This is a genomic window from Streptomyces sp. GL_140, from assembly GCF_057834465.1.
In genome coordinates this window covers 504,535-960,335 of sequence record NZ_CM174404.1, presented here as the reverse complement: position 1 = coordinate 960,335, position 455,801 = coordinate 504,535, and the positions used below count along the sequence as shown (strand labels likewise).

Annotated in this window: 368 protein-coding genes, 17 pseudogenes and 1 riboswitch (2 of these 386 only partly in view); of the genes and pseudogenes, 196 read left to right on the top strand and 189 right to left on the bottom strand. The window is 71.9% G+C overall.

Annotated elements, in window-relative coordinates:
* Both AC3IYJ_RS04465 and AC3IYJ_RS04460 read right to left on the bottom strand, forming a co-directional pair.
* Positions 1-618, bottom strand: the 5' portion of a protein-coding gene (locus tag AC3IYJ_RS04465) for an NmrA family NAD(P)-binding protein (protein WP_489400038.1). Its footprint begins 231 nt before the window's first position; 618 of the gene's 849 nt are visible here — the first part of the coding sequence; it begins with the start codon at positions 616-618; the stop codon falls past the left edge of the window.
* Positions 615-1,040: a nuclear transport factor 2 family protein gene (locus AC3IYJ_RS04460; protein WP_489400037.1), complete on the bottom strand. Its 426-nt coding sequence runs from the start codon at positions 1,038-1,040 to the stop codon at positions 615-617. Before AC3IYJ_RS04460 ends, AC3IYJ_RS04465 begins: the two co-directional genes overlap by 4 nt.
* Before the next feature lie 488 nt (positions 1,041-1,528).
* Here AC3IYJ_RS04460 and AC3IYJ_RS04455 point away from each other — a divergent pair, with 488 nt between their 5' ends.
* Entirely contained in the window at positions 1,529-4,249 is a 2,721-nt protein-coding gene (locus AC3IYJ_RS04455; RefSeq protein WP_489400036.1) for an OmpL47-type beta-barrel domain-containing protein, read from the top strand.
* Between the two features lie 234 nt (positions 4,250-4,483).
* Here AC3IYJ_RS04455 and AC3IYJ_RS04450 read toward each other — a convergent pair whose 3' ends face one another.
* Complete coding sequence (locus AC3IYJ_RS04450) at positions 4,484-5,161, bottom strand: hypothetical protein (protein WP_489400035.1); 678 nt, start codon at positions 5,159-5,161, stop codon at positions 4,484-4,486.
* 150 nt (positions 5,162-5,311) lie between these two features.
* On the opposite strand from AC3IYJ_RS04450, the gene AC3IYJ_RS04445 reads away from it, so the two are divergent.
* The 5 genes from AC3IYJ_RS04445 (at position 5,312) to AC3IYJ_RS04425 (ending at position 10,734) form a co-directional block, all read left to right on the top strand.
* Positions 5,312-6,040, top strand: a complete 729-nt coding sequence (locus tag AC3IYJ_RS04445) for an AAA family ATPase (RefSeq protein WP_489400034.1) — start codon at positions 5,312-5,314, stop codon at positions 6,038-6,040.
* 267 nt (positions 6,041-6,307) lie between these two features.
* The gene (locus AC3IYJ_RS04440; RefSeq protein ID WP_489400033.1) at positions 6,308-6,679 is read left to right on the top strand and encodes a hypothetical protein; all 372 of its coding nucleotides are present in this window, start codon (positions 6,308-6,310) and stop codon (positions 6,677-6,679) included.
* 31 nt (positions 6,680-6,710) lie between these two features.
* Complete coding sequence (locus AC3IYJ_RS04435; RefSeq protein ID WP_489400032.1) at positions 6,711-8,957, top strand: hypothetical protein; 2,247 nt, start codon at positions 6,711-6,713, stop codon at positions 8,955-8,957.
* A 3-nt stretch (positions 8,958-8,960) separates the two neighbouring features.
* The gene (locus AC3IYJ_RS04430) at positions 8,961-10,040 is read left to right on the top strand and encodes a hypothetical protein (RefSeq protein ID WP_489400031.1); all 1,080 of its coding nucleotides are present in this window, start codon (positions 8,961-8,963) and stop codon (positions 10,038-10,040) included.
* Positions 10,041-10,092: 52 nt separating this feature from the next.
* Positions 10,093-10,734: a hypothetical protein gene (locus AC3IYJ_RS04425; protein ID WP_489400030.1), complete on the top strand. Its 642-nt coding sequence runs from the start codon at positions 10,093-10,095 to the stop codon at positions 10,732-10,734.
* A 46-nt stretch (positions 10,735-10,780) separates the two neighbouring features.
* Here AC3IYJ_RS04425 and AC3IYJ_RS04420 read toward each other — a convergent pair whose 3' ends face one another.
* Positions 10,781-11,920, bottom strand: coding sequence for a PucR family transcriptional regulator (locus AC3IYJ_RS04420; protein ID WP_489400029.1), 1,140 nt, complete (start codon positions 11,918-11,920; stop codon positions 10,781-10,783).
* An 86-nt stretch (positions 11,921-12,006) separates the two neighbouring features.
* Between AC3IYJ_RS04420 and AC3IYJ_RS04415 the strand changes: the two genes are divergently transcribed.
* The 3 genes and pseudogenes from AC3IYJ_RS04415 to AC3IYJ_RS04405 form a co-directional block, all read left to right on the top strand.
* A complete protein-coding gene (locus tag AC3IYJ_RS04415; RefSeq protein WP_489400028.1) occupies positions 12,007-13,062 on the top strand; it encodes a ferredoxin reductase in 1,056 nt (351 codons plus the stop codon).
* A gap of 7 nt (positions 13,063-13,069) precedes the next feature.
* Positions 13,070-14,188 (top strand): fatty acid desaturase family protein, encoded by a 1,119-nt coding sequence (locus AC3IYJ_RS04410; RefSeq protein ID WP_489400027.1) that lies wholly within the window; start codon positions 13,070-13,072, stop codon positions 14,186-14,188.
* A 28-nt stretch (positions 14,189-14,216) separates the two neighbouring features.
* Positions 14,217-14,324 (top strand): annotated as a pseudogene (locus AC3IYJ_RS04405) (MerR family transcriptional regulator); the annotation flags it as partial.
* Between the two features lie 80 nt (positions 14,325-14,404).
* Here AC3IYJ_RS04405 and AC3IYJ_RS04400 read toward each other — a convergent pair.
* Together AC3IYJ_RS04400 and AC3IYJ_RS04395 are read right to left on the bottom strand one after the other, a co-directional pair.
* A pseudogene (locus AC3IYJ_RS04400) lies at positions 14,405-14,539 on the bottom strand (carboxymuconolactone decarboxylase family protein); the annotation flags it as partial.
* Between the two features lie 57 nt (positions 14,540-14,596).
* A complete protein-coding gene (locus AC3IYJ_RS04395; RefSeq protein ID WP_489400026.1) occupies positions 14,597-15,448 on the bottom strand; it encodes an aldo/keto reductase in 852 nt (283 codons plus the stop codon).
* 231 nt (positions 15,449-15,679) lie between these two features.
* On the opposite strand from AC3IYJ_RS04395, the pseudogene AC3IYJ_RS04390 reads away from it, so the two are divergent.
* Both AC3IYJ_RS04390 and AC3IYJ_RS04385 read left to right on the top strand, forming a co-directional pair.
* Positions 15,680-15,920, top strand: a pseudogene (locus AC3IYJ_RS04390) (helix-turn-helix domain-containing protein); the annotation flags it as partial.
* Positions 15,921-16,137: 217 nt separating this feature from the next.
* The gene (locus AC3IYJ_RS04385; protein ID WP_489400025.1) at positions 16,138-18,756 is read left to right on the top strand and encodes an RICIN domain-containing protein; all 2,619 of its coding nucleotides are present in this window, start codon (positions 16,138-16,140) and stop codon (positions 18,754-18,756) included.
* A 67-nt stretch (positions 18,757-18,823) separates the two neighbouring features.
* Here the strand turns inward: AC3IYJ_RS04385 and AC3IYJ_RS04380 are convergent, their stop codons facing one another.
* The 4 genes from AC3IYJ_RS04380 to AC3IYJ_RS04365 all read right to left on the bottom strand — a co-directional run bounded on the left by AC3IYJ_RS04380 (position 18,824) and on the right by AC3IYJ_RS04365 (position 22,108).
* Entirely contained in the window at positions 18,824-19,648 is an 825-nt protein-coding gene (locus AC3IYJ_RS04380) for a hypothetical protein (protein WP_489400024.1), read from the bottom strand.
* The gene (locus tag AC3IYJ_RS04375; protein WP_489400023.1) at positions 19,645-20,217 is read right to left on the bottom strand and encodes a SigE family RNA polymerase sigma factor; all 573 of its coding nucleotides are present in this window, start codon (positions 20,215-20,217) and stop codon (positions 19,645-19,647) included. Before AC3IYJ_RS04375 ends, AC3IYJ_RS04380 begins: the two co-directional genes overlap by 4 nt.
* 87 nt (positions 20,218-20,304) lie before the next feature.
* Entirely contained in the window at positions 20,305-21,207 is a 903-nt protein-coding gene (locus AC3IYJ_RS04370; protein WP_489400022.1) for an expansin EXLX1 family cellulose-binding protein, read from the bottom strand.
* 10 nt (positions 21,208-21,217) lie between these two features.
* A complete protein-coding gene (locus AC3IYJ_RS04365) occupies positions 21,218-22,108 on the bottom strand; it encodes a helix-turn-helix domain-containing protein (protein WP_489402684.1) in 891 nt (296 codons plus the stop codon).
* 158 nt (positions 22,109-22,266) lie between these two features.
* Here AC3IYJ_RS04365 and AC3IYJ_RS04360 point away from each other — a divergent pair, with 158 nt between their 5' ends.
* Both AC3IYJ_RS04360 and AC3IYJ_RS04355 read left to right on the top strand, forming a co-directional pair.
* The gene (locus AC3IYJ_RS04360; RefSeq protein WP_489400021.1) at positions 22,267-23,082 is read left to right on the top strand and encodes a phytanoyl-CoA dioxygenase family protein; all 816 of its coding nucleotides are present in this window, start codon (positions 22,267-22,269) and stop codon (positions 23,080-23,082) included.
* On the top strand, positions 23,079-23,438 hold the full coding sequence (locus AC3IYJ_RS04355; protein ID WP_489400020.1) for a hypothetical protein: 360 nt from the start codon (positions 23,079-23,081) through the stop codon (positions 23,436-23,438). The genes AC3IYJ_RS04360 and AC3IYJ_RS04355 overlap by 4 nt, the downstream gene beginning before the upstream one ends.
* An 85-nt stretch (positions 23,439-23,523) precedes the next feature.
* Here AC3IYJ_RS04355 and mmsB read toward each other — a convergent pair whose 3' ends face one another.
* The 3 genes from mmsB to chvE all read right to left on the bottom strand — a co-directional run bounded on the left by mmsB (position 23,524) and on the right by chvE (position 27,675).
* A complete protein-coding gene (mmsB, locus tag AC3IYJ_RS04350; protein ID WP_489400019.1) occupies positions 23,524-24,762 on the bottom strand; it encodes a multiple monosaccharide ABC transporter permease in 1,239 nt (412 codons plus the stop codon).
* Between the two features lie 3 nt (positions 24,763-24,765).
* Positions 24,766-26,313, bottom strand: coding sequence for a multiple monosaccharide ABC transporter ATP-binding protein (gene mmsA / locus AC3IYJ_RS04345; RefSeq protein WP_489400018.1), 1,548 nt, complete (start codon positions 26,311-26,313; stop codon positions 24,766-24,768).
* A 267-nt stretch (positions 26,314-26,580) separates the two neighbouring features.
* Positions 26,581-27,675 (bottom strand): multiple monosaccharide ABC transporter substrate-binding protein, encoded by a 1,095-nt coding sequence (gene chvE, locus AC3IYJ_RS04340; RefSeq protein ID WP_489400017.1) that lies wholly within the window; start codon positions 27,673-27,675, stop codon positions 26,581-26,583.
* A 615-nt stretch (positions 27,676-28,290) separates the two neighbouring features.
* Between chvE and AC3IYJ_RS04335 the strand changes: the two genes are divergently transcribed.
* A complete protein-coding gene (locus AC3IYJ_RS04335; protein WP_489402683.1) occupies positions 28,291-29,280 on the top strand; it encodes a LacI family DNA-binding transcriptional regulator in 990 nt (329 codons plus the stop codon).
* Between the two features lie 340 nt (positions 29,281-29,620).
* Positions 29,621-30,670 (top strand): aldose epimerase family protein, encoded by a 1,050-nt coding sequence (locus AC3IYJ_RS04330; protein ID WP_489400016.1) that lies wholly within the window; start codon positions 29,621-29,623, stop codon positions 30,668-30,670.
* 237 nt (positions 30,671-30,907) lie between these two features.
* On the opposite strand, the gene xylA is transcribed toward AC3IYJ_RS04330, so the two are convergent.
* Positions 30,908-32,080 carry a xylose isomerase gene (xylA, locus tag AC3IYJ_RS04325; RefSeq protein ID WP_489400015.1) on the bottom strand — a complete coding sequence of 391 codons (1,173 nt, stop codon included), beginning with the start codon at positions 32,078-32,080 and terminating at the stop codon, positions 30,908-30,910.
* Positions 32,081-32,173: 93 nt separating this feature from the next.
* Between xylA and xylB the strand changes: the two genes are divergently transcribed.
* Both xylB and AC3IYJ_RS04315 read left to right on the top strand, forming a co-directional pair.
* Positions 32,174-33,604, top strand: coding sequence for a xylulokinase (gene xylB, locus AC3IYJ_RS04320; RefSeq protein WP_489400014.1), 1,431 nt, complete (start codon positions 32,174-32,176; stop codon positions 33,602-33,604).
* Between the two features lie 13 nt (positions 33,605-33,617).
* Positions 33,618-34,829, top strand: a complete 1,212-nt coding sequence (locus AC3IYJ_RS04315) for an ROK family protein (protein ID WP_489400013.1) — start codon at positions 33,618-33,620, stop codon at positions 34,827-34,829.
* A gap of 46 nt (positions 34,830-34,875) precedes the next feature.
* On the opposite strand, the gene AC3IYJ_RS04310 is transcribed toward AC3IYJ_RS04315, so the two are convergent.
* The 4 genes from AC3IYJ_RS04310 to AC3IYJ_RS04295 all read right to left on the bottom strand — a co-directional run bounded on the left by AC3IYJ_RS04310 (position 34,876) and on the right by AC3IYJ_RS04295 (position 39,523).
* The gene (locus AC3IYJ_RS04310; protein WP_489400012.1) at positions 34,876-35,577 is read right to left on the bottom strand and encodes a FadR/GntR family transcriptional regulator; all 702 of its coding nucleotides are present in this window, start codon (positions 35,575-35,577) and stop codon (positions 34,876-34,878) included.
* 87 nt (positions 35,578-35,664) lie between these two features.
* Complete coding sequence (locus tag AC3IYJ_RS04305) at positions 35,665-36,708, bottom strand: ABC transporter permease (protein WP_489400011.1); 1,044 nt, start codon at positions 36,706-36,708, stop codon at positions 35,665-35,667.
* A 2-nt stretch (positions 36,709-36,710) separates the two neighbouring features.
* Entirely contained in the window at positions 36,711-38,336 is a 1,626-nt protein-coding gene (locus tag AC3IYJ_RS04300) for a sugar ABC transporter ATP-binding protein (protein ID WP_489400010.1), read from the bottom strand.
* Positions 38,337-38,473: 137 nt separating this feature from the next.
* On the bottom strand, positions 38,474-39,523 hold the full coding sequence (locus tag AC3IYJ_RS04295; RefSeq protein ID WP_489400009.1) for a sugar ABC transporter substrate-binding protein: 1,050 nt from the start codon (positions 39,521-39,523) through the stop codon (positions 38,474-38,476).
* A 532-nt stretch (positions 39,524-40,055) separates the two neighbouring features.
* On the opposite strand from AC3IYJ_RS04295, the gene AC3IYJ_RS04290 reads away from it, so the two are divergent.
* The 10 genes from AC3IYJ_RS04290 (at position 40,056) to AC3IYJ_RS04245 (ending at position 50,044) form a co-directional block, all read left to right on the top strand.
* The gene (locus AC3IYJ_RS04290; protein WP_489400008.1) at positions 40,056-40,907 is read left to right on the top strand and encodes a fumarylacetoacetate hydrolase family protein; all 852 of its coding nucleotides are present in this window, start codon (positions 40,056-40,058) and stop codon (positions 40,905-40,907) included.
* Positions 40,908-40,921: 14 nt separating this feature from the next.
* Positions 40,922-42,259, top strand: coding sequence for an L-fuconate dehydratase (locus tag AC3IYJ_RS04285; RefSeq protein WP_489400007.1), 1,338 nt, complete (start codon positions 40,922-40,924; stop codon positions 42,257-42,259).
* The gene (locus AC3IYJ_RS04280) at positions 42,256-43,014 is read left to right on the top strand and encodes an SDR family NAD(P)-dependent oxidoreductase (protein WP_489400006.1); all 759 of its coding nucleotides are present in this window, start codon (positions 42,256-42,258) and stop codon (positions 43,012-43,014) included. Before AC3IYJ_RS04285 ends, AC3IYJ_RS04280 begins: the two co-directional genes overlap by 4 nt.
* The gene (locus AC3IYJ_RS04275) at positions 43,011-44,039 is read left to right on the top strand and encodes an aldo/keto reductase (RefSeq protein WP_489400005.1); all 1,029 of its coding nucleotides are present in this window, start codon (positions 43,011-43,013) and stop codon (positions 44,037-44,039) included. The genes AC3IYJ_RS04280 and AC3IYJ_RS04275 overlap by 4 nt, the downstream gene beginning before the upstream one ends.
* Positions 44,036-44,347, top strand: coding sequence for an L-rhamnose mutarotase (locus tag AC3IYJ_RS04270; protein WP_489400004.1), 312 nt, complete (start codon positions 44,036-44,038; stop codon positions 44,345-44,347). The genes AC3IYJ_RS04275 and AC3IYJ_RS04270 overlap by 4 nt, the downstream gene beginning before the upstream one ends.
* Positions 44,344-45,252: an amidohydrolase family protein gene (locus AC3IYJ_RS04265; protein ID WP_489400003.1), complete on the top strand. Its 909-nt coding sequence runs from the start codon at positions 44,344-44,346 to the stop codon at positions 45,250-45,252. Before AC3IYJ_RS04270 ends, AC3IYJ_RS04265 begins: the two co-directional genes overlap by 4 nt.
* Entirely contained in the window at positions 45,243-45,983 is a 741-nt protein-coding gene (locus tag AC3IYJ_RS04260) for a (Fe-S)-binding protein (protein ID WP_489400002.1), read from the top strand. Before AC3IYJ_RS04265 ends, AC3IYJ_RS04260 begins: the two co-directional genes overlap by 10 nt.
* Positions 45,980-47,509, top strand: coding sequence for a LutB/LldF family L-lactate oxidation iron-sulfur protein (locus AC3IYJ_RS04255; protein WP_489400001.1), 1,530 nt, complete (start codon positions 45,980-45,982; stop codon positions 47,507-47,509). Before AC3IYJ_RS04260 ends, AC3IYJ_RS04255 begins: the two co-directional genes overlap by 4 nt.
* Complete coding sequence (locus tag AC3IYJ_RS04250; RefSeq protein WP_489400000.1) at positions 47,506-48,141, top strand: LutC/YkgG family protein; 636 nt, start codon at positions 47,506-47,508, stop codon at positions 48,139-48,141. Before AC3IYJ_RS04255 ends, AC3IYJ_RS04250 begins: the two co-directional genes overlap by 4 nt.
* 106 nt (positions 48,142-48,247) lie before the next feature.
* Positions 48,248-50,044, top strand: a complete 1,797-nt coding sequence (locus AC3IYJ_RS04245; RefSeq protein ID WP_489399999.1) for an alpha-L-fucosidase — start codon at positions 48,248-48,250, stop codon at positions 50,042-50,044.
* Between the two features lie 50 nt (positions 50,045-50,094).
* Here the strand turns inward: AC3IYJ_RS04245 and AC3IYJ_RS04240 are convergent.
* The 4 genes and pseudogenes from AC3IYJ_RS04240 to araB form a co-directional block, all read right to left on the bottom strand.
* Positions 50,095-52,338, bottom strand: a pseudogene (locus tag AC3IYJ_RS04240) (glycoside hydrolase family 3 protein); the annotation flags it as partial.
* Positions 52,339-52,539: 201 nt separating this feature from the next.
* Positions 52,540-54,972: a SpoIIE family protein phosphatase gene (locus AC3IYJ_RS04235; protein ID WP_489399998.1), complete on the bottom strand. Its 2,433-nt coding sequence runs from the start codon at positions 54,970-54,972 to the stop codon at positions 52,540-52,542.
* Between the two features lie 147 nt (positions 54,973-55,119).
* The gene (araA, locus tag AC3IYJ_RS04230) at positions 55,120-56,631 is read right to left on the bottom strand and encodes an L-arabinose isomerase (protein ID WP_489399997.1); all 1,512 of its coding nucleotides are present in this window, start codon (positions 56,629-56,631) and stop codon (positions 55,120-55,122) included.
* A gap of 82 nt (positions 56,632-56,713) precedes the next feature.
* Positions 56,714-58,408 (bottom strand): ribulokinase, encoded by a 1,695-nt coding sequence (gene araB, locus AC3IYJ_RS04225; RefSeq protein WP_489399996.1) that lies wholly within the window; start codon positions 58,406-58,408, stop codon positions 56,714-56,716.
* A 429-nt stretch (positions 58,409-58,837) separates the two neighbouring features.
* On the opposite strand from araB, the gene AC3IYJ_RS04220 reads away from it, so the two are divergent.
* The 4 genes from AC3IYJ_RS04220 (at position 58,838) to yjfF (ending at position 63,613) form a co-directional block, all read left to right on the top strand.
* A complete protein-coding gene (locus AC3IYJ_RS04220; RefSeq protein WP_489399995.1) occupies positions 58,838-59,833 on the top strand; it encodes an ABC transporter substrate-binding protein in 996 nt (331 codons plus the stop codon).
* A gap of 104 nt (positions 59,834-59,937) precedes the next feature.
* Positions 59,938-61,497: a sugar ABC transporter ATP-binding protein gene (locus AC3IYJ_RS04215; protein WP_489399994.1), complete on the top strand. Its 1,560-nt coding sequence runs from the start codon at positions 59,938-59,940 to the stop codon at positions 61,495-61,497.
* Positions 61,494-62,594 (top strand): ABC transporter permease, encoded by a 1,101-nt coding sequence (locus AC3IYJ_RS04210; RefSeq protein ID WP_489399993.1) that lies wholly within the window; start codon positions 61,494-61,496, stop codon positions 62,592-62,594. The genes AC3IYJ_RS04215 and AC3IYJ_RS04210 overlap by 4 nt, the downstream gene beginning before the upstream one ends.
* On the top strand, positions 62,591-63,613 hold the full coding sequence (yjfF, locus tag AC3IYJ_RS04205; RefSeq protein ID WP_489399992.1) for a galactofuranose ABC transporter, permease protein YjfF: 1,023 nt from the start codon (positions 62,591-62,593) through the stop codon (positions 63,611-63,613). Before AC3IYJ_RS04210 ends, yjfF begins: the two co-directional genes overlap by 4 nt.
* A 125-nt stretch (positions 63,614-63,738) precedes the next feature.
* Here the strand turns inward: yjfF and AC3IYJ_RS04200 are convergent, their stop codons facing one another.
* Positions 63,739-64,797, bottom strand: a complete 1,059-nt coding sequence (locus AC3IYJ_RS04200) for a LacI family DNA-binding transcriptional regulator (protein WP_489399991.1) — start codon at positions 64,795-64,797, stop codon at positions 63,739-63,741.
* Positions 64,798-65,068: 271 nt separating this feature from the next.
* Here AC3IYJ_RS04200 and araD point away from each other — a divergent pair, with 271 nt between their 5' ends.
* Positions 65,069-65,806 (top strand): L-ribulose-5-phosphate 4-epimerase AraD, encoded by a 738-nt coding sequence (araD, locus tag AC3IYJ_RS04195; RefSeq protein ID WP_489399990.1) that lies wholly within the window; start codon positions 65,069-65,071, stop codon positions 65,804-65,806.
* Between the two features lie 107 nt (positions 65,807-65,913).
* Here the strand turns inward: araD and AC3IYJ_RS04190 are convergent, their stop codons facing one another.
* Positions 65,914-66,153 (bottom strand): hypothetical protein, encoded by a 240-nt coding sequence (locus AC3IYJ_RS04190; RefSeq protein ID WP_489399989.1) that lies wholly within the window; start codon positions 66,151-66,153, stop codon positions 65,914-65,916.
* A 698-nt stretch (positions 66,154-66,851) separates the two neighbouring features.
* Between AC3IYJ_RS04190 and AC3IYJ_RS04185 the strand changes: the two genes are divergently transcribed.
* Complete coding sequence (locus tag AC3IYJ_RS04185) at positions 66,852-68,576, top strand: glycosyltransferase family 2 protein (RefSeq protein ID WP_489399988.1); 1,725 nt, start codon at positions 66,852-66,854, stop codon at positions 68,574-68,576.
* Between the two features lie 54 nt (positions 68,577-68,630).
* Here the strand turns inward: AC3IYJ_RS04185 and AC3IYJ_RS04180 are convergent, their stop codons facing one another.
* From AC3IYJ_RS04180 to AC3IYJ_RS04170, 3 genes and pseudogenes are all read right to left on the bottom strand, one after another.
* Complete coding sequence (locus AC3IYJ_RS04180) at positions 68,631-69,335, bottom strand: hypothetical protein (RefSeq protein WP_489399987.1); 705 nt, start codon at positions 69,333-69,335, stop codon at positions 68,631-68,633.
* Positions 69,336-69,465: 130 nt separating this feature from the next.
* Positions 69,466-70,089: a LysE family translocator gene (locus AC3IYJ_RS04175; protein ID WP_489399986.1), complete on the bottom strand. Its 624-nt coding sequence runs from the start codon at positions 70,087-70,089 to the stop codon at positions 69,466-69,468.
* A 115-nt stretch (positions 70,090-70,204) separates the two neighbouring features.
* A pseudogene (locus tag AC3IYJ_RS04170) lies at positions 70,205-74,220 on the bottom strand (bifunctional nitrate reductase/sulfite reductase flavoprotein subunit alpha).
* Positions 74,221-74,616: 396 nt separating this feature from the next.
* Here AC3IYJ_RS04170 and AC3IYJ_RS04165 point away from each other — a divergent pair.
* Entirely contained in the window at positions 74,617-74,889 is a 273-nt protein-coding gene (locus tag AC3IYJ_RS04165) for a hypothetical protein (RefSeq protein ID WP_489399985.1), read from the top strand.
* A 156-nt stretch (positions 74,890-75,045) separates the two neighbouring features.
* On the opposite strand, the gene AC3IYJ_RS04160 is transcribed toward AC3IYJ_RS04165, so the two are convergent.
* Entirely contained in the window at positions 75,046-75,258 is a 213-nt protein-coding gene (locus AC3IYJ_RS04160) for a hypothetical protein (protein WP_489399984.1), read from the bottom strand.
* A gap of 388 nt (positions 75,259-75,646) precedes the next feature.
* Between AC3IYJ_RS04160 and AC3IYJ_RS04155 the strand changes: the two genes are divergently transcribed.
* Both AC3IYJ_RS04155 and AC3IYJ_RS04150 read left to right on the top strand, forming a co-directional pair.
* The gene (locus AC3IYJ_RS04155) at positions 75,647-76,129 is read left to right on the top strand and encodes a hypothetical protein (protein ID WP_489399983.1); all 483 of its coding nucleotides are present in this window, start codon (positions 75,647-75,649) and stop codon (positions 76,127-76,129) included.
* Positions 76,122-77,303 carry a hypothetical protein gene (locus AC3IYJ_RS04150; RefSeq protein ID WP_489399982.1) on the top strand — a complete coding sequence of 394 codons (1,182 nt, stop codon included), beginning with the start codon at positions 76,122-76,124 and terminating at the stop codon, positions 77,301-77,303. The genes AC3IYJ_RS04155 and AC3IYJ_RS04150 overlap by 8 nt, the downstream gene beginning before the upstream one ends.
* A gap of 28 nt (positions 77,304-77,331) precedes the next feature.
* On the opposite strand, the gene AC3IYJ_RS04145 is transcribed toward AC3IYJ_RS04150, so the two are convergent.
* The 5 genes from AC3IYJ_RS04145 to AC3IYJ_RS04125 all read right to left on the bottom strand — a co-directional run bounded on the left by AC3IYJ_RS04145 (position 77,332) and on the right by AC3IYJ_RS04125 (position 84,836).
* Entirely contained in the window at positions 77,332-79,941 is a 2,610-nt protein-coding gene (locus AC3IYJ_RS04145) for a tetratricopeptide repeat protein (protein WP_489399981.1), read from the bottom strand.
* A gap of 208 nt (positions 79,942-80,149) precedes the next feature.
* Complete coding sequence (locus AC3IYJ_RS04140) at positions 80,150-81,172, bottom strand: hypothetical protein (RefSeq protein ID WP_489399980.1); 1,023 nt, start codon at positions 81,170-81,172, stop codon at positions 80,150-80,152.
* Positions 81,173-81,307: 135 nt separating this feature from the next.
* Entirely contained in the window at positions 81,308-82,348 is a 1,041-nt protein-coding gene (locus AC3IYJ_RS04135; RefSeq protein ID WP_489399979.1) for a ComEC/Rec2 family competence protein, read from the bottom strand.
* The gene (locus tag AC3IYJ_RS04130; protein ID WP_489399978.1) at positions 82,348-83,637 is read right to left on the bottom strand and encodes a hypothetical protein; all 1,290 of its coding nucleotides are present in this window, start codon (positions 83,635-83,637) and stop codon (positions 82,348-82,350) included. Before AC3IYJ_RS04130 ends, AC3IYJ_RS04135 begins: the two co-directional genes overlap by 1 nt.
* A complete protein-coding gene (locus AC3IYJ_RS04125) occupies positions 83,634-84,836 on the bottom strand; it encodes a caspase family protein (RefSeq protein ID WP_489399977.1) in 1,203 nt (400 codons plus the stop codon). Before AC3IYJ_RS04125 ends, AC3IYJ_RS04130 begins: the two co-directional genes overlap by 4 nt.
* Before the next feature lie 89 nt (positions 84,837-84,925).
* Between AC3IYJ_RS04125 and AC3IYJ_RS04120 the strand changes: the two genes are divergently transcribed.
* The gene (locus AC3IYJ_RS04120) at positions 84,926-85,990 is read left to right on the top strand and encodes a T6SS phospholipase effector Tle1-like catalytic domain-containing protein (protein ID WP_489399976.1); all 1,065 of its coding nucleotides are present in this window, start codon (positions 84,926-84,928) and stop codon (positions 85,988-85,990) included.
* Positions 85,991-86,001: 11 nt separating this feature from the next.
* Here the strand turns inward: AC3IYJ_RS04120 and AC3IYJ_RS04115 are convergent, their stop codons facing one another.
* The 3 genes from AC3IYJ_RS04115 to metE form a co-directional block, all read right to left on the bottom strand.
* Positions 86,002-86,832: a dienelactone hydrolase family protein gene (locus AC3IYJ_RS04115; RefSeq protein WP_489399975.1), complete on the bottom strand. Its 831-nt coding sequence runs from the start codon at positions 86,830-86,832 to the stop codon at positions 86,002-86,004.
* Positions 86,833-86,923: 91 nt separating this feature from the next.
* Positions 86,924-87,793 carry a dihydropteroate synthase gene (folP, locus tag AC3IYJ_RS04110; RefSeq protein ID WP_489399974.1) on the bottom strand — a complete coding sequence of 290 codons (870 nt, stop codon included), beginning with the start codon at positions 87,791-87,793 and terminating at the stop codon, positions 86,924-86,926.
* Positions 87,794-87,878: 85 nt separating this feature from the next.
* Entirely contained in the window at positions 87,879-90,203 is a 2,325-nt protein-coding gene (gene metE / locus AC3IYJ_RS04105; RefSeq protein ID WP_489399973.1) for a 5-methyltetrahydropteroyltriglutamate--homocysteine S-methyltransferase, read from the bottom strand.
* Between the two features lie 165 nt (positions 90,204-90,368).
* Positions 90,369-90,596, bottom strand: a riboswitch (cobalamin riboswitch).
* 182 nt (positions 90,597-90,778) lie between these two features.
* On the opposite strand from metE, the gene AC3IYJ_RS04100 reads away from it, so the two are divergent.
* Complete coding sequence (locus AC3IYJ_RS04100) at positions 90,779-91,489, top strand: GNAT family N-acetyltransferase (RefSeq protein ID WP_489399972.1); 711 nt, start codon at positions 90,779-90,781, stop codon at positions 91,487-91,489.
* Between the two features lie 114 nt (positions 91,490-91,603).
* Here the strand turns inward: AC3IYJ_RS04100 and AC3IYJ_RS04095 are convergent, their stop codons facing one another.
* Positions 91,604-92,551, bottom strand: coding sequence for a methionyl-tRNA formyltransferase (locus AC3IYJ_RS04095; RefSeq protein WP_489399971.1), 948 nt, complete (start codon positions 92,549-92,551; stop codon positions 91,604-91,606).
* A gap of 262 nt (positions 92,552-92,813) precedes the next feature.
* On the opposite strand from AC3IYJ_RS04095, the gene AC3IYJ_RS04090 reads away from it, so the two are divergent.
* The 8 genes from AC3IYJ_RS04090 to AC3IYJ_RS04055 all read left to right on the top strand — a co-directional run bounded on the left by AC3IYJ_RS04090 (position 92,814) and on the right by AC3IYJ_RS04055 (position 113,048).
* Entirely contained in the window at positions 92,814-94,184 is a 1,371-nt protein-coding gene (locus AC3IYJ_RS04090) for a lysine N(6)-hydroxylase/L-ornithine N(5)-oxygenase family protein (RefSeq protein WP_489399970.1), read from the top strand.
* A gap of 202 nt (positions 94,185-94,386) precedes the next feature.
* On the top strand, positions 94,387-95,448 hold the full coding sequence (locus AC3IYJ_RS04085; protein WP_489402682.1) for a FecCD family ABC transporter permease: 1,062 nt from the start codon (positions 94,387-94,389) through the stop codon (positions 95,446-95,448).
* Entirely contained in the window at positions 95,445-96,506 is a 1,062-nt protein-coding gene (locus tag AC3IYJ_RS04080) for a FecCD family ABC transporter permease (RefSeq protein ID WP_489399969.1), read from the top strand. Before AC3IYJ_RS04085 ends, AC3IYJ_RS04080 begins: the two co-directional genes overlap by 4 nt.
* A gap of 40 nt (positions 96,507-96,546) precedes the next feature.
* Entirely contained in the window at positions 96,547-97,413 is an 867-nt protein-coding gene (locus AC3IYJ_RS04075; protein ID WP_489399968.1) for an ABC transporter ATP-binding protein, read from the top strand.
* A gap of 86 nt (positions 97,414-97,499) precedes the next feature.
* Positions 97,500-98,558, top strand: coding sequence for an iron-siderophore ABC transporter substrate-binding protein (locus AC3IYJ_RS04070; protein ID WP_489399967.1), 1,059 nt, complete (start codon positions 97,500-97,502; stop codon positions 98,556-98,558).
* Positions 98,559-98,560: 2 nt separating this feature from the next.
* The gene (locus AC3IYJ_RS04065) at positions 98,561-100,348 is read left to right on the top strand and encodes an ABC transporter ATP-binding protein (RefSeq protein ID WP_489399966.1); all 1,788 of its coding nucleotides are present in this window, start codon (positions 98,561-98,563) and stop codon (positions 100,346-100,348) included.
* Positions 100,349-100,405: 57 nt separating this feature from the next.
* Positions 100,406-111,358 carry an amino acid adenylation domain-containing protein gene (locus AC3IYJ_RS04060; protein WP_489399965.1) on the top strand — a complete coding sequence of 3,651 codons (10,953 nt, stop codon included), beginning with the start codon at positions 100,406-100,408 and terminating at the stop codon, positions 111,356-111,358.
* The gene (locus AC3IYJ_RS04055; RefSeq protein WP_489399964.1) at positions 111,345-113,048 is read left to right on the top strand and encodes an ABC transporter ATP-binding protein; all 1,704 of its coding nucleotides are present in this window, start codon (positions 111,345-111,347) and stop codon (positions 113,046-113,048) included. The genes AC3IYJ_RS04060 and AC3IYJ_RS04055 overlap by 14 nt, the downstream gene beginning before the upstream one ends.
* Positions 113,049-113,144: 96 nt before the next feature.
* On the opposite strand, the gene AC3IYJ_RS04050 is transcribed toward AC3IYJ_RS04055, so the two are convergent.
* On the bottom strand, positions 113,145-114,254 hold the full coding sequence (locus AC3IYJ_RS04050) for an alpha/beta hydrolase-fold protein (protein ID WP_489399963.1): 1,110 nt from the start codon (positions 114,252-114,254) through the stop codon (positions 113,145-113,147).
* A gap of 178 nt (positions 114,255-114,432) precedes the next feature.
* Between AC3IYJ_RS04050 and AC3IYJ_RS04045 the strand changes: the two genes are divergently transcribed.
* From AC3IYJ_RS04045 to AC3IYJ_RS04020, 6 genes and pseudogenes are all read left to right on the top strand, one after another.
* Entirely contained in the window at positions 114,433-114,645 is a 213-nt protein-coding gene (locus AC3IYJ_RS04045; RefSeq protein WP_489399962.1) for an MbtH family protein, read from the top strand.
* 142 nt (positions 114,646-114,787) lie between these two features.
* A pseudogene (locus tag AC3IYJ_RS04040) lies at positions 114,788-114,925 on the top strand (isochorismatase); the annotation flags it as partial.
* A gap of 141 nt (positions 114,926-115,066) precedes the next feature.
* Entirely contained in the window at positions 115,067-116,113 is a 1,047-nt protein-coding gene (gene argC, locus AC3IYJ_RS04035) for an N-acetyl-gamma-glutamyl-phosphate reductase (RefSeq protein ID WP_489402681.1), read from the top strand.
* Positions 116,110-117,258, top strand: coding sequence for a bifunctional glutamate N-acetyltransferase/amino-acid acetyltransferase ArgJ (gene argJ / locus AC3IYJ_RS04030; protein ID WP_489399961.1), 1,149 nt, complete (start codon positions 116,110-116,112; stop codon positions 117,256-117,258). Before argC ends, argJ begins: the two co-directional genes overlap by 4 nt.
* Positions 117,259-117,362: 104 nt before the next feature.
* Entirely contained in the window at positions 117,363-118,235 is an 873-nt protein-coding gene (gene argB, locus AC3IYJ_RS04025; RefSeq protein WP_489402680.1) for an acetylglutamate kinase, read from the top strand.
* 44 nt (positions 118,236-118,279) lie between these two features.
* Complete coding sequence (locus AC3IYJ_RS04020; protein WP_489402679.1) at positions 118,280-119,419, top strand: acetylornithine transaminase; 1,140 nt, start codon at positions 118,280-118,282, stop codon at positions 119,417-119,419.
* Positions 119,420-119,493: 74 nt separating this feature from the next.
* On the opposite strand, the gene AC3IYJ_RS04015 is transcribed toward AC3IYJ_RS04020, so the two are convergent.
* The 3 genes from AC3IYJ_RS04015 to AC3IYJ_RS04005 form a co-directional block, all read right to left on the bottom strand.
* The gene (locus tag AC3IYJ_RS04015; protein WP_489399960.1) at positions 119,494-120,021 is read right to left on the bottom strand and encodes a GNAT family N-acetyltransferase; all 528 of its coding nucleotides are present in this window, start codon (positions 120,019-120,021) and stop codon (positions 119,494-119,496) included.
* Positions 120,022-120,190: 169 nt separating this feature from the next.
* Positions 120,191-120,421 (bottom strand): hypothetical protein, encoded by a 231-nt coding sequence (locus AC3IYJ_RS04010; RefSeq protein ID WP_489399959.1) that lies wholly within the window; start codon positions 120,419-120,421, stop codon positions 120,191-120,193.
* Entirely contained in the window at positions 120,418-121,998 is a 1,581-nt protein-coding gene (locus tag AC3IYJ_RS04005) for an amidohydrolase (RefSeq protein ID WP_489399958.1), read from the bottom strand. Before AC3IYJ_RS04005 ends, AC3IYJ_RS04010 begins: the two co-directional genes overlap by 4 nt.
* Before the next feature lie 172 nt (positions 121,999-122,170).
* On the opposite strand from AC3IYJ_RS04005, the pseudogene AC3IYJ_RS04000 reads away from it, so the two are divergent.
* A pseudogene (locus tag AC3IYJ_RS04000) lies at positions 122,171-122,356 on the top strand (hypothetical protein); the annotation flags it as partial.
* Positions 122,277-122,858 (top strand): ferredoxin reductase domain-containing protein, encoded by a 582-nt coding sequence (locus AC3IYJ_RS03995; RefSeq protein ID WP_489399957.1) that lies wholly within the window; start codon positions 122,277-122,279, stop codon positions 122,856-122,858. The pseudogene AC3IYJ_RS04000 and the gene AC3IYJ_RS03995, both read left to right, overlap by 80 nt.
* A gap of 21 nt (positions 122,859-122,879) precedes the next feature.
* Here the strand turns inward: AC3IYJ_RS03995 and AC3IYJ_RS03990 are convergent, their stop codons facing one another.
* On the bottom strand, positions 122,880-123,692 hold the full coding sequence (locus AC3IYJ_RS03990; RefSeq protein ID WP_489399956.1) for a DeoR/GlpR family DNA-binding transcription regulator: 813 nt from the start codon (positions 123,690-123,692) through the stop codon (positions 122,880-122,882).
* A 127-nt stretch (positions 123,693-123,819) separates the two neighbouring features.
* Here AC3IYJ_RS03990 and galT point away from each other — a divergent pair, with 127 nt between their 5' ends.
* Both galT and galK read left to right on the top strand, forming a co-directional pair.
* Positions 123,820-124,869, top strand: a complete 1,050-nt coding sequence (gene galT / locus AC3IYJ_RS03985; RefSeq protein ID WP_489399955.1) for a galactose-1-phosphate uridylyltransferase — start codon at positions 123,820-123,822, stop codon at positions 124,867-124,869.
* The gene (gene galK / locus AC3IYJ_RS03980; RefSeq protein ID WP_489399954.1) at positions 124,866-126,068 is read left to right on the top strand and encodes a galactokinase; all 1,203 of its coding nucleotides are present in this window, start codon (positions 124,866-124,868) and stop codon (positions 126,066-126,068) included. The genes galT and galK overlap by 4 nt, the downstream gene beginning before the upstream one ends.
* A 25-nt stretch (positions 126,069-126,093) precedes the next feature.
* On the opposite strand, the gene AC3IYJ_RS03975 is transcribed toward galK, so the two are convergent.
* The 4 genes from AC3IYJ_RS03975 to AC3IYJ_RS03960 all read right to left on the bottom strand — a co-directional run bounded on the left by AC3IYJ_RS03975 (position 126,094) and on the right by AC3IYJ_RS03960 (position 130,896).
* A complete protein-coding gene (locus AC3IYJ_RS03975; protein WP_489399953.1) occupies positions 126,094-127,638 on the bottom strand; it encodes a glycoside hydrolase family 31 protein in 1,545 nt (514 codons plus the stop codon).
* 83 nt (positions 127,639-127,721) lie between these two features.
* On the bottom strand, positions 127,722-129,071 hold the full coding sequence (locus AC3IYJ_RS03970; protein WP_489399952.1) for an ABC transporter substrate-binding protein: 1,350 nt from the start codon (positions 129,069-129,071) through the stop codon (positions 127,722-127,724).
* A 71-nt stretch (positions 129,072-129,142) separates the two neighbouring features.
* Positions 129,143-130,012, bottom strand: a complete 870-nt coding sequence (locus tag AC3IYJ_RS03965; RefSeq protein ID WP_489399951.1) for a carbohydrate ABC transporter permease — start codon at positions 130,010-130,012, stop codon at positions 129,143-129,145.
* Positions 130,009-130,896: a carbohydrate ABC transporter permease gene (locus AC3IYJ_RS03960; protein ID WP_489399950.1), complete on the bottom strand. Its 888-nt coding sequence runs from the start codon at positions 130,894-130,896 to the stop codon at positions 130,009-130,011. Before AC3IYJ_RS03960 ends, AC3IYJ_RS03965 begins: the two co-directional genes overlap by 4 nt.
* Before the next feature lie 277 nt (positions 130,897-131,173).
* Between AC3IYJ_RS03960 and AC3IYJ_RS03955 the strand changes: the two genes are divergently transcribed.
* The 3 genes from AC3IYJ_RS03955 to AC3IYJ_RS03945 all read left to right on the top strand — a co-directional run bounded on the left by AC3IYJ_RS03955 (position 131,174) and on the right by AC3IYJ_RS03945 (position 136,346).
* Positions 131,174-132,253 (top strand): LacI family DNA-binding transcriptional regulator, encoded by a 1,080-nt coding sequence (locus AC3IYJ_RS03955; protein WP_489399949.1) that lies wholly within the window; start codon positions 131,174-131,176, stop codon positions 132,251-132,253.
* A 13-nt stretch (positions 132,254-132,266) separates the two neighbouring features.
* The gene (locus AC3IYJ_RS03950; RefSeq protein ID WP_489399948.1) at positions 132,267-134,339 is read left to right on the top strand and encodes a beta-galactosidase; all 2,073 of its coding nucleotides are present in this window, start codon (positions 132,267-132,269) and stop codon (positions 134,337-134,339) included.
* A 93-nt stretch (positions 134,340-134,432) separates the two neighbouring features.
* Positions 134,433-136,346 (top strand): glycoside hydrolase family 5 protein, encoded by a 1,914-nt coding sequence (locus AC3IYJ_RS03945; protein WP_489399947.1) that lies wholly within the window; start codon positions 134,433-134,435, stop codon positions 136,344-136,346.
* Here AC3IYJ_RS03945 and AC3IYJ_RS03940 read toward each other — a convergent pair.
* The gene (locus tag AC3IYJ_RS03940) at positions 136,241-137,476 is read right to left on the bottom strand and encodes a glycoside hydrolase family 26 protein (RefSeq protein WP_489399946.1); all 1,236 of its coding nucleotides are present in this window, start codon (positions 137,474-137,476) and stop codon (positions 136,241-136,243) included. The genes AC3IYJ_RS03945 and AC3IYJ_RS03940 overlap by 106 nt on opposite strands.
* 217 nt (positions 137,477-137,693) lie before the next feature.
* On the bottom strand, positions 137,694-138,431 hold the full coding sequence (locus AC3IYJ_RS03935; protein WP_489399945.1) for a VOC family protein: 738 nt from the start codon (positions 138,429-138,431) through the stop codon (positions 137,694-137,696).
* A gap of 322 nt (positions 138,432-138,753) precedes the next feature.
* Between AC3IYJ_RS03935 and AC3IYJ_RS03930 the strand changes: the two genes are divergently transcribed.
* The 8 genes from AC3IYJ_RS03930 to AC3IYJ_RS03895 all read left to right on the top strand — a co-directional run bounded on the left by AC3IYJ_RS03930 (position 138,754) and on the right by AC3IYJ_RS03895 (position 147,736).
* Positions 138,754-140,367 (top strand): carbohydrate binding domain-containing protein, encoded by a 1,614-nt coding sequence (locus AC3IYJ_RS03930; RefSeq protein ID WP_489399944.1) that lies wholly within the window; start codon positions 138,754-138,756, stop codon positions 140,365-140,367.
* 193 nt (positions 140,368-140,560) lie between these two features.
* Positions 140,561-141,016, top strand: a complete 456-nt coding sequence (locus AC3IYJ_RS03925) for a hypothetical protein (protein WP_489399943.1) — start codon at positions 140,561-140,563, stop codon at positions 141,014-141,016.
* Between the two features lie 157 nt (positions 141,017-141,173).
* A complete protein-coding gene (locus AC3IYJ_RS03920; protein WP_489399942.1) occupies positions 141,174-141,722 on the top strand; it encodes an SMI1/KNR4 family protein in 549 nt (182 codons plus the stop codon).
* A 19-nt stretch (positions 141,723-141,741) separates the two neighbouring features.
* Positions 141,742-142,275, top strand: coding sequence for an SMI1/KNR4 family protein (locus AC3IYJ_RS03915; protein ID WP_489399941.1), 534 nt, complete (start codon positions 141,742-141,744; stop codon positions 142,273-142,275).
* Between the two features lie 268 nt (positions 142,276-142,543).
* Positions 142,544-144,667, top strand: a complete 2,124-nt coding sequence (locus AC3IYJ_RS03910; RefSeq protein WP_489399940.1) for a glucose PTS transporter subunit IIA — start codon at positions 142,544-142,546, stop codon at positions 144,665-144,667.
* Between the two features lie 148 nt (positions 144,668-144,815).
* A complete protein-coding gene (locus AC3IYJ_RS03905; protein WP_489399939.1) occupies positions 144,816-145,667 on the top strand; it encodes a PRD domain-containing protein in 852 nt (283 codons plus the stop codon).
* Positions 145,668-145,823: 156 nt separating this feature from the next.
* Complete coding sequence (gene hpf, locus AC3IYJ_RS03900) at positions 145,824-146,120, top strand: ribosome hibernation-promoting factor, HPF/YfiA family (RefSeq protein WP_489399938.1); 297 nt, start codon at positions 145,824-145,826, stop codon at positions 146,118-146,120.
* 293 nt (positions 146,121-146,413) lie between these two features.
* Positions 146,414-147,736, top strand: coding sequence for a polysaccharide deacetylase family protein (locus AC3IYJ_RS03895; protein ID WP_489399937.1), 1,323 nt, complete (start codon positions 146,414-146,416; stop codon positions 147,734-147,736).
* A gap of 64 nt (positions 147,737-147,800) precedes the next feature.
* On the opposite strand, the gene AC3IYJ_RS03890 is transcribed toward AC3IYJ_RS03895, so the two are convergent.
* A complete protein-coding gene (locus tag AC3IYJ_RS03890) occupies positions 147,801-149,828 on the bottom strand; it encodes a transglycosylase domain-containing protein (RefSeq protein ID WP_489399936.1) in 2,028 nt (675 codons plus the stop codon).
* Between the two features lie 359 nt (positions 149,829-150,187).
* On the opposite strand from AC3IYJ_RS03890, the gene AC3IYJ_RS03885 reads away from it, so the two are divergent.
* The 4 genes from AC3IYJ_RS03885 (at position 150,188) to AC3IYJ_RS03870 (ending at position 154,119) form a co-directional block, all read left to right on the top strand.
* Complete coding sequence (locus AC3IYJ_RS03885) at positions 150,188-151,327, top strand: amidase domain-containing protein (RefSeq protein ID WP_489399935.1); 1,140 nt, start codon at positions 150,188-150,190, stop codon at positions 151,325-151,327.
* Between the two features lie 181 nt (positions 151,328-151,508).
* On the top strand, positions 151,509-152,141 hold the full coding sequence (locus AC3IYJ_RS03880) for a pyridoxamine 5'-phosphate oxidase family protein (protein ID WP_489399934.1): 633 nt from the start codon (positions 151,509-151,511) through the stop codon (positions 152,139-152,141).
* A 144-nt stretch (positions 152,142-152,285) separates the two neighbouring features.
* Positions 152,286-153,479: a serine hydrolase domain-containing protein gene (locus AC3IYJ_RS03875; RefSeq protein WP_489399933.1), complete on the top strand. Its 1,194-nt coding sequence runs from the start codon at positions 152,286-152,288 to the stop codon at positions 153,477-153,479.
* Positions 153,480-153,609: 130 nt separating this feature from the next.
* Positions 153,610-154,119, top strand: a complete 510-nt coding sequence (locus AC3IYJ_RS03870) for a hypothetical protein (RefSeq protein WP_489399932.1) — start codon at positions 153,610-153,612, stop codon at positions 154,117-154,119.
* 17 nt (positions 154,120-154,136) lie between these two features.
* Here AC3IYJ_RS03870 and AC3IYJ_RS03865 read toward each other — a convergent pair whose 3' ends face one another.
* The 3 genes from AC3IYJ_RS03865 to AC3IYJ_RS03855 all read right to left on the bottom strand — a co-directional run bounded on the left by AC3IYJ_RS03865 (position 154,137) and on the right by AC3IYJ_RS03855 (position 155,966).
* Complete coding sequence (locus AC3IYJ_RS03865; RefSeq protein ID WP_489399931.1) at positions 154,137-154,646, bottom strand: DUF5133 domain-containing protein; 510 nt, start codon at positions 154,644-154,646, stop codon at positions 154,137-154,139.
* 145 nt (positions 154,647-154,791) lie between these two features.
* Complete coding sequence (locus AC3IYJ_RS03860) at positions 154,792-155,532, bottom strand: VOC family protein (protein WP_489402678.1); 741 nt, start codon at positions 155,530-155,532, stop codon at positions 154,792-154,794.
* 149 nt (positions 155,533-155,681) lie between these two features.
* Complete coding sequence (locus AC3IYJ_RS03855) at positions 155,682-155,966, bottom strand: isoamylase early set domain-containing protein (RefSeq protein WP_489399930.1); 285 nt, start codon at positions 155,964-155,966, stop codon at positions 155,682-155,684.
* A gap of 248 nt (positions 155,967-156,214) precedes the next feature.
* On the opposite strand from AC3IYJ_RS03855, the gene AC3IYJ_RS03850 reads away from it, so the two are divergent.
* From AC3IYJ_RS03850 to AC3IYJ_RS03840, 3 genes are all read left to right on the top strand, one after another.
* On the top strand, positions 156,215-158,311 hold the full coding sequence (locus AC3IYJ_RS03850) for a SpoIIE family protein phosphatase (RefSeq protein WP_489399929.1): 2,097 nt from the start codon (positions 156,215-156,217) through the stop codon (positions 158,309-158,311).
* 182 nt (positions 158,312-158,493) lie between these two features.
* The gene (locus AC3IYJ_RS03845; protein WP_489399928.1) at positions 158,494-159,753 is read left to right on the top strand and encodes an FAD-dependent oxidoreductase; all 1,260 of its coding nucleotides are present in this window, start codon (positions 158,494-158,496) and stop codon (positions 159,751-159,753) included.
* A complete protein-coding gene (locus AC3IYJ_RS03840) occupies positions 159,750-160,970 on the top strand; it encodes a cytochrome P450 family protein (RefSeq protein WP_489399927.1) in 1,221 nt (406 codons plus the stop codon). The genes AC3IYJ_RS03845 and AC3IYJ_RS03840 overlap by 4 nt, the downstream gene beginning before the upstream one ends.
* Here the strand turns inward: AC3IYJ_RS03840 and AC3IYJ_RS03835 are convergent.
* The 4 genes and pseudogenes from AC3IYJ_RS03835 to AC3IYJ_RS03820 all read right to left on the bottom strand — a co-directional run bounded on the left by AC3IYJ_RS03835 (position 160,967) and on the right by AC3IYJ_RS03820 (position 165,166).
* On the bottom strand, positions 160,967-161,761 hold the full coding sequence (locus tag AC3IYJ_RS03835) for an ECF transporter S component (protein ID WP_489399926.1): 795 nt from the start codon (positions 161,759-161,761) through the stop codon (positions 160,967-160,969). The genes AC3IYJ_RS03840 and AC3IYJ_RS03835 overlap by 4 nt on opposite strands.
* Positions 161,758-162,665, bottom strand: a pseudogene (locus AC3IYJ_RS03830) (ATP-binding cassette domain-containing protein); the annotation flags it as partial. The pseudogene AC3IYJ_RS03830 and the gene AC3IYJ_RS03835, both read right to left, overlap by 4 nt.
* Before the next feature lie 94 nt (positions 162,666-162,759).
* Positions 162,760-163,983: a cytochrome P450 gene (locus tag AC3IYJ_RS03825; protein WP_489399925.1), complete on the bottom strand. Its 1,224-nt coding sequence runs from the start codon at positions 163,981-163,983 to the stop codon at positions 162,760-162,762.
* A gap of 157 nt (positions 163,984-164,140) precedes the next feature.
* On the bottom strand, positions 164,141-165,166 hold the full coding sequence (locus AC3IYJ_RS03820; RefSeq protein WP_489399924.1) for a hypothetical protein: 1,026 nt from the start codon (positions 165,164-165,166) through the stop codon (positions 164,141-164,143).
* Between the two features lie 113 nt (positions 165,167-165,279).
* Here AC3IYJ_RS03820 and AC3IYJ_RS03815 point away from each other — a divergent pair, with 113 nt between their 5' ends.
* Complete coding sequence (locus AC3IYJ_RS03815; RefSeq protein ID WP_489399923.1) at positions 165,280-165,684, top strand: SgcJ/EcaC family oxidoreductase; 405 nt, start codon at positions 165,280-165,282, stop codon at positions 165,682-165,684.
* On the opposite strand, the gene AC3IYJ_RS03810 is transcribed toward AC3IYJ_RS03815, so the two are convergent.
* Positions 165,681-166,481: an alpha/beta fold hydrolase gene (locus AC3IYJ_RS03810; RefSeq protein ID WP_489399922.1), complete on the bottom strand. Its 801-nt coding sequence runs from the start codon at positions 166,479-166,481 to the stop codon at positions 165,681-165,683. The genes AC3IYJ_RS03815 and AC3IYJ_RS03810 overlap by 4 nt on opposite strands.
* A gap of 124 nt (positions 166,482-166,605) precedes the next feature.
* On the opposite strand from AC3IYJ_RS03810, the gene AC3IYJ_RS03805 reads away from it, so the two are divergent.
* A complete protein-coding gene (locus AC3IYJ_RS03805) occupies positions 166,606-167,229 on the top strand; it encodes a dihydrofolate reductase family protein (protein ID WP_489399921.1) in 624 nt (207 codons plus the stop codon).
* Between the two features lie 48 nt (positions 167,230-167,277).
* Here AC3IYJ_RS03805 and AC3IYJ_RS03800 read toward each other — a convergent pair whose 3' ends face one another.
* Positions 167,278-167,769, bottom strand: a complete 492-nt coding sequence (locus AC3IYJ_RS03800; protein WP_489399920.1) for a nucleotidyltransferase domain-containing protein — start codon at positions 167,767-167,769, stop codon at positions 167,278-167,280.
* A 159-nt stretch (positions 167,770-167,928) separates the two neighbouring features.
* Here AC3IYJ_RS03800 and AC3IYJ_RS03795 point away from each other — a divergent pair, with 159 nt between their 5' ends.
* Complete coding sequence (locus tag AC3IYJ_RS03795) at positions 167,929-168,165, top strand: hypothetical protein (protein ID WP_489399919.1); 237 nt, start codon at positions 167,929-167,931, stop codon at positions 168,163-168,165.
* 86 nt (positions 168,166-168,251) lie between these two features.
* On the top strand, positions 168,252-169,772 hold the full coding sequence (locus tag AC3IYJ_RS03790) for a bifunctional phosphatase PAP2/diacylglycerol kinase family protein (RefSeq protein WP_489399918.1): 1,521 nt from the start codon (positions 168,252-168,254) through the stop codon (positions 169,770-169,772).
* A gap of 99 nt (positions 169,773-169,871) precedes the next feature.
* On the opposite strand, the gene AC3IYJ_RS03785 is transcribed toward AC3IYJ_RS03790, so the two are convergent.
* The 3 genes from AC3IYJ_RS03785 to AC3IYJ_RS03775 form a co-directional block, all read right to left on the bottom strand.
* Positions 169,872-171,203: a lipase family protein gene (locus AC3IYJ_RS03785; RefSeq protein ID WP_489399917.1), complete on the bottom strand. Its 1,332-nt coding sequence runs from the start codon at positions 171,201-171,203 to the stop codon at positions 169,872-169,874.
* Between the two features lie 133 nt (positions 171,204-171,336).
* A complete protein-coding gene (locus tag AC3IYJ_RS03780) occupies positions 171,337-172,005 on the bottom strand; it encodes a TetR/AcrR family transcriptional regulator (RefSeq protein ID WP_489399916.1) in 669 nt (222 codons plus the stop codon).
* Between the two features lie 113 nt (positions 172,006-172,118).
* On the bottom strand, positions 172,119-173,285 hold the full coding sequence (locus AC3IYJ_RS03775; protein ID WP_489399915.1) for a copper resistance D family protein: 1,167 nt from the start codon (positions 173,283-173,285) through the stop codon (positions 172,119-172,121).
* Between the two features lie 649 nt (positions 173,286-173,934).
* Between AC3IYJ_RS03775 and AC3IYJ_RS03770 the strand changes: the two genes are divergently transcribed.
* Positions 173,935-174,222: a transglycosylase family protein gene (locus AC3IYJ_RS03770; RefSeq protein WP_489399914.1), complete on the top strand. Its 288-nt coding sequence runs from the start codon at positions 173,935-173,937 to the stop codon at positions 174,220-174,222.
* An 18-nt stretch (positions 174,223-174,240) separates the two neighbouring features.
* Here the strand turns inward: AC3IYJ_RS03770 and AC3IYJ_RS03765 are convergent, their stop codons facing one another.
* The 3 genes from AC3IYJ_RS03765 to AC3IYJ_RS03755 form a co-directional block, all read right to left on the bottom strand.
* Positions 174,241-176,430 carry a M48 family metalloprotease gene (locus AC3IYJ_RS03765; protein ID WP_489399913.1) on the bottom strand — a complete coding sequence of 730 codons (2,190 nt, stop codon included), beginning with the start codon at positions 176,428-176,430 and terminating at the stop codon, positions 174,241-174,243.
* Between the two features lie 8 nt (positions 176,431-176,438).
* A complete protein-coding gene (locus tag AC3IYJ_RS03760; RefSeq protein WP_489399912.1) occupies positions 176,439-177,158 on the bottom strand; it encodes a hypothetical protein in 720 nt (239 codons plus the stop codon).
* 237 nt (positions 177,159-177,395) lie between these two features.
* Entirely contained in the window at positions 177,396-178,040 is a 645-nt protein-coding gene (locus AC3IYJ_RS03755; RefSeq protein WP_489399911.1) for a lysophospholipid acyltransferase family protein, read from the bottom strand.
* Between the two features lie 242 nt (positions 178,041-178,282).
* On the opposite strand from AC3IYJ_RS03755, the gene AC3IYJ_RS03750 reads away from it, so the two are divergent.
* Positions 178,283-179,062 (top strand): maleylpyruvate isomerase family mycothiol-dependent enzyme, encoded by a 780-nt coding sequence (locus AC3IYJ_RS03750; RefSeq protein ID WP_489399910.1) that lies wholly within the window; start codon positions 178,283-178,285, stop codon positions 179,060-179,062.
* A 30-nt stretch (positions 179,063-179,092) separates the two neighbouring features.
* On the opposite strand, the gene AC3IYJ_RS03745 is transcribed toward AC3IYJ_RS03750, so the two are convergent.
* Together AC3IYJ_RS03745 and AC3IYJ_RS03740 are read right to left on the bottom strand one after the other, a co-directional pair.
* Positions 179,093-180,772 carry a flavin monoamine oxidase family protein gene (locus AC3IYJ_RS03745; RefSeq protein WP_489399909.1) on the bottom strand — a complete coding sequence of 560 codons (1,680 nt, stop codon included), beginning with the start codon at positions 180,770-180,772 and terminating at the stop codon, positions 179,093-179,095.
* 211 nt (positions 180,773-180,983) lie between these two features.
* Complete coding sequence (locus AC3IYJ_RS03740) at positions 180,984-181,679, bottom strand: TetR/AcrR family transcriptional regulator (RefSeq protein ID WP_489399908.1); 696 nt, start codon at positions 181,677-181,679, stop codon at positions 180,984-180,986.
* Between the two features lie 129 nt (positions 181,680-181,808).
* Here AC3IYJ_RS03740 and AC3IYJ_RS03735 point away from each other — a divergent pair, with 129 nt between their 5' ends.
* The 6 genes from AC3IYJ_RS03735 to AC3IYJ_RS03710 all read left to right on the top strand — a co-directional run bounded on the left by AC3IYJ_RS03735 (position 181,809) and on the right by AC3IYJ_RS03710 (position 189,058).
* On the top strand, positions 181,809-183,494 hold the full coding sequence (locus AC3IYJ_RS03735) for an amidohydrolase (RefSeq protein ID WP_489399907.1): 1,686 nt from the start codon (positions 181,809-181,811) through the stop codon (positions 183,492-183,494).
* A 147-nt stretch (positions 183,495-183,641) separates the two neighbouring features.
* Positions 183,642-185,318: an ABC transporter substrate-binding protein gene (locus AC3IYJ_RS03730; protein ID WP_489399906.1), complete on the top strand. Its 1,677-nt coding sequence runs from the start codon at positions 183,642-183,644 to the stop codon at positions 185,316-185,318.
* Positions 185,315-186,283 carry an ABC transporter permease gene (locus tag AC3IYJ_RS03725; protein WP_489399905.1) on the top strand — a complete coding sequence of 323 codons (969 nt, stop codon included), beginning with the start codon at positions 185,315-185,317 and terminating at the stop codon, positions 186,281-186,283. Before AC3IYJ_RS03730 ends, AC3IYJ_RS03725 begins: the two co-directional genes overlap by 4 nt.
* Positions 186,280-187,167 (top strand): ABC transporter permease, encoded by an 888-nt coding sequence (locus AC3IYJ_RS03720; RefSeq protein WP_489399904.1) that lies wholly within the window; start codon positions 186,280-186,282, stop codon positions 187,165-187,167. The genes AC3IYJ_RS03725 and AC3IYJ_RS03720 overlap by 4 nt, the downstream gene beginning before the upstream one ends.
* Entirely contained in the window at positions 187,167-188,141 is a 975-nt protein-coding gene (locus AC3IYJ_RS03715; protein WP_489399903.1) for an ABC transporter ATP-binding protein, read from the top strand. The genes AC3IYJ_RS03720 and AC3IYJ_RS03715 overlap by 1 nt, the downstream gene beginning before the upstream one ends.
* An 86-nt stretch (positions 188,142-188,227) precedes the next feature.
* Positions 188,228-189,058, top strand: coding sequence for an ABC transporter ATP-binding protein (locus tag AC3IYJ_RS03710; protein WP_489402677.1), 831 nt, complete (start codon positions 188,228-188,230; stop codon positions 189,056-189,058).
* 13 nt (positions 189,059-189,071) lie between these two features.
* Here the strand turns inward: AC3IYJ_RS03710 and AC3IYJ_RS03705 are convergent, their stop codons facing one another.
* The gene (locus AC3IYJ_RS03705) at positions 189,072-189,959 is read right to left on the bottom strand and encodes a carbon-nitrogen hydrolase family protein (RefSeq protein WP_489399902.1); all 888 of its coding nucleotides are present in this window, start codon (positions 189,957-189,959) and stop codon (positions 189,072-189,074) included.
* An 8-nt stretch (positions 189,960-189,967) separates the two neighbouring features.
* Complete coding sequence (locus AC3IYJ_RS03700; RefSeq protein WP_489399901.1) at positions 189,968-191,491, bottom strand: APC family permease; 1,524 nt, start codon at positions 191,489-191,491, stop codon at positions 189,968-189,970.
* Between the two features lie 140 nt (positions 191,492-191,631).
* Between AC3IYJ_RS03700 and AC3IYJ_RS03695 the strand changes: the two genes are divergently transcribed.
* On the top strand, positions 191,632-192,240 hold the full coding sequence (locus AC3IYJ_RS03695; RefSeq protein ID WP_489399900.1) for a TetR/AcrR family transcriptional regulator: 609 nt from the start codon (positions 191,632-191,634) through the stop codon (positions 192,238-192,240).
* A gap of 46 nt (positions 192,241-192,286) precedes the next feature.
* On the opposite strand, the gene AC3IYJ_RS03690 is transcribed toward AC3IYJ_RS03695, so the two are convergent.
* The 3 genes from AC3IYJ_RS03690 to AC3IYJ_RS03680 form a co-directional block, all read right to left on the bottom strand.
* Positions 192,287-193,015, bottom strand: a complete 729-nt coding sequence (locus AC3IYJ_RS03690; RefSeq protein WP_489399899.1) for an SOS response-associated peptidase — start codon at positions 193,013-193,015, stop codon at positions 192,287-192,289.
* A gap of 91 nt (positions 193,016-193,106) precedes the next feature.
* A complete protein-coding gene (locus tag AC3IYJ_RS03685; RefSeq protein ID WP_489399898.1) occupies positions 193,107-196,124 on the bottom strand; it encodes an SGNH hydrolase domain-containing protein in 3,018 nt (1,005 codons plus the stop codon).
* A gap of 14 nt (positions 196,125-196,138) precedes the next feature.
* Entirely contained in the window at positions 196,139-197,848 is a 1,710-nt protein-coding gene (locus AC3IYJ_RS03680; RefSeq protein WP_489399897.1) for a glycosyltransferase family 2 protein, read from the bottom strand.
* A 336-nt stretch (positions 197,849-198,184) separates the two neighbouring features.
* On the opposite strand from AC3IYJ_RS03680, the gene AC3IYJ_RS03675 reads away from it, so the two are divergent.
* Together AC3IYJ_RS03675 and AC3IYJ_RS03670 are read left to right on the top strand one after the other, a co-directional pair.
* Positions 198,185-199,426 carry a 2-isopropylmalate synthase gene (locus AC3IYJ_RS03675; protein ID WP_489399896.1) on the top strand — a complete coding sequence of 414 codons (1,242 nt, stop codon included), beginning with the start codon at positions 198,185-198,187 and terminating at the stop codon, positions 199,424-199,426.
* A gap of 35 nt (positions 199,427-199,461) precedes the next feature.
* Positions 199,462-200,124: a hypothetical protein gene (locus tag AC3IYJ_RS03670; protein WP_489399895.1), complete on the top strand. Its 663-nt coding sequence runs from the start codon at positions 199,462-199,464 to the stop codon at positions 200,122-200,124.
* Between the two features lie 119 nt (positions 200,125-200,243).
* Here AC3IYJ_RS03670 and AC3IYJ_RS03665 read toward each other — a convergent pair.
* The 3 genes and pseudogenes from AC3IYJ_RS03665 to AC3IYJ_RS03655 form a co-directional block, all read right to left on the bottom strand.
* Positions 200,244-200,492, bottom strand: a pseudogene (locus AC3IYJ_RS03665) (oleate hydratase); the annotation flags it as partial.
* Positions 200,493-200,626: 134 nt separating this feature from the next.
* Positions 200,627-201,097 carry a flavodoxin family protein gene (locus AC3IYJ_RS03660; protein ID WP_489399894.1) on the bottom strand — a complete coding sequence of 157 codons (471 nt, stop codon included), beginning with the start codon at positions 201,095-201,097 and terminating at the stop codon, positions 200,627-200,629.
* Between the two features lie 130 nt (positions 201,098-201,227).
* The gene (locus AC3IYJ_RS03655; RefSeq protein WP_489399893.1) at positions 201,228-203,813 is read right to left on the bottom strand and encodes a collagenase; all 2,586 of its coding nucleotides are present in this window, start codon (positions 203,811-203,813) and stop codon (positions 201,228-201,230) included.
* Between the two features lie 349 nt (positions 203,814-204,162).
* On the opposite strand from AC3IYJ_RS03655, the gene AC3IYJ_RS03650 reads away from it, so the two are divergent.
* The 6 genes from AC3IYJ_RS03650 (at position 204,163) to AC3IYJ_RS03625 (ending at position 211,674) form a co-directional block, all read left to right on the top strand.
* Positions 204,163-205,365, top strand: a complete 1,203-nt coding sequence (locus tag AC3IYJ_RS03650) for a serine hydrolase domain-containing protein (protein WP_489399892.1) — start codon at positions 204,163-204,165, stop codon at positions 205,363-205,365.
* Positions 205,366-205,507: 142 nt separating this feature from the next.
* Positions 205,508-206,827, top strand: a complete 1,320-nt coding sequence (locus tag AC3IYJ_RS03645; protein ID WP_489399891.1) for an MFS transporter — start codon at positions 205,508-205,510, stop codon at positions 206,825-206,827.
* Between the two features lie 5 nt (positions 206,828-206,832).
* Entirely contained in the window at positions 206,833-208,035 is a 1,203-nt protein-coding gene (locus AC3IYJ_RS03640; protein WP_489402676.1) for an anhydro-N-acetylmuramic acid kinase, read from the top strand.
* 128 nt (positions 208,036-208,163) lie between these two features.
* Positions 208,164-209,840 (top strand): NAD(P)/FAD-dependent oxidoreductase, encoded by a 1,677-nt coding sequence (locus AC3IYJ_RS03635; protein ID WP_489399890.1) that lies wholly within the window; start codon positions 208,164-208,166, stop codon positions 209,838-209,840.
* A complete protein-coding gene (locus AC3IYJ_RS03630) occupies positions 209,837-211,324 on the top strand; it encodes an ATP-binding protein (RefSeq protein WP_489399889.1) in 1,488 nt (495 codons plus the stop codon). Before AC3IYJ_RS03635 ends, AC3IYJ_RS03630 begins: the two co-directional genes overlap by 4 nt.
* A complete protein-coding gene (locus AC3IYJ_RS03625) occupies positions 211,321-211,674 on the top strand; it encodes a UBP-type zinc finger domain-containing protein (RefSeq protein ID WP_489399888.1) in 354 nt (117 codons plus the stop codon). The genes AC3IYJ_RS03630 and AC3IYJ_RS03625 overlap by 4 nt, the downstream gene beginning before the upstream one ends.
* A gap of 38 nt (positions 211,675-211,712) precedes the next feature.
* Here AC3IYJ_RS03625 and cynS read toward each other — a convergent pair whose 3' ends face one another.
* Both cynS and AC3IYJ_RS03615 read right to left on the bottom strand, forming a co-directional pair.
* Positions 211,713-212,183, bottom strand: a complete 471-nt coding sequence (gene cynS / locus AC3IYJ_RS03620) for a cyanase (RefSeq protein ID WP_489399887.1) — start codon at positions 212,181-212,183, stop codon at positions 211,713-211,715.
* Between the two features lie 80 nt (positions 212,184-212,263).
* Positions 212,264-212,863, bottom strand: a complete 600-nt coding sequence (locus AC3IYJ_RS03615) for a carbonic anhydrase (protein ID WP_489399886.1) — start codon at positions 212,861-212,863, stop codon at positions 212,264-212,266.
* Between the two features lie 124 nt (positions 212,864-212,987).
* Between AC3IYJ_RS03615 and cynR the strand changes: the two genes are divergently transcribed.
* Positions 212,988-213,887 carry a transcriptional regulator CynR gene (cynR, locus tag AC3IYJ_RS03610; RefSeq protein WP_489399885.1) on the top strand — a complete coding sequence of 300 codons (900 nt, stop codon included), beginning with the start codon at positions 212,988-212,990 and terminating at the stop codon, positions 213,885-213,887.
* Positions 213,888-214,203: 316 nt separating this feature from the next.
* Here the strand turns inward: cynR and fusA are convergent, their stop codons facing one another.
* On the bottom strand, positions 214,204-216,276 hold the full coding sequence (fusA, locus tag AC3IYJ_RS03605; protein ID WP_489399884.1) for an elongation factor G: 2,073 nt from the start codon (positions 216,274-216,276) through the stop codon (positions 214,204-214,206).
* Between the two features lie 884 nt (positions 216,277-217,160).
* Here fusA and AC3IYJ_RS03600 point away from each other — a divergent pair.
* The 3 genes from AC3IYJ_RS03600 to xdhC are packed head-to-tail and all read left to right on the top strand — an operon-like array spanning position 217,161 to position 221,879.
* The gene (locus tag AC3IYJ_RS03600) at positions 217,161-218,624 is read left to right on the top strand and encodes a xanthine dehydrogenase small subunit (protein WP_489399883.1); all 1,464 of its coding nucleotides are present in this window, start codon (positions 217,161-217,163) and stop codon (positions 218,622-218,624) included.
* Positions 218,621-221,068 carry a xanthine dehydrogenase molybdopterin binding subunit gene (gene xdhB, locus AC3IYJ_RS03595; protein WP_489399882.1) on the top strand — a complete coding sequence of 816 codons (2,448 nt, stop codon included), beginning with the start codon at positions 218,621-218,623 and terminating at the stop codon, positions 221,066-221,068. The genes AC3IYJ_RS03600 and xdhB overlap by 4 nt, the downstream gene beginning before the upstream one ends.
* Position 221,069: 1 nt before the next feature.
* Entirely contained in the window at positions 221,070-221,879 is an 810-nt protein-coding gene (gene xdhC / locus AC3IYJ_RS03590) for a xanthine dehydrogenase accessory protein XdhC (protein WP_489399881.1), read from the top strand.
* Positions 221,880-222,099: 220 nt separating this feature from the next.
* Here the strand turns inward: xdhC and AC3IYJ_RS03585 are convergent, their stop codons facing one another.
* Together AC3IYJ_RS03585 and AC3IYJ_RS03580 are read right to left on the bottom strand one after the other, a co-directional pair.
* A complete protein-coding gene (locus tag AC3IYJ_RS03585; protein ID WP_489399880.1) occupies positions 222,100-222,603 on the bottom strand; it encodes a nucleoside deaminase in 504 nt (167 codons plus the stop codon).
* 525 nt (positions 222,604-223,128) lie between these two features.
* Complete coding sequence (locus AC3IYJ_RS03580) at positions 223,129-223,959, bottom strand: alpha/beta fold hydrolase (RefSeq protein WP_489402675.1); 831 nt, start codon at positions 223,957-223,959, stop codon at positions 223,129-223,131.
* Positions 223,960-224,035: 76 nt separating this feature from the next.
* On the opposite strand from AC3IYJ_RS03580, the gene AC3IYJ_RS03575 reads away from it, so the two are divergent.
* Entirely contained in the window at positions 224,036-224,641 is a 606-nt protein-coding gene (locus AC3IYJ_RS03575; RefSeq protein ID WP_489399879.1) for a sigma-70 family RNA polymerase sigma factor, read from the top strand.
* Between the two features lie 15 nt (positions 224,642-224,656).
* On the opposite strand, the gene AC3IYJ_RS03570 is transcribed toward AC3IYJ_RS03575, so the two are convergent.
* The 7 genes from AC3IYJ_RS03570 to AC3IYJ_RS03540 form a co-directional block, all read right to left on the bottom strand.
* Positions 224,657-225,709 carry an FUSC family protein gene (locus tag AC3IYJ_RS03570; RefSeq protein ID WP_489399878.1) on the bottom strand — a complete coding sequence of 351 codons (1,053 nt, stop codon included), beginning with the start codon at positions 225,707-225,709 and terminating at the stop codon, positions 224,657-224,659.
* A gap of 187 nt (positions 225,710-225,896) precedes the next feature.
* Entirely contained in the window at positions 225,897-227,081 is a 1,185-nt protein-coding gene (locus AC3IYJ_RS03565) for a hypothetical protein (RefSeq protein WP_489399877.1), read from the bottom strand.
* 199 nt (positions 227,082-227,280) lie between these two features.
* Positions 227,281-227,901: a hypothetical protein gene (locus AC3IYJ_RS03560; RefSeq protein WP_489399876.1), complete on the bottom strand. Its 621-nt coding sequence runs from the start codon at positions 227,899-227,901 to the stop codon at positions 227,281-227,283.
* Positions 227,898-229,067, bottom strand: coding sequence for an MAB_1171c family putative transporter (locus AC3IYJ_RS03555; RefSeq protein WP_489399875.1), 1,170 nt, complete (start codon positions 229,065-229,067; stop codon positions 227,898-227,900). The genes AC3IYJ_RS03560 and AC3IYJ_RS03555 overlap by 4 nt, the downstream gene beginning before the upstream one ends.
* A gap of 1 nt (position 229,068) precedes the next feature.
* Entirely contained in the window at positions 229,069-229,761 is a 693-nt protein-coding gene (locus AC3IYJ_RS03550) for a hypothetical protein (protein WP_489399874.1), read from the bottom strand.
* Between the two features lie 234 nt (positions 229,762-229,995).
* Positions 229,996-230,499, bottom strand: coding sequence for an XRE family transcriptional regulator (locus tag AC3IYJ_RS03545; protein ID WP_489399873.1), 504 nt, complete (start codon positions 230,497-230,499; stop codon positions 229,996-229,998).
* 551 nt (positions 230,500-231,050) lie between these two features.
* Entirely contained in the window at positions 231,051-231,584 is a 534-nt protein-coding gene (locus tag AC3IYJ_RS03540) for an AfsR/SARP family transcriptional regulator (RefSeq protein WP_489399872.1), read from the bottom strand.
* 624 nt (positions 231,585-232,208) lie between these two features.
* On the opposite strand from AC3IYJ_RS03540, the gene AC3IYJ_RS03535 reads away from it, so the two are divergent.
* The 5 genes from AC3IYJ_RS03535 to AC3IYJ_RS03515 all read left to right on the top strand — a co-directional run bounded on the left by AC3IYJ_RS03535 (position 232,209) and on the right by AC3IYJ_RS03515 (position 237,600).
* A complete protein-coding gene (locus AC3IYJ_RS03535; protein WP_489399871.1) occupies positions 232,209-232,475 on the top strand; it encodes a StsA-related sactipeptide RiPP in 267 nt (88 codons plus the stop codon).
* Positions 232,476-232,550: 75 nt separating this feature from the next.
* Positions 232,551-234,044, top strand: coding sequence for a StsB family radical SAM/SPASM domain sactipeptide maturase (gene stsB / locus AC3IYJ_RS03530; RefSeq protein ID WP_489399870.1), 1,494 nt, complete (start codon positions 232,551-232,553; stop codon positions 234,042-234,044).
* Complete coding sequence (locus AC3IYJ_RS03525) at positions 234,025-234,321, top strand: PqqD family protein (protein WP_489399869.1); 297 nt, start codon at positions 234,025-234,027, stop codon at positions 234,319-234,321. Before stsB ends, AC3IYJ_RS03525 begins: the two co-directional genes overlap by 20 nt.
* Complete coding sequence (locus tag AC3IYJ_RS03520; RefSeq protein ID WP_489399868.1) at positions 234,318-235,757, top strand: NAD(P)/FAD-dependent oxidoreductase; 1,440 nt, start codon at positions 234,318-234,320, stop codon at positions 235,755-235,757. Before AC3IYJ_RS03525 ends, AC3IYJ_RS03520 begins: the two co-directional genes overlap by 4 nt.
* A complete protein-coding gene (locus AC3IYJ_RS03515; RefSeq protein ID WP_489399867.1) occupies positions 235,747-237,600 on the top strand; it encodes a S9 family peptidase in 1,854 nt (617 codons plus the stop codon). Before AC3IYJ_RS03520 ends, AC3IYJ_RS03515 begins: the two co-directional genes overlap by 11 nt.
* A gap of 54 nt (positions 237,601-237,654) precedes the next feature.
* Here the strand turns inward: AC3IYJ_RS03515 and AC3IYJ_RS03510 are convergent, their stop codons facing one another.
* From AC3IYJ_RS03510 to AC3IYJ_RS03485, 6 genes are all read right to left on the bottom strand, one after another.
* Positions 237,655-239,004 carry a helix-turn-helix domain-containing protein gene (locus tag AC3IYJ_RS03510; RefSeq protein ID WP_489399866.1) on the bottom strand — a complete coding sequence of 450 codons (1,350 nt, stop codon included), beginning with the start codon at positions 239,002-239,004 and terminating at the stop codon, positions 237,655-237,657.
* A 93-nt stretch (positions 239,005-239,097) separates the two neighbouring features.
* The gene (locus AC3IYJ_RS03505; protein WP_489399865.1) at positions 239,098-239,736 is read right to left on the bottom strand and encodes a GAF domain-containing protein; all 639 of its coding nucleotides are present in this window, start codon (positions 239,734-239,736) and stop codon (positions 239,098-239,100) included.
* Positions 239,733-240,602: a S8 family serine peptidase gene (locus tag AC3IYJ_RS03500; RefSeq protein WP_489399864.1), complete on the bottom strand. Its 870-nt coding sequence runs from the start codon at positions 240,600-240,602 to the stop codon at positions 239,733-239,735. The genes AC3IYJ_RS03505 and AC3IYJ_RS03500 overlap by 4 nt, the downstream gene beginning before the upstream one ends.
* The gene (locus AC3IYJ_RS03495) at positions 240,593-243,601 is read right to left on the bottom strand and encodes an adenylate/guanylate cyclase domain-containing protein (protein WP_489399863.1); all 3,009 of its coding nucleotides are present in this window, start codon (positions 243,599-243,601) and stop codon (positions 240,593-240,595) included. Before AC3IYJ_RS03495 ends, AC3IYJ_RS03500 begins: the two co-directional genes overlap by 10 nt.
* A gap of 64 nt (positions 243,602-243,665) precedes the next feature.
* Complete coding sequence (locus AC3IYJ_RS03490; RefSeq protein WP_489399862.1) at positions 243,666-244,115, bottom strand: aroma-sacti cluster domain-containing protein; 450 nt, start codon at positions 244,113-244,115, stop codon at positions 243,666-243,668.
* Positions 244,116-244,128: 13 nt separating this feature from the next.
* Positions 244,129-245,154 carry an MvdC/MvdD family ATP grasp protein gene (locus AC3IYJ_RS03485; protein ID WP_489399861.1) on the bottom strand — a complete coding sequence of 342 codons (1,026 nt, stop codon included), beginning with the start codon at positions 245,152-245,154 and terminating at the stop codon, positions 244,129-244,131.
* 170 nt (positions 245,155-245,324) lie between these two features.
* Here AC3IYJ_RS03485 and AC3IYJ_RS03480 point away from each other — a divergent pair, with 170 nt between their 5' ends.
* The 5 genes from AC3IYJ_RS03480 to AC3IYJ_RS03460 all read left to right on the top strand — a co-directional run bounded on the left by AC3IYJ_RS03480 (position 245,325) and on the right by AC3IYJ_RS03460 (position 250,423).
* Positions 245,325-246,266 (top strand): ABC transporter ATP-binding protein, encoded by a 942-nt coding sequence (locus AC3IYJ_RS03480; protein ID WP_489399860.1) that lies wholly within the window; start codon positions 245,325-245,327, stop codon positions 246,264-246,266.
* 4 nt (positions 246,267-246,270) lie between these two features.
* On the top strand, positions 246,271-247,080 hold the full coding sequence (locus tag AC3IYJ_RS03475; protein WP_489399859.1) for an ABC transporter permease: 810 nt from the start codon (positions 246,271-246,273) through the stop codon (positions 247,078-247,080).
* 20 nt (positions 247,081-247,100) lie between these two features.
* Positions 247,101-248,288, top strand: a complete 1,188-nt coding sequence (locus tag AC3IYJ_RS03470; RefSeq protein WP_489399858.1) for a YcaO-like family protein — start codon at positions 247,101-247,103, stop codon at positions 248,286-248,288.
* A gap of 29 nt (positions 248,289-248,317) precedes the next feature.
* Positions 248,318-249,712, top strand: a complete 1,395-nt coding sequence (locus AC3IYJ_RS03465) for a TfuA-like protein (protein ID WP_489399857.1) — start codon at positions 248,318-248,320, stop codon at positions 249,710-249,712.
* Between the two features lie 189 nt (positions 249,713-249,901).
* Positions 249,902-250,423, top strand: coding sequence for an SgcJ/EcaC family oxidoreductase (locus AC3IYJ_RS03460; protein ID WP_489399856.1), 522 nt, complete (start codon positions 249,902-249,904; stop codon positions 250,421-250,423).
* Here the strand turns inward: AC3IYJ_RS03460 and AC3IYJ_RS03455 are convergent.
* From AC3IYJ_RS03455 to sigJ, 3 genes are read right to left on the bottom strand one after another with little or no spacing between them, the layout of a single operon-like run.
* Positions 250,386-251,765 carry a HAMP domain-containing sensor histidine kinase gene (locus AC3IYJ_RS03455; protein WP_489399855.1) on the bottom strand — a complete coding sequence of 460 codons (1,380 nt, stop codon included), beginning with the start codon at positions 251,763-251,765 and terminating at the stop codon, positions 250,386-250,388. The two genes, AC3IYJ_RS03460 and AC3IYJ_RS03455, sit on opposite strands and share 38 nt — an antisense overlap.
* On the bottom strand, positions 251,762-252,559 hold the full coding sequence (locus AC3IYJ_RS03450) for a response regulator transcription factor (RefSeq protein WP_489399854.1): 798 nt from the start codon (positions 252,557-252,559) through the stop codon (positions 251,762-251,764). The genes AC3IYJ_RS03455 and AC3IYJ_RS03450 overlap by 4 nt, the downstream gene beginning before the upstream one ends.
* Positions 252,560-252,619: 60 nt before the next feature.
* Entirely contained in the window at positions 252,620-253,564 is a 945-nt protein-coding gene (gene sigJ, locus AC3IYJ_RS03445; protein WP_489399853.1) for an RNA polymerase sigma factor SigJ, read from the bottom strand.
* Positions 253,565-253,735: 171 nt separating this feature from the next.
* Between sigJ and AC3IYJ_RS03440 the strand changes: the two genes are divergently transcribed.
* Positions 253,736-254,146 carry a hypothetical protein gene (locus AC3IYJ_RS03440; RefSeq protein ID WP_489399852.1) on the top strand — a complete coding sequence of 137 codons (411 nt, stop codon included), beginning with the start codon at positions 253,736-253,738 and terminating at the stop codon, positions 254,144-254,146.
* 2 nt (positions 254,147-254,148) lie between these two features.
* Here the strand turns inward: AC3IYJ_RS03440 and AC3IYJ_RS03435 are convergent, their stop codons facing one another.
* Positions 254,149-254,751, bottom strand: coding sequence for a hypothetical protein (locus AC3IYJ_RS03435; RefSeq protein WP_489399851.1), 603 nt, complete (start codon positions 254,749-254,751; stop codon positions 254,149-254,151).
* Between the two features lie 206 nt (positions 254,752-254,957).
* On the opposite strand from AC3IYJ_RS03435, the gene AC3IYJ_RS03430 reads away from it, so the two are divergent.
* Both AC3IYJ_RS03430 and AC3IYJ_RS03425 read left to right on the top strand, forming a co-directional pair.
* Entirely contained in the window at positions 254,958-256,259 is a 1,302-nt protein-coding gene (locus AC3IYJ_RS03430) for a cytochrome P450 family protein (RefSeq protein ID WP_489399850.1), read from the top strand.
* A 116-nt stretch (positions 256,260-256,375) separates the two neighbouring features.
* Positions 256,376-257,311, top strand: a complete 936-nt coding sequence (locus AC3IYJ_RS03425) for an amidohydrolase family protein (protein ID WP_489399849.1) — start codon at positions 256,376-256,378, stop codon at positions 257,309-257,311.
* A 138-nt stretch (positions 257,312-257,449) separates the two neighbouring features.
* Here AC3IYJ_RS03425 and AC3IYJ_RS03420 read toward each other — a convergent pair whose 3' ends face one another.
* Complete coding sequence (locus AC3IYJ_RS03420; RefSeq protein WP_489399848.1) at positions 257,450-258,934, bottom strand: MFS transporter; 1,485 nt, start codon at positions 258,932-258,934, stop codon at positions 257,450-257,452.
* A gap of 314 nt (positions 258,935-259,248) precedes the next feature.
* Here AC3IYJ_RS03420 and helR point away from each other — a divergent pair, with 314 nt between their 5' ends.
* The 3 genes from helR (at position 259,249) to AC3IYJ_RS03405 (ending at position 262,837) form a co-directional block, all read left to right on the top strand.
* Positions 259,249-261,462 (top strand): RNA polymerase recycling motor ATPase HelR, encoded by a 2,214-nt coding sequence (gene helR, locus AC3IYJ_RS03415; protein WP_489399847.1) that lies wholly within the window; start codon positions 259,249-259,251, stop codon positions 261,460-261,462.
* 143 nt (positions 261,463-261,605) lie between these two features.
* Positions 261,606-262,127 carry a lamin tail domain-containing protein gene (locus AC3IYJ_RS03410; RefSeq protein WP_489399846.1) on the top strand — a complete coding sequence of 174 codons (522 nt, stop codon included), beginning with the start codon at positions 261,606-261,608 and terminating at the stop codon, positions 262,125-262,127.
* Between the two features lie 140 nt (positions 262,128-262,267).
* Positions 262,268-262,837 carry a TIGR03086 family metal-binding protein gene (locus tag AC3IYJ_RS03405; protein WP_489399845.1) on the top strand — a complete coding sequence of 190 codons (570 nt, stop codon included), beginning with the start codon at positions 262,268-262,270 and terminating at the stop codon, positions 262,835-262,837.
* A 58-nt stretch (positions 262,838-262,895) separates the two neighbouring features.
* On the opposite strand, the gene AC3IYJ_RS03400 is transcribed toward AC3IYJ_RS03405, so the two are convergent.
* Both AC3IYJ_RS03400 and AC3IYJ_RS03395 read right to left on the bottom strand, forming a co-directional pair.
* Complete coding sequence (locus AC3IYJ_RS03400; RefSeq protein ID WP_489399844.1) at positions 262,896-264,272, bottom strand: M1 family metallopeptidase; 1,377 nt, start codon at positions 264,270-264,272, stop codon at positions 262,896-262,898.
* A gap of 54 nt (positions 264,273-264,326) precedes the next feature.
* A complete protein-coding gene (locus AC3IYJ_RS03395) occupies positions 264,327-268,232 on the bottom strand; it encodes a Pls/PosA family non-ribosomal peptide synthetase (RefSeq protein WP_489399843.1) in 3,906 nt (1,301 codons plus the stop codon).
* A gap of 247 nt (positions 268,233-268,479) precedes the next feature.
* On the opposite strand from AC3IYJ_RS03395, the gene AC3IYJ_RS03390 reads away from it, so the two are divergent.
* Positions 268,480-269,214: an ArsR/SmtB family transcription factor gene (locus AC3IYJ_RS03390; RefSeq protein WP_489399842.1), complete on the top strand. Its 735-nt coding sequence runs from the start codon at positions 268,480-268,482 to the stop codon at positions 269,212-269,214.
* A gap of 101 nt (positions 269,215-269,315) precedes the next feature.
* Complete coding sequence (locus AC3IYJ_RS03385; RefSeq protein WP_489399841.1) at positions 269,316-270,233, top strand: DMT family transporter; 918 nt, start codon at positions 269,316-269,318, stop codon at positions 270,231-270,233.
* 71 nt (positions 270,234-270,304) lie between these two features.
* Here the strand turns inward: AC3IYJ_RS03385 and AC3IYJ_RS03380 are convergent, their stop codons facing one another.
* Both AC3IYJ_RS03380 and AC3IYJ_RS03375 read right to left on the bottom strand, forming a co-directional pair.
* Positions 270,305-270,712 (bottom strand): nuclear transport factor 2 family protein, encoded by a 408-nt coding sequence (locus AC3IYJ_RS03380; RefSeq protein ID WP_489399840.1) that lies wholly within the window; start codon positions 270,710-270,712, stop codon positions 270,305-270,307.
* Between the two features lie 21 nt (positions 270,713-270,733).
* Entirely contained in the window at positions 270,734-271,327 is a 594-nt protein-coding gene (locus AC3IYJ_RS03375; RefSeq protein WP_489399839.1) for a TetR/AcrR family transcriptional regulator, read from the bottom strand.
* Between the two features lie 48 nt (positions 271,328-271,375).
* Between AC3IYJ_RS03375 and AC3IYJ_RS03370 the strand changes: the two genes are divergently transcribed.
* Positions 271,376-271,927, top strand: coding sequence for a GNAT family N-acetyltransferase (locus AC3IYJ_RS03370; RefSeq protein WP_489399838.1), 552 nt, complete (start codon positions 271,376-271,378; stop codon positions 271,925-271,927).
* Positions 271,928-271,942: 15 nt separating this feature from the next.
* On the opposite strand, the gene AC3IYJ_RS03365 is transcribed toward AC3IYJ_RS03370, so the two are convergent.
* The 5 genes from AC3IYJ_RS03365 to AC3IYJ_RS03345 all read right to left on the bottom strand — a co-directional run bounded on the left by AC3IYJ_RS03365 (position 271,943) and on the right by AC3IYJ_RS03345 (position 276,914).
* Entirely contained in the window at positions 271,943-273,181 is a 1,239-nt protein-coding gene (locus AC3IYJ_RS03365) for a cytochrome P450 (protein WP_489399837.1), read from the bottom strand.
* A gap of 25 nt (positions 273,182-273,206) precedes the next feature.
* Entirely contained in the window at positions 273,207-274,601 is a 1,395-nt protein-coding gene (locus AC3IYJ_RS03360; protein ID WP_489399836.1) for an NAD(P)/FAD-dependent oxidoreductase, read from the bottom strand.
* Positions 274,594-274,845: a ferredoxin gene (locus AC3IYJ_RS03355; RefSeq protein ID WP_489402674.1), complete on the bottom strand. Its 252-nt coding sequence runs from the start codon at positions 274,843-274,845 to the stop codon at positions 274,594-274,596. The genes AC3IYJ_RS03360 and AC3IYJ_RS03355 overlap by 8 nt, the downstream gene beginning before the upstream one ends.
* A 200-nt stretch (positions 274,846-275,045) precedes the next feature.
* A complete protein-coding gene (locus AC3IYJ_RS03350; protein WP_489399835.1) occupies positions 275,046-275,678 on the bottom strand; it encodes a hypothetical protein in 633 nt (210 codons plus the stop codon).
* 99 nt (positions 275,679-275,777) lie between these two features.
* The gene (locus tag AC3IYJ_RS03345; protein ID WP_489399834.1) at positions 275,778-276,914 is read right to left on the bottom strand and encodes a polyprenyl synthetase family protein; all 1,137 of its coding nucleotides are present in this window, start codon (positions 276,912-276,914) and stop codon (positions 275,778-275,780) included.
* A 201-nt stretch (positions 276,915-277,115) separates the two neighbouring features.
* Between AC3IYJ_RS03345 and AC3IYJ_RS03340 the strand changes: the two are divergent.
* Positions 277,116-277,364, top strand: a pseudogene (locus AC3IYJ_RS03340) (zinc ribbon domain-containing protein); the annotation flags it as partial.
* A 50-nt stretch (positions 277,365-277,414) separates the two neighbouring features.
* Here the strand turns inward: AC3IYJ_RS03340 and AC3IYJ_RS03335 are convergent.
* Positions 277,415-277,558 (bottom strand): hypothetical protein, encoded by a 144-nt coding sequence (locus AC3IYJ_RS03335; protein WP_489399833.1) that lies wholly within the window; start codon positions 277,556-277,558, stop codon positions 277,415-277,417.
* A gap of 186 nt (positions 277,559-277,744) precedes the next feature.
* Between AC3IYJ_RS03335 and AC3IYJ_RS03330 the strand changes: the two genes are divergently transcribed.
* The 4 genes and pseudogenes from AC3IYJ_RS03330 (at position 277,745) to AC3IYJ_RS03315 (ending at position 279,951) form a co-directional block, all read left to right on the top strand.
* Positions 277,745-278,176 (top strand): hypothetical protein, encoded by a 432-nt coding sequence (locus AC3IYJ_RS03330; RefSeq protein ID WP_489399832.1) that lies wholly within the window; start codon positions 277,745-277,747, stop codon positions 278,174-278,176.
* Positions 278,170-278,403: a helix-turn-helix transcriptional regulator gene (locus AC3IYJ_RS03325; protein ID WP_489399831.1), complete on the top strand. Its 234-nt coding sequence runs from the start codon at positions 278,170-278,172 to the stop codon at positions 278,401-278,403. The genes AC3IYJ_RS03330 and AC3IYJ_RS03325 overlap by 7 nt, the downstream gene beginning before the upstream one ends.
* Positions 278,400-279,371, top strand: coding sequence for an NAD(P)-dependent alcohol dehydrogenase (locus AC3IYJ_RS03320; RefSeq protein ID WP_489399830.1), 972 nt, complete (start codon positions 278,400-278,402; stop codon positions 279,369-279,371). The genes AC3IYJ_RS03325 and AC3IYJ_RS03320 overlap by 4 nt, the downstream gene beginning before the upstream one ends.
* A 155-nt stretch (positions 279,372-279,526) precedes the next feature.
* Positions 279,527-279,951: pseudogene (locus AC3IYJ_RS03315) on the top strand (hypothetical protein).
* A gap of 43 nt (positions 279,952-279,994) precedes the next feature.
* Here the strand turns inward: AC3IYJ_RS03315 and AC3IYJ_RS03310 are convergent.
* The 12 genes and pseudogenes from AC3IYJ_RS03310 to AC3IYJ_RS03255 all read right to left on the bottom strand — a co-directional run bounded on the left by AC3IYJ_RS03310 (position 279,995) and on the right by AC3IYJ_RS03255 (position 294,547).
* Positions 279,995-281,008, bottom strand: a complete 1,014-nt coding sequence (locus AC3IYJ_RS03310) for a VanW family protein (protein WP_489399829.1) — start codon at positions 281,006-281,008, stop codon at positions 279,995-279,997.
* Between the two features lie 127 nt (positions 281,009-281,135).
* A complete protein-coding gene (locus tag AC3IYJ_RS03305; RefSeq protein ID WP_489399828.1) occupies positions 281,136-282,440 on the bottom strand; it encodes an MFS transporter in 1,305 nt (434 codons plus the stop codon).
* The gene (locus AC3IYJ_RS03300) at positions 282,437-283,807 is read right to left on the bottom strand and encodes a GH1 family beta-glucosidase (RefSeq protein ID WP_489399827.1); all 1,371 of its coding nucleotides are present in this window, start codon (positions 283,805-283,807) and stop codon (positions 282,437-282,439) included. The genes AC3IYJ_RS03305 and AC3IYJ_RS03300 overlap by 4 nt, the downstream gene beginning before the upstream one ends.
* Before the next feature lie 214 nt (positions 283,808-284,021).
* The gene (locus AC3IYJ_RS03295) at positions 284,022-284,846 is read right to left on the bottom strand and encodes a PaaX family transcriptional regulator (RefSeq protein ID WP_489399826.1); all 825 of its coding nucleotides are present in this window, start codon (positions 284,844-284,846) and stop codon (positions 284,022-284,024) included.
* A gap of 143 nt (positions 284,847-284,989) precedes the next feature.
* Positions 284,990-285,733, bottom strand: a complete 744-nt coding sequence (locus AC3IYJ_RS03290; protein ID WP_489402673.1) for a maleate cis-trans isomerase family protein — start codon at positions 285,731-285,733, stop codon at positions 284,990-284,992.
* A gap of 130 nt (positions 285,734-285,863) precedes the next feature.
* Positions 285,864-286,817 (bottom strand): fumarylacetoacetate hydrolase family protein, encoded by a 954-nt coding sequence (locus AC3IYJ_RS03285; protein WP_489399825.1) that lies wholly within the window; start codon positions 286,815-286,817, stop codon positions 285,864-285,866.
* 224 nt (positions 286,818-287,041) lie between these two features.
* Positions 287,042-288,154 carry a cupin domain-containing protein gene (locus AC3IYJ_RS03280; protein WP_489399824.1) on the bottom strand — a complete coding sequence of 371 codons (1,113 nt, stop codon included), beginning with the start codon at positions 288,152-288,154 and terminating at the stop codon, positions 287,042-287,044.
* Positions 288,151-289,209, bottom strand: coding sequence for a carbon-nitrogen hydrolase family protein (locus AC3IYJ_RS03275; protein WP_489399823.1), 1,059 nt, complete (start codon positions 289,207-289,209; stop codon positions 288,151-288,153). Before AC3IYJ_RS03275 ends, AC3IYJ_RS03280 begins: the two co-directional genes overlap by 4 nt.
* A gap of 62 nt (positions 289,210-289,271) precedes the next feature.
* A complete protein-coding gene (locus AC3IYJ_RS03270) occupies positions 289,272-291,563 on the bottom strand; it encodes an oxidoreductase (RefSeq protein ID WP_489399822.1) in 2,292 nt (763 codons plus the stop codon).
* A pseudogene (locus tag AC3IYJ_RS03265) lies at positions 291,554-291,907 on the bottom strand (acyl-CoA thioesterase); the annotation flags it as partial. The pseudogene AC3IYJ_RS03265 and the gene AC3IYJ_RS03270, both read right to left, overlap by 10 nt.
* A gap of 222 nt (positions 291,908-292,129) precedes the next feature.
* Positions 292,130-293,740, bottom strand: a pseudogene (locus AC3IYJ_RS03260) (AMP-binding protein); the annotation flags it as partial.
* 336 nt (positions 293,741-294,076) lie between these two features.
* Positions 294,077-294,547 (bottom strand): ATP-binding protein, encoded by a 471-nt coding sequence (locus tag AC3IYJ_RS03255; protein WP_489399821.1) that lies wholly within the window; start codon positions 294,545-294,547, stop codon positions 294,077-294,079.
* A 350-nt stretch (positions 294,548-294,897) separates the two neighbouring features.
* Between AC3IYJ_RS03255 and AC3IYJ_RS03250 the strand changes: the two genes are divergently transcribed.
* Complete coding sequence (locus tag AC3IYJ_RS03250) at positions 294,898-295,782, top strand: alpha/beta hydrolase fold domain-containing protein (RefSeq protein WP_489399820.1); 885 nt, start codon at positions 294,898-294,900, stop codon at positions 295,780-295,782.
* 242 nt (positions 295,783-296,024) lie between these two features.
* Here AC3IYJ_RS03250 and AC3IYJ_RS03245 read toward each other — a convergent pair whose 3' ends face one another.
* Entirely contained in the window at positions 296,025-296,612 is a 588-nt protein-coding gene (locus tag AC3IYJ_RS03245) for an SMI1/KNR4 family protein (protein ID WP_489399819.1), read from the bottom strand.
* Positions 296,613-296,710: 98 nt separating this feature from the next.
* Between AC3IYJ_RS03245 and AC3IYJ_RS03240 the strand changes: the two genes are divergently transcribed.
* The gene (locus tag AC3IYJ_RS03240) at positions 296,711-297,064 is read left to right on the top strand and encodes a hypothetical protein (protein ID WP_489399818.1); all 354 of its coding nucleotides are present in this window, start codon (positions 296,711-296,713) and stop codon (positions 297,062-297,064) included.
* 326 nt (positions 297,065-297,390) lie between these two features.
* On the opposite strand, the gene AC3IYJ_RS03235 is transcribed toward AC3IYJ_RS03240, so the two are convergent.
* The 3 genes from AC3IYJ_RS03235 to AC3IYJ_RS03225 form a co-directional block, all read right to left on the bottom strand.
* Positions 297,391-298,416 carry a LacI family DNA-binding transcriptional regulator gene (locus AC3IYJ_RS03235; protein ID WP_489399817.1) on the bottom strand — a complete coding sequence of 342 codons (1,026 nt, stop codon included), beginning with the start codon at positions 298,414-298,416 and terminating at the stop codon, positions 297,391-297,393.
* A gap of 122 nt (positions 298,417-298,538) precedes the next feature.
* Positions 298,539-300,179 carry a carboxylesterase/lipase family protein gene (locus AC3IYJ_RS03230; RefSeq protein ID WP_489399816.1) on the bottom strand — a complete coding sequence of 547 codons (1,641 nt, stop codon included), beginning with the start codon at positions 300,177-300,179 and terminating at the stop codon, positions 298,539-298,541.
* Positions 300,180-300,418: 239 nt separating this feature from the next.
* On the bottom strand, positions 300,419-301,168 hold the full coding sequence (locus AC3IYJ_RS03225) for a phosphatase PAP2 family protein (RefSeq protein WP_489399815.1): 750 nt from the start codon (positions 301,166-301,168) through the stop codon (positions 300,419-300,421).
* A gap of 860 nt (positions 301,169-302,028) precedes the next feature.
* Here AC3IYJ_RS03225 and AC3IYJ_RS03220 point away from each other — a divergent pair.
* The 7 genes and pseudogenes from AC3IYJ_RS03220 (at position 302,029) to AC3IYJ_RS03190 (ending at position 310,552) form a co-directional block, all read left to right on the top strand.
* A complete protein-coding gene (locus AC3IYJ_RS03220; RefSeq protein WP_489399814.1) occupies positions 302,029-303,291 on the top strand; it encodes an MFS transporter in 1,263 nt (420 codons plus the stop codon).
* A gap of 76 nt (positions 303,292-303,367) precedes the next feature.
* Positions 303,368-304,303, top strand: a complete 936-nt coding sequence (surE, locus tag AC3IYJ_RS03215) for a 5'/3'-nucleotidase SurE (protein ID WP_489399813.1) — start codon at positions 303,368-303,370, stop codon at positions 304,301-304,303.
* Positions 304,304-304,392: 89 nt separating this feature from the next.
* Positions 304,393-304,719 (top strand): annotated as a pseudogene (locus tag AC3IYJ_RS03210) (carboxylesterase family protein); the annotation flags it as partial.
* Positions 304,720-304,744: 25 nt separating this feature from the next.
* A pseudogene (locus AC3IYJ_RS03205) lies at positions 304,745-306,085 on the top strand (carboxylesterase/lipase family protein); the annotation flags it as partial.
* A 301-nt stretch (positions 306,086-306,386) separates the two neighbouring features.
* On the top strand, positions 306,387-307,865 hold the full coding sequence (locus AC3IYJ_RS03200; protein ID WP_489399812.1) for a lipase family protein: 1,479 nt from the start codon (positions 306,387-306,389) through the stop codon (positions 307,863-307,865).
* A 104-nt stretch (positions 307,866-307,969) separates the two neighbouring features.
* Positions 307,970-309,457, top strand: coding sequence for a cytochrome P450 family protein (locus tag AC3IYJ_RS03195; RefSeq protein ID WP_489399811.1), 1,488 nt, complete (start codon positions 307,970-307,972; stop codon positions 309,455-309,457).
* A 6-nt stretch (positions 309,458-309,463) separates the two neighbouring features.
* Positions 309,464-310,552 (top strand): beta-ketoacyl-ACP synthase 3, encoded by a 1,089-nt coding sequence (locus tag AC3IYJ_RS03190; RefSeq protein WP_489399810.1) that lies wholly within the window; start codon positions 309,464-309,466, stop codon positions 310,550-310,552.
* 62 nt (positions 310,553-310,614) lie between these two features.
* Here the strand turns inward: AC3IYJ_RS03190 and AC3IYJ_RS03185 are convergent, their stop codons facing one another.
* A complete protein-coding gene (locus AC3IYJ_RS03185; RefSeq protein ID WP_489399809.1) occupies positions 310,615-311,385 on the bottom strand; it encodes a lysophospholipid acyltransferase family protein in 771 nt (256 codons plus the stop codon).
* Between the two features lie 172 nt (positions 311,386-311,557).
* On the opposite strand from AC3IYJ_RS03185, the gene AC3IYJ_RS03180 reads away from it, so the two are divergent.
* A complete protein-coding gene (locus tag AC3IYJ_RS03180) occupies positions 311,558-311,809 on the top strand; it encodes an acyl carrier protein (protein WP_489399808.1) in 252 nt (83 codons plus the stop codon).
* Entirely contained in the window at positions 311,806-313,011 is a 1,206-nt protein-coding gene (locus AC3IYJ_RS03175; protein WP_489399807.1) for a beta-ketoacyl-[acyl-carrier-protein] synthase family protein, read from the top strand. Before AC3IYJ_RS03180 ends, AC3IYJ_RS03175 begins: the two co-directional genes overlap by 4 nt.
* Positions 313,012-313,079: 68 nt before the next feature.
* Here AC3IYJ_RS03175 and AC3IYJ_RS03170 read toward each other — a convergent pair whose 3' ends face one another.
* Positions 313,080-314,015 carry an ion transporter gene (locus AC3IYJ_RS03170; protein WP_489399806.1) on the bottom strand — a complete coding sequence of 312 codons (936 nt, stop codon included), beginning with the start codon at positions 314,013-314,015 and terminating at the stop codon, positions 313,080-313,082.
* 220 nt (positions 314,016-314,235) lie between these two features.
* On the opposite strand from AC3IYJ_RS03170, the gene AC3IYJ_RS03165 reads away from it, so the two are divergent.
* A complete protein-coding gene (locus tag AC3IYJ_RS03165; protein ID WP_489399805.1) occupies positions 314,236-315,585 on the top strand; it encodes a CoA transferase in 1,350 nt (449 codons plus the stop codon).
* A gap of 118 nt (positions 315,586-315,703) precedes the next feature.
* Here the strand turns inward: AC3IYJ_RS03165 and AC3IYJ_RS03160 are convergent, their stop codons facing one another.
* Positions 315,704-317,305: a putative Ig domain-containing protein gene (locus AC3IYJ_RS03160; RefSeq protein WP_489399804.1), complete on the bottom strand. Its 1,602-nt coding sequence runs from the start codon at positions 317,303-317,305 to the stop codon at positions 315,704-315,706.
* A gap of 465 nt (positions 317,306-317,770) precedes the next feature.
* On the opposite strand from AC3IYJ_RS03160, the gene AC3IYJ_RS03155 reads away from it, so the two are divergent.
* Positions 317,771-318,160: a hypothetical protein gene (locus tag AC3IYJ_RS03155; protein WP_489399803.1), complete on the top strand. Its 390-nt coding sequence runs from the start codon at positions 317,771-317,773 to the stop codon at positions 318,158-318,160.
* 374 nt (positions 318,161-318,534) lie between these two features.
* Here AC3IYJ_RS03155 and AC3IYJ_RS03150 read toward each other — a convergent pair whose 3' ends face one another.
* The gene (locus AC3IYJ_RS03150) at positions 318,535-320,724 is read right to left on the bottom strand and encodes a cobalamin-binding protein (protein WP_489402672.1); all 2,190 of its coding nucleotides are present in this window, start codon (positions 320,722-320,724) and stop codon (positions 318,535-318,537) included.
* A gap of 100 nt (positions 320,725-320,824) precedes the next feature.
* Between AC3IYJ_RS03150 and AC3IYJ_RS03145 the strand changes: the two genes are divergently transcribed.
* Together AC3IYJ_RS03145 and AC3IYJ_RS03140 are read left to right on the top strand one after the other, a co-directional pair.
* Positions 320,825-322,576 carry a serine/threonine-protein kinase gene (locus AC3IYJ_RS03145; RefSeq protein WP_489399802.1) on the top strand — a complete coding sequence of 584 codons (1,752 nt, stop codon included), beginning with the start codon at positions 320,825-320,827 and terminating at the stop codon, positions 322,574-322,576.
* A gap of 67 nt (positions 322,577-322,643) precedes the next feature.
* Positions 322,644-323,522, top strand: coding sequence for a DUF4436 family protein (locus AC3IYJ_RS03140; RefSeq protein ID WP_489399801.1), 879 nt, complete (start codon positions 322,644-322,646; stop codon positions 323,520-323,522).
* A gap of 90 nt (positions 323,523-323,612) precedes the next feature.
* Here the strand turns inward: AC3IYJ_RS03140 and AC3IYJ_RS03135 are convergent, their stop codons facing one another.
* From AC3IYJ_RS03135 to AC3IYJ_RS03110, 6 genes are all read right to left on the bottom strand, one after another.
* Positions 323,613-325,058, bottom strand: coding sequence for a glyceraldehyde-3-phosphate dehydrogenase (locus AC3IYJ_RS03135; RefSeq protein ID WP_489399800.1), 1,446 nt, complete (start codon positions 325,056-325,058; stop codon positions 323,613-323,615).
* Positions 325,059-325,161: 103 nt separating this feature from the next.
* Positions 325,162-325,884: an NADPH-dependent FMN reductase gene (locus AC3IYJ_RS03130; protein ID WP_489399799.1), complete on the bottom strand. Its 723-nt coding sequence runs from the start codon at positions 325,882-325,884 to the stop codon at positions 325,162-325,164.
* Between the two features lie 68 nt (positions 325,885-325,952).
* Complete coding sequence (locus AC3IYJ_RS03125) at positions 325,953-326,720, bottom strand: 3-hydroxybutyrate dehydrogenase (protein ID WP_489399798.1); 768 nt, start codon at positions 326,718-326,720, stop codon at positions 325,953-325,955.
* Between the two features lie 150 nt (positions 326,721-326,870).
* Positions 326,871-328,343, bottom strand: a complete 1,473-nt coding sequence (locus AC3IYJ_RS03120) for a 3-hydroxybutyrate oligomer hydrolase family protein (protein WP_489399797.1) — start codon at positions 328,341-328,343, stop codon at positions 326,871-326,873.
* Positions 328,344-328,385: 42 nt separating this feature from the next.
* On the bottom strand, positions 328,386-329,837 hold the full coding sequence (locus AC3IYJ_RS03115; protein ID WP_489399796.1) for an extracellular catalytic domain type 1 short-chain-length polyhydroxyalkanoate depolymerase: 1,452 nt from the start codon (positions 329,835-329,837) through the stop codon (positions 328,386-328,388).
* Positions 329,838-330,164: 327 nt separating this feature from the next.
* Positions 330,165-330,743, bottom strand: coding sequence for a TetR/AcrR family transcriptional regulator (locus tag AC3IYJ_RS03110; RefSeq protein WP_489399795.1), 579 nt, complete (start codon positions 330,741-330,743; stop codon positions 330,165-330,167).
* A gap of 91 nt (positions 330,744-330,834) precedes the next feature.
* Here AC3IYJ_RS03110 and AC3IYJ_RS03105 point away from each other — a divergent pair, with 91 nt between their 5' ends.
* Positions 330,835-331,281, top strand: coding sequence for an anthrone oxygenase family protein (locus tag AC3IYJ_RS03105; RefSeq protein ID WP_489399794.1), 447 nt, complete (start codon positions 330,835-330,837; stop codon positions 331,279-331,281).
* Positions 331,282-331,358: 77 nt separating this feature from the next.
* Here the strand turns inward: AC3IYJ_RS03105 and AC3IYJ_RS03100 are convergent, their stop codons facing one another.
* Positions 331,359-331,988: a CoA transferase subunit B gene (locus AC3IYJ_RS03100; RefSeq protein WP_489399793.1), complete on the bottom strand. Its 630-nt coding sequence runs from the start codon at positions 331,986-331,988 to the stop codon at positions 331,359-331,361.
* A complete protein-coding gene (locus AC3IYJ_RS03095) occupies positions 331,972-332,814 on the bottom strand; it encodes a CoA transferase subunit A (protein ID WP_489399792.1) in 843 nt (280 codons plus the stop codon). Before AC3IYJ_RS03095 ends, AC3IYJ_RS03100 begins: the two co-directional genes overlap by 17 nt.
* A gap of 224 nt (positions 332,815-333,038) precedes the next feature.
* Between AC3IYJ_RS03095 and AC3IYJ_RS03090 the strand changes: the two genes are divergently transcribed.
* Complete coding sequence (locus tag AC3IYJ_RS03090) at positions 333,039-333,731, top strand: hypothetical protein (RefSeq protein ID WP_489399791.1); 693 nt, start codon at positions 333,039-333,041, stop codon at positions 333,729-333,731.
* Here the strand turns inward: AC3IYJ_RS03090 and AC3IYJ_RS03085 are convergent.
* From AC3IYJ_RS03085 to AC3IYJ_RS03075, 3 genes are all read right to left on the bottom strand, one after another.
* The gene (locus AC3IYJ_RS03085) at positions 333,728-334,309 is read right to left on the bottom strand and encodes a MepB family protein (protein WP_489399790.1); all 582 of its coding nucleotides are present in this window, start codon (positions 334,307-334,309) and stop codon (positions 333,728-333,730) included. The two genes, AC3IYJ_RS03090 and AC3IYJ_RS03085, sit on opposite strands and share 4 nt — an antisense overlap.
* Before the next feature lie 86 nt (positions 334,310-334,395).
* Positions 334,396-335,067, bottom strand: coding sequence for a GNAT family N-acetyltransferase (locus tag AC3IYJ_RS03080; RefSeq protein ID WP_489399789.1), 672 nt, complete (start codon positions 335,065-335,067; stop codon positions 334,396-334,398).
* A 10-nt stretch (positions 335,068-335,077) separates the two neighbouring features.
* Positions 335,078-336,058, bottom strand: coding sequence for a LysR family transcriptional regulator (locus AC3IYJ_RS03075; protein ID WP_489399788.1), 981 nt, complete (start codon positions 336,056-336,058; stop codon positions 335,078-335,080).
* Between the two features lie 71 nt (positions 336,059-336,129).
* Between AC3IYJ_RS03075 and AC3IYJ_RS03070 the strand changes: the two genes are divergently transcribed.
* Positions 336,130-336,978 carry a Rossmann-fold NAD(P)-binding domain-containing protein gene (locus tag AC3IYJ_RS03070; protein WP_489399787.1) on the top strand — a complete coding sequence of 283 codons (849 nt, stop codon included), beginning with the start codon at positions 336,130-336,132 and terminating at the stop codon, positions 336,976-336,978.
* Positions 336,979-337,023: 45 nt separating this feature from the next.
* Here the strand turns inward: AC3IYJ_RS03070 and AC3IYJ_RS03065 are convergent, their stop codons facing one another.
* On the bottom strand, positions 337,024-337,776 hold the full coding sequence (locus AC3IYJ_RS03065; RefSeq protein ID WP_489399786.1) for a GntR family transcriptional regulator: 753 nt from the start codon (positions 337,774-337,776) through the stop codon (positions 337,024-337,026).
* A 259-nt stretch (positions 337,777-338,035) separates the two neighbouring features.
* Between AC3IYJ_RS03065 and AC3IYJ_RS03060 the strand changes: the two genes are divergently transcribed.
* The 5 genes from AC3IYJ_RS03060 to AC3IYJ_RS03040 are packed head-to-tail and all read left to right on the top strand — an operon-like array spanning position 338,036 to position 342,840.
* Entirely contained in the window at positions 338,036-339,202 is a 1,167-nt protein-coding gene (locus AC3IYJ_RS03060) for an ABC transporter substrate-binding protein (protein WP_489399785.1), read from the top strand.
* Entirely contained in the window at positions 339,202-340,104 is a 903-nt protein-coding gene (locus AC3IYJ_RS03055; protein WP_489399784.1) for an ABC transporter permease, read from the top strand. Before AC3IYJ_RS03060 ends, AC3IYJ_RS03055 begins: the two co-directional genes overlap by 1 nt.
* The gene (locus AC3IYJ_RS03050; RefSeq protein ID WP_489399783.1) at positions 340,092-341,051 is read left to right on the top strand and encodes an ABC transporter permease; all 960 of its coding nucleotides are present in this window, start codon (positions 340,092-340,094) and stop codon (positions 341,049-341,051) included. Before AC3IYJ_RS03055 ends, AC3IYJ_RS03050 begins: the two co-directional genes overlap by 13 nt.
* Before the next feature lie 5 nt (positions 341,052-341,056).
* Complete coding sequence (locus AC3IYJ_RS03045) at positions 341,057-342,178, top strand: ABC transporter ATP-binding protein (protein ID WP_489399782.1); 1,122 nt, start codon at positions 341,057-341,059, stop codon at positions 342,176-342,178.
* On the top strand, positions 342,175-342,840 hold the full coding sequence (locus tag AC3IYJ_RS03040; protein WP_489399781.1) for an HAD family hydrolase: 666 nt from the start codon (positions 342,175-342,177) through the stop codon (positions 342,838-342,840). Before AC3IYJ_RS03045 ends, AC3IYJ_RS03040 begins: the two co-directional genes overlap by 4 nt.
* 19 nt (positions 342,841-342,859) lie before the next feature.
* Here AC3IYJ_RS03040 and AC3IYJ_RS03035 read toward each other — a convergent pair whose 3' ends face one another.
* From AC3IYJ_RS03035 to AC3IYJ_RS03025, 3 genes are all read right to left on the bottom strand, one after another.
* Positions 342,860-343,342, bottom strand: a complete 483-nt coding sequence (locus tag AC3IYJ_RS03035; RefSeq protein WP_489399780.1) for a hypothetical protein — start codon at positions 343,340-343,342, stop codon at positions 342,860-342,862.
* 75 nt (positions 343,343-343,417) lie between these two features.
* Positions 343,418-343,801, bottom strand: a complete 384-nt coding sequence (locus AC3IYJ_RS03030) for a cupin domain-containing protein (RefSeq protein WP_489399779.1) — start codon at positions 343,799-343,801, stop codon at positions 343,418-343,420.
* Between the two features lie 11 nt (positions 343,802-343,812).
* Complete coding sequence (locus AC3IYJ_RS03025; protein WP_489399778.1) at positions 343,813-344,463, bottom strand: ArsR family transcriptional regulator; 651 nt, start codon at positions 344,461-344,463, stop codon at positions 343,813-343,815.
* A 112-nt stretch (positions 344,464-344,575) separates the two neighbouring features.
* Between AC3IYJ_RS03025 and AC3IYJ_RS03020 the strand changes: the two genes are divergently transcribed.
* Complete coding sequence (locus AC3IYJ_RS03020) at positions 344,576-345,388, top strand: GntR family transcriptional regulator (protein WP_489399777.1); 813 nt, start codon at positions 344,576-344,578, stop codon at positions 345,386-345,388.
* Here the strand turns inward: AC3IYJ_RS03020 and AC3IYJ_RS03015 are convergent.
* A complete protein-coding gene (locus AC3IYJ_RS03015) occupies positions 345,378-345,938 on the bottom strand; it encodes a phosphonate degradation HD-domain oxygenase (RefSeq protein WP_489399776.1) in 561 nt (186 codons plus the stop codon). The two genes, AC3IYJ_RS03020 and AC3IYJ_RS03015, sit on opposite strands and share 11 nt — an antisense overlap.
* Positions 345,935-347,053, bottom strand: coding sequence for a 2-trimethylaminoethylphosphonate dioxygenase (gene tmpA / locus AC3IYJ_RS03010; RefSeq protein ID WP_489399775.1), 1,119 nt, complete (start codon positions 347,051-347,053; stop codon positions 345,935-345,937). Before tmpA ends, AC3IYJ_RS03015 begins: the two co-directional genes overlap by 4 nt.
* Positions 347,054-347,363: 310 nt before the next feature.
* Between tmpA and AC3IYJ_RS03005 the strand changes: the two genes are divergently transcribed.
* Positions 347,364-348,413, top strand: a complete 1,050-nt coding sequence (locus AC3IYJ_RS03005) for a DUF2330 domain-containing protein (protein ID WP_489402671.1) — start codon at positions 347,364-347,366, stop codon at positions 348,411-348,413.
* A gap of 90 nt (positions 348,414-348,503) precedes the next feature.
* On the opposite strand, the gene AC3IYJ_RS03000 is transcribed toward AC3IYJ_RS03005, so the two are convergent.
* The 3 genes from AC3IYJ_RS03000 to AC3IYJ_RS02990 all read right to left on the bottom strand — a co-directional run bounded on the left by AC3IYJ_RS03000 (position 348,504) and on the right by AC3IYJ_RS02990 (position 351,566).
* Positions 348,504-349,268: a phosphatase PAP2 family protein gene (locus tag AC3IYJ_RS03000; protein ID WP_489399774.1), complete on the bottom strand. Its 765-nt coding sequence runs from the start codon at positions 349,266-349,268 to the stop codon at positions 348,504-348,506.
* 108 nt (positions 349,269-349,376) lie between these two features.
* The gene (locus AC3IYJ_RS02995; RefSeq protein ID WP_489399773.1) at positions 349,377-350,297 is read right to left on the bottom strand and encodes an alpha/beta hydrolase fold domain-containing protein; all 921 of its coding nucleotides are present in this window, start codon (positions 350,295-350,297) and stop codon (positions 349,377-349,379) included.
* A 216-nt stretch (positions 350,298-350,513) separates the two neighbouring features.
* Positions 350,514-351,566, bottom strand: a complete 1,053-nt coding sequence (locus AC3IYJ_RS02990; protein ID WP_489399772.1) for a zinc-dependent alcohol dehydrogenase family protein — start codon at positions 351,564-351,566, stop codon at positions 350,514-350,516.
* Between the two features lie 89 nt (positions 351,567-351,655).
* On the opposite strand from AC3IYJ_RS02990, the gene AC3IYJ_RS02985 reads away from it, so the two are divergent.
* On the top strand, positions 351,656-351,784 hold the full coding sequence (locus AC3IYJ_RS02985; RefSeq protein ID WP_489399771.1) for a hypothetical protein: 129 nt from the start codon (positions 351,656-351,658) through the stop codon (positions 351,782-351,784).
* Between the two features lie 72 nt (positions 351,785-351,856).
* Positions 351,857-352,432, top strand: a complete 576-nt coding sequence (locus tag AC3IYJ_RS02980; RefSeq protein ID WP_489399770.1) for a GNAT family N-acetyltransferase — start codon at positions 351,857-351,859, stop codon at positions 352,430-352,432.
* 212 nt (positions 352,433-352,644) lie between these two features.
* Here AC3IYJ_RS02980 and AC3IYJ_RS02975 read toward each other — a convergent pair whose 3' ends face one another.
* The 3 genes from AC3IYJ_RS02975 to AC3IYJ_RS02965 form a co-directional block, all read right to left on the bottom strand.
* On the bottom strand, positions 352,645-353,433 hold the full coding sequence (locus tag AC3IYJ_RS02975; protein WP_489399769.1) for an ATP-grasp domain-containing protein: 789 nt from the start codon (positions 353,431-353,433) through the stop codon (positions 352,645-352,647).
* Positions 353,430-354,395, bottom strand: a complete 966-nt coding sequence (locus AC3IYJ_RS02970) for an ATP-grasp domain-containing protein (protein ID WP_489399768.1) — start codon at positions 354,393-354,395, stop codon at positions 353,430-353,432. Before AC3IYJ_RS02970 ends, AC3IYJ_RS02975 begins: the two co-directional genes overlap by 4 nt.
* Before the next feature lie 201 nt (positions 354,396-354,596).
* Positions 354,597-357,989 (bottom strand): hypothetical protein, encoded by a 3,393-nt coding sequence (locus tag AC3IYJ_RS02965; protein WP_489399767.1) that lies wholly within the window; start codon positions 357,987-357,989, stop codon positions 354,597-354,599.
* 234 nt (positions 357,990-358,223) lie between these two features.
* Here AC3IYJ_RS02965 and AC3IYJ_RS02960 point away from each other — a divergent pair, with 234 nt between their 5' ends.
* Genes AC3IYJ_RS02960 through AC3IYJ_RS02930 form a run of 7 tightly spaced genes read left to right on the top strand, consistent with a single transcriptional unit; the run spans position 358,224 to position 364,312 of the window.
* The gene (locus AC3IYJ_RS02960) at positions 358,224-359,936 is read left to right on the top strand and encodes a sensor histidine kinase (RefSeq protein ID WP_489399766.1); all 1,713 of its coding nucleotides are present in this window, start codon (positions 358,224-358,226) and stop codon (positions 359,934-359,936) included.
* Positions 359,933-360,334 (top strand): roadblock/LC7 domain-containing protein, encoded by a 402-nt coding sequence (locus AC3IYJ_RS02955; RefSeq protein ID WP_384664133.1) that lies wholly within the window; start codon positions 359,933-359,935, stop codon positions 360,332-360,334. Before AC3IYJ_RS02960 ends, AC3IYJ_RS02955 begins: the two co-directional genes overlap by 4 nt.
* Positions 360,331-360,702 carry a DUF742 domain-containing protein gene (locus AC3IYJ_RS02950; protein ID WP_384664132.1) on the top strand — a complete coding sequence of 124 codons (372 nt, stop codon included), beginning with the start codon at positions 360,331-360,333 and terminating at the stop codon, positions 360,700-360,702. Before AC3IYJ_RS02955 ends, AC3IYJ_RS02950 begins: the two co-directional genes overlap by 4 nt.
* On the top strand, positions 360,683-361,384 hold the full coding sequence (locus tag AC3IYJ_RS02945; RefSeq protein ID WP_489399765.1) for a GTP-binding protein: 702 nt from the start codon (positions 360,683-360,685) through the stop codon (positions 361,382-361,384). The genes AC3IYJ_RS02950 and AC3IYJ_RS02945 overlap by 20 nt, the downstream gene beginning before the upstream one ends.
* On the top strand, positions 361,381-362,619 hold the full coding sequence (locus AC3IYJ_RS02940) for a cytochrome P450 (RefSeq protein ID WP_489399764.1): 1,239 nt from the start codon (positions 361,381-361,383) through the stop codon (positions 362,617-362,619). Before AC3IYJ_RS02945 ends, AC3IYJ_RS02940 begins: the two co-directional genes overlap by 4 nt.
* The gene (locus AC3IYJ_RS02935; protein ID WP_489399763.1) at positions 362,616-363,851 is read left to right on the top strand and encodes a cytochrome P450 family protein; all 1,236 of its coding nucleotides are present in this window, start codon (positions 362,616-362,618) and stop codon (positions 363,849-363,851) included. The genes AC3IYJ_RS02940 and AC3IYJ_RS02935 overlap by 4 nt, the downstream gene beginning before the upstream one ends.
* A gap of 59 nt (positions 363,852-363,910) precedes the next feature.
* Positions 363,911-364,312: a hypothetical protein gene (locus tag AC3IYJ_RS02930; RefSeq protein ID WP_489399762.1), complete on the top strand. Its 402-nt coding sequence runs from the start codon at positions 363,911-363,913 to the stop codon at positions 364,310-364,312.
* 79 nt (positions 364,313-364,391) lie between these two features.
* Here the strand turns inward: AC3IYJ_RS02930 and AC3IYJ_RS02925 are convergent, their stop codons facing one another.
* The 3 genes from AC3IYJ_RS02925 to AC3IYJ_RS02915 all read right to left on the bottom strand — a co-directional run bounded on the left by AC3IYJ_RS02925 (position 364,392) and on the right by AC3IYJ_RS02915 (position 366,809).
* The gene (locus tag AC3IYJ_RS02925; RefSeq protein ID WP_489399761.1) at positions 364,392-365,123 is read right to left on the bottom strand and encodes a zf-HC2 domain-containing protein; all 732 of its coding nucleotides are present in this window, start codon (positions 365,121-365,123) and stop codon (positions 364,392-364,394) included.
* Positions 365,120-365,701, bottom strand: coding sequence for a sigma-70 family RNA polymerase sigma factor (locus AC3IYJ_RS02920; protein ID WP_489399760.1), 582 nt, complete (start codon positions 365,699-365,701; stop codon positions 365,120-365,122). Before AC3IYJ_RS02920 ends, AC3IYJ_RS02925 begins: the two co-directional genes overlap by 4 nt.
* Before the next feature lie 109 nt (positions 365,702-365,810).
* Positions 365,811-366,809, bottom strand: a complete 999-nt coding sequence (locus tag AC3IYJ_RS02915) for a DUF1996 domain-containing protein (RefSeq protein WP_489399759.1) — start codon at positions 366,807-366,809, stop codon at positions 365,811-365,813.
* 222 nt (positions 366,810-367,031) lie between these two features.
* Between AC3IYJ_RS02915 and AC3IYJ_RS02910 the strand changes: the two genes are divergently transcribed.
* Positions 367,032-367,775, top strand: coding sequence for a DUF1838 family protein (locus AC3IYJ_RS02910; RefSeq protein ID WP_489399758.1), 744 nt, complete (start codon positions 367,032-367,034; stop codon positions 367,773-367,775).
* A gap of 53 nt (positions 367,776-367,828) precedes the next feature.
* Here AC3IYJ_RS02910 and pip read toward each other — a convergent pair whose 3' ends face one another.
* The gene (gene pip, locus AC3IYJ_RS02905; protein WP_489399757.1) at positions 367,829-368,791 is read right to left on the bottom strand and encodes a prolyl aminopeptidase; all 963 of its coding nucleotides are present in this window, start codon (positions 368,789-368,791) and stop codon (positions 367,829-367,831) included.
* Between the two features lie 534 nt (positions 368,792-369,325).
* Here pip and AC3IYJ_RS02900 point away from each other — a divergent pair.
* Entirely contained in the window at positions 369,326-371,101 is a 1,776-nt protein-coding gene (locus AC3IYJ_RS02900; RefSeq protein WP_489402670.1) for a S8 family serine peptidase, read from the top strand.
* Positions 371,102-371,327: 226 nt separating this feature from the next.
* Positions 371,328-374,093, top strand: coding sequence for a helix-turn-helix transcriptional regulator (locus tag AC3IYJ_RS02895; RefSeq protein ID WP_489399756.1), 2,766 nt, complete (start codon positions 371,328-371,330; stop codon positions 374,091-374,093).
* Between the two features lie 30 nt (positions 374,094-374,123).
* On the opposite strand, the gene AC3IYJ_RS02890 is transcribed toward AC3IYJ_RS02895, so the two are convergent.
* The 4 genes from AC3IYJ_RS02890 to AC3IYJ_RS02875 all read right to left on the bottom strand — a co-directional run bounded on the left by AC3IYJ_RS02890 (position 374,124) and on the right by AC3IYJ_RS02875 (position 376,636).
* Positions 374,124-375,026 (bottom strand): glycoside hydrolase family 19 protein, encoded by a 903-nt coding sequence (locus AC3IYJ_RS02890; RefSeq protein ID WP_489402669.1) that lies wholly within the window; start codon positions 375,024-375,026, stop codon positions 374,124-374,126.
* A gap of 160 nt (positions 375,027-375,186) precedes the next feature.
* Positions 375,187-375,597 carry a rodlin gene (locus tag AC3IYJ_RS02885; protein ID WP_489399755.1) on the bottom strand — a complete coding sequence of 137 codons (411 nt, stop codon included), beginning with the start codon at positions 375,595-375,597 and terminating at the stop codon, positions 375,187-375,189.
* 319 nt (positions 375,598-375,916) lie between these two features.
* Positions 375,917-376,111 carry a DUF5302 domain-containing protein gene (locus tag AC3IYJ_RS02880; RefSeq protein ID WP_489399754.1) on the bottom strand — a complete coding sequence of 65 codons (195 nt, stop codon included), beginning with the start codon at positions 376,109-376,111 and terminating at the stop codon, positions 375,917-375,919.
* An 81-nt stretch (positions 376,112-376,192) separates the two neighbouring features.
* Positions 376,193-376,636, bottom strand: coding sequence for a MarR family winged helix-turn-helix transcriptional regulator (locus tag AC3IYJ_RS02875; RefSeq protein WP_489399753.1), 444 nt, complete (start codon positions 376,634-376,636; stop codon positions 376,193-376,195).
* A gap of 142 nt (positions 376,637-376,778) precedes the next feature.
* Between AC3IYJ_RS02875 and AC3IYJ_RS02870 the strand changes: the two genes are divergently transcribed.
* The 4 genes and pseudogenes from AC3IYJ_RS02870 to AC3IYJ_RS02855 all read left to right on the top strand — a co-directional run bounded on the left by AC3IYJ_RS02870 (position 376,779) and on the right by AC3IYJ_RS02855 (position 384,196).
* The gene (locus AC3IYJ_RS02870) at positions 376,779-378,323 is read left to right on the top strand and encodes an MFS transporter (protein WP_489399752.1); all 1,545 of its coding nucleotides are present in this window, start codon (positions 376,779-376,781) and stop codon (positions 378,321-378,323) included.
* 151 nt (positions 378,324-378,474) lie between these two features.
* A complete protein-coding gene (locus AC3IYJ_RS02865; protein ID WP_489399751.1) occupies positions 378,475-380,220 on the top strand; it encodes a glycosyl hydrolase family 18 protein in 1,746 nt (581 codons plus the stop codon).
* Positions 380,221-380,309: 89 nt separating this feature from the next.
* The gene (locus AC3IYJ_RS02860; protein ID WP_489399750.1) at positions 380,310-380,903 is read left to right on the top strand and encodes a HutD/Ves family protein; all 594 of its coding nucleotides are present in this window, start codon (positions 380,310-380,312) and stop codon (positions 380,901-380,903) included.
* A gap of 261 nt (positions 380,904-381,164) precedes the next feature.
* Positions 381,165-384,196: pseudogene (locus AC3IYJ_RS02855) on the top strand (CARDB domain-containing protein).
* A 20-nt stretch (positions 384,197-384,216) separates the two neighbouring features.
* On the opposite strand, the gene AC3IYJ_RS02850 reads toward AC3IYJ_RS02855, so the two are convergent.
* Together AC3IYJ_RS02850 and AC3IYJ_RS02845 are read right to left on the bottom strand one after the other, a co-directional pair.
* Entirely contained in the window at positions 384,217-386,031 is a 1,815-nt protein-coding gene (locus AC3IYJ_RS02850; protein ID WP_489399749.1) for a galactose oxidase early set domain-containing protein, read from the bottom strand.
* A gap of 153 nt (positions 386,032-386,184) precedes the next feature.
* On the bottom strand, positions 386,185-386,544 hold the full coding sequence (locus AC3IYJ_RS02845) for a DUF6204 family protein (protein WP_489399748.1): 360 nt from the start codon (positions 386,542-386,544) through the stop codon (positions 386,185-386,187).
* Between the two features lie 247 nt (positions 386,545-386,791).
* Between AC3IYJ_RS02845 and AC3IYJ_RS02840 the strand changes: the two genes are divergently transcribed.
* A complete protein-coding gene (locus AC3IYJ_RS02840) occupies positions 386,792-387,010 on the top strand; it encodes an acyl-CoA carboxylase epsilon subunit (RefSeq protein ID WP_489402668.1) in 219 nt (72 codons plus the stop codon).
* An 89-nt stretch (positions 387,011-387,099) separates the two neighbouring features.
* On the opposite strand, the gene AC3IYJ_RS02835 is transcribed toward AC3IYJ_RS02840, so the two are convergent.
* A complete protein-coding gene (locus AC3IYJ_RS02835) occupies positions 387,100-388,734 on the bottom strand; it encodes an FAD-dependent oxidoreductase (RefSeq protein WP_489399747.1) in 1,635 nt (544 codons plus the stop codon).
* 284 nt (positions 388,735-389,018) lie between these two features.
* On the opposite strand from AC3IYJ_RS02835, the gene AC3IYJ_RS02830 reads away from it, so the two are divergent.
* The 7 genes from AC3IYJ_RS02830 (at position 389,019) to AC3IYJ_RS02800 (ending at position 394,343) form a co-directional block, all read left to right on the top strand.
* Positions 389,019-390,128, top strand: coding sequence for a SchA/CurD-like domain-containing protein (locus tag AC3IYJ_RS02830; RefSeq protein WP_489399746.1), 1,110 nt, complete (start codon positions 389,019-389,021; stop codon positions 390,126-390,128).
* 133 nt (positions 390,129-390,261) lie between these two features.
* Complete coding sequence (locus AC3IYJ_RS02825; RefSeq protein ID WP_489399745.1) at positions 390,262-390,708, top strand: cupin domain-containing protein; 447 nt, start codon at positions 390,262-390,264, stop codon at positions 390,706-390,708.
* A complete protein-coding gene (locus tag AC3IYJ_RS02820; RefSeq protein WP_489399744.1) occupies positions 390,705-391,988 on the top strand; it encodes a beta-ketoacyl-[acyl-carrier-protein] synthase family protein in 1,284 nt (427 codons plus the stop codon). Before AC3IYJ_RS02825 ends, AC3IYJ_RS02820 begins: the two co-directional genes overlap by 4 nt.
* Complete coding sequence (locus tag AC3IYJ_RS02815; RefSeq protein WP_489399743.1) at positions 391,985-393,220, top strand: ketosynthase chain-length factor; 1,236 nt, start codon at positions 391,985-391,987, stop codon at positions 393,218-393,220. Before AC3IYJ_RS02820 ends, AC3IYJ_RS02815 begins: the two co-directional genes overlap by 4 nt.
* 31 nt (positions 393,221-393,251) lie before the next feature.
* Positions 393,252-393,509, top strand: coding sequence for a phosphopantetheine-binding protein (locus AC3IYJ_RS02810; protein ID WP_330294528.1), 258 nt, complete (start codon positions 393,252-393,254; stop codon positions 393,507-393,509).
* Position 393,510: 1 nt separating this feature from the next.
* The gene (locus AC3IYJ_RS02805) at positions 393,511-393,990 is read left to right on the top strand and encodes an SRPBCC family protein (protein ID WP_489399742.1); all 480 of its coding nucleotides are present in this window, start codon (positions 393,511-393,513) and stop codon (positions 393,988-393,990) included.
* Positions 393,991-394,010: 20 nt separating this feature from the next.
* Positions 394,011-394,343 (top strand): TcmI family type II polyketide cyclase, encoded by a 333-nt coding sequence (locus tag AC3IYJ_RS02800; protein ID WP_489399741.1) that lies wholly within the window; start codon positions 394,011-394,013, stop codon positions 394,341-394,343.
* A 103-nt stretch (positions 394,344-394,446) separates the two neighbouring features.
* On the opposite strand, the gene AC3IYJ_RS02795 is transcribed toward AC3IYJ_RS02800, so the two are convergent.
* The gene (locus tag AC3IYJ_RS02795) at positions 394,447-394,848 is read right to left on the bottom strand and encodes an LPXTG cell wall anchor domain-containing protein (protein ID WP_489399740.1); all 402 of its coding nucleotides are present in this window, start codon (positions 394,846-394,848) and stop codon (positions 394,447-394,449) included.
* 175 nt (positions 394,849-395,023) lie between these two features.
* Between AC3IYJ_RS02795 and AC3IYJ_RS02790 the strand changes: the two genes are divergently transcribed.
* Genes AC3IYJ_RS02790 through AC3IYJ_RS02780 form a run of 3 tightly spaced genes read left to right on the top strand, consistent with a single transcriptional unit; the run spans position 395,024 to position 397,727 of the window.
* The gene (locus AC3IYJ_RS02790; RefSeq protein WP_489399739.1) at positions 395,024-396,256 is read left to right on the top strand and encodes a sensor histidine kinase; all 1,233 of its coding nucleotides are present in this window, start codon (positions 395,024-395,026) and stop codon (positions 396,254-396,256) included.
* Positions 396,244-396,900: a response regulator transcription factor gene (locus AC3IYJ_RS02785; RefSeq protein ID WP_330294523.1), complete on the top strand. Its 657-nt coding sequence runs from the start codon at positions 396,244-396,246 to the stop codon at positions 396,898-396,900. Before AC3IYJ_RS02790 ends, AC3IYJ_RS02785 begins: the two co-directional genes overlap by 13 nt.
* Positions 396,897-397,727, top strand: a complete 831-nt coding sequence (locus AC3IYJ_RS02780; RefSeq protein ID WP_489399738.1) for a DUF4097 family beta strand repeat-containing protein — start codon at positions 396,897-396,899, stop codon at positions 397,725-397,727. Before AC3IYJ_RS02785 ends, AC3IYJ_RS02780 begins: the two co-directional genes overlap by 4 nt.
* A gap of 3 nt (positions 397,728-397,730) precedes the next feature.
* Here the strand turns inward: AC3IYJ_RS02780 and AC3IYJ_RS02775 are convergent, their stop codons facing one another.
* The 7 genes from AC3IYJ_RS02775 to AC3IYJ_RS02745 form a co-directional block, all read right to left on the bottom strand.
* Positions 397,731-399,161, bottom strand: a complete 1,431-nt coding sequence (locus tag AC3IYJ_RS02775) for a GH1 family beta-glucosidase (protein ID WP_489399737.1) — start codon at positions 399,159-399,161, stop codon at positions 397,731-397,733.
* A gap of 57 nt (positions 399,162-399,218) precedes the next feature.
* Entirely contained in the window at positions 399,219-400,052 is an 834-nt protein-coding gene (locus AC3IYJ_RS02770) for a carbohydrate ABC transporter permease (protein ID WP_489399736.1), read from the bottom strand.
* A complete protein-coding gene (locus AC3IYJ_RS02765) occupies positions 400,049-400,972 on the bottom strand; it encodes a carbohydrate ABC transporter permease (RefSeq protein ID WP_489399735.1) in 924 nt (307 codons plus the stop codon). Before AC3IYJ_RS02765 ends, AC3IYJ_RS02770 begins: the two co-directional genes overlap by 4 nt.
* A gap of 6 nt (positions 400,973-400,978) precedes the next feature.
* Positions 400,979-402,292 carry an extracellular solute-binding protein gene (locus AC3IYJ_RS02760; RefSeq protein ID WP_489399734.1) on the bottom strand — a complete coding sequence of 438 codons (1,314 nt, stop codon included), beginning with the start codon at positions 402,290-402,292 and terminating at the stop codon, positions 400,979-400,981.
* A 169-nt stretch (positions 402,293-402,461) separates the two neighbouring features.
* Positions 402,462-403,514 carry a LacI family DNA-binding transcriptional regulator gene (locus AC3IYJ_RS02755; RefSeq protein ID WP_489399733.1) on the bottom strand — a complete coding sequence of 351 codons (1,053 nt, stop codon included), beginning with the start codon at positions 403,512-403,514 and terminating at the stop codon, positions 402,462-402,464.
* A gap of 132 nt (positions 403,515-403,646) precedes the next feature.
* Positions 403,647-405,176 (bottom strand): glycoside hydrolase family 64 protein, encoded by a 1,530-nt coding sequence (locus AC3IYJ_RS02750; RefSeq protein ID WP_489399732.1) that lies wholly within the window; start codon positions 405,174-405,176, stop codon positions 403,647-403,649.
* A 19-nt stretch (positions 405,177-405,195) separates the two neighbouring features.
* Positions 405,196-406,650: a glycoside hydrolase family 16 protein gene (locus tag AC3IYJ_RS02745; protein ID WP_489399731.1), complete on the bottom strand. Its 1,455-nt coding sequence runs from the start codon at positions 406,648-406,650 to the stop codon at positions 405,196-405,198.
* 350 nt (positions 406,651-407,000) lie between these two features.
* Between AC3IYJ_RS02745 and AC3IYJ_RS02740 the strand changes: the two genes are divergently transcribed.
* Positions 407,001-407,840, top strand: coding sequence for a S1 family peptidase (locus tag AC3IYJ_RS02740; protein ID WP_489399730.1), 840 nt, complete (start codon positions 407,001-407,003; stop codon positions 407,838-407,840).
* Between the two features lie 88 nt (positions 407,841-407,928).
* Here AC3IYJ_RS02740 and AC3IYJ_RS02735 read toward each other — a convergent pair whose 3' ends face one another.
* The 4 genes from AC3IYJ_RS02735 to AC3IYJ_RS02720 all read right to left on the bottom strand — a co-directional run bounded on the left by AC3IYJ_RS02735 (position 407,929) and on the right by AC3IYJ_RS02720 (position 411,708).
* Positions 407,929-408,570, bottom strand: a complete 642-nt coding sequence (locus AC3IYJ_RS02735) for an RDD family protein (protein WP_489399729.1) — start codon at positions 408,568-408,570, stop codon at positions 407,929-407,931.
* A 307-nt stretch (positions 408,571-408,877) separates the two neighbouring features.
* Positions 408,878-409,525 carry a fasciclin domain-containing protein gene (locus AC3IYJ_RS02730; RefSeq protein ID WP_489399728.1) on the bottom strand — a complete coding sequence of 216 codons (648 nt, stop codon included), beginning with the start codon at positions 409,523-409,525 and terminating at the stop codon, positions 408,878-408,880.
* Positions 409,526-409,607: 82 nt separating this feature from the next.
* The gene (locus AC3IYJ_RS02725; RefSeq protein WP_489399727.1) at positions 409,608-411,236 is read right to left on the bottom strand and encodes a molybdopterin-dependent oxidoreductase; all 1,629 of its coding nucleotides are present in this window, start codon (positions 411,234-411,236) and stop codon (positions 409,608-409,610) included.
* A gap of 232 nt (positions 411,237-411,468) precedes the next feature.
* Complete coding sequence (locus tag AC3IYJ_RS02720; RefSeq protein ID WP_489399726.1) at positions 411,469-411,708, bottom strand: chaplin; 240 nt, start codon at positions 411,706-411,708, stop codon at positions 411,469-411,471.
* Positions 411,709-412,065: 357 nt separating this feature from the next.
* Between AC3IYJ_RS02720 and sigK the strand changes: the two genes are divergently transcribed.
* Together sigK and AC3IYJ_RS02710 are read left to right on the top strand one after the other, a co-directional pair.
* Positions 412,066-412,698 carry an ECF RNA polymerase sigma factor SigK gene (gene sigK / locus AC3IYJ_RS02715; protein WP_489402667.1) on the top strand — a complete coding sequence of 211 codons (633 nt, stop codon included), beginning with the start codon at positions 412,066-412,068 and terminating at the stop codon, positions 412,696-412,698.
* Positions 412,695-413,447, top strand: a complete 753-nt coding sequence (locus tag AC3IYJ_RS02710) for an anti-sigma factor (RefSeq protein ID WP_489399725.1) — start codon at positions 412,695-412,697, stop codon at positions 413,445-413,447. The genes sigK and AC3IYJ_RS02710 overlap by 4 nt, the downstream gene beginning before the upstream one ends.
* Before the next feature lie 45 nt (positions 413,448-413,492).
* Here the strand turns inward: AC3IYJ_RS02710 and AC3IYJ_RS02705 are convergent, their stop codons facing one another.
* Complete coding sequence (locus AC3IYJ_RS02705; protein ID WP_489399724.1) at positions 413,493-414,533, bottom strand: amidohydrolase family protein; 1,041 nt, start codon at positions 414,531-414,533, stop codon at positions 413,493-413,495.
* A 154-nt stretch (positions 414,534-414,687) separates the two neighbouring features.
* Between AC3IYJ_RS02705 and AC3IYJ_RS02700 the strand changes: the two genes are divergently transcribed.
* Both AC3IYJ_RS02700 and AC3IYJ_RS02695 read left to right on the top strand, forming a co-directional pair.
* A complete protein-coding gene (locus AC3IYJ_RS02700) occupies positions 414,688-416,331 on the top strand; it encodes an AMP-binding protein (RefSeq protein WP_489402666.1) in 1,644 nt (547 codons plus the stop codon).
* A gap of 115 nt (positions 416,332-416,446) precedes the next feature.
* A complete protein-coding gene (locus tag AC3IYJ_RS02695; protein ID WP_489399723.1) occupies positions 416,447-417,115 on the top strand; it encodes a PDZ domain-containing protein in 669 nt (222 codons plus the stop codon).
* A 61-nt stretch (positions 417,116-417,176) separates the two neighbouring features.
* Here AC3IYJ_RS02695 and AC3IYJ_RS02690 read toward each other — a convergent pair whose 3' ends face one another.
* Positions 417,177-417,848 (bottom strand): hypothetical protein, encoded by a 672-nt coding sequence (locus AC3IYJ_RS02690; protein ID WP_489399722.1) that lies wholly within the window; start codon positions 417,846-417,848, stop codon positions 417,177-417,179.
* A gap of 132 nt (positions 417,849-417,980) precedes the next feature.
* Between AC3IYJ_RS02690 and AC3IYJ_RS02685 the strand changes: the two genes are divergently transcribed.
* Positions 417,981-418,658, top strand: coding sequence for a response regulator transcription factor (locus AC3IYJ_RS02685; RefSeq protein ID WP_489399721.1), 678 nt, complete (start codon positions 417,981-417,983; stop codon positions 418,656-418,658).
* Positions 418,651-420,123, top strand: a complete 1,473-nt coding sequence (locus AC3IYJ_RS02680; protein WP_489399720.1) for a sensor histidine kinase — start codon at positions 418,651-418,653, stop codon at positions 420,121-420,123. The genes AC3IYJ_RS02685 and AC3IYJ_RS02680 overlap by 8 nt, the downstream gene beginning before the upstream one ends.
* Before the next feature lie 31 nt (positions 420,124-420,154).
* Here the strand turns inward: AC3IYJ_RS02680 and AC3IYJ_RS02675 are convergent, their stop codons facing one another.
* The gene (locus AC3IYJ_RS02675) at positions 420,155-422,107 is read right to left on the bottom strand and encodes a bifunctional metallophosphatase/5'-nucleotidase (protein ID WP_489399719.1); all 1,953 of its coding nucleotides are present in this window, start codon (positions 422,105-422,107) and stop codon (positions 420,155-420,157) included.
* Between the two features lie 375 nt (positions 422,108-422,482).
* Between AC3IYJ_RS02675 and AC3IYJ_RS02670 the strand changes: the two genes are divergently transcribed.
* Complete coding sequence (locus tag AC3IYJ_RS02670; RefSeq protein WP_489399718.1) at positions 422,483-424,384, top strand: ATP-binding cassette domain-containing protein; 1,902 nt, start codon at positions 422,483-422,485, stop codon at positions 424,382-424,384.
* Between the two features lie 54 nt (positions 424,385-424,438).
* On the opposite strand, the gene AC3IYJ_RS02665 is transcribed toward AC3IYJ_RS02670, so the two are convergent.
* The 3 genes from AC3IYJ_RS02665 to AC3IYJ_RS02655 form a co-directional block, all read right to left on the bottom strand.
* On the bottom strand, positions 424,439-424,726 hold the full coding sequence (locus tag AC3IYJ_RS02665; RefSeq protein ID WP_489399717.1) for a hypothetical protein: 288 nt from the start codon (positions 424,724-424,726) through the stop codon (positions 424,439-424,441).
* Positions 424,727-424,755: 29 nt separating this feature from the next.
* On the bottom strand, positions 424,756-425,427 hold the full coding sequence (locus AC3IYJ_RS02660; RefSeq protein ID WP_489399716.1) for a TetR/AcrR family transcriptional regulator: 672 nt from the start codon (positions 425,425-425,427) through the stop codon (positions 424,756-424,758).
* Positions 425,428-425,627: 200 nt separating this feature from the next.
* Positions 425,628-426,458 carry an SCO4651 family lipoprotein gene (locus AC3IYJ_RS02655; protein WP_489399715.1) on the bottom strand — a complete coding sequence of 277 codons (831 nt, stop codon included), beginning with the start codon at positions 426,456-426,458 and terminating at the stop codon, positions 425,628-425,630.
* Positions 426,459-426,690: 232 nt separating this feature from the next.
* Here AC3IYJ_RS02655 and AC3IYJ_RS02650 point away from each other — a divergent pair, with 232 nt between their 5' ends.
* The 4 genes from AC3IYJ_RS02650 (at position 426,691) to AC3IYJ_RS02635 (ending at position 432,272) form a co-directional block, all read left to right on the top strand.
* Positions 426,691-427,182 (top strand): GNAT family N-acetyltransferase, encoded by a 492-nt coding sequence (locus tag AC3IYJ_RS02650; protein WP_489399714.1) that lies wholly within the window; start codon positions 426,691-426,693, stop codon positions 427,180-427,182.
* A 160-nt stretch (positions 427,183-427,342) separates the two neighbouring features.
* Positions 427,343-429,229: a galactose oxidase early set domain-containing protein gene (locus tag AC3IYJ_RS02645; RefSeq protein WP_489399713.1), complete on the top strand. Its 1,887-nt coding sequence runs from the start codon at positions 427,343-427,345 to the stop codon at positions 429,227-429,229.
* Between the two features lie 43 nt (positions 429,230-429,272).
* Complete coding sequence (locus AC3IYJ_RS02640) at positions 429,273-431,294, top strand: Dyp-type peroxidase (protein ID WP_489399712.1); 2,022 nt, start codon at positions 429,273-429,275, stop codon at positions 431,292-431,294.
* 9 nt (positions 431,295-431,303) lie between these two features.
* Complete coding sequence (locus AC3IYJ_RS02635; protein ID WP_489399711.1) at positions 431,304-432,272, top strand: aldo/keto reductase; 969 nt, start codon at positions 431,304-431,306, stop codon at positions 432,270-432,272.
* A gap of 17 nt (positions 432,273-432,289) precedes the next feature.
* On the opposite strand, the gene AC3IYJ_RS02630 is transcribed toward AC3IYJ_RS02635, so the two are convergent.
* Positions 432,290-433,180, bottom strand: a complete 891-nt coding sequence (locus AC3IYJ_RS02630; protein ID WP_489399710.1) for an esterase/lipase family protein — start codon at positions 433,178-433,180, stop codon at positions 432,290-432,292.
* A gap of 85 nt (positions 433,181-433,265) precedes the next feature.
* Here AC3IYJ_RS02630 and AC3IYJ_RS02625 point away from each other — a divergent pair, with 85 nt between their 5' ends.
* Positions 433,266-434,519: a PucR family transcriptional regulator gene (locus tag AC3IYJ_RS02625; protein ID WP_489399709.1), complete on the top strand. Its 1,254-nt coding sequence runs from the start codon at positions 433,266-433,268 to the stop codon at positions 434,517-434,519.
* 36 nt (positions 434,520-434,555) lie between these two features.
* On the opposite strand, the gene AC3IYJ_RS02620 is transcribed toward AC3IYJ_RS02625, so the two are convergent.
* Both AC3IYJ_RS02620 and AC3IYJ_RS02615 read right to left on the bottom strand, forming a co-directional pair.
* The gene (locus tag AC3IYJ_RS02620; protein WP_489399708.1) at positions 434,556-435,446 is read right to left on the bottom strand and encodes a glycosyltransferase family 2 protein; all 891 of its coding nucleotides are present in this window, start codon (positions 435,444-435,446) and stop codon (positions 434,556-434,558) included.
* Positions 435,447-435,510: 64 nt separating this feature from the next.
* Entirely contained in the window at positions 435,511-436,983 is a 1,473-nt protein-coding gene (locus tag AC3IYJ_RS02615) for a L,D-transpeptidase (protein WP_489399707.1), read from the bottom strand.
* On the opposite strand from AC3IYJ_RS02615, the pseudogene AC3IYJ_RS02610 reads away from it, so the two are divergent.
* A pseudogene (locus AC3IYJ_RS02610) lies at positions 436,982-439,021 on the top strand (molybdopterin-dependent oxidoreductase); the annotation flags it as partial. The gene AC3IYJ_RS02615 and the pseudogene AC3IYJ_RS02610 overlap by 2 nt on opposite strands.
* A complete protein-coding gene (locus AC3IYJ_RS02605; RefSeq protein ID WP_489402665.1) occupies positions 439,007-440,782 on the top strand; it encodes a molybdopterin dinucleotide binding domain-containing protein in 1,776 nt (591 codons plus the stop codon). The pseudogene AC3IYJ_RS02610 and the gene AC3IYJ_RS02605, both read left to right, overlap by 15 nt.
* A 3-nt stretch (positions 440,783-440,785) precedes the next feature.
* Here AC3IYJ_RS02605 and AC3IYJ_RS02600 read toward each other — a convergent pair whose 3' ends face one another.
* The 7 genes from AC3IYJ_RS02600 to AC3IYJ_RS02570 form a co-directional block, all read right to left on the bottom strand.
* Positions 440,786-442,102: a neocarzinostatin apoprotein domain-containing protein gene (locus AC3IYJ_RS02600; protein WP_489399706.1), complete on the bottom strand. Its 1,317-nt coding sequence runs from the start codon at positions 442,100-442,102 to the stop codon at positions 440,786-440,788.
* Positions 442,103-442,216: 114 nt separating this feature from the next.
* Entirely contained in the window at positions 442,217-442,561 is a 345-nt protein-coding gene (locus AC3IYJ_RS02595; RefSeq protein WP_489399705.1) for a hypothetical protein, read from the bottom strand.
* A 203-nt stretch (positions 442,562-442,764) separates the two neighbouring features.
* Complete coding sequence (locus tag AC3IYJ_RS02590; protein WP_489399704.1) at positions 442,765-444,780, bottom strand: prolyl oligopeptidase family serine peptidase; 2,016 nt, start codon at positions 444,778-444,780, stop codon at positions 442,765-442,767.
* A 56-nt stretch (positions 444,781-444,836) separates the two neighbouring features.
* On the bottom strand, positions 444,837-446,096 hold the full coding sequence (locus AC3IYJ_RS02585; protein ID WP_489399703.1) for a vWA domain-containing protein: 1,260 nt from the start codon (positions 446,094-446,096) through the stop codon (positions 444,837-444,839).
* The gene (locus AC3IYJ_RS02580) at positions 446,096-447,379 is read right to left on the bottom strand and encodes an AAA family ATPase (protein WP_489399702.1); all 1,284 of its coding nucleotides are present in this window, start codon (positions 447,377-447,379) and stop codon (positions 446,096-446,098) included. The genes AC3IYJ_RS02585 and AC3IYJ_RS02580 overlap by 1 nt, the downstream gene beginning before the upstream one ends.
* Positions 447,380-447,470: 91 nt before the next feature.
* Positions 447,471-448,931 (bottom strand): hypothetical protein, encoded by a 1,461-nt coding sequence (locus AC3IYJ_RS02575; RefSeq protein ID WP_489399701.1) that lies wholly within the window; start codon positions 448,929-448,931, stop codon positions 447,471-447,473.
* Between the two features lie 291 nt (positions 448,932-449,222).
* Positions 449,223-449,660: a hypothetical protein gene (locus AC3IYJ_RS02570; protein ID WP_489399700.1), complete on the bottom strand. Its 438-nt coding sequence runs from the start codon at positions 449,658-449,660 to the stop codon at positions 449,223-449,225.
* A gap of 250 nt (positions 449,661-449,910) precedes the next feature.
* On the opposite strand from AC3IYJ_RS02570, the gene AC3IYJ_RS02565 reads away from it, so the two are divergent.
* From AC3IYJ_RS02565 to AC3IYJ_RS02545, 5 genes are all read left to right on the top strand, one after another.
* Positions 449,911-451,023 carry an ABC transporter substrate-binding protein gene (locus AC3IYJ_RS02565; protein ID WP_489399699.1) on the top strand — a complete coding sequence of 371 codons (1,113 nt, stop codon included), beginning with the start codon at positions 449,911-449,913 and terminating at the stop codon, positions 451,021-451,023.
* 254 nt (positions 451,024-451,277) lie between these two features.
* Positions 451,278-451,610, top strand: coding sequence for a hypothetical protein (locus AC3IYJ_RS02560; RefSeq protein WP_489399698.1), 333 nt, complete (start codon positions 451,278-451,280; stop codon positions 451,608-451,610).
* Between the two features lie 5 nt (positions 451,611-451,615).
* Positions 451,616-454,162, top strand: a complete 2,547-nt coding sequence (locus AC3IYJ_RS02555) for a plasma-membrane proton-efflux P-type ATPase (RefSeq protein ID WP_489399697.1) — start codon at positions 451,616-451,618, stop codon at positions 454,160-454,162.
* 208 nt (positions 454,163-454,370) lie between these two features.
* Complete coding sequence (locus AC3IYJ_RS02550) at positions 454,371-455,591, top strand: sensor histidine kinase (RefSeq protein WP_489399696.1); 1,221 nt, start codon at positions 454,371-454,373, stop codon at positions 455,589-455,591.
* 44 nt (positions 455,592-455,635) lie between these two features.
* A protein-coding gene (locus AC3IYJ_RS02545) for a response regulator (RefSeq protein WP_489399695.1) crosses the window boundary here: on the top strand, positions 455,636-455,801 show its start. It continues 506 nt past the right edge of the window; the window shows 166 of its 672 coding nt (coding positions 1-166); the start codon lies at positions 455,636-455,638; its stop codon lies beyond the right edge, outside the window.

Genomic DNA, 455,801 nt, shown 5'->3' with positions numbered 1-455,801 from the left:
GATGATCGCGGCGATGTCGGAGTAGCTCAGTGTCTGCGGCCCGGTCAGGATCAGGTCGGTGTTGGGGGCCCGGTCGTCGGTCAGGGCGCGCACGGCGACGGCGGCGATGTCCTCCGCGTCGATGAACCCGACGCGGCCCTCTCCCGAGGCCGACATGATGGCGCCCTCGTCACGGATGCTGCGTGCGTGGGAGGTGGCGCCGGCGAAGTTCTGCATGAACCAGGAGGGCCGCAGCACCGCCCATTCCTCGAACAGGCTGGGCAGGGCCTGGTGGACCTGTCCCACGGCCGGACCGCCCGCGGGGATCGCCGACGAGCTGAGCAGCACCGCGCGGTGCACGCCTGCCGCGCGGGCCTCGCGGAGGAAGGGCAGCATGGCCGCGGCCGGGTCCGAGGAGCCGATGGGTGGGATGAGGTAGAGGCGGCCGACGTCGTCGAGGGCCTCGCCCCAGGTCGCGGGCTCGTTCCAGTCGAAGCGAACGGCCTGCGCGCCCGCCACCGGGGTGGCGCTTCGGCTGCCGGCCTTGACGCGGTGGCCCTCGGCGATCAGCCCGGTGGCGACGCGGCGGCCAGTGGTGCCGGTGGCTCCGATGACCAGGGTGGTGTTGGGGGCGTTCATCGGTTCGCTCCTACGAAGTCGGCGCCGGGCTGCTGCAGGGCGAGGGGGTTCCAGTAGTCGCGGTAGGAGGTGATGCGCCCGTCCTTGACGGTGACCACGGCGATGTAGGTCATGTCGAAGGGGCTGCCGGTCTCCACCAGGCGGCCGACCCCGCGCATCTCGACCACGATCGTCTCGGGGACGGTGGTCTGGTGGATCGTCACCTCGGGGAAGTCGTGGAGGTCGACGTGGTCGGGGTAGTGGCGCATGTAGGCGCCGACCGCGTTCTTGCCTTCGAGGCGCATGGGCCAGCCCTCGGGTGCGAAGGGGAACTCGAAGACGCCGTGGTCGTCCCACAGCTCGACCCAGCCGGGGATGTCCTTCTCCAGCAACAGTTGCAGACCGTGGTGGTACAACTCCGCGGCCGTCATGGACGCTGTCATGATCAAGGCTTCCGTTCTGCTCGAAGACACGGTCATCCCGGCCCGTCGCCTACGGCCGCTCGTCACGGGACGTGCGATATCCCGCGAAGGCGGTTCCTCGTAGCGGGGCGTCGAGACATAAGCGGACTGACGGTCCGCATGGATTGAAGTATGTGGACCGACGGTCCGATTTGCAAGCGGAGCTGTCGGAGCGGAGCGAACAGGTCGACGTCGTCACCCCGGCGGGGAACGCCGACGGGTCGGCCGACAAAGAGGAACTTACGATCAGCTGTTGGTGCGAGTCGCTAGACCGGCAGGGGGAATTGGGGGGAATGGATGGCGCCCGGCGCCGTGGACAGAGGCCGGCGAACGTGCCCTTCCGATAGATACCACCCCGTGATCATTGACAACTGCAGGGGATCGACGGTTCACCGTCGATCCGTGCGCTGGGTGGAACGTCCGTCACGAGCGGAAGGGGGGAGCCCATGTCGTCGAGGCCTGTTCTCCGAGTGAACCGACGTCTGCTGCGTGCGGTGCGGGAGTGGTCGCGCACGGCGGTCGTAGCGCTCACCGTGACACTGACCATCGCGGCCACGGCCGCCGGAGCTACCGCCGAGCCGCAGCCCAACGTCCCACCCAAGAGCAGTAGTTCGTCGCGCCCGGCGGATGAGGGTCAGGAGGAGAGGCAGGTAGAGCCGGACGGTCAGGTGGACACGCGGACCCTGCCCAAGCCGAGGCGCGCCGTAGGGGAGGAAGCGGAGCCCTTCCTGCCCGCCCCGAAACTCGCGCGGGCGGCGCAGCACGTGCCCAGCCTGCCGGTCACAACCGGGGCCGTGGTCTCGAAGGCGGCCCCGGGCGGCAAGTCACCGAAGGCGGTGCCGTCCACGGCCGTGCTCGAGCGGCTGAAGACCTTCTCGACGCTCGGGAACGTGAACAGCCGGATCCCCTCCGACACGCAGCTCGCAGTGGGGCCCACGTACATCATTCAGATGATCAACCGCAGCGCCCAGATCTACGACAAGGCCGGCAACGCGGTGGGCAGCCCCTTCGACCTGGGCTCCTTCTTCGGCTTCGCGACGAACTCCGGTACCGATCCGCGGGTGCACTACGACGCTGGGGTCGGCCGCTTCTACGCCTCCTACGAGTCAAATGTGGCCGGCGGTGACGAGATCCAGCTCGCGGTCAGCGACGACGACGACCCGAACGGCACCTGGACCCGCTACAACGTCGGCAGCAACACCTCGAACATCCAGCACGACCAGCCGAAGCTCGGCTACAGCAACAACAAGGTGACGCTGAGCTGGAACAACTACGACAAGGCCGACGACTCTTTCCAGGGCGTCGTCACCGTGGTCGTCAACAAGGCGGAGCTCGTGGCCCGCGGCTCGATCACCTTCACGACGTTCGCACCCGACACGGGCAAGTTCCAGGTCGTCCCGGCCGTTTCGCTGTCGGGGATCGACGACCAGCTCGCGATGTGGCACGACGAGAACAGCACGGACGTGCACGTGGTCACGATCACCGGTGTGCCCGGCGATCCCATGCAGCCGGTCGGCCAGAGCGACAACACCATCGCCATCGGAACCGCGGACTCGCCGCCGATGGCCACCCAGCCGGCCGGGGGCGACGCCAGCATCAACACCAACGACGGCCGGATGCTGTCGGTCGCCTGGCAGAACGACCACCTCTGGGGGGTCTTCAACGTCTCGTGCACTCCGCCCGGTGACACGGCGGCCCGTTCCTGCCAGCGCTTCCTCCACGTCTCGACCAGCGGGGGGCAGACACTGGGGACCAACTTCAACCTCGGTCTCGTGGGCGGTCACCTCTACTACGGGTCGGTGGCGCTGAACAACGAGGACGACCTGTTCTCCGGCTTCACCGCCTCCTCGCCCACCATGTTCCCGACCGCGGTCGCGATCGGAGTTCCGGGCGGAAACTTCCCCGGGACGACAGTCGGCGACTTCTACGCCGCGGGCACGCAGGCCTACTCCGCAGGATTCCGCTGGGGCGACTACACAGGCATCGCCCGTGACCCCAGCCACCCCAAGGACGTCTGGACGGTCCAGCAGATCGGCGGCGTGGCCGGCGGCGACTGGTCCACCGCCATGGACCGCGTCACCCTTTCCCCGCCCACCGTCACCGGTGTCACCCCGAACCACGGGCCCGAACTGACCTCGTGCGTGAACACCGTGACGGTGCGGGGTACGGAGTTCCCGACGAGCGGCACCACCGTCAAATTCGGCTCCGTATCCGCCTCGAACGTGAACGTCACCGGGCCGGAAGAGCTGACCGCGGAGGCACCGCCGCAAGCGCGGGGCACCGTGGACGTCACAGTGACCACGCCCAACGGCACCAGCCCGACCAGCGGCGCCGACCAGTACACCTACGATGCGGACACCTCCGCGCCGACCGCCTCCGCGAGCATCTCGCCGTCGCCGAACGGCGTCGGCTGGAACACCACCAGCCCGGCGACGGTCAACATCAGCGCCGGTGACGGGTCCTGCGGCTCCGGCCTCCAGAAGATCACCTACAGCGCGAGCGGCGCCCAGCCGATCGCATCCACCAACGTGACCGGCGCCGGCGCCGCCGTGCCGATCACGGCGAACGGCGTCACCACGGTGACGTACACCGCCACCGACAACGCCGGCAACACGTCCGGGCCGCAGACGATCACCGTGCGGCTCGACAACGTGGCGCCGTCGATCACCATCGTCCGGCCGACGGCCGGCACCTACCTCTACCGTCAGCCGGTCACCGCGTCCTACTCGTGCACGGATGCCACCTCCGGACTGGCGAGCTGCGTCGGCACGGTTCCCAACGGCAGCCCGGTCAACACCTCGACCCTCGGCTCGCACACCTTCACCGTGAACGCCAAGGACATCGCCACCAACCCGTCGACCAAGAGCGTCACTTACAACGTGGCGTACCGGATCTGCCTGCTCTACGACCCGACCCGGCCGGTCCGTCTGCTCGGCCAGGTCGTGCTCAGCGTGCGCATCTGCGACGCGAACGGCAACAACCTGTCCAGCTCGAACATCACGCTGACGGCCGTCCGGGTCACCGGCCCCGTCACGAGGCCGGTCACAGGTCGGTTCACCTACAGCGCGCTGTTCTCCAACTACAGCCTCCCGGTCAGCACCCGGGGGCTGCCGAACGGCAACTACAACCTCGAATTCACCATCAGCGGAGCGGACACCACGACCCACGTGGCCCCGTTCACGCTCCGCTGAGACACATCGGACAGCACCGGCCCGGACCCGACCACGGGTCCGGGCCCTCGATTTCCCGGCCCGAGCCCGAGCCCGAGCCCGCTCCGGACCCGCGATCCGCATCCTCACCCCACTCCGTCCGCCCAGTCCCGCCCGGTGGACGTTGTCCCGGCCGGGTGCCCGACCGCCACCCTTTGCCCTGGGGCGCGGACCGGTCGGCCGATGACGCGGAAATGGGCGGACGAGGGAAGCCCGTCAGGACGTGCGTCCGGTGTCGCGTCGAGCAACGGTGTTCAGGAAGTGGTCGGCGTCCTCGGGTTCTGCGAGGCGGGCGAGTTCGAGCCAGGAGCCGTCCGCGAAGCACAGCCGGAAGGCCGCGAAGCCGCGCGGCTGACCCGCCTCGGCTTCGATACGTGCTTCGTGCGCGAGAAATTCTGCTGTCAGCTGGAAGTCGGCCGCCTTGGTCGGGGACAGTCGGCGGCCGGGGGAAGCCGCCACGCAGATCCGGTCACGGGTGAGCAGTACCAGGCGCTTCGGGTTGGGGGAGCGGCCGTACCAGCTCAGCAGGAGCTGTCCGGCAGTCAAGTGCCAGTCACCGTCAAAGGTTTCAGGGATCTCCCGGTCTCCCGCCCCTGCAGACGTACCGGATCCGTGGCGCCCGGTACGCTCGCGCGAGCTCCTGGCCTCAAGTCCAGGGTCGAGCCTTTTGCTCAATTGATCGAGCAGGAACATGGGGATGAAGACGAAGAAGAACACCACCACACCCACGTAGAACAGCCAGTGGTGTCCCGGCGAAAGCCGACCCTTGCCCGCGGCCCTGTGTATGTCCTTCGGTGGTGTGGGAATGGCTCGGGGTATCTCGCACCAGACCAGGGCGACGGGGTCCTCGCCGAGGATCCTCCTTGCTTGCCGTTGCACACTGCGCTTCGCCATATGAGGCATCCTAAAGCGGCAGCAGGAGCCCCTTCCTGGGCGGCCCCCGCATCCGTCGCCGCTGATCAGCCCGAGACCGGTCACGGAACCTGCCCACCAGTCGCGAAAAGTGAGCAACCCATCACCATCAATCACCCGATAGCACGGCAGTTGGACACGCAGAAGGCGGCGAACCGGACCGGTTCCGGCCGCCCGGAGCAGCAGCAGCCGCCAGTCGAATTCCCTTCGCGCGCAGAGAGGATGAAGAACCTCATATGCCCAGAGGGGCGAGCCGCTGAGCCCCTCCACCCGCGGGGAATCGTCGATCTGCGAGGGCAGGGGAATTCGGACCTCTGCCTTTCCTATCCGCACAACGCGGTCGTCATCGTGGCCGGGCTTCCCGGCAGCGGGAAAAGTACCCTCCTGCGCGAGTGGGAATCCGTTGCCAGGGTGGTCGACCCCCGTGCCACCCGCACCGCATATCAGGCGTTGATGCCCTCTTGGCTGCCCTACGTCGTGTATCAGCCCTGGGCGCGGCTGCAGCACATGCGCTGGATACGTGGCGAGATACGCCGGACCCGTCCGTTGCTCGTCCACGATTGCGGCAGCAGGGCCTGGATGCGCCGATGGCTGGCACACAACGCCGCTCGAGCCGGGCGGCCGCTGCACATGGTCCTGCTCGACGTCGGCTTCCAGGAGGCTCTGTCCGGCCAGCATGCCCGCCGGCGCCTGACCTCACGCCGGGTCTTCGCCACGCACCGGAGGGGCCTGGCGAGCCTGCTGTCCGCAGTCGAAGGCAAGGGCTTGGCGGCGGCCGGCGGATTCACCTCGCTGGTTCTGCTCGACCGGAACTCGCGAAACCGCGCCCCCCGGGCACGGTTCGGCCTCCAGCACGACTGACCGCACCGCTGACCACCGGAGGATCGTCGTTGTCGCGGCTCGTCATCGTGATTCACAGGGCGGATCCTATGGAGAACGCTTGAGCGTTCCCACACGTGAGGCTCCTGTCCGGACAACCCTTACGGAGCCTTGACGCGCTACTGCTTTGCCCTTGTGGAGTCGCCATGTTTGGATCAAGAGAGGTCGAGTGGAAGGCGTGGCATGTCGGGAGAGTTCGAACGGGAGTGGCGCGGGATATCCGCGGACTTAGCGGGGCCGCCTGCGGTCATGCGGTTGGACGGGGCGCCGGCCGGGCCTTCGTCCCCTGGCGGGTCGGGGGAATTCGGGTCGACGCCGGCGGAGAAGACGGCGGCGGCGAACACGATAGAGACCGAGCTGGAGCCGAACACCAGGACCGCGGCGGAACATGCCGATGAGGCGACGAACGCCGCCGTGAAGGGGTTCGAGGGCTGGGACACTGCTGCCGGTCTGAAGAAGGTGGCGGACACCTGGGACAAGCAGGTCAAGGTCCTCATGGGCCGGCTCGCTTCCGAGAAGGGTGCGCTGCGCGGCGCCTCCGGTCTCTTCGCACGCAACGACATCGGTCTGGGCGATCAGTTCCGGCCGATCGGCTCCCAGTCGAAGCTCAACGGGCTCTAGGGGGCGGCACGTGCTGACGTACTACGAGGTCATGACCACAGACCTGGGCCAGTTGACTACGACCGCGGGCAAGTGGGACTCCATGGCCGCCGAGTTGAAGAAGGTCGAAGGCCGCTACGGCGACAGTGTCCAGAAGATCACCACGGGCCAGAGCTGGACCGGCATCAGCGTCGGTGCGGCCCACACGAGCTTCGCGGCCACCCGTTACGAGTACTCCGCCGCCCAGATCCAGGCCAAGGCCGTCGCAGATCTGCTGCGCGACGCCCACGGCCAGTTCACCGAGCTGAAGAAGAGGGTCGAGAGCGCACGCGACGAGGCCGTGGCGGCCGGGATGAGCGTCTCGGAGCAGGGCTACGTCGCCTACGACTACGCCAGGCTCACGGCTCAGGAGCGCAGTGCGATCCATCATGACCCCGACGGCGAGAAGACGGTCCGTGACGCGGTCGCCAAGTGGCAGCAGCACATCGACGACCGCGTGAAGGCGGTGTCGGAAGCCGACCAAGGTGTCAAGATCGCCCTCGACGCCGTGGTCGTCGACAGCAACAAGGACGCCTTCGGCAAGGGCGACGAGACCCTGAACGGCTTCAACGCCGGCGCGCAGGGCGACATCGAGGTCTACGAGGCCCGTAACGCCGAGGACATCGCCACCCGCATCAACAGCGGCGGCAAGGTGTCGGCAGCCGAGTACGCGGAGTTGGACCGCTCGTTCCGGGACAACAACGGGAACAAGGCGTTCAGCCAGACGTTCCTCACCGGCCTCGGCACCGACGGCACGATCAAGCTGTCCAACAAGCTGAACAAGAAGGAGTACCAGGGCATCGAGCGGGGCCTGGCCAACACGGTGGCCGGAGCGACCGAGGTGCCGGGGAAGACCTCTGAAATGCCCCCCGGATCCAAGAAGTTCAACGAGTGGCTGCACAGTCCGGACGGCAAGTTCTACCGGGAGTGGACGGAGAGCCTGGACAAGTCCGGCACCAGGAACTTCGGGTCCAACACCGATCCGCTGTACGGCTACCAGTCGTTCGTCAGCATGATGGAACACGCCGACGCCAAGTTCGACGACCAGTTCATGTACCAGCTGGGCGACGACCTGATCGCCGCCGAGAAGAAGCACGAGGGCATCTTCACCAAGTGGGGCGGCGGTCACGACGGCATCGAGAGCGACCCGATCGACGGCCTGCTCGGTGTGATGAGCAAGAACCCGGACGCCGCCACCGCCTTCTTCGACTCTCAGGGCAACGGCTCGGCGGGCGACAAGGTCGGCAACGATCACCTCAAGTACCTGCTCGGCAGTGGCGACGGCGCCCGGGAATGGCCGAAGAACACCGTCACCGGCATGGTCGTCTCGACCATGGACGACCCGACCAGCCGAATCGGTCTCGGCGCGGCCCTCGAAGCCGCGACCACGGGACGCGAGCCCAACTCCGGTGGGGCGTCCTTCGGCGGTCACTCCGAGGCGCAGGCCAGGGTCATGCAGGAGACGATCGGGGTGCTGGACAAGGACTCCAAGGGCGACACGATCGCGCAGAACCTGAAGGTTCCGCTCGGCCGGGCCCTGTCCGACTACACCGCCGACACCCACGCGATCCTCAGCGGTACCGCGCCCGGCAGCCCCACCGGGCTCGAGGGCATCACCGCACACGGCGACGACTCGGCGATCACCAGCTCCAAGCACAGCCTGCTCCGGGTGATGCGCGGCGTGTCCGACGCCGCGTACGGGACGACGGACGACGGTAAACCCGTACTCGTCTACGACCTGCTGTACGAGAACGAGAAGCGCTACGCGGCCGAGTACCTGCTGACGGCGAAGGACGCCCCCGCGGACCAGGTGGCCAACGTCGTCGGCGACTGGGACAACAAGGCCCGGCACGTCGGCGAGGTGTACGGCGCCATGAACGCCATCGGTTCCGACATGACGCTCGACGACCGCGACACCAAGATCGGCAATCTCAACGACGCCATGAGGTACACGTACCACGGGGCCGGCGGCCTGGTCACCCAGATCCCGATCGTCGGCGACCCGGCGCAGCGCATGATCGACGCCGCCACCTACGAGTACTCCAAGGGCGTCGCGGCCGAGGCGGAGGACCTGGCCCGCGCCAAGGAGAGTACGAACACCTCGGCCGGCATCGGCGGCACGAACTCGCTGATCGACGCCTGGGCGACCGAACGCGGGGTCAACGGGACGGACGCGCACAACCACGCCCGGGGCGAGGCCCAGCAGAGTTACATCACGGGGCGTGAGGACGCGTACTCCGCACTGCGCACGAGGAAGTAGGACATGGCGCAAGGAACTGGCAGCGGCAGGGGCAGGGGCAGAGGCAGGCGGTTCCTCCGGTGGAACTGGATCGCGCCGGTCCTGGCGCTCGGGCTTCTGCTGACGGCCGGCTATGCGTGGCGCGGCACCAACCTCCTCGGCGGCGAGGAGCTGTGCGGAGGGCTGGTCTCCACGGACGTGGCGGAGGCCGCCTTCCCTACCGCAGGGCGCATCTCGGACCGCGACGGCCTGGACTCGAAGGCGCACGACCGGCTCGTCTTCACCTGCGAAGTGGAGAGCTCGTCCCTGCTCCCGGGATCGGGCGCCGGGCACCTGAGGATTTCGGGGAGCCGGGAGCGGGGCGACTTCCCCTTCGTGGACCCCCGCTGGCCGGGTCCGGCAACCGTCTCGTTCTTCTCTGCCGGAGTCTCAGGAGTCTCAGGAGTCTCTGAAGACTCCGCAGGCGCCACCGGAGGAGTGGGCGACGGCCACGGCTGGGCCCTGTTGCCCGCCGCCTGTACGAAGGACCGGCCGGCCATCGTCGAGGCCTACGCCCCCGCCGGCTCGGACCCGTTGAAGCTGGCCCGCCTGTTGACCGACGTGGCGAACAGGGCGGCCGCACGGGCGGGCTGCGCGGCGGACCGACCGATGGCCGCCCCCCGAATCCTCTCCGCCGTTCCGGTGGAGCATCCGGTCCCGGACGGCACGCTGTGCGGTGTTGCGGGTCTCGCCTTCCCGGGTGCGGGAGCAGACGCAGGCACAGCGCGGGAAGTGTTCCAGGACGGGACCGGCCCGACGTGGGCGTGCGAGGTGAAGGGACGCGCCACCTACGCGGTGACCCGGGAACCGCGGATGGTCGCCGCGATCAGCGCCTCACCCGGCTACAAGGAACAGCCCCCGGTGGCCGGGCACCGGGTGTCGGGCTTCGACCCACGGCACGTCGTCGCCGACTGCTCGGGGACGCCGACGTACTTCTCCATGGAACTGGGCCGCGACTACACCTCGGCCCTCGGGACGCCGGGCACCGCGTCTTCCCAGGAGCTGTTCGAGAGCTTCGTCACCAGCGCGGGCAAGCGGTTCGGCTGCGCCGCCGCGACCCCGTGAACAAGGCTGGACAAGGACTCCACACAGACATGACAGCGGTAAGGAAGAACAAGTGACACACCGTCGGTACGCACTGACGATCGCCGCCGTGACGGCAGCGGCCCTGCTGGCCGGCTGCCAGAGCGGCGGGGCGACGTCATTGAGCCTCAGCGGCCTCACCAGGACCGCGGACGGGCTGCAGCCCGACGGAGCGGCCAAGTGCCCGCTGCGCTACGACATCGCCAAGGCCGCGAAGGCCGCCGGCGTGGACACCGCCGCCGGACCGGGATCCGTGACCGGCGCCGACGGGCCCGTTGCCACCGGCGAGGGTGGCAAGCGGGCCAAGCCCGGGGACCCGCTGGCGGAGAATCCCGGCGCGCTGGTGAGTTGTACGTTCCACATAGGTCAGGAGGACGTGGAGGTACACACCATCGCCACGCGCAAGCCGCAGGCGAGCGCCCCGCTCGCACCGGTGGTCCAGCATCTGGCCGGGATGTCCACCGATGACCTGATCGCGTACATGAAGAAGGCCGGCGGAGCCGAGCGCGGTGAGCCGGTCCTGACCGGGAGCGGCAACGCCGCCACCGTCCGGCTGAAGCTCGACGGCGAAGGGGACGCGGTCCTGCTGGTCGGCGTGGGAGAGGCCGGACGCAGTTCGCTTGACCGGGCCCGGGTCGGCGACCTGGCCAAAGCCCTCGCAGGCCAGGTGCAGTAGGCGGGCTTCGGCGCGGCCGGCGCTGCCGGTGGGCAAGGCATGCGCGTCAGCCGACCCGAGGACCGACCGCCAGCGTCAGTTCGAGGACCCGCTGTGGCGATGCGAGATCCGGGAACAGCTCCCGCAGCTGCGACATCCGGTACCGGACCGTCTGGGGATGGACGAACAACGCCGCCGCCACCTCGTCCCGCCTGCCCTGGTGCAGCAGCCACGCCCGCAACGTCTCCTCCAGCCGCCGTGCGGTCGCGGCGGGCAAAGTCCGCAACGGCGCGAGGGCCCGGGCGCGCAGGTCTGCGAACGCGTCCGCGTCGGCGCTCAGCACCAGCTCGGGCAGGTGGTCCTCGGTGTCGCGAATGTCAGGGGAGAGGGAGCGCGCGCGTACGGCTCGCGCGTACGAGGCGGACGCGCGGGTCCACGGCCGGGGCGGGCCGACCACGGCGGTGCGGTCGGTCAGCTGCCGCAAGAGATGTGATCGGTCGGCATCGGGGACGAGCAGCACCCCGGTGGCGTCCGGCAGATCATCGAGGACGAGGGTGCTCGGGTCGAGCCTGCGGTAGGCGGGCCGGGCCTGGGCGGCGGGCAGCAGGACCGCGGTCAGCGAAGCCGGAGGCTGCCACCCGGCGCGTTGAACAGAGGCGAGCAGCACGTCCAGGCTCGCGCCGGCGAGGAGATCGCGGGCAAGGTGCTCCAGGTGGCGCTCGTGGGCCCTGCCCCGGGCGGCCAGTTCGTCGGCGTGGCCCGCGGCGCTCGCGGCGGAGAGCTCGTCGATGTAGGCGAAGGTCAGCTCGGCGAACTTGGCGACGTCGGCGGCGGGCAGACCTACGGGTACGGCTCCCGCTGCCAGACATCGCCAGGCCACGCGGGCGCCGACGCGGTAGGCGCTGAGGAGGGCGTCCATCGAGCGGCCGTCGCGCACCTCGCCGCGGCCCAGCTCGTAGGCGGCGTCACCGGCGTCGCCGCCTGTGGCGTTCCCGCTCGCGAGGTCCAGGTAGTGCCCCAGGGCGGTACGGACGGACCGGCGGATGGTGGCGCCCATGCGGCCCGAGAGGGCGTTGGCGTAGGGAGGGACCTCGTCGATGATCGCCTGGACGACCTCGTCGGCGGTCGTTTTCAGCTCGGCCCGAAGTACGGTGACCGTCGCCTCGTCCAGGGCCAGCTCGCTGGCCCTCCTGATTGCATGACTCACGTTTTGTTCCCTGCGAACAATTCAGCCGACCAGATTTACGTCCTGTGGTCAGGACTTTACGCCCTGAGGCGCAGCAAGCTGGGGTCATGACGAGTACAGCCCTCCGCAGCAGGGCGTGGAAACTGCTGGAGATGGTCACGACGCCGCTGTTGCCGTCGGACTACCTCGACCTGGTCAGCCCGCTGCGCGCGGGCGCCGACCTGCGGGGGCGCATCGAGGCCGTGCACCCCGAGACGGGTGACGCCGCGACCATCGTGATCAGGCCGGGACGGGGCTGGCGCGGCCACACGGCCGGTCAGTACGTGCGGATCGGGGTCGACGTCGACGGGGTGCGCCTGTGGCGCGCCTACTCCGTCACCTCACCGACGAACCGTCGGGACGGCCTCGTCACGATCACCGTGAAGGCGATCCCGGACGGCAAGGTCAGCAACCACCTGGTCCGCAGGGTGAAACCGGGCACGCTGATCCAGCTCGACCAGCCGACCGGTGACTTCGTGCTGCCGCAGGCCAAGCCCGCCAAGGTGCTCTACCTGACGGCCGGCAGCGGCATCACGCCCGTGATGGGCATGCTGCGCGACGTCGAGTTCGACGACGTCGTCATGGTCCACTGCGCGCCGCAGCCGCAGGACGTGATCTTCCGCAGCGAGCTGCACGACCTGGTCGCGGACAAGAAGCTGCGGCTCACCGAGGTGCACACCGACACGGACGGCATGCTCGACATCGCCCGTCTCCACGAACTCGTGCCCGACTGGGCCGAGCGCGAGACCTGGGCCTGCGGGCCTGCAGGCCTGCTCGACGCCGCCGAAGGGCACTGGACCGAGCACGGCGTACGAGAGCGCCTGCACACCGAACGCTTCCGCGCCGGCGTCGTCGTCGCCGGCGACGGCGGCGAGGTCACGTTCAGCGCCACGGGCAAGACCGTCGATGCGGACGGCGCCACGCCGCTGCTGGACATCGGCGAGGAGGCCGGCGTGCTCATGCCCTCCGGGTGCCGCATGGGCATCTGTTTCGGCTGCGTCACGCCGCTCAAGGCGGGCGCCGTCCGCGACCTGCGCACCGGCGAGATCACCGAGGCCGGGCCGGGCGTCCTCATCCAGACCTGCGTGTCCGCCGCGGCGGGCCCCTGCGACATCGAACGGTAGGAACACCTTGACCGCCATCGACCCCACGGCCCACCTGACCGCGGAGCAGATCGAGGAGCTCGGCCGCGAGCTGGACGCGATCCGCGACGAGGTGATCGCCGACCGAGGCGAGAAGGACGCTGCCTACATCCGCAAGGTCATCTCGGCGCAGCGCAAGCTCGAGCTGGTCAGCAGGGGCGTGCTGCTGTTCTCGATCTTCCCGCCCGCGTGGCTGATCGGCACCGCCGGTCTGTCCGTGGCCAAGATCATGGACAACATGGAGATCGGCCACAACATTCTGCACGGCCAGTGGGACTGGATGCGGGACCCGAAGATCCACTCCACCACCTGGGAGTGGGATCACGTCTCCCCGTCCGAGCAGTGGAAGCACTCGCACAACGAGCTGCACCACACGTACACCAACGTGATCGGCAAGGACAACGACCTCGGCTACGGCATCATGCGCGTCGACGAGGACCAGAGGTGGCACCCGTTCCACCTCGGCCAGCCGCTGTGGAACTTCCTCAACGCCTGCTTCTTCGAGTACGGCATCGCGGCGTACGACCTGGAGCTCGGCAAGAACCTGAGCAAGCGCCGCCGCAAGAACCCGGAGTTCCGTGCGCGGGCCAGGGCCGTGGGCCGCAAGATCCGCAAGCAGGTGCTCAAGGACTACGTGATCCACCCGCTGCTGTCGGGCCCGTCGTTCCTCCCGACGCTCGCCGCCACGTTCACCGCGAACCTGGTCCGCAACATCTGGACCCACTCGGTGATCATGTGCGGGCACTTCCCCGAGGGCGTGCAGGTCTTCGAGCGCCGCTCGATCAGGGGCGAGACGCGCGGCCAGTGGTACCTGCGCCAGATGATGGGTTCGGCGAACATCAGCGGCAGCAAGGCCATGCACTTCATGACCGGCAACCTGTCGCACCAGATCGAGCACCACCTGTTCCCGGACCTGCCGAGCAACCGGTACGCCGAGGTCGCGGTGAAGGTGCGCGCGCTGTTCGAAAAGTACGAGCTGGAGTACGTCACCGGGCCGCTGCCCAAGCAGGTGTTCTCCGCGTGGCACAAGGTTTTCCGGCTCTCGCTGCCGAACAAGAAGCCCAAGGTCAAGACGCCGGACCGCGAGCAGGAGCTCGTCGCGGCCTGATCCCCGGTACTGGTTCGGATCCTTCGGCCCCATCGAGGCCGCCTGCCACATCGTCATCCTCGAGGACCAGCTCGAAGAACCGCAGCGCATCAACGCCGAATACTGCGCCGGCGCTGCGGCGGGCCCCCGGACCGCAGCCCGATACCGCCCCGCGCATCCACCGGGCGGGACGGACGGAGGCCCAGAGGGGCCGGCGGCGAAGGCGCGGGCGGCCAGCCGGGCGGTGGCTGCCAGGACCGCGACGGTGATCAGGCTGCGGTCGAGGGGGGACAGTCCCTCGCGCTGCCATACGTCGCCGAACAGGACGCCGTCGGTCAGCTGGACCAGCTTCGGCGCGAGGTCGCCGAGCAGCTGCTGGGCAGGCGAGGGGCGGCGACGCCCGGCCCGGTGTGCTGGAGGTGTGCTTGGTCAGCTGTCCAGGCGCCGCGCGCTGAGCCACTGGACCATCGCCGGGTCGTGGTGGTCGAAGAACAGCGACGCCCCGGTGTCCAGGGTGGCGATGGCCGCCATCTGGTCGTCCGTGAGCTCGAAGTCGAAGACGTCGATGTTCTCCGCCATGCGCTCGGCGCGCACCGACTTCGGGATCGAGGCGACGCCTCGCTGGACCGCCCAGCGCAGCACGACCTGCCCCACGGACTTCCCGTGGTCCTGGGCGATCCCGCTCAGGACCGGGTCGGTGAACAGACCGTTCTTGCCTTGGGCGAAGCCGCCCCAGGCCTGGATCTGGACCCCGTGCTCCCGCATGAGTTCCTGGTCGGCGGTGCGCTGGAAGAAAGGGTGGGTCTCGATCTGGTTGACCGCGGGCGTGATGTCGTTGTTGAGGATGAGGTCGAGCAGCCGGTCGGGGTAGAAGTTCGCGACACCGATCGCCTTGGCACGGCCCTCGCGGTTCAGGTCCTCCATGGCACGCCACTGGCCGTACACGTCGCCGTAGGGCTGGTGCATCAGGTACAGGTCGAGGTAATCGAGGCCGAGCTTCTTCAGCGACGTCTCGAAGGCCCGCTTGGTGTTCTCCTCACCGGGCGCGTCCTGGACCCACAGCTTGGTGGTGACGAACAGCTCCTCGCGCGGCACGCCGCTGTTCTTGATCGCGCGGCCGACGGCCTCCTCGTTCTGGTACGCGGCAGCGGTGTCCAGCAGCCGGTAGCCGGCCGCGAGAGCCTCGGTGACCGTCTGCTCGGTCTGCTCCGGCGGGATCTGGTAGACGCCGAAGCCGAGGATCGGCATCGCGATGCCGTTGTTCAGGGTGACGTGCTGCATGAGGGTTTCCTTCCACGCGGGACGGGGGTGCGGAGCACGGGCCGCAGGCCGGTCAGTGCTCCGGCACGGCGGGATCTCCGTACTCGGAGGGTGCGAAGCCCGCCGGTATTCACCTTCGCGCCCTTTCGCCTCCGGTGGCAGGCCGAGCCGTGCCAGGGGGTGACGATCGGGAGAGTGACAGGGCCTCCCATCCGCCTGCCACGCAGGTCGGCGCGGTGTGAGCTGAAGGACATGGCATCCGAGCAGAGCAGCGGCGGCGGAGCCGAGCTGGGCCGGTTCCTGCGCACCCGCCGTACGCAGACCACGCCCGAGCAGATCGGCCTCGCAGCCGGGCGCCGGACTGCGCCGTACCTCCGGCCTGCGCCGCGAAGAACTGGCAACCCTCACCGGCATCAGCATCGACTGCTACGTACGCCTGGAACGCGGCAAGGAGACCCGGACCAACCCGTCCGTCATCGACGCCCTCGCCCGCGTGGCAGGCACCTTGTCGTCGCGCCGCAACCCTCTCCGCCCTCGGTGAAGATTCTCCCTCGCCCACGCGTCTACCTCGCCTCGGGGCGGACTGAAAGATCTTCCGGCTCGGGGCAACCCTTTGCGGAGTCTGTGACCACAAGGAGGCAGATCAGGGCAGTTCCGCTGTCCGGATCCGCCCTTCTCTCGTGAACGGTTCGCAAGGAGAACGTCCACCCATGAGCAACCCCCCGAACGGCGGGCGCCGCGGGCGTCACCGCCGCCGCTGGAGCGCCACCGCCCTGCTGCTTGGTGTGCCCCTCGGCACCGTGTCGTACTTCGTGTTCGTACTGGAGGACTCCCAGGCCGCGACGGTCGACGGCGGTGCGTACTACAGGCTGGTCTCGGTGCGCAGCGGCAAGGCGATGGACGTCAACGGCTTCTCCACGGCCGACGGCACCCGCATCCAGCAGTGGACCGACCAGAACACCGCCAACCAGCAGTGGAGGCTGCGGTCCACCGGGGACGGCTACTACGAGTTGGTGAACCGCAACAGCGGCAAAGTGCTGGGCATAGCGGGCGAGTCGAACGCACAGGCGGCCTCCGCTGAGCAGCAGACCGACAGCTCCTCCGTCTCCCAGGAGTGGCGGATCGACGGTGTGAGCGGTTCCGACGCCGTTACCTTCACCTCCCGCAGGAGCGGCCAGGTCCTGGACGTCTCCGGAGCCTCCACGGCCGAGGGCGCCGCGGTCATCCAGTATCCCGGCAAGGGCAGCACCAACCAGCAGTGGAAGCTGGTGAAAACAGCCGGGACCCAGGCGGAAGGACCATATCGGTGGAACAACGCCCAGGTGGTGGGCGGCGGTTACGTCACCGGGTTGGTGTTCAACCCGCGGGAGAAGGGTCTGCTGTACGCGCGCACCGACATGGGCGGCGCCTACCGTTGGGACACCGGGGCCGAGCAGTGGATCCCGCTGACCGACTGGGTGGGCGAGAAGGACTGGAATCTGCTGGGCATCGACTCGGTGGCCACCGACCCCGTCGACCCCGACCGGCTCTACCTCGGGGCGGGCACCTACACCAACGAGTGGGCCGGCAACGGCGCGATCCTGCGCTCCACCGACAGGGGCCGCACCTTCAAGCGCACTGATCTGCCCTTCAAGCTGGGCGCCAACGAGCCCGGCCGCGGCGCCGGCGAACGGCTGGTGATCGACCCCGCGGACAACGCCGGCCTGCTGCTGGGCACCCGCAAGAACGGCCTGTGGCGCAGCACCGACCACGGCGAGACGTGGAGTCAGGTCTCCTCGTTCCCCGTCAAGGACGGGGCGAGCAGCGGCGCGGGCATCTCCTTCGTGACGTACGGCCCGGCCGGCAGCAAGACGGTCTACGTCGGCGTCGCCGACAAGTCGACCTCCCTGTACCGTTCCACCGACGGCGGCGGCACCTGGCAGGCGGTCTCCGGGCAGCCCACCGGCCAGCTGCCTCAGCACGGAGTCCTCTCCGGTGACGGCACGCTGTACCTGACGTACACCGACAACGTAGGACCCAACGACGTGACGGGGGGCTCGGTGTGGAAGTACACGCCGGCCGGCGGGGCGTGGAAGAACGTCTCCCCGTCCCAGGGCAGTTACGGGTTCTCCGGGCTGGCCGTCGACCCGCAGAAGCCGTCCACGGTGATGGTCACCACCCTCGACCGCTGGTGGCCCGAGGACGAGGTCTACCGGACCACCGACGGCGGTACGACCTGGAAGGCACTGGCCGGGAAATCGGTGCGGGACGCCTCCGGTGCTCCCTACGTCGGCACCGGCATCGGGCACTGGATGACCGCCCTGGCCATCGACCCCTTCAACTCCGGGCACGCGCTGTACGGCACCGGCAACGGCATCTGGCGCAGCAAGGACGCCACCGCCACCGACAGCGGCGGTACCAGCCACTGGAGCGTGGGGGCCCGAGGGCTGGAGGAGACCGCGCTGGCGGACGCCATCGCCCCTCCCGGCGGCGCCGCCCTCATCACCTCCATGGGCGACCAGGGCGGTTTCCGCTACGACTCCCTGACCCAGGTGCCCTCGGGGCGGCTGGAGAACCCGGCGATCCTCCACAGCAGCGACATCGACTTCGCCCAGTCCAAGCCCTCGACGATGGTCCGGGTCGGCAGGGCAGGCGCGCAGGACGGGGCCTACTCCACCGACGGTGGCCGCAGCTGGAACGGCTTCAAGGGAGAGCCGGTGGGCAGCGCCGACAGCGGCCACATTGCGATCGCGGCGGACGGCTCCACCATCGTCTGGACCGAGGCCGGCCAGGCCCCGTACCGCTCGGCCGACATGGGGGCCGGCTGGTCCAGGGTCAACGGCCTGGGAGCCGACGCCGTGGTCGTCGCCGACCGCTCCTCGGCCGGTACCTTCTACTCACTGGCCGGGGGCACGCTCCACGTCAGCACCGACGGTGGCGCGACATTCACCGCCCGCGCCACCAACCTGCCCGACGGCAAGCTCGTGGCCGTCCCCGGCGTCGCCGGGGATCTGTGGATCGCCGGCAGCTACAAGGGGCTGCTGCACTCCACCGACGGCGGTCGCTCCTTCTCCACGCTCGGCTCGGTGAAGTCCGCCTCCGGCCTCGGCTTCGGCAAGGCCGCGCCGGGCACCGACTATCAGGCCCTGTACCTGATCGGCACTGTCAAGGACGTCGCCGGAGTCTTCCGGTCCACCGACAAGGGCGCCACCTGGCTCCGCGTCAACGACGACGCCCACCAGTGGGGCAACTTCGCCGGCATGGGCATCGTCACCGGCGACCCCGACACCTACGGCCGCGTCTACGTCGGCACCAACGGACGCGGTCTCCAGTACGGCGACCCGTCCTGACCCCCACATCTGAGCGGGGCCGCAGGCACAACGGCCTGCGGCCCCGCCCCGGCTCCACCCACGGGCCTCAGCGTGTCGGGGTGAAGCCGCCCCGGACGGAGAGGGCCCCGCGGGGGCCGTTGGCGTCGACGCGGTAGCCGTCCTGATGGGCATCGCGGTCGCCGGCGGCATGGTTGTACTGGCCGGCGAATACGTGCTGTCCGGCCGGGACTGTACGGCCCGGCTTGAGGACCCAGCGGTAGACCACTGCTCCGCCCTCCTGCTGCACGGTGACGGCGAAGTCCTCCGCGGGCAGCGTCCGCCAGCTGCCGGTGCTCTGCACCGCGCCGGTCTGAGTGATGCGCAGTTCCACGGTGAGTGCGGTGAGCGGCTGGGTGGTGTTGAGGGTGATGTTGCTCTGCGCCCAGTAGGTGTTGCTGCCCGCGTCCAAGGATCCGGCCGACGAAAGGGGCCCGTCCTGGACGCGCGCGCTGCCGGTCCGGGCCGGGCCCGTGCCGCCCGATGCCGCAGGGCCGGGGATCGTCGAGGGCGAGCGGTCCGGCGTGGTCGGGCCGCCGGTGGCGGGCGGCGACGGCGTCGAGTGGGGAGTCCCGGGTGCGGACGGCGAGGCGGGCGCTGATGGCCAGGACGGTGCGGCGGGGGTGGCCGGGATGTCCGGCCGGGCCGGCGGGGAGTGGACGATGGCGGCGACGGCGAAACCGCCGACCGTCAGGATCCCGGCCGCGGCGACGGAGGCGAGCGCGACCCTGGGCCAGGGCCTCGCGCCGGACGACTCGCGTCGGGGCGCGGGGGCGCCGGCCATGCCGCGTTCCACGCGTGCCAGGATCCGGGCGCGGTCGGGCTGGTGAGCCTCGGCGGCTGCGCGCAGCCGCCCGGCGAGCTCCTCGTTCAACGGCTCCTCCTCCCCGCCAGCAGTTCCCCGGCCGCTCCTGTGCCGCCCAGCGTCCGTTCCAGTTCGGCCATCCCCTTCGAGGTCTGGCTCTTCACCGTACCGACCGATATTCCGAGCGTCAGTGCGGTGTCCTTCTCCGACAGGTCGAAGGCGTGCCGCAGGACCACGCATGCCCGCTTGCGGAACGGCAACCGGGCGAGAGCGGTACGCACGTCCACCACGGCGGCCACGTCCGGACCGTCCGACGGCTCCGCACCGCGGGACCAGAACAGGGCGATCCGGCGGCGCTCGCGTACCGAGCTGCGGATCCGTGACCGTGCCAGGTTGGCGACCACGCCACGGGCATAGGCGAGCGGGTACTCGGCCTGGCGCAGCCGATCCCAGCGCTGCCACAGAGCGATCAGGGCGTCCGCGGCCAGATCGTCGCCGCCGTCCGCCCCGCCCGTCAGGAGATGGGCGAACCGGGCGAGTTCGGCGTAGTGGCGTTCGAAGAAGTCGTGGAACTCCGCGGACGCGTCATCGAGGACCACGCTGTCGGTCGCCCCTTCCGAGAATGTGTGCGTTAACATCCGGGCGGCAGCGTATCAGCGCCCGGTACGGCCCCTTGTGCTCCAGTGCGGCCGTACCCCGGATCCGCCACCGGCCGCAGCGCGGATTCAGTGGGGGGCGAACTGGACACGGGTCGGTTGTGCGACGTTCGCCAGCAGCGCGATCCCGTCGACCGTCAGCTGCTCCCCGTAGATGTCGGTGATCCGTATCGCGCCCCCGCACCCACTGCCGTCGGCGGAGAGGAAGTAGTTGTAGCCGGTACGAGGCAGGCTCCGCCATCCATTGGTGGTACGTACCTCCAGCCGTGCGACCGGATTCCGGTGGTCGATCACCTGGATGCCGCACCAGTGGGGGCTGGAGCCGGTCTTGTACCGGATGGAGATCGTGCTGGGCGTGTGGGGGCTCAGCAGACTCCAGGTGATCGGGATGCGGCCGACCTTGAGATCGGCCAGTTTCGCGAAGGCCTCTTCGCTGAGGTCCAGTTGTCCGGGTGCGCAGGGCGACGGACATTCGTTGGTGATCCGGACCGTGATCGAGGCGCCGTTCGCGGCGCTGACGCGCACGTACGCGCCGCACGCCCTGGACGACTCGTAGTCGGTGGTGTTCATCGCCGCGATCATGAGGTCGTCGCTCGGGCCGAACAGGCAGGCGCCGTTGCCGTCTCCTGCGGCGTAGGCGGTGGCGACGCCCTTGTAGGTGGTCGCGGGCCGGATGCGACCTGCCGACGGTGCCGTGGCGGAGCCGGGGGTGGATGCCGGCTGAGGGGTTGCCTTCGCCGCGGGCTCTGGAGCCGCGGTGGTCGTACTGGCGGCCGCGGTCGGAGTTTCCGCTGCACGCGAGCTCTCCGTCGGGGGCGCGGGGCTCGTCGGGGCCGAGGACGTGGCTCCCGCCCGGGTGGCGGCGGTCGCCGCCACGTCGGCCCCGACCTCGGCCTTGGGGCCGGGGAGCACGGTCGTCACCAGGAGGACGAGGACGCCCGCGGCGGTCAGTATCACCGCCGTTACCAGCATCAGTCCGTGCCTACGCCTGCGCTGCCGCGCGGCCTGCCGTGCAGTCTGCATGTCCGTCCGTTCGAAGATTCGAGTCGAGGTGCACTGCTTGGTTGCCGCAGGATGCGAAAAGGTTGCCGCCGGTTTTCACCTGGGCGGCACGGATGCCGCGCGGAGACGCTCCGAGTGCGCGGCGACAGGCCTTGTTGAACGCCTGCAGGTCGGGAATGCCGACCGATGCGGCGACGGCGGGGACGGAGAGCGTGGTGGCCTGCAGGAAGTGGCGCGCCCGTTCCATCCGCCGGGCCCGGATGTAGCCGACGACCGTTTCCCCCGTCGCGGCGCGGAAGAGGCGCGTCAGATGGTTGTGGGAGACGCCGGCCGCCGCAGCGATGTCCGGCACGGTCAGAGGTTGCCCCAGCCGCGCCTCGATGAGGGCCACGGCGGCTGTGACCGCCGGATGAGCGGCCTGCGTGTTCCGCTCCCTCGGAGGGGCGAGCTGGGAGACCCGCCACAGGGCGGCCCACACCTCGGCCGCGGCCCGAGCCGGGGTGTTCGGCCAGGCGGACAGCGCCTGCTGCAACTGGACGGTGAGCAGGGCGAGATCGGGACCTGCGTGCTGGACCATCGCAATGTTGCGGGGAGTTCCACCCGAGCCCAGGCGGAGGTGGACGTAGAGATGTGGGGAGCGGCCCCGGTAGCGATATCGGACCTCGGCGCCGGGCGGTACGAGGCTGACCCAACCGGGGCGGATCGCGTGTTCCGTTCCGTTCACCGTCAAGTCGGCCTCGTAGTCGTACAGATGGAGCTGCCACAGGTGCGGCAGTGAAAACACGTCCACGTGGCCGGCAGGCCCGTGCACGCCGATGCCGACGGCGGCGAGGTCCGGAGGCTCGTCAAGGTGGGCGAGGACCGTGTGCATGGTCACGTGTTCTACCACGGTGTCCGCGAGCCGGCCCCGGGGTCGCAACCCTCACCCCTCAACCGTCGACCCGCGTGCCGGCACCATGGTGAGAATCGACCAGTGGAGGGTGAGCGCGGCCCACGCGGGGCGCGCCCCCCGGACCTAGCGTGGCCGCCATGGAGAACAGGAAAGAACTGCTCGATTCCGTGCAGATGGCGCGGTTCGTGGCGCGCGGGTCGCTGAGGCTGGACGGGGTGGTCCCGCCGGAGATGAATGCCGAGGGCTTGGCGGTACTGGTCGACGGGGTCCCGCCGGTGCGGTACGGGACGCCGCTGTCCGAGGCCTATGCGAAGGGATCCTTCGTCCGCAGGCTGCTGGAGCTTCCGCAGGTGGCGGGGGCCCTGCACAGCCTCGTGGGCCCGCAGCCGTGGGTGGACCACCACTTCGTGCACACCCGCGAGCCCCACGGCGGCGACGCGCAGCCGTTGCACGGGGACGCCATCATCGATGTCCGGCCGGACGCCTTCGACGTGCAGTTGATGTACTTCCCGACGGCGGTGACGCTGGAGATGGGCGGAACGCTCAGCGTCCCGGGCAGCCACCTCCGGCGGATCAACGAGTCCGACACCGGCCGCTACCAGAACCTCCGGGGCCAGGACCGGCTGGTCTGCCCGGCCGGGACGGTGGTGTTTCTGCACCACGGGCTCTGGCACGCGGGCCGGCGCAACGACAGCGACGCGATGCGCTACATGTTCAAGATCCGCTTCAATCCCAGGGTGCGTCAACAGCGCCTGTGGAACACCTCGGATCTCGACGACCCGCAGGTGGCCGCGGAGCTGGACACGATGTTCCCGTGGTACGAGATGGCGACCGGTCGGCTGGAGCGGTACAACCGCATCCTGCTGTGGCGGGTGCTGACCGGCGACGACGACTTCGACCTCGATCACTGGGTGACCAGGGTCTCCAATCGCCCCAAGGAGGCACGGGCATGACGAGCGAAACGACCCTCCGCGAGCGGGCGGAAGGTGCCGCGCCCGTGCTCCGGCAGCAGGTGCTGGTGCTGTATGCGGCCTCCTCGGCGCTGGACTCCCATGTGGTGGGCTGGTCCCTGTACGACGGCACGGGCCGCACCTCGCCCACCACGGGCGACAGCGACGAGCCGCCCTACGAGTCGGGGGTGGCGGCGCTCCGGGCGGGCTGGCGGCTGATCCAGGCCGCTCAGCTGATCCCGCCCTACCCGGGTCATGAATACGACGTCTCCTTCCTCAAGCACGAGTTCTTCTTCGAGCGGATCGTCGACGCGCGAGCGGAGCCGGGGGAGGAGCAGCGGGAAGACGGCCCCCGTTAGGCGGGGCACCCCTCCTCGCGCGGGCGGGCGCGCGTGCGGTGCCACCGAGGCGAGGAGGGGTGGGGTCAGGCTCCGGCCTTCGGAGTCAGGCTCCGACCTTGCGCTTGTTGTAGACGTCGAAGCCGACGGCCGCGAGCAGCACCAGGCCCTTGATCACCTGCTGGTAGTCGGTACCCACGCCGACCAGTGACATGCCGTTGTTCAGCACGCCCAGGACCAGACCGCCGATGATCGCACCGAGGACGGTGCCCACACCGCCGCTCGCGGAGGCCCCGCCGATGAAGGCGGCGGCGATCGCCTCCAGCTCGAAGTTGATGCCGGCCTGCGGCGTACCGGCGTTGAGCCGCGCGGCGAAGACCAGCCCGGCGAGTGCGGCGAGGACGCCCATGTTCACGAAGGCCAGGAAGACGACCCGCTTGCTCTTCACCCCGGACAGTCTCGCCGCCGCCTCGTTGCCGCCGATGGCGTAGGTGTGCCGGCCGAGGATCGAGTTGCGCATCACGTACCCGAAGCCGATCAGCAGGACGCCGAGGATCAGCAGAACGATCGGCACCCCGTGGTAGCTGGCCAGCAGCAGCGTGAAGGCCACCACGGCCACGGTGATCGCGCCGAGCTTCGCGAGGAAGAGCCCGGCCGGGAGCGGTTCCAGTCCGTACGAGGCGGCCCGCCGTCGTCCGCGCAGCTCCTGCAGGATCGCGACGGCCAGCACCGCGAGCCCCAGTAGGAGGGTGAGGTTGTGGTAATTGGTGTTGGGGCCGACCGCTGGGAGGAAACCGCTGCTGATGTTCTGGAAGCCCTTGGGGAACGGCGCCACCGTCTGGCCCTGCAGGAGGATCTGGGTCCCACCGCGGAACAGCAGCATGCCGGCCAGCGTGACGATGAACGAGGGGATCCCGAGATAGGCGATCCAAAAGCCCTGCCAGGCTCCGGCGAGAGCCCCGATGAGCAGTGCGGCCGCCAGCGCCACGGGCCACGGCACATGGTGTTTGACCATCATCACCGCCGCGGCCGCCCCGACGAAGGCGGCGAGCGACCCGACCGACAGGTCGATGTGGCCGGCGATGATGACGATCATCATGCCGATGGCCAGGATGAGGATGTAGCCGTTCTGCTGGATCAGATTGGTGATGTTGAGCGGCTGGAGCAGGATGCCGTCCGTCCAGAACTGGAACAGCAGCACGATCAGCGCGAGCGCGACCAGCATCCCGTACTGGCGCAGGTTGCCGCGCAGCGCTTGAGCCAGTACGGCAACGGCGCGCGACGGACGGTGGCCGGTCTCCGGTGTGCCGGGCGTGGTGTCTGGGGTGGTCTGGGTCTGGGCCATGCCTCACACCTGCTTGTCGGGGTATGCCGCGCTCATGGTCATGAGCCGCATGAGGGATTCCTGGGTGGCGTCCGCACGGGTGACCTCACCGGTGATCCGGCCTTCGGCCATGGTGTAGATCCGGTCGCACAGGCCCAGGAGTTCGGGGAGTTCGGAGGAGATGACGAGTACCGCCCTGCCCTGGGCGGCGAGTTCGGCGATGACGGTGTAGATCTCCGCCTTCGCGCCGATGTCGATGCCCCGGGTGGGTTCGTCGAGGATCAGTACCTCCGGATCGGCGAAGATCCACTTGCTGAGGACGACCTTCTGCTGGTTGCCGCCGCTGAGCTTGCCCGTCTCCGCGAACACCGAGGGGGCCTTGATGTTCATGGTCCGCCGGAACGATTCGGCGATCCGGGCCTCCTCGTGCCGGTCGACCCAGCCTCGTCGGGCGACCTTGCCGAGGGAGCTCAGCGAGATGTTCCGGCTGATGTCGTCGCCCAGGTTGAGGCCGAGCTGCTTGCGGTCCTCGGTCACGTACGCGATGCCGTGCCCGATCGCCTCCGGCACCGTCCGGGTGCGGATCTCCCGGCCGTGCAGCCGTACCCGGCCCCCGGTCCACCGCCCGTAGGAGCGGCCGAAGACGCTCATGGCCAGTTCGGTGCGGCCGGCGCCCATGAGGCCGGCCATGCCGACGATCTCGCCTCGACGGACGTGGAGCGAGGCGCGGTCGACCACGTTGCGCCGGTGGTCGATCGGGTGCTGGACGCTCCAGTCCTCGACTTCGAAGGCGACCTCGCCGATCTCCGCAGTGCGCTCGGGGTAGCGGTGTTCCAGGTCGCGGCCGACCATGCCGCGGATGATCCGCTCCTCGGAAATGCCCTCGGAACCGATCTCGATGGTCTCGATGGTCCGCCCGTCGCGCAGGATGGTGACGGCATCGGCGACCCGGGCGATCTCGTTCAGCTTGTGCGAGATGAGGATGCAGGAAATGCCCTGAGCCTTGAGTTCGAGGATCAGGTCGAGCAGCTTGCGGCTGTCCTCGTCGTTCAGGGCGGCAGTCGGCTCGTCCAGGATGAGCAGCTTGACCTTCTTGGCGAGTGCCTTCGCGATCTCGACCAACTGCTGTTTGCCCACGCCGAGATCGGCGATCCTGGTGTGCGGGCTCTCGTCGAGTCCGACCTGCCGGATCAGTTCGGCGGCGTGGGTCAGCGTCCGGTGCCAGCTGATGACGCCCCGAGTGGCGTGCTCGTTGCCGAGGAAGATGTTCTCGGCGATGGACAGGTAGGGCACCAGGGCGAGTTCCTGGTGGATGATCACGATGCCGCGCTGCTCGCTGGCCCGGATGTCCTTGAACCGGCAGGGCTCGCCCTCGAAGTGGATCTCGCCCTGATAGCCGCCATGCGGGTGTACCCCGCTGAGCACCTTCATCAGTGTGGACTTGCCGGCGCCGTTCTCACCGCAGACGGCGTGCACCTCACCCGCGGCGACGGTCAGGTTGACCTCGGAGAGAGCCTTGACACCGGGAAACGTCTTGCTGATCGACCGCATCTCGAGAACGGGTCGGGCCATGGTTGTGCATCCGTATCGTCGGGGCGGTGCGATGCCCGGGCAGTCTCCCGGGCATCGCACCGCCGGTTAGGGGGTGTCTGATGGATGTCCGTGGGGAAGGAGCGGCGTCCGGTGCGTGCTCTCGGTGTGCCGGCCGGAAGCCTGCGTACTGGACGTACTTGGGCTTTCGGCCGGTGCGGCGAGAGTGCGTGCCGGGCGTCGCGACGCCGCGGAGATCCATCAGACACCGCCTAGGCGTCGCCGGACCCGTCGGTCGGGCCCCGTGGGCTACTTGAGCTGGTCCGCGGTGTACTGGCCGCTGTCCATCAGGACCTTCTGGTAGTTCTCCTTGTCGACGCTGACCGGTTGGAGCAGCTGCGCCGGTACGGTCTTGACACCGTTGTCGTACTGACTGGTGTCGTTGACCTCGGGCTTGCCGCCGGTCAGGAGCGCGTCGCCCATCTGGACTGCGGCCTTGGCCAGTTGGCGGGTGTCCTTGTAGACGGTCTGGGTCTGCTCGCCCGCGATGATCGACTTCACCGAGGCCAGTTCTCCGTCCTGGCCCGTGACGACGGGCAGCGGCTGGCCGGTGCCGTAGCCGACGCCCTTGAGCGACGAGATGATGCCGATCGATATGCCGTCGTACGGCGAGAGCACGGCGTCGACGTGGGCGGTGGTGTACGACTTGCTCAGGAGGTTGTCCATCCGGGACTGGGCCAGACCGCCGTCCCAGCGCAGGGTGGCCACCTGGTTGAAGGAGGTCTGGCCGCTCTGCACGACCAGCTTCTTGTCGTCCACGTACGGCTTGAGGACGCTCATCGCACCGTTGAAGAAGAACGTGGCGTTGTTGTCGTCCGGTGAGCCGGCGAACAGCTCGAGGTTGAAGGGGCCCTTGCCGTCCTTGAGGCCGAGCTTGTCGACGATGTAACTGCCCTGGAGGACACCGACCTTGTAGTTGTCGAAGGTCGCGTAGTAGTCGACGTTCTTCGTGCCGCGGATCAGCCGGTCGTAGGAGATGACGGGGACGTGGGCGTCGGCGGCCTTCTGCAGCACGTTGGTGAGCGAGGAGCCGTCGATGGCGGCGATCACCAGCAGCTTGGCCCCCTTGGTGATCATGTTCTCCACCTGGGAGACCTGGTTCTCCACGACGTTGTCGCCGTACTGGAGGTCGGTCTTGTAGCCCTTGGCCTGGAACTCCTTGACCATGTTGTTGCCGTCGTTGATCCAGCGCTCCGACGACTTGGTCGGCATCGCGATGCCGACGAGGCCCCCTTTGGCGTCTCCGCCGGCCCCGGCGTCGCCCGCTCCGTTGGAGCTCTGGCCGCAGGCTGCCAGCGACAGGGTGAGACCCAGGGTGACAAGGCCGACTGAAAGCTTCCGCACAGTTCCTCCAGTGATGTTCCGCGACCGGCACGGTGCGACCCGGCTGGGCGACCGGAAGCGGTCGAGCGGGGCCGGCCGGGGAGTCGATTCCTCGCGCTGTGCGAAGTCGGTGTTGCAGTGGCTCCGGCCTGGCGATACCTGAGTGTTAACGCTCACAACTGTGTCGTCAAGGGTCTGTTCGGATCACCGTTGGGTTACAACGCCGCAGGCGATCGGCCTCCTCGGTGGGGCATGCCTGCTCATGAGGCGCGTCCGGGCGCGGTGACCGCGAGCGGCTTTTGCGACCTCGGGTGAGGCATCGGTCCACGTGCGGTCCGGAAGTCGGTCCTGGGGGCCGCGCGCCTGGTGGTTTCCGGTCTGCTCGACGCCGGGTGCGGGGCGGAGGGCCGGGTGCCGTTTCCCCGGCCCCCGGGCCAGGGAGCGGGCGGGTCTCGGAGTGGGGGCTGCAGGTCGCTACCCCTGTCGAGCGGGTGGGGGAGTCCCGCCGCACGGGTCTGTCCCCGTACCCGTCCGCGCAGCCCTCGTCAGCGGTCGGTGGCGTACCGTAGCCCGGAGTCGAGGAGGGAAGTGCGCGTGGGAAACGACAGTGCCGGGAGCCAGAGGCGCCACCCTGTCATGGCGGACGTGGCGAAATTGGCCGGCGTGTCCCACCAGACGGTGTCCCGAGTGCTCAACGGCGCCCCGCATGTGCGGCCCGGCACCCGGGAGCGGGTGCTCGCCGCCATCCGTGAGCTGGACTACCGGCCCAACTCCGCTGCCCGAGCCCTGGTCACCCGCCGCTCGCAAACCCTCGGCGTGGTCAGTTTCAAGTCGACCCTGTACGGTCCCGCCTCGATGCTGGACGGCATCGAGCAGGCTGCGCGCAGTGCGGGGTATTCCGTCAGCGTGACCAGTCTGCGCTCCCTGGACGGCCGCTCGGTTCAGGAGGCCGTCGACCGGCTCCGCGACCAGGGCGTGGAGGGCGTGGTCGTGATCGCGCCCCAGATCTCCGCCGTCAGTGCGGTGGCCAAGCTCTCCAGCTCCGTGCCGGTCGTCGCGGTCGGACCGGGCAGCCAGTCGCGGGTTCCCATGGTCTCGGTCGACAACCGGTCCGGCGCCGAAGCGGCCACCAGGCACCTGCTCGACCTGGGTCACCGCACCGTGCACCACCTGGCCGGTCCGGCCGGCTGGATGGAGAGCCGGGACCGCCAGGAGGGCTGGCGCAGCGCGCTGGAGGCTGCCGGAGCCCCCGTGCCGCATGTGGAGTCCGGCGACTGGAGTGCTCGCGCCGGCTACCAGGCGGGCCTGCGGATCGCCGAACTGGACGACGTCACGGCCGTCTTCTGTGCCAACGACCACATGGCGCTCGGCCTGCTGCGCGCCCTGCACGAGGCCGGCCGCTCGATCCCGGGCGACATCAGCGTGGTCGGCTTCGACGACATTCCCGAGGCCGCCTACTTCACCCCGCCCCTGGCCACGGTGCGGCAGGACTTCGGCGAGCTCGGCCGCCGGGCCCTGGAACTGCTCGTCGGGGAGCTGGAGGGCGTCGCGCACACCGGTACCCACCTGCGGATCCAGCCCGAGACGGTGCTGCGCCGCAGCGCGGGGCCCGCCGCGCGTCGTTGAGCCGGCGCCGTCGGGCCCGGCGCTGACCGCCCCGGCGGCCCATGCCTTCCTTCCGACGCGTCGGCCGCACTTGGCCGATGGCACCGTCGATCCCTTGACGGGCGCATTGTTAACGCTCACAATTTCCTCGCGAGAGACGACTCCTCCACCGATTGCGCCGCATCCGCAACGCCGCCCCCTGGCCGCGCCCGCCATCGATCGGCCCGGGGGACGTGACCTTGCCCCTCCGAGCCGATGGCGCCCGCCCTTGCGGCGGGTGTCGCCCCCTCCCTCTCCCCGCCGCCTTGAACGGAGTAGTCGCGTGTCGCGAGACGCACTCGTATCCCATGGTGGAGTGACGGTGACCCAGGAGCCCGCCGCAGAGCTCCCCGACGGTCGGCGCATCACCCGCTGGACGTTCGGTTCCCCGGAGGGCGTCACGGCGGAGGTCCTCAGTCTCGGAGCACGCTTGCAGGCCCTGCACGCGCCGGACCGGGACGGGCGGTGTGCCAACGTCGTCCTGGGCTGCGAGAGCACGGCGGAGCTGTTCGGGGAGGCCGCCTACTTCGGCGCGACGGTCGGCCGCTACGCCAACCGAATCGCGGGCGGAACCCTGCCCCTCAACGGCACGACGCACCGACTGGCGACCCAGCGGGACGGCCACACCCTGCACGGCGGACCGGACGGCTTCGCCACTCGCCTCTGGGACGGAGTGCCGGTCCGTGCGGGCAGGCGGGCCGGTGTCCGGCTCCGCCTGGAAAGCCCCGACGGAGATCAGGGATTCCCGGGCGCCCTCACGGCAGAGGTCACCTACCTGCTCGGCCCCGACGGCGAACTCTCCCTCAGCTACCGGGCGACCACGGACGCTCCGACGGTTGTCAACCTCACCAACCACATGTACCTCAACCTGGCCGGTGAGGGCTGTGGGACGGTGCTCGGCCACCAGTTGCGGGTCGAGGCCGCCCGCTACACGCCCGTGGACGGAGAACTGATACCGCTCGGTCCGTCCGAGTCCCTCACCGGCACACCGTTCGACCTCCGCGAGGCGCGGACGATCAGTGGCCGCATCACCGAGGAACATCCGCAGATCCGCCGGGCCGGCGACGGCTTCGACCATAACTGGGTGCTCGACGGAACCGGGCTCAGGCGGGCCGCCGTCCTGAGCCACCCCGGCAGCGGCCGGCGCGTCGAATGCCTGACGACGGAGCCGGGGCTCCAGGTCTACACCGGAAACCACTTCGACGGTTCGCTGGTCGGCCGCTCCGGTCGCCCGTACCTCGCGTACGCGGGCATAGCGCTGGAGACCCAGCACTTTCCGGACTCGCCCAACCGGCCGGAGTACCCCTCCACCCACCTGAGCCCGGGGCAGGAGTACCGCTCGACGACGGTGTACCGCTTCTCGGCCGAGTAGGGATCGATGCCCTGCCCGCATCGTCGAAGCGCTTGCACACTGCGGTGCGGGCAATGACGTGTCCGGGCTCGGCAGGAGCCTGAGTGGATATGGGTCTGGTCGTACCAGGGACAGCCGACACTGGAGGCCGGCTTCGCCCGAGCCGGCGGCCGGGCGAAGCCGTCGGACAAGTCGCGGTTCCCTCATGGCGGAGCCGGGCCGTGCAATGTCACGGCCCGGCTCACGGGGCACACCGGCTCAGCGGGCGCCGAGGAGGTGTTCGAGGGCGAGCTGGTCCAGGTGCTCGAAGGCCATGCCGCGGCGGGCGGCGGCATCGACGTCGAACTCGTCGAAGGCGGACCGGTCGGCCAGCAGCCCGGCCAGACCGTCCTCGGCAGTGGGAAGGGCGAGATCGGGCAGCCGGGAGGCGGTGAGTGCGGCTCGGACCTCCGGATCGGCCCGGAAGGCGCGGGAACGCTCCGCCAGGAGCAGATAGTTGCGCATGCAGGCCGCCGCCGAGGCCCAGACGCCGTCGGAGTCCTCGGTGCGCGGCGGCTTGAAGTCGAAGTGACGGGGGCCGTCGTAGCCGGCCGACTCCAGCAGGTCGACCAGCCAGAAGGCCTGGCGCAGGTCGCCCGCGCCGAAGCGCAGGTCCTGGTCGAACTTGATGCCGGACTGGCCGTTGAGGTCGATGTGGAACAGCTTGTCGTGCCACAGGGCCTGGGCGATGCCGTGCGGGAAGTTCAGCCCGGCCATCTGCTCGTGGCCGACCTCGGGGTTGAGGCCGACCCGCTCGGGTCGGTCCAACTCGTTGATGAACGCCAGGGCGTGGCCGATGGTGGGCAGCAGGATGTCGCCGCGCGGCTCGTTGGGCTTGGGCTCGATCGCGAAGCGCAGATCGTATCCCTGGCTCTCCACGTACTCGCCCAGCAGGTCGAAGGCCTCCTTCAGCCGGTCGAGGGCGAAGCGCACGTCCTTGGCCGCGCCCGACTCCGCGCCTTCGCGGCCGCCCCAGGCGACGTAGACCGAGGCGCCGAGTTCCACGGCCAGGTCGATGTTGCGGATCGTCTTGCGCAGTGCGTACCGGCGGATGTCCCGGTCGTTCGCGGTGAAGGCGCCGTCCTTGAACACCGGGTGGGTGAAGAGGTTGGTGGTGGCCATCGGCACCTTCAGCCCGGCCGTGTCGAGTGCGGTGCGGAAGCGCTTGACCGCCTGCTCGCGTGCGGTGTCACCGGCCCCGAAGGGGATCAGGTCGTCGTCGTGGAACGTGACGCCGTAGGCGCCGAGCCCGGCCAGCCGCTCCACGGTCTCGACCGGGTCGAGGGCGGGTCGGGTGGCTTCGCCGAAGGGGTCACGGCCCTGCCAGCCGACGGTCCACAAGCCGAAGGTGAACCTGTGCGCGGGGGTGGGGACGAGCGGGTCGCTGGTCATGAGGAGCTCCGGTTCAGGGCCGAGGGCTATTTGTAATGGCAAAAAACAAATTAGTATGCGGAGACGCCAGAAGGAACCCCACCGGAGGAACGCATGTCTGCTCAGCGCGTCGTGATCGGTGTCGACAGCTCGACCCAGTCCACCAAGGCCCTCGCCGTCGACCTGGACACCGGCGCCGTCCTGGGCGAGGGCCGCGCCGCGCACACCGTCAGCGCGGGCGCCGGACGCGAGAGCGACCCCGAACAGTGGTGGCGGGCGCTCGGCGAGGCCGTGGCGGGCACCGGCTGGGCGGATCGCGCCGCCGCCTGCTCGATCGCCGGCCAGCAGCACGGCCTGGTCACCCTCGACGCGGCCGGCCGGCCGGTGCGCCCGGCACTGCTCTGGAACGACGTCCGCTCCGCCCCGCAGGCCGCCGAACTCGTGGCCGCGTTCGGCACGGCAGAGCTCGCCAGCCGCACCGGAAGCGTTCCGACGGCCGCCTTCACGGCCGCCAAGTGGGCCTGGCTGCAGGCGAACGAGCGCGCCGCCGCCGACCGCGTCGCGGCCGTCCGGCTTCCCCACGACTTCCTGACGGAGCGGCTGACCGGTGAGGCGGTGACGGACCGCGGAGACGCTTCGGGAACCGGCTGGTGGGGCCCGGACGGCTACGACCAGGACGTCCTCGGCCGGATCGGCCTCGACCCCGGGCTGCTGCCGCAGGTCCTCCCGCCGGGCGCCCGGGCGGGCGTCGTCCGAACCGGGATGCCACTGCGCGAGGGCGCCCTGGTGGCCATCGGGACCGGTGACAACATGGCGGCCGCCCTCGGGCTGGGCCTGACTCCGGGGCGTCCGGTGCTGAGCCTCGGCACCTCCGGCACCGTCTACGCCGTCGGCCGGACCCGGCCCGCCGACCCGAGCGGAATCGTCGCCGGTTTCGCCGATGCCCTCGGCGGCTGGCTGCCGCTCGCCTGCACGCTCAACTGCACCCTCGCCGTCGACCGCTTCGCCGCCCTCGTCGGCCGCGACCGCGAGGACGTCGAGGGAGGCGGCACGGTGGTGGTGCTGCCCCATCTGGACGGCGAGCGCACTCCGGACCTCCCGCACGCTTCCGGCCTGGTCCACGGCCTGCGCCACGACACCACGCCGGGCCAGCTGCTCCAGGCCGCCTACGACGGCGCCGCCCACGCCCTGCTCGCGGCCCTGGACGACGTACTGCGTGCCGGAGGCGAGGACCCCGCCCCCGACGAACCCCTGCTGCTGATCGGCGGCGGAGCCCGCGGCCGTGCCTGGCAGCGGACCGTCCTGCGGCTGTCCGGCCGGGCGGTTCAGGTGCCCGCGGTCCGGGAACCGGTCGCGCTGGGGGCCGCCGCCCAGGCAGCCGCACTGCTCACCGGTGAGCCTGCCGACGCCGTCGCCCGGCGCTGGCGGACCGCCGCGGGCCGGGTGCTGGACCCGGTGGCCCGTGACGACGACGCACTCGAACGGATCACCAGTACGCTGCGGCGGGCGCGGGCCTTGCAGGAGGTCCCGCAGGGAGAGCGATAGGAGGGCCGGGTCGATGACGGGGACCGGCAGGGCGAGCGGGGGCGCGCAGGCCGCGCCCGCCTCGCAGCAGGGGATGCGCCGGCGGAACCTCGCGGTGGTGATCGGCGCGGTCGCCGCGCACGGACCGCTCTCCCGGGCGGACGTCGCCGGGCACACCGGCCTGACCAGGCCTGCCGTCTCCTCCATGGTCGACGAGCTCATCGGCCGCGGAGCGCTGACCGAGACGGAGACCGCGCCCAGCGGACGGGTCGGCCGCCCCGGACGGGCGCTGGTCCTGAGTGATCGAGGTCCCGCGGGACTCGGCCTGGAGATCGGCGTCACGCATCTCGCCGCGTGCGTCGTGGACCTGCGTGGTGAACCGCGGGTGTGGCGTCGGGTGGAGCGGGCCAACGCGGGCCGGTCGGCCGGAGAGGTGCTGGCGGAGGTCGCCGCGCTGGGCGCCGAGGCGGAGTCCGAGGCCGCGGCCCTGGGCCTGCGCGTCGAAGGTCGCGTCCTGGCCGTGCCGGGGGTGGTGCCGAACGCGCCGGGCGGGCTGGTCGCGAACGCACCGAACCTGGGCTGGCAGGCAGTGCGCCCCGCCGACCACTGGCCCGACCCCGACACCGTGCCCGAGCCGGAGAACGAGGCCAACCTCGGGGCGCTGGCCGAGCAGTGGCACCGGGGCAACCCCGCCGAGACCTTCGTACACGTCTCCGCCGAGGCCGGAATCGGTGCCGCACTGGTCATCGGCGGGCGGCTGTTCCGGGGCGCCCGCGGCTTCGCGGGCGAACTCGGCCACCTGCCCGTCCACCCGGAGGGCGCCCGTTGCGCCTGTGGGGCGCGCGGCTGCCTGGAGCAGTACGCGGGCGAAGCGGCCGTGCTGCGCGAGGCCGGGCTGGAACACGTCGGCGACCCGGTGGTCCTGCTCGCCGAGCGCGCAGCCGCCGGGGACGCCGCGACCCTGCGAGCCCTGGACCGCGCGGGACGGGCCCTGGGCCTCGCCCTGGCCTCGGCGGTGAACCTGATCGACCCGGACCACCTCGTCCTGGGCGGTGCCTACGCCGAACTCGCCGACTGGCTCCTCCCGGCGGTACGCGCCGAACTGGCCGCCCGGGTCACCGTCCGACCCTGGAAGCCGGAGGCGGTGTGCCCCTCGGCCCTGGGCCGCCGTGGACCGGTGCTGGGCGCGGCATGGTCGACCGTCCGGCAGATCATCGCCGATCCCGCTCGCCTGCCGGCGCGCTGAGCGGGATCGGGGAGCCCGCTCAGGGTCGCCGGGCAGAGCGAGCGGATCAGTCGTCGATCGCTCGCAGCGGGTCGTCGCTCAGGCTGGCGGCCAGCCACTGCTCCACGGCCGTGATGTGGACGGTCGTGGCGGCGGTGGCCAGCAGGGCGTCGCGTGCTTGGAGCGCGCCGAGGATCTGCTCGTGGTCCTGGTGGGCGTTGTCCAGTGCGTGACGGGTCCGGCTGCCGCGGACGATGCGGACGCGCTGGGTGCGGGTGGAGAGCACCTGCAGGAGCATCGACAGCACGGGGTTGCCGACGGCTTCGACGATCCTGAGGTGGAAGGCGATGTCGTGGGCGACGAACTCCTCCACGGTGGTGGCGGCCCGGGACCTGTCGAGGATGTCGCGCAGTTCCTGGAGGTCCTCCGGCGTCAGCAGGGCAGCGGCCAGCCCGGTCGCCTGCGGTTCCAGCAGGCGGCGCACCTGAATCAGTTGCAGTGCCGTGTGGCCCTGGGAGACGTCGGCGGCGAAGGAAAGACTCTCCAGCAGGAGATGGGGCTCCAGGCTCGAAACGTATGTGCCGTCGCCCTGACGGGTGATCAGGATGCGCATGGCCGTCAGCGCACGGACTGCCTCGCGCAGCGAATTCCGGGACAAGCCGAGTTGTGCGGCGAGGATCTCCTCCTTGGGCAGACGGGAGCCGGGAGCGAGTTCGCCGTCGAGGATCATCGCCTTGATCTTGTCGATCGCCTCGTCCGTCAGTGCCACTAACGTGCCTCTCAGTGCGGGGTGTGTTCGGGACGGTGGCTCCGCCGGACCCGGACCGGGGCCTGCGGAGCCGTTTGTGGGACGGGGCTATTCTTGCTTCTCGCCGGACGCGAACCGGGAGATGATCAGGGCGACAATGATGATGGCGCCATTGAGGAACTGGTTCCACAGGGGCGGTACGCCCGCCAGCGTCATGACGTTGACGACGAGCTGGAGAGTGAGGACGCCGGTGAGGGCGCCGAAAACGGAACCCTTGCCGCCGTTGAGGCTGACTCCGCCGATGACGGTCGCGGCGAAGACCTGGAAGATCCAGCCGCTGCCCTGGGTGGCGGAGATGGAGCCGTAGTGCCCGCTGTAAAGGGTACCGGCGAACGCCGCGAGAACGCTGCCGAGGATGAGGACGACCCACACGGTGCGGTCGACGCGGATGCCCGCAGTGCGGGCGGCCTCGGCATTGCCGCCGATTGCGTACAGTGCCCGGCCGTGCCGGAGCCAGGCCAGCGAACTGCCGCCGATCGCGAAGAGCAGGGCGCACACCCAGATCGCGGCGGGCACGCCCAGCCAGGACGCCCTGCCCAGGTAGGTGAAGGACGAGGGCAGCTCGACGATGGACTGACCTTCGGAGAGGGCGACTTGCAGTCCGCGGAGCATCGTCAGGGCGCCGAGGGTGACGATGAAGCCGTTGAGGCGCAGCTTGAGGATGAGGAAGCCGTTGACGGCACCGATCAGCGCCCCGACCAGCAGGCAGAGCGGGATGGCGGTCCACTCGGGGAAGAGGCCGAGTCCGGTGAACCGGCCCCCACTGGAGGGCAGGATCAGCCACACGGCGATCACGGGAGCCACGCCGATCGTGGACTCCAGGGACAGGTCCATCCGACCGGCGATGAGGACGAAGGTCGTGGCGAGCACCAGCAGGCTCAGCTCGGTGGACTGCTGGGCCACACCGATCAGATTGTCGGCGGTGAGGAAGGCCGGCGAGACGATGAACCCGATCAGGCCCAGGACGAGGATCGCCGGAACCAGGGACAGTTCACGGAAGCGTCCGAGACCGGCCCGACGGTGGGCGGTGTCCGCCGCGGCCGGCGTCGCCGTCCTCGGTGCGGGCTCGGTGAGATCTGTGGTGGCGGACATGACTACCTTCCGTGCTCGTCTGCGCCGGAGGAGGCGGATGAGGCGGGTAGGGCGGATGTGGGAGACGTCGTGGTGGCAGGAGCCGGATCGCCCGCGACGCCCTCGATGGCGGCGACGAGGTCCTCGTCCCTCCAACCGTGGTCGAACTCGGCCACCACGCGCCCGTGGAACATGACGACGACCCGGTCGCAGACCTTGAGGTCGTCCAGCTCGTCGGAGACGATCAGCGCAGCCTTGCCGCCGTCCGCGACCTGCCGGATCCTGCCGAGGAGGAACTCCTTGGACTTGACGTCCACACCGTTCGTGGGGCGGATGGCCACGAGCACGTGCGGATCGGTGGCCAGGGCGCGGGCGACGACGACCTTCTGCTGGTTGCCGCCGGAGAGGGCGGAGACCGGGGTGGCGACGCCGGGAGTCTTGATGTCGAGGTCCCGGATCACGCGCTGCGCGAAGGCCCTGGTGCGGGCGGGCAGCACGATGCCGAACGGACCGAGCTGGTCGGTGACGGTGAGCGTCGCGTTCTCCGCCACGCTGCGGTTGCCGACCAGCCCCTGGTGGTGGCGGTCCTCCGGGACCAGACCGACGCCGGCGGTGAGCGCGGCCGGCACGCTGCCGGTGCGCACGGTCCTGCCGCCGACCGAGATCCGGCCGCCCTTGGCCCGGTGCAGACCGGCGACCGCCTCACCCACCTGCACGCTGCCACTGGCGGTGGCTCCGGCGAGCCCGACGACCTCGCCGGAGCGTACGGAGAGGGAGACGTCCTCGCAGGCACCGGGCAGCGTCAGGCCGTCGATCGCCAGCAGTTCCGAGGCGTCGGCCCGCGTGCCCGGGGGGCGGCCCGCGGTGGCGGAGACAGTGGAGGCCGACTCGCCGGTCATGGCCTCCACCAGGGACGTATGCCCGAGCTCGGTGACGGGCGCGGTGAGGATGTGGGCCGCGTCGCGGTAGACCGTGACCGTCGTGCAGAGGTCGTACACCTCTTGCAGGTGGTGGGAGATGAAGAGGAAGGCGACACCCTGGCGCTGGAGGTCGCGGAGCTTGTCGAAGAGGCGGCCGATGCCGCGGCCGTCGAGCTTCGCGGTCGGCTCGTCGAGGATGATGAAGCGGGCGCCGAACGACAGGGCCCGGGCGATCTCCACGAACTGCCGCTGCTCGACGGTGAGGTCCCTCGCCCGGGCGGTGGGATCGACGTCGACGCCGTACTCGCCGAGGAGCTCCTCGGCGCGGTGGCGCAGCCGCTTCCAGCGGATGGGCCGCAGCGGGGCGCCGCTCTGCCGGTTCAGGAAGAGGTTCTCGGCGACGGTCAGGTCACCGATGATCGTGGACCGCTGGTAGACGCAGGCGACGCGGGAGCGCCAGGCGTCGATGTCGCCGAAGGCGGGGGCCGGCTCGCCCGAGAAGCGCAGCGCTCCGGTGTCGGGCTGCTGAAGGCCGGTGAGGATGGACACGAGCGTCGACTTCCCGGCGCCGTTGCGTCCGACCAGGGCGTGCGACTCGCCCGGGGCGATGGTGATGCGGGCGTCGCGCAGCGCGACGGTCGCGCCGAATCGTTTGCTGATGCCGGTCGCCTCGGCCACCGGGGCTGGGTTGCCGGGGCCGGTCGCCGGGGCGGTCGCGGTGTCCGCCATGGTGGATACCGTCCTTCGTGTAAGGAGGCTGGGGCGCCGAGGTGCGCGGGGGTGCGCCCGGGGCTGCGGGGAGAGGCCGCGGTCGGGGGACGGAGGGTCGTCCGTCCCCGACCGCGCGACGGGGGCGGGGCCGGCCGTCAGCCGACGTTGTTGCCCCACAGGGTCTTGTCGTCGACGTTGTCCTTGGTGACCAGCGGAGCGGGGAGCTGGTCCTCCAGGCCGTTGGGCAGCTTGATGATGGTGGAGCCGTGGTCGGTCGCACCCGGCTGGAAGGTCTTGCCCTCGGCGGCGGCCTTGGCGTAGTACAGCGCGTACTTGGCGTAGAGGTCGGCGGGCTGGGAGATGGTGGCGTCGATCCGGCCCTTGCGGATGGCGTCGAACTCCTGCGGGATGCCGTCGTTGGAGACGATGCTGATGTGGCCCTGCTGCCCGGTGGGCTGGAGCAGGCCCTTCTGCTCCAGCAGGGCGAGAGTGGGCTGCAGGAAGACACCGCCCGCCTGCATGTAGATGCCGTTCAGGTCCGGGTGCTGCGCGAGCAGGCTCTGCAGTTTGGCGGAGGCCACGTCGCCCTTCCAGTCGGTGGGCAGCTCGAAGACCTTGATCTGCGGGAACTTCGTCTTCATGCACTCCGCGAACGCCTCGGACCGGTCGCGGCCGTTGATGGAGTCGAGGGCGCCCTGGAGCTCGGCGACCTTGCCCTGGCCGCCCAGCTGCGTACCGAGGAACTCGCACGCCTTGGTGCCGTACGCCCTGTTGTCGGCTCGGACGACCATGTAGACATCGCCCTTGTCGGGTCTGGTGTCGACGCTGACCACCGGGATCTTCTTCGCCGCGAGGGTCTCCAGGGTCGAGGCGACGGCACCGGTGTCCTGAGGCGCCATGACGACGGCCTTGGCGCCCGTGTTCTGGAACACCTGCACGTTGGCGACCAGCTTGGTGACGTCGTTCTGCGAGTTGCTCAGCGGCAGCGCGTTGATGCCGTCTGTCTTGATGTCGTTCTTCAGGTACTGCGCGTAGGAGTTCCAGAAGTCGGAGTCGGAGCGGGGCAGGTCGATGCCGATGGCGGACTTGTCGCCGCCCGGGGCGGCCGAGCCGGGGCTCTCGCGGTTGCACGCGGTAGTGAGTCCCAGCAGCGCGAGGACGGCGGTGACGGCTGCGGCGGTGGAGCGGGTGCGAGTGTGCTTCATGGCCGTGTTCTCTCCTTAGCCGGGGGGCGCGGCGACGGTCAGGGGGACGTACGCGCCGTGTGGAAGGTGGCGGGGGCGCTGGACGGCGCACCGAATGATCCGGCCATTCCTCCGATGTATCTTGGACGGGACGTTACGACGACGTTGCCGAGGTTGACAAGGGTGTGCGCCTGACTTGATGGGCCGGGCCCTGGCCCCGCAGGGCGTCGTGGTAGTGCCCAACTCCATCTGACCCCGTGTTATGTCCGACTGTGCGCGACTGATGGGGCTTCGGTAGGCGTGCCCCTGACGGCTTCGGGAGAGTTGTTCCACGAGAGGGTCCGCCGACAACGGCGAGGAAATACATCCGAGGAATCCATTGTCAGCCGCGATCTCCGCGTCTATGTTCGCTGTGGCTCGCGATACATCCGATGACTGACCATGCGGATGACTGGAGCCCTGGCGAACGGCTGTACCGGCGCATTCAGGTAGCCCGCCCGTACGGCCGATCCCACAGACGAAACCGAAACCCGCTCGGCAAGGGAGCTGCCCCGTGAAACTGCTACGCGTCGGATCCCCAGGTGAAGAGCGGCCCGCGGTACGCGTCGACGACGGCCGGCTGCTGGACCTGTCCTCCGTGACCCGGGACATCGACGGTGCCTTCCTCGCCTCCGGAGGGATCGACCGGGCCCGCGCGGCGGTCTCGGCGGGGGAGCTGCCCGAACTGGACAGGGACGGGCTGAGGATCGGGGCACCCGTCACCCGCCCCGGCAAGGTGGTCTGCGTCGGCCTGAACTACCGCGATCACGCCGCCGAGACCGGCGCGGCGATTCCCGTGCGTCCTGTGGTGTTCATGAAGGACCCGGGCACGGTCGTCGGCCCGTACGACGAGGTGCTGATCCCCCGGGGATCGGTGAAGACCGACTGGGAGGTCGAACTCGCGGTCGTCATCGGCCGCCGGGCGCGCTACCTGGACGGACCGGATGCCGCGCGGGCCGTGATCGCCGGGTACGCGATCAGCCACGACGTATCGGAGCGGGAATTCCAGCTGGAGTACTCGTCGCAGTGGGACCTGGGCAAATCCTGCGAGACCTTCAACCCGCTCGGCCCGTGGCTGGTCACCGCCGACGAGGCCGGCGACCCGCAGGACCTCGGCCTCCACCTGAGCGTCAACGGAGTGAAGCGGCAGGACAGCAACTCCAGCGGCATGATCTTCACCGTCGACCACATCGTGTGGTACCTGAGCCAGTACATGGTCCTGGAGCCGGGCGACGTGATCAACACCGGTACGCCCGCGGGCGTGGCCCTGGGTCTTCCCGGCACCCCCTACCTCCGCCCCGGCGACACGGTCGAGCTCTCCATCGACGGCCTCGGCAGCCAGCGCCAGATCTTCGCCCAAGCGTGAAAGGCAGCACCACCTTGACTGCAACCTCCGCTCGGATCACCGCCGTCGACACCTACGACGTCCGCTTCCCCACCTCGCGGGAACTGGACGGCTCAGACGCGATGAACCCGGACCCCGACTACTCCGCCGCCTACGTCGTCCTCCGCACCGACGCCGGCGACGGGCACGAAGGACACGGCTTCACCTTCACCATCGGACGCGGCAACGACGTCCAGGTCGCCGCGATCGACGCACTGCGCCCCCATGTCCTGGGCCGCTCCGTAGCGGAGGTGTGCGCGGATCCGGGATCGGTCAGCCGCGACCTGATCGGCGACAGCCAACTGCGCTGGCTCGGCCCCGAGAAGGGCGTGATGCACATGGCGATCGGCGCCGTGGTCAACGCCGTCTGGGACCTGGCGGCCAAGCGGGAGGGCAAGCCGCTGTGGCGGCTGCTCGCCGACGCCACGCCGGAGTGGCTGGTCTCCCAGATCGACTTCCGCTACATCGCCGACGCCCTCACGCCCGAGGACGCCCTCACGCTCCTCCACGAGGGCCGCACGGGGCGCGCGGAACGCGAGGCGACCCTGCTGGAGCGCGGATATCCCGGCTACACCACCTCCCCCGGCTGGCTCGGCTACACCGACGAGAAGCTCACCCGGCTGGCCAAGCAGGCCGTCGCCGACGGCTTCACCCAGATCAAGCTCAAGGTCGGCGCCGACCTGAGCGACGACATCCGGCGGCTGCGCACCGCCCGCGGCGCCGTAGGTGACGGCATCCGCATCGCCATCGACGCCAATCAGCGGTGGAACGTGCCCGAGGCGATCGCGTGGACCAATGCCCTCGCCGAGTTCGACCCGTACTGGATCGAGGAGCCGACCAGCCCCGACGACGTACTGGGCCACGCGACCGTACGGCGGGCCGTCGCCCCCGTGAAGGTGGCCACCGGCGAGCACGTGCAGAACCGGATCGTCTTCAAGCAGCTCCTCCAGGCCGGCGCGATCGATGTCCTCCAGATCGATGCGGCGCGCGTCGGCGGGGTCAACGAGAACCTCGCGATCCTGCTGCTCGCCGCGAAGTTCGGGGTGCCGGTGTGCCCGCACGCCGGCGGAGTGGGGCTGTGCGAGCTGGTGCAGCACCTGTCGATGTTCGACTACCTGGCCCTCTCCGGAACCACCGAGAACCGAGTCATCGAGTACGTCGACCACCTCCACCAGCACTTCGTCGATCCGGTGGTGATCCGGGACGGCCACTACACCGCGCCGCTCGCCCCCGGCTTCTCCGCCACCATGCGTGCGGAGTCCATCGCCGAGTACCTCTACCCGGACGGCACGTTCTGGACGGCCGACCGCGCCGTGCAGGAGGAAGCGGCATGAGCGAACTGACCGGCCTCAAGGCTCTCGTCACGGGCGGTGCGTCCGGCATCGGCCTCGCCACGGCCCGCGCGCTGGCGGCGCGGGGCGCGGCCGTCGCCGTACTCGACCTCGATCCGGAAGGCGTGGGCGAACCGCTGCTCGGCCTCAAGGCCGACGTCGGCGACGACGCCTCCGTACGTGCCGCCGTGGAGGAAGCGGCCACGCGGCTCGGCGGCATCGACATCCTCGTCAACAACGCGGGCATCGGCGCCGCCGGCACCGTCGAGGACAACCCCGACGAACAGTGGCACCACGTCCTGGACGTCAACCTCCTCGGCACGGTCCGCACCACCCGGGCCGCCCTGCCCCACCTGCGCCGGTCCGCACACGCGTCCGTGGTCAACACCTGCTCCATCGCGGCCACCGCCGGACTGCCGCAGCGCGCCCTGTACTCCGCCAGCAAGGGCGCCGTGCTGTCCCTCACCCTGGCCATGGCCGCCGATCACGTCAGCGAGGGCATCCGCGTCAATTGCGTCAACCCCGGCACCGCCGACACCCCCTGGGTGGCCCGGCTGCTCGACGCCGCCGACGACCCCGAGGCCGAACGGGCAGCACTGGCCGCCCGCCAGCCCATGGGCCGTCTGGTGACCGCCGAGGAGGTGGCGGCCGCCATCGTCTACCTGGCCGGTCCGGCCGCGGCGTCCGTCACCGGCACCGCGCTCGCGGTGGACGGCGGCATGCAGGGACTGCGGCTGCGCCCGGCGGCCGGGTCGTGAGGACCACCGGGCTGGGCGGCGGCACGGTGAAGGTCTCGGAGCTCGCCCTGGGCTGCGCGGCCCTCGGCAACCTCTACCGCCCGGTCTCCGACGAGGCCGCCCGCGCCACGGTGGACGCGGCCTGGGACGCCGGGGTCCGCACCTTCGACACCGCCCCCCACTACGGACTGGGCCTGTCGGAACGGCGGCTCGGGGCCGCCCTGCGCGACCGCCCCCGTGACAGCTACACCCTTTCCACAAAGGTGGGCCGGATCCTCGAGCCGGACCCGCGGGGCATCCCCGGAAACGACCTCGGCCACGGCTTCGCCGTCCCGTCCACCCACCGCCGGGTCCGGGACTTCAGCGCCGACGGCGTGCTGCGCTCCCTCGAAGCGAGCCTGGAACGCCTCGGCCTCGACCGCGTCGACATCGCCCTGGTGCACGATCCCGACGACCACGCCGAGCAGGCGCTGCGCGAGGCGTACCCGGCCCTGGAGCGGCTGCGCGGAGAAGGCGTGGTCGGGGCGATCGGCATCGGCATGAACCAGTCCGCCCTGCCCGCCCGCTTCCTGCGCGAGACCGACATCGACGTGGTGCTCCTGGCAGGCCGCTACACCCTCCTGGAACAGGACGGGCTCACCGAACTGCTCCCGGAGGCGGCCGCCCGCGGCCGCAGCGTCATCATCGGCGGCGTCTTCAACTCCGGGTTGCTGACCGCCCCCCGGCCGGGTGCCACCTACGACTACGCGCCGGCACCGCAGCCGGTGCTCGACCGGGCGCTGCGGCTGCTGGCGGTCACCGAGCGCCACGGCGTGCCGTTGCGGGCCGCCGCGCTGCGCTTCCCGTTCGGCCACCCGTCCGTGGCGAGCGTCCTGACCGGCGCCCGTTCCCCCGAGGAGGTGCGCGACACCGTGGAGCAGCTGCGGCGCCCGATCCCGGACGCCCTGTGGGACGAGCTGCGCGCCGAGGGCCTGCTGGACCCGGACACCCCCGTACCCGTCACCGCACCCATCGGGGAAACCCCGTCGCCGAAGGAGCCGTCATGAAGGTCGCCCTGCACACCAAGGTCCGCGCCGACCGCATCGAGGAGTACGACGCCGCGCACCGGCAGGTGCCAGGAGAGCTGACCGCCGCCATCCGCGCTGCGGGCGTGAGCGAGTGGACGATCTGGCGCAGCGGCACCGACCTGTTCCACGTACTGGAAGTCCAGGACTACCAGGCGATGATCGCCGAACTCGAGAAGCTGCCGGTCAACATCGCCTGGCAGGCTCGGATGGCCGAGCTGCTGGACGTCGTCCACGACTACTCCGCGCAGGGCGCCGACACCACGCTGCCGGTGGTGTGGGAGCTGTGACCGGGGCGGACCACGGGCCGGGCATCGTGGACGCCCACCACCACGTGTGGGACCTGTCCGTCCGCGACCAGGACTGGATCACCGGGCCCGAACTCGCCCCGCTGCGGCGTGACTTCTCCCTGGCCGACCTGGCGCCGGAGGCCCGCGCGGCCGGCGTCACCGCCACCGTGCTGGTGCAGACGGTCACCGTGCCGGAAGAGACCCCCGAGTTCCTGGCCATGGCCGCGCGCAGCGACCTCGTCGCCGGGGTCGTCGGCTGGACCGACCTGACCGCACCCGACGTCGCCGACACCCTCGCCGGGCTGCGCGCCGGCCCCGGTGGGGAGCACCTGGTGGGGATGCGCCACCAGGTGCAGGGCGAGCCGGACCCCCGCTGGCTCGTGCGCCCGGAGGCACTGCGCGGCCTGAGCGCGGTCGCCGAGGCGGGGCTCGTCTACGACCTCGTGGTGAAGCCGAACCAACTCGCGGCCGCGGTAGAGGCCGCGCAGCACCTTCCCGGCCTCACCTTCGTGCTCGACCACCTCGGCAAGCCGCCCGTCGCGTCCGGCGAACTCGCACCCTGGGCGGAACGGATCAGGCGCCTCGCCGCCCTCCCCAACACCATCTGCAAACTCTCGGGCATGGTCACCGAGGCCGACTGGGACTCCTGGACGGTCGATGACCTGAGACCGTACGCCGACACCGTCCTGGACGCCTTCGGCCCCGGGCGGCTGATGTTCGGCTCCGACTGGCCCGTCTGCCGGCTCGCCGCCACCTACGCCGAAGTCGTCGCCGCTGCCGGTGACGTGACGGCCGAACTCGGCCCGGCCGAGCGCCACGACCTCTTCACCGGCACGGCCGTGCGGACCTACGGCCTGACCATCACGGCACCCCCCGGCCCGCCCCAGGAAACCCCATGCGCATAGCCCTCTTCATCACGTGCTTCAACGACACGATGTTCCCCCGCACCGGTCAGGCGGTGACCGCACTGCTGGAACGCCTCGGCCACACCGTGGAGTTCCCGCAGGGGCAGACGTGCTGCGGCCAGATGCACTTCAACACCGGCTACCGTCCCGAGACCCTGCCGATGGTGCGCCGCTTCACCGAGGTCTTCGAGGGCTACGACGCCGTCGTCGCCCCCTCAGGGTCCTGCGCGGGCATGGTGCGCGACCACCACCGGGTGGTGGCCGCCCAGTACGGGGACTCCGCCCTCACCGAGGCGGTCGAGCGCGTGGTACCGACGGTGTACGAGCTGTCGGAACTCCTCGTCGACGTCCTCGGAGTCACCGACGTCGGCGCGTACTTCCCGCACCGCGTCACCTACCACCCGACCTGCCACTCGCTGCGCATGCTCCGCGTCGGCGACCGGCCGCTCGCGCTGCTGCGCGCCGTGAAGGGCATCGACCTCGTCGAACTGCCCGCCGCCGAGTCCTGCTGCGGCTTCGGCGGCACCTTCGCGCTGAAGAACGCGGACGTGTCCAACGCCATGCTCGCCGACAAGATGCGCCATGTCCTCGGCACCGGAGCCGAGTTCCTGTCCGCGGGCGACAACTCCTGTCTCACGCACATCGGCGGTGGCCTGTCCCGCCTCCGTACCGGCGTCGGCACGATCCATCTGGCCGAGATCCTGGCCTCCACGGAAGGGGATCCACGATGAGCGGCGCCGACAACGTCGTATGGCTGGGCACCCCGGCCTTCCCGCAGGCGGCGCGTACCGCGCTCGCGGACACCCAACTGCGGGCGAACCTGCGCCGGGCCACCGGCACCATCCGGGACAAGAGGCTGGCGGTCGCCGCCGAACTGGAGGACTGGGAGGAACTGCGGGAGACGGCGGCAGCCGTCAAGCGCCACACCCTGCGCCACCTCGACCACCATCTCCTTCGCCTGGAGAAGTCCGTGACCGCCGCGGGCGGAGTGGTCCACTGGGCGGCGGACGCCGCCGAGGCCAACCGCATCGTCACCGACCTGGTGCTGGCGGCCGGCGGCAGTGACGTTGAGAAGCATGAGGTCGTCAAGGTCAAGTCGATGGCGACCCAGGAGATCGGCCTCAACGAGGCGCTCGCCGACGCAGACATCCGCGCCTACGAGACCGATCTCGCGGAACTCATCGTGCAGTTGGGCCGCGATCGCCCCTCCCACATCCTGGTGCCGGCCATTCACCGCAACCGCTCCGAGATCCGGGAGATCTTCCGGCGGGAGATGGGGGAGTGGGGAAGGCCGGCTCCCGAAGGGCTCTCCGACGATCCCCGCGATCTCGCCGAGGCTGCCAGGCTCCACCTGCGGGAGAAGTTCCTGCGGGCCAAGGTGGCCGTCTCGGGTGCCAACTTCGCCGCCGCCGACACCGGAACGGTGGTGGTGGTGGAGTCGGAAGGCAACGGGCGGATGTGCCTGACGCTGCCCGAAACGCTGATCACGGTGATGGGCATCGAGAAGGTCCTGCCGTCCTTCGCCGACCTGGAGGTCTTCCTCCAGCTCCTGCCCCGCTCGTCCACTGGCGAGCGCATGAACCCGTACACCTCCCTGTGGACCGGTGTCACCGAGGGCGACGGCCCGCAGAACTTCCACCTGGTCCTCCTCGACAACGGCCGCACCGCGACCCTGGCCGACGAGGTGGGCCGCCAGGCCCTCGCCTGCATCCGCTGCTCGGCGTGCCTGAACGTCTGCCCGGTGTACGAGCGCACGGGCGGCCACGCCTACGGATCCGTCTACCCCGGCCCGATCGGCGCCGTACTGACCCCGCAGCTCGTCGGCATCGGCAGTGACATCAAAAGCGGGGCGGCCTCCCTGCCCTTCGCCTCGACCCTGTGCGGCGCCTGCTACGACGCCTGTCCCGTGAAGATCAACATTCCCGAGGTGCTGGTCCACCTGCGCGCGGAGGTCGTGGAGGCAGGGCGGCGCAACAGAGTCCTGCCCACCGTCGAGGCGCTCGCCATGAAGGCCGCCGGCGCCGCCCTGTCCTCCCCGGGACGACTGGCCACGGCACAGAAGCTCGCCGCCCTCGGGGCCCGGCTGGTGGCCCGCGACGGCCGGATCGGCGCCCTGCCGGGTCCGTTCGCCCGCTGGTCCGACACCCGTGACACGCCCCTGCCGCCCCGGGAGACGCTACGCGCCTGGTGGCGCCGGACGAGAACACCCGCGAACGAAGACGACCCGGCGACGGGGGAGGGGAAGGGACGACGATGAACGACCGCGAGACCGTCTTGAGCGCGGTGCGCAGAGCCCTGGCCGGAGTGCCCGGATCGGAGAACCCCGACGACATACCGTTGCCGGCCGTTCGACGGGCCGACCACGCGGGACCGGACGTCGTCGGGCTGTTCGCCGAGCGTGCCGCCGAGTACCGCGCCACGGTGGTCCGAGTTCCGGCCGCCGACGCTGCGACGGCCGTGGGGCGCGCGCTGGCCCGTACCGGAGCACGGTCCCTGGTGGTGCCGGCCGGGTTTCCCGAGGACTTGGTACCGCCAGGGCCCTGGTCGCGGTTGGAAGACGCTCCGCCACTGACGGTGGGACAACTCGACGGAGCGGACGCCGTGGTCACCACCGCCGCCACCGCGATCGCCGTCACCGGCACCGTGATCCTCGACCACGGATCCGGCCAGGGGCGCAGGGCCCTCACCTTGCTGCCGGACCAGCACGTGTGCGTGGTCCGGGTGGGCCAGATCGTCCCCGACGTACCCGAGGCGCTGAGCCGGCTCGACCCCCACAGGCCGCTCACGCTCATCTCCGGCCCCTCGGCCACCAGCGACATCGAGCTGGACCGGGTCGAGGGCGTACACGGGCCCAGGACGCTGGACATCGTCCTGGTGATGGACGCGTAGCACCCTCGTGCCGCGCCACGTCACTCCCTGAACGGACCGAGACGCACATCCGATTTCCGAGCACGTTCCGCCCGCTCTTCCCCCCTCACTCTCCAGGAGCCGAACGATGTCCTCGTCCCCCCTCAGCCGACGCGCCCTGATCAGGGCCGCCGCCCTCGCCGGCGGCGCCGTGGCGTTCGGTCTGCCGCAGGTCCTGTGGCCCGCCACCGCCCAGGCCTACACCGTCCCGTCGAAACTGGACTGGTGGTACCAGGCCAGGTTCGGCATGTTCATCCACTTCGGGTCCTACTCCTACCGAGGCCACGGCGAGTGGGCCTTCTCCAGCGAGAACTGGAACAAGGCCGACTATCAGGCCCAGGTGACCACCCCGTTCAACCCGGCCGCCTTCAACGCCGCCACCATCGCCGAGCTGGCCAGGAACGCCGGCATGAAGTACCTCGTGATCACCGCCAAGCACCACGAGGGCTACGCGATGTGGGACTCCGACGTCGCGGGCTTCACCGACACCACCGGCACCAAGCAGTACAACCTGCACGACTACAACGGCCACCAGCCCGACCTGCTGGCGCAGCTGAAGATTGAGTGCGAGAAGCGGGGCGTCAAGTTCGGGCTCTACTACTCGATCCTGGACTGGAGCCACCCCTCCCAGACGATCAACCGGAACAACCTCTACTCCGACATGTCGTCGCAGGCCGCCCGCACCGGCTACATCAACGGCATGAAGGCCCAGCTGCAGGAACTGCTGGACCGCTACGACCCGGCCGTCCTGTGGTTCGACGGAGACTGGTGCGCCAACCCGTCCAGCCCCACGCTCAGCGATTGGTGGACCAAGGCCGACGGCGAGGACCTCTACGGCTGGCTGATGGCCCGCAAGCCCGGGCTCGTCGTCAACGAACGCGTCAAGCGGGACCTCGGCCTGGGTGACTTCGCCTGCCCGGAGCAGACCGTGCCTGCCGCGCCACTGGACCGGCCGTGGGAGACCTGCGCCACCATGAACGGCCAGTGGGGCTACACCGACTGGGCCGAGAACAACTACAAGCCCGTGAAGGACATGGTCCAGGAGATGGTCACGGTCGTCTCCCGGGACGGCAACTACCTCCTCAACATCGGCCCCAAGGGCGACGGCACCGTGCCTGCCGGAACAACGACGGTACTGGGTGGGATCGCCTCCTGGATGGCCGTCCACGCGGACAGCATCCACGGCACCAGCGGCAGCCCCTTCGTCGTCGAGCCTTCCTGGGGCAGGATCACCAAGAAGGACGGCAAGCTCTTCGCCCACGTCTTCACGTGGCCGACGGGCGGCACCCTGCAGATCCCGGCGGTCCAGAACACGATCAGCCGCGTCTACTTGATGAACAACCCCTCCGCTTCGCTCTCCTACACGGTCAGCGGCGGCCAGATCAACGTCAGCGTGCCGTCCACAGCGCCCAACGCGAACGACTCCGTGGTCTGCGTGGAGGTCGTCGGCATGCCGGCGGTCCTGGCCAACGGCGTCTACCGGCTGGTCAGCGCCCAGAGCGGCAAGGCCCTGGACAACGGCAACACCGCCACCGAGGGCGGCCAGGTCATCCAGTGGACCGCCAACGGAGGCTCCCCGCAGCAGTGGACGGTCACCGACCTGGGCCACGGCTACTACAAGCTGCTCAGTGTCCGCAGCGGCAAGGCCCTCGACGACAACGGCAGCACCTCCGACGGCGCGGTGATGGTGCAGCGCACCGACAGCGGCGGTCACGGGCAGCAGTGGGCGGTCGCCGCGCTGGGCGGGGGCGCGTTCCGGCTCACCAACCGGCACAGCGGAAAAGTGCTGGACAACGCCTACGCGAGCGGGGACGGAGGCCCGATCACCCAGTGGTCCGCCAATGGCGGCCCCGCGCAGAACTGGAACCTGACCAAGATCGGCTGAGCGCGCCGGGGTGGTGTGCCGAGGACACACCACCCCGGCTCAGGTGTTTCTCACGGGGTACGACCTCGGACGGAGAAGGCTACGCCCGCGAGCCGCACCGGGCCGCGCAGTCCGAGGCGGACCTCGTGCACACCGGCCGCCACGACGACGGGGGCGCTCACCGTGGCGTAGTCGTGGGGCCCGGCCGTACTCGGGGAGAGCGTGAGCACTGCCAGTACCGGACCGTCACCCAGCGAGAGTTCGACCGTGCCCTCACCCGCAGCCTCCACCGTGATTCCGGCAGCCCCTCCTCCGAAGTCACAGTCACGGAAGATCAGCTCGCCCCTGCAGCCGGCCACGGGGGCGACGGAGTCACCCGATGTCTTCGTACGGTCCACGATCTCCGTGTCGCTCTGGTCGTCGAAGTCCACCGCGTCCAGGCCGCCCGCCATGACCGGCCGGGGGAGGGACGGCTCGCCGTCGAGGTCGACGGTCCCGGTGAGACGGATGTCCTCGCTGGAGGCTCCGACGAGGATCTCGTAGGGGCCCGGTGCCACCCGCAGACGTCCTTGCGCCACGTCCCAGAACGCGAAGGCCGACATCGGCACGCGGAAGGCGATCTCCGTGACCTCGCCGGGTGCGAGCGTCACACGCCCGTGCGCGGCCAGTTCCCTGCGGGGCCGTGGCACCGACGTCTCGACGGCCCGGGTGTAGAGCTGGGCGACCTCGTCAGCGGTGACGTCACCGGTGTTGCCGACCGTGAAGGACACGTGCAGTGTCCCGTCCTCGACGCGGGTCGTGAGGCCTTCGTAGGAGAAGGACGCGTACGACAAGCCGTGGCCGAAGGGGAAGAGGGGCGTGCCCTCGAAGTAGAGGTAAGTCTGGCGGCCGCCGATCACGTCGTAGTCGAGGAGGTCGGGCAGATCGCGGTCGTCGGCGTACCAGGTCTGCGGGAGGCGGCCGGCGGGGGAGGTGTCGCCGGCCAGGATCCGGGCCAGGGCGGTGCCGGCGGCCTGGCCGCCGTGGGCCGTCCACAGCAGCGCCGGCACCTCCGCGTGGTCGAGTGCGTACGGGTACGCCGACACCAGCACCAGCACCGTGTTCGGGTTGGCCGCGCGGGCCGCGCGCAGGAGGCGCTCCTGGTGGGCCGGGAGGGCCAGGGTCGTACGGTCCTCGGTCTCGCGTCCGTTGATGTGCGGATCGTTGCCGACGACCACCAGGACCACGTCCGCCTGCGAGGCGACCTTGTCCACCGCATCCTCGCCGCGTTCGACGACGACCTCGAAGGTCTCCCCGTTCCCGGCGGCAACCTTGAGGCCGTCCGCGGCGACAGAGAGGAGGCGACCCGTACCGATGTGCCGAAGGAGGTGCCCGTTCCCTTGAGGCTCCAGGCGGAACGTCTCCTGCACGACCCAGCCTCCGGGCTGGTCGGCGGAGGCTCGGACACGGCCGTCCTCGGCGACGGACAGATAGCGGCCGTCGGGGGCGCGCAGGGTCAGCACGCCCCCGCCCCAGTCGATGAGGGAGAGCTCGGTGCCGGTCGCGTCGGTGGTGAGCGGGGGCAGGTCCGTCCGGCCCGCGAGCAGGGCCGGGTCGAGGGCGCCTCCGGCGCCGCGCACCTCGTCGTGGGCGTCCGCCTCGGGGACGTGCAGGAAGGCTCCGGCCGAGGTCTTCAGCCGGATCCGGTCCACGCCCTTCGTGAACTGCACGCGCTCCGATCCGAACCGCTCGTACAAGCCCGCCAGCGGCGTGCTGCGGTGCAGGAGCGTGCCGCTGTACCAGTCGAGCTTGCACTCGTCGGCGAGCGGGCCGACCACCGCGATCCGGCTGTCGGACGCGAGCGGCAGCAGGTCACCGCTGTTCTTGAGCAGCACGACCGCTTGCTCGGCCGCCTCCCGGGCGAGCGCCCGGTGAGCGGGTGTGTCGAATTCCGTGGTGAGCGCGTGCGGGTCGTGCTGCGGGTCGAACTCGCCGAGGCGGAAGCGGACCGAGAGCTGGCGGCGGACCGCCGCGTCGATGTCCGACTCGGTCAGCAGGTCCTGCTCGAGGGCGCCGCGGACCCGTGCGGTGATCTTCGAGCTGTCGGTGCCGTGGTCGGTGAAGCTGTCGACCCCGGCCAGGAGTGCGGCGGCCGTCGCCTCCTCGTGGGTGTCGAAGTAGTGCTCGGAGTCGACCAGGTTGGAGGGCGCGCCCGCGTCCGAACAGACCAGCAGCTCCTCCTCGGTCCAGGTGCGCAGATGCTTGCTCAGATACGGCGAGACGTGGTTCGGCCGGCCGTTGACCAGGTTGTACGCCGGGTCCGTCAGAGACACCGCTCATCCCTCCCCCCCCACCGCGCCCCCGAGCTGCATGCCGAGGGTGGCGCCGATCATACGGGGATGTGTGTACTTGATGGCTCGCGCCCGCCGCGAAGCACGGTAAGGCATCCTCTGTGACATGCGGAGGCTTGGCGCGGTGGGACTTCCTCCGGACGGGCTGGTGACGCCCGCAGCCCCGTACGATCCGAAAGAGACGGCCTAGGGGAGGGTCTGCGCGCACCAGATCGTCTTGCCGTTGGTGGTGTGCCGGGTGCCCCACCCCTGGGTGAGCTGGGCGACGAGCAGCAGGCCCCGGCCGCCCTCGTCGAAGTCGCGGGCCCGGCGCAGGTGCGGAGCGGTGTTGCTCGCGTCGGAGACCTCGCAGATCAGGGAACCATCGCGAATCAGACGCAGCCTGATCGGCGGCTCGCCGTATCTGATGGCGTTGGTGACCAGCTCGCTGACGACCAGTTCGGTGACGAATGAAGCCTCCTCCAGGCCCCAGGCGTCCACCTGGTCGACGGCGAACTTCCTGGCGCGCGACACCTGCGCGAAGTCGGGCTCGATGTCCCAGTCGGCGACGTGGTGGGGATCCAGCGCGTGAGTGCGAGCGAGCAGCAGGGCGGCGTCGTCGGTACGGCGTCCGGTGAGCATGGCGTCCATCACCGTGTCGCACAGGGCCTCCAGTGAGGTGGTCGAGTGGTCCAGGACCCGCCGCAGTTCGGCGATCCCCTCATCGACGTCGCGCTCGCGGCTTTCCACCAGTCCGTCGGTGTAGAGGGCGAGCAGGCTGCCCGCGGGCAGTTCGAGCTCGGTGGACTCGAAAGGCAGCCCACCGACGCCGAGCGGTGGGCCCGGCTGTGCGGCTACGGGGGTCGTGGTGCCGTCCGGGGAGATGACCAGCGGCAGCGGATGGCCGGCGCTCGCCAGCGTGAAGCGGCGGGAGATCGGGTCGTAGACCGCGTACAGGCAGGTCGCCCCGAACTCGCCCGTCGGCTCGAAGTGGCCGGTGGGCTGAAGATCGCTGGACAGGTGGATGACCAGGTCGTCCAGGTGGGTCAGCAGCTCGTCCGGCGGCAGGTCGATGTCGGCGAGGGTGCGGACCGCCGTACGCAGCCGGCCCATGCTGGCCGAGGCGTGCAGGCCGTGACCGACGACGTCGCCGACGACCAGGGCGACGCGGGCGCCGGACAGGGGAACGACATCGAACCAGTCGCCGCCCACTTCCGCTCCGGTCCCGCCGGGCAGGTAGCGGTATGCCACCTCGACCGCCTCCTGGGTCGGCACCCCCCGCGGCAGCAGGCTGCGTTGCAGCGTCAGCGCGGTCGTGCGCTCGCGCGAGTACCGGCGGGCGTTGTCGATGGCGACGGCTGCCTTTGCGGTCAGCTCTTCGGCGAGGATCAGGTCGTCGGCGGTGAAGGCCTCGGGCCGGTCCCGCCGGGAGAAGGCGACGACGCCGAGCAGCGCGCCGCGCGCCCGGAGCGGCGCGGTGATCCGGCCGGTCAGCCCGTCCGCGGCGATGGACCCGTCGATCAACGGGTTGCCGGGTGGCCAGTGGGCCGGGTCGGAGGCGAGCCCGGGCCCGAAGGCCCATTCGCCGCCCTGGCCGGGCTCAGCGGCGAGCTCAACCGTGGACCTGCCGGTGGCGATGCAGCGGGCGGCGACGGAACCGAGAGCGTGGCTGACCGGTGTCGTGGGCCCGGGAGCAGGGTCTGTGTCGTCATCCGCGCCGTGCTGGGCGGCACGCATGAGCACGATGGTCTCGCCGGGGGTGAACGCGGACACGGAGGGCGGTTCCTCGCCGCGCAGCACCTCGTCGAAGAGATCCACGGTGACGAGGTCGGCGAATCCCGGGACCGGGGTCGTGGCCAGTTCCAGGGCGGTGCCGATCACGTCGAGTGTCCGGCCGATGCCGCCGCTGGCCTTGTTGAGGATGAGCAGGCGCTGTCGAGCCCAGTACTCGGCGCTCATGTCGAATCCCCAGTTGGCGACCGCGCGGACCCTTCCCTCGGCATCTCGGACGGGCCATATGCTGGTGGCCCAGGCGTTGGCGTAGTTACTGCCGAGCGGGCGGAAGACGGTGATGAGACGCGCGGGCTTGCCCGTCCTCGCCACTTCGGAGAGCTGGTCGGTGTAGGGCTTGTCGTCCCTTTCGGGAAACAGCGAGCGGTCGAATTCGGGAAGCACCTCGCGGTACTTCTTACCGAGCACCTGCTCCTCGGTGTGCGCTATCACCCGGCCCGAGGAGGCGTTGATCCACAGGAACCGCAGCTCAGGGTCGTAGACGCCCAGAGCGAAGGGGCACTGCTCGAAGGCCCGGTCGGCGATCACCGGGCGGCTTCTCCAACGCTGGATGGTCACCACCTGGCCCAACGCCCGCCCGTCGGGGCCGAGCAGCGCGTTGGCCGCCACCACGGCGTCCACCGTGGAGCCGTCCCGGTGGCGCAGGGGGATGAACCCTGCGGGGTCGGCGCCGTAGCCCTCGGGGAAGCCGGGTGGTGGGCGATCGACCAACAGGTCGGTCACGGGCCGCCCCACGGCCTCCTCCGCGGTCCATCCCAGCAGCAGCCGCCCGGCCTCGCTCCAGCCGCTCACCATGCCGTCCGCGTCGACCAAGAAAGCGGCGGTCGGGGCATCCTGCTCGGCAGCCATCTCCACGCGCCACGCCTCCGTCCGGACAGCGGTGCTCGCCAGGACCGGTCCTCCGGCGGCTGCTTCCAGACTAGGTCCGCTCCGTCCGGCGCGCCCTGCGGTCACGGTTCGTATCGGGTGGCGAACAGCAAGTGACCGAGGCCCGGCTCACAGCCCTTGTGACAGCCGGTAGTACGCCTGGTTCCAGCGGAGATCGCGCCGGAACTGCTTCGGGGTGGTGGTCCCGTCGATGAGGGCGAGTTCGAGGCGGAGCATCTCCGCCAGGTCGTCGAGGTGGTCGGATGTGAGGGCGGTGCTGAGGACCGTGTGGTGCGGTCCTCCCGCCGTCAGCCAGGACTCGGTGGAGGTCCGCAGGTCGGGGTGGGGCCGCCAGACCGCGCGGGCAACGGGCAGGGCGGGCAGTGGGTGAGGGGGTGCCACCACGTCGATGTCGTTGGCGATCAGGCGGAAGCGGTCGCCGAGGTCGGCGAGGCCGACCACCACGGCCGGGCCGGGGGCGGCGTCGAACACCAGGCGCACCGGGTCCTCCCGGCCGCCTATGCCGAGGGGGTGGATCTCGCAGCGGGGCCTGGCGGCCGCGACGGTGGGACAGACTTCCAGCATGTGTGCCCCGAGGATGAGCTCGTTGCCCGGTGTCAGATCGTAGGTGTAGTCCTCCATGAAGGAGGTGCCGCCCGGCAGGCCTGTGGCGGCCACCTTGAGGGCGCGCAGCAGGACGGCGGTCTTCCAGTCGCCCTCCCCGCCGAAGCCGTGCCCCTGGGCCATGAGCCGCTGGACCGCGAGGCCGGGTAGCTGCCGCAGTCCGCCGAGGTCCTCGAAGTTGGTGGTGAAGGCCCCGAAGCCGCCCGTTTCCAGGAAGGTGCGAAGGCCGGCTTCGATGCGGGCCGCGTAGCGCAGCGAGTCGTGCCGGTCGCCTCCGGGGCGCAGTTCCGGCGCCAGGTCGTACAGGTCCTCGTACTCCTTGACGAGGGCGGTCACCTCGGTCTCGTCCGCGCCGTCGACCACCTCCACCAGGTCGTTGACGCCGTAGGTGTTGACGGAGACGCCGAAGCGCAGCTGGGCCTCGACCTTGTCGCCCTCGGTGACGGCCACGTCGCGCATGTTGTCGCCGAAGCGGGCGACCTTGAGGGTGGCCAGTTCGGATCGTGCGGCGGCCGCCCGCGCCCAGATGGCGATGCGTTCGGTCGTCACCGGGTCGGTGACGTGGCCGGCCACGGTCTTGCGGGGTACGCCGAGACGGGTCTGGATGTGCCCGAACTCCCGGTCTCCGTGCGCGGCTTGGTTGAGGTTCATGAAGTCCATGTCGATGGTGTCCCAGGGCAGGGCCACGTTCGACTGGGTGTGGAGATGCAGCAACGGCTTGCGCAGCGCGTCCAGTCCGGCGATCCACATCTTGGCCGGCGAGAAGGTGTGCATCCAGGCGATGAGCCCGATGCACCGGTCGTCGGCGTTGGCGTCGAGGCACACCCGGCGGATGGCGTCGGCGTCGGTCAGTACCGGCTTCCACACCACGCGCGCGGGCATGCCGGATGCGTCGGCCAGTGCGGCGGCGATCTGCCGCGACTGGTCGGCGACCTGCCTCAGCGTCTCCTCTCCGTACAGGCCTTGGCTGCCGGTGAGGAACCAGATCTCCTGGGCGGGGGATGCTTGGCTGGGCACATGGACTCCTGGAGGTGACGTTCCGCAACGCTGGCGAGGGCGGCGGGCGGGTGGGGAAGGTGGAACGGACAGCGGGGCGGGGTCAGCCCGCGGCGCGGGCCGTGTCGCGCATGCTCCTCAGGCGGTGCAGCAGGCCGCCGGTGGCGAAGTGGTCGTGCAGGATCCGGTACTCGGCGAACAGGGCGTCGTAGGCGTCGGCTCGCGAGGCGTCGGGTGTGTGGACGGCGGGCCGTCGGCGGCCCATGGCGGCGGTGGCCGCCCGCACGTCGGCGTGTGCGCCGGCGGCCACGGCGGCGTGGATGGCCGACCCCAGGGCGGGGCCCTGGTCGGACGCGGCGAGGGAGACGGGGCGGCGCAGCACGTCGGAGTAGATCTGCATCAGCAGGTCGTTCTTGGCCAGTCCGCCGGCGACGATGAACTCGTGCACCGGTACGCCGCCCGCCTCCAGGGCCTCCACGATGACGCGGGTGCCGAACGCGGTGGCTTCGAGCAGCGCGCGGTAGACGTCCTCGGGGCGGGTCGCGAGGGTGAGACCCACGACGACTCCGGAGAGGTGGTGGTCGACGAGGACCGAACGGTTGCCGTTGAGCCAGTCGAGGGCGACCAGTCCGTGGCCGCCGACCGGCTGTCGGGCGGCTTTCCGGGTCAGCAGGGTGTGCAGGTCCTCGCCGCGTTCGGCAGCCTCGGCGAGGTAGTCCGACGGGACGCCCTGGTCCAGTACCCAGGCGAAGATGTCGCCGACCGCGCTCTGTCCGGCCTCGTAGCCGTACGTCCCCTCGACGATCCCGCCGTTGACGACACCGCAGATGCCGGGAACGTCGGCGAGAACGGGGGCGTTCACGACGTGGCAGGTGGAGGTCCCCATGATGGCGAGCAGTTGACCGTCCTCGACGGCCCGGGCCGCCGCCGCGGTGACGTGGGCGTCGACGTTGCCCGCTGCCACGGCGATGCCGGGGCGCAGCCCCGTCCAAGCCGCCGCCTCGGCACTGAGGGAGCCCACGCGTGAGCCCAGCGCGGAGAGGGGGAACTCGAGGCGGGTACGTGCGAAGTCGGCGAACCGGGGGTTCAGCGCTGCGAGGTACTCCTCGCTCGGGTAGGCGCCGTCCTGGTGGATGCCCTTGTAGCCGGCCGTGCAGGCGTTGCGGGACTCGGTTCCGGTGAGCTGCCACACGATCCAGTCGGCGGCCTCGATCCACCGCGCGCAGGATTCGTAGACGAGCGGATCCTCCTCCAGGACCTGGAGGGCCTTCGCGAACTGCCACTCGGAGGAGATCCGGCCGCCGTAGCGGGCGATCCACTTCTCCCCGCGGGCGTGGGCGAGTTCGTTGATGCGGTCGGCATGCGACTGGGCCGCGTGGTGCTTCCACAGCTTGGGCCACGCGTGCGGCCGTCCGGAGAGCTCCGTCTCGGCGAGGGGAGTCCCGTCGGCCAGCGTGGGCAGGACGGTGCACGCGGTGAAGTCGGTGGCCATGCCGATCACCGCGGCAGGATCGATCCCGGCCGCCGCCAGGGCCTCCGGGACGGCGCGGCGCAGTACGTCCCGCCAGTCCTGCGGGTGTTGCAGGGCCCAGTCCGGAGGCAGTTGGGCACCGCCTTGCGGCAGGTTCCGGTCGATGACGCCGTGCTCGTAGGCGTGGACCGCCGCGGCCAGCTCCAGACCGTCGCGAACCCGTACCACCACGGCGCGGCCCGACAGTGTGCCGAAGTCGACGCCGACCGTGAACTGCTCCGATTCCTCGGGATACGGGGTGGGCGCGAGGAGATGGGGTGACGTCAACAGAGTGCCTTTCGAAGGAGCTGCGTGGCAGCGATCGGCCCGTGAGCCGGCCCGGCCGACGGAGTTGCCGCCCGTGATCCTGGCGGTAGGGCGGGTGTGATCCGTCCATAGTGTGAGCGCTAACAATGTCGATAAGCAAGAGGCTCGCGCAGGTTACGGTCTCGTTGCCGCGCCCGGCTCGGTAACGGACAGGTAACGTGCGCAAGAGGGTTGAGAACGTAGCTTGTTAACGCTCACAATGCGACGGCGCCCTCATCTCAAGGGCTCTCTCACCTGCCGACGCCTCTCCGTCCCCGCCTCCGTCCCCGCCCCACCCGACGCCGAGCCGATCCGGCCGTCGTGCGGCGAGGCACCCCTGGACTCTTCTTGGGCAAAGCCCGGCCCCCGCCGCGCGGCGCCTCTTCCGTGCACCCCGAAAGGACACTCGACATGGCCCGCAGAGCAGCTCTCGTCCTCACCGCCGCCCTTCTCGCCTCCTCGTTGACCGCCTGTTCGACGAGCAGCCCCGCCTCCAGCTCCCCCTCGGAGGCCAAGGCGGGATCCGGCAAGACGATCACGCTCGGCTTCGCCCAGGTCGGCGCCGAGAGCGGTTGGCGCACCGCCAACACCAAGTCCGTCCAGGAGGCGGCGAAGAAGGCCGGGATCACCCTCAAGTTCTCCGACGGGCAGCAGAAGCAGGAGAACCAGATCAAGGCGATCCGCACCTTCATTCAGCAGAAGGTCGACGTGATCGCCTTCTCGCCGGTCGTGGAGTCCGGTTGGGACACGGTCCTGAAGGAGGCGAAGGACGCCGGCATCCCGGTCATCCTCACCGACCGCGCCGTGGACACCAAGGACACCTCCCTCTACAAGACCTTCCTGGGCTCCGACTTCGTCAAGGAGGGCAAGTCCGCGGGCGAGTGGCTGACCGCCGCGTACGCGAACGATCAAGGCCCGGTCAACATCGTTGAGCTCCAGGGCACCACGGGCTCCGCACCCGCCAACGACCGCAAGGCCGGTTTCGCCGATGTCATCCGCGCCGACGGCAAGTTCAAGATCGTCGCCTCGCAGTCGGGCGACTTCACCCGCGCCAAGGGCAAGGAGGTCATGCAGGCGTTCCTGAAGTCCCAGAAGGACATCGACGTCCTCTACGCGCACAACGACGACATGGCCCTCGGAGCCATCCAGGCCATCGAGGAGTCCGGAAAGAAGCCCGGGACGGACATCAAGGTGATCTCGGTGGACGGGATCAAGGACGCCTTCGTCGCGATGACCGAGGGCAAGATCAACGTCGTGGTGGAGTGCAACCCGATGCTCGGTGACCAGCTGATGGAGCTGACCAAGAAGGTCGCGGCCGGGGAGAGCGTGCCGGCGCGCGTCGAGACCGTGGAGGGCGTCTTCCCGCAGGACAAGGCCGCGGCCGCGCTGCCGTCCCGGAACTACTGAGACCGCACGCTCCGGCGCGGGAGGAGGCCAAGGGGGCTTAGCCCCCCGTGCCTCCTCCGCCGTCCGGAGCCCGCTCCACCACCCCACCCACGAGAGGAGTGCGGATGGCATCCCCGTCCACCCCGCAGCCCGCGGACGACGCCGGTCCGCGGCCGGTCCTGGAAGCCCGGGACATCCGCAAGCAGTTCCCGGGCGTGCTCGCCCTCGACGGAGTCGACCTGCGGCTCTTCCCCGGTGAGGTGCACGCCCTGATGGGCGAGAACGGCGCCGGGAAGTCCACCTTGATCAAGGTGCTCACCGGGGTCCACCCCGTCGAAGGCGGCACCGTCCTCGTCGACGGCCGAGCCCACACCTTCGCGGACCCCCTCCAGGCGCAGCAGGCCGGAATCAGCACCGTCTACCAGGAGGTCAACCTCTGCCCGAACATCTCGGTCGCCGAGAACATCCTCATCGGGCGCGAACCGCGCCGGCTCGGTCTCATCCACTGGTCCGCGATGCGGCAGCGGGCGGCAGAGCTGCTGACGGAACTGGACCTCGACCTCGACGTCACCAGTCTGCTCGGTTCGCACTCCCTGGCGGTGCAGCAGCTGGTCGCCATCGTCCGGGCGGTGGACGTCTCGGCGAAGGTGCTCGTACTGGACGAACCCACCTCCAGCCTGGACCGCGAGGAGGTCGCGCAGCTCTTCGCCCTGGTGCGGCGCCTGCGGGACCGCGGTGCGGCCATCCTCTTCGTCACGCACTTCCTCGACCAGGTATTCGATCTCTGCGACCGGGTCACCATCCTGCGCAACGGCCGCCTGGAAGGCGAGTACCCCATCGGCGAACTCAATCCGGTGACACTGGTACAGCGCATGATCGGCGGAGAACTGGCCACCCTGGACCAGCTGTCCGAACGTGCCCACGAGGCAGCGGCCGAACGGGAGGCCGGCGAGCCGTTCCTCCGGGCCCGGCAACTGACCCGCACGGGCTCGATCGATCCGTACGACCTCGACATCCATGCCGGCGAGGTCATCGGACTGGCCGGCCTCCTCGGCTCGGGCCGCACCGAGGTGGCGCGCCTCCTGTTCGGCGCGGACAGCGCGGACGGCGGAGAGGTGACCATCGAGGGCGAGAAGGTGCTCCTTCGCACCCCCCGCCACGCCATCGCCCGGGGCATCGCGTTCTGCTCCGAGAACCGCAAGTCCGAGGGGCTGGTGGGTGAGCTCACGGTCCGCGAGAACATCGTCCTCGCGCTGCAGGCCGCCCGCGGCTGGGCCAGACCGCTGGCCCGTGCGAAACAGGACGAACTGGCCCGGCACTGGATCGAAGCCCTGGACATCCGCCCCGCCGACCCCGAAGCGCAGGTACGCAACCTCAGCGGAGGCAACCAGCAGAAGGTCCTTCTCGCGAGGTGGCTGCTGACCGAACCCCGGCTCCTGATCCTCGACGAGCCCACCCGGGGCATCGACGTCGGGGCCAAGGCGGAGATCCAGAAACTCGTGGCCCGCCTGGCGGGCGAGGGCACCGCCGTGCTGTTCATCTCGGCCGAACTCGAAGAGGTCCTGCGGCTGAGCCACCACATCGCCGTGCTCCGCGACCACCGCATGGTGGCCACCCTCACGAACGACGACGGCGTCACGCCCGAACGCATCCTGACCACCATCGCCACCGGATCGGACTCATGACCCCCCAGCCCGCCCAGTCCGAGGCGGTCCGCGGAATCGCGAGACGGCTGACCGGCCACCGCCTGCTGTGGCCGACGCTCATCCTGCTCGCCCTGCTCCTCGGCAACCTCGCGTTCCACCACGACTTCTTCGCCGTCCGGGTACGCGACGGCCACCTCTACGGCAGCCTCGTCGACATCCTCCAGTTCGGCGCGCCCCTCACCCTGGTCGCGCTCGGCATGACCCTCGTCATCGCCACCCGCGGCATCGACCTCTCGGTGGGTTCCACCGTCGCCATCGCCGGCGCCCTCGCCTGCGGGCACATCTCCACCGCCGCCCGGCCCGGCAGCGTCGCCACCATGCTCACGGCCGTCGCCCTCGCGCTCGGGGTCGCCCTCGTGCTGGGCCTCGCCAACGGCTTCCTGGTGTCGGGGCTGGGGGTACAGCCCATCGTGGCCACCTTGATCCTCATGGTCGCGGGGCGCGGCGTCGCCCAGCTGATCACGGGCGGCCAGATCATCACGGTGACCAGCGCTCCCTACAAGATGATCGGGGGCGGCTACTGGCTGACCTTCCCGTTCGCCGTCCTCCTGGCGGCCGCCCTCTTCGCGCTCACCGCCCTCATCACCCGTCGCAGCGCACTGGGCATGCTGATCGAGTCCGTGGGCGGCAACCCCGCCGCCAGCCGCCTGGTCGGCATCCGCGCCGGAGGTCTGCTCGCCCTCGTCTACGTCTTCAGCGCGCTGTGTGCCGCCGTCGCCGGGCTGATGATCAGCTCCAACGTCTCCAGTGCCGACGGCAACAACGCCGGCCTGTGGATCGAACTCGACGCGATCCTCGCCGTCGTCGTCGGCGGCACCGCCCTGACCGGGGGACGCTTCTCCCTCGGCGGCACCGTCCTGGGCGCGCTGATCATCCAGACCCTCTCCACCACCGTCTACACCCTCGGCGTCCCGCCCGAGACCACCCTCGTCTTCAAGGCCTTCGTCGTCATCGTCGTCTGCCTCGTGCAGTCCCCGGTCTTCCGGGCCAAGGTCCTGCGCCGCCGCGGAACGACGACTCCCCGCTCCCACACATCGTCGGGCGCCGCCCCGCAGCAGCAGGAGGTACGCGCATGAGTACCGGCATCGCGAGCGCCGCCGCTGGGCTCACCCGCCCCTTCGCGACCGTGTCCCCGCGCACCCGCACCCGTATCCCACTGATCGTCACGGCCGTCCTGCTGGTCGTCATGTTCGGCGTCGGATCGGTGCGCTACGAGGGCTTCCTCTCCGCGCAAGTCGTGCTGAACCTGCTGATCGACAACGGATTCCTGCTGGTCGTCGCGGTCGGGGCGACCTTCGTCATCCTCACCGGCGGCATCGATCTGTCCGTGGGCTCCATGGTGGCCCTGTCGACCATGCTCACCGCCTGGCTGGTCGAGTCGCACGGCTGGCCGCTGGCCGCCGTCATCCCCCTGGTCCTGCTGGTCGGCGCCGCGAGCGGGGCGCTCATGGGGTGGATCATCCACACCTTCGAGATCCAGCCCTTCATCGTCACGCTGGCCGGCATGTTCCTCGCCCGCGGTCTCTGCTACACGATCAGCACCGAATCCATCACGATCACCGACCCCACCACGGCGGGGATCGCACAGACCCGGCTGTACGGCCCGGGGGGACTGTTCGTCTCGATCCCGGTGGTCATCGCCCTGGCCGTGCTGGTGATCGCCTTCGTCGTACTGCACCACACGCGCTTCGGCCGCAACGTGTACGCGCTGGGCGGCAACGAGGCCTCCGCACGCCTGATGGGCCTTCCGGTGAGCTCCACCAAGATCGCCGTGTACGCCGTCAGCGGCCTGTGCTCCGCACTCGGGGGCCTGCTGCTGACCTTCTACATGCTCTCCGGCTACGCCCTCCACGCCATGGGCATGGAACTCGACGCGATCGCCGCCACCGTGATCGGCGGCACGCTGCTGACCGGAGGTTCCGGCTTCGTCCTGGGCACCGCACTCGGCGTGCTCGTCCTCGGCATGATCCAGACGGTCGTCAACTTCCAGGGCACGCTCAGCTCCTGGTGGACCCGGATCGTCGTCGGTGCCCTGCTGCTCGTGTTCATCGTGCTGCAACGCCTGATGGGCGGACGCCGCCCTGCCGCCGACTGACTCCCGGCGCCTCTGAGAGGTGGTGGCTCGGCTTCCCCGGCCGGGCCGCGTGGAGGTCCACGCGCGCGGCGCCCGTCCCGTCGTCGACGGGGTCACCCACCGGCCGGCCCGCGCGATGTGTGGGGTCATTCCCCGAGGGGAGAGCTCCTGCGGGCCGTGCTGGCGCGCACGATGAGCTCGGGCGCCACCACCAGGTGCGTCGACTCGTCGGTCCGGCCTTCGATGTGGTCCAGGAGCAGCTCGATGCTGGCGCGGCCGATCGAGGCGAAGTCCTGACGGATCGTCGTCAGCGGGGGCGGGAAGAACTCCGCCTCGGGGATGTCGTCGAAGCCGGCGACCGCCACGTCCTCCGGCGTGCGCAGGCCCGCTTCCCGCAGGGCCCGTAGCACGCCGAGTGCCATCTGGTCGTTGGCGACGAACACCGCGGTGAGGCCCGCTCCCCGCCCTCGTGACGCCCGGACCCGGCCCGCGAGCTGCTGGCCGGCCTGGTATCCCGACAGCGGACTCCAGTCGCCGCGCAGCAGGGGCGGCACCTCGGCGCCTGCCTCTCGCAGCGCGTCCTCCCACCCCTGGGTGCGGGCCTCGTTCTCGAGCCAGTCGGGAGGGCCTGCGACATGCCAGACGGTGGCGTGGCCCGACGCGAGAAGATGTTCCGTGATCAGGCGGGCGCCGAGGTTCTGGTCCAGCGAGACCCCCGGCAGGTCCAGGGTGTGGCCGCCTTCCACGGTGACCACCGGGCATGGTGCTTCCAATGCCGCAAGGGCCCTCACCGCGTCGCGTTGGGGAGTGACGGCGACGATCCCCTCCACGCCCCACCCGGCGAGGTGCTGCATGGCTTCGGCGAGGGCCGTCCGTGTGGCGGTCCGGAGCGTGACGGCGGACGTCAGGTAGCCGCGGTCGCGAGCCGCTTCCTGAACTCCCGCCACGGTGCTGGCGGGTCCGTGCAGAGTCGTGTTCACCGCGATGACGCCCAGCGTGTGGGTCCGGCGGGTGGCCAGAGCCCTGGCTGCCGAGTTGCGGCGGTACCCCAGCTGCTCGATGACCTGCGTCACGGCGGTCCGGGTCTTGGCGCTGACGTTCGGATGGTCGCTGAGCACCCGTGAAACGGTCTGGTGGGACACGCCGGCGACACGTGCGACGTCCGTCATCGTGGGCGCTCGCGAGACGTCAGGTAGCTGGGTCAACGCTCTTCCTCTCCTCGTCGAGCGGCTCGATGTTCGCGTTCACATTATGCAGCGAGGGTCGCATGTTGTGGGCAGGAATCTTCTCGTGCATCTTGAGATCTCTGCTTGTTAGCGCTCACAATTGGAGAGAGGGGGTAGCTGCGATCTCGCAGCAGCCGCGATGTCTGGCGCGGCCCCCGATCGGTCCAGCCCACTCATGCGCGATGGCCGGGCCTGCCGGACGTCGGCCCCAAGAAGCCTCCGCGCGTGTCGGAGAGACGGTGAGAGCGTAGTGAGCGAGACCCTCCTCAAGAACCTCCGTCGCGAGGTCCTCGCGGCCAACCTACGCATCCCGGAAGCGGGCCTGGCGACCCTCACCTGGGGAAACGTCAGCGGAGTGGACCGGGACGCCGGCGTCTTCGTCATCAAGCCGTCCGGGGTCTCGTACGCCGACCTCTCGGAGGAGGACCTCGTCGTGGTGGCGCTGGAGGACGGCCACGTCGTCGACGGGGACCTCAGGCCATCCACCGACACCGAAACCCATCGGTGTCTCTACCGGGCCTTCCCCTTCATCGGCGGTGTCACCCACACGCACTCGACGCACGCCGTCGCCTTCGCCCAGGCACGCCGCCCGATCCCCGTGCTCGGTACGACGCACGCCGACACCTTCAACGGCCCCGTCCCCGTGACGGCGGACCTCACCGCCGAGCAGTGCGCGAAGGACTACGAGTACAACACCGGACAGGTGATCGTCGCCCGGCTCGACGGCGACCCCCGCCGGGCCGAGGAGGTCCCCGGAGCGCTGGTCTCCCGACACGGCCCCTTCACATGGGGCGCCACCGCGAAGGCCGCGCTGGAGAACGCCATCGTCTGCGAGGCGGTGGCGGAGATGGCGCTGCACACGCTGGCGCTGGGGTCCCGCCTCGGGGACACCTCCGAACCGCCGAGGCACCTGCTGGAGCGGCACTTCACCCGCAAGCACGGACCGGACGCCTACTACGGCAACACCCCTCACGCGCCGGGCGTCTGATGTCCTTTGTCATCCAAATCGAGGCGTTGGACATCGAATCGTCGGGGTGAGCCGTACGCGGATGCCCAGTGTCCCGTCCGCTCTGCCGCGCAGTCGGCTGTGAAGGATCATGAGGCGTCCGACGATGCCGTACCTGCGGGCGCCGATCCGCTCCCAGCGCCGTGGCGAACAGGGGGAACCCAGCCGGTGTAGACGCCTGCGATGAAGCGGCGCAGGTTGTCGGCGTCCGCCGGACCTGCCGGGCTCCCCTGCGTCAGTTGCCGTAGGCCGTCTCCGAGCGCAATGGCGGCGGCCAGCAGCAGGCAGGCATGGACGATGACGTCGGCCGGCGCGAGGCGGCCCACCACGTCCTCACCCCCGTCACCGGTAACATCCGCATCTTGCCCGGGTGGACCGACCCGGACGGCCGACACCGGCTCCACCCCACCCAGCGCACCGCACGGCACGCACCAGCCTTCCGCGCCGGGTGCGCCCCTGCGACCGGGAGGCGATTCGGCGTCCGATGCGGCGCACCGTTCCCATCCGCCACCTCCCGCAGAGCGCGGCGACCGGCGTTTACACCAGCGGCGCGAACGCCACCGCCAGCGACCTCCTGGTGCGTGAGCCCTGCCGGAATTGCAGAGTGGCACCTGTTTCGGGAAGGCGGTGTTGACCGCGACGCGTTTGGAGTCGGGAGGGCGCAAGGCGAATGCGGTGGGAAACCGGGCCGCCCACCTTCACCTGTGCGATGTGCTCCCGCTCGCCAAATAGTCAAGGCGCATTAAAGTATCGAAAAAATCGAGCAAAATTAGCTGCGCGGGTCGCCGGGAAATGTGAGGTGAGATGGTGTGCGGGGCGTGATCGATTCCCGAACGCTCGATTTGGTGAGAATTCTTCGGGTAGTCCTCTGAGAAAATTCTGAGTATGCATCCAGCACCTTCTTCGGAACCGGTAAAAGTATTGCGGGCCCGAAGCGCCAGGTGTGTGGTTCTCCGTCCTGGAGGGCAGGCTCGGATACGCGGGACCTTCCGTGTGTCACGGACCGTCGAATGAAGGGCAATGGCGCATGAGTTCCCAGTTGGACGTCAGCGTTGTGGTGCCGGTGCACAACACACTGCGCTACCTGCCACGATGCTTCGCATCGGTCCTGGCGCAGACTCTGGGACAGGAGCGGATCGAGGTCATCGCCGTGGACGACGGTTCGACCGACGGGTCGGGGGCCTGGCTGGATGCCTGGGCCACGTCGCACCCGAACGTCTCGGTCATCCACCAGAACGCCTCCGGTGGTGCGGGGCGCCCCCGCAACCTCGGCATTGAGGTGGCCGCCGGCAGGTACCTGTTCTTCCTCGACTCCGACGACCGCCTCGGCGATGAAGCCCTGCAGCGGTTGGTCGCCATGGCCGACGAAAACGGCTCCGACATCGTGTACGGAAGAATCGTGGGGGTCAATGGGCGAAGCGCGCCTGTTGATCTGCGGACTACGTGTGCCGACGTGAGCATCTTCGATTCGCCGGTCTACTGGACCCTCGCGGCCTACAAGCTGTGGAGGCGCACCCTGATCGATGCGTACGGTCTGCGTTTCGCCGAGGGAAGGCTGGTCAACGAGGACCTTCCCTTCGCGGTGGAGGGGCTGATGCGCGCCTCGAAGGTTTCGGTGGTCGCCGATCACGACTGCTACTACCTGGAAGGACGTCAGGACGGCAGCAACGCCATGAGTCAGGACCTGGACTGGCCCGAGCAGCTCCGCTTCGTCGGTGACGTCCTCGATCTCGTCGCCGCCCACGTCCCCGCCGGGCCCGACCGCGACAAGCTCATGCGGCGCCACTTCCAAGGAGAAGTCCTCGCACCGTTCGGCCCGCACTACCTGACGCGTGACGAGGCCGGCCGTGCCGCCATGGCGGAGGCCGCCGCCCCCCTCGTGGAACGGTGGCTCACCGAAGGAATCCTGACGCGGATGCCGCCGGGCCTGAGGCTGCGCGCCCACCTGCTGCGCACGGGCGACCTCGCCGCTCTGACAGCGGTGATCGCGGCCGAGGCCGCTCCAGAGGGTGTGTCGACGATCGTGGTCGATGGGCGGGCCTACGCCGGCTACCCCGGTTTCCGGTCGTCGGCCACCGGGCTGCCGGACTCCCTCTTCGACCTCACCGCGAAGGTCGTGCTCCACCAGGAGGTCACGGACTACCACTGGGACGGGCCCGTGCTGCGGCTCACCGGGCGAGCCGTGCTCGGAGGGGTGGCCGGCCTCCCCGGCCAACGCGCGGGGATACTTCTGCGCCAGCAGGACTCCACGTACCGAATACCGGCTCAAATCGCCGAGGACGGCGGCTATGAGTGCGCCATAGACATAGGGCGGGTGGCGGACGGCCACCCGTTGCCAGCGGGGATATGGACGATGCGGGTCGTGGTCGATGCCGATGGACTGTGCAAAGAGGCTTGGCTGCCACGGCCGACCCGCGAAGGCCCGGCGGCTGTGGACCGAGGCGCTCTGCCTGTTGGCCGTGGCCGTGGCCGGGGGCCGGGTACCACCACTGCGGCAGTGTTCCAGAGTGAAAAGTACGGGCACCTGAACCTGGACGTCGGCGTGGACGGAGAGCCGATGGGGGCGAGCGCCGCCGGAGAACCGTGCCGCGCAACAGCGAGCTCCGCGAGCTCGATGGACCAGAAGACCACTCACCCTCTTCCCCGGGCACACTCGACGAAGGCCCCGGGGGCGGTGGTGCGCGAGGTCCTCCGCTCCATCGTCCGGCGCTCGATGGCTCGAGTCAGAGCCATCGAACCCCACAGGGGATGAGGCAGTTCGCGAGGGAGTGCGCCTCGGCGCGATGCCGCTGCGCCGTTTCCGCGCTCACACCATGCGGGCACTCAAGGTGCGGACCACCTCGGCCAGGACCTTCTCGCGCCAGTTCTCGTTGGACTCCGGGTACTTCCCCACGCTGTCTGCGGTCGACGAGCCGCCCACCTCGAACTCGTACGGGCCCTGGTGGCAGACCATGCCGGCGGACGAGCTCTTGGTGTAGCAACCTGCCGCACCCAGCGAGTCGTTGAGGTCCCGGAACTTGGTGGCGCCCTGACCGGCCTGCTTTGCTTCGTATTCACGGTCCTTGGCGTAGGCATCTGCCACGAGAGCGGGATCGGCGACGGTCTTGAAGTCGATGCGGATGCTGCTGTTGCGCTTGCTCTCGTACTTGGCGGGCAATCCGAATTCTGTGTTGCAGCCACCCGTCGGCACGTCGCCCGTAGTTCCTGGATCCGACTTGCCGAGCGGATTGAAGTTGATGACGGTGACCTTGACCGGCTTGCGTTCGAAGCCCTTCGCCTGCGGCAGGATCGCGCGGATCTCCTCATCGCCCAGCACCTCGCACGCGTTGGGCCACTGATCGACAGGCAGCGAACCTCCTCGTGCGGGCTGTGCGCCGATCCGTGCGCCCGACGGCTTCGCCGGCTCGAACTTCAGCTGCGGCGGCCCGCTGCTGCAGGCGGTCAGCAGGACTCCGACGCACACACCGGTCGCGGCGACCAGGACGGAACGGCTCGGATTCGTCTTCGACACGCCCAACTCCCCTTTTCGGATGCGGGGGATCCCCCCTTGGGCTTCATTCTGGACGTTCACGCGTCTACGCCTGCGTCGGTCCCGCCATGTGCCTTGTGATCTTTTCGACAGTGGCGCCCGCCGAGTCCGGCTACGCCGCCGCCGTCCGCAATCCGAGGGCGACCAGCACCGTACCCGTCAGCCGCGCGGTTCCGCGTCGAAAGCGCGGGGTCTCGAAGGCCTTGCGCGTCGCCGCGACGAGCGACGTCAGCAACAGCAGCCAGAGGAGGACCACCGTGGCATGGGCGGCCGCCAGTACGGCGATCTGCGGAGCGATCGCGTCATGTGGCGTGAGGAACTGTGGAACGAGGGTGAGGTAGACGGAGGCGGCCTTGGGGTTGAGGACGTTCGACCACAGGCCCTGACCGAACCCTCCCAGGCCGGCCCACGGCGAGCGCAGGCGTCGAGGCCTTGCCGGGGCCGTGTCCGCTCGTGCGGAGCGCCACGTAACGACTCCCAGCCAGACGAGGTAGACACCACCGAGGACCTTCACCACGGTCAAGGCTCTGGCCGAGGCCATGACCAGTGCCGAAAGGCCGACCGCTGCGAACGTCGCGTGCACCAACAGCCCGCAGACCGTGCCGAGGGCGACCAGCATGCCGTCATGCCGGGAACCGGAGATCACCTTCTGGCTGACCAGGGCGAAGCTGGTCCAGAGGATCAAGGCGAGTGGTGTCACCGCCGCCACGAAGCCGAGTACTTGATGCCAATGCATCCGGTGAGGCTATCCCGGTCCGTGACGGGCGTGCCGGGCGTGGCGGCGTCAACTGGTCACCTCTGCAGTCCCTTTGGCGGTGCACTCGTCACATGTGGATCAGTGGATCAGTGGGTCAGTAGACGTCACGGACGTAGCGCTTGTCGCCGGCCATCTGCCGTACGTACGCGGCAGCCGACTCCGCGTCCATGCCGCCGTGCGCACCGATGATCTCGTGCAGGGCCCGGTCGACGTCCTTGGCCATGCGGCCGGCGTCGCCGCAGACGTACAGGTGGGAGCCGTCCTGCAGCCAGCGCCACAGGCGCGGGCCGTGCTCGCGTATGCGGTCCTGGACGTAGATCTTGTTGCGCTGGTCGCGGGAGAAGGCGACGTCGAGGCGGTCCAGGTGCCCGGAGGAGAGGAAGGATTCCAGCTCCTGGCGGTAGTAGAAGTCGGTGGCCTCGCGCTGTTCGCCGAAGAACAGCCAGTTGGGGCCGGTGTGTCCGTTGGCCCGGCGGTCCTCGAGGAAGCCGATGAACGGCGCGACTCCGGTACCCGGACCGATCATGATCATCGGGGTGGGGGATGCGGCGGGCGGGCGGAAGTGCGGCGAGCGCCGTACGAACACCTGCACCGGACCGTCGTCGGCGCAGTCCGCCAGGTAGGTGGAGCACACACCCTTGCGGTCCCGGCCGAGCTCGTTGGTGTAGCGGACCACGGAGACCGTCAGACGGACCTCGCCGGGGTGGGCGAGGGGGCTGGAGGAGATGGAGTACAGGCGGGGTTGGAGTCGCTTGAGGACTCCGGCCCACTCGGCCGCGCAGGCCCGGACGGGGAAGGAGCCGATGACGTCGGCGGCCTGCCGGCCCCAGCTCCACTTGGCCAACTCGCCTTTGCTGTCCGGACGCAGCAGCCGCTGGAGGTCGCGGTCCCCGGTGCGGGCGGCGATGAACTTGAGGAGGTCCGGGGTGATGCGGGCTATGTCGAAGCGGGTCCGCAGGGCTTCGCCGAGAGGGATGCCGCCGCCGTCGGGAAGGACGAGGGTTGCCGCGGGGTCCAGGCCGGTGAGGGCGAGCCATTCGGCAACGAGTCCGGAGCCGTTGGTCGGCCACACCCCGAGGGCGTCCCCGGCCTCGTACGCGAGCTCTCCGCCACGGGTGTCGAAGGCGAACTGCCGGACCTCCTTCTGTGATCCGGGCAGGCTGAGCAGGCGGTTCCCCACCAGCAGGGTGGCGAACGGGGATGCCTTGGAGTGGACGGTGGGTGCGGTGGGCTCGGCAGTCGGGGGCGACGCAGGACCGGCCGTGTCGACCGCCGTCCGTGCCGGGACCGTCCTGGGCAGGCGGTCGGCCTCCTCGGCGAGGGCGCCGGCGACCCGCTCGAGCCACTGCCCGGCGGCTTCGTCGTAGTCGGGCTCGCAGTCGGTACGAGGGTGCAGGCGGGTGGCGCCGAGTTCAGCGATGCGTTCGTCCAGGCGGCGGCCGTGGCCGCAGAAGTCGTCGTAGCTGGAGTCGCCGAAGGCGAGTACGGAGTAGCGCAGGCCGTCCAGGCGGGTGGCATCGGAGGCGGCGAGGGCCTGCCAGAAGCCGGCGCCGTTGTCCGGGCTGTCGCCGTCGCCGAAGGTGCTGGCGATGATCAGCAGGTCGCTGTCGGTGGTGAGTTGAGCGGGCGTGGTGTCGGACATGGCGAGCAGGGTCGGGGTCCGGCCGGCCCGGTCGAGGCGGGCTCCCGCGGTGGCCGCGAACTCCTCGGCGTTACCGGTCTGCGAGGTCCACAGCACGATCAGTCGCCGGGGCGGGGCTGCCTCGGGGGCGGTCGATGCCCGGCTCGGCGAGGCGGGAGCGAGGGGCGCGGCGGGGGGAGCAGCGGGGGGAGCGCTGCGAGAGAACATGCCCGCCAGCACGCCGTCCACCCAGAGCGCCGTCGCGGGGGCGAAGGGCGCGTTCGCGGGAAGTACGGGTACGCCGCCGGGCGGAGCCTGGGCGACACCGGCGAGGTACCCGGCCAAGTACCGTCGCTCCGGCTCCTCCAACGTCGGTCCGGTGAGATCGGGCAGACCGAAGAAGGTGGCGAGAGCGGAGACGGCCGTGGCCACCCCGCCGGCCTGCGCCGCGGCGGTTAAGCCCTGTGGCTGCGGCGCAGGGACGGGCGCCGCCGTGGTCGCGGGGGCCGGTACGGACTCCGGGGACTGTGGCGCGGCGACCACGCGCAGCGCCACGGCGCAGACCTTGAACTCGGGCTGGAAGGAGATCGGGTCGACGGCGTCGTTGGTGACGGCGTTGATGCTGAGGTACTCGCCGAACAGGTCGTTCCAGTGGAACGGTGCGAAGCAGTTCCCGGGGCGCACCCGGTCGGTGACGACGGCGGGCAGGAGCGCGCGTCCGCGCCGGGAGGCGACCTCGATGTGGTCCCCGTCCTCGGCTCCCATGGCAGCGGCGTCGTCCGGGTGGAGTTCGACGAACGGGCCCGGGTTCAGCTTGTTGAGCTTGGCGACCTTGCCGGTCTTGGTGAGGGTGTGCCACTGGTGTTGCAGGCGGCCGGTGTTCAGGACGAACGGGTAGTCGTCGTCGGGGAGTTCCGCGGCGGGCAGGTGCGGGCGGGCGAAGAACTGGGCCCGGCCGGAGGGGGTGGGGAACGCCAGTCGGGGGCGGCTGCCGTCCGCGCGTTCCAGCAGGTTCTGGCTGACGCCGTCGTTGAGGTAGCGGATCGGGTTGCGGTCGTCGCCCTCCGGGGACGCGGCCGGCCACTGCACGGGGGTCTCGCGCAGGCGCTCGTAGGTGACGCCCCGCAGGTCCCAGCCACGTTCGTCTCGGTTTCGGCGAACACGTCCTGTGCGATGACGAGTTCGGCGGCCTCCAGGCCGGCGATGACGGTCCTGCGATTGGCGACGGAGGCGACCGGGTTGGTGCAGATGATCCAGCACGCCTTGATGTCACCGGCGGCCATCTGCTCGAACATCTCGACCGTGCCCCGGCCCACCTCGGTGCGCAGGGTGCCCGCTTCCACTCCCCACAGATCCTCGATGAAGGCCCGCTCCTCGTCCACGAGGACCGAGCGTTGGCCGGGCAGGCCCGGCCCCATGTATCCCATCTCGCGTCCGCCCATCGCGTTCGGCTGACCGGTCAGCGAGAACGGACCGGAGCCCGGACGGCAGATCGCCCCGGTGGCGAGGTGCAGGTTGACCAGGGCGTTGGTGTTCCAGGTGCCGTGGGTGGACTGGTTGAGTCCCATGGTCCAGCAGCTCATCCACTCACCCGCCTCGCCGATCCACCGAGCGGCCTGCCGGATGTCCGCCTCGGGTATGCCGGTCGTCTCGGCGACCCGTGCCGGGGCGTAGTCCGCGAGGAAGGAGGGCATCTCCTCCCAGCCGTCGGTGAATTCGGCGATGAAGGCCTCGTCGGTGTGCCCGTTCTCGACGAGGAGGTGGAGGATTCCATTGAGGAGCGCGAGGTCAGTTCCCGGCTTGATCTGGAGGAACAGGTCGGCCTTGTCGGCGGTGGCATTGCGCCTCGGGTCGACGACGATGAGCCTCGCCCCGGCCGATTTGATCCGGTCCATCATCCGGAGGAACAGGATCGGGTGGCAGTCGGCCATGTTGGCGCCGATGACGAAGAACGCGTCGGCCCGGTCGAAGTCCTGGTAGGAGCCGGGGGGTCCGTCAGAGCCCAGCGAGAGCTTGTAGCCGGTGCCCGCGCTGGCCATGCACAGCCGGGAGTTGGACTCGATCCGGTTGGTCCGTACGAAGCCCTTGGCGAGCTTGTTCGCCAAGTACTGCGCCTCCAGGGACATCTGCCCGGAGACGTAGAAAGCGAGCGCGTCGGGGCCGTGCTCGTCCAGGAGCGTGCGCAACCGGCCGGCCACGGCGGTGATCGCCGTGTCCACGTCCGCCTCCGCGGGCTCGGCACCCCGCTCCGCACGGATCAGGGCCTTCTCGGCCCGTCCGGAGGCGGCCATCATGTCGGCGCTGGTCGACCCCTTCGTGCAGAGCCGCCCGAAGTTCGTCGGATGGACCTTGTCACCGGAGACCTTCCTGGCGATGCGCCTGCCGGTGGAGGCGTCCCGGCCGATGTCGAGAACGATCCCGCAGCCGACGCCGCAGTACGAACAGACCGTACGCACGCTCTCCGCCTTCGAGTCCGGCGTCGTCGTCAACGGGACTCCTTTCCGGACCAGCGGTCCTCGCCCCGCGCACGCCCTGTGAGCTGTGGCAGGTGTGGGAGGAATCCCACGACCAAGATCGTAGGAAGCCCGCATTACCGGGCCGTCACGCGCTGCGGGTGTGGGGTGTAAACCCGGCCGCACATCATTCGCTCCTGTGCTGTGAGTGCCGCTCACGGACGTCCGACGGGAGACATCGCCATCCGCCCAAAATTCAATGGAGCCCTATTCCTGTGGGCTGTTAACTTGCTCCCGCCCGCAGTCGCCCCCCGGCAAGGACGTGCCGATGTACACCAAGTGAGACCCCCCGAGCGCTGAACCGTCGCGCGTCGCACCTGTGCGCCGTGCTCCTTTTCGCTGCGGTCCTCTCACTGGAACCGGTGTATCTCCATGTCCAGAACCTGGGTGGTCGTCCCCACCTGCTGCAACTACAACTACAACGACAACTACAACGCCCCCGGCTCGGCCGCCGAACTGCTCCGGATTCCGGGCCTGCGGCGCCGAGACCTGGGTGTCTCGGGTCCAAGCGACCGGCCGGCCTGGCAGTCGCCGTACGGTCCGCCGTCGCACCGGGCGCGCCGCGGCCGGTGGGCCCCTGTGCCGGGGGTGGCCAATCCCCGGTCCACCCTGCCGCGCGAATACCTGTGCGGCCGGTGCGACTGACAGCCGAAGGTCTCGGCTGAGCCCTTCCAACCCGGGGCCCGGGGCCTGTCCTGCGGCATCAGATCTGCTGGACAGGCCCAGAGGAGCCGGCCCCGCCGGTGGCGTCGCGCCGTGACGGGCAGACGACAGCCCTCCGCCCTGCCGCCTGGCCGGCGGTCACTCGCCGTCCGGCGGCCAGGTGGCGCGGTCGCGGAGGTGGTGGAACTCCGTCAGCTCGCAGGCGAGGACGTCGAAGTGCGGGAGCGGGGCCCACAGTCTGCGCTCGCCGATGACGTAGAGGCGGCGCTTGGCGCGGCTCGCGGAGACGTTGAGCAGGTGCGGGGTGCGGGCGCCCCAGTCGCGGGCGCCGGGCCGGCCGCCGCCGAGCACCAGGACGACGACATCGGCTTCCTTGCCCTGGGCCCGGTGGACCGTGGCGCACCGCTCCTCGATCAGTTCCGACGTCCAGCCTTCGCGGCTGCGGCAGCCGAGATGACGGACGTGTCCTCGATGGGCCGGCCCTCGTCGTCCAGGACCAGCGCGAGCATCGCGCTCTGAAGATCAGCTGCGCCGCCGAATCCACCGGACCGTCAGCAGGCCCGGCCCCGGTGGAGTTCAGCAGGTTTCGCAGGGGTCGGGAGGGTGCAGGAGAGGACAAGGGGAGCCGGGCAATGTGGACAGGAGCAGGAGTCGACCGGCAGGAGGAAGTCGGCCCCTTTCGCACGCTGCCGTTGATTTGTTCGGCCAACAGGCTTGATCCGAACAGGAATTGAGAGAGATGGAAGACGTCGCGCGTTTCAGTTTCCTCGCGTCCCTGGAGCAGGGGGAAGTCGACAGCGTCAAGTCCGCGTTGAGCGAGATCTCGGCCGACTTCAAGGTGGTCGACGCCAAGGGCAGCGTTCCGCTGGACGAGATCCTCATCGTCGGGACCTCTGCCGTGTCCGCGCTGACCCTGGCGATCGGGTCCCTGCGCAGGATGTTCCAGCGGGGCATCGTCATCGACGCTCTCGGGGACGGTGAGATCATCATCCGGTCGGACGGGTCGGTCCCGCGCGGGGTGATGGTGATCCGGAGCAAGGACGGCCGGCTGGAGGTCCGGGACGCGGAGGGAGCGGCGCAAACCATGCTCGCGGTGCTCGGCCGCGGGAAGGGCGCACCTGCCGCCGACCCGGCGCCGACGGCGAAGCCCACCACCGGCGCGGGCGGGGCCGAGGCCGCCCCCGACGGGATTACCCCCGCCGGGACCGAGCCTGGTGTCTGAGGCGCGAGGGTACGCCCGCAGCATCCTTTTCCAGGACGACCAGAACCCGGCTCTGGCAAAGGAAGCGGCCAAGCTGGGCAGGGTGTTCGGCGACCAGGAGTTCGTCCAGCGGTGGATCGCTCCCGGGAGCGGTCTGCGCGGATGGGAGTCCTACGCCGAGGCCAACGACGGGCTCCGGCACATCCTCGACGGCGTGCTCATCGCCGACGCCACCGTGGAATTGTCCGACAGCGGCACCACCGACTGGCCGGGCACTCGGCGTAGAGCGGGTCTGGTCGAGGCGGTCTTCCTTCCGTCGCTCGCGATGGAGTCCCGGGCGTTCGCGAATCCCGGCGAGCAGGCCGGACACGTGATCGCGGTCGCTCCGCTGATCTGCGAGCTCTCCGCGAACATCGCATGGGCGCTGCCGCTCGCCTATGAGTACGCCGGGGTGGCCCGGGTGCGTGAGAACCAGGAGTGCGTCGAAGCACTGGACGAGAGCGTCCTCTCCTATCTCCGCGCGACGCTCCACCGCGACCCGACTCTGACGCAACCGGTCATCCCGTTCGGCGTACCGCCCAGTAGTCCGTACTCCGACATGGTCAGACAGCTGTGGCGCTCCAATGTGCGCTTCACGCTGTGCCACGAGCTCTCGCACATCGACATGGACCACTTCGGGGAAGCTGGTCGCAGCCGGGTTCCCGACTTCCTCTCGCATATGCCGGACGAGATCCGCTGCGAGGTGGAGGCCGACTGCGCCGCGTTCACCGGGAACATGAACGCAGCCATCTGGGAGGTCAACAGCGTCCGCCGTGGCCGAGACGGCGGGCAGGCGGGCGAGGCCACAGGGGAGGGCGGGGGCCCCGCATCCGCTTCCCGAGCGCCCGAAGACCCGTTCACCGACGTGGCGGTGAAGGCGATCCTGCGGGCGGCAGAGGCCAATGACTGCTTCTTCGTCACCATGGAGATCCTGGCCGCGCTCGCGCGTCACCTCGGCGACGAGGCGAAGGCGCTCCGGCTGTCACAGGTGGCCGAACGCAAGCGGTTCGTGCGCAGGTACGTGTACCGGCTACGGACCGAGGAGCTCTCCAAGGCGTACGGAGTGCATGTCTGGGCCTTGAAGGACTTCATCAATTGGCAGGTCCAGGACGAGTTCGTGGCCCACGTCGCCGAGAAGGTGATTCCGCGGGTCTGAGGTGCGGCGCGCCGTCATTCCCGCGCCGTCATTCCCGGGCCGCCAGCTCGGCCAGCCGCCTGGAGACCTCGTGCGCGTACAGCGCGTCCTCTTCCCCCGAGAAGATCTCCAGGGCCCGTTCCAACGCCGTCTCGGCTTCCCCGGTGCGGCCGGCCCGGGCCAGGGCGGCGCCGAGGTTGGCGCAGGCCATCCCTTCGGAGCGCAGGTTGCCCAGTTCCCGGCTGATCTCCCGGCTCGCGATCTGGGCGGCGACCGCATCCTCCACCCGGTCCGCTTCGAGGAGCGCGAGGCCGAGGTTGCCCTGCGCCTGGCCCTCCCCGGCCCTGTCTCCGATGCTTCGGCAGATGGCCAGGTCCTGAGCGTGCGCGGCGATCGCCTCCTCGAACTGTCCGGCGGCCATCAGAATGCTCCCCAGGCTGCCCAACGCCTCAGCGGCCGACTTCACGTCGCCCACCGCCGAGGCCACGGTCAGACACCGGGAGTGCACCGCCCAGGCCTCGAGCCGCCGCCCGGCCGAATCGTGTGCCCGCGCGAGCTGCCTGAGTGGCGTGAGCGAACCGGCCGGGTCGCCCGCCTCAGCGAACCGGACGGCGGAGGCGTCGAGGACATCGACCGCCTGCTCGTCCCTGCCCAGGTTCAACAGCAGACTTCCGAGATTGGACAGCGCCATCGCCTGCTGGTGCGGGTCGCCCAACTCGCCGAAGAGGGCCGCGGCCCGGGCCGCGGCGGCGGCCGCATCCTCCGGGCGTTCACTCTCGCTCAGTACCGAGGCGAGATTGACGAGAGTCTGCGCGGTTCCCCGCTGGTCGCCTGTGGTTACGCACGCCCCCAGGTCCGTGGCGAGGGCCTCCAGTGCGCCCTCCAGGTCGCCGAGCTCTCGCAGGACCATGGCGAGGTTGTTCAGCACGGCTCCCTCGCCGTGCTCGTCCCGGTTCTCCCGGCTGACGTACCGGGCGAACGTCAGGGCGGAGTGCGCTTCCTCCAGACGCCCGGCCGAGTGGAGCACGGCGCCCTTGTTGGACAAGGCCACTGCGGTGCCCTCGGCGTCGCCCGCCGTCTGGCACGCCTCGGCGACCCAGTCGAAGGCGGCGATCGCCTCGTCGTGCAGGCCCACACCCGAAAGTGCCAAGGCGGCGTTGTTCACGAGACTGCTGACGGAGTTCGCCTGGCCGGCGGCGAGGGACGCTTCCAGCGCCGTCCCGCACACCATCAGCACGTCATGAAGGCGCCGTCCCTGGACAAGGAACTCGGTCACATGGATGGCCAGCGACCGTGCGACCGCGGCACGCCCGGAGGCCGCGGCGTGACGGACGGCGGCGAGGAGAGTGCCCCGCTGGGCCTCCAGCCAGCCCAGTGCCTGGTCGCGGTCGGCGAAGGGAGAAGGGCCGGCCGGGTCCGCGGCCCGGCCGCGGACGTGCCGGTCGGCGGCCGCGGACAGGTCGTCGTAGTGCTGGAGGAGGCGGTCGAGCCCTGCTTCGTCCCGGTCCGTGACGGCGGGCCCGGACGGGGACGAGGTCTGAGCCCGGTCCCACGGCAGGTGAGCGGACAGCCGCCACCGGTCGCCGCCGGTGTGACCTTCGCCGCCGCCGTACCGCTCGACGAGTCGCAGCCGGGCGGGGAGGGCCAGCAGTTCCGTCACCTCGGCGGGCGAGCAGCCGATCAGCGCGGCGATGGCCTGCGTGGACCATTCGTCTCCGGGGGCCCGGGCGAGCAGCCGCAGCGCCTCGGCCTGGCCGGGCGCGAGCCGCCGTAGAGCCGCGTTCAGAACGCCGGTCAGAAACGGGAGGAATGCTCGCTGGCCGGCCCCCTCCCCTGCCTTTGCCTTCGTCCCGCTCGCGGTCAACTCCGCGGCCAGAGCGGCGAACGACAGCTCGGGATGGCCGGCCAGCAGAGCGCGGGCCGCCACCAGGGCCGAGGGCAATCGCCCGCAGCTGGCGACGAGTTCGCGCAGCCCGTCGGATCCGCCCGGTCGACGCGAGTCCGTCGGGCCGGTCGACGGCAGCGCGTCCGTGATCAGGCGAGCGGCTGAGTCCTCGGCCAGCGGACCCAGTCGCAACGTGGCTGCGGCGGTCAGGTCCGGGAAGTCGACTGCCGTGACCAGCAGGACGGGCGGTGTTTCCACGGACAGGAGGAACTGGAGCTCGGTGGCGTCGGTGACGTCCTCGGCGATCACGAGCCTGCGTTCTCCCGGGTTCGCCAAGGAGGACATCAGGAACCGGGTCATGGCGTCGGACGCGCCTGCTTCCGGAGGGAGTTGCCTGTCGGGCAGCCCGAGGAAGCGCAGCACCGCGGCCACGGCAACTGCCACGTCCGGGGGACGGTGCGTGCGGGGGGAGAGGGCGCCAGGGGCGGGTAGGCGCAGCACCCCGCCGGGGAACCAGCCGCGCGCCGCGGCTTCACGGGCGACCCGGGACACGAGCGCGGACCTGCCCGTACCGGGCGGCCCCATGACCACCGCCACCACTTCCCGCCCGCCTGGCCGCCGGGGGTCGAGGAGGTCCAGCAAGACGCGCGCCTCGCCGCCCCGGCCGAAGAGCGGACCCTCGGAGACACCGGGGAGGACGCCGTCGTCCCGCAGGAAGCCGCCCGAGCCGGAGTCACCGCCGGTGAAATCGTCGTACGTCGCCCTGCCGGCCATGTACCCTCCCCATTCGTCTCACCGGTGTGGTCGAGCTGGGACCGTTGCCTCCAACTCTGAGGCACGGTGGGCTCCGCAGTCAGCAGTGCGGCCGAATCGCCCTACCGGCCGCCCGTGCTGGACGACCATGGGTACGCCTTCCTCGGGGGCGAGGGCGACGGACCGCGCGGACCCGACCTGTGGCGAGGCGCCTCGGTCGTCGGGTGGTTCAGCCGCCGACGGTGAAGGTGATGACGTGGTTGCGGAGTCGGACCTCGTCCTTGCCCGTGTGGTTCGCGCCGTCCGTGGTCCGTCGGCCGCCGGTCTTCACCGCGTCGGTGAAGGCGAGCGTGTAGGTGCCGGCGGGTCGGTCCTTCAAGGCGAACTCGCGGGTGAAGGCCAGCTCGTAGGGCGGCTTCTTGCCCTTCGCGGTGATCGCCTCGGTGGCGATCACGGTGCCGTCCGGGCCGGTCAGGGTCAGCGTGCCCTTGATCACGGGCACGTATTTGTCGACGAGCTCGACGTTTTCCCCCAGCCAGCAGACCGACTCCCACATGTACGGCTTCGCGGCGAAGGACGCGGCGGCCTTCTGGTACCCGTCGCCGTCCCAGCGGAGTTCCACCGTCAGGTCCGAGGAGACGCTGCTGACGCCGCCCTTGTGACCACGGTCGTCGTGCCGGTCCGAGGTGGGGCTGCGGAACGAGCGGTACAGGGTGTCGGACGCCTTCTCGCCGGTGTTGATCCAGCCGACGCCCCCGAGCGCGCCGGGTCCCCACCGGTGCACGTACTGCGTGCTCCACATTTCGCGGCGCCGAAGTGCGCCCCGCGGGTGCGACTCGCCGCCCGGCCCGACCGGGTGCTGGAAGTCCTCCTGGGCGGGTTCCCCCGCGCCTGCGGACACCTTCTCCAGCACGGGGAGGGCCTCCTCCCAGAACGCCTTGGGCAGTTCGATGTTCGAGGTGACGGCCAGGACTCCCACCTTTCCTCCGACCGGGGTGAAGGTCCACCGCACGGCGATGCCCTCGTCCCGGCGCACGGCGAGCCCGGTGACGGTCAGGCCGTTCGCGCTCTGGTCGTGGAGAACGATGGTGCTACGGGTGGAGAGAAAGGCTTCCGCACCGTCGGTTTCCTCCTCGGAGGAGAAGGCGAAACCCTTGGCGACGGTTTCGCGGAAGGCGTCGGCGTTCTGGTCGACGAGGGCCGTGACGAAAGCGCGCACGGCAGGCTGGGTCAATTCCTTGGGGGTGATCACCCCTCAACTCTGACGGCTACACAATGCAACAGTCCAGATACGCACAGTGACTGACCTGAAATGGATCAAGCATGTCCGGAACCCGTGTACCCGTATCCGCTCCACCGCCCGCGGGTCGTCGATGCGCCCGACAGGTCAGAACTCCACTGTGATGAATCCGTCCTCGTCGCCCGGTGCGGGACTCAGTACGCGGTAGCCGAACTCCTGCTTCAGGTCGTCGACGTCCCAGGGGGCAGCCCGATCGCGGTAGTTGAAGACGAGGTCCTTGGCCGCCCCGCCGTTCTTCAGGATCCGGGCGATGGCGATGTCGTCCGGGTGGCCGTGGATCTTTCCGTTGGTGGAGATCAGGTAGCGCCCGCAGTCGAGGAGGCCGAGGAGCTCGTTCGAGAGGTTCTTGGAGCTGCCGTGGTGGGCGACCTTCAGGGTGTCGATCCGCAGACGCCCTCCCTCGTCCTCGGCGCGCGGCCGGATCGAGGCGACCAGGCGCGGGTCGTCGGCGTCGCCGGTGAAGACGATCCGGGTGCCCTCGAACTCGAACAGCAGGGCGATGCTGGTCGGGTTCGTCGGGGAGCCGTCCCGCTTGAACGGTGTGGCGGCCAGCTTGTCGACGTCGATCGCGCCGAAGTGTTCGACGCCGGGCGTCGCCGCCCTCTCCATGGGGTCCACGCCGGGGATCAGCCCAGACTCCTGGCACTTCGTCTTCCAGGTGGGGATCAGCGACTCCAGCAGCCGGCGGTCCGGTGCGAGCACGTCCATCGTGGATCCGTCGTCGAACCAGGTCGGTGGATGGCCCACTTCGATGCTGCGGCCCCCGAAGGCCTTGTTCCAGGGGATCTGCTGGGTGATGAGCGCGGTGGTGACCTTCTCGCCCTCCACCGCGCCGAAGACCTCGCGGTCGTGGAGGTGGTCGAAGCCGTTGAACCAGACGTCCCCGAACTCGACCGACCGGTCGGGGTCTTCGAGCATCGCCAGCACACCGAGGATGTGGTCCTGGTCGACGTGGGTCACCACGAGTACGTCGATCAGGCCGTCGAGCTCGGCGAGCAGGGGCTTGATCCGCCCGTAGGTGCCGTTCCGTCCGCCGTCGAAGAGGATCCGCCGGACGAAGTCGGCGTCGCCGTACTCGAGGAGCAGGCAGTCGCCGTCCTCGGCGGGGAGCATCCTGAGCCGGATCATCACGCACTCCCTTGCCTCAGGTCGAGAATCAGGAACGGTTCGCGCATGTCGGTCAGCCAGGACAGCCGGCGCGCCCGGTCGAGGCGCTCCGCGCACTCGGGGTCGTCGGGGAAGGCGGACAGCCCCTCCACGAGCCAGACCAGCCCGAGCGTGTAGAACGGGATGCCGCGGTCGAAGGCCTCTATCAGGCCCTTCCGGGCCCCCTCCCGGTCCGGCGCGGCACGGCGCAGCAGCCGGACCGCCCGCAGGATCGCCCCGTCGGGGAGCCAGGGGAAGGACGCGGCGAGCCGTTCCACCCAGGGGTCCCAGTACGTCTCGTCCCTCGTGTGGTCGGTGCCGATCAGGACGTAGGCCCCGGCGGCCGCCGCGAGCGGGTTCAGGAACTTGGAGTAGAGCATCTCCTGCACGTCGGTGAACAGCTCGGCCGCCATGTCCAGGGCTCCCTGGGCCATGTACGCGAGGCCCGCGCCGACCTCCGGATCGCGGACGGCCACGGAGACCGCGCTGCCGGTCGGGCTCTGCCGCAGGTTGACCAGGACCTCGACTTCGCTCGTGTCCCAGGGCAGGGGGAGGGTGACCAGCCGTACGGATCCGGCAGCCTCCACGACCAGGAACTGCCGCTCGCCGGTGGGCTCGCCGGGGAGTCCGACCGGCCCGTGCGGACCGAACCGGTAGAGCGGGGCGACGGCCTCCCCGCGCACGTCGGGTTCCCGCAGGACGCGGGGCTTCCCGCGGGCGAGCAGCTGGGCGACCGGGGCGACCGGCGGATCCGCCGCGAGCGCCAGTATCGAAGCGAAGGTGCACCGGGCGGGCGCGGCATCACCGACCCAGGTGGCGAGGCGGGTCAGGGGTACGGCCGTCGCGGGGGCGGCATCGTCCGGTGCGTCGCGGGCGGGGGCGACCATGGACCGGGAGGCGACCGACTCTGCGAGCGGGGCCTTGGAGGGGCCGTGGTAGACCGGGCCCGGCTCGATGTTGCCCATGAGGTACTGCCAGGAGTGCGTCTCGTACGGAGAGTCCGTCATGTGGAAGTCGACCGGGGTCTCCTGGCCCTCCCTCGCCTCGGTGTTCTCGGTCAGGACCAGCCCGGAGGGAAGGGCAGCCGATACGAGGTAGCGGCCAGGCTCCACTTTGTACGACCTGGCCTGCGGCGAACTTCCGCAGGGGATCAGGATGTTGAGCAGGTCCTTGGCTTCGAGGTCGGCCGAGCGGATGTCGCCGACGATCAGCGAGTCATCGGCCTCTCCCGAGGGGGTGAGGAAGAGCCTGACGGAGAGTACGGCGCTCATGGCCTGGCCAATCCGACGCGGAACAGGGGCGGGCGGGCGTCGAGTCGGTCCCTGCGCACGTCTCCGTCGCCGAGGACCGCCTCGACTTCGTAAGGGCCGAAGGGCAGGAAGAGGGCCCACTCGCCGGTGTCGGGCTCTTCGGCGGGCGGGGGCGGCGGGCGGCGCCGCGGCTCCTGCCCGTCGGCCCGGCAGGTGAAGGAGGCGAGCGCGTTGTCCTCCTTGGGACGGCACCCGATGTAGACGGGGACGATCGGGTCGCCCCGCAGTTCGTGGAAGTCGAACTCGAACGACTCGGGGCTGACCGGCGTCGCGGCGCCCGTGAGGGTGCCCGCGAACGAAGGCTCCTTCATGAAGCGGGTGATCGCGTGCCTCAGGGTGTCCATGGTCACCCGCCACACGCGGTCTTCGGTGTTCTCGCTCCCTGCGCCGTCGAAGCTCCGCAGCAGTGCGCTGGTGAACAAACTGACCTCGTCGGGGCGTGCGAAGGACTCCTCGCCGTGCAGGGTCGCGTAGAAGACGGCGTGCTCCCGCAGCAGGAACCCTTCCGGCCGTTCGTTCCCGGAGACCGGGACCTGTCCGAGGTTGTCCGCGCCCACCAATTTGAAGAGCCGGTCGGCTCCGGCCCGGCAGGCGTCGACGAAGAAGACCTGCTGCGCGGCCCGGCAACTGCTCAGTCCCCGCCACAGCGCCTCGAAGTGCAATGCGCCGTTCAGCGGGCTGTTCTCGTCCCCGAACATGTCCGCCGCCAAGAGGGAGGTGTCGACCCCCAGCGAGAGGCCGTGGCCGCAGAAGTAGAAGACCAGTCGCGCCTCGTCGTGGTCGCCCCGGTCCTTCCACTCCTTGACGGCGGCCACGATGTTGTCGATGGTTGCCGGTTCCACCTTCTGCGCTTCTCCCGTCCCCGGATCGAAGGAGGGGGCGGGTGCCGGATCCGGGGTGGGGCCCGGCGCCGCCTCGCTCAGCAGGAGGGCCAGGCTCCCCAGCGGCCGGCCCGTGTCGTGGTACTCCCGGATCATCCAGGTAGCGAACTTGCGCGCCGAGAGAGGTGGTGAGGACAGCTGCCGCATCCCCACGGCGCCCGGGTGCTTTGTCGGCGACTCGCCGCCGCTCAGATGCGCGTACGCCCCGACCCCGATGACGAGGGCGTGCGTGGACGCCGGCCCCGCGTTCTCGTCCAGGTGCACAGTGAAACCGGCCATGGGACCTCCGCGTGACGCACCGGCAGGCCGGTGGGAGGCTTTGCTCCTATTATAGAAATGAATGCGGCTACTGTCCCTCGGAGACCGTGATGGGCAAGAACATCGTGGTGTGCCTGGACGGCACGGGCAATCAGCTCAAGGCGCGCGGCAACACCAACGTCGTCAAGCTCTACGAGATGCTCGACCTCCGCGACCCCACCGCGCAGATCGCCTACTACGACCCCGGCGTCGGCACCTTCTCCGCCGCCGGCGCCTGGTCGCTGCCGGCCCGCAAGCTCTCCAAGCTCTTCGGACTCGCCTTCGGCTCCGGCCTCAAGGCGAACCTCGCCGAGGCCTACACCTACCTGATGCACCATTACGAACCCGGCGACCGGATCCTCCTCTTCGGCTTCAGCCGCGGCGCGTACACCGCCCGCGCCCTCGCGGGGCTGCTCAAGTCCGTCGGCCTGCTCCGCCCCGGCTCGGAGAACCTCGTCCCGTACGCCATCGCCGTCTACACCAAGAACCGGACCTTCAGCAAGGACGACTGGCATCAACTGCACGAGTTCGCCGGTGCGTTCAGCAGGAAGGTCGACCAACGGACGGGCATCCCCGTCCACTTCATGGGACTGTGGGACTCGGTCAAGGCCGCCGGACTTCTGCGCTGGAACCTGCGCTGGCTCTACACACGGCGGATTCCCAACGTCGGCCGGGTCCGCCACGCCGTCTCCATCGACGAGAAGCGCCGGCCGTACGAGGAGTACCTCGTCCTGCCCCCGGAGAAGCCGGGGGAGCCGGGCCCGCTGATCGAGGAGGTCTGGTTCGCCGGAGTCCACTCGGACGTGGGCGGCACCTTCGAGGAGGACCCGAAGCTGCCCACCGTCACCCTCAAGTGGATCGTGGACGGCGCCCTCGACTCCGGCCTGCTGCTCAAGGACGGGGCGTACGCCCAGCACGTCACACTCGGCCCCGCCCACGCGACGGGCACCGTCCACCGCATGGGTGCCGTCTGGGCCCTGCTCACCTACCGCCACCGCCACGTCCCCGCCGGCGCCCGGGTGCACGAGAGCGTCCGCCTGCGCGTCGAGTCCGAAGCCGAGTACGGCCGACGGATCCCGGCCGGTGTCGTCTGGGCGGACGAGCAGTGGTTGGTCCCGCACCCGGGCACCGGCTGACGGGGCCCGGGTCAGGCCTCCTTCGCGGGGAGCAGCCGGGTGCGGAACAGGCCCAGCACCTGGTCCAACGCCGCCCGGGTCGGTTCGCCGGGGGAGTCGATCAGGTGCTCGGTCAGCACCGAGTGCGGGGGAAGCACACCGTCGGGGTTGGCCGCGTCGTCGTCCAGCTCGACGGCGACGAAGGCGTCGCCGAGCTCGCGACGCAGGAACGCGAACCGGTCCCCGGGCACGAACTTGTCCCCCTTGAACCGCAGCCCCATGACCTGAAGACCCTCCCGCTCGCAGCGCCCCCGTACGACGGCGAGTTCCTCGGGGCTGATGTCGATCGTCCGTGACCGGCCCGCCGAGACGGCCACCGGCAGCGACGGCTGGGACAGCACCGGCGCGACCAAGCGGGCGTCGGTGGCCATGGCCAGGGCGAAGCCCCCGGTCAGGCACATGCCGACGGCTCCGACGCCCGGGCCGCCGCACCGCTCGTGCTCGGCGGCCGCCAGGGCGCGCAGCCAGGACACGACCTGGGAACTGCGGCCCGTGGCCAGCACGGTGAACTCCCGGCTCACGCACACCTTGAGGACCGATGACATCGCGTACCGTGCGGTGCCCAGCGGGCCGTGTGCATCGGGATGGGGGTCGCGGCCGGGCTCTCCGAACAGCACCGGGAGCACGGCCGTGCAACCGATCTCCGCGACCCGGTCCGCGAACTCCAGCACCTTCGGGGTGATGCCGGGGATCTCGGCCATCACGATCACGGCGGGGCCGGTGCCGCGCCGCAGGATTCGGCGCCGGGTCCCCTCGTGCGTGAACGTACTCTGCTCATAACCGGCCAGGTCGTGGTCCGCCATGACTCTCCTCATCCCCTCCGTGCACCGGATCCGGCCATCGAACGGAGCTCGCCGGCCGAGGCGAGTCTGGCATGGGCCCGACCACATCCGGTCAGGTGGCCGACCGGACCGCGTGAGCGACCCTGACCGCGTCCGCCGTCGCCCGGACGTCGTGGACCCTGACGGCCCAGGCGCCCTGGTGGGCGGCGATCGCCGACAGGGCGGCCGTGGCGGCGTCCCGTCCGTGCGCGGGCGGTGGTGTGCCGTCCGTTCCGGCCAGGATCTGCCCGAGGAACCTCTTGCGGGAGCCCGCGACCAGGACGGGGCGGCCCAGCGCGCACACTTCGGCCAGTCCGGCGACCAGGCCGAGGTCGTGCTCCGCCCGTTTGGCGAAGCCCAGCCCGGGGTCGATCACGAGCCGCTCCGGCGCAATGCCGCCGGCCACGACGGCCTCGATGCGGGTACGGAGTTCCGCGACGACCTCGCGCACCACGTCCCCGTACACCGCGCGGCTGTTCATGTCGTGGCTGAACCCGCGCCAGTGCATCACGACGAAGGGGGCGCCGCTGTCCGCGACGGTCGGGATCATGGCCGGGTCGGCGAGCCCGCCGCTGACGTCGTTGACCAGGACCGCGCCCGCGTCGATCGCCCGGGCGGCGACGGAGGCGCGCATGGTGTCGACGGATACGAGGACACCCTCGGCCACCAGATCCCGTACGACCGGGATCACGCGGCGAACCTCCTCGTCCCCGTCGACACGGGAGGCCCCGGGGCGGGTCGACTCGCCCCCGACGCCGACCAGGTCGGCTCCCTCGGCCACGAGATCCAGGCCGTGCTTGACGGCGGTCGCGGCGTCGAACCATCGACCGCCGTCGGAGAAGGAGTCGGGGGTCACGTTCACCACGCCCATGACCGCCCACCGGTCCCAGCCCGGCAGCCCCGCGACGGGGGACTGTTCCGCGTTCGGCGCGTGGGTGGACATGCAGTTCGTCTCCGTATGTGGTCGCTGTCAGGTCGTGGCCGGTCCGGCCCGGACGCCTCGGCGTCCGGCCCGGACCTCGACCGCGTCAGCCGTTGTCGGCGGCCAGCTCCGCCCGGACCTCGCGGGCGGCGGCGACGAGGTTCTCCAGCGAGGCGCGGGTCTCGGTCCAGCCGCGGGTCTTGAGACCGCAGTCCGGATTCACCCAGAGCCGCTCGGCCGGGATGGCTTCCAGCCCCTTGCGCAGGAGCGCGGCAGCCTCGTCGGCACTGGGCACACGAGGGGAGTGGATGTCCCAGACGCCGGGGCCGGCCTCCCGGGGGTAGCCGTGCTCGGCCAGTTCGTCGGCCACCTGCATGTGGGAGCGGGCGGCCTCCAGGCTGATGACGTCGGCGTCGAGGTCGTCGATGGCCTGGACGATGTCGCCGAACTCGGCGTAGCACATGTGGGTGTGGATCTGGGTGTCCGGCCGGACACCGCTGGTGGTGAGGCGGAAGGATTCGGTGGCCCACTCCAGGTATTCGGCGTGGTCGGCGGCGCGCAGCGGGAGCGTCTCGCGCAGCGCGGGCTCGTCCACCTGGATGACGGAAGTGCCCGCGTCCTCAAGGTCGTTGACCTCGTCGCGCAGGGCGAGGGCGACCTGTCGGGCGGTGTCGCCAAGCGGCTGGTCGTCGCGTACGAAGGACCAGGCGAGCATGGTGACCGGTCCTGTCAGCATCCCCTTCACGGGCTTGGCCGTCAGGGCCTGCGCGTACGAGGTCCAGCGGACGGTCATCGGCTCGGGGCGGGAGATGTCGCCGGCGAGAACCGGCGGGCGCACGTACCGGGTGCCGTACGACTGCACCCAGCCGTGCTGCGTGGCGACGTAACCGGTCAGCTGTTCCGCGAAGTACTGGACCATGTCGTTGCGTTCGGGCTCGCCGTGCACGAGGACGTCGATGCCGGTCTTCTCCTGGAAGGACACCACCTCCGCGATCTCGGCCTTGATGCGTGCCTCGTACCCGGCGGCGTCGATCCGCCCGGAGCGCAGGTCGGCGCGGGCCACGCGGAGCTCGTCGGTCTGCGGGAACGAGCCGATGGTGGTGGTCGGCAGGAGCGGCAGCCCCAGGTGGGTGCGCTGGGCGGCGGAGCGCTCGGCGTACGACTGGGACCGCCGGCCGTCCGCGTCGGTGACGGCCGCGGTACGGGCACGGACGGCGGGGTCGTGGGTGAGGGCGGAGCCGGCGCGGGAGGCGAGGTCGGCGCGGTTGGCCGCCAGCTCGGCGGCGATCACGTCGGTGCCCTGGGCCAGGCCCCGGGCGAGGGTGACGATCTCCGTGGTCTTCTGGCGGGCGAAGGCCAGCCAGCGCCGCACCTGCGGGTCGACCTCCCGCTCGGCGGCGGCGTCCAGCGGGACGTGCAGCAGCGAGCAGGAAGCGGCCACGTCCACCCGCTCGGCCAGCCCGAGCAGGGTTCCCAGGGTGGACAGGGACTTCTGGTAGTCGTTGATCCAGATGTTGCGGCCGTTGACCACGCCCGCGACCAGGCGCTTGCCCGGCAGCCCGCCGACCGCAGCGAGACCGTCCAGGTTCGCGGCGGCGGAGTCGGTGAAGTCGAGGGCGAGACCCTCCACCGGGGCGGCGGCGAGTACCTGCAGCGCGTCGCCGAGCCGGCCGAAGTAGGAGGCGACGAGCAGCTTCGGCCGGTCGGTGGCACCTCCCAGCTCGCGGTAGGCGCGGGCGGCGGCGTTCAGTTCGGCCGGGGTGCGGTCCTGGACCAGGGCCGGCTCGTCCAGCTGGACCCACTCGGCGCCCGCGGCGCGCAGGTCGGCGAGGACCTGGGCGTAGACGGGCAGCAGCCGGTCGAGCAGGGTCAGCGGCTCGAAGTCGGGGGCCACGCCCGGCGCGGGCTTGGCGAGCAGCAGGTAGGTGAGGGGGCCGACGAGGACGGGACGGGCGGTGTGTCCGAGGGCGAGGGCTTCCCCCAGCTCCGTGACCTGCTTGGTGGAGTCGGCGGCGAAGACGGTGTCGGGGCCGAGTTCCGGGACGAGGTAGTGGTAGTTGGTGTCGAACCACTTGGTCATCTCCAGCGGGGCCACGTCCTGTGTGCCGCGGGCCATCGCGAAGTACCCGTCGAGCACGTCGGCCTCGACGGCCGCGCGGTGGCGGGCGGGGACGGCACCGACCATGACACTGGTGTCCAGGACGTGGTCGTAGTACGAGGAATCACCGGTCGGCACTTCGTGGACGCCTGCGTCGGCCAGCTGCTGCCAGTTCGAACGGCGCAGGTCGGCCGCGGTCCGGCGGAGGGCTTCGGCGGTGACGCGGCCCTTCCAGTAGCCCTCGACCGCCTTCTTCAGTTCGCGGTTCTGACCCTGGCGGGGGTAGCCGTACACGGTGGCTCGTGCTGCCGCGGCTGCGGGCTTGGCTGTCACGGAACTCTCCTTCGCGAGATGTGTCCAGGAACGCCCCGATGACGGGACGTGGACGCGAAGGGAGGACAGAACGCGCGGACCACGTGGCGGGAGAACGCCGCACGTGCCGCTCGCTGTGTACGCCGACCCGCCCACGAGGTCACCGGGATCTCCGCATGCGGAATCGTCCGCGTGCGGGCAGTGGCAGGTCTTCGGACTCGCGGGCACGCCTGCCGGTCTCCCGGCGGGCACCTACTGGCCGTCGCTTCCCAGGACCGTTGTCCGGTCCCAGTGCGTATGACAGCGGTCGTTCCCACTCACCGCTGCGGGGCAGTCCCGGATTCCCACCGGGTTCCCTCTTACGACGCATCCCGCCTGGCGGACGGGGGCGAACCAGCTGCGAGATCCACACTAGGCGGCCGAACTAAAGAATGAGGAGAGAAGTCCAGATACCGGATGCCGAATCGTGATGCCCGCGCGGGGGGAGAGCCGAGGGCGGGTGGTGCACCCGGGTCACTGCTCGCCGCGCCCCACGGCCTAGGCTTCCAGTGGCCCGGGCGACCAGCTCCCGCGCACGACAGGAGACGTACCGCACGATGAATCGCGACGACCCGGCACTCGACGACCCGGTCGGCCAGTCACTCGGCGGCCACCACGCACGGTTCGCCCGCCGGATCGGCCGGGCCGCCACCTACCTTCCGGGCGTCGCGACCTTCTCCTCGGTCTCCGCCGACGCGGGCGCGGCGGAATGGGCCGACCTGGCGCGGCTGCTCGGTCCGGGCGAATTCGCCGACATGTTCAGCTGCCCGGCCGATCCGCCGCCCGGCTGGGAGCCGGTCTTCGACCTCGAGGGCCGCCAGATGATCCGTTCCACGAGCGCACCGACCAGCCGGCCCGTCCGCCCCGGTGCCGGGCCGGACACCGGTGTGGTCGAGCTGGGCGCGGACAACGTGCCCGAAATGCTCGATTTCATCGAGCGGACCCGGCCGGGGCCCTTCTGGCCGCGCACCCACGAGCTCGGCACCTACCTCGGCATCCGCGACAACGGCACGTTGGTGGCGATGGCGGGCGAGCGGCTCCGGCCTCCGGGCTGGACCGAGATCAGCGCTGTCTGCACTGCTCCCGAGGCGCGCGGGCGAGGGTACGCCGCCCGTCTGGTCGGTGCGCTCGTGGAACGGATCGTGGCGCGCGGCGAACGGCCCTTCCTGCACGTGGCGGAGGCGAACGGAACTGCGATCGCCCTCTACGAACGGCTCGGCTTCGAGACCCGCAAGCACGTGACCTTCCGGGGCTTCCGCACTCCGTGACGCTCCCGGCCGCGCGGGCCGCGTGACGCCGCGACGGCGAAAGCCGACCCGCCCGGGGGACGGCCGGGGCGGGTCGGCGATCAAATGGAGGCAGCGGCCAGGCTGCCTCCGGCTTCAGGGACGGCTCGTCAGGTAGCCGCCCATGGAGGTGAAGTACTCGGTCGCGGGCAGCTCCCGGCCGTCCTCGGTCCGTACGCGGGTGATGGCCAGGCCGTGGTTGCGGCCCGTGCGGGCGTCGGCCCCGGCGACGACGACCACGCCGTCGCCCTCCCGGTAGAAGATGCGGCCGGGGGTCCCGCCGTACAGGCCCTCGGACACGACGGCGGAGAGCACTTCGAGGCGCTTGCCCTTGTGGAAGGCGAAGGCGGACGGGTACGGGGCCGACTGGGCGCGGACCAGGCGCTCCAGGACCTCGGCGGGCCAGGACCAGTCGATCCGGATGTCCTCCTCGGCCCTCTTGTGGAAGAAGGTGGCCTGGCTCCGGTCCTGCTTCGTGAACTCGGTCCGCCCGGAAGCGATCAGGTCGAGGGCGCCGATCGTGACCGGGGCGATGAGGTCGACCGTCTTGTGGAAGAGGTCCGTGGTCGTGTCCGTCGGGCCGACGGGGATCGAGTGCTGCATGACGATGTCGCCGGCGTCGAGGACCTCGTCCATCATGTGCGCGGTGACGCCCACTTCGGACTCGCCGTTGATGAGGGCCCAGATCAGCGGGGAGAAGCCGGCGTACTTGGGCAGCAGCGAGTCGTGCACGTTGAGGGTGCCGTACTGCGGCAGGGTGTAGATGCGCGGCGGGATCCAGGTGCGCCAGTTGTTGGCGACGAGGATGTCCGGGTCGGCCGCCTTGAGCTGCTGGAACAGCTCCTCGTCGTCCGGGCGGTTGCGGATGACGACCGGGACGCCGTGCTCCTCGGCGAGGTCGGCGACCGAGTCGCTCCAGATCTTCTCGTAAGCGTGCTCGCTCTTGGGGTGCGTCACGACCATCACGACCTCGTGCTCGGAATCCAGGAGCGCCTTGAGGGTGCGATGACCCCAGGTCTGATAACCGAACATGACGACCCGCATCGGGGTTCCTCCTCAGATGAGCGAATGAGCAGACGTAAGTAAAGCAAGCCTTACCTAACGATGCAACAGCCCCGATTCCGGGCTCGATTGACCCGAGTGTGAACGCGTTGCCCGATTTGTCTGGTCGACAGCGCCCCTGGATCAGGTTAGCTTTACCTAAGTTCCACTCGGCTGCCGGTCACCGGTGTGCCTGGACTCCCCCTTTCCCCCACCCCTGACAAGACGCCTGGCAGGCGGCTGTCCCGCACCAAATGGGAGTGACATGTCACAGGCTCTTCCTGGCGACGCACCACTGATCCACGATCTGATCGGTATCGGCTTCGGGCCGTCGAACGTGGCAATGGCGCTCGCGCTCAGCGAGCACAACGCTCGTGTCGGAAGGCAGGAGGCGGTCACCGCTCACTTCTTCGAGCAGCAGCCCCGCTTCGGGTGGCACCGCGGCATGCTCATCGATGACGCGACGATGCAAGTGTCCTTCATGAAGGACCTGGTGACGCTCCGGAACCCGACCAGCGAATACAGCTTCCTCTGCTACCTGCAGAGCAAGGGCCGCTTGATCGACTTCGTCAACCACAAGAACCTGTTCCCGCTCCGGGTGGAGTTCCACGACTACCTCGAGTGGGCCGCGGCCAAGGTCGACGACATGGTCTCGTACGGCCACCAGGTCGTCTCCGTCGAGCCCGTCGTGCGTGACGGCGTGATCGAGTACCTCGACGTGACCGCGCGCTCCGGCGACGAGGTCGTTGTCCACCGGGCCCGCAACCTCATCGTCGGAACCGGGCTGCGCCCGGTCATGCCCGAGGGCGTCGGCCGGACCGAGCACGTCTGGCACAACTCCGACCTGCTGACCAAGGTGGACGGCCTGGAAGGCGGCGAGCCCACCCGCTTCATCGTGGTGGGCGCGGGCCAGAGCGCCGCCGAGAACGTCGCCTACCTGCACCGCCGCTTCCCGCAGGCCGAGGTCTGCGCGGTCTTCTCCCGCTACGGCTACAGCCCGGCGGACGACAGCAGCTTCGCCAACCGCATCTTCGACCCCCAGGCGGTGGACGAGTACTACTCGGCGCCGGAGGACGTCAAGCGCCGGCTGATGGACTACCACGGCAACACCAACTACTCCGTGGTGGACATCGACCTCATCGACGACCTGTACCGCCAGTCGTACCAGGAGAAGGTGCTCGGCACCGAGCGGCTCCGCTTCCTGAACGTCTCGCGCCTGACCGGCGTGGAGGAGACGGCCGACGGGGTCCGCGCCACCGTCAAGTCCCTCGTCACCGGCGAGGAGGACGTGCTGGACGCCGATGTCGTGGTGTGCGCCACCGGGTACATGCAGGCGGACGGCCTGGGCCTGCTCGGCGAGGTCGCCGAGCTGTGCCACCGCGACGAGCAGGGCCGGGTCCGGGTGGAGCGCGACTACCGCGTGACGACCGACCTCGCACTGAGCTGCGGCATCTACCTCCAGGGCGGCACCGAGCACACCCACGGGATCACCTCCTCCCTGCTGTCCAACACCGCGGTACGGGTCGGCGAGATACTCGACTCGATCCTCGAACGGAACCTCAACTCCCTTCCCGGGCAGGGTCGGACGGTTGCCGGGGGAGCCGAGAGCGGCGCCCGCCAGGCGGCCGTCCAGTAGCTCGGCCCCGGCCCATTGCCGTGCCTGTGGTGCGTTCGCACCGGCAGGCACGGCAGTAGTGTTTGCACGCCATAGATCACGAAGAAGGAATTTCCGTGCCTCTTGGTACCCGTCGCTGCGCAGGCAGCCCGCCCGTCCGCCGACGCGTGATATCCGGGCGGTCCGCCTTCCGCGCCGGCTGCGAGGAGTGACCCGCGTGGACATGGGAACGACCACGGTCGAACGTCCGGCTGCACCTTCCCGGATCGCAGAGGTCCGGCGGCGCCGGATCGTGGGTCTGGGCGCGGTCCTCGCGGTTCTCGCGGCCGCGGCCGTGCTGTCCCTCGCCGTCGGCGCGCGTGCGCTGAGCCCCGCCGAGGCGTGGCACGGGCTGTTCGGGGCGCCGGACCCCGATCAGAAGGTCTCGGAGGCCCGGCTCATCATGCAGACCGTGCGGGTGCCCCGTACGGTGCTTGCGATCGTGGCCGGGACGGCCCTGGGTGTCGGTGGCGCGCTGATCCAGGGATATACGCGCAACCCCATCGCGGACACCGGCCTGTTGGGCGTGAACACCGGGGCCTCGTTCGCCGTCGTGTCGGCGATCTCCCTGTTCGGGCTCACCAACCCGTTCCAGTACGTCTGGTTCGCCTTCGCGGGCGCCGGACTCGCCGGTGTCGTCGTGTTCGGGCTGTCGAGCATCGGCCGGGGCGCGGGCAATCCGCTGACGCTCGCTCTGGCCGGGCAGGGGGTCACGGTGTTCCTGATGGCGATGACGACGGCGGTCGCGCTGTCGGACAAGGCGGCGCTGAACGCCCTGCGGTTCTGGAACTCCGGGTCGGTGGCCGGCGTCGGGTTCGACGTCATCTGGCCGGTGACCGCCTTCATCGTGGTCGGGCTGGTGCTGGCGCTGGCCACCCTGCCCTCCGTCAACCTGCTCAACCTCGGTGACGACGTGGCGCGGGGGCTGGGCGTGAACATCGCCCTGATCCGGACCGTCGGCATCGTCGCCATCACACTGCTGGCGGGCGCGGCCACTGCGGCGTGCGGTCCCATCACGTTCCTCGGACTCATGGTGGCGCACTTCGCCCGGTACCTGGCCGGGCCCGATTACCGTTGGCTGGTGCCGTACGCGGGTCTGCTCGGCGCGGTCGTCCTTCTGGTCTGCGACATCGTGGGCCGCGTCGTGGTGCGGCCGGGTGAGCTGGACGCCGGAGTCCTCGTCGCCCTCCTCGGCGCCCCGTTCTTCGCGGTCCTGGTGTGGCGGGGAAAGTTCAAGAGCGCATGAACGTGACAGTGGTGAAGCGGTCGGCGGCCCCGGGGCTGCGGCTCGGCAGCGTGTCCTTCGTATGGCGGCCCAGGCTCGTACTGGTCACGCTGGCGCTGGTGGCGGCGACCTTCCTGGTGTTCTGCCTGTCCATCGCCGTGGGGGACTTCCCCATCGGCCTGCCGCAGGTGGTCGCCACGCTGTTCGGCGGGGGTGAGCGGGTCGACCAGTTCGTGATCATGGACCTGCGCATGCCGCGGGCCCTGGCCGGGCTCGTGGTGGGCGTCGCGCTGGGCATGTCCGGGGCGATCACCCAGTCCATCGCCCGCAACCCGCTGGCCAGTCCGGACATCCTGGGAATCACCGGAGGCGCCAGCGCCGTCGCGGTGCTGCTGGTGACGGTGTCCGGCGGGGCCACCGCCGCGGTCGTCAGCTCCGTAGGCCTGTCGGGGGCGGCGCTGGCCGGCGGTCTCGGCACGGGGCTGCTGGTGTACTTCATGGCGTGGCGGCGCGGGGTCGACGGCTTCCGGCTCATCCTGATCGGCCTCTCCGTGAGCGCCGTGATGGAGGCGATCACGACCTGGCTGCTGGTCACCGCCGACATCAGGGACGTGGCGCGGGCCCAGGCGTGGCTGGTCGGCTCCTTGGACAACCGGTCGTGGGACGAGGTGTGGGTGGCGCTCTGGGGCACCCTCGCGCTCGCGGTCGTCGTGGGGTGCGTCGCCTTCCAGTTCAAGCCGCTGCACTTCGGCGACGACGTGGCCGCGGGCCTCGGCGTCCGCTACTCGCTGGTCCGGGCCGTCATGCTGCTGTGCGCGGTGCTCCTGGCCGGCTTCGCGGTGAGCGCGGCGGGACCGGTCCCGTTCGTCGCCATGGTGGCGCCGCAGGTGGCGATCCGTCTGACGAGGTGCCCGACACCGCCCTTGGTGGCCTCCGGGACGGTGGGAGCGCTGCTGCTGATCGGCTCGGACCTGGTCGCCCGTACGGCGCTGCCGATCAGCCTGCCGGTCGGCGTGGTCACCGCCGCGATCGGCGGCCCCTTCCTCGTCTACCTCCTGGTGCGGGCGAACCGCCGCTAGATGGTAGAAAGGTTAGGCAAGCCTAAACAGAGGGGGGCCCATGGTCGCTGAGTACATCACTGGGATCGAGCCGGGGGTCGACGAAGTCCCGCGGCTGGCGGCCCAGGGCGTCACGGTCGGGTACGGGGACCGCACCGTCATCGACACGCTGGACGTCACGATCCCGCCGGGTGTGGTGACCACGATCATCGGCCCCAACGGCTGCGGCAAATCAACCCTGTTGAGGACACTGTCGCGGCTGCTCAAGCCGACCCGCGGAGCGGTCGTGCTGGACGGTGAGGACATCGCCACGCTCAGGACCAGGGACGTGGCCAAGAAGCTCGGCCTGCTGCCCCAGGCGCCGGTCGCGCCGGAAGGGCTGACCGTGGCCGACCTGGTCGCCAGGGGCCGCCATCCGCACCAGAGTTGGCTGCGGCAGTGGTCCTCGGACGACGCGTCCGTCGTGGAGCGGGCGCTGGCCATGACCGGGGTGGCCGACCTGGCCGACCGTCCGGTCGACGCGCTCTCCGGGGGCCAGCGTCAACGCGTCTGGATCTCCATGACCCTCGCTCAGGGAACCGATCTGCTGCTGCTCGACGAGCCCACCACCTACCTGGACCTGGCGCACGCCGTCGACGTGCTCGACCTGGTCGACGACCTGCACGAGTCGGGCCGCACCGTGGTCATGGTGCTGCACGACCTCAACCTGGCCGCGCGCTACAGCGACAACCTGATCGTGATGAAGGCGGGTTCGGTCCTCGCGCAGGGGCATCCGCGCGACGTGGTCACCCCCGAGCTGCTGCACGAGGCATTCGGCCTGCGTGCCATGGTGATTGACGATCCGGTGGGGAACCGTCCGCTCGTCGTGCCGATCGGCCGGACCCATGTTCGAGGTGCGGGCAGCCCAAACGAGATGCTTACAACTTAGGGTAGGCTTACCTCATTGGCTCGGGGTAAGGTTTGCCTGCCCTTACGTGGGCCGCAGTGGACAGCATGAAAGCAAGGGATTCTCGGATGCTCCTCGATCGAACGACACGTATGAACCCCTGGCGGCGGCTGGCGGCGACCGTGTCCGTCGCGGCCCTGGGTGTAGGTCTCCTCACGGGTTGCGGTTCCGACTCGGCGGACAAGGACAAGAAGGACGACAGCGCCAACGCCCCCGCGGCCGCGGGGGCGTTCCCGGTGACGGTTGAGCACGCGTTCGGATCCACCGAGATCAAGAAGGCCCCCCAGCGGGTCGTGTCGGTCGGCTACACCGACGACCAGAACATCCTCGCCTTCGGCATCAAGCCGGTCGGCATGGTCGACCAGTACCCGAACCCGGCGGGCCAGAGCCCCGACATCAACACCCAGTGGCCCTGGGTGAAGGACAAGTGGGGCGGGGCCAAGCCCGAGGTCATCATGAACAACGGTGACACCGGCCCCAACTTCGAGAAGATCGCGGCCCTGCGGCCCGACCTGATCATCGCGGTCTACTCCGAGATCGACCAGGCCGCCTACGACAAGCTCTCGAAGATCGCGCCGACGGTCGGCCGCACGAAGACCGAGAAGGAGCCCTTCAGCGCTCCGTGGCAGGACAACGCCCTCCACATCGCCAAGGCGCTCGGCAAGGCCGACGAGGGCAAGGCCATGGTCCAGGGCATCCAGGACAAGCTCGCCGCGGTCAAGAAGGCGCACCCCGAGTTCGCCAACCAGACCGCCGTTTCGGTCTCCTGGTACAAGGACGCGGTCAACCCCTTCACCACCACCGACGTCCGCGGCCAGCTCCTGACCGGCATGGGCTTCAAGGGCCAGAGCGAGCTCGACAAGCTCGCGGGCGGCAAGTTCTCCTTCGCGCTCTCCCCGGAGCGGATGGACCTCATCGACGTCGACCGCGTCTTCGTCATCAACGACAAGGCCGACACGGACGCGCTGAAGAAGTCCGAGCTCTTCGCCAACCTGAAGGTCACCAAGAACAACAAGGTGTCCTACCTGCTCGACAGCGAGGGCCCGGCGGCCGGCGCGGCCATGTCGCAGGCCACCCTGCCCTCCCTGCCCTTCGCCATCGACGAGCTCGTCAAGTCGGTCGGCTAGGTGTGAGCACCACGGACAATCGGGTCGCCCCGGCCACCCTGCGTACGACGACCGGACGTGAAGCAGCCCGATGGGTCGCGGCGAACTGCCGCAGGATGCCCTGGCTGACGTCCGCCGCCGTACTCAGCACGGTGGCCGGGGCGGCTCTCCAGATGCTCCCCGTACTTCTGCTCGGCCGGGTGGTCGACGGAGTGGTCGAAGGTGAACCACGGTCGGTCCTGGTCACGATCGGGGTGTGGATGGTGGCCGCCGCGCTGCTCGGCGCGGCGGCCACTGCGGTCTCGGCCTACCTGATCGGACGGCTCGGCGCCGACCTGCTCGCGGAACTGCGCGAGGGCGCCGTCCGGTCGGTACTGGGGATGCCCAGCGCCCGGGTCGAGCAGGTGGGCCGCGGAGACGTGCTCTCCCGGGTCGGTGACGACGTCGCCGTCCTGTCCAAGGGCATCCGGTCCGCCGTTCCCACGGTGTTCTCCGCGGGAATCCTGGTGGCCATCGCCACGGTCGGCATGTTCGGCCTCGACTGGCGGCTCGGCCTGGCGGGTGCCTGCGCACTGCCGGCCTACGCGCTGGCCCTGCGCTGGTACCTCCCCCGCTCCGCCCCGCTCTACCAGAAGCGCGCCGTGGCCCAGGCCGAGCGCGCGCAGGCGTTGATCAGCGGCCTCAACGGCATCGAGACGCTACGGGCGCACCGGCTCGAGGAGGCCTTCCGCGAGAAGGTCTCCCAGGACTCGCGGCGCGTACGGGACCTCGGGATCGAGGTGTTCCACTTCTTCGGCCGGTTCGTCGGCAGGGAGAACCGCGCCGAGTTCATCGGGCTGGTCCTGATCCTCGTGGTGGGCTACGCCCTGCTGGAGACCGGGTCCGCCACGCTCGGCGAGGTGTCGGCCGCCCCGCTGGTGTTCCACCGCCTGTTCACCCCGCTGGGCGCCATCATGTTCACCTTCGACGAGGCCCAGAAGTCGGGCGCGAGCCTGACCCGGCTCGTCGGGGTGCTGGCGGAGCCCACGCAGGAGCGGCTGGTGGGCGACTCCACCGCCGCGCTGGTGGACGACGAGCGGTACCCGGTGACGGTGGAGGGGCTGACGTTCCGGTACCCCGGCGCCGAGGAACCGGTCCTCAGCGACGTCAGCCTGACGATCCCGGCGGGCGGCTCACTGGCCCTGGTGGGCGCGACGGGCGCCGGCAAGACCACCCTGGCCGCGCTCATCGCCGGCATCGGGGCCCCGCAGTCCGGGTCGGTGCGGATCGGGACGACCGACCTCGTCGATCTGGACGAGGCCGGGGCGCGGGCATTGGTGAGCATCCTGACCCAGGAGACGCACGTGTTCTCCGGTCCGCTCGCCGACGACCTGCGGCTGGCCGCACCGGGGGCCACCGACGCCGAACTGATGGCCGCGCTGCGCACCGTGGGTGCGCACGAGTGGGTCGAGGCGCTGCCCGGCGGTCTGGACAGCGCGGTCGGTGAGGGCGGCAGCCGTCTGGACGGCACCAAGGTCGCCCAGATCGCCCTGGCCCGGCTGGTGTTGGGCCGGGCACCCGTGGTGGTGCTCGACGAGTCGACCGCGGAGGCGGGCAGCGAGGGGGCCGCCGAGCTGGAACGGGCCGTACTGGCCGCTTGTTCCGGCCGGACCACGCTGTTCGTGGCCCACCGGCTGACCCAGGCCGTGGCGGCCGACCGGATCGCCGTGCTGGACGCGGGACGCGTCGTGGAGCAGGGCACGCACGAGGAGTTGGTGGCCCTGGGCGGCCGCTACGCGCGGCTCTGGAGAGCCTGGCGAGACGGTAGTTAGGTCACCCTTATTTAGGTTAGGCTGACCTTAGTACCTTGGAAGGGTGTTGAGTCTTCAATGATGGAACCGAGCGCTCGTCTCGTGCAGATCTCTCCCACGCGCCTGGCCGACGTGCGCCGGCGTGCCGGCGGCTATTCCGACCGGACCATCGCCGAGGCCTGTGCCATCGGACTGTCGTACTGGGCGACGGGTGAAAGCCCCGACGGCATCGCCCTGACCTCCGGGACGCTCTTCGCGGACGTCCTCGGATGGGTCGACAACGGCGGCGCCGCGCCCAGCGGTTGGGGAGTCGGCGAGGCCGTCGCGGACGGCATCCGCATCGCCGTCCCCGAAGGCGTCCTGTTGTCCGACGCGCAGCTCGCGCTCGACGACCTGGCGGACTTCCCGGACCGGCCGCTCGGTACCATCAGCCCTTCGAGCCCGTCGGAGCGGCTCGGCATCCTCGCCGAGTGGAACGACACCGGGGCCGACCGGGTCCGGCCGACCATCGTGGAGATGTTCCGCGAGCAGGCCCGCCTGCGGCCGGACGCGGTCGCCGTCATCGACGAGAACCGCACCCTGACCTACCGTCAAACAGCCGAACTCTCGGCCCAGTTGTCCCACCACCTGATCGGGCGCGGCCTCGGTCGCGAGCAGGTCGTCGGCATTTCCCTGGCCCGCTCCGCCGAGATGGTGATCGGCCTGCTCGCCGTGCTGCAGGCCGGCGGCGCGTTCGTGCCGCTGGACCCGCAGTGGCCCTCCGCGCGCCGCGCCGTCGTCATCGACGACGCGCGGGTGGTGCTCCAGCTGGCCGGCTCCGGCGAGCACGACCCCGCCGAGCCGGACGCCGTCCTCGTAGACCTCGACGACTGGCAGTACGCCGACCGTCCCGTCGAGGGCACCGGAATCACCGCGCCAGGCAACTCCCTTGCCTACGTGATCTTCACGTCCGGGTCGACCGGCCGCCCCAAGGGTGCGATGATCCGCCACGAAGCGATCAGCGAGCGCCTGCTGTGGCAGGTCGACGAGATCCTGGGCTTCGGCCACGACGACGCCTCGCTCTTCAAGGCACCGCTGTCCTTCGACATATCCATCAACGAGATCTTCCTCCCGCTGGTGTGCGGCGGCCGGCTGGTGGTCCTGCGGCCCGGCGGCGAACGCGACCCGCACCACCTGCTGAGCGTCATCGCCGAGCACCGCGTCACCTTCACCTACCTCGTCTCCTCCATGCTGGACGTCCTGCTGGAGATCGCCGGCGACTCCGACCGGCTCGACAGCATGCGGCACGTGTGGTGCGGCGGCGAAGTGCTCACCCCCGAGCTGTACGAGCGCTACCGCACCCGGCTCGACATCCCCATGTACCACGGCTACGGCCCGGCCGAGACGACCATCGGCGTCTCCCACGTCATCTACCGGGGCGAAGCGGAACGCCTGTCCACCTCGATCGGCAAGGCCAACCCCAACACCCAGCTGTACGTCCTCGACGACGAGCTGCGCCCCGTACCGGTCGGCGTCGGCGGCGAGCTCTACGTCGGCGGCTTCCTCCTCGGACGCGGCTACGTCGGCGCACCCGGGCTGACCGCGTCCCGCTTCGTGGCGAACCCCTTCGCCGAGGACGGCTCCCGGCTGTATCGCACGGGTGACCTCGCACGGTTCGCCCCGGACGGCTCCCTGGACTTCCTCGGCCGGGCCGACAACCAGATCAAGATCCGCGGCATGCGGCTCGAACTCGAGGACGTCGAGATCGGTCTCGCCGAACACCCCGGGGTGCGCCACACCTGCGTCGTGGCGAAGAAGAACAGCGCGGGCGGCACCTACCTCGTGGGCTACGTGATCCCGGCCGCCGGATCCGAGGACCTGCGGGCGGACCAGGTCAAGGCGTGGGCCGCCGAGCACATGGTCGAGTACATGGTGCCCGCCCACATCGTCGTGATGACCGAGTTCCCGCTCACCCCGAACGGCAAGCTCGACCGGCGCGCACTGCCCGAACCCGAGATCGTCACCGGCTCGTTCCTGCGCCCCTCCACCGACAACGAGCGCGCTGTCTGCACGGCCGTCGCGTCCGTGCTGCGACTGGAGGAAGTCGGCGTCGACCAGGACTTCTTCCAGCTCGGCGGCGACAGCATCCTCGCGATCTCGCTGCTGAGCACCCTGCGCGAAGCCGGCCTCTACGTCACCGCGGGACAGATCTTCGCCAACAGCGTCCTCGGCGCACTCGCCGCGGTGGCCGGCCGCGAGGACGTGGCCCGGGTGGACCACGGCGACGTCGCGACCGGATCCGTCACCGGATCGCCCATCATCCAGTGGCTCGGCCGGACCACCGACGCGATCGACGGGTTCGTCCAGGCGGTCGTACTCAACACCCCTGCGGACCTGACCGCCGAAACCCTCGACTCCCTCCTCACCTCCGTGGTCGCCCGGCACGACATGCTGCGCGCCCGGCTCGTACGCGGCGAGCGCTGGAGCTTCGACATTCCGGAGTCCGACGGGAGCGCCGCCGGCTGGCAGGAGAGCGACGCACCGCTCGACGCGTGCGTGGCCCTCGCCACCGACGGGCTGGACCCGGACCACGGCGTGATGCTGCGGGCCGTCTGGCGCCGCGCCGAACGCCAATTGGTCGTGGTCGTCCACCACGTGGTGGTCGACGGCGTGTCCTGGCGGGTCCTGATGGAGGACCTGGCCACGGCATGGCGCCAGATCTCGGCCGGCCGGACGATCGAACTGCCCGCGGTGGGCACGTCGTTCCGGCGCTGGACGCAGCTCCTGGAAACCACGGAGTTCGACGCGGACCGGGCCTACTACGAACGTCCCCTGCCCGGGCCCGACGCGCCGCTGGGCCGACGGGCACCCTCCGAGGCCGATACCGTCGAGCACGAGCGGGAGCGGACCGTCACGGTCGGCTCCGAGGTCACGGCCGCGCTGCTGGGCGAGGTCCCGGCGAAGTTCCACGCGGGCGTCAACGACGTCCTGCTGACCGCACTCGCCGTCACCCTCGCCCGGTGGCGCCGCGACCGCGGCCAGGACCAGACCTTCGCGCACATCGAACTCGAAGGCCACGGACGCGAAGGACGCCACGTCTCGGGTGCCGCCGGCGTCGAGCCGGACCTGTCCCGGACCGTCGGCTGGTTCACGACCCTGTTCCCGGTGACCGTGGACCCCGGCACGGCCGGGGACTTCACCACCCCCGAGTACCTCGCCGCCGCCCTCAAGGCGGTCAAGGAGGACCTCGCCCGCGTCCCGAGCAACGGCGTCTCCTACGGCGCCCTGCGCCACCTGGCCGACGCCGCCCTGACGGCCTCGGCCCCCCAGGTGCTCTTCAACTACCTCGGCCGCTTCGACGCGGGCGCGTCCGGGGACTGGCAGCTCTGCGGAACCACCGGACAGCTGGGCGAGAAGCGCGACCCGAGGATGCGCCTGCCGCGCGCCCTGGAGTTCAACGCGATCGCCGAACCCGCCGCCAACGGCGAGTACGAGCTCGTCACCACCGTCTCCTGGCCCGACGGGATGTTCACCGACGCGGACATCGAGACGATCGGCGGGTACTTCCGGGCGGCCCTCACCGGGCTGGCCGCGCTCGAGCACGGCGGCCACACGCCCAGCGACTTCCCGCTCGTGGCACTGACCCAGGCCGACGTCGACGCCCTGGACGGACCCGCGCTGCGCGCCGTCCTTCCCCTGACCCCGCTCCAGGAAGGCCTCTACTTCCACTCGGTCTTCGACGACGACTCCGCGGGCAGCTACGTCGAACAGCAGCTGCTGACGCTGGAGGGCGAACTCGACGCGGACCGGCTCGCCGCCGCGGCCACCCGGCTCCTCGTCCTGTACCCGAACCTGGCCGCGCGGTTCACGGCCCTCGCCGACGGCCGCGTCGTCTCCGTACTGGAGAGCGGCGCCGAGGCGCCCTTCACCACGCTGGAGCGGCCCGGCATCACCGACGAGGAACTGCACGCGTACGCCGAGCGGGACCGCCGCGCCGGATTCGACCTGGCCACCGGCCCGCTGATGCGGTTCACCCTGGTCCGCGACCCGGAATCCGGCCGCGACGTGCTGGTGCAGACCATCCACCACATCATCGCCGACGGCTGGTCGGTGCCGCCGATGCTCCGCGCGCTGCTCGCCGAGTACCACGCACCGGGGAGCACCTACCCGCTCAGCGGCTTCCCGGACTACGTGGCCTGGCTCGCCGCACGCGACGCCGACGAGAGCGACCGGGTGTGGGGCGCCGAGCTCGCCGAGCTCCCCGGCCCCTCCCTGGTGGCCAGGGAACACACCCCGTCCGACCGGTTCGCCGACACCTCCGTGGAGCCCGCGGACGACATCGACACCGCCGCCCGGACGGCCGGCGTGCCGCTGAGCGTGGCCGTCCACAGCGCCTGGGCCGTGACCCTCGGCGGCATCCTGCACTCCGACGACGTGGTCTTCGGATCCACCGTCTCCGGCCGCGACGCGGACGTCCCCGGCATCGGGGACATGGTCGGCCTCTTCATCAACACCGTCCCGCTGCGCGCGCGGTGGACGGCCGGCACCACGGCCCGCGAACTGATCGCCGCGGTGCGCGAACACCAGGGCGCGGTCCTGCCGCACCAGCACGTCTCGCTGGCCCGCATCGGCCGCCAGGCCGGCGTCGGCGCCCTCTTCGACACCCTCGTCGTCTTCGACGTGGCGACCGACGTGGCCGCCCTGCGCCGGACCGGCGACACCCTCTGCGTCACCGGCCTCGTCAACGAGGGAGCCCCGCACTACCCGCTGACCCTGGTCGTGGAGCGGGCCCTCGACGGACGCCCGCGCTTCAACCTGATCTACGACGGCGAGCTGCTGCGCGAGAGCAGCGCCCGGGACATCCTGGGCCGGTTCGCGCACACCCTCACCGGCCTGCTCACCCGGCCGGACGCCCCGGTCGGCGACCTGCTGCCGGAGGGAAGCCGGAGCCCCGCACGGATCACCCCGACCACCCTCGGTGAACTGTTCGACGCCGCGGCCGACCGGGACCCGGCGGCCACCGCCGTCACCCAGTGCGCGCTCGACGGCACCACCCGGTCGCTGACCTACGGCGAACTCGCCCGCGCGAAGGACGAGCTGGCCGCCACCCTGCGCGCGGCCGGGGTCCGGCCGGGCCGGCGCGTGGCCGTGGCCGTCCCGCGCACCATCGAGCAGGTCGTCGCCCTGGTCGCGATCCTCAGCGCGGGCGGCGCGTACGTACCGCTCGACACGGCCTACCCGGACGGCCGTCTGGAGTACGTCCTCGCGGACGCCGCGCCGCAGGTCGTCCTCGTCGACGCCGGGCAGCGGGAACGCTTCACGGAGCTGCTGGACCGGGCGGGCGTCACCGCCCGCGTCCTCGTACAGGGCGACGAGCTGCCGCAGGACGCGGCGCGGGACGCCACGGGGGATGCGGTGCGGGACGCGAAGGACACGGCCGACTGGAACGACCCGGCCTACGTGATCTACACCTCCGGATCCACCGGCAGGCCCAAGGGCGTCGTCGTCCCGCACTCCAGCGTGGTGGCGCTGCTCGCCAACACCCGGCCGGACATGGACTTCGGTCCGGACGACGTCTGGGTGCAGTTCCACTCCTACTCCTTCGACTTCGCGGTCTGGGAGCTGTGGGGCGCCCTCGCGCACGGCGGCGAGCTGCTCGTCCCCGACTACGGGCTGACCCGTTCCCCCGTCGACTTCCACCGCCTGGTCCGTGAGCGCGGAGTGACCGTGCTCAACCAGACGCCCTCGGCCTTCTACCAGTTCGTCGAGGCCGACCGGCACGCCGGCGAACCCCTCACAGCCCTGCGCCGCGTCATCTTCGGTGGCGAGGCCCTGGACCTCGGACGGCTGCGCGGCTGGGTCGAGCGGCACGGCGCCGCCTCGCCCGAGCTCGTCAACATGTACGGGATCACCGAGACCACGGTCCACGTGACCCACCGGGTGCTGACCGCCGAGGACTTCGCCTTCGGCGACGACGTGAGCCCCATCGGCGGCCCCATCCCGGGCCTGTCCACCTACCTGCTCGACGAGCGGCTCCGGCCCGTCCCGCCGGGCGTGGTGGGCGCCATCTACGTGGCCGGCGACCAGGTGTCCCTCGGCTACCTGGGCCGGGCCGGCCTCACCGCCGGCCGGTTCGTGGCGAACCCGTTCGCCAACGACGGCTCCCGGATGTACCACACGGGCGACCTCGCGATGCGCACCCTCGACGGCGAGCTGGAGTTCACCGGCCGCGCCGACGACCAGGTCCAGCTCAAGGGCTTCCGCATCGAACTCGGCGAGGTCGAGTCGGCGCTGCGGGACCTCGACGGAGTGGTCGACGTCGCCGTCACCGTCGCCGACAGCGGCGACCACCTGGTCGCGCACGTCGTGGGCCGGGTGCCCGCAGACCTCTCCGCCCTCCTCGCCGAGAAGCTGCCCGTGCACATGGTGCCGGGCCGGGTCCTGCCGGTGGAGTCCCTGCCGCTGACCGTCAACGGCAAGCTGGACCGCAAGGCCCTGATCGAGCGGGCCGCTCAGGACGACGCCCCGGTGGCCGCCACCGGTTCCGTGACCGACTCCGTCGTGGCCTCGCTCGTCGGTATCTTCGCCGACACGCTGTCCCACCCGGACGCCCACGCCGACACCGACTTCTTCGGCGCCGGCGGCGACAGCATCGTCGCCATCACCGTGGTCAACCGGGCCAGGGCCCTCGGCCTGCCGATCGCACCCCGCGACGTGTTCCTGCTGAAGACCCCGCGGGCACTCGCCGAGCTCCTCGGCCGACGCGCCCCGCAGGACCGTGGATCCGCCTCGGCGCCCGCCCCCGCACGCCGCGAGGACGGCCCGGTGGCGCCCACGCCGATCATCCTGCGCCAGCGCGAACTGGGCGGCTCCCTCGCCCGCTTCGCCCAGGCCAGGACCGTGGAGGTGGCGAGCGGCACCCCGCTCGCCGACATCGAGCGCGCCGCGAACGCCGTACTGGCCGCCCACCCGGCCCTGCGGATGCGCCTGCACACCGAGCACGGCGTGTGGACCCTGCGCACCGAACCCGCCCGCCGGGCCACCGTCCTGAGCGCGGACACGGCCGACGCCACGGCCGCCGCCGACGAGGCCGCCGGACGGCTCGACCCCGGGACCGGGGACGTCACCGCCTTCACCTGGCTCGCGGCCACCGGCACCCTGGTGGTCACCGTGCACCACATCGCGGTCGACTCCGTCTCCTGGCTGATCCTGCTGGACGACCTGGCCGCCGCCCTGCGCGGCGAGAACCTCGCACCGGCGACCACGTCCTACGCCGAGTACGCCGAGGCACTGACCCTGCGGTCCGCCGCCGGCGCCGAGGACCTCGGGCACTGGATCACCACCCTCCAGGCACCCGCGCTGCTCCCCGTGGCCGGAGCGCTGCGCGAGACAACCGTGGTGCTCGATCCCGAGACCAGCGACCTGGTGACGCGCACCGCCCCCGCCGCGCTCGGCGTCGCACTCACCGAGCTGCTGTGCGGCGCCCTGCGCACCGCCCTGACGCGGATCCAGCCGTCGCCCACCGATCTCGCGATCGAACTGGAGCGGCACGGCCGGGTGGAGGTGCTGGAGCACCACGACTACACCCGTACGGTCGGCTGGTTCACCGCCATCGCGCCCGTCCGGCTCACCGCGCACACCGACCCGGTCGCGGCGGCCCGCGAGCTCGCCGAGCGGCAGCCCGACGAGTCCGGGCACATCGCCTACGGCAGCCTCCGCTACCTCAACCCGCAGACGGCCCCGCTGCTGACCGCCCGACCGCAGGTGCTGTTCAACTACCTCGGCCGCGGCAGCGAGTCCCGGGCGCTGCACATCACCGGCGGCGACCAGGGCAGCCCGTACGCCGTCGAGGTCAACGCCTGGACCGACGCGGACACCGGCAGCCTGCACGCGACCTTCACCCTCGCCGAGGAGGTCCCCGACGAGATCACCGGGCACTGGCTGCAGGCCCTCGAGTCCCTCGCGGAAGCCTCCGCGACGGCCGAGCGCACGGCGCCGGTCACCGCGCTCCAGCGGGGCCTGTACTTCCAGGCCCAGCTGGCGGGCTCGGCCGGACACTACGTCGCGCAGAGCTACTTCGCCCTCGACCACCGCCTGGACACCGACGCGCTGGCCGAGGCCATGGCCTGCGTCATGGCCCGGCACCCGGTCGTCGGCGCCGGCTTCACCACCGACGACGACGGGAACCCGGTCCAGGTCCTCAAGGCGGGCCGGCGGGTCGGCGTCCACACGGTCGAGCTGTCGACCGACGAGGAAGTCGAAGCCCTGCGCGTCCGGGACCGCAACAACGGATTCGACCCGGCCGAGGCGCCGCTGATCCGGCTGACCGTGATCCGGCTGCCCGACGGCCGCGACGGCCTGCTCCTCAGCTACCACCTGCTGCTGTGGGACGGCTGGTCCCGCGCGATCGTCCTGCGGGACCTGTTCGAGGCCTACCGGGCCGTGCTCGCCGGAGAGAAGCCGGACGCGACCCCGGCCGTACCGGGCTTCGAGGACCACGCCCGCACGCTCGCCGCCAAGGACCAGGAGCTCTCCGAGCGGTTCTGGGCCGAGCACCTGGCCGGGCTCTCCGGCCCGACGCTGCTCGCGGGCCCGGCGCCGTCCCTCTCGGACGACCTGCCGCCCGCGCTCCTGCACACCCTCACTGCCGAACAGTCGGACCTGCTCCGGGAGACGGCCAAGGCACACGGGGTCACCCTCAACTCGGTTCTCACGGGCGCCTTCGGCCTGCTCCTCGGCGCGCACACCGGCCGCAGCGACGCGGTGTTCGGCGTGACCGTCTCAGGCCGCGAGGGCGAGGGCCTGTCCGACATCGTCGGCGTGCTGCTCAACACCGTGCCCATGTGGACGCGGGCCCGGCCCGCCGACACGGTCGGGGAGTACCTGTCGGCCGTACAGGCCGCCCGGGTCGACGCGATGGAGCACGAGCACCTGGGGCTCGGCGAGATCCAGCGGGCCAGCGGCCACGACACCCTGTTCGACAACCTGTTCGTGCTCCAGAACTTCCTGGACATGGACGCGCTCGCCGAGATGAACGCCCGCCACGGCATCACCGAGGTGAAGTCGGACGACTCCACCCACTACCCGTTCACCTGGGTCGTCACCCCCGGCGACCGGCTCACGGTCAAGCTGGAGCACCGCCACGGCGACAGCGACACCGCCCGTCGCCTGCTCGAGGACTACGTCGGAGTGCTCCAGGATCTGGCCCGGTCCACCGGACCGGTGGGCGCACTGCCCGGACTCGGGCCGGTGCCCGGGCCCGCGGTCCGCACGGACATCGGCACGGACACGGTGGTCGACCGCTTCGACCGGGCGGCGGACCGTTCGCCCGAGCGGATCGCGCTCGTCGTCAACGGCAGCAGCATGACCTTCGCCGAACTCCGCGACCGCAGCCGTCTGCTGGCGGGCGTGCTCGCCGGCCGGGGAATCGGCCCGGAGAAGACCGTGGGCCTGGCGATCCCGCGCTCGCTGGACTGGATCGTGGCGCTGTTCGCCGTACTGCGCACCGGAGCGGCGTACGTTCCGCTGGAGCTGGACCACCCGGACGAGCGGATCGCCACGATCGTCGAGGACGCCCGCCCCGAGGCGGTCCTCACCGTCAGCGCCGTCTCGCCCAGGCTGACCGGCGACCTGATCGAACTGGACCGGCCCCTTCCCGGGGCCGAGCCGCTCGTGACGTTCGCGCCGGACGACCCGAACCGCCTGCGCCACCCCGCGTACACGATCTACACCTCCGGTTCCACGGGGAAGCCCAAGGGCGTCGTGACCGAGTACGCCGGACTCACCAACATGCTGATCAACCACCAGCGCCGCATCTTCGAACCGGTGCTGGCGGAGCACGGCAACCGGGTCTTCAAGATCGCGCACACCGTGTCCTTCGCCTTCGACATGTCGTGGGAGGAGCTTTTGTGGCTCGCGGACGGTCACGAGGTGCACATCTGCGACGAGGACCTGCGCCGCGACGCACCCGCCCTGGTCGACTACTGCGGTGAGCACGGGATCGACGTGATCAACGTGACCCCGACCTACGCGCAGCAGCTGGTCGCCGAGGGCCTGCTCGACAACCCGGACCGGCGCCCCGCACTGGTGCTGCTGGGCGGCGAGGCGGTCACCCCGACCCTGTGGCAGCGGCTCGCCGAGACCGGGGGGACGGTCGGCTACAACCTGTACGGGCCGACCGAATACACCATCAACACCCTGGGAGTCGGCACCTTCGAGTGCCAGGACCCGGTGGTGGGCGTGGCGATCGACAACACCGAGGTGTTCGTGCTGGACCCGTGGCTGCGGCCGCTGCCGGACGGGGTTCCCGGTGAGCTCTACGTCTCGGGCATCGGCATCGCCCGGGGGTACCTCGGCCAGCAGGCCCAGACGGCGCACCGGTTCGTCGCTTCCCCGTTCGGCGAGCCCGGCGAGCGCATGTACCGCACCGGCGACCTGGTGATCCGCCGGCCGGACGGCAACCTGATGTACCTCGGCCGCACCGACCAGCAGGTCAAGATCCGTGGTCACCGCGTCGAGTTGGGCGAGGTCGAGGCCGCGTTCGCCGCGCACCCGGCGGTACGGTTCACCGCCGCGGTCGCGCAGCCCGACCCGCAGGTCGACGGCGCTTACCGGCTGGCCGCGTACCTCGTGCTGGAGACCGGATCCGACCTGGCGGCGGTCGCCGCCGAGGTGGGCACCGCACTGCCCGACTACATGCGCCCGACGCACTACGCTCAGGTCGGCAGCATCCCGCTCACGGTGAACGGGAAGGCCGATACCAAGGCACTGCCGGAGCCCAAGCCGCTCGGAGCGCTGACCACTTCGGGCGAGCGCGGCCCGGAGACCGGGACCGAGACCGTGGTCTGCGAGTTCTTCGCGGAGGCCCTGGACCTGGACGACGACGAGGTGAGCGCGGTGAGCGACTTCGTGTCCCTCGGAGGACACTCCATGCTGGCCGTACGACTGGCCGGACTCCTGCGCCGTGAATTCGGCCCCGTGATCACCATCCGTGAACTGCTCACCCTGCGAACCCCCGAAGCGATTGCCCGGCACCTCGATGACAATTCCTGACGTCCAGGGATCCCGCACCCAGGGATCCGCCATTCTCCGCACCGCCGTACGCCGCAACGTCGGCGCGATGGTCTGGGGCACCGTCCTCATGGGTCTGTACCAGGCCGGTGAGACCGCCTTCCCCATCGCGCTCGGCCAGATCGTCGACCACACGATGCGCGAGCGGAGCCCGGGGGCACTCGTCCTCTCGATCGCCGCGCTGGCCGTGATCATCACGACGGTGTCGCTGTCGTGGCGGTTCGGGATGCGCATCCTGCAGAAGGCGAACACGACCGAGGCCCACCACTGGAGGGTGCGGGTCGCGTCCTGCGGCCTCCAGCCGGTGGCCCGGGACGTGGACCTCAAGTCCGGCGAGGTGCTCACCATCGCCACCGAGGACGCCGACCAGACCGCCGACATCGTCGAGGTCGTGCCGATGCTGATCAGCTCCTCGGTCGCGGTGCTGGTCGCGGCGGTCGCGCTGAGCCTGGCGGACCTGCGGCTCGGCCTGCTGGTCATGGCGGGAACGGCTCTCATCCTCTCGACGCTCAGCGTGATGTCGAAGCGGATCGGCAGCAGCACCAAGGAGCAGCAGGCCCGGGTGGCGCGGGCGGGTGCGAAGGTCGCGGACCTGATCACCGGCCTGCGCCCGCTGCACGGCTTCGGCGGGAACCACGCGGCCTTCCGCTCCTACCGGAAGGTCAGCACGGAGGCGAGGCAGCAGGCGATCACCGTCGCCAAGGTGAACGGCTCCTACACGGGCACCGCGCTGGCCCTGAATTCGGTCCTCGCGGCCTCGGTGACCCTGACCGCCGGCTGGCTGGCCTTCGACGGGCAGATCAGCATCGGCGAGCTCGTCATGGCCGTGGGCCTGGCGCAGTTCATCATGGAGCCGCTCAGGCTGTTCTCGGACATGCCGAAGTACGTGATGATGGCGCGCGCCTCGGCGGAGCGGATGGCCCTGGTGCTGTCCGCCCCGCCGGTGGCGGCCCCGGGGACGCAGTACCCGGCTCCCGGCGGGGACCTGGAGCTCGACTGCGTCCGGTACGAGTCCCTCCAGGGCCTGAAGTTCCGTGTTCCGGCGGGCGAGTTCACGGCGATCACGGTCTACCAGGCGCGGGCGGCGGCCGAGCTCGCCTCCATCCTGGCGGTGAACGTGCCGCCGACCGCGTACGGCGGCACGGTGCGGCTCGGCGGTCAGGACCTCGCCGAGCTGTCGGTCGAGGCGGTTCGCGCGCACATGCTGGTGAACCCGTACGACGGGGAGATCTTCGCGGGCACCCTGCGGACGAACATCGACCCGTCGGGCACCAGCCGTTCGGTACCCGAGGCCGTCGAGGCGTCCATGCTGACCGATGTTGTCGCCCTGCACCGGCAGGGACTCGACTACGAGGTACGCGACCGCGGTTCGAACCTCTCCGGCGGGCAGCGCCAGCGGCTTTCGCTGGCCCGGGCCCTGGCCGCGGACTGCGACGTGCTCGTCCTGCGGGATCCGACGACGGCCGTGGACGCGGTCACCGAGCAGCTCGTCGCACGCAACATCGCGGAGCTGCGCCGGGGCCGTACCACCGTGGTCATCACCAGCAGCCCGGCCCTGCTCGACGCCGCCGACCGGGTCCTCGTCCTGGACGACGGAGTCGTCACCGCCGAAGGCACGCACCGGCACCTGCTGGCCACCGACCCGGCGTACTGCCTGGCGGTGACGCGGTGACCAGGTGACGCGGTGATCGGGTGAATCCGGGACCGGATGACGAAGGGGCCCTGGTGGCCGGCGGATCGCCGGCCACCAGGGCCCCTTCGTCGTGTGTCAGGCCAGCGCCCAGGCGACGTCCCTGAGCAGGGCTTGGCGCCAGCCCGCCCGGTCGTGGCCCGATGCCGACCTGGAGACCCGTACGGTCGCTCCGGCCTGTTGGGTCAGCATCTCGACCAGTTCGCAGTGGGGGAGCATGCGCGTCTCGTGCTCCCCGAGGTCGAAGGCGATCCGCAGCCCGGACGGGGCGGGGCGCTCCCGCAGGCGTGCTGCGATGGCGCCGCCGACCGGACCGCTCAGCGGGTCCGGCAGGTCCCCGGCCTGCGGGGTCCACCAGAACGAGCCCGACTGGCAGGCGACGCGGGAGACCAGCTCCGGGAAGCGCGTCGCCGCGTACATCGCGCTCAGACCGCCGAGGCTCTGCCCGGCGACGACCAGCCGGTCGAGGTCCGCGGTCACCCCGGACTCCGCCACCAGCGGCAGCAGTTCGTCCCGTACCGCCTCCCACAGCTCCGGCCGGCACCCGAACTCGGCCTGCCGGTCCTTGGCGGGTACGAACACCAGCGTGACCGGGGGCATGTCGCCGGCGGCCACGGCCGCGTCGAAGGCCGCCATGGCGGGGTGCAGGTACAGCCAGTCGTCCCCGTCGAGCAGCAGGACCACCGGTCCGCCGCCACCCACGGGGTGGACCCGCACGGTCCGCCGCCCGCCGAGCCGTTCACTGGCCCAGCGGATGCGGGTACGGGGCAGGGGCAGCACGTCGTCGGCGTCGAGGGCCGGCCAGTGCGGCTGCGGGGGAGCGTCCGGGGTGGCCGCGACGGACCGGTCGCCGCCGGCTCCGACCGGGTTGAACGGGTCGGCGTACGAGGCGCCTTCCGCGAGGAACCGGTAGGTCACCCGGAGCCGTGCGGGCATGCGCACCTCGGCGTACCAGCAGTCCGTGTCGCGCCACCGGACCAGCTGCACCGGATCCGACCAGCTCTCGAACTCGATGACCGCCGCGCCGCCGCGCCACAGGAACAGAGTGACCCAACCCCCGTCGCCCGAAGGGGCGGACGCGGGAGCGGCGGCCGCCCAGAACTCGTCGGTGCCGGGCGCGGCGGGCAGGCCGTACGCGGAGAAGAGGTCGGCGCCGTCTTCGGCCCGGACCTGTTCGCCTGCACGCATCGGTGCCTCCTTGTGAGGGGGAAGGGGAAACGTTAGGGTCTATAATTAGGCGAGCCTAACCTAAGTATGAGGCTCCCTTCATTCCCGATCGACCTTCCCCACGGGCCCGGTGCCCGCTGCCGGGCCGTGCGCCCGTCCGCACCCGCCGGTCCCGATGGGCCCCAGGAGGAACCCGCATATGAGCACCAATCCGTTCGACGACGCCGACGGCCGTTTCCTGGTTCTGGTGAACGACGAGGGGCAGCACTCCCTCTGGCCTTCCTTCGCCGAGGTGCCCGGAGGGTGGACGACCGCCCTCGCGGAGACCACTCGCGACGCGTGCCTGGAGTTCATCGAGTCCAACTGGACCGACCTTCGCCCCCGGTCCCTCGCGGCGGCCGTCGAGGCCTGACGGGTACGGCTCCGGGTCGGCCGGCCCCGGTGGATCGAGTTAGGTTAGGCTAAGCTAAACCTAGAGAGGGTTTTGTGGCGGGCGCGCGCCATCGGGGGAGGGGGCTGGCGCCGCCGCGATCGTCCCGCCGCCGGGCCGGAGTGTGTCGGCCAACCTGCGCCAAAACACCTTCCTCCGCAGCCACTTCGGAAGCCTGCTGCGATCCGAGGGGCGCGACCGGCTGATCGTCCGCGGGGTCCACGCCCACCTCGGTGTCCTCCTGACGGCCGCGGACGCCTTCATGAACGACATCCAGCCCTTCGTAGTCGCCGACGCCGTGGCCACTTCCCCGCCGAGGAGTACGCGACGGCCCGGCGCCGGGCCGTCGCGGCCTCGGCATGCACCGACGGCACCCCCACGAACAGAAAGAGAGCGGAAGAACATGACCGTACGGGTCGCGGTGGCCGGTGCCAGCGGCTACGCGGGCGGGGAACTGCTCCGCCTGCTGGTTTCGCATCCCGGTGTGGAGATCGGTGCGTTGACCGCGCACACCAGCGCGGGCCGTCCGTTGGGATCCGTGCAACCGCAGCTCGCGGAGCTCGCCGGACGCATCCTCCTGGACACCTCCGTCGCCTCCCTGCGCGGCCACGACGTGGTGTTCCTCGCCCTGCCCCACGGTCAATCAGCCGCGGTGGCCCAAGAGTTGGAACCCGGAACGCTGGTGGTGGACTGCGGCGCCGATTTCCGGCTGCGGGACCCGGCGGCCTGGGAGAGGTTCTACGGCTCCGCCCACGCCGGGGCCTGGCCCTACGGCCTGCCGGAACTTCCCGGAATGCGGAGCGAGTTGAAGGGGGCCGCCCGGATTGCCGTCCCCGGCTGCTATCCCACGGCGGTCACCCTGGCGCTGTTCCCCGCCCACGCGGCACGCCTGGTCGAGCCCGAGGCCGTCGTCGTCGCCGCCAGTGGCACCTCCGGAGCCGGCCGCTCGCTGGGGACGCACCTCCTCGGCGCCGAAGTGATGGGCTCCATGACCCCGTACGGAGTCGGCGGCGGCCACCGGCACACCCCGGAGATCGCCCAGAACCTGTCCCATGCGGCCGGTGAGCACGTGACGGTCTCCTTCACGCCGACCCTGGCGCCGATGCCCCGGGGCATCCTGGCCACCTGCTCGGCCCGGCTGCGCCCGGTCGGGGGAAGCTCCGCGATCCCCACGCAGGACGAGGTGCGCGCCGTGTTCGAAGCCGCGTACGTGGACGAGCCGTTCGTGCGGCTGCTGCCGCCCGGTCAGTGGCCCACCACGGCGGCCGTCCTCGGCTCGAACACCGCCCAGGTGCAGATCGCCGTGGATCCGGACGCCCGCAGGCTGATCTGCGTGAGCGCCATCGACAACCTGACGAAGGGCACCGCCGGTGGCGCGGTGCAGAGCATGAACATCGCCCTCGGCCTGCCGGAATGGCTGGGCCTGCCCACGAATGGAGTGGCTCCGTGAGCGTGACCGCAGCCCGGGGATTCCTCGCCGGCGCAGTGAGCGCCGGTATCAAGGGATCCGGTGACCCGGACCTGGCCCTGGTGGTGAACCGGGGACCGTCGCGCGCCGCCGCCGGTGTCTTCACCTCGAACCGTGTGCAGGCCGCGCCCGTACGCCTCTCCCGCCGCGCGCTCGCCGAAGGACGGATCTCCGCCGTCGTCCTCAACTCCGGCGGCGCGAACGCCTGTACGGGACCCGGTGGCGCCGGTGACGCACAGCTGATGGCGGAGTGCACGGCGGTGGCCGTGGACGTCGCCGCCGACGAGGTCGCGGTCTGCTCCACCGGCCTGATCGGCGTCCGGCTGCCGATGGACCGGGTGACGGCCGGCGTCGCCGCCGCGGAACAGCTGTCGCCCGAGGGCGGCGAGGCCGCCGCCGTTGCGATCAAGACGACGGACTCCGTCCACAAGACGGCCGTGGCCACCGGCGCCGACTGGACGGTCGGGGGCATGGCGAAGGGCGCGGGGATGCTCGCCCCGGGCCTCGCCACCATGCTGGTCGTCCTCACCACGGACGCCGACGCGAGCGCCGAAGTGCTCGACTCGGCGCTGCGCGAGGCGGTGCGCACCACCTTCGACCGGGTCGACTCGGACGGCTGCATGTCCACCAACGACACCGTGCTGCTCCTCGCCTCGGGCACCTCGGGCGTCGTGCCGGACCCCACGGAACTCACCGCGGCCGTGCACGCCGTCTGCCAGGACCTGGCGCGCCAGCTGGTGGCGGACGCGGAGGGCGCATCCAAGGAGATCGAAGTGGCCGTCGTGGGCGCGGCCTCGGAGGCGGACGCCGTTGAGGTGGGCCGCTCGGTGGCCCGCAACAACCTCCTCAAGTGCGCGTTGCACGGCGAGGACCCCAACTGGGGCCGGGTGCTCTCCGCGATCGGTACGACGTCGGCCGTCTTCGACGCGGACAGGCTGGACGTGGCGATCAACGGCGTCTGGGTGTGCCGGGACGGGGCGGAGGGGGAGCCGCGGGACGAGGTAGACCTGTCGGACCGCCGGATCTCGATCACCGTCGACCTGTGCTCCGGCGACTCCTCGGCGGTCATCTGGACCAACGACCTGACGGCCGAGTACGTCCACGAGAACAGCGCCTACAGCTCGTGACCGGGACCGAGGCGACACAGACGAAGCTACAGACCCGGCCACAGGCGCAGACGCGTCCGGGAACCCGTCCGGAGACGCCGGCCGACGTACCGGCCCCCCGGGACCTGCCCTGGCTGGAGCAGCTCCAGGGCCGGACGGTCGTCGTCAAATTCGGCGGCAACGCCATGGTGGACCCGTCCGCGCACCGGACGTTCGCCCAGGACGTGGTGGAGCTCTGGCACGCCGGTCTGCGACCCGTCGTCGTGCACGGTGGCGGGCCCCAGATCAGCGCCCTGCTCGACCGGCTCGGCCTGGAGGTGCGCTTCGAGGCCGGACTGCGGGTGACCACGCCCGAGACGATGGACGTGGTGCGCATGGTGCTCACCGGGCGGGTCCAGCGCGAACTGGTCGGGGCCATCAACGCCCACGGACCCTTCGCCGTGGGCCTGTCGGGCGAGGACGCCCACACGATGACCGCCGTCCGCCGCCAGGCCTGGGTGGACGGCCTGCCCGTGGACATCGGGCTGGTCGGCGACATCGTGGCCGTGGAGGCCGCGACCGTAGCCGCACTGCTGGAGCAGGGCCGCATCCCCGTCGTCTCGCCCGTCGCACGCGGTGAGGACGGCCAGGTCTACAACGTCAACGCCGACCTCGCGGCGTCCGCGCTGGCCGTGGCCCTCGGGGCCGACCGGCTGGTGGTGATGACCGACGTGGAGGGGCTGTACGCGGACTGGCCGCACAGCACCGAGGTGATCGGCCGCCTGACGGCCGGTGAGCTGGACGCGCTGCTGCCGGAGCTCGCGAGCGGCATGCTCCCCAAGATGGAGGGCTGCCTGCGCGCCGTACGGACCGGCGTCGCCAAGGCCCAGGTCATCGACGGCCGGGTGCCGCACGCGCTGCTGCGCGCCGTCCTCACCGAGGACGGACCGGGCACCACGGTGGTGCCGGACGGGGAACCCGGGCCCGTGGGGCCGGACGACAAGGAGGACGGCGGGTGACCGCCGAAGGTACGGGACCGCTCGCCGACCGCTGGCGAGCGGTGATGATGGACACCTACGGCACACCCCCGCTGGCACTGGTCAGGGGCGAGGGCAGCACGGTGTGGGACGAGGACGGCCGCGCGTACACGGACTTCACCGGCGGGATCGCCGTCAACGCGCTCGGGCACGCCCATCCGGCCCTGGTAGCGGCCGTCCAGGAGCAGGTCGCCCGGCTCGGCCACGTGTCGAACCTGTTCGTCTCGGAACCGGCCGTCGCGCTGGCGAAACGGCTGCTGGCGGTGCTGGACAGGCCGGGCCGGGTGTTCTTCGCCAACTCGGGCGCGGAGGCGGCCGAGGCCGCGTTCAAGATCGCCCGCCGGACCGGGCGCCCGCACCTGGTCGCGACGGAGGGCGGATTCCACGGGCGCACCCTGGGGGCGCTGGCCCTGACCGGTCAGCCGTCCAAGCGCGAACCCTTCCTGCCCCTGCCGGCCGAGGTCACGCACGTCCCGTACGGCGACACCGCGGCGCTGCGCGCGGCCGTCACGGAGCGCACCGCCGCGGTCTTCCTCGAACCGCTGCAGGGGGAGGCCGGGGTCGTCCCGGCGCCCCCGGGTTACCTGCGGGCCGCCCGTGAGATCACCCGGACGGCGGGCAGCCTGCTCGTACTGGACGAGGTGCAGACCGGGATCGGCCGTACCGGCCACTGGTTCGCACACCAGGCGGAGCCGGGAGCGGACCCGGACGTGATCACCCTGGCCAAGGGGCTGGGCGGCGGTCTGCCGATCGGCGCCGCGGTCGCCTTCGGCCCCGCCGCCGAGCTGTTGACCCCCGGTCAGCACGGATCCACGTTCGGCGGCAACCCGGTGGCGTGCGCGGCCGGACTCGCCGTTCTGGAGACCATCGAGAAGGAGGGCCTGCTCGCCCATGTCTCGCGGGTGGGGGAGCGGCTCAGGCTCGGCGTCGAAGCGCTGGGGCACCCCTTGGTCCGCGAAGTGCGGGGCGCCGGCCTGCTCCTGGGCATCGTCCTCGCCGGGCCGGTCGCCGCGCGGGTCCAGCGGGCGGCGCAGGACGCCGGGTTCCTCGTGAACGCGGCGGGCGCGGGCGTCGTACGGCTGGCCCCGGCCCTGACGCTGCCGCAGGGGCGGGTCGACGCGCTGGTGGCCGCGCTGCCCGGGATCTTCGACGCCTCGTGCGACTGACCGGCGGTCCGGCGGCAGACCGGAAGGCCGTACAGCCAGGGGCGGGTTCCTCAGGGAACCCGCCCCTACGGCGTCTACAGGGCGCGGGACAGGACGCGCGCGCCCCGGCCGGGGTCCAGGGACTGCGCCCAATCGGCCGGCGCCAGGCTCGGGCAGGCCGGGAGGAACCCGTGGCGCAGGAAGAGGCGGCCACTGCCGGTGGTCGCCGTGAACAGCGTCGGCAATGAGCGGCTGCGCGCCCTGGCGAACGCCGCGTGCAGCAGCCGGGCACCCATGCCCGAGCCCTGCCGGTGGGCCGCGACGCAGAAGTTGTACAGCACCCCGGCGGTGGGGTGTTCACGCAGTCCGAGACAGCCTTCGAGTGTTCCGTCGGGCGCTTGCGCGACGAGGAAGTCGCAGGCCCGGGAGAGGTAGACGGCGAGCGGGCGCTCACGCAGCGCCCCCGCGTGGACGAACGGCCGGGAGAGGGCGGCGAGCGCCGGGCCGTCGTTCGGGTGCGCCGGTCGTACCGAGAACTCGGGGACCGCGCGCCACCGGGTGGCGGGGGAGCGGAGCGGCGGGGTGGCGAGCGCGGCGGCAGGGGGCAGCGTGGCCGTGGTCAAGGTGTTCCTTCCTCGGTTCCGCCGGTTGCGGGGGCGGGGGTCTCCGGACGGAGTCCAGGACGCCGTGCGGGCCGCCGGATCGCCGTGAGCCCCCGGGCGGAACGGTCTGAGTAAGGGTACCCTTACCTAGATGTCCGGACCAAGCCGCCGGGCAGGTCCGCTACGGACGTCATCCGCAGGCGCGGCCGGGGTAGGAGTCGCCCTCCGGCGCCCCCGCCTCGCGCATCCGGTGCATGACCTCGCCGAGCACAGATTCGTCCACGTCGAGGGGGATGTTGAACTCGCGGTCGAAGACGAAGGACTCGTCCGCACCCGCGTGCCAAATCACCCAGCGCGGCGGCATGGCGGGCGCCTCCCACAGCGGCGAGAACTGCTCCAGGACGTTCATCCGACTGCTCACAGCTTTCCTTCGTCCGTCGTTTCGTGCCCGTCGACGAATGTCGCCAGGACTTCGATGTCGCCGATCCGGGAGGGATCGACATGCCGCGGGTCGTCACCCAGGACGACCAGGTCGGCGCGCTTTCCCGGGGTGAGGCTGCCCGCGCTCCCGTCCCACCGGCAGGCGTAGGCGCCGGCGACGGTGTAGGCCTGCAGCGCCTCCTCCACGGTGATCGCCTCGTCCGGCCCGATCGGGCGCCCGGAGGCGGAGGCGCGCTCGACCATGAACTGCACCGCCCGCAGCGGAGCTCCGTCCGTGACGGGTCGGTCCGAGCTGCCCACCAGGGTCACCCCGTGGTCCAGGAACCCCCGGCCCCGGTACATCCAGGGGGCCCGCTCCTCGCCCATCACGTCCGCGTAGTCGTCCCCGAAGGAGTGGAGGAAGGTGGGCTGGACGACCGCGCTGACACCCAGTCGGGCGAAGCGGGGTAGCTGGTCGGGGCGGATCAGCCCGGCGTGCTCGATCCGGTGCCGCGCGTCCGGCCGGGGCAGCAGGCGCTGGGCCTCCTCCAGCGCGTCGAGCGCGAGGTCGGCGGCGCGGTCGCCGATGGCGTGGACGGCGAGCTGCCAGCCGGCGAGGTGGCCGTCCATGATGAGCCGGGTGAGGCGTTCGGGGTCGTCCTGGAGCCGGCCGCTGTGGTCCGTGCCCGCGTACGGGGCGGTGAGCGCGGCCGTGCGGGCCATCATGCCGCCGTCGGTGTAGATCTTGAGCGCGCCCAGCGACAGCCAGTCGTCTCCGAACCCGGTGCGCATGCCCAGGTCCAGGGCCCGCGGAATGCCGTCCTCCCGGTGGGCCTCGCGCGGGCGCAGCGTATCGCCGGCCGGCATGAGCTGGACCCGCAGGGGCAGCCGCCCCTGCTCCCGCAGCAGTTGGTAGGCGCCGAGTTCCACCGGGCTGTGGCCGAGCAGGCCGCCTCCGATGCCCGCCTCGGCGACGGCGGTCACGCCTTCGGCGAGGCAGGTCCGGGCCGCGCGCTCGACGGCGTCGGCGATCTCGGCCTGCCCGTACGGCAGCCGGAGCCGCCGTGCGGCGGTCATGGCCCCCTCGGCCAGGAAACCGTCCCGGTGGGGGACATCGGCGGGGAGCAGGGCGAGGACCGCGCTGTTCACGACGCACCCGTGGCCCGAGTCGTGCATCAGGAACACCTTGCGTCCGCGGCTGACCGTGTCCAGTTCGGCGGCGGTCAGATGGCGTCCGAGGGCTCGCTGGTCGTAGCCCATCACGTCGACCCAGGCGTCGGTCCCGCCGTTGCGGGAGACGGCCTGCGCCACGACCGCCAGTACGTCCTCGATCCGCTCGCACGGCGCGACGCTCGGAGTGCTCTGCTTCAGCCCGGTCCAGGCCAGGTGGACATGGCTGTCGATGAACCCGGGCAACACGGTGGCGCCCTGCAGGTCGATGACCTCGCGTGCCGGAAGGGAGGTCACGGCCTCGTCGAGTCCCACGATCCGGCCCCGCCAGATGCCCAGGTCATGGGCGATCGGGTGAGCCGGGTCCATCGTCAGGATGTTCGCGTTGGTCAGCCTCGAACACAGCATGGTCAGTCCGTCCGTTGCAGGGGGTATCGGCCGGTCCCGGTGGCTTCGACGGTCCGGGAGGCGACGGCAACTCCCCTTGGCGGCAAAGCGTGTGTGAACGGGGCGGAACAGGAGCCGGCGGCGCCCGGCTCAACTTAGGTGAGGCTAACCGAATATTCGTTGCAAGGTCAATGTGCGCACCCGCTGGAGCGGAGCCCGTCCCGAGGCGACCGGGAGAACGGGGCAGGCGGTCGGGGACGCGGTCACCAACGCCATGCGCATGGCGCAGCAGCAGATGGGTGTGGTGCGCAGCGCGCGCACCCTGCTGCGGGTCAACCAGCCCGACGGCCTCGACTGCCCGGGTTGTGCCTGGCCCGAGGAGTCGAAGGCTGCGGGACCGGGCCGCGCTCGGCGACCGCCTGACCGTTCTGGGCCCGCAGGGCGCCTTCGGTCTGGTGGGGACGGGGCTGCGCGCCCGGTGGTTCGTGGCCGGCGGCACCGGCGCCGCGCCGCTGCTGTCCATGGCCCGCCGGATGGCCGAATTCGGCGAGAGCCATCCCCTGCGGTTCTACGGCGGGGCCGACACCGCCCGGTGGCTGTGCGGCGCGGACGCAGTGCTGGCCCTGCGGGACGAGCTCCCGCAACTGCGGACGGTGTTCTCCGTGAAGGAACCGGTCGACCAACCGGGCTACCGGCAGGGCCGCATGATCGAGGCGCTCGTCTCGGACCTCGCCGAGCTACGGGCCCGGGGCGGGGCCGACCCGGACCTCTACATCTGTGGATCCCCCGGCCTCATCGACGCCGTGGAGCGCGCCGCGGCGGAACACGGGGTGACCCCCGACCGGATCCTCGGCGAGAAATTCGCCTCGTCAGCCGTATGAGGTCTCGGCCCACCGGGCCGCTCAGCGCTCCTCGCCCGCGATCAGGAGCTCTCCCACCTTCTCGGCGAGGACGGCGCGGGCCGGAGCCGGCATGCCCTGATCGGTCACGAACCAGTCGGCCTGCTCCAGCGCCGCGAAGCCGCTGAGCCCGACCACTCCCCACTTGCTGTGGTCGGCCACGACGGCGATCCGGCGTGCCGAAGCGACCAGTGCCCGGTTGGTCTGGGCCTCCGTGAGGTTGGGCGTGGTCAGTCCGGCCCCTTCCGCGACCCCGTGCGCGCCGAGGACGAGCAGGTCCACGTGGAGGGAACCGATCGCCAGCTCGGCGAGCGGGCCGACCAGCGCGGCCGAGGGGGTGGGGGAGCCGCCGGTGAGCAGCAGGGTGGGGGCCGGGCCCCCGCCGCCCTGGCCGGCGGCGGCCCGCACCAGCTCGGCCACGGGCAGGGAGTTGGTGACGATCGTCAGGCGCGGGATGCCGAGGAGCCGGGCGGCGACCGCGTACGCGGTGGTCCCGCCCGAGACCGCGACCACACTGCCCGGTTCCACCAGGCTCGCGGCCGTTGCCGCGATGGCGGCCTTGGCGGCCGCGCCCTGGTCGGACTTGGCGTCGAATCCGGGCTCGTGCGCGCTGGTGGCGGCGGTGGCGACGGCCCCGCCGTAGACCTTCTCCACGGCGCCGCTCCGGGCGAGTGCGTCGAGGTCCCGACGGATCGTCATGTCCGAGACGCCGAGCCGTCCGACCAGGTCCGCCACGCGTACGGTGCCGTCGCGCCGGATCGCGTCCAGGATCAGCACGCGTCGCTGGTGGGCCAGTTGGGCAGCCTGCTCGGCCACGGGTCGCTCCTGGGGATCGGCGAATCCGGTCAGAAGGTCGCAAGATAGCACAGCAGTGGTGTTGGAGTCTGTGGAAATATCGGCCCGGCTCTGGTGAGTGATGTTTGATGATGTTTATTCTTGGTGGGTGAAGAAGACCCTCGTGAAACTCGCGGACGGCCGCGAACTGATCTACTTCGACCACGACGAGAGCGCCGTGCGCGACGCACCCGATCTGCGCCCGCTGGACCCCGTGGACAGCCGTCCGGAACTGCGGCGGGACGAGGCCACCGGCGACTGGATCACGATCGCCTCCCACCGGCAGGCCCGCACCTACCACCCGCCCGCGGGCGAATGCCCCCTCTGCCCCTCCCGGGACGGCCGGCTCGGCGAGATCCCCGCCGCCGACTACGAGGTGGCCGTCTTCGAGAACCGCTTCCCCTCCCTCGCGGGAGCGGCCGGACGCTGCGAGGTCGTGTGCTTCACCCCGGAGCACGAGGCCGGTTTCGCCGACCTCACCCCGGCCGCCGCCCGTCTGGTCCTGGACGCGTGGACCGACCGCACCGAAGAGCTCTCCGCCCTCCCCGGAGTCGAGCAGGTGTACTGCTTCGAGAACCGGGGCGCCGAGATCGGGGTGACGCTCGCCCACCCGCACGGCCAGATCTACGCCTTCCCCTTCGTCACCCCGCGCACCGCCAAGATGACCGCCGCCGCGGCGGCCCACCGCGCCACCACCGGGCGCAACCTCTTCGAGGACCTGCTGGCGGGCGCCCGCGCCGCCACCGAGCGGGTGGTGACGGCCGGGGAACACTGGACCGCCTTCGTTCCGTACGCCGCCCGCTGGCCGTACGAGGTCCACCTCCACCCGCACCGCCGCGTCCCCGACCTGACCCACCTCACAGAGGCGGAGCGGGCCGAGTTCCCCGGCATCTACCTGGACCTGCTGCGCCGGTTCGACCGGCTGTTCCCCGTACCGGGCCGGCCCGGGGGCGCGGCTCCCACCCCGTACATCTCCGCCTGGCACCAGGCGCCCCGCAGCGGCGGCGGGGAACTGGCCCTGCACCTGGAGCTCTTCACCGTCCGCCGGACCGCCGACAAGCTCAAGTTCCTCGCCGGCACGGAGTCCGGTACCGAGGCCTTCATCAACGACGTGGCGCCCGAGGCGGCCGCGCGACGCCTCCGGGAGGCCCTGTCGTGAACCCGACCACCCAGCGGGACGAAGAGGACATCCGGGCGGACCGGGCCGCGGACACCTTCCGGCAGCTCTTCGGAGCACCTCCGGACGGGGTCTGGGCGGCGCCCGGCCGGGTCAACCTGATCGGCGAACACACCGACTACAACGACGGGTTCGCCCTCCCGATTGCCCTTCCGCAGACCACCCTGCTCGCCGCCCGCGGCCGCACGGACGGACTGCTGCGGCTGCACAGCGCACAGGGCGACGGCCGGATCACCGAGCTGGCGGTGGCCGAGCTGGCCCCCGGCGTGGTCACGGGCTGGGCCGCCTACCCGGCCGGCGTGGTCTGGGCGCTCGCCGAGGCGGGACACCCGGTCGGGGGCGCCGACCTCCACTTCGACAGCACGGTGCCCACCGGCGCCGGGCTCTCCTCCTCCGCCGCCCTGGAATGCGCGGTCGCCGTCGCGTACGACGAGATCTACGCACTGAAGCTGACCGGACCCGAACTGGCCCGCACCGCCCAGCGCGCCGAGAACGGCTTCGTCGGCGTCCCCTGCGGGATCATGGACCAGATGGCCTCCGTCTGCTGCACCGCCGGGGCCGCCCTCCACCTCGACGCCCGCACTCCGGCCGACCACCAGCAGGTTCCCTTCGACCTGCTGGGCCAGGGCCTGCGGCTGCTGGTGATGGACACCGGGGTCAGCCACGACCTCGCGGACGGGGCGTACGCCGCCCTGCGCGCGGGCTGTGAACGCGCCGCGGCGCTGCTCGGCCTGCCCGCGCTGCGCGACCTGTCCACCGCGGAACTCCCCGAAGCCCTGCACCGCCTGCCCGGGGAACTCGCCCCGCTGGTCCGCCACGTGGTGACCGAGAACGCCCGGGTCGTCGAGGCCGTGTCCCGGCTGCGGGAGGGGAACGCCGCCGCGCTCGGGCCGATCCTCGACGAAGGCCACGCCTCGCTGCGCGACGACTACCGGGTCTCCTGCCCGGAGACCGACCTCGCCGCGGCCGTCGCGCAGCGAGCCGGGGCGCTGGGCGCCCGCATGACGGGAGGCGGCTTCGGCGGCTCGGTCATCGCCCTGGTGCGGGCCGGGGACGAGGGTGCGGTGGGCGGGGCCGTCACGGCCGCCTTCGAAGCCGCCGGACACCGCGCCCCGCGGATCCTCTCGGTCACCCCGGCCGCGGGCGCCCGCCGTCTCGCGGGGGTCACCCGGGCCCGGTAGCGGGGCTGCCGGGCCGGGCGGGGCCTCAGGCCTGCGGTGCGGCGGTCCTGCGGAAATACGGCAGCCGGGCCGGCGGTGCGTCGATCCACACCGTCGCCGGGCCCGCGTAGGCACGGCCGTCGTCGGCCCGCCAGGTGCCGGGCGGAACGCGGACCTCGCGCCCGACCGCGCCCTTGGCCACCACCGGAGCCACCATCAGGGTGTCGCCCAGCATGAACTGGTCGGTGACCGCCGCGTAGCCCTGGTGGGGGAAGGCCCATTCCAGGGGCCGCTGGATCGGCTCGCCCGTGGCGGCGGCGTGCGCGGCGAGGGAGAGGATCTCCGGGGCGAACTCCGTGTGGATCCGGGCGGCCTCGCGGACGATGGCGAGGTTCTCGGGGGAGAGCACCCGCCACGGGGCCATGGAGAACTGCATCATCGGGAACAGCGCGGCGATCTGGGCGTAGCGGACGAACAGTTCCTCGTCGAAGCCCTCGCCGCCCTCGCCCGGGACGAACCGGAACTCGCCGCCACCGATCATGTCGGGACAGGTGAACGCATGGCCGGTCAGGGCCTGCGCCAGGGCGTTCGGAATCAGGCTGTCCAGCCCGAAGCGGCCCTCCCACAGGTGGTACTTGTCCTGCTGGCGCTGTGCGAGCGGCAGGCCGGCCGCCCGCCACGCGTCGCGGAACTCGTTGAGCGGCCAGTCGACGCCGAAGCGGTTCCACGCATGGGTGTACGCCTCCGGGTCCGCGCAGCCCAGCGAGCGCCACCAGGGCGCGTCGCCGCCGTCGAACTTGAACCCGTCGACGCCGATGTCGTCGCGCAGGGCTTCCAGGCGGCCGGTGAGCCAGGCCCGGGCCCGGGGGTCGAGCAGATCGAGGCCGGCGCTCCAGCCGTTCCACCACGAGGCGACCTTGGCCCGCCCGTCGGTGCCGGCGCCGCCCTCGCGGACCAGCAGCCCCTGGTCGCCGAGCTGCCGCGCGGTGGGGGAGTCGGGTGTCACGTACGGCACGAGCCACAGCATCACCTTGAAGCCGAGCCGGTGGAGGCGGGCGACCATGGCCGCCGGATCGGGGAAGCGGCCGGGATGGAAGGTCCAGTCCCCGTAGTCGTTGCTCCACCGGTCGTCGATCATCAGGACGCCGGGCGGGAAGCCTTCCGCGAGCAACCGCTCCGCGTACGCCAGCACCTTCGCCTGAGTCGGCTCGAACACCGTCTCGATCCACAGGTTGTACTGCGGTGCCCCGAAGAGCAGGGGGTGCGGCATCGTGCCGGACGGAGGGTAGTGGCGGGTGACCGCGTGGCGGTACGCCCCGCGCAGATCGCCGTGGCCCCCTCCGTGCTCGAGGACCGCGTCCGCTTCGTGCGTCCGCGCGGTCAGCCGGCCGTCGGAGATCGTGAAGGAGAAGGTGCGCTCGCCGTGCACCCAGCGGCCGCGGTCGGAGAGCAGGAGCGGCATGCCCTGGTTGGCCAGTACGTCCCGCAGGTCGAAGGCGTAGCCGTCGGGGTACGGCATGTGCCGCCCTTCGGCGACCGCCCCGCCCCACCAGCGTTCCCCTTCGAGGAGGGGGAGTTCGAGTGTCGTCATGCCTGTGGGGGTCCCTTCTCGTGGACGGGCCGCCGGGTCCGGGGACCCGGCGGCCCGCCGGTGTATGAAACCTACGATTGCGCCTACTTGACGGTGAAGCCCTGTTCCTTGCCGTACGCCTTCAACCGGTCCTGCCAAGTGGTCAGCGCGCCCGGCAGGTTCCCGCCGGGCTGCAGGGCCTGGCCGACGGAGTCCTTGAAGACGCTGTTCGCGTACACCTGGAACGGCAGGTACTGCCAGCCGGGCCGCACTGCCTTCGACATGTCGGCGAAGACCTCGTTGGGCTTGCTGCCGGGGAAGAACGGCACCTCGGCGCCGCGGAAGCCGGGGTCGTCGAGCAGCACCTTGGTCGCCGGGAACAGGCCGACCTCGGAGTTGAGCGACTTGACCGCCTCCGGGTCGGAGTCGAGCCACTGGGCGAAGGCGACCGAGGCCTCCTTGTTCTTCGACTGCGTGGTGACGGCGACCGACGAGCCGCCGTTCTCCGCGCTGACACCGCCCGGCATGGGGGCGACCGACCACTGCCCCTTGCTCTGCGGGATGTTCTGCTCCAGCACCGCGGGCGCCCAGGCGCCGGCCAGCCAGGTCGCGTACTTCCCGGAGGCCATCGACTTCCACCACTCGTCGTTCCAGCTCGCGGTGGAGTCGATCTGCTTGCTCTCGATCAGCGGGCCCCAGGTGTCGGCGTAGGCCTTGGCGCCGGGGTCGTCCTTGAGGTCGATGGTGACGTCGGTGGTGCCGTTGACGGTGTACGGCTTGCCGCCGAAGTCCCAGATCAGGCTGTTGGAGGTGCCCGCGTCGCCGGGGTCGGTGTAGGTGAGGTGGACGCTCGGATCGGCTTCGTGGACCTTCTTGGCCAGGGCGCCGAACTCCTCCCACGTCCGCGGAGGCGTCGCACCGAACCTGTCGAGGATGTCCTTGCGGTAGAACATGGCCATCGGGCCGGTGTCCTGGGGTATGCCGTAGATCCCGCCGGCGACGCTGACCTGGGACCAGGCCGAGTCGGCGAACTTGTCCTTCAGGTCGGCCGCGCCGTAGTCGGCGAGGTTGACGAGGGACTGGGAGATCGCGAACTGGGGGAGGGCGAAGTACTCGATCTGCGCGACGTCGGGGGCGCCCGTACCGGCCTTGAGCGTGGTGGTCAGTTTGGTGTACTCGTCCTTGGAGCGGCCCGCGTTGACGATGTGGACCTTGACCTTGGGGTACTTCTTCTCGAACAGGGCGACGGTCTTCTCGATGTTCGGGACCCAGGTCCAGAAGGTGATCTCGGCGGGCTTGTCCAGTGCCGCCCGCACGCTCGCGGCATCGGCCTTCGGGCCGTCGCCGGAGGCTCCGGACCCGCCGCCGCATGCGGTGAGGGCGAGGGAGAGTGCGGCGGCGCCGGCCGCCGTGAGGGTGCGGGTGCGAGCCGAGGGTCGCGGGGATCTGCTCATTTCGGATCCTTTCGAGGGGGAGGTGGAGCGGGGTGGGCCACTGCTCGACGCCGACTACTGCTCGACACCGACTACTGCTTGACGCCGCCGGCGGCCAGCCCCGACTGCCAGAACCGCTGGAGGAAGAGGAACGCGACGACCAGCGGGACGATCGCCAGGAGGCTCCCGGTGATCACCAGCGGGAGGATGGGTATGGCCCCGGCGCCGGCGCCGCCCTGTGCGAGGGAGTCCCACTGGCGCAGTCCCACGGTGAGGGGGAACAGCTTCGGGTCGTTGAGCACGATCAGCGGCAGGAAGTAGTTGTTCCAGGTGGCGACGAGGGTGAACAGCAGCACCGTGACGAAGCCGGGAGCCAGCAGGCGCGTCGAGATGGTCAGGAAGATCCGGAGCTCGCTGGCGCCGTCGATGCGTGCGGCCTCCAGCATCGCGTCCGGCACGGCCTCGGTCGCGTACACCCGCATCAGGTAGAGGCCGAAGGGGCTGGCCAGGGAGGGCAGCAGGACCGCCCACGGCGTGTTGACGATGCCCATGTCACTGAAGAGCAGGTACGTGGGGACCGCGAGTGCGGACGCCGGGATCGAGATCGCGCCGATGACCAGGGCGGACAGTGCGCGCCGGCCGACAAACTCGAACTTGGCCAGGGCGTACCCGCCCATCGTGGCGATGACGGAGGCGCCGCCCGCCCCGACCACCGAGTAGAGCAGGGTGTTGCCGAACCAGCGCAGGTAGATCCCGCCGTCGTAGGTGAAGACGTCCCGGATGTTGTCGAACAGGTGGAAGCCGTCCCCGAACCACAGGCCGGGGGAGTCGAAGAGGGTCTGGTTGGACTTCGTCGCGCTGATCGCGAGCCAGAGCAGGGGGACCAGGGTGTACGCGAGCATCAGGCACATTGCCACGGTCAGCGCGGTGGACCTGCCGGGACGGCGCCGGGTGGCGGTCACAGGAGCTGCTCCCTTCGGGCGGTCGCACGTTGGACCGCGTACGCGACGATCACGGTGACCAGGCCGAGCAGGACCGCGACGGCGGCCGAGTAGTTGAACTGGCGTCCGTCGAAGGCGAGGCTGAAGGCGTACATGTTGGGCGTGTAGTTCGTGGTGACGGCCGCGGGTGCCAGGGACTGGAGCACGCTCGGCTCGTTGAAGAGTTGGAAGCTGCCGATCACCGAGAAGGTGGTCGCCATCAGCAGGGCGGGGCGCAGGGCGGGCAGTTTGATGCTGAACGCCTTGCGGAAGGCCCCGGCGCCGTCGACCTCGGCCGCCTCGTACAGCTCCTCGGGTACGGAGCGCAGGGCGGCGTAGAAGATCAGCATGTTGTAGCCGACGTACGACCACGTGACGATGTTGCCGATCGACGCGAGCATCCAGCTCTCGGAGAGCAGGTCGGGCAACTCGGTGTGCAGGAGGTCGCCGATTTCGCCGGCCAGGCCGAAGCGGTCTCCGTACAGGTAGCCCCACATCAGTGCCGCGACCACACCGGGAACGGCGTAGGGGACGAAGAGGCCGATGCGGAACAGGCCCGGGGCGCGCAGTCGCCCGCTGTCGATCGCGAGGGCGGCCACGAGGGCGAGGCCGAGCATGAGCGGCACCTGGATCGCGAAGAAGAGCGCGACGCGGCCGAGGCCGGCATGGAACAGGTTGTCCCTGAACGCCTTGGTGTAGTTGTCCAGCCCGGTGAAGACCCTCCCGCCGATCATGCGCTCCTGATAGAGGCTCAGATTGACCGAGTAGACCAGCGGGGCGGCGACTCCGATGGCGAAGACGCAGAGGAACGGCAGCAGGAACGCGTGGGCGGTGAGGTTGCGCCGAACAGCGCCGCGTCTTGTCACGGATAGGACCTCCGATGGATGTTAGCGCCAACACGGTGGCGCGGTTCGGAAGTGTGTCGAGCGCTGTCAGTGAGTGTCAAGAGTTCTGTCAGAGTTCTCTGTCTATCCGTCAATTGGCAGGTGGATAAAGGGTTCTGGAAGGGTCGGCCTGCAAGGAAGGCTTCGCCGGCCGGCTCCGAATCCGACTGGTGACCTGTTGACCAATGCAGCATGTTCGCGCAAACATGATGAGTGCCAGGACGACGCCTGGGCATCACCCTGGGAGAGGAGCTGCACCATGGCGAAGGACGGGCAGCGGCCGCGCAGGCCCCGTACTCCGGCGGCGGATCGCCCCAGGCCCCCGTCGATGGCGGACGTCGCGGCCATGGCGGGGGTCTCGGCGCAGACCGTCTCCCGGGTGGTCAACGGGACCGCCCGGGTCGACGACGCCACCCGAGACCGGGTCGTCCGCGCCGTGCGCATGCTCGGGTACCGCCCCAACACCGCCGCCCGGGCCCTGGCCACGGGCAAGTTCCGGATGATCGGCGTCATCAGCTTCGACCTCAAGGCGCACGGAAACGCACGCACCCTGGAGTCGATCGTCTCCGCCGTGCAGTCGACGGAGTACTCGGTCAACGTCGTGGTACCGCAGGCGCAGACCCAGGAGGCGGTGCTCGACGCCTTCCGGCGGCTGAGCGGCCACGCGGTCGACGGGGTCATCGTCAACGAGGCGCAGATCCTCACCGGTTCGTTGATGCTGCCCTTCGGACTCCCGGTCGTGGTCGTGGACGGCGGCGACGACCACCGCTACCCCGGCGTCCACACCGACCACGCGGCCGGTGCGGAGATCGCCGTGCAACACCTGCTGGGGCTCGGCCATCCCACGGTCTGGCACCTGGCCGGCCCGCAGGACTCCCATCCCGCGCGCCGCCGCGCCGAAGCGTGGCAGCGGGTGGTCATGGCGGCGGGTGCCCCGGTCCCACCGGTCGTCCACGGCGACTGGACCGCCGAGAGCGGCTACCGGGCGGGCCGGGAACTCGCCGACCGGCCCGAGGTCACCGCGGTGTTCGCCGCCAACGACCAGATGGCCCTCGGGCTGGTACGGGCGCTGCGCGACGCGGGGCGCTCGGTTCCCGAGGACGTGAGCGTGGTCGGGTTCGACAACATTGCCGAATCCGGCTACTTCCTCCCGCCCCTGACCACCGTCGACCAGGACCTCTCCCGGGTCGGCGCGGCCTGCGTGGACCGCCTCCTCAGTCAGATCGAAGGCGCCCCGTCGGCGGACTCCGCCGTCGTGTCGGTCATGCCGAGCCTGGTCGAGCGCAACAGCACGGCGCCGCCGCCCCACACGAAACGCAATGCCTCCCGAAGCACCTGAAGGGGTGAGGAAGATGAACTCTCCGGCACGAGGCCGTGCCCGAGGCCTGGGTGCGCGACTGGGCGGCCTCGGATTCGGCGGCGACTACAACCCCGAGCAGTGGGACGAGGCCACCCGCGCCGAAGACCTGCGCCTGATGAACGAGGCGGGCGTCAACCTCGTCAACCTGGCCGTCTTCGGCTGGGCCCGCGTCGAACCCGCCCGCGACGCCTACGACTTCGGCTTCTTCGACACCGTCATGGACGACCTCGCCGCCCATGGCATCACCGCCGATCTGGCGACCATGACCGCGTCGCCGCCTCCGTGGCTCGCCGCCGAGCATCCCGAGATCCTGCCGGTCACCGCCTCCGGGGGCATTCTGTCCCCGGGCGGCCGCCAGCACTTCTGCCCCTCCAGCCCGGTCTTCCGCGACCGGGCCGTCCGCCTGGTCGAAGCCGTCGCCACGCACTACCGCGACCACCCGGCCCTGGGCCTGTGGCACGTGGGCAACGAGTACGGGATCCACGTCGCAGAATGCTTCTGCGACACCTCCGCCGCCGACTTCAGGAACTGGCTGAAGGCCCGGTACGGACACGTCGATGCCCTCAACGACGCCTGGTCCACCGACTTCTGGTCGCAGCGCTACGCATCCTTCGACCAGGTCCTGCCACCGCGCACCGCACCCACCTACCCCAACCCCTCCCAGCAGCTCGACTTCAAGCGGTTCAGCAGCGACGCACTGCGCACGTGCTTCGCCCTCGAACGCGACGTGCTGCGCCGCCTCACCCCCGACGTCCCGGTGACCACGAACTTCCTCGCAGGCCACAAGGCGGTGGACGTCCACGCCTGGGCGCCCGAGATGGACGTCCTCGCCCTCGACAGCTACCCGGACCCGCACGAGGAGGCGGCGCACATCGGCGCGGCACTGTCCTACGACCTCCTGCGCTGCGCGGGCGGCGGCGAGCCCTGGCTGCTGACCGAGCAGGCCCCGTCCGCCGTCAACTGGCGCGTCCGCAACGGGGGCAAGGCGCCCGGCCGGATGCGCCTGTGGAGCTGGCAGGCCGTGGCGCAGGGCGCGGACGCCGTCATGTACTTCCAGTGGAGGCAGTCCCGCGGCGGCGCCGAGAAGTTCCACTCCGGCATGGTCCCGCACGCGGGCTCCGAGACCCGGGTGCACACCGAGGTGCGCGAGCTGGGTCGGGAACTGGCCCTGGTGCCCGAGCTGGCCGGCACGCGGATCCGCAACGAGGTCGCGATCGCCTTCGACTGGGACAACTGGTGGGCCCTGGAGCTCGATTCGCACCCCTCGGACGGTGTGCGCTGCCTCGACCGCGTCCTCGACCACTACGCCCCGCTGTTCGAGGCGGGCATCGGCGTCGATGTCGTCCACCCCTCCGCGGACCTCTCGCCGTACAAGCTGCTGGTGCTGCCCAGTCACTACCTGCTGTCGGCCCCGAACGCGGAGCGGATACGGGCCTTCGTGGCGCAAGGGGGATCCCTCCTCGCGTCGTTCTTCACCGGGATCGTCGACGAGCACGACCGCGTCCACGTCGGCGGGTATCCGGCCCCGCTGGGCGACGTACTGGGCGTACGGGTCGAGGAGTTCTGGCCGGCCGCCGCCGGCGAGCCGGTGCACCTCCGGGCTCCGGAAGGAGAGGCCTCGGCCCTCGGGATCGGCGCCGCCCCCGCCCCGGCCTCGCTGTGGCGCGAGGACGTGAAGCTCGTCGGCGCCCGCCCCGAACTGTTCTTCGCCGGACCCGACTGGGACGACGACCGCCCGGCGGCCACGGTGCACGCCCATGGCGCGGGGACGGCGCGCTACCTCGCGACCCGCCCCGATCCCCTGACGATGCGCGCCGTCGTCGACCGCGCGCTCGCCGACGCGGGGGTCGCCCCGGTCCTGCCCGGCCTGCCCGCCGGAATCCAGGCGACGGTCCGGCACGGAGCCGATCACGACGTCCTCATCCTGCTCAACCACACCGGGGACACGCACGAGGTGACGCTGCCGGCCGACCGCCGCGACCTCCTCGACGGCAAGAGGCCCCTCGTGCGCCACGTGACGCTCGCACCGCGAGGCGTCGCCGTCCTCGGCAACGACGGCAGCTGACCGCACGACGGCACGACGGCGCGACCCCACACCCCCAGGACCGCACCAGCTTCGCCCACGCACGTCCGTTCCCAGGCCCCCTCGGAGGACCAAGTGAGAAGACCCCTACTACCAGCGGTACTCGGCGCCGCGCTCCTGCTCGGAGCGCTCGGCGCCGCCCCGGCGGCCGGCGCGTCCGCTTCCGCCGCGAGCGCGACTCCCGCGGCGGCCGGAACGCCTGCCGCCCTGTCCGACTCCTGGCGCGGGCCCCTCAGTACCCGGGGCCGCTACATCGTCGACGCGGAGGGCAACCGCTTCAAGCTCAAATCCGCGAACTGGCAGGGCGCCCAAGGGTCTTGGAGCGGTTCCGGCGACATCAACGACCCGGCCAGCCACCACGACGGCGAGAAGGCCGACCAGATGCCGCTCGGCCTGGACCGCGCGCCGATCCCGAAGATCCTCGACGGATTCCACGAGCTCGGCATCAACAGCATACGGCTGCCGTTCTCGAACGAGATGCTCCACGACCAGCGCCCGGTCTCCGACGCCTCGGTCGCCGCCAACCCGCAACTGCGCGGGAAGACCCCGCTCCAGGTCTTCGACGCCGTCATCGCGGCCACCACCGCCGAGGGCTTCGCGGTGGTGCTCAACAACCACACCAACACCTCGCGCTTCTGCTGCGGTCTGGACGGCAACGAACGCTGGAACACCAGCCAGTCCACCGCGCAGTGGGAGGACGACTGGATCGGCCTCGCCCGCCGCTACAAGGACAACAAGCGCGTGGTCGGCGCCGACCTCTACAACGAGGTCCGCCGCACCATCACCGACGACGCCAACTGGAACTGGGGCGACGGACACGACTGGTGGGCCGCGTCCCAACACCTCGGCGACCGGCTGCTCACCGAGGCCAACCCCGATCTGCTGGTGATCGTGGAAGGGATCAACTGGCAGGGCATCCCGGCCGACGGACTGCCTCACGGCCGTCCCACCCTCGAACCGGTACGCACCCTTTCGCACACCCTGGTCGCCTCGAACAAGCTGGTCTACGCGGCGCACTTCTACGGCTACACCGGGCCGAACCACACCGGCGCGACCGGTACGGGCGAGACCCACGATCCGCGCTACCAGGACCTCTCCCGCGAGGACCTGTTCGCGACCCTGCAGCGCCAGGCGTTCTACGTCACCTCCGAAACCGGCACCCACTTCGCCGCGCCCCTGTGGATCAGCGAGTTCGGCATCGGCAGTGACGAGACGAACCCGCAGGCGCGAGCCTGGTTCGGGAACCTCGTGGACTACCTGATCGCCAACGACACCGATTTCGCCTACTGGCCCCTGGTCGGATGGGCCGGACACGGCAGCTGGTCGATCCTGAACTTCGATGAGGCGGGCCGCCGTTCCGGAATCCTGGACGGTGGTGACTGGCGTGCCGCCAACTGGAACAGGCTGGTCTCCGCGCCCCAGAAGAGCGGCCAGGTCGCGGTCTCCGACACCTGGGACATGCTCAACCTCGATCACGCCGATGCCGTCCAGTCGGCACGCATGAGGACGCTCGGGGACTGGGACCCGGGAGCCCGCAAGGGCACCTGCCCCGACGGGCAGCGGCTCGTCGGCCTGTCGCACCGTGACGGGCGCGGTCTGTGCACCGACTCCGGGGCCGCCGCCCTGGGCGCCACCGTCCCGGCGACGACCGTGGTGGGCGACGAACGCTACGTACGGCAGGGCGACTGGGCCGGCGGCTACACCAAGTACCAGTGCGGGCCCAACCAGTTCATGACGGGCTACAGCCTGCGGGGCCAGGCGGTCTCCGCGGTCCTCTGCGCCCAGGCCGGCAGGACGCTCGGGACGAGCGGCCGTACCGTCTGGTTCGACCGGGGCGACAACCGGCCGGCCGCGGGCCCCGGGGGAGAGTTCGCGTCCGGCAACTACAAGGGGCAGTGCGCGACGGACGAGTACGCCGCGGGGATCGCCTTCACCGGGGCGTGGGCCAAGGGCAAGACGCCCGACGCCCTGTTGTGCCGCAAGCTGTGACGGCCGGGTTCCCGCCCCGCGGGCGGTGATGCCGGGCTCGCGCAGACGGGCGGCCACGAGGTGAATCCTGGTGTCCGGTCCTCTGCGCGAGCCTTGTCGTTCCGGCCGCCGTTCGGGCCGCCGTTCCCACTTCCGTCCAGGCGGCCGTTGCCGGACAGGAACTCCCGGAACACCTTCGCGGAGCGCGGGTTCTTGTTGCACTGCCACACGCCGTGCGGGCAGTAGTCGGTGATGCTGTGGTAGAGCGGTTCGTGCTCGGCGATCCATGCGAGCATGCGCCGCATGTAGTCGGGGTTGTCGCCGTTGCGGAACAGCCCCCATTCGGGGTACGAGATCGGCTTGTCGTGCGCCTTCGCGAAGTCGACCTGCTGCTGGAGCCCGTAGGGCTGGGTGACCTGCTCGCGGAAGGTGCGGCCGGGCGGCTGGTCGTAACTGTCCATGCCGATGATGTCGACCACGTCGTCACCGGGGTAGCACCGGGTCCAGGCGATCGCGTCGCCACCGCGGTTGGGGGCGAAGTCGAAACGGAACCGCTCCCCCTCCACGGAGCGCATGGCGGCCACGATGCGCCGCCAGTACTTCTGCCAGTTCTCGGGGTCGGGCCGACAGCGGTGGGTGTAGTTGAAGCCGTTCATCTCCCAGCCGAGCACGATCACCGTGTCGGGCACTCCGAGGGCGACCAGACGCTCGGCCAGCCGCCGGAAGTGGTGGTCGTTGTCACCCCGTGCGCCGGAGCGGATCAGCTCGGCGACCCGGCGGTCCGGGACGCCGGCCTCGTTGCGCTCCTGCATCGGCACGTTCAGGACGAACAGCCGGTCTTCGCGCGCGTTGCGCCATCGTGCCCAGCTCCGCAGGGAATCGGGTGCGCCCTCGATGTTCGACCAGGTGTCGCCGGGCAGGTAGGTGTGCCCGGCGCGCAGCTCCGTACCGCCGAGCCAGCGCGAGAGCTCCCGCATCCGGTCGACGCCGGGAGAGCCGTAGTGGAGGTAGGCGCCCACGGCGATCCCGCTCCGGCCGCCACCGCCGGAATCCTCTCGCGCCGGCGTGGCGAGCGAGCCCCCGGTGACGAGCAGGCCGACGGCGACCGTACTCGCGCAGGCCCCCGCCAGCCAGCGGCTCCGACGGGACATGGTGCCTCCACAGGGTTCGCGGACCGATGTGTATGGCAGCGACGTTAGGCATCCCATCCGACTCATGGCCTGTCCGATGACCCCGCGCTGGGCCATTAGCGGCAGCCGACCCCCTCCGCTTGGGCCGACCAGGCGAAGCCCGCCGCGGATCCCGATCCCCGGCTTCGCCCCCCCCGTACGGGCGTGCTGCGGTCGGTCGGCTCGCGCGGCTCCGTGGTCAGCGCGGGGTGAGGAGGCAGAACTCGTTGCCCTCCGGGTCGGCCAGTACCGTCCACGGGACGTCGCCCTGGCCGAGGTCGACGTCGGTGGCGCCGAGAGCCCGCAGCCGGGCCGCCTCCGCCGCCTGATCGTCTCCGGGGTACGCGCGGAGGTCGAGGTGGATGCGGTTCTTCACGGTCTTCGCGTCGGGTGTGCGGACGAACTCCAGATACGGGCCGACGCCCGCGGCGGAGCGCAGCGACGCGTGGTCGTCGGCCACCTCGTGCACGGTCCAGTCCATTGCTTCGCCCCAGAACCGGGCCATGGCCCGCGGATCCGCGCAGTCGACCACGACGGCGGCCATCGGCCCGGTGTCCCGGTAGACCGACCGGGGCTCCAGCACGCAGAACTCGTTGCCCTCCGGGTCGGCCAGTACCGTCCACGGGACGTCGCCCTGGCCCACGTCGGCGGGCGTCGCGCCGAGGGCCCGGAGGCGGGCGACCAGCTCGGCCCGGTGGGCGGCAGAAGCGGTGGCAAGGTCGATGTGCAGACGGTTCTTCACCGTCTTGGGTTCCCGGACGCGAACTATGTCGACGCAGACGGCAACGGGGTCGGGATAGACGAGGCCCACGGGTTCGAGGTTGGTCACGCCGGGTTCTTCGCTGTCCGTGCCCCAGCCGAGGGCCTGCGCCCAGAAGCGGCCGAGCGCGGAGTCGTCCCGGGCATCCATCGCAATTTGAACCAGTCGAGTCGCCATGCCGCCGACCCTATGTACACCGTCCTGCGACGACAAACGCGTGTCCCGTCACCGGGCAGGGACCGACCGGCCCGCCAACTGCGCTGCTCATCCTGCCAACTGGAGTTGGTCCAGACCTATTGACCGGCCTCGCCGTCGCTCCTACGATCCGGTCCGGCAGCCCCACCTGTCCCCACCTCACCCAGAGCCAGGCGTCATGCCTCCCACGCATTGGTCATGCCCATGACGCTCGGCGGTAAGGAAGCGCAGCATGTTCCGTCGAAGGTCGCGCACTCCACGTCTCCCGGGCGACACCCGCCCTCCCGCCGCGCTGAGGCGCTCCTTGGCCGCGGCGAGTGCCACCGCCGTCATCGGCGCCGGACTGGCCGTGGCCGGCTCCGTCACGGCGGGGGCCGCGACGACCGAGGCCGCCGTGGCCAACCTGGTGGTCAACTCCGGCTTCGAGAACGGACTCTCCGACTGGACCTGCTCCGGCGGCTCCGGCGCGACCGTCTCCGGCCCGGTCCGCTCCGGAGCCTCCGCGCTCAAGGCGACGCCGACCGGTCAGGACAACGCCCAGTGCACCCAGACCGTCAGCGTCCAGCCCAACTCCCAGTACACGCTGAGCGCCTACGTCCAGGGCAGCTACGTCTACCTGGGCGCCACCGGCACCGGCCTCACCGGCACCACGTCCACCTGGACGCCGAACAGCCCGTCGTACGGCCAGCTCGGCGTCGGTTTCACCACCGGGCCGAGCACCACCTCGGTGACCGTCTACCTGCACGGCTGGTACGGCCAGCCCGTGTACTACGCGGACGACGTGTCGCTCATCGGCCCCGGCGGCAGCACCCCCACGCCGACCGCCACCCCGCCGACCACCGCGCCTCCCACGACGGCCCCGCCCACGACGGCCCCGCCCACCACGGCCCCGCCCACGACCGCGCCGCCCACCACGGCCCCGCCGACCACCGCTCCTCCCACCACCACTCCGCCGCAGGGCGACACCTGCCCGACCAAGCCCAGGCCCTCGGGCAAGGTCCTGCAGGGGTACTGGGAGAACTGGGACGGCGCCTCGAACGGCGTCCACCCCGGCATGGGCTGGATCCCCATCACGGACAGCCGGATAGCGGCGCACGGCTACAACGTCATCAACGCCGCCTTCCCGGTGATCCTCTCGGACGGCACCGTCCAGTGGCAGGACGGCATGGACACCGGCGTCAAGGTCGCGACCCCCGCCGAAATGTGCCAGGCCAAGGCGGCCGGGGCGACGATCCTGATGTCGATCGGCGGCGCCACGGCGGGAATCGACCTGAGCTCCAGCACCGTCGCCGACAAGTTCGTGGCGACCGTCGTCCCGATCCTCAAGAAGTACAACTTCGACGGGATCGACATCGACATCGAGACCGGCCTCTCCGGAAGCGGCAACATCAACACGCTGTCCGCCTCCCAGGCCAACCTGGTCCGCATCATCGACGGCGTACTGGCCCAGATGCCCGCGGGCTTCGGCCTGACGATGGCCCCCGAAACCGCCTACGTCACCGGCGGAAGCGTCACCTACGGGTCGATCTGGGGCGCCTACCTGCCGGTCATCAAGAAGTACGCCGACAACGGCCGGCTGTGGTGGCTCAACATGCAGTACTACAACGGCAGCATGTACGGCTGCTCCGGCGACTCCTACCAGGCCGGTACCGTGCAGGGCTTCACCGCGCAGACCACCTGCCTCAACAACGGCCTGACCATCCAGGGCACCACCATCAAGGTGCCCTACGACAAGCAGGTGCCCGGCCTCCCGGCCCAATCCGGCGCGGGCGGCGGCTACATGGCGCCGAGCCTGGTCAGCCAGTCGTGGAACGCCTTCAGCGGCTCGCTGAAGGGCCTCATGACCTGGTCGATCAACTGGGACGGCTCGAAGAGCTGGACCTTCGGCGACAACGTCAAGTCCCTCCAAGGCCGTTGACCATCCCGGCGGGCCGGGTGACCCCGGCCCGCCGGCCCGCCGACTGGGCCGAGACCGTCCGAGCGTCTTGGTGCGGCCAGGGGGAGTTCAGATCTTGAACACTCCACGTTCTTATGGCATGTGAAATATCACATGCCATAAGCGCCAGCCGAGAACCCTCGGACGGCGCTCCTTCACGAGGAGGACGACCCCGATGAACCGCTTAGCTCTGCTCGCCGCCAGTGCCGCAGGCCTGGCCGTCTGCGCGATCACCCCGGCGAGCGCCGCCGCCCTGCCGGCCGACACGACCGGGACGGTCGTCACCTGCGGGAACTCGGGCCTCCAGGCGGGTCTGGCCACGCGGGTGTGTGCCGAGGTCACCGGTACCACCGTCGAGTTCTACGGGACGGTCGCACTGGCCGGTCCGCCCTCCCCGGGCAGCCCGGCACCCGCCGCGAAGGAACTGCTCACCACCCTGTCGGTGGATGCCGTCGGCGACACCGCGCCCCGCACGCAGTTCAAGTCGGTCGTCTTCACCGCGGCCAAAATCGAGGTGCGCGGTCTGGTCGGCACCGTCCCCTGCGGCTCGACCGTCCGCGCCACCTTCGGCGTGACCTCGTTCCCCCGCCCGGCCAGCCCGGTGGTCCACGAAGTCACCCTCACCTGCTGAGCCCCCGCCCGAACGCATGCCCCGTAGCCGCCCCCTCCCGGCGGGGGCGGCTACGGGCCCGGGAGCCCCGGAGATCCCCCGGCGGACTGGTGCTCGTAGGTTGGGCCCTCGGACAGGACACGCGGCCCGGTACGGGCAGTGGAACGAAGGGCGGGACATGCGCGGGACGGACGCGGTGGCGGTACTTGCCGAGCTCATGCCGGTTGCCGGCGGGGTGGACGAGCGGGTCGACTGGGCTGAGGTGGAGGCGGCCTGGGGGACCCGGTTCCCCTCGGACTACGTCCGTTTCATGGAGGTCTACGGGGCGGGTGTGATCAGCGACGGCATCAGCATCCTGCTGCCGTCGCTGCGGGCGGACGGGTACCCCTACAGGGACGGCCCCGGCCTGCGGCTCGAAACCGAGAACGCCCGCGAGACCTGGGAGATGGAGCGCGACGAGGCCGACTTCGACGTGGACCCCGAGTCGATCATCGCGTGGGGCGTCACCGTGGGGGCGGACATCTACTGCTGGGTGACGACGGAAGAAGACCCGGATCGATGGCCGGTCCTGGTCTGCGGGAGGCACACCAGCCCCATGATGCAGCTGCACGAACTCGGGATGGCCGAGTTCCTCCACAGGCTCCTGGGCGACGAGGCGTTTCGAGAGAACGGGATCAGCACCCTCCTGCCGGACGAAGCGTCATTCGTGCACTGGCGGAAGGCGTAGGCGGCGGCGGGACCCGGCCATGACCAACGCCCTTGCGCGTCTGCGCGAGATCGCCTCGGCGCCGGGCGAGCCCCGTCACAAGGACTGGGAGGAGGCCGAACGCGCCCTTGGTGTCGCGCTTCCCTCCGACTACAAGGAGCTCATCCGTGTCTACGGAGGGAGCAACTGGGACGACTACCTGTACGTCCTCGAGCCTGGCTGCCCGAACGAGAACTACGACCTCGTCGAATGGGCGGTGGACCGGGCCGAAGACCTGGAAGGCCTGTGGGAATTCGAAAAGAGGCCGGCCGAGGTCGAAGCGAAGGGCTCCCGGGTCGTCCCGTGGGCGACCACGGACAACGGAGACTGCCTCTACTGGCTCGTCCGGCCGGGCCTTGGGCCCGACCGGTGGACCGTGATGGTGAACGAGGCGCGCGGTGACCGTTGGGAGCACTTCGACGTCACCTGCACGCGGTTCCTCGCGGCTTCCCTCGACGGGCAGCTGCGATCGGGCATCCTCTCGTCCTCGTTCCCCCGGGCCGGCCATCAATTCCGCCGACTCGGCGCGGTGTGACGCGCGGCACGCTGTGGCCTGAGGCGTTCTCCGTGGGTATTTCCCGGTGTTAAGGTTTTGTTTGATCGATCTCGATCGCAGGATTGTTACTCCCCGAGGACGTCACCTTCGTCGCCACGCGACGCCAAGGCGGCGTGCCGTTCGAGGGGAGGCAAGGCCTGGGTAGCGCCGCGTGCGCGACCCGGGCCTTTTTTGTTGCCCTGATCCGGGCGGAAGAGATCGTGGACCGAAGCAGGATGGCAAGAGCCCCAGGATGCAAGGACGCATCATGAACACACCCGTAGCCGGACCCGGCACGCTGGCGGAGCAGATCCTCCGCGGCGTCGGTGGAGCCGGGAACATCGAGAGCCTCACGCACTGCGCGACGAGGCTGCGCTTCCAGCTCCACGACGGGTCGAAGGTCGACGCGTCCGCACTCGACGCACTCGACGGCGTCATGGCCACCGTGCCCCAGTCCGGTGACCGCCTGCAGATCGTGATCGGCGGAGCCGTCGCACGCGTCTACTCCGAGATCATGAACCTGCCGACGATGAGCGGGGGCGCCGCGCCCGCCCCGAAGTCCGACGCAGACGTCAAGGCGTCGATGCGGGCCAAGAGCCGCGGCCGCTACGCCGCGGTCGACAACTTCTTCGAGTACCTCTCCGACTCGTTCCGCCCGCTCATGGGCGTGCTGCTGGGCTCCTCGCTCATCATCGCGATCGCCTCCGTCCTCGACGCCCTCGGCTTCGTCGACTTCCGTGCCGCCGACAAGTCCGCCACCTGGGTGTTCGTCGACGCCATGTGGCGCTCGGTGCTGTACTTCCTGCCGATCATGGTCGCCTACAACGCCGCCAAGAAGCTGAAGGTCGACCCCTGGGTGGGCGCCGCGGTGATGGCCGCGGTGATGACTCCGAACTTCACCGGCATGCTCAACCCGAAGTCCGGGATCCCCGGCATCACCTGCACCACCAACGGGACGCTGGGCACCCAGGAGTGCGTGGCGCACGTGTTCGGGCTGCCGATGCAGCTGAACGACTACGGCGGCCAGGTGTTCGTGCCGCTTCTGATGGTGGCCCTGCTCGCCCTGGTCTACAAGGGTCTGCAGCGCATCTTCCCGGAGGCCGTGCACCTGGTCTTCGTCCCGTTCTTCAGCATGCTGATCATGATCCCGATCACCGCCTTCCTCATCGGCCCCCTGGGCGTCTGGGCCGGCAACGGCCTCGGCGAGGGTCTGTCCTGGCTGAACGGCAACGCCCCGATCGTCTTCGCGATCATGATTCCGCTGATCTACCCCTTCCTGGTGCCGCTGGGCCTGCACTGGCCGCTGAACGCGCTCATGCTGGTCAACATCAACACCCTGGGCTACGACTTCATCCAGGGCCCCATGGGCGCCTGGAACTTCGCCTGCTTCGGTGCGACCGCCGGTGTGCTGCTGCTCTCGCTCCGTCACCGCGAGAAGGAGATGCGCCAGACCGCCACCGGCGCCCTGGCCGCGGGTCTGCTCGGCGGCATCTCGGAGCCTTCGCTCTACGGCATCCACCTGCGCTTCAAGAGGATCTACCCGCGGATGCTCGTGGGCTGCCTCGTGGGCGGCGTGATCGTGGGCGTCATGGGCGGCGTGGACACCAAGGCCTTCGCCTTCACCTCCCTGCTGACCATCCCGGTCTTCTCCCCGATGACCACCTACGCCATCGCGATCACGGCGTCCTTCTTCGTCTCGATGGCGCTCGTGTACTTCTCCGACTTCCGCACCCCGGAGGACCGCGTCCAGGCCAACGCCGAGCGCGACGCCGCCGAGGCGGCCTCCCGCGGTGAGACCGCGGCAGCCGATGACCGCGAGCTCGTCACCGTCGGTGCGGCGGCGTCGACCGCCGGGTCCGTTCAGGAGTCCGTCTCCGTCGGTGGTGCTCCCGCCACCACCTCCGCATCCGCCCCCACCTCCACCCCCACCGCCGGGAAGGGCATCGAGCTCGCCGCGCCGGTCGCGGGCCGTGTGGTCGGCCTCGACGAGGTCGGGGACCCCGTCTTCGCCTCCCGCGCGCTCGGCGAGGGCGTCGGCATCGAGCCGGCCGACGGCCGCGTCGTCGCCCCGGTCGACGGGGAACTGATCATCGTCGCCGCCACCGGCCACGCCTTCGGCATCCGTACCGCCGACGGGGTCGAGGTACTGATCCACATCGGCATCGACACGGTGCAGATGAAGGGCGAGGGCTTCGACGTCCGGGCCGAGGCCGGCCGCCAGGTCTCCGTAGGCGACCTCCTCGTCGAGGTCGACCTCGACGCGGTGCGCGCGGCGGAGCACCCGACCGTCACCCTCATGACGGTCACCAACACGGCGGACCTCGCCTCGGTGGAGCCGCACACCGGGCAGACGGTCAGCGCCGGGGCACCCGTGGTGACCGTACGGCGGTGACGACCCTCCACCGATCCGACGCGGGCACGCGCCACCTCCGGGGGGGCGTGCCCGCGCCGGATCGGCTCGGGCGGGGGTGGCGCACGGGTGGCGCCCAATGCGGGATCATTGGGCTGAACCGGACTGTGGACGAGAAGGAGAGCAGGCGTTGAAGGCGCTGCGGGTCCTCAACAACAACGTGGTCCTCGCGCGCGACGACAAGGGCCAGGAGGTCATCCTCACCGGGCGGGGCATCGGCTTCACCTCCCGCCAGGGCAAGCCCGTCGACCCGGCGCTGATCGTCCGCGTCTTCGTCCCGGCCGACGGCCGCGACCCCGACCATCTGAGCGAGGTCCTCGCCCTCATCGACGAGGAGGTCCTGCGGGCCGTCGTGATCGCCCTCGACGAAGCCGGGATCGAAGGGCGAGAGTCCACCCGGCCGACCCTCGCCATCGCCGTCGCCGACCACGTCGCCGGGGCGCTGGACCGGGCCGCGCGCGGCATCGTCATCGAGTACCCGCTGCGCGCGGAGGTCGAGGCCCTGTACGCCACCGAGTACCTCCAGGCGCAGCGCCTGCTGGAGGCGATCAACGAGCGCGTCGACCCGCGACTGGAGGCCTCCGAGGCGATCGCGCTCGCGTTGCACCTGGTCAACGCGGGCTTCTCCACGGGCGACCTGTCCTTCACGTACACGATGACCGGTGTCATCCAGCAGATGCTCGCCGTGGTGAGGGAGCGGTACGGGCTGTCGGTCTCGCAGGAGTCCATGAGCGCGGCGCGGTTCATCACCCACGTGCGGTACCTCTTCGTGCGGATCCAGCAGCACCGCCAGCTGAAGGGGCACGAGTCCACCATCGGCCAGGGCATCCGCCTGCACTACCCGGAGGCGACCCGCACCGCGCAGCAGCTGGCGACGATCGTCGAGCTTCGCCTGGGGCAGCACCTGAGCGACGACGAGGTCTCCTACCTGGCACTCCACGTGGCCCGGATGACCACGGAACCGGACGACGCCGCCGTCTGATGCCGCGGGCCGGCGGACCGCACCCGCGCGGCGAGGCCTCGAGGACGGACAGGATCCCAGTCCGGATCCGGCGCCCACCGCCCGGGTACGGTGGGGAATGATCCCCTCCAGGACTCCTGACCAGCCAGGACCTGCCAGAGAACCGAAAGGCGAAGGATGAACCACACCCTCAACGGAGACGGCGTCGAGATCACCGACGCGCTGCGCGCGTTCGTCGACGAGAAGCTCGCCAGGCTCGACGGGCAGGGCAACGAGACCATCAGCGCTCGGGTGACCCTCAAGAGCAGCGGCTCGGAGCAGACCGCCACGGGCGCCCTCCACGTGGACGGCCAGGACCTCACCCCCATCACCGCGGCGGCCTCCGACATGCACGTGGCCGTCGACAAACTGGCCGAAAAGCTCTATCTGCAGGTCAGGAGGCACACGCAGCGGGAGTACGGACGCCCCAGGTAGTCAAGAAGGCCTCCGCGTTGTTCACGTACGACGCATCGGGCGGGAGGGCAGCGCGGTCCGCGTTCGCCCGGCCTGGTGCCTGGACCGATCGGTAGATCTCCCGACGCGCAGGCGGCGTCGCCACCCCACTGTCGAGCACCTCACCGGCCCGCACCCGGCCCTCCGTGGCTGTGAGTTGGCTGTGAAGCGACGTGCGCGAGGGGTGTGGGGTGCAGGAGGATTGCCGACAAGTTCTATATTCGTACGAACCATCCACGCGCGGCCCTGCTGCGGTGACCAGGGGGACGACTGCGATGGCTGACACCGACACGGCTCCGGGTACCCGGGAGGAATCCCGGAACACCCGCAAAGTGCGAAGGCAGGCGCAGAATCGCAGGCGTCTGGGCATAGGCGTGGCGGTGGTCGCCCTGGGCGGGGCCGCCGCGGCCGCGTACGCGTTCACCGTGGGCGGCTCCTCGGGGGCCACCGGGCGCGACGCGAAGCTCGCGGCCCCGGGCGGTGCGGCCGACGAGGCCGCCGCCGCGAAGGGCCCGGGGGAGGCTTGGGACGGCAAGGTCAAGGTGCTGGGGGACGGCTCCACCTCCTACACCGGGCCGCAGCCGGGACAGCTCAAGCCCGAGCGGCTCAAGCCCGGCGAGAAGCCGCCGCAGTTCGTGGTGTTCTCCTGGGACGGGGCCCTGGAGGGCGACGACCACCTCTTCTCGCACTTCCGTCAGGTGGCGCAGGAGAACAAGGCCCACATGACCTTCTTCCTCACGGGCATCTACCTGCTGCCGGAGAACAAGAAGATGCTCTACCGCCCGCCCCAGCACAGCCAGGGCTCGGCCGCCATCTCCTACCCGACCGTCCCGCACGTGAAGTCCACGCTGGAGCAGCTGCGCGGCGCCTGGGCCGACGGCGACGAGATCGGTTCGCACTTCAACGGGCACTTCTGCGGGCCCAAGGGAGGCGGGGACTGGAGCACCGCCGAATGGAAGAGCGAGATAGACCAGACGTACGCGTTCGTGAAGGACTGGAAGACCAACACCGGTTTCACCAAAGAGGCGCCCCTGCCCTTCGACCCGGACCGGGAAGTCGTCGGCGGCCGCGCGCCCTGCCTGGAGGGCCAGAAGAACCTCCTGACCGCGATCAAGCCGTACGGCTGGCGCTACGACGCGAGTTCCGCGGGAGACTTCCAGCTGTGGCCGTCCAAGCAGGCGGACATATGGAACTTCCCCCTCCAGCTGGTTCCCTTCCAGGGCAAAGAGCTTCAGGTCCTCTCCATGGACTTCAACTTCCTCTACAACCAGTCGGGCGACAAGACCCAGGGCGACCCGGCGAAGTTCGCGGCCTGGCGGGCACAGACCCGGGCCTCGTACCTCAACGGCTTCAACCGCGTCTACAACGGCAGCCGGGCGCCCATGTTCATCGGCAACCATTTCGAGGACTGGAACGGTGGCATCTACATGAAGGCCATCGAGGACGTGATGAAGGACGTCTGCCCGCGCCAGGACGTCCGCTGCGTGTCGTTCAAGGAGCTGGCGGACTGGCTCGACGCCCAGGACCCGAAGGTCCTTGCCCAACTGCGCATGCTCGACCCCGCGCAGGCGCCGGACTGGACCACGCTGATCAAGTAGTCGGGCTCGGCGGGGGCTCCGGATCGCGCTGGGGGAAGCGGCCCCGGAGCCCCGCCGCTCCGGCCTACTTCACCGCTTTGATGTAGTCGGCCCACAGGCGCACCGCCCGATCGCTGGCGGGCGTGCCCGGGGCGTCGCCGCCCAGCCCCGTCAGCGGCAGCGGGACCAGGTCGGTCAGCGACATCCGGTAGACCACCACGGCCGTCGACTCGCCCTCGGTATTGGCCACGAACCAGCCCGCCGTGTTCGCCGGGGTCGTTCCGGTCTTGCCCGCCGCACCGGGGTGCGCCTTGCCCGCTGTCTTCGCCGATCCCGCGGTGACGGCGTCCCGCATGGCGTCCGTCACCGCGCGGGCGGCCTTGGCCGTCGTGGCCCGGACCGGCTCCGGCACATCGAGCGTCACGGCGGTGCCATTGCGGGTGACCGAGCGGACCGAGTAGGGGTCGGTGTGCGCGCCTTCGGTGGCGAAGGTCTCGTAGGCGCCGGCCATCCGGATCGCACTGGGCGTCGAGTTCTCCCCGAGGGCGAACTGCGGAATCCGTGGCCCCAGGCTGGCTCCGAGCAGGCCCATGCGCTCGGCGAAGACGTCCACCCGGTCGAGGCCCACGTCGAGCCCGAGCTGGAGCATGGGGGTGTTGACGGAGTCGGCGACGGCCTGGCGCAGGGTCACCTGGCCCCAGTTGCGGCCACCGTCGTTGAGCCCCTTCACCACCTTGCCGCTGCGGTCCCAGTACGGGCCTTCGGGCGTCTGCACGGTGACCTCGTCGTTGCCGTCGTACGTGGTGGAGGCGGAGACGGGCGTACGGTCCTTGCCGCGCGTGCGCAGCACTCCTTCGTCGAGCGCGGCGGCATAGACGATCGGCGTGAACGCCGTGCCCGCCGGAATCGTCGTCGCGTTCGACTCGTTGAAGCCCTGCTTGCGGTAGTCGGGGCCCCCGTACACGGCGAGCAGCCTGCCGTCCGGGGCCACGCTCGCCGCACCGATCTTCGCGTTCTTGTCGGTGTTGGGGCGGCGATCGGCATCGAACCCCTTCTGGGCGTCCTGCACGGCGGCGGTCAGGGCCGCCATGCGCGACTTGTCGAAGGTCGTGTAGATCTGGTAGCCGCCGAGGTCGAAGTCGGAGTCCTGGATGTGGCCGGCCTTGACCGCGTAGGCCTTGGCCAGTTCGACCAGATACCCCTCCTGCGCACCGGCGGTGCCGGGGAGGGACGCGGCCGAGGGCTCGGGGAACGTCGTGTACGTGGCGCGCTCGGCCCGCGAGAGGTTGCCGGTCGTGACCATGCGGTCCAGGATCCAGCTCCACCGTTCGACGGCCCGGTCGTGGTTCTCCTTGCTGATGGAGGGGTCGTAGAGCCCGGCGCCCTTGAGGAGGGAGGCCAGGAAGGCGCCCTCGCTGGCATTGAGCTGCGAGACGTCCTTGCCGTAGTACGCCTGGGACGCGCGCTGGATGCCGTAAGTGCCTCGGCCGAACCAGCTGGTGTTGAGGTAGTCCTGCAGGATCTGCTTCTTGGGCCTCTGGTTGTCCAGCTTCACCGCGAGCAGGAGTTCGGTGAACTTCCGGGAAACGGTGCGGTCCTGGCTGAGGTAGGCGTTCTTCACGTACTGCTGCGTGATGGTGGACCCGCCCTGGGTCTCGCCACCCGTCACCGTGGCGCCCAGGGCGCGCAGGACGCCGGAGGGCGAGACTCCGGGATCCGAGTAGAAGCTCGCGTTCTCGGCGGAGAGCACGGCGCCCTGGACGTTCTTGGGTACTTTGTCGAGCGGCATCTCCTGCCGGCTGACCCAGCCCGTCCGGGCCATCGTGGAACCGTCGGCCCAGTAGTAGACGTTGTCCTGCTGCGTGGCGAAGTGGTTGAGGTCCTCGGGTACGTCGGTGGTCGCGTACGCGTAGGTGATGAAGCCGCCCAGGCCTATGAACAGGTAGAGGCAGGCGCCCAGCCACTGACGCCAGGAGGGTATCCACCGTCGCCAGTCGGTGCGGCCCGGCCTCGGGAAGGCGGGCCGCAGGCGCCGCAGTTGCGTCCGCGCCACGGCGGCGGCGGGTGCGAGGCCACTGAGGCGGCCGGCCCCGGCGCGGGGCCGACGGCGCACCCCGGTCTTCCCCCGGAAGCCCGACACCGCTCCGTCGCCGCCCTGCGGAGCGGCCCGCCGCCTGCCCCGCGATCGCCCCTTTGAGGCCGAGTCCTGCCCACCCACTCCGAACGCCCCCTGTGCTGTGCTTCTTCCCGCCCACCCTAGGTGCACATGCTGTGAAGCCGTCCGGCAGGTGGCCGACGATCGCCGCAGGCCCGGGGGATCGCCGGTGAGAAACGGAGGCGGTAAGCCCGGTGGGCGAGGCGACTCCTGTCGGGCGGCCGGAGGCGAGGAGGAACGGAACCAAATGGTCGACCAGTTGTGCGAAACTTCCGTCCCCCGGTTTATGTGGACCGGGTGACAAAGGGGAAAACACAGTGATACCCAAGAGGTTCAGGCCCGCTGCCATCGCGGCCCTGACCGTGGCCCTGGTGTCCGGCAGCATGCTCGCCTACTCCGCGACCGCGGTGAGCGGGCCCCGAGCGGCCGACCGTGCCACTACCGACACCTTCGCCGGCATAGCCGACGACGTCCTCTCCCAGCGCACGCAGGCGCTGGTCGACGACCAGTCAGGGAGCCACGGCTCCGGCAGGACCGGCACGAAGACCCGCCTGTCGGCCCAGTTGAAGAAGGATGAGGACGCCGCTCTCCAGTCGCTGCGGGCACGCAAGACGCGACTGGCGGAACTCGGCGAGGCCTACACGGGCGCCGAGACCCACGTGGTCGTGGACCGTGCCACGGTCACCGGCGGGAAGGCGACCGTCCAGATCACCGAGCAGACCACGCTCACCTACAAGAAACTGCGGGGCGACGAGCCGGCGACCACCGACATCGGGACGCGGTACGAGCTGACCCTCACCAGCAAGAAGGGCGGCTCCTGGGAGCTGGCCTCGATCAAGTCCCAGAACAACGGCCCCGTCGCCGTCAACGAGCCCCTCGCGGCCAAGGTGAGCGCCGTGAAGGACGACGGCAACCAGTATCCGCAGGGCACGCCCGCAGCCACCAAGTACCCGGCCACGCCGAAGCCCAAGGCGAAGACCGGCGGCGCGTACGACTACGCCGCCATGGCGAAGTACGCGGAGAAGTACTGGAGCAACTACAACCCGGCGTACCGGAAGTTCAACGGAGCCGGGGGCGACTGCACCAACTTCATCAGCCAGGCGCTGAAGGCGGGCGGCTGGAAGAACGTCTCCGGCACCACGTCGGACTACCGGAACTGGTGGTACGACGGCGCCCAGCAGACCGACTCGTGGGTCGGCGCGAACGAGTGGTCGTGGTTCACCCTCTCCAACGAGCGGGCCACCAACCTGGCCAACGTCTACCAGGCGGACGTCGGGGACATCCTTCAGGTGGACTTCAACAAGGACGGGTCGAAGGACCACTCGATGATGGTGACTTACCGCAGCAGCGCCGGAATGCCGTACGTCACCTACCACTCCACCAACACCTACCGGAAGTCGCTCGCGAGCCTCATCGCGTCCTACCCGGACGCGATCTACTACGCGTACCGCACCTGACCGGTGACCTTCGGCTTCTCCCGCCGCGGCACCCTTGCGGCGGGAGAAGCCGAAAGGCCCCGGACGTCGCCCCGTGATCGTGATCGACGCCACCCCCGGGGAGTCGACGCCGCCCGGACGGCCGTGGCATCGTCACGGCAGAGCGGCGGTCCTGCCGCGCACGAGCGGATGGGGGCGGGCAGTGAGCACGGAGGCGTTCGAGGAGATCACCACCGAGGGGGAGTTGCGCGAGCTGCTCGGCGAACCCACCCCCGTGGCCCTCAGCAAGGAACGGCGGACGCTGCACGAGCACCACAGGCAGTGGCTCGCGCACTCCCCGCTCTGCCTGATCTCCACCTCCGGCGCCGACGGCACCTGTGACGTCTCGCCCAAGGGCGACCCGGCCGGCTTCGCCAAGGTCCTCGACGACACCACCCTCGTGATCCCGGACCGCCCCGGAAACCGCCGTGCGGACGGCTACCGCAACATCCTCACCAACCCCCACGTCGGTCTGCTCTTCCTGATCCCGGGCCGCGGCGACTCCCTGCGCGTCAACGGCAGGGCCCGGCTGCTGCGCGAGGCGCCCTTCTTCGACGACCTGACCGTCAAGGGGCACCGCCCCACGCTCGCCCTCCTCGTGGAGATCGAACAGGTCTACTTCCACTGCTCCCGGGCCTTCGTGCGCTCCGCGCTGTGGAAGCCGGAGACCTGGAACCCGGACGCGGCTCCCTCCAGGGCGAGGATCTCGAAGAGCCTGGAGCGCACGCACGAGTCCCTGGAGGAGCTGGAGCGCTACTACGGGCCCTCGTACGAACAGAAGGACATGTACATCTGACCGGGTGGCTGCCGGGGCCGGACGGGCCACGGCCGGCCGACGCACGGACGTGTCGCCGTCGGCGCCGGTACGGCCCCTGTCATGGTGGGCCACCGGCCCTGTCGTGGCGGGCCGCCGCGCTCCGTCTTCCCGGGAGGTACCTCCGTGTCCCGACGCCCGTCCGGCCGCGCCCGCCGGATCCGCTCGTCGCTGCGCCTCGCCGCAGCCGCCGCCGTGTGCGGCGCCGTGCTCGGCGGGTCGGTGCAGCCCGCACAGGCCGGAGCGGACCGCAACCCGCCGCCGGGGGCCTCGCTCCATCAGGAGCTGCGGGAGCTGGTGGAGCGGCCCGACGGGCCGCCCGGAGTCATCGCCGTCCTGCGCGAGGGCGACCGTACGGAGGTCTACCGGGCGGGCGTGGCCGACGTGGAGAGCGGCCGACCGCCGAGGGCGACCGACCACATGCGCATCGCCAGCGTCGCCAAGGCCTTCAGCGGAGCGGTGGCACTGGGGCTCGTCGACCGCGGCCGGCTGCACCTGGACGACACGATCGGCGAGGTGCTGCCCGGCCAGCCGGACGCGTGGCGCCGGGTGAGCCTGCGTCAATTGCTCAACCACACCAGCGGGTTGCCGGACTATTCGGCTTCCCAGGGGTTCATCGACATCATCTCCGAGGACCCCCGCCACCACTTCGATTCCCGGCACCTGCTGGAGTTCGTGGCCGACGACGGCCTCGAATTCCGGCCGGGCAGCCGCTACCAGTACTCCAACTCCGACAACATCGCCGTCGCCCTCATGGCCGAGGCCGTCACCGGACGCCGGTACGAGGCACTGCTGCGCGAGCTCGTGTACGAGCCGCTGGGCATGGATGCCACGAGCCTGCCGCAGGGATACCGGCTGCCCGCGCCCTTCCTCCACGGCTACCAGATCGATCCGCAGGCCGGACCCGTCGACGTCAGCGAGGCCGTGGGCGCCTCGGGGGCCTGGGCGGCCGGGGGCATCGTCTCGACACCGAAGGACCTGACCGCGTTCATCCGGGGCTACGCGGGCGGCGCGCTCGTCTCGGACCGCATCCGGCGGCAGCAGTTCACCTTCATCCCCGCCGCCCCGTCCCAGCCCCCCGGCCCCGGCCGCAGCGAGGCGGGCCTGGCGATCTACCGCTACACCACGCGCTGCGGAGCGGTGTACGGCCACACGGGCAACACCTCCGGTTACACGCAGCTGGTGGCGGCCACGGCGGACGGCCGGCGCTCGCTGACCTTCTCGATCACCACGCAGACCTCCCTCAACAGCAACCCGGACCTGCTCGCACGGGTCCGGGAGGTCCAGGAGGACTTCGTCTGCGCCCTGCTGCGCAAGTGACGCGGACGGCCCGGCCCGCCCCGTTCCCAGAGGGTGCGATGTCCACACGAATGGGGCAAGCTGGGTGAGGTGGCGGGCGCGGGGCGGGGCGTAGGGCGCAGTGGCGGCAGAGTGGCAAGGAAGGCTCTTCGTGAACGTTTCGGCAACCGGCCGTCCCGCACGCGCATCCCGGCGCAGGATGCGGACGGCCACCCTGCTGTGCGCGGCGGTGGCCATGACGGCCGCCGCGATCCCGGGAGCCGCGGTCGAGGCGTCCGCGCACGTCGGCGCGGTGCCGTCGGTCCGGAGCCTGGATCCACTGGATCCGGTCGTGGTGGTCGACTGTTTCTCCCAGGCCCAAATGCGCCCCGAGGAGTACCTCCTGGCCTGCGGTGACGGCAACAACCGCCTCGTCGGCCTCCGCTGGGACACCTGGGGGACGAGGACCGCGACGGCCACCGGCACCGACATGGTGAACGACTGCCGCCCCTACTGCGCGGCCGGCCGTTTCCGCGCCTACCCGGTAACGGTGACCTTGAGCAATCCGCAGGCCTGGCCCGAGCACCCCGACGTCCAGCGCTTCACCACGATCCGGCTCCTGTACACCGACACCGCACCGGACCCGGTACCGAAGGACGTGACCTACAAGCTCGTGTACTGAGCGCCGTCGGAGACGATCTAGGCCGATACGGCGAGGCGTTCCTCCGCCGCGGCGATGGCTTCGTGGGTCGTGGTCCGGCCCATCAGCACGCACAGGGTGTAGGCGGTGTCGTCCATGGCCTGCAGGGCCGCCGGGTCCTGCGGCGAGGCGGCGAGGAGGGCCTGGCATCCGCGCAGTCGGGTCAGGACCTCCTCGGTCCGGGCGGGGTTCGGCACGAGCCCGGCCCTGGCCGGCCGGTGCGCGGGGGCGGGGGTGCGGGCGGCCCGGATGGCGTGGCGCAGGGCGCGTTCGAGGGGGGCGGGCAGCGGGGTGCTGCGCGAGGCCCACATCGCGACGGCCAGGTCTTCGGTGGCGACCTCGGCGTGATCGGCGGCGGTCGTGAGGATCCGCAGGGCGTCACGGGCCGAGCAGGGGGTCCTGGCCATGAGCACTCCGACCGCCCAGGTGGTCGCCGACTCGGGCACCGGGTGCCCGGGGGTCCGGGGGGCGGCGGTGGTGGGGCGCGTCGGATCTTCGAGTCTCGGCACAGGGGTCCCTTAAGTCCAGGGCGGCAGGGCGGTGAGGTGGTCCGCGTAGGGAAGGTAATCCTGCTGGCCCTGCATGCGGCACGAGTTGCACTAGTGTCCGGCACTCTCGTGGGCCCCCGGCCCCTCGAGTCCGGGCGGACCCCGGCTAGACGGCCTGGACGGGACCGGCGACGCTGAACTCCGCGCCGTCGGGGTCCCGCAGCGTGACCTCGCCGGGCACGGGACCAGAGCCGGTGCCGGACACCGTGCTGGCGCCCAGGCCGAGGGCGGCCCGCACCGCGGCTTCGAGGTCGGGCACCCGGAAGTGCACGTGCCAGCGGGGCCGCAGCTGCGGGTCGGGGGCCTCGGCGAGCGTCCCGCCGTGCAGGCGGGCCACCGTACGGCCCGCGTGGCGCAGCAGGATGCGGTCGCTCTCCTCGACGTACGCGACCTCGCAGCAGCCGGCATGGTCGCACGCCCACTCCAGGACCTCGCCGTAGAAGATGGCGGCGTCGAAGGCGTTCCTGGTGCGAAGTTCGAGCCAGGCCGGGGCGGCCTCCGCGCCCATGCCCCAGTCGGGGATGGCATCGCCCTGCCAGATCCCGAAGACCGCCCCGTCGAGGTCGGCGGCGAGCGCGGCCCGTCCGGTACCGAAGTGCAGGGGGCCGACGGCGACGGTCGCGCTGCGTTCGCGGATGCGTGCCGCCGTGACATCGCAGTTGTCCACGGCGAAGTACGGGGTCCAGGCTTCGGGGACCGTGAGCTCCGGAGGGCGGGCGCCGATGCCGGCCACCGGGACCCCGTCGCTGAACCCGACGGCGAACGCCTCCCCGAGATGGGCGGGCCCGAATTCCCAGCCGAGCACCGCACCGTAGAACTCCTGTGCCGTGCGGAGGTCGCGGGCCAGCAGGCTGACCCAGCAGGGTGCGCCGAATGTCTCGTGACTCGATGTCGACACGATGGTCAACCCCATCCGCTGGTGCGCCCCCGGGATCCCCTCCCACGGTACTCGTGGGCGCTCCCGGAGGCGGTGGGTAGTCGTGTGGACGCGGTCCGTCAGGTGCGGAGCAGGCTGTTGGAGCCGTCGTGCGCGTCGGCTCCCTCGTCGTTGAACCAGTAGTCGCCCGCGGCCAAGTAGCGGAAGACGTGCGTGCTGCTGCCGGGCAGGGCGACGGTGACCGCCCGCATGCCGTCCTTGCGCGGCCGCAGCTCGTGCGTGCCCGGCTGCCAGCCGTTGAAGTCGCCCACCACACTGACCGCTCCGGGCGGGGTGTCCGCCGGCAGGACGAAGGTGATCTCCGTCTGGTCCTTGCCGCCGTTGCGGCGCTTGCGTTCGAGCACGGGAGGGCTCCTGCCGAGTGGGGAAATGTCCGCAACATCCTCGTGCCGGGGCGGGGCGGGCCCCGCGACGACACGGCGACACGGCGCACGGGCACCCGGGCGGCGGAGCGCGAACGGGGACGCGGGGGTGTGCGGAGGCTGCCGTCCGGGTGGGGCGGGGGGAGGATGAGAGGAGATCGGCAGGGGGCCGGCGAGGAACAGGACCGTCGGCCCGGGATCCCCCCGCGGTGCGTGAAGGAGGTCCGGTCATGGTCGTGTCCGAGGCGTTCCGGGCCGGGTCCGGACCGGTGGGAGTGGTCCCGTCCGAGCCCGGCGGTCTGCTGGACGTGCTGAGCGTGGCCGCGGTGGTACTGGACGCCGAGGGACGGATCACGTTGTGGAGCCCTCAGGCCCAGGACCTCTTCGGCTGGTCCGCCAAGGAGGCGCTGGGCCGGTACGCGGCCGAGCTGCTGGTCGCCGAGGAGTACGTCGACCTGGTCCTGGAGCTGTTCGCCAAGGTCATGGCCGGTGGCGGTGCCTGGGCCGGGGTGTTCCCGGTGCGGCACAAGGACGGCTCCACCAGGCTGGTGGAATTCCGCAACATGCGGCTGCTGGACGAGCGCGGAGCCGTGTACGCCCTGGGGATCGCCTGCGACGAGGCCGTACTGCGCGGTGTGGAGCGCGACCTGGCCCTGTCGGTGCGGCTGGTGGCGCAGTCCCCGTTCGGGCTCGCGGTGCTGGACACCGACCTCCGCTACGTCCTGGTCAACCCGGCGCTGGAGCGGATCAACGGCCTGCCCGCCGAGAAGCACCTCGGCCGCACCGTCCGCGAGGCGCTGCCGTTCCTGGACATCGACGTGATCGAAGCCTCCATGCGCCGGGTCCTCGACACCGGTGAACCCCTGCTGGACCAGTTCGCCGTCGGACGCACCCCCGCCGATCCGGACCACGACCACGCCTGGTCGGGCTCGTACTACCGGCTGGAGGACCCCGGCGGCCGGGTGATCGGCGTCGCCCTGTCGGTGGTGGACGTCACCGAAAGCCACCGCGCGGCCACGGAGGCGGCCGAGGCCCGCAGGCACCTGGACCTCATCGCCCGGGCATCGGTGACCGTCGGGACCACCCTGGACCTGGAGCGCACGGCCCGCGAACTCGCCGACCTCGTCGTGGCCGACCTGGCCGACGTCGCCTCCGTCGACGTCCTCGACTCGGTCCTGGAAGGCGGAGTGACCACGGCGCCCGGCCCGGTGTCCGGCCGGGCCCTCTTCAGGGCCCTGGCGGTCGCGGCGGCCTACGAGACGGACGCCGTCCGCGCCGCCGATCCGGTGGGGGAGCGCACCACCTACCCCGTCGAACGGCTGGTGACGCGCTGCGTGAGCACCGGTCGTCCCGTCCTGGTGGCGCACGTGACCCGGCCCGATCTGGCGCACATCGCGCGCGACGAGGCCGCCGCGGACCTCCTCGCCCACGAGGGCGTGCACTCGTACCTGGCCGTGCCCCTGACCGCCCGCGGACAGGTCCTCGGGGTGCTGGGCCTGCTGCGCACCCGCAACCCGCTCCCCTTCACCCAGGACGACGTCGCCCTGGCCGGCGAGCTGGCAACCCGCGCCGCCATCGCCATCGACAACGCCCGCTGGTACCAGCACGCCGCGGACACCGCCCTCACCCTCCAGCGCCACCTCCTGCCGCACCCACCGCCCCAGGCCACCGGACTGCAGATCGCCTACCGCTACCAGCCCGCGGCCGTGGCCAGCGGAATCGGCGGCGACTGGTTCGACGCCGTCCCCCAGGCCGGCGACAAGACTGCCCTCGTCGTCGGCGACGTCATGGGACACGGCGTCCACGCCGCGGCCACGATGGGTCAGCTGCGCACGGCCACCCGCACCCTCGCCGATCTCGACCTGGACCCGGCCCGGGTCCTGCGCCACCTCGACCACATCACCGCCGGACTGGACCAGACCATCGCGACCTGCGTGTACGCCGCCTGGGACCCGCACCGCTCCCACTGCCGCCTCGCCCTCGCCGGCCACCCGCCACCCGTCCTCGTACGGTCGGGACGGGACCCCGAACTGCTCGACCTGCCCGCGGGCGTGCCGCTGGGCGCGGGCGGCCTCGGCGGCTCCCCCTTCCGGACCACGGTCCTCGACCTGGTCCCCGGAGACCGGCTGATCCTGTACACCGACGGCCTCGTCGAAACCCGCGAGGAGTCCCTGGACGACCGCCTCGACCTCCTCCTCGGCCTCCTCGCCGATCCCCGTCTCTCCCCGGAGCGGACCTGCGACCGGCTGCTGGCGGCACTGCGGCACCCCGACGCCGCCGATGACGTCGCGCTGGTCATCGCCCACGTGTGCCCCACCGGGATGTGACGCCGGGTGTGACGCCGAGGTGGTGCCGGTGGGGGGACTTCGGAACCCCGACGAACGGCCGACCGCGCCCTCGCCGATCTCCGGCAATCGGCCGACTCGCGAAACCGCTACCGCAACTGCCGCCCCCGCTGGGGTATACGTCGGACGGGGCTTACCCGATGCCGGCTGAGGGAGTGGTTGCCGTGGAGCGTACGGGCTGCTGTGTCGTGGGAGGCGGGCCCGCCGGGATGGTGCTGGCGCTGCTGCTGGCGAGGGCCGGGGTGGAGGTCACCGTGCTGGAGAAACACGGCGACTTCCTGCGCGACTTCCGCGGCGACACCGTCCACCCGTCCACCCTGTCGCTGCTCGACGACATCGGCCTCGCCGAGCGGTTCGCCCGGCTGCCGCAGCGGCGGGTGACCTCGGTGCAGCTGCCCATCGGAGCCGACCGCTCCCTGGTCACGGTCGGGAACATCGCGGCACTGCACGGCAAGTACAACTACATCGCGATGGTGCCGCAGTGGGACCTGCTCGACCTGCTCGCCGACGAGGCGGGCAAGGAGCCCTCCTTCCAGCTGCGCAGGAACACCGAGGCGACGTCCTTCCTGATGGAGCGCGGCCGCGTCGCGGGCGTGCGGTACCGCACGGCGGACGGCGCCACCGGCGAGCTCAGGGCCACGCTCACCGTGGCCTGTGACGGCCGCGGATCGTTCGCCAGGACGTTGCCCGAGCTCGGCCTGGAGAGCTTCCCCTGCCCGATGGACGCCTGGTGGTTCCGGCTGCCGCGCCACGAGGACGACCCCAGCGGGCTCGTGGGGGGCCTGGGCGAACGGTTCTTCAGCGCACTCATCGACCGCGGCGACTACTGGCAGATCGCGGGGCTCATCCCCAAGGGAACCGATGCCGAGCGCCGCGCCGAGGGACTGGACCGTTTCATGGCCCAATTCACCCAGGCCGTCCCGTGGTTGACCGACCGGGCGCACTCGGTCACCTCCTGGGACGAGGTCAAGCTGCTCGACGTACGGCTGGACCGGCTCCGGCGCTGGCACCGACCGGGCCTGCTGTGCATCGGCGACGCCGCCCACGCCATGTCGCCGGTCTTCGGCATCGGCATCAACCTCGCCGTGCAGGACGCGGTGGCCGCGGCACGCCACCTGGTGGGACCGCTGCGCGCGGGGAGCGTGGGGCTCCACGACGTACGCGGCGTACAGCGCCGCCGCATGCCCACGACCCTGGCGACCCAGGGCCTGCAACGCCTGGCCCACGCCCAGGTCATCGAACCCCTGCTGGCCGGGCGCGTCGCCTTCGGCGACCCGCAGCGGGCGAAGCGGCTGACGGAGCTCGTCACCGACTCGCGGTGGCTGAACCGGGTGCCGGCCTACTTCATCGGGTACGGGGCCCTGCGCGAGCGGCCCCCGAAGGAATCGCTCCGCGGCACCTCCGAGGCACGGGAGACGTCATGAACGAGGAACCGGTCCTCCTCCCCTACACCGACCCGGCCTTCGTCGCCGACCCGTTCCCGCTGTACCGGCAACTGCGCGAGGACGGCCCGGTCCGCCGGGTCGTCATCGCGGGCGGCCTGGAAGCCTGGCTCGTCACCCGCTACGAGGACGGGCTCGCGGCCCTGTCCGACTCCCGCCTCAGCAGCGACGTGCGCGACACCTCCGACCCCCGGCTCCTGAAGCAACTGCCCGATGCGGAGCACGCGGCGATGCTCGGCAACATGGTGCACAGCGATCCGCCCGACCACACGCGCCTGCGCCGCCTGGTCTCCAAGGCGTTCACCGCCCACCGCGTGGCCGACATGGAGTCGCGCGTCCAGGCCGTCACCGACCGGCTGCTGGACGCGGTCGTGGAGGCCGGCCGCGCCGACCTCGTCGCGGACCTCGCGCTGCCGCTCCCGGTCACGGTCATCGGCGAACTGCTCGGGGTACCGGTGGACGAGCGGCACGAGTTCCAGCACTGGACCGACCGCATGATGACGCGGGGCGCGGAGCCGCCGGACCCCGCCGTGGTGAACGAGGCGTGGGAGCACATGCGCGCGTACATCACCGAACTCGTCCGCGCCAAGCGGGCGGACCCCGGCGAGGACCTGCTCAGCGCCCTCGTCAGCGCCCGGGACGAGGAACAGCGGCTGAGCGAGGACGAGCTCGTCGCGATGGTGTTCCTGCTGCTGGCAGCCGGCTACATCACCACGGTCAACCTGATCGGCGGCGCCGTCGCCATGCTGCTCGCCCACCCCGACCAGCTCGACCTGCTGCGCCGCGATCCCGGCCTGCTGCCGGGCGCGATCGAGGAGTTCCTGCGCTACGACGGCCCGGTCAGCCCCGGCATCGCCCGGTTCGCGCGCGAGGACGTGGAGATCGCGGGCGTGCGCATCACGCGTGGCGAGACCGTGCTGATCGGCTCGGCCCTCGCCGACCGGGACCAGGAGCGGTTCCCGGATCCCGACCGCCTGGACATCACCCGGCCGGACAACGCCCACCTGGCGTTCGGGCACGGCATCCACTACTGCCTGGGCGCCCCACTGGCCCGCCTGGAGGGCCGGATCGCCATCGGCACCGTCCTGCGGCGCCTGCCCGGCCTCGCCCTCGCGGTCCCCCCGGTGGAGATCCCCTGGCGCCCCGGCGGCCTGCGAGGGCCCCTGACCCTGCCGGTGACGTTCACCCCGGGCGGCTAGGCCGTGAATCGGACGGGGGCCTGGAAGCGGGCCTTGCGGGCGGCGCGGCGGAAGACCGTGAGGACGGCGGGGCCCGCGAGGGCGATGCAGACGAGGTTCGTGACGGCGCGCCCGGTGTCCCAGCCGAGGGAGGTGGCCAGGTCGAAGGCGAGGTAGCGGTGGAACTGCTCGGTGAAGGGGAGGCCGGGCAGGTACGCGATCGAGCTGTTGGGGTCCAGGGAGAAGGGCCAGAAGGAGAGGTTCAGGAGGAAGCCGAAGAGGTAGCCCGAGAGGGAGCCGTAGGCGGCGAGCATGATGACTTCGCGGCGGCCCGTCGCCTTGGGGAGGAAGCCGGCGAGCATGCCCACGAAGGCGCAGCCGAACATCTGGTACGGCATCCACGGCCCGACCCCACCGGTGATGAGGGCGGAGGCGAAGAGGGAGGTGCAGCCCAGGGTGAAGCCGAAGCCCGGCCCGAAGACGCGGCCGGCGAGAACGAGGACGAAGAACACCGTCTCGATGCCCGCCGTGCCGGCGCCGAGCGGGCGGACGGCCGCGTTCACGGCGGACAGGACGCCGAGCATGGCGAGGGCCTTGGAGTCGATGCCGCCCTCGGCGATCTCGGAGCTCACGACGCACAGCACGATCACGAGCAGCACGCCGAAGATCAACGGTGGCGCGTAGTTCGAGCCGAACTTGCCGGGCGCCACGAGGAACGGCCAGAAGAACGCGACCGCACCGAGGAAGGCCGCCATCCCGATGACGAGGCCCGCGCGCGGGCCGATGCGGATGGCGGTCGCGCGCCCGGTCATGAGGGTGAGTCCGTTCGGCCGGTGCCGGGGAGCACGGCGGCCACCTGGGCGACGGTGAGGTAGGGGAGGGGCGCGAGGATCTTCGCCGTCTGCGGGGCGAAGACCGGCGAGGCGACGATGACTTCGGTGGTGGGACCGTCGGCGACGAAGTCTCCCTCGGCCATGACGACGACGCGGTCCGCGGCGCGTGCCACGAACTCGACGTCGTGGGTGGAGATCATGACGGCGCGGCCTTCGGCGGCGAGTTCGTCGACGATCCGGACGAGCTGTTCCTTGGCCTGGTAGTCGAGACCGCGGGTGGGCTCGTCAAGCAGCAGCACCCTGGGAGCGGCGGCCAGTTGGATGGCGAGGACCAGGGCCAGCTTCTGGCCCTCCGACAGGTCGCGCGGGTGCGTCGTGTCCGGAATCCCGGGAGCGAGGCGGTCCAGGACGGCGCGGGCGCTCGGGCCGGTCGCGGCCGACGCGGATTCCTTGTCCGCCTGGTCGAGTTCCTGCTCGACCGTTTCGAGGTAGAGGAGGTCGGTGGGGGTCTGGGGACCAGTCCGACGAGCCGGCGCGCCTCGGAGGTGGAGAGTTTCCGGGGATCCGAGGGGTTCGCCGCCCCCGTGCCGGGGATCCGCACCGAGCCGGACCTACGGGGTCCCGCCCCCTGCAGGGCCCACAACAGGGAGGACTTTCCCGAGCCGTTGCGCCCCATGAGGGCGGTGACCTCGCCGCCGCGCAGGCTGAGGTCGACCTCGCGCACTGCGGGCACCCCCTGGTAGGCGACGGTGATCCCGCGCGCCCGCAGCAGCTCCGGACGGACCGCGGAGGGGGCCGGCCGGACCGGTGGGGGAGTGGCTCCGGCCAGCCCGGCGCGCAGGGGCGCGGCGGCCCGGCGCGCATCCCGGACGGACAGCGGCAGCGATTCAGTTGTGGCCCGGACAACTACCCGAGCACACGCATCGTATGGCCCCGCGGACCCGGGTGCCAGGGCCGAAGGCTTCCGCCCCGCGTGTTCACCAGGTCACGTGCAGGGCCTGCGGCGAGCGGTGGATCAAGGTGGGGCGCATGGCCGACGGGGGGACGTCCGGGTCGAGACGGAGGCCGGGCATGCGGTGGGCGAACACCTGCAGGGTGATGCGCAGTTGTTCGCGGGCCAGGTGCGAGCCGGGGCAGCCGTGGGGTCCGTGGCCGAAGGCTAGGTGGCGCCGGTATTCGGGACGGCCGATGTCGAACCGGTCGGCCCGTTCGTACCGGTCCTCGTCGCGGTTGGCGGAACCGTAGGCGACCAGCACCGAGGCGCCGGCCGGGAGCTTCGTCCCGGCGAGCGTCACCGGGCGGGTCGTGATGCGGCGGAAGGCCTGAACGGCCGCGTCGTAGCGTGCGGCCTCCTCCACCGCGGCGGGTATCAGGGCCGGGTCGGCGCAGAGCGCCTCCCACTGCGACCGGTCGCGCAGCAGATGCAGCAGGGTGCTGCCGATCAGCGCGCTGGTGGTGAGGAATCCGGCGATCAGCAGGTTCTGCAGGCCGGCCACCAGTTCGTGGCGCTGATCCAGGGTGAGCTCGTCCTCACCGGGTGCCAGGGCGGCCACCATGGCCGAGCACAGGTCGTCCCGGGGCGAGGCGCGCCGGTCGCGGATGTATCCGTCCAGCAGGTGCTGGAGCGCGACCACGTCCTCGGCTGCCGCCGCCTGCGCCTGCGGCTGCATCGGCCTGAAGAACAGCTCTTCGGCCCGGTACCCGCCGTGCACCGCGGCGGGCACGTCCGCCGGGTCCAGGCCGATCAGCCGGCCGACCACCTGCCCCGGCAGCCGACGGGCGTACGCCTCCATCAGCTCCGAGGAACCGTGCGCCGCGATGCCGTCCACGAGCTCGCGCGCGCACTCCCGGGCGTACGGGAGCACGGCCGTCACGCGCGGAACGGACATCCCCTGGTTCAACACGCCCCGGTGCCGCCGGTGTTCCGCGCCGTCCGAGGTGACGACGGTGGGGCGTGGGGCGAAGCCCCGGGGCAGCACGCCCAGAGCGGCTTCCGAGAGGGCGATGTCCGGGGTCAGCGAGTTGACGGAGGAGAAGTCCTCCACGCGTACCAGCACCTCCCGCACGTCCCGGTCCCGGGCAACCAGCCACGCGTCGAACTCCGGTACGTACGTGAGGCCTTCAGCCCGGCGGGCGCGGGCGTAGAGCGGGTACGGGTCGAGGTAGAGCTCATCGCGCCTCGCCTGGTCGTCCGATGCCACACGGGCCTCCGGGTCGTCGCGCTCGCAGGTCACGCGGGCCGGCCCCGCGCGGTTGAACTCCGGTGCCGGCCCATGATGCCCGAGCCCCGCCCCGCCGGGAAGTGCGCGCCGCGCGATCCGAACGCGCCCCGGCAGGACGGCACTTGGGAGGCGTGCATTACCCGGTGCGGCCGGCGGGCAGTTCGCTCGGCGTTGTTTCGAAGGCGTCGAGTGCCGCTGTCAGGGTTCCGAGTGCCTCCTCCGCGAGGCTGCGCAGGAAGGCGGGGCACACCCACGCGTCCAGGGGCTCGTCCTCGCCTTGCGGCTCGTCCGCCCCGTCCGTCTCGTCCCATCCGTGCTCTTCGGCGAGCTCGGCACGGCCGCCGGGGCTCCGCAGGAGGTAGCCGACCTGGGTCAGATGGTCCGCGTCGCCCGTATCGGGATGCCCACCGGGGCCGTGCGTGCACCGGTCGTCGCGCAGCAGCGGAACGGCGGCCCGGATCCCCTCGATCATCGCGTCCAGAACCGAGCGCTCGGTGATCCTCTCCGACGCCGCGTACCAGCAGGTCGCGTTCATGGTCACGAGGTAACCGGCGAGCACCCCGCGGGTCGGATACGAAGGCAGCCCGGCGGCCTCGTCGGCCAGCGCCTCGTGCGGATCGCAGTAGGGATGGTCGTTCACGATCCCCGAGAGGGTGGAGATGCTGTCGTGGTGGTGTTCGGGCGCTCCCGCCGGGATGCGGCGCACGGTGAGAGGGGCCAGCACGTCCGTGGCGAGCCGGGCCCAGCCCGCCACGTTGGCCGGGCACAGCACCCGCCCGGCGTCGGCGACGGCGTCGTCGTCCTGCACCGTCGGCCGGCCCGTCAGCAGCCCGTTGTCGCCCGCCCAGACCTCGTCCCCGTACGAGTCCATTTCGGCCTCGTACGGGTGGTCCCCGTGCGTGCAGGCACGACTGCCCAGGGCCTGCGTCGCGGCGCGCAGGGCGTCGAGGCAGGCCTGCGCGGCCTCCTGACCCGGACGCCAGGCGAGGTAGTCCGACATCGAGAGGAGCCCGGACACCCACACATGGGCCTGCTCCCCGCCGGGATCGGCGGCAAGCCGGCGGGCGCATTCCAGGGCGACCGGGTCGGCTTCGTCCACCGGGGACGCGTAGTGGATGTGCTGCCAGGCTTCGACGAGCCGGTCGGTCGTCAGTGCAGTCATCAGTTCGGTCTTGTCGATCACGAGTTGCAGGACGGTTCCCGCGTTCCCCGCGGTTCCGACTCCGGGCCTCCGGGCTTGACCTCAACTGGACTTGAGGTGTGATGATGCTTCACATGACCACGGAACCCATGTCCCGCACGGCGGACCTCGAAGCGATCGGCCGGCTCGTCGCCACCGTCGAGCACAGTCAGCAGAACAAGGACCCCGAGGAGTTCCTCGGACTCTTCCACCCGGACGCGATCTGGACGACGGCCCACGGCAAGGTCCTTATCGGCCTCGACGCGATCTCGGCGTTCACCCGCGAGGTCCTCCCCGCGGCGAGCTGGGACGGCAAGGTCACCTACGAGGTGGCGCACGTGCTCTTCATCCGCCCCGACGTCGCGGCGGTCAAGGTCCGCCAGCTCTATTCGGCTCCGGGCGCCCAGAGCGAGGGCGCCCCGCTGTACGTGGTCTCCAAGCAGGCCGACGGCCGCTGGCTCCTGACTGCCTGCCAGAACACCGGGGTCGTCGCCGACTAGTCGGACCGCCGACCGCGCTCCACGCGCTCGAGCCACTCGAGGAGGAGGGCGCGCAGGATTTCCGGCTGCTCGTGGGGGAGGGCGTGCCCCGCGTCGTCGACCACGGCGAGCGAGGCGTGCGGGTAGTGGTCGAGGAGGTCGACGGCGGAGGCGTACCCGACCGTCGAGTCCAGCCGCCCCGCCACGACCGCGGTCGGTCCCGCGTAGGGCGGTGCGTGGGCGGGGTCGTGGACGGGGGTGAGCGCCCACCGCTCCCCGATGCGCCGGAGCGCCGACTCGTCGACGAGGGCCGCGGCCGGAGCGACGTAGCGCTCGTACCGTTCGAGCATCGGCGGAGTCTGGATCACGAAGTAGCTCCGGAAGACCTCGTCACCGATCGCACCCGATCCGGCGACGACCCTGTGCTCCGGTACGTCACGCAGGGTGGGCAACAACGGGCAGACGAGCGCCAGACCGGCGACCGCCACCGGGCGCCGCGCGGCCATCGCCTGTGCGAAGTACGCGCCCGCCGAGTGACCGATGAGGAGGTGGGGGGTCCCGCCGGTGACCTCGTCCGCGAAGGCGAGCAGCGTGTCGAGGACGTCGTCGGCGCTGCGCAGCGTTTCGGGGGCGCCGGTCCGGCCCATTCCGGGGAGGTCGGGATAGATCCGCCGCAGCCCCGCCACGCCGTCGAGAGCCGGCTCGAAGCAGGCCTCGGCCTCGCGGTGGTCGACACCGGCGCCGTGGAGCACCAGCACGGGGCGCCCGGTCCCGTGCTCCACGTAGTGGACCGCTACTCGGCCCACCTGGATCTCCATTCCCGCATGTTAAGGGCCGAACGGGGCCGGACGCCGTCGCGGCGATGAGTTTCGCGGCGCCCGCGGGTCTACCTTCCGACGGGGGCAGTCGAAGTCATCGGGAGCACGCCTCATCCACATCGAGATGTTCGCAACCCTGGACCTCGTCGGGCAGGCGCCCGGCGGGCCCGACGAGGACCCGGTGGGGTTCCCGTTCGGCGGCTGGCAGGCACCACTGCTGGACGAGGTGTCCGGGGCGCAGGTCGCCGCCGCGTACGAGGGTACGGGCGCACTCCTGCTCGGCCGGCGGACGTACGACCTCTTCGCGGCCTACTGGCCCCACCAGGAGGGCGGTGCGGACAACGAGATCGCCGAGCTCTTCAACGGTGTCCCGAAGTACGTGGCCTCCCGCGGCAGGCCCGAGCTCTCCTGGGCGGGGTCCACACAGTTGGGCCCGGACCTGCCCGCCGCGGTGCGCGAGATCCGGGACCGGCACGAGCACGTGAAGGTCGTCGGGAGCCTGAACCTGGTGCAGACCCTCCTGCGGGAGAAGCTCTTCGACCGCCTCGACCTCTGGGTGCACCCCATCGTGCTCGGCGTCGGGAAGAAGGTTTTCGACGGCGGCGAGGTGCCCACGAACCTCACCCTCCTCGAACCTCCGGCGGCGGGCCCGAAGGGCACCGTCCACCTGCGCTACGGGCTCGCCGACGGCACGCCCGCGACGGGCGACATGAGCGCACCCGGTCGCGGTGTCGGGAGCGAAGACTGAGCCGAGCCGAGCCGAGCCGAGCAGAGGCGGGCCGCCGAGCGGGGCGGATCAGAAGTGGGTGGCGATCCCGAACGCTTCACGGAGCCGGGCCATGTCGTGACGGTCCCGGTCGGTGGGCTCGTAGCCCTGGTGGAAGTAGACCTGCTGTTCGGCGGAGAGGCAGGGAACGGCGCGGTGCCGGATCGTCCCGGTGACGAAGCAGGCTGCCGGGTAGACAAACGGGCTCCCCGGCTCCAGCGAGGCCTGGACGGCACTTCCACCGGGTGCGAACACCAGTGGGTGCAGATCGATCTCGCGTCCCGCCCCGTCGGTGACGACGAACCGCACGGGGCGCTGGTCGAGCGATTCGGTGAACCCCGCTCCGGCAAGGGCGGCAACGACCGTCGGCTCCTGGTCCTCGCGGTGCATGAGGTCCAGATCCCGGTGGGGGCGGGTCTGGCGGCCCAGCAGGGCGTCGATGCCCCAGCCTCCACCGATCCAGACCTCCGTGCCGGCTTCCCGGAGCACGCCCAAGATCTCCAGCACGTCGTCGTCGGTCATGGCCGGTGCCTCCCTCGCTCCCTCGCCGTTCCGCGGAGGAGAGCCTAGAGAGCCGCTTCCGTCCCGCGCACGGCCTTTTTCGGCTGCCGGGCAGGTCCGCCCGGGTGAGCCGGGGCCGGGGCGCGCAGACTGAATACGTGTGAGTGGAGGCGAGCTGCCATGACCGAAGGCGCGATTCCCTACCTCGCCGCGGCGCGGGTCACCGTACTCGGGGTGCAGCCCGGTGATCCGCCGTTCCGCATCGTCGAGATCGACGGTCAGGTCGTCGGCACCGCCAGATCCATGACGGACGTGGTGCTGACCGCGGCGAGCGGCGGCGTCGTGATCCACGACCTGGACGACCCGGCCGAGGTCTGCTGGGTGGGCGGCGGGAAGTTCCACTGGACCGCGCACTGACTCGGCGGCGCCCGCCCGGTAGGCCTGCCCAGCGAGTCGGCAGGTGCGAAAGGGATGGCGGGCTGGCGATGGGGTACACGGGTCCCATGGTGAATCGTGCAACGCACACGCAAAACCCGCTGACCTGGCACGGGGCGGTGGCCCAGTGGGACCGCCGGCTGTTCGACCTGGTGGCCCGCCGGCACTGGCGCGGAGCCGACCGGGCCCTGCCGGGCATCGGGCGCGCCGCGAACCACGGAATGCTGTGGGCGGGGGCCGCCGCGGCGATCGCCGTCGTCGGATCGGCCCGGTCCCGCAAGGCCGCCGTGCGGGGCGCCGCCTCGCTGGCGGTGGCCTCCGCGACCATCAACACCGTGGGCAAGTGGTCCGTGCGCAGGCCGCGGCCGCTGCTGGACGGCGTGCCCGCGGCGCGGCAGCTGGCGACGCAACCGCACACGACCTCGTTCCCGTCCGGGCACGCCGCATCGGCCTTCGCCTTCACCGCCGGGGTGGCACTGGAGTCCCCGGGCTGGGGCGCCGCACTGGTCCCGGTGGCCGCCTCGGTGGCCTTCTCCCGGGTGTACACCGGGGTGCACTACCCCTCCGACGTGCTCGCGGGCGCGGCCCTGGGAGTGGCCGCGGGGTTCGTCGTACGCCGCCTCGCGCGCGACGCGCAAGAGGTTCGGGTGGTGCCCGGCAGCGAGCGGGCCGCCGCCGGGGCGCCCGCGCTGCCCGACGGGGCCGGACTCGCGGTGGTGGTCAACACCGGGTCGGGCACGGCCGCGGACGCGGGGATCGACCTGCTGCGCTCCCGGCTGCCCAAGGCCGAGGTGATCGAGTGCGAGGGCGGGGACCTGCCCGCGGAACTGGCGGCAGCGGCATCGCGGGCGACCGTGCTCGGGGTCTGCGGCGGCGACGGCACGGTCAACGCGGCCGCCACCGCCGCGCTGCGCGCCGGGGTGCCGCTGGCGGTGTTTCCGGGCGGCACCCTCAACCACTTCGCGCTGGACCTCGGCCTGGCGGGGGTCGAGGACACCTGCCGCGCCGTGGCCGCCGGCCACGCGGTCCACATCGCGGTGGGCCGCTTCAGCCCCGGACCGCTGGAGGAGTCCGGGGAGCCCGGGGAGCCCGGGAGGTCCGGCTACTTCCTGAACAACTTCAGCATCGGCGCCTACCCGGAGCTGCTGCGCCACCGCCTGCACTGGGCCCCGAGGATCGGCGGCGGCCCCGCGGCGATCCTGGCGGCCTGGAAGGTGCTGAGGGCCGAGAGGCCCGTGCGGCTGAGGCTGGCCGGGAAGCCCCGCAGCGTATGGCTCCTCTTCGCGGGCAACGGCACCTACCTCGGCACCGGCCCCACCCCCCGCCGCCGGGACACCCTCGGCGAAGGCCTCCTCGACGTCCGCCTCGTCCACGGCGGCGGCCGCCCTGGGCCCCGCCTCCTGGCCGCCGCCTTCACGGGGCCCCTGACCCGCTCCCCGGTGCACGTCGCGACCCGGCTGCGCAGCCTGCGGATCGCGGACATTCCGACGGGCACTCCGATCGCCTACGACGGCGAGTACGCGAAGGCCCCCTCCGCCCTGGTCCTCGACGAGCTCCCCGACGCCCTCGTCGTCTACCGTCCGCGTTGACATCCGCCACCGGGGTTCGGAGGATCACGTCCGGGAACGGGAACGGGACCGGGAACGGGAACGGGACAGGGGCGCGAGGACACCGTCATCGGCCGCCGCTCAGAAGGTGCAGCTCTCGGTGACCGGCGTACCCGCGCGCCGGGCGTCCATCCAGGCGACCGCGTCGTCCAGCGGGCCGTCGCCGATGGTGTGTCCCTGGTCGGCGTAGAACTTGAACTCCAGGTTCACGCCCTTGTCGCACAGATCCCGGGCGAGCGTCCGGTTGAGGTTGCTCAGCACGTCGTTGCCGCCCTGCGGCAGCAGCACCGGGACCTTGGTGGTGGCCCCCTCGGCGGCGCTGGCCTTGAGGGCGGCGTTGAGGGGCGCCAGATCGGCGCCGGGTCGCATGATGTCCGGGGCGGGCGGGAGCACGGTGTCGCCGACGACGCAGGGTTCGGTCCAGATGCGGTCCGCGGCGGCCAGACCTTCGGGGGTGAGCAGTTCGGCGGGCTTGACCGCCGGGTCGGCTGCCGCGGCCCCGTCGATGAGCATCAGCAGCATTCCGGCGTAGGGAGTGGCCACCTCGCTCTGCTGGGCGAACAGGGCGGGCATCCACTCGAACCCGACCGCCGGCGCGTTGGCGACCACGCCCTTGAGGTCGATCTCGGGGGCGTACTCGGCGGCGTAGTGCGCGCTCCACAGCGCCGCGTGCCCGCCCTGCGAACCGCCGTAGACGAGGGCGGTCGCACCCGCCCCCGCGTCGATCGCGCGAGCGGCGCGAACGGCGTCGAGAGTGGCGTACGCGGCGGACTTGCCGTTGAGGTACGGGTGTCTGACCCCGTTCACCCCCACGCCGATGTAGTCGGGCTGCACGACGACGTAGCCGAGCGCGAGGAGCTTTCCGACCGGACTCGTGTCCTGCAGCCCGGCGAAGGCGGGCATGCGGGAGGGGCCGCACTTCGAGCCGATGCCCATGGTGCCGTGGTCCACCGCGGCGACGGGCCGCCCCCCGGAGGGTGCGGGGCCGTCCGGAACGCTCACCAGCCCGCTTGCGGCCACCGGCTTGCCGTCGGTACCGGTGCTCAGGTACATCACCAGGAACGTGTGCGACGGCACCGTCAGCGTCGACTCCGGTGTCGTGTAGGGACGTTGACGGATCACCGCGCCGGGTTTGCCCTTGGGCAGCGGACCGGGCGGGTCGTAGAACGCGTCGCCCTCGGGTACGGGCGTGGCCGCGGCCGGTCCCTTTGCCGCCCCTTGGTGGCCGGCCGCGCTGCAGCCCGACAGCGCCGGCACCGCGATGACGATCGCGCAGGCGAGGGCCCGTAAGGACGCCCGTACCGAGGCCGTCGCAGGCCTGCCGCGTCCGTTCCGCGGGCCCGGCCGGGCGGTGCCCGGGGGGAGTGGAACCGTTCGGACGGTGCCGGGGAGGTGGCTCGGTCCGTGCGTCAAGGACGATCTCCTTTGGGTGGGCGGCTGCCGTGACGGCGCTGCCGGAGGGAGGCTCTGACCCGGGCGGGATGGTTCCCGGCCACGGGTTGCGGGGCGTGGCCGTCTCGTGCCGGGTGCGGCGGTGTGCGTCCGGTCAGGAAGGCGGCGGCTCGCTCATCTCGCCGGCCGGGGAGGCGGGAGGCGGGGTGACGTCCAGGGCGAACAGGGCGACGATGGTGTCGATGACGCCCCCCATGTCCACGGTGGGGTCGAGCAGCCACTGGTGCTGGATGCCGTCCGCGGCGGCGAGGGCCAGCCGGGCGATCGCGTCGGGGGCGAGGTCGGGGCGGATGCGGCCCTCGCGCTGCAGTTCGGCGAGTCCGTCGCGCAGGGCGATGAGGATGTCGCCGTTGCGGACCTCGAAGAAGTCGCGCGCCGGGTGGTCGGGGAATCCGGACGCGGCCGCCATGCTCACGTACAGGCGCACCAGACCGGCCACGTCGCCGCTGCGGCGCAGCGTCGCGGCCATCGGTGAGAGCGGGTCCCCGTGGGACTCCCGGGCGACGCGTTCCTTGGCGAGCCTGTCGCGCTCGGCCAGGGCCCAGATCAACAAGCCCTCGCGGGAGCCGAAGTAGCGCAGGACGCCGGCGTGGGACATGCCCATGCGGTCGGCGATCTCCTTGATCAGCGCGCCCTTCTCGCCGAGCATCGCGAAGACCTCCAGCGCGACCGCCAGGATCTCGTTGCGGCGGCGGACGCCTTTCGCGTAACGACCGCGCGGCGTACGGATGTTGTCGAGCCGTGCGGCCCGCTCCGGGTCCATGCGCGAAACGCTAGTCGAGTTCACTTTTCCCGTCTACGTTCCCCACGCCGCCCCAATACGACGGCGCGGCCCCGTCGTTGGGGACGAGGCCGCGCCGGTTGTCCGCCGAGGGGTCAGGCCGAGACCGGAGCCGTGCGCCGGGCGAGGGCGTCGGAGGTCTTCACGGTGATGCAGAAGGATGCCACCAGGGTGAGGACGAGCAGCGCGCCCACGGCGAAGACGCTGCCGCTGGAGACGGCCGCGGGACTGCCGGCCTCGGAACGGGCGGAGCCGGTGAGGAAGGGGACCACCACCAGGACGGCGATCCCGAGGACGACCTCGCCCCAGATCACCTTGGGGAAGTGGCTCAGGGTCAGGTGCAGGAGGGAAGAGGTGTCGTCCGCCTCGCGGGCCTTGGCGATGCGGGGCATCAGCCAGAACTGGTTGACGGCTCCGGCCGCCATCATGCCCAGGACCAGGAGGATCTTGATGAGCACGAAGAGCCCGTAGGCGGTCGTCCAGAGCTGGCTGATGGAGCCGACGTGCTTCCAGCTCATCCACAGACCCGAAGTCAGTACGGCGCCGACGCTGACGAGGGCCACGAGGGAGAAGCGGCGCCAGATGTCGGCCCACAGCAGGCCCGCACCCTCGCCGAGCCGGCCGCGGGAGGTGGCGAGGACGGCGAGGAGCACCAGGCCGCCGACCCAGACCACACCGCTGATGATGTGCGTCTGGCCGAAGATCAGGTCCAGTACCTTGTCCGAGTCCTTCGGCTTGGTGGCCGGCACCGCCCCGATGAGGGTCACGGCGAGACTCAGGGGCAGGGCGGTCAGGGCGAAGGTGTCGAGGCGCCGGCGCGCGGAGGGAAGGAAGAGCGCGATCAAGGTGGCGGCGGCGATGGCCAGTACGACGTTCTGAACGATGTAGATCGTTCCCTGGGCGACCCAGGCGCCCTTGGCCGCCGGAGCGGTCAGGAAGTCCCCGATCCGCGCCGGCGAGAGGGCGTCACCGAAGGGCATGCCCTTCCCCGCTCTGGCCAGTCGGGCGGCGAGCTGGAAGTAGCCCGCGACGAGCAGAACGACTCCGGCCCAGGCCAGATAGCCCGCGGTTCTTCGTCTCATGACATCGGCGTCGCCGCTATGGCTCTCCTGCGCCCGGAGCGCGGGGCGGACCGATGCCGCGTAGGTGACCGTGGCACCGATGGCCGCGGACAGGCCGACGAAGTAACCGGTCTTGGTGAGGACCCGCCAGAGCGGAGGCGTGGTGTAGCCGGCCGCGGCGGCCAGATGTATGAGCTGCATAAGGCGAGGCTAACCTAATTTCTGAGGACCTCGCTTCGGTGCAAATCGGACATGGTTCAACCTTTACCCACCACGCCGGGGTGGGTGTGGCGCAAATCATGCGCCTGGCGGCCCGGTTCCGGTCCGGTTCGCGGGGCCGGGCTCGGGCCTGCCCGCGGGCCGCGTTTCGCTGGGCGGGGGCAGGGGTGTGCGGCTCCATGTCCACCGGCGATGACCTGGTCGTATTCATCCATTCCCGGCCCGGCGGTCAACTCCCCTGCCCGGCGCGCTCCGTGCGGGTGACGGCCTCACGGGGCCCATGGCCGTGGTGCTTCCGGTTCTCAAATTTCCGGCGTGCCTTGTGAGTCGACCGGTTCTGGCCCGTGGGCATCGTCGTCGGGCCGCGGAGCCTTGGTGTTCCCGGCCCGCAGGCGGCGGTCGCACGTCCGTCCGGGTGGCGTTACCCCTTCATCTGCCACAAGTGCCGCTGGAATCGGGTCGGTCCGTGCTGTGCTGTGGCCACGGCCCGATGACGGCCGTACGCGGGCCCGCCCGCTGTTCGCGGCAGGTCCGCTCCAACAGCGAAGGAGGACTGATGTCGTACCACCGGACAGTCCGGCGAAGCCGGAACGTGATAGGTCAACTACTGGCAACGGCAGTGTTGTTGGTGGTGTCCCTACTGGACGCCTCCGGGGCCTCCGCCGCTGCGGTCCACTCCAAACCCGGCCGCGACTGGGATGCCATCGCACGGTGTGAATCCGGCGGAAACTGGCGGGCGAACACCGGTAACGGTCATTACGGCGGACTCCAGTTCACGCAGTCGAGCTGGAAGGCGGCAGGAGGCCGCAAGTACGCGCCGCGCGCCGACCTCGCCACGAAGGCGGAGCAGATCGCCACGGCGAACAGACTTGCCGAGATCCAGGGCATGGGCGCCTGGACCTGCGCACGTCGCCGCTAGAAGCGGCCCTGGAAACGGCTAGGAGCCGACCCTGCCCTGCCGCAGGTCGTAGAGTGCGGCCGCCGTGACCCGGGAGGACACGAGCACGCCGCCGGTGGGGGCCAGTAGGGCCAAGGACAGGCCGGGCGGGATCGTGCCGCCCACGAGGCCCGCCACCGCCGTGAGAGCCGCGGCGCCGACGAGACAGCACATCGCGGCGTGCATGCGCTGCCGGTGCACGGCGTCGTGCGGCGCGAGGGCGGCGCCCGCGATGCCGAGGACGAACAGCACCAGCCCCAGCGACCCGGCCAGGGTCAGTGGCGTGGGGGACGTGGAGAAGGTGAGCAGCCGGCCCACGACGAAGAGGGCCCAGAGCGTCACCCCGAGCGTCGTGAGGTGGCACAGGAAGAGGAGCGGGGTGCGCATGGGGGACGACGCGGCCGTCACCGCGCCGAGGCCGTGGCCGGCGCGCACCCGAGGCTGACGGAGACCGGCGGACCGGGGATGCCGGGAGCGGAGCAGGCGGGCGGCGCCGAGGAGCGGAAGGCCGAGGACCACCGCGTAGCGGTACGGCGCGGTGGCCGCCGGAAGCGCGGTGGGGAACCAGGCGAGGGGTACGAGCGCCCCGTAGACGCCGGTGAGGAGCAGGGCGGACCGGCTGCGCAGCGCCGCCGCTTCGGCGCCGAGGACCAGGAGGGCGCAGAGCCCGAGGGACACGGCGGAGGTCAGGGCCAGGCCGAGGACGGCCGAACCGGTGAGCGCTTGCCACAGCATGACGAGCTGCCCGTCCGTGAGGTTCCGATCGGTGATCGGCCCGGGATGGATCAGGCAGCCCAAGCACAGCCCGGCGCAGAGACAGGCCGACAGGCCGGCCAGGCGGGCCGTCAGACGGAGACCGCCGTAGTGGAGGCCGCGCCACGCGAGGACCGAGTACCGCAGACCCAGGCCGATGACGGGTCCCGCGACCAGGAGCAGCGGCAGGGTGGCCCAGACGTACACCGGCCGGAGCGTGTTCAGATCGGCCAGCTGGAGGATGCCGGTCCTGAGCCCGAACAACGTGAGCTCGAAGCTGTGCCCCAGTACGAGGTTCACGGCGAAGGCGAGGATGCAGCCGATCAGGGCCGCCTCCCATCCCGTGAACTCGTCGACCAGCGCGGGACGGGCCAGCGCCGCCCGCCGTCGGGCGAGGGAGGGGTGCGTGGCGAAGGGCCACGCGGACGTATCGCCGCCCTTGCCGGGGCGCTCCTCGGCCAGCCGGACGAGGAACCGGTCCAACGCCTGCCGGATCTCCTCGCCCCCGCCGGTGTCGGTGCCGGTTTCGCTGTCGCCCGCGCCGCTGGAGCCCCCCGCCGGATGGGTCGCCGCGAACGCGTCGGCGTGCAACTCGCGTGAGTGCAGATAGCTGTTGCGGGCCGCGTAGACGACATAGGTGAGCAGCGCGAGCTGCAGGCACAGGGCGCGCAGGCCCGCGCCGTCGGCCGCGAACCCCGTGAGGGAGAGGCCGAAGGCGGCGGCGACCAGCGCGACGAACGCCCACCACAGTGCCGTGATCCCCTGGGTGACGTCGAGGTCGCGGTTGCGGATGTGACCGAGCTCGTGGAGCACGATGGCGTCGAAGGCCGCCGGGTCCTTCTCGAGCAGGACCTCCATGCCGCTCGCCAGCTCGACGTACCGCCGGCCCGCGTGCCCGAAGGCGACGGCATTGGCCGTGGTGTCCACCGCGTTGAACAGCACCGCGTGCACGGCGACCCCCACATCGGCCGCCAGCCGTCGCACGGCGGAGTCGAGGCAGGGCAGGGGCGTACCGTCCGCGTCGACGGCGCCGGCCGCCCGCGGATGCTCGGGCCTGAGGCCGTACCGGAGGATGGTCAGGTAGGGGAGCAGCCAGTAGAGGAGGAACCCGCCGCCGACCAGCACGCCCACGGCCGGGCCCGCCCGCTGCTCGGGACGGTCGACGGGGCGTACTCCGCACTTCCGCGCGACGGCTTCGAGGACCTCGGGGCGGTAGAGGTCCGGGAGAACGGTCCTGTGCCAGAAGGGGATCGCGGCCGCACTCCGTTCCTCCTCGGGGGTGCGGGGGAGCGTGCGGAGATAGCCGGACTCGACCTCCGCGGAACAGATCCGGTGGCTGTCGGCGGCCCGCGCCTGACTCTCGGGCGTCGTGGGGAAGGCGATCGCCCCGGCCGCGACGGTCAGGGCGAACCAGAACAGCAGGGCCCGCAGGAACACGGCGGTCGTCAGCCGTCGGCGGACGGCGGCCCGTCGTCAACGGGCGGGCTGGGCGGGCCGGGTGGGGCCAGCGGGCTCGGCGCGCTCGGCGCGCTCGGCGCGCTCGGCGCGCTCGGGTCCGAGGAGTCCGCCGGGAGGGCCTCCCGGGCGGGGTCCTCGGCGGCCGCGGGAACGGCCCTCGCGGCCAGGGACTGGACGAAGTGCGCCAGCGCGGCGTCGGCGATGCGGCGGGCGAGCTCCTCGGGGACCCCGCACCGGCGGGCGGCCTCCAGCGCACTGGCGTGCCAGCGCACCAGATCCGCGGCCGTGGGCTCGGGCACGGCGGCCGTCGGCGGCGCTTGGGGCGACGCGACCACCGGCGCGACCGCCGAGGCGGTCTCCGCCCGGTGCGGCCCGCGTCGGCGCAGCCGGCTCCTGGTCCGTTGGGTCAGGGTGCCGACCAGTTCCGTGGAGACCGCGCCCAGCAGTGCCGTGGCCACCGCCAGGGCTGTCGGCGTCAGCAGCTCCGAGGGGAGCCCCAGCAGGTCGAACCGTGTCGTGCGGCGGCCGCTCCAGGGCAGGCACGGGCGGAAGTGCGCCCGTGCCCGCTGCTCGAAGTGCCGTGCCTCGCGCGGTGCGAGGTCGATGACCACGCGCCGCGCCACGTCCTGAGCCACGGCCCGGTGGTCCCGGGAGAGCCGTCCGGAGGACTCGCCGGGGCGGGTCGCCGGTGTTGATCGAGTCGTCATGGGTGGATATCAGCCCCTCGCACCCCGGCGTGATCATCACGCGTGGGATGTCGGTCGCTACGGTACGTGAGTAAGTGTCCGGCGTGTGCTCGCGGTATGACAAGCCGGTCCGGCGCGGGAGCCGGGAGGGCTGTGTCACACGGGGGCGACGTTTGGGGCCGCGACGGCCCGGCCGGTCGCGCCGAACAGGGTTGTGGGTGACGGTTGTTGGGGTTCCGAGGTGCCGGGGGTGTGGGGTCATGCTGCCAGGCGGGTCACCGCGGTCCGCCAGGCCGCGGTCACAGCGCCGTGGGCCGTGGCCGTCGCGTCCGGGAGGCTCTCCGGCAGGAGCAGGGGTGCGCCGACGTGGACGTGCAGGCGAGGCCTGCGCGCCGGGGCCGTGAGGACTCCGGCGATCTGCTTGGCCGTCCGCCCGGAGCTCACCCGGCGGGCGCCCGCCTGGCCGACCGGGCGGACGGGTGCGCCCGTGGTCCGGGCGAGGCGGGCCAGGCCGCTGCGGAAGGGCAGGGGCGCGGCCTCCCCGGAGTCGAGGCGGGCCGGGATCCCGCCCTCCCCGTACATCAGTACGCACCTGCCCGCCGCCAGGGCCTCGGCGGCCTCGTCGAGCGAATTCGCCGCGCGGGCCGTACGCCGGTGGACCGGGATGTGCCCCTCGCGGGCGAGCGCGCCTCCGAGCACCGGGACGCGCCACAGTCCGGCCGCCGCCATGACCACCGGCTCCACGCCGAGGCGGCGCAGTGCGGCGACCACGAGGACCGGGTCGAACAGGCTCGTGTGATTGGCGACCAGGATGGTCCCTTCCGCGACCGGGCCCGAGGTGTCCGCGGTGACGGTCATCCGCCCGAACAGCGGGGCCAGGGCTGCGGCGACGTGGCTGATCATGGAACCTCCGGTGTGCGCGAACTGCGTGTCACCAGGGTCCCGGCCGGCGCCCGGCCCGGCATGAGTCGACGTACTCAGCCCGCCTGGGTACGTGGTCCGTGCGGGTGCGGAGGCGGGCGGAAGTTGACATCCCCGACGCTCGCGAATTACCTTCGCGGTGCATTACTTGAAGACATGAATCATCCAGATCGTCAAGCATCTTCGGCTCCCGGTGCAGCACCATCACGAGGAAGGGCGCAGACATGAACCCCGCCCAGCACGGAGCGGCCGTCGCGGCCGAGGCCGCCGGATTCGTCGCCGCGGTCGAGGCGGCCGACCTCTCCACCCCGGTGCCCACCTGCCCCGGCTGGACCCTGGCGGACCTCACGCGGCACGTCGGCAGCGTCCACCGCTGGTTCAGCGAACTGCTCCGCCGGCGCGTCCAGCAGCCGCCGACCAGCCGTGAGGTGGACCTGCGCCTGCCCGAGCACCCCGACGCCCTCCCCGGCTGGCTGGTCATGAGCGCAGGGGAGGCTGCCGAGGTGTTCGCCGCCACCGACCTGGACGCGCCGATGTGGGCCTGGGGAGTCGATCAGCACGCCCGGTTCTGGGTTCGGCGCATGCTCTTCGAGACCCTCGTGCACCGGGTCGACGCCCAGCTCGCACTCGGGCTCCCGACGCACGTCGACCGCGTACTGGCGGTCGACGGCATCGACGAGTTCCTCACCAACCTGCCCTTCGCCGCCCCCTTCGCGCCGCTGACCGCCCAACTGCGCGCCGCGGACCGGACCGTTCGCTTCAGCTGCACGGACGGCGGCGACGCCGACGGCGGTCGCGGCGACTGGCTGGTCGGCCTGCGCCCCGACGGGTTCGGCCTGGTGGCCGACCGGTCCGAGCCCCGCGCGGCGGACGCCACGGTCCGGGGGTCGGCCGCGGATCTCCTGTTGCTCCTCTACGGCCGTCTGGACCGCCGGAGCGAAACCTTCGAGCTGCTGGGCGACCCGGACCTGCTCGACCACTGGTTCGCCCACTCGGCCTTCTGAGCCGAGAGCGGCAGGGTCCCGGGCCGGGGGTCAGACCTGGCAGGCGATCTCCGCCGCGACGCGTTCGCCGGAGGCGACCGCCGCGTTCAGGGTGGAGTCCTCCGGGTCGGTGTGCTCGCCCGCGAAGTGGATCCGGCCCTCCTGGAGCGCCTCGCAGCCGGCCATCGAGGTGTACTGGCCCACCTTGTAGTACTGATAGGCGCCCCGCTGCCAAGGGGCGAGCGACCAGTGGTCCTCGTACGCCCTGCCGGTGAACGCGGCCCTGGTGCCCGGGTACACGTTCTCGACCTGGGAGAGGAACCAGTCGACGTCCGCGGCCGGCGCCGGGCCGTGCGCGGCGCCGGTCAGCGTGTCGCGCGCGGTGTTCCCGCCGGGGAAGCCGACCATGAGCGCGGGTGAGCCGTGGGGGCCGAGCGCCACCGAGCCGTCCCAGGCCGTCTGGTAGCCGAGCGGGCCGGTGTTGCTGATCCCGTTGAAGCCGAGGCGCGGCCAGGTCTTGGCCGAGAGCTCGGTGACGAGCTTCGCGTTCTGGCCCATGCCCTGCTGCCGGATGGCGGTCAGCTTGCGGGTCGACAGGCCCGCCCCGGAGAGGTCCACGTCGCGCAGCGTGCTGAAGGGCAGGGCCAGCACCACGTGGTCGGCCGCCGCCGTGACCGTGCTGCCGCCGCGGTCGAAGGTGCAGGTGTACGAGCCGTCCCCGTTGCGGCGCAGGGCGACGAGCTGGTGGCCCTGGCGGACCGTCCCGGCCGGCAGCTGCGCCGCCATCCCGCTGACCAGCTGGTCGTTGCCGCCGACGAGGTGGTACTTCTCGTCGAAGCCGCCGCCCGCGAAGACGGACGAGCCCCCGAGGAAGCCGATCATGCCGAGAGCCGAGGCCTCGGCGGGTTCCCCGCCCGACTGGAGCTGCAGGGACCGGATGAGCTGGCCGAGCTGCGAGCCCGGGGCCAGCCCGATCTCGTCGAGGTAGTCCAGGCAGGAGAGGTGGTCCAGCCGGTACGCCTCCGGGGTGTAGTTGTCGTAGCGCGCGGTGCCGGCCGCGGCGTAGGAGGCGCTGAACGCGTCGTAGGCCGCCGCGATCCAGTCGTCCTGCTGGTCGGACCCGGGGTAGGAGCCGCCGTTGATCCGGGCGGCGTAGTCGCCGGCGTTCAGGGCGCCGCCGTTCGCGAACTCCCTCTGCAGGCCCAGGTCGTGGGCGAGCCCGAGGACGGCGGAGTCGGTGGAGCTGATGAAGGAACCGCCGTGCTCGTGGACCGCGCCGCCGGCGAAGAAGCCGCGCAGGGACCAGCACCGGCCGCCGATGTGGGTGGTGTCGGCCTCGTAGACCGTCGTGGTGAGCGGGTTGCCCCGGTTCCACAGGCGGTGCGCGCAGCGCAGCCCCGCGAGCCCCGCGCCGACGATCACCACGCGCGGGGCCGCGGGGCCGGTGGCGGCCGAAGCGCTGCGCGGGGAGAGCAGGCCGCCGGGCAGCGCCGCGGCGAGGGCCGTCGCGCCGGCCGCGCCGAGCACCCGGCGGCGGCTCGGCATGCGGGCGGGGGAGTCCTGTCCGGCTGCGCGACGTGCGCGCCGGGCGTTCTCGGTGGCCTCGGTGTGCTCGCCGACGACTTCGGCGACGGGCATGCCCCGGCGGCGGGCTTCGGCGTACAGGGAGAAGGCGAGGCGCAGCGGGTCGGGTATGCCGGCGCGGTTGGCCGACTGGTGCACGTGGTGCATGAGATCCCTCTTCTCGGAATCCTGCGGAGACGGCATGGACTCGGACTGAGGGGGAGTGAACCGGTGGCGCAACGCCGTTGTCAACGACGTTGCGCCACTTTCCGCGCGCAAGGGTACGGGCAGGGGTACGGGCAGCGGTGCGGATGGCGTACGGGTGACGGTTCGGTCGGAAGGGGCGTGCGGGTGCGGGGAGTTGGGCTTGGAAGAGGGCCTACGCGCCGCGCAGTGCCTCGACCCGGGTCTCGATCGCGGTGATCAGCGCCTCGACCCGGGTCCGGAAGATCTCCTCGTCCGTCACCTCGGCCAACTGGGTGCTCAGCCGCGTGATGTTGGGGAATCCCTCGGGGTCGACCAGTCGGTACTCCCGGTTCCAGGAGGACTCGTCGGCGGCCCGGATGTCCGGGTCGAACAGCAGGTAGGCGGCGCGCTGGCCGACGTAGGCGAGGAGGGAGTCGCCGACCATCCGGTAGTGGACGGCCGCCTCGGCCCCTTCGAGCCCGGCCTCGGTGACCGCGCCGAGGATCAGCTCGACGACGCGGAACTCGTTGGGTCTGCGGGTGGTCCGGCTGGCCATGGTCGAGCCGACCACCGGGTACCTGAGGGCGACTTCGAGGGAGCCGTCGGCGAGCGCCCGCAGCCGGTCCTTCCAGTCGAGCCCGGCGGGGATGCTGTCGAGCACCTCGCCGAGCGTGCGGTCGGCGACGGAGAGCAGGAGCTCGTCCTTGTCGCGGAAGTGCCGGTAGATCGCGGTCGGGTCGGCGCCGAGCTCCTCGCCGAGGCGCCGGACGGTGAAGGCGTCCTCGCTGCCGCGGGCCGCGATGCGCAGGCTCGCTTCGATGATCGCGTCGGGTGTGAGCTGGCTGCCCGCGCGCTTGGACCGGGCGGGTGTCTCGGATGACTTCGGCATGGTGCGGCCAGTGTATCGATTTGGAACAGAGGGAGCGCAACACCGTTGACAACATTGTTGCGCTCCCGTTCACTCCTCCTCAACGAACAAGCCGTGCGGGTATGTCCCGCCGAGCCGGAGGATGCGTCGATGGGCAAGACCAGGCAGCGTGCCGACACCGTCTTCGTAGGAGGGCGGGTCTTCACCGGGACATCGGCCACCCCGATCGACGCCGCCGTCGCCGTCGGAGGCGGCCGGATCATCGCCGTCGCCGACGCGGCCACCGTGCGCTCCCTCGCGGACACGGACACCGAGGTCGTCGACCTCGCGGGCGGACTGCTCATCCCGGGATTCCAGGACGCCCACGTCCACCCCGCGGTGGCCGGAGTACAGATGCTCGGCTGCGACCTGAGCGGCGAGCGCACCATCGAGGGCTACCTCAAGGTGGTCGCCGAGTTCGCCGGGGCCCACCCCGACGCGACCTGGATCCGCGGCGGCGGCTGGTCGATGGACGTCTTCCCCGGGGGTACGCCGACCCGCGCCATGCTCGACGCGGTGGTCCCGGACCGGCCCGTCCTGCTCACCAACCGGGACGGCCACGGAGCCTGGGTCAACACCCGGGCGCTGGAGATCGCCGGAGTCGACGCCGCCACCCCCGACCCGGCCGACGGCCGGATCGAGCGCGAGGCCGACGGAAGCCCGGCCGGCACCCTCCAGGAGGGTGCCGTCGAGCTGGTCGCGCACCACGTGCCCATCGCGACGCCCGACGAGGCGCACGCCGGCCTGCTCGCCGCGCAGGAGCACCTGCTCTCCCTCGGCGTGACCAGCTGGCAGGACGCCATGATCGGGGCCTTCCCCGGCAATCCCGACAATTACCACGTCTACCTGCGGGCCGCCCGCGAGGGCTCCCTGCGCGCACGGGTCGTCGGCGCCCTGTGGTGGGACCGCGAGCGCGGCCTGGAGCAGATACCCGACATCGAGGAGCGCCGCCGCACCGGGCAGGTGGGCCGCTTCAACGCCACCAGCGTGAAGATCATGCAGGACGGCATCGCCGAGAACTTCACGGCGGGCATGCTGGAGCCCTACCTCGACGGGTGCGGCTGCGCCACCGCCAACTCGGGGCTCAGCTTCATCGCCCCCGAGGTGCTCACCGCGGCGGTCGCCCGGCTCGACGCCTCGGGCTTCCAGATCCACTTCCACGCACTCGGGGACCGGGCCGTGCGCGAGGTGCTCGACGCGCTCGCCGAAGCCCGCGAGGCCAACGGCGCCAACGACAACCGCCACCACCTCGCACACCTGCAGCTCGTCCACCCCGAGGACATCGCCCGCTTCGCGAGCCTGGACGCGGCCGCCAACATCCAGGCGCTGTGGGCCGCCCACGAACCGCAGATGGACGAGCTCACGATCCCCTTCCTCGGACCGGAACGGGCCCGGCTCCAGTACCCGTTCGGCGACCTCCAGCGCGCCGGAGCCCGCCTGGTCGCGGGCAGCGACTGGTCGGTCAGCAGCCCCAACCCGCTGTGGGGCATCCACGTCGCCGTCAACCGCTCCGTACCCGACGAGGCCCCCAACTCGCCGGAGACGTTCGAACCGATGCCGCCCTTCTTCCCGGAGCAGGCCCTGACCCTCTCCCAGGCGCTCACCGCCTACACCGCGGGCAGCGCGTGGGTGAACCACCTCGACGAGGTCACCGGCACCGTCGAGGAGGGCAAGTACGCGGACCTCGTGGTCCTCGACCGGGATCCCTTCGCCCACCCCCCGAGGGAGATCGCCGACACCCGCGTGCTCCGCACCTACATCGACGGCGAACTGGTCTTCTCCGCCGCCACCGACTGAGCCGCCACCGACTGAGCCGCGCCCGGCCGAGCATTCCCGGCCGGGCAGTCACCAGCCGAGCCTTCGCCAGCCGAGCCTTCGCCGGCCGGGCCGCCACCGGCCGCGCGTCACCCACCCCACCGAGCTCATCCCTCAGGGAGCCAGACGATGTCATCACCCCGATCGGGATCCCCGCTGCACCGCAGCGGCCGAAGCCGCGCCCGCCACGCCGTGGCCGCCGCCCTCGCCGCGGCCGCCGTGCTCGTCACGAGCGCGTGCAGCGGCACCGCGAACCCGGCCAAGGACCAGGCCGCCTCCTACCGGCTCACGGACAGGACGCCCGCCGCCGCCGGAAACCTGGACTCCTTCACCTGGTCCGTCTACGCGGAGCCGACCACCATCGACTACGCCTACTCGTTCGACTTCCCGCCCAACCAGATCCTCGCCAACGTCTGCGAGAGCCTGCTGCGCTGGAACCCCGACCTGACGACCTCGCCGGGCCTCGCGGCCTCGTACGCCAACCCCACGCCCACCACCTGGGTCTACCAGATCCGCCCCGGCGTGAAGTTCCACGACGGCACGGCGCTCACCGCCGACGACGCCGTCGCCTCGCTGCGCCGCAACCTCGACCCCGAGACGGCCAGCGTCTGGGCGAACCAGTACAAGAACGTGAAGTCCATCGACAAGACCGGTCCGATGGAAGTCACCGTCACGCTCAACAAGCCGGACTCCACCTTCAACAAGTACCTGGCCGCGAGCCCCGGCACCGTGGAATCCGCCGCCACCCTCGCCAAGTCCGGCAAGGACTACGGCAATCCGCAGACCGGCGTGAACTGCACCGGCCCCTTCTCCTTCGGGTCCTGGACCTCGGGCCAGTCGCTCACCCTCAAGCGGTTCGACGGGTACTGGAACCAGGAGCTGAAGGCCAAGTCCGGCGAGGTGAAGTTCGTCTTCCTCGCCGACGCCACGACCCGCGTCAACGCCTTCCAGAGCGGTGAGGTCGACGGAGGCTGGATGGTCCCGCCGAACGCCTACGCCCGACTGGGCTCCACCGAGGCCGGGAAGCTCTACTTCGGCCGCAACACCACCGTCGCCGACGAGGTGGTCAGCAACCTCAAGGGCCCCCTCGGCGACCCCCGCGTCCGCCAGGCCCTGCTCATGGCCGTCGACCGCAAGGGCATCGTCAAGGCCGGGGCCGGCGGGGTCGGCGACGTCTCCGACTCGCTCGTCACCGACAGCCTCTGGGCCGACGCGCCCCCCGGGACCCGCGAAGCGCTCCAGAAGGACCTGCCGAAGTACCCCTACGACCCGGCGAAGGCCAAGGCGCTCGCCGCCGAGGCCGGCGTCAACGGCCAGAAGATCGTGATCGCCACCAGTCCGCTGGACTCCCAGACGACCATCATCACCCAGGCCGTCGCCCAGGCGGCCACGGCCATCGGACTGAAGCCGGAGATCAACTCCCTCTCCGCGGAGAAGTACACGACCCTCTTCACCGACCCGGCGGCGCGCGAGGGCATCGACCTCTTCCTCACCTTCTGGTACACCTCCATCACCGACCCGCTGGACATGTTCGCCTCGCTGGAGACCGGCGCGTTCAGCAACTACGGCAACTGGTCCGACCCCGCCTTCGACGCGGCCGTCGACCGGGCCGTCGGAGCCTACGACCCCGCCGAACACGCGGCCGCCAACGCCGAGGCCCAGAAGATCGCCTCGCGCGAACTGCCCTGGCTGCCCCTCTACACCCAGCCCGTCAGCGTCTTCCTCGGCAAGAAGATCACCGGTGTCCAGCCGTCCATTGCCTACCTCTACTACCCGTGGGCGGCCGAGATCGGAGCCAAGGGATGACGGCCGCGGTGGCCCGGGCCGGACGGGTGCTGCGCCGCCTCGCCGGCATGGCGGCGACCCTGCTCGTCACCTCCTTCCTCGTCTTCTCCTCCCTGTTCCTGGCGCCCGGCGACCCGGCCAGCTTCCTGATCAAGGGGCGCAGCCCCAGCCCCGAGGACCTCGCCGCGCTCCGCAGCCAGTACGGCTTCGACGAGCCGTTCCTGGTCCGGTACTGGAACTGGCTCGGCGGGGTGCTGCACGGCGACTTCGGCCGCTCCTACCTCTTCCACCAGGACGTCAGCGCGGTCGTCTGGTCCCGCCTGCCCTCGTCCATGCTCCTCATCGGAATGTCGGGCCTGATGATCGCGGTGTTCGGCATCGGCTCCGGCATCGTCGGCGCGCTGCGCCGCGGCAGCCGCATCGACCGTTCCCTCATGCTGCTCGTGACGGTGGGCGCGGCGGCTCCCGCCTTCGTGGCCGCCCTGCTCCTCAGATCGGTGTTCGGAGTGCAACTGGGCTGGTTCCCGACCATCGGCAACGGCGAAGGCGTCATGGACAGGCTGCACCACGTGATCCTGCCCGCCGTCGCCCTGTCCGTGACCTTCACCGCACTGGTGACCCGCGTGACCCGCTCGGCCATGCTCGACGAGCTGCGCCGCGACCACGTGGAGGTCGCGCTCAGCCGCGGGACCCCGCGCCGCACCGTCATCCGGCGCCACGTCCTGCGCAACGCCCTCGGACCGATCGTCACCGTCTCCGCGCTCCTGGTCTCGGGCATGCTCGTCAGCACCGCGATCGTGGAGACCGCCTTCGGGATGTCCGGCGTGGGCTCCCTGCTCGTGCAGTCCGTGGACCAGCTCGACTTCCAGGTCGTCCAGGCCATCGTGCTGATGGTGGTCGCCGCGTTCGTCGTCGTCAACGCCCTCGTGGACCTCGTCCACCCGCTGATCGACCCGCGCATGGCGGCGGCGGGGAGCGCCCGATGAGCACACTCCCCGAAGCGGGCACCCGGGCCCGCTCCCCGCGCACCCGGCGCCGACCGCTCGCCCGCCTGAGGCGTCTGGGCGGCAGTCGGCTCCAGCGGACCTGCCTGCTGCTCCTCGTCCTGTTCGTACTCATCGCGCTCCTGGGACCCTGGATCGCCCCGGAGGACCCGACCTTCGGGCACCTCGGCGACACCCTGCTCGGGCCGAGCGGCGAACACTGGCTGGGCACCGACCAGGGCGGCCACGACACCCTCTCGGCGCTCCTCGTCGCCACCCGGACCAGCCTGGCGGGCCCGCTCGCCGTCGTACTGTTCTCCACCCTCCTCGGCGTCGCCGTGGGCCTGTTCACCGCCTGGCGCGGCGGATGGATCGACACCGCCGTCGGCCGGGTCCTCGACGTCCTGTTCGCCTTCCCGGCGCTGCTCCTCGCGATCCTCGCGGTGGCCCTGTTCGGCAAGGGGATGACCGCGCCGGTGATCGCCATGGCGATCGCCTACATGCCGTACACGGCGCGCCTCGTCCGGGGCCTGGCCGTCCAGGAGAAGTCCCGGCCCTACATCGCCGCCTACCAGGTGCAGGGCCACTCGGCCCTGTACGTGACGGTCCGCAGGCTGCTGCCCAATATCGCCCCGACGCTGCTCGCCCAGTCGACGGTGAACTTCGGCTACGCGCTGCTCGACCTCGCCGCCCTGTCCTTCCTCGGACTCGGCGTGCAGCCGCCCACACCCGACTGGGGCGCCATGATCAACCAGGGCCAGGCGGCCGTCCTGCAGGGGCAGCCGCTGTCCGCAATCGCGCCGGCCGTGGCGGTCGTGCTGGTCGTCGTCGCCTTCAACGTCGTCGGGGAAGACCTCGGCGACCGGCTCGCGGGGAGGGACTCCTGATGACACTGCTCGAATACGACGCCCTGCGCGTCACCCTCCCGGCGATGGCCCGCCCCGTCCTCGACGGGATCACCCTCACCGTCGCCGCCGGGGAGGTCGTCGCCCTCGTCGGCGAATCCGGTTCGGGCAAGTCCGTCACCGCCCGCGCCGCCCTAGGCCTCTTCCCGCAGGGCGCCGGGATCGGCGGCCGGGTGCGCGTCGACGGGACCGACCTGGTCGGCGCCGACCCCGCGAGCCTGCGCGAGGTGCGCACGAACAAGGCCGCGATGATCTACCAGGACCCCCGGGCGGCCATCAACCCCGTGCGCCGGGTGGGGGACTTCCTCACGGAGCCGCTGCGCCAGGTCCACGGCTGGTCCAGGTCACGGGCCGACGTCAGGGCCGCCGAACTGCTCGGCGCCGTCGGCCTGCCCGATCCCGTCCGGCACCTGAACCAGTTCCCGCACGAGCTCTCCGGCGGCATGCTCCAGCGCGTCGTGATCGCCGCGGCCCTGACCGCGGAACCCCGGCTGCTGCTCTGCGACGAGCCGACCACAGCGCTCGACGTCAGCACCCAGGCCGAGATCCTGGCCATCCTGGGACGCCTGCAACGCGAACGCGGCCTCGGGCTCCTCCTCATCACCCACGACATCGAGCTCGCGGCCTCCGTCAGCGACCGGATCTACGTCATGTACGCGGGCCGGATCGTGGAGACCGCGCCGGTGGCGGAGCTCTTCGGTTCCCCCCGGCACCCCTACACCGCGGGCCTGCTCGGATCCTCCCCGCCGCTCGCCGGCCCCCTGGCCCGCCTCACCCCCATACCCGGCGCCCCGATGGGGCTCCTGGAATCCGCGCCCGGCTGCGCCTTCGCACCCCGCTGCCGGTTCGCCGAACCAGGGCTCTGCGACCGGTCCGCGCCGGAGCTCGAACGGCACGGACCGGCCGAGGTCGCCTGCCACCGCGTCGCCGAACTCACCCGCGAGGAGGACCGTTGAGCACCGAGCAGAGAACAGACGGCGAGCCGGGAACGGACGGCGAGCCGAGGACGGACGGCGAGCCGGGAACGGACAGCGCCCCGGAGCTGCTCAGGGTGCGCGGCCTGCGCAAGACCTACCGGACCGGCGGGAAGGAGGTCGTCGCCGTGGACGGCCTGTCCTTCTCGGTACGGGCGGGCGGGGCACTGGGCATCGTGGGGGAGTCCGGATCCGGGAAGACCACCACGGCCCGGATGCTGGTCGGGCTCGAACGCCCCGACGCGGGGGAGATCCTCGTACAGGGCCGGCCGCTGGCGGACTCCGTACGGGGGAGGCCGGCGCGGCTGGCGAGGGCGAAGGCCGTCCAGATCGTCTTCCAGGACCCCTACCTCTCCCTGGACGCCCGGATCAGCATCGGCGCCACGATCGACGGTGTGCTCCGGCTGCACGGCATGTCCGACCGGACGGCGCGTGCCGCCCGGGTGAAGGAGCTGCTGGCCCAGGTCGGCCTCGGTGACCGCGAGGCGGCCGCGCTGCCCCGACGGCTCTCGGGCGGACAACGCCAGCGCGCCGCGATCGCACGGGCACTGGCGGTGGAACCGGCCGTCCTGGTGCTGGACGAGGCGGTGTCCGCCCTGGACGTGTCGGTGCAGGCCCAGGTGCTCAACCTGCTCTCCGACATCCGGCGCGACACCGGGATCGGCCTGGTCTTCGTCAGCCACGACCTGGCCGTGGTCCGCTACGTCTGCGACGAGGCGCTCGTCATGTACCGCGGCCTGACGATGGAGCACCGCCCGGTCGCGGAGCTCCTCGGAGACCCGCAGCACCCCTACACGCGGCTGCTGCTGGCCTCCGTACCCCGTCCGGGATGGGACCCCGATTCGATCAGCCGGCGGCGCCGCGAGCTCGATCCGCTGAGCGCGACGGCCACCGGGTGACGCGGCGGCGGTGCTACGGGGTCCCGCTCTCCTCCTTCAGCCAGTGCGGGGTGCGGAAGGTCGCGCCGCCGTACATCGGGAGGGGTATCGATTCCCCGTACCGGGCGAGCTGGTTCCAGGGGCGGTTGATGCCGGTGGATCCGTAGCGGCGCACCCGGGTGACGGCGTCGAGGTCCAGTACGTCGACGAGGACCTCCTCGCCGGGCCCGGCCTGCTGGCGTACGGCACCTTCGGGGTCGACGACGGCGCTGGCACCGACCCCGGCCGGGTCGGCGGCGTTGACGTTGACGACGTACACCTGGTTGGTCCAGGCGTTGGCGCGGGCGCAGACCAGCTCCATCTCCCGGTCGCGGGTGGGCGTCAGGGTGGGCTGGATGATGATCTCCGCTCCCAGCCAGGCGAGTTGGCGGACCGTCTCCGGGAAGGAGCCGTCGTAGCAGATGGCCAGGCCCGCCCGGCCGACGCCGGGGATGTCGAAGACGGTGAACTCGTGGCCGGGCACGGCCTTTTCGTAGGGCTGCCAGGGGAAGACCTTGCGGTAGCGGGCGAGGATCTCGCCCTCGGGGGAGACGGCGAGGGCCGTGTTGTGGATGCGGCCGTCCTCGGCGCGCTCGTAGAGGCTTCCCGGGATCAGCCACAGCCCGGTCTCCCTGGCCAGGGCACAGATCCGGTCGGTCAGCGGTCCGGGGATCGTGACGGCGGCCCGTTCCATCCAGTCGTCGGGGGCCGGGCTCAGGAGCAGGCCCTCGGCGGCGAGCAGGAGTTCGGGGACGACGACGAGCTGGACGTGGGGGAAGAGCTCGCGCGTGGCGCGGATCTGTTCGTCGAAGCGCTGCCAGCTCGCTTCGAGGTCGTGGGGCACGGGCTTGGTCTGCAGGGCGGCGATGGCCAGGGTGCGCATGGGTTTCGTCAGTCCTTGGTGAGGGTGGGTTCGGCGACGGTGCGGGCGGGGTCGGCGACGGAGGTGCGGCCGTCGCGGAAGAAGCGCCGGAAGCGGGTGCGGACGACGGCCAGTGCCAGGGCGCCCGCGGCGATCGAGCCGACTCCGAGGAGGAAGACCCCGCCGATGCCGTGGAAGGAGGTGCTCCCGTAGGCCGGGTCGTACATGTCGTGGGCGCTGCGGGCGAAGGCCGCCAGCATCAGTACGCCGCCCACCAGGGGCAGGACCCCGCGCAGCAGCATGTCGCGCGGTGAGTCCCGCAGCCGCTCGCGGAAGTGCCAGACGCAGGCCAGCGCGGTGGTGCCGTAGTAGCAGGCTATGAGCAGCCCGATGCAGAGGATGGCGTCGCCGAGGAAGTCTCCGGAGACGAGCGTGAGCAGGACCAGCAGGCAGGCCGCCACCGCTCCGAAGCACAGGGTTCCGAAGGCGGGGGTGCGGTGGCGCGGGTGGATGCGGGCCAGGGCGGACGGCAGGGCTCCGTGGGAGGCCATGGACAGGGTGCCGCGGGAGCTGCCGACCAGGCAGGTCAGCAGCGCGGAGACGGCCGAGACGCAGACGGCCAGTTGCATGGCCTTGGCCAGGGCGGTACCGAGTACGGGTGGGGCGAGGGTGCTCAGGACGTCCGCCGCGTTGTCGGGATTGCCCAGGCCGATGCCCTCGGTGCCGGTGCCGGCGAAGCTGATCGCCGCGAACGCGGTGAACAGGTAGGTACCGAGCAGCACCACGGTCGACAGGACGGCGGCCTGGCCGGAAACGCGGTCGCCGTCGCGGGTCTCCTCGTTGGCCGTGATCAGTGCGTCCCAGCCCCAGTAGATGAACAGGCACAGCAGTACGGCCTCGGCCAGTGACCCGAGGTCGTCGAACGCGAAGGGGTTGAGCCAGGCGAGGGACGGGGTGGCGGCACCGGCCCGGCCGAAGGCGGTGACGCCGAAGCCGAGCAGGGCCAGCAGCTGGAGGCCGAGCAGCACGTACTGGACGGAGGCCGCGAGCTGCAGCCCCCGGTAGGCGATCGAGGTGACGGCGGCCAGCAGGAGCACGGCGGTGACCGTCACGGCCGTGCCGCTGTCGGCGAGGGAGTCCAGGCCGAGGAGGCGCAGCAGGTATCCGGCGCCGACCTGGGAGAGGGCGGTCATCGCGATGAGGGTGGCGCAGATGGGCACCCAGCCTCCCGCGAGCCAGCCGGTCACCGGCCCGAAAGCGCGGGTGGTCCATACGAAGGTGGTTCCGCAGTCGGGCATCTCCCGGTTGAGCTCGCGGAAGGCGAACGCGGTGAGCAGGACGGGCAGGAAGCCGAGGAGCAGGGCGGCGGGGGCCAGGTTCCCGACGGTCAGCGTCACGAAGCCGAGGGTGACGGCGATGCTGTACGCCGGTGCCACGGACGACAGCCCGAGGGTGACGGAGGCGAGCAGGCCCACGGAACCGGCGCGCAGCCCCTTGCCGACGGGGGCGGGCGCCGGCCCGGTTCTCGCCCCGGTGTCGGTCGGATCGGTCATGGTGCCTCCTGGAGGCCGCAGAGGGGTGGAGGGTGGCGCGGTTTGTTAAACGCAGATTTAAGACCGGGTGTCCTGGACCGTCAAGAGCCGGATCGTTATTGTTAAAGCCAGATATAGAGAGAACCTCTGGGAGGGGTGGCGTGGCGGCCAGGAAGGGCAGCAGCAAGGAGAACCGCCGGGCGGAGCTGGGCAAGGCCGTCGAGCGCGCCGTAGTGGCACGCGGGCTGGAGGGCCTGCGGCTGCGCGACGTCGCGGAGGAGGCGGGCGTCACGCCCGCCGCGGTGCTGTACTACGGGGATCTGGACGCCCTCGTCCACGCGACGTACCAGCAGGCCATCGAGCGCTACAGCCAGGACCGCGAAGAGGCCGCGGACCGCTTCGAGGACGCCCGCGACAAACTGCGGGCCTGCATCGACAACGGCGTCGCCGGCGGCCCCGACGACGCGCTGACCCGACTGCTCTTCGAGTACTGGCCGCGCTGCCTGCGCGACGCGAGGGCGGCGGCGCTGGACAGCGCGCTGACGGAACGCCAGATCGCGGTGTACTCGGGCATCCTGGTCCTCGGCCAGGCCCAGGGCCACTTCGCACTCCAGGACCCGCCCCGGCTGCTCGCCGCGAACTTCGTCGCCATGGAGGACGGCTACCAGATGGAGGTCCTGGCCGGGCGCCGCACCCCTGCGGAAGTCGTCGCCGCCCTGCGCTCGTACGCCCGCGCCGTCACCGGCCACGACCTGTCCCAGGGCACCTGACCCGGGGGCCCTGGCCCGGTCCTACGGTGCTGCGGACGAGGTTGCGTCAGGTGCCGGGGGCGACCAGGTGGGGGCCGTTGTTGCGGACGCTGTTGACGGCCGTGGAGACGGCGGTCACCGCCAGGCGGCCGTCGGCGGGGGTGTGGAGGAGGGCGCGCAGGCCCGTCGCGTTCTGGTGGGCGGGGTCGAGCCAGGCCTCGTAGTCGCCCGGGTCGAGGGCCAGCGGCATCCGCGGGTGGATGCGGCCGGCCGCGTCGGTGGCCTCGGTGGTGATGATCGTGGCCGTGGTGAGCCAGGCCTCCGGGTCGTCCGCGTCGGCGACCGCGGGGTCGCGCCAGAACTCGTACAGCCCGGCCATGGCCATGACGGATCCGGACTCGGGGCGGATGAAGTAGGGCTGTTTGAACGCCTTGGCCGACCCGGTGGCCGGCACGGCGACCCACTCGTAGAAGCCGTCCGCGGGAAGCAGGCACCGCCGCTTGGCCAGGGCCCGCCGGTAGGCCGGCTTCTCGTGGACGGTCTCCACCCTCGCGTTGATCATCCGTGATCCCACGGCGGGGTCCTTGGCCCAGGAGGGCACCAGACCCCATCGCACCGGGCGGAGCTGCCGCAGGACCTCTCCGGTGTCCTTCGCGGCGCGTTCCAGTACCGCCCACACCTCGTCGGTGGGGGCGACGTTCCACGAGGGCCCGATGGCCCGACCGGAGTCGAGCCGGGCGTCGAAGAGGCCCGCGAGGTCTTCCGGTGCCCGGGACGAGGCGTATCGGCCGCACATGCCCACCACTGTCCCACCCTTCCCCGCGGATCCGGCAGAGCCGGGCCGAGTCGTGCCCGACCGGAGAAGGATGGGACCGTGACGTCCGGACCTAGGAGGGCCGGGCCCGGGTGGAGACCGTGACGCTGTCCACGCGCATCGGGTGGCCCGGTTCGGTGTCCGGGCCCGGGGCGGCGCCGTCGGCGAGGGGGAGGCCGCCGCCGATGGCCACGTTGAGGATCAGGAACAGTCCGTGGTCCACCGCCCGCTTCCAGGCGTCCGGGTCCATCGCCGAGGCCGCCACCCGGTGGTGCACCCGGCCGTCCAGGTACCAGCGCACCTCCTCGCCGCCGGGGGAGAGGTCCACCTCGACGGCGTACGAGTGGAACCGCGAGCGGCAGTCCTCGCACGGCCGGGGCCCCGAGCCCAGCCCCGCCGGCTCCTTGCACGGGCCGCCTTCGAGGATCCCGCAGTGCAGGGTGGCGTATACGCTGTCCCGCCCGTTGACGGACTCCATCACGTCGAGCTCCCCGACGCCCGGCCAGCCGGTGTACCCCTCGCGCAACGGAGCCCCGAGGGTCCAGAACGCCGGCCAGTAGCCCGCCGCCTTCGCGCCGGTCACCTCGGGCAGGGCGATCGAGGCCTCGATGCGCAGGGTGCCGCCGGGGGGCGGCGCGAAGTCGGAGCGCCTGGTCTCGATGCGCCCGGACCGCCACCGGCCGTCGGTGCGGGTGGGGACGATCTCCAGGACCCCCTTGCCGTCGAGGCGGACGTTCTCGGTCGAGTCGGTCATCGTCTCGATCTCGCCCGTGCCCCACTGGGGCGCGGGGCACCCCGGGTAGCAAGTGCCGGTGTCGTGGATCCAGTTGGTTGCGGAGGGGCTGCTGCCCGCGGGGCCGTCGAAGTCCTCGCGCAGCAGCTCGGTCCACCCGGCCGCCCCCGGTGCCCCGGCCGCGGCCACGGCGGGCAGGGCCCCGGATTGCGTGAGCAGCCGCTCCAGCCGGGGGGTCAGGACCACGACCGCGACATTGGTCAGGTGGGCGTCGTCCCGGTAGAGCAGGATGCGGTCCAGTACGGCCGGGCAGCTCGGGCCGTCCCCCGGGCACAGGACCTCGTTCACGCCGACCGCGCGTACGCCGGGCAGCGCGCCGGAGGCGATCCGCCGGGCCAGCGGATCGGGCTGCTGGGCGTTGCCGCGGCTGAACGCGCAGGCGTCGGGGACCTCGGGGCTGCCGGAGACGCACGCGGGGACGTCCGCGCCGGGTACGGGGGTGTCCTCGATGTAGACGATCGGCGCGCCGATCGCCCGCAGCGGTTCGAGGGTCTTCTCCCAGGCCGCCGACAGGAGTTGGGAGTCGGAGGTGTAGCGGTTGAGGGAGGAGATCACGATGAGCCGGGGCTTCGGCTGCTTGCGCAGCCGGTCCAGGGTGTCGGCCCGCCAGGTGTCGCACTCCCGGTAGGCGCGGCCGAGCTGCGGGCTGTCCACGGCCAGTTGGGGCAGCGGGCAGCCCTGCTTGACCAACTCCTGCAGGGCCCAGCCGCGTTGTGAGGCCATGGCGAGCATCGCGGAGAACCACTGGCCCGCGTGCGAGTCGCCGAGCAGCACGATCCGGTCCGGGCTGTCCACCGCGCCGAACAGGCAGTCCGGGCTGCGGGTCACCGCCGGGGCCACCTCGCAGTCACCGTCCGGCGGGAAGTCCTTGCGCGCCTGGGCGGGCCCGGGGACCACGGGGCCGTCCTGGAGCGGCGCCGCGTCCGTCCGGGCGAGCAGGTGGGGGCCGGAGGCGGCGCCCGGGGGCAGGCCGCTGAGCCGGACCGGCGCGGCCGGACCTAGCAGGTTCAGGGTCGCGGTGCCCACCACGAGGGCGAGCACGACGGGCAGTACGACGGCGGTGACGCCCACCGACAGCCCGCGGCGCGGGAGTTCGGAGACGGTGCGGCTGCGGCGCAGCGGTCGCTCGACCCAGCGCATGGTGGCGTAGGCCGGCAGTGCGGCGCCCAGCGTGAGCGCCGCCTTCACGGGCCAGCCCAGCGAGCCGAACCGGGCCTCGGCCAGCACGAGCACCGGCCAGTGCCACAGGTACAGGTTGTAGGAGAGCCGCCCCACCGCCCGGGACGCCCGCCCCGCCAGCAGCCGGCCGACCCCGAGGGCGCCGATCGCGGTGCGCTCGCCCCGGCCGGGTATCGCGGCGAGGATCACGGCGCCGGTGGCCAGGGTCGGCACCAGGGCCGCACAGCCGGGATAGGGGGTGGAGGCGTCGTACGAGACCACGCACCACACGATCGCCGCGCCCCCGGCCCAGCCGCACAGCAGCCGCAGCGGGCGGGGTCCGCGCATGAGGTGCCAGGGCAGCAGGGCCAGCAGCGCGCCGATGCCGAACTGCCAGACGCGCGAGGGCGTCGCGAGGTAGGCGAGCGAGGCGGAATGCTCCGTCCACCGCAGCGACAGCGCGAACGACCCCAGCGTCAGCGGTACGGCGGCGAGGCACACGGCGGAGCGCACGGCGCGGCCGCGGCGCACCGACCGGGTCACCCCGAGCACGATCAGGGCGAGCAGGGGTGCCCAGAGGAGGTAGAACTGCTCCTCGACGGCCAGGGACCAGAAGTGCAGCAGCGGGCTCTGGTCGTGCCCGGCGGCGAGGTAGTCGGTCCGCTGGGCGACGAAGCGCCAGTTGGCGGCGGAGAGCGCCGCCGCGACCACGTCGTGCTCCAGGTCGGCACGGCGCAGCGGGACGGCCAGCCAGGCCCCGGCCAGGGCCACCGCGGCGAGCACGACGGCGGCGGAGGGCAGGAGCCTTCGGGCCCGCCGGGAGAAGAAGTCCAGGAGCCGGATCCGGCCGGTGGTGACCGCCTCCCGGACGAGGAGGCCGGTGATGAGGTAGCCGGAGACGACGAAGAACACGTCCACGCCGACGAAGCCGCCCGCGAGCCCGGGAACCCCGGCGTGGAAGGCGAGGACCGCGAGAACGGCGAGGGCGCGCAGCCCCTCGATGTCGGGGCGGAAGGCGGACCGGTGCGGGCTGGGTCCCGACTCGCCGCCGGGGCGCGACGGGGACGCCGGGGGACCCGGCGGTGGCTCGGCGGCGCGCCGGTGGTCGCGGTGCGCGCCGGGTGCCAGGGGGAACGGCATGGTGGTGAAGCCTTTCAACTCAGCCAGGGAAGCATCGGGTTGACCCACCCGGATGCCACCAGGCCGGTGAGCAGGAGGACCGCCGAGGCGGCGAGGGTTTCGGGCCAGCGGCGGGGCAGCACGCCGGAGCGGGCCGACGCGAAGGCCCGTACGGGACCGCGCCGGCGGGCGGTGACCGGCGCCGGGGCGGTGGCGGCCGGAGCCGGGCGCAGCTCGGAGATCAGGTCGCGGATCAGCGGGCCGTTGATCTGGCACTGCACCAGGAAGTACAGGAGCAGGCCCCAGTTGGGCTCCCAGCCGTTGCGGGCCACGGCCCGCGCGAGGCCCGCGGCGGCGGCGCCGTTGGACAGGACGAGCCAGAGCAGCGAGACGCCGATCACCCGGCGGGCCATCCCGCCGGAGGAGGACGGGCCCCGGGCGCCGGTGGGCACCCAGTCGGCGCTGCGGCCGCGCAGGGTGTGCAGGAAGGCGGTGGCGGCGGCGACGCTCGTGAGGACGTTCGCCCGGATGACCTCCACCCGCCAGCGCGTCCGGCTGATCCGCGGCAGCAGCACGTGCCAGAGCCACAGCGGGGCGAGCAGCGGCAGGACGTGCCAGGGCCGGATGTGGTCCGGGTACCAGAACATCATCACCAGGGGCGGCAGCGGCGCCGCGAAGGTGTTCACGGCGGCGGCCAGGTAGCCGACGACGCCCTCGTAGAAGCACAGCCTCATCCGCCAGGGCGCGCCCATCCGCCGCAGTACGGGGGTGCCGATCAGGTGGAGGTTGCCCATCGCCCACCGGTACTGCTGGTTGACGAAGGAGGTGACCTGGTCGGGGGAGGTCCCCTTGGCGACCAGCACCGGTACGTACAGGGTGCGGAAGCCCTGTTCGTGGAGGGCGAGGCCGGTGTACAGGTCCTCGCTGTGGTCGAGGCGGGCGAAGCCGCCCGCCAGGTCGATGGCGCTGCGCCGGTAGACGGCGTTGCTGCCGCAGCAGATGGCGGCGTCGCTGGCATCCCTGGACGGCTGGATCCAGCGGAAGAACCACTCCTGCGCGGAGCCGGCGGCCCGCTGGATCCAGCCCATGGTCTCGTCGGTGTCGAAGCACTGCGGGCTCTGCACGATGCCGACGGCCGGGTCGGCGAGGTAGGGGACGAGATGGCGCAGGAAATCGGTCCGGGGTGCGAAATCGGCGTCGAGGATGGCGATGAACTCGGCGTCGCTCAGCGTCAGCGCGTGGTTGAGGTTGCCGGCCTTCTTCAGGTGCCCCCGGTCGGGGCGCACGACGTACTCGTACCCGTACGAGGCGGCCAGCGCGGCGACTTCGGGCCGGTCGGCGTCGTCCAGCACCCAAGTGGTCAGTGCGTCGGGCCAGTCGACGTCCGCCACCGCGCGGTAGGCGTTGGCCAGGACGGGCAGCGGTTCTCCGCAGGTCGGCAAGTACAGGTCCACGCGCGGCAGTCGGGCGGGCTGCCAGGCGCGTACGAGGACCTCGTGCGAGGGCCGGGTCAGCCGGCGCTGGCGCAGGCTGTTGACCGAGGAGAGGGTGAGGGCGACGACGTTGAGGCCCAGGACGGCGAGGAAGGCCCACAGGGCCGGGGTGCGCAGGGCGAAGGTGAACATGGTCGCCGCGGTGAAGACGAAGGCGAGCGAGGTACTGATGAGGACCCAGCGCCGTTGCGGGCCGAAGTACCAGTAGAGCTCTTCGTCGGAAGGAGGTTGCGGAAGGTGATACAAGGTCATAAAGCCCCCCACGGCTGTTTATGCGCCCGTTTCAGGTGGCCACCATAGCGTCAAAGGTATAGACCATTTGTTGCGGGACGATCAACAAGCCGAATGAGACACGGGATTGGCGCGTCTCAGGTGGTCCAGACCTTTGGAGGTCCATTCGAGCGCCAGTACCCCGTCGTGCCGGGGAGGCGCAGGTCACGCGCGGATGAACAGGCCCCAAAGACTTGCGTGGCCGGGACACTTTTCTCGGCTTCGCCGCGCGCACCCCGGCGCCGCCGTACGATCCACCTGGGCGGACCGTCGCGGAGAGCGACGGTCAACTAACCGGCGGGAACAGGAGCTTGGGGGGTGTCCGCAGTGGACGTGGTACGGGAGTCGGCCGGAGCCGGACGGGTCGTCCTCTTCGAGGAGTCGGCACGGGACGGGGCCCAGGCGAAGACCCTGATGAGCGCGGACTTCCGGGTCGCGCTCGCCCGCGAGCAGGGAGCGGTGTTCGGGGCCGACGGCCCCCGGCACGTGGTGTTCGCCGCCGGATTCCCCTCCGTGTGCGGGCAGGAGTACGAGGCGACCCGGCAGGTCGCACTGGAGGCACAGGGATCGGTCAGTCCGTCCGCGATCTGCCGGGGCACGGTGCAGGACGTACGCCTCGCGCTCGGCGCGGTACGAGGTGCGGCGCACGGGCGGATCATGGTGATCGTGGCCGCTTCGGAAGCCACCGCCCGCGCCCTCGTGCACAGCGACGCCCGGACGGCCCTGGAGCGCGGCCTGGACGTGGTCGAGGAGGCCGTGGACCGCGCGGACGGCACGGCGGTGGACGTCTGCCTGGTGGACGCTCCCCGCGCGGACCACGCCCTGGTGGCCGAGTACGCCGGCCTGATGACGGCGCAGGGCGCGGCCACGATCGTGCTGGCCGACACCGTCGGCGACCTGCTGCCCGGCCAGACCCGGGCGCTCTTCCAACGGGTCGCCGCCGACGCGGGACAGGAGACCGTCCTGGTCTCCCACCTCCACAACGACCTCGGCCTAGGCCTGGCCAACACCCTGGCCGCACTCGAGAGCGGAGCACGGGTCGCGGCCTGTTCGTGGCTGGGCATGGCCGAGCGCAGCGGAATGGTCGCCACGGAACAACTGCTCTTCCTCCTCGGGCACGACCGGAACAAGGCCGCACAGGTACTGGGCCCCGACTGCGAGCCGTGGTGGACACCGCCCGACCTGACGCGGCTGCCCGGCATCGCCCGGATGGTGTCCGAGGAGACCGGGGTGCCCCTCACCGTCACCACCCCCATCGTGGGCACCGGAGTCGCCACGATCTCCACCGGCACCCCCTTCACGCACCCGGGCACCTTCCAGCCCTACGACCCCCAAAGCCTCCTCGGCCTCGCACCGACCGTGGTCCTGACCCACCTCGCCAGCCGTCGCGTACTGCTCGCCGTCGCCGAGCGCCTGGGACACGGGCTGGACGCGGACCAGACCGGCCGGGCCCTGGCCTGGGTCAAGGACCGCGCCTACCGCCTCAACCAGGCCGTAGTCCCCGACCAGGACTTCGCCGACTACCTCCGAGGCCTGACGGCCAACACGCCCGCACCCTGACGGCCGCCACACCCGCACCCTGAACGGAACCTCCCATGCCGGACACCCCTCTCGCCCTCGGCGCCGCCGTCCACGCACTGCGGGCCGGAGAGGCCGCCATCCTGCCCAACCCCAGCCCCCTCACCTACGTGGTCACCGCCACCACCCCCCGGGCCGTCAACACGGCCAAGGGCCGTCCCACCGACCAGGACGTCGCCCTGTGGGTCCACGACGACACCACCTGGAGCGACCTCGGCCCGCACCTCGACCTGGCGCCCGACGCCCTGCACACCGCCTTCGTCCTGCTGCGCGAGGAACTGGTCACGCTCCTGGTGCCCGTACGCGCGGACGCCGCGCCCTCCGCCTGGACCGCACCGGCCCTGCGCGCCGGCCACCTCCTGCTCTTCGGCGCGCACTGGCAGCCGCTCTCCGGGCTGCTGACCCGCTTCCCGCACCTCTACGTCAGCAGCGCCAACCGGACGGGACAGCCCCCGGCGGCCACCGCGGCCGGGGCCGGCGAGATGTTCGGGCCCGGCGTCACCGTCGTCGACGCCGACGCGCTGCGCCACCCCGACGCCGCCCACGCGGCCACCACCATGCTGCGCATCGGCCCGGCCGGAGAGCTGACCCACGTCCGCCACGGAGCCCAGGACCGGGCCCACGGCCCCGACCCGGAGGCGTACCTCGCGCACCTGTCGCGCGACGGACGCCCCGCCTGAAGGCCGGCCCGGCGCGCCACCGATCAGGCGTCCACCTCGGGAATGAGGTTGTAGCGGTTCAACAGCTCGCCGATCTCGGTCGACCGTCCAACTCAGCAGCCAGCCGGAGTCCCGGACCGTCACGATGCCTCCCCGTCGTCGGAGTTCTCGGTGAGCGAGCCGATCGTCGTGAAGACGAGGTCGCCGGGGCCGAGGTCGACCCCGCCCGGCTCGCCCGCGCGGAGCCACTCGATGCGCGTGGCCTGCTTGCGCTCCCCGGTGATGTCGAAGCGGACGTCGGTGACTTCGGTCTCGAAGCACAGCGTCACACCCTGGTCGGTCAGCCACCGGGTCAGCGGGAGCACCATCGACTCGTACTGGTTGTAGGTGGTTTCCGCTGCTGTAGTACACCGCTACCCCTATCGTGCCGCTGACGGGGGACGGGACCGTCCTAGCGCAATGTCCGCCATGCACGCCCCCGCCGCACACCCGGTGCCCCCGTTGGAGTGATGCGGCGGTTCGGTCAGGGCCGTGCCCCCGCCCCGTCGCGCAGGCGCTCCGCGAAGGCCCGGGCGGCGGCGAGGTCGTCCGGGTTCGGCCGCTGCTTGTTGATGCCGCCGACGAGCTTGAAGGGGGCCCAGCTGTCGAACGCCCGGCAGGAGAAGCTCCCGGCCACCGCGAAGCCCTTGGCTTCGAGGAGGCGGACCAGCGGTCGGGTGAAGGGCGCGAACGGCAGCTCGGGGAGCCCGCTGGTGGCGAACACGAACGCCCGGCCCCGCCCGGCGGGCAGCGCCTCGACGGCGGCGGTCAGGCGGGGGTGGAGCCTGCCGTGGAAGACGCCCGAGCCGAATCCCAGCAGGTCGGCTCCGGCCAGCTCCTCCGGGTCGGCCTGCTCGGGGGCGACGACCCGCGCACCCAGTACCCGGCCCATGGTGTCGGCGACACGACGCGTATTGCCGTGCGACACGGAGGCGCAGACGATGACGGCCTTCATCTTGACGGTTCCTTCCCTCGGATCTCCAGCTTCCACAGAGAGGACCGAGCGGGGCCGCCGAATGTGACACCGGGCCGGCCCCCACCCCTCCGGAGGGGGACGGGGGCCGGCAACGGGGTCGGGTTCGGGCTCAGAACCGGGTGGAGACGGTGGTGTTGGCGAAGTCCTGGGCGGCGTAGAGGCTGATGTAGACGTAGCCGGTCGGGGGGTTGTCGATGGTGAGGGTCTCGGTGTTGCCCTTCCGTACCGAGCGGGCGGTGTAGTTGGCGGTGGTGGCCCAGTTGGTGGGGCTGTAGTAGAGGTCCGCGTTGCCGGCGCCGCCCGACACGGAGATCTTGAGGGAGGCCGTGCCGGCCGGGACGTTCAGGTAGAAGTAGCTGTAGTTGCCCGCCGTGGCCGAGACGTTGGAACGGCGGCAGTTGTCGCCCAGCACCCGGACGTCGGTGTTGGTGCACTCGGCGGGCCCGGAGGACCCCACGGTGACCGCCTTGCTGATACTGGCGGTGGCGCCCTTGTTGTCCGTGACGGTGAGGGTCACGGTGTAGGTGCCGGCCGCGGCGTAGGTCCTGGCCGGGTTGGCGGCGGTGGAACCGGCGCCGCCGTCACCGAAGTTCCATGAACGGGAGACGATCGTGCCGTCCGCGTCCGTGGAGGCGTCGGTGAAGTTGACGGCCAGACCGTTCACCGCGCTGGTGAACCCGGCCACCGGGGCCTGGTTGCCCGGCGGCGTGGTGGTTCCCCCGCAGTCACCGGCGGCGCACCTGGCCAGCCAGGCCGCGAAGTCGGCGTCGTAGCGGGTGCCGATCGTGGAGGTCAGCAGGGTGCGGGCGGCGGCCCAGTTGCCGGTGCGGTATTGGCCGAGCAGCGTGGCCACGTCCTGCGGGTGCGACTGGAGCAGGTAGCGCACCGCCAGGTAGCCCCACTGGTAGACGCGGGTCTGGTCGGAGTTGTCGTAGGTGGTGTCGAACAGCGTGCTGAGCTTGTACGTGTTCTTGCCGGCCTCGGTGACCGCCCGGTCGTAGGTGACGTTGCGGTACGAGTACGAGATGTACTCCGCGAAGCCCTCGACCCACATCACGGTCGGGGTCGTCATGCCCAGGTCGAAGTCGCCGTACATGTCGAAGCGGCCGTCGAGGTAGTGGGTGTACTCGTGGTTGAGGTTCCAGATCTGGAACTCGGGCCGAACCCACTCCGCCTCGTAGGCGACGAACCGCGGCAGGTTCCCGGCGGCGGCCGGATCGCCCTCCAGGTACATGCCGCCGTTGTCGGTGCTGATGCCGAAGATGATTCCGGCGTACGTCTGGTAGTCGGTGCTGGAGTCGAACACGACCACTTCGATGGTGGTGTTGTTGTCGTTCGCGACCGCGCCGCCGACCTTGACCACGTTGTGGAAGAAGGCGTCCTGGTTGGCCAGGCTGGTGCAGGTGGCCGACAGTTCGGCGGCCGTCAGCTGCTGCGCGACGATCCGCAGGCTCGGGCTGCAGGTGTGATTGACCGTCAGGACCGCGGTACGGACCCGGTTCGGCAGGTCGCAGGTGGTGTAGTACGCGCAGTTGGCCGCGTCGTACGAGGAGGTCATCTCGGCCAGCGGCACCCAGAGGGAGGCGGTGCGGCCGGTGATCGAACCGCGGTCGAGGAGCTGCTTGACCAGCGGCCGTACGGTTCCCAGGAGCTCGGGGTGCTGGAGGAACCTGCCCAGTTCACGGCCAGCGTTGGCCGTCAGGTAGGCCTTGTCGGTGCCCAGCAGGCCGTCGTGGGCGACGGCGAAGTCGCGCAGCACGGTGAGGATGCTCGGGTCCGCCTGTACGGCGGGCAGGAACTCGGCGGTCTGGTGGCCGCGGAACAGGACGGTGTAGGCGTTGTTCACCGCGGCGACCATCGACCAGGAGCCGTCGTAGGAGGAGTCGTATCCGGTCAGCAGCCGCTTGACCACGCCGAGGTAGCGCGCGTTCTCCTGGGCGCTGTCGATCAGGACGACCGCCTCGGACAGGGTCTGTCCGTTGGCCTCGGTCACGTCCCGGGAGCGCGGCGAGGCGAAGAAGCCGTCCAGGGCGCCCTGGATCGAGCTCTTCAGGGCCGGGCCGTAGGTGCCGACGGTGGACGCGTTGTACCACTGCACGAAGTACCCGGCGCGCAGGAAGAGCACGAGCTGCCCGGTCGAAGTGCTGTTGTCGCCGGGGTACCCGGCGGAGGCGGAGCGCAGGGCGTCCGCCACGGAGACCATCTGCGCCTCGCGGAAGGCGGCCTTCGCGTCGGGGCCCTTGAGCTGGAACAGGGTGTTCACGCAGTCGAGGCCGGAAGCCTTGATCTGCTGGACCAGCGCACTGCCGGTCTTCGAGGTGAAGTCGGAGACGTTGCAGGCCGCGGCCAGGGCGCCGACACCGGCGCCCGCACCCGTACTGGGCGCCAACTTGGCTTTGGCTCCGTGCTGTTCGCTCTGCGCCAGGTCCTTGGCGGTGGCCCGGAGCGGGGCGCGCTCGGACAGGTCAGTGTTCGGCCGTGTCGCGTGCTCCGCTCTCAGGGCGGCGGCCGCGGCCGACTCGGTGGAGGGCTGCGGGGCGACGGCGCCCGGCTTCCAGGCAGGCGCGGGGGCGGCGGGCTTCGGCTCGCGCGCGAAGGCCTGGCCGGCGGGGGCGAGCAGGGTCAGGCCCAGGCAGCAGGCCAGCGCGGCTATGAGGGGCCGGACGCGGCCCTTCGTGGTGGGGGAACTTCGCATGGGGGGTGGGCCTCCGAGCCGGTCTGCCGCCGTGCTGGCAACACGGCGGACGTGGAGTAAGAGCCGTGCGGACAAGGGGAGTTGATGGGGATTCAACTCTGTCGTGTACACGTCTATGGCGTGTGCGATGTAACATGGCACACATCACATGGCTCTGGAAGACCTGGCGGAAGTTCTCGACATCCGAGTCGGTGTCAGACAGTGCTCGGCGGGGGCCCGCGATCAGCGGAAGGCGCCGGTCAGCGGCCCGCGGCGGGCCGGGGCGGATTTCCATCGGCTGCTGGAGCCGCGCTGGAGCCCACCGAATGCGCCGTGCGCACCGCCCGCACATACTGGCGGGGTGAGGCTCATGGGTACGGTCTTGCTCTGCATCGCCGGTCTGACGGGCGCGGCCCTTCCGGCCGGGACGGCCGCGGGCCAGGAACCCGCCGCGGCGGCCCCGGGGTCATGCGTCAGCTCGCCCGACCCCGTCGAGGGCGACGCCCGCGAGGTCCTCACCATCGCCCAGCAGGCACAGCGGGAGTTCGGACTGAACTCGGTGGTCCTGCGGGTCTCCTCCGACGGCCGGGAAGTCCTCACCACGGCACTCGGCGAATCGATGACCGGGGTCCCGGCCGAGCCGTCCATGCACTTCCGTACCGGGTCGGTGGCCATCGTCTACATGGGCGCCGTCCTGCTCCAACTCGTCGATCAGGGCAAGGCCTCACTCGACGACCCGGTGTCCCGCTGGCTGCCGGACGTGCCGCACGGCTCGGAGATCACCCTGCGGATGCTCGGCAGCTCCACCTCCGGCCTGCACGACTACGTCACCGACCCCGCGTTCGTGAAGGCGCTCGAAGCCGCACCGTTCCGCAAGTGGACTCCGGCCGAAGTCATCGGGATCGCGACGGCCAAGCCGCTGCTGTACAAGCCGGGGACCAACTGGAACTACTCCCACGCCAACTTCGCGATCCTCGGCGCCGCCCTCGAGAAGATCGGCGGCATGCCACTGGACCGACTGCTCGCCCAGCACGTGTACGAACCGCTCGGGCTGAGCCAGACCAGCAACCAGTACACGCCGCAGATCCCGGAACCCGTCCTGCACGCCTTCACCTCCGAGCGCGGCACCTACGAGGAGTCCACGTTCTGGAACCCCTCGTGGACCACCGCCCCCGGTGCGGTCCTCGTCCAGAACATCTGTGATCTGGACCGGTCCGCGCGTGCCATCGGGACCGGGGAACTGCTCTCCGCGCAGTCCTTCAGGACCCAGCTGGATCCGGGCACCGTGGGCCTCGGCCACGCGACGGCGTCCTGCCCGGCGAGCGTCTGCCTGCTGACCAATACCGCGGCCCACCACTTCGGCCTCGGCGTGATCGTTGTCGACGACTGGATCCTGACGAACCCGTCGTTCTCCGGCTACGCGGCCATACAGGCCTATCTGCCGGCCGAGAAGCTCGCGATCTCCGTCACCGTGACCAAGGGCCCCAAGAGCCCCGAGGGCAACTCGGCCCAGATCGTTGCCGAACGCATCTCCGCGGCCCTGGCCCCCGGACACGTGCTCAAGATGCGCTGAGGCGCGGTGGGGCGCTGAGGCGGGCCGGTCACGTCGGCGCCGGACAAGGCGGGGCGTCACGGACCGTACGGCAGATCGCGGACCGTACGGCAGATGGCGGAGGCGACTTGTGGCGCGGCCTTCCCGTCAGCACGCTGGCTCCATGCCCGCACCCGCCCCCGGTCCGCTCCGCTCTCCCGCGCCAGTCCGGCCGACCGCATCCCACCGGGCGCTGGTGGCCGGGTCCGTCGGCAATTTCATCGAGTGGTACGAGTTCGGCGTTTACGGATACTTCGCCACCGTCGTCGCGGCGCACTTCTTCACCCCCGAGGGCGGCAGCGCCGTGGCGGGCCTCGTCAAGACCTACGCGTCGTTCGCCCTCGCCTTCTTCTTCCGGCCGGTCGGTGCGGCCCTGTTCGGGCGGCTCGGCGACCGGATCGGCCGCCGGCCGACGCTCGTGCTGGTCATCTGTCTGATGACCGCCGCCACGACCCTCATCGGCGCCCTGCCGACGTACGCGTCCATCGGCGTCGCCGCCCCCTGCCTGCTGACGCTGCTGCGGATCGTCCAAGGACTCTCGGCGGGCGGGGAGTTCGGGGGAGCGGTGTCGGTCATGACGGAGTCCGCGCCACCGGGCCGCCGGGGGCTCTACGGGGCCTGGCAGTCCTTCACGGTGGCGCTCGGCCTGCTCGCGGGCGCGGGCACGGTCGTCCTGCTGGCGACCGTACTGACCGCCTCGCAGCTCGACGGATGGGGCTGGCGCCTGCCCTTCCTGCTGACGCTGCCGCTCGGACTCGCCGCGCTGTGCCTGCGGCTGGGCCTGGAGGAGACACCCGCCTTCGTGGCGGCCGTCAGCAGTGGGAGCGAACCCGTACGGAGACCGCCCGCCGGAGAAACGGTCAGGGCCGTCGCCCTGGGCGCCGGGCGGCTGATGGGGTGGTCGGCGGCCGGCTACACCTTCCTGGTGGTCCTGCCCTCCTACCTCCAGAGCACCCTGAACGCCTCCTTCCAGCAGGCGCTGGCGGCCACCGCCCTGGCCAACCTGGGCTTCGCGGCGTCGATCCTGCCGGCCGGCCTGCTGAGCGACCGGATCGGGCGCCGGACGGTGATGCTGTCCGGAGCGCTGCTGGTCGCGGTACTCGCCCTGCCGCTCCTGCACCTGGTGCAGGACACCGGCACGACGGTGTACGCGAAGGGGGCGGCCCTCTTCGCGGCAGGAGCGGCGGTCGGGCTGATGGCCGGACCCGGGCCCGCGATGTTGGCCGAGATGTTCCCGACCACCGTCCGCTACACCGGGCTCGGGCTGGCGTACGCACTGTCCAACGCCGTGTTCTCGGGCAGCGCCGGGCTGATCATCACCGAGCTCGTCCGGTGGACCGGGGACATCGACATTCCCGCCTACTACGCCGCCGCTGCCTGCGCGGTGAGCGCCGCCGCACTGGCGACGCTGCGAGGCGACGACCACGAGCGGGCGCTGAGGTGAGCGCCCTGCGGGTGGTCGGGCTGATGTCCGGCACCTCCTACGACGCCATCGACGCGGCGGCCGCCGACCTCGCCCTGGACGGGGACACGCTGGTCCTCACACCCCTGGGCATGATCAGCACGGCGTACGGGGACGAGCTCCGGGCGGAGCTCGCCCGGGCGCTGCCGCCCGCCGGAACGGATCTGGCCGCGGTGTGCCGGCTCGACACCCGCATCGGACAGGCCTTCGCCGCGGCCGCGGTCCGGGCCGATCTCGAACTGTGCGATGGGCGGGCCGACCTGATCGCCTCCCACGGACAGACCGTCTACCACTGGGCCGAGGCGGGCCGGGTGCACGGGACGCTCCAGATCGGCGAGCCGGCCTGGATCGCCGAGGCGACCGGCCGCCCCGTCGTCTCCGGATTCCGCACCCGCGACGTGGCCGCCGGCGGCCAGGGCGCACCCTTGGTCAGCATCGTCGACGTCATGTGGCTGCGGGGACGGCCGGGCGTGCCCGTGGCGCTCAACCTGGGCGGCATCGCGAACGTGACCGTGGTCCCGGGCGGCGCGGGCGGTGAACCCCTAGCCTTCGACACCGGTCCCGCCAACGCGCTGATCGACGCGGCGGTACGGGAGCTCGCCGGGCCCGACCCCGCGGGCGGGGAGCGCCGCATGGACGTGGACGGCGCGCTCGCCGCCCGGGGCACCGTGCACCCGCCGCTGCTGCGCAGACTGCTGGAGGAGCCGTACTACGCCCTGCCCGCGCCCAAGACCACGGGCAAGGAACTGTTCCACCTGCCCTATCTGCGTACGGCGCTGGACGGCTTCGGACCGCTGTCCACCGAGGACGTCCTCGCCACCCTGACCCGGCTCACCGCCCGGACCGTCGCCGACGCCCTGCGGCCCCTCGGGGCCACCGAGGTGATCGCATCGGGCGGGGGCACCCGCAACCCGGTGCTGATGCGCGGGCTGCGCGAGGAGCTCGGCGGCTGGGGCGCGGCCCTGCGGACCTCGCAGGAGCTCGGACTGCCACCGGGCACGAAGGAGGCGTACGCCTTCGCCGTCCTGGGCTGGCTCACCGCCCACGGCCTGCCGGGAACCGTCCCGTCCTGCACCGGCGCCCGGCACCCGGGCGTCCTCGGCTCGCTCACCCCCGGCGCCCGGGGACTGCGCCTGCCGCCGCCGCTGACGGTCCCACCCACCCGCCTGACCCTGCGCCCACCCGGCTAGGGGGTGCACCACGAGTCGGCGGCGTCCCGGAGCGAACCCGGACGATCGAACATACGATGGGCGGGAACCGGGCGCGGGCGGTTCGCCGTGCCGCGCCGCCAGTCCAGGCCACTCGGGGCGGGAGAGGTATGACAGAGGGCGCCGATACAGCGCGGACCGTGATCCTGACCGTGGACGACGACCCGGGAGTCTCCCGCGCCATCGCCCGAGACCTGCGACGACGCTACGGATCCGGGTACCGGATCGTGCGCGCCGAATCCGGCGAGTCCGCGCTGGAGGCCCTGCGCGAGCTGAAGCTGCGCGGCGACCTCGTCGCCGTGATCCTCGCCGACTACCGGATGCCGCAGATGAACGGCATCGAGTTCCTCGAACAGGCCCTGGCCGTGTACCCGGGCGCGCGACGCGTGCTGCTGACCGCGTACGCCGACACCAACGCGGCGATCGACGCGATCAACGTCGTCGACCTCGACCACTACCTCCTCAAGCCGTGGGACCCGCCGGAGGAGAAGCTCTACCCGGTCATCGACGACCTGCTGGCCGCCTGGCGCTCCAGCGACCACCGGCCCGTGCCCGCCACCAAGGTGATCGGCCACCACTGGTCGGCCCGCTCCTCGGCCGTCCGGGAGTTCCTGGCCCGCAACCAGGTGCCCTACCGCTGGTACTCCAGCGAGGAGCCGGAAGGGCAGCGACTGCTGCTGGCGGCCGGTGCCGACGGGCAGCGGCTGCCCGTGGTCATCGCCCCGGGCGGCGGCGTACTGATCGAGCCGGAAGCCCCCGAGCTGGCCGCACACGTGGGACTCGCGACCACGCCGACCGCCGAGTTCTACGACCTGATCGTGATCGGCGGCGGCCCGGCCGGGCTCGGCTCGGCCCTGTACGGGGCCTCCGAAGGGCTGCGTACGGTCCTGGTCGAGCGGTCGGCGACCGGCGGACAGGCCGGGCAGAGCTCCCGCATCGAGAACTACCTCGGATTCCCCGACGGCGTATCGGGCGCACAGCTCACGGACCGGGCCCGCCGCCAGGCCGGCCGGTTCGGCGCCGAGATCCTCACCGCCCGCGAGGTCACCGGGCTGGAGGTCAACGGCGCCGCGCGCGTGGTCCGCTTCTCCGACGGCTCGGCGATCGCCGCGCACAGCGTCATCCTGGCTACCGGCGTCTCCTACCGGCAGCTCCAGGCCGCGGGCTGCGAGGACCTGACCGGCTGCGGGGTGTACTACGGCTCCTCGCTCACCGAGGCCTCCTCCTGCCTGGAGCAGGACGTGTACATCGTGGGCGGCGCCAACTCCGCCGGACAGGCGGCCATGTACCTGTCGCGGGGCGCGAAGTCGGTGACGCTGCTGGTCCGCGGGGAGTCCCTGACCGCGTCGATGTCGCACTACCTGATCCAGCAGATCGAGGAGGCGCCGAACATCACGGTGCGCACCCGCACCGTCGTCGAGGCGGCGCACGGCAGCGGACACCTGGAGCAGCTCACGCTGCGGGACGTGGACACCGGCGCGAGCGAACTCGTCGACACCCAATGGATGTTCGTCTTCATCGGCGCGGCCCCGCTGACCGACTGGCTGGACGGTACGGTGCTGCGCGACGAACACGGCTTCATCCTGGCCGGCCCGGACCTCACCCCGGACGGCCGACCGCCCGCCGAGTGGGCCCTGGACCGTCCGCCCTACCACCTGGAGACCAACGTGCCCGGCGTGTTCGTGGCCGGCGACGCGCGCGCCCGGTCGGCGAAGCGCGTCGCCTCCGCCGTCGGAGAGGGAGCCATGGCAGTCATGCTCGTCCACCGGTACCTGGAGCAGTCGTGAGCGGGCGGGTCATGCCCTGCAGCCCGCAGGAGATCGCCTCGCTGTTCCTCTTCGAGAAGCTCTCCCCGGAGCAGCTCGGGCGGCTGTGCGCCGAAGGGCGCGTGGAGCGGTTCGACGCCGGTCCGGTCTACGCCGAGGGCGCCCCGGCGACCTGCTTCTACGTGATGATCGAGGGCACCGTCGTGCTGTCCCGCCGGGTCGGCGGCGACGACGTGGAGGTCGGCCGGACCTCGCAGCGCGGCGTGTACGCGGGGGCGATGCAGGCCTACCTGGGCGACCGGGTGCCCCAGACGTACAACAACTCGATGCGGGTGACCGAGTCGACTCGGTTCTTCGTGCTGCCCGCGCAATCGTTCGCGGACGTCATGCGGGAATGGTTCCCGATGGCCGCGCACCTGCTGGAAGGGCTCTTCTTCGGTTCGAGGAGCACCCAGCAGGCCATCGGACAGCGCGAACGGCTCCTCGCCCTCGGATCGCTGTCCGCCGGGCTCACCCACGAGCTCAACAACCCGGCCGCGGCGGCCGTCCGGGCCACCGCGACGCTGCGCGAACGGGTCGGCAAGATGCGGCACAAGCTGGCGCACATCTCCCAGGGCAACTACCCCCGCGAGGCGATCGCCGACCTCATCGAGATCCAGGAGCGCACGGTCGAACGCGTCGCGAAGGCGCCGGTGCTGAGCCCGCTGGAGGCCTCCGACCGGGAGGACGAACTCTCCGACTGGCTCGACGACCACGGGATCGCGGAGGGCTGGCGCATCGCACCGACGTTCGTCCAGGCCGGCCTGGACACGGACTGGCTGGACCAGGTGGCCGCGAAGGTGGCCGAGGACATCCTGCCGGGGGCCATCGGCTGGCTCAACTACACGGTGGAGACCGAGCTGTTGATGGACGAGATCGACGACTCCACCACCCGCATCTCGCACCTCGTGGACGCCGCGAAGCAGTACTCGCAGCTCGACCGCGCCCCGCACCGGGTCGTCGACGTCCACGAACTCCTCGACAGCACCCTGCTGATGCTCTCCGGCAAGATCGGTCGCGGGATCCGGGTCGTCAAGGAGTACGACCGCTCCGTGCCGGACGTGCCCGCCTACCCGGCGGAGCTCAACCAGGTGTGGACCAACCTCATCGACAACGCCGTCTTCGCCATCGGGAGCACGGGCGGCGAGGGCACGCTCACCGTCCGCACGGCCCGGGTGGGGGACCGGCTGCTGGTGGAGTTCCGGGATACCGGGCCCGGTATCCCGGCGGACATCCGCAGCCGCATCTTCGACCCCTTCTTCACCACCAAACCGGTCGGCGAGGGCACCGGGCTCGGCCTGGACATCTCCTGGCGGATCGTCGTCAGCAAGCACCACGGCAGCCTCCAGGTCGAGTCGGTGCCGGGCGACACCCGCTTCCAGGTCCTGCTGCCGCTGACCGCCCCGGAAACCGATGCCGAACCGGACGCCGAGCCGGGAACCGAGACCCACGAGGAGCCCGTATGACCGCCATCGACGGAGTCGACCCGAGCGTCCCGCCCAGCGGCACCGGCTGCACCGACTGCGACGCGGTGGGCGGCTGGTGGTTCCACCTGCGGCGCTGCGCCCAGTGCGGCCACGTCGGCTGCTGCGACTCCTCGCCCGCCCAGCACGCCACCGCCCACTGGAAGACCACGGGTCATCCGCTGGTGCAGAGCTACGAACCGGGCGAGGACTGGTTCTGGGACTACGCCGGCAACGAGCTGTACGAGGCCGGCCCCGAACTGACCCCGCCGTCCGAGCACCCGTCGGACCAGCCGGTCCCGGGCCCCACCGGCCGGGTGCCCGAGGACTGGACCCGACAGCTCCACCGCTGACGGGCGGCCCGGCGCCCGGCTCCGTCGGCCGCGGCCGATCAGAAGGGCTTGGTCGGCAGGTACTTGCCGTCCAGGGTGATGACCGCGCGCTCGCCGCCGTCGGGGTCGGCGACCTTCTTCACGTCCAGCTTGAAGTTGATCGCGGAGATGATGCCGTCACCGAGCTGCTCGTGCACCAGTGCCTTCAGGGTGGTGCCGTAGACCTGGAGCATCTCGTAGAAGCGGTAGATCGTCGGGTCGGTGGGGGCGGCGCCGGGGACGGATCCGCGCATCGGGATGGTCTGCAGCACCGTCGTGTCGTCGGCGTCCAGGTCCAGGAGACCCGCCACGGCCTCGGCCGAAGCCTTGGGCAGCGGGTGCTGGCCGAGGACGGCGGCGGTGACGAAGGCGACCGACAGGCCTGCGGCGTCCGCGATCTCCTGCCAGGACAGGTCCTTGCGGATCTTGGAGTCGACGGCCTTGGCGGCCAGGACCTGGCGGGCGGTGTTGTCGAACTGGGCGTGCACCATGGGAGGGCTTCCTTTCGGGTGTGCCGCTCACCGGGGGAAGGTGAACGGCGGGGAGGGGGAGAGGGGCGGGGAGTCGGCGTTCAGGCCGCGGGGACGGCCGGGCGCAGGGCGTCGAGCTCCTCGACGCTGCCCGCGGGGATGTCGTAGACCCAGCCGCGCAGGGTGACCGCGTTCGAGGCCAGGGCGCGGGCCACCGAAGGATGGGTGGCCAGATTCGCCAGCTGGGCGCGCACGTTCTCCCGCACCAGGGCGTCGACCTTCCGTACGTCGGCCTCGGCGGCCGTACGGGCCACGGAGGCGTCGGCGTGGCGCAGCCAGCCGGCGATCGCCGGGGCGCCGCTGAGGTCGTGCCGCTCGGCGAGGGCGGTCATCGCGCCGCAGGCGGAGTGCCCGCACACCACGATGTCGCGCACGCCCAGGACCGCGACGGCGTACTCGATGCTGGCCGCCACCCCGTCGGAACCGGGCGTGTAGGCGGGCACCAGGTTTCCGGCGGTACGGATGACGAACAGCTCGCCCGGCTCGCTCTGCGTGATCAGCTCCGGCACCACACGGGCGTCGGAGCAGCTGATGAACAGCGTGGAGGGGCGGTGGGTGGTCGCCAGGTGGGCGAAGAGGTCTGCCTTCGCCGGATAGACGTCCCGCCGGAACTGCGCGACGCCCTCGGTGAGGTCTTGCATGGTCACTCCCTTCGGTGGCTGCCGACCCCGTGGGGCCGACGAGATCCACCATGCATCACCTGCATCTATAGTGTCCAAGACGCAATAGCCATGCCTCCTATAGATCTCATCTATAGTCGAACCCATGGTCCTGGAACTCCGTCACCTGCGCTACCTGCTCGCCGTCGCCGAACACGCGAGCTTCACCCGCGCCGCCGAAGACCTGCGCATCTCCCAGCCCACGCTGTCGCAGCAGATCAAACAGCTCGAACGCACCGTCGGAGTCCAGTTGCTGGACCGCACCGGCCGCAGCGTCCGCCTCACCGACGCCGGCGAGACCTACGTCCACCACGCCCGCCGGGCCCTGCGCGACCTCGCCGCCGCCGAACGCGCCGTCCACGACGTCGCCGACCTCTCCCGCGGCCACCTCCGGCTGGCCGTGACGCCGACGTTCACCGCCTACCTGGTCGGGCCGCTGGCCGCCGAGCTCCACGCCCGCCATCCCGGCATCACCCTGGAGGTCAAGGACATGGCCCAGGACCGCATCGAGGCCGGCCTCCTCGCCGACGAACTCGACCTCGGCATCGCCTTCCACGGCCCCCACCTGCCCGGCATCACCGCGACCCCGCTGTACGCCGAGACCCTCGGCCTCGTCACCGCCGCCGGAGCGGAACCGGCACCCGGACCGGTGTCCGCATCCGGTCTGTCAGGCCGCCAACTCGCCTTGCTCAGCGGTGACTTCGCAACCCGTGGGCACATCGACACCTACTTCGCCGCGCACCGGGTGCGGCCCCGCATCGCGGTGGAGGCCAACTCCATCCAGGCCCTGACCGAGATCGTCCAGCGCACGGAACTCGCGACCGTGCTGCCCGACGCCGTCACCCACGACCACCCCCACCTCACCCCGGTCCCCCTGGAGCCGCCCCTGCCCACCCGTACCGTCGCGCTCCTCGCGCGCGAGAACGCCTACCGGAGCGCCGCGGCCCGAGCCTTCACCGACCTCACCCACGACCACGTCCGGGACCGCGGTTACACCCCGGTCTGACCTCTGCGACACCCTCACCGGCCCCGTGGCGCGGAGAGTCCCCCCGTGGCGCGATCGGTCCCCTTGCTGGCGCGTGCTGCCAGGGGTCCGGCGATCTTTCCGGCCATAGAGTGGTGATCGTTCCCGGACGGTACGGGCGGCGAACCGGGTCCCGGACGTACGGGAAGTCCCGGCTGGAGCGGAGCCCTCCCACGGGGGTGGGGGGCCAGAATCCAGTAGCGCCGCAGGGCCCGCCCCGCCCGGCCCCCGGGAGCGGGAGCAGGGCGGGGCAGGCGGACGGGCGGGCGGGCGCGGCGCGGCGGGCAGCGCCGGGTGGTCACCGGAGCGGCAGCGCCCCCGCGACCGCGGCCGGGACCGGTGCGAGACCGGCCGGCCGGGTGGTGAAGGTGCCCCGGCCCTGGGTCCGGCCGCGCAACCGGGACGCGTAGCCGAACAGCTCGGCCAGCGGCACGGTCGCCGTGATCACCGCGCTCCCGGCCTCGGCCGTGGATCCGTAGACCCGGCCGCGGCGGGCCGCGAGATCACCCAGGACGCCGCCGACGCCGTCCTGCGGAACGCTCACCGTGACCTCGACGAGCGGTTCCAGCAGCTCCATCGAGCTCTGGCGCAGGGCCTCGCGCAGCCCGAACCGGCCCGCCGCGCGGAAGGCCATCTCCGAGGAGTCCTTGGAGTGGGTCGCCCCGTCGGTGAGCGTGACCCTCAGCCCCGTCACCGGGAACCCGCCGATCGGGCCCTCGGCGAGCGCATCGCGGCATCCGGCCTCCACGGCCCGCGCGTACTCCTGCGGAACGCGGCCGCCGACGACCGTCGAGCGGAACTCGAAGGACCCCTCCGCCAGCGGCTCGACGTCGAGGACGACGTGCGCGAACTGGCCGGCACCCCCGTCCTGCTTGACGTGCCGGTGGACCAGGCCGCTCACCCCGCGCACGACCGTTTCCCGGTACGAGACCTGCGGCCGGCCGACGGCGACCTCCACCCCGTGGCCACTGCGGATCTTCTCCACCGCGACCTCCAGGTGCAGCTCGCCCAACCCCGACAGCACGGTCTGGCCGGTTTCCGCGTCCGACCGCACCACCAGCGAGGGATCCTCCTCCGCCAGTCGCGCCAGAGCCGACGAGAGCCGGCCGGTGTCGCTGCTGCGACGTGCCTCGACCGCCACCGACACCACAGGTTCGGCCACCGATGCCGGTTCGAGGACCAGCGGCGCACCCGGCGCGCACAGGGTCGTGCCCGCTCGGGCGGCCTTCAGCCCGATCACGGCGACGATGTCACCGGCCACCGCCTCCTCCCGTTCCTCGTGCCGGTCGGCCTGGACCCGCAGGATCCGGCCGACCCGCTCCGTACGCCCCGTGGCTCCGTCCAGTACCGTCGCGCCCTTGCGCAGGGTGCCCGCGTAGACCCGCAGGTAGGTGAGGCGCCCGGTCGCGGTCGCCGTCACCTTGAAGGCGAGGGCCGCGAACGGCTCCGCCGGATCGGCGGACCGCTCCTGCTCCACGCCGTCGGCCGTGCCCCGTACGGGCGGCATGTCGGCGGGAGAGGGCAGGTACGCCAGGACCGCGTCCAGCAAGGGCTCGATCCCGCGGTTGCGGTACGCCGAGCCGCACAGCACCACCAGTCCGTCCCCGCGCAGGGTCAGCTCCCGCAGGGCGCGCACCAGGGTCCGCTCCGACAGCGCCGTCGTGGCGCAGAACTCCTCCAGCGCCTCGGGATGCAGCTCCGCCACCGTCTCCTCCAGCAGCCGTCGCCGTTGCCGCGCCTCCTCCAGCAGCGGCTCGGGGACGGGCCCCTCCTCGTAGGTGTCGGCGCCGGCGTGCCAGTGCAGCGAGCGCATGCGCAGCAGGTCGACGACGCCGTGGAAGGAGTCCTGCGCTCCGATGGGCAGCTGCACCACCAGGGGAACGGTGCCGAGGCGCTCGCGGATGGACGCGACGGCCGTGTCGAGGTCGGCGCCCGCCCGGTCCAGCTTGTTGACGAACGCGATCCGCGGAACCCCGTGCCGGTCGGCCTGGCGCCACACCGTCTCGCTCTGCGGCTCGACCCCGGCGACGGCGTCGAACACCGCGACCGCCCCGTCCAGGACCCGCAGGGAGCGCTCGACCTCGTCGGAGAAGTCCACGTGACCCGGGGTGTCGATCAGGTTGACGCGGTGTCCGCCCCAGGTGCAGCTCACGGCCGCGGCGAAGATGGTGATGCCGCGGTCGCGCTCCTGGGCGTCGAAGTCGGTGACGGTCGTTCCGTCGTGGACCTCGCCCCGCTTGTGGATGGCGCCGGTAGCGAACAGGACGCGTTCGGTGATCGTGGTCTTGCCGGCGTCGACGTGGGCGAGGATGCCCAGATTGCGGACGGCGGTGGGGGAGGTGGTGGTGAGGGGTCGACCGTTGGCGCGCATGGCCCGGGACCTTTCGACAGAAAGAAGCGAAGAAGAGGGCAGCGCGATCGGTGACCCGTGGCTCCGTCCCGGGGCAGCCGCGGCGCCGCCGCCCGGCCCGTCCCGGCAGAGGCCGGGACAGGGGGCGTACGCAGAGCGGGAGGGGACGGGAGCCTAGAAGTGGGTCACGGGCATACGGTGACGGCCGCGCAGCCGGCACCGCGCGCTGCGAGACACCGGGATCACGTCGTACCGGGACGGGGGAGCCCAGGTCGCGGTGTGCTGCGTGCACATGGCGGGGCTCCCCTTCTCTTCGTTCGGCATGAGGTGCGCGGTGCTCTGTCGGCAGCGCGCACGGCGAGTCTAGGGAGCGGGTTTCCCCGGGGCACGTGATTATTCGGGGCTTCCCCGGAAGGCATCGGGGAGCACGGGGAAGCACCGGACGGGGCGGCGGGGACTCGGGGCGGGAGGAGTGAATCAAAGGGGCGGCTGCGACGCGACTGGTTGCGCGTACGAAGACCCGCCGCAGGCATGGGCCGGGCTTCAGGGGATCGACCCAGGATTGGCTTGACCTGAGTACTACGGCAACGTAAATTCGACCTCAACGACTCGTGAGCTACCGAAGGAGGCGAAGTCGGATGTCGACCATCTCCGAGCTGCTTCGCCTCGCTCACAAGATCGCCTGGGCTCCGGGCCGTGTAGCACACGGCTGCTGAACAGCCCCTTCCCGGTGTGCCCTTTTCTGTGGCCCCGGGCATCTTTGCATCTCCGCCACCGCTTAGGCACGTCGTTGCGCCCCCATTTGTTGCGCTCCGGGTTCTCGAGCTGCGCCACCCGAAATAGAAAGCTCCTGAAATGGCTACTAAGATAGTCCGATCCACCGTGCGCCGAAATGAGGACGTGCCATGGTAGCGGCGCGTATTACGGTCAATGGCCAGGAAACCCCGATCGCACCGGCTTCTCCTCACGCCACGGTGCTCGATTTCCTGCGCGACCGCGGCCTCACCGGTACCAAGGAGGGCTGCGCCGAGGGTGAGTGCGGCGCCTGCTCGATCATGGTGGCCCGTCCCGGCGTGAACAAGCCGACCGACTGGGTTGCGGTCAACGCCTGCCTGGTCCCGGTCGCGTCGCTCGACGGCCAGGAGGTCATCACCTCCGAAGGCCTCGCCACCGTCGACGAAACCGGCAAGCCGACCGCGCTGCACCCCGTGCAGGAGGAGATGGCCGTCCGCGGCGGCTCCCAGTGCGGTTACTGCACGCCGGGCTTCATCTGCAGCATGGCCTCCGAGTACTACCGGCCCGACCGCTGTGCGCACGGCGAACCGGCGGACCACGACGACCCCGAGCACGGTCCGAACGGGTTCGACCTGCACTCGCTGAGCGGAAACCTGTGCCGTTGCACCGGTTACCGCCCGATCCGCGACGCCGCGTACGCCGTCGGCGAGCCCGCCGAGGACGACGTCCTGGCGCAGCGCCGCGACGAGGCCCCGCCGGCTCCGGCCGAGACCGAGTACACCCAGGACGACAGCACCTTCGTGCGCCCCGGCACCCTTGCCGAGGCCACGCAGCTGCTGCGCGAGCGGCCCGACGCGCAGGTCATCGCGGGCAGCACCGACTGGGGCGTGGAAGTCAACATCCGCTCCCGTCGTGCGAAGTACGCGATCGCGATCGACCGGCTGCCCGAGCTGCGGGAACTGCGGGTCGAGTCCGACCACGTCCTGATCGGCGCGGCGCAGACGCTCACCGAGATCGAGCGCCGTCTCGACGGCAGCGTCCCGCTGCTGGCGGAGCTGTTCCCGCAGTTCGCCTCCCGGCTCATCCGCAACAGCGCGACCCTCGGTGGCAACCTGGGTACCGGCTCTCCCATCGGTGACAGCCCGCCGGTGCTGCTGGCGCTCGAGGCGTCGCTGGTGCTCGCCGACGCCGACGGTGAGCGAGAGGTTCCGCTCGCGGACTACTTCACCGGCTACCGCCAGAGCGTGCGCCGTCCCGGCGAGCTGATCCGCGCCGTGCGCGTTCCGCTGCCGCTGTCGACGGTCACCGGGTTCCACAAGATCGCCAAGCGGCGCTTCGACGACATCTCCAGCGTCGCGGTCGCTTTCGCGCTCGACATCGAGGACGGCATCGTCCGCAAGGCCCGCATCGGTCTGGGCGGCGTGGCCGCCACCCCGATCCGCGCCCTGTCCACAGAGGCCGCCCTGGAGGGCAAGCCGTGGACGCGCGAGACCGCCGAGGCCGCTGCCCGCGAGCTGCGGGGTGAGGGCACGCCGATGAGCGATCACCGTGCCAGCGCCCTATACCGCTCCGCGATGCTGGGCCAGAGCCTGCTGAAGCTGCACGCTGAAACCACCGAGGCGGTGTCGTCATGAGTCATCTGTCAGAGCTCCCCGAAAAGCCTGTCGTCGGCATCTCCATGCCGCACGAGAGCGCCACCCTGCACGTCACCGGCACCGCGCTGTACACCGACGACCTGGTCTACCGGACCAAGGACGTGCTGCACGCCTACCCGGTCCAGGTCATGAAGGCCCACGGCAGGATCACCGCCCTGCGCACCGAGCCCGCGCTCGCCGTGCCCGGTGTGGTCCGCGTGCTGACCGGCGCCGACGTGCCCGGCGTGAACGACGCCGGTATCAAGCACGACGAGCCGCTCTTCCCCGACCACGTGATGTTCTACGGTCACGCGGTCGCCTGGGTGCTCGGAGAGACCCTGGAAGCGGCCCGCCTCGGTGCGGAGGCCGTCGAGGTGGAGCTCGAAGAGCTGCCCTCCATCATCACCGTGAAGGAGGCGATCGCGGCCGAGAGCTTCCACGGCGCCCGCCCCCTGATGGTGGCCGGCGACATCGACGCCGGCTTCGCCGACTCCGAGCACGTCTTCACCGGCGAGTTCCAGTTCTCCGACCAGGAGCACTTCTACCTCGAGACGCACGCCGCGCTGGCCCTCGTCGACGAGAACGGGCAGCTGTTCATCCAGAGCAGCACCCAGCACCCGTCGGAGACCCAGGAGATCGTCGCGCACGTCCTCGGCCTGCACAGCCACGAGGTCACCGTGCAGTGCCTGCGGATGGGCGGCGGCTTCGGCGGCAAGGAGATGCAGCCGCACGGGTTCGCGGCCATTGCCGCGCTCGGCGCCCTGCTGACGGGCCGGCCCGTCCGCGTCCGGCTCAACCGGACGCAGGACCTGACGATGTCGGGCAAGCGCCACGGATTCCACGCCACGTGGAAGATCGGCTTCGACGCCGAGGGCCGCATCCAGGCCCTGGACGCCACCCTGACCGGGGACGGCGGCTGGAGCCTGGACCTCTCGGAGCCGGTGGTCGCCCGTGCGCTCTGCCACATCGACAACACGTACTGGATCCCCAACGCCCGGGTCGCCGGCCGCATCGCCAAGACCAACAAGACCTCCAACACCGCGTTCCGCGGCTTCGGCGGTCCGCAGGGCATGCTGGTGATCGAGGACATCCTGGGCCGGGTCGCGCCGCTCCTCGGCCTGGACCCGTCCGAGCTGCGGGAACGGAACTTCTACCAGCCCGGCCAGGGCCAGTCGACGCCGTACGGGCAGCCGGTTCCCCAGGCCGAGCGGATCACCGCCATCTGGGAGCAGGTCCACGCCGACGCCGGCATCGCCGACCGCAAGCGCGAGATCGCGGCCTTCAACGCCGCGCACCCGAACACCAAGCGGGCGCTCGCGATCAGCGGGATCAAGTTCGGCATCTCCTTCAACCTCACGGCCTTCAACCAGGCCGGCGCCCTCGTGCTGATCTACAAGGACGGCTCCGTCCTGATCACGCACGGCGGCACCGAGATGGGCCAGGGCCTGCACACCAAGATGCTGCAGGTGGCCGCCACGGCCCTGGGCATCCCGCTGAACAAGGTGCGCCTCGCCCCGACGCGGACGGACAAGGTGCCCAACACCTCGGCCACCGCGGCGAGCTCCGGCGCGGACCTCAACGGCGCGGCGGTGAAGAACGCCTGTGAGCAGCTGACTGAGCGGCTGCGTCAGGTGGCCGGCACCCTCCTCGGCGGGAACGCCTCGGACGTGCGCATCGTCGACGGCGTCGCGCGGGTCCTCGGCAGCGACAAGGAACTGGCCTGGGACGACCTGGTGCGCGCCGCGTACTTCCAGCGCGTCCAGCTCTCGGCGGCCGGTTTCTACCGCACCGAGGGGCTGCACTGGGACGCCAAGGCGTTCCACGGCTCCCCGTTCAAGTACTTCTCCTACGGCGCTGCCGCGACCGAGGTGGAAGTGGACGGCTTCACCGGCAAGTACCGCATCCGCCGGGTGGACATCGTCCACGACGTCGGCGACAGCCTCTCCCCGATGATCGACATCGGTCAGGTCGAGGGCGGCTTCGTACAGGGTGCGGGCTGGCTGACCCTCGAGGACATGCGCTGGGACGCCACCGACGGGCCCAACCGAGGCCGTCTGCTGACGCAGGCCGCGAGCACCTACAAGCTCCCGAGCTTCTCGGAGATGCCCGAGGAGTTCAACGTCTCGCTGATGCAGAACGCCCACGAAGAGGGCGCCGTCTTCGGCTCCAAGGCCGTGGGTGAGCCTCCGCTGATGCTGGCCTTCTCCGTGCGCGAAGCGCTGCGACAGGCAGCCGGCGCGTTCGGGCCGAGCGGGATCAGCGTGGAGCTGGCCGCGCCGGCGACGCCGGAAGCGGTGTACTGGGCGATCGAAGAGGTCCGCCGCAGCGCCGCGGACCAGAACGGTCACGCCCGTGACGGATTCGCCGCAGGTGACGAGGGTGCTAACGGCCACGTCTCCGACGGCAGTGTCCGGACCGACGCCGCAGCGCTGAGCGGTGCCTGACATGACGTGGGTCGCCGCGGTCGCGCGGTTGCGGGCACGTCGGGAGTTCGGCGTGCTGGTGACCGTCGCGACCGTGCGCGGCCATGCCCCGCGCGACGCCGGCGCGAAGCTGGTGGTGGGGCAGGGCGAGACCTGGGGCTCGATCGGCGGGGGCAACGTAGAGGCCGTCGCGATCGACCGGGCCCGGGAGATGATCGAGGCGTCCAAGGCCGAACCGGAACTGATGGATTTCGCCTTGAACGACAAAGTGACCAACCAGCACGGCGTCCAGTGCTGCGGCGGAACGGTCTCGGTGCTGCTCGAGCCCCTGCCGGTGGTACGGGCCGTGGCGGTGTTCGGTGTGGGACACGTCGGGCTTGAACTGGCGCGCATCCTGGCGCGTCAGGACCTCGATCTCCACCTGATCGACACGCGCGCCGACATGCTCACCAAGGAGCGGCTCGACGTGCTCTCGGACGCGGTGGCGCAGGTGCACGTGCACCACACGCCGCTGCTGCCCGAGGAGGTGCTGGAGGAGCTGCCGCGCGGCACCCACATCCTGATCATGACCCACGATCATGCCGAGGACGCCGCGCTGTGCGACGCCGCCCTGCGCACGACCCATCTCGGCTCCATCGGGCTGATCGGGTCGGCGGCCAAGTGGGTGAGGTTCCGCAAGCGGCTGTCGACCGAGGGCGGCCACGACGACGCCACCATCGATCGGATCAAGACGCCGATCGGGCTGGCCGACATCACCGGCAAGGAACCCGCCACGATCGCCGTGAGCGTCGCCGGCGACCTGCTGCGCACCTTCGAAGCCGAGGGTGACTGACCGGTACGCCCGGATCGACAAGGGTGCCCCGCATGCGAGGAGACGCATGCGGGGCACCTTTTTGGCATCTCCGGGACGGGGATCCGGCATCGGGATCGGAGATCGGGGTCCGGAGTCGGGATCGGGGTCCGGAGTCGGGACCGAGGGTCGGGATCGGGGCACGAAAAAAGGGGGACTGCGCGAAGGCAGTCCCCCAAGCCGCTCATGCGAGCGGTTGTGGTCAGTAGTCGATGCGGTCCGTCTTGGCGAGCCACGCCTCGAACGGCGCGTTGCGGTTCGGCATCTCGACCCGCTCGATCTGCACCGGCCACTGCTCCGAGGGCCGGGTCTCGAACAGGTCGTAGAACTTGCGGTCGTCGAAGCCGGCCACCGCGGCGTCATCGCGGTCCGCGGCGAAGATGATCCGGTCGACCCGGGCCCACAGCGCGGAGGAGAGACACATCGGGCACGGCTCGCACGAGGTGACCAGGACGCAGCCTTCGAGGGAGAAGGTGCCCAGCTTCTGGCAGGCGGCGCGGATCGCGGTTACCTCGCCGTGAGCCGTCGGGTCCAGGTGAGAGGTGACGTTGTTGTTCCCGATCGCGACGATTTCGCCGTCCTTGGCGATCAGTGCGCCGAACGGGCCGCCGCCGTTCTTGACACTGGTGGTGGCAAGGCCGATGGCCTCGTCCATCCAGGTGCGCTCGAGCTCCTGCATGCTCTTCTCCTGGGTGTGCGCGGTCATGGTCTCTCCTCTATGACAAACGGTGGGGACTCCCCGAAGGTTCTGCTCGTGCGGAGTCCCGCAGGGGCAGAGGGTTCGGGTCAACAAGTGGGGATCCGCGGGTGCCGCCTCGAGCCCGGCTCGGTCGGCGACATTCGCGGGAGATCGGCGCGACGGGGCGCCGACAGCGTGTTCCGGTGCTGCCGAGGTGCGGGCGGGAGGAGTCTGGACGGACATCAGGAAACCTCCACTGTCCCTTCAAGGTCTCGTTCACGCGCTGTTAATCCGGATAAGCGCAAGTACATCCGCCACGACGCGCCGGGGAAAGTCACCGAACCCATAAAGGAATTGCCTGGTCAGCTGGCCCCTCTTGTAGAGTCGCACGAAAGGTGGGTCGCGGTTCCGCCCTCCGTCGTACCCGGGCAACCCGCCTGCGAGAGGCGCGGTCGCGTGTTCAAACCGGACAGGATGAGGGGTGGGATTCCGCCACTTCGAGGGCGGTCATCGCATGTGTGAATTTTTTCTTGGGCGATCGCACGGACGCGCTCAGCCGCGCAGGAATGCCGTCGTGGTCGCCGCGAACAGGTCGGGGTCGTCGATCCACGGGTAGTGGCCCCCTCCAGGTTGCACCACGAGCGTGGCGTCGGGGAACACGTCTGCGAACTCGGCCGCGGCCGCCGGCGGGCTGTTGAGGTCGAACTCTCCGGTGAGCAGCAGGACGGGCGCCCCGCAGGCGGAGAGCGCCGCGCGGGTGGCCTCCGGGGTGAAGGCGCCCTCGGCGGCGAAGAGGGCCACGGCTTGCGGATTCTCCGGCCGGCCGGACGCGTGGTGGCGCCGGGCGGCGGCATCCCATCGGCCGTAGAGGAAGGGGGCGACGGCTTCCCAGTCGCTGCCCGAGCCTTCGGTGATCGCCCGCAGGGCGGCGAAGGCCGTCGGGAACCACGGCTCGTCGCGCCGGAGCCGTGCGGCTTCCCGCCGGGCCTCCGCGGGGACCGTGACGCCGACGGCCCGGCCTCCGGGGCCGATCAGGGCGAGCCTGCCGATCCTCTCCGGGTACCGGGCCGCGTACTGCGCCGCGATGTTCGTCCCGGCGGAGTGGCCGAGCAGGTCCATCCGGGGGAGGCCGAGGTGCTCGCGCAGCGCCTCGACGTCCTCGACCAGGCGATCGCAGCGGTAGGAAGAGGGGTCCTCGGGAACCGCCGACCGGCCGGTGCCGCGAAGGTCCGGCACGATCAGCCGGTGGTGCGCGGACAGGCCTCCGAGGTCGCCGAGGTACTGGGAGTCCGCGGGGCCTCCCGGGACGCAGACGACGGGGTCGCCGTGGCCGGTCACGCGGTAGGAGAGCTGGGTGCCGTCAGGGGCGGAGAAGGTGGGCATGGCGTGGATCCTGCCACTCATAACCTGGTTGTACAACCAGGTTATGAGTGGCGGTGCCGTGCTGTATAACAGGGTTATGGCTGGTGAAGAGAGTGCGGACCGGACCTCCGGAACCCTGACCGATGAACAGGCCGGGCGGATGCTCGCCGGTATGAACGAGGTGATCCGCGCGGGCGAGGAGATGCGCGGCCTGCGCGCCGAAATGATCAAGGTGTTGGCGGATCTCGGCTGGACCCAGGAACGCATCGCGCAACTCACCGGCATGAGCCAGCCGGCCGTGTCCAAGCAGATGGCGAAGCACAGGGCCGACGCCCCGCGGCCTGCGATGGGGCTCTCCCTCGATCAGTACGACGTCCCCTGGCTCGAAGGACGGCTGTGGGGCCTCGCCGAGGCGGTCTCGGAGACCCTCGGCGAGGCCGCCGGCTGCGCCGGCCACGTCAGCGCGCTCACCCGGGGGAAGAAGCGGTTCACGCCGCGGACCGTGGACGAGCTGCGGCGCCTCGTCGAAGCGGACCTGCGGAGCCACCGGGCGGAACTGCCCGATGGCACGCAGGCCGCGTACGACCGGATCGGCCGCGGGCTCGACCTCCCTCCGCGAGCCGACACCGCCCCTCCCGAGTCCGCGTCCGTACGCCGCGCCATCGCCCACCGGATGCAGCGCGACGCACTGGGCGGTGCCTGAGCCGGAGACCGGAGGTCAGCCGCCCGGCAGGGGCGGCGGCTCCAGGTCGTCCAGGATCAGCTGGAACGGGCGCCGCAGGGCCACGGCCGCCGGTTGGGGGTCCTCGCGAACGTAGCCGGCCAGCTCGGCGCGGGCCGCGGTCACCGCAGCCCGGGGGTCCTCCCCGCCCAGGGTCTGTCCGATGGCCCGTACGGTGGCGGACACCACGGCGGGCAGCCGCTCCCGGGACCGGGCCAGGACGGGGGCGAGGTCCTCCCTGCCGCTGAACGCGGCGGCCTCCCGGGCCAGGGTCGACACGTGGATGGTGAGGGTGTCGGCGGTGGCGATCGCTCGGGCCAGCAGCCGTACGGCATCGCGGTCGCGCCGGTGCAGGGGATTGAACCTGATGGCCTGTTCGGCCTGCCGGGCCTCGGTGGCCGCGGCCCGCACCGCCTTCGTGTGGGAGCCCACGAGCGTCAGGTTGTCGCGTGCGGCGGCGGGATCGGCCCCCAGGACCGCCACCGTGCCCCTGAGGGCGTGCACGAGGTGCGTGCGGCAGTCCTCGGCGATGCGGGACAGCACGCGGACCGGGTTGGGGGGCCACAGCAGCGGGGCCAGCAGGATGGTGACCACCGCCCCGGCCCCGGTCTCCCAGACCCGGTGGAAGGCGTAGGAGTCGGGGGAGTCGCTGGCGAAGACCAGCAGGGCGGAGACCGCCACCTGGATGTTGAGCCCTCCGCCGGCCCGCAGGGCCATGCCGAGCCCCAGGGCGAGGGCCATCATCAGGGCCAGCGTGGCCGTCGAGAGCTGCAGTGCGCTCATGACCGCCATCCCGAGCAGCACACCGGCGACCACGCCCAGCACCCGCTGCAGCGAGGTCCCCACGGCGGTCATGGGGTCGCTGCGCAGGCCGAGCAGCGGAACGATCGCCGCGTAGACCGGCGGCTGTTCGGCGCCCAGCCACAGCGCGACCTGCCAGGCGACCGCGACGGTGACCACGATGCGGGCGGCCACGGGTCCCTCCGCGGCAACGATCTCGCGGACCCGGTCGGCGCGCCGCGGCCGGACGGGGTCCACGCTGTCGCTCATCCGCGCTTCTTCCCTCTTCGTCGTTCCGCCGCCGCCGGGCGTGCCGCGGCCGACGAGGAGAGCGTGCGGCCTAGGACAGCGTGCGGCCGCCGAAGGGCCCGCAACCCCCATTACGCCGAGGAGCGGCATGTCACGGCCGTGCGAAAGGGCCGACGCAGGTCCCCGGCGCGGCTGCGATGCCCGAGGGTCAGGAACGCGACACCATCCTGCAGCCCTTCTCCGTCTCGTCGGCCAGCGTTCCCGTGCGGTCGTACGGGTCCACCGGAGTCCCGGACGGGGTCGGCCCGGTGGGCGCGTCATCGTCGAAACCCGGGTGGAGGAAGCCGTCGTGGGAGTCGCAGGCGCTGTTGCCGATGTTCTGGTGGACCGACTCGACCCACAGGGTGCCGGCGGTCGAATCCCACTTGCGCGGATCGGCGATGGAGAAGGTGATCTCGCGCCGCACGACGGTCCGTTCGACCTGCTGCGAGCCCGGCTTCGCCTTCACGAACGGGTAGACGAAGGTGTAGTCCGCCTTCACGGCCACCTGCCCGGCCTTGCTGCCGGCTTCCACCCACATCCGGCCGCGGACCTTGACCACGTCACCCACGAGCTTGATCTGGGCGGGGTCGACCCTGCTGAAGAGGACGAGCGGGTCCTTCTCCTCCGAAGGCCGGCTCAGGCCCTCCTCGATCTCGGCCTTGTACTCCTCCATCTTCGGATCGAGCAGCGCCAGCGCAGCCGTCGGCCGCTGCCCGGACAGGGTCGCGGGCTCCAGGTTGGCGGCTACGAGGAACTGCTTGGCCTTCTCCAGCGCGTCGGCGACCTTCTCCTTGGACACGGCGCCGACGGCCTGGGCCTGCGGAAGCTCGATCCCGGCCGCCCCGTCGGCCCACTGCAGGGCCGGAGACCCCTTGAAGGGGTCCTGGAGGGTCGGCTGGTCGGGGTGGACCGGGGAGGGCGCGCTGCTCGGCGCCGCGGTCTCGGCGGGCAGCGGCTGACGGGACTTGGCGTCCTGCGCGGCCTTGCCGGTCACCTTGTCGATGACCAGCTCGGGCCGGATGGCGATCAGCGCGAGGGCCGCGACGAAGACGATGGCCGCTGTGGCCTTGAGCCGCCGCTTGGTCTTCCCCCGGCCTTCCATCTCCTGCCAGGCCGGACCCGTACGCCAGCCCGGCGGCTCGGCCGGGGCGCCTCTGCCCCGGCGCTTCTTCGCCGCCTTGGCGCGCTGCTCGTCCTCGAGGCGCAGCCGCTCGGTGACCATCCGGGCCCGCGCGGAAGGCTCCTTGGGAGCCTCTCCCGAGCCCGCGGCGGCCTGCTCCATGAACCGGGCCCACTCCTCTTCGGAGACGGCCGGTCTGCCGCTGTCTTCGTGGCTGTCGTTCTTGCTCATGCTCTTTTCCCCGCCCCTGGATCAAGCGGCCGGACAGCCCGGCGGGGGCCTCCTGGACCGTGTCCGGGAGACCCCCGCCTTCGGAACCCGGTTCACTCGACGAAGTAGCCCGCGATGTCCACGAGCAGGTCGACGGTACCGCTGCCGCCGTGGAGGCCGACCTCGGGGTCCCCCTGGCCGGGGCATCGGTGGCGGTCCGCTACCGGACCAGCCCGAAGGTGCCCGCCGCTACGGCCGCGCCCACGGCCGCGCCCGCGAGGACCTGGGCGAGGGTGTGGTCCTTCAGCTCCACCCGGGACCAGCCGACGGCCGCGACCAAGGGGTACGTGAGGAGCGCCCAGGGCCCGTAGGTCATGGCGAGCATGGCGACGCTTCCGCTCGACACGGCCGCGTGCACGCTGATCTTCCAGGCCGGGGTCACCGCGAGGAGGGCCGCGACGGTGGCCAGCATGGCCGCGATCAGCGCGATCATGGTCCGGGGGGCGCCGAAGGCCCACAGCAGCAGGATGCCGGTGGTGACCGAGGCGATGACGAAGGCCAGCACGATGATGCGCTGGTGCCGCTGACCGGCGTGCCGGTCGGTCCAGCGACCGCGGCGGATGCCCCGCTTGATGAACGCCAGTGGAAGGAACGCGGCGAACAGGCAGCCGAGGAGCCCCCATCCGATCCCGGCGAGGCGGCCGGTGTGCCAGCCGATGAGGAGGGTGTCGGCGATGATCCAGGTCTTGGGATCGAGCCCGTCGGTGAGCCGACGTGCGGTCCTGGACCCGTCGGGCCGGGTGGCCGAGGTCGTAGTAGTGGTCGAGGTCGTCGGCGTCACGCCGTGGTCTCCCGCGCGGTCGAGTCGAGGAAGCCGTCCGCCAACGGCGAGTGGTAGATCCGGGCGAGCTGGATGAGCCTGTGCACCTCGGTGGTGAAGTCGAGGTCGTCGATCCCCTCGGTGCCCGGCTTGCGGGCGCTCGCGACGGGCGGGGCGCCGCGCCCCTTGGTTTCGCGCGCCGCCCGCATCCAGAGGGCTTCGGCGGCCGGGCTCGTCCCGGGGTCGAAGCCCGCTTGCAGCGCCGTCGTCCGCGCTCGCTCGCGGACGTCGCCGGCGGCGTAGGAGTCGAGGGCCAGGGCCGCGTCGCGGATCTCGATCACCCGCCGGTACAGCCGAAGGCGCGGGCTGCGCAGGAGTCCCGCCTTGAGGACGATGTCGGGGGTGACCGCGGTCAGGTCCTGCCAGAGCGGCTGGAGCAGCCGGTGGTGACGGCCGTCCTGGACGGTCCGCCAGGCCACGCCGAAGGCGGGGATGCTGCTTCCGACGAGGATGAAGCCGATCGCCACGTACTTCAGGGCGTCGGTGGCGTTGTCGACGGCCACGTCGCCGGTGGCGTCCGTGAGGCCCACCAGGCGGCTCGTCATGTACCCGGCCCGTACGAGGGTGTAGAGGACTCCGACGGCGGTTCCGATGCCCATGAGGCGTACGCCGGTCCGCAGCCATCGGGCACTGGCGTGCCGCGCGCTGCCCCAGAAGAGCCGGGTGGCGGTGGCCATGGCGGTGCCGAGGTAGACGACGAAGACGAGGTAGTAGACCGTCGCCCAGCCGTGGCCCGCGTTCTCCTCGAAGAAGTCGGTGGCTTCGTGGGGGCGCGGGACGAAGAAGAGGAAGAGCACCGCCATGACCGTCATCGCGGTCAGGGCCACGTAGTGGCGGGCCCGCAGCCGGCGGCTGGTCTCCGGCCGGGCGATGGCGACCACGAACTCGACGACCGCCCCGGCCGCGATCATGCCCAGCCAGTGTTTGACGAGGGTGGAGAGGTTGTTGACCCCCGCCCACTCGTCCAGGTCGCGTATCAGCCCGGGGAGTCGGAGCGTCATGGAGAGGGTCAGGGCGGCGAACGCCGCCCACAGGGCCCGCTGCTTGGCGGTCCGGACGGCTGAGGGGAGGCGCCAGACCGTCACCGTCCACAGCATGATCAGGACGGCGATCTCAAGATGCTTCACTTCACGACCAAGTGTTTCGGACGGGGTGCCCGAGGGCGTCATGGAGGCGTGCGAGACGGTCCTCGGCCTCGCTGGAGGTCGACTGCGTCGTATAGCGGCCGGCGCGTTCGTGGATGAGCGTGGCCAGGGTCTCCGCCTGTCGCTCCTGCGGGCTGGCGAACTTGCTCCGCCCCATGAGGTGCGCCAGGCGCTCGATGTCGAGGCCGAGTTCCTCGTCGACCGATTCGGTCATCCGGGCCACGCTCCTGATCCGGGCCGCCTCGGCACGGATGATCGAGGCCACCGGAAGCTCGGGCCGGTCAAGACCGGAGACGGCCGTCTGGGTACGGGTCAGGAGGCGCTGGAAGTGTTCGCAGGCGCGGGCGATCTCGTCCTCCGACGGCTGTTGCGGGATGTCGAGTTCGGGGGCGACATGGCCGAGCAGCATGTGGGAGATCTCGTGGAGGACGATCTGCACCTTGAGGATCTCGGCCGCGACGGCGTCGTAGAAGACGAGGTCGGCGACCTCCAGGCCGAGCCAGATCCCGCACGGCAGCGCCGGGTCTGGCGGACCGTCGAGAGGCAGCAGGATCAGCGGCCGGCCGCGCTGCTCGGCGATGCCCTCGCAGAAGACCTCGAGGTCGAACGGCTGGGGGATGACGAGTCGGTCCGCTACGGCGGCGCACTGCGCATCGGCACGCTTCCACCACCGCATAGCCGCCCTCCCCGCGCGTCGCCTCCCACCGGCGTGAGGCTCAACAGCCGTGCCTTTCGGCCGCTTCGCACTCTCGATCGGTTTTGAGAGTAACGGGAAGCACGCGTGTGGCCGACACAGGTGGTACCGACCGACCGAAAGACCCTTGTTTGTGCGGGCCGTGTGACTGATTCGCGCCTCAGGTTCCTAGGCCGTTCCTTTTGGCGCCGACGGACAGGATCCGAAAGGGGTTGCCTAGCCGCGCCGACGTCTGGGCTTCACGTCCGGAAGGCCTTCGGCCTTTCGGAGCTGCTTGATCAGGCCGGTCACCGACCGCATGGATCCGGCGGAGAGGCCGCTGAGGCGGAAGGCCGCGGCCTTGACCTCCTCGTCCTCCAGGACCTGGGCGAACTCGTCGGCGGCCGCCGCCTTGTCCATCTCCTCGCGGAGCCGGGCGATCCGCTCCTCGATCCGGTGCTCGATCGCTTCGGCGTTCTCGCCGTCCGCGAGGTATCCGACGGTGACGCCGAAGAAGTTGGCGATCGCCCGGATCGAGTCGATACCGGGGTTCGGGTTGTTGTTCAGGCGGATCGTCTGGACCGTGCCGTGCGAAACGGAGGGGCCGCCCAGCTTCTTCGTGCCGTCGGCGATCTCCTGGTACGTGTACGGGCCGCGGCCCGCCGGGTGGATCGTCTCGATCAGGAAGCCGAGGCGGTCGCCCATGGTGTATCGGCGGCCGGTGGGGGTTCTCTCACCCATCACCGTCACTGCTCCTGTCTACTGCCGGATCTCGTAGTCCACCGCTGGACCAACCTCATTGTCTACCGAACTAGATGGATGCCGCCACACTGTCCAACGAATTGCGTCTACCTGGCTGGCGGCCGTCCGTGAAAGTACCCCTGGCCGTGCCATCGCATGATTACCCGTCAGTTCCCTTGACAGGGCCCGTGTCCGGCGACGTATCTTCATCCAGCCATCTAGCCCACTAGATGATGAGGCACTCGATCGCTCGACGGTTCACGTCTAGCCGGCTGAATGCTGATGCTGATGGGCGAGACGGACACGGGGGAGAGGGGACCGCGGCGCCTTCGCGGCGCCGGGCCTCCTCGGCAAGGCCGTTGTCCATGGGCGGAACATCCCCCCGGACGGCGAACCGCCTCCCCGGTGCGGGTGGCGCGGTTCACCGGGAGCTCATGCCTCCCGGCCGCGGGCTGAGGTACGGGGGTCCTCAGCCCGTGGCCGGGGAAGAGCCTGCCGACGGGGATCGGTGTGCCCGCACCGGGCGGGTCGGTGCCGCGGCGGCGCGGTGGTCAGTACTCCGTCGTCAGGGCGAGTTGGCGGTCGCGGTCCTGTCTCAGGAGCTGCGGGATGGCGCCGCTGGGGGCCACGCCCAGCTCCGATACGAGGAGTTCCCGGTAGCGGCGGTACCGGCGGTGCGCGTCGGCGACCTCGCCGACCGAGAGGCACGATTGGATGGCGATGCGCCGGGGGCCCTCCCGCAGGGGGTCGGCCTGGGCCGCCGCGTCGGCCAGTTCGAGCGCCGCGGAGTGCTGCCGGTGCCGCAGGAACGTTTCGGCAAGTCGCTCGAGCGTCTGGACGCGCTGCAGCTTCCACTTCTCCTGGAACGGCACGAGCCAGTCGTGGTCCCAGCTGTACAGGAGCGGGTGGCGGAGCAGACTCCACGCGTGCGGCGGACAGTCGCCGCTGCCCCGGTCCGCTCCGTCGGCCCGCGACACGTCGGAGACCAGAGCCGACACCGTCCGGTAGTCCGCCTCCACGTCGTCGGCCAGGGTGATCGTGGTGTTCGAGGCCCGCAGTACGGCTCCGGCCGTGGTTTGGTTCAACCGCCACAAAGTTTGGCGTAATCGCGCCCCTGCTCGAGCGGTTGGGGCGTCGGGCCACAGCCGGGCGGCGAGTTCGCCGCGCCCCATCGGGCGGTCGCTGAGCACCAGGGCCGCCACGAGGCGTTGCTGGCTGTCGCTGAGATCGGTGACCCCTTGGTCCGTGCGGCAGACAAAGCCTGGCAGCAGGGATATGCGCACGATGCCGGAGCCTGTGGGATTCATCGCACCTCTTCGGTCCTCCGGCGGGTGGTCGGCCCGCCGACTGGGTGTGTCGTTGGTCTCTCCGGTGCTGATATCCCCGCGTAATTCACATGAGCTTCACAACAGCTGTGGTATGAGCGTGAGGCACGGCATGGAGATCGTCAACACCCTTGAGTGGCTGGTTCAAGCCGCTCTGAACTCCCCCTGAGGACGGGGCCCGTCGTCGGATCGCAGTCTGTCCGCGACGCCCGGCCGCCCTCCGGGCGCCGACGGCAATGTGCCGACAGGCCCCGGTTCGTCCGCGCGCGTATGTCCCGGCCGCCCTTCCGGCACAACCCACATTTGTGGGGTTGTTTCGCCGATCCGCCGCGAGCAGTCTCGGTTGCATCCCCGATCGATCGGAATCTGCGAAAGGTGGAAGGCATGTCCTTCAACTCCCTGGAGGCACTCCGTGCCGCAGGCGTCATCGGCGGCACGATGGCGCCCGCGCTCGAAGAGTTCTACTCGAGCTTGACCGCCGAGGAGACCCACGTCCTCATCTCCACCAAGACCCGCCTCGCGGCGATCCTCCCCGACGTGGCGGCGCACTCCCAGGAGTGGTCCTCGCCCGAGGCCACGAAGGAGGGCTTCGACGCCGCGATGTTGTGTGCGTGCGGCCTTTGGTCCGGTTCCGGGCAGGCGCAGAAGTAGTACGACCGTTCACGGGCGTGGTCCGACGGCCGTTCGCGTCGGGCTGCGCCCGTATCAGCCCAGGGAGGAGGCGGGATGCGCGGGAATCTGGTTCGGAACCTGTCGTTGTTCGACGTGCCGCAGGGCCTGACGTACTTTGTGCACGGCGAGGACCACTTGGTGGTCAACCCGGAGGTGGCCGCGCGGTGCGTCCTGACGGGGCGTGAGTTCCAGGTGCTCCAGGCCCTGGCCGCCGCCCGGGCGCGCGGGGAGCAGCCGGTGCTGGAGCCGGACAGCGGGACGGAGCGCGCCCTCGCCAAGCTGATCTTGAACTGGATCGTCTACTACAACGGCAACAGGCCCGTGGTGCGGCTCTCCGAACCGCCCCTGAACGTCGCCTACTACGCCATCACCGACGGCTGCAACCTGCGCTGCCCGTACTGCTACGCGTCCTCCGAGAAGTGCCTCCCGGGCGAGCTCTCCACCGCCGAGTCGCTGGACCTGGTCTCGCAGCTCGCCGACTTCGGCACCGAGACCATGATCTTCACCGGCGGCGAGCCGATGCTGCGCAAGGACCTGTTCCGGATCGTCGAGCACGCCAAGAGCCGCGGCATGAAGGTCAACGTCATCACCAACGCGACGATGATCCGCAACGCGGCGACGGCGCAACGGTTCGCCGAGCTCTTCGACGCCGTCACGGTGAGCCTGGACGGAGGAACGGCCGAGACCCACGACCGCACCCGCGGCAAGGGCTCGTTCGCCAAGACCCACCGGGCCATCCAGCTGCTCAACGAAGCGGGCGTGCAGCCAGCCATCAACCACATCGTCACCTCGGACAACGTCGACGAGCTGGAGGACTTCGCCTCGTTCCTCGACGGGATCGAGATCCACAGCGTCCGCCTGATGAACCACAACGACCTGGGCCGGGGCGCGAGCGACGACGACGACTTCGGATGGCAGGACCACCTGCGGGTGCAGCAGCTCGTCTGGACCTCCCCGGTCGCCGGCAAGCTGAAGCCGGACGGGCCCAGGCCGGTCTCGCCGTGCTCGGTCAAGGGCAACTGCGGCATGGGCGGCCACGAGATCTACATCAACTCCCTCGGCGACGTCTACCCGTGCAAGCTCGTCACCAGCAAGGCGGACCACGCCGGCAACATCAGGAAGCAGCCGCTCTCCGAGATCTTCAACAGCCCGGTCCTGAGCTCGATGCGCCGGAGCACGGTGTTCGGCGGGGAGTTCCACGAAGACTGCGAGAAGTGCTACATCAAGGCCGCCTGCGGCGGCGGCTGCCGGGCCGCGCACATGTCGGAGTCCGGGGACCTGCGCCGCAACAGCCGGCACCTGTGCCGGATCCTGCGGCACGGCGTCACGACGCAGCTGTGGACGGAAACGGGCGTGACCCGCGCCCAACTCGCCCTCGGCGACCTCGAGATGACGGTCCCGCGCATGGTCGCGACCGGCGAGGTGCACGAGGTCCACGAACAGTGGAAGACCTACGTCCGCACCCCGCAGCCCGCGATCAAGGTCGGCGAACTCATTCCCATCATGCCGGTGAACAGGAGGCTGGGCGATGTCCCTGCACATCAGTGACGCGGTCATCTGGCAGGAGACCCCGGACGGCGTCTCGCTCTACCACACGGAGTCCGGGGACTTCCGGACCCTGAACGCGACCGCCGCACAGATCTGGGTGCTCGTGGAGAGCGAGGAGGACCGCGAGAAGGTCGGCGGGAAGCTGGCGCTGCTGTTCGCGGGACACAACCCCGTGATGACCAAACTCATCCGCGCGGAAGTGGACGCCTTCATCAGCTCCCTGGTCGACGCCGAACTGCTCGAGGAGACCTCGGACCAGCCGGCCGGTCGCCCGTGACCAAGGCCGTCGTCCTCGGCGGAGGCTTCGCGGGAGTGCTGGCGGCCACGGTGCTCGCCAGGCACGTCGACGAGGTCACCGTGGTCGAAGGCGGCCGGTACCCGGCGGGCCCGGAGCCGCGGCCGGGACTGCCCCAGGCGTTCCACAGCCACGTACTGGTGACCGCCGGCGCCGAGGCCCTGGAGACCCTCCTCCCCGGCACGCAGGCGGCGCTGGCGGCCCGCGGCGCGCACCGGCGCGGCCTGTCGGACGAGGCCCTGATCCTGAGCGCGGGAGGCTGGTTCCGCCGCCAGGAGACCGGCGCCTTCCTGATCTCGTGCAGCCGGTGGCTCCTGGACCACGTCGTCCGCGAGCGGGCGCTGGCCGCGGGCGCGGTATCGGTGCGCGAGCGCACCCGGGTCCTGGGGCTGGCCGGGGACGCCTCGCGCGTCACCGGCGTCCTCCTCGCGCGCTCGGACGGCTCCACCGAGACCCTCCGCGCCGACCTCGTGGTCGATGCGACGGGCCGCCGCTCGCGGGCCCCCCGTTGGCTGGCCGCGCTGGGCGGGCCCGCCGTCGAGGAGGAGGTGGTCGACCCGGGTCTGGCGTACTCCACCCGGATCTACCGGGCCCCCGCCGCCCTGGCCGCCCGGATCCCGGCGATCATGGTCCACCCGGCCCCGGACCCGGACCCGAAGAACGGCCGGCCGGGTCATGGCGCGACGCTGTTCCCCGTGGAGGACGGCCGGTGGACCGTCACCCTGACCGGCACGCGCGCCGCGGCGCCGCCGGTCGACGAGCAGGGCTTCACCGACTGCGCCCGCGCGCTGCGCTCACCGGTCGTCGCCGAGCTGCTGGCCGAGGCCGAACCGCTGGGCACCGTACGCCCGTTCCGGGCCACGGCGAACCGCCGGAGGTACTTCGAACGGGCGCCCGGACCGGAGGGATTCCTGGTCCTCGGAGACGCCCTGGTCGCCGTCAACCCCGCCCACTCCCACGGAATGTCCGTCGCCCTGCTCAGCGCCGTGCGCATCGACCGCGAGCTGGAGCGCACCGGGGCCGTCCCCGCCGCCTTCCCCGCACTGCAGGCCGCCGTGGCGGAGGTGGCGCAGACCTCGTGGTGGATGGCCACCGAGCAGGACCGCGGGCCCGCGGCCGAGGACGTCGAAGACGGCGCCGAGGAGGGCGCCGGGCAGCTGGTACGGGGCCTCATGTCCCGGGCCGTGCTGGGCAACCCGGCTCTGATGACCGACCTGTTCCGCACGCAGACCCTGCTGCCCCGGCGGACCGGGGCCCACCCGTCCCGGCACCCCGTGCCGTCACCGTCCGCCGCAGCGAGGCCGCCGCTGGACACCGACGAGGCGGTCGCGCAGTTCCCCGTACTCGCCGAGTGGTGGTTCTCGGGGCGTCGCAGTCCGCGTCGGAGCCCCGCCCTGGAGGAGACCCGTGGCCACTGAAGGCGTACCGCCGATTCCGCACTCCGTGCTGTTCGGGAACCCCTCGTACCTCGTACCCGAGATCTCGCCGGACGGGACCCGGCTCCTCTACCTGGCACCCGAGGACGGCGTCCTGAACGTGTGGACGGCCCCGGTGGACCGGCCGGACGAGGCCAGGGCCGTGACGCACGACCGGGGGCGCGGCATCCGGACGTACGGGCTCTGCCACGACGACCGCACGCTGTTCTACCTGCGCGACGGGAACGGCGACGAGAGCTGGAAGCTGTACCTCGTCGACCTCCTCACCGGCGAGGAACGCTGCGCCACCCCCTTCGACGGGGTCCAGGCGCGGGTGCTGGCGCACAACCGGTGGCACCCCGGGACCATCCTCCTGGGACTGGACAGGGACCGGCCGGGACGGCACGACGTCTACCGCCTGGACCTGCCGACGGGCGCTCTCACCAAGGTCGCCGAGAACCCCGGATACCTGAGCTGGATCATCGACACCGACCTGCGGGTCCGCGGGGGCACGGCCCTGAAGCCCGACGGCTCGATGGCCGTCCGCCTCCACCCCGCGGACGCGCCGGACGACGGGGGCGCGCCCCCGTGGCTGGAGGTGCCCTACGAGGACGCGATGGGCACGCGCGTCATCGGCTTCGCACGCGACGGCGCCACCTGCTACCTGCTGACCTCCCTCGGGGCCAACGCGAACCGCCTCCACGCGGTGGACGTGGCGAGCGGACGGCGGACCCTGCTGGCCGAGGATCCGGTGTACGACGTCAAGCAGGTCGAGATGGACCCGGCGACCCGTAGGCCGCAGGCGGTGCTGTTCGCCAAGGACCGCGACGAATGGGTCTTCCTCGACGAGGAGTTCGGCGAGGACATCGGGCGCATCCGCGGCGCACTCGCCCTCCTGGACATCGACGGCGAGATCTACATCGACCGCACCGACCGTTCCGGACGGCTGTGGACGGTCTCGGTGGTCACCGGGGCGGGCCCGGTCCTCTACTACGTCCACGATCGCGCGGACGGAACCCTGCGCTACCTCTTCAGCCACCACACGGAGCTCGAACGCCACCGGCTGGCCAGGATGGAGCCCTTCGAGTTCACCGCGCGCGACGGGGTCGCCGTGCACGGCTACGTGACCTGGCCGCCCGGGGCCGACCGCAAGGCGCTGCCCGCCGTGGTCAACGTGCACGGCGGGCCGTGGGCCCGCCACACCTTCGCCTTCGACGAGGAGGCCCAGCTCCTGGCCAACCGCGGCTACGCCTGCGTACAGGTCAACTTCCGGGGCTCGACGGGCTACGGCAAGCACTTCCGCAACCTGGGCGCCAAACAGTGGGGCGCCGCGATGCAGACCGATCTGCTCGACGCGCTCGACCACCTCGTCGCCGACGGGAGCGTGGACCCGGCCCGGGTCGCCATCATGGGCTGCTCGTACGGGGGCTACGCCGCGCTGGTCGGCGCGGCCTTCACGCCGTCGGTGTTCAGCTGCGCGATCGACCTCTGCGGTCCGTCGAACCTGCTGACCATGCTGGCGGCCGGCGCGCCCCAGCGGACCCCGCTGCAGGCGTTCATGCACGCCCAGGTCGGAGATCCGGACACCGAGCGCGACATGCTGTGGGCGCGGTCCCCGCTGTCGAGGGTCGACGAGATCCGCATCCCGATCCTCGTGGTGCAGGGTGCCAACGACGTCCGGGTGCCCCGGGCGGAGGCCGAGCAGCTCGTCGCGGCGCTGGAGGCCAAGGGGCTCCCGTACGAGTACCTGCTCTTCCCCGACGAGGGCCACGGCCTGGCCAGGCCCGCCAACCGGCAGGCCTACTACGAGGCCGTCGAGCGGTTCCTCGCCGCCCACTTGGGGTGACCGGGCCGGGCCCCCGCCGCCGGGGCGCCGGGCCGTTCGTGCGGCGGGCGGCCGTCACCCCGCGGCCAGGGCCGCCCGCAGCAGGTTCGGCAGGTGCAGGCGCGTCCGGGCCTCCTCGTGCGAGGCCCGGACGAGCCCGCAGGCCATCAGCGCGCCCAGCTCGTCCACCACCTGGGTCAGCGGCCGGCCCAACGCCCCGGCGGCCTCGGTGACCGTAGGAGCCCGCTCGAAGCGCACCAGCTCCTCCAGGACCGCGCGCCGGGCGGGGTCCAGGTCCTCGAACCCGGACCGGATCATGGAGCCGACCGTCCCGGGAACACCCGCCGACCACGCCGGGACCGGCAGATCGAGCAGGTCCGCCGCGGGCGCGTCCGCCAGCTGCGCCAGCGAAAGCACCCGGAACCTCGCGGCCACCGCCTCCAGGGCGACGGGCAGCCCGTCCAGCCTCCGGCACAGCCGTACCACCGCCTCGGCGTCGTCCCGGCCGAGTGCGAAACCCGGCCGGACCTCGGCGAGCCGGTCGACCAGCAGCCGTACCGAGGGCACCGAGGCCAGCGCCTCCAGCGACCTGGTCGCCTCCCAGTCGGCCCCCGGCGTGGCCAGCGGCGGGACCACGGTCCCCTGGACGCCGGCGACGTGCCACGGCGCACGCGAGGTGCTGACCAGCCGGACACCCGGGCAGTGCGTCAGCAGTTCCTCCACGCCCACCCCGCACCGTGCGTCGGCGACCCCGTCGAGCACGAGCAGCACCTCGCGGCGGCCGATGAGCCGGCAGACGGTGGAGACCTCCTGCGCACGTGACTGCGCACCTGACTGAGCACCCGATCGGGCACCTGACTGAGTACCTGAACGCGCACCCGGTTCGACGAGCAGCCGCAGCGAGGCCGTCACCGGGCCGAAGGCCGTGCCGGGACCGTCGAGGGCCACCGTTCCCGACCCGATCCACAGCACCGGCCACCCGCGGCGCGAACTGAGCCGCGCCGCCAGCTCCGCAGCCACCCGCGACTTCCCCACCCCGGGAAGCCCGGACACGGAGATCATCCGGCGGTGGTCCGACTCCAGCCCGCCCGCCATCGCCCGTACTTCGGTGTCCCGCCCGATGAGGGCGTTGACGGACCGGGGCACGGCGAGACCGGGATCGCCGCCGGCGGGCCCCCGCTGCTGGCCGCCCAGGGCCGCGGTGATGAAGAGCTCCCGGGGCAGTCCGCCCAGCCTCAGCGCGTCCGCGAGCAGCCGTACGGTCTGCATCCGGGCGTTCACCCGGCCCGACTCCAGGGCGCGGATTGTGCGCGGGCTGATCGTCGACAGGTCGGCGAGGGTCCGCTGGGTCAGCCCGGCCTGGACCCGCTTGAAGCGGAGCAGTTCGGGAAACGAAGGGGCCTCGTCCTCGGCTCTGTGAACCATGGGCGGGAGCGTAGGAGGGGCCCGTTCCGCAGGCGTCTCCACCGGCGTCTCGGGCGCGTCGCCGACACGTCTGCGCCGCGTCTCCTTCGGCCGTCAGACCGGCTTCGAAGCGGAATGCGAGCGTCGGTCCAGCAGGTCCAGACAGATGCCGAGCAGCGAGACGGCCAACGGGTCGGACACGTCGGTGACCGCGTGCTGCGACAGCCGCGCCACCAGGTCGCCCATGCGCGGCACGGCGGTCGCGGCCCGCTGGCTGCGCCGCAGCAACGCCAGGCTGAGCGCGGCCTGGGTCGCGAGCAGCCCCAGCAGCTCGATGTCGTCGAGCTCCCGGCCCGGGGCGCCCGCGTCGCGGGTGTGGCGGTCGAGCACCTCGATCACACCGATGCACTCTCCGTCGGCGATGAGCGGGGCGGCCATGATGCTCGCGGGAACGTACCCGGTGGACGCCGCCGCGTCGCGGGCGAACTGGTCGGTCCCGCCCACGTCGTCCGTGATCAGGGGCTGACCGCTGGCCGCCACCCAGCCGGCGATGCCGGTACCGGGCTCGAAGCGCTTGCCGACGAGGCCCTGTTCGCCCTCGCCCGCGACCGCCGCGAAGATCAGCTCACCGGTGTCGGGACTCACCATGAACACCGAGGACGCGGCGGCTCCGTAGATGTAACGGGCCACCGAGACCACGGACTGGAGCAGTTGGCGTTCGGTCGCCATGAACTCGGTTGACCAGGACGTCATTTTCCCCCTCCTCGGGGTGCTACGTTCGCGGCGCAGTGGTACAGGACGCTCTTGAGCTGGAACGGCGTGAGCCAGGGATGCTTGCCCAGGACGAGCGCCGCGATCCCGGCCATGTGCGGGGCCGCGAAACTGTTGCCGGTGTTGCGCACGGTGCCTCCGCCGGGACTCGCCACCGGTACGCGCACCCCGCGCGCGCGGAACTCGACCGGGGGAGCCGCGTTGTAGTAGAAGCGCATGCCGTCCGGCTCGGCATGGCTGGCGACCGAGACGACCGACGCGAAGTTCCACGGGAAGCTCTCGATCGGCAGGTTGTGCGCGGCGGCCACCAGGGTCGTCCGGCGGAAGTAGGCGCGGTCGCACAACTCTCCCAACCGGTCCCGGAATTCCACCCTGTTCGTAGACAGGCTCATGCTGATGACGTCGAACCCCTCCTCGATGGCGAAGGAGAGTCCGGCGATCAGCGCGGAGGCGCTGCCGGACCTCCCGTCGCCCAGCACCTTCAGCGAACTGAGCGACACCCCCGGGGCGATGGAGCGGATGATCCCCGCGCAGGCGGTCCCGTGCCCGGCGCTGTCGAGCGGCTCGCACTCCTCCACGCGCGGCGCCCGGCCCTCGCCCGTCACCACCTGCCACGCCCGCTCGACCGGCCCGACCAGCGGATGCGTCGCGTCGACACCGCTGTCGAGCACGCAGACGCGTACGCCCTCCCCGCTCGCGCCGCCCCAGGCCCAATCGGAGTCGATCCCCTCGAACAGGACCGTCGGGACGGGCTCGCCGGGGCCGCCGTCGGCAGGCATGCTCCAGGCCGGCATCCCGGAGGCGTGCGGCACCCGCTCGCGCCGCCAGGGCGCGTCGCTCACATCCATGCCCGCACCGACCCCAGAGGTTTCGTGGCACCGACCGTGGCGTAGCCGTCCGCGGCCAGCGCGGCCATGGCGCGGGCGTCCGACTCCTCGCCCAGGAACCGGTGGGCACGGGCCAGGTCGAAGCAGACCTCGCCGCGCAGACAGGGGTCGTCGAGGTCCTCCAGCAGGCCGACCACCTCGTCGCGCATCGGATCGGCCCGGCCCTCCTCGGCGGCGATCAGCACGGAAGCGGACATGCACAGGATCCGGCCCCGCACGTCCATCCGGTCGCACTGCGACAGGAGCGCAGCGATGCGCGCCGCGGCCCCGCCGGTCCCGTCGTGGCGTGCGAACTCGCGCGCCGCCTGCACCCGCATGGTCAGGGCCGTCGGTACGTAGCCGGCCCGTTCGAGGGCGTCGGCCGCGCCCCGGAAGCACCGTTCGGCCTCCTCGTGCTCGCCCTCCAGCGAGGCCGCCAGGCCGGCCACCTGGTCGACCAGGACGCCCCCCATGGCCAGCCGGAGCTGCTCGACCACCCATTCGGCCTCGGCGAGCGCCGCGCGGGCTCCGGCGCGGTCCCCGGTCAGCGCCAGGCAGCGGGCCCTGGCGGCCAGTGCGGGCAGCGCCAGGAACCGGTCCGCGGCGAACCGCTCCAGGAGCTCCGCGCAGCCCGCCAGCTTCTCCGCCACGGGAGTCGCGGACCACTGCCGGATCTCGCACAGGGCCACCAGGAGGCGGTCCTCCTCGTACGGATCGCCGATGCCCCGGGCGTGCCCGAGCGCGGCGCCCGCGGCTTGCTCGGCCGCTCCGAACCGGCCGTGGTCCAGGTGGAACAGCATCCGCACCTGCTCGAACCGGCACCAGGCGAACCGGTCGCCAGGGCCGTCGGGGCCTTCGGGGCCGTTGAGCCCGCCGGGGTCGCCGGGGTCGCCCAGTTCCGCGCGGAGCTCCTCGACCTGCGCGGCGGTGATCCTGCCGAGCCGCGCCGCCAGCAGGTACCGCTGGACCAGACAGGGACCCCCGGCTCCCACACCCCCGGCTCCGCCCCCCTCCTCGCCGCCGGGTCCCTGGAGCGGGCCGTCCGTCACCACCTCCAGAGCGCGCCCGGTGTCACCGGCGAGCATGAGGGCGTCGCTGAGCCGGATGGCCGCGACCGACCGGCACGCGTCGGACCCCTTGCGCGCCAGTACGAGGGCCCGTTCGAGCAACCCGATCGCCGTCGGCACGTCCCGCTGTCGCAGCGCCACGGTGCCCTCCGCCAGCAGCGCCTCGGCGGCCTGCCGCGTCAGCCCCACCAGCTCCGCGTCGTCCGGGCGCAGCCCCGTCAGGAGGTGCGCGGCGGCTTCGAAGTGGAAGCCGGGACCGAAGCCGCGCTCGGCCAGCCGCCGGTGCCACGTGATGCGCTGCTCCTTCTCCAGCCGCCCGTACGCCACTTCGTGCACCGCCTGCTGAACGAAGCGGTAGCCGCCCTCCTCCGGCGTGGCGTGGATCAGCCGCCGTCCCACGAGCGCGTCCACGCCCTGCGCGGGCAGGTCCTCGCCGAGCAGCGCGAGCTGCTCCAGGGTGAACGAAGGGCCGATCACCGAAGCCGCGCCGAGCAACCTCGCCGCGGGCTCGGGCAGTTGGTCGATCATGGCGCCCACCATCGCGGTGATGGTCGGCGGCATCCGGTCGACGGTGCGCCCGCCGCTGAGCCAGTCCATCATCAGCCGGATGTACAGCGGGTTCCCCGCGCTGTAGTCCAGGACCCGGTCGACCAGTTCGAGGGCGTGCAGTTCCACCTCACCGGCGTCCCTGCGCGCGGCCAGCGAGAGCGCCAGCTGCGCGCTGTCGGCCGGGAGCAGCGCCCCGACGTCGATCACCTGCTCCTCCGGGAGCGGGGGACTCTCGTCCCGCGCCGACAGTTCGGACCTGGACACGCAGACCGTCAGGAGCGGAACGTCCCCCAGTCCTGCGGCCAGTTCGCCGATCAGCCGCAGGAGCGAGCGCCCCGCCCACGCGAGGTCGTCCCACACCACGACGAGCGGTCGCGACGCCGCGGCGGTGAGCAGCTCGCGCGCCGCCCAGGCCACCTCCTCGACCCCCGGCCCTGGAACGGCGTCGGCGCCGCGGGGGAGCGGGGCTTCGCGGAGCCCGTCCAGCACGGCGGCGATCCGGCTGTCGGTCCTCAGCAACTCGGCGCTGGAGGGGTCCTGCCGGGTCAGTCCGTCCAACACCTCGAGGAGTGTCGAGTGGACGCCGTCCGCGCCGTAGGACGGACAGCTCGCGAACACGGCGATGGGCTCCGCCCCGGCCGCGACGAGGTCGTCCACGGCCTCCCGCACCAGGCGGGTCTTGCCGATGCCCGGCGGCCCGAGCACGGTCACCAGCGCGGGCCGTCGGTCGCGGGCCACCCGCTGGTAGATCAGGCGCAGCCGGCGCCGTTCGGCGCTGCGGTCCACCATGGGCGAGTCCTCGCCCGTCCGGTCGGCGCGGGCCGTCCCGGTCACCAGGAGCACGGGTACCGGTTCGGCCTTGCCCTTCAGCGCCACCGGAGGCACCGGGGACATGGTGTAGTGCGCGCGTGCCAGGTGCGCCACGGTCTCGTTGACGATGATCTCCCCGGCCACCGCCAGCGACTGCAGGCGCGCGGCCAGGTTGACCACGTCTCCGACCACCCGGATCCCGGCCCTGACCGAACGCGTCACCAGAGCCTCGCCGGCCGCGATGCCGCAGTGCACCTCGACCGGCGCCGCGTCGGCGGCCGGTGTGCGCAGGTCACGGACGGCGATGCGGATGCGGGTGGCCGCCCGCAGCGCCCGTAGGGCGTCGTCCTCCCGCGAGGTGTCGGCGCCGAAGACCGCCATGACGGCGTCGCCGATGAACTTCTCCACGACCCCGCCGTGCTCCTCCACCGCGTCCGAGCAGATCTCGTAGTACTGGTCGAGGAGCTGCTGCAGGGCCTCCGGATCCACCCGCTCGGCGAGCCGGGTCCATCCGACGAGGTCGAGGAAGAGAACGACCACCAGTCTGCGGCTCATGCGCGGTTCTCCTTCAGGGGCCCGTCGTCACATTGCCGTCATCGCCCCAAGGGCGGCGCCGGGGTCAGAGCAGCTTCAGGTCGTGGGCCCACACCTCGGCTTCCGCTCCGGAGTCCGCCTGGTTCAGCCGGTGCTGGACCGCCACGATGACGGCGGCCTCCTCCTCGGTGAGGTGGGCCAGCACCTCGCGCTGCGCCGCGCTCAACTGGTCGACAGGGAGGCCCGCTTCACGTAGAGCGGTCAGAGGATCGAACACGTCGTTCACCCCATTCACGGGGCCGCACGGGGGCGGCCACACATCGATCGGCAGGATCCGGTGCACGTAGCAGTAGGCGACCAGCTCCGCCCGGTTCTTGCAGTTGAACCGGTCGAGGAGGACGCTGATCTCCTCTCCCACGGTGTGTCTGCTCAGGCGCAGCGCGCGCGCCACGCGGTCGGTCGTGTGGCCCCGCGCCACCATGGCCACCAGCACCAGGCCCCGGGTGGACATCTCGGGTCCGCGGATCGACGTCACCAACGCGAGCTCCTCACGACGTACTCCGTACGAACAACTCGCGCACCATCACGGCGGCCATGAAGGAGACGCCGTGCCAGCCCGCCTTGCGTTCGAACCACAGCCAGTCCCCGTCGGGGTTGGCCTCCAGGAACACCGGCTCCCCGGTGTCGGACACGAGCAGGTCGAACGCCCCGTAGCGCAGTCCCCACGCGGCGCACAGCGTGCGCACCGCCTCGGCGGCGGGCGCCGGGCAGTCCACGCGCGTCACCTTGACGCTGTTGGGATCCGTCATCGGACTCGACGGGTCGGGCTTGTCGACCTCGAAGGCGCAGATCCCGCCGTCGACCTGGTAGACGCGCAGTTCGCGGGCGTGGGCCACGTACTCCTGGACGACGACGGGACGGCCGTCGGCCGGGAGGGCCCCGGCCGGGATCCCGTCGGCCCCGGCCCGGCCGGCCGCGACGCCCGCGGCCGGGATCCGGGCCGCCCGCTCGCGGCCGACGACCGCGGGCAGGCAGCCCGGCCAGTTCCCCGGCTCCGGCTCGAACAGCCGGAAGTCCGGGGTCTTGACGACGAGGACCGGCGCTCCCACCTCCCGCGCCCCGGCCTGGACGTCGTTGGTGATCACCGTCCGGGGCGTGCGCACGCCCAGCCCGCGGGCGTCCACGAGCTGCCCGGGCCCGACGACCGTCCCGCCGGGCAGCGCGACGGTGGCGGCCGAGGCCACCTGACGCAGGAACCCGGCCCAGGACTCCGCCTGCAACGGGGTCACCGACCCCGCCGGCCGCGCCTGCGCCAGCAGCGCGCAGGCCGAGCCGTGGCGCACCCAGACCACGGCCGGCCGCACGCGCCGCCCGGCGACGTCCAGCAGGCCGGTGTCCACGTCGAGGGACATGGGCGTCGCCGGGATCTCGTCCTGACGGATCAACAGGGTGGGTGTTTCCAACGGCCCCGTCAACGCGTCGCGAACGACCTCCAATTCACGGCCGCCCGCGCAATTCACAAGAACCACCACGGATTTGCCGTCGCGGTACGCCGGATCCTCTGAACGGCTCATGCAGCCGATGTTAGTCACGGCACAGCACGCCGGGAGGCAGAGCAGGGGCAGCTCCAAGGCAGCTTGGGCGGGGCCCGTCGCACCACGCGCCGACAGGCGTAACGTCCACCCGCAGCAACGCGATCGACAATCCTGAGAAACATCAAGACACAGGGTGGAAGGGAGAGATCGTGGCGAATGGTGTGGTGAACGCCGAAGAACTCACCAAGAGATATCGCGGGAAAGAGGCGCCGGCCGTCGACGGCATTTCGTTCGACATAGCCAAAGGCGAGACCATCGGTCTGCTGGGACCCAACGGGGCCGGCAAGACGACCCTGATGAAGATGATCTGCGGCGTCACCCCTCCCACGACCGGGAGGATCCGGGTGTTCGGCGCGGACCCGGCCCGTGACCCGGTCGCGGCCAAGACCGGGATCGGCGCGATGCACCAGTCCGCCCCCTACGACGAGATGCTCTCGGCCCTGGACAACCTGCTCATCGCCACCCGCTTCAAGGGCCTGTCCTGGCGCACGACCCGGCCCTGGGCGATGGAGGTGGCCGAGTACCTCGGTCTCACGGACGCCCTGTCGCGGCTCGTCTTCCAGCTGTCGGGGGGTCAGCGCCAGCGGCTGCAGCTCGTACGGGCGCTGCTGACCATTCCCGAACTCCTGATCCTCGACGAGCCGTCGGCCGGCCTGGACGTGGCCGGACGGCACGAGATCGAACGGTTCGTACGGTGGCTGCGCGAGGAGCACGGCATGACCGTGATCTGGACCAGCCACATCATCGAGGAGCTGGAGCGCAACGCCGAGCGCGTTCTGGTCATCAACAAGGGCAAGGTGGTGCGGTTCGCCGAACCGAGCGAACTGGTGCGGGAGTTCGGGGGTGCGCACCTGCTGGTGAAGGTGGACGACGCGGTCGGGGCCAAGGTCGTCAAGGAATGGGCCGGCACGGCCGGACTGACGGTGACCGCACAGGACGCCGAAGTGCGCATCGAGAACGCGCAGGTACGGGACGTGCTTCCGCAGCTCTCACGGCACTGCCACGACTCCGGAGTGGCGATATCGGGAATCTCCACCGTCACGGACTCGCTGGAGAAGGTCTTCCTCCGTATGACCGGGAATGAGGGCTGAGACCGTGACCGACCTGGGATTCAAGACCACCGCACCGGCGGGCAAAGGGAAACCGGCCGACTTCGGCGCGGTCTTCTACCGCGAATACGCGCTCCTCGCCCGCAACAGGGTCAACCTCATCCTCGGCCTGACCCCCATGCTCGTGTACCTGCTGCTGGTGAACACCTCGCTCGGAAACGTCGTCGGGAACATCGTCTACCGGGGCGAATCACTTCCGTTCTCGGTGTTCCTCCTCCCCATGGTCCTGTCGATGTCCGTGGTGAGCGCATCAGGGACCACCGGAATGGCGATGTTCCAGGAGGAGATGAGCGGGGTGTCGACCCAGCTCTGGAGCTGGCCGCTGCGCCGGTCGCGGTTCCTGGCCGGCAAGCTCCTGGCCGGAGTCTCCCTGGTGCTGGCGCAGAGCGTGCTGGCCCTCGCCGTCGCCGCGATCATCTTCGACTACCCCTTCGAGGCCTCCCACTGGATCTGGCTGCTGGTAGCGCTGACCCTGTCGTCGGTGGCCTTCAACGGGCTGTACCTCGCCGCGGCGGTCCTCATCAGCGACTACCGCACCTTCATGGTGCTCACCAGCATCTCGGTGCCCGTCCTGGTCTTCGCCGCGCCCTCGCTGTCCACGTCCCAGCAACTGCCCACCGTGCTCCAGTGGATCTCCACCGTGAACCCGGTGACGTACGCGGTCACCGGCATGCGCGACGCCGCGATCTTCGGCCTGGACAAGGCCTGGCCGTCCCTGACGGTCCTGGCCGTCGTGGCCCTCGTAGCGAACGCCGTCGCCGCCCGCGCGCTGCTGCGGCGCACCCGCAACCTCTGACCCGCAGGGAGTCGCTCACCGTGCAGACCGAACGATCCGCGCTGTCCTGGCTCGCCTCCCCGCAGGACCTCTCCGTACTGCGCCTGCCGGGTACGAACAGGGCCCGCCTGCCCGCGGCCACCTGGGAGATGGTGAGCCGGGCGGCGGCGAACGTGGGTGTCACCCGGGTCGCGGACGTCACCCGGCTCGACACCATCGGCATCGCGACCTTCCAGGCCGTCCGGCCGCTGTCCAGAACCCTCGCCGTCTCCCAGGGCAAGGGGATGACGCCCGAGCTGGCGAAGCTGTCGGCGGTGATGGAATCGGTCGAGACCTGGCACGTGGAGCAACCGGTGACGCCCGCCCTGAGGGCGGCGCCGCGCGACATCGGCGCCGAGCTGGGCAGGGACTTGGGCTACGACGTCCACGCCCTGCCGCCCTCCGCACCGAGCCTGCTCCACGACGGCCTGCCCCTGGACTGGATGGCGGCCCGCTCACTGGTCGACGGCGCGCGGACGTACGTACCCGTGGACGTGGTCCGGCTGAGCCTGGAGGAGCGGACCGACTGGAACCCGCCGGTGTTCTTCGAGTCGACGAACGGCCTGGCCGGCGGCAACACACTGGTGGAAGCCACCCTCCACGCGCTCTGCGAGGTCATCGAGCGGGACGCGATGACGGCGGCCGTCGCGGCGGGGGGCGAGATGGGCCTACGGGTGGACCCGCGCAGCTCGGGGTCGGCGGAGGCCGAGGAACTGTGCGCGCTCATCGAGCGGGCCGGGGTCATCCTCGAAGTACGCCTCGTGCCCTCGCCCACCGGCCTTCCGTGCTTCCTGGCCTGGGTCGCCTGCCACGACTACCCGGCTCCGATGTTCGGATTCGGCTGCCACCTCGACACCGGGATCGCCCTCACCCGGGCCGTGTCCGAAGCGGCCCAGGCCCGACTCGCCTACATATCGGGGGCCAGGGACGACCTCAAGGAGGACTTCGCCGCCGCGGACACCGACCGCCTGAACAGGGCGCACGCGGCCCCGGCGGCCGACATCCCGGACCTGGTCCGGGAGCCGCCCCGGCACGACGGCCTGGTCGGCGATCTCGGCTACGTGGTCCGGCAGGCGGCCGAGGCCTTCTCCCACCCGCCGCTCGTGGTGGACCTGACCCGCGACGAGATCGGTGTCCCGGTCGTCAAGGTGGTCGCACCGGGCAGCCGTGTGTCTCCGGAGGTGCTGTAGTGAAAGGGCACGGTGTGGAGCGGCACGGCGTGAATGAGCCCAGCGCGAGTACGCCCGGCGCGCGTGCGACCAAGGTGGTCGTCTACGTGGGTCCGACGCTCTCCGCGGCCGATGTCCGCGCGGTGCTCCCGGACGCGGAGGTCCGGCCCCCCGCCGGCCGGGGCGATCTCCTGGCGGACCCGTGGCGGCGCGGCGACGTGGCCGTCGTCATCGACGGCTACTTCCGCGAACGGCGCTCCGTGGGCCACAAGGAGATCCTCCAGCTGCTCACCGAGGGCGTGGACGTGGTCGGGGCTGCGAGCATGGGCGCGCTGCGCGCCGCGGAGCTGGGACCCTGCGGCATGCGGGGCATCGGCACCGTCCACGAGATGTACGCCTCGGGGGAGATCGACGGGGACGACGAGGTGGGCGTGCTGCACGGTCCGGCCGAGATGGGCTATCCGCCGCAGACCGTGGCGCTGGTGAACCTCCGGTACGGCTGCGCGGAGGGCGAGGAGCTGGACCTGGTCCCGGCGGACTCCGGGCGGCGGATCGTGGCGGCGGCCGCGGCCCTGCCGTTCACCCACCGGGGCTGGAAGGACCTCGAACGGGAGGTGGAGGAGGAGGACCACGCGGCGCTGTGGACGCTGGAGGAGATGATCGCCTCCGGCGTCTGGGACCTCAAGCGGCTGGACGCCCTGGCGGCGCTCGCCGAAGTCGCCTCGGGAGCGGCGGCGGACGACCATGCGACCGGGGACGAAGGTCCGGCTGCGCCCGGCCCGGCCGCCGCCCGCGTGCCCTTCACCGGGATCAGCCGTACCCAGTCCCTGGTCCGCGGCACCCGGCGGGAGTACGCCCCCGGCCGGTGGATGTCGGACCTCGACGTCCTGGACGCGGCTCGGCTGTTCGACGCCGACTACCCCGCCCTGCACGAGGAGGTCCTGACCGGAGTCCTGACGGACCTCGCGGAGGCCCGGGACATGACCCCCGAGGCGTACGCGACGGACAGGCTGGGACTGGACGGGCCGGGCCCGCTGCCGGACGCCCTCGCCCGCTGGTTCACGGAGCCGGAACGCGAGCACCTCACCGGTGAGGAGCGGGCCCGGCTGCTCATGGTGAGGGTGTGGCCCGTGTGGCAGTCGATCGACTGGAGACCGGCGGTCCTGGCCCGGCTGCGGGCATCCGAGCGCTGGCAGGAGTGGTGCGATCTGGTGGAGCAGGCCGACGAGGCCGCCGAGACGGCCGGCCCGCGGCTCGCGGTCCCGCCGCCGGTGGTGTGCGCGAAGCTCTTCCTGCGCCACTGGCAGGGGCGCGGCACCACACCGGATGCCGAAATGGCCCGCCGGGGATTCTGCGGACCGGACGAACTGGGCGGCGCCGTAAGGCGGTTCTTCGCCTTCGACATCCGCCGGAGCCGCAGCAGGAGGAACACCGCCGGGCGGTGATCCGGTGCCGATCGGGGCGCCCCCGTGCCGTGGCCGAGGCCGTGCGGCACGGGGTCGCCGCCGGTTTTGCCGGGACCTTCCGTTCCACTGGCCGGGTGCTGTCCTGGCGCTACCTGCGATTGGTGAGGCTGGGACTGTCCACCGGGACCACCGGGACGACAGGCTCTATCGAAGACGCAGGAGTTCCCCATGAAGCGCACGATTTCCCGCCGTACGACGCTGGCGACCGGCGTGGCCCTGGCCGCGGCCCTCGGTGTCACGGCCGTCGCGACCACGGCTTCCGCGCAGCCCGGCAACCAGCCCGGAGGGAGCCGGTCGGGCAAGCCGACGCAGAAGCAGATCGCCGGGCTCTTCGACCAGTGGAACAGGGCCGTCGCCACGGGGGACTCCAAGAAGGTCACGGCGCTCTACGCGCCCGACGCCGTGCTGCTGCCGACCGTTTCGCCGAAGATACGTACCAACCACGCCGAGATAGCCGACTACTTCGACGAGTTCCTCGCGAAGAAGCCGGTGGGGAAGAAGATCGAGACGATCGTCGAGGTCCTCGACCGGAACACCGCGATCGACACCGGCCTGTACCGCTTCACCCTGACGGACAAGACCGGCAAGAGGATCGACGTCGACGCCCGTTACACCTACGTGTACGAGAAGATCGACGGCAAGTGGCTGATCATCAACCACCACTCCTCGGTGCTGCCTGCCGCAGGCTGATCCGCACGCACAGTCCGCCACCGGGAGCGTCCGCGAGAGCGACGCTCCCGCCGTCGTCCGTCACCAACTGCTTGACGATGGCCAGGCCCAGCCCGCTGCCGCCCCGGCCGGTCAGGCCCTGACCGCGCCAGAAGCGGTCGAAGGCACGGGCCTGGTCGGCCCGCGACATCCCCGGACCCTCGTCCGCGACCGTCAGGAGCACGCTCTCGCCGTCCTGCACGACGCGGACCGTGACGGCGGCGCCGTCCGGGGACACCTCCAGCGCGTTGGACAATACGTTGTCCAGCACCTGTTCGAGATGGCCCGCGCTGGCCAGCACGCTCAACCGCTCGTCGACCGGCCGGGCCGCGAACCGTACGCCCCGCTCGTCGCCGAGCGCCCGCCAGACGTCCAGCCGCTCGGCGACCAGCTCGCCCACCGCCACCGGCTCGGCCGCCGAATGCCGGGCCTCCGCGCGCGCCAGTACCAGCAGTCCGTTGACCATGCGGCTCATCCGGGCCACCTCGCCGATGGCCTGGTCCACGTCCTCGCGCACGAGGTCGTCGTCCGTGCCGTCGGCGATGTTGTCCAGGGACAGCCGCAGCGCGGTCAGCGGGGTGCGCAGCTGGTGCGAGGCGTCGGCGACGAAGATCCGCTGGGCGCGTACGAGGATGTCGAGGCGTTCCGCCCCGGTGTTGAGGGTCTGGGCGAGCGTCTGGGTCTCGGGCGGCCCGGTCACCGGGCTGCGCGCGGTCAGGTCGCCGTCGCTGAACTTGGTCGCCATGTCGTTGAGCTGGCGCAGCGGCCGGGTCAGCCGGCGGGCGAACATGGCGCCGATGGCGGCCGCGACCGCGAGGACGCCCAGGGCGAGGAAGGCCCGGAAGCCCCAGATCCGCCAGAGCCTGGCGTTGAGGTCGGCCGTCGGATAGCTGATGCGCACGGCGCCCACGATCCGGCCGTCGGAGGTCCTCGCGGGGACCGTCGTGACCAGGCCGTCCGCCCCGCCGAGTGCTTCGGCCGCCCCCCAGTGGGTCGAGGCGCGGCCCTCCAGCGCCCGGTCGAAGGCCGGGTCCTCCGGCGATGCGGGCAGGGGCAGCGGGGCCACCGCGCCGTGGTCGGCCGTGACCACGTCGGCCACCCCGGGGGTCTGGTCACGGTAGGCCCCGGCCAGCGTGGCCAGCGCCTGGCGGGACGGCCGGTCGTCGGCGGCCAGCAGCAGGGCCATGGTCGCCGCCTCGCGGCGTACCGACTCCTCGGTGTCCTCGCGGAGTTGGGCGGTCAGGGTGAAGGCCACCGGCACGGTGAACGCCGCCAGCGCCACCGCGACCAGCAGGACGTAGCTGACGATGAGCTGCCGGATCAACCGAGGTCTCCCCGTGGGGCGTCGGAGGAGCCCGAACCGGGGCCCGTACCGGGGTCCGCACCGGCGCCCGTACCGGGGCTCGCGCCGGTACCCGTACCAGGATCCGGCGCCGGGTCCTCGGTGACCACGATCAGCCGGAAGCCCACGCCGCGGACCGTCTCGATCGCGACCGCTCCGGTCAGCTTGCGGCGCAGGGCGCCGACGTGGACGTCCAGGGTCTTCGTCGGCCCGAACCAGTTGGCGTCCCAGACCGCTTCCATGATCTGTTCCCTCGTCATCAGCGCGCCCGGTGCCTCGGTGAGGAAGGAGAGCAGGTCGTACTCCTTGGGCGTGAGCACGACCTCCTCCCCGTTCAAGTAGGCCCGGCAGGCGACCCGGTCCACGGCGAGGCGCCCGTGGACCTCCGGCTCGGCCTTCGCCGCGGCGGCCCGGTCGCCGCCCGCCGGCCGGACGCGCCGCATCACGGCCCGGATGCGGGCGATGACCTCGCGCACCCCGAAGGGCTTGGAGACGTAGTCGTCCGCGCCGATCTCCAGCCCCACCACCCGGTCGGTCTCGTCGCTGCGCGCGCTGATCACGATGATCGGCACGTCACCGCGGGCCCGCAGCTCGCGGCACACGTCGAGCCCGTCGGTGTCCGGCAGCCCGAGGTCGAGCAGGACGAGGTCGGCGGCACCGGCCGCGAGGGCCTCCCTGCCGGTGCTGACCCAGTCCACCTCGTACCCGTAGCGGATCAGCCCGCGACGCAGTGATTCGGCCACGGGTTCGTCGTCTTCTACCAGGAGTACGCGCACGTCCTCAGGCTACGTGGACGGTGATCCTGCCGGGCCGCCCGCGACACCCGGTCGGCCCGCTCAGCCACCGGTCCAGGGACGGAGTTTCTCCGGGTTGCGGACCGCCCAGATGCGGGTGACGAGGCCGTCGGCGAGACCGAAGGCGGCCACGGTCACGGTGGCGCCGGAGTGCTGGGCGACCAGGCCGGGCTGCCCGTTGACCGTGCGCTCCAGGAGCGTCAGCCCGGGGGCCTTGTCCGCGATGTGGATCAGGTACTGGGCGATGCGCTCACTGCCCTCGACCGGGCGGAGCGCGGCGCCGACCAGTCCGCCGCCGTCGGCGATCATCGTGGCGTCGGGGGCGAGGAGGCCGACGAGGGCCTTGATGTCCTTGGCCTCCCAGGCCTCCTTGAAGTTCCGTACCAGTCCGGCCTGTCCGGCCGTCGGAGCCGCCGGGGCCCGCGCGGCTCCGACGCGCCGACGGGCCGAGGCGGCCAGCTGACGGCAGGCCGCCGGCGTGCGGCCGAGGATCTCGGCGACCTCGCCGAAGGGGTACCGGAAGACGTCGTGCAGGACGAACGCCACGCGTTCGGCCGGGGTCATCGCCTCCAGTACGAGGAGGAAGGCCATGTTCACCGACTCGTCGAGTGTGACCCGGTCCGCGGGGTCGCCCGGCCCGGCCGCACCGCCGTCCGCCGACCCGCCGATCCACTCCGTACGGTCGGGCAGCGGCTCGGGTATCCATTCGCCGACGTAGCGCTCGCGACGCACCCGCGCCGAGCCGAGCAGGTCCAGGCAGACGCGGCTGGCCACCGTCGTCAGCCAGGCGCCGGGGGACCGGATGGCCTCCTGCTGCGCCCGCGACATCGCGTACCAGCGGGTGTACGTCTCCTGCACGGCGTCCTCGGCCTCGGCCAGCGAACCGAGCAGCCGGTAGGAGAGGTTCATCAGCTGACGCCGCTCGCCGACGATCGCGCTCAGGTCCGGTTCCGACCGCTGGACACCTGACTCGGCTGGCGTGCTCATGGTGACGACCGCTCCCTCGTGCTTCTCGTCGGCTCCCGCGCTCGCCAGTTGGGCGGAACGCCACACCTGAAGGTGCGGCCGGCGCTGCGCCTCACATTTCGCGGGGCTGCGTCGTCGGACCGTCGAGACACTACCGATCCACCGCCGCAAGGCAGAAGAAGGGACCACATCATGGCCACCCGGACGACGGAAGTACCGCGCACCCGCACGTTCGTGCAGGTCACGATCGCCCTGCAGACCCTGGCCATCTTCTTCCAGGCGGCCACCGCGGGACTGCTGCTGTCCACGTCGTACGGCGAGACACTGCACGGGGTCGGAGCACGCGTCATGTACGGCGCGACGATGCTCTACGTGATCGCCGCGATCCTGGCCTGGCGGCCGGGCGGCGGCTCGCCCCGTCCGATCCTGTACTCGTCCGGCTTCCTCGTCCTGGCCTCGGTCCAGGTGGTACTGGGCGTCGCCCGCATCCCGGCCTTCCATGTCCCGCTGGGCGTCCTGATGTTCGGCCTGAGCGTGCTGGTCCTGGGCCAGGCACTGTCCACCCGCATCACCCGGAGCCCCGGCATCGGTTCCCAGGGCTAGGGCTAGGGCTGGGGCTGGGGATGTGGAGCGGGCTGCAGGGGGCGGGTGGTGCCCGGCAGGCAGGTCACGGCCGGGTTGTAGGTCTGGAACGCCCCCTTGGGGTTCTCCTTCCAGAGCCACATGTGCATCGCGTAGTGGATGGGCTGGCCGCGGAAGTGGCCCCGGTGCGGGCCCGTGAACTTCTCGCCGAACATCGAGGGGCGGTCGTCGTCCGTGGACATGTCCTGGTCTCGGTCGAAGACGACCCACTGGACACCGACGAGGCGTTTGCCGCCGAACCGGTCGTCCTCGTAGAACAGCGCGGCGGGCTTCGCCGGGTCGACGGAGTTGTCGTAGGCGTGACGGAAGTGCGGGTAGCCCAGGGCGCCCGTTCCCGCCCGGTCCGCGATGCAGTACTTGTCCGGGACGTAGCCCGCCTTCACCGCGTTGGCGTGCCGCTGGTACGGGGCGGTCGCGCTGTAGACGATCGCCCGGTCGGCACTGGCTCTGCCGGTGTCCGCTCCGGCCGCGGACGGGCCGGCCGCGGACGCGGTGGCGGGAGCGGTGGCGGCCACCAGGGCGAGGGCGGCCGCCGCCGCGAGGGTCAGGGGGGAACTGCGGGCCATGCTCGGACTCCTCGGTGGCGGGGTGGTTATCAGCAGCTTGTCCCGCGGCTCCGGGGCCCGCCACGCGGCCGGTCCGGACGGCTGACCTCCCGGCGCAGCATCTGGCGGAGCGGTCTGACTCGAACGAACCAAGGACCGTTTCGTGACGGGCCTCCCCGGGGAACCGGTGTGTGCACAGAACACCGATGTCACGGAGGACGCGGAGCATGACGCAGGAGAACGCGGCACCGACCGGAGACGAACCGCTGGATGAGCTCGTCTCGGCCGTGTCCAGGGGCGCGCCCGAGTTCCGCGCTTGCCCGTACCCCGTCTACGCGGCCCTGCGCGAGCAGGCGCCGGTGTGCCGGCTGACGCCTCCGCACGGGGTCGAGACCTATCTCATCAGCCGCTACGACGACGCCCGGGACGCCCTGTCGGACCGGCGGTTCAGCAAGAACATGCGCGGGGCCATCGACACCTACCACGCTGTGTTCGGCAGCTTCTTCGACGCGCTGGACGACAACGTGCTGTTCGCGGACCCGCCGCGCCACACCCGTCTGCGCCGCGTCCTGCGGAGCGCCTTCACCCCCCGACGGGTGGAGGACATGCGACCGCGGATCACGGAGATCGCCGAGGGACTCCTGCGGGAATGCCGCAAGAGCGAAACCGTCGACCTGATGTCCGCCTTCGCGTTCCCGCTCCCCGTCGCGGTGCTGTGCGAGCTGATGGGGATCGAAGAGGCCGACCGGTCCGAGATCCTGGAGCAGTTCGGTGTGGTGACCCGGTCCAGGTTCAACCCGGCGCTGAAGGCGGAGCTGAAGGTCGCCGAGGGCTGGCTGCAGGAGCGGCTGGGTCAGATCGTCTCCCATGCGCGGGCCAACCCCTCGGACTGCTTCCTCAGCGACCTGATCACGGCGGAGGAAGGCCTCGACGACGCGGATCTGGTGTCGTCGATGTGGGTCCTGTTCTTCGCCGGGCACAAGACCACCGCGTACCAGATCGGGAACTCCGTCCTCGATCTGATCCTCCATCCGGAGCAGTTGGCGAAGCTCCGCCGGGATCCCCGGCTGATCCACGGCGCGGTCGAGGAACTCGTACGGTTCGACGGTTCGGTGGAGACGTCCACGTTCCGGTACGCGGCCGAGGAGGCCGAGATCCGGGGGACCGTGATCCCCAAGGGGGCGCTGGTCCAGATCGCCCTCAACTCGGCCAACCGGGACCACGAGAAGTTCGAATCGGCGGACGTGCTGGACGTGACGCGCGAAGGGATCCAGGGAATGCACCTGGGCTTCGGTCACGGAACGCACTACTGCCTGGGAGCCCCGCTGGCACGGCTCGAACTCGAGATCGCGATCTCCTGCCTGCTCCGGGAGTTCCCGGAGATGGAGCTGGCGGACGAGGAGCAGAGCGGGGGCGCCTGGCTCAAGGGGCCCGTGGCGGCCTTCCGCGGTCTGGAGAGGCTCCTGATCGTCCTGGAGCCGCGGCCGGCCGGGGACTTCGCCCTGGCGCCGGTGGCCTCCGCAGAGTAGACGAGACCGACGGGTGGTTCTTTGGCATGCGCAATTCTGGGAGTACGACCGGCCCTGAACTCGAAGAGGCCCCTCCGCAACCGGACGGAGCCCACGGAGCCCGGACGAAGATCGACATGCACCAACACTTCTGCGCACCCCAGTGGCGTGCGTGGGCCGAGCACCACGGGCTGATCCAGCCGGAACAGTTGCCCCGTTGGGCGTCCCTCGACGCCGATGCCGCGGTCCGGTTCATGGACGGCGCGGGCATCTCCACGGCCGTGCTCAAACCCATGCTCCCGGCCCGCTACCGTTCGTCGGCGCAGCTGCGCGAAGCCGTCAACATCACGCTGCACTCGATGATGGAGGTGGTGAGCGCCCACCCGTCGCGGTTCTCGTTCTACGTGCCCCTCTTCCTGGACGACCCCGAAGCGTCCTCCTGGGCGGTCCGCCGGGGCCTTGGGCAACTCGGCGCCGTCGGGGTGAACGTGACGGCCAACTACGGTGGCGTGTACCTCGGGGATCCCGGCTACGACCGGATCTTCGCCGAGCTGAACGAGTTCTCCGCCGTGGTGGACACCCATCCGCACCATCTGCCGGGCGGCCGGCCCGGTGCGATGACGGTTCCGGGCATCCCGAACTTCATGTGCGACTTCCTGCTGGATACCACCCGGGCCGCCGTGAACATGATCAGCAACAGGACGCTCGACCGGTTCCCCGACATCTCCGTGATCCTGCCCCACGCCGGCGGGTTCCTGCCGTACATCGCCAACCGGATGCAGGCGCTCGGCCGGTTCTGCGATCCGCCGGTCGATCCCGCCGCCGTCCGCGACCATCTGGGCCGCTTCTACTACGACACGGCAGGCCCCATGGAGCCGGCCGCCACCCTCCTCGCCCATGTCCCCGCCGACCACGTCCTGTTCGGCACCGACTTTCCCGCCGCGCCCGCGGACACGGTCATGGACCTGGCGATCCCCGCGCTCGACGCCGACCGGGCCTTCACTCCCGAGCAACTGAACGGCGTCTACCGCGAGAACGCGCTGCGCCTGATCCCGCAGCTGGCCACGGTGTAGGCCCTCACCAGAAACCAGGACCAGGTACCAGGACCGACCAGGACCAGGACCGACCGACACCGGAGCCCGCACCCGAAATTCGGGTGCGGGCTCCGGTGTCGGTCCTGGTTTCGGCGGGCCACCGCGGGCTGCGAGAGGTCAGTCGCGCCCACCCGGCGCGAGCCCGGGGCCGGGGGCCGGCGCGGTGGGGCGGCCGGGGAGGAAGAGTGAGCCCAGGCCCGCGCAGGCGGTGAAGAGGGCGGCGCAGAGGAAGGCCTGGCCGTAACCGGCGGTGAGGGCCTGCGCCGTGGAGCCGATGTGGTCGCGTGCGGTGTGGGAGGCGATGGTCGCGAGGATCGCGAGACCGAGCGAGCCACCCACCTGGCGCGAGGTGTTGACGAGCCCGGATGCCAGGCCCGCTTCGCGGCGGTCGATGCCGGTGGTGGCCGCCGCGGTGACGGGAAGCATGGACATTCCCAGGCCGAGGGTGCACAGCACGAAGGGTGCGGCCACCGAGGTGAGGAAGGGGCCGTTCCCGCCGAGGCGCGAGAGCCACAGGAAGCCGAAGGTGCTGATGGCCATGCCGGTGACCAGCAGAGGGCGCGGGCCGGTGCGGTGGATGAGGTGCGCGGAGGTCCGGGTGCCCATGATGACCCCGAGGCAGCCGGGCAGGAACCACACGCCGGTCTCCAGGGCGCTGTAGCCGCGGACTTGCTGCATGTAGAGGGAGAGCAGGAACCACAGCGCGAACATCGCCGAGCCCAGGCCGATCATGACCAGGTTGGAGATGGCCAGGGTGGGGCGGCGCAGGACGGCGAGGGGGACCAGCGGGGCGGCGACCTTCGACTCGATGACGGCGAAGGCCGCCAGGAGCAGGAGGCCCACGAGGAGGGCGGCCCAGACGTGGGGGGAGGTCCAGGGCGTGGACGCGGTGGAGATGATTCCGTAGACCAGGGCGGTCAGACCGGCGGTGACGGTCAGCGCGCCGGGCAGGTCCAGGCGACGCAGACCGCCGGGGCCACCATGGTGCCCGTGTCCGGCGGGTACGTGGACGAGCGCGGCGACGAAGAAGGCGACGCCGATGGGGACGTTGACGAAGAAGACCCAGCGCCAGCCCGCGTACGCGGTCAGCAACCCGCTGGCCATCGCCCCGACCGCACCGGCGGCGGCGTTGACCGAGGCCCAGGCCCCCATCGCACGGGCACGGGCCCGGGGCTCGGTGAAGGTGGCCATGATGAGCGTGAGCGTGGCGGGGGCCAGGACCGCACCACCGACTCCCTGCACCGCTCGGGCCGCGATCAGCATCGCGCCGTCGGCGGCGAGCCCGCAGGCGAGCGAGGCGACGGTGAAGACGCCCAGGCCCGCGAGGAACGTTCGCCGGGCGCCGACCAGGTCGGCGGCCCGGCCGCCCAGGAGCAGCAGCCCGGCGAAGCCGAGGGTGTAGGCGTTGACGATCCACTGCTGCCCGGCCGGGCTGAGGCCGAGGGAGGCCCTCATGTCCGGGAGGGCGATGTTCACGATCGAGACGTCCAGGACGACCATGAACTGGGCCGCGCAGGCGATCACCAGGATCATCGACGTCCACACGCCGCGGCTCGTGGACGGTCCGGGGTCTGTGCGGAGTGAGGGCGGAGCGCTGGTCATGGGGGTTCCTCACGGGCAGTGGACGGGGCGGATCAAGCGCATCAATCCCATGACATCCCTGCCCCCGCGACGGACCGTCGTCACAGGCGGTCGGCATCCGGGTGACGAGTGCCGCGTCAGGCACCAGCGAGGGGTTTGCCCGTCCACGGCGGGCGATCGGGCGGAGGGAGTGCTCACCTCTGGCCACTTTCAACTTATAGCGCAGAGGGGGGCTTGCGGCAAGGGCCCCTTCGTCCCGCACAATCGCAGGCCCAGGCCGGAACCGGCGGAAATGAGAGCTTCGCGGAGTGCGTGTGCGTTCGGAGTTGACCGAGATGACCACCCAGACCCAGACCCGGACCACCGGGTCCACCCTGACGACCCTGACCACCCTGACGACCAGTGCGTTCGATCTTCCCGAGGGCCTCGCGGCCAAGGCCGACCCGAGGCTGATCGCCGGCGACGAGCGGCACTTCGCGGCCATGGCCGAGAGCCTCGCGCAGACGATCGCCGAACTGTCCGGCCGTCTCGACGCCGAACGCAGGGCGCCCGGCGGCGCGGGCCGGGGCGCGATGGACCGGGACGTGGAGATCCACCGGCTGACCGGTCGCCTCGGCGCCCTGCGCCGCTTCGGCCTGGACCTGTGCCTCGGACGCATCGTCGGCGCGGACGACGCCGAGCCCGTGTACATCGGACGCGTCGGCCTCACCGACGACGCGGGCCGCCGGCTGCTGATCGACTGGCGCTCCCCGGCGGCCGAGCCGTTCTTCGCCGCGACCCACGCCGACCCCATGGGGCTGGTGAGCCGCCGCCGGTACCGCTGGACCCGCGGCCGGATCAACGACTACTGGGACGAGGTGTTCGAGGCCGAGGGGCTCGAAGGACACGCCGCGCTCGACGACCAGTCCGCCTTCATCGCGAGCCTGGGCGTCGGCCGCTCCTCCCGGATGCGCGACGTCCTCGGCACCATCCAGGCCGACCAGGACGCCGTCATCCGCGCGGGTTCCCGCGGTGCCCTCGTCGTCGACGGTGGCCCGGGTACGGGCAAGACCGTCGTCGCCCTGCACCGCTCCGCCTACCTCCTCCACTCCGACCCCAGGCTCGGTCACCGCCGCGGCGGCGTGCTCTTCGTCGGCCCGCACCGCCCCTACCTGGCCTACGTCGCCGACGTCCTCCCCAGCCTCGGGGAGGAGGGCGTACAGACCTGCGTCCTGCCGGACCTGGTCGCCGAAGGAGCCACGGCCACGGTCGAGAGCGACCCGGAGGTGGCCGAGCTGAAGTCCTCCGCCGACCTGGTGAAGGCGATCGAGGCGGCCGTCGGGTTGTACGAGGAGCCGCCAACCGAGGCCATGACGGTGTCGACCCACTGGGACGACATCCCGCTGAGCGCCGAGGACTGGGCCCAGGCGTTCGAGGCGCCCGAACCGGGCACCCCGCACAACGAGGCGCGCGAACAGATCTGGGAGGAACTGGTCACCATCCTGCTGGACAGGAACGAAGGCGAGGTTTCGCCCGAGCTGTTCGGCAGGTCGCTGCGGCGGAACAAGGACCTGGTCACCACCCTCAACCGGGCGTGGCCGATGCTCGAAGCCACCGACCTCGTCGCGGACTTGTGGTCGGTCCCCGCCTACCTGCGCAGGTGCGCACCCTGGCTGAGCCGAGAACAGGTGGGCAAGCTGCAGCGCGGGGACGCCCAGGCATGGACGGTCTCGGACCTGCCGCTCCTGGACGCGGCGCGGCACCGGCTCGGCGACCCGGAGGCGACGCGGCGCAAGAGACGGCACGAGGCCGCCGTCGCCGCCGAGCGCGCCCGCCGGGCCGGCGTCATCGACAACCTGCTCGACGCCGATGACGACGGAGAGGGCGCGGTGACGATGCTGCGCGGCCGGGACCTTCAGGACACCCTGATCGACGAGGCGGCCGCCCCGTCCGGCGCCGAGCCGGACCGGCTCGCCGGCCCGTTCGCGCACATCGTCGTGGACGAGGCCCAGGAACTGACCGACGCGCAGTGGCAGATGCTGCTGCTGCGCTGCCCGTCCCGGAGCTTCACCATCGTCGGGGACCGCGCCCAGGCCAGGCACGGGTTCACGGAGTCGTGGCGCGAACGGCTGGAGCGGATCGGGCTCGACCGGATCGAAGTGGCCTCCCTGAGTATCAACTACCGCACGCCGGAAGAGGTGATGGCGCAAGCGGAGCCGGTCATCCGGGCCGTGCTCCCGGACGCCAACGTGCCGACCTCGATCCGCAGCAGCGGAGTCCCCGTCGTCCATGGATCCGTCGCGGAGCTGAATAAGGTCCTCGCCGACTGGCTCGCCGAGCACCCCGAGGGGACCGCAGCCGTCATCGCCACACGCGACAACGCGGCCGCGGCCTTCGAGGCGGCGCCCCGAGTCCGTTCCCTGACACCGGAGTTGTCGAAGGGCCTCGAATTCGACCTGGTCGTCCTCATCGACCCGCAGACATTCGGCGAGGGCACCGAAGGAGCGGTCGACCGCTACGTCGCCATGACCCGCGCAACCCGCCAACTGGTTGTCCTCACGACCCCCTGACCAGGGGTTAGTCATAAGATATTGACGCTTTGTCCATGTTTGGTAATCTTGGGCGTTTTGCTGGAAAATGCCGCGTGGGCGGGCCAAAGTGTGGGTGCCCGGCAGCAAGTCGGGTAACCGCACGTCCCTGAGGTGACATCTCCATGTCTGCTTCTCGCACCACTCGTCGCGTCCTCGCCACCGCCGTGGCCACCGTCGCGGTCCTGGGTTCCGCCGCCCTGCCGGCCGCTGCCGCCACGCAGGGCCACGGCCATGGCCACGGCACGACGGGCAAGCACTCCACGGTCATGATCAGCAAGGTGCAGTACGACAGCCCCGGCGTCGACGACCGCTCGAACCGAAGCCTGAACGGCGAGTGGGTCGAGGTGAAGAACACCGGCAAGAAGGCCGTCGACCTGCGCGGCTACACCCTCACCGACAAGCAGGGCAACCGCTACCGCTTCCGCAGCCTGAAGCTCGACGGGCACGCCAGCGTCAAGGTCCACACGGGCAAGGGCACGGACACCCTGCACGACGTGTACCAGGGCCGGACGCACCACGTCTGGGACCAGCGCGACTCCGCCACCCTGCGCAACGACCAGGGCCGCATCCTCGACAGCAACAGCTGGGGCAAGGCCAAGGGCCACGACAAGGGCCACAAGGGCACCCGCCACGGCGGCCGCTAGTCACCCTACGGCCCGCACCGCACCGCGGGCCGATGTGCCGGGCCCCCGTCCCCCCGAAGGGGCGGGGGCCCGGCGCGTTGCGTGGGAGAACCGGGAAAACCGGTGGTTCGTGCTGCCCATGCGGCCCTAACCTCGTCCCGATGACTACTACTTCCGTCGAAGACCTCGACCGCGCGACCGCAGCCGTCGCCGACCTGATCGCCTCCATCCGCCCGGAGCAGTGGAAGGAGCCGACGCCCTGCACGGAATGGGACGTGCGCGGCGTGGTCGCCCACCTGGTCGGCATGGACCTCGTGTTCGCGGCCATGATCGGGGGCGGCCCGATGCCCGAACGCGGTGCGGACCCCCTCGGTGACGATCCCGCCGGTGCCTACCGGGCCTCCAGCGCCGCGCTGCTGGCCGCCTTCTCCGCTCCCGGAGTCCTCGAACAGAGCTATCGCAGCCCGATGGGAAGCGCCACGGGCGCCGAGCGCCTGCAGATCCGTCTCTACGATCTGCTCGCGCACGGATGGGACCTCGCCCGAGCCACCGGAATTCCGGCAGCCCTGCCCCCGGACGTTGCCGAGCGGAGCCTGGAGTTCGCCCGGGTCCAGCTCGCCACCCAGTCCCGGGCAGGGCGGTTCGCCGAGCCGCAGCCCGTCGCGGAGGGCGCCCCGGCCATCGACCGGCTCGCCGCCCACCTCGGCCGGACGGTCCCGCCGCAGCCGTGAGGGCGGCCGCCGCCCGTCAGGCCGAGTCGCGGCCCCGGCAGGATCCGGAGGAGACGGCCTAGCCGTTCGTGGGCGGGTAGCCGGGCCTCGCCGGGACCGGGAGCCGGGCGGGCGGTGCGGGCAGCGGCGGGAGGGCCGGCTCGTACAGCCAGGCCGAGAGCAGGCCGTCCACCGGCTCGTTCGCGTACCGGGTCACGTGGGCGGTGAAGGCCACGGTGCTCACCACCCCGTGGCGGTGCGAGGTGGCCCAGTCGCGCAGCATCCGGAAGAACGCGTCGTCGCCCAGCGCGCAGCGGACCGCGTGCACGGCCAGCCCGCCGCGCTGGTAGAGGCGGTCGTCGAACATAAGCTTGCGGCCCGGGTCGGCCAGTACGAGGTCCTGCGCCTGTGAGGCCAGCAGCCGGTGGGCGGCGAGCGCCAGCTCGTGCGCGCCGCGGCCGCCGGAACGCTCCGACCAGAGCCATTCGGCGTACTTCGCGAAACCCTCGTTCAGCCAGATGTGCCGCCAGTCCGCGATGGTCACGCTGTTGCCGAACCACTGGTGCGCGAGCTCGTGCGCGATGAGCCGCTCCGAACCGCGTACGCCGTCCACGTGATTGGTGCCGAACAGGGAGAGGCCCTGGGCCTCCACCGGGACGTCCAGTTCCTCGTCGGCGACGACCACCGCGTACTCGCCGAACGGATAGGGCCCGAAGAGCTCCTCGAAGAGCTTCATCATGGCCGGCTGCCGCGCGAAGTCCCGGGAGAACCGGGGCAGCAGGTGGGCCGGCACGTGGGCGCTCTGCGTGACCCCGCCCAGCCCCGGGTCGCCGAGCAGCACCGTCTGGTACATGCCGATCGACAGGCCGACGAGATAGCTGGAGGTGGGTGCGGGCTGCTCGAACACCCAGGTGGTCGTGGAGGCCCGGGTCGTCCGGGTGAGCAGCCGGCCGCCGGCCACCACCGTGTAGGCGGACGGGGTGTTGACCGAGATCTGGTACGAGGCCTTGTCGGCGGGCCGGTCGTTGCACGGGTACCAGGAGGGCGCGCCGACCGGCTGGCTGGCCACCAGCGCGCCGTCGGTCAGTTCCTCCCAGCCCAGACCGCCCCAGGGACTGGTGACCGGCTTGGGATTGCCCACCCAGTGCACGTCCACCGTGAAGGCGGCCCCGGCGGCCAGCGGCTTGGCCGGCCGGATGCGGAGCTTTCCGCCGCGGTGGGTGAAGTGCGGCCGCCGGCCGTCCACCAGGACCCGGCCTATTTTGAACTCGGCCAGGTTCAGGTGGAACTCGGCGAGCGGAGCCCGCCCGGCGATCGCGCTGAGCCGGGCCGTCCCGGCCAGCCGGTTGGGGCCGGGACGGTATTCCAGAGCGAGTTCGTACCGGTGCACGCGGTAACGGGGGTCACCGTTGGCCGGGAAGTACGGGTCCGATGCCGCTGTGCTCTGGCCGTTCATTGCCGCTTCCGCTCCCTGCGCCGTACTCGGGTCCTGCGCCGTGCACGGGCCTTCTCAGGTCCGCCACGCCTCGATCGGGTTGCCCAGCCAGCGGGTGTCGGCGGGGACGGATTCCCCGGCCATCACGAGAGAGGCGGGACCCAGTGTGCTGTGGGCCCCGACCGTGCTTCCGGGCAGGACGATTCCGCCCGGCCCCAGCGTGGAGCCCTCACGGAGGACCACAGTATCCGTCCTCAAGATCCGGTCGTGGAAGAGGTGCGTCTGCAACACGCAGCCGCGGTTCACGCTGACCGCGTCGCCCAGTGTGACCAGGTCCGTCTCGGGCAGCCAGTAGCTCTCGCACCACACGCCCCGGCCGATCCGGGCCCCGAGCCCGCGCAGCCACCACACCAGCAGCGGCGTACCGGGCACCGAACCCGCCAGCCACGGCACGGCCAGCACCTCGACGAAGGTGTCGGCCAGCTCGTTGCGCCACACGAACCCGCTCCACAGCGGGTGCTCACCCGCCCGGTGCCTGCCCACCAGCAGCCACTTCGCGCCCACCGAGACGAGGCACGCGAGCACACCGGCGACGAGCAGGACCACGCCCGACAGCAGCGCGGTCCCCCAGAGCCCCAGGGCGCCGGGCCGGCTCAGCGCGCAAAGAGCCGCCACGGTCAGCACGGCCAGCGCCGCCGAGCAGAAGACCGGGACGAGCCGGCACACCTCCACCAGACCGCGCGCCCACAGCAGGTGCGCGGGCGGGTCGTAGGTGCGGCTCTGGTCGGACGTGGCGGTCGAGCGCGGCAGCTTGACCGGCGGCAGTCCCAGGTACGAGCTGCCCTTCTTGGCCTTCTTCGGGGTCGCGGACAGGACGCCCACCAGCCCCCCGTCGGGCACGCTGCGGCCCGGCGCGGTCATGCCGGAGTTGCCGAGGAACGCCCGGCGGCCGATCTCGGAGTGCCCGATCCGCATCCAGCCGCCGCCCAGTTCGTACGGGGCGGTCAGGGTGTCGTCGGCGAGGAACGCGCCTTCGCCGACCGTGGTGAGGCTCGGCAGCGCCAGCACGGTGGACACCTCCGCGCCCCGGCCGATCTTCATGCCGAGCAGCCGCAGCCACACCGGGGTGATCAGCCCGGCGTACAGCGGGAAGAGGGTTTCGCGCGCCAGGTCCATCAGCTGGGTGACCGTCCAGGCCTGCCAGCCGATCCGGCCGTGCGTCGGGTGGACCCCCGTGCGCAGTCCCAGGCTGAGCAGGCGTACGCAGACCAGCAGCGGCAGCGCGTACGCGAACCCGTAGGCGAGGGCCCCGGGCACCACGGCGAGCAGGGCTCCGCGCAGCGCCTCGGCCAGGCCCGCGTCGGCGGGTACGAACAGGCTCACCACGAGCAGGGCCGGCAGGGCGGCGAGCACGGGCAGGGCCGTGAGGCACAGGCCCGTGGCCCCGTACACGGCGCGCCAGGCGAGCGAGCGCGGCGGCCGGTGCCCGGGCCAGTTCCGCTTGGCCTTGCCCAGTTTGACTGCGGGCGCTCCGGCCCAGCGCTGGCCGGTCGGAATCTGACCGCTCACCGCGGAACCGGGGGCCACCTCGGCCCGCTTGCCGACCCGGGCGCCGGGGAAGAGCATGCTGCGGGTGCCCACCACGGCGCCCGCACCGACCTTGATGGGGCCGATCACCAGCCGGTCCCCGTCGAGCCAGTGCCCGCTGAGGTCCACCTCGGACTCCACGGCGCAGCCGCGGCCGAGCTTGAGCATGCCCGTCACCGGGGGCAGCGCGTGCAGGTCCACCTCGGGCCCGACCTTGGCGCCCAGGGCGCGGGCGTAACGTTCCAGCCAGGAGCCGGTGAGCGAGGTCGCCCCGGAGTACTCGGCCAGCCGCTCGGCCGTCCACAGCCGCAGGTGCACGCTCCCGCCGCGGGGATGGCGTCCGGCCTTCACCCCGCGCAGCAGCAGCCGCGCACCGCCGGCCGCGATCGCGAGGCGGCCCGGCGGGCTGAAGAGCAGCGCCGCCCCGGCGGCCAGGAGCCACCACGAGGCGGTGGGCGCCCAGGGATAGGGCCCGAACCAGTGCAGTACGTTGCCCAGCGTCAGCAGCGCCACCGACCAGCGCAGACCGACCAGCGTGTACAGCGGGAGCAGCAGGAGCGACTGGATCACCTGGGACCGCAGTGCGACGGGCGCTACCTCGCGGGCCGTGCCGTCGTCCTGGGCCGACTTCTCCAGGTGCCGGGCCAGCTTGCGCAAGGTGGACTGCTGATAGATGTCGAGAACGGCCGCGCTCGGGTAGCGGGTGCGCAGCCGGGTGGTGAGCTGGGCCGCGGCGAGGCTGTTGCCGCCGATCGCGAAGAAGTCGTCGGCTGCGCCGGACACCGACACTCCGAGGGTCTCGCTCCACTGTTCGGCGAGCCAGGCCTCGGTCCCGTAGAGCTGCTCGGAGGGACCGCTGGTCTCCAGGTCGGGCAGTGGCCAGGGCAGCGCGTTCCGGTCCACCTTGCCGGAGGTGCGGGTCGGCAGCTCGGTGACCGGCGCGAGCAGCGGCACGAGGGCCGCGGGCAGCTCGGCACGCAGCCGCTCCACCGCCGCCTTGTGGTCCCAGCCCTCCTGGGTGACCAAGTAGCCGACGAGCAGCTGGTTGCCGCTGCGGGCCGTGCGGACGGCGGCGGCCGCGCCGGCCACCCCGGGCAGGGCCTGGAGCGCGGCGTCCACCTCGCCCAGCTCGATCCGGCGGCCTCCGAGCTTGATCTGCTCGTCGCCGCGGCCCAGGAAGACGAGCCCCTCCGGTTCCGCGCGGACCAGGTCGCCGCTGCGGTAGGCGCGCTCCCAGCCGAGGGATTGAAGCGGGGCGTACTTCTCGGCGTCCTTCTCGGGATCGAGGTAGCGCGCCAGGCCGACCCCGCCGATGACCAGCTGACCGCTGCCGCCCATGGGTACGGGATCGCCGGACTCGTCCACGACGGCCAGCTCCCAGCCGTTGAGGGGGAGTCCGATCCGGATCGGCTCCTCGCCGGTCAGGAGCGAGGCGCAGGCGACGACGGTGGCCTCGGTGGGCCCGTACGTGTTCCAGACCTCGCGGCCTTCGGTGACCAGGCGCTGGGTCAGCTCGGGCGGGCAGGCCTCGCCGCCGAAGATCAGCAGCCGGACCTCGCCCAGGTCGTCGGACTCCCACAGGGCGGCCAGCGTCGGCACCGTGGAGACCACGGTGATCTCCTGCTCCGCCAGCCAGGGGCCGAGGTCGGCGCCGCTGCGCACCTGGGAGCGGGGGACGGGCACGAGGCAGGCGCCGTAGCGCCAGGCCAGCCACATCTCCTCGCAGGAGGCGTCGAAGGCGACGGACAGCCCGGCCATGACCCGGTCGCCGGGCCCGATCGGCTCCTCGGCCAGGAACAGCGCGGCCTCGGCGTCCACGAACGCGGCGGCGCTGCGGTGACTGACGGCGACGCCCTTGGGCTTGCCGGTGGAACCGGAGGTGAAGATGATCCACGCGTCGTGCTCGGGGCCGGGCCTCGCGGCGGATACGGGGACCTCCGCGATGCCGGTGACCTCGATGCGCCGACCGGCACCCAGCACGGCCCGTACCCCGGCTTCGCCGAACACCAGCTCCGCCCGCTCGTCCGGGTCCTCGGCGTCGACGGGCACGTAGGCGGCGCCTGCGGCGAGCACCGCGAGGATGGCCACGTACAGCTCGTTGGTCCCGGACGGAACGCGTACGCCGACCCGGTCGCCCAGCCCCACCCCGGCGGCCCCCAGCGCGCGCCGGCGGCGTTCGACCTCGGCGGCCAGCGCCCGGTAGGTCAGCCGCTCGGTGCCGTCGTCCAGGGCCAGTTCGTCGGGGTGCGCCCGTACGGAGGCCTCGAAGACGTCGACGAGGGTACGGGTCGGGGCGGCGGGCCCCGCCGAGAACCGGGCGGACTTGCCGGACTGCTCGTACACGTCCCCGTCGTCGAGCAGTGTCGATTCACCGCGTTCAGGTGTTGCTGCCATCGGCCCTCACGTTTCGTTCCCGGAAACGTCCGGGTCGCCGGTGGAGCCCGGGTTTGCCCAGGTTGTTCCGGTCCAGCGCCAACACAACCGGCCAGTCTAGTGCGCCCTCAAGGATCTTCCTGTCGAAGTCTTGCGTGTGGCGGAGAAGAGACGGTAAGCGGAACTTTCCACGCCGTCGGCACGCCCGGGTCATCCCAACGCCGTCAACCATTCGGCATTCGCCGAAGTTTTGCGGCACTCTTGGAGCATGAACGACGCGCAGCCCGGAAAGCCGAACGATGCCCCCGCCCCGGCGGCGCGCCTCGCCGCTCTCGCCGCGGCGCTGGCCGACGAGACCAGGGCGGCCATCTGCATGACCCTGCTCGAAGGCCGCGCCTGGACCGCGGGCGAGCTGGCCCGGATCACCTCGGTCGCTCCGTCCACCGTCAGCGGCCATCTGGCCCGGCTGCTCGACGCGGGCATCTGCGTGACCGAGCGGCAGGGCCGCCACAGCTATGTGCGGATCGCCGACGCCGCGACGGCCCGGCTCGTCGACGAACTGGCCTGTCACGCGATTCCGGGACGGGACGCCCCGCACGCGGCGCCCGTGGTCTGCGCGCCCGATCCGCTGGCCGGCGCCCGCACCTGCTACGACCATTTCGCCGGGCGGCTGGGCATGGCGGTCACCGACGCCATGGAGGAGCAGGGTCTGCTGCGGACCGAGGGAGTGTTCCAGCTGACCGAGGAGGGGCGCGCCTGGTGCGCGCGGGCCGGCGTCGACCTCGGCCACCAGGGGCGCAGGCCGCTGGCGAGCTCCTGCCTGGACTGGACCGAGCGGCGGCGCCACCTGGGCGGCCTGGCCGGGGCCCGGCTGTGCGCGCGGGCACTGGACGAGGAGTGGGTGGTGCGGCCGGCGGGTGGCGGTCGGGGGCTGGTCGTGACCGGGGCGGGGGAGCGGATCCTCCGGGAGCTGCTGGGGATCGCCCCGGAGGCTTGGGCCTGAAGGCCCTCCGGCGGCCTGAAGGGCCGCCGAGCTGCTCGGGGTCAATATTTGGGGTCAACATTTCGGTGGACTCCGAAATGTTGTCTGGATAAGGTGCGTGTATGAAGTCCCGCCTGAGTCTGCTCTCGCCCGGTGTCCTCACCGTCGGCGCCGTCTCCTTCACGGTGCTCGCCTGGGCCTCCGCCTTCGTCGCCATCCGCAGCGCGGGAGCCGCCTACTCGCCCGGCGCCCTGGCCCTCGGCAGGCTGCTGGCCGGCTCGCTGGTCCTCGTCGTCCTGCTGATCGTGCGGCGCGAGGGCCCGCCGCCGCGCGAGGCGTGGCGCGGCATCCTGGTGTCCGGAGTTGTCTGGTTCGGCGGCTACATGGTCGCGCTGAACTGGGGCGAACGGCTCGTCGACGCGGGCACGGCCTCCCTGCTCGTGAACATCGGCCCCATCCTGATGGCGCTGCTCGCCGCCCGCCTGCTCGGCGAGGCGCTGCCGCCGCGGCTGCTGGCCGGAATGGCCGTCTCCTTCGTGGGCGCGGTGGTCGTCGGCCTGTCCATGTCCTCGTCCGGCGGCGACGGCTCCACCTCGGTCCTCGGGGTGGTGCTGTGCCTGCTGGCCGCCGTGGCCTACGCGACCGGTGTGGTCGCGCAGAAGCCGGCGCTCTCCTTCGGGACGCCCCTGCAGATCACCGCGTTCAGCTGCCTGACCGGCGCGGTGGCCTGCCTGCCGTTCACGGGCCAACTCGTCCGGGAACTGCCTGCGGCGCCGCTGTCCGCCACCCTCGGCATGGTCTACCTGGGCGTGGTCCCCACCGCCCTCGCCTTCATCACGTGGAGCTACGCCCTGTCGCGGATGCCCGTGGGCAAGCTGGGCTCGACCACCTACGCGGTCCCGGCCGTCGTGGTGCTGCTGAGCTGGGTGTTCCTGGGTGAGGTGCCCGCCTGGCTGACGCTGGCCGGCGGATTGCTGTGCCTGGCCGGGGTGGCCGTGTCCCGGAGCCGCCCGCGGGTCGAGGAATCGGTCGCGGCGTAGGGGGAGCGGCGGACCCCGGTCAGGTCCGGACTCCTGCGGTCAGGCCCGGTCCCCTACGCACCGGACCGGCGTCAGGCCTGGTCCGGCCGGTCGTACCAGGCGAAGGCCGAGATCCGCCAGCCGTCCGGGGTGCGGACGAACTGGATGGTCTTGGTCCCGCCGCCCTCGAACGGTTCGCCGTCCAGGATCCCGGACTTGCGGTACTCCCCGAACCGCGACGCGATGTCGCCCGCGATGTCGGTCCGCTCGCTCGTCTCCCACTCGGAGAACTCGGTCAGCCGCCCGTCGCTCAGCCACCGCTCGCGCGGTTCGATGAACTCCTCCACGGTGTAGACCGTGAGCTTCGCTCCGGTGCTGGCGATCACGCCGCCCGGCAGGACGAGCCGCCGCAGCCGGGCCAAGTCGGCGGTTTTGCCGCCCCTGTTGTCGAAGGCACCGAAGAACTCGGCGGTCACCTGGTCTATCTCGGTCTTGGACATGGCGGGACCGTAACACGCTCCTCAGCGCGCCCCGGGGGCCAGCGCGGCCAGGTAGTCCTCGAGCAACCGTGCCTGGCGCTCGGGCGGGAACGCCGACGGATCGAACAGGGTCTGCACCACCAGGCCCAGTACGAACGACTGCGCGCCGGCCGCGATGTCGGCCGGATCCCCGGCGGGCAGCTCGCCCACCTCCTGGGCCGCGGCGACCAGGTCGCGCAGCTTGTCGCGGCTCCGGCCGTACTTGCCGGCGTAGTCCTCGCTCAGGGTGGGATCCGAGAGCGCCGTGTCCCAGGAGGACACCCAGATCCGGTTGCGGTCGGTGGCCGGGCCCGTCAGCGGCAGGATGTCCAGCAGCGCGGCATGCACGGCGGCCAGGCCCGTACCGGCGGTGCGCCGGGGGCGGGCGGCGCTGCGCTGTTCGAGCAGGTCCAGGGCGTGCGCGACCAGATCGCGTTTGGCCGGGAAGTAGTGGGTCAGCAGGCCGGTGGTCGCGCCGAGCTCGGCCGCCACGGCGCGCAGCGTCAGGCCGGCGAACCCGTGCGCGGCCAGCACGCGCCAGACCGCCTCCGAGACTTCGCGACGGCGGGCTTCGTGGTCCCCCTTGGTGCGTGGCATGCTGCTACCGTACATAGTCATAACAGTTGTTGTGTGAATGGGGTTCTCGTGTTCTCTCTGCCACTGCGGGACGACGCCCGCCTGCGCCCGCTCGAGACGTGGCACGCCGAGGAGTTCGCCGCCCACATGGACCGGGCCCGCGAACACATCCGGCCGTGGGTCGGCGCGGGGTTCATCACCACGGACGTGGACGGTGCGCGGGCCACGCTGGGCCGCTACGCCGAGCGCCAGGCCGCGGACGGCGCCCGCATCTTCGGCATCTGGCGCGGTGGCGTACTCGTCGGCGGAGTGATGTTCGTGGACTTCAACGCCGCCGCGGGCTCCTGCGAGGTCGGCTGCTGGCTGGAACCGGCGGCCGAGGGCCACGGTCTGGTCACCGCAGCCTGCCGCACCCTGATGGACTGGGCGTTCACGGAGCGCGGCGTGCACCGGGCGGAGTGGCACTGCCGAGCCGACAACCAGCGCAGCTCGGCGGTGGCCGAACGACTCGGCATGACCTTGGAGGGCGTGAACCGCGAGGTCTGGCCCTACGGTGGCACCCGCCACGACAAGCAGATCTGGGCCGTCCTGGCCCCGGAATGGCGAACCCGTCGCGGGTGACCACCGCCGCTGGGCTCAGGGGCGGATCCCGTCGCAGGCGATCCGCAGGTGCCGGGGCCCGCGCAGCACCGCGTTCTGCCGGTAGGGCGGCGGGTCCTCCAGCAGCCGGGGGTTCTCCAGCCGCCTGGCCAGCTCGCTGAGGGCCAGCTGCGCCTCCAGCCGGGCCAGCGGCGCGCCGAAGCAGCTGTGGATGCCGCTGCCCAGGCCCAGGTGCTGGATGTCCTTGCGGTGCGGGTCGAAGCGGTCCGGGTCCTTGAAGCGGTTGGGGTCCCGGTTGCCGGAGGCCAGGATCAGCCACATCGAGGAGCCCTTGGGGATGGTGACCCCGCGGACCTCGATGTCCACCAGCGGAGTGCGCTGCGGCAGCAGCTGCACCGGCGGCTCGAACCGCAGCAGCTCCTCCACCAGCGGCACGGCCAGCCGGGGCTCCTGGCGCAACTGCGCCAGGACATCGGGATTGCGCAGCAGCGTCAGCATGCCGTTGGTGATCAGGTTGACCGTGGTCTCGTGGCCGGCGATCAGCAGCAGGGCCGCCGTGCTGAGCAGTTCCATCGTGGACATGGACTCGTCCGGGCCGTGTCCCACGGCCAGCTGGGAGAGCATGTCGTCGCCTGGCTTCTTGCGCCGCTCCTCGATCAGCCCGGCCAGGTACATGCCCAGCTCCATCCGGGAGTCGTGGGTCTTGCGCTGCCGTTCGGCCGGATCGGAGTCCGGATCGGGGTCCAGGCTCGCGGCGAGGGTGTCGGCCCAGACGTGGAAGCGAGCCTCGTCCTCGCGCGGCACGCCCAGCAGCTGGCAGATCATCGTCACCGGGAACGGGTACGCGAACTGGTCGACCAGGTCGATCTCCTCGGTGTTGCCGAGGTTGTCGATGAGGCCGGTGACGATGGAGGCGAGACCGTCGCGCATCCCGTCCACTCGGTGCGGCGAATGCGGCGGGCCGAAGGGCCGGTTGGTCATCCGGCGCAGCCGGTCGTGCTCCGGCGGGTCCAGCTTCAGGAAGCTCGGCGGCAGCGCGGTGGCCTCCTCCTCGCCCCCCTCAGCCAGCGGGTCCCCGGCCGTCGCGGCCAGGTTCCGGGAGTCGGAGCTCAGCCGCGGGTCGTGCAGCAGGCTCTGGATGTCGTAGTAGGTGCTGATGACGTACGGCCCGGTCCCGTCGTGGAAGACGGGGGTCTTGCGCAGCTCCTCGTACAGCGGGTACGGGTTCGCGCGGTTGGCGTAGTCCAGGATCTGGCTCAGGATGCCGTGGCTCATGGCGGGTCCTCCGTGGGCGTGCGGGTCAGTGCCCGGCGGGGGTGAAGGTGGCGATCCGGCGGTCGGCCGGCGAGTACCCGCTGAGGGTGATGGTCGGGCCGTGCGTGGGGACGGACGGGTCGGGGAAGTCCGCCGGGATCGGCCGCTGCCCCTCGGGGCGGCGGTCCACCGTGGTGAACGGGGGCGGGAAGGGCGCGGTGCACTCGATCTGCTTCTCGTAGAACTGCAGCCAGCGCGCGTTGTCGAAGGTGACCGCCCCGATGACCCGGCCCTGGTAGCCGTAGACCCCGGTGAAGCGGCGCTCGGCGCGCGACCCCTGGGTGATCATGATCTCGGTGCCCATGGAGGGCACGCCGACGGACTTGATGTTCACCCCGAACTGGGAGGACCAGAACGACGGCACCCACAGGTGCGGACGGCGGTCCGTGCTCTCGCTCAGCATGTTGTGCGCGGCGATCTCGGCCTGCGCCACGGCGTTGCCCCAGTGCTCCAGGGACAGGAACTGGTAGCCGAACAGCGCGTGCGGGGAGCGGGCCACGTCGCCGGCGACGTAGATGTCGTCGGTGACGATGCCCCGCAGGTCGAAGGCCCGGCAGCCCGCGTCGCAGGCGATGCCGCGCGGACCCGCCCCCAGCCCCGAGCCCGTCAGCCACTCGGTGTTGCGCTGGGCGCCGAGGCCCACGACGACCACGTCGCACTCCAGCGTGGTGCCGTCGGACAGGTGCGCCGCGCGGACCCGGCCGGTGGAGTCGCCCTCCAGCCCGGTCACCATGATCCCGGTCCGCAGGTCGACGCCGTTCTCCCGTTGGAGCTCGGCGGCCACGGCGCCGATCACCCCGCCCAGCGCGCCGACCAGCGGGCCGTCGCCGCGCTCGGCGACGGTGACGTCCAGTCCGCGTTCCCGGCAGGCCGAGGCGATCTCGGAACCGGTGAACCCGGCGCCGATGACCAGGACCCGGCGCGGTCCGGCGGCCAGCGCACGGGCCAGGCCCGCACCGTCCTCGCGGGTGCGCAGGGTGAAGACCCCTTCGAGCTCGCCCTCGGCCTCGTTCGGCCAGGGCCGGGCGCGCACCCCGGTGGCGATCAGCAGGCGGTCGTACGGGACCTCGTCGCCGTCGGCGAGTTTGACCGTACGGGCCGCCATGTCCAGGCCGCTGGCAGCCACGCCCAGACGCCACTGGGCGTCGATGTCGAGCCGCCGGGGGAGCGCGGTGCGCTCGGCGTCGGCCTTGCCCAGCAGCACCCCCTTGGACAGCGGAGGGCGGTCGTAGGGCTCGTAGGGCTCGTCGCCGATCATCGTCAGCGAGCCGGCGAAGCCCTTCTCGCGCATGACCTCGGCGGCGCGCAGGCCGGCCAGCGAGGCACCGACGACCACGATCCTGCCGGACTGCTTGAGCTGCTCCAGGGCGGTCTCAGGCATCGGGTGCCTCCCCGCTGTCCTTGGTGGCGGCGCCGGCGGCGCCGGCGGCCAGGTCCAGTTCGTCCACGAGGATCGCCTGTACGGGACAGGCGGCGACGGCCTGGGCCAGGCGCTCGCGCTGGGCCTCCTCGGCCTCCGGGTCGTAAAGCAGTCCCTCGTCCCCGTGCATCGCGAAGACGTCGGGGGCGAGGAAGGCGCATTGCGCGTATCCCTGGCACCGGTTGAGATCGACGACGAGCCTCAGCAAGGTGTGGTCCTTTCGGAGCCCCCCTCGGCTTCCCGGACCAGCGTGCGTGCCCGGGGGGCCGGGGGCTCGTCCGAAAACGCCATTGGAGTGAGAGCGCGGGTCACAGGCCCTGGGTCGTCTCTTTCGGATCTTGTCGGCTCGTTCGCGTCGTGCGGTGCCGGGCGGCGCGGACCCCGACAAGGTCCGAAAGAGACGGCCTAGTGGCGCGCGCGGCTCGACCGCAGGATGTACGAGCTCACGAGCGCGGCCCAGGCCGGGAAGACCAGCTCGGACCAGTGCACCGAGGAACCGACGACGAGCAGCACCAGCCCGGCCAGGTATCCGGCCATGGCGAGCGGGCGCGGGAAGACCCCGAGCTTGCGGCCGATGGTCGAGGTCGCGAAGACGAAGACGGCGGCCATCCGCATCGCGTAGGTGGTCAGCAGCGTGTAGGAGAAGTGGCGGCCGAAGTCCTGCGGCTGGTCGGCGTCCAGCACCGTCCCGGCGGCCGCCGCGGCGCCGAAGAGGCAGGCGACGAAGACCAGGCCGCTGCCCAGGAAGACGGTGGAGACGAACCGGTCCTCCCGCTCCCCGGCGTGCGCGCGCAGCGCGCCCATGAACCAGAGGAAGGCGATGCCGGCGAACGGTACGAGTTCCACCGCGGTGGACACCGCGTCCCGCTGGCCCGAGGTGACCTCGACCGTGGCCGCGCCGCCCCCCTCGGGCAGGGCGAGGCGGGCGAGCACGATGGCCACGGCCAGCAGGGCGGCGAACACGATTCCCGCCAGCCCGGCCGCACGGGGGGTGCTCAGGCTCTGTCCCGGGGAGGTCCCCGGATCTCCTTGCGTCATGCGTCCAGCAAGCCGGGGCCGGGGCCGGGGTGCCAGCGGGGCCGGGCGCCCGGGTGACACGGGACCGGCCCCGGGTGACACGGGACCCGGACCGCGGCCTCAGGCCTTCCCGGCCGCCCCGCCCCTCCCGGCCGTCCCTTCCGCCCGGTCCAGCCGGTCCAGCCGGTCGATGTTCCACAGGGGCAGGGTCCGGAAGAAGTCCACGGCCTCCGGCCGCCAGTACGGGGCCCAGGACGCGGCCTCGTCGGCCGCCGCCCGCGCGTACCGGCGGATCTCCGCGCGCAGCCGCCGGTCCGCGCCGCCGTCGCGGGCGATCTTCCGGATCCGGGCGATCGTGGCCTGCGAACAGCCGGGGTCGCCGAGCGCGGCTTCCACCAGGGCGGCGTCGGAGCCGCTCGCGCAGTCCAGTACCGCGTTGACGGCGTACGTACGGCGACCGGCGCGCAGATCCGCGCCGGTCGACTTGCCCACCTGCGCGGCCTCGCCGAAGAGGTCCAGGTAGTCGTCGTGCATCTGCTCGGCGATCCCCACGAGCCGCGCGTACCGGTGCAGCCGTTCGCGGTGCGGCGCGGGGTCCTCGCCCGCGGCCAGCAGCCCCATGGTCAGCGGGGCCAGGATCGAGTACCGGGCACTCTTGAAATCCGTGACGGCGTGCAGGAACTCCTCGCCGGGATCCCCGAGGGTGTCCCGCTCCAGGTCCGCGATCTGCCCGGCCACGGTCTCGGCGGCCGTGCGTATCTGGACGGCCAGCAGGGCCTGGCGGAGCTCCGCGGACACCTCGGCCTCCAGCAGCACCTGCATCGACAGGAACGCGGCGAGGTCCCCCGCCAGTACGGCGAGGCCGAGGGCGGCGGGCAGGTCGTCGGGCAGCTCGCGGCGGTAGGCGTAGTACGTGGACGGACCGCCGCGCCGCAGCGGGGCGTCGTCGATGATGTCGTCGTGGACCAGCCCGTGGGTCTGCAACAGCTCCAGGCTCAGCCCCGCCTCCGCCAGCCCCGGCACCTCATCGGTGGTGACCAGCCGGGCGGCCTCGTGGAGCAGGACCACCCGCAGGCGCTTGCCGCCGCGCATCGACAGCTCCCGCAGGAGCTCCAGGCAGCGCGGCGCGAACCGGCTCGGCAGCGGGGTGTCGAGCCGCTCGCCGAGGGTGTCGAAGTACCGCTCGAAGCGGACGTCGAAGCGGGTCCGGTGCCCGTGGACCCGCTCCAGGGCGCGGGCGGTGGCCGTGTCGTTCATCTTGGCCTTTCGTGGATGCCTCCACCTTCAGGTGGGTGAGGAAGCGAAGCTCCCGCGGATCAGGGCAACAGGCTGTGATTTGCCCTCTGGGCAGAACACAGAGCCCTGACCCGCAGGTTTGATGCCCACCCAATCACCCTCCAGTTCGTGAGCCGTGATCGGGACTCACCTGAAGCGGGCGTTCAAGTACCGCTCCCATCCACCACCCGACTCGTGCGTGAGACCCAAACGCTCGTGATCGAGGACTTGACCGTGCGCAACATGGTCAAGAACCACAGCCTCGCCCGCGCCGTCTCGGACGCGGCGTGGCGTGAGCTGCGCACGATGCTGGAGTACAAGGCGGCCTGGTATGGGCGGGACTTGGTCGTGGTCGACCGCTGGTTCCCCTCGTCCAAGCTGTGCTCCGCCTGCGGCACCATCACATCGAAGATGCCCCTGCACGTCCGTACTTGAGAAGATCAGTATCGGCACTCTGCCCCCGCGGTCGGCCGATGTGCCCGTCAGTGCGCGGACGCCCCGAATTCCGCATGCCGTGCGAGCTGGGCGAGCTCCGGCTCCCCGGGTGGGTCGGGTGGTGGGAGCAGGGTGCGGCGCGCTTCCTCGCGGGCTTCGGCGAGAAGTTCTTCGAACGCCTCGTCCGTCATGGTGATCACCTTCCCCCGCCGTTCGGGCGGCCCTCACAGCTGATTCGTCGCGGGCCCCCGCCGGGATTGCCTGCGGCGGCCCGGGTCTGGAGCCGATGGAGTCGATGTAAGAAATCATTGACACGGGGTATGGATGCTTTTACATTCGCCGTGTCAAAGTTGTTTTACATGGGAGCGGGTGCGGACGTGGCCTCCGAAGAGAAGCGCGCGTGGATCATGGGGGTGGTCGCCATCGTGGGGTACGCGGTCTACCTGGCCCTGGTGCTGGGCCGGGCCGGCGAAGGCGTGCCGTTCACGGAGGTCCCGTACGTCGCACCGCTGCTCTGGACGGTCGGGGGCGCCATCGCGGCCTCGATCCTCCTCAACATCGCGGTCGCGGCGCTCTCGCCCCGCGAGGCCGCCGTCAAGGACGAGCGCGACAAGGAGATCGGCCGCCTCGGGGAGTACTCCGGGCAGTCCTTCCTGGCCATCGGCGCCTTGGCCGCGCTGATCCTCTCGATGGCCGGAGCGGACCGCTTCTGGATCTCCAACGCGATCTACCTCGGCTTCGTGCTCTCCGCGGTGCTCGGCTCCGCCGTCAAGCTCGCCGCCTACCGCCAGGGGTTCCAGTCGTGGTGAAGGCGACCGGCATCACGAACCGGATCAGGGCGCTGCGCTTCGAGCACGCGGAGATGACCCAGGCGGAACTGGCGGAACGCATCGGAGTGACCCGCCAGACCGTCCTCGCCATCGAGAAGGGCCGCTACTCGCCCTCGCTGGAGACGGCGTTCCGGATCGCCCGGGTTTTCGCGGTACCGCTCGAAGAGGTCTTCCAATACGCGGACGAGGAAGGGACGGCGCCGTGAAGGCGATCGTGCAGGACACCTACGGCTCCAGCGAAGTACTGGAGCTCAGGGACATCGAGACCCCGGAGCCCGGCAAGGGCGAGGTGCTGATAGCCGTCCGGGCCGCCGCCGTGGACGCCGGGGTCTGGCACCTCATGACCGGCAGGCCCTACCTGCTGCGGCTCATGGGGTACGGGCTGCGCGCGCCCAAGGTCCCCGTGCGCGGCCGGGAGGTCGCCGGGCGGGTCGAGGCCGTCGGCGAGGGCGTGACCGCCTTCCGTCCGGGGGACGAGGTGTTCGGGATCTGCGAGGGCTCCTTCGCCGAGTACGCGAGCGCCCGGCAGGACAAGCTCGCTCACAAGCCGGCCGGGCTCCCCCTGGAAGCGGCGGCCGCGCTCCCCATCTCCGGACTCACCGCGCTCCAGGCGCTCCGCGACGCCGGACGCGTCCGGGCCGGGCAGCGGGTCCTGGTCATCGGCGCGGCGGGCGGGGTCGGCACCTTCGCCGTACAGCTGGCCAAGGCGTTCGGCGCCCATGTCACCGGAGTGTGCAGCACCACCAAGACGGAACTCGTCCGCTCGCTCGGCGCCGACGAGGTCATCGACTACACCCGCGAGGAGTTCGCCGACGGCGCCCGCCACTACGACCTCATCCTCGACACGGCCGGCAACCGCACCCTGAAGCACCTGCGGCGCGCCCTGACCCCGCGCGGGACCCTTGTCATCGTCGGCGGCGAGGGCGGCGGGAACTGGCTCGGCGGCATCGACCGGGTCCTGCGGGCCGCGCTGCTGAACCCCTTCGTGCGCCACGGGCTCAAGGGGGTCATGGCCGTCGAGAGCCAGGCCGACCTCGACGTCCTCAGGCGGTACGCCGAGGACGGCACCCTGGCCCCGGCCATCCAGCGCACCTGCCCGCTCGCCGAGACGGCGCGGGCGGTCGACGAGCTCCACGGGGGCGGGGCGCGCGGGAAGATCCTGGTCACGCCCTGAGCTCCGGAGCCGGGGTGTCCACGTTCCGGAGTGTCCACCTCCGGCGGTCGGGCCCGGGAAGACCCGGGCGCCGTGCGGCGCCCGCCGTGCAAGGCCGGCCCGTCGGCCCACCGTCCCGCGCCGGGGCGACCGGATTCCCCCCAAGGAGCGTTCCGGTGATTCCACCCCGTCTGATCCCGCTGCTCGCGCAGTTCGACTTCGCGCGGGAGCGCCTCACCGGCCGGATGGCGGGTCCGGTGGTGGACAGCGGCGACGGAACGGACACCGAGGTCGCCGCGATGACCGACGAGGAGTACCTCTGGGAGCCGGTTCCCACCTGCTGACCCGGGACGACCACCCGGTCAGCGGCGACGCGGCGGGGGCGGTCGCGGCCTTCGACGCGGGCGCCGCGGCCTGGCGCGAGGCGCTGCTGGGCGTCGACGAAGCCGCGCTGGACACCGTCGGGTACTGCACCTATCCGCACGGCAGCGACCCGGAGGAGCCCTTCGTCGAGATCGTGTGGTGGGTCAACCAGGAGCTGCTGCACCACGGGGCGGAGATCGCCCTCATCAGGGATCTCCACCGGGCGCAGCCGCGCTGACGCCCGCGGTCCGGCGCCCGGGGTGGGCGGCCGCCCGGCCGGATCAGGTGTGGCTGGGGGCCGGCGCGGGGGAGCCCGCGGTCGGGCTCACCGGGGCGCTCGGGGCCCCGGGAACGGCGGCGGCGCCGGGGGTGCCCGGGGTGCCAGGGGCGGCGGGGGCGGCGGGGGTGGCGCCGGTGCTGGGACTGGCCGGGGCCGTGGGGGTCTCCGGGGCGCAGACGATCTCGTCGCGCGGGGTGTAGTGCGTACGGAACGTCTCGCGCTTCACCTCGTACCCGCCGTGCAGGAACACGCGGTCGACGGAGACGTCGAAGCCCTCCAGGGGGGTCTGGACCTCGCAGGTGGGTCCGGAGACCGTGCGCTGGACCGGCGGGGTGGGGTGGGTGCGGGGGCCCTTGGTCGCGCGTATCTCGTCGTACTTCTTCGTACCGAGCAGGGTGATGGTCACCGAGGTGTCGGTGGAGGTGGCGCGGATGGAGACGGGGTGGCCGGAGTCGTTCTGCCAGCGCAGGTCGAGGGTGCCCCAGGCGACGGTGGCCTCGCGGCCCTCGGGGTAGCGCTCTATGTAGAAGGAGTGGGCCCCGTGCTCCACCGGCTTGAGGCCGGCGAAGAACATGGCGTTGTACATGGTCGTCGCGACCGCCGAGACGCCGCCGCCGGGAGACTTCACGTAGCGGCCGTCGTTGATCATGATGCCGTCGACGAAACCGTTCTCCACGGTCCGCTCGCCGACCGTCCCGTTGAAGCTCCAGATCTGCCCCGGCTGGACCACGCCGCCGTTGATGAGCTCCACGGCGCGCGCGATGTTGTGGGTGCGGTACGGCGCGGCCGGGAAGGCGACGGTGAAGGACGAGAGCTGCTGCGCGGCCTGGGCCTTCGCCTGGCTGCCCTGGCCCTGGCCCTGGCCCTGGGATCCGGCGGCGGCCGGCCGGTCCGCGGGCCGGTCGGCCGCGTTCGCGGTGCCGAGGGTCAGGGTGCTGAAGCCGAGCAGGGCGGCAACGCCGGCCGAGGTCAGGGCGAGCCGCTTGGTGGCCGTCCGGCGGTGTGCGCGTCGCATGTGGGTCCCATCGCTGAGGAATGTCGGTTCGGCGCCTGGCAGCCACCCCGAAACCGAAATCCACCAGACCGGTATCAATGGTGAGCCAATACCGGCCAAAAAGGGCAGAATGTGCGGATACTCACCCCTAGAGCACCGACCGGATCCGGCGGACCAGGACCGATCCGACGAGCGCCAGCCCGCCCGCGAGCGCGTACAGGGCGGTGTACCCGCCGAGGTGGGTCACGACCGGAGCCGCGATCACCGGCGCCAGGACCTGGGGCAGCGCATTGGCGATGTTGATGACGCCCAGGTCCTTGCCGCGGTCCTCCGCCGTCGGCAGTACGTCCGTGAGCAGGGCGAAGTCCACCGACGTGTACACGCCGAAGCCGAGGCCGAGGATCAGCGAGGCGACGACCGCGCCGGTCCAGGTCTGCCAGCCGGCCAGCAGCAGGGTGGCCGCGGAGATGACCAGCCCGGACCAGATGACGTAGGACTTGCGCCGGCCGCTGCGGTCCGACCTGATGCCGCTGATCACCACCGTGGCGAGCAGGGTGAGCGCGTTGAGCGCGGTCAGGATCAGCACGCCGGTGTCCGCGTCGTCCGTGTAGTGCACGGCGTCGGTCAGGTAGTAGAGCAGGTACATCGTGCTGATGGAGTAGGAGAGGTTCATCAGGAACCGGGTGAGCCAGGCCCAGCCGAAATCGGGATGGCGGCGCGGGTCGATCCAGAAGCCGGTGAGGAAGGCCCGCCAGCGGAAGACCGGCCGGGCGGCGGGGGCGAGCGGGGTGTCGCGCCGCATCAGTACGTACGGCACCGCCGCGAGGACCGAGAACCCCGCGCAGGCCAGGTACCCGGCGGTGATCCCGCCCGCGACCGTGGCCAGCGCCGTGCCGATCAGGATGCCCACGACCTGCGAGACGCCGAGCCAGCCGCCGACCAGACCGCGCCGCCGCTGCGGCACCTGGTCGGGGACGGCCGCGGTCAGCGCGGCGAAGGCGGCGTTGAGCGCGAGCTGCACCAGGCACCAGCCCGCGATCACCGTGGCGACGCTCGAAGCCAGGGAGAGGACCGCCAGCCCGGCGGCCCCGCCCGCGACACCGCCGACCACCCAGGGGATCCGGCGGCCCACGCGCGCCGTCGTACGGTCGGAAAGGGCCCCGAAGACGGGGTTGGCGACCATCGACACGGCCGCGCCCAGTCCCGTCACCACGGCGAGGGTGGAGGCCTTGTGGTCGGGGGTGAGCTGCTCGGCCTGGCGCGCCAGGAGCAGCTGGAGCGGGCCGAACCAGCCGACCCAGACGCCGAGGTTGGCGAGCGACAGCGCGCTCACCCACCGCCCGCCCGGCTCGGCGCCCCCGCCCGGGGAGGCGCCGCTCGCGATCGCCCCGGCGCCCTCGCCCTTGCCGTCCGCCCCGGGGCCGGTGCGTGCGTCCGGCCGTTCGACGGTCATCTGCCGCTCTTGATCAGGTCGCGGTACCAGGCGTACGACTCCTTCGGCGTCCGGGTCTGCGTCCCGTAGTCGACGTGGACGAGGCCGAACCGCTGCCGGTACCCCTCCGCCCACTCGAAGTTGTCGAGGATCGACCAGATGAAGTAGCCCCGGACGTCGGAACCTTCGGCGATCGCCTCGTGCAGGGCGTGTACGTGGCCCTCGTGGTACGCGATCCGGCGGGCGTCGGCTATGCGTCCCGTCGCGGGGTCCGGCCCGTCCCCGTAGGAACAGCCGTTCTCGGTGATGTACACGGGCGGCAGCCGGTCGCCGTAGCGCTCGCGCATGGTGGCGAGCAGTTCGCGCAGTCCGTCCGGGACCACCGGCCAGTCGAAGTCGGTGCGTTCGTAGCCCTCGATCTGCCGGATGGAGAAGGGGAGGTCCGAGGGGATCTCGATGCCGCCGAAGTCGGAGGCGTCCGCGGCCGGTAGCGGGGCGCCGACGAGCATCGGGTTGTAGTAGTTGATGCCGTACCAGTCCAGCGGCGCCGAGATCGCCTTGAGGTCCTCCGCCACCGGACCGGGCAGGAGCGCCTCCAGGCCGTCCGGGTAGGCGCCGGTCAGGATGGGGTCCGCGAAGAGCCGGTTGGTCAGCGTGTCGTACAGCGCGGCGGCCTCCCGGTCCGCATCGCTGTCGCCGGCCGTCCAGACGGGGCTGTGCGATGCCGCGATGCCGATCCGCCGGGCACCCGCCGCGCGCAGGGCCTGTACGCCCAGGCCGTGGGCCAGGAGCTGGTGGTGGGCGGCGGGCAGGGCGTCGAAGACGAGCTGCTTGCCGGGGGCGTGCTCGCCGAGTCCGTAGCCGAGCAGGGTCACTTCGGCGGGCTCGTTGATGGTGATCCACATGGGGACGCGGTCGGCCAGCCGTTCGGCGACGACCGAGGCGTACTGCGCGAACCGCTCGGCGGTGTCGCGCTGGAGCCAGCCGCCCCGCTCCTCGAGGGCGAGCGGGGTGTCCCAGTGGAAGAGCGTGGGCACCGGGTCGATCCCCGCGGCGCACAGCTCGTCCACGAGGCGGTCGTAGAAGTCCAGCCCCTTGCGGTTGACCGGGCCGTGGCCCTCGGGCAGGACGCGCGACCAGGAGACCGAGAACCGGTAGGCGCCGACGCCGAGTTCGGACATCAGCGCCACGTCCTCGCGGTAGCGGCGGTAGTGGTCGGTGGCCACGTCCGCGTGCGAGCCGTCCTTGATCCGCCCCTGCTCCTTGGTGAAGGCGTCCCAGGAGGACGGCCCCCGGCCGTCGGCCGTCGGGGAGCCCTCGATCTGGAAGGCGGAGGCGGAGACTCCCCAGAGGAAGCCGGCCGGGAACTGAGGTGCGGGCGCTGTCATGCGGACTCGCTTCGGTCGGGGAGTGCGGATCCCCGACAGGGCCGTGGGTGGCGCTGTCGGACGCGTTGCTCACGGCACTGTCGGGTCCCCGGCCCCGCCCTGTCAATGGAAAGTGAACAATCCTCAACTTTTATCGGCGCGCGTCGTCCCCGGGCATGTACAGAAAGCGGATCTCGAACCGTTTCGCCCGAAAGGGCCGGCCTGGGCCGACCGCCTAACCGAGCGCCGTGACGCTCCGTACGTGTCGCAGGCCCGGCCCGGCCAGCACCTCGTGCAGCTGCTGGAAGACCTGCCGGGCGCCCACCGCGTTCCAGTCGGCGGGGAGCAGTTCGGCGGGGAGGCCGGGGTCGAGGTAGGGAAGGCGGCGCCACTCGGTGAGCATCGGGACGTAGTGGCGGAAGGCCTCGGCGGCGTCGATGTCCCCCGGCCCGGAGAGCCGGGCGGCGACCGGCGCGTACGCGGCGGTGAAGGCCGCGTACTGCGCCTGGATCGCGGGGAAGTCCCACCAGGAGCTCACCGCCCCGGGCAGATCGCTGAAGGCGGCGTAGTCGGCGGCCGCGAACAGGTGGACGTACTCGCTGAGTCCGAGCCGCACGAGCATGTCGCGCGCGTCCTCCAGCAGCCGGCCCGGCGCGAGCCACACGCCGGGGGCGATGTTGCCGAAGCCGAGCCAGGTCAGCCGGGTGCGCAGCTGGTAGCGGTGGGAGCGCTCGGACTCCGGTACGGAGAACACCGCCAGGGCCCAGCCGTCCGCCAGGTCCGCCGGCTCCAGGCTGGCGAAGATGCGCCGGTCGCCCGCGTCGAAGACGGGGTGGACGGCCGGGCTGAGCCGGTACCCGGTGGCTCCGCGGCGTTCCGGTTCGAGAACGCCCTTCTTCTTCAGCCGGGAGATCGCCGAGCGCACGGCCTGGCTCTCCACGTCGAGTTCCGACATGAGGGTGATCAGGTCGGCGATCGAGATCCAGCCGCCGCTCCCGCGCAGGAACGCCCCGTAGACCGTACTGATCAGCGAGCTGGGCCTGAGCGGACTGTCCGACATGATCACCTTCCGTAGTGTGCGGTGGTGATCCTACCGAGCGGCGCGCCCCCGGCAGCGTGCGGGAGGGCGGCGGGGGACCCGTCGGCGCGGGGAAGCCCCGCGGTCCCGTCCTCCGCCCGCCCTCCCGGCCTGCCCCCGGGCCGTCATTCCCCGGTCGACGCCCCCCGTGCCAGTGGCGACCGCGCGTACGCGCCGGAGAGCAGGTGCCCCGCTCCGGGAGCCACGGCCGCCAGGTCCAGGGAGCGCAGCATCTGGTGGGCGGTGCAGACGGCCGCGGAGACGACCGGCTTCCCCAGCAGCTGCTCGGCCTCCTCGATGGCACCGAGCGAGGGCATCTGCACGCACGCCGAGAGGACGATCGCGTCCGCGTCCGTGTAGTCCAGGGCGCGGGCCAGTCCGGGCAGCTTGGCCGGATCGTGGGCGGCGACGTCGAGGTTGTCCGGGATCTCCAGGGCCTGGTAGTCGAGGACTTCGATGCCCTCGTGGGTGAGGTAGTCGACGACGGTCCGGGTGAGGGGGCGCATGTAGGGGGCCAGCAGGGCCACCTTCTTGGCGCCGATGGTGTGCAGCCCGTGGACCAGCGCCCCGGCGCTCGTGACCACGGGGGCGGGGGCCCCGTTCTCCACGGTTCGGGCGTGCAGGCGCTCCTCGGAGGTGCGGTGGTAGCCCAGGCCCATGCTCATGATGGCCACCAGGCAGGCGTAGCCGAGTACGTCCACGCGCGCGTCGGAGAGCTCCACGGCGCAGCGGTCGGAATCGGCGTCCATGGCCCTGAGCTGCTCCGGGGTCACATGGGTCATCCGCATGCGACTGGAGTGGAAGGTGAACCGTTCGTCCGGCGCGATGGCCGCGCGGGCGCGCAGGATCGCGGGGACCTCGGTCTCCATGGTGACGTTCGAACTCGGCACGATCTGGCCGATGCGGTAGGTACGGGGCGACACGGGTGCTCCTTGCGTCTGGTGGGTCCAGTGGGTCCGATGGGTCAGTTGGTTCCGTCGGTCGGGGGGACGGGCCGGGTCAGTGGGGCCGGCGGGCGTCGACGACCGGGTTGGTGAGGGTGCCGATGAGTTCGACGGTGGCCTCGACCGTGTCACCGGGGACGAGGAACTCGGGCGGCACCATGCCGGCGCCGACCCCGGAGGGGGAGCCCGTCGCGATGACGTCGCCGGGCTCCAGGGTCACGCCGGAGCTGATGTCGGCGATGAGCCGGGCGATGGGGAACAGCATGTGGCGGGTGTTGGACTCCTGCTTGGTGACCCCGTTGACCCGCAGTGCCAGATCCAGGGCCATCGGGTCCGGGACCTCGTCGGCGGTGACCACGGCCGGGCCGAAGGGGGCGTAGGAGTCCTGGCCCTTGGAGAAGAACCACTGGCCCGAGCGGCGCTGGTCGCGGGCGCTGATGTCGTTGACGATGCTGTAGCCGAAGACGTGGTCGTACGCCTCCTCCTCGGTCACCCGGAAGGCGGTGCGTCCGATGACCACGGCGAGTTCGCACTCCCAGTCCAGCTGCGTGGTGAGATCGGCGTTGTGCAGGATGGGCTGGCCGGGTCCGGTGACGGCGGTGGCGGGCTTGGAGAACAGCACCGGGCGCGGCGGGAGTTCCTTGTCGGTGTCCAGGCTGCGGCTGGACTCCGCCACGTGCTCCACGTAGTTCAGCCCGACCCCGATGATCTTCCCGGGGCGCAGCGGCGCGCACAGCGTGACGTCCTCCAGCCGGTGGACGGCCTCGGCGGGCCGGTCGGCCGGGTCGCCTTCGAGCAGGCGGGCGGCGGTTTCGAGGGCGGGGTTGCCGGCCCGGACGAACGCGAGCAGCTCGGAGGGCAGATCGACACCGGCGTGCCGGGCCAGGACCGCGAGGTCGAGGACCAGGCCGTCGACCTGGGCGCCCAGGCGGGCCTCGGGGGCGGCGGCGTCGGCACCGGAGTCGGTGGTGTCGGGCGTGTGGGCGGTGGTGTACGTCACCAGGCGCATCGGTGGCTCCTCGGAGAGTCGGGGCGGGACGGGCAGGGGCGGGGCGGGGGTGGGGCAAGGGCCGAGCGTGCGGGGCTCTGCTCGGAGCGCCGCCGTACCGGGCAGGTGTCAGGGCCGGCGGCCCGGTACGGCGACGCGGCTCAAGGGGCGCGGCCCGGGCGTGGAGCCCAGGGCGGCGCGGGTCAGGAGGCGCGGGTCACGAGGCGAGGGTCCGGCGTCGAGGGTCAGGCGGTGGGCTGGTGCCCGCCGTTGTCCGGGTACGCCTCCTCGCGGTGGAAGCCGAGGGAGCGCATCACGGGGAAGTCGTTGAAGGAGAACAGGCAGGCGTCCTCGGACCCGTCGAGGTTGTGGTGTTCGTGCCAGGCCCAGGAGGGGACGCAGAACACGTCGCCCTGCTTCCACTCGAAGCGCTGCCCGGCGATCACGGAGAACCCGAACCCCTTGGCGACGGTGTAGATCACCGAGCCGGTGTGTCGGTGGGCCAGCGTGGCCTGCCCCGGGCGCAGCAGCTGCATGTGGGCGCTCATGGTGGGCATGACCGAGCCGCCCGTCACCGGGTTGGTGTACTCCGCGACGACCCCGTCGTACGGGGAGCCCTCGGTGGCCCGCGCGAGGCCGAGCAGGGCCTCGTAGGTCTGCTCCCACGGATAGGCCAGGAGCGGGGAGTAGGGCCGGGTCCACTTCTCGGAGCCGTACGGGAGCAGGTTCGCGGCGTAGGTCAGGACGGAGGAGTTGATCACCTTCCCGGGCTGCTGGTACAGCTCGGGGTGGACCTCGTAGAAACCGGCGTCCAGGGCGTTGACCAGGGGGATGTCCAGGCCGTCCTGCCAGATCACCGGGGCGTCGGAGGCGTCGTTCCCGTGTTCGTGCCAGGTGCCGTTGGGGGTGATGGCGAAGTCGCGCGGGCCGACCTTCAGCTTCTGGCCGTCGACGATCGTCCAGGCCCCGGTGCCCTCGTGGACGAAGCGCAGCGCGGCGGCCTGGTGGCGGTGGGCGGTCATGGCCTCGCCGGGGCCCATGATCTGCAGTCCGGTGTAGAGGAGCCCGGCGGCGGCGCTGACGTCCTTGCGGCCCGGGTTGACGAGCATGACGACGCGGCGGCCCGCGTCGTCGGCCCGGACGAGGTCGAGGGCCTTGTGGACGAGCGGGCGCAGCTCATCGTAACGCCACAGCACCGGAACGGACTTGGGCTGCGGGTACCAGGGCTCGATGTCATTGGCCACGGTCCACAGCGCGCCGGCCTCGCGGGCCTCGAGCTCGGCGTAGTACGCGGTGAGTTCGGGGGTGTCGAGGACCCGCGCCCGGCCGATTGCGGTGTCGTCCTGTTCGATGGTCATGCTTCCTCCTCGGGAGTGGCGTACGGGGTGCCGGGCAGCGGGTGGTACAGCGGGCCGGCCGGCGGCGCGGTGAAAGTGACCGGCGTACGGGGCCGGTTGTCCACTTCGAGGCGGAAGACGTCGAAGCGGTTGTAGTGCCCCGTGATGTCGTGCATCTGCTTGGGCTGGATGCACCGGGCCAGGTCGATCTCGGCGTAGACGATGCCCTCCTCGTCGACCAGCGGCTCCGTGACCGGACGGCCGTCGGGGCCGAAGATCCCGGACAGGGCGCTGCGCGGGCGGCTGAACAGGGCCCGCAGCTCCTCGTCGTCCCCGGCGACGGTGTCGATGATCTCCGGGGAGACCGTGGAGCAGGCGACGACGGAGAAGACCTTGCCCTCGAAGCTGTGGGCGGCGGTCCGCACGGCGATGGCATCGGCCATGTCGTAGTCGGCCGGGGCCACGGGCAGGGCGATGTAGCAGGAGGCGTGGACGAGTTCGCCCTGCGCGAGGAGGGTGAAGCGGGCCAGGGTGTTGGTGTTCTCCCCGCAGGCGAGGGCCCCGAGCGGCCCGACGGGGGTCCGGTGGACGCGCAGGGAGCTGCCGTCGCCGCCGGTCCAGGTCAGCTTCTCGGCCCAGGTGGGCACCAACTTGCGGTGCACGCCAAGGATTTCACCGTCGGGGCCGATGGTGAGCAGGGTGTTGTAGAGGACGCCGAGGCTGTGCGGGGAGCGTTCGTTGACCCCGATGACCAGGACGATCCCGTACTGGCGGGCCGCCGCGCGCAGGGCGTCGACGTGCGGGCCGGGGATGTCCACGGACGCGCGGTGCAGCCGCTCGAACCAGGGCGAGCCCTGGACCGGGTTCATCGTCCAGTTCCAGTACGGATAGCCGGGGACGAACACCTCGGGGAAGACGACGAGTTCGGCCCCGTTCCCGGCGGCCTCGGCGATCAGGGCGACGGCCTTGTCGACGGTGGCGGTGGGGTCGAGATAGACGGGGGAGGCCTGCACCGCCGCCGCGGTGAAGCGCGGGAGGCTGTACGCGGGCGGGCTGTAGGAGGAAGAACGGTTCACGGAAGGGCCGTTCGAGGCGGGCCCGTTCGGGGGTCGGGTCTCCACGGGATCTCCGATGGTCGTCAGTGGGTGGGCGCGGTGACGCGCGGCAGCCAGCGCTGGTGCACCGGTGCGGCGGGCTGCCGCAGCAGTTCGAGGCGGGGCGGGACCCGGTCGGTGCGACCGGCCGGAGGTCTCGCGCTGCCGGCCTGCCAGGACCGGGCCCAGGGCGCGGCGGGCCCGCGGTACCCCTGGGCGGCGGCCGCGTGCAGGGTCCACAGGGGATCGTGCAGCTGGGCGCGGCCGACGGCGCACAGGTCGGCCCGGCCGGCCAGGATCACCGAGTTCACGTCGTCGTACGTGGAGATCGCGCCGACGGCGATGGTCACCGCCCCGGTGGCGTTGCGGATCAGATCGGCGTACGGGGTCTGGTAACTGCGGCCGAAGCGCGGCCGCTCGTGGGACACGACCTCCCCCGTCGACACGTCGATCGCGTCGGCCCCCGCCTCGGTGAGGGCCCGGGCGATCTCCACGGCGTCGGCCTCGCTCAGCCCGCCCTCCGCCCAGTCGGCGGCGGAGATCCGCACCAGCAGCGCCTTCCCGGCGGGCCACACCGCCCTTACCGCGCGCAGCACTTCGAGGGGGAAGCGCAGTCGCCCGTGGACGTCGCCGCCGTACTCGTCGGTGCGCCGGTTGGTCAGCGGGGACAGGAACCCGGACAGCAAGTGGCCGTGCCCGTACTGGAGTTCCAGCGCGTCGAATCCGGCCCGGTCGGCGCGCTCGGCCGCGCGCACGAAGTCCCGTACGACCAGGTCCATATCGGCCCGGTCCGCCTCGCGCGGCACCGGGCTCCCTTCGACCCAGGGCAGCGCGGACGCGGCCAGCACCGGTCCGTCGGACGCCCGGCGGCCCGCGTGGGTGAGCTGGATGCCCAGGCAGGTGTCCGACTGGCCGTGCACGAAGCCGGCGATGCGCCGCCAGGCGGCCTCCTGCTCGTCGGTCCACAGCCCCGCGCAGGCCCCGTCGGTCCGGCCGCCGGGGCTGACGGCCGTCATCCCGGAGATGACCAGCGCCGCGCCGCCCAGCGCCTGCGTACCGAGCTGGACGAGGTCCAGGTCGCCCGGGATCCCGTCGCGGGCCGTGGACAGGGCCATCGGCGGTACGACGACCCGGTTGCGCAGGTGCAGCCCGCCGAGCCGCAGCGGCCGGAACATCGGCGGCACCGGGGCCGAGGAGTTGACGGCGGTGGTGAAGGCCTCGTCGCGGTCGCGCAGCCCGTCGTACGTGACGCGGCGGCTGCGGGTCAGCAGGTTGAAGGCGAACTGCTCCGGGTCCTGGCCGGTGTACCGGTCGATGTTCTCGAACCATTCGAGGCTGGCCTGGGCCGCGCGCTGCGTGGACTCCACCACGGGCTTGCGCTCGGCCTCGTAGGCGGCCAGCGCGGTCGGCACGTCGGGGTGCTCGTGCAGGCAGGCGGCCAGCGCGAGGGCGTCCTCCATGGCGAGTTTGGTGCCGGAGCCGATGGAGAAGTGCGCCGTGTGCGCGGCGTCCCCGAGCAGCACGGTGTTGGCGTGCCGCCAGGTGCGGTTGCGCACGGTCGTGAAGCGGAGCCACTTGGAGTTGTTCGGGATGAGCCGGTGGCCGTCCAGGTGCCCCGCGAAGATCTCCTCGCAGCGCCGGATGCCCTCCTCGTCGCTGGCACCGGGCGGCAGGTCGAGGCCCTCGGACCCGTCGAAGCCGCCGCGCCGCCACGTGTCCTCGTCCATCTCGACGATGAAGGTGGAACGGGTGTCGTCGTACGGGTACGCGTGCACCTGGAGGGTGCCGAAGTCCTGCTCCTCGACGATGAAGGTGAAGGCCTCGAAGACCTTGTCGGTACCGAGCCACATGTAGCGGCCGGAGCGTTCGTCGAGGTCGGTGGCGAAGGTGTCGGCATAGGCGGCGCGGGTGGCCGACCGTACGCCGTCGCAGGCCACCACCAGGTCGTATTCGGCGGCGAGTTGCCGCGCCGGCGGGGACTGGGTCCGGTAGCGGACGTCCACGTTCAGGGCTGCGCACCGGTCCTGGAGGATGCCCAGCAGCCGACGGCGGCCCAGAGCGGCGAAACCGTGCCCGCCGGAGGTGAGGGTCCGGCCCCGGCGGCGGACGTCGATGTCGCTCCAGCGGGCGAACTCCGCCGACATCGCCTCGTGCACGGCGGGATCCGCCTGCGCGATGCCGTCGAGGGTCTCGTCGGAGAAGACGACCCCGAAGCCGAAGGTGTCGTCGGGAGCGTTGCGCTCCCAGACGGTGATCTCCCAGTGCGGGGAGAGCTGCTTGGCCAGGGCGGCGAAGTACAGGCCGCCCGGCCCGCCTCCGATGACTGCTACGCGCACGGGGCGCCTCCTCGGACGTTCTCGATCAGTTCGGGGGCCTGGGGGCCCGCCTTGGTCAGGACCTCCCGGACCTCGGCGGGCCAGGGGGTGGTACCAGTGGCGCGGGCCGCGGAATGGGCGATGACCATGCGCCCGGTGGCGGCCTCCGTGCCCTCCTCCCCGTGGACGGTGAAGGCGTAGTGGAGGGAGCTCGTGCCGACCTTGGTGATGCGCAGCTCGGTGCGGACCGCCTCGCCGAACCAGAGCCGGGCCCGGTAGTCGGCCTCGAAGTGGACGCGGGGCGTACTGCCGAACAGGTGGGACAGGCCCAGCCGGCGGAGCAGCACGGCCTCGGCCGCCTCGACCCAGCGCACCACCGTGGAGTGGTGGTAGTGGCCGGCCGCGTCGGTGTCGGGCCACTCGACGCGCCGCTCGACGACGACGCTGGGCAGGTGCGGCACCCGGGCCTCGGGGCACCCGGCGGCGCAGCCGCCGGGGTCGGCATCGGCGGCGGTCGTGGCGGTCGTGGCGGTCGTGTCCGCAGGGGGAGTCGGCAGGTGCAGGGTGGCCGACTCCCTTGCACGGGTGCGCAGTTCACCGCGCCGGAGCTTTCCGGTCTCGGTGCGGGGGAGCTCGGTGACGAACTCCACGGCCCGCGGGTACTTGAACGGCGCGATGGCCGCCTTGACGTGGGCCTGGAGCTCCAGGACGGTGGCCGGCACGGCCGGGACCCCGGCGCGCAGCACCACGTACGCCTTGACGAGCATGCCGCGCCGCTCGTCGGGAACCCCGACGACTCCGCAGTCCGCCACGTGGGGATGAGCGGCCAGGGCCTTCTCGACCTCGGGGCCCGCGATGTTGTAGCCCGAGGAGACGATCATGTCGTCGCTGCGGGCCACGTACCAGAAGTAGCCCTCGGCGTCGCGGATGTAGGTGTCGCCGGTGATGTTCCACCCGCCCCGGACGTACGTGGACTGGCGCGGGTCGTCGAGATAGCGGCAACCGGTGGGACCGGACACGGCGAGCAGGCCGGGCTGCCCGTCGGGGACGGGCGCGCCGTGCTCGTCGACCACGGCGGCCCGGTAGCCCGGCACGGGACGGCCCGTGGAGCCGGGCCGGATGTCCTCGTCGGCCGCGGAGATGAACACGTGCAGCATCTCGGTGGCGCCGATGCCGTCGATGATGCGCAGCCCCGTAGCGGCGTGGAACTCCTCCCACACGGCGGAGGGCAGGGGTTCGCCCGCCGATACGCAGCGCCGCAGTCCGGCCAGCCGGCCGGTGGCGTCATCGGCCATGATCGCCCGGTAGGCGGTGGGCGCGGTGAACAGGACGGTCACCCCGTGCGCGGCGACCAGGTCGGCCAGCTGGCGGGGCGTCGCCTGCTCGATGAGCAGGGTCGAGGCCCCGACGTGCAGCGGGAAGACCACCAGGCCGCCGAGGCCGAAGGTGAACGCGAGCGGCGGGGTGCCGGTGAACACGTCGTCGGGGCGGGGCTTCAGGACGTGCCGGGAGAACGTGTCCGCGTTGGCGAGGACGTCCCGGTGGAAGTGCAGGGTGGCCTTGGGCCGCCCGGTGGTACCGGAGGTGAAGGCGATCAGCGCCACGTCGTCGGCGGCGGTGTCGACGGTGTCGAAGACACCGTCCTTGGCGTCGCAGTGGACCGTGAGGTCGCCGGGGCCGGAGCCGCCGTACGGGATCACGCGGAGGGCGGCTCCGTCACCGGCGGCCGGGGCGTCGGTGAGCTCGTCGAGGTAGCGGTGGTCGCACAGGGCGACGGAGGGCCGGCTGATCCCGCACAGCTCGGAGAGCTCGGCGGCGCGCAGCAGCGGCACGGTGGTCACGGCCACGCAGCCGGCCTTGAGCACGCCGAACCAGGCGGCGACGAGCCAGGGGTTGTTCGGCCCGCGCAGCAGCACGCGGTTCCCGGGCACCAGGCCCAGGTCCTCGGTGAGGACCTGGGCGACCTGGTCGGCGCGCTGCCGCAGTTCGCCGTAGCTCCAACGCTCGGTCGGAGTGAGCAGGCAGGGGCGGTCGGGGCCCCAGCGCTCGACGGCGTCGTCGAGCAGGCTGCGGGCGCAGTTGAGTCGGTCCGGGTAGTCCAACTCCGGAAGATCGAAGTGGAGTTCGGGCCAGAGGGAGAACGGGGGAAGCCGGTCGCGGCAGAAGGAGTCGGCATGTGCCGAAGGGGAGAGCTCCATGGGGCGGCACCTCAATCAGGGAGCAGCGGGGGAGATGGAGTAAGTATCTCGATAATTTGGCGTCCGTCAATTCTCCGCGATATTTCGACGGGGTCGGGCTCCTGGAGTCGGGTCCGGGGCCGCTCCAGGGCCGCTCCGGGGCCTCCTCGACTCCTCCCCCCGGCGTCTCCTCGACGCCGCCTCGGGCCCTCTCCGGCGTCAGTGCGGGCGCGGTCCGTGAACGGCCGCCCCCGGGCTCATGTCCGGTGACCTTCCCGGGGTTCCTGAGCGCCGCCCGGGGTGGGTCGCCGCGCACCGGAGTCCCGTACGCCCGCTGCTGCGGCGGCGGCGCGCGTGTCAGGCGGCCGGAACGCGCACGCGCACGGATTTTCCGAACTCGTGTGCCGTGACGGTGAGTTCACCGCCGGTCTCGGCCGTCATCAGCTGCACGATCAGCAGGCCCCGCCCGTCCTCGGCGTCGTGATCGACCTCGGCCCGCGGGTGCGGCAGTCGGGGGAGCGGGGCCGCTCCGTCGGAGACCTCCAGGTGGAGCCATCCGCCCCGCAGGGTGATCCCGACGCGCATGCGGCCGGTCGCCGCGGTGTGCAGGACGACGTTGCCGACGAGTTCGCTGACGGCCAGCAGGAGGACGTCCGCGATGTCGCCGGTGACCTGCCAGCCTTCGAGGAGGCGGCGGACGCGGGACCGGACCAGGGGGACGGTGGCCGCGGTGGGGGCGGCGGCCCAGCGGGCGAATCCGCGGACCGGGGCGGCGGTGTCGACGGCGGCCGGGCCGACGGGGGCGGGGGAGGGGGCGGTGGTGAGCATGACGTGCTCCCGGAGGGGAAGGCGACGGCACCCACGCTGTGACTCGTGTAACCGGCAGCCAATTCGGACTGCCCATGGTCTTGTGGTCTGCGGAAACGCGTCGCTAGAGTCGTGATTACACGTGTAACACGCTAAGTCTCACCGAAGGTCCGCGCAAGCATTTCGGACATACGTTACGAAGCCGTGCCCCATGCCTCTGCCTGGACCTGAACCCGGACTCGTCGGCCCCCGAGGCCGCGCGGATTGGAAGGCCTGCAATGACGCAATCGCCCCCTGTGCCCCCTGCCCCTGCCTTCGACATGGCTGATATGACGTGGCCGCCTCCGCCGTTCCAGTTGCCGGTGGTGCCGGTGACCGACAGCGAGGGAGTGCGTCATTTCCACGGGGTGACGTATGCGACGACCCCGGGTTTCCGGCCCCGGCTGCTCGACGTGCGGGTCCCGGCGGGCGAGGGCCCCTTCCCGGTGGTGATGTGGATCCACGGGGGCGGCTGGCTCGACGGCGACCGCCGCTACCCGCCGCCGACCGTCCCCGTCGAACTCCTCCACGGAGCCGTCACCGCCGCCGGCCTGGCGCTGGTGTCGGTCGACTACCGGCACAGCCTCGAAGCACCCTTCCCCGCACAGCTCCACGACATCAAGGCCGCGATCCGCTACATCCGCAAGTTCGCGGCCCTCCTGGGCCTGGACGGCGACCGCATCGCGGTATGGGGCGAATCCGCGGGCGGCCACCTCGCCGCCCTCGCCGGCCTCGTAGGCCCCCACACCCCCGACGCGATCACCCTGGAAGGCACCCACGGCGTCGCCACCGGCGACACCGCCGTGCTGGCCGTCGTCGACTGGTACGGAGTCTCCGACCTGACCACCCTCGCCGACCACCCCATGCCCCCCATGCCACCCCTGCCCGACGGCACGGACTTCCCCGACCCCTACGAGGCCCTCCTCGGCGGCACCGAAACCGAGCGCCCCGCCCTCGCCAAGACCGCGAGCCCCGTCACCTACGCCACCGAGGGCTCCGACCCGCCCCCCTTCCTCCTCATCCACGGAACCCACGACGCACTGGTCCCCTACAGCCAGAGCGAACAACTCGCCCACGCCCTCACCCAGGCCGGAGGCCAGGCCACCCTGCGCCCCGTCCACAACGCCGACCACATCTTCCTCGGATCCCCCGACATCGAAGACATCGTCACCGAATCCGTCACCTTCCTCACCCACCACCTCACCACGAAGGCCTGACGCCCCCGCGCCCCCGACGCCGGAACCTGGCCGACCACGCCCGGCCGGTCGGCCTCCGGCGACGCGCCGGTGTCCGGGACCGCCGGGGGGCGGCCACGGACACCGGACGCCGCCGCCCGGCACCGCGCCTGGCCGTACTGCCGGGGCACCCGAGTACGTCCAGTAAGCGGGAGCCCCGGCAGCGCACCGAGGCACGGCACCGAACGACGCGGACAGGGCCGACAAGATCCGCAAGAGACGGCCTAGGCGTCCGGGAACCAGTTGTGGCCTTGGGCCCAATGGGTCGCCCAGCCCGTGAAGCCGGGGGTGCCGGGCATCAGGGCGTCGGGCGACCGGGGGCCGAAGGGCATCGCGGCCTCGCCGGCGATCTGCCAGACGTGGCCACGCTGCGGGCCGGTGACGATCAAGTGCCAGTACATGCCGCAGCCGTCGGTGCCCAGCAGCAGCGAACCGTGGTCGAACACGGCCCCCTGCAAGGCCTCGAACTCCTCCAAGGGCAGCGCCGTCTCGTCGTCGTCCTCCCACAGCCACGCCTCCGTGAGGGGGAAGGGCTCGGCGAGGAGGCGTTCAGGACGGCCGGAGCCCCAGTCCGGGGGCGTTTGCGCGAGGGGAAGCAGGCCGTAGTAGGGCGGTCCGGCGCGCAGTCCGTCGCATATCTCCGCGACGAACGTGCGGTACGGCTCCGGGAGCACGATGCCGTGTCCGGCCTCGAAGGACCGCACGGCCTCCCAGCCGGCCGGCGGCGCAGCCTCGGGGCGGGAAGCGAATATCTCCCGGAGGGCGGCCAGTTCGACCGGGTCGCATGTTTCCGTGTTCATGCCGGTCATCATGCAAGACGCGAAAGCGTCGGCGGATATGGGGCCTGTTGTGAAGATCCGCTGGTGGGCGGCCGGCCGCTGGCAGGTCGACGGGCCGGTACCGTCGCGGTATGGCGAAACCCTTGCTACGGGCAATCGAAGCGGGCGGGCGTGAAGTGGTCGATCCGACCGAGGACGCCCTGTACGACCTGCTGGCTGATATGGACCTGCGGAACCGGTTTGTGATCCTTGAACGGCTCGACCTGGAGCCTGTGGATCAGCACTACATGCAGGCTTACCTGAACGACGACTTGAGCTACCAGGTCGAGTACCGCGAAGGTAGCGCGGAAAGGCACTACCAGGTCCATGTCCCCAGGCCGACTGAGGTGATCGGCCCGGAGTCGATCGCCAAGGTGATGACCGACTGGGGGCGTGATCGCCAGGGATGGCGTGAGGCGATGCCGTGGGGTCCCAAGCCCTTCTAGAGCAGCGCCGCAGCCATTCGCCGATGGGCGGCGCTCAGAGCGGTCGCCTCAAAGTGGACGATCGAGCCGACCGCATCCGGCTCGATCGGCGTTGTCTGCCATGACCTCGTCGCGACCTGGACCGCGGCTGACTGCCCCGACAGTTGAACGGCAAGCCAAGGGCTGTCCCGCGGAGCTTCAGGCGCCCCGGTCTTCAGCCGTGAGGCGGTTGGGGGACCTGAGGACCGTCGTGACGAACGGTGCGGAAGGCGTTCTTCGGCGGACTGTCGGATGGAGGGCGACGGCGTCCGCCGTGCCATGCGCGGCATCGCCCGTCGGGGCGGCTCTCAGGACGTCTGGCGGTGGACCAGGACCGCCTCGATGTCGGGGAACGGTGCGGTCGTGCCCGTCTCGATCAGTTCGTGCACGGCGTCCGCGATGCGGGCGGGCGGGGCCAGGTCCAGGCGGATCGAGGTCAGGGCAGGCTGCTGGAGGGCGGACAGGACCAGGTCGTCGGAGCCCACGATCGCCACGTCGTCCGGTACGACGATCCCCTCGGTGCGGAACGCGTGCAGCAGGAGCGCGGCGTACTCGTCGTTGTAGGCGAACACCGCGTCCAGGCCGAGGCTCGGCCAGCGCCGGGCGAGGGCGGTCGCGGACTCGCGGGTGTAGGCGAGTTCCACCGGGACGACGGTGGCCATGTGGCGGGCGGCCACGGACTCGGCGCCGGCCAGGCGGGGGCCGGCGAGGGTGCCCAGGCCGCGTTCCTGGGGCATGACCACGCCGATACGCGTCCGGCCGCGGGCGATCAGGTGCTCGGCCGCGATGGCGCCGATGCGGGCGTGGTCGAAGCCGATGGTGTGCACGCCCGGTACGGGGTGGGCCGCGAAGGCGAGCAGCCCCCGTACCCCGGCGCGCCGCAGTAGCTCGGCGGCCTGCGGGGTGAACCGGTCGCCGTCGAGGGCGATGACGGCCGCTGGGCGCAGCTCGGCCCAGGCGCGGGCGGCGGCGACGGGGTCGGCGAAGCGACCCGCGTGCAGGACGGCGGTGTAACCGTGCCGGTCGAGCTCGCTGTGGAGGTCGTCGACCCAGTCGCTGACGAGACGCCCGACCGCGGAGATCGACGAAGGCATCAGTACGAGGTTGCTGCGACCGGCGCGCAGGGACCGGGCCGCGGCGTGCGGTACGTAACCGAGCTGCTTGGCGGCGTCGAGGACCCGGGCGCGGGTGGCTTCGCTGACGCGATGCCCCTGGGTGTCGTTGAGGACGAAGGAGACCGTCGCCCGCGACACCCCGGCGAGACGCGCCACGTCGGCACTGGTGAGCGACGTGCGGGCGGGGGTGGGCGTGGTGGCGGGAGTGTCTTTGGCCATGACGTCCCTCGACGCTCCTTTTGATCGGCTCGCTGCCTTCCCTTCGAAGGTTACACGAGTTAGATCAATGGAGCGCCGTACCGCCCAGACGTGCGGGACCGCCCCCGCCGGGCCCGGACGACCTACGAGGGCTTCGGGATCGCCGCCCCGTGCAGTCGGCGGGAGTCCCCGGCCAGGTCGTCGAGCGCGGTGACCACGGAGTCGAAGCGCATCGTCGTGCGCGTGTCCTTCCCGTACGGGTTCCAGTGCGGCATGTCCGGATGGTTCGGGTCGCCGGTGCGGACGAAGGCGATCCAGGCGCGGTGCATGGTGTGCGCGAGGCCGTCGCGGACGGCGGGATCCAGTCCCGCGGTGAAGGGTGCGTGGGCCCACTGGTCAAAGTTCGCGAAGGCGAAGGGGAGTTCAAGGCAGTGCGCCGCGCCGAGCCGGCCCTCGTAGGCGGGCGAGGGGAGGTCGAACTGGTACGCCCACACCGGGTTGCCCGATGCGGCCCTCGCCTCGGCCAGCCGGACGGCGGGGACCCGGAACAGCTCGTCCGTGATGAGGTCCATCAGGACGTCGGCGGGCCGGGCGCCCGGTCGGGTGCGCTCGTACGCGGCGTACGCGCCGGGGGCGGCCTCCGTCCCGAAGGTGTCCGCGATCCGGTCGGTCACCTGCTCGCGGTCGGCGGCGGCGTGGCCCTCGTCCAGGGCGAAGCCGAAGTTGGCCTCCTCGCGGGTCCAGCCGATCATCACCTCGATACCGGCGGCGGCCCCGTGCAACAGGGCCTCGGCCGGGTGGCGGTGGAGGGTGACGCCGTCGATGACGGGGAGGAACGGTGTCGGCCAGTAGCCCCAGCGCATCGTCCGGGCGAAGAGTCCGCCGCCGGCGCCGATCAGTGCGGGCCAGGGCAGGGAGCGCAGCTCGGCCAGGGTCTTGACCCCGGCGATCTCCAGGAAGGCGGCGGTGCGCTCCGCGTAGACGTCGGGGGTGGGGAGGTCGAGCCCGAAGGGCGGGCTCATCAGGATCACCCGCCGGATCAGGCCCTGGGTTTCGGGGAGTCCGGCGAGGGCGGCGGTGGACACGGCCCCGCCGGACTGGCCCGCGACGGTGATGGAGTCCGGGTCGCCGCCGAAGGCCGCGATGTTCTCCTGGACCCAGCGCAGGGCGGCCAACTGGTCGGTGAGCCAGTGGTTGGCGCCGCTGCCCTCGCCGAAGTGGGCCCTGGTGTCGGGCGATTCACGGCTGGAGTTGCCAAAGTCGCCGGGGCTGACGGAGTCGCCGTCGCCTGGGATGCCGTCCGGGTCGGCCTCCGCGCCGGTGTAGAGGTAACCCAGGGGGCCGATGCGGTAGTTGATGCTGACCACGACCAGGTCCCCGTCGCGGGCGAAGGTCTCGCCCGAGTACACGGGAAGCGACCCCGAGCCGGAGACGAAACCCCCGCCGTGGATCCAGACCAGCACGGGACGCCGGGCCCCGTCAGCCGCGGGCGTCCAGATGTCGAGGGTCAGGCAGTCCTCGTCGAAGGGGGGTGATCCGTGCCCACCGAGGACCGGATCCCCGCCCTCCATGTACATCTGCGGGGCGCTGGGGCCGTCGGTGGTGGCGTCACGGGTGCCGCTCCAGCCGGGATGCGGCCGGGCGGGCCGCCAGCGGAGGTCCCCGACCGGGGGCTCCGCGTAAGGCACGGCCCGGAAGACGGTGAGCCCGTCCTCGATCGCGCCGCGCAGTCGTCCTGCGGGCAGGTCCACCACTGCCTGGTCCGGGCCTGGTGTGTGCGCCATGGGCCAATCCTTCCTGGGGCGCGCGCCGAGTGCACGCCGACCCGTCGAGAATATGGCGTGAAATTGGCGAGCGTCAATGTGACTCGATGTTTTGGGATGGCTGCCGGGCGGGCCGGGCTGGGGTGGGCCGGCAGCCACCCGGGCCCGGGTGGGGTCAGGCGGGCCCGCAGCGGGTGGACCCGGGCCGAGCTGGGCCGGGCCGGGCCCGCCCTCACGCCTCGCCCCGGCTCACCCTCCGCCTACATCCAGAGGGTGTCGGTCGCCCTGCGCTCCGCCTCCGTCGCCAGCAAGGGCGCGAACGCCCGCCACAGCAGCAGGCAGGCGCCCGCGGCTGCCAGTGCGCCGCCGGCCGTGTCGGTCAGCCACTGGGCGTGCAGCCAGGTGCGGCTCCACATCATGGCGACGGCGTACCCGGTGCCGACGACCCACCACCAGCGCCGAGCGGCGCCCGGCGGGAACAGCACCACGGCCACGGCGATCACCAGGGCCACGGCGCTGAAGACCTGTCCGGAGGGGTACGAGCCGTCGTTGACCAGAACCCAGGTGTACAGGGGCCGGGGCCGGTCGGCCAGCTGCTTGAGGGGCAGCACCACGAGCATGCTTCCCGCGATGGCCGTGGTGAAGACGAAGAGCGCCGACCGCCAGCGGCCGTACATGCACAAGCAGCCCATCAGCATCAGGGGCAGGATCGTGCCCAATGGGCCGCCGAGGCGGTCGAGCACGGTGGCGAACCCGGTGGCCGGATCGCCGGGCGAGCCGTCCATGGAGGCGGCCCAGGAGTCGTCGAGGCCCTGGAAGAAGGGCCGTTCGTCCATGCGGATCAACAGTCCGATCAGCAGGGGCAGGAGGATCAGCACCACGCCGGCCGCGAGGGTGTGGCGGGGCGGCGCGGCGGGCGTCCAGTGGTGTGCCGGCTGGACGGCGAGCGGGGGCTGTTCGGGGGAGGGGGAGGGGGAGGAGGTGGGGAAGGGGGCGGGGGGACGTGGCATGGCGGGCCTTTCGCGGTCGCCTCCCGGGGTGGTGGGGGCACGCGGGAGAGCGGTGTGCGGACGTGAGGCGGATCTGGGGAAGCAGTCCGGACGGGGCGGGTCCGGAGGCGGGGCCGCAGGAGTGGCGCGGGCCCGGCGGGTGGGTGGCTTCGGGGCCACCGCCCGGCGACGGGGTCGCCCGGTTACGGGGTCGTCGCGCTGCGGCACGGAGTATTGCGGAAGCGTGGCCGCCGCCACAAGGGCAAGAGGGTTTCCGGTCACGGCAGGGCTGGTCAGTGGCTGTGGATACGTGGTTACACGTGCCCTGCTGGGCATTCGTCGACCGGTCACGATCTGGGAGGCGACTCGCGCCGACCCTTGGCGGGAACGTGGATTGGGTGCTACACAGTGTCCAAGCACCGGAAGTGACACGTGTAACAACATCGCGTTAACCGCATCGCGCCAACCGCACCGCGCTCATCGCACCACGTGGATCGTGCAGTTCACCCGTCGCACCGCGACACGTGAACAGCACGTCGGCAGGGCAACGGCGAAACGGCGTCTTCCCCCTCTCCGCACCCCCCCTCTCCGCACCCTCCCCGTACCGCCCCACCGCACCGCCTTCCCCCGCACCGTCTTCCCCGCACGCACCCGCACCGCCCTCCGGCGCTGCCCCGGTCCTCCCGCGGTCCGCCCTGTGCGCCGCACCCCGGCGGCACCGCCGGGCCGCACGCCGCCTCGCTGCGGAAGCTCACTGCCCAAGCGCTCGGCGGCACCTCCCTGCGGCACCTCATGCGGCACCGTCCCGCGTCACCTTCCGGCGCCGTCTTGCTGAGTCACCTCTCCACGCCCCTCCCCGTTCCGTCCCCCGAGGAGTCGTCATGGCCACGAACGAGCTCACCGATCCGCCGCCGTCCGTCCCGGCGGAACCCGAACCTCCCCAGCGACGCGGGCTCCTGCTCCTGTTGCTGGTCGCCAACTCCGCGATGATGGCGGTCTACATGGGCGTCGGTTCCGTCCTGCTGCCCACCCAGATCGCCGAGATCGCGGGCGACGACAAGGTCGCCGTCCTGGGCCTGATCGGCGGCGTCAGCGCGATCTTCGCGACCGCCTTCAATCCGATCGCCGGCGCCCTCTCCGACCGCAGCGGCCGCCGCAACCCCTGGGTGCTGGGCGGGGCGCTCGCCTCGCTCGCGGGCCTCGCCTTCCTCGGCAGCGTCAGTACCGCGCTGCTCGTCGGCATCGGCTGGTGCCTGATCCAGGCGACCATGAACGTCTACCAGGCCGCCGTCACGGCGATCGTGCCCGACCGGGTCCCGGTCGCCCGCCGCGGCACCGCCTCGGCGCTGGTGGGGCTGGGCCTGCCCATCGGCGGCACGGTCGGCGTGCTGATCGCCTCCCAGACCGCCGGGCACCTGCGCATCGGCTACCTCGTCTTCGGCGGGGTCATCGCCGGGGCCGCGCTGCTGCTCACCGCCTTCTGCCGTGACGTGCCGCGCTCCGAAACGGCGGCCGCGGCCGCGACCCCCGCCCCGAAGGGTGCCCAGGTCAAGGCCTTCCTCTCGTCGCTCGGCCACCACGACTTCCGGTGGGCCTTCATAGGCCGGGCCCTGATGGTGCTGGGCTACTTCTCGGTCGTCGGATATCAGCTCTACATCCTCGGCGACCACATCAAGCTCCCCGAAGGACTGACCCCGCCCGCCGCGATGGCGGTGCTCACCCCGGTTTCGATGGTCGCCATGGCCGTCTCCACGGTGGTCGGCGGGATCCTGTCCGACCGCTGGAACCGCCGCAAGGTGTTCGTCGGGGTCTCGGCGGCCCTGGCCGGGCTGGTCATGGTGGTCCCGGTGATCAGTCCGACGTGGACGGGCATGCTCGTCTTCAGCGCCCTCAACGGCCTGGCCTTCGGATGCTTCATGGCCGTCGACACCGCGCTCGTCACCCTCGTACTCCCGCGGGCCGAGGACGCCGCCCGTGACATGGGAGTCCTCAACATCGCGAACGCCGGGCCGCAGATCATCGCCCCGTTCGTGGCCTCCGCGGTCGTCACCGGCCTCGGCGGGTACACCCCGCTGTTCCTGGTCGGCGGCGCGCTCTCCCTGATCGGAGCGCTCGCGATCCTCCCGATCCGCAGCGTGCGCTGATCGGGATCAGCCAGTCCCTTCCCTTCCCCCTTCTTCCTTCCCTTCCCCTTCTCCCCTCTCTCCGAAGGAGCGTTCCGTGCAACGCAAGCGAGTTCTGCCCATGGCCGCCATGCTGCTCATCGCGCCCGCCCTCGCCGGTACGGTGCCTGCCGCCGCGGCCGTGGCCTCGCCGCAGGCCGGGCCGGCCCCCGCCCCCGTGCCCGCGGGCCCGCTGCGGATCCTGCTCACCAATGACGACGGCTACAGCGCCCCGGGCATCCGGATAGCGTTCGATCGGCTGACCGCCGCCGGCTACGACGTCACCATGGTCGCCCCGCTCACCAACCAGAGCGGCGCCGGTACGAAGACGTCGAACGCCCCGTCCCTCAAGGTGAGCCACCCTGAGCCGAAGGTGTGGGCAGTCGACGGCACCCCCGGCGACTCGGTGGCCTTCGGCCTCTCCGAGGTGTTCGAGGGGAAGGCGCCGGACCTGGTCGTGTCGGGCACCAACTTCGGCCCGAACGTGGCCGGTCTGGCCACCCACTCCGGAACGGTCGGCGGCGCCATCGCCGGCCTGGAGGGCGGCGTACCCGCCATCGCCCTGAGCACCGGCGGGGTCGCCGCTCCCGATCCCGTGACCACGGTCAACGCGATGGGCCCCACGCTCGACTTCGCGGTCAAGCTGATCGAGCGACTGCGCCTGCACGCCAGGCCCGGCGCCCCCCTGCTGCCCAAGGGCGTCGGCCTGAACGTCAACCACCCCGTCGTCGGGGCCGACGGCAAGGGCGCCGCGGCCGGGCTGGCGTCGACCTTCCAGGACCCGCAGCCGCTGCTGAAGGCCGACTTCACCGACGCGGGCGACGGCACCTGGAAGGTGGGCGTGAAGGTGGACCTGCGGACCCCGGCCCGCGGCGGTGACGTGGAAGCCGTGAGCGCGGGCAAGATCGCGATCAGTCCGATGAACGCCGACTGGAACACCGGGCCGGCCGACTTCGCCCTCACCGCCGTCCTGATCGCCGGGCTGCGTCCGTAGTACCCGCCGCTCTCCGGGGGCGGGGGGAGGGGCTCGACGCGCTCCGATGTACCCACCGCCCCCGGATCCTTTCGACATGAGGAGTACGGATGCGCTGGCTCTGGACCCGGATGACCCGGGTCCCTTCGGCAAGAACCTCGGCAAGAACCTCGGCAAGACCTTCGGCAAGTCCCTTATTCGGTACGGCACTTGCGCTGACCCTTCTGTTCGCCGCGGCCGTCCCGGTGGCCGCCGCACCGGGTGGCGTCCTGGGCGGCGTCCCGGGTGGCGGGCCCATCGGCGGCCCGGACGGTCATACCCGCCCGGTCGTGACCCTCGCGCAGGGTGCGCTGCGCGGCCGGGCCGACGGCGGGGCGCAGGAGTTCCTCGGCGTTCCCTACGCCGCCCCGCCGGTCGGCGAGTTGCGGCTGAGCGCCCCCCAGGGAGCCGCGGCGCTGGAGCGGGATCCGCGAGGCCGACCGGCAGGCGCCCGCCTGTCTGCAGTTCTCGCCGTTCGGGCTGCAGGATCCCCGGGCGGTCAGCGAGGACTGCCTCTACCTGGACGTGTACCGGCCCCGGGGCGCCCGCACGGACGCCCGGCTGCCGGTGATCCTCTGGATGCACGGGGGCGCGTACAGCCAGGGCACTGGCACCCAGTTCGGCGGCGGTGCGATGGCCGACCTCACCAACAGCGTCGTGATCAGCATCAACTACCGCCTCGGCCAGCTCGGTTACCTGGGACTTCCCGAACTGACCCGCCAGGACGCGCGGCGCTCCGGCTCCTTCGGCCTGATGGACCAGATCGCGGCGCTGCGCTGGACGCGCGAGAACATCGGCGCCTTCGGCGGGAACCCCGGCAACGTGACGATCTCCGGCCAGTCGGCGGGCAGCGGTTCGGTGTGCGCGCTGCTGGCCGCCCCGTCGGCGGCCGGGCTGTTCCACCGGGCCGTGCTGCAGAGCGGCCCGTGCACGCTGCTCCGTACGCCGGACAGCGCGCGGGCCGAGTCCGAGGCACGGGCCTTCGCGGCCCGGGTGGGCTGCGCCGATCCGGCCGTCGTCGTGGCCTGTCTGCGCGCAGCTCCCGGGGCGGCGCTGGTGGACGCGGCCCGCGCGGCAGCGACTTCGGGTCCGGTGTCCGGTGACGGTCTGCTGCCGCAGGAGCCGGCCGCCGCCATCGCGGCCGGGACCTGGAACAAGGTTCCGGTCATGATCGGGAGCACCCGCTCCGAGGACCGCTTCTTCGTCGCGCTGACCCAGCCCGGTCTCACGGAACAGCAGTACACGCAGCAGGTCCTGGCGGGATACGGAGCCGCGGGACCGGAGGCGCTCGCCCGCTATCCGGTGGCGGCCCACGGGTCCCCGTACCTGGCGCTGTCGGCGTTGATGACCGACTCGACCTTCGCCTGTGAGACCGCCGCGACCGCGCGGCTGTTCGCCAGCCAAGTACCCACCTTCGCCTACGAGTTCGACGATCCGGACTCGCCGACGCTGGCCGGTGCGCAGGTACCGGGCCTGGACGAGTCGAACGCGCACAGCGCCGAACTGGCCTACCTGTACGAGTTCACCATGGGCGAGCGACCGCTGACGCCCGTCCAAGTCGCCCTGGCCACCAGGATGAAGCGCTACTGGGGAGCCTTCGCCCGCTACGGCGCCCCCCTGGTCGCGGGTCAGACCCCGTGGCCGGTCACCGGTCCGGCGGGTGCGGTCCTGACCCTCAGCCCGACGGCGACCCGGATCAATCCGGCGTTCGCCACGGACCACCAGTGCGGATTCTGGCAGACCCAGCCGCCCCGGCCGGTCTGAGAAGGGCAGGAGCGGCGGCTCGTCAATGCGGGAACCCGCTGCTCATCCCCTGGAGCGCGCCGGAATTACGGCGGGCACGGGGAGGGTGGCCGCCGCGCCGGATGCCCGACGGGCTCCGGCGTCGGCGGGGTTCCGGGGGCCGGACCGGCCCGCGGGAGGGGGAGTCCGGAGCGTGAGAACGACGGCAGCCCGCGTGGAGTGGATCACGCGGGCTGCCAGCATGCCCGTGCAGGCAACGGTGACCAGGCAAGGCCGTTGCGCAGGCATGAGAGGCAGGAACGTGACTGCTCAGGCTCAAGCAGTGCAGGAAACAGCCCGGTCGCTGCCCTCGCGGCGAGGCTCCGAGGCTGCCGACGGGAACGAGTCGGCGACGCCCGGAGGCCCGGTCCCCGCCAGGCACCCCGGCGGGTCTCCCGGCCGGTCGACCGGCCAGGGCCGGACCGACGCCGAACTCTTGGTGACCGCCTCGGTTTTGCTGGCGGACGCGGCCCTCGCGGCGAAGCAGGCGGGCGCGGAACTGACGGGCGCGCTGACCAGCCGGCGGCTCGGGCTGGAAGCGCTGCGGCGTCCGGGCTGGGCCCTCGGCGCGGCGGTGTCCTGCGTCAAGGCGCTGACCACCGCGTCGGGACTCGGCTTCGGCGCCAATGGCGGGCTGCTCGGCGAACTGGCCCGTACGGCGGGGAACATGACCTATCGCCGCCCGGCAGCGGTGGCCATGGCCGTCGACGCCTTCGCCATGCGGATCAGGGCGATCGCGGCCGACCACCCGAACCTGGACTCACCTCTCGCCAGGCGGCTGACGGACGCCATGGTGGCCGGGAACCGGCTGGAGGCGCTGCGCGCCATGTACGCGCTGACCGAGCGCCTCGGGGTCACGCGGGCCCTGACCACGGCCAGCCCCGTGATCATGGAACTCCTGGCCCTGCTGGGCCTGCTCGACGAGAACCCGGGCAACGACGGCTTCTCCTGGGTCACGCTCGCCGGGGGAGTCCCGGCCACCGACCCGTTCCTCGGGCTGCCGAGCGTCCTGTTGAAGTACCTCAACCCTGGGCCCGGGCGGGCCGAGCGGACGGAGCCGGACTCCATCCTGGCGAAGGTCCTGACCACGTCCTCCAACGACATCGTCAGCTACGTCAACGACATCGGGGCCCTCGGCAACCACGGACTGGTGCTGCTGCGCCGCGTCGAATGCGCCGACGGCGCCGTCCGGTACGTCCTGTTGCTGCCGGGCACGAGCTTCGGGCTGCTCAGCAACAGCACCCCGCAGGATCTGGTGGGCGCCTTCGACGGGATGCTGCGCACCGATACCACGTACACCCGCGCCGCGCGGAAGGTGCTGCTGAGGGCCGGGGTGCCGGCCGGGTCGGAGCTCATGTTCGTCGGGCACAGCCTGGGCGGGCTGACGGCGATGAACCTGGCGGCCGACGTGGAGGTGTCGTCCCACTACCGGGTCACGCACGTGGTCGCCATCGGCTCCCCGATCGACGGCAAGCGGCCCGCCGACCACACCACGCAGGTGATCAGCCTGGTCAACAACCACGACGTCATCCCGATGCTGGACGGGCGGGGACCGGCCTCGCCCAACGACATCCCCGACAGCTGGGTCGAGCTGGCCTGGCTGGACGAGTCGTACGACTATCCCCTTTCGCATGCTCCGCAGGCCTACTCGGACACGTTGCGCGGGGCCATGGCGGACCACCGGGAGCGGGTCAACAAGCTGATCGGCGCCTACGACGGCGAGATCGTCGGCAACCAGCCCTACATGCTGCGCGACAAGTAGCCCGCACCGCCCCGACCTGCAGCGACCCGACCCGAAGAGACTCGAGGCAGCCTCAACCGACCTCACGCGAGCTCGAGTCAAGTGATCCCGAGGGAGACCTTCCGATGGCTTCTGCCGACAGTACGACCAAGGCGGTGCGGCGCCCCGCGAGCGCCTGGCCCCTGGAGAACGCCGTGTTCAGCGCGGCCATGGCCGCCCAGCGCCTGCCGTGGACGGATGCCCCCGCCCGCGCGCTGGGCCTGGACGCACTGACCCGGGACGGGGTGGCGCGGTCCTTGCTGGCGCACCTGCGGCGCACCCGCTCCGGGCGGCCGGTCCGGCTGCGCACGCCGTTCGGGGACTTCCTCGTACCGCTGACCCCCGCCGAATCCGAAGCCCTCCTCGACCGGGCCGGTGACGAGGGGGTGCTGGAGCCTCCGGTCGGGCTCACGGCGGGTGGGCGCCGGTACGGGCTGCCCCCGCACCCGGAGCCGCGCACGACCCCGTACGCGACCCCGCGCCGGGACCTCGCCGCACCGGACGGGGACCTGTCCGCCCACGTGGGCCGGGCCGTGGAGGAGGCGATCGGCGCCCGGCGCACGGACGGCACCCTGGAGTGGCAGGACTGGCACCGCACGATGATGCGGCTGAGCCGGCGCCTGGTCCTGGGCAACGAGGCCGCCGAGGACACCCTGCTGAGCGAGCTCATCGCCCGGTCGCAGGCCTCCGGCGCCGCCACGGCGGACCGCAGGGCCCGCGAGGACCTGGCCGCGGCCCTGCGGCGGCGGCTGGCCCCGTACCTGGAGACCCCGTACCTGGAGACCCCGGACCCCGCCTCCCCCGTCGGCAGGCCGGTCGCGCCGGACACCGCCGGCGCCGCTGCCGACGCCGGGGCCGCGGTGCATGCCCTCGCCCTGGTTTCGCAGGCCGCCACCACGGTCGCCCTCCAGGCGCTGGCCCTGCACACGCTGGACCCGGCGGTCGCACCGGAGGACTCCGTGGACCGGGCGCTGCGCCGCTACCCTCCGGTGGCCGCCGCCGTGCACCGGGTGAAGGCCCCGTTCGTATGGGAGGGCCTCGCGATCGACGCGGGGACGGAGATCCTGTGCGCACCGGGCTGGCTGGAGCCGCCGCAGGACGCCGCCCTCCCCGGCGCCTGGCCGTCGGCGCTGTGCGGAGCACCCTCGGACTGCGCGGCGACACGGTTCGCGGCGCTCGTCGCCGCGGAGATCGTGCGCGCGGTCACGGCGGCCGCGCGGCCGTTCGTCGTCTCCCCGTGCCTGACCGCCGCCCGGCTGCCCGCCACGCTCGATCCGCGGTCCCTGCTCGTGTCGGTCGGGGAACTCACCGGGCGCCCCGCCGGAAGGCGGGTGCCCACCGCGGTACCGGCCCCGGCGCACGACTGCACACCCGCGACCTACGGAGTCCTGACGCGGGCCAGCGCGGAGCGGCTGGAGGCGCACGCCCGGACCCTCGCGGCCTGCGCCCAGGATCCCGGCTGGAACGAGGACGAGGCGGGCGAGGAGTTCCGCATGGTGCTGATCGGCCACGCCGAACGCTGCGCGCGGGCGGCCGACGGCGTGCGGCGGGCAGCGGACCGGCTGGAGGGCTGAGAAGAAATGACCAGCCCCACCCCCGGATCCCCGTCCGCACCACGTCCGGACCGTGCGGCGGTGCTGGCCGGGCTCGGCGCCCACGTGCCCGCGCGGGTCCTCACCAACGGCGAACTGTGCGGGGAGCGGCCGGTCGGCGACGAATGGATCCGCACCCGCATCGGCGTGGGCAGCCGCCGCATCGCCGACGGGGAGGCCACCGTGGACCTGGCCGTACGGGCCGGCCGGCGCGCGCTGATCTCGGCCGGCGCGCGCGGGACCGGCGGTGCGGGCGGCAGGCGTGCCGCGGCCGACGCGGTCGTCCTGGCCACCATCTCCCCGGACCGGCTGCTGCCGGCGGGCGCTCCCGAGGTGGCGGCGCGCCTCGGGCTCGGCACCGTACCGGCGTTCGACCTGGGGGCGGGCTGCAGCGGCTTCCTCTACGGCCTGAGCGTGGCGACGTCGATGATCGTCGCGGGGACCTTCGACAGGGTCCTGCTGATCGCCTCGGACGTCTTCAGCGCCTTCCTCGACCCGGGGGACTGGCTGATGTCCGCCATCTTCGGCGACGGGGCCGCGGCGGTTGTCCTGCGCGCAGGCAGCGCCGAAGAGCCGGGCGCGTTCGGGCCGTTCGACCTGGGCAGCGACGGTTCGCAGGCCGACCTGCTGGAGATCCCGGGCGGCGGCGCGCGGGCGCGCAAGCGTGCGCTGGCGGATCCGGCCGCCGAGGTGCCCTCGCCCTACTTCCGGATGGACGGGCCCGCCGTGCGCAAGCAGGCGGTCGTGGGCATGTGCGATTCGGTGACCCGGGCCCTGGACCGGGCCGGCTGGTCGCTCGCGGACCTGGACGCGCTGGTCGCGCACCAGGCGAACCAGCGGATCCTGGACGGCATCGCCGACGAGCTCAACCTGCCCCCGGGGAAGGTCCTGTCGCACATGGAGGCCTACGGGAACACCGCGGCGGCCTCGGTACCCGTACTGCTGGCGCAGGCGTCCGCCGCCGGGACGCTCACACCGGGCCTGCGGGTGGCACTGACCGCGTACGGCGCCGGACTGGCCTGGGGGTCGACCACCTTGGTCTGGCCCGAGGTGCGGTCGGTGACGGAGGGGGACTGAGGAGGATCGAAGAGGACCGGTCGGGTTCCTTGGCGACAGGCGACAGGTCCTCGGACCGGGGGCTACCAGAAGGGCGTCCCGCGCCGCCGCCGATCCCGGTCCACCAGGGCCTGTACGGCGTGCTGCGCCTCGGCGCACAGCGACTGGGCCGCTGCCGTACGGGCGCCGAAGGAGGTGGGCCGGGGCGGCGCCGGGATCGGCTCGCCCACGGTGACGAGCCACTTCGAGGGCAGCGGGAAGACCGGCGTCAGCGGAAACCAGGGGAGGTCGAACAGGCGCGCCAGGGCCGGGATCTGACCGAGCCTGGGGTACGCCTCCTCGGCGCCGACGATGGACACCGGGACGACGGGTGCACCGGCCCGCACGGCGGTCACCGCGAATCCGGGGCTGAACGGGCGCAACCGATAGCGCTCGCGGAAGGGTTTTTCGAGACCGGCGGTCCCTTCGGGAAACACCCCGACGAGTTCGCCGGCGTTCAGGTGTTCCAGTCCCAGCAACGGGTCCAACGGAAAGGCGCCGTTCTTTCGGGCGTAGGGGCCGAGGACCGGAAATCGGAAGGTCACCGGCGCCGCGGGAAAATGCGGGGTGCGATTCAGATTCCGTGCGAGCGCCTTCATGAGGATGAAGCCGTCGAGGCCCCAGGCGCCCGAGTGGTTGGCGACGAGCACCGCGGGCCCGTCCGCCGGGATGTTCTCCCAACCAGCGCTCTCCAGGCGGAAGTAGTCGTCCATCAGCCAGTCGAGCAGGTGGTCCCACGCACCCTCGCCGGCCTCGCCGAGCCGTTCCCTCGCATACCTGAGCTCGGCGCCGCCGACCTCGATCACATCGGTCACGCTTTCCGACACAAGTAGTCTCCGATTTCACATTTCGAGTCAATGGGAAGAGGTCAAGAAGCAGATTTTTGAGTAATCGTCCGGTCGTGATATTCCTCTGGGCATCCCTTTCCTCGCCGGTTGTCGTAGTCACGTTGCTGCAATGGCCGGAATATCGCAAATGAGAGCTGCCGTGACCACTTCCGCACCCGAATCCGTGATGGACCTGATCAGCGAAATCCTCGTCGGAACGTTCGAGGTCCCCGCCGACGAAGTGACGCCGGACGCCCTCATGCGGGATCTGCTGACCGACTCGCTCATGGTGGTGGAGATGGCCATCGCCGTTCACGAGGCGCTGGGCGTCAAGGCCGACGAGGAGGAGCTGAAGGACACCACCCTCGCCCGGTTCGCCGAGGTCCTCGAAGCGCGGCGGACCGTGCGTTGACCAGGCGACCCGAGGTCGTCGTGACCGGGCTCGGCCTGGTCACGCCGGCCGGCCGCGACCGGGACACCACCTGGGAAGCGGTCCGCGCGGGCCGCCCGACCTCCGCCACCGATCCCGCGCTGGCGGGACTCCCCGTCTCCCTCAGTTGCCGGGTACCGGAGCTGGACCACCCGGTCCTGCGCTTTCGCGGAGCGGCCAACCTGGACCCCGTCGACCGCTTCGGCCTGGTGGCCGTCGCCCAGGCGCTCGACCATGCCGGACTCGATCCCGCCGCCTGGGACGGCAGCCGGGTCGCCCTCGTCACCGCCGGGTCCGTGGGCGGTGTCCTGACCCAGGACAAGGCCCTTGCCCGGATGGCGGAGCTCGGACCCGGGTTCGTCTCCCCGTACTTTCTGCCCGGCTATCTGGTGAACATGGCGGGCGCCAACATCGCCCTGCGGTTCGGAGTGCGGGGTCCCTCGTTCTTCTCCTCCAGCGCCTGCGCCTCGGGCACCGTGGCGATCGGCCTCGCGCGCGACCTCCTGACGACCGGCCAGTGCGACATCGCCCTCGTCTGCGGGGCCGACGCCCCGCTCACTCGCCTCACGGTGACCGGCTTCACCCAGATGGGAGCCCTCTCCGGCACCGGGTCGCGCCCCTTCGACGCGACCCGCGACGGTTTCGTCGCCGCCGAAGGTGCGGGCGCGCTGGTCCTGGAACGCCCCGAGCACGCCGCCGCCCGCGCAGCCCGGCCCCTCGCCAGGCTCATCGGATACGCCGCCACCACCGACGCCCACCACCTGGTGTCGCCGCACCCCGAGGGCCGCGAAGCCGAGCGGGCCAGCCGCGCCGCCCTCGCGGACGCCGGCATCGCCGCCCGCGAGGTGGACCACGTCAACGCGCACGGCACCTCCACCCGGCAGAACGACGGCGTCGAAGCCGGCGTCCTGCGCCGGGTGTTCCCGCACCGGCCGCCCGTCACCTCGGCCAAGGGAGCCCTCGGCCACACGCTCGGTGCCTGCGGGACCATCGAGGCGGCGCTCACCGTGCTGGCGCTCGCGCAGGACACGGTGCCGCCCACGGCCGGGCTCACCACGATCGAACCCGGTCTGGACATCGACGTGGTCGCGGGCACGGCCAGGGACCACAAGTCCTCGGTGGCGGTCAGCAACTCCTTCGGATTCGGAGGGCACAACGCGGTGGCCGTACTCGCGCGCGTCTGAAGGCGCACCGGAAGCAGGAGAGGGCGCCCACCCGAGGCCGGGGGGCGCCCGCTTCCGTACCGGTACGGCTACCGCGCGCCCGCCGAGGCGTGGGACGGCTGCGCGGAGATCCCGGTCCCGTCCGCCGGCGTCGGCAGCGCCTGCCCGGGATCGAGCTGGGCCTCCATCTCGTCGAGGGCGCTGCGCACCGCCGCGATCCGCAGCCGCAGTTCGTCGGCCGGGTCCGGCACGTCCGCCCGGGACGCCCTGCGCGCGGCCTTCTCGCTCTCCTCCTCCATCTCGCGGGCCTCCTCAAGGGCGTTGAGGACCACGCCGATCAGCACGTTGACCAGGACGAAGGAAGCGAAGAGCACGTAGGACGCGTAGTAGAGGATGCTGAAGGGGGAGACGGCCAGCCCGGCGTGCACGGCGTCGCCGAGTCCGTCGAGCGTCATCAGGAGGAACAGGGTCAGCCCGGCCCGGCCGATCGAGCCGTAGTGCGCCGGGTCGTGGCCCGCGAAGCTGATCCATCCGATCATCGCGTAGATGTAGATGATCAGGGCTCCCACGAACAGGAAGCTGACCGTACCGGGCAGGCTGCGGCCCACGGCGACCAGCAGGATCCGCAGCTGGGGCATGAACCGCGCGGTGCGCAGCACGCGTGCCAGCCGCAGCAGCCGCAGCAGGGTGGTGTTCTCCCGCAGGAACGGGATGAAGGCCGAGGAGACGACCAGCAGGTCGAACACGTTCCAGGGATCGCGGAAGAAAGCTTTCGGCCGGTCCGCGTGCGCGCCCAGCCGGATCAGCATCTCCAGGGAGAAGGCGATCACACAGAATCGTTCGGTCGTGGTGAGGACGGAGCTGTACTCGGCGGACAGGCCGCTGTACGTCTCGATGCCCAGCAGCGCGGCGTTGAAGAGGATCACCGCGAAGACGGTGAGGGAGAACGCGGGTGCCTCACACACGTCACGGCAGCGCGCGGCGAACCTCTCGCGTCCGGTCTCCACCGCGGTCGGGTCTGTCATCGTGCTCCCTCGTACAGCCGCCGGAGGGCCCGGCCCCCACCTGCCGGCCTGCGCCGCGACGGAGGGATGAGGCCGCCGGGGCAGTGATCATATTCCGCGTCGTGTAACGCCCGACGGCCGGATTCGAGACGCCCTGCACCGCCACATCGCCCGATCGGGGCACGTCATGGATCCGGTGACCGCCACCTGAGACGCCCTGGTCGTCGAGCAGGATGGGTTCATGACGAGTCATGAGAGCGGGACCGCGCAGGCATGGGCGGCGCTGGGCGGGGCGGACGGGCTGGCGGAGCGGGTCGGGTACCGGGGCGCGAGCGGTCTGGCGGACGCGCCGCTGCCCGTACGGGAACTCGCGCGGGCCACGGTGGGCGTCTGCGCGCTGGCGGCGGCCGAACTGGCCGCGGTACGGGCCGGGGGCCGGCCGCGGGACGTGGCCCCCCTGGTCGTGGACGAAGGGGCCGTGGCCACGGCGTTCGTCAGCGAGCGCCACCTGTTGGTCGACGGGCGGGCGCCGGTGTCGTTCGCACCGCTGTCCGGTTTCTGGCGGGCCCGCGACGGATGGGTGCGGACGCACGCGAACTACCCGCACCACGAGGCCGCACTGGTCCGCGTACTGGGATCGGCCACCCCCGAGGGCGTGGCGGCGGAGATCTCCCGGCGGGCGGCCGCGGAGGTGCAGGAGGCGCTCTACGCGGCGGGCGGACTGGCGGTGGCCGTGGCCCCGGCGTACGGAGCGCCCCAACCGCTCGTGGACGTCACAAGGTCGGGCGGCCGGGGGCGTGACCTGGGGCCGGGCGCCGCCCCCTCGTCGCCGCCGCTGCACGGGGTACGGGTACTGGACCTGACCAGGGTCATCGCCGGGCCGGTGGCCACCCGGACCCTCGGACTGCTGGGCGCCGACGTGCTGCGGATCGACGCGCCCGGGCTGGCGGAGTCGGACGACGCCTACGCCGACACCGGGTTCGGGAAACGCTCCGCACTGCTGGACCTGGGCGCCACGGCGGACCGCTCGGTCTTCGAGGGGCTGCTCGACGCGGCCGACGTGGTGGTGACGGGCTACCGGCCGGGCGCGCTGGAGCGGTACGGGCTCGGGGCGCGGGAACTGCTGGCGAAACGGCCGGGGCTGGTGGTGGCGGAGCTCTGCGCCTGGGGACGGCAGGGCGCCTGGTCGGGGCGCAGGGGCTTCGACTCGCTGGTCCAGGCGGGCTACGGGATCTCCGCGGCGTACGGGGACGAACACGGCCCCGGGGTGTTGCCGGCGCAGGCGCTGGACCACGGAACGGGGTACCTGATGGCGGCCGGTGTCCTACGGGGCCTCGCGGAGGGCGGCGGGACGTCGATGCGGTTCTCCCTCGCCGGAACGGCGTCCTGGCTGGCCCGGGACCTGCCGGCCGCCGCCGGGGCTCCGCCGGAGCCGGAGGGCTACCGCCCGGAGCCCTGGCTGCGGGAGACGCAGTCGGGCTACGGAACGCTGCGGTACGCCGCTTCGCCGCTCGGGGCCGGCGTATGGGGCGGCGGGGACTGGAGCGGGGGCCCGTCCCGGTGGGGGACGGACCGGCCGGTCTGGCTCTGACCCGGAGCGGGCATTGGGCGGGCACCGAGCGGCCCCGGCCGGGATGTCCGGCCGGGGACCGCAGTGCACGGGCGGTCCAGAAGTCCAGAAGATCTGGAAGGTCCAGAAGCCCGGAGTCCTAGAAGTAGACGTTCCAGGTCACGTTGACCGAGGACGACTTGCCCGCCGCGTCGGTCACGGTGATGGTGCTGCCGCCGAAGCCCCAGTTGGTGGGGGAGCCGGTGATGACACCCGTGGCCGGGCCGACGCTCAGGCCGGCGGGCAGCCCCGTGGCCCTGAAGGCGTAGGGCCTGGTCCCGCCGGTGACCTGGAGGGCGAGGCTGACGGGCTTGCCGATGTAGACGACCTGGTTGCCGGGGTTCACCAGGACCGGGGCGGTACCGGTGCCCGTGGTGAGCGTCCAGGAGAACGTGGCCGAGCCGGTCCTGCCCGCGCGGTCGGTGGCGGTGACGGTCACGTTGGAGGTCCCGGCCGTGGTCGGAGTACCGGTGATCGTGCCGGTGGAGGAGGCGATGGCCAGGCCGGCCGGGAGGCCGGTCGCGGACCAGGTGTAGGGGGCGGTGCCGCCCTCCGCGCTGTTCTTCAGCTCGACCGCGGTCCCCACGACGCCGCTCTGGGCGGAGACGGCGGAGACGGTCACACTTCCGGGCTGCGGGCTCGAAGTGACCAGGGTGGCGCCGAACTTGGCCAGTGCCTCGTTGACGGGCTGGAAGATGGTGAACTTCTCACCGCTGCCCGAGGTGCAGGTGGCGCTGCCGCCGCCGGAGTGCAGCCCGACCGCCTTGCCGCCGGTCGCGGTGACGTAGGACCCGCCGGAGTCGCCGCCGGCCGAACAGGCGCTGGAGTAGGACAGCCCGTCGACGACCACGTTGCCGTAGTCCACGCTCTGGTTGACCTTGGTGACGTCGCCGCAGCGCATCCCGGTGGTCCGACCGGAGCGGCATATCGCCGTTCCGACGAGGACGTCGGCGCTGCCGGTGACGGTGACGTCGCCCTGCCCGAAGCCCGAGACGGTGGGAACGACGTTCCAGCCGGGCTGGTCCACGTCCACGATGCCCATGTCGCCCTCTTGGGCGTTGACGCTGCCCACGCCGTTCTTGTCGGACGTGCCCACCCGGGTCCCGTCCTTGCCGTAGGCCGCCTGGTCGGCGTCGTTGGTGCAGTGCCCTGCGGTCAGGAACGCCTTGGTGCCCCCGCTGGTGCGGGTGACGGGGAAGCCGATGGAGCACGGGCTCTCGGTACCCGGAATCCACTTCTCGCCGCCGACCACGTCCGACTGCTGGCGCGGGGCGTCCGAGGTCTCGCTCACGTGGACGATCGCACCGAGCGCGCCGATCCTGGCGACGAAGGCGTCGGTGGACGCGTCGCGCGCCGACCGGTTCACCGTGACGTCGATGCGGTTGTTCCGGGCGTCCGGACCCCAGGAGACCACGCCCGGGACGCCGGCGCCGATCTCGCTCCGGACGGTGCGGGCGGCGGCGTCCAATTCGGCGCGGCCGTAGCGGACTTGGTGGGCTACCGTGCCCGCCTCCCGCACCAGCTCCGCGTCCGGGGCGGTCCTGACCGCCGCGTTCAGCCGCCCGGTGGAGGCGTCGAACCACATCCCCGAGACCCGGTCGCCGACTCGGCCCCGGACGAGGGTGGCGGCCCGGTTCGCCGCATCCTCGGCCTCGACGCGGTCGCGCACTTGGGCGGCGGTGAGGTGGAAGTCGCGCTGCATGGCTTGGAGTACCAGCGGGGACACGGACGGTCCGGGCCGCGCCGCCTGCCCGCCGGGGGTGGCGTGTGCGGGCAGGGCGCCCAGACCGCCGAGGACGACGGCAGCCGTAACGGAGGCCCACAGGGACCTGCTTGACAGCTTGTTCGACAGATTTCGCCCGGAAATCCCTTCATGGGGGGTGTACCGGAGGGGTAGGCCGGTACCTGCGGGGAGCTCGGCCGGCTCGGGAGCTCGTCCCACCCCTGGAGCCCGTATGCGAGGGGAGCCGCACAACCGGGCTCGGGGGTGGCCAACAGAGTGGTCCCGGGGCGTCGTTGGGAGCATCGGGGAAATCCCTTGCGCGGCGAGCCGTCCCGGCCCGGCCGTTGTCACCTGGCCGACCGGCGCCTACCGTGCCCACTCGTGAGGCCGGACACGGAGATCGAGGGCAACACCCGCGCCCCGGTGGGTACATACCCTGCGGGCGTGGAAGCCGACGCGGGCGTGGGAGCCGACGCGGTCGCGCGCGTCGTCGCGGTGCTGGAACGCGAAGGGCGGGTCTTGCTCGCCGGGCCCTGGGGCGCCGGCAAGACGACCCTCCTGGAGCAGGTCCTGCGAACCCTGTCCGCCCCGCCCGACCCGCGCGACGGCCCCGCCCGCCCCCACGGGCCCGGCCGGACGGTGCTGCGCGTCACCACGGTCGAAGGCGACCAGGAGCACGCCTTCGGCGCGCTCGCGCAGATGCTCACCCACTGCACCGCGGCCGACCGCGCCTCGCTCTCACGCACCCAGGCCCGGGTGATCCACCGGATCCTGGACCGCAGTACCGAGGACCGCTCGACGCGTCCGCGCAACTGCCCGCCCGGATCGCGGTGACCGCGCTGCTCGGCGCGGGAGAGCGGATCCTGTCCGTGGACGGCGCGCAGTGGCTCGATCCGGCCAGCGCCGACGTACTCGGCTACGCGCTGCGCACCCTCGCGCCCGGGCGGCTCGCCGCGATCGTCACCGAACGCGTCCAGGGCCGGGCGCAGGCCGCCGCACGACTGCTCGCAGGGCATCCCACCCAGATCGACGTTCCCCCGCTCGACCCCGAGGGGACGGCAGCCCTGCTCTGCGCCGACGGCCTGCCCATCCGGTGGGCCGGGCCGCTGCAGAGCCACTGCGGCGGCCACCCGCTGCTGACTTCCCTGTCCTGCAAGGGCACTCGCGGCCCTTCCCGCGTCGGAGCTCCGGCGGCCCGCCATGCCCGCTCAGACGGTCGACGCGGCCGAGGCCTGGCTGCGGGCCACGCTGTCCGCGCCCGCCCGGCACACCCTGATGCTGGCCGCCCTGACCAGCCGCCCCACGCTGCGCCTCCTCCTGCGGGCGGGCGGCTCCGACGCCGAGGAACACCTGGCCCAGGCCCACGCAGCCGGAGTGCTACGGGCCGGCCCGGCGACCGTCAGCCCGGCCCTGGCGGGCCCGGCCGACGCGGGTCCGACGATGCAGGCCGCCGCGACCACCGCCCGCGAAGCGGGTGAACGGGCACTGGCCGCCGAACTCTTCCTGCTCGCCGCCGAGATCACCCCGCCGACCCGGACCGCCCTGCGCATCCGGCGGCTCTCCTGCGCCGCCCAGGAAGCGGCCTGCGCGGGCTCCGTCGACATCGCCCGGCAGGCGGCCGACGCCCTGACCGCGATCCGGGCGGACCCCGCCGAGCAGGTCACCGCCCTGCTGGCCCTCGTCGACGCCCACGGCCAGGCCCTGGCCGGCCTGGAACCCCTGCTGGCCCGCTGCCGGGAACTGGCGGCGGGCCACCCCGAGCTGCTCGCGGCCGTGGAGCTCCGCGCCGCGATCGCCGCCAACATCGCACACGGAGCCCCCGGCCGGGCCCTGCGCGCGGCCACCCGCGCCGCCGAGCTGGCCGAGGTCGGCGGCCACCGCCCCCTGCAGGCCGCCGCCCTGACCATGCGGGCCCGCATGGAACGGGTCCTCGGCGCCGCCGAAGCGCCGGACACCCTCACCCTGGCCCTGGCCCTCGGGATCCCCGCCCAGCACTTCGGCATCCGCAACAGCGCCCAGTACCTAGCCGCCCGCCACGGCGTCTTCGACGACCGGCTGGGCGAGGCCCGTGAGTGGCTCGTGGAACTCCTGGCCCTCGCGGAGCACGAGGGCGAGGCCGAGGACCTGGTCGACGTCTGGCGCAGCCTCGCCGAAGTCGACACCCGGCTCGGCGCGTGCGCCCCCGCGCTCGCATGGGCCGACCGGGCCGTACGGCTGTCCACCACCGCCGGCCTGTCCATGGGGCCCGCCTGGTACACCGCCGCGCTGACGCAGAGCGCCGCCGGGTCCTTCGCAGCCGCCCTGCGCACCGCCGCCTGCGGAGCCCGTGCCTCGCAGGAGGAGGGTGACGGGCTGTACGTCTCGCGGAACCTCTGGGTCATGGGCGCGGTCCAGCTCCACACCGGGGACGCGGCCGGCGCGGTGGTCTCGCTCACGGCCGTCGCCGAAGCGGAGAAGCACGCCCCGGAGCCCGAGCTCAGCCCGGTGGCAGCGGGAAGGCCTCCGCGGGGGGTCACCGGGTCCCCGGAGCGGACCCCGTGCAGGACGTGCGCCAGTACCTCCGCGCCCCGCACCACCCGCGGCCCCGGCCGGTTGAAGTACGCGGGCCCGTCCAGCACCCACACCCGGTCGTCGCGCACCGCGGGCAGCTCCGCCCACCCCGGCAGCGAAGTGAGCAGGTGCCGTTCCGCCGCGGTGCGCCGCGGGTCGAACCCGCAGGGCAGCAGGAGCAGTACGTCAGGCCGCGCGGCCCGGACGGCCTCCCACTCCATGGGCCGGGTGTGCTCGCCCGGCGAGGCGATGAGCGGCTGCCCGCCGGCGGCCGTGATCTGCTCGGGCACCCAGTGCCCGGCGGGCCACAGCGGATCCAGCCACTCGATGGCCACCACCCGCGGCCGGGGCCGGTCCGCCGTCGCCTCGCGCACCGCGTCCAGCCGGGCCCCTAGCGCTGCCCGGCGGGCCCGTGCGATCGCGGGCACCCCCAGCAGCTCGCCGACCCGGACCAGGCAGTCCAGTACGTCGTCCAGGGTGCGCGGCTCCAGGCTCAGCACCCTGGGGCCGCCGTCCAGCACGCGCACCGCCCGGCGGGCGCCCTCGTAGGAGACGGCACACACGTCGCACAGGTCCTGGGTCAGCACCACGTCGGGGTCGAGCGCGGCCAGCGCGTCCGTGTCCAGGGTGTACAGCGAGGAACCGCGGTGTGCGGAGCCGCCCACCGCGTCCGAGATCTCCCGGCTGCTCAGGGTGTCCGCGGGGAAGTCGGCGGCGGTCACCACCGGTACGCCGGCCACGGCCTCCGGCGGCCAGTCGCACTCGTGGGTACGGCCCACCAGATCGGCCGAGAGCCCCAACTCGGCCACGATGTCGGTGGCGGCGGGCAGCAAGGAGACGATGCGCATGTCTCCGACCCTAGAGGGCTGTCCTCAGAGGGCGTGTCTTGTCGACCAGGGCACGAGCTGGCGTCTGACTGAATTTCCAGTCAGATAGGATCCGGTGCCCATGACGACAGAACGCCCTGCTACCGCCCCCCATCTCCACGCTCTGGCCGCCGACGACCCGCACGAGGTCGGCGGTTATCGCGTTGTCGCACGGCTGGGTGCCGGCGGGATGGGACGCGTCTACCTCTCGTACACCCCGGGCGGACGTCCGGTGGCGCTCAAGGTCGTCCGGCCGGAACTCGCGGGGGACCCCGAGTTCCGCCTCCGCTTCGCCCAGGAAGTGGCCAGCGCCCAGCGCATCCACGGGCTCTACACCGCCCAGGTCGTCGACTCCGGAGTCGACGCCGCCACGCCCTGGCTGGCCACCACCTACGTGCCGGGCCCCTCGCTCCAGCAGGCAGTGAACCGGTACGGACCCCTGCCGCTGCGCACCGTGCTCCTCCTCATCGCCGGCATAGCCGAGGCGCTCCAGGAGATCCACCGCGCGGGTGTGGTCCACCGCGACCTGAAGCCCGCCAACGTCCTGATCGCGGCCGACGGGCCGCGCGTCATCGACTTCGGCATCGCGCGAGCCGCCCACGCCAGCCAGCTCACCAGTACCGGACTGCGCATCGGCTCGCCCGCCTTCATGGCCCCCGAACAGGCCCTGGGCCGGGCGGCCACCCCGGCGACCGACGTCTTCGCGCTGGGCGCGCTCGCCGTGTACGTGGCCGGCGGCACGCCGCCGTTCGGCGAGGGCCCCGAATCCTCCTCCCTCTACCGGGTGGTGCACGAGGAGGCGGACCTCGCCCGGGTCCCGGACGGGCTGCGGCAACTGCTCGGGCACTGCCTCGCCAAGACCCCGGAGCACCGGCCGACCACGGCCCAGGTGATCGAGGCCGTGCGCAACCACCCCGCGGTCGGCGGGCAGCTGCGCTTCGCCGACGACTGGCTGCCGCAGCAGGTCAGCAGCGAGGTCCTCCGCCGCGCCGACCTGCCGGTGGCACCCGCCACCGGGCCCACGGCCCATCCCGCCACCGCGCTCCTCACGGCCTTCGAGTCGGCGCACACCATCGCGGCCCCGGGAACCTTCCAGCCCCACGGGCATGGGTATGAGCACGAACACGGGCACGCTGCGGGCAGGGAGCCGGTGTTCCCGCCCTCGTCCCCGGCCCCGTTCCCCTCCGGGGCGGCGTCCCCGTCGGGGCCCCCGTCGCAGCCGTCGGCGCCCGCGCCGTCCCGTGGCCGCAGACGGGAAGGGTCCGGACGGCGGACCGGGATCCTGGCGCTGCTGGTCGTCGCCGCGCTGCTCGCCGGGGCCGCGGGTGCGTTCGTACTGCTCGACGGGGATCCGGATCCGGGAGCCGGGGACGAGGACTTCACCGATGCCGCAGCGCCGGTCTCCACCCCGAGTCCCACGCCCACGCCCACCCCCACGCCGACCCCGGCCTCGGCGCCCGGCTACACCGGCGTCTACACGGGCACCGAACTCACCTCGCCGGACCAGAGCTACGAGTTCGACCTCAAGGGCGGCCGGGTCGCCCCGCAGGATTCCGTTTCCTGGTACGTCGGGCGGACCGCCACCGAGTTCTACGTCCCCGAGAACAGCGACGCCTACATCCTGCCGAGCGGCCGCAGCGGGCTCGCCGAATGCCTCAAGGGGATCGAGAGCCAGCCCGTCACGGCGCTCCCGTTCACCACCCTGCGGGCCGGCCGGACCTTCTGCGTACGCGCTCAGGACACCCGGGACGTCGGAATGCTGACCGTGGTCACCACGGGCCCGGGGGACGGGCCGGTCAAGGTCTCGGTGGACTATTACCACCGGAACGGCTGATTGACTGAAAATCCAGTCAGTGCCACAGTGGGGCGCCGTAGCCGCACCCACCCCCACGGAGAGCCCCATGCCCGGGACCAGCCCACTCGCCCCCGCCGGCAGGCGCCTGCTCGTGCCCGCGCTGGTCGCCCTCGCCATCGCCGCCGCGATCGCCGTGGGGATCTGGCTCCAGTACGGCGAGCGGCAGGCCATGGACACCCGCTACAGCGCGGGAAGCACGGCCGCCGACCGGATCGACATCAGCGCCTCGGTACAGCGGGTGGACGCGACGGGCCGGGAGCTCACCCTGCGGCTCCTAGTCACCCCGCACGGCGCCCTGGCGGAGGAGGGCGGGCTGGCCCCGGCCCAGGACCTGGTCCTGCAGACCTCCTCCTCGGTGCGGGGAGACCTCTCCTTCAAGGCCCACAACCGGATCTCCGCCGTCGACGTGCCCGTCACCCTGACCGGCGGCTCCATCACCGACTACCCCTTCGACGCCTACGAGGCCGTCATCGAGTTCAGCGCCCAGCAAGGGGGGCGCACCGTACCCGTGCGCATGGCGCTGTCCAACAGCGATTCGCTCTTCACCGCGCGGGCGGAAACCGTGGACGACCCCGAGGCGGCCGTCCTCGACCTCTCCCTCGCACGCTCGAACAGCGTGCTCATCTTCGCCGTCTTCATGATGGCCGCGATGTGGGCCCTCGCCGTCGCGGTCCTCGTCGCCACCTGGTTCCTCGTCACCCGGCGCAAGGGGCTCGTGTGGCCCGCCCTCGGCTGGATGGCCGCCACGCTGTTCGCGCTCGCGGCATTCCGCAACACCGCCCCCGGATCGCCGCCTATCGGCTGCATCCTCGACTACATCGCCTTCCTCTGGGTGGAGCCGGTCATCGCGTTCTGCGTGGTGACGGTGGTTGCCGTGGGCGTCAGGGCCGAGTCCGCCGCCGAGAAGGAGCCGAAGGGCCCCTGATCGGGGCCCTTGACCGGCGAACGCCGAATGCCCCCCGAGCGACCTTCCGGTCGCTCGGGGGGGCATTCGGCGTTGCGGGGCTGTGCGGGCTCAGGCCGCCGGAGCCGGGTAGGTCGGGTACTCCACCCCGGAGACGTGCTGGACGACCCGGATGACCTGGCACGAGTAGCCGAACTCGTTGTCGTACCAGAGGTAGAGGATCGCGTTGTCGCCGTCGACCTTGGTGGCGCCGGCGTCGACGATCGAGGAGTGGCGCGAACCGACGAAGTCCATGGAGACCGCGTCGGGAGCGGTGGTGAAGTCGATCTGGCGCTTGAGCGGCGAGTGCAGCGAGACGTCCCGGAGGTAGTCGAGGACCTCTTCGCGGGTGGTCTCACGGCCCAGGCGCAGGCTCAGGATGGCGATCGAGACGTCCGGGACGGGGACGCGGATCGAGCTGCCGGTGATCGGCGCCTTGAGGTCCGGCAGCGCCTTGGCGACGGCGGAGGCGGCGCCGGTCTCGGTGATGACCATGTTGAGCGGCGCGGAGCGGCCGCGACGGTCGGCCTTGTGGTAGTTGTCCAGCAGGTTCTGGTCGTTGGTGAACGAGTGAACGGTCTCCACGTGGCCACGGAGCACGCCGTACTCGTCGTCCATGGCCTTGAGCGGCGGGACGATCGCGTTCGTGGTGCAGGAGGCGCAGGACAGGATCTGCTCGTCCGGCTTGATCGTGTCGTGGTTGACACCGTGCACGATGTTCGGGACGTCGCCCTTGCCGGGAGCCGTCAGGACGACCTTGTCGACACCGGGGCGCAGGTGCTTGGACAGGCCCTCGCGGTCACGCCACTTGCCGGTGTTGTCGATCAGGATGGCGTCCTTGATGCCGTACACCGTGTAGTCGACCTCGGACGGGTCGTTGGCGTAGATCACCTTGATCGCGTTGCCGTTGGCGATGATCGTGCTCGTCGCCTCGTCCACGGTGATCGTGCCCTGGAACTGGCCGTGGATCGAGTCGCGGCGCAGCAGCGAGGCGCGCTTGACCAGGTCCGCCTCGCCGCCGCCGCGGACGACGATGGCGCGCAGGCGCAGCCCGTTGCCGGAGCCGGCCTTCTCGATCAGCAGGCGGGCGACGAGGCGGCCGATGCGGCCGAAGCCGTAGAGGACGACGTCGCGGCCGTCGCCGCGCTCGATCTTGTTGGCACCCGTGGCACCGGCGACGGCGAGGGCGGTGAACTCTTCCACCGAGAGGCCACGCTCGTCGGTCGCGTACGTCGCGGCGAGCATGCCGAGGTCGATCTGCGAGGGACCGAGGTCGAGCGTGGTGAGCGCCTGCAGGAACGGCAGGGTCTCGGTGACCGAGAGCTCCTCACCGTCGATCTGCCGGGCGAATCGGTGGGTCTTGAGAATGCTGACCACGGACTTGTTCACCAAGGAGCGGCTGTGGAGCAGGATCGTGACGTCCCGCTCCCGGTGCAGCTTCCCGATGACCGGGATCATCGACTCCGCGATCTCCTCGCGGTTCTTCCAGTTGGTGAACGCGTCGTCATTGACAGTCACAGAAATTATCTTTCGAGCTAGGCGGCGCTCATATGCTAACCCGTGGGACTTATGGCCCTACAAGGGCCCCCTGATTCGAGCACCGCCTCCGGACGACCCGGGCTCAGCCCTCCGCGCGCTGGGTGACGGGAGCGCTGCTCTCGTCGCCGAGGAACTCGTACCAGCGGCGCTGGAGGCACAGGTAACGGGTGTCGGCCTCGGCCAGGGCGAGGAAGGAATCCACGGTGTCGCCCAGCCGCTGCTCCAGGCCCGGATCGGTCAGCTCGCCGCCGTCGCCGAAGGCGGAGTGCGCCATGGCGAGACTGAACATGTCGGGGTAGACCCGCGCGCCGAGGTGTTCCAGCGGGACGCGCAGCGCCCAGAGCCCGCGGTTCCCGCCGACCATGGAGGGGGACGCGGACACCAGCAGGGTCTGCTTGTCCTTGAAGGGCTGCGGCCGGAACCGCGACACCCAGTCGACGGCGTTCTTCAGGACCCCGGGCACGGAGGCGTTGTACTCGGGCGAGGCGATCACGAGGGCCTGGGCCGCGAGCAGCCGCTCGCGCAGGGCCGCGGCTCCCGGCGGCGGGCCCTCGGCCGCCTCCTCGTCACCGTCGTACATGGGCATGGTGAAGTCGCCGATCCGGGCCAGGTCCACGGTGGCGCCCGACCGCTCGACCTGACCGGCGACGAGGGCGGCCAGCCGGGCGTTCACCGAGCCCGCGCGGGAGGATCCCGCGAGGACGAGGACCCGTAGCGCTGCCGGTCCCGTGGAGATGTTCAGGTTGTCCGGGTCGGCCGGAGCGGTCGGATCGTTCGCGGCGGCGGGGCTGTTGGCATCGGTCACGTGCGGGACCGTACGGGAACCCGGGCGCGCGCCTGCGGCGCGGCGCACGGGGTGTCACCCGGACGGGGTCAGTTGGCGCCCCAGCCGCCGTCCAGCGGCAGGGAGGAGCCGGTGACGTAACCGGTGTGCGGGCCGCACAGCCAGACGGCGGCCGCGGCGACCTCCTCGGGCTCGATGAGCCGCTTGATCGGGGACCGGGTCAGCATCACCTCCGAGAGGACGTCCCCCGCGCCGATGCCGTGCGCGGCGGCCTGGTCCAGGATCTGCCCCTCGACGAGGGGGGTGCGGACGTAGCCGGGGCTGATGCAGTTGCTGGTCACCCCGTACGGGGCGGCCTCGATCGCCGTGACCTTGCTGAGCCCCTCCAGGGCGTGCTTGGCCGCGACGTACGCCGCCTTGTACGCGCTGGCGCGCAGCCCGTGCACGCTGGAGATGTTCACCACCCGGCCCCAGCCCGCGGCGTACATGTGCGGCAGCACGTGGCGCAGCAGGAGGAAGGGTGCGGTGACCATCACCTGCTGGATCAGGGCGAAGCGCTCGGGCGGGAACTCGGTGATCGGGGCGACGTGCTGGAGTCCGGCGCTGTTGACCAGGATGTCGACGGCGCGGGGCAGCTCCCCGATGGCGGCCGGATCGGCCAGATCGGCCTCGTGGGCCTGCCCGCCCACCAGGGCGGCGACGGCCTTGGCCGCCTCCGCGTCGATGTCGACCACGTGCACGGTGGCCCCGGCCTCGGCCAGGGCCACGGCGCAGGCCCGGCCGATGCCGCTGGCGCCGCCCGTCACCAGGGCCACGCGCCCCAGCAGGTGTGGAGCAGAAGGAGATTCGCTCGTCATGGCTCGAAGCGTAGGGAGCGGCCCGGGCGGGGCCCACGGTGTCCGGCCCCATACTCGGCTCCCGCGGTATGGGGGCGGAGCCCATGCGTGGGCCGTGCGTACGGACCGCGTACGGACCGCGTACGGCCCGCGGGCGGCGTGTCCGCGCCGTCAGCCGCCGAGGCGGCAGCTGGTCAGCAGCGTCGCCCGGTCGGCCGCCGGATCCAGGCGGGCCGTGTGGCCGGCCGGCGGACGCACCCCGCGGCCGATCCAGTCCTCCAGCGCCGTGAAGGCGGCGCGATGGCAGGGGGTGAGGGGGCGCAGCCGGTCGGGGAAGGCGTCCACGAGCGAGTCCACGTGGGTGCCGCCCTCGATGCGGTAGTAGCGCAGCAGCGCCCCGCGGCCGGCCCGCCGGACCATCTCGGCGTAGACGTCGGAGTCCTGGGAGATGGGGAGCAGGACGTCCAGGGTTCCGTGCAGGGTGATCAGCGGCTTGCCGATCCGGCCGGTGAGCGCGATCCTCGCGACGGCCTCGTGCACCTCGGCGGGGCGCTGCGGGTAGGCGTAGTCGGCGTCGCAGGCCGGAGTTCCCGGTGCGCAGAAGGGGGTCCCGGCCTCGGTCGCGCCGTCGAAGCCCGGGTCGAACTCCTCGCGGTAGATCCGCTGGGTGAGGTCCCAGTAGTAGCTGTGGTGGAAGGGCCACAGGAACTCCGAGCCGGCCGGGAAGCCCGCGGCGAGCATGGCCGCGTGGGCCTGCTCGGCCTCCGGTCCGCCGGCCGCGTAGCGGGGGTAGGCGGCCAGGGCCGGCGGCAGGAAGGTGAGCAGGTTCGGCCCGTCGGCCCGCCAGAGCGTGCCCTCCCAGTCCACCCCGCCGTCGAACAGTTCCGGGTGGTTCTCCAGCTGCCAGCGCACCAGGTAGCCGCCGTTGGACATGCCGGTGGCGAGGGTGCGGGACGGGGGCCGGTGGTAGCGCTGCGCGACGACCGCGCGGGCGGCCCGGGTGAGTTGGGTGACCCGCGTGTTCCACTCGGCGACGGCGTCGCCGGGCGCCTGCCCGTCGCGGTGGAAGGCGACCCCGGTGTTGCCCTTGTCGGTGGCGGCGAAGGCGTAGCCGCGCGAGAGCACCCAGTCTCCGATGGCCCGGTCGTTGGCGTACTGCTCGCGCACGCCCGGGGAACCGGCGACGACGAGCCCGCCGTTCCAGTGGTCGGGGAGCCGGATGACGAACTGCGCGTCGTGGTTCCAGCCGTGGTTGGTGTTGGTGGTGGAGGTGTCGGGGAAGTAGCCGTCGATCTGGATGCCGGGCACACCGGTGGGGACGGCCAGGTCCTTGGGGGTGAGCCCGGCCCAGTCGGCCGGGTCGGTGTGCCCGGATGCCACCGTCCCCGCCGTCGTCAACTCCTCCAGGCAGTCCGCCTGTTGGCGTTCGGCCCCCGGTACGTGGAGCCGGGCGCGGCCGGCGCAGTGGAAACCGGTGCCTCCGGCGCCGACGGTGGCATCGGAGGTGGCGTCGGCCGGTGGCGCGGCGCCCGTCAGCAGGGCCGTGGCCAGGGCGGTCGCGAAGGCCACGGCCAGGGTGGCGGTCCTGGTTCTGGTGCGGGTGGCGGTGGATGTGGCTGTGGTGGAGCGGATGGACGGTGGCATGGAGGAGCCTCCAGAAGAGGGGGATGGCGGGGCGGAGGAGATTCAGGGGCAGTGCGCGTCGGCGATGACGAAGTGGCCGACGGGCGCCTCCTTCAGCGTGTGCGTGACGAAGACGTTGTAGAGGCCCATGTTCTGGTGGGAGCCCTTCGCGTAGGCGTAGCTCCCGTCGGTCGTGGCCCGACCGGCCTGCACCTGCTGGTAGTTGTTCGCCTTCCAGCAGGCCGCCGCCGCGCCCGTCGTGCTCACCGTGACCGGCGCGGAGCGGGCGCCCGGAGCCCCCGTGGCGTCGCGCGCCGCCACGGTGTACACGTGGCCCGTGCCCGGGGCGAGGCCGGTGTCCGTGTACGGGGGCGCGCCCGGGGTGGCGACCAGGGTTCCGTCCCGGTACACGGCGTAGTCGGTGGCGCCCGTGACCAGGTCCCAGGTGAGGGTGACGCCGGTGTCGGTGACTCCGGCCGGGGCCAGGCCGGTGGGCGCCGGCAGGCTGTTGCCGGGGTCGGTCGTGGAACCGTCCAGGCCGAAGAACCTCGAGATCCAGTGGCTGGAGCAGATCGAGGCGAGGAAGTAGGGGGCCCCGGTGTGCCCGCACTGTTCGGGACCGGTGCCGGGATCGACAGGGGTGCCGTGGCCGGTGCGCGGGACCCGGTCCACCTCGACGGCCACCGTGCCGTCCCCGGCGAGGTACTCCTCGTGCCGGGTGGCGTCGGGCCCGATGGCCGAGGTGCGGCCGGGGGTCTGGGAGAGGCCGTGCAGGGCGGTCCACTGGTCGCGCAGCTCATCGGCGTTGATGGGGGCGACGGTGGTGTCCGAGTCGCCCTGCCAGATCGCCACCCGCGGCCACGGGCCGGTCCAGGCCGGGTAGGCGTCGCGGACCAACTGGGCCCAGGCGGCCGGGCTCTTGTCCACGCCGGGGTTCATGCAGGTGTGGGGGCTGCTGTCCTTGGTGCAGTCGTAGGGCAGTCCGGCGACCACCGCCCCCGCGGCGAACACGTCCGGATAGGCCGCGAGCATCACCGCCGTCATGGCTCCGCCGGCCGACAGGCCGGTGACGAAGGTGCGGGCGGGGTCGGTGGAGTAGGCGGAGGCGGCGTGGGCGACCATCTGCCGGATGGAGGCGGCCTCGCCCTGGCCGCGCCGGTTGTCCGCGGTCTGGAACCAGTTGAAGCACTTGTTGGGGTTGTTCGCGGAGGTCGTCTCGGCGAGGACGAGCACGAAGCCCTGGCGGTCGGCGAGTTCGGGCAGGCCGGAGTTGTCGGCGTAGGTCTGGGCGTTCTGCGTGCAGCCGTGCAGGGCCACCACCACCGGTGGCGCGGCCGGAAGGGAAGCCGGCCGGTACACGTACATGTTCAGCTGCCCCGGATTGGCGCCGAAGCCGGTGACCTGCTGGAGCGGGACGGCCGCGCGGGCGGGGGAGACGGGCCCGGCCAGGACGCCGCCGGTGGCCAGCAGCACCAGCGCGAGGAGCCGTACGAGCAGGCGCACGGGCAGTCGCACGGGCAGCGGTACGGGCCGTGGTCCTACGGGCCCTCGAGCGCGGGGCGGCGCCGGGGGTTCGGGCGGGGTGTGGCGCGGGGACATGGCGGCTCCCTCGGTGACGGGCGGCGCGCGGGCCCGTCGTCGGGGGCCTGCGGTGCCCGTCACCGTAGGAGCGGCCCGGACCGCGGCGGGATGGCATGGAGAGCCACAATCCGGCCACCGCTTGACCGCTCCACAGGGGTTGCGGGAATCCCCGGTGCTGTGCCCGGGAAGGATCACCGGCCACAGCACCCGTAGCACCCGCAGCACTGGACGGCTGCCGTGGCCGCCCGCCGGGACGGTGTGTCAGACCATGGCGAGCCGGTCCACCAACAGCTCCATCCTCGATTCGGCGTCCTCGGGCAGCAGGCGGCCCGCTCGTGTCAGGGTCGCCAGGCCGTGCAGCGCCGCCCAGAACACCTCGGTGAACAGCCCGGGGTGGACGCCGTCGCCCGCGACCTCGGCGAGGGATTCGAGCAGGGCGGCGAAGGCGTCCTTCAGGGGCTCGGGGGTGTCCTCCCGCGCGTACGCCAGGCCGCCGTCGAGCTGGAACAAGGCGTCGTAGACCGCCGGGTTGTGCTCGGCGAAGTCGAGGTAGGCGCGGGCGAGGGCGGTGACCCGCTCGCGCGGGCTGTTCGCACCGGAGGCCGCGGCACGCACCGCCGCGGCCAGCTCGGCGGCGCCTTCCAGGGCGACGGCGCCGATGATCTCGCGCTTGCCGCGGAAATGGCTGTAGAGGACGGGCTGGCTGTATTCGATGCGCTCGGCGAGCCGACGGGTGGTGACCGCGTCCCAGCCCTGCTGCTCGGCGAGTTCGCGGGCCGTCGCCACGATGAGGCGCTCGCGGTCCGCCCGTTCGCGCTGCTTGCGTTCCTGTACCGACATGAATTGATCCTAGCATCGCTAGACAATCGAGCGGCAGAAGCGCTAGCGTTGACCCATCAGCTAGCGACGCTAGATTACTGAAGGGGTCACCATGCTCAGCGCACTTGAGGTCTTCACCACCGTGGTCGTCGGCCTGATGGTGGGGGTGGAGTTGTCCGTCGCCTTCATCATGAACCGGATCCTGGACGCCCTCCCCGAGGACAGCGGCCAGCTCGGTCACGCCCACGGCGGCCGGATGCTCGGCGCCCTGATGCCGTTCTGGTACGTGGGCTCGCTCGTCCTCAGTGCGGTCTGGGCCTTCGCCGGATGGCACCACCCCGGTATCGGACTCGTCGTCACCGCCGCGGGACTGCTGATCCTCAGCGTGGTCATGTCGGTCCTGCTGCTCGTCCCGATCAACAACCGGAACAAGACCTGGACCCCCGAGAACCGGCCCGCCGACTGGGAGGAGCAGCTGCACCGCTGGGACCGCTACCACTACATCCGCGTCGCCGTCATAGTCGCCGCTTTCACCCTGCTGGTCGCCGCCCTCGTCTGATACCAAGTCCACCGGGCCGACGAAGACTTGGTCGGAGGAGAACGATGTCACCGGTTGATCTCGACCCGGTACGCCCCCTAAACCCTGAGCTTCGCCCCGGTCGCCGCCCGGACCTCCTCCAGCGAGACGCCCGGGGCGAGTTCGGTCAGCCGGAACCCCTCGGGGGTGATGTCGACGACCGCGAGCTCGGTGATCACCCGGTGGACGACGGCCCGCCCGGTGAGCGGCAGTGTGCACCGCTCCACGAGCTTCGGCGTGCCGTCCTTCGCGGTGTGCTCCATGAGCACGATCACCCTGCGTGCGCCGTGCACCAGGTCCATCGCCCCGCCCATTCCCTTGACCATCTTCCCGGGGATCGTCCAGTTGGCCAGGTCGCCCGAGGCGGACACCTGCATCGCGCCCAGTACGGCGGCGTCGATGTGCCCGCCCCGGATCATGCCGAAGGAAAGCGCCGAGTCGAAGAACGAGGCCCCCGCCGCGACCGTGACCGTCTCCTTGCCCGCGTTGATCAGGTCGGGGTCCACCTCGTCGGCGGCCGGATACGGTCCCACCCCGAGGATTCCGTTCTCGGACTGGAGGACCAACTCGACCCCCGGAGGGAGGTGGTTGGGGATGAGGGTCGGCAGCCCGATCCCCAGGTTCACGTACGTACCGTCCGCCAGTTCACGGGCGGCGCGGGCCGCCATCTGCTCACGCGTGAGAGCCATGTCGCAGGCCGCCTTCCCGGTCGGTGGTGCGGCCGACGGGTGCCGGCCGCGAAGTGCTGGGGGCGCGGACCGTACGGCGCTCGACGCGCCGCTCGGCGGCCGGATCCCCGGGGCGTACGCGGACCACCCGTTGGACGAACACGCCGGGCAGGTGGACGGAGTCCGGGTCCAGCTCTCCCGGCTCGACCAGCTCCTCCACCTCGGCGATCGTGACCCGCCCCGCCATCGCGGCCAGGGGGTTGAAATTGCGCGCCGAGGAGTGGAAGACGAGGTTGCCGTGGCGGTCCCCGGCCGCCGCCCGGACCAGGGCGAAACCGGTGGTGATGCCCTCCTCCAGGAGGTACTCCCGGCCGCCCCAGCTGCGCAGCTCCTTGGGCGGCGAGGCCACCGCGACGCTCCCGTCGGCCCGGTAGCGCCAGGGCAGTCCGCCCTCCGCCACCTGGGTACCGGCCCCGGCCGGCGTGTAGAACGCCGGGATCCCCGCGCCGCCCGCCCGCAGCCGCTCGGCGAGCGTGCCCTGGGGGACCAGTTCCACCTCCAGCTCACCGCTCAGGTACTGCCGGGCGAACTCCTTGTTCTCACCCACGTACGAGCTGGTCATCTGCGAGATCCTGCCCTCGCGCAGCAGCAGGCCCAGGCCCCAGTCGTCCACCCCGCAGTTGTTGGAGACCACCTGCAGGCCGGTCACGTCCTCCCGCTCCAGCAGCGCGCCGATCAGCACGCCCGGAACCCCGCACAGCCCGAAGCCGCCCACCGCCAGCGAGGCTCCGGCGGGGATGTCCGCCACCGCCTCGGCCGCGCTCGCGACCTCCTTGTCCAGACCCATCGCATGCCCTCCTCTGCCCGGCCCCGAGGCCGCCGGCCGTCCGACCGGACCGGTGCGGCCGGGCCGACCCGACCGACCCTAGGAACCGGCGGCCCGCCGTCGCCATGGCGTCCGGGCACACACCCGGCGGGCCTTCTGTGTGGATCCGGCGGGCCGGGGAACCGGCCGACGGGCCGGTGCGTCCCAGTCCCGCAGGTCCGCCGCCGCGATACGAGGGGGAACCGATGGTGCAGCGAACCACCCTGCGGACGAACGGGGTCGTGGTCACGAGAGCGCCCGTGGCAGTGGCCGTGGCCATGGCCGTGAGCGCCGCCGCCGTACTGCTCGCCGGATGCGGCGCCACGTCGCAGAGTCAGCCCGGGGGGCCGCCCCCTCCGCCCAGGAACGTGGAGTCCTGCCCCGTGGCCGACTCCGCCGCACGCACGGCCCCGCCGACGCTGATCGGCAGCACTCCGGCCAACACCCCCGAGGCCGCGAGCCTCTCCCAGGCCATCGGGGAGCAGGGCCGCGGGGCCTTCGCCGACATCTACTCCACCCAGATCACCGACGAGCCGCCGGGCCGGGTCGCCCTGTGCGTCACCGACCTGGCCCGCGGCCGCCTCCTGGTGGCGGCGGCGCACGCGGCCGACCCGGGCGCCGATCCCGCGCGGGTCGATCTGTACAGGAGCCGGTACTCCCGGCGGACCCTGAACGCCGCCGTGGAGAAGATCCAAGGCATCGACGCCGGGTTCCCGATCTACACCCTCTCCGGCAGCCACGGCGAGTCGGTGGAGATCACCACGAACGAAGAGGGCGCCGCCTCGGCGGAGTTCAAGGCCCGCCTGGAGAAGGCCACCGGGGGCATCCCCGTCACCGTCAGGAGGGGCGAGCCCATCTCCCCACTGGCCGGAGACGCACTGATGACTCCCGCGCCCTAGGGGGTCTCCTTCGAACCCTGCGGGTGGTACAGCTCCTTGGCGCGGGCCAGGTCGACCGGCCCGCCCTGGTCCAGGCGCAGGAAGAAGCCCAGTTGCCACGCCTGTGCGCGGTCGGCCTGGCGGTTGGAGGTGGTCACCCAGGGCGGGTAGACGCGGAAGCCCCGTTTCCCGCCGGAACCGGCTGCCGATACGACGCCGTGCCGGCGGAGCGCGTCCACGGGAAGGACGAACTGGCCGAAGTGGTGGTCGTCGCGGCTGCTGATGACGAACCGGTCGACGGGGTCCGCGGCGTCGAAGGGCTGGATGGGCCCGGCCGGGGACCTCTTCCAGACGGTGACGAACTGGCCGACCTTGGTGGGGGTCGTCCTGGCCGCGCGGAACCGGACGGCGAGGCCGTCGAGGGTGAACTCGTGGGCGGCGTAGTCGGCGCTCTCGGCTTCGGGGACCGGCCGCGAACAGGAGAACCCGCAGGGGTCGTAGACGAGCGCCTTCGCATCGACGAGATCTCCGTGGACCGGAGCGCCGTCCCGCCAGGGTTCGGGGCGGAGATCGGTCGAGTGCTCGCGGTCCGTGGGCATGCGCCCACTCTGTCACGGGGGCTTGGACGCGGCCGACTTGACCGGTACGGCGCTCGCCTCGGAGCGATCCGGCTTCCGGCTCGCCGTCACGCCTCCAGTGCCACGCAGCGGGCCACCGCGTCCTCGTGCCGTCGCAGCCACACCGATTCGATGACGCGGCCGTTCGGCAGGGTGTGCGGGGCGGGGCCCTCCGCCTCGGTGAAACCGCCGGAACCAAGGGCCCGGCGGCACGGGGTGTTCGTGGTTTCGGTGCCCGCCGTCAGGGTTTTCAGGCCCAGGTGGAAATGGCCGAACTCGACGGTGGCGGCGACCAGTTCGCCGCCGTAGCCGAGGCCCCGGTAGGCGGGGGCGAGCCAGATCCCGACGGAGCCGTCCTCCGGCACGGTCACGGTGCTCATGCCGACGCAGGACCCGTCGGCGGCGTCGAGGGCCAGCAGGGAGTGCCGACTGTGGAACGGGTTCCGCCCGAGCTCCCGCGCGAAGTCCTTGCGCAGGGCGCGCGGCAACCGGCGCAGGGCCGCGGCCCGGTTGGTGTCGTTCAGCCCGAGCAGGTAGGCGCTCGTATCGGGGGCCAGGATGCTTTCCGGGGGCCACCCGAACCAGCGCTGGGCCTGCGGGTCCGCGGCCGCGGCGACGCCCAGCCAGTCCTCCAGCTGGTTCCGGGGGGTACGCAGGCGCAGGCGGCGGGTGCGCAGCACGTGGCGGCCGCCGTGGCAGCCGCCGGGAACGGCCCGCCGAAGACCGCGCAGCCGGATCACGCGGCCGTCCTCACGAGAGCTGCTCCACTGCCGCGACCAGAGCCTCGGTCAGCGACCGCGCGTACGGCAGCGGCCTGCGTCGGCGCGGCGACACCACCCCGATGTGCCGTACGGGGCGCGGCGGTTGGACCCGTACGACACGGACGGCCGCTCCGGGGTCCGCGCCGGGGACCGCTCCGGCGACCGGGGTCTGCGCGGCGTACGGCGCGGGGGAGACGCGAGGGCCCGGGGAGGCACGCCGGATCAGCGAGACGTGCGGGATCAGCGCGACGCCGACGCCCGCGCCGACGAGGGTCTGCGCGAAGAAGTAGTCCGTGGTGGAAGCAGCCACCTGGAGGTCGAAGCCGGCCCGCTCCGCGTACCGGCGCAGGTACGCCTCCGTCTTGAGGCAACCCAGCACCCAGCGGTCGGCGGCGAGTTCGGAGAGGTCCACCGACTCGCGCTCCGCGAACCGGTGACCGCGCGGCAGGACCAGCGACAGCGGATCGTCCATCAGCGGCAGCCAGTCCAGCGCGGCCCCCGCCCGCAGCGGCAGCGGCCCGTCGAAGTGGTAGGTGAGCGCGAGGTCGGCCGCGCCGCCGCGCACCATCGGCACCGCGTCCTCCGGCTCCGCCTCCAGCACCGTCAATTCGACCTCGGGGTGCACGGAGACGAACCGCGAGAGCGCCCGCGGCAACAGCTGCCGGCCCCCGCTGGTGAAGGTGGCGACCCGCAGCCGGGGCCGCTCGGCGGTGATCCGGTCTATCTCCTGACGGACCGCGTCGAGCTCGGCGGATATCGTCTCCGCCGCCTCCACCAGGAGCCGGCCCGGCTCGGTGAGCGTGACCCCGCGGGTGCTGCGCACGGCGACGGGGTGGCCGAGACCGCGCTCCAGCGCGGCGATGTGCTGGGAGACGGCGGAGGGGGTCAGCAGCAGCGCCCCGGCGGCCTTGTTGAAGCTGCCGTGCTCGGCCACGGCGCGCAGGATGTGCAGCCGCTGCACATCGATCATCAGTTTCCCTTACGACGGGTTCAGCAATCCGGCAGTTCCACTGGCGACGCTACAGGGGCAGAGTCCTGTCCATGAAGAAGATTCTCGTCATCGGCGGAAGCCGCTACTTCGGCAGGCGCCTGGTCACTCTGGAGCGGGACGCGGGGAACGAGGTGACCGTCCTCAACCGGGGCTCCGCCGCTCCGCCCCGGGGCGTGGCCCATCTGGTCGCCGACCGTGACGACGAGGAACAGCTGCGCGCGGCGCTGGGGGAGCGCACCTTCGACACCGTCTACGACCAGATCCTCTACACGCCCCGCCAGGCGGGCCTGGCGCGACGGGTCCTGGCCGGCCGGACCGGGCGGTACGTGATGACCTCGACGATGGAGGTCCACGACCCGGCGCCGCCCACCCCCGAGGCGCTGGCCTACGCCGAGGGCAAGCGGCAGGCCGAGGCCGTCCTGGCCGAGGATCCGGCCTTCGCCCATGTCGCCGTCCGTACCGCGCACGTGCTCGGCGGCGGCCGGGCGGAGTTCACCGGGCGCCTCGCGCACTACGTGGAGCGGATCGGCTCCGGGGATCCGGTGGCCGTGCACGAGGCCCCGTACCCGACCTCCTTCATCCACCACCACGAGATCGCGCGGTTCCTGCACTGGGTCGGGGAGCAGTCCTTCACCGGGCCGGTGAACGCCGCCTCGCACGGGGAGTTGGACGTCCTCGGGCTGAGCGAGGCCGTCGGCGCGGCGGTCGGCCGGGCGCCGCGCTACCGGATCGTCGGCAGCGGCAGCGAGGGCGCCGACGCGTCCGCCGTCGCCTCGCCGTTCTCCTTCGACCGCGCCTACGCGATGGACAACAGCCGGGCGGCCGAAATCGGCTTCGACTTCGGCCGGATCGCGGACTGGCTCCCGGAAGCCATCGGGGAGACCGCGGCGACGCTCTGACCCGAAGGGACGGAAGGTGAGGTACGGACGGCCGAAAGAGAGGGCCTAGCCCTCCCCGGCGCGGCGCCCCAGCGGCGTTGCTACTGCCGAGTTGCTCACACTGAAGGTGACGCTTCCCGACCGGTAGCGGTCGTCCGACCACTCGATCGGGCGGCCCGTGCGCGTCGCGGAGACGTGCCGCTGGCGCAAAAGCGGGCTGCCGCGCCGGATTTCGAGGAGCCGGGCGTCCTCGCTGCCGGCCGCGAGAGCGTCGATCAGGTGCTCGCCGTAGTGCGCGGTGATCCCGGAGTCGTTCGCCAGGCCGTCCATCACCGAGCGGCAGTCCTCCGGCATCGCCTCGACCGCCGCCGCGACCCAGTCGGCGTAGGCCGTCCGCTCGACCATCGCCGGCTCCCCGTCGAGCAGCCGCAGCCGCAGCACGGCCAGGATCTCCGTCCCGGGCGGCAGCGCCAGCCGGTCCGCCTCCTCGGCCGTGGCCGGGCGGCGGGTGCGCGAGAGGAACCGGCTCGCCGCCTGGTGGCCGACCCCCTCGGCCCACTGGGCGAAACTGTTGAGCTCGCCGAAGCTGTGCTTGCGCTCGTGGCGCAGGACGATCCTGCGGGCGCCCTGCCGGGAGCCGATCAGCCCCTCGGCGGCGAGCGTCGCCACGGCCTGGCGGACGGTCCCGCGCGAGGCCGACCAGCGCGCCGCCAGATCGCTCTCCGAGGGCAGTTGGGCGCCCACCGGGTACTCCCCGGTGAGGATCGAGCGGCGCAGCGCCTCCGCGATCTCCAGATACCGCACCGTAGCCGTGCCCATGTCTCTCCCGTGCCCCTCGATGTGGAACTCCCCGCCGCGCGTCGTCCGCCAGCCTAGGCCGCCTCGGCCGTGCCGGGCGGGGCGCGAAGATCATCATGGCCGTCTCCTGTCACGAATGCATTCGGCCAATTCGGGTCTTCGTCGAGACGTGGACCAAGGGACAGCCTCCGTTCACCGTCCGTACAGGGACCCAGGGCGAACTGGGGTCAACTTGTTCAGACAAGTGAACCCCTCAAGGATCCAGTCTCCGGGAGAGACCGTGCTCAGTTCCTCCGCTCGTCGCGGTGCGGCCGTTCTGCTCAGTGCCGCCGTCCTCACCACGCTCAGCGCGTGTGGTGCCGCACCCGACCAGCCCGCCGGCAAGACCGCCGACGGCAAGGCCAAGCCCCAGCCCGGCGCCGCCACCTCCGTCGCCGACTTCGGCGGCCTGGAAGGCCTCGTCGCGGCCGCCGAGAAGGAGGGCCAGCTCAACGTCATCGCGCTGCCCGCGGACTGGGCGAACTACGGCGAGATCCAGAAGGCGTTCCAGGCCAAGTACCCCAAGGTCAAGATCAGCGCCGAGAACCCGGACGCCTCCAGCGCCGACGAGATCGCCGCGGTCAAGTCCCGCAAGGGCCAGACCCGCGCCCCCGACGTCCTGGACCTCGGCATCGCCTTCGCCCGCAGCGGCGCCGGCGAGAACCTCTTCGCCCCGTACAAGGTCACCGCCTGGGACAAGATCCCCGGCTCCCAGAAGGACGCGGACGCCCGCTGGTACAACGACTACGGCGGCTACGTCTCCATCGGCTGCGACGCCGCCCGCATCCCGAACTGCCCGCAGTCCTTCGCCGACCTGACCAAGCCCGAGTACAAGGGCAAGGTCGCCCTCAACGGCAACCCGACCAAGTCCGGCTCCGCCTTCGGCGGCGTCTACGCGGCGGCCCTCGCCAACAAGGGTTCCTTCGGCGACATCCAGCCCGGCATCGACTTCTTCGGCGCGCTGAAGAAGAGCGGCAACTTCATCCCCGTCGAGTCCACCCCGGCCACGGTCGAGAAGGGCGAGACGCCCATCTCCATCGACTGGGACTACCTCAACGCCGGCTACGCCGAGCAGTTCAAGGGCAAGGGCGTCGACTGGAAGGTCGCCATCCCCACCGACGGCGTCTACGCCCAGTACTACTCCCAGGCCATCAACAAGGACGCCCCGCACCCCGCGGCCTCCCGCCTGTGGATGGAGTTCCTCTACAGCACCGAGGGCCAGAACCTGTGGCTCAAGGGTCACGCCCGCCCCGTGCTGCTCCCCGTCATGACCCAGGACGGCACCGTCGACAAGGACGCCGTCACCAAGCTCCCGCAGGTCCAGGGCACCCCGAACTTCCCGGCCTCCGCGGAGCTCGACAAGGCCAAGGCCACCCTCGCCGAGAAGTGGGACAAGGCCCTCAGCTGATGTCCGCCACCACCACCCCCCACACGACGGGGACCGCCGGCGGCACCACCAGCCGCCGGCGGCGCGGCCCGCGCACCTGGCTCGCCGCCCTCCCCCTCATCGCCTTCACCGGGCTCTGCTTCGGCATCCCGCTGGGCGCCATCGCCTTCGGCGCGGTCACCCGTACCGACCCGGGCACCGGCGCCACCTCGCTGACCGGGGAGCACCTCGCGCGCTCCCTCCAGGGCCCGTACCTCGGCTCGCTCATCGGCAGCGTCCAGCTCTCCTCCCTCACCGCGCTGGTGGCGGGCGTGCTGGGCGTCCTGATCGCACAGGCCGTGGTCACCTCCCGCTCGCAGACCCTGCGCGGCGCGGCGCTGACCGCCTCGGGCGTCCTCGCCAACTTCGGCGGGGTCCCGCTGGCCTTCGCGTTCATCGCCACCGTCGGGATCTCCGGAGTCGTCACCCAGCTCGCCGACCTCACCGGTCTGGGCTGGAGCCTCTACTCCTTCACCGGCCTCACCGTGGTCTACCTCTACTTCCTGACCCCGCTGATGGTGCTGGTGATCGTCCCCGCACTGGACGGACTGCGCCCCCAGTGGCGCGAGGCCGCACAGAACAACGGGGCGAGCGGATGGCAGTTCTGGCGCCACGTCGGGCTGCCCGTCCTCGCGCCCTCCCTGCTCGGCGGGTTCGTGCTGCTCTTCGGCACCGCCTTCGCCGCGCACGCCACGGCCGCCGCCCTGGTCGGCGGCTCCGTCCCGCTGGTCACGCTCAAGATCGCGGACGCCCTGTCCGGGAACGTGCTGACCGGCCAGGAGAACGTGGCGCTGGCCCTCGGCCTCGACATGATCGTGATCGCCGGCCTGGTCATGGCGGTCTACCTGCCCCTCCAGCGACGGAGCGCCCGATGGCTGCGATGACCCCGACGTCCGACGCGGCCGGCAGGCAGGCGCCCGGCGCCACCACGGCCCCCGGCTCCGCGCCCGCCGCGGCCCGCACGCCCCGTAGGTCCCGCCCCCGCCCCCGGGTGTGGCGCGGAGCCGTCCTCGGATTCGCCGGCGCGTACTTCCTGCTCCCGCTCGTCGCCTCCTTCGTGTTCACCGTGCACGTCCCCGGCCAGGGCATCAGCTTCGAGGCGTACACCCAGCTGCTCTCCGCCGACGGGTTCACCAAGAGCCTGCTGCTCTCGCTGGGCCTCGCCGCCGCGACCATCGCGCTGTCGTTGCTCCTGGCGGTGCCCGCGCTGGTGGCCGTGCGCATCGGCTCGCCGAAGCTGCGCCCGGTCGTCGAGGTGATGTGCATGCTGCCGCTGGTCGTACCGCCGATCGCCCTGGTCACCGGTATTACCACCGTGCTGCGCTGGGGCCCCGACCACCTCTCCAGGACCCCGCTCTACCAGACCTTCCTCGCCGTCCAGAACCCGGACTTCCCCGTAGTCCTGGTCCTCGCGTACACGGTCCTGGCCCTGCCGTTCGTCTACCGCTCCCTCGACGCCGGACTGCGCGCCGTGGACGTTCCCACCCTGGTCGAAGCCGCCCGCAGCTGCGGTGCGAGCTGGCCGTACGTGGTCCTGCGCGTGCTCCTGCCCAACCTGCGGGCCGCCCTCGCCGGAGCCGCCTTCCTCACCCTGGCCCTGGTCCTCGGCGAGTTCACCATCGCCTCACTGCTCGGCTTCCAGCCCTTCGCGGTGTGGATCGTGTCCATCTCCGGAGCCCACGCCCGCATGTCCGTGGCGGTCTCCATCCTCAGCCTCCTCATCACCTGGCTGCTGCTGCTCCTCCTCTCCCAGGCCGGCACCGCCCCCGCGACGGTGTCCCCGGCACCCGCCACCTCCCGAACCTCCCGCACCTCCGGCAAGGAGTCCTGACCCGCATGTCCCTCACCCTTCCCGAGGCCAGGAAGCCGTCGGACGGCGAAGCGGCCCCCGCCGGGGCGCGCGTCGAGTTCCGCGGCCTGCGCCGCGCGTTCGGCTCCACCGTCGCCCTCGACGGACTCGACCTCACCATCGAGCCCGGCGAACTCGTCGCCCTCCTGGGCCCGTCGGGCTGCGGCAAGACCACCGCCCTGCGCGTGGTCGCCGGATTCGAGCAGCCCGACTCCGGCGAAGTACTCCTGGACGGACAGGACATCACCCGCGTCCCGGCCAACCGCCGCGACGCCGGAATGGTGTTCCAGTCCTACAGCCTCTTCCCGAACCTCAGCGCCCGCGACAACGTCGCCTTCGGCCTGCGCGTCCGCAAGGTCCCTGCGGCCCAGCGGCGCGATCGCGCCGCCGAACTCCTCGACCTGGTCGGCCTGCCCGACCACGGCGACCGCTACCCGCACCAGATGTCCGGCGGCCAGCAGCAGCGCGTCGCCCTCGCCCGCGCCCTCGCCCTGCGCCCCCGCGTCCTGCTGCTCGACGAGCCGCTCTCCGCGCTCGACGCGAAGGTACGGGCCAACCTGCGCGAGGAGATCCGCCGCCTCCAGCTTTCGCTGGGCATCACCACCGTGTTCGTCACGCACGACCAGGAGGAGGCCCTGTCGATGGCCGACCGGGTCGCCGTGCTCAACGCGGGCCGCCTGGAGCAGTGCGCCGCCCCCGCCGAACTGTACGAGCGGCCCGCGACACCGTTCGTCGCCGAGTTCGTCGGCACCATGAACCGGCTCCCCGGGCGGCTGACCGGCTCCGGGACCGTGGAGGTGGCCGGCTCCCGGCTGCCCGTGGACGGCCCGGTGCCCTCCACACCGGACGTCGAGGTCCTCGTACGCCCCGAGAACATCACGGTGTCCGCGGACGCGGAGGGTACGGCGACCGTCGTGTCGGCCTCGTTCTTCGGATCGGTCACCCGGCTCCACCTGGACCTGCCCGGCAGCGCCCGGGTCAAGGCGGACCTGCCCTCGCGCGACGCCGGAGCCCTCGTACCGGGGGCGCGGGCGACCGTGGGCCTGGCCGAACGGCCCGTCCTCGTCGTCGCGGCAGCAGCGGTCGACGCCGCCGGGACCGGCTCGTGAGCGAACTCGCCGCGGTCCTCTTCGACATGGACGGCACCCTCGTCGACACCGAGACCCTGTGGTGGCTGACCACCGAGGAGACGGCGGCCGGCCTCGGGTACGCCCTGACCGAAGCCGACGCCCCCGAGGTGGTCGGGCGGGCGGTGGAGGACACCGCCGCGCACCTCGTACGGGTCTCCCGTGCGGGCGACCGGGCGGCGGTGGCCGAGGCCCTGACGGGAAGTTTCTTCCGCCGGGTCGAAGAGGGCGCGCCCATGCGGCCCGGGGCGCAGCGGCTGCTGACGGCCCTGGCGGCCGAAGGCGTACCCTTCGCGTTGGTCAGCGCCTCGCCGCGGGTGGTCGTGGATTCGGTGGTCGGGGGCTCGCTGGCCCACGTCCCCTTCGCCTTCACCCTGTCCGCCGACGACACGGACCTGACGAAGCCGCACCCGGACCCGTACCGGGAGGCCGCGCGGCGGCTGGGCGCGGAGCCGGGGGAGTGCGTGGCGGTCGAGGACTCCCCGGACGGGGCGGCCTCGGCGGAAGCGGCCGGCTGCGGACTCCTGGTGGTCCCCTCGCTCCTGCCGGTACCGGCCTCCCCGGTACGCACCTTCGCGCGCTCCCTGACCGAGGTCACCCCGGACACCCTGCGCGCATGCCTGTCCGCCCCGCCGGGAGCGTGACGCCGGTCGGGCCCCGGGATCAGCCGGACAGGTCCAGGAGGCGCAGGATGCCCGTCGCGTAGGCGGCCGACACCGAGTCGGGACGGTGGGCCGCCGCCGCGCGCAGGGTCGGAAGGGCCGCGCGGATGTGCGCCGCGCACTGGCCGTAGAGGCCCGCCTCGTGGGAGGTCCCGTCGTCCTCGCAGCCGAGCAGCCGCAGCAGCGCCCACAGCAGGGCCTCGCGGGTCGACTGCCGGGGCGGCCCGGCGGACCAGACGGCCATCAGGACCCCGCACACCGCCGGGGCGGGTGCGCGCAGCCCGCGGGCGTGGAAGGCATGGCCCTCCAGCGCGTGGAACGCGGCCGGGTGTCCCTCGGCCGCGTCCCACAAGGTGTCCACGAGATGCCCGGCCGGGCGGCCGCAGCCGCACGTGACGGAGTCCCAGCCGTGCCGGGCGATCTCCCGGACGACCGTGTCGGGCACCAGCGGACTGGTGCGGGGCTGCTTCTCCGTCGCTCTCACGGGAGAAGTATGGGATCAGGCCGTTGGCCGGTCCAGAGCCACCCCCCCCATGGCCGGGTCGGTGCGTCGGCCGGGTCAGTGACCGTGGCCCTGGCAGCCGCAGCCCTTCGCCGCGCCGCGCGGCAGCCCCTGCGTGAACTCGCTCTGCGAGAACACCGCGAGGACCGTCGCGGGCTCGGTGCCGTGGTTCGCCAGGGTGATCTCCTTTCCGGCGGGCAGCATCGCGAAGGTGCCCGGGGTCACCGTCTTGGCCCCGCAGCCGCACGAGGCCTCCACGGTCCCGGCGACGCCCGTGAGCAGCAGCTCCGAAGCCCCGTGCCCGTGCGCCGCAATGGTGCCCCCGGCCGGCACCTGGATCCGTACCGCCGCGAGCTCGCGGAACGGGCCGCCCTCGGGGTCGAGGCGCAGCACCGGACGGCCGGTGGTGTCGGGAGTGGTGTCGATGGTCATGCCGAACATGGGTGGTTCCTCTACGAATCGGTGTGCAGTTCCACCGAGCAGAGCCCGGGGGAGAGGAAGGGATGGAGTACGGCCTCGGTGCCGCTGCCCTCCAACAGGCCGTCGAGCATGCCCTGGTGGACCGAGCAGATCACCTCGGGCAGGGCGCGGGCCATGACCCGGTACGGGCACCCGTGCAGCAGCACCCGCCCGTCGGCCCCCGGCTCCGGGTCGAAGCCGAGCCGCGCGGCCAGGGCGGCCACCCGCCCGGCGGGCTCCGCCCCGGGAACGGCCAGGGTCCGGCCCCAGTCGCGTCCCGCGGCCCGGGCCCGCCCGGCATCGCCCGCGAGGGCGGTGGCCAGCGACCCGGCGAGCTCCCGGTAGGGGGCATCGGCGGATTGCGCGGAATCCGAGGACGGCGCGGGAAGCGCCGTCCAGCCGAGCGCGGGCCGCCCCGGGCCGGGGCGGCCCGGCCGCGCGCAGGCTCGTACGAGACCGGCCTCGCTCAGCGCCGTCAGGTGGTGGCGGACGGTGGCGACCGAAAGACCGGCGGCGGCCGCGAGTTCCGCCGCGCCGAGCACGCCGTCCGCCTCCCGCATCAGGGCAATCAGACGCCGTCGTGACGGGACGGCAAGGGCCCGGTGGACTTCGCCGTCGGCCGGACCGCCGGTCGTTTCGGTCATGGCTCGAATTTAGACGACGCGGATCATCTGAATACCGGGCGAAACGTCCCGACCTGCCAGGTCTTTCGCCTCGCCCGACCGGGCCCGCCCGGGATCATGAAAGGCTGAGCCCGTGAACGAGGCACCGCGCGACACCGGCACCGACACCGATATCGACACCGACAGTGGCATCGACAGTGGGCGCAGGACACCGCTCTACCTGAAGGTCGCCGCGGCCCTGCGGACCGCCATCACGGCCGGCGAGTACGGTTCCGGCGCGCGGCTGCCCGCCGAGGACGCACTCGCCCGCCGCTACGGCGTGTCCAGGGGTACGGTGCGCCAGGCGCTCGCCGCGCTGCGCACCGACGGGCTGATCACCTCGGGGCGCGGCACCCGACGGGTCGTGCTCGGCGGCGGCCCGGGGGAGTCCGGGGGAGTCGCCGAGCTCCGCAGCTTCACCCGGTGGGCCCGCTCGCTGGGGCAGGAGCCGGGCGGGCGGACGGTCTCCGTGGAGCAGGGCGGGGCCGACGCCGAGGAGGCGGAGCAGCTGCGGATCGACGTGGGCGCCCCGGTCCGCCGCGTGCTGCGGCTGCGCACCCTGTCCGGGGCCCCGGTGATGGTGGAGCGGACCACCTACCCGGAGGCGGTCGGCGCCCTGGTCGCGGCCATGCCGCTTGACACGGTCTCGTACTCCGACCAACTCGCCGTGCACGGAGTGCTGTTCACCGACGCCCACCACCTCATCGACATCGCCGCCGCGGACGGGAACGATGCGGAGCTGCTGGGCTGCCCGGTCGGGGCCGCGCTGCTGCGCGAGCGGCGCCGGTCCACCGACCCGGCGGGGATCCCGGTGGAGTGGTCGCAGGACCGGTACCTGCCGGGGACGGTGGCCTTCACGGTGCACACGACGGCCGCCAGCGCCCTGGGCCGTCGGCTCACTTCCTGACCAGCAGCCCCTCCAGCAGCGGGCGGAAGTGTCCGAAGCCGGGCGTGGCCATCTCGGGGTCCTTGGCCTGCTCGTCCCAGCGCCGGACGGCCACCGCGTCGGCGGCGCCGGGCAGTGCCTCGAACTCGCGCACCTGCTCGGCTGTCATGGGGCCGCCCTGCACGCGCAGGGTGTGGACGGACGCCTCGGACAGGAGGTCGAAGTAGCCGGGCTCGGCCGTGCACAGGTATCGCTTGGCGGCCACGTGCAGGCACACCGGCTCGGTCACCTCGGGCCCGAACCACCGGCCGAGCCAGTCGGCCCCGGTGTGGCTGTGCCGGTTGTCCAGGCCGCCCTCCATCAGATCGCGGCCGGTCACCGTGCCGTGGAAGTGCCCGATGTCGTGCAGCAGCGCGGCCGCCACCAGGTGGGCGGGGGCCCCGGCGGCCTCGGCGAGGGCGCCGGCCTGGAGCATGTGACCGGCTTGGGTGACGGCCTCGCCGAAGTACTCGGCGCTGCCCTCGCCTTCGAAGAGGCGGGCCAGCTCGTCGATGGGGTCGGCGGTGTTCACGCGGAAGCTCCTTCGCGGCGCAGGACGGCCAGGGTGGAGAGCAGGCCGTCGAGGTCGGCGTAGGTCCCCTGGAGGTGACGGCCGCCCGATTCGGCGAAGGCCGTACGGGCGTGCAGCAGACGGGTGTTGTCGAAGACCACGCAGTCGCCGGGGGCGAGCCTGAAGTCGATCCGGAGCTCCGGCCGCTCCAGCAGTTCGCCGAAGAGGCGGTAGGCGGCGTAGAACTCCTCCAGCACGGCGGCCGGTTGGTGGAGGGTGGAGATGGACCGGTTGTTGAAGCGCACCTCGCGGACGCGTCCCAGCGGGTCCACCCCGATCAGCGGCCGGTGGGCCCGCAGTTCGGTGCGCGCGTCGGCGAAGGCGAACTCCACCGGCACCCGGGTCAGCACCTCGAAGGCCCCCGGCTCCCGCTCCCGCAGCAGTGCGGCCGCGCGGAAGCCGTCCACCAGCCCGGAGTCTCCGCCCTGGGCCTCGTTGCGCAGGCAGTGCAGGAGCTGCAGGGTCGGCACCGGGTCCCGGTAGGGGTTGTCGGTGTGCGGGGTGATCCGGGCGCCTGTGAAGGCCAGGTTGTTGGGGTCGGCCTCGACGCGGACCTCGAAGAGTTCGCCGTAGTTCGTCTCGCGAACGAACCCGAAGGTGCGCGCCACGTCCAGCACCATCCGGTCCCGGCACGGCACGTCCCGCAGCAGGACGAACCCGAGCCGGACCACGCTGTCCAGGGCCCGCTCGCGGACCTCGCGGGAGCTGATGTACGCGTCCCAGCGGGCCTCGGGGATCCGCCCGGCCAGATCGGCGGCCGACCACAGCTCCTTGTCCGCCTCGGTCCGGCCGTCTCCGGCGTGGCCCCCGGCGCCGGTCCCGCTCCCGTCGGGGGCGTGGGCGCCGAGCCACTCGGCCGCGTACACGGAGTGGTGGCCGTCCGGCTGCCAGACCACCTCCCAGCCGGGCCCGCCGTCGGCGGTCGCCGCCTCGCGCACCGAGCCGATGGCCAGCCCGGCGGGCAGCTCGGTGATCTGGAACAGCTTCTGGCCGGTGCGCGGATCACGGCAGTCCGCGCAGGGGCAGTTGTCGCGCAGCCAGGGCGCGGGCGGGCGGGTGATCGCGGTCGCGGACATCGGGGTTCCTGTCGTCGTCAATCGTCCGGGAAAGTTGTATATACAACTCTGGGCCGCCTGTATGGTGACAGGGTCGGGTGACGGACAGATGGCGAACAGGTGGCCGGAACCGGCAGAACCCGGCGGCGCCCATGGAACCGGCCGCACCGGTGGGGCGTGTGCGCATGCTGAGACGGCAGGCGAGCGGCGGAACCGGATCCGGGAAGCCGTCGTCTGACACCGCATGGGGACGAGTATGCGAAAGACCGGGCTGCTGACCGGGCCGAGAACCGGACGGGCCGCCTTGCGGACGAGGCGAAGAATCGGGGTGTTGCTCCTCGCCCTGCTCGCGACCCAGTTGGGCTCCCTGATCGGCCCGGCCTACGCCTGCGGCTGCGGTGCGATGGTCCCCGGAGCCGACGGCCGGATAGGGGTTTCCCGCGAGGCCTCCGTGGTGCGCTGGGACGGCCGCACCGAACAGATCGCGATGCGCTTCACGGTCGGCGGCGACGCCAAACGGGCCGCATGGATCATGCCGGTGCCGGGGCGGGCCACGGTGACCCTGGGCGACGCCGACCTGTTCTCACAACTGGGCGACCTGACCTCGCCCGAGTACCGGACCCGCAGCTACTTCTGGCCGCGTCACGGCGACTGGCCCTTCGCCTCCGGCTCGCGGGACGTCGGCGGAGCCCGGCCGCCGGGCACCGGGGAAGCCCAGGTCGGCGTCGTGGGCCGGGAGCGGCTGGGTGACTTCGACGTCGCCCGCCTGACGGCCACCGACCCCGACGCGCTGCGCAAGTGGCTGGAGAGCAACGGCTTCAAACTCCCCGACGGGCTGTCCACCGAGGTGAAGCCGTACGTGGACCAGCACTGGGAGTACGTCGCCGTGCGCCTCGTGCCCCGGGACCAGGGCGCCACCCTGCGCGGCACCCTGGACCCGCTCCTGATCCGCTTCGACAGCGACCGGCTCGTCTACCCGATGCGCCTGTCCCGGATGGCCAGGAGCGCTCAGTCCCTCGGCCTGTACATCCTGGCCGACCACCGCATGGAGCCCGCCTCCCCGATCGGCGGCAACACCCCCGAGGTCACCTTCGCGGGGCGAATCACGCCGAAGGGTTCGGTCGCCGCACTGGCCGGCACGGCGCCGGTGTTCCTGACGGCGATCGACCAGAGCTTCCCCGTCCCGTCCAGGATCGACGGCGACCACGAACTGCGTGCCGCCGCCTCGGACACCCCGTACCGCCGGGTCGAGTACAGCGACGAACTGCGCACGGCCGGAGGGATTCCGGTCTGGATCCTGACGATCGCGGGCGCGGTCGCGGCCGTGACCCTGGCGGGCCTGGGGCTGGGCCGACGCCTGCGGACGAGGCGAACCGGGTAACGCGTGTAACGCCTGTACGCCTGTACGCCTGTAAGCGTGTAACGGGGGGTGCGGGGGCGGATCGGCGCGCGGATCGAGCGCGCCGTCCGCTCATCCGGCAGCGGCGGGCTCCGGCTCCACGGCCTGCGGCTCCGTGACCTCCGGCTGCGCGGCCTTCGCGAGGCGGCCGATCCGGCGTGCCTCCCGGGCCAGCGCCGGGGCGCAGATCCACCAGGCGACCAGCCCGGTTCCCGCGCCGGCCATCGCCCCGGCGGCGGTGTCGCTGAGCCAGTGCGCGTGCAGCCACGTACGGCTCCACATCATCGCGAGGACGAAGGCGGCGCCGCCGATCCACCAGGCCCGGCGCCGGGCCGCCGGAACGAGCACCGCTCCGACGATCACCACGAGGAGGGCCGCCCCGGCCGCGTGGCCGGAGGGGTAGGAGCCGTGGTCGACCCGGACGAGGGGGTGGGCCGGGCGCGGCCGGTCCACGAGGTGCTTGAGGCTCTGGACGACGAGCATGCTGCCGGCCATGTACACGGTGAACAGGAAGCCCGCGGACACCCAGCGGCGGCGGACGAGCAGGAAGATCAGCAGGGCGATCGGCACGACGATCCCCAGGGGGCCGCCGAACCAGTTCAGGGCCGAGGCGACCGCGGAGTAGAGCCCCTCGTGAGGTCCGCCCATCCACACCAGCCAGCGATCGTCCAGCCCCTGGAAGGGCGGCCGGACCACGTCCCGCCGCACGACGAGCCCGAGCGCGGCGGCGGAGCCGAGCAGCGCGAGCCCGAGGACACCGGCACGCCGGATGCCCGTGTCCGCCACGGCATGACGTGCTTCGGGTCTGGCGGGAGGGGTGGCGGGGATCGTGGACATGACGTGCTGCCTTTCGCGGGGCCTGGGGTGGGGTGAGGGGGGCGGGATGGTGCGAAGGGGGCGCGGGTGGGTTCCGCGCCCCCTTCGGTGCCGGAGGGCGGTTACCGGTTACGCGTTGAGGTGGTGGGAGAGGAAGGTGACGGATTCCGTGACGATGGCTTCGATGTCGGGGGAGCCGAGGAAGATGTGGTCGGCGCCTTCGACGGGCCGCAGGGTGACCTCACCTCCGGCCCGGGTGAGGGCTTCGGCGAGCTGTTCGCTCTGGCTGTAGGGGACCAGTCCGTCCCGGGTCCCGTGGATCAGGAGGAACGGCGGCGGGTTGGAGCCCGGGGTGGCGTAGGCGACCGGGCTCGCCGTCTTCGCCAGTGCCGGGCGCTCGGTATCGGTGCCGCCCAGCAGGGCCGCGTAGGGGTCGGGGAACTCCATCCCGGCAGGCACCGGCGGCATGGCGGGCATGGGATGGTCGGCGAGGGTGGTCAGGTCGGAGACCCCGTACCAGTCCACGACGGCCCGCACGCCCGTGTCACCGGAGCCCACACCGTGCGCGCCCTCCAGCGCGGTGGCGTCGGCGCTGTTCGGGCCGACGAGGCCGGCGAGGGCGGCGAGGTGGCCGCCCGCGGACTCGCCCCACACCCCGATCCGGTCCGGGTCCACACCCAGGACCGACGCGAACTTGTGGACGTAGCGGATCGCGGCCTTCACATCGTGCAGCTGCGCGGGGAACGGCGCTTCCAGGCTGTGCCGGTAGTCGATCGACACCAGTGCCAGACCCGCCGCCGCAACCGTCCCGTGGAGGAGCTCCGCGGGCACCGTCGGCGGCGGGTAACGCCGGTCGCCGTCCAGCCAGCCGCCCCCGTGGATCCACACCACCACCGGGAACGGACCCTCGCCCGCCGGGACCCGTACGTCCAGCAGCCGCGGCCGGAAACCCGGAGTCGTCGCGTACGTCACCCCGTGGAAATGGCGTACCCCGTCCACGTCCGTCACCGGTGCCACCGGCAACTGGAACGGCGGAGGCGGCCACGTCATATCGGCCACGAAGGCAGGGGCGGAAGCGGGAGAGGGAGGAGATTGCGTCATTGCGGCTCTTCTCGATGCGGCAGTGGAGGCTTCACGTGATCGCGCTCGCGATCGCGCCGATCTCGATCATCAGGACCGCGATCGGAATGCGTTACACGTGTAAGCAAGGACTGTAGCTACGCGTTTCCGCCCACCACAAGCCCCCTGAGGTCTCGAGAGCGCCGCTCAGCCTCCCGCCACGCCCCCCGGCCGGATGATGGTGACCCCGCGCCCCGGCGCCGTACCCATCGCGGCCAGTGCGGCGGGCGCCGCGTCCAGCGGGATCGTGGCCGTGACCAGGAGATCCGGGCGCAGTGCTCCGGAGCGGACCAGTTCCATCATCGGCGGGTACGCGTGCGCCGCCATTCCGTGGCTGCCGAGGATCTCCAGCTCCCACCCGATGACCCGCTCCATCGGCAGTGCCGTGGCCCCCTGCGCCGCAGGCAGCAGTCCGACCTGTACGTGGCGTCCGCGCCTGCGCAGCCCCGCCACCGATGCCGCCGCCGTAGCCGGGGAGCCCAGGGCGTCGAGCGACAGGTGCGCGCCGCCGCCCGTCAGCTCCCTCACCGCCTCGGACGCATCGGCCCGCACCGGGTCCACGCAGTGCACGGCGCCGAACCTCCGGGCCATCTCCAGCGCCCTCGGCGCGGTGTCCACGGCCACCACCCGGGCCCCCGCCGCCGCCGCGATCATCACGGCCGACAGCCCGACGCCGCCGCAGCCGTGCACCGCGACCCATTCGCCCGGCGCCACCCTGCCCCGTGCGACCACGGCCCGGAAGGCCGTCGCGAACCGGCAGCCCAGCCCGGCCGCCGTGTCGTACGAAAGCTCCTCCGGCACGGCCACCAAGTTCACGTCGGCGTGCTCCAGGGCCACGTACTCGGCGAAGGATCCCCAGTGCGTGAACCCGGGCTGCGTCTGCCGGGCGCACACCTGCTGCTGGCCGGCCGCGCATTCGGCGCAGCTTCCGCACGCGCAGACGAACGGGACCGTGACCCGGTCGCCGGGTCGCCAGCCGGAGACTCCGGGGCCCACGGCCTCGACCACGCCGGCCAGTTCGTGGCCGGGCACGTGCGGCAGCACGATGTCCGGATCGTGGCCCATCCACCCGTGCCAGTCGCTCCGGCACAGCCCGGTGGCCTCGACGCGCACCACCGCCCCGCCGACGGCCGGAGCCGGATCGGCCACTTCGCGTACCTCGGCCTGTTCCCCGTACCGCTCGAAAACCACAGCGCGCACGCCGACCACCTTTCCCTCGGGCTCACTTGTCCGGGTCCGGCCCCGGTGCGAAGCTGCCGGGGACACCGGACACACCATCAGGGGAAACCATGACCCGCAAGCGCGCCACGGCCGCCGCCGTCTCCGTCCTGCTCGCCCTCACGGTCACCACGCTCGGAGCGAGCTCCCAGGCCTACGCGAAGGCCTCCGGCGACAAAAAGGTCGAGGTCATCAAGTAGCTGGACGGGTAGGAGGATCAAGTACTCCGAACCCCGTTGCCATCGCAAGTGCCCGCATACGATCCTCGGGGGATGAACCTTCCCCAGCCGTTGATCACACTGGACGACCTGACCCTGCGCCGCTTCGACGCCGAGGCCGACCTCCCGGAGCTCTTCCAGGTCATCGAGGAGTCTCTGGAGCACCTGCGGCCCTGGATGCCCTGGGTCGCCGAGCACAGTCTGGCCAGGACCACCGGCTACCTGGCCGGGCGCGCGGAGCTCTGGGAGAGCGGCGCGGAGTGCAGCTACGCGATCCGGCTGGACGGGGCGATGGTCGGCGCCTGCGGGCTGTACCGGCACAGCGACACCCCCGAGGACTGCCGTGAGATCGGGTACTGGCTGCACCCCGCGGCCACCGGCCGGGGCGTGGCCAGCCGAAGTGCCCGCGCACTGGTCGAGCAGGCCTTCCTGCTGCCCGACGTCGACCGGGTGGAGATAGTCCACGACCCGGCCAACCGCGCCAGCGCCGCCGTCCCCGCCCGGCTCGGCTTCACCGAACACCTCCGCCGCCCGGCGCAGGCCCTCGCCCCCGCCGAGACCGGCGAGATCCAGACCTGGCGGCTGACCCGCGAACAGGCGAAGGCCCTGACCGGGGCGGGTACTTCCTGACGGCAGCCCCGCGGACCCGGCAGGATCCGAAGAGGCTGCCAGACACCCCTAGGGGGTGTTTCTCGGATCTCCGCGGCGTCGCGAGCCCTGGTGCGCACGCTCGCCGCGTTGCCGAAATGCCCGAGTAGCTCCGCTACTAGGGCACTCCGGCGCCTTGCGATCGCACGCACCAGACCCCGCTCCTTCTTCCACGGAGATCCGAGAAACACCCCCTAGCCCTTGGCCCGGTTCAGCGCGAGTTCTACGAGGGCCTCGGGGGCGCCCGGCTGTTCGCGGATGCCGGGGAAGGCGTTGACGTCCACGATCAGCGGGGTTCCGTCGGCCGTGGCGATGATGTCCACGCCGTAGACGTCGAGGGCGAAGACCTCCCCGACCCGCCGGGTCAGATCGGCCCAGCCCGCCGGTAGCCGGGGCAGCGGGAGGGTCGGGCCGCGGCCCTCGGGGGAGAGTTCGGAGCGGCGCAGGGCCGCGAAGACCTGGTCGCCGATGGCCCACAGCTTGTGGTCCCAGCCGCTGTTCGGGGCGAACTCCTGGACCACCACCGGCTCGTCGGACCAGCTGCCCGCCAGTTCGCCCAGGGCCGCGGTCCCGTCCACCCGGGCCACGAGGTCCGCCCGGCGGCTGTGCCGGCTCTTGACGACCACGGGGGAGCGCAGCGGGGCTCCGGCCGCCCACTGGGCGAGCGTTTCGAAGGTGCGGGTTCCGGCGAACGGCAGTCCGGCCCGTACCGCCAGCTCCGCCATCAGCGTCCGGTCCTGGCACAGCGTGGTCGCCGAGGCCGAGTTCACCACCGGGGCTCCGCGCCGCTCCAGCCCCCGGGCGAGGTCCAGCCCGCGCGGAGTGTGCGCCTTGAGGAGATATACGTCGGCCAGTGCGCCGGCGGGTTCGTCCGCCGAGCCCGGGTCCAGCGCCTCCACCCCGTGACCGGCGGCCCGCAGCAGTTCGGCGGCCGCCGACAGCAGTGGATGGCCGGGGTTGTCCGTGATCAGGCCGATCCTCATACGGACTCCCCCGCCGGGGCGCCGCTGGTGGCCGTGGCCCCGGCGTTGGTCGCGGAAGCCGCCGTGGCCTGCGCCGGGATCGACACCGGTACGGGTACGGGCGCCGATGCGGGGGCCGCTGCCCGGAGCGGGGGAGCGGTGGAGCCGGAGCCGCCGGACCGGGCGAGGCCGAGTACCGCACGGGCCACCCGCGCGGCCGCTTCGGGTACCTGACGGAAGCTGGGGAAGTCGTTCACGTCGACGACCACCGGCCCGTCGGGACCCAGCAGCACGTCCAGCCCGTACAGGTCGAGCCCGTACACCTCCCCGACGCGCGCCCCGATCTCGGCGATCTCGGCGGACAGCGGGACCAGGCGCTCCGGGACCGGGCAGTCCGGATACAGCGGAGAACGGCGCTCGGTGGCGAAGAGTTCCCCGCCGACCGCGTACACCTTGAGGTCGGTCCCCGAGTTCGGCACGTACGGCTGCGCGATGAGCATGCCCTCGCCCGCCAGCTCGGGCAGCATCGCGGCCAGCCGCTCCGGCGAGGACACCAGGTGCACGCCCCGCCCCGAGCTGCCGTCGGCGGGCTTGACGACCAGCGGGTACTCCGAGTCCGGGATCTCCGCCAGCAGTTCCGGCCGGACCGCCGCGTAGGTGGTCGGCAGCGGCAGGCCCCGGTCGCGCCCGATGGCGGCGGCCAGCGCCTTGTCCCGTACGCCCCGGATCGAGCGGGCGTCGTTGACCGTGGTCATCCCGGCCGCGGCGGCGGCTTCGAGCAGTGTCAGCCCCGGCCCGCCGGACACGGTTTTGAGCACCCAGGCGTCGTGGTCACCGGAGTTCACCACCTCGCTCATCCGCAGCAGCGAACCACCGGGCCGCACCACTTCCACCTGATGGCCCCATGCCGTGAGTTGCCGGACCACCTCGTTCGGCATGCCGTCGTGGCGGTAGTGCTCCTCCACCAGGAAGCAGAGCTTCATGGACCTTCCCCATATTCCCCGGACGTCCGCCGATCCCGTCCGGCGAGTTGTGACGTCACAGGATGTCATGGACCGCAATGTGATGATCGGTCCGTGTAGGGAGTCGGCACCAACGGCCCTCACCCACGGCTCTCGCCGACAGCGCACGCCAACGGACTCGGCCGCCGGCCACGCGTCCCGCCGGCCACCCGTCCCGCCCGGCTACCCCCGCTGCGTCGCCGCGGCGAACGCCGCGTCCCTGACCTCCACCTCCGGATGCCGCCGCAGCTCCCGCAGCAGTTCCCGCCACCTCTCGGGCCAGGCGTGCCGGGCGCCCACGGACGCCGTGAGCGCCGCGGCGAACAGCCCGGCCTCCGCACCGCCGTCGCGGGCGAGTTCCCGTACGGTCTCCAGGGCCGCCGGGAGATCGGGCAGCGGGTCCCCGTGGAGGTACCGGCCGGCCAGCCCGGAGGCGGTGGCGCGGGCCAGTCCGGGCCGCCCGCGCAGGGCCGCGACCAGCTCCCGCAGCGCGGTCGGCATGCCCGCCGGATCCGCCCGGAGGTCGACGGCGCGGAGCAGCAGGGTCACCCGGGCCTCCGCCAGCAGGGGCTCGTCGGCCAGTTGGCGGAGCACCGCCTCGCGTACGGCGGGGTCCTTGCCCAGCGGCTGGGTGGCCAGGTGACGCAGCCGCCGCAGCGCGGGCAGGTCGCCTTCCGGCTCCGCGTCCGGATCGGCGCCGCCCCGGACCAGACGGAGCAACTCCTCGACGGCGCCGTGGAAGGGGCTGCCGGGCTCGGCGCCGCCCAGGGGGTGGGGCAGACCCGAGGCCGCGATCTGGGCCAGGGCCTCGGCGGCCGACTGCCCGCCCTCGCGTAGCGACAGGTCGCAGACCGCCAGCCGCAGGATGTCCGCCACCTCGGGTGCGTACGCGGCCCACTTGGGCAGGCTCGGGTACGAGGGAGGCAGCGCGTCGGGACCGGTCCGCGGCCGGGCCGCCACGGCCACCAGCCCGGCGTAGCGCCGCCGGTGGGCCCGGGGAACGCTCAGCGGATCGGTGTGCAGGATCGGGAGCCTGCTGTCCTCGGTCATCGACGCGGCGGCCTCCAGCAGCTCCCAGGCGGATTCGGCCGCCAGGAGCCGGGAGGCGAGCCGCATGGCGGTGGCCACCAGGTCGCGGTGGCTGTCCGGATGGTCGAGGATCCGGCTCAGCAGCGCGGCCGCGAGCGGCGGCGGCAGCAGCCGGACCGCGAGCCGGGCGGCCTCCTTGCGGCTGGTCACCTTCACACGGCGGGCCGGGTCGAGCAGTTCGGCGAGCCGGGGTGCGAGGACCGAGGGCGCCGTGGCGGCGGCCGCGCGCGCGGCGGCGTACAGCGCGACCCGGGCGAGGTCGTCGCCGGCGTGCGCGAACAGGTCGTCGAGGGTGGCGGCGGGCTCGACCGTGCGGGGCGCGGCCGTCAGGGCGGCCTCGGCGAGCACGGTCTGCGTCGAGTCCGCGAACTCCCTGACGAGTTCCAGACCGTGCTCGGGGATCCGCACGGCCTCGCGGAGCACCGCGGCCCGTTCGTGCAGCGCCTGCGATTCGTCGCGGACGGCCGTGGCCGCGAGCCGGGCAGCCGCCTCCTGCTGGCGGGGAAGCCACCCGGTCGCGCGGGCGAAGACGGGCAGGGGCCTGGCGGAGTCCTCGCCCAGGAACCGGCCGTACGGGGGCTCGGCCCCGAGCAGGACGTCCAGCAGGTCGGTGCGGTGCGCGGAGAGGATCTCCCCTACGGGCGCGAGCGCCGCCGCCGAGGGGTCGCGGGCCAGCAGCTCCACCGCCCGCTCCTCCCGGGTCGCGGGGTCGGCCAGCCAGACGGCCGCGAGGGCCGGGGCGTCCTTGTCCTCGCAACGGGCCAGGGCGTCCGCGAGCATCGGCTGGAGCTCGGGGAGCCGTGCGGGGCCGTAGCCGTAGCCGTAGTGGTGGTCGGGGAAGGCCGCCAGCTGCAGGAGCGGGCCGAAGTCCCCTTTCCCGGCGGCTTCCTCGACCCCGGGACGAAGCGCCTCGAACGCCCGCGCCCCCAGCGGCCGGCCCGGCGCCGGCCGCAGCAGATCGAGGGGGCGGGTGCCGATGTGGGTGCCGAAGAGGCCGATGGTGTGCCGGGCCCAGTCGAGCAGGGCCCCGCCGGGGGCGGGAGCGTCGAACACGCCGCGCACCAGGCTCTGGAGGGCCGCCCGGGAAGTGGGGGAGCAGTCCCGGGCCCGGAGGGCGTCCAGGGTGATCGTGCCGAGGTGCCCCGGGGTTCCGGGCGCCTCCAGCAGGGCCACGGGGAGCTTCGCCAGCTCCGCGAGCGCGGCGGACCGTACGGGCTCGCGCTCGTTGCGCAGCCGGCCGGCGACCAGCCCGAGGACCTCCGCCACTGTGCCGGGGTCGCCGCTCGGAGCCGCGTTGGCGATGAGCTTCGCCCAGCCGTCGGCGCGCAGGCCCGCGTCGGAGCTCCCGCAGGCGGCCAGGATCTCGGCGCGGGCCTCGGCCACCGGAAGGTGGACGAGGGAGTCCGGCAGCGTCCGGGCCCGGAGCCCGGCGGCGCGTTCCCGGGCCACGGCGAGCCGCGCCTCGGCGTACCTGCGCTCGGGCGGGAGGAGCGGGTACAGGAGTACGGGCATGGTCCACGCGGGGGATGCGAAGTCCCGGACGAGGGCGTCGAGGAAGCCCTCCCGACGAGCCGGCGGAAAGGCCTTCAGCAGGTCGGCCAACTCGTCGGGACGCTGGAGCCACAGCCGCCCGAGCCGGGTCAGCGAGGGCGGGTCGGCCCGTACGATCCGGCGCAGCACGGAGGGGCCCGGAGCGGGTTCGTACCGCCGCTGCGCACCCGCCGGGCCGGCCAGCCACCGCACGAAGCGTTCGGCGTCGGCTTCGGCGAGGAGGCCGTAGTGCCGGCGCAGGAGGTGCCGCGGGGCGTCGGCCCCGTACCGCTCCAGGAGTTCCAGTACGCGCAGCGGTTGGGCGTGCGCGGCGGCGGCCAGGCCCGGGGCGCGACGGGACCACCAGTGGGACCGCAGTCCGGTGGGGAGCACGGTGAGCTCGGCCTCGGCCTGGTCGAGGACCGGTCCGGGGTGGCGGGCGGCGAGGCCGGGCCAGCGGGTGACGGAGTCCGCGAGCTCCGGCAGCAGCCGGGCCACGGCCGCGGGTCCGCAGACCGACAGGAGCGCGGCGGCCTCGTAGTCGCCCCACTTCTCGCGGAGCGGCCCGACCAGGGCTTCCGCGAGCTCCGGGCGCCCGCTGCGGCGGACCGCCCGCGTCAGCTGCCTGCGGACCACGGCCGAGGCGTCCGCACAGGCCGCGACGATCGCCGCGTCGGGCACCGGCAGGCTCCGGACGGCCCGCAGGGCGTAGCCGCGCACCACCGGGTCGGGGTCGGTGAGCCGCGCGGCCAGGTACCCGGTCCGCCGCGTGGCGAAGGCGGCGAGGGCCGCCAGCCGTCGCCCGTACCGGCCGGCGTCCTCCAGCTCGGCCAGCACGGGCTCCAGCTCGCCGGCGGCGGCGAGCTCCCGGGCGGTGGTGGCGGCGAGGCGGAGCCGGTCCCGGTGGGGGAGCGGTTCGAGGGCGGCGATCAGTTCGGCGGTGGCGGTGCGTGACATGGGGTCAGTCTGCACAAGGGGTTCCACGAGCGGAAACGTGTTTCCGGCGGGGCGGGCCATCTCGGAGCGTGAGACTCTCTGCAGGATCAAAACGCCATAGAAGATTCTCTATTGGTCATAAATGAGCGGAGAATCTGTCAGGAGCTGTCCAAACGGATCGACAACTCTCCTATAGTGAGGCCTCGTTGCCAGGAACCTTCCCCTCCATTTCCGCCCGGTATGAGGCTTTGATTGATGACGGCGCCGCCCTCCCCCCTTCGCCCCTCCGCGCTGGCCCTGCTGATCACCGCAGCCGCCGGTGGCGCGCTCACCACGGCGGCGGTGGCTGCGGCCCCGTCGTCCATCCGTACCCCCCTCTCCTGGTTCCTGGGCGCGGGCGTGCTGCTGCTCGCGGTCGCGGCCTTCGCCGTGACCTGGTCCTCGCGCACCGCTCGGATCCAGCGCAGGCGGCTGTCCGGCCTCGACGCCGAACTCGCCGCCCGTGACGGGTACATCGCCCGGCTGACCGCCGACGCCGCCCGCGACGCGGCCGCGCGCACCGCCGAACGCGCCCGCCTCGGCGCCGACCACGCCGCCGTCGTGGAGCGGCTGACCGGCGACCACGCGGCCGTCCTGGACCGGCTGACCGGCGCGCACGCCACCGAACTCGACGACCTCGCCGCCGCCCAGAACGCCACCCGCGAGCGGCTCGGCGGCGAACTGCGCCGCGCGGAGTCGGGCCGGGCCGCCGCGATGGCGGCCGCCGCCAACGCCGCGGGCCGGATGCAGGCCCTGGCCACCGGGATGCTCGCCGACCTCCGCGAGATGGAGCACCGGCACGCCGACGAGGACGTCCTCACCGACCTCCTCCACCTCGACCACCGCACCGCCCAGGCCGGCCGCCTCGCCGACTCCATCGCCGTTCTGACCGGCGCCCGTTCTGGCCGCCGCTGGGCGAAGCCGATCGTCATGGAGTCCATCCTGCGCGGGGCGATGGGCCGCATCGGCGGCTACCAGCGGGTCCGGCTGCACTCCACGAGCGACGCGGCCGTCGCCGGGCACGCCGCCGAGGGCGTCATGCACGCACTGGCGGAACTCCTCGACAACGCCGCGAACTTCTCCCCGCCGACCGCCGAGGTCCACGTCTACGTGGAGGAGGTGCCGGCCGGGGTCGTCATCACCGTCGAGGACAGCGGCCTGGTGATGAGCGAGGTCCAGCTGCGCCGCGCCGAACAGGCCGTGACCGCCGAATCGCTGGACCTGGCCGGGCTCTCCGGTACCCGGCTCGGCCTCGCCGTCGTCGGCCGGCTCTCCCGCAAGCACGGACTGACGGTCTCCTTCCGGCCCTCCGCACGCGGTGGTACGGGCGCGCTGATGATGCTCCCGCAGGAGCTGATCAGCCACGGCCCCGCCGAAGCCCCGGTGGCGCCCGCGCCCCTGATCCCGGCCCAGGCGTCCGCCCCGGCGGCCGAAGCCGTGGCCGCCGCGGAGCCCCCGGCGGGACCCGCCGCCGAAGCCGCGCCGAGCCGCCCGGACGCCGAGCCCGAGCCCGAGGCCGTCCACTCCACCGCCTCCGGGCACGCCGCGGGAGCCCGCGCGCAGGACCGTACGCCCGCCCCGGGCACCGACCCCCGCCACGGGTACGGGACCGCGCCCGAGGCGGACTCCGAGTCCGAGTCCACCGGCGAGCACCCCGAATTCGGCGACAGCGGCCTGCCCCAGCGCCGCCGCGGCCGGACCCTGGCCGCCGCCCACCCCGCGGGACCCGACTCCGCCGGCCCCCAGGCCCGTACGACGACCGCGCCCACCGGGGCCTCCCGGTCCGCCGCACGCTTCGGCAGCTTCCGCCAGGCCGTCCGCGCGGCCGGATCCCCGGGCGGCACCGGCAGCCCCGGCGCGTCCGGCGCGTCCGGCGAAGAACAGCAGTCCGCGCACACCACAGCCCCGGAAGGCGAAACGCGATCATGACCGGCTCCACCACCGACGAGACGCTCAACTGGCTCCTTGAAGGCCTTCTGGAACGCACCCCGGGCGCCCGCCACGCCCTCGTGCTCTCCCGCGACGGCCTCAAGCTGTGCCGTACGCCCGAGCTCTCCGTCGACCAGGCCGACCAGCTCGCCGCGATCGCCGCCGGCATCCAGAGCCTGTCGCACGGGGCGTCCATCGAATTCGGCGACGGAACCGGCGGCGTCCGCTCCGCCATGACCGAGTTCTACGGCGGGATCCTGTTCATCGTCGAGGCCGGCGAAGGGGCCCACCTCGCGCTCGTCGCCACCGAGGAGGCCGACGCGGGCCTCGTCGGCCACAACATGTCCGAACTGGTTGAGCAGCTCGGCGAACACCTCATCGCCAGGCCCCGGGGATGAGCAGGCCGAGGCCGGGCCGGGACGACTCCCCGGACCGGCTCTACACCCTCACCGGTGGCCGCAGCCGCTCCGGGTCGGACGTCTTCGACCTGGTCACCCTGATCGTCGCCGAGTGCGACCCGGTGCCCGGCATGCAGTCCGAACACGCCGCCATCCTGCGGATGTGCCGGTTCCCGACGGCGGTCGTGGAGATCGCGGCCGAGCTCGGACTGCCCGTGTCGATCGTACGGATCCTGCTCGGCGACCTCCTCGGCACCGGCCGGATCAGTGCCCGCCATCCGCGGTCGGGGTACTCGGCCCACGCGGCGTACAGCCTTCCCGACCCCGACATCCTGGAGCAGGTGCTCGTTGGACTCCGCAATCTCTGACGCGACCATCCCCGGCGCCGTCCCCACGCCGGAGGCCGGGCCGCGACAGCCCCGCACCGCCCTGAGCAGCACCGCCGACAACGGTCTGAAGATCGTCATCGTCGGTGGTTTCGGCGTGGGCAAGACCACCATGGTCCGCTCGGTCAGCGAGATCCGCCCGCTGAACACCGAGGAGACCATGACCAAGGCCGGCGAGGCCGTGGACGACGTCGACGGGATCGCCGGGGTCGCCGGGAAGAACGCCACCACCGTGGCCTTCGACTTCGGCCGCATCACCCTCGACGCCCGCAACGTGCTCTACCTGTTCGGCGCCCCCGGCCAGGAGCGGTTCTGGTTCCTGTGGGACCGGCTCTTCGCCGGCACCCTCGGCGCCGTGGTCCTCGTCGACACCCGCCGGCTCGCCGACTCCTGGTACGCCATCGACCGGCTGGAGCACCACGGCACCCCCTTCGTCGTGGCCTGCAACGACTTCGGCGGACCCGAGCACACCCCCGAGCAGATCCGCGCCGCCCTCGACCTGCCGGCCGCGGTACCCCTCGTGTTCTGCGACGCCCGCTCCCGCGAGTCCAGCAAGCACGTACTGATCTCCCTCGTCCAGCACCTCCGGACGGCGGCCGCCGCCGGCCGTATGCCGAGCACCTCGCCGAGCGCCCCGTCCACGACCCCGGAGCCCACCCCGTGACCTGCCCCGCCGCCCCCGAGCACCAGCCCGTCTACCTCGGCGGGCCCCGGTTCCAGACCGACCCCGTGGAGCTGTACCGGGAGATGCGCCGCGACCACGGCGCCGTCGCCCCGGTCGTCCTCGACGGAGACGTACCGGCCTGGCTGGTCCTCGGCTACCGCGAACTGCACCAGGTCACCAGCGACCCGGTGCTCTTCTCCCGGGACTCCGACCTGTGGAACCAGTGGGACCGCATCCCGGCCGACTGGCCGCTGCTCCCCATGATCGGCCGCAAGCAGCCGTCGATCCTCTACACCGTCGGCGAACGCCACCGCGAGCGGGCCGCCGTCATCTCCGAAGCCCTCGAATCCGTGGACCCCTTCGAACTCAAGGGCCACGCCGAACGGTTCGCCGACGAACTCATCGACGAGCTCTGCGGCAAGGGCGCCTGCGACATCGTCGGCCAGTACGCGATGCTGCTGCCCCTGCGCGTCCTCGCCCGCATCTACGGATTCTCCGACGACCAGGGCCCCGGCCTCGTCGCCGCCATGAACGACATGATCAACGGCCGTGAGGGCGCCCTGGAAGGCCAGCGCCACCTCGCCGAGTCCATGATCGCGCTGCTCGGCGCCAAACTGGCCGAGCCCGGCCACGACGTGGTCTCCCGGATGCTCGCCAACCGCGCGGGCTTCACCGTCGAGGAAGTCGCACAGGACCTCATGGTCATGATGGCCGCGGGCCACCAGCCCACGGCCGACTGGATCGGCAACTCGCTGCGCCTCATGCTCACCGACGACCGCTTCGCCGCCTCCCTCGCGGGCGGCCGGCACAGCGTCGGCGAGGCCATGAACGAAGTGCTGTGGGAGGACACCCCCACCCAGAACGTGGCCGGCCGCTGGACCTCGCGCGACACCAACCTCGGCGGACAGGCCATCGGCAGCGGCGACCTCGTCCTGCTCGGCATCGCCGCCGCCAACGGCGACCCGCACGTACGCACCGACGCGGGCGCCCTCACCGGCGGCAACAACGCCTTCTTCTCCTTCGGGCACGGCGAACACCGCTGCCCCTTCCCCGCCCAGGAGGTCGCCGAGGTCATCGCGCGCACCGGCATCGAGGTGCTCCTCGACCGGCTGCCCGACGTCGACCTCGCCGTCCCTGCCGGGGAACTGACCCGTCGGCCCTCGCCGTGGCTGCGCGGCCTCACCGAACTTCCCGTGACCTACACACCGACCCCCGCCCTTGGAGCCACCCGATGACGTGCCCGATCGATCACACCGGCCCCGCGCCCATCACCCTGGACCCCCTCGTAGCCGACCTCGACGCCGAGAGCGCCGCCCTGCGCGCCGCCGGACCGCTGGTCCAGGTGGTCCTCCCCGGCGACGTCCCCGTCTACGCGGTCACCCACCACGCGGAGGCCCGGGCGCTCCTCACCGACCCCCGGATCGTCAAGGACATCAACGTGTGGGGCGCCTGGCAGCGCGGCGAGATCCCCATGGACTGGCCGCTGATCGGCCTCGCGAACCCCGGCCGCTCGATGCTGACCGTGGACGGCGAGGAGCACCGCCGGCTGCGCACCCTGGTCGCGCAGGCACTGACCGTACGCCGGGTGGAGAAGCTGCGCGCCGGCATCGAGGCGCTCACCACCGGCATGCTGGACAAGCTCGCCGCGCTCCCGCCGGGTGGGACGGTGGACCTCAAGGCGCAGTTCGCCTACCCGCTGCCGATGAACGTCATCAGCGACCTGATGGGCGTGGACTCCGAGGAACATCCGCGCCTGAAGGGGCTGTTCGAGAAGTTCTTCTCGACGCAGACCCGGCCCGAGGAGGTCCCGCAGATGATGGCGGACCTCGGCGCGCTGTTCTCGCGCATCGTCGAGTCCAAGCGTGAGAACCCGGGCGACGACCTCACCAGCGCCCTCATCGAGGCCTCCGAGGACGGTGACCACCTCACCACCGAGGAGATCACCAACACCCTCCAGCTGATGGTCGCGGCCGGCCACGAGACCACCATCAGCCTGATCGTCAACGCGGTCGTCGCCCTGGAGACCCACCCCGGGCAGCGTGCGCTCGTCCTCAAGGGCGAGGTCCCGTGGGAGAACGTCATCGAGGAGACGCTGCGCTGGTCGACCCCGACCTCGCACGTGCTGATCCGCTTCGCCGCCGAGGACGTGGAGGTCGGAGACCGGATCCTGCCCAAGGGCGCGGGCCTGATCGTCTCCTTCGGCGCGATCGGCCGAGACGAGGCCCAGTTCGGCGAGACGGCCGGGGAGTTCGACGTCACCCGCACCCCGAACCGCCACATCTCCTTCGGCCACGGCCCCCACGTCTGCCCCGGCGCGGCCCTCTCCCGCCTGGAAGCCATCGTCGCCCTGCCGGCCCTGTACGCCCGCTTCCCCGCCCTGACCCTCGCGGTCCCCGCGTCCGAGCTCCGCAACAAGCCGATCCTGACCCAGAACGACCTCTTCGACCTCCCGGTCCACCTGGCCTGACCCCGTCCCCGCCCCCTCGCACACCCGCGAGGGGGCGGGCCTGGGCGGATTCCGCCGCGATGCAATACCGGCCCATCGCCGTGCTGCCGCCCCCGCTGAGTGCGTACGCGGGCCGCCTGCTGCTGGAAGTGGAGCAGAGCTGGGAGGACCTCGGAGATGTGGACGTCGCGTCGTTCCGCCTCCGGAAGCGGTTCCTGATGTTGAGCCAGTTCACAGACGCCCCGGACTACGGGGTGACCGTGTGGTTGGACCGCAGACAACTGGACGAAGCGGAGGAAGCCCTGGAGTCCCTTCTGGGCGTCCTCGGGGTCGCACCCGATGCCGTCCGGTCGGCCGACCACTGCCCGCACCCGGCCGGGGCCCACCGGCCGGCTCTGCCCGATGCCGGGTCCGGCAAAGGGCGCCAGGGGTTCCTCGTACGCGTCATGCGAGCACTCCGGACCACGAACGCGGACGGATAGTCCAAGGGCCCGGGAGCTGGACATGCTCCCGGGCTCCGTCACGTTCGCGGGTCCTTCCCGGCCGTGGTGCGGGCGGTGGTTACGCGGGCATCGGGACCGATACGAAGGTCGTGCCCGACTCGTTCTCCACCAGCACCGAGCGGACCTCCGCCGGGTCCACTGCCGCCGAGCCGTCCAGCGCGGCGCCCTTGCCCTCGCCGTGTTCCGCCGTGCCCACCACCCAGCCGCCCGCGGTGGTCCGCGTACCGTCCCGGGAGACCACGACGATGCGGCAGCGCTGGCCCGCCGGGATCCCCGTCACCGCCGCGTGCACCCGTACCCACTTCGCGGCCGGAGTCACCTGTACGGTCATCCGCGCGCCCGTGCCCGCATCCGTGGCGGAAGCCACCCTGGTCCCCGCCACCGGCGTCGAAGGCTGCGCCGAGACCGTCGGCGTGGGCGGCGGGGGCAGCGCCTGGCTCCGGTCGGCGCCGCCGCCCAGCTGGGTGCCGGCGAAGAACACGGCCGTCAGCGAGGCCGCCACGGCCAGACCCGTCAACGCCGTACGACGTCTGCGCGCCCCCGCGGCCTCCTGCCGCATCTGCCGCAGCGTGCGCTGGAGCAGCAGGTCACCGCCCTGCGGCGGCCCGTCGAGGAAAGCCTCGGGGGGCACCTCGCCCAGCGCCGCCTCCATCTCGCGCAACGCGGTCACCTCCTGCCGACACTGAACGCAGCCCTCCACGTGCTCCTCGACCCGGCGGACGTCCGCTTCGTCCAGGACGCCGAGAACGTACGGGCCGAGCAGTTCCTCCTCGTGCCGCTCCCGGTTCATGCCACCACCTCCTGCAGTCCGCCGGGCTGCTGGGACGGCCTGCCCGTTCTCTTGCTTTCGCCGAAGACTTCGCGCAGCGCCTTCAGCGCGTAGTGCGAGCGCGATTTCACCGTGCCCGCCGGGATGCCGAGGGTGTCGGCGGCCTCGGCGACGCTGAGCTGGCGGTAGTACAACTCCGTCAGCACGTCCCGGTGTTCCGGCGAGAGCCGGTCCAGGGCACCCAGCACGGTCATGGCGTCCACCACCGCGTCCGCGTGGTCGGCCTCCACCGGTGGATGGGCCGGCGAGCCGGAGACCTCCGGCGGCCGGGCCGCCTTGGCCCGGTACCGGTCCGTGACGATGTTGCGGGCCACCGTGAGCAGCCAGCCGCGCACCGAGCCCTTCCCGTTGACCAGGACCTCGGAGTGGCGCCAGGCCCTGATGAGGGTCTCCTGGACGATGTCCTCGGCCGCGGCACGGTCCCCGGTGAGCCGGGTGGCGTACGCGAGCAGCGCGTGGCCGTGCTCCTCGTACACCGACTTGATCAGTGCTTCGTCGGTAGAGCCCCGCCGAGTGCGGGGCCACAGTGGTCCGGCCATCTCACCCTCTCCGTCTTCCTCGCGTCTGTGGTGCGGTCGGAACACGCCGGCCGTCCGGGTCCGGTTCACGTGACCTGCGTCACGTGCGCCGTGTTGGGGTCGGATCCGGTCAAGTGCGGCAGACCCGGTCCTGGTTGAGGCAGTCCACGAGCTCGGCCATCCGTGCGTCGGTCATCACGTTCACGAACATCGCGTGGTCCGTCTTCGGGCTGTGCCGCTGCTCGGGAAAGGAGTCGAGCGCGACCGGCACCCCGGGCGGCACCTCGTAGGCGAGGGAGACGCGCAGCTGCGGTACCGGGAAGGTGCCCTGCGGGCAGACCCCGCCCGCCGCCGGGAAGAGCAGGTGCGAGCGGTGCCCGGGGCTGGTGGTGTCCAGGCCGTTCCAGCAGCTGGGAAAGGCGAGGGTGCGGGTGAGGCGCTCGCCGGCGGGGCAGCGGGGATAGCGGGTGGTGGAGCGGTCGGGGGAGCCCGAACAGCCCCAGCGGGCCCGTACGTCGGCGTCGGAGTCCGCCGTGAAGGCCACCGCGTCGCCGGTCATCGCGTTCAGGAAGCGGGGCATCGCCACCACCTTGCTCACCGGGCTGCCGAGGAACTCCACCGACACCGAGGCCTCCGGTACGATCTCGCCCGCGTTGCCGTGACCGGCCGAGCCCTCGTGCGGATGCGTGCCCGGACGGTCCGTGCGGCGCAGCACCGGCCAGTAGTACGTGGAACGGTCGCCGCCGACGCAGCTGGTGGCGGCCGCGTCCAGCGAGGCGTCGGTGGAGAAGGCGTCCGTGGAGAGGTTGCCGACGTAGGCGTGCGTGTGGTGGGCGCCGGAGCGCAGGCCGGGCGAGACCACCAGGTTGTCCTCGTTGTAGTGCCCCTCGGTGTTGCGGCCGCACTCCACCGACATCCGGCCCGTGGAGGCGTCGGGGCCGGCCGCGCGGGGCTCGGCGGGGCCGGGCGGGACCTCGCGGATGTCCACGAAGTCCCCGGGTGCGGGCCCGGGGGCCGCCGCGGGTGTACGCGGCCCGCCCACCCGCGAAGCCCCGAGCACGGCCGCGAGCAGCCCACCGCCCAGTACCAGGCAGATCAGCAGCGTGAGCAGTCGGTGTTCGTTCCCCATGCGGGTCACGGTTGCCGCCCGCCGCCGTCTGCGTCAACCTCGCGTCCGAGGGGCGGTCACCGGGCGGTTCCGGTGTCCGGAACCGCCCCCTTGACCTGCGGCGGCCGTCCTGTGCAGCCATCCGTAGCCGGGGCTGCCGCCCGTCGGGCTCCGGCCACCCCGCGGGTCCGACCGGCCGGTCCGGTCCTTGTCCGGCGGGCACGGACCGCGCAGAGTACCCGTATGACTCCCGACGATCTCTTCCGGGCCTTCGCCCGCACCCGTGCCTCCCTCGACGGCGGCGAGGTCGCCTTCTGGTGGACCGGCGACATCCACGCCTGGGCTCCCGGCGAGCCCTACCGGCGCCTCTTCGGCTTCGAGGGCCTCAACGTGGCGCGCCTGGTCGAGGACGAGACCCCCGGAACCTACCAACTGCTCACCCGCGAGGCCGCGTTCTACCTGGACCCGCAGAGCCGGGAGATCCTGGAGACCTGGCAGGACAAGCCGGTGGTCCACGTCTGGAACGACCCCGCGAACCAGAGGTGGCGCCCCTTCCCGGTCCCCATGACCGAGCTCGGCGACCAGGTCTGCTTCAGCATGGAGATCCCGCTCGCCTACCCCTCCCCGCTGCCGGTCGCCCAGTACCCGGAGAACTCGGCCGAGGACACCTACCGGGCCCTGGAGCTGTTCCAGTTCTTCGCCCCGGCCTCCGTCCTGACCACGGACGCGCCCAGCGTCCCGGCCACCATGTCCTGGACCCGGATGTCCCCCTGGCTGCCGTGGATGGAACAGGGGCAGCGCCCCGGCGGCCTCACCTTCCACTGCCGGGGCCGCAAGCTCGGTTCCTACGAGGAGGTCCCGGAGCGCACCCGCGCGTACATCGCGGCCCGCCACCCGGAGTTCGCCCACGCCCCTGAGAAGTGGACCGAGCCGAACGAGACGAGCTGGACGTACTTCCGCAGGCTCAACCCTCCGGCGACCGCCTGATTCCGAGACCACCGGAACCGACGGTCACCTGATCCGGCCCCCGGGCTCCGAGTTCAGCCCTCGGCCGCGAACCCGTCGAGGGCCCGGAGCGCGTGGTCGCGCGTGGTCGCGTCGCCCAGGTGCCCGGCGTCGTCGACCACGACGAGCTCCGATCCGGGCCAGGCCCGGTGGAGTTCCCACGCCGTGACGAGCGGGCTGCCCATGTCGAGCCGGCCGTGGATCAGCACCCCGGGGATCCCGGCCAGCCGATGGGCCCCGCGCAGCAGTACACCCTCCTCCAGCCAGGCGCCGTGGGAGAAGTAGTGGGCGCAGATGCGCACGAAGGCGAGCCGGGCGGCGGGCGGGCGGCCGGTGTAGGGGAGGGTGGCGCCCTTGGTCTCGCCGGACAGCACCGCGTCCTCCCATGCGCACCAGTCGGCCGTGGCCTTCCCCCGCACCGCCTCGTCGGGGTGTTCCACGAGACGGGCGTAGGCGGCGACGGGGTCCTCGTCGCGCGGGATGCCCCCGGCCCCGTCGAGGAAGCGTTCCCACTGCTCGGGGAAGTACCGGCCGACCCCCCTGTAGAGCCAGTCGGTCTCCGAGCGCCGGGTGGTCGTGACGGCCGGGATGACGATCTCGGACACCCGCTCCGTGAACCGCTCGGCGTAGGCCAGGATCAGCGTGGACCCCCACGAGCCGCCGTACAGCAGCCAGCGGTCGATGCCCAGGTGCTCGCGCAGCCGCTCCATGTCGGCGACCAGGTGCCAGGTGGTGTTGTGCCGCAAGTCCGTCGCCGGATCGCTCGCGTGCGGGGTGCTGCGGCCGCAGCCGCGCTGGTCGAACAGGACGACCCGGTACCGCCGCGGATCGAAGAACCGGCGCGCCTGCGGACCGCATCCCGAACCCGGCCCGCCGTGCACGACGACCGCCGGCTTCCCGTCCGGATTGCCGCACACCTCCCAGTACACGCGGTTCCCGTCGCCGACGTCGAGCATGCCCCGGTCGTACGGCTCGATCGGTGGGTACAACTCGCCCACTTCCGGACCTCCTTGCCTCTCGGTGCCAACCGTTCCGCCACCCTACGACGGGGTTCGCGGCCGGTGTGAGGACCGGAGGGCGGGAAGCCGTGGGGCTGGACGGAGGGTCGGGAGGGGGTGGAGGGGGAGGCGCGATGGGGTGGAGGGTGAGCCTCCGGGGGAGCCGCGAGGGGGCGGGCGGGGGTCCGGGAGGGGGCCGACAAGGGTTTTCCCCCTATCGCGTTCACTTCGGCGTTGCCTACTGTCTGCCCACCGGCGATCCTCCCCGTCCGAACTGCCCCCGTGCCCACCCCACATGGCACGAAGCCCTAGGTCGGATCTTTCCCGGTGCCATCGCTGCCCCGCCCCGACGACGCGGCGCAGGCGGCGTGGTGTGCAGCGGCGGCCGGGCGGGCTTGACCAGCCCGTCCCGGTCCCGCGGCCGCAGGTTCACCTCCCACACTGCACCAACCGGCCGCCGCGGTCCGTCCCGCGACGGCGCTCGAAAGGGAACACGTGCACGCATCAAGAAGCAGGCTCATATCCGTGGTGGCGATGTCCGTCACCCTGCTCGCCGGAACCGCCACGACCTCGATGGCGCTGTCCGCCGCGGATCCCTCCCCTGCCGCGCAGACGCCCGTATCCGCCGTCGCTCCCGTCGGGGCCGCCCCCGTCGAGAACCTGATCGTCGGATACAAGTCCTCGGCCTCCGAGGCAAGTTCCAACGATGCGGCCGCCGCAGACGCGACCGCCAAGGGCAAGAAGGCTTCCAAGAAGGCGAAGTTCGAGCGCCGCCTCGGCACGGGAGCCGCCCTGGTCAACCTGGGTGGTGCCACCGCCCCCTCCGACGCGGCCGCCGTCATGGCCCAGTTCCGCGCCGACCCCGACGTGGCCTACGTCGAGCCGGACTCCCGCGCGTACGCCCTCGCCGTCAACCCCGACGACACCGAGTACGCCAAGCAGTGGGACCTCTTCGAGCCCACCGCCGGCATGAACGTTCCCGCGGCCTGGGACAAAACCACCGGCTCCGGCGTCACCGTCGCCGTGATCGACACCGGTTACGTCGCCCACTCCGACGTGGCCCCGAACATCGTCGCCGGCTACGACTTCATCTCCAGCTCCACCGCCGCCCGCGACGGCAACGGCCGTGACAACAACCCGGCCGACCAGGGCGACTGGAGCGCCGCCGAGGAATGCGGCGCCGGCTCCAAGGCCAGCGGCTCCTCCTGGCACGGTACGCACGTGGCCGGCACCATCGCCGCCGCCACCAACAACGGCAAGGGCGTCGCGGGCATCGCGTACGGCGCGAAGATCCAGCCCGTGCGCGTGCTGGGCAAGTGCGGCGGCGCCACCTCCGACATCGTCGACGCGATCACCTGGGCCTCCGGCGGCTCCGTCGCGGGCGTCCCGGCCAACGCGACTCCCGCCAAGGTCATCAACATGTCCCTCGGTGGCTCGGGCGCCTGCACCGCCACCTACCAGAACGCGATCAACGCGGCCGTCGCCCGCGGTACGACCGTCGTGGTGGCCGCGGGCAACAGCAACGCCGACGCGGCCGGCTTCTCGCCCGCCAGCTGCAACAACGTGATCAACGTTGCCTCCACCAACCGCACCGGGGACCGCTCCTTCTACTCCAACTACGGCGCGATCATCGACGTCGCCGCCCCGGGCGGTGAGACCCGCCGCGCCACCGACACGCCCGGCACCGTCACCACCCCCGAGAACGGCATCCTCTCCACCCTGAACGACGGTGCCACCACCCCGGGCGCCGAGATCTACAAGCCGTACCAGGGCACCAGCATGGCCGCCCCGCACATCGCGGGCCTCGCCGCGCTCGTCCTCTCCGCCAACCCCTCGCTGACCCCGGCGCAGGTCGAGGCGGCCATCAAGGCGAATGCCCGCCCGCTGGCCGGCACCTGCACCGGCGGCTGCGGCACCGGTCTCGCCGACGCCGCCGCGACGATCAACGCCGTGACCTCCGGCCCGGTCACCCCGACCTTCGAGAACACCACGGACTTCGCGATCGCCGACAACGCGACCGTGGAGAGCCCGATCACCGTCAGCGGAGTGACCGGCAACGCCCCGGCCACCCTCAAGGTGGGCGTGAACATCGTGCACACCTACATCGGTGACCTGAAGGTCGACCTCGTCGCCCCCGACGGCAGCGTGTACACCCTGCACAACCGCGCCGGCGGCAGCACCGACAACATCAACCAGGTCTACACCGTCAACGCCTCCTCCGAGGTTGCCAACGGCACCTGGAAGCTCCGGGTCAACGACAACGCCGGCGGCGACACCGGCAAGATCGACTCCTGGAACCTCGGCTTCTGAGCCGGATCCCCACCCCGCCCCAAGTCCTACTGACGGGGCGATAGTACGGACCAGGAAAAGCCCGTCGGACCTGCCGGTACACCTCGTACCGGCAGGTCCGGCGGGTTTTCCGGTCGCCCGACTGATTTCTGCGTCACAATCCGGGCCCGCCAGGCATCCGACCTCGTATTGTCGCGTCTCACAGGAAGGGCACAGAGACGGGGAACCGAGAGGCTGGTGGCTGTGCGTGGTGGCGGCGACGGGGAACGCTGACACGACCGTCGGACACGGTGAACTGATCAAGGCGGTGGACCGCGCGCTGACCACGCACGGACGCGCCCTGCTCACCGGGCCCGCCGGCGCGGGCAAGACCGAGCTGGTCCGCGCCCTCTCCGAGGCCGCCGAGCTCCGGCACGAGACCGTGCTCCGCCTCGCCCCCGAGCCCGCGGACCGGTGGATACCCGAAGCCTCCGCCGCCGCCCTCCTGGCCTCCGTCCCCGCCGCCGCGCTGGAACGGCTCTCCGGACCCCAGCGCACCGCCATCGCCCTGCTGCGCCGGGAGACCGACGCGCCGCGGGTCGGCCGGGACCACGTCGCCCTGCGCCTCGCCGTCGTCGAGGTGCTGCGCACGCTCGCCGCCCGCGGCCCGGTCCTGCTCGCGCTCGACAACGCCCAGTGGCTCGACGCCGAGAGCACCGACCTGCTCCGGTTCGCGCTGCGCCTGACCCCGCCGCGCGTGCGCGTCCTCGCCGCCGAGTGCGTCCTGGGCGGAGCCCCCCTGGCCGAGCCGCTCTGCGGACCGGGCACCCCGCAGATCCGGGTGCCCGCGCTCGGCACCGACGAAATCGCCGAACTGCTGGTCCGCCGCGGCCTTCCGGCCCGCCTCGCCGGCCGGATCCACCAGGCCAGCGGCGGCAACCCGCGCCTTGCGCTCGCGCTCGGCCACTCGCTGGCCGAAGCCGCCGGGGCCCGGGACGGCGGGGCCCACCACGCCGATCCGCTGCCCGTCTCCGGCCAGGCCCGGGAGGTGGCCCGCCGGCTCCTCGGAGTCCTGCCCGGGCAGGCCCGCCGCACCCTGCTGCTCGCGGCCCTCGCCGCGCGGCCCACCACCGCCCTGCTGCGCCGGGCCGGCCGCCCCGACGCGGAGGCCGAACTCGCCCTGGCCGAAAGGGCCGCACTGGTCACCGTGGAAGAGGACGGTGCCGTCCGGTTCACCGCCGGGGCCCTGCCGACCGCCCTGGCCGCCGACGCGGGCTGGCCGGAACGGGCCGCCGGACACGCCGCGCTGGCCGCCGCCGTCGACGACCCGATCCAGGCGGTACGCCACCGCGCGCTCGCCGTGGACACCCCCGACCGGGAGCTCGCCGCCGAGATCACCGAAGCCGCCGCGGCCTGCCGGCGCCGCGGCCAGCGGGCACTGGCCGCCGAACTCGGCCTGCTCGCCGCCGACCGCACCCCCTGGCACCTGGCCGACGAGGAACTCGCCCGGCTGGTCGGCGCCGCCGAGGACGCCGGATGGGCCGGCCGCGCCGACCTCGCCCGCCGAGCAGCCCGCGCCGTGCTCGCCCGCGACGCCTCGCCCGCTGACCGGGTCCGGGCCCGGCTGGCCGTCATCGATGCGGCCGGCCAGGCCCTCGGAGCCCTCGACGAGACCTTCGCCCACGCCGCGGCCGACGCCGAGGGCGAGCCCGCCCTCCAGGCCGCCGTCAGGCTGCGCACCGCCTGGAAGCACAACCTCAGCGACGGCGATCCCGTCCGCTCCCGCGACGCCGCCGCCGAGGCCGGGGTGCTGGCCGCCGCCGGGGGCGACCAGGTCGCCGAAGCGATGGCCCTGACCGTACGGGCCCGCATGGGCCGCATCCTCGGGGACTCCGGAGCCGAGGAGATCCTCACCGAGGCACTGGCCCTGCCCGCGCCCGAGGTACCGCTCGGCATGCGCAACGCCCCGCAGTACCTCGCCGTGCGCCACGCACTCTTCGACGACCGGCTCGCCGACGCCCGGCGCCAGCTGCTCGTCCTGCTGCCCGCCGTGCAGAGCACCGGCTCCGCCGAGGACGTCTTCGAGGTGCTGCGCAGCCTCACCGAGGTCGAACTGCGCCGGGGCAGGTGCGCGGCCGCCACCGGACACGCCCGCCACGCCCTGAAACTGACCACCGAGGCAGGCCTCTCACCCGGCCCCGCCTGGTACGTCGCCGCGATGGCCGAGGCCACGGGCGGCAGCTTCCCGCGCGCCGCCGGATACGCCCTGCGCGGCATCCAGGCCTCCGAGGAGGAGCACGACCAGGTCTTCCTCTCCCGCAGCCTGTACGCGCTGGGCCTGGTCGAACTGGCCACGGGCGAGGCCGCGAAGGCCGTGGCCACGCTGCGCCGCGTCGCCGGCCTGGAGGCCGCCCAGCAGGTGGTGGACCCCTCGATCCTGCGCTGGCACGGGGAACTCGCCGAGGCCCTGGTGGCCGCCGACGCACCGGACGAGGCCGCCGCGCTGATGGCCGGGGTCCGTCCGACGGCCCTGGCGCTCGGCCGCGCCGGCGTGGTCGCCGCCCTCGACCGGGCCCAGGGGCTGTGCCTGTCCGCCCAGGGCGAGGCGGAGGCGGCGGTGGCCCTGCTGGAGGCCACCGCCCAGCGCTTCGCGCTCCTCCAACTCCCGCTGGAGCGTGCCCGTACGCTGCTCGCGCTCGCCCGAGTGGAACGCCGCCGCCGCCGGCGCGCACCCGCCCGGGCCGCGCTCCGGGCGGCCGCCGAGCTCTTCGCCGGGGCGGGCGCCGCTCCGTGGACCGAGCTCGCGCGCGAGCCCTCCCCGGGCGAGAGCGGCGGCGGGACGCAGACCCTGGCCGCCCTCACGGAGGCCGAGACCCGGCTCGCGCTGCTCGTCGCCGAGGGCGCCAGCAACCAGGAGGCGGCCGCGAAGCTCTTCGTCAGCGTGAAGACCGTCGAGGCGCGCCTGACGCGGATCTACCAGAAGCTCGACGTCCGCTCCCGGGCCCAGCTGGCCACGATGCTGCGGGTGCGCTGAGCCCGGCTGCCGCGTCGGGCAACCGGGGCCTCAGCAGCTGAGGTTGTTCCCCGGGGTGACGCCGAGCAGCTGGGTGAAGCTCTGGTACGCGTTCACCCGGCTCTGGACCTGCGCCGGGTTGCCGCCGTTGCATTCGAGGGAGCCGTTGATGGAGCGGATGGTCTCGCCGAAGCCGGCGCCGTTGACCATGGCGGCGTGGGGCGTCATCGTGCCCGGCCCGTTCTGCGTGTTCCAGTACCAGAGGGCCGTCTTCATGGCGACGGCCGGGTCCTGCTCGACCAGGTAGGGGTTGGCGAGCAGGTTGATGCCGAGCGCGTCCCCGGCCGCCTTGTAGTTGAAGTTCCAGCTGAGCTGGATCGGGCCGCGGCCGTAGTAGGCGGCCTGTCCGGCCGGACAGCCGTAGGACTGGCTCGTGTCGCAGTAGTGCGGGTAGTTGGCGGTGTTCTGCTCGACGATGTAGACGAGTCCGCCGGTCTCGTGCGAGACGTTGGCCAGGAAGGCGGCCGCCTCGCGCCGCTTGACGGTGTCGTCACCCGTGTTGGCGAAGCCCGGGTAGGCGGACAGGGCCGCGACCAGGCCGTTGTAGGTGTAGAAGGGGTTCCGGTTCGGGAACATCTGGTTGAACTGGGCTTCGCTGACCACGAATCCGGAGGGGTTGCCGGTCCCCGGGTCGGTCGGGCCGCCGCCGCAGGTGCCCTGGTCGGACCAGACGCCCCACTGGCCGGTGGTGCCGGGCGTCTCGCCCTGGGTCCACCACTTGGCCAGCCAGTTGTGGCCGCCGTAGGAGACGTTCATGCCGTTGGTGTAGACGGCGGAGGAGGCCCATGCGCCGGCGCAGGCGGGAGCGGCGGCGGCGGGGGAGGCGGGGAGGGCGATGGCGAGGCCGAGGGTGACGGCAGCGGCGGCGGCCAGGGAGAGGGCGCGGCGGCGCAGGGTGCGTATCACGGAAGTGCTCCTTGGGTGGGGGGAGTTGCCGTGGGGGAGGCAACACCGCCCACTGAAGCGAAGTTGGTCTGGACCTGTCAAGGTCTAGACCAAAAGGAAACGCCGGTGCGGTGCCCCGAAGGGCGCCGCACCGGCGTGCCGTGGTGGGTCAGCTGTTGGCGGAGAGGTTCCCGGACAGGACCGGGATGTTGTCCACGATGTGCGACAGGGCCTCGTCGCCCTTGGCCTGGGTGGAGTTCTCGGCGCACTGCTGGTTCTGCGGGCTGGACAGGACGGGGATGTCCTGGACGCCGACGTTGACCGCGGCGAGGATCGACTGGGCGTTGACCTTCGCGGGCAGGCCGACACAGAGCTTGTTCAGCGAGCCCTGGATGGCGCTCACCTGCGGGCTCATGTTGCCCGTGGTCTCCTGGTTGCCGTAGATCTGGGAGGACTCGTTGCCGTTGACCGTGTTGACGCCGTTGTCGTTGCCGATCGCCATCGCCGGGGAGGCTACGGCGGCACCGGCACCCAGGACGGCTGCGGTGGCGGCTGCGGTGGCCATGAACTTCTTGAACATGTGGGGGATCCTTCTTCTGTCGCACTGTCGCATGAGATAGCTGCCCTCGGCGGGACGAGCTGCTCAACTGCCGTGGACCTCGGGGGTTATCGCCCATCACCCGACTGGCCGAACAGTCCACCCCGCAGGTGACATCGGGCATCGGCCGATTGACTCAAGGCCGAGCGTGCGGGGTGTGAAGGTCGGCGGGATGCGAAGGTTGCGGGACATCGCGGAGGATCCCTGGGCGCCGCCCCCGACCGGATCCGGACCGTGTACCGGTCCCTGACCCCGTCGAGGCCGGCCGCCGCGCCGTCGCGTCGCCGCGACCGCGCTGTGGTCAGCCGGTCTTGCGGCGGACCTTCTTGTTCTTGCCGCCGGGGCCGTTGCCACCGGAACCCTGGACCTTCGCCCGGTTCTGGTGCGCCTGCTGGGACTGCGCATTGGCGGCGTTGCGCTCCAGGGCCTCCTTGAACTTCCGCTTGGCTTCCTCGGCCGGAGACTCGTTCTGCGGGGTGTCGGTTTCTTCTGACATGTGTCCTCCTGGAATGTTCTGAAGCCGTTGCAGTCTGTCAGGTGGCGTTTCCCCTGGCCAGCGCGTCCGGATCCAGCGGACTCAGGCGTCCTTCTCCAGGGTCGGGCGGAGCCGTTCCAGCAGGGAGTAGAGCGTCGCGCTCTCGGCGTCGTGCAGGACGTCCAGGGCTCCGTGAGTGGCCTGCATCTCCTCGCGGACGCGGCGGATCACCTCGCGGCCGGCCTCCGTGGCCACCACGTTCTTCACGCGCCGGTCCACGGGGTCGGGCTCGCGGCGCACCAGCTCGCGGGCCTCCAGCCGGTCCACGATCCCGGTGACGTTCGAGGCGTCGCACACCAGCAGGGCGGCGAGGCCGCGCATCGGCAGCGGGCCGTTCAGCTGGGCGAGGACCTTGGCCTGGGTGGAGGTGAGGCCGTAGTGGGCGGCGGCCGCCGCGAAGTCGCGCCACTGGGCGGTGCCGATGGCGGCGAGCAGCTCCAGGAGCTCCAGCTTGGTCGGGGCGGCGGGTGGGGTGGTGGCGCTCATGCCGGAAGCGTACTCAAGGTGTTTCACATTATCAACCTTTTACTTGACCACCTGAACTATTGAGGTCTACCGTCTGCTGGAGTCGAAGTACTTGATGACGTCAAACATCTGTGATCTGAAGCACTGAGAAGGTCCCCCTGCCATGAGCACCACCCCCTCCGACACGGCCACCTCCCAGGCCGGCGGGCACCGGAACGAGACGGTCATCGTCTTCGCCCTGAGCCTGGCCGCCATGGTCGTGTCGATGATGCAGACGCTGCCGGTCCCGATCCTGGGCCTGATCCGCAACGACCTCGGCACCACCACCGCCAACGTCAGCTGGGTGACCACCGCCACCCTGCTGTCCGCCGCCGTCTTCACCCCGCTGCTCGGCCGCTTCGGCGACCAGCACGGCAAGAAGCCGACGCTGGTGGCCGTACTCGGTGTCATGGTCGCGGGCTCCGTCGTGGCCGCCCTGGCGTCCTCGTTGCCCCTGCTGATCCTCGGCCGCGTCCTGCAGGGAGCCGCGACCGCGATCTTCCCGCTCGCCCTCTCCGTGCTGCGCGAGGAGGTCCGCCCGCAGAAGCTTCCCGGTGCGATGGCCCTGGTCAGCGGCACCCTCGCGTTCGGCAGCGGGCTCGCGCTCGTCGCCACCGGCCTGCTGACCTCCGGCGCCGACGCGGACTACCGCAACGCCTTCTGGATGGCCACCGGCTTCGCGGTGCTCGCACTGCTCGCCGTCGTCTTCCTGGTCCCCGCCACCCGGCACAAGACCGGCGGGCGCACCGACTTCCTGGGCGCGCTCACCCTCGGCATTGCCCTGCTGCTGCTCCTGCTGCCGATCTCCCAGGGCCACGAGTGGGGCTGGGCCTCCGGCCGCACGCTGGGCAGCTTCGCCGGCGCCGCCGTCATGACCGCCGTCTGGGTGCTGACCGAGCTCAAGGTCCGCGAGCCCCTCGTCGACATGCGGATGTTCGTCCACCGCCCGGTCCTCATGGCCAACCTGGCCGGCATCCTCGTCGGCTTCGGCATGTTCGCGAACTTCCTCGGCGTCTCCTACCTCGTCCAGATGCCCAAGGCCCTGACCGGCTACGGCTTCGACGCCTCGATCCTGCGCGCCTCCGTGGAGTTCCTGCTGCCCGGCGCGATCGTCTCGCTCCTGGCCTCCCCGATCGGCGGCCAGCTGGTCCGCCACCGCGGCCCGCGCGTCGCCCTCGCCATGGCTGCGGCCCTGGGCGCCGCCGGCTTCGGCTGGCTGGCCCTGGACCACAGCCACAGCGCCTCGGTGATCGGCGCCGGCCTCATCGTCGGCGCGGCCGTCAGCTTCGGCTACGCGGCCATGCCCGCCGTCATCATGGCGAGCGTCCCGCACCACCAGAGCGGCATCGCCAACGGCATCAACTCGATCTCCCGCTCAACGGGCAGCGCGATCGGCAGCGCCATCGTCACCACGATCCTGGCGTCGAAGACGATCGAGCACCTGCCCGCGGGGGTTCCCCCGCTGCCGGCCGAATCCGGATTCACCCTCACCTTCGCCATCGGCGCCGTCGCCTTCGGCCTGGTCGCGGTGATCAGCGGGATCGGCCTGCGCGGAGCGCACGGACCCCGTGTCGTCGAGGCGTCCGCCGAGACGGCCCCCGCCGCGTCCGGCGCCCCGGCTCCGGCTCCGGCCCCGGCCCCTGCTCCGGCCCTCAGTGACTCGCACTGAAGCCCGGTTCCCGGCCCTGTCCGCGGCCCCGGTCCCCTGAACGGGGGCCGGGGCCGCGGCGATTGGGGCGGTCGGCACCCTTGACCCGATGATGGTCCAGACCAATCATGAGGCGTCCGCCCGCTCGCTTTCGCCCCACCGGGAGCTTTCGTTGAGACGTCCCAGGCACCTCCATGCCCTTTTCGCGGCCTTCGCCACCGCCGTCGCGTCCGCCGGTCTCGTCATCGGCGTCGGCGCGGCCGCGCACGCCGCGACCCCGCTGCCCGCACACGTCTTCGCGCCGTACTTCGAGGCCTACTCCTCCGACAGCCCCGCCGATCTGGCGCAGAAGTCCGGAGCCAAGTACCTGACCATGGCCTTCGTGCAGGCCGAGGCCAAGGGCTCCTGCACCCCGTACTGGAACGGCAGCACGAGCCAGCCGATCTCCGCCTCCGTCTTCGGCGCCGACTTCGCGACCATCCGCTCGCGCGGCGGGGACGTCATCCCCTCCTTCGGCGGCTACGCGGCGGACAACGGCGGCACCGAGATCGCCGACAGCTGCACCAACGTGGACTCCATCGCCGCCGCGTACGAAAAGGTCATCACGACCTACGACATCACCCGGCTCGACATGGACATCGAGGACAACTCGCTGACCAACAAGGCGGGGATCGACCGCCGCAACCAGGCCATCAAGAAGGTCCAGGACTGGGCCGCCGCGAACGGCCGCACGGTGCAGATCTCGTACACCCTGCCCACCACCACGAGCGGCCTCGCGAGCAGCGGCCTCGCGGTCCTCAAGAGCGCCAAGACGGCAGGCGCGCAGGTGGACGTCGTGAACCTGATGACCTTCGACTACTACGACAACGCCACCCACAACATGGCGACCGACACCCAGAACGCGGCCGCCGGCCTCTACAGCCAGCTCGCGGCCCTCTACCCGGCGAAGACCCCCGCCCAGCTCTGGGGCATGATCGGCGTCACCGAGATGCCGGGCATCGACGACTTCGGCGCGGCCGAGACCTTCACCACCGCCGACGCCACCGCCGTCTACAACTGGGCCACCGCCAAGGGCATCAACACCCTCTCCTTCTGGGCCCTGCAGCGCGACAACGGCGGCTGCCCCGGTACCGGCGGTTCCGACACCTGCTCGGGCATCGCCCAGGACCCCTGGTACTTCACCCACGCCTTCGCGCCCTTCACCGGCGGCGGACCCGTCGCCGACGACTTCTCCCTCTCCGTGGCACCCGGCTCGGCCTCGGTCGCCCCCGGCGGCTCCACCACCGCCACCGTGACCACGGCGGTCACCTCCGGCAACGCCAGGACCCTCGCCCTCACCTCGACCGGAGTGCCCGCCGGGGTCACCGCCACCCTCAGCCCCGCCTCCGTCACCGCGGGCGGCTCGGCGCAGCTCACGGTCAGCGCCTCCGCCACGGCCGCGCCCGGCACCTACCCCCTCACCATCACCGGAGCCGCCGGGACGCTCACGCACTCCGGCACCTTCACGCTCACCGTCTCCGGACCGGGCGGCGGCAGCGGAGCCCTCGTCAACGGCGGCCTCGAGAGCGGCTCGCTCGCGCCGTGGACCTGCGAGAGCGGAGCCTCGGTGGTCTCCACCCCGGTGCACGGGGGCTCGTACGCCCTCAAGACCGCGCCCACCTCCTCCCAGACCGGTGAGTGCACCCAGACCCTGACCCTCACCCCGAACACGAAGTACACGCTGAGCGGCTGGGTCCAGGGCAGCTACGCCTACCTCGGCGTGCGCGGCGGAGCCACCGGCAGCACCTGGACCAGCTCCACCGGCTGGACGAAGCTGAGCGTGCCCTTCACCACCGGCGCCTCCGGCACCGTCACCGTCTACCTGCACGGCTGGTACGGGCAGGGCGCGGTTTACGGCGACGACCTCGCCGTCGGCTAGGCCGCGCATGCCGGATCGGCTCGACAGCCCTTCGGCTCGATAGGCTCCTCCGGGCCCGGGACGCATCTCCCCGGGCCCGGAAGGGTGCCATGACCAGCGAGACGAGGATCCGGATCCTGCGGGCGGCCGACCGCCCGGCGGCCGGATGGAAGAACGGCGGGGGAGTGACCCGCGAGATCGCCGCCTTCCCCCCGGGGGCGGGCATGGACGACTTCGGCTGGAGGATCAGCCTCGCCGAGGTCACCGCCGACGGGCCCTTCTCCGTGTTCCCCGGAGTGGACCGTACGCTCACCCTCGCCGAAGGCGCGGGCATGGATCTGGAGATCGGCGGGGTACGGGACCTCGTGGACCGGCGCTACGAGCCGCGGAGGTTCCCCGGGGACGAGCCGACCGCCTGCCGGCTGCTGGCCGGCCCGGTCGTGAACTTCAACGTGATGTACCGCAGGGGCGCCGTGACGGCCGACACCGCCGTCGTGCGGGGCGACCTCGCGCTCACCGTCCGGCCCGGCGAGACCCTGATGGTCATCGCCCTGGAGGGGCCCGCCGAGATCGAAGGCGCCGCCGGGCTGGGCCCGTACGACGCCGTCCTCGCCACCGGGCCGCAGGAGCTGCTGCTACGGACCTCCGGGCGCGCGGCGGTGGTCCGCCTCGGGCAGGGCCCCGGCGGAGCCCGGCCCGCGTAGGAGGGCATCCGCGCAAGAATCCGACGGCCCCGGCGCCGCTCGCGCCCCGGACCTCCCTTTCGGCTGCCTGAGACGGGGTTGGCCGGGGTCCGAATCCGGCCCTTTCGTGTGCGGGGCGTTGACAAACTCGTCATCTGCTAGAAACCTGTGGCGCCATGGCCGCATATTGGCGATCGAATCACTCAAAAACTGAAGAATGACGCGCAAGTTCCAAGCAAGCGCGGCTTCGTCTGGCCGGTCCCCCATGGAACAGAGGACAGCATGAGATGGAAGCAAGGCGGTCGGCTGATGCTGGCCGGCACGGTCGTCGCCGGACTGGTGTCCGTCGGACTCCTGCCCGTCACCTTCGCCGCCGCCGCGGGCGGACCCAACCTCGCCCTCGGCAAGGCGGTCACCGCCAGCGGATCCCTCGGCGGATACGGGGTCTCGGGCATCAACGACGGGAACCAGGGCTCGTACTGGGAGAGCCCGTCGGGCACAAGGCCAAGCCCATCGAGGCCTCGTCCACCACCCAGTCCTTCGTGGCGGCCAACGCCAACGACGACAGCGTCACCAGCTACTGGGAGGCGGGCGGCCAGCAGTCGACGCTGACCGTCAGGCTCGGCTCCAACGCGGACGTCACCGGGGTGGTCCTCAAGCTCAACCCCGACGCCGCCTGGTCCAACCGCACCCAGAACCTCGAGATCCTGGGCCGCGAGCAGTCGGCGTCCGGCTTCACCTCCCTGAAGGCGAACGCCGCCTACGCGTTCAGCCCGAGCGGCAACCAGAACACCGTGACCATCCCCGTCACCGGCCGGCTCGCCGACGTCCAGCTGAAGTTCTCCGGCAACACCGGGGCCGGCGGCGGGCAGGTCGCCGAGTTCCAGGTGATCGGCTCCGCCGCCCCGAACCCGGACCTGACCGTCACGGCCCTGGACTGGGCCCCGGGGGCGCCTTCCGAGAGCGACTCCGTCACCGTCAACGCCACCGTCCGCAACGCCGGCACCCTCGCCTCCCCGGCCACCGCCGTCAACGTCAGCGTGGAGGGCGCGGTCGCGGGCAGCGCCCAGGTCGGTGCCCTGGCCGCCGGAGCCTCGTCCACCGTCCCGGTGTCCGTGGGCAGGCGCCCGATGGGCAGCTACACCGTCTCGGCCGTCGTCGACCCGGCCGGCGCCGTCGTGGAGCAGGACGAGACCAACAACAGCCGCACCGCCGCCACGAAGCTCGTCGTGGGCCAGAGCCCGGGCCCCGACCTGGAAGCCCTCTCCATCGCCACCAACCCGGCCAACCCGGCCGTGGGCGCCCCGGTCTCCTTCACCGTGGCCGTGCACAACCGGGGCACCACGGGAGTGGCCGCGGGCACGATCACCCGGCTGGTCGCCGGCGCCACCACCCTCAACGGCCCCACCCCGGCCGTCGCCGCCGGTGAGACCGTCAACGTGCCCGTCAACGGCACCTGGACGGCGGTCGGTGGCGGAGCCACCCTCACCGCCACCGCGGACGGGACGAACCTGGTCGCGGAGACCAACGAGAACAACAACGCCTACTCCCGGGCCCTGGTCGTGGGCCGCGGCGCGGCGCTCCCGTACGCCGAGTACGAGGCGGAGGCCGGGACGTACACCGGCACGCTGCTGCAGACCGACGCCAAGCGCACCTTCGGGCACACCAACTTCGCCACCGAGTCCTCGGGCCGCCAGTCGGTCCGGCTGAACTCGGCCGGCCAGTACGTCCAGTTCACCTCCACGGGCGCGGCCAACTCGATCGTCGTGCGCAATTCCGTCCCGGACGCCGCGAACGGTGGCGGCGCCGACGCCACCATCAGCCTCTACGTCAACGGGAACTTCGCCCAGAAGCTCAGCCTGTCGTCCAAGTACAGCTGGCTCTACGGCAGCACCGACAGCCCCGAGGGTCTGACCAACACCCCCGGCGGCGACGCCCGCAGGCTCTTCGACGAATCCCATGCGCTGCTCGCGCAGAGCTACCCGGCCGGCACCACCTTCCGCCTCCAGCGCGACGCGGGCGACACGGCCTCGTACTACGTCATCGACCTGGTCGACCTGGAGCAGGTGGCCCCGCCGGCGGCCAAGCCCGCCGAATGCGCCTCGATCACCGACTACGGCGCGATCCCCAACGACGGCATCGACGACACCGTCGCCATCCAGAAGGCGGTGACCGCGGACCAGGAGGGACGGATCGCCTGCGTCTGGATCCCGCAGGGCCAGTGGCGCCAGGAGCAGAAGATCCTCACCGTCGACCCGCTGCACCGGGGCCAGTTCAACCAGGTGGGCATCAGCAACGTCTCCATCCGTGGCGCGGGCATGTGGTACTCGCAGCTCTACACGCTGACCGCGCCGCAGAACGCGGGCGGCATCAACCACCCGCACGAGGGCAACTTCGGCTTCGACATCGACGACAACACGCAGATCTCCGACATCGCCATCTTCGGCTCGGGCACCATCCGGGGCGGAGACGGCAACGCCGAGGGCGGCGTGGGTCTGAACGGGCGCTTCGGCAAGAACACGAAGATCACCAACGTGTGGATCGAGCACGCCAACGTCGGCGTCTGGGTCGGCCGCGACTACGACAACATCCCGGCCCTGTGGGGCCCCGGCGACGGCATCGAGTTCAGCGGCATGCGGATCCGCGACATCTATGCCGACGGCATCAACTTCGCCAACGGCACCCGCAATTCGACGGTCTTCAATTCCTCCTTCCGCACCACCGGCGACGACTCCCTCGCGGTGTGGTCCAGCAAGTACGTGAAGGACCAGTCGGTGGACATCGGCCACGACAACCACTTCCGCAACAACACCATCCAGCTGCCGTGGCGGGCCAACGGCATCGCGGTCTACGGCGGTTACGGCAACACCATCGAGAACAACCTGATCTACGACACGATGAACTACCCCGGCATCATGCTGGCGACGGACCACGACCCGCTGCCCTTCTCAGGGCAGACCCTGATCGCGAACAACGAGCTCTTCCGCACCGGCGGTTCCTTCTGAGGGGAGGCCCAGGAGTTCGGCGCGATCACGCTCTTCGGGGCCAACCTGCCCATCCCCGGGGTCGTCATCCGCGACACCGACATCCACGACTCGACCTACGACGGCATCCAGTTCAAGACGGGCGGCGGCACGGTGCCCGAGGCCAGGATCACCGACGTCACCATCGACAAGTCCAACAGCGGGGCCGGCATCCGGGCGCACGGCGGAGCGCGCGGCAGCGCGACCCTGTCGCACGTCACCGTCACCAACTCGGCCGAGGGCAACGTCGTGGTCGAACCGGGATCGCAGTTCGTGATCAACGGCAGCTAGTGCTGTGACCGCGGGGCGGTTCACCGCTTGCCGAGCTTGATCCACTTGGCCGTGCCGGGCACGCCCTTCGCATCGAGGAGGAACAGCATGTAGTACCCGGGCGGGGCGTCGGCCGAGGTGGCCGGCGCCCGCAGCCCGATCGTGCGGCCGTGGACGCCGGTCATCCGCAGCTCCAGATGGCGCTGGCTGGTGTTCACGGCGTGGGTGACCGTGGTCGGCGCCAGCAGCACGGCGCGCCGGACCCCGTCCGCGCCCGCGCTCTCGACGGAGAACTCCGCGTCGTGGGCGATCTCGCCGGCCGGGACCCGGTCGAGCACCGGACGGCCGCCCCGGTGCAGGTAGGCCGGCTCGTAGAGCTCGATGGAACCGTCCATGCCGTCCTTGATGTCCGGATCGTTGGCGATCTGCTGCAGCTCGTCCCCGGTGACCATCACCCGGCCGTCCGGCAGCACCAGGGCGTTGGAGTGGTAACCCCGGGGCAGCCGCTGGGCCGGACCCAGGCGCCAGCGGCCGTCCGCGTCCCGCAGCTCGGTCTGCCGGTACTTCAGATCGGCCTTCGGGTTGAACGGGCCGAACCCGTAGTCCCGAGTGGACAGCGCCCCGTTGACGGTCAGCAGCGTCGCGTCAGGGAGAATCAGCGTGTCGTCCTGGGTCCGGCCGAAGGCGCGCGGCTCCTCCGTGGTCCAGGCGCCTCCCGACAGCCGGTAGGTGTTCGGGTCGAGCGGATCCCCGCCGAGCACCAGCACGGAGTCGGGCCCGCGGAAACCGGCGGGCAGCGGTACGGCGGAACCGTAGCCACGGAAGTCGGCGGGCCGTCTGGGCAGATCGGTACGGGTCTGCGTGCCCGTGTCGAAGAGCCACTGCTGGTCGGCATCGCGCCCGAGCCCGTAGACAAGGCCGTCCCGCAGCGAGAACAGGTGCGGGTAGTCGTTGCGGAAGGGGGCGTCGGAGCGCAGCCGCTGCGCGGCGATGTCCAGCGGGATGTCGAACGGCCGCCAGGGCACGGCCCGCCCGAGCGCGGGGAACCGCTCCACGACCGGGGTGGGGGTTCCCGTACCGCGCTCGGACTGGCCGGACATGATGATCTGGCGTCCGTCCGCGCCGGTCACCACCGACGGGTACCAGCGGCCCACCGCCATGTCGCGGTTGCGGTACCACCCCTCGGTCCACGGGTCGAAGACGAAGGACAGCTTCGCGCCGCTGCCGCCCTTGCCGCCGGTATTGCCGCCGAACACCCCGAGCATGCCGTTGGGCAGGAAGGAATGGCCCGCGCAGAAGAACGGCGCCGGGCGCGGCGCGTGCGTACCGTCCGGCATCAGCACGACCGGCGGCGTGACCTTCTTGAACGCACCCGCGCCGGTCCCCTTCGCCGGATCCCACAGGTACGCGCGGCCGGCGTTGGCCGGGCCGATCCGGTCAGTGGGCCCGGTCTCCTTCGTGGGGTCGGTCTCCACCCGGGAGAAGGAGAAGAGCAGCACCTTGCCGGTGGGCAGGAGGGCGAGGTGGACGCCGAAGTCGGGGGAGGGGAAGTACTCGGTGAACCGTCCCGACACGGCCGCGTCGAAACCGGCGTTGGCCTCGCGCTGCGAAACGCGCAGCGACTCCAGGCTCGCCGTGCGCCGCGACTGCGGGTACTCCCCGGCGCCCTCGGCCGCACGGCGCAGCTCGGCATGGGCCCGGGCGTGCTCCGCGCCGACGGCGGCGGCCTCCATCGCACCGGTCCCGCCGTCGGCGTCGTGCCGGGGGGCCGCGACGGAGGCCGGAGCGGCCTGGAGGATCAGGGCGGAGGCGACCGCCGCCGCGGACAGGAGGGCGGACCGGTGCAGGCGGCGCATGGGACTCCTCGACGCAGGCGGTTCCCCCGAGGTGGCCCAGACTAGGAGAAATCACTCCAAAGCGACCGCCTTGGCACGGTCAATGCCCCACCCGTGAGCCGTTCGGCCGACCCGTGTGCACCGTTCGCCACGGACGCACCGGGGCTCCGCTCCCTACGCCTCGCCGCGGGCGGCCGCCTGCCGCTGGCGCTTGCTCTGCGGGGCCAGCGTGAGGTCCTGAGCCTGCGAGGTGAGCCGCTTGAAGCCGTACCCGCGCTCCGTCAGCCAGCCCTCGGCCGCGAGTTCGGCGTGGGCCGTCGCGTCCAGGATGTCCTCCTCGGCCTCACCCTCGGCCAGGAAACGGAACGTGAAGAAGGGCCGGGCAGCCAAGTCGTACGTGAGGTCGCCCTCGGGCGTGAACTTCGCGTGGAGCATGTCGTGCTGCGCCGCGTCGGCCAGCAGCTCGGCGCGCTGCGCCTCGGTGAGGCCGTCGAAGGACCCCCGGACGGTGATGCGGAAGGTGCGGGTACTCATCCCTCCAACCTAGGCCGCCCGTCTCGGCCCCCGCACCGGGTTTTCCGGCGGCCCGCCACCCGGATGGCGCAGCGACCGCCCACCGTCAGGGCCCCGTGGCTGCCCGGTCCGCGCACCGCTGACCTGGGCGGTCGCCGATTTCCCGGTGTGCCGCGTGCACCGCGCGCCGCTAGCGTCGGCTGCGTCCGGAGTCCTCGGTGACTCTGCGAGGGGGGCCCTCGATCCGTCTCTGCGAGAGGCCGTGACGATGCTGAAGGACGCACCGATAGCCCCGATAGCCAGCCTGCTCCGTGTGGAGAAGGGCGTGGCCGCACCAGAGGAACTCGCCGCCATCGCCGTGGTGGTCGCCTGCTTCGCGCGGCGCAACTCCGGCCGGGCACAGCAGAGTCCCAGCGCCACCGCCCGCCGCAAGCCCCCCGCGCACCACGGCTCCGGCTGCTGGGCCGGCTGTTGGGCCTGCGCCTGACCCGGGGGACCCACAAACGCCCCTGCCCCCGGCCCGCTTACGGGCCGGCGGCAGGGGGACCAACCCCGGCGGTCGGCGGTTCGGGCCGGTCAGTTCCGGCAGAGCAGCTGTGACAGCGCCGCCGTCAGCGCGGCCTCGGGATCGGCCACCGCGTCCTGCGAACGCCAGGCGACGAAACCGTCGGGGCGCACCAGCACCGCACCCGCCTGGGACAGCGAGTGCACCTCGGTCCAGTCGGCGCCCGCCTCCTGCACCAGGTCGGCTCCCTTCGCGGATCCGACGGAGTACGTGTCCAGTCGCGCGGACAGCCGCTCGGCCACCCGCTCGGCGGCCTCACCCCACGGCGTGCCCACGCCGCTGAGCAGGACGAACGAGCGCTCGTACAGGTCCAGCGTGGACACCCGCTCCCCGTCGGCGCGGGTCAGCCACATGTGCGGCGCGCGAGTGCCGACTTCGCCCGTCATCCGCATCCCCTCGGGGATGACCGGCCGCTCCGGGTCGGCGCCGACCACCGCGCCGCGCGGGTACGCGTACGCCATCGCCGTCGTCAGGACCCCGCTGCCCGGTCCGCCGCTCATGGTCGGTGGGGGCGCGTAGCCGGGGTGGCTGTGCTCCGCGGAACGGGCCGAGGCACGCTGGGCGGTCGCCAGCGCCACCGGCAGCCGCTCGGCCCCGTAGGTCTCCAGCAGTCCGATGCCCGCCGATCCGTCGAGGACCGCCGCGATCTTCCAGGCCAGGTTGTGCGCGTCCTGGATGCCCGTGTTGGAGCCGAACGCGCCCGTGGGGGACATCTCGTGGGCCGCGTCCCCGGCCAGGAACACCCGTCCGGACGAGTACCGCTCGGCGATCCGTTCGGCCGCGTGCCACGGAGCCTTGCCGCCGATCTGCACGTCCAGGTCGGGAACGCCGATCGCGGCCCGGATCTGCGCGATGCACCGCTCCTCGGTGAAGTCCTCCAGGGTCTCGCCCCGGTCCGGGTGCCACGGCAGGTGGAAGACCCACTGGGTGTCGTTGTCCACCGGCAGCAGCGCCCCGTCCGCGCCCGGCTTCATCAGGTAGCAGACGATGAAGCGCAGATCGCCCAGCACCTCGACGAGTTGGCGCGAGCGGAAGGTGACGCTGACGTTGTGGAACAGCTCGCCGCTACCCGTCTGGGTGATGCGCAACTCCTCGCGCACGGGGCTGCGCGGTCCGTCCGCCGCGATCAGGAAATCGGCGCGCACCGTGAGGTGCTCACCTGTCTCCCGATCCTTGACCAGGGCGTTCACCCCGGTGGCGTCCTGGTCGAAGCTCATCAGTTCCGTGGAGAAGCGGATGTCGGCGCCCTGCGCGCGGCTTTGCGTGGCGAGGATCGGCTCGATGTTGTTCTGGCTGCACACGCACCAGCTGCTCGGACTGAACTTGGCGAGTGCCCCGGCCGGATCGATGGCCTTGACCAGCCACTTGTGGTCGCCGCCCAGCAGGGAATCCGTCTGGAGGATGCCCATGTTGTTCTCCAGCACGGAGGCAGCCTTGCGGATGGCGCCCTCCGCTTCGGCCACCCGGAAAAGCTCCATGGTCCGGGCGTTGATGCCGCGGCCGCGCGGGTGGTCGGAGGTGCCGGCGTGCTTCTCGACGAGCATGTGCCTGATGCCGTGACGGCTCAGGAACAGCGAGGTGGACAGACCCACGAGGGAGCCGCCCACGACGAGAACCGGTACGCGAACATCTGCGGTGTCTTCCATCAGCTGCGAGCTCCTGATTTCTGTGTGGGGGAGTGCATTCCTTATGCCCCCGATCGGCGGCGGAGCCCAGGAGAATCGCCGGTTGTCACCCGCTTGATGCGGAGATGTAGCGGTACGTCCCATCGCGGATGACGATGAGCGACAGCGGTTCCCCCGAGACACACCGGCCTGCCGTTCCCCCGAGACGGCCGCCGGGCCGGGCGGTGACCGCCCATGACGGACGAGGGTCCGTACGCGATGGAACTCCACGCCCTCACGAAGGGCCCTCACGAAGGAGTGAGCAGATGACGACCACCCTGTCCGAACGGGTGTCACAGTCCGCCTTCGACGGCTCCATGCTCCGGGTGGTCCTCCTGATGGACCTCCACGAAGGAGCCCAGCAGCGGTTCTTCGAGGCGTACGAGCAGATGCGCCACGACATCGCGTCGGAACCGGGACACATCAGCGACCAGCTCTGCCAGTCGTTCGAGAACCCCTCGCAGTGGCTCATCACCAGCGAGTGGGAGAGCGCGCCGCAGTACCTCGCCTGGGTCAACAGCGAGCACCACGCCGAGCAGGTGCGCCCCCTGGGCGCCTGCGCCCGCGCCATGCGCCCGCTCAAGTACACCGTCCTGCGCGAGACCGGCCGCGGCTACCAGGAAGCGCGGCGCCCCAGCGGTGCGCGGTTGCAGGAATCGCCCCGGCTCGGCGCCGGCATCGTGCGCCACGCGCTGACCTTCACGGTCAAGCCCGGCAGCGAGGAGAAGGTGGCCCAGATCCTCTCCAGCTACGCCTCCCCGGCCGCCGACGTCGACGGCCACACCCGGCTCTGCCGGACCTCGCTGTTCATGCACGGCAACCGTGTCGTGCGTACCGTGGAGGTCCGCGGCGACCTGATGTCGGCGCTGCGGCACGTTTCCGAACAGCCCGAGGTACGGGCCGTCGAGGAAGCCATCAACCCGTACCTGGAACAGGACCGCGACCTCGGCGACGCCGAGTCCGCCCGGATGTTCTTCATGAAGGCCGCGCTGCCGGCCGTCCACCACGTCGCCGCGCGCGAAGCGGGCGCCGAGGACCGGTCCGACGTACGCAGGAACGCGCTCTTCTACCCGGCCAAGCCCGGCTGCGGACCCGCGCTCGCCAGGTTCCTGGCCCGCCAGGACGAGGCCGCCGCCCACCGCCCCGACGCCCCCACGGTGAGCAGCAGCATCTTCCAGCGCGACGACATCGTCGTCCGCCTCATCGACGTGCGGGGGCCGCAGGGGTCCGGACTGGAGACCGCCTTCGGGGTCCGCGGACCGCGCAAGGCGGCCGTCCTCGCCCGGCTGATGACCGCCGAGGACCACGGCCCGTCGTCCGCCCAGCGCCACACCATGCGCCTGATCACCGACCGCCGGGCCCCCGCCGAGCACTGAGCCCCCGACGGCACGCACCACGACCACCCCGGACCGGGGGACCGAAGGACCCGGGGAGCCCCGGTCCCCGGACCCCCTTCGCTCCCCACCCGCCAGCCCCGTCCAGGCTCCCCACCGCCAGGAGGAACCCGCCATGACCAAACAACGCCCACCGCACATCGTGGACCTCAGCCAGACGCAGCCCAACACGCGGCGCGGCGGAGACCTGAGGGCCGTGCTCACACCGACCTCGGTGGGCTGCACCAGCGGCTTCATGGGCCTTGCCGTCATGGCCCCGGGCGAGCACATCGCCGAGCACTACCACCCGTACTCCGAGGAGTTCGTGTACGTCATCGCCGGCACGCTGGAGGTGGACCTCGACGGCGAGGCCCACCCGCTCCTCACCGACCAGGGACTGCTCGTCCCGCTCAACGTGCGCCACCGGTTCCGCAACGTCGGGGACACCGAGGCACGCATGGTCTTCCACCTCGGGCCGCTGGCCCCGGACCCGAAACTGGGCCACGTGGACACGGAGGAGGCGGTCCATCCGGAGGGCTCCGCCTGGGAGCGGCCGCCGGACCGTGCGGGAGTGGTCTCGTGACCCGCCGCCGGGTGGCCGTCACAGGGGTCGGCGTCGTCGCCCCGGGTGGGATCGGCACCACCGCCTTCTGGGACCTGCTGTCCAACGGCCGTACGGCCACGCGCGGGATCACCCTCTTCGACCCGACCGGTTTCCGCTCCCGGATAGCCGCGGAGGTCGACTTCGACCCCGCCGAACACGGCCTCACCGCCGAGGAGGTGGCCCGCGCAGACCGGTACATCCAGTTCGCCCTGGTCGCCGCCGGCGAGGCCGTGCGCGACGCGGGTCTCGACCTCAGCACCGACGAGGCCTGGCGCACCGGAGTCTCCCTCGGCACGGCCGTGGGCGGAACCACCCGCCTGGAGCACGACTACGTGGCCGTCAGCCAGTCCGGCGCCTGGTGGGACGTCGACCACCGGCTCGCCGGACCCCACCTGCACCGGGCGTTCACCCCAGCCACCCTGGCCTCCGCCGTCGCGGAGAAGACGGGGGCACGCGGCCCGGTGCAGACCGTCTCCACGGGCTGCACCTCCGGACTCGACGCCATCGGCTACGCCGTCCACTCCATCGCCGAAGGGCGGATGGACGTCTGCATCGCCGGCGCCTCCGACTCACCCGTCTCACCCATCACCGTGGCCTGCTTCGACGCGATCAAGGCCACCTCCCCGAACAACGACGACCCCGCCCACGCGTCCCGGCCCTTCGACGCCGACCGCGACGGCTTCGTCCTCGGCGAAGGCGGGGCCGTCCTCGTCCTGGAGGAACTGGAGCACGCCCGCGCCCGCGGTGCGACCGTCTACTGCGAGATAGGCGGGTACGCCACCTTCGGCAACGCCCACCACATGACCGGTCTGACCACCGAGGGCCTGGAGATGGCCCGCGCCATCGAAACCGCCCTCGCCCAGGCCCGGGTCGACCCGCGCGAGATCGACTACGTCAACGCGCACGGATCCGGAACCAAGCAGAACGACCGCCACGAGACCGCGGCGGTCAAGAGGGTCCTGGGCGACCACGCCTACAAGACGCCGATGACCTCCATCAAATCGATGGTGGGGCACTCCCTCGGCGCGATCGGGGCGATCGAACTGGCCGCCTGCGTCCTGGCGATGACCCACCAGGTGGTCCCGCCGACGGCCAACTACGAGACCCCCGACCCCGAATGCGACCTGGACTACGTCCCGCGCGTCGCCCGCGAGCGCACGCTGCGCAGCGTGCTCTCCGTCGGCAGCGGCTTCGGCGGCTTCCAGTCCGCCGTCGTCATGAGCCGGTCCGAGGAGTCGAAGGAGGAGGTGGTCTCGTGAGCGACCGTACGGTCATCACGGGCATCGGGGTCGTGGCGCCCAACGGAATCGGCGCCGAAGCCTTCTGGAAGGCGACCCAGTCGGGCGGCTCCGCTCTGGGCCGGATCACCCGGGAGGGCTGCGAGCACCTCCCGCTGCGCGTCGCCGGCGAGGTGCGCGGCTTCGACGCGGCCTCGATGGTCGAGGAACGCTTCCTCGTCCAGACCGACCGCTACACCCACCACGCCCTGGCCGCCGCCGACCTCGCCCTGGAGGACGGCCGTCTCGGCCGGGCCGACTACGAGGACGACCCCTTCTCGGTCGGCGTGGTCACCGCGGCAGGCTCCGGCGGCGGCGAATTCGGACAGCGCGAGCTGCAACACCTGTGGGAACAGGGCCCGCGCTACGTCGGCCCCTACCAGTCCATCGCCTGGTTCTACGCCGCCAGCACCGGGCAGATCTCCATCCGGCGGGGCCTCAAGGGCCCCTGCGGGGTGGTGGCAGCCGACGAGGCGGGCGGGCTCGACGCCTTCGCGCACGCCGCGCGGGCCATCCGCCAGGGCAGCCGGGCCATGCTCGTCGGAGCCACCGAAGCGCCCCTGGCCCCGTACTCCATCGTCTGCCAGCTCGGCTACGAAGGACTGAGCACGCACGAGGACCCGGAGCGGGCCTACCGGCCCTTCACCGACAAGGCCTGCGGCTTCGTCCCCGCAGAGGGCGGCGCGATGTTCCTCGTGGAGGAGGAGCAGGCCGCCCGCCGCCGCGGCGCGCCCGTCCGGGCCGTCCTGGCCGGGCACGCGGCGACCTTCACCGGCCCGCACCACCCCGAGAGGGCCGCCGGGTCCGGCGAAGGCCTCGCCCACGCCATCAAGGGAGCCCTGCGGGACGCGGGCTGCGCCCCCGAGGAGATCGACGTGGTCTTCGCGGACGCCCTCGGCACCCCCGAGGCGGACCGGGCCGAGGCCGCCGCGATCCTCTCGGCCCTCGGATCGCACGGGCGCACCGTCCCGGTCACCGCGCCCAAGACGGGCACCGGCCGGGCCTACTGCGCGGCCCCCGCGCTGGACACCGCCGCCGCGGTGCTCGCCCTGGAGCACGGCATCGTCCCGCCCACGCCGAACGTCTTCGACGTGTGCCACGACCTCGATGTGGTGACGGGCAGCGCCCGTCCCGCGGAGCTGCGCACCGCGCTCGTCCTGAGCCGGGGCCTGATGGGCTCCAATGCCGCGCTCGTGATCCGCATCCCTTCATAGAGACACCTCCTAGAGACAGAAGGAGCCGCTCATGTCCGAACGACTGACCGTCGAGGAGCTGGCCGCCCTGATGAAGTCCGGCGCCGGCATCACCGTCGACCCGGCCGAGATGAAGAGCCGTCCGGACTCCAAGTTCGACGACTTCGGGCTCGACTCGCTGGGCCTGCTCGGCATCGTCGGCCTGCTGGAGAACAAGCGCGGCCGGGCGCTGCCCACCGACGCCGACCGGTGCAAGACCCCCAAGGAGTTCCTCGAACTCGTCAACACCAGCCTGATGACCGGAGCCTGAGATGGCAGGACACACCGAGAACGAAATCACCGTCAACGCACCCATCGAGGCCGTCTGGGAGATGACCAACGATCTCCTCGGCTGGCCCCAGCTGTTCAGCGAGTACGCCTCGCTGGAGATCCTGGAGGAGGACGGGCCCACCACGCGCTTCCGCCTCACCATGCACCCCGACGAGAACGGCACGGTGTGGAGCTGGGTCTCCGAACGCACCCCCGACCCCGTCACCCGCACGGTGCGTGCCCGCCGCGTCGAGACCGGCCCGTTCGAGCACATGGACATCCACTGGCAGTACTTCGAGGTGCCCGGCGGCACCCGGATGGTGTGGACCCAGGACTTCGCCATGAAGCCGCAGGCACCCGTCGACGACGCCGGGATGACCACGCGCATCAACCAGAACTCGAAGATCCAGCTGGAACTGATCCGGGACAAGATCGAACAACGCGAACGCGAGAGCCGCACGCCCGCGGCCAGCCGCGTCTGAGACGAAAGGCACCACACCGGATGCACCGCGCTCTCATCGTCGCCCGTATGGCGCCGCAGTCCGCCCCCGACATCGCCGAGCTCTTCGCGGCCTCGGACGCGGGCGAACTGCCGCACCTCGTCGGGGTCACCCGCCGCAGCCTCTTCCAGTTCGGCGACGTGTACATGCACTTCATCGAGTCCGACCGTCCCCCGGGTCCGGCCATCGCCCAGGTGACCGGCCACCCCGAGTTCCAGGACCTCAGCGACCGGCTTAGCGCCTACGTCAGCCCGCACAACCCGGAGACCTGGCGCAGCCCCAAGGACGCCATGGCCCAGGAGTTCTACCGCTGGGAGAGTCCCCGTCCGCGATAGCCCTGCGGTGACTCGCGCGACCGGAAGGCCTCGGGCCCCGCACCCACCTGGTGCGGGGCCCGCCACCGTCCCCGCCCTCCCCGCCGTCTCCTCCCGCCCGGCCCTACGCACGGCGGGCCGCCACCGCCGCGCAGGCCACCGCCAGCGGCAGCTCCGCCCCGAACGCCAGCAGCAGCGCCAGCGTCTGCTCGCTCCCGGCCGAGGTCGTGACGTCGAACCAGGCGTCCATCAGCAGCAGGGCCGCCGTCGCCGCCGCCACCGGGACCACCCGGGTGTCCTTGCGGCGCAGTAGCAGTCCCGTCCCCGTGAGCCCCGCGGCCAGCATCACGTCCAGGCCTATCCACGCGGTGGCCCAGTTGGACACCTCGGCGGTCTGCGGCAGTGTCTTCGCCAGTACCACCATCCACGGCACCAGGGCCAGCCCGGCTCCGGTGAGCACCGTCGACACACGGGGCGCCGTGCGGACGGCCGGGCGGGTGCGGAACTGCGGTGCGACGAGGGCCATGGCTGCGGGTCTCCTTCCGCCCCGCGGTCCGTCCGCCGGGCACACCACAAGACTCGTCCGCCGGGCCGCCCGAATCAGTAGCCCCACGATCCGAACCGGGGGTGGTGCCAGGTACACCCCGGACCGGGTACCAGCGGGGTGGAAACGCCCTGGCCAGGGCGATTACCGTACGCACATGGCAAGTTCCGGCGCGCTGCGGCGTACATTCACCTGGATCACGGCGCATGCGCCCTGGTCCTCATGGGCATGGCGCAACACCGCTTTCACGGCGGCCGCGATCCCGCCCGCACTACCCCTCGGGCTCGGCCTGATGCTCCTGCTCACGGGCCCCGGACACAGCCCCGTCCCGCTGCTGCTCGTCCTCGTGCTGTCCCCGCTGCTCACCGCCCTCCAGCGCAACCGCTGCTGGTCGCTGCTCGGAGTGGACATACCGCCCGTGGTCCGCGAACACCCCTGGCACAGCTTCCGGGGCCTGAGCGAACGGCTGCGCTCAGAGGCGACCTGGCGGCAGTACGGCTACCACTTCCTGGTCAGCCCGATCGCCGCCCTCGGCGGCGCACTGCTGCTCCTCACCTGGGCCGCCGGCGCCGTCTGCGCCAGCGTCTACGCGTGGTCCTGGGCCGTCCCGAGCTGGAGCCGGCAGCTCGATCTGGTCACCGTGGTCGGGGTCCTGCTGCTGCTGGCCGCACCCTGGTTCGCGGCCCTCCTCGCCCGGCTCGACACGGCCGCCGCCCTCTCGCTCCTGGGCCCCAACCGGGCCCGCGAACTGGAGCGCCGCGTCGAGGACCTCGCCGAGAGCCGGGCCGACGTCCTGGACGCCGCCGACCTCGAACGCCGCCGCATCGAGCGGGACCTCCACGACGGGGCCCAACAGCGCCTGGTCTCCCTCGCCATGAACCTCGGAATAGCCCGCGCCACCCTCCCCGGGCTGCCCCCCGAGGCCAAGGCCGTCATCGACGAGGCCCACCGCGAGGCGAAGGAGGCCATCGAGGAACTCAGCAGCCTCGTCAGAGGCCTTCACACGCCCGTCCTGGAGGACCGCGGGCTCGACGCCGCGCTCTCCGGCATCGCCGCCCGCGCGCCCCTGCCCGTCGAACTGACCGTGAACCTGGCCGTGCGCCCGGGCCCCACCGTCGAGGCCGTCGCCTACTTCGTCGTCTCCGAAGCCCTCGCCAACATCGCCAAACACGCCCGAGCCCGGCACTGTTCGGTGCACGTCGCCCGGACCGCCGACGACGTACTGCGGCTCACCGTCACCGACGACGGCGTGGGCGGCGCCGACCCGGCCGGGGGCACCGGACTGACCGGCCTGCGCAAACGCGTAGGGTCGGTCGACGGAAGCATCAAGATCGACAGCCCCATCGGGGGCCCGACCACCCTGACCGTGGAGCTGCCGTGCGTGCCGTGATCGCCGAGGACTCCGTCCTCCTGCGCATCGGACTGGTGAAAGTCCTCGAAATGGCCGGCTTCGAAGTGGCCGCCGAAACCGGCGACGCCGAGGGCCTGCTGTCCGCCGTCGAGGAACACAAGCCCGAACTCGCCCTCGTCGACGTCCGGATGCCCCCCGGCTTCACCGACGAAGGCGTCCGCGCCGCCCTCATGATCCGCCAGCAGAGCCCCGGCACCGCCGTCCTGCTCCTCTCCCAGCACGTGGAGGAGCGCTACGCCGCCGACCTGCTGTCCGCCCCGAGCAGCGCCGGCATCGGCTACCTCCTCAAACAACGCGTCGCCGACGTCGAGGAGTTCATCGACGCCCTGCGCCGGGTCGCGGGCGGCGGGACCGCCCTCGACCCGCAGGTCGTCGCCCAGCTCCTGCTGCGCCGCGGCGGCGGCCCGGACCCCCTCGAACGCCTCACCCCGCGCGAGCGCGAGGTGCTCTCCCTGATGGCCGAAGGCCGCTCCAACGCCGGGATCGCGGCCGAGCTCGTCGTGAGCGAGAGCGCCGTGGCCAAACACATCAACAGCATCTTCGCCAAGCTCGACCTCTCCGTCGCCGACGGCGACCACCGCCGTGTCCTCGCCGTGCTGCGCTTCCTGGACGGCAGCCCGTGACGCCCCCGCCGACCGGAGCCGCGGCCCCGCCACGCCCCAAGCGGCGGCTCGCCTGGATCCTCGCCGCCCTGCTCGGCGCGGTCTTCGTCGTCCTGCCCGCCGCCTGGCAGGCCGGGGCGTACGGGGTCACCCGCACGGGCACCCTCCACGGCGGCAGCACGGGTCACCCGGTGACCGCCCTGCGCATCACGGGCGGCAGTGCGAACATCACGGTCCGCCCGCGCGGGGACCAACAGGTCGGCTACCGCGCCGAGATCGCCTGGTCGAACAAGAAGCCCGTCATCGAGGAGAGCTGGCAGGACGACACCCTCACCCTGACCCCGCACTGCCCCGACGAGGACTCCTGGCTCACCGTGGGGCTCTCCTGCTCCGTCCAGCTCGGCGTCGCGGTGCCCGCCGGCCTCCCGGTCACCGTGACCGCGGACTCCGGCCGCATCGACATCGGCGGCCTCGGCGGCGCCGTCGACGCACGGGTCGACTCCGGAGAGCTCCACCTCACCGGCCTGCGCGGCCCGGTCCGCGCCCGCGTGGGCTCCGGCAGGGTGGCCGCCGAGGCCATCACCGCGCCCGAGCTCGAACTCGCCGTCGGCTCCGGCAGGGCCGCCGTCGACTTCGTCAGCCCGCCGCAGAAGGTCACCGCCGACGTCGGTGAGGGCCGCCTCGCCCTCACCGTCCCCGACGCCACCACCTTCCGGGTCGCCACCCGGATCGGCTCGGGCCGCGTGGACCTCGGACCCGGGCTGTCCGATCAAGCTTCTTCGCGGACCCTGGACCTCACCGTGGGGTCGGGCCGCGTCGACGCCCGGTACCTGGAGCTGATGCCCTGAACCTCACGGCGCGAGACCGCCCCGGGCGATGACCTCCGCGTACCAGCGCGCGCTGTCCTTGGGCGTACGCAGCTGCGTGGCGAAGTCCACGTGCACGATGCCGAACCGCTTGCTGTAGCCGTACGCCCACTCGAAGTTGTCCAGCAGCGACCACAGGAAGTAGCCGCGCACGTCCGCCCCGTCCCGGATCGCCCGGTGCACGGCGGCGAGGTGTTCCCGTAGGTACGCGATCCGCTCCGGATCGTGCACCTCGCCCCGGGGACCGGCGTGGTCCTCGTAGGCCGCGCCGTTCTCCGTGACCAGCAGCGGCACCCAGGGCAGCTCGTCGCGCAGGCGCGTCAACAGCTCGTACAGCCCGCCCGCGTCCACCGGCCAGTCCATCGCCGTACGGGGACCGGGCGCGGGAGGGAACCGTACGAGCCCCTGCGCCCCGGGCCACGGCGAGGGCGACGGCTTGGGCGACGGGTCGGCGTCGGGTGCGTGCGACCCGGCGGCCGCGACCACCGTGGGGGCGTAGTAGTTCAGGCCCAGCCAGTCGATCGGCTCGCGGGCGGCCGCGAGATCGCCGTCCCGGACGAAGGACCAGTCCGTGAGGGCGGCGGTGTCACGGACCAGGTCCTCGGGAAGCCGCCCGTGGAAGACCGGGTCCAGGAAGATCCGGTTTCCCACCGCGTCGATCCGCCGGGCCGCGTCCGCATCGGCGGCCGAGTCCGTCAGGGGCCGCACCACGTGGAGGTTGAGCGTCAGCGACACCTCCGCCGACCGGGGCAGCGCCGCGCGCAGCGCCCGTACGCCCAGCCCGTGGGCCAGGTTGAGGTGGTGCGCCGCCCGCAGCGCGGCCTCGGGCTCGGTGCGGCCGGGGGCGTGCACCCCGGACGCGTAGCCGAGGAAGGCCGAACACCAGGGCTCGTTGAGGGTGGTCCAGCTGCCCACTCGGTCCCCGAGCGCCCCGGCGACCAGTCCCGCGTACTCGGCGAACCGCTCGGCCGTCACGCGGCGGGGCCACCCGCCCCGGTCTTCGAGCTCCTGCGGCAGGTCCCAGTGGTAGAGCGTGGCCACCGGCCGGATCCCCGCCTCCAGCAGCGAGTCCACCAGCCGCCGGTAGAAGTCGAGTCCCTGCGGCAGGGCGGGCCCCCGCCCGGTCGGCTGCACCCGCGGCCAGGCCACCGAGAAGCGGTAGTCGCTTACGCCGAGCCGCTTCATCAGGCCCACGTCCTCGGCCATCCGGTGGTAGTGGTCGGCGGCGGTGTCCCCGGTGTCGCCGCCCAGCACCTTGCCGGGCGTACGGCTGAAGGTGTCCCAGATCGAGGGCGTACGCCCGTCCAGCGCGGCCGCGCCCTCGATCTGGTAGGCGGCCGTCGCGGTGCCCCACCGGAACCCCGGGGGAAAGCGGAGCGCCGCCCCCGCGGCGGGGGACGCGTCGACAGTGGTCATGGAAGGCTCCTGGAAGAAGTGGAGGAGAGGGAGGGCCGGGGAGAGAGGGGGCGGAGCTCAGCCCTTGACCGCGCCCTGCATGATGCCGCCCACGATCTGCCGGCCCAGCAGGCCGAAGACGAGCAGCACGGGCAGCGTCCCGAGCAGGGTGCCCGCCATGATCACGGACTGGTCGTGGACGTAGCCGCCGCCCAGCTGGCGGAGCGCGACCTGCACGGTCGGCTCCTGCGAGGACAGCGCGACCACCGGCCAGAAGAAGTCGTTCCAGGCCGTCATGAAGGTCAGCAGCCCCAGTACGGCCATGGCCGGCCGGGCCACCGGGAGCACGATCGACCGGAAGATCCGGGCGTACGAGGCCCCGTCGACCCGGGCCGCCTCGATCAGCTCGTCCGGCAGGGACTGGGCGAGGAACTGCCGCATGAAGAACACGCCGAAGGCCGAGACCAGTCCGGGCAGGACGACGGCCTGGAGCTGGTTCACCCAGTGGAGCTTCACGATCAGCATGAACAGCGGGATCACCCCCAGCTGCGGCGGGATCATCATCGAAGCGACAACGGTGCTCAGCAGCGCTCCGCGCCCCCGGAACCGCAGTTTGGCGAAGGCGAAGCCGGCGAGGGTGGAGCAGAGCACCGTGCCGACGGTGATCGCACTCGACACGATCAGGGAATTGAGGAGGGCCTTGCCGATGTCCGCTTCCTCCAGGACCGCCTGGAGGTTGACCAGGAGCCTCGGACCGGGCAGCAACGAGGGCACCGGCCGTGCCAGTTCGGCGTTGGAACGGCTCGCCGCGACCAGGGTCCAGTACAGCGGGAAGGCCGACACCAGCACCGCGCAGGCCAGCACCGCGTAGCTGAGCCGGCCGCCGCGCCGGACGGTGGGGGAGGAGCTCATCGACCGGCCTCCTTGCGGTAACGGCGGCGCACGAGGAGGGCGTTGCCCCCGACCAGCGCCACGATCAGCAGGAACATCACCCAGGCGATGGCGGCCGCCCGGCCCAGGTGGAAGAAGCCCCAGCCCTGCTCGTACATGTACAGGCCCAGGGTCTGGTACTGGTGCGAGATGCCCCCGGACACGGACCCTTCGAAGAGCAGCGGTTCCCCGAAGAGCTGGGTGGCGCCGATCGTGGAGACCACCACCGTGAAGACGATGGTGGGACGCAGTCCGGGCAGGGTCACGTGGAGGAACTGCCGCCATTTCGACGCCCCGTCGACCTCGGACGCCTCGTAGAGCTCGCCGGGGATGGACTGCATGCCCGCCAGGTAGATCAGCGCGTTGTAGCCGGTCCAGCGCCAGACGACGATGGAGGAGACGGCGATCTGCGAGGCGACCGTACCGCTCTGCCAGTCCACCGGGGCCGAACCGAAGGTGCCCAGCAGGTCGTTGACGATTCCGAAATCCCGCCCGAAAAGCTGGGCGAAGATCAGCGAGGCCGCGGCCACCGAGGTCGCGTACGGGAGCAGCAGCGCTGTGCGGAAGAAAGTGCGGGCGCGCAGACGGTAGTTGAGGATGTGCGCCAGACCCAGGGCGATCAGCAGCTGCGGAACCGTGGAGAGCACACCGATGGTGAAGGTGTTGCGCAGGGCGGTCCAGAAGAACGGATCGGTGAACAGGGCGGTGTAGTTGTCCAGGCCCCGCCATTCCAACTCGCCGGGGCTCTGCAACTCGACGCGGTAGACGGAGACGTACGCCGTATAGAGGAGCGGGAACAGGCCGAAGGCCGCGAAGAGCGTGAAGAACGGGGCGACGAAGGCGTACGGGGCCAGACCCCGCCGGGGTCGGGGGCGGGTGCGGGGGAGCGGGTGCGGGTTCACGGCGGGTCAGCCCAGGGCGTTCTTGACGGCCTTCTTCGCGTTCGACCAGGCCGTCTCCGGCGGCGTGCCCTTGCGCTCCACCTCGCTCAGCGCGTTGGCTATCTGGTCGGCGATGTCCTTGTCGTGCGGCCCCAGCACCTGGACCGGCGCCTTCTCGGCGGCGTCGCCGAAGATCTGCCCGATCGGGGCGTCCGAGAAGTACGGGTCCTTGGCGTCCGAGATCTGCCCGATCGCCTTGACGGCGGAGGGGAAGTTGCCCTGCTTGCGGAAGAGCTTGGTCTGCTGCTCTGCCGCGGTGAGCCACTTCACCAGCTCGGCCGCCTCCTTCTTGTGCCGGGCGGCCCGGGGGACCGCCAGGTAGGAGCCGCCCCAGTTGCCCGCGCCGCCGGGCAGCTTCGCCACGTCCCACTTGCCCTTGCCCGCCTCGCCGGCCTGTCCCTTGATGTAGCCGAGCATCCAGGCGGGGCAGGGCATGGTGGCGAAGGAGCCCGAGGAGAAGGCCTGGTTCCACGGCGGTGACCACTGGTCCAGCTTGGCGCTGAGACCGTCCGCCGCGGCCTTGACCGAGGCCTCCCAGGCGGACTTCACGGCGGGGCTGTTCTCGTAGATCAGCGCGCCCGAGGAGTCGTAGTAGCGCTCCTTCGCCTGGCCGACCATCACGGCGTTGAGGCTTCCGACGCTGTCCAGCCAGGAGCTGCCGGACGCCGCCTTGGCCGCGTACTGGCGTCCGAGCTCCAGATAGCCGTCCCAGGTGGCCCACTTGGCGGCCAGTTCCGTACGGTCGGTGGGCAGGCCCGCCGCCCGGAACAGGTCGCTTCGGTAGCACATGGCCTCGGGCCCGACATCGGTGCCGAGGCCGAGCACCTTGCCGTCCTTGGTCGTCGCGGCCGCCCACTTGGCGGCGGCGAACTCGCTCCGGAGCGCGTCCGCCCCGTACTCCTTGAGGTCGGTGAACTTGTCGGCCTGCTGCTGCGTCACCGAGGCGATGCGCCCCACCTCCAGGCCCTGGACGTCTGCCAGCCCGCCGCCGCCGGCGAGGTGGGTCTGGAGCGACTTCCAGTAGTCCTGCTCGTCCTCCGTGTCGGTCTGCTTGATCTTGATGTTCGGGTGGAGCTGCTCGTACTCGGCGTAGAGCCCGGCCTCCTGGTAGCCGAATGCCCCGAACAGGTCGATGGTGAGCGTGACTTGGCCGCCCGCACCCCCGTCGGACTTGGAATCGGATCCGGAGCCGGATCCGCAGGCGGCCAGCAGGGCTCCGGCGAGGGCCATGGTGCCCAGGCGGAGCGTGGCTCTCCCGGCGGCTCGGGGGATGGACGGCATGGTGCGGCCTCCTCGACTTGGCGGATGCGAGTCTCCCGAGAGCACTTTCTTCCAGAGCATCTTGAGAGCGCTCTCAGAACGCGACTGGAGCGTGCACCCCGCACGAGCGCCCCGTCAAGAGCCGTGCGTCGAGCGGCCGGGAATCACCCCAGTTGCAGCGGCCGACCGTCTATGCCGAGCCGCGCCGCACGAGGGTGGTCGGGGTGATCACCGATCCGGGCACGCCGTGCGTGCCGTGCGCCTTGTCCAGGGTCCGCAACAGCAGCCGGGCCATCAGCCGCCCCATGCCCTCGATGTCCTGACGTACGGTCGTCAGCGGTGGATCGGTGCTCTCCGCGACCAGCTCCGCGTCGTCGAAGCCCACCAGTGCCACGTCCCCCGGCACGGACCGCCCGCGCTCGCGCAGCACGCCCAGGGCGCCCGTGGCCATCAGGTCGTTCGCCGCGAACACCGCGTCGAGCCCCGGGCAGCGCTCCAGCAGTTCGGCCATCGCCCGCGCCCCGCCCGCCGCGGTGAAGTCGCCCTCGGCGATCAGCGCCGGATCGGCTTCGAGCAGCACGTCCCGGTACCCGTCGAGCCGGTCGGTCGCCGAAGTCTGGTCCAGCGGACCCGCGATGTGCGCGATCTGCCGACGCCCCAGGGACACCAGGTGCCGTACGGCCTCGCGGGCGCCCCCGCGGTTGTCGGCGTCCACGTACGACACCGGTCCGTGCTCCCCGGTCGTGCCGGCGGGCCCGGTCCAGCCGGGCCGGCCCCCGTAGACCGTGGGCATGCCGATGCGGCGGGTGATCGCGGGCAGCGGGTCGTCGGTGTGCAGGGAGAAGGCGAGGGCGCCGTCGACGTGCCCACCCGCCAGATAGCGCTCGATCCGGTCGTAGTCGCCGCGGTCCTCCACGAGCAGCAGGACCAACTGGGTGTCGTGGGCCGTCAGTTCCTTGCTGATGCCGCGGACCTGACGGGAGAAGAAGGGGTCGGAGAAGATCCGGATCTCCGGCTCCGCGATGATCACGGCCACGGCCCCGGTGCGCCGGGTCACCAGCGTGCGCGCCGCGTGGTTGGGCACGTAGCCCAGGTCCGTGATGGCCGCGCGGACCTGCTCCACCAGCTGCGGGCGGACGCCGTCGCCGCCGTTGACCACCCGGGACGCGGTGGCCCGCGACACCCCGGCGCGCGCCGCGACCGCCTCCAGCGTGGGCCGGCCGGCGGGAAGCTGTTCGGCCACGGGCGCTCCTCGTGCGGGTCCGGGGGACAGTTGTACTGGCCCTTTCGGACAGCAGGGTAACCCGTACCGTCGGGAACGCTGAGAGCGCTCCCGACGGTACGGGCGGTGCCGGCCGGTCGTCCGGTCAGGGTTTCACCAGCCGATGCCGAGGGTCAGCCCGGTCGGCGGGTCGGAATTGCCGAGGATCTGCACGGAGGACTGGTCGTTGACATCGTCGTAGGGGAATCCGTAGGCCCGTCCGTTCAGGCCCACGGTGTGGAAGAAGCCGGCGTAGTCGTTCTTCGCCGGCCCGCCGTAGTACGCCGCCGGGGAGTACCAGGTGGCGGGGTCCAGCGCGACGCCCCGGCTGAACGCGGCGCAGAACTCCGCGCCGAGCTGCTTCTCGGTGTCGTTGCCCGAGGCCAGCGCGCCCGCGCAGGCCATCACGTCGGGAGAGGTGGGCTTGCGCAGGACGAAGGAGCCCGCGCCGTTCTTGGTGAAGGTCAGGACGGATCCGCTCACCCGGCCCGTGAAGGTCTCGCCGAGCCGGGTCAGGGTGAACTGGTGGCCGGTGAAATGGCTCCAGGCCTGGTCGATGTACGCCGTGAGATGGTCCTGCTGCGCGCCGCCCGCCAGGAAGAGGTTCGAGGAGCGCGGCGCCACGATCCGGTAGCCGTTCTGCAGCGGCTTGAAGGCCGCCGGGAGGGAAGCCGAGTACCGCTGCACGACCTCGGCGCGGGTGAGGGAGATGCCCTGAATGGTGTCGTACCCGCTGGAGGTCTGGCGCAGCCGGGAGGTGATCGGGAAGCCGAACTGGTCGACCGTCGTGGTGTTCCCGCCGAAGGCGACCTGGCCGTGGACGTAGGTGTACTCGTACCAGTCGTAGTACACGTCGCTGTTGGGGTCGTCGGGGTTGCGCAGATCGGGGCCGCCCCAGCCCTGGTCGTCGGGGGAGACCGGGATGTAGACGGGGGAACCGAGGGAGATGTAGATCCGGCCACCGCGGATCGAGGCGGGGGAGGGCACCGTCCCGCCCGTCCGGTCGAGCGTAAAGGACATGTTCGGATAGGCGACCCCCCGTTTGACGAGGTGGCCGGGGGCTCCGGCGTCCAGGTGGCTGATGTGGGCCATGGAGCCGTCGGGCTTCATGTACGACCACTGCCCGGGGGTCACCTGGCCGAGGACGGTGACGTGGATCTGCGCGTCGGTGTACGCGCCGCGGGTGTCGTTCCGGAAGGTGATCGGGAAGGTCCCGGCAACGCCGCCGCCTCCGCCACCCCCCGTCCCGTCCACGGTGGCGGTGAAGCGCGGGGTGTCGAAGAGCGGCCCGCCCTTCTCGTACGTGAACCAGTACGTGAGCGTGGAGCCGGGGGCGAGCGCGGAGACGGTCCGCTGCCAGGTGCCGGCGCTGTCCGTCATCCGGAAGTTCTGCTGGCCGAGCCCTCCGCCGGGCAGGTAGTGGACGTCGACGAGGGCGGCCGGGACGGTAGGCCGGAACCAGATCCGCACCGAGCCCGGGCCCTGGGCGGTGACCCCCTGGGTGTAGTCCGCGGCGGCCCGGGTGGGGGTCGGGGCGATCAGGAGGGCCCCGATCAGGGAGACGAGGGAGAGCAGGCAGATCAGCCCGGTCGCCGGCAGGGCCTTGATGAGGCGGGGGCCGAGTGGGCGTGGTGGTGGATTCACGGGTGCGCGCTCCGTCCGCTCAGTGCCCGAAGTCGAACCAGTTGAGGTTCACGAAATCGACCGACTGGCCGCTGGTGAAGGTCAGGTACACGTCGTGCGTGCCCGTGACGCCGGTGATGTTCGCCGGTACGGTCCTCCAGCTCTGCCAGCCACCGGTGCCCGCCACGGCGAAGCTGCCGATCGGAGCGCTGGTACGGCTGTCGAGCCGGACCTCGACGAGCCCGCTGACCCCGCCCGCCGCGCCGCTCGCGACGCGTCCGTAGAACTGGGTCGCCGGTCCGCCCGAGCCGACCGAGCCGAAGTCCACGCCCTTGTACAGGGCCCAGTCGCCGTTGCCGAGGGCGGTCAGGTCCTGGCCGCCGCCGGTGTCCGTGGTGGTCTCCTTGGCCGTCCCCGCCTGGCCGTCGTACGACTCGGCCTGGATGGCGGCGTACGCGTCGCGGTTCCCGGTCGGCGGGGTGCCGGTACCGCCGGGGGACTGCAGTACGGAGACGTAGTCGACGATCATCGGGTGGCCCGGCTGGGTCCCGGCGTCGGGCCCGCCGCCGAAGGCCGCCGGGAACTCCCCGCCCATGGCCACGTTGAGGATGATGAAGTACCCGTGGTTGGTGGCGTTGGCCCAGGTCGTGGCGTCCATCTGGTTCGCCCGTACGGTGTGGAAGGCCACCCCGTCGAGGTAGAAGCGCATCTCCTCCACGGCGGTGGACCGGTCCCACTCCACCGTGTAGGTGTGGAAGCCGCCCTGGCAGGTGGTGCCGGTGCAGACGCGCTGGCCGCCGATGCCGGACTTCTCGTTGCACGGTCCGCCGGGGCTCGTGCCGCAGTGCATCGTGGCCCACTCGTTGTTGATGCCCTGGACGTTCTCCATGATGTCGAGCTCGCCGACGCCCGGCCAGTTCCACCAGTTGCCCCGGTAGGGTGCGCCCAGCATCCAGAACGCCGGCCAGTACCCCTTGGCCGCGTCGCCCGTGACCTCGGGCATCTGGATACGGGCCTCCGTGCGCAGCTTGCCTCCCGCCGGGGGCTGGAAGTCGGCGCGCCTGGTCTCGATGCGGCCGGAGGTCCAGTTGCCGGCGGCGTCGCGGCGCGGGGTGATGCGCAGGTTGCCCGCGCCGTCGAGGGAGACGTTGGCGGAGTCCGCGGTCATCGTCTCGACCTCGCCGGTGCCGAAGCCGCCCGGTCCGCCGGGGTAGCCCGTGCCGGTGGTGTACTGCCAGTTCGCGGCGTTCACCGCCGAGCCCGAGGCGCCGTTGAAATCGTCGAGGAAGACCTGGGACCAGCCCGCCGGGACGGGCGGAGCGGCGGGGGCGGCCGGGGCGGCGGCGCCGGCGGGCAGGGTGACGGCCGCGGCGGCCGCGGCCGCCATCGCCACGGTGCTCAGCGCGGCGATGACGGCTCGCCGGACCGGCCGCCGTCCTGCGCCGGATGTCGGACGGGTGGGCGGGGTGGATCGGGTGGGAGGCGTGGGGCGCATGGGTGCCCTCTCTGAGGTGTGGGGGGAGACGCGGGACGTGGGGGGACGCGGGGAGACGCGGGACCGACCAATTCCGGTACGGGGCGAGGGTCGTTTGAGAGCGCTCTCAAAGCCCGCGGTCGTCACTGTGCTCCCCGGCCGACGGGCCGTCAAGGGATCGGGCCGGCAAAGCCCTCCGAGGTCGAGCCGACTTAGCGCCCGGCAGTGCGGTGGCGCAAGGACGATTACGGCCGTTCCGCCTCGACTTCTCAACTGGGCAGGCCCTCTTATGAGTTGGGGCCCTAGTCCCAACAATGCGCATGACAACCGAAGGATCTTCGGTCGCATTGTCATCAGAGGGGAACCCCCACATGAACAAGCCTCTCGCCGGTGCCGCGTTCGCTCTGCTCCTCACCGGAGCGGCGGCGGCCCCGGCCGTGGCCCAGGCACCTCGGGACACCGCGGTCACGCAGGCCGTCGCGGTCAACTACGCCGGCACAGTCGCGCTCAGCAACTGCTCCGGCTCCGTCGTGCGCGTACCCAACTCGCTGCCGACCGACCCGGCGCTCGTCCTTTCCAACGGCCACTGTCTGGAGTCGGGCATGCCCGCGGCCGGTGAAGTCGTCAAGGACAAGGCGTCCAGCCGCTCCTTCTCGCTGCTGAACGCGTCGGGCTCCAAGGTGGCGACGCTGCGCGCGAGCAAGATCGCGTACGCGACGATGACCGACACCGACATCTCGATCTACCAGCTGACCAAGACGTACGCGCAGATCAGCAGCCAGTACGGCATCAACGCGCTGACCCTGAACGACGCCCACCCGGTGCAGGGCACCGCGATCAAGGTGGTCTCCGGGTACTGGAAGCGCACGTACAGCTGCAACGTGGACGGGTTCAGCTACCGCCTCAAGGAGGGCGAGTGGACCTGGAAGGACTCGCTGCGCTACACCTCGGCCTGCAACACCATCGGCGGCACCTCCGGCTCGCCTGTGATCGACACCACGACGGGCAAGGTCGTGGCCGTCAACAACACCGGCAACGAGGACGGTGAGAGCTGCACGGTGAACAACCCGTGCGAGGTCGACCAGAACGGCGTGGTGACGGTCCGCCAGGGCATCAACTACGCGGAGCAGACCTACATCATCGTCCCCTGCGTGGGACCCGGTAACAAGATCGACCTGACCCGCGCCGGCTGCACCCTTCCGAAGCCGTAGCACCTCGGGAAAGGCGTCGGGGCCCGCCCGGAGAACCGGACGGGCCCCGACGCCGATGCCCGTGCGACCGCACGGGCGGGCCGGTGGGTCAGCCCTTGGGGACCACGATGACCACGGTGCTGCACACCTTGTCGGCGAAGGTCTGCTTCTTCGCGTCCCACAGCGGCCAAAGCCAGCCGAGGTAGCAGGCGACGGAGTCCAGGAAGTGCGCCAGCCGGCGGACGAAGGCCATGCCGAAGCCGAGGACGTTCCCGTCGGCCTCGCGGCGCACGCTGATGCCGACGACGCCCTTGCCGATCGTCTGCCCGGTCGAGCCCTCCTTGTACAGCTGGAAGATGCCCATGCCGAAGGCGTAGAGGGTGGTGACCAGGCTGAGGATGACGAGGCCGGCGGCCGGGTTCTCGTCACCGCCGGTGAGGAGGCTCACGAGGATCATCGGGCCCGCGATGATCAGGACGTCGATGACGAAGCCGCCGGCGCGCAGGCCCCAGTGCGCCAGAGGCGGCATCCCGGAGCCCGGCATGCCCGGTGCCCCGGCCGGCGGGTACGCGCCGTAGGGCTGCTGCGGCGGCATGCCCATGGGCGGCTGCTGCTGCGGGTAGCCGTACTGCTGGGGCACACCCTGCGGGGCCTGCTGGGGGTAACCGGGCTGGCCCTGCTGGGGGTAGCCGCCGGGCTGCCCCTGCGGGGGCTGCTGGCCGTACGGGTTGTTCGGGTCGCCGAAGCTCATGGCGAAGTCTCTCCAGGGTGTGACGGGGACGGGAGGTCCGCGCGGAGGAACCTCGAGGAACTGGCGGTCGGTCCCTGCGCATCCGCGAACCAGCAGGCCCATCGTGTTAGTAAGATCGGTCACTTGTCCAATCCGTCCCCGCCCCGGCCCCCGTCGTCACACCGCGGGGTCCGCAACGGCACGGAGTCCCGGACCCTGCTTCGGGTCCGGGACTCCCGGGGCCACTTCGCTGACCGCCACCTACAACGACCGGACGGCTCCGGGGTCACCGCCGCGCGAGGATCCCCGTACCACGGCCTTGCTACGGCTACTTCGGCATCAGCACGGTGTCCACGATGTACACGGTGGCGTTGGCGGTCGGGACGTTGCCGCAGACGACGGCGGAGGTGCCGTTGACCTTGTAGGACTCGCCCGAACCGGCCGTGGTCACCTTGCCGGTCTCCAGCGTGGTGAAGGAGCCGCTCTCCAGCTGCTTCGGCGTCAGCTTCTGGCCGACCACGTGGTACGTGAGGATCTTGGTTAGCGTGGCCTTGTCGGCCAGGACCTTGTCCAGGTCGGCCTTCGGGATCTTGGCGAAGGCGTCGTTGGTCGGCGCGAACACCGTGATGTCCTTGGCGTTGTTGAGGGTGTCGACCAGACCGGCCTGCTTGACGGCGGCGACCAGGGTGGACAGCGCCGGGTTGTTGGACGCGGCCGTGGCGACCGGGTCCTTGGCCATGCCGTCGAAGCTGCCCGCGCCTTGCTTCGGCACACCGGCGCACGCCGGGCCGAAGGGCTGGTCCATGGCCATCGCGGCCGAGGGGTCGGCGGCCGGGGCGGAGGTGTCCGCGCTCGCCGCGGCGGCAGGTCCGGCGGCGGAGTCCTTGCCGGACTCGGAACAGGCGGCCAGCGCGAAGGGCAGTACGGCGGCCGTCGCGACGGCGAGGGCGGTACGGCGGAAACGAAGTGTGCTCATGGTGTTCTCCAGTGAAAGGGTGGGATGAATCTCGGAAGGGGCAAGGGGGTCGGCCAAGTGGCCGGTGGCCGACGGCCGGTGGTCAGCCGGCGGTGACGAAGACGCTGTGCCAACCGCTCGCGCCGTCGGGGATGGTGCGGGTCCGCTGCTCGGTCTGGACCTCACCGGTGCCGTCCGTGGCACGGACGGTCAGGTTGTGTCCGCCGGACGTGGTCTGCCAGGGGAAGGACCACTGCCGCCAGGTGTCGGAGGTGGCCTGCTCGGCGAGTCGTGCCTCCTGCCACGGCCCGTCGTCCACGCGGACTTCGACCCGCCGGATGCCGCGGTGCTGGGCCCAGGCGACCCCGGCCACCGTCACCGTCCCGGCCGGGACCCGGCCGAAGGGCTTGGGCGTGTCGATCCGCGCCTGCGTCTTGATCGGAGCCCGGCGCGCCCAGCCGCGCTTGACCCAGTACGGGTCGTAGGCGTCGAAGGTGGTGAGCTCGATGTCCTGGATCCACTTGCAGGCGGAGACGTATCCGTAGAGGCCGGGGACGACCATCCGGACCGGGAAGCCGTGTTCGAAGGGGAGCGGCTCTCCGTTCATGCCGAGCGCGAGCATCGCGTCGCGGCCGTCCATGACCTCCTCGACAGGGGTGCCGAGCGTCATCCCGTCCACCGAGCGGGCGATCAGCTGATCGGCCCGCCCGCCGTCCGACGGCGGTCTGACGCCGGCCTCCCGCAACAGGTCCGACAGGCGTACGCCGAGCCAGCGCGCGGAGCCGGCGTAGGGGCCGCCGACCTCGTTCGACACGCAGGTCAGGGTGATGTCCCGCTCGATCAGGGGTCGTTGGAGGAGATCCGCGAAGCTGTAGGCGCGCGGTCGGGAGATCCCCTTTCCGTGGATCCGCAGACGCCAGGTGTCCGCGTCGATCCTGGGGGCGACGAGAGCGGTGTCGACACGGTAGAAGTCCTTGTTCGGTGTGGTGAAGGAGCTGATGCCGGGGATCGGGAGCCCCGCCCCGGAGGGGATCGCGGCCGCCGGGGAGGCGGGGGCGGGCAGCCGCACGGCGGCGCGCGAGGCCACCGCGCCCTCGCCGCGGCGGCCGGTCAGGGACCGACCCAGGGCGCCCGCCCCGGTGGAGGCGAGGGCCGTGGTGACGGCCGTGATGAGGAAGCTGCGCCGGGTCCAGCGGCCGGCCGGGGCGGCTGCGATGCCGTTCCTCTTGGCGGAGACCTGGCCGAGGACCTCGGCGGAGCCCCTGGTGGGAAGGTGGCGCACCCTCCCCACCAGCATGTACAGCACCAAAGCTCCGACGGCGGCACCCACCAGGGACGGCAGGACGTCGCCCGCACCGGCCGAGTCGGGCCGGCCGAGCGCCGCCCCGGCCCCCACGAGGCCGAAGGTCAGGACGCCGGCGGCCCCCGTACGGCGGTGGCGCAGGGCGAACATTCCCAGGAGGGCGGCCAGTAGGCCGACGGTGGCGAGGATGCCGAGCTGGAGGACCAGCTTGTCGTTCTCCCCGAAGGTCCGGATCGCGAAGTCCTTGAGTGCCGGGGGAGTGCGGTCGATGGCCGCCCCGCCGATCACCGTGACCGGTCCGGCCTGGGGCCGGACCAGCGAGGCGGTCAGCTCGGCGGCCGCCAGTGCCGCGTATCCGGCCAGCAGGCCGCTCACCGCGCCCAGTGCGCCGCGCTTGACGGTCCTTCGGTTGATGCTCACAACGGTCATTCGGCGCGGTGGCCGCGCCGGATGGGTCAGTCATCCGATCAAGTGAAGAGAAGCCTTCGGGTTGACCCCTTCCCGCCGACGCGGGCGGCGGCGCCGACAGCCACCGCCCGCGCGGATCCCCCGGGGCCGGGCGTCGCTCCGGAGTGGTGACACTCCCCGCCCGCCCGGAGGATCATCCGGCCCGCACCGCCCCGTTACCGGCGGCGGGCCGGAGTTCGGCGGAGCCGCCCGGTCAGGCGTTGACGCAGGTGTTGCCGAACGACGGGTTGAGCAGGCCGATGATGCTCACCGAGTTCCCGCACGCGTTGATCGGGATGTGGATGGGGATCTGGATCAGGTTGCCCGAACCGACCCCCGGGGAGTACGCGGCCACGCCCTGGGCGCCTGCGTCGGCCGAGGCGACAGCGGCCCCGCCGACGAGCAGGGCGCCCGAGGCGAGGGCGAGCGCGGCACTCTTCAGAACACGCGACATGACAGATCTCCTTACTGCATTTCCGGCGACCGGGTCCGGGGGCATCGCCCCGGGCCCGGCGCACGGCCCTGGAACAGGCCCGCAGCCCCCATTCGGGCTTCACCGCCCGCGCGGTTTGGTCTTCGGGCCCGGATTCCCCCGAATGGACCCCCCTTCGCGCATACGTCGGCCAATCCGAGCGGGTCCCGGCTCCGAAGAGACAGCGAGAGACCGAGACGCGAGCGACCAGGACCTTGCGCACGCCTGCCCCGAAGGATCGTTCATGCGATGGATGGACCGGTGCGAACCCCTCCCGGCCCCGGCGTGCGCGCCCGGGTCCACCCGCACCCGGGGGCTGCTGAGGTGAACCCCGAGAACCTGCGCTTCCTCGGCCAGGGCCAAGGCCAGGAGCAAGGTCAGGGCGCATGCCCCGTACCCGGCCCGGGTCCCGGACCCGGCGCCGCCAGGGCAGCGCTCGCCGAGCTGATGGCCCGCGTGGCGCACGGAGACCAGGACGCCTTCGCCGAGCTCTACGACGCCGTCGCCGGAACCGTCTTCGGCATCGTGGTCAAGGTCGTGCGCGACCGCGCCCAGTCGGAGGAGGTCGCCCAGGAGGCGATGATCGACGTGTGGCGCCAGGCCGCCCGCTTCCGCCCCGACCAGGGCAGCGTCCTGACCTGGGTCGCCACGATCGCCCACCGCAGGGCCGTGGACCGGGTCCGTTCCGCCCAGGCCGCGGCCAACCGCGAACACGACGCGGGCGTCCGCGAACAGGGCAGGCCCTTCGACGAGGTGAGCGAACAGGTGGAACACCGCCTGGAGCGCGACCAGGTCAAACGATGTCTGCGCGGGCTGACCGAGCTCCAGCGCGAGGCCGTCACGCTCGCCTACTACCAGGGGCTGACCTACAGAGAGGTCGCCGAGACCCTCCAGACCCCTCTTCCCACGATCAAGACCCGGATGCGCGACGGACTGATCCGCCTGCGCGACTGCATGGGGGTGACCACATGAGGCACGGACACGAAGACGAACTGCACACCCTCACCGCGGCCTACGTACTCGACGCGCTCGGCCGAGACGAACACGAGGCGTTCTCCCGGCACCTGGCCCACTGCGCGCCTTGCTCCGGGGACGTCGCCGGATTCTCCGCCACGGCCGGACGGCTCGCGGCCGCCGTCGCCGTCGCACCCCCGCCGCACCTGAGGACGGCCGTCCTCGCCCGCATCGAAACCGTCCGCAGACTCCCTCCCGACGTCGGGGTCCGCAGAGCGGCCGGCTTCCTCGACCGCCTCCCGCGCAAGGCCGGTGCCTTCGTGGTCGCGGCCTCCCTCGCCGGGGCCGCGCTCTTCGGCGGCGCCGCGCTCTGGCAGAGCGGCCGGGCGGACCAGGCCAGGCAGGAGGCCGGGCGGCTCGCCGCGCGGAGCCAGGAGCTGACCGCCGTCGTCACGTCCCCGGACGCCCGGACGGTCCACGGACGCACCAGCGGCGGAGCCGCCGCCACCGTGATCACCTCGTCGGCCCGCGACAAGGCGGTGTTCCTCACCGACCGGCTGCCCGCCGCGGGTGCGGGCAGGACGTACCAGCTGTGGCTCGCCGACCACGGCACGATGCGCCCGGCCGGGTTCCTCACCGGCGACGGGACGGTGGTGCTGGACGGCGGACTCGGGGCGGCCACGGCGGTCGGTCTGACCCTGGAGCCGGCCGGCGGTTCCGCGCAGCCGACCACCCGCCCGCTGGTGCTGCTCACCCTCCCCGCCTGAGCCGGGGGGGAAGAGGGAGGGGACGGGGCGGGCCGGCGCGCGGTGTCAGCCGACTGCGGGAGTTCCGGCAGCGCCGAGCAGCGCGGCCGCGTTCGTGTCGAGGATCGCGGAGGCGTCCTGCGGGGGCAGTCCCGACTCGGCGAGGTAGGAGACCGCGCGGACGAACACCTCCCCGTCCTCGTAGGGGAAGTCGGTGCCCAGCACGAGGCGGTCCGCGCCGAAGGAGGCCGCCGCCGCTACCAGCGCGGGCCCGTGGCAGTGCCCGACGGTGTCGTACCAGAACCTCCGGGCCGCCACCGAGGGGAGCTCGGGCGTCCGCGGGGACTCGTAGGGGAGGTGGTCGTCGAGCCGGCGCAGCAGCATCGGCAGCGCGCCGCCGAGGTGGGAGATCAGGACCCGCATCCGGGGGTAGCGCAGGGGCAGCCCCGCCAGGACGAGGTGCATGACCGCCACCGTGTCCTCGACCGGCGCTCCGACCATCCAGGTCATGCGGTGCCCGGTGATGAGCGGGCTGGCGGCGCCCTCGCCCGCCGGGTGGACGTACAGGACGGCCCCGCGCCGGTCGAGTTCCTCGTGCAGAGGGTGGAAGAGCGGATCGGCCAGGGTCAGGCCCCGCACGGTCGTGGTCACGGCGACCCCGGCCATGCCGAGCTCGTCGAGGGCGTACGCGGCCTCGCGCAGCGCGGCGTCCACGTGCGGCAGCGGCAGTGCGGCGAAGGCCAGGAAGCGGTCCGGCCACCGCGACACCAGCTCCGCGTACGACTCGTTGACGGCGCGGGCCAGTGCCACCGCGTCGGACTCCCGGGGCAGGTGGGGGGAGCATGGGGGCACCGAGAGCACCTGGCGGCTGATGCCCGTCCGGTCCATGAGGGCGAACCGGTGCTCCAGGTCGGCCGGGCCGGCGTCCGCCCCGACGTGGCGCCGGGCCTGCGTCCCGGTCCCGCCCAGCCGCTCCAGCCGGTCCAGGTATCCGGGGGTCCACAGGTGGGCGTGCACGTCGATCCGGGAGACCGCCGGCGCGGTCGGCGTCGGCGTCGGCTTCGCAGTCCGTGTCGCCGTCGCCGTCGCCGTCGGTGGGAGGGTCACCCTTCGATGGAACGCCCGGCCCGCCGGGTCGGCCAATCGGAGACGGGACGGCACGGCCCTCCGGGGTCTGGTCTCCGGCCCGGACCGAGAGGATCATGAGGATGCGCCGGTGCGAAGGGGCCCCGGCGCCCGCCACCGAACCCAGGGGGTCCATGTGCCGTCCGTCGAGTCGAGCTACGCGTCCGGGGCGTGCGAGGTGCCGCTACTGGGGGACACCATCGGCGAGAACCTCGACCGCACGGTACGCGGGTTCCCGGACCGGGACGCCCTCGTCGAGATGGCGTCCGGGCGCCGGTGGACCTACGCGGAGTTCGCCGTCGAGGTGGACGCCCTCGCGCTCGGGCTGCTGGACCTCGGCATCGTCAAGGGGGACCGGGTCGGGATCTGGGCCCCGAACCGCGCCGAGTGGACGTTCCTGCAGTACGCCACCGCCAAGATCGGCGCGATCCTCGTCACCGTGAACCCGGCCTACCGCTCCCACGAGCTGGAGTACGTGCTGCGCCAGTCCGGGATCCGGCTGCTGGTGGCCGCGGACCGCTTCAGGACCTCCGACTACGCGGCCATGATCGAGGAGGTCCGGCCGCGCTGCGCGACGCTGGAGTTCACCGTCCTGCTGGACGGCCCGCTCTGGAACTCGCTGCTGGAACGCGGCCACCGGGGCGACCCGGCCGATCTGGTCCGCGCCGGGGCCGAGCTGAGCCCGGACGATCCGATCAACATCCAGTACACCTCGGGGACCACCGGCTTCCCCAAGGGTGCGACGCTCTCCCACCACAACATCCTGAACAACGCGTTCTTCGTGGGCGAGTCGTGCCACTACACCGAGCGGGACCGGGTCTGCATCCCGGTGCCCTTCTACCACTGCTTCGGCATGGTGATGGGCAACCTCGCCTGCACCAGCCACGGCGCCGCCATGGTCATTCCGGCGCCCGCGTTCGAGCCGGGCGCGACCCTGGCCGCCGTCCAGGCCGAGTCGTGCACCTCGCTCTATGGAGTCCCCACCATGTTCATCGCCGAGCTGGCCCACCCGGACTTCGGCTCCTACGACCTCTCCAGCCTGCGCACGGGCATCATGGCGGGCTCGCCCTGCCCGGTCGAGGTGATGAAGGAGGTCATCGACCGGATGGGCATGAGCGAGGTCTCCATCTGTTACGGGATGACGGAGACCTCGCCGGTCTCGACCCAGACCCGCGTGGACGACTCGATCGAGCGCCGGGTCTCGACCGTAGGCCGCGTCGGACCGCACCTGGAGGTCAAGGTCGTCGACCCGGCCTCCGGCCGGACCCTCCCGCGCGGAGAGCCCGGCGAACTGTGCACCCGCGGCTACTCGGTCATGCTCGGCTACTGGGACCAGCCGGATCGCACCGCCGAAGCCGTGGACGCGGCGCGCTGGATGCACACCGGGGACCTCGCGGTCATGGACGCGGACGGCTATCTGAGCATCACCGGCCGGATCAAGGACATGGTGATCCGCGGCGGCGAGAACCTGTACCCGCGCGAGATCGAGGAGTTCCTGCACGCGCACCCCGACGTCCTGGACGTCCAGGTGATCGGGGTGCCCGACCCGAAGTACGGGGAGGAGCTCATGGCGTGGGTGCGGATGCGCGAGGGCGCGGAGCCGCTGACCGCTGCGGCCGTGCGCGCCTACTGCGAGGGGCGGCTGGCCCACTTCAAGATCCCGCGCTACGTGCACGTGGTGGAGGAGTTCCCGATGACGGTGACGGGCAAGATCCGCAAGATCGAGATGCGGGAGACGGCGGCGCGGCTGCTCGACCCGCGGGGCGAGCAATTGTCATGAACACTTATGGAAGCAGTTACGAAACGGTGAGCTCTCTGCGGAACCCCTCATTCCTGTACTAGGAACTCTTCCGGAGATCGCGTTCGGCGATCCGAAGACGCATGGGGGAACACAAATGAGCCGTTTCGGCATACGGGCCAACACCGCCGCCGCGATCGGGCTGGCGGCGGTGGGGGCACTCACCCTGACCGCGTGCAACGACGACGACGCGGGTACGGCGAAGTCCTCGCCTCCGGCGGCCTCCTCGCCGGCCCCGGCCTCGCCGAGCGCGGCGCCCGCGAGCTCTGCTCCGGCCGACGGCGGCAGCGCAGGAAGCGGCGGCGAGACCGCGAAGGCGGGGCAGAGCTTCAAGATCGGGCAGCCCGCGCAGTTCCCGTTCGCCTCGGGCAGCACCAAGGGCACCATCGCGCTCACCGTCACCTCGATCGAGGAGGGGCAGCCCGCGGACCTGGCGCCCTTCAAGCTCGGGGACAAGGTGAACGGCATGGTGCCCTTCTACGTCCGCTACTCGGTCAAGAACACCGGCTCCACGGACCTGTCCTTCGCCTCCGTGGGCCACATCAAGGGGCTGCTCCCGGACGGCACCGAGGCCCAGGACCTCATGGTGATCGGGAAGTTCGAGAAGTGCCCGAACGACTCGCTGCCCAAGGGGTTCACCAACGGCCAGAGCGCGAAGGGCTGCGCGGTCGCGCTGGCGCCGTCCACCTCGGTGAAGGTCACCGGAGCCGAGTACTGGGGCGACCCCTTCACCATGGGCAAGGGCAAGTCGCTCACCTGGAAGTAGGGCGCCGACGGCCGGTCGGTGCGGGAACCAGCCGGTTCCCGCACCGACCGGGGGATGCCCGTCAGTTGCCGGTCCGGGCGCCCTTGCCCGCGACGGTGTTGCCCGTCACCGCGCCGTCGGCGCCGGCCAGGGTCACCGCGTGCCGGACCCCGTCGGAGCCGAGGACCACCACGCGCCAGGCGCTGCCGCCGCCCTCCTGGGCGACCACGCGCAGGGCTTCGGCCTTGCCGCCGGGCACGGCGGCCTCCGCCTTCTCGAGGGCCTGCGCGGCCGGGAGCGCCGGAAGCGGCACGGGCGCCTCGTCCGGGCGGTCCACGACCACCCCCTCCTCGCCACCCGTCCTGCCGCCCTGCTCCGAGCCGTCCTTGCCGCCCTTCGGGCCCTGCGCGCCCCTCTCGCCCTTCGGACCGGGCCGGCCCGGTCGGCCAGGCGCCGGCGCCGCCCGCGGGCCGTCGCCCTCGCGCTCCACGTCGAACCGGTCCCACGCCCGCTCCGCGTGCGTGCGTCCGCGGTCGTGGTCGTGCTCCACCACCGCCGCGGCGACCCCCGCGGTGCCGGCCGCTGCCGCCACCACCAGCCCGAGGGCCACCCAACGGGCCCGGCCTTCACGGGTGAACCGGACGAACCGGGCACCTCGCCCCGGGGCCTTGCCGGCCGCCCCGGCAAAGGTGTCGGCGCTGCCCTCGCCCTGGTCCGCCGGGTATTCGGGCGGCTGGGGAGTGGACTCAGTCATCTGGATGCTCCTCGCGTTCTCCGGGCAACCCGCCCGGCTCGGCCGATCCTGCGAGCAAGACGCTGAAGCTCCGCTGAAGCGAGCTGAAGAACCCTTCAGCAAGCCGGCGGCGCGACCTGAGAACCTTGCCTCATGCGCGTACTGGTGGTCGAGGACGAGCGGCGGCTGGCCGCAGCTCTGCAACGGGGTCTACAGGCCGAGGGCTTCACTGTGGACACGGCACACGACGGTCCGCAAGGCCTGTGGATGGCCGGCGAGCACGACTACGACGCCATCGTGCTCGACATCATGCTGCCCGGCCTCAACGGCTACCGGGTCTGCGCCCGGCTGCGCGCGGCCGGCTGCGAGTCCGGCATCCTCATGCTCACCGCGAAGGACGGCGAGTACGACGAGGCCGAGGCCCTGGACACCGGAGCCGACGACTTCCTCTCCAAGCCGTTCTCCTACGTGGTCCTCGTGGCCCGGCTGCGCGCCCTGATCCGGCGCACCGGCCGCCGCAGCCCGCAGGTCATGGAGTTCGGCGATCTCCTCATCGATCCCGCCCGCCGGATCTGCACGCGGGGCGGCGCCGAAGCCCGCCTGACCTCGCGCGAGTTCGCCGTCCTGGTGCACCTGGCGCGCCGCGCCGGAGAAGTCGTGCCCAAGCGGGACATCCTCGACAACGTCTGGGACACCAACTACGAGGGGGACCTCAACGTCGTCGAGGTCCACGTCAGCGCCCTGCGCCGGAAGATAGACGCGCCGTTCGGCCGGGCCGCCGTCGAGACCGTACGCGGCGCCGGCTACCGGCTGGCGGCCGACGGTGGCTGAGTCCTACGGGGTCCAGGAAGCCCCCCGACAGGCCCAGGCCCGAGGCTCCGCCCGGCTGCGCGGAGCCGCGTACCGCCTGCGTGGAGCGGCGTACCGGCTGCGCGCGGCCGCGTACCGGCTGCGCCCGAGGTCGGTGCGCGCGCAGGCCACCCTCGGTGCTTCCGCGGTCGTGGCGCTGGCCCTCGGCGCGGCCTCCTTCGCCCTGATCGGGGCGCTGGAGACCAATCTGACGGAGAGCGCCCAGGCCGACGCCGAACGCCAGGCCGTCACGATCGCCGCCCTGGCGGCCGCGGGCCGGCTGGACTCCGTACCGCCCCCGGCCCGTGGAACGGACTTCCTGCAGGTCGTCGACGCGCAGGGCCGGGTCCTGGCGGCCAGCCCCAACCTGGCCGGCCGCCCCGCCCTGGCCCCCGCTCCGCCCCGGACCCCCGGCACCGTCCGGGACACCTGGAAGGGCGGCCGGGTACGCGAGGAACACCGCCAGCGCGTCGTCCAGGTCACCACCGTCACCGCGAAGGGCCTGGTCACCGTCTACGCCGGGACCTCGCTCAGGGACGCCGACGCCGCCGACGAGACCATCATGGCGGCGCTGTTCGCCGCGGTACCGCTGCTCGTCCTGGTCGTGGCCGCGATCACCTGGCGGGTCACGGGCTGGGCGCTGCGCCCGGTCGAGGCGATCCGCGCCGAAGTCGCCGAGATCGGCGACCGCGAACTGCACCGCCGGGTTCCCGTGCCGCACACCCGCGACGAGGTCGCCCGGCTGGCCGTCACCATGAACGCCACCCTCGACCGGCTGGAGGCCGCCGGGATCCGCCAGCGCCGTTTCATCGCGGACGCCTCCCACGAACTGCGCAGCCCGATCACGGTCCTGCGCACCCAGCTGGAGGTCGCGCAGGCCCACCCGGACCCCGCTCTGTGGGGCGAACTGGTCAGCGGCGCGCTGGAGGACACCGTACGGCTCCAGGACCTCGCGGCCGACCTGCTCCTGCTGGCCCGCCTCGACACCTCGGAGCCGCCGCCCGCCGCGGCCGTCGACCTGACGGAGGTGGTCCGGGACGCCGCCCGCACGCGCAAGGGGGACCGGGTCCCCGTGCGGGCGGACATCGCCCCCGGGCTCGCGGTGTGCGGCAGCACGATCTGGCTGTCCCGGCTGGTGACGAACCTGCTGGACAACGCCCAGCGCCACGCGGGGGGAGAGGTCGTGCTCACCCTGCGCGCGGACTGGGACCGCGACGAAGCCGTACTGGAGGTCACCGACGACGGCGCGGGCATCGAGCCCGCCGACCGCGAACGGGTCTTCGAGCGCTTCACCCGGCTCGACGACGCCCGCGCCCGCGACGAGGGCGGCTCCGGCCTGGGCCTGGCCATAGCCCGCGACATCGCCCTCCGGCTGGGCGGCACCCTGGCGGTCCGGGACTCCCCGAAGGGAGCCCGGCTGGTGGCCACGCTGCCCCTCGGCCCCTGACCCCGCCGCCCAGCAGACCGGCCCCGCGAAATCAGCAGTCGGGCCGCCGCCCCGCGTCCCTGGCGGCCTGCTCGGCCGCCGCGACGGGCGCCGGCAGCCCCGGTACCGGATCGGACGGCGTCAGCATCTGGGTCTCCCGGCCGGGCGCGAGGTAGGGCGAGTCCGTGGTCCTCACCCGGCCCGTGGAGACGGGCGTCAGGACGCCCATGGCGGCGATGTACGCGGGAAAGCTCTCCGTGTCGCGCCGGTGGCGGGCCGGAGCCCGGTACCCGCCGAGCGCCGCATAGCCGTCCTGTCCGGCCCACGTGTACGAGGTGGTCACCACCCGGTACCTGGCCTCCGGGCGCAGCGCGGTCCCGCCGATGAACACATCGCCCGGCGCGACCCGGTCACCGACGGGGGCGGCAGGGCTGAAGGAGTACCGGACGTTGGCGGACACCGCGAGCGGTGCGTAGGTCACCAGGCCGGAGTCCTCGGTCCACTGCTGCTCCAGCGCGTCGTGCACCTGCTGCCCGCTCACCTCCGCGCTGACCAGCGGACATCCGTAGCCGACGGCCCGCCAGGCCCGGTCGAAGGCTATCGGGTCGTCCATGGCGGGACCGGCGAGCAGGTCCGTGTTGATGACGCTGCGTCCGACGCGCGGGGCGAGCGCGATCAGTGCGAGGTCCGCGCCCGCCCGGTCCGGCCGGCGGCTGGTGTCGAAGGAGTCGGCCGGCTGGGCGGCGGCCCAGAGCGCCCAGTCGGCCACCAGGTTGCCCATGGTGCTCTCCCCGGTCAGGGACAACCGGCGGCGAAAGGAGGCGCGCTGGCGTCCGATGACCTTGGCCCCGTGCTGCTTCGCGTAGCCGGTCCAGTAGTCGACGACCTCCCGGAGCGCCGGATCGGGTGCCACGTCACGCGTGTTGGGGTGGTTGACGGAGGTGGTGAGCGCGCGGACGACCTTTCCGGTGTCGGGATCCAGCCGGAGGGTGATCTCGTTGATGATCTGCCCGTGGCAGCCGGCCTCGACGAAGGGCCGCGGCCGCCCGTCGGGACCCGGAAGCATCATGTTGAAGGCGCAGTGCCAGTGCCCGGTGACGATCGCGTCGATGTCGGAGCTCACGCGCAGCGCCAGCTCGTACGCCGGGCCGCTGGGCGCGGTGCCGGAGTCGAACTCTGACCCCGCCACCGCGCCGTCGTGCATGCTGAGCACGATGGTGCCGACCCCGAGCGCCTTGAGCCGCGCCGCGCAGAGGTTGGCGGCGGACAGCTGGTCGAGCGTGGTGAGGCCGAGCTGGTAGGAGGTGGTGGCGGACTCGGTGCCCAGGAGCGTCAGATGGATGAAGCCGATCGGCAGCTTCTTGCCGCCGGGCGCGTCCACCCACTCGATGTTGTACGGGGGAAGCACCGTCGCCCCGCCCGCCCCTGACACGGCGTTGGCGCTGTAATAGCGGAAATCGGCGCCGTGGAAGCGCGCACCGCCCGAGTCCGGGAACGTGTTGGTCTGCCCCGCACCCTCGTAGGAGAGCCCCTGCTGCATGTGCTGGAGCAGGAAGCCCGGCGTACGGTCGAACTCGTGGTTCCCGGCAGTCGCGAAGTCCAGCCCGAGCCGGTTCAGCGCCTCGATGGTCGGCTCGTCGGCGAGGGCGAACGCGGGGAAGTCCCAGCCGGAGAAGAGGTCGCCGGGCGCGAAGAAGAACGAGTTGGCCCGGCCGGCCCGCAGCCGCGCCAGATGGGTGGCCATGTAAGCGACCCCGCCCACGGTGTACTGGCGGCCGCCCGTGCCGGTGATGACGGAATCCTGGGCCGGGGCGGCGGCCAGGTAGCCGTGCAGATCGGTGATGTTGAGCAGTTGCACGTCCACGTACCCGGCGACGCTCGGCGCGTCGTGCGCGGCGCGGGTGGCCGCGGCCGCGGTGCCGGTGAGCGTCTTGATGCCGAAGGCTCCGGCAGTGGCCGCGCTCGCCGCGGCCGTCAGGAATCGGCGTCGGCCGAAATCGTCCATCAGGGCTCCCCATATCCGCAGGTGGGGCCAGTTCGGGCCTGTCCACGAGCAGTCTGCACACCCAGGGTGTCCCTCCGTTTCGCGCCGTACGTCCGGTGGGCGAAAGTCCGGGAAACTTCATCCTGTGGAGCGCCCCCGGCGCGAGCGCAGGGCGTGCAAGGCATTTCCCCCGCGCTCCGTCGGGATCCGGCCGTTCTCGTCTCCCGGCCGCCCCACGGGCGTTCGCGCCTCGCGCCTCGCGCGCCCGTTCCCGACGGCCCGCGATGAAGGCCGGTTCTGGTTACTCCGCCCCGCGCGCTCGGATGTACTCCGTCACTCGGCGATCCCCCGGGGCGGTGGACCGCGCTGTTCGACGACGACGTGAAGGAGCTGCACGTGGCTGGGAAGACGGCACCGAGGGCCCGGAGCAAACCGGCCGGACCCACCCCGCCCGCGCCGGGCGACCCGCCCGAGTTCAGGTTCGCCGGGGGAGCGCACAGCAAGGCGATGGAGAACCTCTCGCTGCGCAGGATGGCCGCGCGGCTGCCAGCCGCGCTCGCGCAGACCGCGCGGATGGCCTGGCGGATCGACCCCGCCTCCGTGACCTGGCTGCTGGCCGGTCAGATCCTCGCCGGAGCCTGCACGGCCGCCACCCTCGCCGGGGTCGCCGACGCGATGGGACCGCTGCTCTCCGGAGGTCCGGCGGGGGAGCGCATCGCGGCCGCCGCCTGGCCGCTGGCGATCGCGGCGGCCGCGGCCGGAGCCGGCACGACCGCCGAGATCGCGGCGGGCAGCGCCGCCCGCAGGCTCACCCCCAGGCTGGCCACGACGGCCGACCTGGAGATGGTCGACGCCCACATGGACGTGGAGGTCTCCGCCTACGACGAGCCCGCGTTCTCCGACCGTTCCGAGGCAGCCGAGATCGGCGCGGCCCGCTCCTCCATGCTCGTCAAGGACGCGATGGCCTTCACCAACGGCCTGATCAACCTCGTCGCCGTCGCCGGCGTCCTGGCCGTCGTCCATCCCGTCCTGATGCCGCTCCTGCTGCTCTCCGTCGTACCCCGCGGCATGGGCGCGGTCATCGCCGCCCGGCTCGACTACGCCCTCCACAACGAGACGATCTCCTCCCGCAACATCCGCGGCATGATGCGCTGGTACCTGACCACCCACAAGCTCGGCGACGAGCTGCGCTGCAACTCCATGCGCCCCTACGCGCACGCCTGGTACGCCGCCGTCTGCGCCCGCATCGACGCCAAACTCGTCGGCTCCGCACCGCGGTACCTGCGCGTCTCGCTCCTCGCCGCGGCCCTCGGCGGCCTCTTCCAGCTCGGCACCTGGGCCGCGCTCGCCGCGCTGGTCCTGACGGGCTCCATGGCCCTCGCGGCGGCGGGCACCGCCATCGTCGCCATGCGGACCTCCGCCGCGGCCCTGTCGAGCCTGGTGGTCTACGGGGCCGCCATGTTCCAGCACGCCCTCTACCTGGAGGACTACCGGCTCTTCCTGGACCAGGCCCGCGAACTGGCCGTCACCCGGGGCACCGTGGAGGCCGGGCCGCCCGAGAAGGTCAGCCTGGAGAACGCCTCGTACACCTACCCGGGCAAGGACACCCCGGCGCTCGGCCCGGTCAGCCTGTCCCTGTCGCGCGGCGAGATCATCGCGGTGGTCGGCGAGAACGGCGCCGGGAAGTCCACCCTCATCCGGCTGCTGACCGGGCTCACGGTGCCGAGCGACGGGGAGGCGTACTGGGACGGCACCCCGACCAGGGCCCACGACCAGCACACCCTGTGGACCCACGTGGGCCTCGTCGCCCAGTCCTTCGCGTACTGGCCCTTCACGGCCCGCGAGAACGTCACCCTCGGCCAGCCCGGTCCGCGAGGCGAGGAGGCGGTGTGGGAAGCGCTCGACGCGGTCGGCATGCGCGAGGCCGTCCAGGGCTACCCGCAGGCCCTCGACACGCTCCTGGCCCGCTCGCTGTGGGGCGGACACGAGCCCTCGGGCGGTCAGTGGCAACGCCTGGCCTGCGCCCGGGCCTTCCACCGCAGGCCCCGGCTCCTGATCATGGACGAACCGACCTCGGCGATGGACGCGCGCGGGGAGCACCGGATCTTCACCGGGCTCCAGGAGATGAAGGAGGACCGGATCACCATGATCGTCACGCACCGGATGGAGAACTGCCGGCTGGCCGACCGCATCATCGTCCTCGACAAGGGCCGCGTGACCGAAACCGGCACCTTCGCCGAACTCACCGCCCTGGGCGGCACCTTCGCCGAGCTCTACGGCCTCTCCCAGGACCGCTGACCCGGTGACACCGGCTCCGTACCGCCGATGGGGACGGTACGGAGCCGGGCCGGCTCACCGCTCCTCGGCGGTCTCCAGGATCCGGGTGACCGGCGTCCCGGCGAGCGCCGGGGCGTTGCCGGGCGAGGACCACACCCGGGTCCTGAGGAACTCCAGGAAGCCCTCGGCCCGTTCGACGGAGTCGAATTCCAGGTCCACGACCACGTACGCCGGGTCGTCCACGGGACGCTGCACGCGGTGCCGCCGTACGCCCGCCTCCTCGCGCGCGGGCGCGAAGCGGTCGAACGCGGACTTCCACACGGCGAAGTCGGTGATCGGGTGTTCGATGTGCAGCGTGGCCATGGCTCCTCCTCGGGGCTTCCCGTACGCCCTTACATGGTGGCGTACCGGGCCAGGAACAGGTCCACGCCCGAGGTGACGACACGGGTGAGCTCGGCGGGGTCGGGTTCGGCGGCCGGCGCGAAGGTGTGCACCAGCTGCGGGACGCCGACGGTGGCGGCTACGAGCTGCTGGACGGCGAGCACCGGGTCGGGGGTGTCGAGCCTCCCCAGCCGGTTGAGCTCGGTGACGGCCTCGATGAGGGGCTTGTTGTTCATTTCGTAGGTGACCTGGTACCAGAGCCGGCCGAGCTGCGGGAAGCGGTCGATCTCACCGATCACCAGGCGGCGCAGGGTCATGATGTCGGGGCGCAGCAGCAGGGCCGCCCAGTCGCCCGCGAGGCCGATCAGGGCGGCGCGCAGGTCGGGGGCCTCGGCGAGGGTCGAGCTGCGGGGTTCGAGGCCGGCGTAGGTCCGGGGCAGGATGCCGCCGATGACGGCGAGGAACAGTCGCTCCTTGCTGCCGAAGTGCTTGTAGATCGTCGCCTTGGACACGCCGGAGCGGCTGGTGATCGCGTCCATGGAGGCGGCCGAGTAGCCCTCGGCCAGGAACTCCGCGGCGGCCGCGTCGATGATGGCCTGCCGCTTGCGCTGGGCGGCGTCGGAGGGCCCGGGGATGATCGGGAGGCCGTACTCGTCCGTGGACTTCGCCGTCTCGGCTTCCATGGGGGGTGTCCTTCGTCTGTCCGTGCGGTGACGCCTGCGGGCCGGGTGGGTGTAGCCCGTGGTCCCAGTATATGAACTGAACCGTTCGGTTCGTGCCCGTGCGCTCCGTGGACCTGCTCTTTTCCTCCCCCGCTCCCCGCTTTCCCTCCCCCCGAGGGGTGCCGGCCGGCCGCCCGTGGCCGGCCGGGCACCCGTACGGGTCAGCCCTTGCCCACGCCGCCGTTCTTCACCATGTCGGTGATGTCCGCCGTGTCGGCGGCCGGCGGGGCGGCTATGTCCTTCGCGACACCGAAGGAGAGGAAGTCCACGTTGATGCTCGTGGCGCCGAAGGTCTGGTTCAGCCGCGAGGGCATGCCCTTCTCGTCGACCCAGATGTCCGCGACCAGCTCGGTGACTCCGCTGCCCGCCACCGCGCCGAAGGTGGCGGCCGCGTCGCCCATCTTGGACGTGGGCACCGTGGCCCGGTAGTGCACGGAGTTCTTGCCGTTGACGTCCTCCGTGCCGACCTTGGTGACGTTGCTCGCCCACTTGAGCGACTTCAGACCGGCCGTCGGGTCGTTGTTGCCCGAGTTCATGGCCGCGGCGCCCTTGTCGCCCAGGACGGCCGAGGCGTCGAGCTTCAGCCAGGACTTGCCCTTGAAGGGCCCGTCCGGCGCCGGGTCGATGCCGTAGTAGTACGCGCCCTGGACGAGCCGGTAGGTGATCGTGCCGTCGGCGACCAGGTCCTCCATCTGAAGGTCCTTGGCCGGCATCTCGGCCTCCATCGCCAGGCCGTTGCCCCACGAGTAGACGCCGTTCATCTGGACCGGCTTGCCGCCGTTCTCCGGCATCGTCACCGACATCTTGACGTCGGCAGAACCCGCCTTGGAGGCCTCGTCGGAGGCCTTCGTGAGCGTCGCCACCAGCGACTGCGCCGAATCGGCGGCCTGCTTGCCCACCGTGGTTCCGACCGAACACCCGCTCGCGCCGGCCGCCACGATCAGTGCCGCGGCGATTCCCGCGGCCGTTTTCCCGGTCCTCATCGTCTTCATTCCCCACCCCTTTTTTGTCTGTGTCGTGCGTGCTGACCGCGCCGTCCGTGCCCTCTGTGCCCGGATGCGCGTCGCACCCCGTCCCCCCGGACAGGGCCTCCATGATTCCACGCACGCACCGCAGTTGGGCCCACGGGGCCGCCGTGGATCGGCCGCCCCGCGACGATGTTCCCCGCGGGCCACCCCGGAAATCCCCTCGGACCGCTCCCGTCTGCCCGTATACCCTCGAGCCATGCTGCGACTGGAGCGCCTGCGGGCCGATCACGAGGCCGCCCTGCTGGCCTTCGAGCGGGAGAACCGCGAGTACTTCGCGCGCTCCATTCCGGACCGCGGGGACGAGTACTTCGCCGAGTTCCCCGCCCGACACCTCGCACTGCTCGCCGAACAGGTCGCGGGAGCCTGCCATTTCCACCTCCTGGTGGACGAGGACGGGGAGCTGTCCGGCCGCGTCAACCTGGTGGGCGTCGAGGGCGGCAACGCCGACCTCGGCTACCGCATCGGCGAACGCGCGGCGGGCCGGGGAGCGGCCACGGCCGCGGTCGGGGAGGTGTGCCGACTGGCCGCCTCGAAGTACGGCCTGCGCACACTTACCGCGGCCACCACCCTCGACAACGCGGCATCCGCCGCGGTCCTGCGCCGCAACGGCTTCACGCCGGTTGGGGACACCGTCCTGTGCGGTCGTCCCGGGGTGCGCTACCTCCGTGTCCTCGACGCCGGACACTGACCGCGGAGCGGCACCCGCGGGGTGGCGATGACCCGCCCGGCCGGGCGCGTCACCCCATCGGTGCCCCCGGCGCGCGCGGGCGGCGTAGATCACCGAGGGTGTTGATCACTGGCAGCGAGTGGTGCTTGCCGGGTCCCTGCACCGAGGAGTCCTCGACCCCATGGCCGTTGTCGCCGTCGTCGGAGCCGCCCGCGCCGCACTGGTCGCCGGTACCCTCCTGACCCTGCTCCCCGCGTCCCCCGCGGCCGCGCACGAAGCACCGCACGATCCGGGATCCGGGCACAGCGCACCGTGCATCGCCCCCCAGCGCGTCCGGCGCGAGATCAGCGCCGAGGAGCGGCGCAATCTCGGTGAGGACCACGCCGAGGACCACGCCCGGACCCGGATCGCCCTGCGGGACGCCTCCGACTACCCCGACACCACCCGACGGGCCCGTCTGAAGGCCCTCACCGCCTCCCAGGCCGAGGGCAACGCGGGGTTCAGGCCGGAGGTGTACGGAGCCTTCAAGGAGTACTTCGACTCCCCGGACTTCGCGGCGCACATCGCCCTGCTCCCCACCGGGAAGGTGCTGCTCTTCTCCTTCGAGCGGATCGAGACCAACCCGACGAAGGAACCGGCGCCCACCAACACCATCGGCCCCACCAACGCCGGACGCGCCTTCCTCTGGGACCCTGCCAAGGGCACCGGGGCGGACGCCTACACCAAGGTCACCCCGCCGGTGGTCGACATGCCGGACGGCACCCAGTCCCCGCGCCCCGCACCGTTCTTCTGCTCCGGACACGCCTTCCTGCCCAACGGCATGCTCGGCGTCTTCGGCGGCAACCTCGGCGCCAACGGCGGCAGCGGCGCCAAGCTGTCCCTGGTCTTCGACCCGTGGACCGAGACCTGGAGCCGCAACCAGGACATGTCCACCGGGCGCTGGTACCCCTCGGTGGTGACCGCCGCCGACGGCCGGCAGCTCATCATGTCCGGCCAGTCCGAGCTGGGCTGGGGCACCCCGACCCCGATCGTGGAACGCTTCCCCGCCCCGGGACACCCCGTGCCGAGGGAGAAGACGGACGTCCCGCGCGACGTCCCGGTCGGCGTCTTCAAGGCGAAGGCCCCCTTCACCCGCGACTACCCGCAGCTGTTCTCGCTCCGCGACGGACTGGTCTACGGTCTCGGCCGGGTCCACGACGAGCAGTGGACCTTCGACCCCGTCGACGAGTCCCGCGCGGACCTGCCGGCCCGCCCCGACGGCAGCTTGCGACTGTACGGGGGAGCCGTACCGCTGCCCGGCGGGTACCAGGGCCCCAACGCCGCCCTGGTCATCGGCGGGGACCGCACCGACCCGAACACCTACAAGCTGTCCGAGGGCCGCTGGAGCATCGAGAAGCCCCGCGCCTTCGGCCGCACCCAGGACAACACCCTGCTGATGCCCGACGGTTCGCTGCTGACGGCGAGCGGATCGTACGACATCCGCGACTACGGCAACGGGGTGCTCAACCCCAACGCCGATCTGAAGTACCGGCAGTTGGAGATGCGCGACGCGCAGGGCAACTGGAAGCTCGGCCCCGCCCAGCGGCTGCCCCGCGGCTACCACTCCAACGCGGTGGTCCTGCCCGACGGCCGGGTCATGATCACCGGCGATGAGCTCCAACAGCTCGCCAACGACCCCAACATCGCCGACGACATGAACGGCACGATCGAGATCTACGAACCCGCCTACCTCCACCGGGGCGCGCGTCCGGTGCTCGACAAGGTGCCCACCGGCCCGCTCGGCTACAACAACCGCTTCGACCTCACCACGAGCACCCCCGGCCAGGTGAAGCGGGCCGTGCTGCTGGCCCCGACCACCGCCACGCACGCGGTCAACACCAGCCAGCGACACGTGGAGTTGCGCATCAAGCACCGCGCGGGGGACACCCTCACCCTGCAGGCCCCGCCGACCGCCGCGGCCGCGCCGCCCGGCTACTACATGCTCTTCCTCCTCGACGCCAAGGGAGTACCCGGCGTCGCCCAGTGGATCAAGCTCGACGCCGGCGTGCCCGCCGCGCCGTTGAGCTGAACCGGTCCTGCCCCCTCCCCCCATCGCCCCGACCCCTTGGAGCATGCCGATGGTCCCCGCCCCGCCGCCGCCCCCGGGCTGCCCCCACGCCGGACCCGCCCGCCGGACCGTGGTCCAAGCGGCGGCCTTCGCCGCCGTCGGCATCGCCTCCGCGGCCGTCCCCGGACTCGCCCCGACGGCCTGGGCGGCCGCGAAGCCCGCCCGCCCGGCCGGGCCGGCGGGCTCCGCGGGGTCTGCCGCGGCCGTCAGAGCCGCGGACGCGCTGCCGCTGCGCGCCGACCGCGACAGCCAGGGCGACATCCTGGCCGGATTCCGCAAGGACCACGCCTGCCTGCTCTTCCTCCACTTCAGCGACGCCGCCAAGGCCCGCCAGTGGCTCCTACGACTGCTGCCCTCGATCTCCACCACCGAGGAAGTGGCCCGCTTCAACCAGGACTTCAGCCGGGCCCGCAAGCGCAGCGGAGGCATCGACCCCGCCTCCATGTCCGGGCTGTGGACCGGGCTGAGCCTCACCCATCCCGGGCTGCGACTCTTCGCGGGCAAGGAACCCTTCCCCGCCGCCCCGCCCGGATCCAGCGCCGAGGCCTTCACCCAGGGCGCCGCCGCCCGTGCGCAGCTGATCGGCGACACCGGCACCAGCGCCCCGGAGTCCTGGCTGTTCGGCGCCGAGGAGCCCGGACTCGCCGTGCACGCGGTGCTCACCCTGGCCGCCGATAACCCCGACAGGCTCGCCGAAGCCGTGGCCGACGAGCGCGACGACGCGGGCGAGGCCGGTGCCACGGTCCTCTTCCGGCAGGACGGGGCCACCCTCCCCGACGAACTGCGCGGACACGAGCACTTCGGCTTCGCCGACTGCATCAGCCAGCCCGGCGTACGGGGCTTCGACGAGCCCGACCCGGCCACCGGCACCACCGTGCTCGGCAAGCCCGGCACCCGGCTGATCCCGGCCGGAGAGTTCCTGGTGGGCTCCGAGCGGGTCGGGCAGCGTCCCACCGGTCTGCCCGCCTGGGCCACCGGCGGAGCCTTCCAAGTGGTACGCCGCCTCGCGCAGGACGTGCCCGGCTGGTGGACGCAGGTCGCCCTGCGCCTCGCCGAGCTCCAGAAGGCGGGCTCGGCCCCCGCCGACGCGGGCAAGGAATGGCTGGGGGCCCGCCTGATGGGCCGCTGGCCGAACGGGATGCCCGTCGCCGTCTGTCCCGCCGCGCAGCAGCCGCGCGAACCCGGGGTGGACCCCGATGCCAAGCTCGACTACAGCGCGGACGCGAACGGCTGGGGGATGCCGCTCTTCGCGCACATCCGCAAGGGCAACCCGCGCGGCGGCCTCGTCCTCACCCCGGGCCGGCCCCCGCTGGCCCAGGCGGATCTCGACGGACGCCGCCTGATGCGGCGCGGAATCCCGTACGGCCCCGTCTACAACCCGGAACTGGGCGACGGCCACGGCCCGGAGGCCCCCCGCGGCCTGCTGTTCGTCTGCCACCAGGCCGACCTCGTCGGGCAGTTCGAGCTCGTGGTCCGCAAGTGGCTCAACGAGCCCGACTTCCCGGCCGGCCGCAACCCCCGCACGGGCTGCGACCCGGTGCTGGGCCCGGACTCCCCCCTGGCCTTCGAAACGCCCTCGACGACCGGCAGCCGGGCCGACACCCTCTACTTCGGCCGGTTCGTCCGAACCGAGGGCTCCGTCTACGCCTTCAGCCCCTCCCTGTCCGTCCTGCGCGCCCTGACCGGCGGGAAGCTCGACGACTCCATCGAGTTCCACACCGGTTCCGTCCTGCGCCCCGGCGACGTCCTCGACGCGGGCAAGGCCCGCCTGACCCTCGACAGCACCGGCGACCTCACGCTCCTGGACTCCCAGGGCCGCCGCCTGTGGCACTCCGACACCGGCGGCTCCGGCCACGACGCCGTCCTCACCGCCGGGGGCGAACTGGTGGTGCGGACCTCCGACGGCCGCCCGGCCTGGTCCAGCGCGACCACCGGCCACCAGGGAGCGAGGCTGCTGCTGCGCCCCACCGGAGAGCTGGTGATCCTGGACGGCGACCAGGTGCTGTGGAAGGCGTCCGCCTCATAGGGTGAGCGCATGGCTGCGATCACCGAATCCGCGACAGAGACGGGCAACACCCGGCTGCTCTACGGCTGCATGGCCCTGGGCGGCAGTTGGGACCGGGACCCGTACGGGGCCGCCGACATCGACGCCGCCGAGGCGGCGATGGAAGCGGCCCTCGACAGCGGCATCACCATGTTCGACCACGCCGACATCTACCGGCACGGAAAGGCCGAAGCGGTCTTCGGCGAGGTCCTGGCCCGCACCCCCGGACTGCGCGAACGCATCACGCTCCAGACCAAGTGCGGGATCCGCCTCGCCGAAGGCGACCGGCCCGGCATCTACGACCTGCGCGGGGCCACCGTCACCCGCCACGTCGAGGAGAGCCTCACCCGGCTGCGCACCGACTTCATCGACGTCCTGCTCCTGCACCGGCCCGACCCCCTGGCCGACCCGCGGGAGACCGCGGAGGCCCTCACCTCACTGCGACGGCAGGGCCTCGTAAGGGCGTTCGGCGTCTCCAACATGAACGCCGCCCAGACCGCGCGGCTCCAGAGCCACCTCGACTTCCCGCTGGTCGCCAACCAGCTGGAAATGAGCCTGGACCGGCGGGACTGGCTGGAGGACGGGGTCCTCGTCAACACCCCGGCCTCGGCGGCCGTCGGCTTCCCGGCCGGGACCGTCGAGTACTGCGTGGCCAACGGGGTCCGCATCCAGGCCTGGGGCGCCCTCGCCCAGGGCCGGTTCACCGGACGGCAGGAGAGCACGGCCGAGCACGCGACCGCCGAGCTCCTGCGCACCCTCGCGAAGGCGAAGGACACCACGCCCGAGACGATCCTGCTGTGGTGGCTGCAACGCCACCCGGCCCGCATCGCCCCCATCCTCGGCACCGGCCGCCCGGAGCGCATCCGGGCCTGCCGCGACGCGGCGCTGCGCGCCCCCGACCTCAGCCACGAGGAGTGGTACTCCCTGTGGCTGACGGCCCGGGGCGCGCCGCTCCCGTAGACCCGCGGCCGGGCGGCTCAGCCCGGCGAGCCGACCGCGCACACCAGGATCGGGGTGGCGCGGCGCGGGTCCAGCGCGTTGCGGACCATGTGCCAGACGTTGAGGTCGTAGGCCTCGCCGATGTGGCCCACCGGGTCGAGGGGGCAGAAGTCCTGCACGTACTGGTTCCTGACCCCCGGCTCGCGCACGAAGGCGGTCTCCGTCGGGGTCACGAGCTCGTCGTAGCGCGAGGAGATGATGGTGTACGAGATTCCCGGCTGGGCCACCGGACCGTCGTTCAGCGCCTTGATCGCGGGGCCCCCGGGGAACTCGTCGGACAGCACCGGGAAGCCGAGGGTGGCCACGATGCCGTCCAGGGTGCCCCGGCCGAGGACCTTGTCGCCAAGGTCCACGAGCCGGGAGGCATCGGTGCCGTGCGTCGGCGGCGCGATCGCCACGACCGCCTTGATGTGCGACTGGATGCCCTGCATCTTCGCGAGGTAGAGCGACTGGAGCCCGCCCTCGGAGTGGCCGACCACGGAGACCTGCGCGGCTCCGGTGGCCGCGCGCACCTTCTCCACGTAGTCCTTGATCTCCACGTTGGAGACGGCGACCGGCTTCAGGCCGCCGACCAGCGGGAAGCCCTCGTAGGCCCCGTAGGTCAGGGCGAAGGTGCAGTAGCCGCGCGCGGCCAGATCGGCCTGGAGGAAGTTGAGGTCCTCGTACCAGGTGGCGAAGGTGCCGTGCAACAGGACCACCGGCTCGGGGTGCGCTGAACTCGGCCGGCAGGAGAAGTCGTTGATCCCGCCCGGGCCGCCGCCCTCGGCCGCGGCGTGCGCCGGGAAGGCGGCGCCGAGGAGCAGGGCCAGCGGGAGACCGGCCCTGGCGAGCCATCTGCGGGTGCGGGACGCGCGGGTGCTGGTTGGCATGCGACATCTCCTGACGGGGGGTGGGGTTCTGGTCGGACTGCACAGAATGCTTCCTCCCGCGTTTGTGCACGGTGACAATGCGGGAATGGACGACACCGGGGCAGGCGGCGTGACGGACGTGGTGACCGGGGCGGTGGCGGAGGTGGCGGCCGGCGCGCCCGAAGGCCCCGGGCGCGCGCCCGGGTTCGCGGCCTCCCTGCTGCCCCGGATCCCGGAACTGGCCGCGGCGACGGTGGCACGCCTGACCGACGAGATCCCCGCCTACCGACTGCTCCCCGACAGCGTCCTCGGCGGCGATCTCGTCGCGAACACCGAAGCCGTACTGGAGCTGTTCCTCACCACCCTCGCCGAAGGCCGCCCGCCGGCCGAGCACGAACTCGCGGCGCCCGTGGCCTGGGGAGCCGAGCGGGCCAGGGACGGCGTCCCCCTGGAGGCGGTGCTACGGGTCTACCCGCTCGGCGCCCGCCAGGCCTGGGAGCTCGCGATGGCCCGACCCGAACCCGCCGCGGACCCGTACGCCCTGGTCACCGGCCTGCTCGCATTCCTCGGCGAGGTCATGCCCAAGGTGGCCGAGGCCTACCTCAGGGAACAGGCCGACCTCGACTGGGAACAGCGCGAGCACGGCCGCAACCTCGCCGGAGTGCTGCTCGCCGGCCGCCCCGCACGGCGTGCCGCGGAGCGGTACGGCCGCGTCCTGGCCGAGCGGTACGAGGTGGTGGTCCTGCGGCTCCCCGATCCGACCGGCGGCGCCACCACCCGCGTCCTGCGCGCAGTCCGCTCCGAACTGGACCGCAACCCCGAGGTACTGGCCACCTTCAAGGGCGACGGCGGCGTCCTGCTGGTCCCCGAGGGGCAGGACGGCGGGACCCGGCGGCTGCTCGCCCGCCTCGACGCGGCGGCGGCGCTGCACTGCACGGCGGCCGCCGCCACCGCCACCGCCGAGGACCACGCCGCGATCCCGCAGGCACAGCTCGAGGCCTCCGAAGTCCTCTTCCTGGCCGAGGACCTGGGGCGGGCCCCGGGGATCTACCGACTGGCCGACCTGGCGGTCGAGTACCAGCTGGTCCAGCCGGGGCCCGCCCGCGACGCCCTGGCCCGGATCCTGGCCCCGCTCGACGGGCAGCCCCATCTGATCGCCACCCTGCGGGAGTTCATCGCCGCCGGGTACCGGCGCGCCGAGGCCGCCGACGCCCTCACGGTCCACCGCAACACCCTGGCCTACCGGCTGGGCCGGATCCGGCTCCTCACCGGCCACGACGCCACCGACCCCACCGAGGCGGTCCGGCTGGCGGCCGCCCTCACCGCCCACGACGCGGTCCGCCGAAGCCGGCAGCGGTGAGGGTACGGGCGTCCGGCCACCGGCCCGGAGCCTTCCTCAGAGCACCGGCGGCCGCCCCGCGGCGGTCAGGCGCAGGGCCGTGCGCCAGCTCATCGGGCGGCGCTTCTGCTCGTGACGGGTCGCCCAGCCTTCCCTGAACCCCCGCAGGGAGTCCCGGCGTCCGCCGCCCCGCAGACCGCGCAGCGCCGTGACCACCGTCCAGATGCCGAGGTAGGGCGCGATGAGGGGGCCGGGCAGGTTCCGGTAGGCGAGCCAGACGCGGTTGCGCGCGGCCAGCCGGTGGAAGAGCGCGTGCCGGGTGGGGCTGGTGACGGGGTGGTGCATCCGGACGTCCGCCGCGTACCAGCCGGTGCGGCCCCGGTCCCACAGCCGGTACGAGAGGTCGATCCCCTCGTGGTAGAGGAAGAAGTCGGGCCAGCCCCCGACGGCGTCGAAGGCCTCCCGGCGGACCATGACCACACCCTCGGTCATCGTGGCGATGGTCCCCGGCCGCCCCGGGTCGCCGGCCCGCAGCCGGGGAACCCAGCGGCGCGGGGTCGTGGTGTCGTCGGGCCCGGTCAGCCGCGGCTGGATGTACGCGGCCCGCGGGTGCCGGCGGGCTTCGGCGACCAGCCGGGACAGCACGTCGGGGCGGGGGAAGGAGGCGTCGTTGTCGAGGAAGAAGAGGAACTCGTTCCCCGAGTCCCGCAGGGCGAGCGCGCCGCGGTTGCGTCCCTCGGGGATGCCGAGATTTTCCGGAAGGCTGACGACGGTGGCACCGGCGACCTCCAGCCCGGGACGGCAGCCGTTGCCGACGACGACGATGCTGAGGTCGACGTCCTGCTGCGCGAGCAGCGTCCGGACGGCCGCCGCCTCCTCGTCGGGGCGGTCGTTCATGGTCAGCAGGACGACGTCGATACCGGCTGCGGCATCCGGGGAGGCAGGCATCCCCGGATGCTACCGAAGGCACGACAGCGCCCGGTCCGGCCCTGTCCCGCCGCTCCGTGCCCCCTCAGGTCAGCGGCCGAAGCCGGGACGGCCCGTGCACCGACGCGAGCCGCGTGTCCGACGGGCCCGACACCGGCGAGGCGGCGGAGACGGCCGAACCGGGGGAGCCGGCCCCGGCGGCCGAGGCGTGCGCGGCGAGCGGGGACCTCGCGGCGGCGCCCAGGGCGCTGCCCGCCTGCCACGCGGCCCAGTCCAGGTTCCAGTCGCCGAAGCCGTTGTCGAAGGGGGCCATCGGCTCGCCGCCGCTGTTCACCACCTGCACCACGTCGCCCTCCCGCACCGTGTCGAAGAACCAGGCGGCGTCCGCCGTGCTCATGCCCGTGCAGCCGTGGCTGACGTTCTCCTCGCCCTGCGCGTCGACCGACCAGGGCGCGGCGTGCACGTACTCGCCGCTCCAGGTCACCCGGGTCGCGTAGAGGACGGGCAGGTCGTAGAACTCGCTGGTGCCCCGCTTGATCCCCACGGTGTCCCCGCGCATCCGGACCTTCTGCTCCTTGCCCAGGACGACCTTGATGCCGCTGCGCGTCAGGAATCCGGCCTTGCCGGTGGTCACCGGGATCGTCCGCAGGATCGTGCCGTTGCGCCGCACGGTCATCTCGTGGGCGGCGGCGTCGGTGATCGCCTCGATCCGGTCCCCGACGGTGAACCGCAGGGACTCCGAAGGCCCGCCGTACTGCCGCTCGCCGACCTCCACCCCGTCGAGCCCGCTGAGTACGTTCACCACGGCGTGCGCGGGCCAGTACGTACGCGGCCGGTAGTGCAGTGTCGATTCATCGACCCAGTGCCAGGATCCTTCGACCGCCGGCTCCGAGGTCACCTGCAGGGCCCGCTCCACCCTGGCCCGCGCGGCCGGGTCGGAGGCGGGGACCGGGTGGCTGAGGGAGGCCGTGACGATCTGCCCCGCCCCGTACGTACCGGGCCTGGGCCCGAAGTCGACGGTGAGCCTGCCGTCCTCGGGCGGGGGAGCGGTCCGGAACGCCATGGTCACACCCACCGGCGTGCCCGCCGGGTCCTGCGCCCCCACCCGGACGGTGTAGGTCTCGCCCGCCCGCAACGGCTCGGTGTTGGTCCAGTGGTGCCCCCGGGCGCCGAGTGCGCCGCCCACGTAACGGCCGTGCCCGTCGTGGACGGTGACGTACGTGAGCAGACCCGGGCCGGCGAGGGCGATGTCGAGAGGGCCGGCCGCGTCGGTGGGCAGCACGACCGTGTGCGCGGCGGCCCGGGCCGCCGCCCGCGAAGCGGGATCGCGCACTACGGAACCGGCTCCGCGCGCGGTGGCCCGCACCACCTTCTGTTCGAGCCCGCCGCACAGTTCGGCACGCAAGGTCTCCACCGCACACCGCCGGGCACCCTCGTCCAGCACCCGGCCGACCAGCAGCTCCACGGAGGCCGCGGGATCTGCGTCCGCCCGGCTCCCGCCGTCGGGCTGCGGCGCGGCGGCGACCACGAGCAGCGCCCCGGCCGCCACCCCGGCCATGCTCCAGGTCCGGCCCCGTCTCCGCGGTCGTCCTCGGTGTGTCGATGGCATCGTCGTCACGCAGCCCTCCCAGATCGCCCACGGTCGGATGACAGCATCAAAACGATTTCCGGGCAGACTGATGATCATGTACTCGGCCGGTGGGGCCGAACGGGCGCCGAAGAGAACTCGTACGGAGCACATCCGCTGCCCTCCGGCCCGGGACCGGGCCGCAAGGGGCGGATGGCGACCCTGTCGGGACCTTCGCCGCTCCCACCGCCTGACCTGGGATGTTTCGATGTTCAGTGAACGCGAGCGAGAGCACGGGACACCATGGCGCCGGTTCACCGGGAACCGCGGCGCCCGAGCCCGAGGGGTGTGCAGGATGATCGAGGAAAAGCGTGGCTTCTGCACGCTCTGCAAGTCCCGCTGCGGTGCGGTGTACACCATCGAGGACGGCCGCCTCACGGGCGTGCGGCCCGACGGCGAGCACCCGACGGGCGCCGCGATGTGTCCCAAGGGCCGCTCCGCGCCGGAGATCGCGCACAGCACCCGCCGGCTGACCTCCCCGCTGCGCCGCACCCGCCCCAAGACGGACCCGGACCCCGGCTGGGAGCCGATCGGCTGGGACGAGGCGATGGCCGAGATCGCCGAGCGGATGACCTCCATCGCGGCCGAGAGCGGCCCCGAAGCCGTCGCCTTCGCCCTGACCTCGCCGTCCGCCACCGCGCTGGCCGACTCCCTGGAGTGGATCGAGCGCCTGATACGCCGGTTCGGCAGCCCGAACACCTGCTTCAGCACCGAAATCTGCAACTGGCACAAGGACGGCGCCCACGCCTTCACCTTCGGCGCCCCGCTGCCCCCGCCCGACTACGCCAACGCCGACCTGGCCGTCCTGTGGGGCTTCAACCCCGCCAAGACCTGGCTCGCGCAGTCCGCCGCCATCGCCCGGGCCCGCGCGCGCGGCATGAAACTGGCCGTCGTCGACCCCCGCCGCTCCACCAGCGCACTCGAGGCCGACCAATGGCTGCGCGTGCGCCCCGGAACCGACGCCGCCCTCGCCCTCGGTCTGGCCAACCTGCTCATCGAACAGGACCGGTACGACGAGGAGTTCGTCCGCGCCTGGACCAACGGCCCGCTGCTCGTGCGCGAGGACACCGGCCGCTTCCTGCGCGCCGCCGAACTGGGCGCCACCGCGGACGCCGAGGGCCTCGCCGAGGGGCTCGTCGAGGGCTTCGCCGTCTGGGACGAGACCGCCGCGGCCCCCGCGTCCTACGACACCTCACGGGCGGCCGAGCACCCCGAGCGGTTCGCCCTGCGCGGAGAGTTCCAGGTGGACACCCCGGCCGGGCCTGTCGCCTGCCGCCCCGCCTTCGCGCACTACGCCGACGCCTGCGCGGCCTGGCCCGCCGTCCGCACCGCCCGCACCACCTGGATCCCCGAACGGGAGATCCGCGCCCTCGCCGACACGATCGCGGCCGCCTCCAGCGTCGCCTACTACGGCTGGACGGGGGTCGGCCAGCACGCGGGCGCCACCCAGATCGACCGGGCCCTGTCCACCCTGTACGCGCTGACCGGCAGCTACGACACACCCGGCGGCAACGTCCCGCTCACCGGCCCGCCCTTCAACGGCGCATCGAACCCAGGGTAGTTCGACCCCGAGCAGCGCGCCAAGGCCCTCGGACTCGACAAGCATCCGCTGGGTCCGCAGGCCATGGGCTGGATCAACACCGGCGACCTGCGGCGCGCCATCGAGCACGCGGACCCGTACCGGGTCAGGGCGTTGATCGGATTCGGCGCCAACCTCGTGGTCTCACAGCCCGGTTCCGACGACACCGCGCGCGCCCTGGCCGCCCTGGACTTCCAGGTCCACATCGACATGTTCCACAACCCGACCAGCAGCACCGCCGACATCGTGCTGCCCGTCAACAGCGCCTGGGAACACGAAGCCCTGCGCTTCGGCTTCGAGGTCGACCAGCGCGCCGCCGAACACGTACAGCTGCGCCCGCGCATGGTCGAGCCCCAGCCGGGCACCCGCTCCGACATGGAGATCGTGTTCGACCTCGCCCAACGCCTGGGTTTCGGTGATCAGTTCTTCGACGGGGACATCGAGGCCGCCTGGAACCACCAGCTGGCCCCCACGGGCCTGACCACCGACCGGCTCCGCGAGGAACAGGGCGGAATCCGGGTCGCCCAGCCCGCCCGCCACCGCAAGTACGCGCAAGCCGTGGGGAACGACACGGGGAACGACACGGCCGTACGGGGCTTCGCGACCCCCACCCGCCGCGTCGAGCTGTACTCGGAGCGCCTGGCCGAGCACGGCTACCCGGCCGTCCCCGAACACAGCGAACCGGCCGCGCCCGGACCGCACTACCCCCTGATCCTCTCCTGCGCGAAGAACGGCTACTTCGTCCACAGCCAGCACCGCGGCATCAACTCACTGCGCCGCCGCTCACCCGAACCCAGCGTGGACATCAGCCCCGAGACCGCCCGCGCCCAGGGCATCGGCGAGGGCCAGTGGGTCGACCTCGCCACCCCGCGCGGCAGCATCCGGATGCGGGCCCGCTACGACACCTCGCTCCATCCGGCCGTCGTGGTCGCCGAGTTCGGCTGGTGGCAGGACGCCCCCGACCTGGCCCTGCCCGGCGCCGACCCGGTCAGCGGGGCGGGCAGCAACTTCAACCTCCTCATCGACCACACCGTCAGCGACCCCGTCAGCGGATCGGTGCCGCTGCGCTCCTCGGTGTGCCGGATCACCCCCGCGCCCGCGGACGGCGCCTGGGCCGGTACCCGCCCCTTCACCGTCACCGCCATCGAGCCCCAGGGCGAAGGAGTGCGCACCCTGCGCATGGAGCCCGCCGGCGGCGGACACCTGCCCGACTTCCGGCCCGGCCAGCACCTGACGGTCCGCGCCGAGGGCGAGGACGGCGCCGTCACGGACGCGTCGGCCGGGCGCAGCTACTCCCTGACCGGACCGGCCGTCGACCCGGATCGCCGGGCGTACCACCTGGCGATCCGGCACGTGCCCGACGGCGCCTTCTCCACGTACGTCCACCAGCGGTTGAAGGTCGGCGACCGGCTCCATCTGGCCACCCCCGGCGGCGGGTTCGCCCTTCCCACCCACACCGACGCCCCCGTGGTGCTGATGGCGGGCGGCATCGGGATCACCCCCTTCATGAGCTACCTGGAGACCCTCGCGGCCACCGGCGGAACCGTCCCCGAAGTCGTCCTGCACTACGGGAACCGCAACTCCGCCGACCACCCCTTCCGGGACCGGATCCGCGAGCTCGCCGAGCGGATCCCCGTCCTGCGCATCGTCACGCACTACGCGGACCCGCTGCCCGGGGACGTGGCGGGGGAGGACTACGACAGGGCCGGATTCATCACCGCCGACGACATCGACCCCGGGCTCGTGGACGGCCGCGCCCGCTTCTACTTCTGCGGCCCGCCGCCCATGATCGACGCCCTCACCACCGCCCTGAAGGAACGCGGAGTACCCCGCTTCGAGATCTTCAGCGAGAAGTTCCAGGCGGCCACCCACGAGGTCGCCATCCCCGACGACGCCGAGTTCACCGTCCGCTTCGCCCGTTCCGGCAGGGAACTCACCTGGCGCAAGGGCGACGGAACCCTCCTGGCGGCCGCCGAGAAGGCCGAGGTGGAGCTCCCCAGCGGCTGCCGGGTCGGCCAGTGCGAGAGCTGCGCCCTCCCCGTCCTCGACGGGGCCGTCACCCACCTGGTCACCCCGTCCGAGGACCTCCCCGAGGACAACTGCCTGACCTGCCAGTCCGTCCCGGCGGCCGACCTCGTACTGGACGCCTGACCGCTACCCCGTGGCGGGGGCGAACTCCAGCGCGCGGCGGACCCACTCCGGACCGCGGACCCGGGTGCCGAACACCACCAGCTCGCAGGCTCCCGCCACGCGGCAGTCGACGGCGCGGCCGTCGATGCCGGTGAAGGACGCCGACAGGACGACCTGCTCGTCGAGCCGCCCGTCGTCGCCGGTCGCCGGCGGCCTGCTGCGCGGGCGGCAGCCGAGGGTGTCGGTGGAGCCGGCGGCGCACTGCATGACCAGGGAGTGGTACTGCGGCTCGTAACCCTTGCCCGTCGTGCGCACCGTCTGGCCGTCCACCAGGGCGCTGTCCGGGCTCACGCGCAGGGTGGGCGGGGCCTCCGGGCCGCCGTGCGGGCGGAACCGCAGCGGGACACCGGCGAGCACGGTCCCGTTGTTGTCGGTCAGGGCCAGCGAGCAAGGACGGTCCGTCGGAGCGGTACGGCAGTCGAAGGACCCGGCCGGTGTGTCGAGCCGGGCGTACAGCTTCTTCGGCGAGAGCTCGTAGGTGCCGTCCGGGTACACCCGGAACTGGCGGCCGGTGGCATCGTCGCAGGTGGCCGCCGTCGGCGTGGTGGCCGAAGGGCCGCACTGCTTGACCCAGGCGTACGCCTTGGGCGGGCCGCCCGCGATCGAGAACCGGACGATGTCCCCGTCGAGCAGCCCGGTGGTCCGCCCGACGTCCAGCCGCGGACCGCCGACGTCGGCCCGCGGACCCGACACGGATGCCCCGGCCGCCCGCTCCGCCGAATTCGGCTGGATCCGGCCCACGGCCGGGACGCTCCAGCCGCGGCCCGCACCGCCGTCCTGGACCGTGAGGCAGAACGCGCCGCGGCCGGCGAAGCGCACCTCTAGGGCGCCCGCCGCGTTCTCGACGGCGCCGAGGGTACGGTGCGGCGCACCTGCCGGTGCCTTGCCCACGAGCACCTCGCCCACGGGCATCCCATCCACGGGCGCCTCGCCCACCGGCACCGCGCTGACCCGGCGCCACGGCCCGTACGCGGTGTCCGGGGCCTCCTGCTCGCGCTGCCAGACGAAGGGCAGGCCCCCCGTGGCCGTGGCGTCGTGGAAGAGCTGTACCTGGCTGATCCGCCCGTCGGTGCGGTCCACGGACACCAGACTCCCCGGAACCGCCCGGCTGGGCAGCCCCTTCGCGCCGGCATCCGCACCGCACACGGCCGGGACCGGCCCGGCCGCCCGCGCCGCCACCGGCCCCACCGCGACCCCGGCGCAGGCGAGCACCAGCGCCAGCGCTCCCCGTACGAGCCCTCCGGCCCGCCTGCCCGGCAGCCCGTTCCGTCCTGACCCCATCGGCTTCCCGCCCTCCCCGTCGCCCGTTCGGCCGAGGGCATCCTCATGGCGCGCGATGCCCCCGGCCAGGGCGCGTTTTTGGCCAACGGGCCCCGGCCCGCCGCCGGAGGCGGATCACATGAGGTCCGCCGCACGTGCGACGAGGACGATCTCCTCGTCCACGGACCGGACTTCCTCGGGACGGCCGAGGAGCACCAGCCTCTTGCGGTACTTGGTCAGTGACTTGACGAGCAGCCCGGCCCGTTCCGGTTCCATCGCGTACAACCTCCGTGCGGCCGCCACGGATTCGGCGTGCAGGGCCAGCACCCTTTCGGGCTGGTCCGAGAACTCCTGGCGGCTGTAGGCCCAGAGCGCCACGACGAGTCGGGGCAGATAGGCGAGCGGACTGACGTGGACGAGCACCCGGTAGGCAGCGACTTCCTCCTTGGCCGGCAGTGTCCCCGATGCGAGAAGAGCCACTCGGGCTCGGAGTACGGCGTCGTGATTGATGTTCACCGAGGAATTCATAACGGTGATTCTCAAATCTCAACGGGGCCTTGAACAAGGGAAATCGAATGTGCCCTCCGTCCTACAAAAACAGCGTCTGACCTGTCATGATGGAAACGTATTAACCTTTGCGTCCGGTCGCCGGCGTACACAATTCGCCGATTCGGCGGGCCCGGTCACGCCTCGCCCGCGAGGTGTTGCCACAGGAAGGTGTGGGTCAGCGCTTCGACCCGGGCGGCCTGTTCGTTGTCGGTGGATCCGGCGTGCCCGCCCGCGGTGGTCTCGTGGAAGAGGACCCGGTGCCCGAGTTCCCGCAGCCGGGCGGCCGCCTTGCGGGCGTGCCCGGGGTGTACGCGGTCGTCGCTGGTCGCGGTGATGACGAGGATCGGCGGGTACGCCTCGTCCGCCCGGAACCCGTGGTACGGGGAGAGGGCTTCGAGATGCGGAACGTCCGCCGGGTCCTCGGGGTTGCCGTACTCGGCGGTCCAGGAGGCGCCCGCGAGCAGCAGGTGGAAGCGCAGGAGGTCCAGGAGCGGGAAGCCGATGACCACGGCCCCGAACAGGTGGGGGTAGCGGACGGTCACCGCGCCCATGAGGAGTCCGCCGTTGCTGCGGCCTTCGATGCCGAGCCGGCCGGGGGTGGTGATCTTGCGGTCCACCAGGTCCTGGGCGACGGCGGCGAAGTCCTCGAAGGCCCGTTCCCGCTCGGCCTTGAGGGCCGCGTGGTGCCAGCCGGGACCGTACTCCCCGCCGCCCCGGATCCCGGCGACCACGTAGGTGCCGCCGCGGGCGAGCCAGGCCCGCCCGCGGACCGCGTCGTACCCCGGGGTCAAGGTGACCTCGAAGCCCCCGTACCCGTACAGCAGGGTCGGTCCCGGCTCGGCCAGGTCGGGTCCGACCACGAAGTACGGGATGCGGGTGCCGTCCGCGGAGGTGGCGAAGTGCTGCCGTACGGAGAGGCCTTCGGTGTCGAAGAGCGCGGACGCCTGCTTGATCGCCTCGGAGGCTCCGCCGATCTCGCCCCGGAAGAGGGTGGCTGGCTGCAGGAACCCGGAGACGACGAGGAAGTACTCGTCGCTCTCGTCGGGGTCGGTGGCGGTGAGGGTGGCGGTGGCCAGCGGCGGAACCTCCGCGAGCGGACGGCGGGTCCAGGGCCCTTCGGCCTCGGGGGTGAGGACCTCGACGCGGGTGGCGACGTGGTGGAGGGTCTTGAGGATCAGGTGGTGGCGGGTCCAGGAGTGTCCGGCGAGCGCCGTCGTATCGTCCGGAGTGAACAGCACCGCGGCCGGCTCACGGTTTCCGCCGAGGAAGGCCTCGAAGTCGAACGCCAGCAGTGAACCCGCCGGATGACCCGACCAAGGGGTCTTCGGAACGACCATCAGCCACTGCCGGTGGACGTACTTCTCGGCGTCGTCCGGCACGTCCACCTTCGTCAGCCGGTTTCCGTCCGTGAGGAGGAACAGCTCGCGGTGCCAGAAGTCCCGCTGCAGGGACAGGAAATGACGGCCGTACCCCTCCGTCGGGTCGTACCAGCCCGCCACGGACAGGTCTTCGGCCGAGCCCTCGAAGACCGGCTCCGACTCGGCGAGCGGAGTGCCGCGCCGCCATCGCCGTACGGTGCGCGGGTAGCCGGAGGCGGTGAGGGAGCCGGGGCCGAGGTCGGTGCCGACGTAGGCGTGATCGGCGTCGATCCAGCCGATCTGGGTCTTGGCCTCGGCCACCCGGAACCCGTCCTCGACGAACCGCAGGGTCTCCAGGTCGAACTCGCGCACCGTCACCGCGTCGCTCCCGCCGAGGGAGAGGCGCACCAGCGCCAGGCGGTGCCCGGGGCGCAGCACCTCGGCCCCCGACCACACCCACTCCCGGCCCTCCAGCGCGGCCAGGGCGTCGAGGTCCAGCACGGTCTCCCAGACGGGCCGCTCGCGGCGGTACTCCTCGAGGACCGTCCGGCGCCAGACGCCCCGGACGTGCGCGGCGTCCTGCCGGAAGTCGTAGAGGTGCTTGCCGCGCCGGCGGACGTAGGGGATCCGCCCCTCGTCGTCCAGGACCTCGCGCAACTCGGCCGCCAGCGGCGGGAATCCCGGATCCTTCGTGAGCCGCTCGGCGGTCTCGGTGTTTCGCTCCCGCACCCAGGCGAGGGCCTCCTCGGAGTGCAGGTCTTCCAGCCACAGGTTCGGGTCGCCATCGATCATGCCCCCAGTGTGCAGAGCGGACGGGCCCCGCGGGAGCGTTCGCCGCATTGCGGAGGTCAGCCGATGTCCACCACGCGCGCCCACGAGGGCGGGGCGTCCGGCACGTAGTCGGGATCGTCTTCGTTCCACGACCTGCGCGATCCGGAGAACAGCCCTACCACGGTCCGGCAGGACGGCCGTGCGCTCGGCCACGGCGTCTGGCCGTCGGTCAGGATCACGATGACGTCGGGCCTGGCCTGAGCGCGCAGCGCCTTGGCGAAACCCGTCCGCAGATCCGTACCGCCCCCACCGATCAGCGGAATTCCCTCGGAACGGCACAGCGAGTGCGCGATCTCGGCCGACGCGTCGCACGGCAGTACGGTGATCAGGTCGCGGCGCCCGCCCACGGCCCGGGAGATCGCGGCGACCTCGTGCAGCGCGCTGCCCAGTTCGGCGTCGCTCACCGACGCGGAGGTGTCGATGATCACGGAGACCCGGGGCGGCCTGCGGCGCAGGCTCGGCAGGACCACTCCGGGCAGCCCGGCCGAACGCCGCGACGGCCGGCCGTAGGTGTAGTCCTCGCCCGCACCGGCCCCGGAGGTGGCCGAACGCACCGCCGCCCCCAGCAACTCCCGCCACTGCTGCGGCGGGTGGAACGCCTCCTCGGCCCACCGCTTCCACCCCTGCGGGGTGTTCCCGGGGCGGCCCCTGATGCCCTGCGCCACCCGGAACCGGACCGCGTCCCGTTCCTGTTCGCTGAGACCGTGCGAGCCCTCCGGTCCCAGATCCCACTCCCGCTCCAGCCCGTCGGCGCCGCTGCCGCAGTCCAGCCAGGCCATGTGCTGGGTGTACGGCCCGAGCCCGAACAGGCCCAGGTAGTCCTCCATCAGGCGGCCCCGGGGCAGCTTGAGGGAAGACGGATCGATGGCTCCCTCCGGCCGGGCGAGCCCCTCGCCGTACACGTCGTCGTTGATCTCGAAGTCCGCCGCGATGTTCATCCGCAGCCGTTCCCCCGGGCCGGTCAGCCCCCGCTCCCGGGCCACCCGGTCACCGCGGCCGTGGTGGTCGCGCAGCAGGTGCGAGACCTCGTGCACCCATACCCCGGCCAGCTCCTCCAGCGGGGTCCGGTCCACGAACCCCGGCGAGACGTAGCAGCGCCAGTGCCGGTCGACGGCCATGGTCGGCACCCGCCGCGACTCCACTGCGGTCAGGGCGAACAGGGCTGTCGCCAGGTAGGGCCGGACCCGGGCGGCCTGCAGCCGGGCGGCGAAGAGCTTGTCCAGGTCCAGCGCCCCCGTCGGATCGAGGTCCGGCGCCCCCGCCGCGTCGCGGGCCATCAGCGGGCCTGAGAGGCGGTCGCCATGACCCGGGCCGTCGCCCGGTCCGCCCGCCGGGACAGGGTGACCACCCCGGCGAGCTGCTCGATCGACTCCGGCACCTCCCAGTCCGCACGGCGCAGCGCGGCGAGCGCGGTCGCGGGGACCACCACCAGGTCGGGGGCCCCGGTCTCCAACGCCCGGACCAGCAGGGCCCACGCCGCGTCCCAGCGGGACTGCTCGGGGCGGTTGCGGACCGCCTCGACGACCCCGTCGAGCACCGCCTGGCGCAGGTCGCCGCGCTCGGGCAGATCGGCGCCCGCCGGGTCGGCGAGCAGAGCCTCGGGATCCGGGAGGTCCATCCGGTCCAGGCTCGCCAGCAGCTCCAGCCCCGGTCCGTCCCCGACCGTGCCCCTGACCAGCAGGGACAGCACGTCCCGGGAGGAACCGGCCGCCGTCGCGAAGGCGATCAGGCGCAGGGTCATCTCCCAACTGCGGGGCGAGGGCCAGGGTCCGCCCCGGCGGGCCTCACCACTGGGCAGCCGGTGCACGAGCCCGGGGCGGGCCGAGAGGAGCCCGCACACCGCACGCCGGGCGAAGTCCACGGCTCCCGGAAGCCGCCCGGGATCGAGGCGGGGCAGGGTCGCCCGGGGCCAGGTCCCGCCGAGGCCCCGTACGACGACCTCGTGGTCGTGCACCCACTGGAGGTGGACGAACCGGTTGGCCAGCGGCGGGCTCAGCTCCCAGCCGTCCGCCGCCGAAGAGCGGGGGTTGGCGGCAGCCACGATCCGCACTTCGGGCGGCAGTTGGAGGGAGCCGATGCGGCGTTCGAGGACGAGCCGGAGCAGGGCCGCCTGGACGGCGGGCGGCGCGGTGGACAGCTCGTCCAGGAACAGCAGCCCCCGGCCCGCCCGCACCAGGCGCACCGCCCAGTCCGGCGGGGCCATCGGGACCCCCTGCGCCGCGGGATCGTCGCCGATGACGGGAAGGCCGGAGAAGTCGGACGGCTCGTGGACGCTGGCGATCACCGTGGTCAGCGGAAGCTCCAGGGACTCGGCGAGCTGGGTCAGCGCCGCGGTCTTGCCGATGCCGGGTTCGCCCCACAGGAGTACGGGCAGGTCGGCGGCGACGGCCAGGGTCAGGGCCTCCAACTGGTCGTCGGCGCGCGGTTCGGTGGCCGAGTCGCGCAGCAGGGCCAGCAGCTCGCCGGCGACGTCGAGTTGGGCGGCGGGAGCGGGAGCGGGAGCGGGAGCGGGAGCGGGGGTGGGAGCTCCGGCAGTGGCGGACGTACTGAATTCGGGCATGCTTGATCACCTTTGGGCTGAGGAGGGCGCCGGAAGGCGCCGAAGGCGGGGGAGAGCAGGGGAGAGCAGGGGAGAGGGACAGGGGTCCCGGTCAGCGGGCGGTCGTGTGCCGGGGGTGCGAGCGCCGGTCGCGGGGACGAGGGGACCGCGGAGGCAGTCGGTCGGGTGCCCGTCCGGCGAGGCCCGCCCTGAACAGTCCGTACGCGATCCGCCGCTGCGCGGCCCTCTCCAGTTCGTCCAGCAGGGCTCCGGTGCGCAGCAGCGCCTCGGGGCCCAGCAGATCCTCCACGACAGCCAGCGCACCGGCGGTGTCGCCGTGGGCGAGGCGTTCGCGGACGCCGGGGAGGCAGTCCGGACGGCGGTGGGCCACGTCGACGGCCTGGAGGCAGGGCAGCGGAGTGCCGGTCAGCGCGACCAGCAGCTCCTCGCGCCGGAGCTCGACCGGATCGTGGTCCAGCGGGACCAGTACCCCGTCGGCCAGCCCGATCCGGTGCACGGCCCCCCGGCACTCCACGAGGTGGGGTGCTCCCGCCCGGTCGGCGGCCGGCGCCGGTCCGGCCGGGGCGCGGTCCGCGGCGCGGTCCGGGGCCAGCGCGCGGGCGACCAGCGGGTGCAGCCGCTCGGCGTCGATCAGCCCGTTGCGGATCAGTTCCAGGTCCGGCGGCACCCAGGTCGCCGCGTCGGGCAGCACCGGCGGCGCGGCGGCCCGGGCGTCGGGAGCGGCAGCCGTGATCCGCAGCTCCGGCGGCCCTGAGCGGTTCCCGGCCGGGACCAGGTGCAGGTCCAGCCGGTGCCGGGCCCCGAGCCGTACGGTGACGGTCCCGCCGGGCTGCCCTTCGGGCCGTCCCTCGGAGCGTCCCTCGGCGCGGAGCACGATCCCCGCCTCGGCCGCCCACCGGCCGACGGCACGGCGCAGCCCCGGCGGGACCAGCCCCTCGGGGTCGGGATCGGGGTGCGGACCGGGGTGCGGACCACGGCCGGGATCCGCCGGCCGATCGGCCCCGGAGCGGATCCGGAGCTCATCGGTCCTGCGCGCGTCCCACAGGTGGCGGTGCAGGTCCAGGCGGAACCGCCGGTCGGGACGGGCATGCGGATGGTGGCTCGCGCCCGTCCCCTGGAGGGAGCGGGAACCGTCCCACAGCGCGAGGCTGATCCGCTGACCGGCGTCCGCCCAGGCCGGAGGAGTCCGGGCGACGAGATGCACAGGGCGTTCGCCTTCGCGCCGCGCACCCTCGTACCGGGCCAGGGTGATGGTCAGACCCGGGCGCAGCAGCCCGTCGGGAGCGATCCTCGGCATGTGCCAGCGCAGCAGGTCGGGAGCCAGATGGCGGAGATCGGCGCGGAGCCGGGCCGCCAGTTCCGGGCCGTGGGCGCGTGCGACGTGACGCAGGTTGAAATCGATGTCGACGGCTGCGGCGGCGCACGCCCCCGCCCAGTCGCCGGCGAGGCGGCGGGCGGTCGCAGTCCCGATCATGGAGGGCGGCACGGCGAACTCGCGCACGCGCAGCCAGAAGGAAAGGCGGGAATCCCCGTACGCGGTCTGAGTGAGCATCAGCACTCACCTTGCGCGGACGGGACCCCCGATCTCATAACGGAGTAAGTGGTCATCGCGGTGATCGTAACGCCCGGCCTTCCGGCCTGCCAGGGCTTTTTCCACCGAGCCCCCGGACCTCCTCGCAGACCCGGGGAGCGCCGGGAAACCCTTCGCCGCACCGGGCGAAAGCCCACGTACGTCCAGTACGCGGACTTCCGCCCGGCACGCCGAGAGCACGCACCGGACGCCGCGGGGCCGCCCTCCGGGCGACGACGGCACTTTGACGACAAGCCCTAGGCGCGGCGCCAGTCAGTTGACGGTGACGGTCACCGACGGCGAGGTCCAGTCGCCGGCCGTCACGCGCAGCTCTTCTTTGCCCTTGGTCTTGAAGGTGTTGTCGAAGGAGAAGCTGGAGCCCTGCTTGATCAGGGTGTTGGCATGCAGGGTGGTCCACTTGGACCCGTTCTTGTGCTGCAGGACCACCTTCGTGCCGATGGGCAGGCCCTTGCTTCGGCCGGTGAAGGTGACCTTCTCGCCGGCCTTCACCTCGGTCGGCGTGGCCCTGAGGGTGATTTCCCCGGCGGCCGACTTCGAGGCCGACGGAGTCGGTGTCGCGGTCGCACTCGGGGTCGGTTTCGCTGCGGCGGCGGCGGACGTGGCCGCGGTCGCGAGGCCCCCACCGATCAGCAGCGCCGCGGACAGGGTGCCGGCGGCGAGGAGACGGGCGATGCGGCGTTGTGTGGCCATCAGGTCGGACTCCCATCGGGACGGTTCCCCCGCACGGTTCCGATGCTAGCGACGCGTTTCCCGAACGGGCGACTCGATCAAGGGAACCCCTGGTCGGCCGGGGTGCCGGGGCCGCCCGACTCCGGCTCGGCTACTCTCGGCGCCATCCATGATCAATCTTCGATCCGGGCAGACCGCGGCCGCGGCCGCGACCGCATCCGCAGTCACATCCGCGGTCGCATCCGGTTCACCACTCGGGGGACGCCACTCCATGAATACGCCGCCGTCGACATCCGGAGCCGAGCGAACCGACGGGTCATCCGTCCGGATCGGCGCTCTCGTACCGCTGACCCGGCCCGGCTGGGTCGGGGCGGGTCAACATCTGCTCGCTGGACTCGAGTTGGCCGTGAGCGAGGTCAACGAGGCGGGCGGGATCGGCGGAAGGCCGCTGGAGCTGGTGGTCCGGGACACCGCGGCCGATCCGCAGAAGGCCGCGGCGGCCGTGGACGAACTGGCCGGCCTGGGCGTGGCCGCCCTGGCGGGGGAGTACCACAGCGTCGTCGCCCGCGCCGCCGCGGCCAGGGCCGACGCCCTCGGCCTGCCGTTCCTCTGTTCTTCGGCGGTGCTCGACGCCCTCACCGAACAGCCGACGCAATGGGTCGCGCGCCTCGCCCCGGCGCAGTCCCACGGCTGGCGGATCTACGCGGACTTCCTCCTCGGCGCGGGTCACAGCCGCATCGCCGTGGCCGCCGATGCGAGCGTCTACTGGGAATCCGGGGCCCGGATTCTGCGCGAGCACCTCGCTCCGCGCGGGGGCACCGTCATCGAGCTGGCCATGAGCGGGCTGACGCCCGCGCAGCTGTGCGACGCGCTCGCCGCCAGTGGCGCGACAGCCCTCCTCCTTCTGACCGGCTTCCCGGAACCGGCCGTGCCGGTCGTCAGGTCCGTCCGCCGCGACCCGCGCCTCGCCGAGATCCTGATGGGCGCTCCGGCCGGGCAGCCGGAGTTCGCCGAATGGGCGAAGTCGCTGGGTGAGGACGGCGCCGCGATACCGTTCCTGCGCTACCTGCCCGAGCGCCTGGGCCCGCTCGGCGCACGAGTCGAGACGGCCCTGCGCGAGCGGCTGGCCGAAGCGCCCTCGTTCGTCGCCTTCGAGGGCTACGACACGATCACCGTCCTCGCCGACCTGCTGCGTTCGCACGGCACGGACCGGGCGGGCACGGCCGAATCCTGGTCGCGCGTCGAGGTCGAAGGCACCCGCGGGCGGATCCGGTTCTCCCGCACGCCGGGCATCGGCGTGTGGCAGTGGGCCTGGACTCCCGTCCAGGTCGTCGACCGGGACCCGGCGTATCCCGAGCGCTTCCGGATCCGGCACACCGGCTGAGCGGAGGCCGGCCCCGCCCGCCGAACAGCAGCTCGGCGGGCGCGGCCCCGCCCGGGGACCCCCTGACTCGCTTTCGCTTACGAAATGTCCCGAAGGGGTGGGCGCAGGCCCCTGTAAGACAGGTCATTCGCGTTCCCTACCAGGTGTTCCGAAGGCGTTTCCTGGAAGAGGTCGGAGTGAGACCGGGCACCGGCCCCCGTTGGCACCGCAGCAGATGCGGACGAGGAACCCCTACCGGTCACGAGGAACACGTGATGACCGCAATCGATGAATTCACCTCCCACACCGTTCCCGAGACCCTTCACGAGTCGTACGCCTTCAGCTGCCTCGACTGCGGGTACGGCTGGGAGAAGCAGTACGACGTCCAGCACTACATCGACGGCACCGGCGTCCAGCGCACGCTCTGCACCGTGGACGGCGAGCGCGTCCCCTCCCCGCTGACCCGCTCCGAGTGCGCCGGGTGCGGCGGCCACGTCATCCGCATCCTGCGCGCCGGCACCGTCGACACCGCCCGCACGGCCATGACCAGCGGCGCCCGCCCGATGGAGATCCCCTCCTTCCTGTCCCTGCTGCACGGGGGCAAGTGACCACGATGAGCACCGAAACAGTTCCCACCGTCCCCACCGTTCCCGCGACACCCGCCGCCCTGTGCACATCGGAGGAACCGGCCGTGGCCGGGGAAGCGGAGGAGCCCGAGGAGCCCGAGGAGCCCGAGGATTTCGAGTCCCCGGCCTCCTGGCCGGACGGCCTGACCACGGCCGAGGCGCACCGCCTCCTCCAGGAGCACGGTCCGAACGAGATCGCCGAGGAGCGCAGAAGCCCGCTGCGGGAGTTCCTCGGCTACTTCTGGGCCCCCATCCCCTGGATGATCGAGACGGCCCTGATCCTCTCGATCGTCGTCCAGCACTGGGTCGACGTCGTCATCATCGGCGTCCTGCTGGCCGTCAACGGCGTCGTGGCGTTCATGGAGGAGCACGAGGCCGCCAACGCCATCGCCGCCCTCAAGCAGCGCCTCGCCACCGAGGCCCGCGTCCTGCGCGACGGGGTCTGGCGCACGGAGGCCGTCCGCGAACTGGTTCCGGGCGACATCGTCCGGGTCCGACTCGGGGACGTCGTCCCCGCCGACGTACGGGCCCTCGGGTCCGGCACCCTCGAGGTGGACCAGGCCGCCCTCACCGGCGAGTCCCTGCCCGTCGAGCGCGGCCGCGGCGAGACCCTGTACTCCGGATCGGTCATCGTGCGCGGCGAGACCGACGCCGTCGTGGAGGGAACCGGCGCCAACAGCTTCTTCGGCAGGACCACCGCCCTGGTGGGCGAGGCCGGTACGGTCAGTCACCTCCAGCAGGCCGTCCTGAAGATCGGCAACTACCTCATCCTGCTGGCCGTCGCCCTGGTGACCCTGACCGTCATCGTCTCCGTGGCACGCGGCAACGCGGTGCTCTCCGTCCTGGAGTTCGCGCTCGTCGTCGTCATCGCCTCGGTCCCGGTCGCCCTGCCCGCCGTGATGTCCGTGACGCTCGCCGTCGGCGCCCGCAACCTCGCCAAGCGGGGGGCCGTGGTGTCCAACCTGCCCGCCGTCGAGGAACTGGGCAGCATCGACATCCTGTGCTCCGACAAGACCGGCACCCTCACCGAGAACCGCCTCGCGATCCTGGACCCCTGGGTCCCGGACGGCATCGACCAGGACGACCTTCTCGGCTCCGCCGCACTGGCCTCCCGCGCCGAGAACGGCGACCCCATCGACCGGATCGTCATCTCCACCGCCACCGACCGGCTGGCCGGCTCCGACACCGGCTGGGCGCACGGCGCCCCGGTCACCGACTTCGTCCCCTTCGACCCGGTCACCAAGCGCACCGAGGCCACCGTCGGCTTCGGCGCCGGTCCCGGCCCAGGCCCGGACACCTACCACGTGAGCAAGGGCGCCCCGCAGGTCATCGCCCGGCTCTGCGACGGAGACCCGGCCGCCGCCGAAGTCGCCGCCATCGCCGACTCCTTCGCCGCCCGCGGCTTCCGTTCGCTGGGCGTGGCCCGTACCGACGAGTCGGGCGCCTGGCGCCTGCTCGGCATCCTGCCGCTGGCCGACCCGCCGCGCGAGGACACCGCCGACACCGTGGCCGCCGCGAACGAACTCGGCGTGTCCGTCAAGATGGTCACCGGCGACCAGGTGGCGATCAGCCGGGAGCTGGCCCGTCAGATCGGGATGGGCGACGACATCCTCGACACCCACGCACTGGACGCCGACAAGCCGGAGGCGGAGCTCGCCGAACTCGTCGAGATCTCGGACGGGTTCGCGCAGGTCTTCCCGGAGCACAAGTACCGCATCGTCAAGATGCTCCAGGAACGCGGCCACATCGTCGGCATGACCGGCGACGGGGTCAACGACGCCCCCGCCCTCAAGCAGGCCGATGCCGGGATCGCCGTGGCCGACGCCACGGACGCCGCGCGGGCCGCCGCCGACGTGGTCCTGCTGACCCCCGGCCTGTCCGTCATCTCCCACGCCATCAGCCAGGCCCGGGAGATCATCCAGCGGATGATCAACTACGCCACGTACCGCATCACGGAGACCATCCGGGTGCTCGGTCTGATCACCCTGACGATCGTCGCGTACAACTTCTTCCCGGTCACCGCGATGATGATCGTGCTGCTGGCCCTGCTGAACGACGGCGCGATCCTGACGATCGCCTACGACAAGGTCCGCGGCTCGCACAAGCCCGTGACCTGGGACATGCGCGGAGTCCTGACCGTGGCCACCGTGCTGGGCGTGGTCGGTGTCGGCGAGACCTTCCTGCTCTTCGTCCTCGGCCGCGACGTCTTCCACCTGAGCGACGGCCTGATCCACTCGCTGGTCTACCTGAGCCTGTCGGTCTCCGGCCAGCTGACCATCTTCGTGACCCGCACCCGCGGCCGCTTCTGGACCTCCCCGGCCCCGGCCAAGCCGCTGCTGATCGCGGTCTGCGCCGCCCAGACCATCGCCACCCTCGTCACCGTCCTCGGGATCGGCATGACCCCGCTCGGCTGGGGCTGGGCCGCCGCGGTGTGGGGCTACGCGATCTGCTGCTTCCTCCTGGAGGACCAGCTCAAGCTCGCCGCCCACTGGTTCCTGGACCGGCGCCCGGGAGTCGCCCCCGCCGCCCGCTGACGGCCGTCCCCCGTACACGCCCTCGTGCACGTCCCCGTACGCGTCCCGCCCGTACACGTCCCGCCCCGGACCGGTTCCGGGCGGGACTCCGGCCGTGTGGCGTGCCGGGCCCGGCGGGGCCCCGCCCCGATGGCAGGGTGCTCGTATGCGACCGCCGACGGCGGCGGACAGCGAAATCCGAGGGCGGCAGGCGAAGGGAGGAGGGCCCGTGAAGTGGACCGAGCTCACCCGGGCGGCGCACCGGTACGGCCCCGTCACCTGGGACCGGATCGCGGTGGGCGCCTGCCTGCTGGCCACCGTCCCCTTCGAGGTCGTCGCCGAACTCACCCACGAGTCCTGGGCCGCGCACCCCCTCCTGCGCTGGTTCGGCATCCTCGTCGCCTGCGCCGCCCTGCTCTGGCGCCGCACCCGCTTCCCGCTCGCCGCCGCCGTGGTACTGGCCGCGACGGCCCTGAGCGCGAAGTTCACCGCACTGTTCTTCCTCGCCTACGCCGCCGGCCGCCACCAGCGCACCGCCCGCGCCTGGTGGTTCGGGGCCGCGGCCACCGCCGAGCTGATCACCCTCGGAGCGCTGGGCATCGGCCCGCCGCTGGCCCGGGACAACTCCGCCTCCAGCCTCGCCCTGCTCGTGCTGGCGGTGGCCATGACCATCGTCGTCGGCATGACCCGCGGCCGGCACATGGCGGAGCGGGCCAGGGCGGAGGAGGTGGCCAGGGAGCGGGCCGCCGAGGCGGTCAACGCCGAACGGCGAAGGCTCGTAAGGGAGTTCCACGACCTGCTCGGGCACGACGTGGCCCTGCTGAACATCCTGGTCGAGTCGCTGCGAAGCTCCGTGGGCGGCCGGAACGAGGCCGCGGACGGGCTGCTCGACGCGGCGCAGAAGCAGTGCGCGTCCGCCTCGGACCACCTGCGCGGCATGACCGCCGTATTGCGGCTGCGCGAACTGGACGCCTCGCCGGCGCCCGGTCCCGGTAGCCCTGCCGGCCCAGGACCGGGGCCGCGGCCCGATCCGGTGGCGGGCGGGCTCGACGCCCTGGGCCGCTCGCTCGACAGCGTCCGTGCGGCGGGGGTCGACGTACGCCTTGCCGACGGGTTCGCGGAGGCCTTCGGCCGACTGCCCGCCGCGCACCGGGAGGCCGCCCGCCGGGTGGTCACCGAGGGCCTGACCAACATCCTGCGGTACGCGCCCGGTTCGGCCGTACGCCTGACCCTGCGGGCGGGTCCGGCCGACTGGACGCTGGACGTCCGCAACGGCCCGCCCGGTGCACCCGTACGGTCGCTCGCGCCGGGCACCGGCCTCGGGCAGGCCGGGCTCCGCAGTCGGCTGGAGCCGCTCGGCGGCACCCTCGAAGCCGGGCCCGCGACGGACGGGGACGGCGGCTACCTGCTCCGTGCTCATGTCGCCCACGTCACCCATGCCGCCCACTGAAACGAAGGACACGAAGGACATGAAGGACACGAAGGAGGAGAGCAGTGCTCCGCATTGTGATCACCGATGACGAGGACGTCATCCGCGCGGGACTGAGGACCATCCTCACCGTCCAGGGGGACATCGAGATCGTGGGCGAGGCGAGCACCGGAGCCGAGGCCCTGGCGGTCGTCGCCGAACATGCCCCCGACGTCGTCGTCCTCGACCTCG

Excerpts from the sequence above, each read along its gene's own strand:
- AC3IYJ_RS03525 (WP_489399869.1), top strand. The coding sequence starts at position 234,025 with ATGTCCCTGCACATCAGTGACGCGGTCATCTGGCAGGAGACCCCGGAC.
- AC3IYJ_RS02925 (WP_489399761.1), bottom strand. The coding sequence starts at position 365,123 with ATGAACCGGGAGCGGCACGAGGAGGAACTGCTCGGCCCGTACGTTCTC.
- AC3IYJ_RS03055 (WP_489399784.1), top strand. The coding sequence starts at position 339,202 with ATGTCCGCCACCACCACCCCCCACACGACGGGGACCGCCGGCGGCACC.
- AC3IYJ_RS02695 (WP_489399723.1), top strand. The coding sequence starts at position 416,447 with ATGAGCCGTTTCGGCATACGGGCCAACACCGCCGCCGCGATCGGGCTG.
- AC3IYJ_RS03335 (WP_489399833.1), bottom strand. The coding sequence starts at position 277,558 with ATGACGGACGAGGCGTTCGAAGAACTTCTCGCCGAAGCCCGCGAGGAA.
- AC3IYJ_RS03625 (WP_489399888.1), top strand. The coding sequence starts at position 211,321 with ATGACCGCCATCGACGGAGTCGACCCGAGCGTCCCGCCCAGCGGCACC.
- AC3IYJ_RS03715 (WP_489399903.1), top strand. The coding sequence starts at position 187,167 with ATGACACTGCTCGAATACGACGCCCTGCGCGTCACCCTCCCGGCGATG.
- AC3IYJ_RS03760 (WP_489399912.1), bottom strand. The coding sequence starts at position 177,158 with ATGACGACTCGATCAACACCGGCGACCCGCCCCGGCGAGTCCTCCGGA.
- AC3IYJ_RS02995 (WP_489399773.1), bottom strand. The coding sequence starts at position 350,297 with ATGACGTGGCCGCCTCCGCCGTTCCAGTTGCCGGTGGCACCGGTGACG.
- AC3IYJ_RS04300 (WP_489400010.1), bottom strand. The coding sequence starts at position 38,336 with ATGGCGGACACCGCGACCGCCCCGGCGACCGGCCCCGGCAACCCAGCC.
- AC3IYJ_RS03295 (WP_489399826.1), bottom strand. The coding sequence starts at position 284,846 with ATGTCGGACAGTCCGCTCAGGCCCAGCTCGCTGATCAGTACGGTCTAC.
- AC3IYJ_RS03615 (WP_489399886.1), bottom strand. The coding sequence starts at position 212,863 with ATGCAAGACCTCACCGAGGGCGTCGCGCAGTTCCGGCGGGACGTCTAT.
- AC3IYJ_RS03680 (WP_489399897.1), bottom strand. The coding sequence starts at position 197,848 with ATGACCTTGTATCACCTTCCGCAACCTCCTTCCGACGAAGAGCTCTAC.
- AC3IYJ_RS03495 (WP_489399863.1), bottom strand. The coding sequence starts at position 243,601 with ATGAGCCGCAGACTGGTGGTCGTTCTCTTCCTCGACCTCGTCGGATGG.
- AC3IYJ_RS04385 (WP_489400025.1), top strand. The coding sequence starts at position 16,138 with ATGAGCAACCCCCCGAACGGCGGGCGCCGCGGGCGTCACCGCCGCCGC.
- AC3IYJ_RS02645 (WP_489399713.1), top strand. The coding sequence starts at position 427,343 with ATGGCCGTTGTCGCCGTCGTCGGAGCCGCCCGCGCCGCACTGGTCGCC.
- AC3IYJ_RS03820 (WP_489399924.1), bottom strand. The coding sequence starts at position 165,166 with ATGACTGCACTGACGACCGACCGGCTCGTCGAAGCCTGGCAGCACATC.
- AC3IYJ_RS03435 (WP_489399851.1), bottom strand. The coding sequence starts at position 254,751 with ATGGCCCGCAGTTCCCCCCTGACCCTCGCGGCGGCGGCCGCCCTCGCC.
- xylA (WP_489400015.1), bottom strand. The coding sequence starts at position 32,080 with ATGACCAGCGACCCGCTCGTCCCCACCCCCGCGCACAGGTTCACCTTC.
- AC3IYJ_RS02710 (WP_489399725.1), top strand. The coding sequence starts at position 412,695 with ATGAGGCACGGACACGAAGACGAACTGCACACCCTCACCGCGGCCTAC.
- AC3IYJ_RS02810 (WP_330294528.1), top strand. The coding sequence starts at position 393,252 with ATGTCCGAACGACTGACCGTCGAGGAGCTGGCCGCCCTGATGAAGTCC.
- AC3IYJ_RS02760 (WP_489399734.1), bottom strand. The coding sequence starts at position 402,292 with ATGCCGTCCATCCCCCGAGCCGCCGGGAGAGCCACGCTCCGCCTGGGC.
- argC (WP_489402681.1), top strand. The coding sequence starts at position 115,067 with ATGACCGTACGGGTCGCGGTGGCCGGTGCCAGCGGCTACGCGGGCGGG.
- AC3IYJ_RS04045 (WP_489399962.1), top strand. The coding sequence starts at position 114,433 with ATGAGCACCAATCCGTTCGACGACGCCGACGGCCGTTTCCTGGTTCTG.
- AC3IYJ_RS03550 (WP_489399874.1), bottom strand. The coding sequence starts at position 229,761 with ATGCGGTGGTGGAAGCGTGCCGATGCGCAGTGCGCCGCCGTAGCGGAC.
- AC3IYJ_RS02805 (WP_489399742.1), top strand. The coding sequence starts at position 393,511 with ATGGCAGGACACACCGAGAACGAAATCACCGTCAACGCACCCATCGAG.
- AC3IYJ_RS02860 (WP_489399750.1), top strand. The coding sequence starts at position 380,310 with ATGACCAGCGAGACGAGGATCCGGATCCTGCGGGCGGCCGACCGCCCG.
- AC3IYJ_RS03360 (WP_489399836.1), bottom strand. The coding sequence starts at position 274,601 with ATGCCTGAGACCGCCCTGGAGCAGCTCAAGCAGTCCGGCAGGATCGTG.
- AC3IYJ_RS02775 (WP_489399737.1), bottom strand. The coding sequence starts at position 399,161 with ATGACCACTGTCGACGCGTCCCCCGCCGCGGGGGCGGCGCTCCGCTTT.
- AC3IYJ_RS03120 (WP_489399797.1), bottom strand. The coding sequence starts at position 328,343 with ATGCCACCGTCCATCCGCTCCACCACAGCCACATCCACCGCCACCCGC.
- AC3IYJ_RS03500 (WP_489399864.1), bottom strand. The coding sequence starts at position 240,602 with ATGGATGTGAGCGACGCGCCCTGGCGGCGCGAGCGGGTGCCGCACGCC.
- AC3IYJ_RS04080 (WP_489399969.1), top strand. The coding sequence starts at position 95,445 with ATGAACGTGACAGTGGTGAAGCGGTCGGCGGCCCCGGGGCTGCGGCTC.
- AC3IYJ_RS04165 (WP_489399985.1), top strand. The coding sequence starts at position 74,617 with ATGTCCAGAACCTGGGTGGTCGTCCCCACCTGCTGCAACTACAACTAC.
- AC3IYJ_RS02590 (WP_489399704.1), bottom strand. The coding sequence starts at position 444,780 with ATGATCGATGGCGACCCGAACCTGTGGCTGGAAGACCTGCACTCCGAG.
- AC3IYJ_RS03780 (WP_489399916.1), bottom strand. The coding sequence starts at position 172,005 with ATGGACCCGGAGCGGGCCGCACGGCTCGACAACATCCGTACGCCGCGC.
- AC3IYJ_RS02790 (WP_489399739.1), top strand. The coding sequence starts at position 395,024 with ATGGCAAGTTCCGGCGCGCTGCGGCGTACATTCACCTGGATCACGGCG.
- fusA (WP_489399884.1), bottom strand. The coding sequence starts at position 216,276 with ATGCGCGCCAACGGTCGACCCCTCACCACCACCTCCCCCACCGCCGTC.
- AC3IYJ_RS04115 (WP_489399975.1), bottom strand. The coding sequence starts at position 86,832 with ATGGCGGACCACGACCTGGCCGGTTATGAGCAGAGTACGTTCACGCAC.
- AC3IYJ_RS04060 (WP_489399965.1), top strand. The coding sequence starts at position 100,406 with ATGATGGAACCGAGCGCTCGTCTCGTGCAGATCTCTCCCACGCGCCTG.
- AC3IYJ_RS03165 (WP_489399805.1), top strand. The coding sequence starts at position 314,236 with ATGACGAGTCATGAGAGCGGGACCGCGCAGGCATGGGCGGCGCTGGGC.
- AC3IYJ_RS03935 (WP_489399945.1), bottom strand. The coding sequence starts at position 138,431 with ATGGCGACTCGACTGGTTCAAATTGCGATGGATGCCCGGGACGACTCC.
- hpf (WP_489399938.1), top strand. The coding sequence starts at position 145,824 with ATGAACCACACCCTCAACGGAGACGGCGTCGAGATCACCGACGCGCTG.
- AC3IYJ_RS03645 (WP_489399891.1), top strand. The coding sequence starts at position 205,508 with ATGCCCGCACCCGCCCCCGGTCCGCTCCGCTCTCCCGCGCCAGTCCGG.
- AC3IYJ_RS02665 (WP_489399717.1), bottom strand. The coding sequence starts at position 424,726 with ATGGCCACGCTGCACATCGAACACCCGATCACCGACTTCGCCGTGTGG.
- AC3IYJ_RS03740 (WP_489399908.1), bottom strand. The coding sequence starts at position 181,679 with ATGCCGAAGTCATCCGAGACACCCGCCCGGTCCAAGCGCGCGGGCAGC.
- AC3IYJ_RS03800 (WP_489399920.1), bottom strand. The coding sequence starts at position 167,769 with ATGACCGACGACGACGTGCTGGAGATCTTGGGCGTGCTCCGGGAAGCC.
- AC3IYJ_RS03745 (WP_489399909.1), bottom strand. The coding sequence starts at position 180,772 with ATGCACCACGTGCACCAGTCGGCCAACCGCGCCGGCATACCCGACCCG.
- AC3IYJ_RS03240 (WP_489399818.1), top strand. The coding sequence starts at position 296,711 with ATGGCGAAACCCTTGCTACGGGCAATCGAAGCGGGCGGGCGTGAAGTG.
- AC3IYJ_RS03925 (WP_489399943.1), top strand. The coding sequence starts at position 140,561 with ATGAACCGCTTAGCTCTGCTCGCCGCCAGTGCCGCAGGCCTGGCCGTC.
- AC3IYJ_RS03425 (WP_489399849.1), top strand. The coding sequence starts at position 256,376 with ATGCACCAACACTTCTGCGCACCCCAGTGGCGTGCGTGGGCCGAGCAC.
- AC3IYJ_RS02600 (WP_489399706.1), bottom strand. The coding sequence starts at position 442,102 with ATGGGGTCAGGACGGAACGGGCTGCCGGGCAGGCGGGCCGGAGGGCTC.
- AC3IYJ_RS03940 (WP_489399946.1), bottom strand. The coding sequence starts at position 137,476 with ATGTCCCGTCGGAGCCGCTGGCTGGCGGGGGCCTGCGCGAGTACGGTC.
- AC3IYJ_RS04155 (WP_489399983.1), top strand. The coding sequence starts at position 75,647 with ATGGAAGACGTCGCGCGTTTCAGTTTCCTCGCGTCCCTGGAGCAGGGG.
- AC3IYJ_RS04090 (WP_489399970.1), top strand. The coding sequence starts at position 92,814 with ATGTCACAGGCTCTTCCTGGCGACGCACCACTGATCCACGATCTGATC.
- AC3IYJ_RS03125 (WP_489399798.1), bottom strand. The coding sequence starts at position 326,720 with ATGACGAGCGAATCTCCTTCTGCTCCACACCTGCTGGGGCGCGTGGCC.
- AC3IYJ_RS03600 (WP_489399883.1), top strand. The coding sequence starts at position 217,161 with ATGGTAGCGGCGCGTATTACGGTCAATGGCCAGGAAACCCCGATCGCA.
- AC3IYJ_RS02725 (WP_489399727.1), bottom strand. The coding sequence starts at position 411,236 with ATGACCGTTGTGAGCATCAACCGAAGGACCGTCAAGCGCGGCGCACTG.
- AC3IYJ_RS02920 (WP_489399760.1), bottom strand. The coding sequence starts at position 365,701 with ATGGCCGGACCACTGTGGCCCCGCACTCGGCGGGGCTCTACCGACGAA.
- AC3IYJ_RS03365 (WP_489399837.1), bottom strand. The coding sequence starts at position 273,181 with ATGAGCCACGGCATCCTGAGCCAGATCCTGGACTACGCCAACCGCGCG.
- AC3IYJ_RS03690 (WP_489399899.1), bottom strand. The coding sequence starts at position 193,015 with ATGTGCGGCCGATACGCCTCGTCCCGGGCACCGGAAGACCTCGCGGGC.
- AC3IYJ_RS02555 (WP_489399697.1), top strand. The coding sequence starts at position 451,616 with ATGAGCACCGAAACAGTTCCCACCGTCCCCACCGTTCCCGCGACACCC.
- AC3IYJ_RS04130 (WP_489399978.1), bottom strand. The coding sequence starts at position 83,637 with ATGAGCGCCGTACTCTCCGTCAGGCTCTTCCTCACCCCCTCGGGAGAG.
- AC3IYJ_RS04270 (WP_489400004.1), top strand. The coding sequence starts at position 44,036 with ATGAAGGTCGCCCTGCACACCAAGGTCCGCGCCGACCGCATCGAGGAG.
- AC3IYJ_RS02630 (WP_489399710.1), bottom strand. The coding sequence starts at position 433,180 with ATGCCAACCAGCACCCGCGCGTCCCGCACCCGCAGATGGCTCGCCAGG.
- AC3IYJ_RS03225 (WP_489399815.1), bottom strand. The coding sequence starts at position 301,168 with ATGCCACGTCCCCCCGCCCCCTTCCCCACCTCCTCCCCCTCCCCCTCC.
- AC3IYJ_RS03045 (WP_489399782.1), top strand. The coding sequence starts at position 341,057 with ATGTCCCTCACCCTTCCCGAGGCCAGGAAGCCGTCGGACGGCGAAGCG.
- AC3IYJ_RS04315 (WP_489400013.1), top strand. The coding sequence starts at position 33,618 with ATGACGGGGACCGGCAGGGCGAGCGGGGGCGCGCAGGCCGCGCCCGCC.
- AC3IYJ_RS03410 (WP_489399846.1), top strand. The coding sequence starts at position 261,606 with ATGTCTGCTTCTCGCACCACTCGTCGCGTCCTCGCCACCGCCGTGGCC.
- AC3IYJ_RS04220 (WP_489399995.1), top strand. The coding sequence starts at position 58,838 with ATGGCCCGCAGAGCAGCTCTCGTCCTCACCGCCGCCCTTCTCGCCTCC.
- AC3IYJ_RS03850 (WP_489399929.1), top strand. The coding sequence starts at position 156,215 with ATGGTCGTGTCCGAGGCGTTCCGGGCCGGGTCCGGACCGGTGGGAGTG.
- AC3IYJ_RS02840 (WP_489402668.1), top strand. The coding sequence starts at position 386,792 with ATGCTGAAGGACGCACCGATAGCCCCGATAGCCAGCCTGCTCCGTGTG.
- AC3IYJ_RS03305 (WP_489399828.1), bottom strand. The coding sequence starts at position 282,440 with ATGACCGTCGAACGGCCGGACGCACGCACCGGCCCCGGGGCGGACGGC.
- AC3IYJ_RS02640 (WP_489399712.1), top strand. The coding sequence starts at position 429,273 with ATGCCGATGGTCCCCGCCCCGCCGCCGCCCCCGGGCTGCCCCCACGCC.
- AC3IYJ_RS04365 (WP_489402684.1), bottom strand. The coding sequence starts at position 22,108 with ATGCACACGGTCCTCGCCCACCTTGACGAGCCTCCGGACCTCGCCGCC.
- AC3IYJ_RS02970 (WP_489399768.1), bottom strand. The coding sequence starts at position 354,395 with ATGAAGCTCTGCTTCCTGGTGGAGGAGCACTACCGCCACGACGGCATG.
- AC3IYJ_RS03350 (WP_489399835.1), bottom strand. The coding sequence starts at position 275,678 with ATGACGCAAGGAGATCCGGGGACCTCCCCGGGACAGAGCCTGAGCACC.
- AC3IYJ_RS02585 (WP_489399703.1), bottom strand. The coding sequence starts at position 446,096 with ATGGCCCGCGACGCGGCGGGGGCGCCGGACCTCGATCCGACGGGGGCG.
- AC3IYJ_RS03310 (WP_489399829.1), bottom strand. The coding sequence starts at position 281,008 with ATGCGACGCGCACACCGCCGGACGGCCACCAAGCGGCTCGCCCTGACC.
- AC3IYJ_RS02655 (WP_489399715.1), bottom strand. The coding sequence starts at position 426,458 with ATGAAGACGATGAGGACCGGGAAAACGGCCGCGGGAATCGCCGCGGCA.
- AC3IYJ_RS03110 (WP_489399795.1), bottom strand. The coding sequence starts at position 330,743 with ATGTCGGTACAGGAACGCAAGCAGCGCGAACGGGCGGACCGCGAGCGC.
- AC3IYJ_RS04280 (WP_489400006.1), top strand. The coding sequence starts at position 42,256 with ATGAGCGAACTGACCGGCCTCAAGGCTCTCGTCACGGGCGGTGCGTCC.
- AC3IYJ_RS02685 (WP_489399721.1), top strand. The coding sequence starts at position 417,981 with ATGCGCGTACTGGTGGTCGAGGACGAGCGGCGGCTGGCCGCAGCTCTG.
- AC3IYJ_RS03570 (WP_489399878.1), bottom strand. The coding sequence starts at position 225,709 with ATGAGCGACAGCGTGGACCCCGTCCGGCCGCGGCGCGCCGACCGGGTC.
- AC3IYJ_RS04120 (WP_489399976.1), top strand. The coding sequence starts at position 84,926 with ATGGGCAAGAACATCGTGGTGTGCCTGGACGGCACGGGCAATCAGCTC.
- AC3IYJ_RS02985 (WP_489399771.1), top strand. The coding sequence starts at position 351,656 with ATGACCCGCAAGCGCGCCACGGCCGCCGCCGTCTCCGTCCTGCTCGCC.
- AC3IYJ_RS02605 (WP_489402665.1), top strand. The coding sequence starts at position 439,007 with ATGGAGATCGTGTTCGACCTCGCCCAACGCCTGGGTTTCGGTGATCAG.
- AC3IYJ_RS03955 (WP_489399949.1), top strand. The coding sequence starts at position 131,174 with ATGGCGAAGGACGGGCAGCGGCCGCGCAGGCCCCGTACTCCGGCGGCG.
- AC3IYJ_RS03430 (WP_489399850.1), top strand. The coding sequence starts at position 254,958 with ATGACGCAGGAGAACGCGGCACCGACCGGAGACGAACCGCTGGATGAG.
- AC3IYJ_RS03405 (WP_489399845.1), top strand. The coding sequence starts at position 262,268 with ATGACTACTACTTCCGTCGAAGACCTCGACCGCGCGACCGCAGCCGTC.
- AC3IYJ_RS02875 (WP_489399753.1), bottom strand. The coding sequence starts at position 376,636 with ATGAGCGCCACCACCCCACCCGCCGCCCCGACCAAGCTGGAGCTCCTG.
- AC3IYJ_RS03285 (WP_489399825.1), bottom strand. The coding sequence starts at position 286,817 with ATGCGCCTGGTGACGTACACCACCGCCCACACGCCCGACACCACCGAC.
- AC3IYJ_RS02625 (WP_489399709.1), top strand. The coding sequence starts at position 433,266 with ATGGACGACACCGGGGCAGGCGGCGTGACGGACGTGGTGACCGGGGCG.
- AC3IYJ_RS03385 (WP_489399841.1), top strand. The coding sequence starts at position 269,316 with ATGAAGTCCCGCCTGAGTCTGCTCTCGCCCGGTGTCCTCACCGTCGGC.
- AC3IYJ_RS03655 (WP_489399893.1), bottom strand. The coding sequence starts at position 203,813 with ATGCGAAGTTCCCCCACCACGAAGGGCCGCGTCCGGCCCCTCATAGCC.
- AC3IYJ_RS02830 (WP_489399746.1), top strand. The coding sequence starts at position 389,019 with ATGACGACCACCCTGTCCGAACGGGTGTCACAGTCCGCCTTCGACGGC.
- AC3IYJ_RS04375 (WP_489400023.1), bottom strand. The coding sequence starts at position 20,217 with ATGTTAACGCACACATTCTCGGAAGGGGCGACCGACAGCGTGGTCCTC.
- AC3IYJ_RS02675 (WP_489399719.1), bottom strand. The coding sequence starts at position 422,107 with ATGGACGATTTCGGCCGACGCCGATTCCTGACGGCCGCGGCGAGCGCG.
- AC3IYJ_RS02795 (WP_489399740.1), bottom strand. The coding sequence starts at position 394,848 with ATGGCCCTCGTCGCACCGCAGTTCCGCACCCGCCCGGCCGTCCGCACG.
- AC3IYJ_RS02900 (WP_489402670.1), top strand. The coding sequence starts at position 369,326 with ATGTCCGTCACCCTGCTCGCCGGAACCGCCACGACCTCGATGGCGCTG.
- AC3IYJ_RS03170 (WP_489399806.1), bottom strand. The coding sequence starts at position 314,015 with ATGACAGACCCGACCGCGGTGGAGACCGGACGCGAGAGGTTCGCCGCG.
- AC3IYJ_RS03395 (WP_489399843.1), bottom strand. The coding sequence starts at position 268,232 with ATGGCAGCAACACCTGAACGCGGTGAATCGACACTGCTCGACGACGGG.
- AC3IYJ_RS03910 (WP_489399940.1), top strand. The coding sequence starts at position 142,544 with ATGAACACACCCGTAGCCGGACCCGGCACGCTGGCGGAGCAGATCCTC.
- AC3IYJ_RS02580 (WP_489399702.1), bottom strand. The coding sequence starts at position 447,379 with ATGCCCGAATTCAGTACGTCCGCCACTGCCGGAGCTCCCACCCCCGCT.
- AC3IYJ_RS03685 (WP_489399898.1), bottom strand. The coding sequence starts at position 196,124 with ATGCCGTTCCCCCTGGCACCCGGCGCGCACCGCGACCACCGGCGCGCC.
- AC3IYJ_RS03915 (WP_489399941.1), top strand. The coding sequence starts at position 141,742 with ATGACCAACGCCCTTGCGCGTCTGCGCGAGATCGCCTCGGCGCCGGGC.
- AC3IYJ_RS03025 (WP_489399778.1), bottom strand. The coding sequence starts at position 344,463 with ATGACCGAAACGACCGGCGGTCCGGCCGACGGCGAAGTCCACCGGGCC.
- AC3IYJ_RS02845 (WP_489399748.1), bottom strand. The coding sequence starts at position 386,544 with ATGAGTACCCGCACCTTCCGCATCACCGTCCGGGGGTCCTTCGACGGC.
- AC3IYJ_RS04085 (WP_489402682.1), top strand. The coding sequence starts at position 94,387 with ATGGGAACGACCACGGTCGAACGTCCGGCTGCACCTTCCCGGATCGCA.
- AC3IYJ_RS03730 (WP_489399906.1), top strand. The coding sequence starts at position 183,642 with ATGTCATCACCCCGATCGGGATCCCCGCTGCACCGCAGCGGCCGAAGC.
- xylB (WP_489400014.1), top strand. The coding sequence starts at position 32,174 with ATGTCTGCTCAGCGCGTCGTGATCGGTGTCGACAGCTCGACCCAGTCC.
- AC3IYJ_RS03075 (WP_489399788.1), bottom strand. The coding sequence starts at position 336,058 with ATGATCGATGTGCAGCGGCTGCACATCCTGCGCGCCGTGGCCGAGCAC.
- AC3IYJ_RS02850 (WP_489399749.1), bottom strand. The coding sequence starts at position 386,031 with ATGCGCCGCCTGCACCGGTCCGCCCTCCTGTCCGCGGCGGCGGTCGCC.
- AC3IYJ_RS02735 (WP_489399729.1), bottom strand. The coding sequence starts at position 408,570 with ATGAGCTTCGGCGACCCGAACAACCCGTACGGCCAGCAGCCCCCGCAG.
- AC3IYJ_RS03750 (WP_489399910.1), top strand. The coding sequence starts at position 178,283 with ATGAACCCCGCCCAGCACGGAGCGGCCGTCGCGGCCGAGGCCGCCGGA.
- AC3IYJ_RS02975 (WP_489399769.1), bottom strand. The coding sequence starts at position 353,433 with ATGAGGATCGGCCTGATCACGGACAACCCCGGCCATCCACTGCTGTCG.
- AC3IYJ_RS03095 (WP_489399792.1), bottom strand. The coding sequence starts at position 332,814 with ATGGGTCTGGACAAGGAGGTCGCGAGCGCGGCCGAGGCGGTGGCGGAC.
- AC3IYJ_RS03670 (WP_489399895.1), top strand. The coding sequence starts at position 199,462 with ATGCCGGACACCCCTCTCGCCCTCGGCGCCGCCGTCCACGCACTGCGG.
- AC3IYJ_RS03725 (WP_489399905.1), top strand. The coding sequence starts at position 185,315 with ATGACGGCCGCGGTGGCCCGGGCCGGACGGGTGCTGCGCCGCCTCGCC.
- AC3IYJ_RS02950 (WP_384664132.1), top strand. The coding sequence starts at position 360,331 with ATGAGCAGGCCGAGGCCGGGCCGGGACGACTCCCCGGACCGGCTCTAC.
- AC3IYJ_RS04355 (WP_489400020.1), top strand. The coding sequence starts at position 23,079 with ATGACGAGCGAAACGACCCTCCGCGAGCGGGCGGAAGGTGCCGCGCCC.
- helR (WP_489399847.1), top strand. The coding sequence starts at position 259,249 with ATGACCACCCAGACCCAGACCCGGACCACCGGGTCCACCCTGACGACC.
- AC3IYJ_RS04450 (WP_489400035.1), bottom strand. The coding sequence starts at position 5,161 with ATGGCGAAGCGCAGTGTGCAACGGCAAGCAAGGAGGATCCTCGGCGAG.
- AC3IYJ_RS04335 (WP_489402683.1), top strand. The coding sequence starts at position 28,291 with ATGGCGGACGTGGCGAAATTGGCCGGCGTGTCCCACCAGACGGTGTCC.
- AC3IYJ_RS03650 (WP_489399892.1), top strand. The coding sequence starts at position 204,163 with ATGGGTACGGTCTTGCTCTGCATCGCCGGTCTGACGGGCGCGGCCCTT.
- AC3IYJ_RS04395 (WP_489400026.1), bottom strand. The coding sequence starts at position 15,448 with ATGCAGCACGTCACCCTGAACAACGGCATCGCGATGCCGATCCTCGGC.
- AC3IYJ_RS03290 (WP_489402673.1), bottom strand. The coding sequence starts at position 285,733 with ATGGAGACCGAGGTCCCCGCGATCCTGCGCGCCCGCGCGGCCATCGCG.
- AC3IYJ_RS04415 (WP_489400028.1), top strand. The coding sequence starts at position 12,007 with ATGACGAGTACAGCCCTCCGCAGCAGGGCGTGGAAACTGCTGGAGATG.
- AC3IYJ_RS02620 (WP_489399708.1), bottom strand. The coding sequence starts at position 435,446 with ATGCCTGCCTCCCCGGATGCCGCAGCCGGTATCGACGTCGTCCTGCTG.
- AC3IYJ_RS03105 (WP_489399794.1), top strand. The coding sequence starts at position 330,835 with ATGCTCAGCGCACTTGAGGTCTTCACCACCGTGGTCGTCGGCCTGATG.
- AC3IYJ_RS04210 (WP_489399993.1), top strand. The coding sequence starts at position 61,494 with ATGACCCCCCAGCCCGCCCAGTCCGAGGCGGTCCGCGGAATCGCGAGA.
- AC3IYJ_RS02690 (WP_489399722.1), bottom strand. The coding sequence starts at position 417,848 with ATGACTGAGTCCACTCCCCAGCCGCCCGAATACCCGGCGGACCAGGGC.
- AC3IYJ_RS04245 (WP_489399999.1), top strand. The coding sequence starts at position 48,248 with ATGTCCTCGTCCCCCCTCAGCCGACGCGCCCTGATCAGGGCCGCCGCC.
- AC3IYJ_RS02910 (WP_489399758.1), top strand. The coding sequence starts at position 367,032 with ATGACTCCCGACGATCTCTTCCGGGCCTTCGCCCGCACCCGTGCCTCC.
- AC3IYJ_RS04185 (WP_489399988.1), top strand. The coding sequence starts at position 66,852 with ATGAGTTCCCAGTTGGACGTCAGCGTTGTGGTGCCGGTGCACAACACA.
- AC3IYJ_RS03700 (WP_489399901.1), bottom strand. The coding sequence starts at position 191,491 with ATGACCGATCCGACCGACACCGGGGCGAGAACCGGGCCGGCGCCCGCC.
- AC3IYJ_RS03755 (WP_489399911.1), bottom strand. The coding sequence starts at position 178,040 with ATGATCAGCCACGTCGCCGCAGCCCTGGCCCCGCTGTTCGGGCGGATG.
- AC3IYJ_RS02960 (WP_489399766.1), top strand. The coding sequence starts at position 358,224 with ATGACGGCGCCGCCCTCCCCCCTTCGCCCCTCCGCGCTGGCCCTGCTG.
- AC3IYJ_RS03400 (WP_489399844.1), bottom strand. The coding sequence starts at position 264,272 with ATGAACGGCCAGAGCACAGCGGCATCGGACCCGTACTTCCCGGCCAAC.
- AC3IYJ_RS03535 (WP_489399871.1), top strand. The coding sequence starts at position 232,209 with ATGTCCTTCAACTCCCTGGAGGCACTCCGTGCCGCAGGCGTCATCGGC.
- AC3IYJ_RS04255 (WP_489400001.1), top strand. The coding sequence starts at position 45,980 with ATGAGCGGCGCCGACAACGTCGTATGGCTGGGCACCCCGGCCTTCCCG.
- AC3IYJ_RS02615 (WP_489399707.1), bottom strand. The coding sequence starts at position 436,983 with ATGGCCGGGGTGGCGGCCGGGGCGCTGCTCGTGGTCGCCGCCGCGCCG.
- AC3IYJ_RS03145 (WP_489399802.1), top strand. The coding sequence starts at position 320,825 with ATGACGACAGAACGCCCTGCTACCGCCCCCCATCTCCACGCTCTGGCC.
- yjfF (WP_489399992.1), top strand. The coding sequence starts at position 62,591 with ATGAGTACCGGCATCGCGAGCGCCGCCGCTGGGCTCACCCGCCCCTTC.
- AC3IYJ_RS02745 (WP_489399731.1), bottom strand. The coding sequence starts at position 406,650 with ATGCGCCCCACGCCTCCCACCCGATCCACCCCGCCCACCCGTCCGACA.
- AC3IYJ_RS03150 (WP_489402672.1), bottom strand. The coding sequence starts at position 320,724 with ATGCGCATCGTCTCCTTGCTGCCCGCCGCCACCGACATCGTGGCCGAG.
- AC3IYJ_RS02930 (WP_489399762.1), top strand. The coding sequence starts at position 363,911 with ATGCAATACCGGCCCATCGCCGTGCTGCCGCCCCCGCTGAGTGCGTAC.
- AC3IYJ_RS03920 (WP_489399942.1), top strand. The coding sequence starts at position 141,174 with ATGCGCGGGACGGACGCGGTGGCGGTACTTGCCGAGCTCATGCCGGTT.
- AC3IYJ_RS02825 (WP_489399745.1), top strand. The coding sequence starts at position 390,262 with ATGACCAAACAACGCCCACCGCACATCGTGGACCTCAGCCAGACGCAG.
- AC3IYJ_RS02835 (WP_489399747.1), bottom strand. The coding sequence starts at position 388,734 with ATGGAAGACACCGCAGATGTTCGCGTACCGGTTCTCGTCGTGGGCGGC.
- AC3IYJ_RS03950 (WP_489399948.1), top strand. The coding sequence starts at position 132,267 with ATGAACTCTCCGGCACGAGGCCGTGCCCGAGGCCTGGGTGCGCGACTG.
- AC3IYJ_RS03220 (WP_489399814.1), top strand. The coding sequence starts at position 302,029 with ATGGCCACGAACGAGCTCACCGATCCGCCGCCGTCCGTCCCGGCGGAA.
- tmpA (WP_489399775.1), bottom strand. The coding sequence starts at position 347,053 with ATGTCCGCGACCGCGATCACCCGCCCGCCCGCGCCCTGGCTGCGCGAC.
- mmsB (WP_489400019.1), bottom strand. The coding sequence starts at position 24,762 with ATGGCCCAGACCCAGACCACCCCAGACACCACGCCCGGCACACCGGAG.
- AC3IYJ_RS03050 (WP_489399783.1), top strand. The coding sequence starts at position 340,092 with ATGGCTGCGATGACCCCGACGTCCGACGCGGCCGGCAGGCAGGCGCCC.
- AC3IYJ_RS03460 (WP_489399856.1), top strand. The coding sequence starts at position 249,902 with ATGAAGCGCACGATTTCCCGCCGTACGACGCTGGCGACCGGCGTGGCC.
- AC3IYJ_RS03100 (WP_489399793.1), bottom strand. The coding sequence starts at position 331,988 with ATGGCTCTCACGCGTGAGCAGATGGCGGCCCGCGCCGCCCGTGAACTG.
- AC3IYJ_RS02730 (WP_489399728.1), bottom strand. The coding sequence starts at position 409,525 with ATGAGCACACTTCGTTTCCGCCGTACCGCCCTCGCCGTCGCGACGGCC.
- AC3IYJ_RS03505 (WP_489399865.1), bottom strand. The coding sequence starts at position 239,736 with ATGACGTCCTGGTCAACCGAGTTCATGGCGACCGAACGCCAACTGCTC.
- AC3IYJ_RS04145 (WP_489399981.1), bottom strand. The coding sequence starts at position 79,941 with ATGGCCGGCAGGGCGACGTACGACGATTTCACCGGCGGTGACTCCGGC.
- AC3IYJ_RS03580 (WP_489402675.1), bottom strand. The coding sequence starts at position 223,959 with ATGCCCACCTTCTCCGCCCCTGACGGCACCCAGCTCTCCTACCGCGTG.
- AC3IYJ_RS03300 (WP_489399827.1), bottom strand. The coding sequence starts at position 283,807 with ATGACAGCGCCCGCACCTCAGTTCCCGGCCGGCTTCCTCTGGGGAGTC.
- AC3IYJ_RS02980 (WP_489399770.1), top strand. The coding sequence starts at position 351,857 with ATGAACCTTCCCCAGCCGTTGATCACACTGGACGACCTGACCCTGCGC.
- AC3IYJ_RS03735 (WP_489399907.1), top strand. The coding sequence starts at position 181,809 with ATGGGCAAGACCAGGCAGCGTGCCGACACCGTCTTCGTAGGAGGGCGG.
- AC3IYJ_RS04460 (WP_489400037.1), bottom strand. The coding sequence starts at position 1,040 with ATGACAGCGTCCATGACGGCCGCGGAGTTGTACCACCACGGTCTGCAA.
- AC3IYJ_RS04215 (WP_489399994.1), top strand. The coding sequence starts at position 59,938 with ATGGCATCCCCGTCCACCCCGCAGCCCGCGGACGACGCCGGTCCGCGG.
- AC3IYJ_RS03375 (WP_489399839.1), bottom strand. The coding sequence starts at position 271,327 with ATGCCACGCACCAAGGGGGACCACGAAGCCCGCCGTCGCGAAGTCTCG.
- xdhB (WP_489399882.1), top strand. The coding sequence starts at position 218,621 with ATGAGTCATCTGTCAGAGCTCCCCGAAAAGCCTGTCGTCGGCATCTCC.
- mmsA (WP_489400018.1), bottom strand. The coding sequence starts at position 26,313 with ATGGCCCGACCCGTTCTCGAGATGCGGTCGATCAGCAAGACGTTTCCC.
- AC3IYJ_RS04430 (WP_489400031.1), top strand. The coding sequence starts at position 8,961 with ATGGCGCAAGGAACTGGCAGCGGCAGGGGCAGGGGCAGAGGCAGGCGG.
- AC3IYJ_RS02955 (WP_384664133.1), top strand. The coding sequence starts at position 359,933 with ATGACCGGCTCCACCACCGACGAGACGCTCAACTGGCTCCTTGAAGGC.
- AC3IYJ_RS03895 (WP_489399937.1), top strand. The coding sequence starts at position 146,414 with ATGGCTGACACCGACACGGCTCCGGGTACCCGGGAGGAATCCCGGAAC.
- AC3IYJ_RS04135 (WP_489399979.1), bottom strand. The coding sequence starts at position 82,348 with ATGATCCGGCTCAGGATGCTCCCCGCCGAGGACGGCGACTGCCTGCTC.
- AC3IYJ_RS03720 (WP_489399904.1), top strand. The coding sequence starts at position 186,280 with ATGAGCACACTCCCCGAAGCGGGCACCCGGGCCCGCTCCCCGCGCACC.
- AC3IYJ_RS04050 (WP_489399963.1), bottom strand. The coding sequence starts at position 114,254 with ATGCGTGCAGGCGAACAGGTCCGGGCCGAAGACGGCGCCGACCTCTTC.
- AC3IYJ_RS02870 (WP_489399752.1), top strand. The coding sequence starts at position 376,779 with ATGAGCACCACCCCCTCCGACACGGCCACCTCCCAGGCCGGCGGGCAC.
- AC3IYJ_RS03660 (WP_489399894.1), bottom strand. The coding sequence starts at position 201,097 with ATGAAGGCCGTCATCGTCTGCGCCTCCGTGTCGCACGGCAATACGCGT.
- AC3IYJ_RS02880 (WP_489399754.1), bottom strand. The coding sequence starts at position 376,111 with ATGTCAGAAGAAACCGACACCCCGCAGAACGAGTCTCCGGCCGAGGAA.
- folP (WP_489399974.1), bottom strand. The coding sequence starts at position 87,793 with ATGTCCACCCACGCGCCGAACGCGGAACAGTCCCCCGTCGCGGGGCTG.
- AC3IYJ_RS03090 (WP_489399791.1), top strand. The coding sequence starts at position 333,039 with ATGGTGCAGCGAACCACCCTGCGGACGAACGGGGTCGTGGTCACGAGA.
- AC3IYJ_RS04250 (WP_489400000.1), top strand. The coding sequence starts at position 47,506 with ATGAACGACCGCGAGACCGTCTTGAGCGCGGTGCGCAGAGCCCTGGCC.
- AC3IYJ_RS02720 (WP_489399726.1), bottom strand. The coding sequence starts at position 411,708 with ATGTCGCGTGTTCTGAAGAGTGCCGCGCTCGCCCTCGCCTCGGGCGCC.
- AC3IYJ_RS03815 (WP_489399923.1), top strand. The coding sequence starts at position 165,280 with ATGACCACGGAACCCATGTCCCGCACGGCGGACCTCGAAGCGATCGGC.
- AC3IYJ_RS03230 (WP_489399816.1), bottom strand. The coding sequence starts at position 300,179 with ATGGCGCACACACCAGGCCCGGACCAGGCAGTGGTGGACCTGCCCGCA.
- AC3IYJ_RS03195 (WP_489399811.1), top strand. The coding sequence starts at position 307,970 with ATGGCTTCTGCCGACAGTACGACCAAGGCGGTGCGGCGCCCCGCGAGC.
- AC3IYJ_RS04435 (WP_489400032.1), top strand. The coding sequence starts at position 6,711 with ATGACCACAGACCTGGGCCAGTTGACTACGACCGCGGGCAAGTGGGAC.
- AC3IYJ_RS02575 (WP_489399701.1), bottom strand. The coding sequence starts at position 448,931 with ATGCTCACTCAGACCGCGTACGGGGATTCCCGCCTTTCCTTCTGGCTG.
- AC3IYJ_RS03485 (WP_489399861.1), bottom strand. The coding sequence starts at position 245,154 with ATGAGCCGTTCAGAGGATCCGGCGTACCGCGACGGCAAATCCGTGGTG.
- AC3IYJ_RS03975 (WP_489399953.1), bottom strand. The coding sequence starts at position 127,638 with ATGACGACACTCGAACTCCCCCTCCTCGAAGGGGAACGCTGGTGGGGC.
- AC3IYJ_RS03575 (WP_489399879.1), top strand. The coding sequence starts at position 224,036 with ATGGCTGGTGAAGAGAGTGCGGACCGGACCTCCGGAACCCTGACCGAT.
- AC3IYJ_RS03030 (WP_489399779.1), bottom strand. The coding sequence starts at position 343,801 with ATGTTCGGCATGACCATCGACACCACTCCCGACACCACCGGCCGTCCG.
- AC3IYJ_RS03440 (WP_489399852.1), top strand. The coding sequence starts at position 253,736 with ATGGCCACCCGGACGACGGAAGTACCGCGCACCCGCACGTTCGTGCAG.
- cynS (WP_489399887.1), bottom strand. The coding sequence starts at position 212,183 with ATGGTGCACGCCCAGTTCGACAACACCGCCCGCCAGGTCCTGGCCGCC.
- AC3IYJ_RS03810 (WP_489399922.1), bottom strand. The coding sequence starts at position 166,481 with ATGGAGATCCAGGTGGGCCGAGTAGCGGTCCACTACGTGGAGCACGGG.
- AC3IYJ_RS02935 (WP_489399763.1), top strand. The coding sequence starts at position 362,616 with ATGACGTGCCCGATCGATCACACCGGCCCCGCGCCCATCACCCTGGAC.
- stsB (WP_489399870.1), top strand. The coding sequence starts at position 232,551 with ATGCGCGGGAATCTGGTTCGGAACCTGTCGTTGTTCGACGTGCCGCAG.
- AC3IYJ_RS03585 (WP_489399880.1), bottom strand. The coding sequence starts at position 222,603 with ATGACCGCGCACACCCAGGAGAAGAGCATGCAGGAGCTCGAGCGCACC.
- AC3IYJ_RS02660 (WP_489399716.1), bottom strand. The coding sequence starts at position 425,427 with ATGGAAGCCGAGACGGCGAAGTCCACGGACGAGTACGGCCTCCCGATC.
- AC3IYJ_RS03545 (WP_489399873.1), bottom strand. The coding sequence starts at position 230,499 with ATGGGTGAGAGAACCCCCACCGGCCGCCGATACACCATGGGCGACCGC.
- AC3IYJ_RS04235 (WP_489399998.1), bottom strand. The coding sequence starts at position 54,972 with ATGGCTGCCGAGCAGGATGCCCCGACCGCCGCTTTCTTGGTCGACGCG.
- AC3IYJ_RS03970 (WP_489399952.1), bottom strand. The coding sequence starts at position 129,071 with ATGAGCAGATCCCCGCGACCCTCGGCTCGCACCCGCACCCTCACGGCG.
- AC3IYJ_RS02740 (WP_489399730.1), top strand. The coding sequence starts at position 407,001 with ATGAACAAGCCTCTCGCCGGTGCCGCGTTCGCTCTGCTCCTCACCGGA.
- sigJ (WP_489399853.1), bottom strand. The coding sequence starts at position 253,564 with ATGAGCACGCCAGCCGAGTCAGGTGTCCAGCGGTCGGAACCGGACCTG.
- AC3IYJ_RS02570 (WP_489399700.1), bottom strand. The coding sequence starts at position 449,660 with ATGGCCACACAACGCCGCATCGCCCGTCTCCTCGCCGCCGGCACCCTG.
- AC3IYJ_RS04360 (WP_489400021.1), top strand. The coding sequence starts at position 22,267 with ATGGAGAACAGGAAAGAACTGCTCGATTCCGTGCAGATGGCGCGGTTC.
- AC3IYJ_RS03345 (WP_489399834.1), bottom strand. The coding sequence starts at position 276,914 with ATGAACGACACGGCCACCGCCCGCGCCCTGGAGCGGGTCCACGGGCAC.
- AC3IYJ_RS03635 (WP_489399890.1), top strand. The coding sequence starts at position 208,164 with ATGACAGAGGGCGCCGATACAGCGCGGACCGTGATCCTGACCGTGGAC.
- AC3IYJ_RS04260 (WP_489400002.1), top strand. The coding sequence starts at position 45,243 with ATGCGCATAGCCCTCTTCATCACGTGCTTCAACGACACGATGTTCCCC.
- AC3IYJ_RS03065 (WP_489399786.1), bottom strand. The coding sequence starts at position 337,776 with ATGGGCACGGCTACGGTGCGGTATCTGGAGATCGCGGAGGCGCTGCGC.
- AC3IYJ_RS02770 (WP_489399736.1), bottom strand. The coding sequence starts at position 400,052 with ATGAGCTCCTCCCCCACCGTCCGGCGCGGCGGCCGGCTCAGCTACGCG.
- AC3IYJ_RS03245 (WP_489399819.1), bottom strand. The coding sequence starts at position 296,612 with ATGATGACCGGCATGAACACGGAAACATGCGACCCGGTCGAACTGGCC.
- AC3IYJ_RS04020 (WP_489402679.1), top strand. The coding sequence starts at position 118,280 with ATGATGGACACCTACGGCACACCCCCGCTGGCACTGGTCAGGGGCGAG.
- AC3IYJ_RS03000 (WP_489399774.1), bottom strand. The coding sequence starts at position 349,268 with ATGTCCACGATCCCCGCCACCCCTCCCGCCAGACCCGAAGCACGTCAT.
- AC3IYJ_RS03255 (WP_489399821.1), bottom strand. The coding sequence starts at position 294,547 with ATGCTCACCACCGCCCCCTCCCCCGCCCCCGTCGGCCCGGCCGCCGTC.
- AC3IYJ_RS04440 (WP_489400033.1), top strand. The coding sequence starts at position 6,308 with ATGCGGTTGGACGGGGCGCCGGCCGGGCCTTCGTCCCCTGGCGGGTCG.
- AC3IYJ_RS03085 (WP_489399790.1), bottom strand. The coding sequence starts at position 334,309 with ATGCCCACGGACCGCGAGCACTCGACCGATCTCCGCCCCGAACCCTGG.
- AC3IYJ_RS02635 (WP_489399711.1), top strand. The coding sequence starts at position 431,304 with ATGGCTGCGATCACCGAATCCGCGACAGAGACGGGCAACACCCGGCTG.
- AC3IYJ_RS03070 (WP_489399787.1), top strand. The coding sequence starts at position 336,130 with ATGAAGAAGATTCTCGTCATCGGCGGAAGCCGCTACTTCGGCAGGCGC.
- xdhC (WP_489399881.1), top strand. The coding sequence starts at position 221,070 with ATGACGTGGGTCGCCGCGGTCGCGCGGTTGCGGGCACGTCGGGAGTTC.
- AC3IYJ_RS03790 (WP_489399918.1), top strand. The coding sequence starts at position 168,252 with ATGGTGAATCGTGCAACGCACACGCAAAACCCGCTGACCTGGCACGGG.
- AC3IYJ_RS03420 (WP_489399848.1), bottom strand. The coding sequence starts at position 258,934 with ATGACCAGCGCTCCGCCCTCACTCCGCACAGACCCCGGACCGTCCACG.
- AC3IYJ_RS03390 (WP_489399842.1), top strand. The coding sequence starts at position 268,480 with ATGAACGACGCGCAGCCCGGAAAGCCGAACGATGCCCCCGCCCCGGCG.
- AC3IYJ_RS03705 (WP_489399902.1), bottom strand. The coding sequence starts at position 189,959 with ATGCGCACCCTGGCCATCGCCGCCCTGCAGACCAAGCCCGTGCCCCAC.
- AC3IYJ_RS02915 (WP_489399759.1), bottom strand. The coding sequence starts at position 366,809 with ATGGGGAACGAACACCGACTGCTCACGCTGCTGATCTGCCTGGTACTG.
- AC3IYJ_RS03805 (WP_489399921.1), top strand. The coding sequence starts at position 166,606 with ATGTTCGCAACCCTGGACCTCGTCGGGCAGGCGCCCGGCGGGCCCGAC.
- AC3IYJ_RS04370 (WP_489400022.1), bottom strand. The coding sequence starts at position 21,207 with ATGCTGGTAACGGCGGTGATACTGACCGCCGCGGGCGTCCTCGTCCTC.
- AC3IYJ_RS04295 (WP_489400009.1), bottom strand. The coding sequence starts at position 39,523 with ATGAAGCACACTCGCACCCGCTCCACCGCCGCAGCCGTCACCGCCGTC.
- AC3IYJ_RS02885 (WP_489399755.1), bottom strand. The coding sequence starts at position 375,597 with ATGTTCAAGAAGTTCATGGCCACCGCAGCCGCCACCGCAGCCGTCCTG.
- AC3IYJ_RS03160 (WP_489399804.1), bottom strand. The coding sequence starts at position 317,305 with ATGCAGCGCGACTTCCACCTCACCGCCGCCCAAGTGCGCGACCGCGTC.
- AC3IYJ_RS03840 (WP_489399927.1), top strand. The coding sequence starts at position 159,750 with ATGAACGAGGAACCGGTCCTCCTCCCCTACACCGACCCGGCCTTCGTC.
- AC3IYJ_RS04070 (WP_489399967.1), top strand. The coding sequence starts at position 97,500 with ATGCTCCTCGATCGAACGACACGTATGAACCCCTGGCGGCGGCTGGCG.
- AC3IYJ_RS04075 (WP_489399968.1), top strand. The coding sequence starts at position 96,547 with ATGGTCGCTGAGTACATCACTGGGATCGAGCCGGGGGTCGACGAAGTC.
- AC3IYJ_RS04055 (WP_489399964.1), top strand. The coding sequence starts at position 111,345 with ATGACAATTCCTGACGTCCAGGGATCCCGCACCCAGGGATCCGCCATT.
- AC3IYJ_RS04005 (WP_489399958.1), bottom strand. The coding sequence starts at position 121,998 with ATGCTGTGTTCGAGGCTGACCAACGCGAACATCCTGACGATGGACCCG.
- cynR (WP_489399885.1), top strand. The coding sequence starts at position 212,988 with ATGGTCCTGGAACTCCGTCACCTGCGCTACCTGCTCGCCGTCGCCGAA.
- AC3IYJ_RS04175 (WP_489399986.1), bottom strand. The coding sequence starts at position 70,089 with ATGCATTGGCATCAAGTACTCGGCTTCGTGGCGGCGGTGACACCACTC.
- AC3IYJ_RS03795 (WP_489399919.1), top strand. The coding sequence starts at position 167,929 with ATGACCGAAGGCGCGATTCCCTACCTCGCCGCGGCGCGGGTCACCGTA.
- AC3IYJ_RS02560 (WP_489399698.1), top strand. The coding sequence starts at position 451,278 with ATGACCGCAATCGATGAATTCACCTCCCACACCGTTCCCGAGACCCTT.
- AC3IYJ_RS04095 (WP_489399971.1), bottom strand. The coding sequence starts at position 92,551 with ATGCGGGTCGTCATGTTCGGTTATCAGACCTGGGGTCATCGCACCCTC.
- AC3IYJ_RS03565 (WP_489399877.1), bottom strand. The coding sequence starts at position 227,081 with ATGAGCAAGAACGACAGCCACGAAGACAGCGGCAGACCGGCCGTCTCC.
- AC3IYJ_RS03140 (WP_489399801.1), top strand. The coding sequence starts at position 322,644 with ATGCCCGGGACCAGCCCACTCGCCCCCGCCGGCAGGCGCCTGCTCGTG.
- AC3IYJ_RS04125 (WP_489399977.1), bottom strand. The coding sequence starts at position 84,836 with ATGGCCGGTTTCACTGTGCACCTGGACGAGAACGCGGGGCCGGCGTCC.
- AC3IYJ_RS04100 (WP_489399972.1), top strand. The coding sequence starts at position 90,779 with ATGAATCGCGACGACCCGGCACTCGACGACCCGGTCGGCCAGTCACTC.
- AC3IYJ_RS03775 (WP_489399915.1), bottom strand. The coding sequence starts at position 173,285 with ATGCAGCTCATACATCTGGCCGCCGCGGCCGGCTACACCACGCCTCCG.
- AC3IYJ_RS03280 (WP_489399824.1), bottom strand. The coding sequence starts at position 288,154 with ATGACCATCGAACAGGACGACACCGCAATCGGCCGGGCGCGGGTCCTC.
- AC3IYJ_RS03235 (WP_489399817.1), bottom strand. The coding sequence starts at position 298,416 with ATGGCCAAAGACACTCCCGCCACCACGCCCACCCCCGCCCGCACGTCG.
- AC3IYJ_RS04305 (WP_489400011.1), bottom strand. The coding sequence starts at position 36,708 with ATGTCCGCCACCACAGATCTCACCGAGCCCGCACCGAGGACGGCGACG.
- AC3IYJ_RS02565 (WP_489399699.1), top strand. The coding sequence starts at position 449,911 with ATGAATACGCCGCCGTCGACATCCGGAGCCGAGCGAACCGACGGGTCA.
- AC3IYJ_RS03835 (WP_489399926.1), bottom strand. The coding sequence starts at position 161,761 with ATGACCGGGCGCGCGACCGCCATCCGCATCGGCCCGCGCGCGGGCCTC.
- AC3IYJ_RS03190 (WP_489399810.1), top strand. The coding sequence starts at position 309,464 with ATGACCAGCCCCACCCCCGGATCCCCGTCCGCACCACGTCCGGACCGT.
- AC3IYJ_RS03510 (WP_489399866.1), bottom strand. The coding sequence starts at position 239,004 with ATGGTTCACAGAGCCGAGGACGAGGCCCCTTCGTTTCCCGAACTGCTC.
- AC3IYJ_RS02650 (WP_489399714.1), top strand. The coding sequence starts at position 426,691 with ATGCTGCGACTGGAGCGCCTGCGGGCCGATCACGAGGCCGCCCTGCTG.
- AC3IYJ_RS02965 (WP_489399767.1), bottom strand. The coding sequence starts at position 357,989 with ATGTCACGCACCGCCACCGCCGAACTGATCGCCGCCCTCGAACCGCTC.
- AC3IYJ_RS03380 (WP_489399840.1), bottom strand. The coding sequence starts at position 270,712 with ATGTCCAAGACCGAGATAGACCAGGTGACCGCCGAGTTCTTCGGTGCC.
- AC3IYJ_RS02800 (WP_489399741.1), top strand. The coding sequence starts at position 394,011 with ATGCACCGCGCTCTCATCGTCGCCCGTATGGCGCCGCAGTCCGCCCCC.